360 protein-coding genes, 5 tRNA genes, 1 pseudogene and 1 riboswitch are annotated in these 367,964 nt (G+C 72.1%); of the genes and pseudogenes, 208 read left to right on the top strand and 158 right to left on the bottom strand.

All coding sequences use genetic code 11. From position 1 onward, the window contains the following. Window positions 1-741: transposase (locus tag A4R25_RS23925; RefSeq protein ID WP_082931115.1), on the top strand; the 741-nt coding region annotated here is incomplete at its 5' end. A gap of 137 nt (window positions 742-878) precedes the next feature. Here the strand turns inward: A4R25_RS23925 and A4R25_RS23920 are convergent. Next, window positions 879-968, bottom strand: a tRNA-Ser gene (locus A4R25_RS23920). 96 nt (window positions 969-1,064) lie between these two features. Here A4R25_RS23920 and A4R25_RS23915 point away from each other — a divergent pair. Together A4R25_RS23915 and A4R25_RS23910 are read left to right on the top strand one after the other, a co-directional pair. After that, complete coding sequence (locus tag A4R25_RS23915) at window positions 1,065-1,604, top strand: AAA family ATPase (protein WP_043327781.1); 540 nt, start codon at window positions 1,065-1,067, stop codon at window positions 1,602-1,604. A 9-nt stretch (window positions 1,605-1,613) separates the two neighbouring features. Next, window positions 1,614-2,588 carry an NAD(P)H-quinone oxidoreductase gene (locus tag A4R25_RS23910; RefSeq protein WP_043327780.1) on the top strand — a complete coding sequence of 325 codons (975 nt, stop codon included), beginning with the start codon at window positions 1,614-1,616 and terminating at the stop codon, window positions 2,586-2,588. A gap of 3 nt (window positions 2,589-2,591) precedes the next feature. Here the strand turns inward: A4R25_RS23910 and soxR are convergent, their stop codons facing one another. Then, window positions 2,592-3,044: a redox-sensitive transcriptional activator SoxR gene (gene soxR / locus A4R25_RS23905; protein WP_030499370.1), complete on the bottom strand. Its 453-nt coding sequence runs from the start codon at window positions 3,042-3,044 to the stop codon at window positions 2,592-2,594. Between the two features lie 46 nt (window positions 3,045-3,090). On the opposite strand from soxR, the gene A4R25_RS23900 reads away from it, so the two are divergent. Both A4R25_RS23900 and A4R25_RS23895 read left to right on the top strand, forming a co-directional pair. Then, a complete protein-coding gene (locus A4R25_RS23900) occupies window positions 3,091-3,774 on the top strand; it encodes a transketolase (protein ID WP_064448118.1) in 684 nt (227 codons plus the stop codon). Window positions 3,775-3,788: 14 nt separating this feature from the next. Continuing rightward, window positions 3,789-4,664: a transketolase family protein gene (locus A4R25_RS23895; RefSeq protein ID WP_064448141.1), complete on the top strand. Its 876-nt coding sequence runs from the start codon at window positions 3,789-3,791 to the stop codon at window positions 4,662-4,664. A 67-nt stretch (window positions 4,665-4,731) separates the two neighbouring features. On the opposite strand, the gene A4R25_RS23890 is transcribed toward A4R25_RS23895, so the two are convergent. The 6 genes from A4R25_RS23890 to A4R25_RS23865 all read right to left on the bottom strand — a co-directional run bounded on the left by A4R25_RS23890 (window position 4,732) and on the right by A4R25_RS23865 (window position 10,109). Further along, window positions 4,732-5,442 carry a glycosyltransferase family 2 protein gene (locus A4R25_RS23890; protein ID WP_043327778.1) on the bottom strand — a complete coding sequence of 237 codons (711 nt, stop codon included), beginning with the start codon at window positions 5,440-5,442 and terminating at the stop codon, window positions 4,732-4,734. 78 nt (window positions 5,443-5,520) lie between these two features. Beyond that, complete coding sequence (locus A4R25_RS23885) at window positions 5,521-6,105, bottom strand: hypothetical protein (protein WP_064448117.1); 585 nt, start codon at window positions 6,103-6,105, stop codon at window positions 5,521-5,523. Window positions 6,106-6,164: 59 nt separating this feature from the next. Next, window positions 6,165-7,571: a sensor histidine kinase KdpD gene (locus A4R25_RS23880; RefSeq protein ID WP_064448116.1), complete on the bottom strand. Its 1,407-nt coding sequence runs from the start codon at window positions 7,569-7,571 to the stop codon at window positions 6,165-6,167. Beyond that, entirely contained in the window at window positions 7,564-8,247 is a 684-nt protein-coding gene (locus A4R25_RS23875) for a response regulator transcription factor (protein ID WP_064448115.1), read from the bottom strand. Before A4R25_RS23875 ends, A4R25_RS23880 begins: the two co-directional genes overlap by 8 nt. A 68-nt stretch (window positions 8,248-8,315) precedes the next feature. Further along, window positions 8,316-8,828, bottom strand: coding sequence for a hypothetical protein (locus tag A4R25_RS23870; protein WP_064448114.1), 513 nt, complete (start codon window positions 8,826-8,828; stop codon window positions 8,316-8,318). A gap of 108 nt (window positions 8,829-8,936) precedes the next feature. Beyond that, window positions 8,937-10,109, bottom strand: coding sequence for an acetyl-CoA C-acyltransferase (locus A4R25_RS23865; RefSeq protein ID WP_043327774.1), 1,173 nt, complete (start codon window positions 10,107-10,109; stop codon window positions 8,937-8,939). 99 nt (window positions 10,110-10,208) lie between these two features. On the opposite strand from A4R25_RS23865, the gene A4R25_RS23860 reads away from it, so the two are divergent. Beyond that, window positions 10,209-10,643: a PH domain-containing protein gene (locus A4R25_RS23860; protein WP_064448113.1), complete on the top strand. Its 435-nt coding sequence runs from the start codon at window positions 10,209-10,211 to the stop codon at window positions 10,641-10,643. Window positions 10,644-10,646: 3 nt separating this feature from the next. Here A4R25_RS23860 and A4R25_RS23855 read toward each other — a convergent pair whose 3' ends face one another. Continuing rightward, entirely contained in the window at window positions 10,647-11,588 is a 942-nt protein-coding gene (locus A4R25_RS23855) for a rhomboid family intramembrane serine protease (RefSeq protein WP_064448112.1), read from the bottom strand. 25 nt (window positions 11,589-11,613) lie between these two features. After that, on the bottom strand, window positions 11,614-12,144 hold the full coding sequence (locus A4R25_RS23850; protein WP_030499381.1) for a peptidylprolyl isomerase: 531 nt from the start codon (window positions 12,142-12,144) through the stop codon (window positions 11,614-11,616). An 84-nt stretch (window positions 12,145-12,228) separates the two neighbouring features. On the opposite strand from A4R25_RS23850, the gene A4R25_RS23845 reads away from it, so the two are divergent. After that, on the top strand, window positions 12,229-13,068 hold the full coding sequence (locus tag A4R25_RS23845; protein ID WP_043327772.1) for a hypothetical protein: 840 nt from the start codon (window positions 12,229-12,231) through the stop codon (window positions 13,066-13,068). A 72-nt stretch (window positions 13,069-13,140) separates the two neighbouring features. Here A4R25_RS23845 and corA read toward each other — a convergent pair whose 3' ends face one another. Further along, a complete protein-coding gene (corA, locus tag A4R25_RS23840) occupies window positions 13,141-14,292 on the bottom strand; it encodes a magnesium/cobalt transporter CorA (RefSeq protein ID WP_043327771.1) in 1,152 nt (383 codons plus the stop codon). A gap of 322 nt (window positions 14,293-14,614) precedes the next feature. Beyond that, window positions 14,615-15,709, bottom strand: coding sequence for a PLP-dependent aminotransferase family protein (locus A4R25_RS23835; protein WP_030499384.1), 1,095 nt, complete (start codon window positions 15,707-15,709; stop codon window positions 14,615-14,617). A gap of 199 nt (window positions 15,710-15,908) precedes the next feature. On the opposite strand from A4R25_RS23835, the gene A4R25_RS23830 reads away from it, so the two are divergent. Both A4R25_RS23830 and A4R25_RS23825 read left to right on the top strand, forming a co-directional pair. Next, window positions 15,909-16,787, top strand: coding sequence for a 3'(2'),5'-bisphosphate nucleotidase CysQ (locus A4R25_RS23830; RefSeq protein WP_043327770.1), 879 nt, complete (start codon window positions 15,909-15,911; stop codon window positions 16,785-16,787). A gap of 100 nt (window positions 16,788-16,887) precedes the next feature. After that, entirely contained in the window at window positions 16,888-18,384 is a 1,497-nt protein-coding gene (locus tag A4R25_RS23825) for a hypothetical protein (protein WP_064448111.1), read from the top strand. A gap of 60 nt (window positions 18,385-18,444) precedes the next feature. Here the strand turns inward: A4R25_RS23825 and A4R25_RS23820 are convergent, their stop codons facing one another. The 4 genes from A4R25_RS23820 to A4R25_RS23805 are packed head-to-tail and all read right to left on the bottom strand — an operon-like array spanning window position 18,445 to window position 21,405. Beyond that, on the bottom strand, window positions 18,445-19,359 hold the full coding sequence (locus tag A4R25_RS23820) for a glycosyltransferase family 2 protein (RefSeq protein ID WP_013289266.1): 915 nt from the start codon (window positions 19,357-19,359) through the stop codon (window positions 18,445-18,447). Beyond that, on the bottom strand, window positions 19,356-20,354 hold the full coding sequence (locus tag A4R25_RS23815; protein ID WP_043327767.1) for a sulfotransferase: 999 nt from the start codon (window positions 20,352-20,354) through the stop codon (window positions 19,356-19,358). The genes A4R25_RS23820 and A4R25_RS23815 overlap by 4 nt, the downstream gene beginning before the upstream one ends. Then, window positions 20,351-20,929 (bottom strand): glycosyltransferase, encoded by a 579-nt coding sequence (locus A4R25_RS23810; RefSeq protein ID WP_043327766.1) that lies wholly within the window; start codon window positions 20,927-20,929, stop codon window positions 20,351-20,353. Before A4R25_RS23810 ends, A4R25_RS23815 begins: the two co-directional genes overlap by 4 nt. Beyond that, window positions 20,929-21,405 (bottom strand): polysaccharide biosynthesis protein, encoded by a 477-nt coding sequence (locus A4R25_RS23805; RefSeq protein WP_030499390.1) that lies wholly within the window; start codon window positions 21,403-21,405, stop codon window positions 20,929-20,931. Before A4R25_RS23805 ends, A4R25_RS23810 begins: the two co-directional genes overlap by 1 nt. Window positions 21,406-21,903: 498 nt before the next feature. On the opposite strand from A4R25_RS23805, the gene A4R25_RS23800 reads away from it, so the two are divergent. From A4R25_RS23800 to A4R25_RS23760, 9 genes are all read left to right on the top strand, one after another. Then, window positions 21,904-23,727, top strand: a complete 1,824-nt coding sequence (locus A4R25_RS23800; RefSeq protein WP_064448110.1) for a Wzz/FepE/Etk N-terminal domain-containing protein — start codon at window positions 21,904-21,906, stop codon at window positions 23,725-23,727. Further along, window positions 23,724-24,731, top strand: a complete 1,008-nt coding sequence (locus tag A4R25_RS23795; protein ID WP_064448109.1) for a DUF3048 domain-containing protein — start codon at window positions 23,724-23,726, stop codon at window positions 24,729-24,731. Before A4R25_RS23800 ends, A4R25_RS23795 begins: the two co-directional genes overlap by 4 nt. Continuing rightward, on the top strand, window positions 24,728-26,212 hold the full coding sequence (locus tag A4R25_RS23790) for an O-antigen ligase (RefSeq protein ID WP_064448108.1): 1,485 nt from the start codon (window positions 24,728-24,730) through the stop codon (window positions 26,210-26,212). The genes A4R25_RS23795 and A4R25_RS23790 overlap by 4 nt, the downstream gene beginning before the upstream one ends. Further along, window positions 26,212-27,417 (top strand): hypothetical protein, encoded by a 1,206-nt coding sequence (locus A4R25_RS23785; RefSeq protein WP_064448107.1) that lies wholly within the window; start codon window positions 26,212-26,214, stop codon window positions 27,415-27,417. The genes A4R25_RS23790 and A4R25_RS23785 overlap by 1 nt, the downstream gene beginning before the upstream one ends. A 17-nt stretch (window positions 27,418-27,434) precedes the next feature. Further along, window positions 27,435-28,298 carry a sulfotransferase gene (locus A4R25_RS23780; RefSeq protein ID WP_043327762.1) on the top strand — a complete coding sequence of 288 codons (864 nt, stop codon included), beginning with the start codon at window positions 27,435-27,437 and terminating at the stop codon, window positions 28,296-28,298. After that, complete coding sequence (locus A4R25_RS23775; RefSeq protein WP_064448106.1) at window positions 28,265-29,878, top strand: oligosaccharide flippase family protein; 1,614 nt, start codon at window positions 28,265-28,267, stop codon at window positions 29,876-29,878. Before A4R25_RS23780 ends, A4R25_RS23775 begins: the two co-directional genes overlap by 34 nt. Window positions 29,879-29,906: 28 nt before the next feature. Beyond that, window positions 29,907-30,839 (top strand): sulfotransferase, encoded by a 933-nt coding sequence (locus A4R25_RS23770; RefSeq protein WP_043327760.1) that lies wholly within the window; start codon window positions 29,907-29,909, stop codon window positions 30,837-30,839. Window positions 30,840-30,980: 141 nt separating this feature from the next. Further along, window positions 30,981-32,024 carry a glycoside hydrolase family 26 protein gene (locus A4R25_RS23765; RefSeq protein ID WP_064448105.1) on the top strand — a complete coding sequence of 348 codons (1,044 nt, stop codon included), beginning with the start codon at window positions 30,981-30,983 and terminating at the stop codon, window positions 32,022-32,024. Window positions 32,025-32,243: 219 nt separating this feature from the next. Then, the gene (locus A4R25_RS23760; RefSeq protein ID WP_231915616.1) at window positions 32,244-35,300 is read left to right on the top strand and encodes a malectin domain-containing carbohydrate-binding protein; all 3,057 of its coding nucleotides are present in this window, start codon (window positions 32,244-32,246) and stop codon (window positions 35,298-35,300) included. Window positions 35,301-35,396: 96 nt separating this feature from the next. On the opposite strand, the gene A4R25_RS23755 is transcribed toward A4R25_RS23760, so the two are convergent. After that, entirely contained in the window at window positions 35,397-35,789 is a 393-nt protein-coding gene (locus tag A4R25_RS23755; protein WP_030499400.1) for a cyclic nucleotide-binding/CBS domain-containing protein, read from the bottom strand. Window positions 35,790-35,901: 112 nt separating this feature from the next. Between A4R25_RS23755 and A4R25_RS23750 the strand changes: the two genes are divergently transcribed. The 4 genes from A4R25_RS23750 to A4R25_RS23735 all read left to right on the top strand — a co-directional run bounded on the left by A4R25_RS23750 (window position 35,902) and on the right by A4R25_RS23735 (window position 38,911). After that, a complete protein-coding gene (locus A4R25_RS23750) occupies window positions 35,902-36,357 on the top strand; it encodes an NUDIX domain-containing protein (protein WP_231915615.1) in 456 nt (151 codons plus the stop codon). Window positions 36,358-36,427: 70 nt separating this feature from the next. Continuing rightward, complete coding sequence (locus A4R25_RS23745) at window positions 36,428-37,159, top strand: sugar phosphate nucleotidyltransferase (protein ID WP_043327756.1); 732 nt, start codon at window positions 36,428-36,430, stop codon at window positions 37,157-37,159. Continuing rightward, the gene (locus A4R25_RS23740; protein WP_064448102.1) at window positions 37,147-38,214 is read left to right on the top strand and encodes an iron-containing alcohol dehydrogenase family protein; all 1,068 of its coding nucleotides are present in this window, start codon (window positions 37,147-37,149) and stop codon (window positions 38,212-38,214) included. The genes A4R25_RS23745 and A4R25_RS23740 overlap by 13 nt, the downstream gene beginning before the upstream one ends. Next, window positions 38,189-38,911 carry a CDP-alcohol phosphatidyltransferase family protein gene (locus A4R25_RS23735; protein ID WP_064448101.1) on the top strand — a complete coding sequence of 241 codons (723 nt, stop codon included), beginning with the start codon at window positions 38,189-38,191 and terminating at the stop codon, window positions 38,909-38,911. Before A4R25_RS23740 ends, A4R25_RS23735 begins: the two co-directional genes overlap by 26 nt. A gap of 73 nt (window positions 38,912-38,984) precedes the next feature. On the opposite strand, the gene A4R25_RS23730 is transcribed toward A4R25_RS23735, so the two are convergent. Then, window positions 38,985-40,259: a glycosyltransferase family 4 protein gene (locus A4R25_RS23730; protein WP_064448100.1), complete on the bottom strand. Its 1,275-nt coding sequence runs from the start codon at window positions 40,257-40,259 to the stop codon at window positions 38,985-38,987. Between the two features lie 24 nt (window positions 40,260-40,283). On the opposite strand from A4R25_RS23730, the gene A4R25_RS23725 reads away from it, so the two are divergent. From A4R25_RS23725 to A4R25_RS23705, 5 genes are all read left to right on the top strand, one after another. Next, the gene (locus A4R25_RS23725; RefSeq protein ID WP_030499405.1) at window positions 40,284-41,144 is read left to right on the top strand and encodes an Fpg/Nei family DNA glycosylase; all 861 of its coding nucleotides are present in this window, start codon (window positions 40,284-40,286) and stop codon (window positions 41,142-41,144) included. Window positions 41,145-41,469: 325 nt separating this feature from the next. Next, window positions 41,470-42,978, top strand: coding sequence for a sugar transferase (locus A4R25_RS23720; protein ID WP_064448099.1), 1,509 nt, complete (start codon window positions 41,470-41,472; stop codon window positions 42,976-42,978). A 33-nt stretch (window positions 42,979-43,011) separates the two neighbouring features. Then, complete coding sequence (locus A4R25_RS23715) at window positions 43,012-44,235, top strand: histidine kinase (protein ID WP_064448098.1); 1,224 nt, start codon at window positions 43,012-43,014, stop codon at window positions 44,233-44,235. Then, the gene (locus A4R25_RS23710; protein WP_043327751.1) at window positions 44,232-44,987 is read left to right on the top strand and encodes a LytTR family DNA-binding domain-containing protein; all 756 of its coding nucleotides are present in this window, start codon (window positions 44,232-44,234) and stop codon (window positions 44,985-44,987) included. The genes A4R25_RS23715 and A4R25_RS23710 overlap by 4 nt, the downstream gene beginning before the upstream one ends. Window positions 44,988-45,053: 66 nt before the next feature. After that, window positions 45,054-45,716, top strand: coding sequence for a DUF5701 family protein (locus A4R25_RS23705; RefSeq protein ID WP_231915614.1), 663 nt, complete (start codon window positions 45,054-45,056; stop codon window positions 45,714-45,716). Window positions 45,717-45,738: 22 nt separating this feature from the next. On the opposite strand, the gene A4R25_RS23700 is transcribed toward A4R25_RS23705, so the two are convergent. Continuing rightward, window positions 45,739-46,290: a Uma2 family endonuclease gene (locus tag A4R25_RS23700; RefSeq protein ID WP_197494958.1), complete on the bottom strand. Its 552-nt coding sequence runs from the start codon at window positions 46,288-46,290 to the stop codon at window positions 45,739-45,741. Between the two features lie 307 nt (window positions 46,291-46,597). Here A4R25_RS23700 and A4R25_RS23695 point away from each other — a divergent pair, with 307 nt between their 5' ends. Beyond that, window positions 46,598-46,948: a hypothetical protein gene (locus tag A4R25_RS23695; protein WP_051611565.1), complete on the top strand. Its 351-nt coding sequence runs from the start codon at window positions 46,598-46,600 to the stop codon at window positions 46,946-46,948. Then, window positions 46,948-48,588: a cation acetate symporter gene (locus A4R25_RS23690; RefSeq protein WP_064448095.1), complete on the top strand. Its 1,641-nt coding sequence runs from the start codon at window positions 46,948-46,950 to the stop codon at window positions 48,586-48,588. The genes A4R25_RS23695 and A4R25_RS23690 overlap by 1 nt, the downstream gene beginning before the upstream one ends. A gap of 46 nt (window positions 48,589-48,634) precedes the next feature. Here A4R25_RS23690 and A4R25_RS31905 read toward each other — a convergent pair whose 3' ends face one another. Then, a complete protein-coding gene (locus A4R25_RS31905) occupies window positions 48,635-49,492 on the bottom strand; it encodes a hypothetical protein (protein ID WP_064448094.1) in 858 nt (285 codons plus the stop codon). Then, the gene (locus tag A4R25_RS23680) at window positions 49,485-49,985 is read right to left on the bottom strand and encodes a SigE family RNA polymerase sigma factor (protein WP_043327745.1); all 501 of its coding nucleotides are present in this window, start codon (window positions 49,983-49,985) and stop codon (window positions 49,485-49,487) included. Before A4R25_RS23680 ends, A4R25_RS31905 begins: the two co-directional genes overlap by 8 nt. A 151-nt stretch (window positions 49,986-50,136) precedes the next feature. On the opposite strand from A4R25_RS23680, the gene A4R25_RS23675 reads away from it, so the two are divergent. The 3 genes from A4R25_RS23675 to A4R25_RS23665 are packed head-to-tail and all read left to right on the top strand — an operon-like array spanning window position 50,137 to window position 53,065. Further along, window positions 50,137-50,901, top strand: a complete 765-nt coding sequence (locus tag A4R25_RS23675) for an ABC transporter ATP-binding protein (RefSeq protein WP_043327744.1) — start codon at window positions 50,137-50,139, stop codon at window positions 50,899-50,901. Beyond that, entirely contained in the window at window positions 50,886-52,574 is a 1,689-nt protein-coding gene (locus A4R25_RS23670) for a hypothetical protein (RefSeq protein ID WP_064448093.1), read from the top strand. The genes A4R25_RS23675 and A4R25_RS23670 overlap by 16 nt, the downstream gene beginning before the upstream one ends. Further along, complete coding sequence (locus A4R25_RS23665; RefSeq protein WP_043327742.1) at window positions 52,574-53,065, top strand: SRPBCC family protein; 492 nt, start codon at window positions 52,574-52,576, stop codon at window positions 53,063-53,065. The genes A4R25_RS23670 and A4R25_RS23665 overlap by 1 nt, the downstream gene beginning before the upstream one ends. Window positions 53,066-53,071: 6 nt before the next feature. Here the strand turns inward: A4R25_RS23665 and A4R25_RS23660 are convergent, their stop codons facing one another. Further along, entirely contained in the window at window positions 53,072-53,329 is a 258-nt protein-coding gene (locus A4R25_RS23660; RefSeq protein ID WP_043327741.1) for a hypothetical protein, read from the bottom strand. On the opposite strand from A4R25_RS23660, the gene A4R25_RS23655 reads away from it, so the two are divergent. The 12 genes from A4R25_RS23655 (at window position 53,319) to A4R25_RS23600 (ending at window position 65,126) form a co-directional block, all read left to right on the top strand. Beyond that, window positions 53,319-53,915, top strand: coding sequence for a flavin reductase family protein (locus A4R25_RS23655; RefSeq protein ID WP_373888014.1), 597 nt, complete (start codon window positions 53,319-53,321; stop codon window positions 53,913-53,915). The genes A4R25_RS23660 and A4R25_RS23655 overlap by 11 nt on opposite strands. Window positions 53,916-54,089: 174 nt before the next feature. Further along, window positions 54,090-54,458, top strand: coding sequence for a DUF485 domain-containing protein (locus tag A4R25_RS23650; protein WP_030499418.1), 369 nt, complete (start codon window positions 54,090-54,092; stop codon window positions 54,456-54,458). Next, window positions 54,436-56,109 carry a cation acetate symporter gene (locus tag A4R25_RS23645; protein WP_043327738.1) on the top strand — a complete coding sequence of 558 codons (1,674 nt, stop codon included), beginning with the start codon at window positions 54,436-54,438 and terminating at the stop codon, window positions 56,107-56,109. Before A4R25_RS23650 ends, A4R25_RS23645 begins: the two co-directional genes overlap by 23 nt. 66 nt (window positions 56,110-56,175) lie before the next feature. Continuing rightward, entirely contained in the window at window positions 56,176-57,153 is a 978-nt protein-coding gene (locus A4R25_RS23640; protein WP_064448091.1) for an NAD-dependent epimerase/dehydratase family protein, read from the top strand. A gap of 73 nt (window positions 57,154-57,226) precedes the next feature. Continuing rightward, window positions 57,227-58,474, top strand: coding sequence for an LCP family protein (locus A4R25_RS23635; RefSeq protein ID WP_064448090.1), 1,248 nt, complete (start codon window positions 57,227-57,229; stop codon window positions 58,472-58,474). A 203-nt stretch (window positions 58,475-58,677) separates the two neighbouring features. Then, window positions 58,678-59,892 carry an LCP family protein gene (locus A4R25_RS23630; protein WP_064448089.1) on the top strand — a complete coding sequence of 405 codons (1,215 nt, stop codon included), beginning with the start codon at window positions 58,678-58,680 and terminating at the stop codon, window positions 59,890-59,892. Between the two features lie 197 nt (window positions 59,893-60,089). Beyond that, window positions 60,090-61,007, top strand: coding sequence for an LCP family protein (locus tag A4R25_RS23625; RefSeq protein WP_231915613.1), 918 nt, complete (start codon window positions 60,090-60,092; stop codon window positions 61,005-61,007). Window positions 61,008-61,035: 28 nt separating this feature from the next. After that, window positions 61,036-61,371 (top strand): rhodanese-like domain-containing protein, encoded by a 336-nt coding sequence (locus tag A4R25_RS23620; protein WP_030499424.1) that lies wholly within the window; start codon window positions 61,036-61,038, stop codon window positions 61,369-61,371. A gap of 7 nt (window positions 61,372-61,378) precedes the next feature. Next, window positions 61,379-62,170 (top strand): glycerophosphodiester phosphodiesterase family protein, encoded by a 792-nt coding sequence (locus tag A4R25_RS23615; RefSeq protein ID WP_043327734.1) that lies wholly within the window; start codon window positions 61,379-61,381, stop codon window positions 62,168-62,170. A gap of 76 nt (window positions 62,171-62,246) precedes the next feature. After that, window positions 62,247-63,701 (top strand): ATP-binding protein, encoded by a 1,455-nt coding sequence (locus A4R25_RS23610; protein ID WP_043327733.1) that lies wholly within the window; start codon window positions 62,247-62,249, stop codon window positions 63,699-63,701. 63 nt (window positions 63,702-63,764) lie between these two features. Continuing rightward, window positions 63,765-64,181 (top strand): ATP-binding protein, encoded by a 417-nt coding sequence (locus A4R25_RS23605; RefSeq protein WP_176722903.1) that lies wholly within the window; start codon window positions 63,765-63,767, stop codon window positions 64,179-64,181. A 60-nt stretch (window positions 64,182-64,241) separates the two neighbouring features. Further along, window positions 64,242-65,126, top strand: a complete 885-nt coding sequence (locus tag A4R25_RS23600; protein ID WP_064448086.1) for a DUF5926 family protein — start codon at window positions 64,242-64,244, stop codon at window positions 65,124-65,126. Between the two features lie 9 nt (window positions 65,127-65,135). Here A4R25_RS23600 and A4R25_RS23595 read toward each other — a convergent pair whose 3' ends face one another. Beyond that, on the bottom strand, window positions 65,136-66,350 hold the full coding sequence (locus A4R25_RS23595) for an arginine deiminase (protein WP_064448085.1): 1,215 nt from the start codon (window positions 66,348-66,350) through the stop codon (window positions 65,136-65,138). Window positions 66,351-66,512: 162 nt separating this feature from the next. Between A4R25_RS23595 and A4R25_RS23590 the strand changes: the two genes are divergently transcribed. The 4 genes from A4R25_RS23590 (at window position 66,513) to pheA (ending at window position 69,427) form a co-directional block, all read left to right on the top strand. Then, window positions 66,513-67,250 carry a hypothetical protein gene (locus tag A4R25_RS23590; protein ID WP_043330823.1) on the top strand — a complete coding sequence of 246 codons (738 nt, stop codon included), beginning with the start codon at window positions 66,513-66,515 and terminating at the stop codon, window positions 67,248-67,250. A 144-nt stretch (window positions 67,251-67,394) separates the two neighbouring features. Further along, complete coding sequence (locus tag A4R25_RS23585) at window positions 67,395-67,847, top strand: hypothetical protein (protein WP_030499431.1); 453 nt, start codon at window positions 67,395-67,397, stop codon at window positions 67,845-67,847. A gap of 73 nt (window positions 67,848-67,920) precedes the next feature. After that, window positions 67,921-68,460: a hypothetical protein gene (locus A4R25_RS23580; RefSeq protein WP_064448084.1), complete on the top strand. Its 540-nt coding sequence runs from the start codon at window positions 67,921-67,923 to the stop codon at window positions 68,458-68,460. A gap of 10 nt (window positions 68,461-68,470) precedes the next feature. Continuing rightward, complete coding sequence (gene pheA, locus A4R25_RS23575) at window positions 68,471-69,427, top strand: prephenate dehydratase (RefSeq protein WP_043327728.1); 957 nt, start codon at window positions 68,471-68,473, stop codon at window positions 69,425-69,427. Window positions 69,428-69,470: 43 nt separating this feature from the next. Here pheA and A4R25_RS23570 read toward each other — a convergent pair whose 3' ends face one another. The 3 genes from A4R25_RS23570 to A4R25_RS23560 form a co-directional block, all read right to left on the bottom strand. After that, on the bottom strand, window positions 69,471-70,190 hold the full coding sequence (locus A4R25_RS23570) for an AIM24 family protein (protein WP_064448083.1): 720 nt from the start codon (window positions 70,188-70,190) through the stop codon (window positions 69,471-69,473). A gap of 86 nt (window positions 70,191-70,276) precedes the next feature. Beyond that, window positions 70,277-70,621, bottom strand: coding sequence for a metallopeptidase family protein (locus A4R25_RS23565; protein ID WP_176722904.1), 345 nt, complete (start codon window positions 70,619-70,621; stop codon window positions 70,277-70,279). 89 nt (window positions 70,622-70,710) lie between these two features. Further along, on the bottom strand, window positions 70,711-71,139 hold the full coding sequence (locus A4R25_RS23560) for an OsmC family protein (protein ID WP_013289315.1): 429 nt from the start codon (window positions 71,137-71,139) through the stop codon (window positions 70,711-70,713). 162 nt (window positions 71,140-71,301) lie between these two features. On the opposite strand from A4R25_RS23560, the gene A4R25_RS23555 reads away from it, so the two are divergent. The 3 genes from A4R25_RS23555 to A4R25_RS23545 all read left to right on the top strand — a co-directional run bounded on the left by A4R25_RS23555 (window position 71,302) and on the right by A4R25_RS23545 (window position 73,783). Further along, window positions 71,302-71,994 (top strand): hypothetical protein, encoded by a 693-nt coding sequence (locus A4R25_RS23555; protein WP_157539154.1) that lies wholly within the window; start codon window positions 71,302-71,304, stop codon window positions 71,992-71,994. Window positions 71,995-72,149: 155 nt separating this feature from the next. Beyond that, window positions 72,150-72,971, top strand: a complete 822-nt coding sequence (locus A4R25_RS23550) for an HAD family hydrolase (RefSeq protein WP_064448081.1) — start codon at window positions 72,150-72,152, stop codon at window positions 72,969-72,971. Continuing rightward, window positions 72,971-73,783 carry an HAD family hydrolase gene (locus tag A4R25_RS23545; protein WP_043327724.1) on the top strand — a complete coding sequence of 271 codons (813 nt, stop codon included), beginning with the start codon at window positions 72,971-72,973 and terminating at the stop codon, window positions 73,781-73,783. The genes A4R25_RS23550 and A4R25_RS23545 overlap by 1 nt, the downstream gene beginning before the upstream one ends. Before the next feature lie 35 nt (window positions 73,784-73,818). Here the strand turns inward: A4R25_RS23545 and A4R25_RS23540 are convergent, their stop codons facing one another. Then, on the bottom strand, window positions 73,819-74,409 hold the full coding sequence (locus tag A4R25_RS23540; RefSeq protein WP_043327723.1) for a bacterial proteasome activator family protein: 591 nt from the start codon (window positions 74,407-74,409) through the stop codon (window positions 73,819-73,821). Window positions 74,410-74,466: 57 nt separating this feature from the next. On the opposite strand from A4R25_RS23540, the gene A4R25_RS23535 reads away from it, so the two are divergent. Next, window positions 74,467-75,294 carry a S9 family peptidase gene (locus tag A4R25_RS23535; RefSeq protein WP_043327722.1) on the top strand — a complete coding sequence of 276 codons (828 nt, stop codon included), beginning with the start codon at window positions 74,467-74,469 and terminating at the stop codon, window positions 75,292-75,294. A gap of 48 nt (window positions 75,295-75,342) precedes the next feature. After that, a complete protein-coding gene (locus tag A4R25_RS23530; RefSeq protein WP_043327721.1) occupies window positions 75,343-76,566 on the top strand; it encodes an ABC transporter substrate-binding protein in 1,224 nt (407 codons plus the stop codon). A 67-nt stretch (window positions 76,567-76,633) separates the two neighbouring features. Here A4R25_RS23530 and ddaH read toward each other — a convergent pair whose 3' ends face one another. Beyond that, window positions 76,634-77,467: a dimethylargininase gene (ddaH, locus tag A4R25_RS23525; protein WP_176722883.1), complete on the bottom strand. Its 834-nt coding sequence runs from the start codon at window positions 77,465-77,467 to the stop codon at window positions 76,634-76,636. 59 nt (window positions 77,468-77,526) lie between these two features. Between ddaH and A4R25_RS23520 the strand changes: the two genes are divergently transcribed. Next, window positions 77,527-77,985, top strand: a complete 459-nt coding sequence (locus A4R25_RS23520) for an Lrp/AsnC family transcriptional regulator (RefSeq protein WP_030499444.1) — start codon at window positions 77,527-77,529, stop codon at window positions 77,983-77,985. Window positions 77,986-78,040: 55 nt separating this feature from the next. Beyond that, window positions 78,041-78,997: a zinc-binding dehydrogenase gene (locus tag A4R25_RS23515; RefSeq protein WP_064448080.1), complete on the top strand. Its 957-nt coding sequence runs from the start codon at window positions 78,041-78,043 to the stop codon at window positions 78,995-78,997. A gap of 6 nt (window positions 78,998-79,003) precedes the next feature. Here A4R25_RS23515 and A4R25_RS23510 read toward each other — a convergent pair whose 3' ends face one another. The 3 genes from A4R25_RS23510 to A4R25_RS23500 form a co-directional block, all read right to left on the bottom strand. Next, window positions 79,004-80,158: a hypothetical protein gene (locus tag A4R25_RS23510; RefSeq protein WP_064448079.1), complete on the bottom strand. Its 1,155-nt coding sequence runs from the start codon at window positions 80,156-80,158 to the stop codon at window positions 79,004-79,006. Window positions 80,159-80,223: 65 nt separating this feature from the next. Continuing rightward, entirely contained in the window at window positions 80,224-80,481 is a 258-nt protein-coding gene (locus tag A4R25_RS23505) for a DUF6457 domain-containing protein (protein WP_043330820.1), read from the bottom strand. Further along, window positions 80,478-81,212, bottom strand: coding sequence for a molybdenum cofactor guanylyltransferase (locus tag A4R25_RS23500; protein WP_064448078.1), 735 nt, complete (start codon window positions 81,210-81,212; stop codon window positions 80,478-80,480). The genes A4R25_RS23505 and A4R25_RS23500 overlap by 4 nt, the downstream gene beginning before the upstream one ends. Before the next feature lie 246 nt (window positions 81,213-81,458). Between A4R25_RS23500 and fdhD the strand changes: the two genes are divergently transcribed. Further along, window positions 81,459-82,313: a formate dehydrogenase accessory sulfurtransferase FdhD gene (fdhD, locus tag A4R25_RS23495; protein ID WP_043327716.1), complete on the top strand. Its 855-nt coding sequence runs from the start codon at window positions 81,459-81,461 to the stop codon at window positions 82,311-82,313. 4 nt (window positions 82,314-82,317) lie between these two features. On the opposite strand, the gene A4R25_RS23490 is transcribed toward fdhD, so the two are convergent. Next, window positions 82,318-83,427 carry a DUF4192 domain-containing protein gene (locus tag A4R25_RS23490; RefSeq protein ID WP_064448077.1) on the bottom strand — a complete coding sequence of 370 codons (1,110 nt, stop codon included), beginning with the start codon at window positions 83,425-83,427 and terminating at the stop codon, window positions 82,318-82,320. A 152-nt stretch (window positions 83,428-83,579) separates the two neighbouring features. Here A4R25_RS23490 and A4R25_RS23485 point away from each other — a divergent pair, with 152 nt between their 5' ends. The 5 genes from A4R25_RS23485 (at window position 83,580) to A4R25_RS23465 (ending at window position 90,318) form a co-directional block, all read left to right on the top strand. Next, a complete protein-coding gene (locus A4R25_RS23485; protein ID WP_064448076.1) occupies window positions 83,580-84,494 on the top strand; it encodes a fructosamine kinase family protein in 915 nt (304 codons plus the stop codon). After that, window positions 84,491-85,507: a GTP 3',8-cyclase MoaA gene (moaA, locus tag A4R25_RS23480; protein WP_043327713.1), complete on the top strand. Its 1,017-nt coding sequence runs from the start codon at window positions 84,491-84,493 to the stop codon at window positions 85,505-85,507. Before A4R25_RS23485 ends, moaA begins: the two co-directional genes overlap by 4 nt. Window positions 85,508-85,509: 2 nt before the next feature. Beyond that, window positions 85,510-85,755 (top strand): MoaD/ThiS family protein, encoded by a 246-nt coding sequence (locus tag A4R25_RS23475; protein ID WP_043327712.1) that lies wholly within the window; start codon window positions 85,510-85,512, stop codon window positions 85,753-85,755. Between the two features lie 20 nt (window positions 85,756-85,775). Continuing rightward, complete coding sequence (locus A4R25_RS23470; RefSeq protein WP_205797534.1) at window positions 85,776-87,038, top strand: metallophosphoesterase; 1,263 nt, start codon at window positions 85,776-85,778, stop codon at window positions 87,036-87,038. Between the two features lie 94 nt (window positions 87,039-87,132). Continuing rightward, window positions 87,133-90,318: a UvrD-helicase domain-containing protein gene (locus tag A4R25_RS23465; protein ID WP_064448074.1), complete on the top strand. Its 3,186-nt coding sequence runs from the start codon at window positions 87,133-87,135 to the stop codon at window positions 90,316-90,318. Window positions 90,319-90,329: 11 nt separating this feature from the next. Here A4R25_RS23465 and A4R25_RS23460 read toward each other — a convergent pair whose 3' ends face one another. Beyond that, window positions 90,330-90,959: an A24 family peptidase gene (locus A4R25_RS23460; protein ID WP_043327709.1), complete on the bottom strand. Its 630-nt coding sequence runs from the start codon at window positions 90,957-90,959 to the stop codon at window positions 90,330-90,332. A gap of 10 nt (window positions 90,960-90,969) precedes the next feature. Next, complete coding sequence (locus A4R25_RS23455; protein WP_231915612.1) at window positions 90,970-91,977, bottom strand: EamA family transporter; 1,008 nt, start codon at window positions 91,975-91,977, stop codon at window positions 90,970-90,972. An 85-nt stretch (window positions 91,978-92,062) separates the two neighbouring features. On the opposite strand from A4R25_RS23455, the gene A4R25_RS23450 reads away from it, so the two are divergent. After that, complete coding sequence (locus A4R25_RS23450; RefSeq protein WP_064448140.1) at window positions 92,063-92,884, top strand: hypothetical protein; 822 nt, start codon at window positions 92,063-92,065, stop codon at window positions 92,882-92,884. A gap of 153 nt (window positions 92,885-93,037) precedes the next feature. Continuing rightward, window positions 93,038-94,273, top strand: a complete 1,236-nt coding sequence (locus A4R25_RS23445; protein ID WP_064448072.1) for an ATP-binding protein — start codon at window positions 93,038-93,040, stop codon at window positions 94,271-94,273. Between the two features lie 13 nt (window positions 94,274-94,286). On the opposite strand, the gene A4R25_RS23440 is transcribed toward A4R25_RS23445, so the two are convergent. Further along, complete coding sequence (locus tag A4R25_RS23440) at window positions 94,287-94,835, bottom strand: GNAT family N-acetyltransferase (RefSeq protein ID WP_043330817.1); 549 nt, start codon at window positions 94,833-94,835, stop codon at window positions 94,287-94,289. Between the two features lie 135 nt (window positions 94,836-94,970). On the opposite strand from A4R25_RS23440, the gene A4R25_RS23435 reads away from it, so the two are divergent. Then, window positions 94,971-95,516, top strand: coding sequence for a DoxX family protein (locus tag A4R25_RS23435; protein WP_030499461.1), 546 nt, complete (start codon window positions 94,971-94,973; stop codon window positions 95,514-95,516). 205 nt (window positions 95,517-95,721) lie between these two features. Then, window positions 95,722-97,143 carry a glycosyltransferase 87 family protein gene (locus A4R25_RS23430; RefSeq protein ID WP_043327708.1) on the top strand — a complete coding sequence of 474 codons (1,422 nt, stop codon included), beginning with the start codon at window positions 95,722-95,724 and terminating at the stop codon, window positions 97,141-97,143. A 4-nt stretch (window positions 97,144-97,147) separates the two neighbouring features. Here the strand turns inward: A4R25_RS23430 and A4R25_RS23425 are convergent, their stop codons facing one another. The 5 genes from A4R25_RS23425 to A4R25_RS23405 form a co-directional block, all read right to left on the bottom strand. Continuing rightward, window positions 97,148-97,573 carry a molybdenum cofactor biosynthesis protein MoaE gene (locus A4R25_RS23425; protein ID WP_176722863.1) on the bottom strand — a complete coding sequence of 142 codons (426 nt, stop codon included), beginning with the start codon at window positions 97,571-97,573 and terminating at the stop codon, window positions 97,148-97,150. Window positions 97,574-97,608: 35 nt separating this feature from the next. Continuing rightward, window positions 97,609-98,868 (bottom strand): molybdopterin molybdotransferase MoeA, encoded by a 1,260-nt coding sequence (locus A4R25_RS23420; protein ID WP_043327706.1) that lies wholly within the window; start codon window positions 98,866-98,868, stop codon window positions 97,609-97,611. Between the two features lie 37 nt (window positions 98,869-98,905). After that, entirely contained in the window at window positions 98,906-99,400 is a 495-nt protein-coding gene (locus A4R25_RS23415) for a molybdenum cofactor biosynthesis protein B (protein WP_187693502.1), read from the bottom strand. Further along, window positions 99,373-99,864 (bottom strand): cyclic pyranopterin monophosphate synthase MoaC, encoded by a 492-nt coding sequence (gene moaC / locus A4R25_RS23410; RefSeq protein ID WP_064448070.1) that lies wholly within the window; start codon window positions 99,862-99,864, stop codon window positions 99,373-99,375. The genes A4R25_RS23415 and moaC overlap by 28 nt, the downstream gene beginning before the upstream one ends. A gap of 236 nt (window positions 99,865-100,100) precedes the next feature. After that, window positions 100,101-103,115, bottom strand: a complete 3,015-nt coding sequence (locus A4R25_RS23405) for a tetratricopeptide repeat protein (protein WP_064448069.1) — start codon at window positions 103,113-103,115, stop codon at window positions 100,101-100,103. A gap of 640 nt (window positions 103,116-103,755) precedes the next feature. Here A4R25_RS23405 and A4R25_RS23400 point away from each other — a divergent pair. The 5 genes from A4R25_RS23400 (at window position 103,756) to A4R25_RS23380 (ending at window position 109,465) form a co-directional block, all read left to right on the top strand. Further along, window positions 103,756-106,251: a bifunctional diguanylate cyclase/phosphodiesterase gene (locus A4R25_RS23400; RefSeq protein ID WP_064448068.1), complete on the top strand. Its 2,496-nt coding sequence runs from the start codon at window positions 103,756-103,758 to the stop codon at window positions 106,249-106,251. 40 nt (window positions 106,252-106,291) lie between these two features. Continuing rightward, window positions 106,292-107,635, top strand: coding sequence for a glycosyltransferase 87 family protein (locus A4R25_RS23395; protein ID WP_064448067.1), 1,344 nt, complete (start codon window positions 106,292-106,294; stop codon window positions 107,633-107,635). Continuing rightward, window positions 107,632-108,264, top strand: coding sequence for a phosphoribosyltransferase (locus tag A4R25_RS23390; RefSeq protein ID WP_064448066.1), 633 nt, complete (start codon window positions 107,632-107,634; stop codon window positions 108,262-108,264). The genes A4R25_RS23395 and A4R25_RS23390 overlap by 4 nt, the downstream gene beginning before the upstream one ends. A gap of 23 nt (window positions 108,265-108,287) precedes the next feature. Continuing rightward, window positions 108,288-108,677 carry a zf-TFIIB domain-containing protein gene (locus A4R25_RS23385; RefSeq protein ID WP_064448065.1) on the top strand — a complete coding sequence of 130 codons (390 nt, stop codon included), beginning with the start codon at window positions 108,288-108,290 and terminating at the stop codon, window positions 108,675-108,677. Between the two features lie 107 nt (window positions 108,678-108,784). Then, the gene (locus A4R25_RS23380) at window positions 108,785-109,465 is read left to right on the top strand and encodes a maleylpyruvate isomerase N-terminal domain-containing protein (protein ID WP_043330810.1); all 681 of its coding nucleotides are present in this window, start codon (window positions 108,785-108,787) and stop codon (window positions 109,463-109,465) included. Window positions 109,466-109,471: 6 nt separating this feature from the next. Here the strand turns inward: A4R25_RS23380 and dnaB are convergent, their stop codons facing one another. Beyond that, entirely contained in the window at window positions 109,472-110,881 is a 1,410-nt protein-coding gene (gene dnaB, locus A4R25_RS23375; RefSeq protein ID WP_064448064.1) for a replicative DNA helicase, read from the bottom strand. Window positions 110,882-111,278: 397 nt separating this feature from the next. On the opposite strand from dnaB, the gene A4R25_RS23370 reads away from it, so the two are divergent. Continuing rightward, the gene (locus A4R25_RS23370; RefSeq protein ID WP_064448063.1) at window positions 111,279-113,009 is read left to right on the top strand and encodes a hypothetical protein; all 1,731 of its coding nucleotides are present in this window, start codon (window positions 111,279-111,281) and stop codon (window positions 113,007-113,009) included. Between the two features lie 92 nt (window positions 113,010-113,101). Here the strand turns inward: A4R25_RS23370 and rplI are convergent, their stop codons facing one another. The 4 genes from rplI to rpsF form a co-directional block, all read right to left on the bottom strand. Continuing rightward, window positions 113,102-113,548, bottom strand: coding sequence for a 50S ribosomal protein L9 (rplI, locus tag A4R25_RS23365; protein ID WP_013289354.1), 447 nt, complete (start codon window positions 113,546-113,548; stop codon window positions 113,102-113,104). A 14-nt stretch (window positions 113,549-113,562) separates the two neighbouring features. Further along, the gene (rpsR, locus tag A4R25_RS23360; RefSeq protein ID WP_007073789.1) at window positions 113,563-113,802 is read right to left on the bottom strand and encodes a 30S ribosomal protein S18; all 240 of its coding nucleotides are present in this window, start codon (window positions 113,800-113,802) and stop codon (window positions 113,563-113,565) included. Window positions 113,803-113,843: 41 nt separating this feature from the next. Further along, window positions 113,844-114,371, bottom strand: a complete 528-nt coding sequence (locus A4R25_RS23355) for a single-stranded DNA-binding protein (protein WP_018788497.1) — start codon at window positions 114,369-114,371, stop codon at window positions 113,844-113,846. An 80-nt stretch (window positions 114,372-114,451) separates the two neighbouring features. Then, window positions 114,452-114,742 (bottom strand): 30S ribosomal protein S6, encoded by a 291-nt coding sequence (gene rpsF / locus A4R25_RS23350; RefSeq protein WP_013289357.1) that lies wholly within the window; start codon window positions 114,740-114,742, stop codon window positions 114,452-114,454. A gap of 639 nt (window positions 114,743-115,381) precedes the next feature. Here rpsF and A4R25_RS23345 point away from each other — a divergent pair. Continuing rightward, on the top strand, window positions 115,382-116,164 hold the full coding sequence (locus tag A4R25_RS23345) for a deoxyribonuclease IV (RefSeq protein ID WP_043327701.1): 783 nt from the start codon (window positions 115,382-115,384) through the stop codon (window positions 116,162-116,164). Then, the gene (locus tag A4R25_RS23340; protein WP_064448062.1) at window positions 116,161-118,380 is read left to right on the top strand and encodes an ABC transporter permease; all 2,220 of its coding nucleotides are present in this window, start codon (window positions 116,161-116,163) and stop codon (window positions 118,378-118,380) included. The genes A4R25_RS23345 and A4R25_RS23340 overlap by 4 nt, the downstream gene beginning before the upstream one ends. A 19-nt stretch (window positions 118,381-118,399) precedes the next feature. On the opposite strand, the gene A4R25_RS23335 is transcribed toward A4R25_RS23340, so the two are convergent. The 3 genes from A4R25_RS23335 to A4R25_RS23325 form a co-directional block, all read right to left on the bottom strand. After that, the gene (locus A4R25_RS23335; RefSeq protein ID WP_064448061.1) at window positions 118,400-119,956 is read right to left on the bottom strand and encodes a glycosyltransferase family 87 protein; all 1,557 of its coding nucleotides are present in this window, start codon (window positions 119,954-119,956) and stop codon (window positions 118,400-118,402) included. A gap of 123 nt (window positions 119,957-120,079) precedes the next feature. After that, window positions 120,080-122,905 (bottom strand): transglycosylase domain-containing protein, encoded by a 2,826-nt coding sequence (locus A4R25_RS23330; protein WP_064448060.1) that lies wholly within the window; start codon window positions 122,903-122,905, stop codon window positions 120,080-120,082. 194 nt (window positions 122,906-123,099) lie between these two features. Next, a complete protein-coding gene (locus A4R25_RS23325) occupies window positions 123,100-123,546 on the bottom strand; it encodes a DUF5318 domain-containing protein (protein ID WP_030499480.1) in 447 nt (148 codons plus the stop codon). Between the two features lie 174 nt (window positions 123,547-123,720). Between A4R25_RS23325 and A4R25_RS23320 the strand changes: the two genes are divergently transcribed. Then, entirely contained in the window at window positions 123,721-124,359 is a 639-nt protein-coding gene (locus A4R25_RS23320) for a PadR family transcriptional regulator (RefSeq protein WP_030499481.1), read from the top strand. Window positions 124,360-124,382: 23 nt separating this feature from the next. Further along, window positions 124,383-125,462 (top strand): inositol-3-phosphate synthase, encoded by a 1,080-nt coding sequence (locus A4R25_RS23315; RefSeq protein ID WP_030499482.1) that lies wholly within the window; start codon window positions 124,383-124,385, stop codon window positions 125,460-125,462. 65 nt (window positions 125,463-125,527) lie between these two features. Here A4R25_RS23315 and A4R25_RS23310 read toward each other — a convergent pair whose 3' ends face one another. Continuing rightward, window positions 125,528-126,007: a methylated-DNA--[protein]-cysteine S-methyltransferase gene (locus A4R25_RS23310; RefSeq protein ID WP_043327698.1), complete on the bottom strand. Its 480-nt coding sequence runs from the start codon at window positions 126,005-126,007 to the stop codon at window positions 125,528-125,530. A gap of 68 nt (window positions 126,008-126,075) precedes the next feature. On the opposite strand from A4R25_RS23310, the gene A4R25_RS23305 reads away from it, so the two are divergent. Genes A4R25_RS23305 through A4R25_RS23290 form a run of 4 tightly spaced genes read left to right on the top strand, consistent with a single transcriptional unit; the run spans window position 126,076 to window position 129,786 of the window. Continuing rightward, a complete protein-coding gene (locus A4R25_RS23305; protein WP_369799317.1) occupies window positions 126,076-126,585 on the top strand; it encodes a SigE family RNA polymerase sigma factor in 510 nt (169 codons plus the stop codon). Next, a complete protein-coding gene (locus tag A4R25_RS23300; RefSeq protein WP_064448059.1) occupies window positions 126,582-127,682 on the top strand; it encodes a PD40 domain-containing protein in 1,101 nt (366 codons plus the stop codon). The genes A4R25_RS23305 and A4R25_RS23300 overlap by 4 nt, the downstream gene beginning before the upstream one ends. A gap of 31 nt (window positions 127,683-127,713) precedes the next feature. After that, entirely contained in the window at window positions 127,714-128,256 is a 543-nt protein-coding gene (locus A4R25_RS23295; protein WP_043327696.1) for an NfeD family protein, read from the top strand. 21 nt (window positions 128,257-128,277) lie between these two features. After that, window positions 128,278-129,786 carry a flotillin family protein gene (locus A4R25_RS23290; RefSeq protein WP_064448058.1) on the top strand — a complete coding sequence of 503 codons (1,509 nt, stop codon included), beginning with the start codon at window positions 128,278-128,280 and terminating at the stop codon, window positions 129,784-129,786. A gap of 64 nt (window positions 129,787-129,850) precedes the next feature. Here the strand turns inward: A4R25_RS23290 and A4R25_RS23285 are convergent, their stop codons facing one another. Both A4R25_RS23285 and A4R25_RS23280 read right to left on the bottom strand, forming a co-directional pair. After that, the gene (locus A4R25_RS23285; protein WP_043327694.1) at window positions 129,851-131,890 is read right to left on the bottom strand and encodes a S8 family serine peptidase; all 2,040 of its coding nucleotides are present in this window, start codon (window positions 131,888-131,890) and stop codon (window positions 129,851-129,853) included. 184 nt (window positions 131,891-132,074) lie between these two features. Further along, a complete protein-coding gene (locus A4R25_RS23280; RefSeq protein ID WP_043327693.1) occupies window positions 132,075-133,535 on the bottom strand; it encodes a CCA tRNA nucleotidyltransferase in 1,461 nt (486 codons plus the stop codon). Between the two features lie 132 nt (window positions 133,536-133,667). On the opposite strand from A4R25_RS23280, the gene murJ reads away from it, so the two are divergent. The 7 genes from murJ (at window position 133,668) to A4R25_RS23245 (ending at window position 141,949) form a co-directional block, all read left to right on the top strand. After that, window positions 133,668-135,416 (top strand): murein biosynthesis integral membrane protein MurJ, encoded by a 1,749-nt coding sequence (gene murJ, locus A4R25_RS23275; protein ID WP_064448057.1) that lies wholly within the window; start codon window positions 133,668-133,670, stop codon window positions 135,414-135,416. 409 nt (window positions 135,417-135,825) lie between these two features. Beyond that, window positions 135,826-137,439 carry a protein kinase family protein gene (locus A4R25_RS23270; RefSeq protein ID WP_064448056.1) on the top strand — a complete coding sequence of 538 codons (1,614 nt, stop codon included), beginning with the start codon at window positions 135,826-135,828 and terminating at the stop codon, window positions 137,437-137,439. Between the two features lie 43 nt (window positions 137,440-137,482). Further along, window positions 137,483-138,187, top strand: a complete 705-nt coding sequence (gene sigM, locus A4R25_RS23265; protein ID WP_064448055.1) for an RNA polymerase sigma factor SigM — start codon at window positions 137,483-137,485, stop codon at window positions 138,185-138,187. Then, window positions 138,184-139,131 (top strand): hypothetical protein, encoded by a 948-nt coding sequence (locus A4R25_RS23260; RefSeq protein WP_064448054.1) that lies wholly within the window; start codon window positions 138,184-138,186, stop codon window positions 139,129-139,131. Before sigM ends, A4R25_RS23260 begins: the two co-directional genes overlap by 4 nt. A gap of 176 nt (window positions 139,132-139,307) precedes the next feature. Next, complete coding sequence (trxB, locus tag A4R25_RS23255) at window positions 139,308-140,261, top strand: thioredoxin-disulfide reductase (protein ID WP_064448138.1); 954 nt, start codon at window positions 139,308-139,310, stop codon at window positions 140,259-140,261. A 38-nt stretch (window positions 140,262-140,299) separates the two neighbouring features. Beyond that, window positions 140,300-140,623, top strand: coding sequence for a thioredoxin (gene trxA / locus A4R25_RS23250; protein ID WP_030499495.1), 324 nt, complete (start codon window positions 140,300-140,302; stop codon window positions 140,621-140,623). A gap of 165 nt (window positions 140,624-140,788) precedes the next feature. Next, window positions 140,789-141,949 carry an N-acetylmuramoyl-L-alanine amidase gene (locus tag A4R25_RS23245; protein WP_043327688.1) on the top strand — a complete coding sequence of 387 codons (1,161 nt, stop codon included), beginning with the start codon at window positions 140,789-140,791 and terminating at the stop codon, window positions 141,947-141,949. 7 nt (window positions 141,950-141,956) lie between these two features. Here A4R25_RS23245 and A4R25_RS23240 read toward each other — a convergent pair whose 3' ends face one another. Beyond that, the gene (locus A4R25_RS23240) at window positions 141,957-142,622 is read right to left on the bottom strand and encodes a hypothetical protein (RefSeq protein ID WP_043327687.1); all 666 of its coding nucleotides are present in this window, start codon (window positions 142,620-142,622) and stop codon (window positions 141,957-141,959) included. 282 nt (window positions 142,623-142,904) lie between these two features. Between A4R25_RS23240 and A4R25_RS23235 the strand changes: the two genes are divergently transcribed. Then, on the top strand, window positions 142,905-144,218 hold the full coding sequence (locus A4R25_RS23235; protein WP_064448053.1) for a PLP-dependent aminotransferase family protein: 1,314 nt from the start codon (window positions 142,905-142,907) through the stop codon (window positions 144,216-144,218). 7 nt (window positions 144,219-144,225) lie between these two features. Further along, complete coding sequence (locus tag A4R25_RS23230; protein ID WP_043327686.1) at window positions 144,226-145,218, top strand: D-alanine--D-alanine ligase; 993 nt, start codon at window positions 144,226-144,228, stop codon at window positions 145,216-145,218. 2 nt (window positions 145,219-145,220) lie between these two features. Here the strand turns inward: A4R25_RS23230 and A4R25_RS23225 are convergent, their stop codons facing one another. The 9 genes from A4R25_RS23225 to rpmH all read right to left on the bottom strand — a co-directional run bounded on the left by A4R25_RS23225 (window position 145,221) and on the right by rpmH (window position 154,494). Then, entirely contained in the window at window positions 145,221-146,078 is an 858-nt protein-coding gene (locus A4R25_RS23225) for a hypothetical protein (RefSeq protein WP_064448137.1), read from the bottom strand. 1,986 nt (window positions 146,079-148,064) lie between these two features. Then, entirely contained in the window at window positions 148,065-149,105 is a 1,041-nt protein-coding gene (locus A4R25_RS23220; protein ID WP_064448052.1) for a ParB/RepB/Spo0J family partition protein, read from the bottom strand. Between the two features lie 27 nt (window positions 149,106-149,132). Then, window positions 149,133-150,473, bottom strand: a complete 1,341-nt coding sequence (locus tag A4R25_RS31580) for a ParA family protein (protein ID WP_082931112.1) — start codon at window positions 150,471-150,473, stop codon at window positions 149,133-149,135. Window positions 150,474-150,719: 246 nt separating this feature from the next. Next, window positions 150,720-151,586: a 16S rRNA (guanine(527)-N(7))-methyltransferase RsmG gene (gene rsmG, locus A4R25_RS23205; RefSeq protein WP_197494959.1), complete on the bottom strand. Its 867-nt coding sequence runs from the start codon at window positions 151,584-151,586 to the stop codon at window positions 150,720-150,722. Between the two features lie 236 nt (window positions 151,587-151,822). Next, entirely contained in the window at window positions 151,823-152,413 is a 591-nt protein-coding gene (locus tag A4R25_RS23200; RefSeq protein WP_030499504.1) for a R3H domain-containing nucleic acid-binding protein, read from the bottom strand. Window positions 152,414-152,625: 212 nt separating this feature from the next. Further along, entirely contained in the window at window positions 152,626-153,627 is a 1,002-nt protein-coding gene (gene yidC, locus A4R25_RS23195; protein ID WP_043327681.1) for a membrane protein insertase YidC, read from the bottom strand. After that, complete coding sequence (yidD, locus tag A4R25_RS30795) at window positions 153,628-153,867, bottom strand: membrane protein insertion efficiency factor YidD (RefSeq protein WP_091567651.1); 240 nt, start codon at window positions 153,865-153,867, stop codon at window positions 153,628-153,630. A gap of 41 nt (window positions 153,868-153,908) precedes the next feature. Further along, window positions 153,909-154,322 (bottom strand): ribonuclease P protein component, encoded by a 414-nt coding sequence (rnpA, locus tag A4R25_RS23190; protein WP_043327680.1) that lies wholly within the window; start codon window positions 154,320-154,322, stop codon window positions 153,909-153,911. A 34-nt stretch (window positions 154,323-154,356) separates the two neighbouring features. Further along, window positions 154,357-154,494: a 50S ribosomal protein L34 gene (rpmH, locus tag A4R25_RS23185; protein WP_018788530.1), complete on the bottom strand. Its 138-nt coding sequence runs from the start codon at window positions 154,492-154,494 to the stop codon at window positions 154,357-154,359. 575 nt (window positions 154,495-155,069) lie between these two features. Here rpmH and dnaA point away from each other — a divergent pair. The 5 genes from dnaA (at window position 155,070) to A4R25_RS23160 (ending at window position 161,875) form a co-directional block, all read left to right on the top strand. Beyond that, a complete protein-coding gene (dnaA, locus tag A4R25_RS23180) occupies window positions 155,070-156,899 on the top strand; it encodes a chromosomal replication initiator protein DnaA (protein ID WP_064448049.1) in 1,830 nt (609 codons plus the stop codon). 1,184 nt (window positions 156,900-158,083) lie between these two features. Then, window positions 158,084-159,217, top strand: coding sequence for a DNA polymerase III subunit beta (gene dnaN, locus A4R25_RS23175; protein WP_043327678.1), 1,134 nt, complete (start codon window positions 158,084-158,086; stop codon window positions 159,215-159,217). A gap of 40 nt (window positions 159,218-159,257) precedes the next feature. Beyond that, on the top strand, window positions 159,258-160,130 hold the full coding sequence (gene gnd / locus A4R25_RS23170) for a phosphogluconate dehydrogenase (NAD(+)-dependent, decarboxylating) (protein WP_064448048.1): 873 nt from the start codon (window positions 159,258-159,260) through the stop codon (window positions 160,128-160,130). 16 nt (window positions 160,131-160,146) lie between these two features. After that, complete coding sequence (gene recF, locus A4R25_RS23165; RefSeq protein WP_043327677.1) at window positions 160,147-161,277, top strand: DNA replication/repair protein RecF; 1,131 nt, start codon at window positions 160,147-160,149, stop codon at window positions 161,275-161,277. Beyond that, window positions 161,270-161,875 (top strand): DciA family protein, encoded by a 606-nt coding sequence (locus A4R25_RS23160; RefSeq protein ID WP_064448047.1) that lies wholly within the window; start codon window positions 161,270-161,272, stop codon window positions 161,873-161,875. Before recF ends, A4R25_RS23160 begins: the two co-directional genes overlap by 8 nt. Here A4R25_RS23160 and A4R25_RS23155 read toward each other — a convergent pair. Next, window positions 161,866-162,105 (bottom strand): hypothetical protein, encoded by a 240-nt coding sequence (locus tag A4R25_RS23155; protein ID WP_043327675.1) that lies wholly within the window; start codon window positions 162,103-162,105, stop codon window positions 161,866-161,868. The genes A4R25_RS23160 and A4R25_RS23155 overlap by 10 nt on opposite strands. 81 nt (window positions 162,106-162,186) lie before the next feature. Here A4R25_RS23155 and A4R25_RS23150 point away from each other — a divergent pair, with 81 nt between their 5' ends. Continuing rightward, complete coding sequence (locus tag A4R25_RS23150) at window positions 162,187-162,675, top strand: MarR family winged helix-turn-helix transcriptional regulator (RefSeq protein ID WP_064448046.1); 489 nt, start codon at window positions 162,187-162,189, stop codon at window positions 162,673-162,675. On the opposite strand, the gene A4R25_RS23145 is transcribed toward A4R25_RS23150, so the two are convergent. Next, window positions 162,660-163,214, bottom strand: coding sequence for a hypothetical protein (locus tag A4R25_RS23145; RefSeq protein WP_064448045.1), 555 nt, complete (start codon window positions 163,212-163,214; stop codon window positions 162,660-162,662). The genes A4R25_RS23150 and A4R25_RS23145 overlap by 16 nt on opposite strands. Window positions 163,215-163,761: 547 nt before the next feature. Here A4R25_RS23145 and gyrB point away from each other — a divergent pair. From gyrB to A4R25_RS23120, 6 genes are all read left to right on the top strand, one after another. Continuing rightward, the gene (gene gyrB / locus A4R25_RS23140; RefSeq protein WP_043327672.1) at window positions 163,762-165,708 is read left to right on the top strand and encodes a DNA topoisomerase (ATP-hydrolyzing) subunit B; all 1,947 of its coding nucleotides are present in this window, start codon (window positions 163,762-163,764) and stop codon (window positions 165,706-165,708) included. 130 nt (window positions 165,709-165,838) lie between these two features. Further along, window positions 165,839-168,358 (top strand): DNA gyrase subunit A, encoded by a 2,520-nt coding sequence (gene gyrA, locus A4R25_RS23135; protein ID WP_064448044.1) that lies wholly within the window; start codon window positions 165,839-165,841, stop codon window positions 168,356-168,358. Window positions 168,359-168,361: 3 nt separating this feature from the next. Then, on the top strand, window positions 168,362-169,294 hold the full coding sequence (locus A4R25_RS23130; protein WP_043327671.1) for a DUF3566 domain-containing protein: 933 nt from the start codon (window positions 168,362-168,364) through the stop codon (window positions 169,292-169,294). Window positions 169,295-169,439: 145 nt separating this feature from the next. Further along, window positions 169,440-169,513 (top strand) — tRNA-Ile (locus tag A4R25_RS23125). A 43-nt stretch (window positions 169,514-169,556) separates the two neighbouring features. Further along, the gene (locus A4R25_RS31900) at window positions 169,557-169,685 is read left to right on the top strand and encodes a DLW-39 family protein (RefSeq protein ID WP_013283222.1); all 129 of its coding nucleotides are present in this window, start codon (window positions 169,557-169,559) and stop codon (window positions 169,683-169,685) included. Window positions 169,686-169,695: 10 nt separating this feature from the next. Continuing rightward, window positions 169,696-169,771 (top strand) — tRNA-Ala (locus A4R25_RS23120). A gap of 55 nt (window positions 169,772-169,826) precedes the next feature. Here the strand turns inward: A4R25_RS23120 and A4R25_RS23115 are convergent. The 12 genes from A4R25_RS23115 to A4R25_RS23065 all read right to left on the bottom strand — a co-directional run bounded on the left by A4R25_RS23115 (window position 169,827) and on the right by A4R25_RS23065 (window position 177,687). Beyond that, on the bottom strand, window positions 169,827-170,939 hold the full coding sequence (locus A4R25_RS23115; RefSeq protein ID WP_231915610.1) for a tyrosine-type recombinase/integrase: 1,113 nt from the start codon (window positions 170,937-170,939) through the stop codon (window positions 169,827-169,829). A 35-nt stretch (window positions 170,940-170,974) separates the two neighbouring features. Then, window positions 170,975-171,172: a helix-turn-helix domain-containing protein gene (locus A4R25_RS23110; RefSeq protein WP_064448136.1), complete on the bottom strand. Its 198-nt coding sequence runs from the start codon at window positions 171,170-171,172 to the stop codon at window positions 170,975-170,977. Next, on the bottom strand, window positions 171,172-172,926 hold the full coding sequence (locus A4R25_RS23105) for a replication initiator (protein WP_064448042.1): 1,755 nt from the start codon (window positions 172,924-172,926) through the stop codon (window positions 171,172-171,174). Before A4R25_RS23105 ends, A4R25_RS23110 begins: the two co-directional genes overlap by 1 nt. A 217-nt stretch (window positions 172,927-173,143) precedes the next feature. Beyond that, on the bottom strand, window positions 173,144-173,587 hold the full coding sequence (locus tag A4R25_RS23100; RefSeq protein WP_064448041.1) for a hypothetical protein: 444 nt from the start codon (window positions 173,585-173,587) through the stop codon (window positions 173,144-173,146). Window positions 173,588-173,665: 78 nt separating this feature from the next. Continuing rightward, complete coding sequence (locus A4R25_RS31570; protein WP_197494957.1) at window positions 173,666-173,812, bottom strand: hypothetical protein; 147 nt, start codon at window positions 173,810-173,812, stop codon at window positions 173,666-173,668. Then, window positions 173,809-174,399 carry a hypothetical protein gene (locus tag A4R25_RS23095; protein WP_064448040.1) on the bottom strand — a complete coding sequence of 197 codons (591 nt, stop codon included), beginning with the start codon at window positions 174,397-174,399 and terminating at the stop codon, window positions 173,809-173,811. Before A4R25_RS23095 ends, A4R25_RS31570 begins: the two co-directional genes overlap by 4 nt. Further along, the gene (locus tag A4R25_RS23090; RefSeq protein ID WP_064448135.1) at window positions 174,384-174,644 is read right to left on the bottom strand and encodes a hypothetical protein; all 261 of its coding nucleotides are present in this window, start codon (window positions 174,642-174,644) and stop codon (window positions 174,384-174,386) included. The genes A4R25_RS23095 and A4R25_RS23090 overlap by 16 nt, the downstream gene beginning before the upstream one ends. Next, on the bottom strand, window positions 174,641-174,829 hold the full coding sequence (locus A4R25_RS23085; RefSeq protein WP_064448039.1) for a hypothetical protein: 189 nt from the start codon (window positions 174,827-174,829) through the stop codon (window positions 174,641-174,643). Before A4R25_RS23085 ends, A4R25_RS23090 begins: the two co-directional genes overlap by 4 nt. A gap of 27 nt (window positions 174,830-174,856) precedes the next feature. Further along, complete coding sequence (locus tag A4R25_RS23080; RefSeq protein ID WP_082931110.1) at window positions 174,857-175,177, bottom strand: spread protein; 321 nt, start codon at window positions 175,175-175,177, stop codon at window positions 174,857-174,859. Then, window positions 175,174-176,856: an FtsK/SpoIIIE domain-containing protein gene (locus tag A4R25_RS23075; protein WP_231915609.1), complete on the bottom strand. Its 1,683-nt coding sequence runs from the start codon at window positions 176,854-176,856 to the stop codon at window positions 175,174-175,176. The genes A4R25_RS23080 and A4R25_RS23075 overlap by 4 nt, the downstream gene beginning before the upstream one ends. A 223-nt stretch (window positions 176,857-177,079) precedes the next feature. After that, entirely contained in the window at window positions 177,080-177,289 is a 210-nt protein-coding gene (locus A4R25_RS23070) for a hypothetical protein (protein ID WP_064448038.1), read from the bottom strand. Further along, window positions 177,289-177,687 carry a hypothetical protein gene (locus A4R25_RS23065; RefSeq protein ID WP_013477439.1) on the bottom strand — a complete coding sequence of 133 codons (399 nt, stop codon included), beginning with the start codon at window positions 177,685-177,687 and terminating at the stop codon, window positions 177,289-177,291. The genes A4R25_RS23070 and A4R25_RS23065 overlap by 1 nt, the downstream gene beginning before the upstream one ends. A 185-nt stretch (window positions 177,688-177,872) precedes the next feature. Here A4R25_RS23065 and A4R25_RS23060 point away from each other — a divergent pair, with 185 nt between their 5' ends. The 3 genes from A4R25_RS23060 to A4R25_RS31240 all read left to right on the top strand — a co-directional run bounded on the left by A4R25_RS23060 (window position 177,873) and on the right by A4R25_RS31240 (window position 180,046). Beyond that, window positions 177,873-178,739 (top strand): GntR family transcriptional regulator, encoded by an 867-nt coding sequence (locus A4R25_RS23060; protein WP_013283236.1) that lies wholly within the window; start codon window positions 177,873-177,875, stop codon window positions 178,737-178,739. Further along, window positions 178,736-179,431, top strand: coding sequence for an HAD family hydrolase (locus A4R25_RS23055; RefSeq protein WP_064448037.1), 696 nt, complete (start codon window positions 178,736-178,738; stop codon window positions 179,429-179,431). Before A4R25_RS23060 ends, A4R25_RS23055 begins: the two co-directional genes overlap by 4 nt. A 390-nt stretch (window positions 179,432-179,821) precedes the next feature. Continuing rightward, window positions 179,822-180,046 (top strand): hypothetical protein, encoded by a 225-nt coding sequence (locus tag A4R25_RS31240; protein ID WP_143766974.1) that lies wholly within the window; start codon window positions 179,822-179,824, stop codon window positions 180,044-180,046. Window positions 180,047-180,949: 903 nt separating this feature from the next. On the opposite strand, the gene A4R25_RS31235 is transcribed toward A4R25_RS31240, so the two are convergent. From A4R25_RS31235 to A4R25_RS31225, 3 genes are all read right to left on the bottom strand, one after another. Continuing rightward, window positions 180,950-181,678 carry an SLATT domain-containing protein gene (locus A4R25_RS31235; RefSeq protein ID WP_231915608.1) on the bottom strand — a complete coding sequence of 243 codons (729 nt, stop codon included), beginning with the start codon at window positions 181,676-181,678 and terminating at the stop codon, window positions 180,950-180,952. A 430-nt stretch (window positions 181,679-182,108) separates the two neighbouring features. After that, window positions 182,109-183,548: a hypothetical protein gene (locus tag A4R25_RS31230; protein WP_157539152.1), complete on the bottom strand. Its 1,440-nt coding sequence runs from the start codon at window positions 183,546-183,548 to the stop codon at window positions 182,109-182,111. Further along, a complete protein-coding gene (locus A4R25_RS31225; protein ID WP_157539151.1) occupies window positions 183,548-184,141 on the bottom strand; it encodes a hypothetical protein in 594 nt (197 codons plus the stop codon). The genes A4R25_RS31230 and A4R25_RS31225 overlap by 1 nt, the downstream gene beginning before the upstream one ends. Window positions 184,142-184,295: 154 nt before the next feature. Between A4R25_RS31225 and A4R25_RS23040 the strand changes: the two genes are divergently transcribed. Together A4R25_RS23040 and A4R25_RS31565 are read left to right on the top strand one after the other, a co-directional pair. After that, a complete protein-coding gene (locus A4R25_RS23040; RefSeq protein WP_197494956.1) occupies window positions 184,296-185,312 on the top strand; it encodes an HNH endonuclease in 1,017 nt (338 codons plus the stop codon). A gap of 903 nt (window positions 185,313-186,215) precedes the next feature. Continuing rightward, entirely contained in the window at window positions 186,216-186,692 is a 477-nt protein-coding gene (locus A4R25_RS31565; protein ID WP_158629856.1) for an SRPBCC family protein, read from the top strand. Between the two features lie 104 nt (window positions 186,693-186,796). Here the strand turns inward: A4R25_RS31565 and A4R25_RS23025 are convergent, their stop codons facing one another. Genes A4R25_RS23025 through A4R25_RS31895 form a run of 3 tightly spaced genes read right to left on the bottom strand, consistent with a single transcriptional unit; the run spans window position 186,797 to window position 188,034 of the window. Continuing rightward, window positions 186,797-187,075 (bottom strand): hypothetical protein, encoded by a 279-nt coding sequence (locus tag A4R25_RS23025; RefSeq protein WP_064448033.1) that lies wholly within the window; start codon window positions 187,073-187,075, stop codon window positions 186,797-186,799. Between the two features lie 42 nt (window positions 187,076-187,117). Beyond that, window positions 187,118-187,471: a DUF4259 domain-containing protein gene (locus A4R25_RS31220; protein WP_231915607.1), complete on the bottom strand. Its 354-nt coding sequence runs from the start codon at window positions 187,469-187,471 to the stop codon at window positions 187,118-187,120. Further along, a complete protein-coding gene (locus A4R25_RS31895; protein ID WP_124778812.1) occupies window positions 187,420-188,034 on the bottom strand; it encodes an NADPH-dependent FMN reductase in 615 nt (204 codons plus the stop codon). The genes A4R25_RS31220 and A4R25_RS31895 overlap by 52 nt, the downstream gene beginning before the upstream one ends. Before the next feature lie 95 nt (window positions 188,035-188,129). Between A4R25_RS31895 and A4R25_RS23015 the strand changes: the two genes are divergently transcribed. Next, the gene (locus A4R25_RS23015; protein ID WP_064448031.1) at window positions 188,130-188,516 is read left to right on the top strand and encodes a MerR family transcriptional regulator; all 387 of its coding nucleotides are present in this window, start codon (window positions 188,130-188,132) and stop codon (window positions 188,514-188,516) included. 57 nt (window positions 188,517-188,573) lie between these two features. Here the strand turns inward: A4R25_RS23015 and A4R25_RS23010 are convergent, their stop codons facing one another. Both A4R25_RS23010 and A4R25_RS23005 read right to left on the bottom strand, forming a co-directional pair. Then, on the bottom strand, window positions 188,574-189,137 hold the full coding sequence (locus tag A4R25_RS23010; protein ID WP_064448030.1) for a dihydrofolate reductase family protein: 564 nt from the start codon (window positions 189,135-189,137) through the stop codon (window positions 188,574-188,576). Between the two features lie 46 nt (window positions 189,138-189,183). Then, window positions 189,184-190,068, bottom strand: a complete 885-nt coding sequence (locus A4R25_RS23005) for an aminoglycoside phosphotransferase family protein (protein WP_064448029.1) — start codon at window positions 190,066-190,068, stop codon at window positions 189,184-189,186. 147 nt (window positions 190,069-190,215) lie between these two features. On the opposite strand from A4R25_RS23005, the gene A4R25_RS23000 reads away from it, so the two are divergent. Continuing rightward, window positions 190,216-190,614 carry an ester cyclase gene (locus A4R25_RS23000; protein WP_064448028.1) on the top strand — a complete coding sequence of 133 codons (399 nt, stop codon included), beginning with the start codon at window positions 190,216-190,218 and terminating at the stop codon, window positions 190,612-190,614. Window positions 190,615-190,680: 66 nt separating this feature from the next. On the opposite strand, the gene A4R25_RS22995 is transcribed toward A4R25_RS23000, so the two are convergent. Both A4R25_RS22995 and A4R25_RS22990 read right to left on the bottom strand, forming a co-directional pair. Continuing rightward, on the bottom strand, window positions 190,681-191,415 hold the full coding sequence (locus A4R25_RS22995; protein ID WP_064448027.1) for an LPXTG cell wall anchor domain-containing protein: 735 nt from the start codon (window positions 191,413-191,415) through the stop codon (window positions 190,681-190,683). 79 nt (window positions 191,416-191,494) lie between these two features. Beyond that, window positions 191,495-192,082, bottom strand: coding sequence for an AAA family ATPase (locus A4R25_RS22990; RefSeq protein WP_231915606.1), 588 nt, complete (start codon window positions 192,080-192,082; stop codon window positions 191,495-191,497). Between the two features lie 14 nt (window positions 192,083-192,096). Here A4R25_RS22990 and A4R25_RS22985 point away from each other — a divergent pair, with 14 nt between their 5' ends. The 3 genes from A4R25_RS22985 to A4R25_RS22975 are packed head-to-tail and all read left to right on the top strand — an operon-like array spanning window position 192,097 to window position 193,519. Continuing rightward, window positions 192,097-192,402, top strand: a complete 306-nt coding sequence (locus tag A4R25_RS22985; protein WP_064448025.1) for a helix-turn-helix transcriptional regulator — start codon at window positions 192,097-192,099, stop codon at window positions 192,400-192,402. Next, window positions 192,399-192,785: a VOC family protein gene (locus A4R25_RS22980; protein ID WP_043327663.1), complete on the top strand. Its 387-nt coding sequence runs from the start codon at window positions 192,399-192,401 to the stop codon at window positions 192,783-192,785. The genes A4R25_RS22985 and A4R25_RS22980 overlap by 4 nt, the downstream gene beginning before the upstream one ends. Before the next feature lie 53 nt (window positions 192,786-192,838). Next, on the top strand, window positions 192,839-193,519 hold the full coding sequence (locus A4R25_RS22975; RefSeq protein WP_064448024.1) for a hypothetical protein: 681 nt from the start codon (window positions 192,839-192,841) through the stop codon (window positions 193,517-193,519). 3 nt (window positions 193,520-193,522) lie between these two features. Here A4R25_RS22975 and A4R25_RS22970 read toward each other — a convergent pair whose 3' ends face one another. Further along, window positions 193,523-194,113, bottom strand: coding sequence for a dienelactone hydrolase family protein (locus A4R25_RS22970; RefSeq protein ID WP_064448023.1), 591 nt, complete (start codon window positions 194,111-194,113; stop codon window positions 193,523-193,525). Window positions 194,114-194,178: 65 nt separating this feature from the next. Here A4R25_RS22970 and A4R25_RS22965 point away from each other — a divergent pair, with 65 nt between their 5' ends. Then, window positions 194,179-194,754: a helix-turn-helix domain-containing protein gene (locus tag A4R25_RS22965; protein WP_064448022.1), complete on the top strand. Its 576-nt coding sequence runs from the start codon at window positions 194,179-194,181 to the stop codon at window positions 194,752-194,754. Window positions 194,755-194,834: 80 nt separating this feature from the next. Next, window positions 194,835-195,782, top strand: a complete 948-nt coding sequence (locus A4R25_RS22960) for an L-threonylcarbamoyladenylate synthase (RefSeq protein ID WP_043330800.1) — start codon at window positions 194,835-194,837, stop codon at window positions 195,780-195,782. Here the strand turns inward: A4R25_RS22960 and A4R25_RS22955 are convergent. Next, window positions 195,779-200,215 carry an HAD-IC family P-type ATPase gene (locus A4R25_RS22955; protein ID WP_064448021.1) on the bottom strand — a complete coding sequence of 1,479 codons (4,437 nt, stop codon included), beginning with the start codon at window positions 200,213-200,215 and terminating at the stop codon, window positions 195,779-195,781. The genes A4R25_RS22960 and A4R25_RS22955 overlap by 4 nt on opposite strands. Before the next feature lie 154 nt (window positions 200,216-200,369). On the opposite strand from A4R25_RS22955, the gene A4R25_RS22950 reads away from it, so the two are divergent. The 4 genes from A4R25_RS22950 (at window position 200,370) to A4R25_RS22935 (ending at window position 203,634) form a co-directional block, all read left to right on the top strand. Then, window positions 200,370-201,746, top strand: a complete 1,377-nt coding sequence (locus A4R25_RS22950; RefSeq protein WP_064448020.1) for an MFS transporter — start codon at window positions 200,370-200,372, stop codon at window positions 201,744-201,746. Between the two features lie 266 nt (window positions 201,747-202,012). Further along, a complete protein-coding gene (locus A4R25_RS22945; protein ID WP_064448131.1) occupies window positions 202,013-202,792 on the top strand; it encodes an SDR family oxidoreductase in 780 nt (259 codons plus the stop codon). Between the two features lie 36 nt (window positions 202,793-202,828). Then, the gene (locus tag A4R25_RS22940; RefSeq protein ID WP_043327658.1) at window positions 202,829-203,026 is read left to right on the top strand and encodes a hypothetical protein; all 198 of its coding nucleotides are present in this window, start codon (window positions 202,829-202,831) and stop codon (window positions 203,024-203,026) included. Window positions 203,027-203,085: 59 nt separating this feature from the next. Continuing rightward, window positions 203,086-203,634 carry a YbaK/EbsC family protein gene (locus tag A4R25_RS22935; RefSeq protein ID WP_043330797.1) on the top strand — a complete coding sequence of 183 codons (549 nt, stop codon included), beginning with the start codon at window positions 203,086-203,088 and terminating at the stop codon, window positions 203,632-203,634. A 36-nt stretch (window positions 203,635-203,670) separates the two neighbouring features. Here A4R25_RS22935 and A4R25_RS22930 read toward each other — a convergent pair whose 3' ends face one another. From A4R25_RS22930 to A4R25_RS22915, 4 genes are all read right to left on the bottom strand, one after another. Beyond that, a complete protein-coding gene (locus tag A4R25_RS22930) occupies window positions 203,671-204,303 on the bottom strand; it encodes a DsbA family protein (RefSeq protein WP_064448019.1) in 633 nt (210 codons plus the stop codon). A gap of 20 nt (window positions 204,304-204,323) precedes the next feature. After that, window positions 204,324-204,749 (bottom strand): SufE family protein, encoded by a 426-nt coding sequence (locus tag A4R25_RS22925; RefSeq protein WP_043327656.1) that lies wholly within the window; start codon window positions 204,747-204,749, stop codon window positions 204,324-204,326. Between the two features lie 78 nt (window positions 204,750-204,827). Next, a complete protein-coding gene (locus A4R25_RS22920; protein WP_030499538.1) occupies window positions 204,828-205,247 on the bottom strand; it encodes a CBS domain-containing protein in 420 nt (139 codons plus the stop codon). Between the two features lie 54 nt (window positions 205,248-205,301). Next, window positions 205,302-207,071, bottom strand: a complete 1,770-nt coding sequence (locus tag A4R25_RS22915; protein WP_064448018.1) for a proline--tRNA ligase — start codon at window positions 207,069-207,071, stop codon at window positions 205,302-205,304. Between the two features lie 173 nt (window positions 207,072-207,244). On the opposite strand from A4R25_RS22915, the gene A4R25_RS22910 reads away from it, so the two are divergent. Beyond that, window positions 207,245-207,622 carry a VOC family protein gene (locus A4R25_RS22910; RefSeq protein WP_064448017.1) on the top strand — a complete coding sequence of 126 codons (378 nt, stop codon included), beginning with the start codon at window positions 207,245-207,247 and terminating at the stop codon, window positions 207,620-207,622. Next, the gene (locus A4R25_RS22905; RefSeq protein WP_064448016.1) at window positions 207,619-208,392 is read left to right on the top strand and encodes a class I SAM-dependent methyltransferase; all 774 of its coding nucleotides are present in this window, start codon (window positions 207,619-207,621) and stop codon (window positions 208,390-208,392) included. The genes A4R25_RS22910 and A4R25_RS22905 overlap by 4 nt, the downstream gene beginning before the upstream one ends. Here A4R25_RS22905 and A4R25_RS22900 read toward each other — a convergent pair. Both A4R25_RS22900 and A4R25_RS22895 read right to left on the bottom strand, forming a co-directional pair. Next, entirely contained in the window at window positions 208,367-208,558 is a 192-nt protein-coding gene (locus tag A4R25_RS22900; protein ID WP_064448015.1) for a DUF397 domain-containing protein, read from the bottom strand. The genes A4R25_RS22905 and A4R25_RS22900 overlap by 26 nt on opposite strands. Continuing rightward, window positions 208,549-209,352, bottom strand: a complete 804-nt coding sequence (locus A4R25_RS22895; protein ID WP_064448014.1) for a helix-turn-helix transcriptional regulator — start codon at window positions 209,350-209,352, stop codon at window positions 208,549-208,551. The genes A4R25_RS22900 and A4R25_RS22895 overlap by 10 nt, the downstream gene beginning before the upstream one ends. Window positions 209,353-209,447: 95 nt before the next feature. On the opposite strand from A4R25_RS22895, the gene A4R25_RS22890 reads away from it, so the two are divergent. The 5 genes from A4R25_RS22890 (at window position 209,448) to A4R25_RS22870 (ending at window position 212,670) form a co-directional block, all read left to right on the top strand. Beyond that, window positions 209,448-209,783, top strand: coding sequence for a hypothetical protein (locus tag A4R25_RS22890; protein WP_082931107.1), 336 nt, complete (start codon window positions 209,448-209,450; stop codon window positions 209,781-209,783). Then, entirely contained in the window at window positions 209,780-210,337 is a 558-nt protein-coding gene (locus A4R25_RS22885) for a putative immunity protein (protein WP_064448013.1), read from the top strand. The genes A4R25_RS22890 and A4R25_RS22885 overlap by 4 nt, the downstream gene beginning before the upstream one ends. Then, on the top strand, window positions 210,334-210,849 hold the full coding sequence (locus A4R25_RS22880) for a putative immunity protein (protein ID WP_043327649.1): 516 nt from the start codon (window positions 210,334-210,336) through the stop codon (window positions 210,847-210,849). Before A4R25_RS22885 ends, A4R25_RS22880 begins: the two co-directional genes overlap by 4 nt. A 115-nt stretch (window positions 210,850-210,964) precedes the next feature. Beyond that, a complete protein-coding gene (locus A4R25_RS22875) occupies window positions 210,965-211,495 on the top strand; it encodes a SigE family RNA polymerase sigma factor (RefSeq protein ID WP_043327648.1) in 531 nt (176 codons plus the stop codon). Further along, on the top strand, window positions 211,492-212,670 hold the full coding sequence (locus tag A4R25_RS22870; protein ID WP_064448012.1) for a WD40 repeat domain-containing protein: 1,179 nt from the start codon (window positions 211,492-211,494) through the stop codon (window positions 212,668-212,670). The genes A4R25_RS22875 and A4R25_RS22870 overlap by 4 nt, the downstream gene beginning before the upstream one ends. Here A4R25_RS22870 and A4R25_RS22865 read toward each other — a convergent pair. Together A4R25_RS22865 and A4R25_RS22860 are read right to left on the bottom strand one after the other, a co-directional pair. Next, complete coding sequence (locus A4R25_RS22865; RefSeq protein WP_064448011.1) at window positions 212,654-214,057, bottom strand: PQQ-binding-like beta-propeller repeat protein; 1,404 nt, start codon at window positions 214,055-214,057, stop codon at window positions 212,654-212,656. The two genes, A4R25_RS22870 and A4R25_RS22865, sit on opposite strands and share 17 nt — an antisense overlap. Window positions 214,058-214,076: 19 nt before the next feature. Continuing rightward, entirely contained in the window at window positions 214,077-215,561 is a 1,485-nt protein-coding gene (locus A4R25_RS22860) for a hypothetical protein (RefSeq protein ID WP_064448010.1), read from the bottom strand. A gap of 254 nt (window positions 215,562-215,815) precedes the next feature. Here A4R25_RS22860 and A4R25_RS22855 point away from each other — a divergent pair, with 254 nt between their 5' ends. From A4R25_RS22855 to A4R25_RS22840, 4 genes are all read left to right on the top strand, one after another. Continuing rightward, on the top strand, window positions 215,816-216,586 hold the full coding sequence (locus A4R25_RS22855) for an SGNH/GDSL hydrolase family protein (protein ID WP_043327644.1): 771 nt from the start codon (window positions 215,816-215,818) through the stop codon (window positions 216,584-216,586). A gap of 2 nt (window positions 216,587-216,588) precedes the next feature. After that, window positions 216,589-217,035: a hypothetical protein gene (locus tag A4R25_RS22850; RefSeq protein WP_043327643.1), complete on the top strand. Its 447-nt coding sequence runs from the start codon at window positions 216,589-216,591 to the stop codon at window positions 217,033-217,035. A 158-nt stretch (window positions 217,036-217,193) separates the two neighbouring features. Next, a complete protein-coding gene (locus A4R25_RS22845) occupies window positions 217,194-219,290 on the top strand; it encodes a hypothetical protein (protein ID WP_157539150.1) in 2,097 nt (698 codons plus the stop codon). A gap of 89 nt (window positions 219,291-219,379) precedes the next feature. Then, complete coding sequence (locus A4R25_RS22840; protein WP_043327642.1) at window positions 219,380-220,282, top strand: sulfurtransferase; 903 nt, start codon at window positions 219,380-219,382, stop codon at window positions 220,280-220,282. 55 nt (window positions 220,283-220,337) lie between these two features. Here the strand turns inward: A4R25_RS22840 and A4R25_RS22835 are convergent, their stop codons facing one another. Genes A4R25_RS22835 through A4R25_RS22825 form a run of 3 tightly spaced genes read right to left on the bottom strand, consistent with a single transcriptional unit; the run spans window position 220,338 to window position 222,673 of the window. Next, window positions 220,338-221,531, bottom strand: a complete 1,194-nt coding sequence (locus A4R25_RS22835; protein WP_064448008.1) for a hypothetical protein — start codon at window positions 221,529-221,531, stop codon at window positions 220,338-220,340. Then, window positions 221,528-222,058: a SigE family RNA polymerase sigma factor gene (locus tag A4R25_RS22830; protein WP_064448007.1), complete on the bottom strand. Its 531-nt coding sequence runs from the start codon at window positions 222,056-222,058 to the stop codon at window positions 221,528-221,530. The genes A4R25_RS22835 and A4R25_RS22830 overlap by 4 nt, the downstream gene beginning before the upstream one ends. A gap of 15 nt (window positions 222,059-222,073) precedes the next feature. Next, entirely contained in the window at window positions 222,074-222,673 is a 600-nt protein-coding gene (locus A4R25_RS22825; RefSeq protein WP_043327640.1) for a TetR family transcriptional regulator, read from the bottom strand. A 90-nt stretch (window positions 222,674-222,763) separates the two neighbouring features. Between A4R25_RS22825 and A4R25_RS22820 the strand changes: the two genes are divergently transcribed. The 9 genes from A4R25_RS22820 to A4R25_RS22780 all read left to right on the top strand — a co-directional run bounded on the left by A4R25_RS22820 (window position 222,764) and on the right by A4R25_RS22780 (window position 237,414). Beyond that, window positions 222,764-223,903 carry an FAD-dependent monooxygenase gene (locus A4R25_RS22820; RefSeq protein WP_064448006.1) on the top strand — a complete coding sequence of 380 codons (1,140 nt, stop codon included), beginning with the start codon at window positions 222,764-222,766 and terminating at the stop codon, window positions 223,901-223,903. A 163-nt stretch (window positions 223,904-224,066) separates the two neighbouring features. Next, window positions 224,067-225,860 (top strand): HSP90 family protein, encoded by a 1,794-nt coding sequence (locus tag A4R25_RS22815; protein ID WP_064448005.1) that lies wholly within the window; start codon window positions 224,067-224,069, stop codon window positions 225,858-225,860. Then, complete coding sequence (locus tag A4R25_RS22810; RefSeq protein WP_064448004.1) at window positions 225,853-228,699, top strand: hypothetical protein; 2,847 nt, start codon at window positions 225,853-225,855, stop codon at window positions 228,697-228,699. Before A4R25_RS22815 ends, A4R25_RS22810 begins: the two co-directional genes overlap by 8 nt. A 58-nt stretch (window positions 228,700-228,757) precedes the next feature. Continuing rightward, window positions 228,758-229,372, top strand: coding sequence for a TetR/AcrR family transcriptional regulator (locus tag A4R25_RS22805; protein WP_043327636.1), 615 nt, complete (start codon window positions 228,758-228,760; stop codon window positions 229,370-229,372). A 77-nt stretch (window positions 229,373-229,449) separates the two neighbouring features. Beyond that, the gene (locus A4R25_RS22800; RefSeq protein WP_043330792.1) at window positions 229,450-230,787 is read left to right on the top strand and encodes an acetyl/propionyl/methylcrotonyl-CoA carboxylase subunit alpha; all 1,338 of its coding nucleotides are present in this window, start codon (window positions 229,450-229,452) and stop codon (window positions 230,785-230,787) included. 26 nt (window positions 230,788-230,813) lie between these two features. Then, a complete protein-coding gene (locus A4R25_RS22795; RefSeq protein ID WP_043330791.1) occupies window positions 230,814-231,734 on the top strand; it encodes a hydroxymethylglutaryl-CoA lyase in 921 nt (306 codons plus the stop codon). 187 nt (window positions 231,735-231,921) lie between these two features. Further along, window positions 231,922-233,454 carry an acyl-CoA carboxylase subunit beta gene (locus tag A4R25_RS22790; protein ID WP_064448130.1) on the top strand — a complete coding sequence of 511 codons (1,533 nt, stop codon included), beginning with the start codon at window positions 231,922-231,924 and terminating at the stop codon, window positions 233,452-233,454. Between the two features lie 118 nt (window positions 233,455-233,572). Further along, a complete protein-coding gene (locus A4R25_RS22785; RefSeq protein ID WP_043327634.1) occupies window positions 233,573-234,721 on the top strand; it encodes an acyl-CoA dehydrogenase family protein in 1,149 nt (382 codons plus the stop codon). Between the two features lie 101 nt (window positions 234,722-234,822). Further along, window positions 234,823-237,414 (top strand): helix-turn-helix domain-containing protein, encoded by a 2,592-nt coding sequence (locus A4R25_RS22780; RefSeq protein ID WP_064448003.1) that lies wholly within the window; start codon window positions 234,823-234,825, stop codon window positions 237,412-237,414. Between the two features lie 263 nt (window positions 237,415-237,677). Here the strand turns inward: A4R25_RS22780 and A4R25_RS22775 are convergent, their stop codons facing one another. After that, on the bottom strand, window positions 237,678-238,169 hold the full coding sequence (locus A4R25_RS22775) for a MarR family winged helix-turn-helix transcriptional regulator (RefSeq protein ID WP_043327632.1): 492 nt from the start codon (window positions 238,167-238,169) through the stop codon (window positions 237,678-237,680). 101 nt (window positions 238,170-238,270) lie between these two features. Here A4R25_RS22775 and A4R25_RS22770 point away from each other — a divergent pair, with 101 nt between their 5' ends. Beyond that, entirely contained in the window at window positions 238,271-238,852 is a 582-nt protein-coding gene (locus A4R25_RS22770; protein ID WP_043327631.1) for a YceI family protein, read from the top strand. A gap of 252 nt (window positions 238,853-239,104) precedes the next feature. After that, a complete protein-coding gene (locus A4R25_RS22765) occupies window positions 239,105-240,583 on the top strand; it encodes a hypothetical protein (RefSeq protein WP_043327630.1) in 1,479 nt (492 codons plus the stop codon). Window positions 240,584-240,986: 403 nt separating this feature from the next. Here the strand turns inward: A4R25_RS22765 and A4R25_RS22760 are convergent. Next, window positions 240,987-242,204 (bottom strand): annotated as a pseudogene (locus tag A4R25_RS22760) (hypothetical protein); the annotation flags it as partial. Window positions 242,205-242,309: 105 nt separating this feature from the next. On the opposite strand from A4R25_RS22760, the gene A4R25_RS22755 reads away from it, so the two are divergent. Together A4R25_RS22755 and A4R25_RS22750 are read left to right on the top strand one after the other, a co-directional pair. Continuing rightward, the gene (locus A4R25_RS22755) at window positions 242,310-242,975 is read left to right on the top strand and encodes a PASTA domain-containing protein (RefSeq protein ID WP_064448002.1); all 666 of its coding nucleotides are present in this window, start codon (window positions 242,310-242,312) and stop codon (window positions 242,973-242,975) included. Between the two features lie 98 nt (window positions 242,976-243,073). Beyond that, the gene (locus tag A4R25_RS22750) at window positions 243,074-243,919 is read left to right on the top strand and encodes a PASTA domain-containing protein (RefSeq protein WP_082931106.1); all 846 of its coding nucleotides are present in this window, start codon (window positions 243,074-243,076) and stop codon (window positions 243,917-243,919) included. 24 nt (window positions 243,920-243,943) lie between these two features. Here the strand turns inward: A4R25_RS22750 and A4R25_RS22745 are convergent, their stop codons facing one another. Both A4R25_RS22745 and A4R25_RS22740 read right to left on the bottom strand, forming a co-directional pair. After that, entirely contained in the window at window positions 243,944-244,396 is a 453-nt protein-coding gene (locus tag A4R25_RS22745) for a hypothetical protein (RefSeq protein ID WP_157539149.1), read from the bottom strand. Window positions 244,397-244,493: 97 nt separating this feature from the next. Then, window positions 244,494-244,781 carry a hypothetical protein gene (locus A4R25_RS22740; RefSeq protein WP_030500482.1) on the bottom strand — a complete coding sequence of 96 codons (288 nt, stop codon included), beginning with the start codon at window positions 244,779-244,781 and terminating at the stop codon, window positions 244,494-244,496. Window positions 244,782-245,391: 610 nt separating this feature from the next. Between A4R25_RS22740 and A4R25_RS22735 the strand changes: the two genes are divergently transcribed. The 3 genes from A4R25_RS22735 (at window position 245,392) to A4R25_RS22725 (ending at window position 246,999) form a co-directional block, all read left to right on the top strand. Then, entirely contained in the window at window positions 245,392-246,273 is an 882-nt protein-coding gene (locus A4R25_RS22735; protein WP_043327628.1) for a helix-turn-helix transcriptional regulator, read from the top strand. Further along, window positions 246,243-246,464, top strand: coding sequence for a DUF397 domain-containing protein (locus A4R25_RS22730; RefSeq protein ID WP_043327627.1), 222 nt, complete (start codon window positions 246,243-246,245; stop codon window positions 246,462-246,464). The genes A4R25_RS22735 and A4R25_RS22730 overlap by 31 nt, the downstream gene beginning before the upstream one ends. A 136-nt stretch (window positions 246,465-246,600) precedes the next feature. Beyond that, window positions 246,601-246,999, top strand: a complete 399-nt coding sequence (locus A4R25_RS22725) for a hypothetical protein (protein WP_043327626.1) — start codon at window positions 246,601-246,603, stop codon at window positions 246,997-246,999. Here A4R25_RS22725 and A4R25_RS22720 read toward each other — a convergent pair. From A4R25_RS22720 to A4R25_RS22705, 4 genes are all read right to left on the bottom strand, one after another. Further along, on the bottom strand, window positions 246,967-247,569 hold the full coding sequence (locus A4R25_RS22720) for a hypothetical protein (protein WP_064448001.1): 603 nt from the start codon (window positions 247,567-247,569) through the stop codon (window positions 246,967-246,969). The two genes, A4R25_RS22725 and A4R25_RS22720, sit on opposite strands and share 33 nt — an antisense overlap. Before the next feature lie 93 nt (window positions 247,570-247,662). Continuing rightward, entirely contained in the window at window positions 247,663-248,469 is an 807-nt protein-coding gene (locus tag A4R25_RS22715; protein ID WP_064448000.1) for a WecB/TagA/CpsF family glycosyltransferase, read from the bottom strand. Beyond that, the gene (locus tag A4R25_RS22710; protein ID WP_064447999.1) at window positions 248,466-249,575 is read right to left on the bottom strand and encodes an NAD-dependent epimerase/dehydratase family protein; all 1,110 of its coding nucleotides are present in this window, start codon (window positions 249,573-249,575) and stop codon (window positions 248,466-248,468) included. Before A4R25_RS22710 ends, A4R25_RS22715 begins: the two co-directional genes overlap by 4 nt. A 71-nt stretch (window positions 249,576-249,646) precedes the next feature. Further along, window positions 249,647-249,732, bottom strand: a tRNA-Leu gene (locus A4R25_RS22705). Between the two features lie 209 nt (window positions 249,733-249,941). Here A4R25_RS22705 and A4R25_RS22700 point away from each other — a divergent pair. From A4R25_RS22700 to pknB, 7 genes are read left to right on the top strand one after another with little or no spacing between them, the layout of a single operon-like run. Continuing rightward, a complete protein-coding gene (locus A4R25_RS22700; RefSeq protein WP_026267912.1) occupies window positions 249,942-250,730 on the top strand; it encodes a DUF3662 and FHA domain-containing protein in 789 nt (262 codons plus the stop codon). 6 nt (window positions 250,731-250,736) lie between these two features. Beyond that, window positions 250,737-251,222, top strand: coding sequence for an FHA domain-containing protein (locus A4R25_RS22695; RefSeq protein ID WP_030500489.1), 486 nt, complete (start codon window positions 250,737-250,739; stop codon window positions 251,220-251,222). After that, entirely contained in the window at window positions 251,219-252,664 is a 1,446-nt protein-coding gene (locus A4R25_RS22690) for a PP2C family serine/threonine-protein phosphatase (protein WP_064447998.1), read from the top strand. Before A4R25_RS22695 ends, A4R25_RS22690 begins: the two co-directional genes overlap by 4 nt. Window positions 252,665-252,692: 28 nt before the next feature. Further along, window positions 252,693-254,183: an FtsW/RodA/SpoVE family cell cycle protein gene (locus A4R25_RS22685; protein ID WP_043327622.1), complete on the top strand. Its 1,491-nt coding sequence runs from the start codon at window positions 252,693-252,695 to the stop codon at window positions 254,181-254,183. Next, on the top strand, window positions 254,180-255,688 hold the full coding sequence (locus tag A4R25_RS22680; protein WP_064447997.1) for a penicillin-binding protein 2: 1,509 nt from the start codon (window positions 254,180-254,182) through the stop codon (window positions 255,686-255,688). The genes A4R25_RS22685 and A4R25_RS22680 overlap by 4 nt, the downstream gene beginning before the upstream one ends. 1 nt (window position 255,689) lies before the next feature. After that, window positions 255,690-257,087, top strand: a complete 1,398-nt coding sequence (locus tag A4R25_RS22675) for a serine/threonine-protein kinase (protein ID WP_064447996.1) — start codon at window positions 255,690-255,692, stop codon at window positions 257,085-257,087. Further along, window positions 257,084-258,919, top strand: a complete 1,836-nt coding sequence (pknB, locus tag A4R25_RS22670; RefSeq protein WP_064447995.1) for a Stk1 family PASTA domain-containing Ser/Thr kinase — start codon at window positions 257,084-257,086, stop codon at window positions 258,917-258,919. Before A4R25_RS22675 ends, pknB begins: the two co-directional genes overlap by 4 nt. 188 nt (window positions 258,920-259,107) lie before the next feature. Here pknB and A4R25_RS22665 read toward each other — a convergent pair whose 3' ends face one another. The 4 genes from A4R25_RS22665 to A4R25_RS22650 all read right to left on the bottom strand — a co-directional run bounded on the left by A4R25_RS22665 (window position 259,108) and on the right by A4R25_RS22650 (window position 262,696). Further along, window positions 259,108-259,758 carry an aminodeoxychorismate/anthranilate synthase component II gene (locus A4R25_RS22665; protein WP_064448127.1) on the bottom strand — a complete coding sequence of 217 codons (651 nt, stop codon included), beginning with the start codon at window positions 259,756-259,758 and terminating at the stop codon, window positions 259,108-259,110. A gap of 5 nt (window positions 259,759-259,763) precedes the next feature. Then, window positions 259,764-260,036, bottom strand: coding sequence for a hypothetical protein (locus A4R25_RS22660; protein WP_064447994.1), 273 nt, complete (start codon window positions 260,034-260,036; stop codon window positions 259,764-259,766). 3 nt (window positions 260,037-260,039) lie between these two features. After that, complete coding sequence (locus A4R25_RS22655) at window positions 260,040-261,173, bottom strand: class E sortase (RefSeq protein WP_231915605.1); 1,134 nt, start codon at window positions 261,171-261,173, stop codon at window positions 260,040-260,042. A gap of 716 nt (window positions 261,174-261,889) precedes the next feature. Beyond that, window positions 261,890-262,696: a DUF881 domain-containing protein gene (locus A4R25_RS22650; RefSeq protein WP_064447993.1), complete on the bottom strand. Its 807-nt coding sequence runs from the start codon at window positions 262,694-262,696 to the stop codon at window positions 261,890-261,892. Between the two features lie 230 nt (window positions 262,697-262,926). On the opposite strand from A4R25_RS22650, the gene A4R25_RS22645 reads away from it, so the two are divergent. From A4R25_RS22645 to A4R25_RS22625, 5 genes are all read left to right on the top strand, one after another. Further along, the gene (locus A4R25_RS22645; protein ID WP_043327616.1) at window positions 262,927-263,190 is read left to right on the top strand and encodes a cell division protein CrgA; all 264 of its coding nucleotides are present in this window, start codon (window positions 262,927-262,929) and stop codon (window positions 263,188-263,190) included. Between the two features lie 179 nt (window positions 263,191-263,369). Next, window positions 263,370-265,568 (top strand): (Fe-S)-binding protein, encoded by a 2,199-nt coding sequence (locus A4R25_RS22640; protein WP_043327615.1) that lies wholly within the window; start codon window positions 263,370-263,372, stop codon window positions 265,566-265,568. Window positions 265,569-265,706: 138 nt separating this feature from the next. Then, entirely contained in the window at window positions 265,707-267,014 is a 1,308-nt protein-coding gene (locus A4R25_RS22635; RefSeq protein ID WP_043327614.1) for a hemolysin family protein, read from the top strand. Beyond that, a complete protein-coding gene (locus A4R25_RS22630) occupies window positions 267,007-268,011 on the top strand; it encodes a hemolysin family protein (RefSeq protein WP_064447992.1) in 1,005 nt (334 codons plus the stop codon). Before A4R25_RS22635 ends, A4R25_RS22630 begins: the two co-directional genes overlap by 8 nt. A 170-nt stretch (window positions 268,012-268,181) precedes the next feature. Further along, window positions 268,182-269,192, top strand: a complete 1,011-nt coding sequence (locus A4R25_RS22625; protein WP_064448126.1) for a C40 family peptidase — start codon at window positions 268,182-268,184, stop codon at window positions 269,190-269,192. Window positions 269,193-269,257: 65 nt separating this feature from the next. Here A4R25_RS22625 and A4R25_RS22620 read toward each other — a convergent pair whose 3' ends face one another. Then, window positions 269,258-271,291 carry an N-acetylmuramoyl-L-alanine amidase gene (locus A4R25_RS22620; protein WP_064447991.1) on the bottom strand — a complete coding sequence of 678 codons (2,034 nt, stop codon included), beginning with the start codon at window positions 271,289-271,291 and terminating at the stop codon, window positions 269,258-269,260. A 238-nt stretch (window positions 271,292-271,529) separates the two neighbouring features. Further along, window positions 271,530-271,667, top strand: a riboswitch (cyclic di-AMP (ydaO/yuaA leader). 13 nt (window positions 271,668-271,680) lie between these two features. On the opposite strand from A4R25_RS22620, the gene A4R25_RS22615 reads away from it, so the two are divergent. Further along, window positions 271,681-272,712, top strand: coding sequence for an NlpC/P60 family protein (locus A4R25_RS22615; RefSeq protein ID WP_064447990.1), 1,032 nt, complete (start codon window positions 271,681-271,683; stop codon window positions 272,710-272,712). Window positions 272,713-272,776: 64 nt separating this feature from the next. Here A4R25_RS22615 and dcd read toward each other — a convergent pair whose 3' ends face one another. Next, window positions 272,777-273,355 (bottom strand): dCTP deaminase, encoded by a 579-nt coding sequence (gene dcd, locus A4R25_RS22610; RefSeq protein WP_043327610.1) that lies wholly within the window; start codon window positions 273,353-273,355, stop codon window positions 272,777-272,779. Between the two features lie 78 nt (window positions 273,356-273,433). Here dcd and A4R25_RS22605 point away from each other — a divergent pair, with 78 nt between their 5' ends. Continuing rightward, window positions 273,434-273,979: a pyridoxamine 5'-phosphate oxidase family protein gene (locus tag A4R25_RS22605; RefSeq protein WP_064447989.1), complete on the top strand. Its 546-nt coding sequence runs from the start codon at window positions 273,434-273,436 to the stop codon at window positions 273,977-273,979. Window positions 273,980-274,051: 72 nt separating this feature from the next. Here A4R25_RS22605 and A4R25_RS22600 read toward each other — a convergent pair whose 3' ends face one another. Beyond that, window positions 274,052-275,044, bottom strand: a complete 993-nt coding sequence (locus A4R25_RS22600) for a zinc metalloprotease (protein ID WP_043327608.1) — start codon at window positions 275,042-275,044, stop codon at window positions 274,052-274,054. 267 nt (window positions 275,045-275,311) lie between these two features. Here A4R25_RS22600 and A4R25_RS22595 point away from each other — a divergent pair. Further along, window positions 275,312-275,385, top strand: a tRNA-Gly gene (locus tag A4R25_RS22595). 89 nt (window positions 275,386-275,474) lie between these two features. Here A4R25_RS22595 and A4R25_RS22590 read toward each other — a convergent pair. The 10 genes from A4R25_RS22590 to A4R25_RS22550 form a co-directional block, all read right to left on the bottom strand. Continuing rightward, window positions 275,475-276,704 (bottom strand): tyrosine-type recombinase/integrase, encoded by a 1,230-nt coding sequence (locus A4R25_RS22590; RefSeq protein WP_082931104.1) that lies wholly within the window; start codon window positions 276,702-276,704, stop codon window positions 275,475-275,477. Further along, complete coding sequence (locus A4R25_RS22585) at window positions 276,704-276,928, bottom strand: excisionase family DNA-binding protein (RefSeq protein WP_064447988.1); 225 nt, start codon at window positions 276,926-276,928, stop codon at window positions 276,704-276,706. Before A4R25_RS22585 ends, A4R25_RS22590 begins: the two co-directional genes overlap by 1 nt. Beyond that, on the bottom strand, window positions 276,925-278,652 hold the full coding sequence (locus tag A4R25_RS22580) for a replication initiator (protein ID WP_064447987.1): 1,728 nt from the start codon (window positions 278,650-278,652) through the stop codon (window positions 276,925-276,927). Before A4R25_RS22580 ends, A4R25_RS22585 begins: the two co-directional genes overlap by 4 nt. Next, window positions 278,649-279,311 carry a hypothetical protein gene (locus A4R25_RS22575; protein ID WP_064447986.1) on the bottom strand — a complete coding sequence of 221 codons (663 nt, stop codon included), beginning with the start codon at window positions 279,309-279,311 and terminating at the stop codon, window positions 278,649-278,651. The genes A4R25_RS22580 and A4R25_RS22575 overlap by 4 nt, the downstream gene beginning before the upstream one ends. Continuing rightward, window positions 279,308-280,738: an FtsK/SpoIIIE domain-containing protein gene (locus A4R25_RS22570; RefSeq protein ID WP_064447985.1), complete on the bottom strand. Its 1,431-nt coding sequence runs from the start codon at window positions 280,736-280,738 to the stop codon at window positions 279,308-279,310. Before A4R25_RS22570 ends, A4R25_RS22575 begins: the two co-directional genes overlap by 4 nt. Before the next feature lie 3 nt (window positions 280,739-280,741). Next, the gene (locus A4R25_RS22565; protein WP_157539148.1) at window positions 280,742-281,200 is read right to left on the bottom strand and encodes a hypothetical protein; all 459 of its coding nucleotides are present in this window, start codon (window positions 281,198-281,200) and stop codon (window positions 280,742-280,744) included. Window positions 281,201-281,291: 91 nt separating this feature from the next. Then, complete coding sequence (locus A4R25_RS22560) at window positions 281,292-281,723, bottom strand: hypothetical protein (protein WP_064448125.1); 432 nt, start codon at window positions 281,721-281,723, stop codon at window positions 281,292-281,294. A 137-nt stretch (window positions 281,724-281,860) separates the two neighbouring features. Beyond that, window positions 281,861-283,075, bottom strand: coding sequence for an MFS transporter (locus A4R25_RS22555; RefSeq protein WP_082931103.1), 1,215 nt, complete (start codon window positions 283,073-283,075; stop codon window positions 281,861-281,863). A 5-nt stretch (window positions 283,076-283,080) separates the two neighbouring features. After that, the gene (locus tag A4R25_RS30785) at window positions 283,081-283,302 is read right to left on the bottom strand and encodes a DUF397 domain-containing protein (RefSeq protein WP_373888013.1); all 222 of its coding nucleotides are present in this window, start codon (window positions 283,300-283,302) and stop codon (window positions 283,081-283,083) included. After that, window positions 283,292-284,203, bottom strand: a complete 912-nt coding sequence (locus A4R25_RS22550; protein ID WP_197494955.1) for a helix-turn-helix transcriptional regulator — start codon at window positions 284,201-284,203, stop codon at window positions 283,292-283,294. The genes A4R25_RS30785 and A4R25_RS22550 overlap by 11 nt, the downstream gene beginning before the upstream one ends. A 166-nt stretch (window positions 284,204-284,369) precedes the next feature. Here A4R25_RS22550 and A4R25_RS22545 point away from each other — a divergent pair, with 166 nt between their 5' ends. Further along, the gene (locus A4R25_RS22545) at window positions 284,370-285,476 is read left to right on the top strand and encodes a three-Cys-motif partner protein TcmP (protein WP_197494954.1); all 1,107 of its coding nucleotides are present in this window, start codon (window positions 284,370-284,372) and stop codon (window positions 285,474-285,476) included. On the opposite strand, the gene A4R25_RS30780 is transcribed toward A4R25_RS22545, so the two are convergent. Beyond that, window positions 285,473-286,225, bottom strand: coding sequence for a DUF5131 family protein (locus A4R25_RS30780; RefSeq protein WP_082931101.1), 753 nt, complete (start codon window positions 286,223-286,225; stop codon window positions 285,473-285,475). The genes A4R25_RS22545 and A4R25_RS30780 overlap by 4 nt on opposite strands. 577 nt (window positions 286,226-286,802) lie before the next feature. Here A4R25_RS30780 and A4R25_RS22540 point away from each other — a divergent pair. Further along, the gene (locus A4R25_RS22540) at window positions 286,803-287,264 is read left to right on the top strand and encodes an HIT family protein (RefSeq protein WP_064447981.1); all 462 of its coding nucleotides are present in this window, start codon (window positions 286,803-286,805) and stop codon (window positions 287,262-287,264) included. 212 nt (window positions 287,265-287,476) lie between these two features. Here A4R25_RS22540 and A4R25_RS30775 read toward each other — a convergent pair whose 3' ends face one another. Together A4R25_RS30775 and A4R25_RS22530 are read right to left on the bottom strand one after the other, a co-directional pair. Next, window positions 287,477-288,040 carry a tyrosine-type recombinase/integrase gene (locus tag A4R25_RS30775; RefSeq protein WP_223201273.1) on the bottom strand — a complete coding sequence of 188 codons (564 nt, stop codon included), beginning with the start codon at window positions 288,038-288,040 and terminating at the stop codon, window positions 287,477-287,479. Between the two features lie 415 nt (window positions 288,041-288,455). Next, entirely contained in the window at window positions 288,456-289,205 is a 750-nt protein-coding gene (locus tag A4R25_RS22530; protein ID WP_064447980.1) for an NYN domain-containing protein, read from the bottom strand. 502 nt (window positions 289,206-289,707) lie between these two features. On the opposite strand from A4R25_RS22530, the gene A4R25_RS22525 reads away from it, so the two are divergent. The 5 genes from A4R25_RS22525 to A4R25_RS22505 all read left to right on the top strand — a co-directional run bounded on the left by A4R25_RS22525 (window position 289,708) and on the right by A4R25_RS22505 (window position 292,393). Beyond that, window positions 289,708-290,016, top strand: a complete 309-nt coding sequence (locus A4R25_RS22525) for a hypothetical protein (RefSeq protein ID WP_064447979.1) — start codon at window positions 289,708-289,710, stop codon at window positions 290,014-290,016. Further along, complete coding sequence (locus tag A4R25_RS22520; protein ID WP_043327605.1) at window positions 290,009-290,401, top strand: hypothetical protein; 393 nt, start codon at window positions 290,009-290,011, stop codon at window positions 290,399-290,401. The genes A4R25_RS22525 and A4R25_RS22520 overlap by 8 nt, the downstream gene beginning before the upstream one ends. 219 nt (window positions 290,402-290,620) lie before the next feature. After that, complete coding sequence (locus tag A4R25_RS22515; protein ID WP_043327604.1) at window positions 290,621-291,040, top strand: hypothetical protein; 420 nt, start codon at window positions 290,621-290,623, stop codon at window positions 291,038-291,040. Window positions 291,041-291,128: 88 nt separating this feature from the next. After that, window positions 291,129-291,599, top strand: coding sequence for a hypothetical protein (locus A4R25_RS31560; protein WP_043327603.1), 471 nt, complete (start codon window positions 291,129-291,131; stop codon window positions 291,597-291,599). Window positions 291,600-291,781: 182 nt separating this feature from the next. Continuing rightward, on the top strand, window positions 291,782-292,393 hold the full coding sequence (locus A4R25_RS22505; RefSeq protein WP_064447977.1) for a dihydrofolate reductase family protein: 612 nt from the start codon (window positions 291,782-291,784) through the stop codon (window positions 292,391-292,393). Here A4R25_RS22505 and A4R25_RS22500 read toward each other — a convergent pair. Both A4R25_RS22500 and A4R25_RS22495 read right to left on the bottom strand, forming a co-directional pair. Further along, window positions 292,372-292,878 carry a GNAT family N-acetyltransferase gene (locus tag A4R25_RS22500; RefSeq protein WP_064447976.1) on the bottom strand — a complete coding sequence of 169 codons (507 nt, stop codon included), beginning with the start codon at window positions 292,876-292,878 and terminating at the stop codon, window positions 292,372-292,374. The genes A4R25_RS22505 and A4R25_RS22500 overlap by 22 nt on opposite strands. Before the next feature lie 9 nt (window positions 292,879-292,887). Continuing rightward, window positions 292,888-293,283, bottom strand: coding sequence for a VOC family protein (locus A4R25_RS22495; RefSeq protein WP_064447975.1), 396 nt, complete (start codon window positions 293,281-293,283; stop codon window positions 292,888-292,890). 87 nt (window positions 293,284-293,370) lie between these two features. Here A4R25_RS22495 and A4R25_RS22490 point away from each other — a divergent pair, with 87 nt between their 5' ends. The 3 genes from A4R25_RS22490 (at window position 293,371) to A4R25_RS22480 (ending at window position 296,328) form a co-directional block, all read left to right on the top strand. Continuing rightward, window positions 293,371-294,267: a LysR family transcriptional regulator gene (locus tag A4R25_RS22490; RefSeq protein ID WP_064447974.1), complete on the top strand. Its 897-nt coding sequence runs from the start codon at window positions 293,371-293,373 to the stop codon at window positions 294,265-294,267. A gap of 76 nt (window positions 294,268-294,343) precedes the next feature. Further along, window positions 294,344-295,396, top strand: a complete 1,053-nt coding sequence (locus A4R25_RS22485; protein WP_064448123.1) for a MerR family transcriptional regulator — start codon at window positions 294,344-294,346, stop codon at window positions 295,394-295,396. A gap of 50 nt (window positions 295,397-295,446) precedes the next feature. Beyond that, window positions 295,447-296,328, top strand: coding sequence for an LLM class flavin-dependent oxidoreductase (locus A4R25_RS22480; RefSeq protein WP_064448122.1), 882 nt, complete (start codon window positions 295,447-295,449; stop codon window positions 296,326-296,328). Here the strand turns inward: A4R25_RS22480 and A4R25_RS22475 are convergent. Both A4R25_RS22475 and A4R25_RS22470 read right to left on the bottom strand, forming a co-directional pair. Next, window positions 296,325-296,738, bottom strand: coding sequence for an ASCH domain-containing protein (locus A4R25_RS22475; RefSeq protein ID WP_064447973.1), 414 nt, complete (start codon window positions 296,736-296,738; stop codon window positions 296,325-296,327). The two genes, A4R25_RS22480 and A4R25_RS22475, sit on opposite strands and share 4 nt — an antisense overlap. 39 nt (window positions 296,739-296,777) lie before the next feature. Then, entirely contained in the window at window positions 296,778-297,326 is a 549-nt protein-coding gene (locus A4R25_RS22470) for a phosphoribosyltransferase family protein (RefSeq protein ID WP_197494953.1), read from the bottom strand. A 160-nt stretch (window positions 297,327-297,486) separates the two neighbouring features. Between A4R25_RS22470 and A4R25_RS22465 the strand changes: the two genes are divergently transcribed. From A4R25_RS22465 to A4R25_RS22450, 4 genes are all read left to right on the top strand, one after another. Further along, window positions 297,487-298,119 carry a septal ring lytic transglycosylase RlpA family protein gene (locus tag A4R25_RS22465; RefSeq protein ID WP_064447972.1) on the top strand — a complete coding sequence of 211 codons (633 nt, stop codon included), beginning with the start codon at window positions 297,487-297,489 and terminating at the stop codon, window positions 298,117-298,119. A gap of 68 nt (window positions 298,120-298,187) precedes the next feature. Further along, window positions 298,188-299,315 carry a PP2C family protein-serine/threonine phosphatase gene (locus tag A4R25_RS22460; RefSeq protein ID WP_043327596.1) on the top strand — a complete coding sequence of 376 codons (1,128 nt, stop codon included), beginning with the start codon at window positions 298,188-298,190 and terminating at the stop codon, window positions 299,313-299,315. A 116-nt stretch (window positions 299,316-299,431) separates the two neighbouring features. Further along, window positions 299,432-301,288 carry an acyl-CoA dehydrogenase gene (locus tag A4R25_RS22455; protein ID WP_043327595.1) on the top strand — a complete coding sequence of 619 codons (1,857 nt, stop codon included), beginning with the start codon at window positions 299,432-299,434 and terminating at the stop codon, window positions 301,286-301,288. Window positions 301,289-301,473: 185 nt separating this feature from the next. Further along, complete coding sequence (locus A4R25_RS22450; RefSeq protein ID WP_013283345.1) at window positions 301,474-301,743, top strand: DUF6458 family protein; 270 nt, start codon at window positions 301,474-301,476, stop codon at window positions 301,741-301,743. 9 nt (window positions 301,744-301,752) lie between these two features. On the opposite strand, the gene A4R25_RS22445 is transcribed toward A4R25_RS22450, so the two are convergent. Then, a complete protein-coding gene (locus A4R25_RS22445; RefSeq protein WP_064447971.1) occupies window positions 301,753-302,619 on the bottom strand; it encodes an aldo/keto reductase family oxidoreductase in 867 nt (288 codons plus the stop codon). 128 nt (window positions 302,620-302,747) lie between these two features. On the opposite strand from A4R25_RS22445, the gene A4R25_RS22440 reads away from it, so the two are divergent. Then, complete coding sequence (locus A4R25_RS22440) at window positions 302,748-303,158, top strand: helix-turn-helix domain-containing protein (protein WP_043327593.1); 411 nt, start codon at window positions 302,748-302,750, stop codon at window positions 303,156-303,158. A 3-nt stretch (window positions 303,159-303,161) separates the two neighbouring features. Here the strand turns inward: A4R25_RS22440 and A4R25_RS22435 are convergent, their stop codons facing one another. Beyond that, entirely contained in the window at window positions 303,162-303,698 is a 537-nt protein-coding gene (locus A4R25_RS22435; protein WP_043327592.1) for a histidine phosphatase family protein, read from the bottom strand. Window positions 303,699-303,815: 117 nt separating this feature from the next. Between A4R25_RS22435 and A4R25_RS22430 the strand changes: the two genes are divergently transcribed. Further along, window positions 303,816-304,106, top strand: coding sequence for a DUF6458 family protein (locus tag A4R25_RS22430; protein WP_030500523.1), 291 nt, complete (start codon window positions 303,816-303,818; stop codon window positions 304,104-304,106). An 85-nt stretch (window positions 304,107-304,191) separates the two neighbouring features. On the opposite strand, the gene A4R25_RS22425 is transcribed toward A4R25_RS22430, so the two are convergent. Then, window positions 304,192-304,869, bottom strand: coding sequence for a hemolysin III family protein (locus tag A4R25_RS22425; protein WP_030500524.1), 678 nt, complete (start codon window positions 304,867-304,869; stop codon window positions 304,192-304,194). A gap of 75 nt (window positions 304,870-304,944) precedes the next feature. Between A4R25_RS22425 and A4R25_RS22420 the strand changes: the two genes are divergently transcribed. From A4R25_RS22420 to A4R25_RS22410, 3 genes are read left to right on the top strand one after another with little or no spacing between them, the layout of a single operon-like run. After that, window positions 304,945-305,559 (top strand): allophanate hydrolase subunit 1, encoded by a 615-nt coding sequence (locus tag A4R25_RS22420; RefSeq protein WP_064447970.1) that lies wholly within the window; start codon window positions 304,945-304,947, stop codon window positions 305,557-305,559. After that, the gene (locus A4R25_RS22415; protein WP_064447969.1) at window positions 305,556-306,419 is read left to right on the top strand and encodes a biotin-dependent carboxyltransferase family protein; all 864 of its coding nucleotides are present in this window, start codon (window positions 305,556-305,558) and stop codon (window positions 306,417-306,419) included. Before A4R25_RS22420 ends, A4R25_RS22415 begins: the two co-directional genes overlap by 4 nt. After that, the gene (locus tag A4R25_RS22410; protein ID WP_043327589.1) at window positions 306,403-307,152 is read left to right on the top strand and encodes a LamB/YcsF family protein; all 750 of its coding nucleotides are present in this window, start codon (window positions 306,403-306,405) and stop codon (window positions 307,150-307,152) included. Before A4R25_RS22415 ends, A4R25_RS22410 begins: the two co-directional genes overlap by 17 nt. Window positions 307,153-307,212: 60 nt before the next feature. On the opposite strand, the gene A4R25_RS22405 is transcribed toward A4R25_RS22410, so the two are convergent. The 10 genes from A4R25_RS22405 to A4R25_RS22365 form a co-directional block, all read right to left on the bottom strand. Continuing rightward, entirely contained in the window at window positions 307,213-309,045 is a 1,833-nt protein-coding gene (locus A4R25_RS22405) for an NHL domain-containing thioredoxin family protein (RefSeq protein WP_064447968.1), read from the bottom strand. 118 nt (window positions 309,046-309,163) lie between these two features. Further along, the gene (locus A4R25_RS22400; protein ID WP_064447967.1) at window positions 309,164-311,941 is read right to left on the bottom strand and encodes a hypothetical protein; all 2,778 of its coding nucleotides are present in this window, start codon (window positions 311,939-311,941) and stop codon (window positions 309,164-309,166) included. A gap of 347 nt (window positions 311,942-312,288) precedes the next feature. After that, the gene (locus A4R25_RS31555) at window positions 312,289-312,426 is read right to left on the bottom strand and encodes a hypothetical protein (protein ID WP_013283356.1); all 138 of its coding nucleotides are present in this window, start codon (window positions 312,424-312,426) and stop codon (window positions 312,289-312,291) included. 224 nt (window positions 312,427-312,650) lie between these two features. Then, the gene (locus A4R25_RS22395; RefSeq protein WP_043330772.1) at window positions 312,651-314,108 is read right to left on the bottom strand and encodes a dihydrolipoamide acetyltransferase family protein; all 1,458 of its coding nucleotides are present in this window, start codon (window positions 314,106-314,108) and stop codon (window positions 312,651-312,653) included. A 5-nt stretch (window positions 314,109-314,113) separates the two neighbouring features. Further along, the gene (locus A4R25_RS22390) at window positions 314,114-315,103 is read right to left on the bottom strand and encodes an alpha-ketoacid dehydrogenase subunit beta (protein ID WP_030269708.1); all 990 of its coding nucleotides are present in this window, start codon (window positions 315,101-315,103) and stop codon (window positions 314,114-314,116) included. Next, the gene (pdhA, locus tag A4R25_RS22385) at window positions 315,103-316,281 is read right to left on the bottom strand and encodes a pyruvate dehydrogenase (acetyl-transferring) E1 component subunit alpha (protein ID WP_030500531.1); all 1,179 of its coding nucleotides are present in this window, start codon (window positions 316,279-316,281) and stop codon (window positions 315,103-315,105) included. The genes A4R25_RS22390 and pdhA overlap by 1 nt, the downstream gene beginning before the upstream one ends. Before the next feature lie 613 nt (window positions 316,282-316,894). Further along, window positions 316,895-317,344 (bottom strand): hypothetical protein, encoded by a 450-nt coding sequence (locus A4R25_RS22380; RefSeq protein ID WP_231915604.1) that lies wholly within the window; start codon window positions 317,342-317,344, stop codon window positions 316,895-316,897. A 650-nt stretch (window positions 317,345-317,994) separates the two neighbouring features. After that, the gene (locus tag A4R25_RS22375; protein ID WP_064447966.1) at window positions 317,995-319,221 is read right to left on the bottom strand and encodes a hypothetical protein; all 1,227 of its coding nucleotides are present in this window, start codon (window positions 319,219-319,221) and stop codon (window positions 317,995-317,997) included. Window positions 319,222-319,273: 52 nt separating this feature from the next. Further along, the gene (locus A4R25_RS22370) at window positions 319,274-320,932 is read right to left on the bottom strand and encodes a GTPase (RefSeq protein ID WP_064447965.1); all 1,659 of its coding nucleotides are present in this window, start codon (window positions 320,930-320,932) and stop codon (window positions 319,274-319,276) included. Between the two features lie 17 nt (window positions 320,933-320,949). Then, complete coding sequence (locus A4R25_RS22365; protein WP_064447964.1) at window positions 320,950-322,767, bottom strand: ABC transporter; 1,818 nt, start codon at window positions 322,765-322,767, stop codon at window positions 320,950-320,952. Window positions 322,768-322,978: 211 nt separating this feature from the next. Here A4R25_RS22365 and dnaK point away from each other — a divergent pair, with 211 nt between their 5' ends. The 5 genes from dnaK to A4R25_RS22340 all read left to right on the top strand — a co-directional run bounded on the left by dnaK (window position 322,979) and on the right by A4R25_RS22340 (window position 327,752). Beyond that, complete coding sequence (gene dnaK, locus A4R25_RS22360; protein WP_043327583.1) at window positions 322,979-324,850, top strand: molecular chaperone DnaK; 1,872 nt, start codon at window positions 322,979-322,981, stop codon at window positions 324,848-324,850. Between the two features lie 48 nt (window positions 324,851-324,898). Continuing rightward, window positions 324,899-325,633: a nucleotide exchange factor GrpE gene (grpE, locus tag A4R25_RS22355; protein WP_043327582.1), complete on the top strand. Its 735-nt coding sequence runs from the start codon at window positions 324,899-324,901 to the stop codon at window positions 325,631-325,633. Window positions 325,634-325,712: 79 nt separating this feature from the next. Then, window positions 325,713-326,894, top strand: coding sequence for a molecular chaperone DnaJ (dnaJ, locus tag A4R25_RS22350; RefSeq protein ID WP_064447963.1), 1,182 nt, complete (start codon window positions 325,713-325,715; stop codon window positions 326,892-326,894). 24 nt (window positions 326,895-326,918) lie between these two features. Further along, window positions 326,919-327,359, top strand: a complete 441-nt coding sequence (locus tag A4R25_RS22345; protein WP_030500539.1) for a heat shock protein transcriptional repressor HspR — start codon at window positions 326,919-326,921, stop codon at window positions 327,357-327,359. A gap of 186 nt (window positions 327,360-327,545) precedes the next feature. Further along, entirely contained in the window at window positions 327,546-327,752 is a 207-nt protein-coding gene (locus A4R25_RS22340; protein WP_043327580.1) for a hypothetical protein, read from the top strand. Window positions 327,753-327,822: 70 nt separating this feature from the next. Here the strand turns inward: A4R25_RS22340 and A4R25_RS22335 are convergent, their stop codons facing one another. The 4 genes from A4R25_RS22335 to A4R25_RS22320 all read right to left on the bottom strand — a co-directional run bounded on the left by A4R25_RS22335 (window position 327,823) and on the right by A4R25_RS22320 (window position 330,430). Further along, the gene (locus A4R25_RS22335; protein WP_030500541.1) at window positions 327,823-328,251 is read right to left on the bottom strand and encodes a hypothetical protein; all 429 of its coding nucleotides are present in this window, start codon (window positions 328,249-328,251) and stop codon (window positions 327,823-327,825) included. A 164-nt stretch (window positions 328,252-328,415) separates the two neighbouring features. Then, window positions 328,416-329,633 carry a cation:proton antiporter gene (locus A4R25_RS22330; RefSeq protein ID WP_043327579.1) on the bottom strand — a complete coding sequence of 406 codons (1,218 nt, stop codon included), beginning with the start codon at window positions 329,631-329,633 and terminating at the stop codon, window positions 328,416-328,418. A gap of 5 nt (window positions 329,634-329,638) precedes the next feature. Next, a complete protein-coding gene (locus A4R25_RS22325) occupies window positions 329,639-330,139 on the bottom strand; it encodes a cation:proton antiporter regulatory subunit (protein ID WP_064447962.1) in 501 nt (166 codons plus the stop codon). A 72-nt stretch (window positions 330,140-330,211) separates the two neighbouring features. After that, window positions 330,212-330,430: a winged helix-turn-helix domain-containing protein gene (locus A4R25_RS22320; protein WP_030500544.1), complete on the bottom strand. Its 219-nt coding sequence runs from the start codon at window positions 330,428-330,430 to the stop codon at window positions 330,212-330,214. Between the two features lie 204 nt (window positions 330,431-330,634). Between A4R25_RS22320 and A4R25_RS22315 the strand changes: the two genes are divergently transcribed. The 16 genes from A4R25_RS22315 to A4R25_RS22240 all read left to right on the top strand — a co-directional run bounded on the left by A4R25_RS22315 (window position 330,635) and on the right by A4R25_RS22240 (window position 343,574). Beyond that, window positions 330,635-330,952 carry a DivIVA domain-containing protein gene (locus tag A4R25_RS22315; protein ID WP_082931099.1) on the top strand — a complete coding sequence of 106 codons (318 nt, stop codon included), beginning with the start codon at window positions 330,635-330,637 and terminating at the stop codon, window positions 330,950-330,952. Further along, window positions 330,949-331,203 (top strand): hypothetical protein, encoded by a 255-nt coding sequence (locus A4R25_RS22310; RefSeq protein ID WP_043327576.1) that lies wholly within the window; start codon window positions 330,949-330,951, stop codon window positions 331,201-331,203. Before A4R25_RS22315 ends, A4R25_RS22310 begins: the two co-directional genes overlap by 4 nt. 159 nt (window positions 331,204-331,362) lie before the next feature. Then, entirely contained in the window at window positions 331,363-333,954 is a 2,592-nt protein-coding gene (clpB, locus tag A4R25_RS22305) for an ATP-dependent chaperone ClpB (RefSeq protein WP_064447961.1), read from the top strand. 164 nt (window positions 333,955-334,118) lie between these two features. After that, entirely contained in the window at window positions 334,119-334,493 is a 375-nt protein-coding gene (locus A4R25_RS22300) for a hypothetical protein (protein ID WP_064447960.1), read from the top strand. Window positions 334,494-334,578: 85 nt separating this feature from the next. Further along, window positions 334,579-335,217: a DUF4178 domain-containing protein gene (locus tag A4R25_RS22295; protein ID WP_064447959.1), complete on the top strand. Its 639-nt coding sequence runs from the start codon at window positions 334,579-334,581 to the stop codon at window positions 335,215-335,217. Window position 335,218: 1 nt separating this feature from the next. After that, the gene (locus tag A4R25_RS22290) at window positions 335,219-335,713 is read left to right on the top strand and encodes a DUF2617 family protein (RefSeq protein ID WP_064447958.1); all 495 of its coding nucleotides are present in this window, start codon (window positions 335,219-335,221) and stop codon (window positions 335,711-335,713) included. Then, window positions 335,710-336,135, top strand: coding sequence for a DUF4247 domain-containing protein (locus tag A4R25_RS22285; protein ID WP_043327572.1), 426 nt, complete (start codon window positions 335,710-335,712; stop codon window positions 336,133-336,135). Before A4R25_RS22290 ends, A4R25_RS22285 begins: the two co-directional genes overlap by 4 nt. 31 nt (window positions 336,136-336,166) lie before the next feature. Further along, on the top strand, window positions 336,167-336,589 hold the full coding sequence (locus A4R25_RS22280) for a DUF350 domain-containing protein (protein ID WP_043327571.1): 423 nt from the start codon (window positions 336,167-336,169) through the stop codon (window positions 336,587-336,589). Next, complete coding sequence (locus A4R25_RS22275; RefSeq protein ID WP_064447957.1) at window positions 336,589-337,362, top strand: hypothetical protein; 774 nt, start codon at window positions 336,589-336,591, stop codon at window positions 337,360-337,362. The genes A4R25_RS22280 and A4R25_RS22275 overlap by 1 nt, the downstream gene beginning before the upstream one ends. After that, window positions 337,359-338,927 carry a polyamine aminopropyltransferase gene (locus A4R25_RS22270; protein ID WP_064447956.1) on the top strand — a complete coding sequence of 523 codons (1,569 nt, stop codon included), beginning with the start codon at window positions 337,359-337,361 and terminating at the stop codon, window positions 338,925-338,927. Before A4R25_RS22275 ends, A4R25_RS22270 begins: the two co-directional genes overlap by 4 nt. Window positions 338,928-338,991: 64 nt before the next feature. After that, on the top strand, window positions 338,992-339,990 hold the full coding sequence (locus tag A4R25_RS22265) for a hypothetical protein (RefSeq protein WP_043330768.1): 999 nt from the start codon (window positions 338,992-338,994) through the stop codon (window positions 339,988-339,990). A gap of 68 nt (window positions 339,991-340,058) precedes the next feature. Further along, window positions 340,059-340,841 (top strand): hypothetical protein, encoded by a 783-nt coding sequence (locus A4R25_RS22260; RefSeq protein WP_064447955.1) that lies wholly within the window; start codon window positions 340,059-340,061, stop codon window positions 340,839-340,841. Between the two features lie 71 nt (window positions 340,842-340,912). Next, window positions 340,913-341,650: a hypothetical protein gene (locus A4R25_RS22255; protein ID WP_064447954.1), complete on the top strand. Its 738-nt coding sequence runs from the start codon at window positions 340,913-340,915 to the stop codon at window positions 341,648-341,650. Then, a complete protein-coding gene (locus tag A4R25_RS22250) occupies window positions 341,647-342,456 on the top strand; it encodes an SDR family oxidoreductase (protein ID WP_064447953.1) in 810 nt (269 codons plus the stop codon). The genes A4R25_RS22255 and A4R25_RS22250 overlap by 4 nt, the downstream gene beginning before the upstream one ends. 143 nt (window positions 342,457-342,599) lie before the next feature. Next, complete coding sequence (gene pyrE, locus A4R25_RS22245) at window positions 342,600-343,139, top strand: orotate phosphoribosyltransferase (RefSeq protein ID WP_043327566.1); 540 nt, start codon at window positions 342,600-342,602, stop codon at window positions 343,137-343,139. A 57-nt stretch (window positions 343,140-343,196) separates the two neighbouring features. Continuing rightward, the gene (locus A4R25_RS22240; RefSeq protein ID WP_007454255.1) at window positions 343,197-343,574 is read left to right on the top strand and encodes a helix-turn-helix transcriptional regulator; all 378 of its coding nucleotides are present in this window, start codon (window positions 343,197-343,199) and stop codon (window positions 343,572-343,574) included. A gap of 173 nt (window positions 343,575-343,747) precedes the next feature. On the opposite strand, the gene A4R25_RS22235 is transcribed toward A4R25_RS22240, so the two are convergent. From A4R25_RS22235 to A4R25_RS22220, 4 genes are all read right to left on the bottom strand, one after another. After that, window positions 343,748-344,587, bottom strand: a complete 840-nt coding sequence (locus A4R25_RS22235) for a DedA family protein (RefSeq protein WP_043327565.1) — start codon at window positions 344,585-344,587, stop codon at window positions 343,748-343,750. Between the two features lie 23 nt (window positions 344,588-344,610). Continuing rightward, a complete protein-coding gene (locus A4R25_RS22230; RefSeq protein WP_064447952.1) occupies window positions 344,611-347,127 on the bottom strand; it encodes a polynucleotide kinase-phosphatase in 2,517 nt (838 codons plus the stop codon). Further along, window positions 347,124-348,590, bottom strand: coding sequence for a 3' terminal RNA ribose 2'-O-methyltransferase Hen1 (locus A4R25_RS22225; protein ID WP_064447951.1), 1,467 nt, complete (start codon window positions 348,588-348,590; stop codon window positions 347,124-347,126). The genes A4R25_RS22230 and A4R25_RS22225 overlap by 4 nt, the downstream gene beginning before the upstream one ends. Window positions 348,591-348,836: 246 nt before the next feature. Further along, window positions 348,837-350,411 carry an LPXTG cell wall anchor domain-containing protein gene (locus A4R25_RS22220; protein ID WP_064447950.1) on the bottom strand — a complete coding sequence of 525 codons (1,575 nt, stop codon included), beginning with the start codon at window positions 350,409-350,411 and terminating at the stop codon, window positions 348,837-348,839. 167 nt (window positions 350,412-350,578) lie between these two features. On the opposite strand from A4R25_RS22220, the gene A4R25_RS22215 reads away from it, so the two are divergent. Beyond that, complete coding sequence (locus tag A4R25_RS22215; RefSeq protein WP_043327561.1) at window positions 350,579-351,061, top strand: SigE family RNA polymerase sigma factor; 483 nt, start codon at window positions 350,579-350,581, stop codon at window positions 351,059-351,061. Then, complete coding sequence (locus A4R25_RS22210; protein WP_064447949.1) at window positions 351,061-352,107, top strand: LCP family protein; 1,047 nt, start codon at window positions 351,061-351,063, stop codon at window positions 352,105-352,107. The genes A4R25_RS22215 and A4R25_RS22210 overlap by 1 nt, the downstream gene beginning before the upstream one ends. Window positions 352,108-352,120: 13 nt before the next feature. Here A4R25_RS22210 and A4R25_RS22205 read toward each other — a convergent pair whose 3' ends face one another. Beyond that, window positions 352,121-352,330: a hypothetical protein gene (locus tag A4R25_RS22205; protein ID WP_030500565.1), complete on the bottom strand. Its 210-nt coding sequence runs from the start codon at window positions 352,328-352,330 to the stop codon at window positions 352,121-352,123. A 136-nt stretch (window positions 352,331-352,466) separates the two neighbouring features. Between A4R25_RS22205 and A4R25_RS22200 the strand changes: the two genes are divergently transcribed. Next, window positions 352,467-352,850: a phage holin family protein gene (locus A4R25_RS22200; RefSeq protein ID WP_064447948.1), complete on the top strand. Its 384-nt coding sequence runs from the start codon at window positions 352,467-352,469 to the stop codon at window positions 352,848-352,850. 162 nt (window positions 352,851-353,012) lie between these two features. Then, window positions 353,013-354,035, top strand: a complete 1,023-nt coding sequence (fbaA, locus tag A4R25_RS22195) for a class II fructose-bisphosphate aldolase (protein ID WP_043327558.1) — start codon at window positions 353,013-353,015, stop codon at window positions 354,033-354,035. Between the two features lie 92 nt (window positions 354,036-354,127). On the opposite strand, the gene A4R25_RS22190 is transcribed toward fbaA, so the two are convergent. After that, window positions 354,128-355,339 (bottom strand): LOG family protein, encoded by a 1,212-nt coding sequence (locus A4R25_RS22190; protein ID WP_210869622.1) that lies wholly within the window; start codon window positions 355,337-355,339, stop codon window positions 354,128-354,130. Between the two features lie 262 nt (window positions 355,340-355,601). Between A4R25_RS22190 and A4R25_RS22185 the strand changes: the two genes are divergently transcribed. Continuing rightward, window positions 355,602-356,030: a DUF3151 domain-containing protein gene (locus tag A4R25_RS22185; RefSeq protein ID WP_043327556.1), complete on the top strand. Its 429-nt coding sequence runs from the start codon at window positions 355,602-355,604 to the stop codon at window positions 356,028-356,030. 51 nt (window positions 356,031-356,081) lie between these two features. Here the strand turns inward: A4R25_RS22185 and A4R25_RS31215 are convergent, their stop codons facing one another. After that, a complete protein-coding gene (locus tag A4R25_RS31215; protein WP_064447947.1) occupies window positions 356,082-358,151 on the bottom strand; it encodes a hypothetical protein in 2,070 nt (689 codons plus the stop codon). Window positions 358,152-358,225: 74 nt separating this feature from the next. Then, complete coding sequence (locus tag A4R25_RS22175; protein WP_064447946.1) at window positions 358,226-359,224, bottom strand: diacylglycerol kinase family protein; 999 nt, start codon at window positions 359,222-359,224, stop codon at window positions 358,226-358,228. Window positions 359,225-359,346: 122 nt separating this feature from the next. Here A4R25_RS22175 and A4R25_RS22170 point away from each other — a divergent pair, with 122 nt between their 5' ends. From A4R25_RS22170 to purD, 3 genes are all read left to right on the top strand, one after another. Further along, a complete protein-coding gene (locus A4R25_RS22170) occupies window positions 359,347-360,636 on the top strand; it encodes an adenylosuccinate synthase (RefSeq protein ID WP_043327554.1) in 1,290 nt (429 codons plus the stop codon). A 180-nt stretch (window positions 360,637-360,816) separates the two neighbouring features. Further along, entirely contained in the window at window positions 360,817-361,752 is a 936-nt protein-coding gene (locus tag A4R25_RS22165) for a type IV toxin-antitoxin system AbiEi family antitoxin domain-containing protein (protein ID WP_064448119.1), read from the top strand. A gap of 85 nt (window positions 361,753-361,837) precedes the next feature. Next, complete coding sequence (gene purD / locus A4R25_RS22160; RefSeq protein WP_064447945.1) at window positions 361,838-363,085, top strand: phosphoribosylamine--glycine ligase; 1,248 nt, start codon at window positions 361,838-361,840, stop codon at window positions 363,083-363,085. Window positions 363,086-363,129: 44 nt separating this feature from the next. Here the strand turns inward: purD and A4R25_RS22155 are convergent, their stop codons facing one another. The 3 genes from A4R25_RS22155 to A4R25_RS22145 form a co-directional block, all read right to left on the bottom strand. Further along, window positions 363,130-364,695 carry an AMP-binding protein gene (locus A4R25_RS22155; protein ID WP_064447944.1) on the bottom strand — a complete coding sequence of 522 codons (1,566 nt, stop codon included), beginning with the start codon at window positions 364,693-364,695 and terminating at the stop codon, window positions 363,130-363,132. Window positions 364,696-364,862: 167 nt separating this feature from the next. After that, complete coding sequence (locus A4R25_RS22150) at window positions 364,863-366,077, bottom strand: acyl-CoA dehydrogenase family protein (protein ID WP_064447943.1); 1,215 nt, start codon at window positions 366,075-366,077, stop codon at window positions 364,863-364,865. Between the two features lies 1 nt (window position 366,078). Then, window positions 366,079-366,531: an SCP2 sterol-binding domain-containing protein gene (locus tag A4R25_RS22145; RefSeq protein WP_043327552.1), complete on the bottom strand. Its 453-nt coding sequence runs from the start codon at window positions 366,529-366,531 to the stop codon at window positions 366,079-366,081. A gap of 78 nt (window positions 366,532-366,609) precedes the next feature. Here A4R25_RS22145 and A4R25_RS22140 point away from each other — a divergent pair, with 78 nt between their 5' ends. Then, complete coding sequence (locus tag A4R25_RS22140; protein WP_030500578.1) at window positions 366,610-367,248, top strand: TetR/AcrR family transcriptional regulator; 639 nt, start codon at window positions 366,610-366,612, stop codon at window positions 367,246-367,248. 213 nt (window positions 367,249-367,461) lie between these two features. Further along, window positions 367,462-367,964 (top strand): IS5 family transposase (locus A4R25_RS31210; RefSeq protein WP_197494952.1); only part of this gene is annotated, 503 nt, incomplete at its 3' end.

Below are 367,964 nucleotides of genomic sequence, written 5' to 3'. Positions count from 1 at the left end.
GTCGATCATGACACCGGCTGGCTGGTCTGGGCCTCGCCCGGCAAGAGCGCGGCGACCCTCAACGCGTTCTTCGACCTGCTCGGCGATGAGCGGGCCGCGAAGATCACGCACGTGTCCGCCGACGGCGCGGACTGGATCACCACCGTTATCCGACGGCGCTGCCCGAACGCCGTGCGCTGCGCCGATGCATTCCACGTCGTGGCCTGGGCCACCGACGCCGTGGACAGGGTTCGCCGCCAAGCCTGGAACGAGGCCACCGGCCGTGGCGCCGGCCGTCGCGGCGTCGCCGTCGGCACGGCCCGCCAGTTGAAGAACACCCGCTGGGCGTTATGGAAGAACCCGGAGAACCTCACCGACGCCCAGCAGGCCAAACTCGCCTGGATCGCCAAGACCCACCCCCGCCTGCACCGGGCCTGGGCGTTGAAAGAAGGCCTCCGACTGGTGTTCACCCTGGCCAAGACCAGCCCGACAGCCGCAGTCGAGGCCCTCGACCGATGGATCGGGTGGGCCCGCCGCAGCCGCATCGACATCTTCATCGACCTACAACGACGCGTCACCCGTCACCGCGACCAGATCATCGCCGCCATCACCCATGGCCTGTCCAACGGCCGCATCGAGTCCGTCAACGCCAAGATCCGCCTCATCACCCGCATGGCCTTCGGCTTCCACTCATCCGAAGCCCTCATTGCCATGGCCATGCTCAGCCTCGGCGGCCACCGACCCGAACTACCCCGCCCATGAACACCCGACCCACACATCCGTCACAAGACCCATATTTATGACCGAGAGTCATAAGCCGCAGAGGCGATGGTTACTTCCGGGGCGACACGCCCATGTGTCCGCACGCGCGGCAGACCGAGGCGAGGCGGGGTGGGAGTTGGCGGAGGGTGTGGGATTCGAACCCACGAAGACATCGCTGCCTTACCGGTTTTCAAGACCAGCGCCATCGGCCACTAGGCGAACCCTCCCGGCACGCCCCCGGGGGGTGCGCGACCGGGACCCAGTCTGCCACGAACCCCGTACCGGGCAAGCCGCCGTCCCACCTCCGTTGCGAGAATGTGTGCGTGTGGGAGAGTCCGGCAGTGGTGCTGATCAGCGGAATCATGGCCGCAGGCAAGTCCACAGTGGCCGAAGGGCTGGCCCGGCGGCTGCCCCGCTCGGTGCACCTGCGCGGCGACGTGTTCCGCCGCGTGATCGTCAACGGGCGGGCCGACATGACCGCCGAGCCGAGCGACGAGGCGCTGCGGCAGCTCCGGCTGCGCTACGACCTGGCCGCCTCGACCGCCGACCGGTACGCAGCGGCGGGCTTCACCGTCGTACTCCAGGATGTGGTCCTCGGCGCGGACCTGCCGGCCATGGTCGGCCGGATCCGGCACCGGCCGCTCGCCGTGGTGGTGCTCGCGCCCCGCGCCGAGGTGGTCGCGGCCCGCGAGCGGGACCGGCCCAAGACCGGGTACGGGGACTGGCCGGTGGCGGACCTGGACGCCGGGTTCCGGGCCGACACGCCCCGGATCGGGCTCTGGCTGGACACGTCCGACCAGACGCCGGACGAGACGGTGGCCGAGATCCTCGCCCGCGCGTGGACCGACGGGCAGATCGGGTAAGACTGAGTCATGCGCGCGATCACGATCACGGAACCCGGCGGACCCGAGGCGCTCGTCTGGACCCACGTGCCGGACCCGGAGCCCGGCCCCGGCGAGGTGGTCGTGGAGGTGCGGGCCAGCGCGGTGAACCGGGCCGACCTGTTGCAGCGGCAGGGGCACTACCCGCCGCCGCCGGGCGCGTCCGCGTACCCCGGTCTGGAGTGTTCGGGGACGGTGCGGGCGCTCGGTCCCGGCGTGACCGGCTGGTCGGTGGGTCAGGAGGTCTGCGCGCTGCTCGCCGGCGGCGGCTACGCCGAGCAGGTCGCGGTGCCGGCCGGGCAGTTGCTGCCGGTGCCGGCCGGGGTGGAGCTGGTCGACGCGGCGGCGCTGCCGGAGGTGGCCTGCACGGTCTGGTCGAACGTGGTGGACCTGGCCCGGCTGGCCGAGGGTGACACGCTGCTGGTGCACGGCGGCGGCAGCGGGATCGGCACGTTCGCGATCCAGCTCGGCGTGGCGCTCGGCGCGACAGTGGTGGTGACCGCCCGCTCGGCGAAGCACGACCGGCTGCGGGAGCTGGGCGCCGCGCACACGATCGACTACCGGGAGCAGGACTTCGTGGACGAGGTACGCCGGGTGACCGACGGCCGGGGCGCGGACGTGATCCTGGACATCATGGGCGCGTCCTACCTGCCCCGGAACGTGGCGGCGCTGGCGACCGGCGGGCGGCTCGTGGTGATCGGCATGCAGGGCGGCCGCAAGGGCGAACTCGACCTGGGGATGCTGCTGGCGAAGCGGGCGGCGGTGCACGCGACAGCGCTGCGGTCCCGTCCGGACGAGCAGAAGGCGGCGATCGTCCGGGGCGTACGCGATCAGGTGTGGCCGCTGGTGGAGGCGGGCCGGGTCCGGCCGGTGGTGCACGCCCGGGTGGACATGGCCGACGCCGCCGCCGCGCACCGCCTGGTCGAGACCAACGACCACCTGGGCAAGGTGCTGCTGGTCCGGTGACGGTCAGCCCTGGCCGGGGCGCGGGAGCATGAGGCGCGGGCCGGGGCCCTCGTCGGCGAGCGAGTCGCCGGGGTTGTAGAGCGTGCAGCGCTGCAACGACAGGCAGCCGCAGCCGATGCAGCCGTCCAGGTCGTCGCGGAGCTTGCCGAGCAGCCGGATCCGCTCGTCCAGCCGGTCCCGCCAGGCGCGGGACAGCGCGGCCCAGTCGTCGGGCGTGGGGGTACGCCCCGACGGCAGCGAGTCGAGCGCCGCGCGGATCTCCTCCAGCGAGACACCTACCTGCTGGGAGATCCGGATGAACGCGACCCGGCGCAGCTCGGTGCGGGCGTAGCGGCGCTGGTTCCCGCCGGTGCGGGCGGCGTGGATCAGGCCGAGCCGCTCGTAGTAGCGCAGCGCCGAGGGGGCGACGCCACTGCGGTCGGCGAGCTGTCCGATGGTCAGTGTTGCTTCGTGCATCACACGGCCTTGAGTTGAAGTTCGCTTCAAGTCCGAGGCTATCGGTATGACGACGACCACCGCCACCGAGCTGGGCGCGCTGCTGGACCGGGTGCGCGCCGGCCGCGAGTTCGGCGCCAACGTGTACTCGACGCTGGACGTGCTCCAGGTGCTCTACGACCGGGTGCTCCGGATCACCCCGGCCACCGTGGACGACCCGGACCGGGACCGCTTCCTGCTCTCCAAGGGGCACGCGGTCGCCGGCTACTACGCGCTGCTCGCCGCCCGCGGCTTCGTACCGCCCGAGTGGCTGGACGACCAGGGCGGCCCGGCGAGCCGCCTCGGCGACCACCCGGACCGCACGCTCGTGCCGGGCGTAGAGATCGGTTCCGGTTCGCTCGGCCACGGCCTCGGGCTGGGCGTGGGCACCGCGCTCGGGCTGCGGGCCCAGGGCCGCACCGAACCCCGGGTGTACGTGCTGCTCGGCGACGCCGAACTGGACGAGGGCTCCAACCACGAGGCGATCGCGTACGCGGGCGCGACCGGGCTGGGCAACCTGACCGCGATCGTGCTGGACAACCGCTCGGCCACGTACGGCTGGCCGGGTGGTGCGGCGAGCCGGTTCGCGGTGAACGGGTGGAGCGCCGCCACCGTCGACGGGCGCGACCACGACGCCCTGCACGCCGCCCTCACCGGGCACGACGATCACCGGCCGCACGTCGTCGTCGCGGTCGTCACGGACGGAGAGTGAGCATGAGCAGCACCATGCGGGACGCGTTCGTCACCAGCACCGAGGAGGTGCTCGCCGATCCGCGTACGACAGTCGTGCTCGCCGACATCTCCGCCGCCGCGTTCGAGCCGGCCGCCGCCCGGTACCCGGACCGGGTGATCAACGTGGGCATCCGGGAGCAGTTGATGGTCGGGGTCGCCGGTGGGCTGGCGCTGACCGGGCAGCGGCCGATCGTGCACAGCTACGCCCCGTTCCTGGTCGAGCGGGCGTACGAGCAGATCAAGCTGGACCTCGACCACCAGGGCGTCGGCGCGGTGCTCGTCGGCATCGGCGGCTCGTACGACCGGGCGGAGGCGGGACGCACCCACCTCGGTCCGGCCGACGTGGCGCTGATCGACACGCTCCACGGCTGGACCGTGCACGTGCCGGGGCACCCGGACGAGGTCCGGCCGCTGCTGCGCGACGTCGTGTGCGGGCAGGACTCGGCGTACCTGCGGTTGTCGATCCGGGCCAACGCGCGGGCGTACCCGGAGGCGGGTGACCTGCGGGTGGTGCGCGACGCCGGGCCGGGCGCGGCGCTGCTGGTGGCGGTCGGGCCGGTGCTGGACGCGGCGCTGGCCGCGACCGCCGACCGGGCGGTGACCGTGGCCTACACCCACCGGCCGCGCCCGTTCGACACGGCCGGGCTGCGGGCGCTGGCCGGAACCGAGGTGATGGTGGTCGAGCCGTACCTGGCGGGCACCTCGGCGCGGGTGGTGTCGGAGGCGCTGGCCGACCGGCCGCACCGGCTGCTGTCGCTGGGGGTGGGCCGCGAGGACCTGCGCCGCTACGGCAGCGCCGAGGACCACGAACGCTGGCACGGCCTGGACGCCGCGGGGCTGCGCCGCTCGGTGGACGCGTTCCTCGGCTGAGCGCCCCGGACACGACGCAACCCCGCGGCCTCGGCTCGTGCCGGGATCGCGGGGTTGCGGCGCGGGCTCAGTGCGCGGCGGCGGGAGTGGCCGGGCGGCGGCGGGCGCGCTCGCGGGCCAGGATCCAGATCGCCTCGACGCCGTCCTTCCAGGTGATCTTCTTGCCCTCCTCGCGGCCCCGCGCGCGGTAGCTGATCGGCACCTCGTAGGGGCGAATGCGCTGGCGGAGCAGCTTGCCGGTGACCTCCGCCTCCATGCCGAAGCCCCGGGAGCGGACCTGCAGCGAGCGGTACAGCTCCAGCGGCATCAGCTTGAAGCAGGTCTCCAGGTCGCCGATGTAGGAGTTGTAGAGCACGTTCGCGGCGAGCGTGACGCCCTTGTTGCCCATCACGTACCAGAAGCTGTACGAGCTGTGGCTGCCGAAGGTCCGATTGCCGTAGACGACTGTCGCCCGACCGTCGAGCACCGGCTCCAGCAGACGCGGGATGTCCTGCGGGTCGTACTCGAGGTCGGCGTCGAGGATGACCATGTACTCGCCCTCGGCGCTGTCGACGGCGGTCTTGATGGCCGCGCCCTTGCCGGCGTTGCGCTGGTGGGTGATCACCCGGAGGCGCGCGTCGTCGACCCGGCCCAGAATCTCGCCGGTGCCGTCCCGGCTGCCGTCGTCCACGACGACAAGCTCGATCTCGCACGGGTAGTCGACCGCCAATGCCTGCTTGAGGGCATCCGCGATACGTTCTTCCTCGTTGTAGACCGGCATGAGGATCGAGAGCTTCACGGATTCTCCACGGAGGCGATGTCGGGTCGGGGCATAGCGTAGCCTGGCACATTGCTTCCGTCACGACAGCCCAGGCACCTATTCCTGGCGAATCGGAACCACCACGAGCCGGGCCACGTTCCCGCCGCCGTCCTTCGCTCCGGCCACCGCGACAGTCGTGCCGATCTTGATGTCGTTCGATCGGATCGCGGTCCGGCGCTCGACCACCCGCAGTTTGTCGCCGAACGTCCAGGTCGCTGTGAAACCGTCGGTGGATTTCACGGTCATCGACCGTTCGTCGATCGCGGTCACCTCGCCGCGCTGGACCGCCACCGTCCTGGTGCCGCCGTCCCTGGTCCGCACCACCGCCTCGCCGTGCAGCGTGTTGCGCCGCAGCAGCACCCGGGCCCGGTGGCGCTTGTTCCCCTCCGCCCGCTCGCCCTTGCCGTCCGGCCCGGCCTGCGGCGTACCGGTGGACGCCGGTGCGGCTACCGGTTCGACGTCCAGGTCACCGGCGTCGAGGCCGAGCGCGGCGAGCGCCTGGCCCTCCACGCCCATGGCGGCGCTCACCTCGACCGCCCGGTCGGGTTCCGCGCCGGGCCGGCTCGCGCCGCACCCGGCGAGTCCGAGCGCGGCGGCGGCGAGCAGCGCGGTGGCGCCGGTGGCGATTCGCTGACGTGCCATCTGTGGTCCTTTCCTCGCGGTGACGACCCCGAGCGTTCCGCACCGACACGAGGGAACGGTCAAGCCGATGTTCGAGCCCGGTAAGGATCCGGGGGCACCACGACGGTGAAGGCGGCCCCGCCCTCCGGGGCGTGCCCGGCGGTGATGTCGCCGCCGAGCCGGCGGACCAGCCCGGCGGCCAGCGCCAGGCCCAGACCGCTGCCCACCTTGCGCACCCCCCGGTACCGCTGGTGCAGCGCGCCCCGCTCGAACGCCACGTCCAGGTCGTCGTCGGTGAGGCCGGGTCCGCCGTCCCGGACCTCCAGCGTCCCACCGCCCGCCGGACCGGCGGCCCGGACCGCGAGCACCACCGGCGCCCCCGGCGGTACGACCCGCAGCGCGTTCTCCAGCAGCCCGTCCACCACCTGCCGGATCCGGCCCGGATCGGTGTACGCCGGCACCGGCGCGTCCGGCGTCTCCAGCCGGAACGGCACCCCGAGCGCCGCGCACCGGCCGGACCAGGCGCGCTCCGCGTCGGCGGCGAGCCGGGTCAGGTCGACCGGCACCGGTTCCAGCGGGAAGTCGACCGCCTCCAACCGGGCCAGCGCCAGCAGGTCGCGGACCAGCCGGTCCAGGTGTTCGGCCTCGGCGAGCACGGTCCGGCCGGTCTCCGGCACCCCGTCGGCCTCGATCACCCCGTCGGCCAGCGCCTCGGCGTAGCCACGGATCGCGGTCAGCGGGGTCCGCAACTCGTGCGAGACGGAGAGCAGGAACTCGCGCTGCCGACCCTCGCTCGTGGCCAGCGCGGCGGCGAGGCCGTTGAGCGCGTACGCCAGGTCGGCCACCTCGTCGGGCGGCTCGACCGGCACCCGGACCGTCCGGTCCCCGGCCCGGAGCCGCGCGGCGGCGGTGGCGGCGGTACGGATCGGCCGGGCCAGCCGGCGGGCGAGCAGCAGTCCGGCGGCCGCCCCGGCGGCGAGTCCGGCGAGCAGCGGCAGCCAGAGGCCGCGCAGCACCTGCCGCCAGGGCGCGGCGCTGCGGGCGCGGGTCAGCACCACCCCGTCCCCGCCGGGCAGCGCCCGCGCCTCGACCAGCCGGCGTTCCCCGTCGACGAGCCGCCGGCCGGAGACGTTGTCGCCGCCGGCCACCCGTGTCACGAGCGGTCGGGGCAGGCCCGGCCGGTCGGCCTGCCCGTCCCGGATCAGGTACACCTCGATCCGCTGCTGACCCAGTTGGCGGATGAGCCGGTCCCCGGCGCCGTCGCGCTGGCGTACCGCCCGCACCCGGAGCACGTCGGCGGCGAGCCGGGCCTGGGCGGCCAGCGCCTCCTGGTCCCGGCGCTCCGCGCCGCGTACCGCCAGGGGCACCGCCACCAGCGCGGTGACGAGCACCGACACGAGCGCCACCGCGCAGGTGGCCACTACCGCGCGGGCGGTGAGCGTCCGCCCGGGGCGGCGCGGCATCGGTCCGGGCGGCTGCTCAGGCATCGGCGGCGTACCCGACGCCCCGGTGGGTGCGGATCACGCTGTCCGGGCCGAGTTTGGCCCGGACCTGCGCCACGTGCACGTCGACGGTCCGGGTGCCGGCGTGCGCCGCGTACCCCCACACGCCGGCCAGCAGTTCCTCCCTGGTGAACACCCGGCCCGGACGGGCCATCAGGTGCGCGAGCAGGTCGAACTCGGTGGAGGTGAGCTGCACCGGCGTACCGGCGGCGGTCACCGTGCGGCGGGCCGGGTCGAGCGTGACGGCGCCGAGCGTGCGGGGCTGCTCGGCGGACACGCCGGACGTGCGGCGCAGCACCGCCCGCAGCCGGGCGAGCAGCTCGCGCGGGCTGAACGGCTTGGTGACGTAGTCGTCGGCGCCCAGTTCCAGCCCGACGACGCGGTCCACCTCGTCGTCGCGGGCGGTGAGGAAGATGACCGGCGTCCAGTCGCCGGCCGCGCGCAGCCGACGGCAGATCTCGGTGCCGGCCAGGCCGGGCAGCGCGATGTCGAGCACGCAGGCCACCGGGCGCAGCCGCCGCGCGGCGGCCAGCCCGGCCTCGCCGTCACGTTCCAGGTGTACGCCGAACCCGTCCCGGGTCAGGTAGAGCCGGACCAGGTCGGCGATGGCGGGCTCGTCCTCCACCACGAGGACGAGCCCGGGCGGGGCGGCGGTGGTCACCGGCCCATGATGACCGACGGTCGACCGCCCGGCCGGTCAGGAAATGTTCGGATCCGGTAAGGAAGGCGTCAGCGGGCCGGCGCCGGCCGGAGCACTGTGGGCCGGGCGCTCGCCGGCGGCTCGCCGATCGTGGCGACGACCCGCTCGGCCGGAGCCCGCAGCCGGGTACGGAAGGCGTGGTTGAGCAGCGTGTCGAGCTGCCACACCTGCTTCGGGTGGTGGGTACGGATGACGAAACGCTCCCGCGCCCCGTCGATGGCGGTCGCTGCCAGCTCCACACTGTGCGCACGGGGGTCGGGGCTCCACGTCACGTTGCTCAGCTCGCGCAGCTCCGTGTTGAGGTGCAGGCGCAGCCGGTGCAGCACCCGGGTCTGCCGGGTGACCACCAGGCGGCGGTGGGTGAGCAGCATCAGGTAGTCGCCGCCGACCGGGTCGTCCGGGCGGCTGCACCGGGTGACCAGGATGGTGGCGTCGCCGGAGCCGACGCACCGGCGGAACACCGGCATGTGCCGGGTGACGGTCTGGGTCGCCAGGCCGGTCTCGGCGGCGGCCGGAAGGAACGTTCGCGAGAACACGTCCATGCCCGGTCCAACGACGCGATGACCAGGGGTGATATGGGTCACGCCCGATTTCTGGAACTTCCACACGTGCAAGTCGCACCTGCGGTGCGACACCGGCGGCCGGTCGGATCAGAGCAGCTCGACGATGGTGGCGTTGGCCATCCCGCCGCCCTCGCACATGGTCTGCAGGCCGTAGCGGATGCCGTTGTCCCGCATGTGCTGGAGCATCGTGGTCATGATCCGCGCGCCGGACCCGCCGAGCGGGTGACCGAGCGCGATCGCCCCGCCCCGGGGGTTGAGCCGCTCCGGGTCCGCCTCGGTCTCGGCCAGCCAGGCCAGCGGCACCGGGGCGAACGCCTCGTTCACCTCGTACACGCCGATCTCCTCGATGCCCAGCCCCGCGCGGCGCAGCGCCTTCGCGGTGGCCGGGATGGGCGCGGTGAGCATGGTGACCGGGTCGTCGGCGGCGACCACTGCGGTGTGCACCCGGGCCAGCGGGCGCAGGCCGTGCCGGCTGGCCCACTCGGCGGTGGTGACCGCGAGCGCGGCGGCGCCGTCGGAGATCTGCGACGCGGAACCGGCGGTGACCACGCCGTCGGCGCGGAACGGGGTGGCCAGCTCGCCCAGCTTGGCCAGCGAGGTGTCGCGGCGGATGCCCTCGTCGGCGGAGAACTTGCCGCCGTCGGCGAGCGCCACCGGCGCCAGCTCGGCCTCGAACGCGCCGGCGTCCTGCGCGGCTGCCGCCTTCTCGTGGCTGGCCAGCGCGAACTCGTCCAGCTGGGTACGCGAGAAGCGCCAACGCTGGGCGATCAGCTCGGCCCCGACGCCCTGGTTGAACGGCAGCGGAGAATCCGCCGCGACGCCCTCGACACCCCGGTAGCGCTCCAGGATCGCCGCGCTGAACGGCATCCCGCCGGCGACGCTGGACCCCATCGGCACCCGGGTCATCGACTCGACGCCACCGGCCACCACCAGGTCGGCCTGGCCGGAGAGCACAGTGGCGGCGGCGAAGTGCAGCGCCTGCTGGCTCGACCCGCACTGGCGGTCGAGCGTGGTGCCCGGGACGGACTCCGGCCAGCCGGCGGCCAGCACCGCGTTGCGGGCCACGTTCCAGGACTGCTCGCCGACCTGCGACACACAGCCCCAGATCACGTCGTCGACCAGACCGGGGTCGATGCCGGTGCGCTCGGCGAGCGCACGCAGCACGTGCGCCGAGAGGTCGACCGGGTGCACTCCGGCGAGGCTGCCCTTGCGCCGCCCGACCGGGGTCCGTACCGCGCCGACGATGACCGCGTCACTCATGTCTACTCCCGGGTAACCTCGCTTGCCCCGATAGTACGTGCTGACCGGACCGGCCGTCCTCCCCCGGCGTGCGGACGGCACGGCTGGCATGCTGGTCGGATGGATCCACAGTCGCCACCGGTCCGGCAGTGGCGGGTGCCCCGGGAGGCGCCGGTGCTCAAGGCGCTCGGCGCGCTCGCGCTGCTGGCCCTGGGGCTGCTCTTCGCCGGCGGTGACCCGGTCCGCCCGGGGCTGGCCGGGCTGGCCGCGGCCGGCCTGCTCCTCTGGGCGCTGCGCGACGTGGTCGCGCCGGTCCGCCTCGCCGTCGACAGGGACGGGCTGACGGTGCTGCGGGGGTTCGCCGGGCGACGCCGGCTGCCGTGGGACTCGGTCGAGGCGATCCGCCTGGAGCGGCGCGCCCGGCGCGGAATCACCGCCGAGACGCTGGAGATCGACGCCGGGGAGTCGCTGCACCTGTTCGGCCACCGCGACCTGGACGCGCCGCTGGACGAGGTGGCGGCGGCGCTGGACGAGGCCCGCCCCGCCGCGGGCTGAGGCTCAGCCGAGCAGGGCGGCGGTACGGACCAGGGTCAGGCCGATCATCGCGACCAGCACGATCGCGCAGCCCGCCACCTGGAATGCGGTCCGGCGTGACCGGGGGGCGTACGCCAGGATCAGCGACACCACCGCGCCGGCTGCCAGACCGCCGAGGTGCCCGGCCACCGAGATGCTCGGCACGGTGAACGTGAAGATCAGGTTGATCACCAGGATCGGGACGATCGCCGAGGTGTCCCGGCCCAGCCGCCGCATGATCACGAAGATCGCGGCGAACAGGCCGAAGACGGCGGTCGAGGCACCGGCCGTGAAGCGGTTCGGCTCGGTGAAGACGTACGCCGCGACGTTGCCGCCCAGCCCGGCGAGCAGGTAGAGCGCCAGGAAGCGCAGCGGCCCGAGCACCGCCTCCAGCGTCCGGCCGAGCACCCAGAGCGCCCACATGTTCAGCAGCAGGTGCAGCACGCCGTAGTGCAGGAACATGGCGGTGACCAGCCGGTACCACTCGCCGTCGGCCACCCCGCCGATGTGCCCGTCGGGGAAGCGCGCCAGCCCGAGCACCGAACCCCATTCGGTGAGCGGTGTCCCGCTGCCCATCAGGCCGCCCAGGCCACCGCCGGCCACCGCGTTGCCGCTGCGGGCCGAGGCGATGGAGACCAGCATCATCAGCACGTTCAGCGCGATCAGCGCCTTCGTGACGTTGCCCTGGCGGCCGGCGGCACCGCCACCGAAGGCGGTACGCGCCGGCCGCACGCTGCGGCGTCCCTCGGCGACACACTCCGGGCACTGGTGGCCGACGGAGGCGTCCCGCATGCACTCGGTGCAGATCGGCCGGTCGCATCGAGAGCAGCGGATGTACGTCTCCCGGCCGGGGTGCCGGTAGCAGACCGGAGTGGTCGGCACCGGGTCCCCGGTGGTGTCGCCGGGCTGGCCGGAGCGCTCAGTCATGCGAGCAAAGGTACCCGCGTGTCGCTCAGGCCTGCTTGTGCTCGATCTCGACCCGCTCGATCACCACGTCCTGCAGCGGCCGGTCGCTCGGGCCGGTCGGGGTGTTGGCGATCGAGTCGACGACCTTGGCGGACTGCTCGTCGGCGACCTGGCCGAAGATGGTGTGCCGGTTGTTCAGGTGTGGCGTGGGCGACACCGTGATGAAGAACTGCGAGCCGTTGGTGCCCGGCCCGGCGTTCGCCATGGCCAGCAGGTACGGCCGGTCGAAGCGCAGCTCGGGGTGGAACTCGTCGCCGAACTTGTAGCCCGGGCCACCGCGTCCGGTGCCGGTCGGGTCGCCCATCTGAATCATGAAACCGCTGATCACGCGGTGCGAGACGGTGCCGTCGTAGTACGGCCCGCTGCCCGGCTGACCGGTACGCGGGTCGATGTACTCCCGGGTGCCCTCGGCCAGCTCCACGAAGTTGCGGACGGTCTTCGGCGCGTGGTTCGGGAAGAGCTCCAGCCGGATCGGGCCGGCGTTGGTGTGCAAGGTGGCGTAGACAGCCTCGGCCACGGGTACTCCTCACTCGTTGGTCAGTTCCTTGCGGATCCTCCCATGTGCCCGATCTGGCCATGCGGAGGCATCCGAAGGTGGAGGATGACGAAGGAACAACTCCCAGGAGGTGGGACCGTGTTTGGAATCGGGCGGCGAAAGACCCAGGGCCAGCTCGCCAAGGTGGAGCTGAACCAGGGCATCGGTCACCTGAGGCAAGCCGCGACGCACGCGGCGAAGGGTGCCGGCGCCACTGTCGGCCCGCGGGTCCAGGCAGCCCGGGGCGCCGTCGCGCCGACCGCGGTCATGGTCCGGGACCGGGCGTCCAGCGGGTTCGCGTCGACCGCCGCGGCGCTCGCGCCGGTGCTGCTGGCCGTGCGCAACGCCCGGGTCGAGGCCGCCGGTAAGGCGTCGGGCGGCCGCAAGGCGATGGCCGCGAAGCAGTCCGCGATGACGAAGAAGGCGAAGAGCATGAAGGCCGGAAAGAAGAAGCAGCGCAGGTCGCGGGGCATGACCGCGGGCCTGCTGGTGGCCGGCACCGTCGCCGGCCTGGCCGGGGCGATGGCCATGCGCCGCCGCCGCGAGCAGCAGGAGTGGGCCGAGTACGACCCGACCGGCACGCTCGGCACGACGGGCACGCTCGGCGCGACCGGCCGGGACAAGCTGGAGCCGATGCGGGAGGACGTGGACACGATCGTGGTGGAGACCCCGGACGCGAGCGCGAAGGTGACGCAGGCCGGCCCGACCGGCGCCGGCTCCTCGGCCGTGGCCAAGGGCAGCAGCGCGTCGACCGCCACCTCCGGCAGCCAGCCGGTGATCCACCCGAACGACCAGGTCCCCGCCGTCGCCGAGGGCGCCCGGGACGTCTCCGGCCGTCCGGCCGACGACATCACCAAGGCCGTGCAGGCCGGTAAGAACGCCGCGAAGGCCGGCGGTCGCCGCTGACCTCGTACCGTCGGATCAGCGCCGGCACGCGGGGCGACCCGCGTGGCCGGCGCTTCCGCGTGTACGGGGCGGCTACAGCCAGCCGTTACGGCGGAACAGGCGGTAGAGCGTGAAGGACGCCGCGAGCATCAGCGCCCACACGCCCGGATAGCCGTACGTCCATTTCAGCTCGGGCATGTTGTCGAAGTTCATGCCGTAGATGCCGGCGATCGCCGTCCACACCGCACCGATCGCGGCCCAGGCGGCGATCTTGCGCATGTCGTTGTTCTGGTCGACGGTGACCTGGGCCAGCCGGGCCTGGAGGATCGAGTTCAGCAGGTCGTCGTAGGAGTTCACCTGCTCGACCGTGCGGCTGAGGTGGTCCTGCACGTCCCGGAAGTAGCGCCGGACCTCCTGCGGCACCGCGCGGTTGACCTGCGAGGTGAGCGTCATCAGCGGGCGCTGCAGCGGCGCCACCGCCCGCTTGAACTCGACCAGCTCCCGCTTCATCTGGTAGATCCGCTGGATCCGGCCGCTGCTCTGCCGGTCGAAGACGTCCGCCTCCAGCACGTCGAGGTCGTCCTCCAGCCGGTCGGCGACCTCCAGGTAGAGGTCGACCACGCGGTCGGTGATCGCGTACGCGACCGCCCACGGGCCGTGCCGCAGCAGGTCCCGCTTAGCCTCCAGGTCGGCGCGGACCGGCGCCAGCCGGCAGGCGTCGCCGTGACGCACGCTGATCACGAAGTGCGGCCCGATGAAGAGCATCACCTGGCCGGTCTCCACCACCTCGGAGTTCTCGGTCAGCTCCGCGTGCTCGCAGTAGCGGGCGGTCCGCAGCACCAGGAAGACGATCTCGCCGAAGTGCTCCAGCTTCGGGCGCTGCTGGGCCTTCACCGCGTCCTCCACAGCCAGCTCGTGCAGGCCGAAGGTGGCGGCGATCTCGGTCATCTCGGTCAGGTCGGGCTCGTGCAGGCCGAGCCAGACGAAGCCGTCCCGCTCCTGCCGGGCGGCGGCCAGGGCCTCGGCGTACTGGGGGCGGCCGGGGCGGCGCTCGCCGTCGACGTACAGCCCGCAGTCGACGATGCCGCTGCGCTCCGGGCCGGCCGGCTGGGCGGCACGGGGGGAGCCGTCGGCGTTGAGGATGCGGGACATCGCGCGTACCGGGGCCGCCCAGGCGCGGGGGCGCAGTGCCCGGCTGCCGCCGTCGGCGCCGGCGGTTCGGTCGCGTGCCACCCGGTCCGTCATCTCTCGCCCCCTCTCCCTAGAGCTGCGGCTTGCAGGTTACGCCGACCGGCGGCAGGCGCAGCGCGGGAGCGGGACGGGCGGTGCGACGGGCGTCACGCCCCGGCGCCGGGCGGGCCGGGCCGCGTCAGGGGGGTGAGGGGCGACACGGCCCACCCGGCACCCCTTGGGGGCGGGAGTGATGCTGGGCGTGCCGTCGGCCCTGGCCGGAGCGGCCCGGCCACCGAAAAGGTGAACGGCACTCGCAGCATTGTGGGCTGCTGGCCGGTCCAGCGGGAGTGCCGAACCGGCCAGCGGGGCCTTTTTGTCAGAAACCCGACAGAAATCAGCCGCGTACGGCGGCCATCGCCTCCGCGAGACGCCGGACGCCCTCGTCGATCCGGTCCGCGGTCACCGCCGAGTACGCCAGCCGCAGCGCGTGCCGGCCGCCGTCGACCATGAAGTCGCTGCCCTTCACCACCGCCACGCCACGCTCGGCGGCGGCCGGCGCGAGCCGGTCGACCTCGACGTCCTCCGGCAACTCGACCCAGAGGAAGTAGCCGCCGTCCGGCTCCACGAACCGCGCCTCCGGGATGTGCCGGCGCAGCGACTCGGCCAGTACCGCCGACCGCTCGCCGAGCGCCGTACGGACCGTCCGGATCGACTCCTCGATCGCGCCGGAGACGCAGAACTGGTGCACGATCGCCTGGGCCACCATGCCCGGCGAGATGTAGAGGTTGGTGGCGCGCTTCGCGATCGTCGCGATCAGCTCGGCCGGGCCGACCAGGTAGCCGACCCGCACCCCCGGGCAGACCGTCTTGGTGAAGCTGGACGCGTGCACCACAACGCCACGGGTGTCCATCGACAGCATCGACGGCAGCGGCTCGCCCCGGAACCGGATGTCCGCGTACGGGTCGTCCTCGAAGATCGTGAACCCGTACTCGGCGGCCAGGTCGAGCAGCTCACGGCGCTTCTCCAGGGAGAGGGTCACGCCGGCCGGGTTCTGGTAGTTGGGGATCACGTGCGCCAGTCGCGGCCGTACCCCGGACTCCAGCAGCTTGCGCAGCTCGGCGGTGTCCAGGCCGTCCGGCTGGATCGTCACGCCGTGCACCTCGCCGCCCATCTGCTGGAGGTTGAGCAGCGTGCGGTCGTACGTCGGGCGCTCGACCACCACCGCGTCGCCCCGGCGGACCAGGTGGTCGAAGAGGAACGCGTCGGCCTGCAGCGAGCCGTTGGTGATCAGCACCTGATCGGCCTCGACGCCGTGCTTCTCGGCGATCCACTTCCGCAGGGGCGGGTAGCCGACGGAGGTGCCGTACGCGGTGACCCCGGCGGGGTCGGCGTCGAAGGCGCGGACAGCGGCGGCCTTGAGCCCTTCGACATCGACGATGTCCAGCGAAGGCGCGCCACGGGCGAACGAGATCAGCTGCTCGGCGGTCATGCGCAGAGCCTAGGGCCTGGCCCGGCGGGTCCGACCGCCATACACGCGAAGTTCAACATGCGGGCGGCCGGGCGGGGCACCGGGTGCGTCCGGGGGATCCGAGGGCACCTCGCGACTGTCTACGATCCGACGGACGCTGGCGCCGGTCCGACCGGACGCCGAAGGATGACGGGTCGCGGCAGACCCGGGAGAACAAGGGATGAGGCTCGTGACCGAGGACGAGGCGGGACGGCTCGACGACCAGCGGTTCGCGCAGTGGCTGGCGACCGAGGCCGGCAAGGCGCTCACCGCGCTGCGGGACCGGCAGGGCTTCGCCGACCCGAAGGCGCTCAAGGACGCCGGCGACCGCGCGTCGCACGAGCTGATGACGGCGGCCCTGGCCCGCCTGCGGCCGGCCGACGCGGTGCTCTCCGAAGAGGAGGCCGACGCCCGCCGCGCATGGGCGGACGGCGAGCGCGCGCCCCGGCACGAGGCGGACCGGGTCTGGATCATCGACCCGCTGGACGGCACCCGTGAGTTCTCCGAGGAGGGGCGGGACGACTGGGCGGTGCACGTGGCGCTCTGGCAGCGCTCCGCCGCGCCCGACGGCGCCCTGGTCGCCGGTGCCGTCGGCATGCCGGCGCGGACCACGGTGGACGGTACGCCGCTCGTGCTCGGCACCACCTGCCCGCCGCCGAAGCCGACCGACGGGCCGATCCGGATCGCGGTGAGCCGCAGCCGCCCGCCCGCGTTCGTGGGCGAGCTGGTCGAGATGCTCGGTGCGACCGCCGTACCGATGGGCTCGGCCGGTGTGAAGGTCTGCGCCGTGGTGACCGGCGAGGTCGACGCGTACGTCCACGCGGGCGGCCAGTACGAGTGGGACAGTGCCGCCCCGGTCGCGGTGGCGCTCGGCGCGGGCATGCACGCGTCCCGGATCGACGGTTCGCCGCTGCGCTACAACCGCGCCGACCCGCGCCTGCCCGACCTGCTGGTCTGCCGACCGGAGCTGGCCGACCAGTTGCTCGACGCGATCGCGCGGACCGGGGTCGAGATGCCCGCTTCGACCGTCACCGACACCCCCGGTCAGGCGTTCGGCTGAGTGTCACGGTACATACGGCCAGGTGAATGAGGGTTATCGTCGGGCAGGTATGCGTGGCGATCTGAGCCCGGACACGGGCCGCCGACAGCCAGGGAGGGTCATGCCGGCCGATCGAGAGCCGCACAACGCCTTCGGGCAGCCGACCGGCCTGTGGCCGGGTCAGGACATTCCACGCCAGGCAGGCGGCCCGTCGCTGCCCTGGCCGGAGGCCGAGGTCACCTCGTCTCCGCCGCCACCGGCCCGGACCGGCGGCGGTGACCTGCCGTGGCCGGAACGGCCGGACGCCGGCCACCGGGACGCCGCCTGGCCGCAGGACGAGCCGACGGTCCACGGTGACCCCGGCTGGGCGCCGCACGACGACGCCGGCTGGGCCGGGCCGGGTCCGGCGGGCGACGCGGTACGGGGTGCGGGCGCGGCGGCGACCGCCACCCTGACCGGGCCGCCTCCGGTGGACGCCCCGCACGATCCGGCCACCGGCGGGCCGGGCCGCCCGCCCGCTCCGCCGCTCGCACCGGGGACAACTCCGCCGCCCGGCGGCGCCCGGCGACGCTGGCGCGTGGCGGTCGCGGCGGCGCTGGCGCTGGCAGTGGCCGGCGGCGGGGTCGCGGTGGCCGCGCTGCGGCCCGACTCCGCGAACCCGCAAGCAGGCGAGGCGCCCGGATCGGTCGGCCCGGCGACCTCGATGGGCCCGGGCGCGCCGGCTACGCCGGGTGCGTCCCCGAGCGCCGACCAGGGCCTAGGTGGCAAACCCTCGGCCCGCCCGTCGGCCTCCGAGAACGCGGGCCCGGCCTTCGGCGGTACGCGGCTGACGCTGCCCGGCGCCTCGATCGGCGTGCAGAACGGGGAGACCTTCGGTCAGGCGCTGGCCCGCTCCGACCGGACGTTCGGCAAGCTGCGGATGGCCCGGATCTTCTTCCCCGGCCTGCCGCCGGCCTGGTCCGGCAGCCGGGCCGACGTGGTGGACCGGACCGTTGTGGTGTCCTTCAAGGCGGCGCCGCAGGAGATCAACACCGGCAAGTTCGACTCCCGCCTGACCTCCTGGTTCGCCTCGATCCCGCGCGAGCACAACGTCTACTGGTCGTACTTCCACGAGCCGGAGGACGACGTCGAGCGCGGCGCCTTCACCACCGAGGCGTACCGGACCGCGTGGAAGCGGGTGGCCGGGCTGGCCGCCCGGGCGAACAACCCCAAGCTGATCAACACGCTGATCCTGATGTGCTGGACGCTCGACCCGAAGTCCGGGCGCAGCTTCGACGCGTTCTACCCCGGCTCCGACGTGATCGAGACGCTCGGCTGGGACTGCTACAACTGGGGCAAGAAGTGGAAGCGGTACGCCCCGCCGCAGGAGATCTACGGCCCGATGATCAGCAAGTCGAAGGCGCTGGGCAAGCCGTGGGGCGTCGCGGAGACCGGCAGCGACCTGGTGCCGGGTGACCCGGGCACCGGCCGGGCGGCCTGGATCCGGTCGATGACGAACTTCCTCAACGGCCAGCGGCCGGAGTTCGTGGCGTACTACAACCAGACCGTCAGCCAGGGCGACTTCCGGCTGCTCGACCAGCCGAGCATCCAGGCGTGGAAGTCCTTCTGCACGGCCTGACCTGATGACCGGACGAGAACGGGCGGGCGACCGAGGTCGTCCGCCCGTTCCGCGTACGCGTCAGATGCCCCGGCCGCGCTTGTGCAGCGTGCGCAGCACCCGGTCGGCCTGCACCGCCCGGCTCGCCACCGCCAGCGCCAGGTAGGCGCGCGGCTCCTTCGGGTTGCGGGCCAGCGTGCGCCGCGCCCAGCGGACCGCGTCCCGCCGGTTACCCATGGCGGCCTGCGCGAACGCGATCTGACCGGCCACCCGAGCCTCGCCGTGCGGCACGGTGGCGAACTCCGGGTAGCGGCGCAGCAGCCACTGCAACGCGGTCGAGATGGTCTCCCAGCGCTGTGCGAAGTAGGACCGCTTGTGCCAGCGGACCAGCACGTACGGGCTCTCCACGTTCACCAGCGGCGCGTACCGGGCGGCGCGGAGCAGGAACTCGTAGTCCTCCGCGTAGCTGCCCGGGATCTGCTCGTCGACCAGGCCGATCGCGTCGAGCAGCGCGGCCCGGCGGATCAGGAACGTGGACGGGTGCAGCTCGGTGAGCCGGTCGCGCAGCAGCGCCTCCAGCGAGATCCGGGCGCGGTCCAGCGAGCGGTCCACCGTACGGTCGTCGTAGCTGACCCGGATGCCGCAGCTCACCAGCGCGCCGTCCGGGTGCGCGTCGAGCGCCCCGAACTGGGCGGCGAGCTTGCCGGGCAGCCACTCGTCGTCGTCGTCGCAGAACGCCACCCAGTCGCCGGTGGCCGCCTCGATGCCGGTGTTGCGCGCCCCGGCCAGCCCGGCGGTACGGGTGTTGGTGATCACCCGGATCCGGCGGTCACCCCGGTCGGTCTCCAGCGACCGGTCCGGCTCGGACTGGTCGTAGACCACGATCGCCTCGATCAGCCCCGGGTGCGCCTGGCTGAGGATCGCGTCGAGCGCCGCGCGCAGCAGCTCCGGACGGTCCCGCGTCGGTACGACCACCGAGATGCTCGGCCCACTCATGCTCTCTCCACGGACTCGTCGGATCCCCGCTGGCCCAGATAGCCGTAACGGACCCGCAGGGGAAGCGTGGCCAGGCTGACCACGGCACGGCTGCGTCTCGGCAGGCGGTCGCGCCATGCCTCGTCGCGGCGCACTGTCAACGGCCCGCCGCTGAACCGCAACGGGTTGCCGGCGACGCTGTGCGCACGGAACGGCGCGGCCGGCTCGCTCGCCGCGTCGGCCGCGTCCGCCGAGAGGATCCGCAGCGCGGCCGGGTCGTCCGGCAGGCCGGCGAAGTCCCGCACCCGGCTTACGGTGCCGGCCGGGTCGGCGGTGAAGTCCTCGTACCGCAGCCGCAGCACCTTGGCCCGGGAGGCGAGCAGGTGGAACGCCGCGTTCTGCGCGGTCCACAGCTTGCTCACCTCGAACGGCGAGAAGGTCGGCATGAAGTCCTCGCCGTCGACCACCTCGGGGCGGCGCACCTGCTTGCCCCACGAGTACGCCACCGCCCGGCTGTCCCGGACCAGGTGCAGGACCCGCAGGTCGAGCCCTTCGGCCCAGCGCAGCGCGAACGCGAGCGAGGCGTGCTTGCTGGAGTCCACCACGACCCGGGCGCCGGTCACCGCGAGCGCGGCCCGGTAGATCCGGGTGTACAGGTCGGCGTAGCGGCGCACGTCGGCGAGCTGCTCCGGCGGGAGCGCCTCCTTGGCGAGCCGGGGGATGTGCCGGGTCCGGTCGACCCGGTCCTTGAGCGCCAGCACGTCGTCCCGGTCGACCGCGTCCCAGCCGCCGAACGCCTGGTCGCCGACCTGCCGCCAGAACGGGCAGCCGGTGAACCGCTCGCCGCAGCCGCACCGCTCGTCGGCCCCGAGCGCCCGCTCCCACAGGTGCACGACCTCACCGACGGCGCACACGTCGGCACTCTGCGCGAGCAGCAACTCCAGCAGCGTGGAGCCGCTGCGGCCGAGGCCGCCGACGAAGAGGACCCGCGGCGCAGCCGGGTCCGGGCCGCTCATCCGCGCCGCCCGGCGGTCCGCTGGCGTACCCGGCCGGCGACCAGGCCGTCGATCACCGCGCCGACCCGGGCGACCGCCTCGGCGCGCGGGTCCGGACGGCCCGGGTCGGCGGCCAGGACGAACCGGCTCGGGTCAGCCAGGCCCTCGTCCAGCGCGGCGACCAGCTCGGCCTCGGACTCGCACAGCCGCACCATGCCGGCCGCGCCCAGGCGGCGGGAGAACAGCTGCTGGTGGTTGTCGACGTGCTCGTCGTGGGCCGGGTCGCGGGGCACCACGATCGGCAGGTGGCCGGTGCGCCGGGCCTCGGTGATGGTGGCCGGGCCGCCGTGGCTCACCACGAGCGTGGACTCCGCCATCGCCTGCTGGAGTTCCTCGTGGCCGAGGAACGGGGTGGCCTCGGGCAGGGCCGGGGTGCGGCTGTGGCCGTACTGGAGGACCAGCCGGACCTCGGGCCGGGCCGCGTGCCAGCGTTCCAGCCAGCCGACCAGCCGGTCGAAGCGGTGCACGTCGGTGCCGACCACGACCAGCACGAACGGCCTGGACCGCCGGTCCCGCTGCTGGGGAATGTGCGCCATCAGAGGAGGTTCCCCACGACGGTCGCCTCCGGGTACATCCGGCGCTGCTCCTCCCACTGCACGAGCATCGCGGAGAGGAAGGGACGGCAGAGCCGGGCGGTGAGCGTCGCGCTGTCGATCCGGTCGTACACCTCGATGTAGACCGTGGGGATCTTGCGCATGCGGGCCGCCACCACGAACGGCAGGGCGACCCCGGCGCCGGTGGTGACGACCGCGTCGACCTGGCGCCGGCGGATGACCTTCAGCGCGAGGAACGCGTTGCGTACCAGGTTCTTTACGTTGCGTGTGGTGGGGTGGTGCGCCCAGACCACGTCCTCACCGGCGAGCAGCGAGCGCGCGTCCGGGGTGTCGAAGGTTACCCATGCGCGGCGCCGATCCCGGTACCACGGTTCCAGGGCCAGGAGCTGGGCCAGGTGCCCGCCACTGGAACCCACCAGCAGGACCTGTCCCGAGTCCTCGGTTGACCCGCTCACCACAAACGTCCTCCCGTACGCGGATGACGCGTCCGGATTTTTGTGAATGCCCCTCGGACGCGTCCTGACAACCTACTGGCGGGCCCGTGGGCAACTGAAGGGGCCATTGGACGGATCCTGGCTCGCCGGTCGGCTCACCTCGCGATTCCCGTCAACGGGATGCGCGTCGACCGGCCGTCGGGCAGGTCAGCCCGGCCGCGCCCGGACCACGGGCCGGGACACCCGGACGAAGTGAGATGTGTCAGGATTCCGTCACCGCTCCGCACGAGAGCCGTCGGCGACGTCGGCTTACCGGGGGCAAGTCGGGCCCGGCACCGGGAAACCCGCCGAATGGTCAGCGCCGATCGGCCATTTCTACGCGGGCTGCCCACACCCGGGCAGGCTTACCGGAACGTGAGCAGACTTTCCCTCGTCGTTCGGATCGGGGACACTCAAGGCCACGGTCAGGTCCAGCTGTGCCGTGGACTGCCCGGCTCGGTCGAAAGGGAGCGACAGACTCTGATGCCCTCACCCCATTTGGCCGAGAGCGACGCCGACGGTCTTGCCCTGATGGCCTACCTGGGCTGGCTGCGCCGCCGTTGGTGGATCCTGCTGCTCGCCGCGGTCCTCGGCCTGGGCGGAGGGCTGGCGCTGAGCCAGGTCCAGGAGGCGCGCTACACCTCGACCACGTCGCTGCTGGTGCGCCCGCTCGGCTCGGGCGCGGAGAACAACCCCAACGCCAAGGTCAACCTCGACACCGAGGCGCAGGTGGTCCGCTCGCTCGTGGTGGCGGAGCGGGCCAAGGCGCTGATGAAGGTCGACACCGGGGCCGACCAGCTCGTCAAGTCGGTGACCGTCAAGGTCCCGCCGAACAGCCAGATCCTCCAGGTGGCGTACGAGGCGAACAGCCCCGAGGGCGCCCAGTCGGGCTCGCACGCGTTCGCCCAGGCCTACCTCGACCTGCGCAAGGCCACCGCGCAGAAGTCGCTGGAGAACGAGACGAACACGCTCAAGCAGCAGATCGCCGATCTGCAGAAGCAGTTGAGCGCGATCGCCGGGCGGATCTCGGCGGCGCCGTCCAACTCGCCCGAGCGCGAGCGGGCCGAATCCGACCGCCAGCTCGTCACCAACCAGATCAGCAACCTGTACAACCGGCTCAACCCGCTGAGCGCGGCCGGCTCCGATCCCGGCGAGATCATCTCCGACGCCCGGCTGCCGGAGCGGCCCAGCTCGCCGAACCGCACGCTCAACCTCGCCAGCGGCATGGGCGCGGGCCTGCTGCTCGGCATCGTGCTGGCGCTGGTGCTGGACCGGCTGGACACCCGGATCCGCCGCGGACGCGACATCTCCGACCGGGTCGGCCTGCCGCTGCTTGTGGAACTGCCGTCGCGCGCGCCGTCGCTCGCAGTCCTGCCGGCCACCCACCGGGCCTCCCGCGAGCTGGGCCGGCTGCGCAACGTGCTGCTCTCCGCGGTGCCCGAAGCGGCGCAGGGCGGGCGCGGGCGCCAACTGCTGCTCTGTGACGCCTCGGCCGGCGCCGCCGCCGGCTTCGTCGCCGCCAACCTCGCCGCCTCGTACGCCCGTACCGGCCAGCAGGTCGCGCTGATCACCACCAAGCCCGACTCGGCGGTGGGCGCGATCACCGGCGTCGCCGAGGGGCGGCACAGCCTCGCCTCGGTGCTGCGCCGCGACGTGCCCCCGCTCAAGGCGCTCGCGCCGGTGCCGGGGCTCGGCCAGCTCCGGGTGCTGGTGCCGGGCGACCTGGACGCCGAGGTCGAACTGCCGGTCGCCGGTCTGCTGGAGATCCTGCACGAGCTGTCCGCGCGCTTCGACCACGTGATCATCGAGACCCCGCAGCCCACGTTCGCCGTGGAGGCCCAGGCCCTGGGCCGGTACGTCGACGCGGTGATCATGGTGGCCGAGGCGGGCAAGACCCGCAGCGGTGAGATCACCGCCGCGCTCCAGCAGTTCGAGCAGGTGAACGCGCCGGTGATCGGCGCCGTGCTGGCTCCGCGCCTGCCCGAACCGCCCGCCGGCGCCACCCGCCCGGCGACGTCCGGCGGGTCGAACGCGTCGAGCGCCCCGGCTGCCCCGGCCAACCGGCCCAAGCCCCGGCCCAGCCCCGGCCCGTCCGCCGAGTCGACCATGGTGCTGCCGCGCATGCAGTCGTCCCGGCCCGCCCCGGCGAAGCCGGCCGCTCCGGCGCCGCAGATGCCCGGCAAGGCCACCCCGCCCGCCGCTGGAGGCAAGCCGGTGCCGCTCAACGGCACCGGCGGCACCTACCGCTCCCGGGGTGACGGCGACGGCCGCAGCTACGCCCTCGACTCCGGCGAGGACCTGGGGTGAACCGTCGGCAGATGCTCCGCGCCGCCATCGCCCCCGCCGTCGTCCTCGGCGTCGGGACCGGGTGCAGCGAGCCCGAGCCCAAGCCGGGCAAGGTCCAGGTGGTGGACCCGGGCGACGTCACCGCCTCGCCGTCCGCGGCCAGCGCCTCGCCGACCCTGCCCAAGGGCCCGCTGACCGGCGCTCCGGTCAGCACCCCGGCCGCGACGACCCGCCAGGCGGTCGCGGTGCCGCTGCGGGTGAGCCCCGCGACCACACCGGCCGGCCTGGACGCCGCCGACCTGGTCTACGCCGAGTTCGCCGAGTCGGACACGCTGCACCTGACCGCGGTGTTCCACTCCAAGGACGCCACCAAGATCGGCCCGGTCACCGAGATCCGGCCGGTCGACATCCGGTCGCTCACGGTGCTGCGCCCGTTCGTCGGCTACAACGGCGGCCCCACCGGCTTCCTCACCCAGTTCGAGAACTCCGACCTCAACGGCGTCACGCCCGACGACGACAGCAAGGTGTTCTCCGGCGACTACACGTCGACCGCCGCGCTGCTCAAGGCCGCCCCGAAGGGGGGCCAGCCGCCCCCTGCGCCGATCGACCACGCCACCGACGGCGAGGCGCTCGCCACCCGCGACCTCGCGCCCGCCACCGAACTCACCGTCACCGTCTCCGGCGGTCCGCCGATGGTCTGGCGGTACGACCAGGCGAAGTCCGTCTGGGCCGGCAAGATCGGCAAGGTCACCGTGACCGCCGCCTCCGTCATCGTGCTGACGATGGAGTACCGCACGCTCGACGTACGCAACCCGTCCCCACGCTCGCTGCCCTCGGCGAACGTCTTCGGTGAGGGCGCGGTGCTCGCCGTGTCCGGGCCGAACAGCGCCAAGGGCCGGTGGCGCAAGCCCGGCCTGCCCCTGCTCTGCACGCTCGCCGACACCGGCGGCGACCTGCTGCGCCCCCAGCCCGGCAACGCGTGGGTCATCTACGCGCCGACCACCGCCAAGGTCTCCGTGAAATGAGCACCGCCACCCCGCCCCGTACCGCGCGCGGGTCGGTTCCGCTCGCCGCGGTGCCGTCGCCCGGCGGGAACCGCCTCCGCACGGTGCGGGTACGGCCGGAGGGCTGGTCGTGGCGGCTGCCGACGGCATGGCCGCTGATCGCGGTCTTCCTGCTGTACCCGCTGTGGTGGGTGCTCGGCGTGTCGAGCTTCGTGTTCGTCATCTTCGCGGTGCCGATGGTGGCGCAGATGCGCAAACGCGGCCCGGTCCGGGTGCCGCCCGGCTTCGGGATCTGGATGGTCCTGCTGCTCTGGGTGTTCCTGTCCGTGCTCACCCTCGACCTCACCGCGCCGAACACGCTGCCGCCCGGCGGCAGCGGCAAGTACATCGGCTGGGGCATCCGGCTCGCCAACTACGTCGCGATGACAGTGACCATGCTCTACGTCTACAACCTGCGCGAGCGGGAGCTGTCCCAGCGCCGGATGGTGCGGCTGTTCGGGTTCATGGGCGTGGTCGTGGTGCTCGGCGGCTGGATCGGCTCGCTCTTCCCGAACCTCAGGTTCGTCGCGCCGCTGCGGTTCGTCCTGCCGCAGTCGATCGCCGGCCACCCGTACGTCACCTCGCTCATGGAGATCAAGTTCGCCCAGGTGCAGCAGGTGATCGAGGGGGAGGCCAGCTCGCCCCGCCCGTCCGCGCCGTTCACCTACACGAACTCGTGGGGCCAGAACACCGCGATCCTGCTGGTCTGGCTGATCGTCGGCTGGGTGGTGCTGGGCAAGCCGCTGCGCCGTACCGCCGGCGTGGCCATCGCGTTGGCGGCGATCTTCCCGATCGTCTACTCCCTCAACCGCGGACTCTGGATCGGCCTCGGCATCGCCGCCGCGTACGTGGCGCTGCGGCTCGCGCTGCGCGGCCGGATGGTGGTGCTCGGCGGGCTCGCCCTGGCGGTCGGACTGATCGGCGTGCTGATCGTCGCGACCCCGCTCGGCCGCACCTTCGACGAACGCCTGCAGAACGGGCACAGCGACGACATCCGCACCACCCTGTCGCAGGGCGCGGTCCGGGCGGCCAACCAGTCGCCGATCCTCGGCTACGGCGGCAACCGGGCTCTGATCGGCAGCAACCGGTCGATCGCCATCGGCAAGTCCGAGGACTGCAAGCAGTGCGGCAACCGGGAGCTGGGCAGCAACGGCCAGGTCTGGGCGCTGCTCGTCGGGCAGGGCTGGGTCGGCGCGATCTGCTACAACGCGTTCTTCATCTACTGCATCTGGCGCTACCGGCGCGACCACAGCGCCATCGGGATCGCCGGCACGCTCGTGCTCATCCTCATGCTCTTCTTCCAGTTCACCTACGGTGCGATGGAAGCAACCCTCGCCTACGCCCTGATCACTGTCGCCCTGCTGGCCCGCAACGACCGGATCCGCCGGTCGCTCGCGCCCGCGCCACCGCAGGGCACGATCGCCGGGCTACGGGCCCGGCTGGAAGCGACCGGTGACCGCTGATGGTGTTCCGCGTACCCCCGGACGGCGACGGCCGTGCCGCGTACCTCGGTGAACTGGCCGGGCTGATCTGGCCCGCGCCGGCCGAGCCCAGCCTGCGCCGCGGCGGTGCCGGCTGGGTGGTGGTGCCCTCGGCGGCCCGCCCCCGGCTGCTCGTGCCCACCGGCTCCGGCCGGGCGGCGGCGAGCGCGGTCCGGCACTCCACCGAGGCCGTCGGCCGCAAGGCCAAGCTGGTCCGGCAGGGCCTCGCCACCGCGTTCCGGCTCGGTCTCGGGCCGCTCGTCTTCCGCGACCGGCTGGTCGTCGACGGCGGCGGGCTGGACGCGCACCTGGCCGAGGTGCTGGGTGAGCCGGCGCTGGTCAGCCTGCACATCGGGCCGGCCCGCGCGAACCGCAAGCCGGTGCTGCAACTGCTCGCCCCGGACGGCCGGGCCCTCGGGTACGCGAAACTCGGCGTCGACCCGCTGACCCGCGCGCTCGTGCACGCGGAGGCGGACGCGCTGCGCCGCCTCGCCGAGGTGCCGCTCGGCCCGGTGGTCCTGGCCGGGGTACGCCACCACGGCGACTGGCACGGGCACGCGCTGCTCGTGCAGGAGGCGCTGCCGGTGCGGCTGCCCCGGGCCGCCCCGGCCGCCGCGCAGGCGGCCGAACGCGCGGCCATGGTGGCGGTCGCCGGCTGTCTCGGCGTACGCCGGGAGTCATGGGCGGCCAGCGGGCACGCGGCCCGGCTCACCGCCGCGGTGGACGCGCTCGGGCCCCGGCCGGAGGCCGGGCGGCTGCGCGCGGTGCTGAAGTCCGTCGCGGACGCCGACCCGGTGGTCGCCTTCGGCGCGTGGCACGGGGACTGGAACGGCGGCAACAGCGCGGTGCTCGCCGACGGCCGAGTGCTGGTCTGGGACTGGGAGCGGTTCGAGGCGGACGTGCCGGCCGGGTACGACGCGCTGCACCTGGCGGTGCAGGGCGCGATGAGCCACGACGGGGTGGAACCGGTCGAGGCCGCGCGTGCGCTGATCGCCGGCGCCGGGGCAACCCTGGCACCGTTCGACCAGACCGGTGGGGGCGCCGATCTGGTCGCCGTGCTCTACCTGGTGGAGCTGGCTGCGCGCTACCTGCGCGACCGGCAGGCGGAGGCGGGTGCGCGACTGGGGCACGTCGACACCTGGCTGCTGCCCGCCGTGGAGGAACACCTGGCCCGCCGGGCCCGGTGAGAGTGAGGAGTGGGGACGTGACGGTGGCCAGGGAGCAGGCGCTCCGCGCGGTGAAGTCGGTGAGCCGGACGGTCGGTCGGTTGACCGCCGGCTCACGGATGGTGCCGGGATTCCTGATCGTGGGGGCGCAGCGCTGCGGCACCACCTCGCTTTTCAAGACGCTCTCGCAGCACCCCGGCGTGCTGCCGCCCGCGTACCACAAGGGCGTGCACTACTTCGACATGGACTACCACCGGGGGATGAACTGGTACCTCGGGCACTTCCCCACCACGGCCAAGGCCGAGGCGGTCAAGGCCCAGATCGGGGTACGCGGGATCACCGGCGAGTCCAGCCCGTACTACATGTTCCACCCGCTGGCCGGGCAGCGCATCGCCAAGGACCTGCCCTCGGTGAAGCTGCTGGTGCTGCTGCGTGACCCGGTGGAGCGGGCGTACTCGGCGCACTCGCACGAGCTGGCGCGGGGCTACGAGACCGAGTCTGACTTCGAGCGGGCGCTGGCGCTGGAGGAGCAGCGGACCGCGGGCGAGCGGGAGCGGATGATCCGCTCGGCCGCGTACGCGAGCGAGCACCTGCAGCACAACGCGTACCTGGCCCGGGGCCGCTACATCGAGCAGCTGGAGCGGCTGGAGGCGCTCGTCGGGCGGGAGCGGATGCACGTCATCGACAGCGACGACTTCTTCGCCGACCCGCGCCCGTCCTTCGACGCGGTCTGCGACTTCCTCGGGCTGCCCCGCTGGGCGGACATCGCGTTCGGCAAGCACAACTCGCGGTCCCGTTCGCCCATGTCGGCGGAGCTGCGGGCCCGGCTGGAGGACCACTTCGCCCCGTACGACGAGCGGCTGGCGGCGTGGTGGGGACGCGTGCCGTCGTGGCGGCGGTGACCCGGCCGGACGCCGGCGGCACCCCGACGCTCACCGCACCGCCGCCCGGGCCGGGCGCGGGGCTCGGCGGCGCGGCCCGGCAGGGCTTCGCGAACCTGGTCGGTGTCGGCCTGGCCGCGGTGGCCGGGTTCGGGCTCAACATCGTCATCGCCCGGGGCTGGTCCGTCCGCGAGGCCGGCATGTTCTTCGCGGCCACCAGCGCGTTCATGATCGCCGCGTCGGCGGCCCGGCTCGGCACCGACGTCGGCACCGTCTACTTCGTCAGCCGCCAGCGCACGCTGGACCGCCGCGACCAGATCCGGGGCACGATCCTGGTCGGGTTGCTGCCGGTGCTCGCGGTCGGCGCGCTGCTCGGCCTCGCCGGCTGGCTGGCGGCGCCGGCGCTGGCCCGGGCCACCATGCCGGAGGCGGGCCCGGAGGCGGTGACCGCGCTGCGCATCCTGCTGGCGTTCGTGCCGCTGGCCGCGCTCAACGACTACGCGCTCGCCGCCTGCCGGGGCTTCGGCCAGATGCGCCCGCTGCTGACAGTGGAGCGACTCGGCCGCACGCTGGTGCAGTTCCTGGCCGTGGCGGTGGCCGCCTGGCTCGGGCTGTCCGCCACCGTGGCGCTGCCGTTGGCCTGGGTGGTGCCGTACCTGCTCGCCGCGGTGGTCGCGCTGTTCTGGCTGAGCCGGCTCGTCGGCCGGGCCGGGCGGCAGGTGACCCGGCCGGTGCCGGCGCGTGAGCTGGCCGGGCCGTTCTGGCGCTTCACCGGGCCACGTGCGGTCAGCAGCCTGGCCGCGATCGTGGTGCAGCGGCTGGACATCGTGCTGCTCAGCGCGCTGCGCGGGCCGGCCGAGGCGGCCATCTACACGGCGGCGACCCGGTTCCTGGCGCTGGGCCAGCTCTCCAGCGTCGCGCTGTCCAGCTCGGTGCAGCACCGGCTGGCCGCCGCGTTCGCCCGCAACGACCGGGCCGAGGCGGGCCAGCTCTACCAGGTCGCCACCGGCTGGCTGGTGATCCTCTCCTGGCCCGCGTACCTGATCTTCGCGGCCTTCGCGACGCCGATGCTGGCGCTCTTCGGCGCCGGTTACGCCGACGGCCGCCGGGTCGTGGTGCTGCTGGCGCTGACCATGCTGCTGGCCACCGGCTGCGGCATGGTCGACATGGTGCTCAACATGGCCGGGCGCACCGCGTGGACGTTCTACAACGCGATGACCGGCACCGTGCTCAACGTGGTCGGCAACCTGCTGCTCATCCCGCGGTTCGGCATCCTCGGCGCGGCCCTGGCCTGGACGATCTCGATCCTGGTCACCAACCTGGTGCCGCTGACCCAGCTCTGGTGGTCGATGCGGCTGCACCCGTTCGGCGCCAGCACCCGTACCGCGATGGCGCTCGCCGTCGTGGCGCTGGGCCTGCCGCTGGGCGCGGCGAGCCTGCTCGACGCCACGCCGCCGGTGCTCGCGCTGGTGAGCGCCGTCGGCCTGGCCGCGTACGCGGCGGGTGTCTGGCGCTGGCGGCGCACGCTGAACCTCGACGCGCTGCGGTCCCTTCGCCGCGGCCGCAACCGCGCCGGGTCGGACCCGGCCGCCCAGTCCTGACCGATCCTGCGCACCGATGGGACCTTCGATGACCAGCGACTCCCCCCTCGCCCCGCACTCCGGGCTGTCCACCGTGAAGGCCGCGAAGCTCGCCGCGGTCGGCCTGCTGGCGGACCGCAAGGAACGCCGCGAGCTGGAACGGCCGGTGGAGGCGGGCAACCGCCGCCTCACGCTGAAGGTGGAGCGCCCGATCTTCATCCTGGGGGCCCCGCGTTCCGGCACCACGTTCCTGGGCAGTTGCGTCGGCGCGCTGCCGGACGTGTCGTACCACTTCGAGCCGCGCCTGACCAAGGCGGTCGCCCGCTGTGTCTACGAGGGAAGCTGGACGCCGCAGCGGGCGGCCCGCTACTTCCGGGGCTACTACGGCGCGCTGCTCGCCGCGTCCGGGCACGGTGGACTGCGCTTCGCCGAGAAGGACCCGGAGAACTGCTTCATCGTGCCGTTCCTGACCGAGGTCTTCCCGGACGCGGTCTTCCTGCACGTCTACCGGGACGGCCGGGACGTGGCGGTGTCGCACGCCGAGCAGCCCTGGCTGAACGCCGCGTCCACCGGCACCGGTCGCAGCGGCCGGGGCGGTACGCCCTGGGGCGCCGCGCCGCGGTTCTGGGTGGAGCCGGAGCGGCGCGACGAGTTCACGCAGGTCTCCGACCTGGGCCGGTCGGCCTGGATGTGGCGGCGCTTCACCAGCAGCGCGCTCACCCAGCTCGCCGAGCTGCCCGCGGACCGGGTGCGGCACCTGCGCTACGAGGAGGTCGTCACCCGGCCGGCGGAGGCCGCCGAGGTGGTCGCCGACTTCCTGGAGGTACGCGACCCGGCCGGCCGGGCGGCGTTGCACGCCCGCTTCGCCAAGGCCCGGCCGGGCTCGGTGGGGCGCTGGCGGCAGCGACTGACCGAAAAGGATCTGGCCGATGTGCTGGCGCAGGCCGGACCGCTGCTGACCGAGCTCGGCTACCCCGCCTGAGCGCTCCTCCCCGGGTAGAGTGCCAGGGGTCGCCCGCCCGGCCCGGCGTGCCTCTCCGCTCACGCGGATCCGTCAGGGCCCCACCGTGGCCGGCGACCGTCCTGGGGAGAGGTTGCGGTGGTACGACGGTTACGACTGACGATGGCTGCCGTGCTGGGCCTGGCCTTGCTGGCACCGGCCATGACGGCCTGTGAGATCGGCTCCGAACGGTCCGACGAGGGGACCACGGCGGCGCCGCCTCCACCGACCGTGACGCCGCGGACCGCGCCGGTCCGCACCACCGGCCGCGGGCCGGAGCCGCCGGAGCAGGGCGCCTGGCTCGGCACCTGGGTCAAGCCGCAGTACCACACCGCCACCGGGCGGGCCGCCGCGTTCGACGAGTTCAACCGGGCCGCCGGCGGCACACTCGCCATCGCGCACATGTTCCACGAGTGGAACGAGCCGTTCCCGGGCGCCAGCGAGCGGGCGTTCCAGGCCCGGGGCAGGCTCCAGATGATCTCCTGGCAGGGCACCGACACCCGCTCCACTGTGAGCGGCATCTACGACACGCTGATCCGGGAACGCGCGCGCGACGTCAAGGAGTTCGGCGTTCCGGTGCTGCTGCGCTACCGGTGGGAGATGGACCGGCCGAACCTGGCCGCGAGCATGCACTCGCCGGAGGACTACGTCGCCGCGTGGAAGCACGTCCGCGGCATCTTCACGGAGATGGGCGTCACCAACGCGGCCTGGGTGTGGTGCCCGCACGCGGACGGCTTCGCCGAGCCGCAGCGCCGGGCCGCCGCCTACTACCCCGGCGACGACCAGGTCGACTGGCTCTGCGCCGACGTCTATCCCAGCCCGGAGTGGAACAGCTTCTCCAATCGCATGGACCACTTCATGGCGTTCGCCAAGAAGCACCCGCGGCCTGTCGTCATCGGCGAGTTCGGCCTGACCCAGGACGGGCGTCCGGGCCAGCGGGCCGACTGGATGCGCGAGGTCGGGCCGTACCTGAAGAAGCACCCGCAGATCAAGGCGGCGGTCTACTTCGCGGCGAAGCAGACGCAGAAGCCGATTTACGACAGCACGTTCGGCGACGACCCGGAAAGCGAGAAGGTCTTCCGGGAGATGGCGACGGATCCGTACTTCCAGCCGCCGATGCCCGACCTGAGCGTCCCCTCAGGGACACCCTCCGTGTCCGGCGAGTGATAGTCGCTCGTCTTTTCGTGCGACCCGGGCCGTTTCCTCGGCCAAAAAGGCCGATCCCGGGTGGACGCGCGACCGGCGAATGCGAGAAGGTATTGCTCTCACGTCTGCGGTCGGTCGAGTGACGCCCCGCCTCAAGTCGGCACCGGCCACGATCGCAGCGCCTCCGACGTATTCCCCCCGGAGTAGCCTGTGGCTTCCTCGATCCTGAGACACCGCTCGGTGTCCGCCTTCGGCGCTGCCGTACTCGGCATCGCCGCCCTGTTCACACCGGTGCCGGCGCTCGCCGCGCCGACCACCGCGCCCGCGCCCGACCACAGCACGATGGTCGGCGAGGTGCCCTCGGACAAGACGCCGAACATCAACGACGGCAACGTGGTGGCCATCCACGACGCCGGCAGCAAGGTGATCGTCGGCGGCTCGTTCACCAACGCGCAGAACCGGGGTTCCTCACCCACTCCGGTCGACCGGCGCGGGCTGCTCGCCTTCGACAAGGCCACCGGCAAGATCGACAATGCGTTCGCGCCGGTGCTGGACAACGACGTCACCGCCATCATCGCCGGCCCGACCCCGGGCACCGTCTACGTGGCCGGCAAGTTCAACAAGGTCGGCGACAAGAACTTCCGCAAGCTGGCGCTGCTGAACGTCGCCGACGGCACCCCCGTCGAAGGGTTCAAGGGCCCGGCGTTCAACGGCACCGTCAGCGACATCGCGCTCGTCGACGGCCACCTGCTCGTCGGCGGCATCTTCACCACCGTCACCGCGACGACCAACCGCAACGGGCTGGCCTCGCTGAACCCGACCACCGGCGCGGTGGACGACTACCTCACCGTGGCGCTGACCGAGAACCACAACTGGACCCCGACCAACAACGGGGCCTCGGCCGGTGTCGGCGTGGAGAAGTTCACCGTCTCGCCGGACGGCAAGCACCTCGTGGTCATCGGCAACTTCAAGAAGGCCGACGGCGTCGTGCACGACCAGATCGTGCGGATCAACCTCGGTGAGAACTCCGCGACCATCGCCGACTGGAACACCGACAGCTACGCCGCGGCCTGCAAGTACACCGCGTTCGACTCGTGGGTGCGCGACGTCCAGTTCTCCCCGGACAGCAAGTACTTCGTGGTGGTCACCACCGGCGCGTCCTACCCCGGCACGCTCTGTGACTCCGCGGCCCGCTGGGAGACCGACGCCACCGGCGCCGGCCAGAAGCCGACCTGGACGAACTTCAGCGGCGGCGACACCTTCCTCTCCGTCGGCATCAGCGAGAAGGCCATCTACGTCGGCGGCCACTTCCGCTGGTCGAACAACCCGCTCGCCCGGGACAAGGCCGGACCGGGCGCGGTGCCGCGTGCCAGCATCGCCGCCCTCGACCCGGTCAGCGGCCTGCCGCTGTCCTGGAACCCGGGCCGCCACCCGCGCGGCTACGGCGTCACCGAGATGCTGGTGACCCCGGAGGGGCTCTGGCTGGGCAGCGACCAGGAGTACATCGGCGACTTCGACTACCAGCGCAAGCGGCTCGCGTTCTTCCCGCTGGCCGGTGGCAACGCCCCGCACTCGACCAGCACCAAGGGCCTGCCGGGCAACGTCTACCAGGCCGGTCGCGCGGCGCAGACCGAGGTGCTCTACCGGGTCAACGCCGGCGGTCCGGCCATCCCGGCCACCGACGGCGGGCCGGACTGGGCCGCCGACAGCGAGGCCTCGCCGAGCCCGTACCACAACACCGGCAACAGCGTGACCACGTACCCGACGAACGCCACGTTCGACGCCACCGTGCCGGCGAGCACGCCGGCCACGCTGTTCAACTCGGAGCGGTGGGACGAGTCGACCGCGCCGGACATGCAGTGGGACATCCCGGTCGCGGCCGGCACCCGGATCGACGTCCGGATCTACATGGCCAACCGCTGGTCCGGCACGAGCAAGCCGGGTAACCGCAAGTTCGACGTCAGCGTCGACGGCGTGCTCAAGCTGAACGACTTCGACCCGGTCGTGGCCGCCGGTGGCACCGACCGCGGCACGATGCAGTCGATCTCCCTGGTCAGCGACGGCGTGGTCGACATCGACTTCGGCCGGGTGGTCCAGAACCCGCTGGTCCACGGCATCGAGATCGTCAAGACCGCGCCCACCCCGGACGCCTCGGACGTGCTCTACCGGGTCAACGCCGGTGGCGACCAGATGGCCGCGCCGAGCGGGCCGGCCTGGGCCGCGGACACCGCCGCCGCGCCGAGCACCTACCACAACACCGGCAGCCAGGTGACCAGCTACACCACCAACGCCGCGCTCGACGCCACCGTGCCGGCCGGCACGCCGGTGGAGCTGTTCAACTCGGAGCGGTGGGACGAGTCGACCGCGCCGGACATGCAGTGGGACTTCCCGGTTCCGGCCGGCACGCCGGTGCAGGTGCGCCTCTACCTGGCGAACCGCTACGCCGGTACCGCCACCGCCGGCAAGCGCAAGTTCAACGTCAGCATCGACGGCGTCGTCAAGCTGAGCAACTTCGACCCGATCACGGCGATCGGCGCAACCAACCGGGGCACCATGCGGGCGTTCCCGGTCACCAGTGACGGCAACATCGACATCGACTTCGGTCGCGTCCTGGAGAACCCGCTGGTGCAGGCCATCGAGATCGTCAAGCTGCCGCCGGTGCCGCCGTCCACCACGGTGGACAGCATCACCAAGCGGACGTACGACGGCGCGTCCTCGGTCGGCAACGCGATGTCGGTGCCGAACGGCGACAACACCGGCTGGTCGAACATCAAGGGCGCGTTCTGGGTCGGCGGTGACCTGTTCTACGGCGTCGGCGGCGACCTCTACAAGCGCTCGTTCGACGGCACCGAGTTCGGCACCGCGAAGAAGCTGGACCCGTACCACGACGCGAAGTGGGACCTGGTCGTCACCGGCTCCGCGCCGGAGGGCTCCACCTACGCCGGCATGACCGGCAACTTCTCCGCCGAACTGCCGAACGTGACCGCGATGTTCTACTCCAAGGGCCGGGTCTACTACTCGCTGGCCGGTCAGAGCACGCTGTTCTGGCGCGGGTTCGCGCCGGACACCGGCACCGTCGGCGCCGAGCGCAACACGGTCACCGGCACCACCGGCTTCGCCGACGCGGGCGGCCTGTTCCTGGACGGCGACACGCTCTACGTCGTCTCCCGGAGCACCGGCAACCTCGCCTCGATGGCGTGGTCGGGCGGCGTGCCGACCGGTACCGCCACGGTGCGCAGCGGTCCGAGCGTCGACGACGTGGACTGGCGCGGCACCTCGGTCTTCGTCGGCCCCTGACGGGCGGCACGACCGAAACAGAACACACACGACGATGGCCCGGCCGGTATCGGCCGGGCCATCGCCCTTCTCCGGCGCCCGTCGCGCCGGCCCGGTTCAGCTCCGGGTCGGCGCGTGCTGCCCCGCCCAGACCCGCATCAGATCCCGTACCGAGATCACTCCAGCCACCTCACGCCCGTCGAGCACGACCAGGTGCCGGAAACCGCCCCGGGCCATCGCCGCGGCGGCCTCCTCGACCGTCCAGTCCGGGCCGGCGTAGACGACGTCCCAGGTCAGGTGCGCGCCGGTGCGCTCGACATCCGGGTCGAGCCCGGCACCGATCGCCTTCAGCACGTCGCGTTCGGTCATGATCCCGACCCCTTCGGAGTCCGGGTCGATCACGACCGCCGACCCGACACCGCGGGCCGACATCATCCGGGCCGCCTGCCGGAGCGTGTGCTCCGGCCCGACCACGAGTACCTCGCTGGACATCGCTTCGCGTACCTGCATCACACATCACCCCTGTGGGACGGCGACTGAGTACGGACATGGTGGGCCCTCTATGCGTACCGGGACAAGGACGGGCATCGCCGGAGGCGGCGCGGATGGCTACTGTCGGAGGGTGCCCACCGAGCCCCTGCGCTGCGCCGGCGCGCTGATCGTCGACGACGACGGCCGCATCTTCATCCAACGCCGATCCCCCGACCGACGCCTCTTCCCGAACTGCTGGGACATCGTCGGCGGCCACCTCGAACCGGGCGAGGAGATCGACGACGCGCTGCGCCGGGAGGTCACCGAGGAGACCGGCTGGTCCGTGTCGCACGTGCTCGGCCTGGTCGGCGAATACCGTTACACCGCCGACGACGGGCTGACCCGGGTGGAGACCGACTTCCTGGTCCGGGTGGACGGCGATCTGAGCCGCCCTCGGCTGGAGGCCGGCAAGCACACCGAGTTCCGCTGGCTGGCGGAGTCGGACGTCGACCTGCTCGACGAGCACCGGGACGTCAACGACGGGCTGATCCGGCGGATCGCCGAGGACGGCTTCGCCGCGCTGCGTTCGATCGGGCTGACGGGCTGAACCACTGCCGGTCGGCGCCCGGCGATATCCTCGCCGGGTGGAATCGGGTCGAGAAGAGGAGCGTGTCGGCATGATCGGGATGGTGCTCGCCGCGGGAGCGGGGCGCCGGCTGCGGCCGTACACCGACACCCTGCCCAAGGCCCTGGTGCCGGTCGACGGGGAGACCACCATCCTCGACATCGCGCTGCGCAACCTCGCCGAGGTGGGGCTGAACGAGGTCGTGATCGTGGTCGGCTACGCGGCCGACGCGGTGCGGCAGCGGCAGGCCGCCCTGGAGGAGAAGTACGGCGTCACGCTCACCCTGGTCCACAACGACAAGGCCGAGGAGTGGAACAACGCGTACTCGCTCTGGCTGGCGCGCGAGTACTTCTCCCGGGGCGTGTTGCTCGTCAACGGCGACACCGTGCACCCGGTGAGCGTGGAGAAGACGCTGCTGGCCGAGCGCGGGCCGGGCATCCTGCTCGCCGTGGACACGCTCAAGCCGCTGGCCGAGGAGGAGATGAAGACCACCTTCGACGCCGCCGGCCAGCTCACCCGCATCACCAAGCTGATGGACCCGGGCGAGGCGTACGGCGAGTACATCGGCGCGACGCTGATCGAGCCGCAGGTGGCCGAGCCGCTCGCGGACGCGCTGGAGGCGACCTGGCGGCGCGACCCGAACCTCTACTACGAGGACGGCTACCAGGAGTTCGCCGAGCGCGGCGGCGAGGTGCGGGCGGCCCCGATCGGTGACGTCTCCTGGGTCGAGGTCGACAACCACGCCGATCTGGCCCGGGCGCGGGAGATCGCGTGCCGCTACTAGCCCGCAGCGTCCTCACCCCGCTGCACATCGACGTGCGGCGGGGCGCGGTGGCCGACCTGGCGGCGATCCTCTCCGACGGGCGGATCTCCGCCGGTGGCGACGTCGCCGTGGTGGTCGGGCCGGGGCAGGGCGAACGGATCGCCGAGCTGATCCGGCCGTCGTTGCGCTCGGCCGACGTGTTCACCGTGGCCGGGGGGACGCTGGACGCCGCCGACGACCTGGGGACGAAGCTGCGCGCCCGGTCGTACGACGCGGTGGTCGGCATCGGCGGCGGCAAGACGATCGACGTGGCCAAGTACGCGGCGACCCGGCGCGGTCTGCCGATGGTGTCGGTGGCGACGAGTCTCGCCAACGACGGCATCGCCTCCCCGGTGGCGAGCCTGATCACCGAGGGCCTGAAGGGGTCCTACGGGGTGCACATCCCGATCGCGGTGATCGTGGACCTGGACTTCGTGGAGGCCGGGCCGGAGCGGCACAACCGGGCCGGCATCGGCGACGTGGTCAGCAACATCAGCGCGCTGGCGGACTGGGAACTGGCCCGGCGGGTCCGCGGTGAGCGGGTCGACGGGCTGGCCGCCTCGCTGTCGCGCGCGGGCGCCGAGGCGGTGCTCAACCACCCGGGTGACATGAACGACGACGGCTTCGTCACGGTGCTCGCCGACGCGCTGATCTCCAGTGGCCTGGCGATGGCGATCGAGGGCACCAGCCGGCCGTGCAGCGGCGGCTGCCACGAGATCATGCACGCGATCGACGCGCTGTTCCCCGGTACCGCCTCGCACGGCGAGCTGGCCGGGCTCGGCGCGCTGTTCTGCACGTACCTGCGCGGCGACGAGCGCCGGTTCGCCGAGATGACGGCCTGCCTGGCCCGGCACGGGCTGCCCCGGCTGCCGGCCGAGGTCGAGCTGACCGACGACCAGTTCGTGGAGGCGGTGCAGTTCGCGCCGGCCACCCGGCCGGACCGTTACACCATCCTCGAACACCTCGCGATGTCCGCTACCGAGACGCGGGAGCGGCTGGCAGACTACGCCGGTGCCCTCCGCGACCACATTGGCTGAGCCCCGTCCCACAGTCGCCGACTTCCACCGGGTCAACCGGGGAGGCGGCTTGTTCAGCGAGTCGATCAGTCAGTGGATCGGGGCGGCCTTCGCGCTTGCCGCCCAGCGCCTGGGGTTGCGCCCGACCGCGCTGACGCTGGCCAACCTGGTGCTGGGGCTGGCCGCCTCGGTCACCGTGGTGGCGCTCGCCGACGACGTGGCCGCCGGCATCGTACCGGCCTGGGCGGTCGGGCTGTTCGCGCTGGTCGCGTGGCAGATCGCGTACGCGCTGGACTGCGCCGACGGGCAGCTCGCCCGGGTGACCGGGCAGGGCAGCGCGGCCGGCGCCCGGATCGACGTGCTCTGCGACGTGGCCGCCCAGATCGCGCTGGTCGCGGCCATCGGCGCGACGGCGGTGGCGCAGCGCCCGTCCACGCCGGTCTGGCTGGTGGCGGTGTTCGCGGGCACCTGGATGGTCAACCTGGTGACGTCGGTGATGCAGTCCGGGCCGAACGCGGCGAGCATGGTCACCTCGACCTCGCTCCCGGTACGCCTGGTGAAGCTGGTCCGCGACTACGGCGCGGTGATCTTCGTGGCCGGTCTGGTGCTGGCTTTCGCGCCCGCGCTGGCGTTCTGGGTGATGGTCGCGTTCACGATCGTCAACGGCGGCTTCCTGCTGGCGAGCATCGCCTTCTCCGCCCGCGCCTCCCTGCGGTAAGGAAGGGCCCCTTCTTAACGCCTCGTGCATAAAAAGGGGCCCTTCCTAACACCCGGGCTCAGCACACCTGGGCTCAGCGCGCGGGGCGGCCTCCGGGGGCGGCCAGGCCGGCGTAGATGTCGATCAGGCGCTTGGTGATCACGTCGGGGTGGAACGTGCGCTCGTACCGGCTCCGGGCCGCCGGAGCCAGCGCTGTCGCCTCGGCGGCGGCCAGCGGCAGCGCGGCGGCCAGCGCGTCCGCCTCCGGCGCCACCACCCAACCCGCCTCGCCGCGCTGCACCCCGACCGGCAACGCGACCAGCCCGTCGCCGGGCGCGGCGGTGGCCACCTCGGCCGGGCCGGTGCCGGCGGGCTCGCGCGGGCCGTCCGCGCCCACCAGGTACGGGATGCCGCCCAGCGCGGTGCCGAGCACCGGCCGCCCGGACGCCAGCGCCTCGATGATCACGGTGGGCAGCACGTCGTGCCAGGTGGAGGTGGCCAGCACCACGGAGCTGTCGGCCAGCGCCGCGCGTACCCCGGAGCGGTCGAGCTGGCCCAGGTAGAGCACGTCGGGCCGCTCCGCGGCGGCCGCCTCGGCGAGCGGGCGCAGCTCGCCGTCACCGGCGATGCGCAGCGGGCCGAGCGCACCCACCGGATGCCGCCGCCACGCGGCGAGCAGCAGGTCCAGCCCCTTCTCCGGGCTGAGCCGCCCCATGAAGAGGAAGCCGTTCCCGACCGGCGCCGGTGTGCCCGGGTCGGGTACCGCGTTCGGCTTGACCACGATCCGCTCGTCCGGGATGCCGTAGTCGCGCAGATGATCAGCCACAGCCGTGGTGAGCGCGATGTACCGGTCCACCGACTTCCAGGTCGGGCGGTGCACGGCGAGCGTGGTCGCCATCAGCGCGCTCTGCGCCCGCGAGTTGCGGTAGCAGCGGTGCACGATCGCCGGCACGCCCAGCGCCCGGCCCCGGCAGTCCTGGCAGATCACGCCGTCACGGAAGTACAGCCCGGAGGAGCAGACCTGCCGGTAGTTGTGCACCGTCTGCACCACCGGCACCCCGCGCTTGTGCGCGGTCCGCACCACCCAGGGCGAGAGCAGAGGGTACGGGTTGTGCAGGTGCAGCACGTCCGGCCGGTGCTCGGTCAGCAGGCGGTCGAGGTCGTGCTGGGCCTTCGGGGCCCAGATCGGCGAGATCGGCAGCAGCGCCTTGGCTGGCTTGGACATCGACGGGATCTCGTCGGAGCTGCGCAGGAACGGCAGCACCTCCACGCCGGCGGCGGTGAGCTGGGCGATCTCCGCGTCGACGATGGTGTTCTCGCCGGAGGGCTGGGCTTCCCGGTACCGGTTGTGCGCCACCACGATTCTCACGGGAAAGAAGGCTACCGTTGTACCGTGCCCGAACTTCCGGAGGTGGAAGCGCTCGCCGGTTACCTGCGCGAGCGCGCGGTGGGCCGCCGCGTGGAGCGGTTCGAGGTCGCCGCGATCAGCGCGCTCAAGACGTACGACCCGCCGCCGAGCACTGTCGCCGGCCGTACGGTCACCGGTGCCGGCCGGTACGGCAAGTTCCTCGATGTCCGGTTCGACGAGGGACTGCACCTGGTGGTCCACCTGGCCCGGGCAGGCTGGCTGCACTACCGGGAGGCGTTCCCGGCGGCGACCCCGCTGCGGCCCGGCAAGGGCCCGATAGCGGTGCGGGTACGCCTCGACGACGGCTCCGGCTTCGACCTGACCGAGGCGGGCACCCAGAAGAAGCTGGCCGCCTATCTGGTCACCGACCCGGCGCTGGTGCCGGGTGTGGCGAAGCTCGGGCCGGACGCGCTGGAGGCGGATCTGCCGACCTTCGCCGAGCGGCTGCGCAGTCGCCGGGGCCAGGTGAAGGGCGTGCTGACCGACCAGTCGGTGCTCGCCGGGGTGGGTAACGCGTACTCCGACGAGATCCTGCACGCGGCGCGGCTGTCGCCGTTCGCGATCACCGACCGGCTCACCGACGACCAGCTCGCCGGCCTGCACGCGGCGACGCGCACGGTCCTCGGCGACGCGGTACGCCGGTCGATGGGCCAGCGGGCGGCGGAGCTGAAGGGCGAGAAGCGCTCCGGGCTCAAGGTGCACGCCCGCAAGGGCCTGCCGTGTCCGGTCTGCGGCGACACGGTGCGTGAGGTCTCGTTCGCCGATTCGAGCCTCCAGTACTGCCCCACATGTCAGACCGGCGGGAAGCCGCTGGCTGACCGAAGGTTGTCCCGTCTCGTACGGTGAGTAACCGCACCCGGCGATTACTGAGTGGAATCGACCCGGGATCACCGAAGGTCCGGGTCCGCCCCTCTACCCGAGTGGTCATCCATCGGTATAGTGGCTCGGTCCCCGGCTTCACAACTGATTCGGAGCCGGCCAGATCTCACCGAGCACCAGCGGCACGGCTTCTTCGCGGGGGCCGGTCCGGGCCGGGCCCGCGTGGGAGACTGGGACGGTGAGCGACCCGGATCCTCACGGCGAGTGAGGGTGCGGGTCATGCGGGAGGACATGGGTTGAGGTGACGACAAGCCTCCAGCGCCCGGTAACCGACAGAGGCCGGAGCAAGAGCGTGCGGCACGTCGACAGCTTTGAGATCCAGCCGCCGACTCCGCCGTCGCACAACGGCGTACCCCGGTCGGCGTGGGCCCGCGCCCGGCGCCGGGTCTCCCGGTGGCACCGGCCCTACATCCTGTTCCTGCTGCTGCTCGACTTCGGCGCGGCGGCTCTGGCCAGCTTCCTGGCCGTGCAGATCTTCGAGCAGGCCGACTCGGGCTTCCGCAACTCCCCGCAAGCCTGGTTCTACACCGTGGCGTTCGTGCTCCTGCCGCTCGGCTGGCTGCTCTTCCTCTGGGGCAACCGGGCCTACGACCGGCGCTACCTGGGGCTCGGCCCGGACGAATTCAAGCGGGTGATCCGGGCCGGCGTGGCGGTGGCGGCGGCGGTCTCGTTCATCGCCTTCGCCACGAAGACCTACTCCCTGTCCCGGTGGACGGTCGGCTTCGCGCTGCTCGGCGCGATGTTGCTGATCGTGCTCGGCCGCATGATCGCCCGGGCCGCCCTGCACGGGCTGCGCCGCCGGTTCGGGCACGCCGGGCACCGGATGGTGCTCGTCGGCACGCTGCCCGAGTGCCTGGAGGTCTACACCACGGTCACCCGGCACCCGTCGGTCGGCCTGATCCCGGTGGCCATCCACCTCACCGACGGGTACGCCGCCGCCCGCGGCCTGGAGACCCCGGTGCCGGTGTACGCGGGCCGCGACGTGCTCGCCCTGGTACGTGAGGTCGGCGGCGACACCATCGCGGTCTGCGGCTCGGCCAGCGCCGAGCCGGGCGAGCTGCGCCGCCTGGCCTGGCAGCTGGAGGGCTCCGGCGTCGACCTGGTGGTCGCGCCCCAGCTCACCGACATCGCCGGTCCCCGGGTGCACATCCGCCCGATCGAGGGCCTGCCGCTGCTGCACGTCGAGGAGCCGACCCTGTCCGGGCCGGCGCTGCTGGTCAAGAACCTGATGGACCGGGTGGCCGCCGGCCTGGGCCTGCTGATGCTGGTCCCGCTCTTCGCCGCCATCGCCCTGGCCATCCGGATCTCGGACCCCGGGCCGGTCTTCTTCCGCCAGCCCCGCGTCGGGCACGAGGGGCGGACGTTCCGGGTCTGGAAGTTCCGGACCATGTACGTCGACGCCGAGGAGCGGCTCGCCGGTCTGGTCGACCGGAACGAGACCGACGGCATGCTGTTCAAGATGAAGCAGGACCCCCGGGTCTTCCCGGTGGGCCGCTTCCTGCGGGCCACGTCGCTGGACGAGCTGCCCCAGCTGATCAACGTGCTGTGGGGCGAGATGTCGCTCGTCGGCCCGCGCCCGCTGCCCGCCGACGACGGCGACTTCCTCGGCGACGTACGCCGCCGGCTGCTGGTCCGGCCGGGCATGACCGGGCTGTGGCAGGTGTCCGGCCGCTCCGACCTGTCCTGGGACGAGGCGGTCCGGCTCGACCTCTACTACGTCGACAACTGGTCGCTGGCGTACGACCTGAGCATCCTGTGGCGGACCGTGGGCGTGGTGCTGGCCCGCAAGGGCGCGTACTAGCGCTACCGGGCCGGCACCCGGCAGGATCGCTGCGTGGGTGGCAACCTCTCCGCCGTCTTCGCCGTCGTCTCGCTCGTGACCGCGTTGGCGGCGGCGCTCTGGGCGGTGCTGCGGCTGCGTGGCCGACGGGGCATCGCCACGGCGACGCAGCGCGCCACGTACGAGGTGCTGCACACCGCCGGGCTCGCCGCCGAGCCGCTGCGCGCCGGGCTGACCGCCGCGGACGCGGCGAAGGCCGTACGCCATCTGCGGGCCCTGGTGGGCGCGGCCGGGCTGGCGCTGACGGACCGGGACACGCTGCTCGCCGTCGACGGGCAGGGCGCGCACCACGGCGATCAACTGGTCGCGGCGGCCCGGCGCGCGGTCGGCAGCGGGCGTTCCACAGTGCTGGGCGAGTCGGAGCTGCGCTGCGACCTGGTCGACTGCCCGGTCCGCGGCGCGGTGGTGGCGCCGCTGCGCGCGGACGGCCGGGTGGTCGGCGCGCTGGTGGCGGTGGCCGGCGAGCGGCCGGCCCCGGGTCTGGTGCAGGCCACGCTGGAGACCGCGCACTGGGCGGGCGACCAGCTCGCCCTGGCCGAGCTGGAGTCGTCGCGGGAGCGGCTCGCCCGGGCCGAGGTGCGCGCGTTGCGCGCCCAGATCAGCCCGCACTTCATCTACAACGCGCTGACCGCGATCGGTTCGTTCGTGCGTACCGACCCGGAGCGGGCCCGGGAGCTGATCCTGGAGTTCGCCGAGTTCACCCGCTACTCGTTCCGGGCGCACGGCGAGTTCACCACGCTCGCCGAGGAGCTGCGCTCGATCGACCGCTACCTGACCATCGAGCGGGCACGGTTCGGCGAGCGGCTCCAGGTGCGCCTGCAGATCGCCCCCGAGGTGCTGCCGGTGACGCTGCCGTTCCTCTGCCTGCAGCCGCTCGTGGAGAACGCGGTCCGCCACGGGTTGTCCCGCAAGCCGGGCACCGGCATGGTGAGCATCGAGGCCCGGGACGCGGGCGCGGAGTGTCACATCACGGTGGAGGACGACGGGGTGGGGATGGATCCGACGACGCTGACCGCCGGGATCGCCGAGCTGTCCGGGGCGGGCAGCGACCCGGCCGACGACCCGGGGCAGCACGTCGGCCTCTCGAACGTCGACGAACGGCTCCGGTCGGTCTTCGGGGACGGGTTCGGCCTGGTCGTCGAGACCGGCCTCGGCTCGGGTACGAAGGTGAGCATGCGGGTGCCGAAGTTCCACCCCGGCGTACGGGTTTCCTCGTGACGGGGTTCCTTCGGGTGCTGGCGGTGGACGACGAGCCGCCCGCGCTGGACGAGCTGGCGTACCACCTGCGCGCCGATCCCCGGGTGGCCCGGCTGCACACGGCCGGGGACGCGACCGAGGCGCTGCGGGTGCTCCGCGACGACGACGTGGACGTGGTGTTCCTCGACATCCGGATGCCGGGGCTGGACGGCATGGAACTGGCCCGGGTGCTGCGCCGGTTCGCCCGTCCGCCGGCGATCGTGTTCGTCACCGCGTACGACGACGGCGCGGTGGACGCGTTCGACCTGGGCGCCACCGACTACGTCCGCAAGCCGGTACGCGCCGAGCGGCTGGCCGAGTCGCTGCGCCGGGTGATCGGCTCCCGGGTGGTGCCGTCGCACCCGGCCGCGCTGGCCCGGGCGGAGGAGGATCCGACCATCCCGATCGAGCTGGCGGGCACCACCCGGATGCTGCCCCGTTCGGCGGTGCGGTGGGTGGAGGCGCAGGGCGACTACGCGCGCCTGCACACGGCGGACGGGTCGCACCTGGTCCGGGTCTCGCTGGCGACGCTGGCCGAGCGCTGGGCCGATGCCGGGTTCGTCCGGATCCACCGTTCGTACCTGGTGCAGTTGCGGCTCATCGCCGAGTTGCGGCTGGTCAACTCCGGCTATGTGGTGGTGATCGACGGATCCGAGCTGCCGGTCAGCCGCCGGCACACCCGGGAGCTGAAGGACAAGCTGGTACGCGCCGCGAAGCAGGACTGGAGTCGCTGAGGGACGGGCCACCGCCGACGCTGGCGTACAATGTACGGCAGACCGTACGACAGGGTGGGGGACCGCATGTCCGACGACCGCTTCGACGCCGCCGCAGAATTCGACAGCCAGCTCGACCGCCTCGTTCAACTCGGCTATCCGGCGCTGGCCGGGCAGACCGAGGAGACGTTTCGCGCCCTGCTCAGCCCGCTGCGCGACGCGGCGGTCACCGGTTCCGCCGGGCTGCGCGGCCCCACCGAGGGGCGGGTGCCGTTCCTGCTGGTGACCACGCGGGAACTGGTGCCGGTGCCGGAGCGGATCGCGCTCACCACGCTCGCCGGCAAGCGCAAGACCGGCATCCTCGACCGGAACTTCCCCGCCGACGACCTGCCCACCTTCCACCCGATCAAGGAGCTGGAGGTGCCGGCCGGGCCCGCGTACCTGCTCTTCGACGTGGACCGGGGCGAGGAGTACCGCAACGTGGCGCCGTCGGCCGCGCTGGAGGACATGACCGCGAAGGACCGGCTCCCCATCACCATCGACGAAGGTCTGGCGTTCGTCACGCTGTACCCGGAGGCGCTGGCGAGCAACAGGTGCTTCTCGCTCGTGGGCTCGCGCTGCGGTGACCGGCGGGTGCCCGCGCTCTGGATCAGTCAGGGCGCGCCGAAGCTCGGGTGGTGCTGGTTCGGCAACCCGCACACCTGGCTGGGCTCGGCGACCGCGAACCCGGTACGGGTGGGACTCGGCTGACGCCCAGGCGGGATCAGGGCGCTCAGAAGATCTCGGCGACCGGCAGGACGAGCGGGAACGGCTGGTCGGCGCGGCACACGTCGGCGGTGGAGAGCACCGCCGACTCGCGGTAGCGGCCGTCGACGTTCTCCAGCACGGTCAGGGTCTCCTTGCGCGGCTCGACGAGCCAGTAACGCGCGATGCCGGCCACGCCGTACTCGTGGCGCTTGAGGACCAGGTCACGACCGGCGTTGCCGGGCGAGACGACCTCGACCACGAGCAGCACGTCGGCCGGGGCGAGGGCCGGGCCACCCCGTTCCAGTGCCTCCTCGCGGGCGACGAAGACCTCCGGCACGAAGTAGGAGGAGCGCTTCGCGCTGACGCCGACGTCCTGCCCGACGAGCAGACCGGCCGGAGCCTGCCGGTCAAGGAGCCGGCGGAGACGGTTGGCGATCGCGCCGTGCCGGACGTCGGCGTGTGGGGACACGAGCAGGCTCCCGTCGAAGATCTCGTAGTCCTGGCCGTCCTCGGGGAGGTCCTGGAGGTCGTCCACCGTCCAGACGTCGCCGGTGCCGGGTCGTGCCGGGCTGGTCACTGTCACACCTCCTCTCTACCGGCTCACCCTGACACCCCGCCCGGTCGTCCACAACGACTCCGCGCCGTCCACCGGGTTATCCACAGGGGTGAAGCGTTATCCACAGGTTGTGCACAGGGCGCAACGGCGCGGTCTTGACAATTCGGCTCAGCGGGCGAGACTGCCGGGGGTGACCGGAGCCGAGGAACAGCATCCACCGGGGCGGCCCGTCGAGACCGCCCCGGTGCCCGGCCCGCGCGCGTCGCCGGCGCCCGCCCCCCGGCAGCCGGAGAGCCCGCAGCCGGCCGCCACCCCGCAGCGGACCCGGATCGTGCTGGCCGAGGTCTCCCGGGCCGGCAGCCCGGCCGACCGCACCCGCTCCGAACTGGCCCAGCAGACCCCTGTGGGCGAGACGCTGGTGCAGGGACTGATGCGGGCCCAGCTCTCGCTCGCGTTGCGGCTCAGCCTGCTGGTGATGATCGGGCTCGGCGGCCTGCCGTGGCTGTTCGCCATCGCGCCCTCGGTCGGCCGGGTCACGGTGCTCGGGGTCAACCTGCCGTGGCTGCTGCTCGGCGTCGTGTCCTTCCCGTTCCTGATCGTGGTCGGCTGGGCGTACGTGCGGCTGGCCGAACGCAACGAGCAGGACTTCGTCGACCTGATCCGACGGCCGGAACGCTGATGTCCAACGGGTACGTGGTCCCGGCGATCGTCGCCGTCACGCTGGTCACCGTCGGCATCGGTTTCTACGGGCTGCGGCTGGCCCGCACCACGTCGGACTTCCTGGTCGCCTCCCGGGCGGTCAGCCCGACCTGGAACGCCGCCGCGATCGGCGGGGAGTACCTGTCGGCCGCGAGCTTCCTCGGCGTCGCCGGGCTGATCCTCAAGTACGGCGTGGACGTGCTCTGGTACCCGGTCGGCTTCGCCGCCGGATACCTCGCGCTGCTGCTGTTCGTGGCCGCGCCGCTGCGCCGCTCCGGCGCGTTCACGCTGCCCGACTTCTGCGAGGTACGGCTCGGCTCCCGGCGGCTGCGGACGCTCGCCACCGTCTTCGTGATCTTCATCGGCTGGCTCTACCTGGTGCCGCAGTTGCAGGGCGCCGGGCTGACCCTGGCCACGCTCACCGGCTCGCCGTACCCGCTCGGCGCGCTGCTGGTCGCCGTGGTGGTGACCGCGAACGTGGCGCTGGGCGGCATGCGGGCGATCACCTTCGTGCAGGCGTTCCAGTACTGGCTGAAGCTCACCGCGCTCGCCGTACCCGCGATCTTCCTGGCGTTGCAGTGGCAGGCCGACGCCCGCCCGGCGGTGACCCCGCCCGACGGGCCGACGTTCCGGACCGCGACCACCGTCGTGGTCGAGCACCGCGCGACGCTCACGCTGCCCGACGGCGACATCCGGGAGGTACGCCCCGGCGACCGCCTCGAATTCGCCGCCGGTGACCCGGTGCCGGAGGTGTCCGGCGCGGCGACCGGCCCCGCCGAGTGGCTGCTGCCGGACACGGCAGGGGAGAACGACAGAGGGCTGTTCGCCACGTACTCGCTGATCCTGGCCACGTTCCTCGGCACCATGGGCCTGCCGCACGTGCTGGTCCGCTTCTACACCAACCCCGACGGCGCCGCCGCCCGCCGCACCACGCTCGTGGTGCTGGCGCTCGTCGGCGTCTTCTACCTGCTGCCCACCGTCTACGGCGTGCTGGGCCGCATCTACACGCCACAACTACTTGTCAGCGGCCAGACCGACGCGGTGGTGGTGCTGCTGCCCGGGGCGGCGCTCGGCGACGGCACCACCGGCCGGCTGCTCGCCGCGCTGGTCGCGGCCGGCGCGTTCGCGGCGTTCCTGTCCACCTCGTCCGGCCTGCTCACCAGCGTCGCCGGGGTGATCTCCACGGATGTGCTGGGCCGCGGCTCGGTACGCGGCTTCCGGCTCGCCACGGTGATCGCCGGCGGAGTGCCGGCGTTGCTCTCGCTGAACGTCTCCGGGCTGGACGTCTCGCAGGTGGTGGGGCTGGCGTTCGCGGTGGCCGCGTCCAGCTTCTGCCCGCTGCTGGTGCTCGGCATCTGGTGGCGCGGCCTGACCGACCTGGGCGCCGCCGCCGGGGTGCTGGTCGGCGGCGGCGCGGCGGTCGGCGCGGTCCTGCTCACCGTGCTCGGCCCGCCGCTGACTGGATGGCCGGCGACGCTCACCACACAGCCGGCCGCGTGGACGGTGCCGCTGGCGTTCACGGTGATGGTGCTCGTCTCCATGGCCAGCCGACGGCGTCTCCCGCGTGACGTCGGCGCCACCATGCTCCGCCTGCACACCCCGGAGTCGCTGCGCCTGTGAGGCGGGGCCGCGCTCGCCTCGGCCCCGCCTCACCTCCGCGCACCCGTCAGCAGGTGTCCGTGCCGGCACACAGCCGGTTCGCCACCGACCGGGCGGTACGGCGGGCCTCGGTGGGCGTGGTCTGGGAGTCGAGGCGGAGCTGCGCCACCAGATCGCCCTGCCGGACGACGAGCCAGCGACCGGGCCGCCCTCCGACGTCGCTGCCCACCAGCACGCCGTCGTCACCGCCGAGCGACTCCGCCATGATCGACAGCGAGTCGCCCGGCTGCTCCATCTCGCAGCCCGTGACCAGCTTGCGGAGATTCTTCATCACCGTGGTGGCGGACGTGCCCGAGTGCCGGGTCACCCGCTGGACGATCCAGTCGGTGGGCGAGTTGAACGCCACCGACCGGGTGGCCACCTCCCCGTCGGACAGCGTCGGCGACTCGTTCACGCAGAAGGAGGACATGAACTCCAGGGACCAGTCACCGCCCACCTTTCCCGTCTGCATCGTGAAGCCCGTCGGCAGGTCGGCGAGCTGAAGCGTCGCCGCCGCCGGAATCGTCCGGCTCGGCGTACGGCTGGTCGGCCCGCCGCCGATGCTGGCGGCCGGCTCTCCCGCGGTGCGACTCGGCGTCGGCGCCCCGCTCGCCGACGGCTCGGCCGACGGCGTGGTGCTCGGCGTGGGCGCCGGCGTCGGCGTGATCGGTTCGACTGTCGCCGGGGGCACCGGTGGCGGTGCGGCGTCCGGACGGGCCAGCACCACACCGGTCGCCACGACCGCGACGGCGACCGCGGCGGCCAGGCCGGCGGCGAGCTGGGTACGCCGGGCCCGTTGCCGCCCTCGGCGGCGCACCTGCTCGGTGGGCGCCCAGATCAGGTCCTCGGTGTCCTGGTAGAGGTCGGAGAAGATCGGGTCAGGCATTGCGGACCTCCTCCGGGAAGTTCACGTCGAGCAGGGCGGCGAGAGCCTTGCGGCCCCGGGCCAGGCGGGCCTTGACGGTGCCGCTCGGCACGCCGATCTGCGCCGCGATCTCCGCGACCGACAGGTCGGCCAGGTGGTAGAGGACGATCGCCTGCCGCTGGTCCGCCGACAACTGCCGCAACGCGCTGACCAGCGCGACAGTGTTCTCGGAGGGTGGCCGGACCGGAGGTGGTGGTCCGTGCCGCCGGTAGGCGACCACGCTGTTGCGGACCTTGCGCCACCGGTTGACCAGCAGGCGGTGCCCGACGGTGCGCACCCACGCCTCCGGGTCGTCGTACGTGCCGACCTGGGACCAGCGCTGCCAGGCCCGCGCGTACGCCTCCTGGGCGGCGTCCTGCGCCTCGCTCCGGTCGCCGCCGAGCGCGTACAGCACTGTCACCACGCGTTGTCTGCTGTTCCGGTAGAACTCCTCGAACCCACTGTCCGGATCCATCTCTCTCCCCGCTGCCGTTCGTACGCCTGACACCCCCCGCCGTGGTGGGCGGTTGCACGCCGTCGGCGATCCGACTCGTACCTCTCAGGGATGAGGCGAGATCATCCTGCCGTCCGAGCAGCCGTTGGGCGGGGACCGATACGGTCGGACCATGACCGACCAGCACCCCGCGCTCTCCCTTCGTGGCCTGGCCAAGCGCTTCGACACCAAGATCGCGGTGGCGGGCGTCGACCTCGCCGTGCCGACCGGCTCGTTCTACGGCCTGCTCGGACCGAACGGGGCCGGCAAGACCACCACGCTCTCCATGGCCGTCGGCCTGCTGCGGCCCGACGCCGGTGAGGCGCGGGTGCTCGGGTACGACGTCTGGGCCGACCCGGTACGCGCCAAGAGCCTGCTCGGCGTGATGCCGGACGGCGTACGCCTCTTCGACCGGCTGAGCGGGGCGGAGCTGCTCGCGTACCACGGTCTGTTGCGCGGCATGGACCCGGCGGTGGTCGACCAGCGGGCGGCGGAGCTGCTCGACGTGCTGGCGCTCTCCGACGCCGGGCGCACGCTCGTCGTCGACTACTCGGCCGGCATGAAGAAGAAGATCGGCCTGGCCTGCGCGTTGCTGCACGGCCCGCGCCTGCTGGTGCTGGACGAGCCGTTCGAGGCGGTCGACCCGGTCTCGGCCGCGCTGATCCGGGACATCCTGCACCGGTACGTCAGCGGCGGCGGCACGGTGATCTTCTCCAGTCACGTGATGGAGGTGGTCGAGCGGCTCTGCTCGCACGTGGCGATCCTGGCCGAGGGCCGGATCAAGCGGGTCGGCACGCTCACCGAGGTGCGCGGCGACCGGTCGCTGGAGGACGTGTTCGTGGAGGTCGTGGGCGGCCGGACCGCCACCGGGGAGGAGCTGTCGTGGCTGTCCCGGTGACCGCCCCCGAGCGGCCGGCCCGGCGCGTGTCGTCCCGGCACTTCGTCCGGCTCAAGCTGCGGGTGCTCGGCAACAACTTCCGGGGCCAGAAGTGGCGGATCGCGCTGTTCGTGCTGGGCCTGCTGCTCGGGCTCTGGTTCGCCGCCGTCGGGTTCTTCCTGCTCGCCACGCCGGGCCTGGCCGACGAGCCCCGGTACGCCCTGATGGTGGCCGCCTTCGGCGGTGGTCTGCTCACGCTCGGCTGGCTGCTCCTGCCGCTCGTCTTCTTCGGCGTGGACGAGACGCTCGACCCGGCCCGGTTCGCGCTGCTGCCGTTGTCCCGCCGCACCCTGGTCACCGGCCTGCTCGCCGCCGCCCTGGTGAGCGTGCCCGCGCTGGCGACGGCGCTCACCGCGGCCGGTCTGGTGGTCACCGCCGGGCTGCTGGGCGGCTGGTCAGCCGCGGTGGTCGGCGCGCTCGGCGTGGTCGCCGGGCTGCTGGTCTGCCTGGCCGGGGCCCGCGCGCTGACCAGCGCGTTCGCCACGATGCTGCGGTCCCGCCGGGTACGCGACCTGGCGGCGGTGCTGCTCGCCGTCCTGGCCGCCCTGCTCGGGCCGTTGCAGTTGCTGGTGCTCGCCGCGGTGCAGCAGACCGACTGGGACCGGCTGGACGGGGTGGCCCGGGTGGTCGGCTGGACGCCGTTCGGCGCGCCGTGGACGGTCGGCGTCGACGTGGCCGAGGGCCGGGCCGGCGCGGCGGTCGCGAAGCTGCTGATCGCGGTCGCGACGCTCGGCGTACTCCTGTTCTGGTGGTCGCGGTCGCTGGAGTCGGCGATGGTGGGCGCGGCGAGCGCCGGCCCTTCGCGCGCGCCGCGCGGCGTGGCCGGCGGCGCGGTCACGCAGTTGTTCCCCCGCGCGGTGGGCTGGGCGCGGCGGGACCGGTTCGGGGCGCTCGTCGCCCGCGAGTGCCGCTACTGGTGGCGGGACGCGCGGCGGCGGGCCAACCTCATCACGGTCGCCGTGGTCGGTGTGTTCGTACCGGTGATGGTCAATCTCGGCGGCGTCTCGTTCTCCACCGAGGGCGGGGCGGAGTTCGGTGGCGGCGACTCCTCACCGGCGCTGGTCAGCCTTTCCATGATCTTCGTCGGGGTGCTCGCGTCGCTGACGCTGGCCAACCAGTTCGGCTTCGACGGCAGCTCGTACGCCGCGAACCTGGTCGCCGGGGTGCCCGGGCGGGTCGAGCTGCGGGCCCGGATGACCGCGTTCTCGATCTACGTGGTGCCGATGCTCGTCGTGATCGCGGTCGCGCTGGCGCTCTTCCTGGGGCGTCCCGCATGGCTCGGCGTGATGGGTGGCGCGCTGGCCGCCGCGTACGGCTGCGGGCTGGCGATCAACGGGTTCGTGTCGGTGCTCGGCGCCTACTCGCTGCCCGAGTCGAGCAACCCGTTCGCCATGAACAGCGGCGCGGGGTTCACCAAGGGCCTGCTCACGCTGGTTTCCATGGTCGCCTCCGCGGTGGTGGCGGTGCCGTTCGTGGTGGCCGCCGCGCTGCTCGGCGACGTGTGGCTGTGGCTGGCGCTGCCGATCGGACTGGCGTACGGGGTGGGCGCGGCGCTGCTCGGCGCGTACCTCGCGGGGGACACACTGGACCGTCGGCAGCCGGAGCTGCTGGCCACCGTCACGCCGAGGCGCTGATGCCGGTCGTCGAGGCGGTCACCACGGTCCCGATCCCGCCGGAGCTGGCGTTCGCGGTCTCCCAGACGGTCGCGCCGGTCCGCTACCGCTGGGATCCGTTCGTCCGTGAGCAGCACTTCGTCGACGGCGCGACGGCGCCCGGCCGGGGCGTGCGCACGTACACCCGCTCCCGGCACGGCCTGGTCATGGTCAGCGAGTACGTCTCCTGGTCACCGCCGACGAACGTCGGCATGAAGATGGTGCGCGGGCCGTGGTTCTTCGAGCGGTTCGGCGGCGGCTGGCGCTTCGCGCCCGGCCCCGAGGCCGGCACCACGATCGCGACCTGGCGGTACAACTTCCGCTGCCGCCCGGCGTTCCTGCGCCCGGTGGCCGAGCGGATCGGGGTGTGGCTGCTCGGGCGCGACATCCGCCGCCGGATCGCCGGGTACGCGGCCGGATGCGCGGACCCGGAGGTGCTGGCCGCCGCCCGCCGCCTGCTCGCCGACGGCTGATCCCGGTTACGCGGTGCGGCGCATCGCCGCGTAGACGTGGTGGCCGTCGCCGACGCTCGTCATGGTGACCAGCTCCCAGCCGTAGTTGGACAGGTGCTCGACCGCTTCCATCAGCGGCTGGAACGCCCGGCGGCCCCAGGTGTTGTTCGCCCGGACCAGCAGGTGCCGGTGTGGATAGGCACGCAGGTCGACCTGGCCGCCGAGGACGGCGTCGGCGGCGACGACCCGTTCCTGGGCGAGTTGCTGCGGGGGGATGAGACTCATGCCCGGCAGGGTATGGCGTTGCGTCGAACCCCGCCCGGCAGCGGGCGGCACAATGTTTCACGTGAATCCAGAGCCGGGCGCGCAGATCCATTCCACCGACCCGTTCGCGGCGCCGGCCGGGCAACGCTCGCCGGTACGGCGGCTGCGCGGCCGACTGGCGGCCCCGGTGACGCTCTGGACCGCGCCCGGCCCGGCCGGGCTGACCGTCTCGTCCACGCTGGTCGCCGAGGGCGAGCCGGACCGGCTACTCGGCCTGGTCGACGCGGAGTCGGACCTGTGGGCGGCCATCGAGGAGGCGGGGCGGTTCGCGGTGGCCCCGCTGGGCCCGCAGCACCGGCAGCTCGCCGACCGCTTCGCCGGCCTGTTCCCGTCGCCCGGCGGCCTGTTCGCGCTGGACGCCTGGACCGAGACGCCGTACGGGCCGGTGCCGGCGGACGCCGGCGGGTGGGCGGGGTGCCGGCTCGACACCGCCCGGGAGTACGGCTGGGGCCTGCTGGTCGAGGCCACCATCGAATCGGTGGACCTGTCCCGGGACACCCTCCCCCTGCTGCACTACCGCGGCCGCTACCGCGAGCTGACCGACTGACCCACCCGGCGGTCGGGGTGACCGGTTAGCGGAGTGACGTGGGTCACTCGGCGCAGCCGGGGCGCCGTTCGGCGCAGCCGTTCGCCGCCGGGCGGCGGAGCCTTCCCGGGCGGGGAGCGCGCTCTCTACCGTGCGCGAAACTCCCCCCACGCCTGCGAAGGTGGTGATCCACAGATGTCCACGGACACACCCGCGTCCGCGCCCGCCGAGTCGGCGGCGGAACGGTACCTCGCCGTCCAGCGGTCCGACGAGTTCGCCGGGTTGCGGCGCGCGCTGCGCGGCTTCATCTTCCCGATGACCGTCGCGTTCTTCCTGTGGTACGCGCTCTACGTCATCCTCTCCGCGTACGCGCGGGGATTCATGGGCACGAAGCTGATCGGCAACATCAACGTCGCCCTGGTCTTCGGCCTGCTCCAGTTCGTCTCCACGTTCGTCATCGCCTGGCTCTACTCCCGGTTCGCCAACCGCCGGATCGACCCGGTCGCCGACCGGATCCGCGACGAGATCGGGGAGGTGACCCATGAACACGGTCCTCGCGGCTGAGGCGGGCAGTACCACCGCCCGGAACCTCACCATCACGCTGTTCCTGGTCTTCGTGGCGATCACGCTGGCGATCACCGTATGGGCCAGCCGGCAGACCAAGACCGCCACCGACTTCTACGCCGGCGGCCGGTCGTTCTCCGGTTTCCAGAACGGCATGGCGATCGGCGGCGACTACATGTCGGCGGCGTCCTTCCTGGGCATCGCCGGCATCATCGCGCTCTACGGCTACGACGGCTTCCTCTACTCGATCGGCTTCCTGGTCGCCTGGCTGGTGGCGTTGCTGCTGGTGGCGGAACTGCTGCGCAACTCCGGCCGGTACACGATGGCGGACGTGCTGGCGTTCCGGATGCGGCAGCGGCCGGTCCGGACCGCGGCGGCGGTCTCCACCATCACCGTGTCGATCTTCTACCTGCTGGCCCAGATGGTCGGCGCCGGCGCGCTCGTCGCGCTGCTGCTCGGCATCAAGCCGGGCACCACCTTCCTCGGCATGGACGCCGACACCGCCAAGGTCGCCACGATCATCATGGTCGGCGCCCTGATGATCATCTACGTGACGGTCGGCGGCATGAAGGGCACCACGTACGTGCAGATCGTCAAGGCGTTCCTGCTCATGGGCGGCGCGCTGGTGATGACGCTGCTGGTGCTCGCCAAGTACAAGTTCAACCTGTCCTCGCTGCTCGGCGACGCGGCCAGCGCCTCGGGCAAGGGAGCGGCGTTCCTCGAACCCGGGCTGCGCTACGGCGTGGAGACACCCGGCGACGCGCTGAAGACGTTCTACAGCAAGATGGACCTGCTCTCGCTGGGCATCGCGCTGGTCCTCGGCACGGCTGGCCTGCCGCACATCCTGATCCGCTTCTACACCGTGCCGACCGCGCGGGCGGCCCGCAAGAGCGTGCTCTGGGCGATCGGCATCATCGGTGCGTTCTACCTGCTCACCCTGGCCCTCGGCTTCGGCGCGGCGGCGATCGTCGGCGGGCAGGCGATCACCGAGCAGGACAAGGCCGGCAACACGGCCGCGCCACAGCTGGCCGAGGCGCTCGGCGTGGACTTCCTCGGCGGGAACCTGGGCGGGGCGACACTGCTGGCGATCATCGCGGCGGTCGCGTTCGCCACGATCCTCGCCGTGGTCGCCGGGTTGACGTTGGCGTCGTCGTCCAGCCTGGCGCACGACTTCTACGCCAACGTGGTGAAGAAGGGTGAGGCGTCGGAGCGGCAGGAGGTGAACGTCGCCCGGATCTCCGCGCTGGTGATCGGCGCGGTCTCGATCGTCCTGTCCATCTTCGCGCAGAACCTGAACGTGGCGTTCCTGGTCGCGCTGGCGTTCGCGGTGGCCGCCTCGGGCAACCTGCCGGCGATCCTCTACAGCCTGTTCTGGAAGCGGTTCAACACCTCGGGCGCGGTCTGGGCGATCTACGGCGGCCTGCTCTCCGCCGTGCTGCTCGTCTTCTTCTCGCCGGTCGTCTCCGGCGCGCCGACGGCGATGTTCCCCGACCACGACTGGCACTGGTTCCCGCTGTCGAACCCGGGCATCATCTCGATCCCGTTCGGCTTCCTGTGCGGCTGGCTCGGCACGATCCTGTCCAAGGAGAGCGACGAGGAGAAGTACGCGGAGCTGGAGGTGCGCTCGCTCACCGGAGCCGGCGCGCACTGATCGGCACGTCGAGCGGGGCCCCTGCCGTACGCGGGGGCCCCGCCTCGCGTGTATAGGCTGACCGCCATGAAGGTCGCTCCCCGCTTCGGTAGCGGACACCGCATCCTGGTCACCGGCGGCGCCGGTTTCGTCCCGTCCCACCTGGTCGACCGGCTCGTCGAGCGCGGCTGCACGGTAGTGGTGCTGGACAACTTCGTCACCGGGTCCAAGGAGAACGTGGCCCACCTGCTGGACAAGCCGACCTTCACGCTGGTCGAGGCGGACATCTCCGACGGCCTGCCGCACCACCCGGCGATGACCGAGCGGTTCGACGCGATCCTGCACATGGCGTCCCCGGCCAGTCCCACCGACTTCGAGAAGCTGCCGGTGGAGATCCTCCGGGTGGGCTCGGTGGCCACGCTGGCGCTGCTGGAGCGGGCCACCGACGACGGCGCGCGGTTCCTGATGGCCTCCACCTCCGAGGCGTACGGCGACCCGAAGGAGCACCCGCAGCGGGAGACGTACTGGGGCAACGTCAACCCGATCGGCATCCGGAGCGTCTACGACGAGGCGAAGCGCTTCTCCGAGGCCGCCACCATGGCCTACCACCGCAGCCGGGGCACCGACACCGCGATCGTGCGGATCTTCAACACGTACGGCCCGCGGATGCGCCCGGACGACGGCCGGGCCATCCCGACGTTCATCTCCCAGGCGCTGCGCGGCGAGCCGATCACCGTGCACGGCACCGGCAACCAGACCCGCTCGATCTGCTACGTCGAGGACCTGGTGCGCGGCATCCTGCTGCTGCTCGACTCGACGCAGACCGGTCCGATCAACTGCGGCACCGAGCACGAGATGTCGATGCGGCAACTGGCCGAGACGATCGTGTCACTCACCGGAAGCACGTCCGAGGTGAGCTACATCACTCGCGCCTCCGATGACCCGGAGATGCGCCGACCGGACCTGACCCTCGCCCGCGAACTGCTCGGATATGAGCCGAGCGTCACTCCCGAAGACGGACTCCGGCGCACGATCGAGTACTTCCGCGGGCGGCTCGGGTACTGAACCGCCCGGGACGCGGCTGACATCGGCGCGCGTACGAGGGCGTCGGTGGCCCGGCCGACCTACCCTCGGTTACATGTCAGCGACCTCGTCTGCCGGCGCTCCCTTCCCGCACCCCCTGAACCGGGACGCGGGCCGCGCTTCGGTTCCCGGCTCCGGCCGGGGCGCCACCGGGCGCGCCCGCACCTCGGATGCCCGCTGGTATCCCCCGCACGACGAGGCGCCCCGCTCGGGGCGTACCGGCGGTCCGGTGGGGCCGACCGGACCCGGCGGCCCGGGCGACGGCGGTCCGGGCGGCCCGGGCCGGCGCGGCCCGCGACCGCGCTGGGGACGCATCGGCCTGGTGGCCGGCGTCGCGGTGCTGGTGCTGGCGCTGCTCGGCGGCCTCGGCGCCTGGTTCTACGCCCGCAACCTCGACGACGACCTGGCCCGCACGGACCCGTTCGCCGGGATCACCGGCGGGCGCCCGGCCAAGCAGGTCGACGGCGCGTTCAACATCCTGCTCGTGGGCAGCGACTCGCGGGATCCGGACGCTCCGGTCGACGGCTCCGGCAAGTGGCGCGCGGACACCCTGATCGTCATGCACATCCCGGCCGACCACAAGCGCGCCTACCTGGTCTCGGTGCCGCGTGACCTGTACGTGCCGATCCCGGAGAGCGCGGGCGCGTCCTGCGACTCCGGCTCCCGCAACAAGATCAACGCGGCGTTCGCGTTCGGCGGCCTGCCGCTCGCGGTGAAGACCGTGGAGTGCTTCACCGACGTACGGATCGACCACGTGATGGCCATCGACTTCGGCGGCTTCAAGGAGGTCACCGACGCCCTGGGCGGGGTCGACCTGAAGGTGGAGCGGACCATCACGTCGATCCACAAGCCGTACCGGACGTTCACCAAGGGCGTGAACCACATGAACGGCGCCGAGGCGCTGGACTGGGTCCGGCAGCGCAAGCAGTTCCCGGACGGCGACTTCGCCCGGATGCGGCACCAGCAGGAGTTCCTGAAGGCGCTGATGGACAAGGCGGCGAGCACCGGGACGCTCACGAACCCGAAGAAGCTGAACGACTTCCTCAAGGCGGTGACCGCCGCCGTCACGGTCGACCAGGGATTCTCGTTGACCGACATGGCAGTGCAGTTCCGCAGCCTGCGGGGCGAGAACCTGACGTTCGTCACCAGCCCGCACCTGGGTGGCCAGACCATCGACGGCCAGTCGGTGGTGGTCTCCGACCGGGAGAAGGCGCTGGCGATGTACAAGGCGATCGCCGCGGACCGGATGGCCGAGTGGATGCAGGCCAACCAGAAGGGTTCGGGCGACAACGCGGGCGGCTGACGCCGGCACGGCATGACCGGGAACGAGCGCTAGGGCCTCGCCACCACGGAGGCCAACCGCCGACCGGCTCCTTACCCCTGCCCGTTCGGCCACAACCCGAAGATGTGGGCCGGTATTGATGGGAATTGCCGCCCTACGAGGTCGCGAGAACGGGAACAGATACGTAAAGTGGTCCCGCCCCCGATCACCGAGCTGGAGCACGCATGTCGGTCCAGACCAGCCGTCGCCCGCAGTCACCGGCACCCGGATCATCCGGGCGGGTCCCTCCGGTCATCCCCACACAGCCCGGTTCCGGCGGTCGCGGTCCCGGCGGTGGCAAGAAGAAGCGCACCAAGCGCAAGGACCCGCTCTGGGCGAAGCTCACGCTGGTGCTCGGCGCGGTGCTGATGGTGACCAGCGGTGTCGCGATCGTCGGCAGCAAGGCGGTCATCGGTCAGGCCACCGACAACATCGCCCAGCGCAACCTGCTCGGCGGGGCGGGCAAGAGCGAGGCCGAGGGCGGCAACAGCCTCGAGGGCCCGATCGACATGCTGCTGCTCGGCGTGGATGCCCGCGAGCGCTGGGCCGCCGACGACGTCCGGTCGGACACGATCATCATCCTGCACATCCCGGCCAGCCACGACCAGGCGTACCTGATCTCGATCCCCCGGGACACCGAGGCGCGTATCCCCGCGTTCGAGAAGAGCGGCTACAAGGGCGGCACCGACAAGATCAATGCGGCCTTCTTCCACGGCGCCCAGAACGGCGGCGGCTGGGAGGGCGGCGCCCAGCTGATGGCCAAGACGATCAAGTCGATGACCGGGATCGGCTTCGACGGCGCCGCGATCATCAACTTCGGCGGCTTCAAGAGCGTGATCGACGCGCTCGGCTCGGTACGCATCTGTGTGAGCCACGAGGTCAAGTCGCACCACATGTCGTACGTCGACGGCAAGCCGATGTGGAACGCGGACGCGAAGAAGACCGGTAAGTCGTACAAGGCAGTGGTGCACAAGAAGGGCTGCCGGGAGATGCAGGGCTGGGAGGCGCTCGACTACTCCCGCCAGCGCTACGGCCTGCCGAACAGCGACTACGACCGGCAGCAGAACCAGCAGCAGCTGATCAAGGCGATGGCCAAGAAGGCCACCGAGGGCGGCATGCTGACCAACCCGATCAAGCTGAACTCGCTGATGAAGGCGGCCGGCAAGGCGTTCGTCCTGGACACCGGCGGCGTGCCGATCGCGGACTTCATCTTCACGCTCAAGAACCTCAACGGGAACGACCTGGTCACCCTGCGGACCAACGGCGGCACGTTCGCCGGCAACAGCAACGGCCGGGAGACGTTCAACGAGACGACCATGGACATGTTCCAGGCGGTCAAGAACGACAAGCTGGCCGACTTCGTGGTGAGCAACCCGGACGTCCTCTCCACCCGTAAATGACCTGCTGACCTGCGCGAAAGCGCCATCGGTCGGCCGATCCCCCCGTAGCCTGACGTGAGCGGGTCTCATGTCGCGGCTACGGGGGGATCGTCACGTCCAGGCCAGCACGGAACCGACGCGGGCGGGGCGCACCCGCCCGCTGGGCCCGGTTCCTGCTCGGCACCGGACTCGTCCTGGTCCTGCTCGCCACGCTCGGCGTGGCCGGGCTGAACTGGCTCACCCACCGCTACGACCGCACCGTCGCCAAGGAGCAACTGCTCGACCCGGCCGCCCGGAACAAGCGGACAGACCTGGACGGCGCGCTCAACTACCTCCTGATCGGCTCCGACCACCGGCCCGGCGCGAACCCCGAGGACCAGCGCTCCGACAGCATCCTGATCGTGCACGTGCCGGCCGGCATGCGGCAGGCGTACCTGATCTCCGTGCCGCGCGACCTGCTGGTGGCGCTCCCGGCGGCGCCCGGCTTCCCCGGCGGCCAGGACAAGGTCAACGCCGCGTACGAGCACGGCGGCGGGGGCGAGGGCGGCGCCCGGCTGCTCAGCACCACGCTGACCCGGCTCACCGGCATCCGCTTCGACGGCGCCGCGCTCGTCGACTTCTCCGGTTTCAAACAGGTGATCGACGAACTCGGCGGCATCCGGATGTGCGTGGACACGCCGGTGCGCTCGATCCACACGAAGCACCAGTTCGACGCCGGCTGCCAGCAGATGGACGGCGTCCGGACGCTCGACTACGTCCGCCAGCGCTACGACCTGCCCGGCGGCGACTACGACAGGCAGCGCCACCAGCAGCAGATGCTCCGGGCGGTGCTCGACCGGGCGGGCGAGACCCACCTGCGCACCGATCCGGTGAAGCTCGACCGGGTGCTGCGCGCGGCCGGCGGAGCGCTGACCGTGGACACCAACGGCGTACCCCTGGACGAGCTGCTGTTCGCGTTGCGCGGGCTACCGGCGGACGCCCTGCGCGGCGTCCAGGTGCCCTCGTACCCGCAGACCATCGACGGCGTCTCGTACGTGGTGCTGGACAACGGCGGCGGCGGTCTGTTCACCGCGCTGCGCGACACCCGGATGCCGCAGTGGGCCGGCGCGAATCCGCGCTGGGTCAACCGGCTGTGAGCGGTCCGGGCGGCTAGGCTTGGTGACCGTGTTCGGAGCCTCACTACCAAGCGTCCCCGCGTCGGCCGTGCCCGACGACGTCTACCTGCTCGACGTCCGCGAGGACGACGAGTGGGCCGCCGGCCACGCGCCGGCCGCCCGTCACCTGCCGATGACCGAGCTGCCCGCCCGGCTGGCCGAGATCCCGCAGGACCGCGACGTGGCGGTGATCTGCCGCTCCGGCGGCCGCTCCGCCCAGGTCGTCGGCTATCTGCTGCGTAACGGCTGGGACCAGGTGCGCAACGTCGAGGGCGGGATGGGCGACTGGGCCGCCGCCGGCCGACCGGTGGTCACCGACGACGGGCAGCCGGGCCGGGTCGCCTGAGGCGGTCATGACCGTCCCCCTGGTCTTCGCCCACCGCGGCGCCTCGTACGACCTGCCGGAGCACACGCTCGCGGCCTACCTCCGTGCCATCGAGGAGGGCGCGGACGGGCTGGAGTGCGACGTCCGGCTGACCCGTGACGGGCACCTGGTCTGCGTGCACGACCGCCGGCTGGACCGCACCAGCAACGGGCACGGGCTGGTCAGCGCGCGTACGCTCGCCGAACTGGACGCGCTCGACTTCGGCTCCTGGCACCGGGCCGCGACGCTCGCCGAGGACGACGAGCCGCTGGACGAGTCGCACACCCGGCTGCTCACGCTGGAGCGGCTGCTCGACGCGGTGCTCGACGCCGGGCGGCCGGTCCGGCTGCTGATCGAGACCAAGCACCCCTCGCGTTACCGGGGCGAGGTCGAGCGCCGCCTGGTCACGCTGCTGCGCCGGTACGGGCTGGACGAGCCCCGCCCGGGCCACCGGGTCCAGGTGACTGTGATGTCGTTCTCGCCGCTGGCCGTACGCCGGATGCGGGAACTCGCCCCGGCGCTGCCCACGGTGCTGCTGCTGGAGGTGCTGCCGCGGCTGCTGCCGCTGGGCCGGCTGCCGTTCGGCGCCCGGATCGCCGGTCCCGGCGTGGACCTGGTCCGGGCCCGCCCGCGCCTGGTTCCCTCGCTGCGCGCGGCCGGCCACTCGGTGTACGTGTGGACCGTCAATGAGCCGGAGGATCTGGAACTCGTGCTGGAAGCCGGCGTGGACGGGGTGATCACGGACCGGCCGGCCCGTGCGCTGGCCCGGTTGGGCCGGTGAGTCCGGTCGATCGGTATCGGCCACGGTCGACCGGCCGGGGGTGTCCGGGAGGGCTGCCGCGCGGCACACTCGGGACATGCCGGAGCGAACCGACTACCCCGCCCTCATCGCCGGCCACACGACTGTGATCAACATGATCAACGCGGGCGAGTCCGGTCCCGCAGTGCTCAACCGCCTGCTCCACGAGGTCGGACCGGCGGTGGGCGCGGCCGGTCTGGTCTTCGTGGAGTTCACCCCGGCCGGCGGACGGGTGATCGCGGCGACCGGCCGCGCCGAGTTCGTGCTCGGCCGACCGCTGCCCGCCACCGACCCGGCCACCGTCTGCCTGCTCGCCGGGCCGCCGGTGCGGGAGGTCCGGGTCGACGCGATCCCGGGCGCGCTCGCCGACGAGGTGGCCGGCCGGGGGCTCAGCCGGATGATCGTGGCGCGTGCCGAGATCGGCGGTCTCACCGTCGGCAGCCTGCACGCGCTCTACCCGCTGGGCGAGCCGCCGGATGCCGCGCAACGCGCCGTGATCGGCTACGTGGCCGCGTGCGTCGCGCACATGTACGGCGACCAGACCGGCCTGCCGGTGCACGGGGACGGCCCGGTGGTGGCGGCGCTCGCCGACGGGCTGGCCGTGGTGGACCGCGACGGGCGGATCCGGCTCTGGAACCCGGCGGCGGTCCAGGTGACCGGCCGTCCGGCGGAGGAGGCGCTGAGCCGCCCGCTGCCGTTCCCGCTGCCGCCGCCGGGCCAGGTGCTCGACCACCGGATGCCGGACGGGCGCTGGCTGCGGATCACCTCCGGCGAGCTGCCCGGCCCGAACGCGCTGCGCGTGGTCACCTTCCGCGACGTCACCGACCAGCAGCGGCGCGACCACGACCGCGATCTCTTCGTGGCGGTGACCAGCCACGAGCTGCGGACCCCGGTCACCGTGATCAAGGGGTACGCGGACACCCTCACCGACCACTGGGACTCGCTGAGCGACGACGACCGCCGGCAGGCCGCGCGGATCATCGGCCAGCGCGCGAACGAGCTGGCCCGCCTGGTCGACAGGCTGCTGACCGCCGCCACCGAGAACCGTCCCGGCGGGGAACCGGCCGCGCCGTTCGACCTGGTCGACGCGCTGCGCGCGGCGGCGACGGACCTGCCGGCCGACATCCGGCACCGGGTCGTGCTCGACCTGCCGGCCGACCTGCCCAAGGCGCTCGGCGACCGGCACAGCCTCGCCACAGTGCTCACCGAGCTGGGCACGAACGCCGGGAAGTACTCACTGCCGGACACCCCGATCGAGGTCACCGCCGAGGCGAACGAGCGGACCGTCTCGTTCCGGGTGGCCGACCGGGGCATCGGCATCCGCCCGGAACACGTGGAGCGGGCCTTCGACCGGTTCTGGCAGGGCGAGTCCGGTGACCGCCGGCGGTATCCGGGCGCGGGACTCGGTCTCTATCTCGTCCGCCAGATCGTTGAACAGCAGAATGGATGGGTATCCCTCCGGCCCAGAGCCGGTGGCGGTACGGTCGCAGAGGTGCGGCTGCCGCGGGGTTGACCCGGCGCTCGCAGACGGGGAAGGAACGACGTGTCGACTGGTCCGCCCGAACGGTCGTGGTGTGTGGTGGTGCCCCACGACCCGACCGGCGCGCGTCTGGCCCGGCACCGGCTCGCCGACGAGCTGACCGGCGTCGTACCCCCGATTCTGCTGGCCGACCTGGTCGCGGTCCTCGCCGAACTGGTCGGCAACGCGGTCCGGCACGCCGACGCGCTGCCCGGCGGCGTGGTCCGAGTGGCCTGGCGGCTGCGGGTCACCGAGGAGGGGCCGAGCATCCAGCTCCGGGTCACCGACGGTGGTTCCGGCGCCGGCCCGTGCATGCGGGCCGCCTCGCCGGACGCCGCCGACGGGCGCGGGCTGCACATCGTCGCCGGGCTCGCCAGCGGCTGGGGCGTGGAGCGCGACGGCCTGGGCCAGAGCGTCTGGGCACGGTTCGATCCGGCCCCGGCGCACCGGCCGGGCCTGGTCGCGGCCGGCTGAACGCACGGGCAGGCGGGTCCTGCCCCCACCCGCGCGGCCCGGCATCTAGGCTGTCTCGCCATGAGCAAGCGTCGGAAGAACCAGCGGGTCGGCGAGAGCACCCCCAAGCGGGAGAAGGTGCGCGACGTCTTCGTGCCCCGGCCGTTCGAGGGCCTGGTCGACGAGCCGGAGTGGATCGCCCTGCGCGAGCTGGTCCCGGCCGCGTCCGCGCCGCTGCGGCTCACCCCGGACCTGATCGAGGAGTACGGCGACCGCCCGGTCACGCTGGCCACCGTGCTGCCGATGGCCGCCCCGGCGATGACCAAGCCGGACGGGCGCGTCTTCGTCGGCCTGCAGCGGCACCAGCAGTCCGGCGACGTCTCCCGGGACCTGGCCGACGCGCTGATCTCCGCGCTGCGCACCGAGCCGGGCGGCCAGGTGAGCGTGCCGCCGCTGCCCGGGCCCGGCCCCCGCCTCCAGGACATCCTGGTGGACGGCCCGCTGGACATCACCATGCACGACGGGTTCGACTTCTGGCTCGACCCGGGCGCCGCCGACGACCCGAACGTGCAGGCGTCCCTGGAGCGGGCCAACTCGGCCATCTACCCGACCGTGAAGCTGGCCGCCGCGCGGGCCGCGTACTGGTGCCAGGTGCCGGAGAAGGCCCACGTGCGGATGGTCCTGCCGGAGGACGAGGACGCCGCGCTGGACGCGCTGTCCCGGCTCGGCGCGGCCGGCGCGCTGACGCTCGGCGACGACACGAAGTTCGCCGGCATGTTCCGGGCGCACGGGCGTCTCGCGCCGGTCTGGGACCTGCCGGAGGACACCCCGGCCGCCGAGTGGGAGGCGCCGCTGGCGGAGTTCGCCAAGCGTTACGCCGAGGCGGTCGCCGAGCAGGCGCCGCTGGACGCGGCCGGCCGCCGGTCGCGGCAGGGGCTGCTCGGCCGCCAGCTGACGCTGCGCTGACGTTCCGGGTCAGGCGGCCCCGCCCTTCTCCCGCACCAGCGGGCAGGACATGCAGCGCGGGCCGCCGCGCCCGGAGCCCAGCTCCGATCCGGCGATCGCGATCACCTCGATGCCGGCCCGTTCCAGTTGCGCGTTGGTCTCCACGTTGCGCTCGTACCCGACGCAGAGCCGGGGCGCGAGCGCGAGCGTGTTGTTGCCGTCGTCCCACTGCTCGCGTTCGGCGGTGACCGGGTCGAGGCCGGTGTCGATCACCCGGAGCTGATCGAGGTCCATCGCGTCGGCGGCGGCGCGCAGGAACGGCGCCGGGCCGTCGACCCGCAGGTCGTCGCCGTCCGCGCCGACGATCACCGTGTACGCGGACAGCTCGTTGGCGATGTTCGGGTACATCAGCACGGCGTCGGTGTCGACCATCGTGCAGACCGTGTCCAGGTGCATGGTGGCGCGCTCCTGCGCGATCGGGACCACCAGGATGGTGTGCGCCAGGCCGGCGGCGAACACCTGCCGGGCCAGCCGCTCCGCGCCGGCCGGGGTGGTGCGTTCGCCGACGCCGACGGCGAGCACCCCCGGGGCGAGCAGCAGCACGTCGCCGCCCTCCAGATGCTCCAGCCGCGGGTGGTAGACGAACTCGGTGCCGACGAACCGGGGGTGGTAGCGGTAGATCGCGTCGGTGAGCGTGGTCTCCCGCCGTCGCGCCGGCATGGCCAGGCTGGTGACACCGACCCGGTCCCCGATCCACACCGACGAGTCGCGGGTGAACAGCAGGTTGGGCAGCGGGTCGATGACGAAGTCGTGCCGGTCCATCAGGGTCCACACGAGACCGCCGGGTCGGTCGCCGCCGATTCGCAGCTCCTCGTGGGCGAGGCCGGCGATCAGCACGTCGGCCAGCCCGGCCGGGTCCAGGTACGCCAGGTGGTCGGCGACCCGGCGCCGCAGGGTGTGGCCGAGCCGGCGGGACCGCAGCACCTGCTCGGTCAACTCGGCCCGGGCGTCCGGCACGGCGAGCGTCTCGGCCAGAAGGTCGGCCAGGTAGAGCACCTCGACCCCGCGGGACCGCAGCGCCGCCGCGAACGCGTCGTGCTCCTCCTGCGCCCGTCCCACCCACGGGATGGCGTCGAACAGCAACGAGTCGTTGTTGCGTGGGGTGAGGCGGGCGAGTTCCGGTCCCGGGCGGTGCAGCAACACCGTCCCGAGCCGGGCGACTTCGCTGTCCACATAGTGGGTCACCCCCGCAGCCTAGGGCAGGCTTGCGCACCATTCGGAAAAGAAGCGTGGATGAATATGGCATTCATCCACACTCACTCCGGCGCCCCGGCTTGCCGAGCCCCCGGGGGCGCAACGTAGGGTAGTGGAGACATAACTTCGAGAGACCTTTTGCCGGAGGTCGCGATGACTGTCTTTCCCGCTCGTCGAGCCGTACCGAGCAGGGCACTGCCGCCCCGCACGGTGCCGCACACCCGGGTCGAGCCCACGTCGGTGCTCGAACCGGCCCGACCGACTCCACTGGAGTGGGCCCGGCGTCGCCGGGCGGAGCGGGGGGCCCGCCGGTTGGAAGCCGCCGGGGCCCGCGCCCTCGGCCAGCTCGACCACCTCGGGCCCGCCTGGCACGTCATCGAGTGGCCCCGGACGGACCCGGCCGACATGCTGCTCGACCGCGTCCGCGACGACCGGGCCGGGTTCCTGGCCATCGGCCCGAGCGGCCTGTTCGCGGTCACCATCGCCGACCACGGCCGCGCGCGCGTGCTCGTCGCCGGTGACGTCGTGCAGATCAACGGCAAGCGCCCGCCGTACGTGGCGGAGGCGCGCCGGGACGCCAAGCGGGCCAGCAAGGCCCTCTCCGACGCGGTCGGCCTGCCGATCCCGGTCACGCCGGTGCTGACGTTCGTCGGCTCCGGCGTGATCAGCGTCTACGGGCTGCCGAAGGACTGCCTCATGGCCACCCACCGGGAGCTGGACCGCCTGCTCGTGGCCGGCGGGAACCGGATCAGCCCGGCCACCGCCGAGAAGCTGTCCCGCGTGGCCCAGGCACCGTCGACGTGGTTCAACGGCACGTACCGTCCAACCGCCGACTACCGGTGGTACGACGAGGGCCGAACGGCCGCTGACAAGCGGGCCGCCCGCCGGTAACGTCTCCGGCGACGCCACGCGGCCCCCGGCTCCGCCCCCGACTGGTTCCGTCGGTCCGCGTCGTCGCCGGCCGCCCGGCAGCCGATGCTCCCGCCGCACCGACCGGCTAGCGTGGACAGACCGTCGGTGTACATAGGAGGCGCGGTGGCCCACGTCGAACTCTCACTCTCGGACGTGTTCGCGCCCCCGGCGGGCTCCACCGAGCAGGAGTCCGACAACTTCGGGCAGTGGTCCGGCATGGTCTCCCGAGCCGCCGAGCCGTGCCTGCTGATCGACGCCGGCACCACGGTCGTGGCGATCTCCTCGTCCGGCTGCGCGCTGCTCTGCCTGGGCGCGCCGGGGGACGTGATCGGCCTGCCGCTGCTGGAGGGCGGCCTGCGCCTGGTGGACTTCACGGCCAGCCCGAGCGAGCTGACCGAGCAGGAGACCGACAAGATCCCGCCGCTGCTCGCGCTGCACTCCGGGCGACTCGCCCGGGGTCTGCTCCGCGTGCAGGGGCCCAACTCCGACGCCGGCCGCACGGTCGACGCGATCTCCACCCCGGTGCTCACCGACGGCGTGGTGGCCGGCTCGCTCACCTTCCTCTCCGCGGTCTGACCGGCACGCTTCCACCCGGGCCCGGCCTCCTCCTACGATGGGCTCGGCCCCCGCCGTACGACGACATCCCTCGATGCCGAGGACGCCCACCGTGCTCCGCACCCCCCACCCCGGTCGCCGGCACCGCCCACTGGCGCTGCTGGCGGTGCTCGCCCTCGCCGCCTGCGGCGCGCCGCCCGAGCTGCGCACGCCGCCCGCCGTCGCCACGCCCGCGCCGGTCCCGTCGACGTCCGCCACGCCCACCCCGAGCGCCACGACGGTGGCACCTGTCACACCGTCCGCGCCCGTGCTCTCCCCGTCCACGCCGGTGACGGCGACGCCGTGCCGGGGCCGGCCGTCCGGCGACCGGATCGTCGCGCTGCTGCGCGGGTCCGCCGGAGTGCTGCCCCGCGACGTCCGGGTCACAGTGGCCACCGGTCCGCTCTGCGCCGAAGGGTGGCAGTACACCGTGCTGGCGGTCGCCGGACACGAGGAGCTGCAGGTCGTCACCCGGGGCGGCAGCGGCACGCCGACGCTGGTGACGGCCGGGACGGACGTGTGCGGCGTCGAGGTGCGGACCCTCGCGCCGCCCGGCATCCGTACCCTGGCCTGCGACGGCACGCCGGGTGCGTAGGCTGGTCGGCATGCCGGGAACACCGCCGACCCGCTTCGTCTACCTGGGCCCCGAGGGCACCTTCGCCGAACAGGCCCTGCGAACGGTGCCCGCCGCCGAACGCGGGGAGCGCACACCGGCGCGCAGCGTCGGCGAGGCGCTCGACGCGGTACGCGCCGGCGACGCGGATGCGGCCCTGGTGCCGCTGGAGAACTCCATCGGCGGCGCCGTCGGCGTGACGCTCGACGAGCTGGCCGAGGGCGACCCGTTGGTGATCACCCGCGAGGTCGTCCTGCCGGTGGAGTTCGTGCTCGCCGCCCGGCCCGGCACCACGCTCGCCGACGTGCGCGGCGTGGCCGCCCACCCGCAGGCGTCCACCCAGTGCCGGGGCTGGCTGCGCGAGCACCTGCCCGACGCCACAGTTGTCGACGTGCTCTCCAACGGCGCCGCGGCGGCCGGCGCGGCGAGCGGCGAGTACGACGCCGCCATCTGCGCCCCGATCGGCGCGACCCGGCACCGGCTGGCGGTCCTCGCCGACAAGATCGCCGACCACCCGGACGCGGTGACCCGCTTCGCGCTGGTGTCCCGCCCCGGGCCGCCTCCGCCGCCGACCGGTGACGATCTCACCTCGCTGGCCGTCTACATCGCGCACGACCGGGTGGGCGCGCTGCTGGCGGTGCTCATGGAACTGGCGGTGCGGGGCGTGAACATGACCCGCATCGAGTCCCGCCCCACCGGTGAGGCGCTCGGCCGGTACGTGTTCTTCCTGGACTGCGCCGGGCACGTCGCCGACGTACGCCTCGGCGAGGCGTTGCAGGGGCTGCGCCGGGTCTGCGCCGACGTGCGGTTCCTGGGGTCGTACCCCCGGCACCGCTGGAACGCGGCGGCGGGTGACCGGTCGGCGGCGGCGTCCACCGGGCCCTCCGACCTCGACTACGCCGACGCGGCGGCCTGGGTGGCCCGGCTGCGGTCCGGCGAGCTGAGCTGACCGGCCCGGGGCGACCACGGCGGGCGCCCCGGGCACCGGAGGGTCACTGCAGCAGGCCGCCGAGCACGCCGCCCTGCTGCTGGGAGCCGCTGCCGGCCACCGGAGGCTCCTCCGAGGGCTGGACGACGACGAAACCCTGACCGGCGAAGCTCATCGTGAACGCCTCACCGGTGCTGCGGCCGAGCAGCGTGCCGAGGCCGAGCTGCTCGGCGCGGTGGTAGCCGGTCTGGAGGTTCGCCGACCAGCAGACCGCCGCCTGCGGGTCCACGTACGTCGGCGCGTCCACGTTGAGCACCACCGGGGTGCCCTTGGTGGTGATGGCGATCCGGCCGTGCCCGGTGAACACGCAGTTGAACAGGCCGGAGGAGGACGCGAAACCGGCGCCGCCGACCATCTTGATGTCGTACTGCAGGGTCGAGTCGAAGGCCAGCACGCTGGAGCCGTTGATGGACAGCGCGTCGCCCGGCTCCAGGTCGATGACGTGCACGTCCTTGGCGAAGTCGGCGAGGAACACGTCGCCGCGCCCGGAGACCTTCATCAGCGGCACGCCCTCACCGGTGAGGCGCTGCTTGATGAACTTGCCGATGCCGCCGGAGCCCAGGGCCTGGAACTGCACCTGGCCCTGGTAGGCGACCATCGAGCCGACGCGGGCCATCGCCTCGCCGTTCAGCTCGATCTTCAGCATCTTGGAGTTCTGCAACCGCATGCCCGGCTGCTGGGACTCCTTCTCAAGGTTCTCCGCGGAGAACAGCGCGCTGCGCATGGGTTTTCCTCCTGGGTCAGAATGTGCCTGACCACGGAGGTTAGGGGACCGGCGCAACCGCCGGAATCAGCCGGGCGGGGACCCGGTCAGCCCCAGCCCAGGGCGTGCAGACGCTCGTCGTCGATGCCGAAATGGTGGGCGATCTCGTGCACCACGGTCACCGCGACCTCCTCGACGACGTCGTCGTCGGTGTCGCAGATCGCCAGGATCGGATTGCGGTAGATCAGGATGCGGTCGGGCAGCACGCCGGAGTAGTCCCAGCCGCGATCGGTGAGCGCGTGCCCCTCGTACAGGCCGAGCAGGTCCTCGCCCGGCGGCGGGTCGTCCTCGACCAGGATGACCACGTTGCTCATGAGCCCGAGCAGCTCCTCGGGCACCTCGTCGAGTGCCTCGCCGACCAGTTCCTCGAACCGGTCCCGGCTCATCTCCACGGCCACGCGGCCCGGTCACTCCCCCAGAATCGGCACGTCACACGGCGAGGGCGGCCCGCAGGACACCCCCGCCGTGCCGTACGTGATGGTCAGGCCAGGCGGGCGTTCAGCGTGATCTGCGCGCCCGGCGACAGCAGCCGGGAGATCGGGCAGTTCTCCTTGGCCGCCTCGGCCAGCTTGGTGAACTCGGCCTGGTCGATGCCCGGAACCTGACCGACGGTCTCCAGGTCGATCCGGGTGACTGTCATGCCGGCGTCGGTCTTGTCGAAGTGCACCTTGGCGGTGGTCTCCACCGCCGTTTCCTGGGCGCCGGCGTCGGCGAGCTGCTTGGACAGCGCCATCGAGAAGCAGCCGGCGTGCGCGGCGCCGATCAGCTCCTCGGGGTTGGTGCCCTCGCCCTCCTCGAAGCGCGACTTGAAGGAGTAGTTGCCGGACAGGCCGCCCTTGCCGGTGCGGACGGTGCCGGACCCCTCGGTGAGGTTGCCCTGCCAGCGAGCGGATGCGGTACGGATAGGCATGGCACGACGCTACGCGAAAGCGGGCCGCGTCGCACCGCACCTGTGGACCACGATCCGGGCCGTCGGGTGTGTGCTGTGCCATGATTCGACGCAGGCCCGCGTACGGGAAGGGTGGCCATGTCACAGGATCTCCCCGTCCCCCGCCAGGAGAAGCGAATCCCCGTGCGGGACGACGACACCACTGTCGTCGAGTGGGGTGACGCCGAGCCGGAGTCCCCCGGCCGGGCCGGACGCTCGCTCGCCGCCCTGGGCCGGGACCGCCGCCTGCCGACAGTGCTCGCCGGGCTCGCCACGGTGGCCGCTGTCGCCTCGCTGATCGGCGAGTGGCTGATCATCACGGTGCCGGCCGAGGCCCGGGACGACGACGCGCCCACCCGGCTGACCAGTGGCATCTCCGAGATCGGCGGGTTCGGGGTGGCGTACCTGGTGGGCCTGCTCGGGCTGTCCGTGGCGCTGGCTCTGGCGCTGCGCGGCGCCCCGGCGGTCCGTCGGCACGCCGCGCTCGCCGGGCTGGGCCTGTCGGCGGGCGTGCTCGGCGTGCTGGTCGCGACCGCCGCCTCCCTCGAGCAGCTGGCCCGGCGCATCCTGTTCTTCGTCGGGGACCAGCGCCTCGACGTGGAGCACGGGCGCGGCCTGGTCACCGCGTTCCTCGCCGTGGCGCTGCTGGCCGCCGCGCTGCACCTGGCCGGCCGGAGCGCCGGGGACATGCCCGCCGACGAGGAACCGGACCACGACCACCCGGACGACCGGCCCGCCTGGCGGGGACGCGCCGCCACGGACGACCTGCCGCCGGCCCCCGCGGACCTGACGGTGCAGCCCACGGTGCCGTTCGCGGACCCCGACCGGTCCCGCTGACGCCGCATACGTCGGCCACCGCGGCTTCGCCTCCGATTCGCCGGAAAGCCGTGGTTGCCGCCCGTTCCGCGAGATACGGTTGCTGCCCGCCGTCCCGTGGTCGCGGCACCGAAGACCTGGTCGGCCGGCGTGACGGCGCGGGCGAAGGAGGAACCATGACCCGCCCGGGACTGCCCAAGCTGATCGCCACCGACCTCGACGGCACGCTCGTCCGCAGCGACGAGACCGTCTCCGCGTACACCCACCGGGTGCTGGACCGGGTGCGGTCCGCCGGGATTCCGGTGGTCGGCGCGACCGGCCGCGGACCGCGCCTGACCGAGCTGACCCGTAACGACATCCGGGCCGCCGACTTCCTGGTGATGGCCGGTGGCGGCCGGGTGGTGGACCAGAGCGACCCCGACGGGCCGCTGGTGCTGCGCGACGAGCGGCTGCCCGGCGAGGTGCTGGCCCGGATCCTCACCGACCTGGAGGCGGCGGTCGGCCCGCTCACCGTGATGGTCGAGGCGTCGGACGAGCACGACGCGCCGCTGTGGGGCGACTACCACCCGAGCTGGCCCTACCCGGACCGGTTCGAGGCGCGCAGCCGGATGGAGTGCCTGTCCTGCGACGTGATCAAGGCGTTCGCGCGTACCGCCGACCACCACGTGGACGAGCTGCTGGCCGCCGGCCGGGCGATCGTGCCGCCGGAGGTGGCCACGCTCACCCAGGCCGGGCTCGGCTTCATCGAGATCTGCCCGCCCCGCACCGACAAGGCCAGCGGCCTGAGCGTGATCGCCGAGCGGCTCGGCGTCGACCCGGCCGACGTGCTGGTCTTCGGCGACCAGCCGAACGACCTGCCGATGTTCGACTGGGCCGGGTGGGCGCGGGTGGCGGTGGCGAACGCCCACCCGGAGGTACGCGCCGCGGCGGACGAGATCACCTTGCGCAACGACGACGACGGGGTGGCCGTCTACCTGGACCGACTACTGTCCCGGTGATGGAAGATCCACCTCGGCTCGTCGCCTCCGACATCGACGGCACGCTGCTGCGCGACGACCGGACGCTCAGCCCGCGTACCGCCGGCGTGCTGGCCCGCATCGCCGCCGCCGGCACGCCGGTGGTCCTGGTCACCGGCCGTCCGATCCGCTGGCTCCAAATGGTGTACGAGCAGCTCGCCGCGCCGCTGCCGGCGATCTGCGCGAACGGCGCGGTGGTGTACGACCCGGTCACCGACCAGGTGCTGCGGGCCGACCCGCTCGCCCCGGAGCTGCTGGCCGAGGTGGCCCGGCGACTACGGGCCGAGGTGCCCGGGGTCAGTCTCGCGGTGGAGATCGTGGACAGCCGGCAGATGCGGCACGAGGCGCACTACCCGCTGCGCTGGGACGCCGACCTCGACGCCATCCGGGCCGTCGAGTCGCCGGAGGAACTGCTGGCCGCACCCGCGGTGAAGCTGCTGGCGCGCGCCGGTGAGCAGGACCCGGACGTCTTCGTGCAGGTGGTGGCGGGCGCGCTGGAGGGGCTGGCCGAGGCGACCCACTCGTCGTACAGCGGGCTGATCGAGATCTCGGCCGCCGGCGTGACGAAGGCGGCCGGCCTGGCCTGGTACGCGGAACGGCTGGGCGTCGGCGAGCGGGACGTGCTGGCCTTCGGCGACATGCCCAACGACGTGCCGATGCTGGCCTGGGCCGGACGCGCGGTGGCGGTCGCCAACGCCCACCCGGCGGTACGGGAGATCGCGCACGAGGTCACCGGGCCGAACACCGAGGACGGCGTGGCGGCGTACCTGGAGAAGGTCTTCGAGCTGGACTGAGTGGCCGGGGCGCGTGACGCGCCCCGGCCGACGGGTCACAGGTACTGGCCGGGCGCGTGGCCCTCGCCGGCGCCGGGCATCCCGGGCATGCCCGGGATCACGCCGCCGGGGCCGCTGGGCAGCGCCTGACGGCCCGATCGCATCTGCTCCAGCTGGACACGGGCGGCCATCTGCTGGGCCACCAGCGCGGCCTGGATGCCGTGGAACAGGCCCTCCAGCCAGCCCACGAGCTGGGCGTGCGCGATCCGCAGCTCGCCCTCGCTCGGCGTCTGCCGCTCGGTGAACGGCAGCGAGAGCCGCTCCAGCTCCTCGCGCAGCTCGGGCGCGAGGCCCTCCTTCAGCTCGACGATCGAGCGCTCGTGGATCTCCCGCATCCGGTTCCGGCTGGCGTCGTCCAGCGGCGCCGCCTTCACCTCCTCCAGCAGCTGCTTGATCATGCTGCCGATCCGCATCACCTTGGCCGGCTGCTCGACCAGGCGGGTCGGGTCCTCGCCCTTGCCCTCCTCGTCGGTCTGCACCGTGCCGACCGGGCGGCCGTCCGGCCCGACCACCACCACGGTGCCGGGGATGCCATCGTTGCCCTGCTCGTCGTCCCGTCCGGAATGCGCTTCGGTCATGGCACCCATCTTTACCCACGCCGACCATGTGCACGCGGCCGGACCGGAGGGAGCTACCGTCGCCGCATGCTCTCCGACCCACGCGAGGTGCTGACCCGCCCGTCTCCGCCGCCGGACGCCACAGTCGCCTACGGCGACCACCCGGACCAGCTCGCCGACCTGCGCCGGCCCGCCGGCGACGGGCCGGCCCGGCCGCTCGTGGTCGTGGTGCACGGCGGTTTCTGGCGGGCCGAGTACGACAGGGCCCACACCGGCCCGATGGCGGCGGCGCTGGCCGCGCTCGGCCACCCGGTCGCGCAGATCGAGTACCGCCGGACCGGCCAGCCCGGCGGCGGCTGGCCGCACACCCTCACCGACGTCCGCACCGGGGTCGCCGCCCTGCCCGGTCTGGCCGCCGCCGCGCTACCCGGCCGGGTGGCGCCCGTACCGCCGATCCTGATCGGCCATTCCGCGGGCGGGCACCTGGCCCTGTACGTGGCCGCGCGCGCCCCGGAGACGGTCGCCGGGGTGGTCGCGCTGGCCCCGGTGGCCGACCTCGCGCAGGCGTACCGGCTGGACCTGGACGGCGGGGCGGTGGCCGCGCTGCTCGGCGGCTCCCCGGAGGACGTGCCGGACCGGTACGCGGACGCGGATCCGTCGAATTTCGTACCCATGCGAACACGGACCGTAGTCGTGCATGGCGAGCAGGATCTTCAGGTTCCCACCTCGATCAGCCGATCCTGGGTGGCCGCCGACCGGGCTGCCGGCGGCACTTCCACCTTGATTGAGCTGCCTGAATGCGAGCATTTCGGGCTGATCGACCCGGAGGCGGCCGCCTGGCCCCGGGTGACACAGGCGTTGCGGTCGCTTCACGATGATCTTCCGGGCATTGACGCAGCGTCGCCGACCAGGTAGAACGCCGAAGGGGTGTGCACCATGGCCACCCCGTCGGGAAGGAAATCGGTGGCACAGATGAACCGCAGGCGGGCTCTGCAACTGCTGGCCGCGCTGGGCACCACCGGACTGGCGGCGGGTTGCGGCTCCGGGGAGGACGACACCGGGGAGCAGGCCGGATCCGGCAGCCCGATCAAGATCGGGCTGATCGTGCCCGGCAGCGGGGCGAACAAGGCCATCGGCGACGAGATCACCAACGGCTTCCAGCTCTACCTCCGCCTGCGCGGCCAGCAGATCGCCGGCCATCCGGTCACGCTGGTGCCGGCCGAGGAGGGCTCCACCGCCGCCAGCGGCAAGGCCGCCGTGGAGCGGCTGATCAAGGAGGGCGTGCTCGCGCTCACCGGCGTGGTCAGCCCCACCGTGATGACCGGCATCAAGGACTCGGTCGAGCAGGCCCGGGTGCCGCTGATCGGCTCCAACGCCTCCCCCTCGACGCTGCAGGGCGTCGTCTACATCTGGCGCACGTCGTACGTGCTGACCGAGCCGGGCGAGGCGCTCGGGGAGTACCTGCGCCAGAAGCTCGACGCGTCGAGCCGTATCGCCATCTTCGGCACCCGCGGCCAGGGCAGCCAGGACGTCGTCGAAGGGCTGCGGCGCGCGTACGAGCGGGGTCGCCGGCTCACCGAGGACCCGATCTACACCGACGACTCCGACAACCCCTCGCGGAATCTCTACGCCGGGCCGATCCGCAAGGCGCTGGAGCGGAAGCCGGACGCGGTCTTCTGCCACTACTCGGGCGCCCAGGCCGTCCAGTTCGTCAAGCAGCTCTACGCCCTGGGCTACCGGGGGCCGATCTACGCCCCCGGGTTCCTCACCGAGGGCACCGCGCTGGACCAGCTCGACGACGGTGAGAAGGGCCGCGACCGCAAGCTGATCGAGGCGAACGGCATCGAGACCGCGCTCAACTACTCGGCCGATCTCAACAACACCGCGAACCGGATCTTCGCCTCGGCGTACCGGAAGACGTTCAACTCCGCGCCGACCACGTACGCGATGGCCTCCTACGACGCCGCGCTGGTGCTGGACAAGGCGATCCGGCTGGCCGGGGCGAACCCGTCCCCGCAGCAGGTCAACCTGGCGCTGGGCAAGGTCGGCCAGGTGGACAGCCCGCGCGGCCCCTGGCAGTTCAACCAGACCCGTACCCCGCAGCAGAAGTGGTACCTGCGCCGGGTGCAGACCGACGGCCGACTGCTGTCCAACATCGTGATCAACGAGCTGGCCACGCTCGGCTGACCGGCCCCCGTACGCGACGAAGGGCGGTCTCCCCACCGGGAGGCCGCCCTTCGCGCCGAGGCGTGGCTCAGTGCCGCAGTTCGGCGATGCAGCACTTCACGCTGCCACCGCCCTTCTTCAGCTCGGACAGCTCCACCGGGACCGGGTGGTAGCCGGCCGCCTTCAACTTGCCGGCCAGCCGCGTCGCCTCGTTGTTCAGCACCACGTTGAGCCCGTCGCTGACCAGGTTCAGGCCGAACGCCAGCGCGTCCTCGTCGTCGGCGACGATCGCGTCCGGGAACAGCTGGGCCAGCACCTTCTGGCTGGCGGCGGAGAAGGCGCCCGGGTAGTAGACGATGTTCTCGTCGTCGATCGAGGCGAGCGCCACGTCCAGGTGGTAGAAGCGCGGGTCGATCAGGCGCAGCGAGACCACCGGGCGGCCGAGCGCCTCCTGCGCCTCGGCGTGCGCGGCCGGTTCGGTCCGGAAGCCGTGCCCGGCGAGGATCAGGCCGCCGTGGGCCTCCGGCAGGTACGCGAAGTCGCCCTCGCCCTCGTTGGTCTCGTTCGGGGCGATGAACCGCCAGCCCTGCTCCTCGTAGAACGCCCGGTGCGCGGCGGCCTCGGCGGTCCGCTGCTCGTGCTTGAACCGGGCCCCGTAGACGGTGCCGTCGACCACGAACGCGCCGTTCGCCGCGTAGACCATGTCCGGCAGCCCCGCCTCGGGCGTGAGCAGGTGCACGTCGTGGCCGAGCCCGACGAGCGTCTCCCGCAGCCGGTCCCACTGCTTGACCGCCAGGTCGGCGTCGACCGCCGTGGTCACGTCCATCCACGGGTTGATCGCGTACTCGACCGTGAAGTGCTCGGGCGAGCACATGAGATATGTCCGCTTTCGCGAGACTCGCTGCTGGTTCACGGTCACCAAGAGTAGGTACGGTACAACTTTGGTAACAGCCACAAGCATTGCTTCCCGGGAGCAGAACGTTGCAGATAGACGCGGTAGACCAGCGAATCATTGCGTTGCTCGTGGCTGACGCCCGCGCCTCGTACGCGGACATCGGCACCCGGGTGTCACTCTCCGCCCCCGCCGTCAAGCGACGGGTCGACCGACTCCGGTCCGCCGGGGTGATCCGGGGATTCACCGCCGTCGTCGACCCGGCCGCTGTCGGCTGGACCACCGAGGCGTTCGTCGAGCTGTTCTGCGCCGGCCGGACCACCCCGGCACAGATCGGCGCCGCCGCCCGACGGCACCCCGAAGTGGTCGGCGCGTACACCGTCTCCGGCGAGGCCGACGCGCTCGTGCACCTGCGCGCCGCGGACATCTCGCACCTGGAGGAGGCGCTGGAGCGGCTGCGCGCCGAATCGTTCGTCACCTCGTCCCGCAGCACCATCGTGCTCTCCCGGCTGGTCGAGTCCCCCGGCGTCGGACCGTCCACGCCTTGACCTCAACCTCGCTTCATGTCGTGCACTGGTGACCGGCTCGAAGCGAGGGGGCGGTATGCGTGCGGTGTGGCTGCGGGAGTTCGGCGGACCGGAGGTGCTCGTGCCCGGGACGGCACCCGATCCGGCACCCGGACCGGGCCAGGTGCTCGTCGACGTGGCACACGCGAACATCACGTTCGTCGAGACGATGTTCCGGGCCACCGGCTTCGGGCCGTTCGACGCCGAACTGCCACTGATCCCCGGCAACGGCGTCGGCGGGACGATCACCGAACTCGGACCCGGCGTCGATCCGGCGCTCGCCGGGCGCGTCGTGGTCACCGCCACCGGCGGCACCGGCGGGTACGCCGAGCGCGTCGTGGTCGACCGGAGCGCCCCTGTCCCCGTACCCCCGGGGTTGGCCCTGGACGCGGCGGTGGCGCTGATGGCCGACGGCCGGACCGCCCTGATGCTGGCCCGGGCGGCCGGGCTGCGGCGCGGCGACCGGGTCCTGGTGGAGGCGGCGGCCGGCGGCGTCGGGTCGCTGCTCACGCAGTTGGCGGCGGCGTCCGGGGCGACAGTGGTGGCCGCCGCCGGCGGCCCGGCGAAGGTGGCCGGGCTCCGCGCGGCCGGCCTCGACCTGGCAGTCGACTACCGGCAGCCCGGCTGGACCGGCCGGGTCCGGGACGCCGTCGGCGCGGTCGACGTGGTGTTCGACGGCGTGGGCGGACCGCTCGCCCGGGAGGCGTTCGACCTGCTCGACCCGGGCGGGCGGATGCTCAGCTTCGGGCTCGCCGGCGGCGCCTGGGCGGACATCCCGGCCGAGGCGGCCACCGCACGCGGCGTCACGCTGCTGAGCCCACGGCCCGGCCCGGACGAACTGCGCGCCCTCACCGAGGCGGCGCTCGCCGAGGGCACCGCCGGCCGGCTGCGACCGCAGATCGGGCAGCGCTTCCCGCTGGACCGGGCCGCCGACGCGCACGCCGCGATCGAGGCCCGGCAGACCGTCGGCAAGACCCTGCTCGACGTGCGCTGACCCGGCTCAGAGGTACATGCCGGTGCGGTGCTCCTCGGCCCGCGCCGGCTTGTCCCCCTCGCCGAAGAAGCGCTTGCCGCCGAACTCGCCGTGCAGACGGTCGTCCAGCTCGTCCGCGAGACCGGTCATCACCTGCACCGCGAGCATCAGGTGGGTGGGCTGGAAGTTGCGGCCGAACACCGGAATCGAGGCCCACACCGTGTCGTCGGCGCAGTAGAGCCGCCCGATCGGCATCCGGTTGGTCAACTCGGACAGCTTCACGTACAGGCGCTCGGTCGGCTCGACCTCGGTCAGCACCGGCGAGAAGACGTCCACGAGCGGCGGGTTGTCGCGCACCCGGACGAACACCATCGCCGAGCCGGCCCGGATGTTGATGTCACCGTCGGAGTCGACCTGAAGCTGGTCGGACGCGGACTTCAGCATGGTCGACACGACGGTGCGGACCCGCTCCTCCAGGGCCAGCACGTCGTTCTCGCCGGACTGCGCGGCCGCCGCCGCGGCCAACGCCTCGTCCAGGTCGGCCTCGACGTCGCGGTCCGGGCCGAACTCGCTGCGGGCCGTACCGAGCGGCTCCACCGGCAACGGCTCACCCTCGGTGTCGTGCACCAGGTAGACGAGGAAGGCGGGATGCGGGGCGCCGTAGACGTCACGCAGCGTCCGGGACAGCACGGCGGCCAGCCGGGTCGCCTCGTCGGTGCCGCAGTCCAGCCCGAACTGCTCACCGGAACCCGGCACCACGCCCGGCGGCGACCAGCCGAGCGCCACCATGTCGGCCACCGCCGCCCGGTCCAACCGGTAGCCCTGGGGCAGCGTGGCGTTGCCGACCGCCCGGGCCGAGAGGCGACCCTCCTCGCCCGCGTCCACGCTCACCGAGTAGACGGCGTCCCCGGTGCCGGAGGCGGTCGGATCGAGTGTCACCTCCAGGTGACCACCGGCGGGCAGTGCGCGTAGCCGCTCGGCGAGCGCCCGCGCGAACTCACGCCAGGCCTCGGTGACCTTGGCCCGCAGATCGGCGGTGGTCGGCTCGTCGAGCAGGATCGACTCGTGATGCTCCGGCGCGCTGCCGGTGGCGTGGTGTTCCGGCGCGCTGCCGGCGGCGTGATGCTCCGGCGCGCTGCCGGCAGGCTTGTCGACCGGCGCCGAGGGGTGGTCTGCCGTCATGATCGCCTCCGTCCGTCCCCGCCACCCTACCCACGCGCGGCGGCCACCGAATCACGCGCAAGGCGCTATTCCGCGGGCGTGGACCCACCCAGATCCACCGGCCACGAGCCGGCCAGCGCGCTGAGCCGCTCGGCCGCCGCCGCCGGGTCCGCCCCGCGCCCCACCGCCACCCCCAACAGGTACGCGGTGACCGGCGCCCCCGGCCGGACCACCTGATGCGCCACGTCCCGGGCCACGTCCAGCACTGTCGGCACCGGCACCCCGGCCGGGTCCAGGTCCAGCTCGGCGCAGACCGCCGTGACCCAGTCGTCCAGCACCGTCATCTCGACCACTCCTCCGCCCGGCGTACGTCCTCGTCAGTGTCGCAGTCGAACCAGGGCGGAGGACCCGAGCCGGACCACGACACCTCGCGTACGGCGACACCGGTCAGCAGTCCGCGTACCGGCGCCCCGTCGAGGGTGCCGCCCCGCGTCGCGGCGAGCCGGTCGAGGGCGGCCCGCAGGGCCGGTAACCGCCACACCGCGCAGAGCTGCTGGCGGCGGCCGTCGCCGTCCACGTAACAGGCGAGGGCGACGGTCAGTCCGCGCGGGGGGAGCGCTGATGCCCGCTCGGTAGCGCGGTCGAGTTCCCGATCAGCGGCCGGTTCGCGTTCCCGCTCGGCGGCCCGATCGTGTTCCCGCTCGGCGGCCAGGTCGCGTTCCCGTTCGGCGGCCGGGGTGTCGAGCGCGCGCCGCAGCTCGGTCACGGCGGCGGCGGTGAGCAGCGGGAGATCGGCGGCGAGCAGGGCGACTGTTGTCGTACCCGGGTCGAGCAGCGCCAGCCCGGCCGCAATGGCGGCCACCGGCCCGCCACCGGGTGGCTCCTCACGTGTCGTCCGGACGCCGCCGGGCACCGGACCGGACGGGCCGACCACGATCCGCTGGTCCGCGTCGGCCACCGCGGCCAGTACCCGGTGCAGCATCGGCCGGCCGCCGACCGGACGGGCCGGTTTGTCGACGCCGCCCATCCGCCGGGCCGCGCCACCGGCAAGGACCACCGCCGCGTACCCCGTCACCGCCTCACCCTATCCACGGCCACGACCGTCGAATCCCGGCTCGGGCACGAGGCCCGGGCCCGTGCCCGGCTTCGCTGGCGGTTTTCCGACGTTGATCAACTCCATCTCGCCGAAGTGGCGGCATCCGGGGCCCTCCGATACCGCCACTTCGGCGATCTGGTGTCGATCATGATCGGCTGGGCCGGCGGGGCACGTGAACGAGTGGGGCGGGGTGCGGGCAGTGGAGGGGCCGGGGAGGATGGCGGGATGGGACGGGCGACAGACCGGCGGAGCGTGCTGCGGATCGACCTCGACGCGACGGGCGAGGGCCGGGGCCGGATCCGCCGCCAGGACACCCTGGCCGCGGAGGAGCCACTGGAGATCCGCGTGGGCGCGGCCGGGCCGGGTCGGCGTCGACCGCTCGCGGTGACTATGCGTACGCCCGGCGACGATCTGGACCTGGCGATCGGCTTCCTGCTCACCGAAGGACTGATCCGGTCGGCCGAGGACGTGCACACCGCACAGCTCTGCGCCGGCGCGGAGACCCCGAACACCTACAACGTGGTCGACGTGGCGCTCACCCCCGGTGTTCCGGAGCCGGTCACCGATCCGTCGCGCAACTTCTACACCACCAGTTCGTGCGGCGTGTGCGGCAAGGCCAGCATCGAGTCGGTGCGTACCCGTTCGCGGTTCGCCGTGCGGGACGACCCGCTGGTGGTCACCGCCGAACTGCTGGCCGCGCTGCCGGACCGGCTGCGGGCCGCGCAGCGCGCCTTCGACCGCACCGGCGGCCTGCACGCGGCCGGCCTCTTCACCGCCGACGGGGAGATGGTGGTGCTGCGGGAGGACGTCGGGCGGCACAACGCGGTGGACAAGGTGATCGGCTGGGCCGCCCGGGAGGGGCGGTTGCCGCTGGCCGGGCACGTGCTGCTGGTCTCCGGGCGGGCCAGTTTCGAACTCACCCAGAAGGCGTGGATGGCGGGCGTGCCGCTGCTCGCCGCGGTGTCCGCGCCCAGCACGCTCGCCGTCGAGCTGGCCGAGGAGGCCGGGATGACGCTTGTCGGCTTCCTGCGCGGGCCGACCATGAACGTCTACACCGGGGCGGCCCGGATCGGCGGCTGACGGCTCAGCGCCGTGGACGGCGACGGCGACGGCGCAGCACCGGGCCTCCGTCGGAACCGGGCCAGCCGTCCAGCTCGGACGGGGCCACCCCGCGCCGAAGCGCCTCGTCGAGCAGCAGCGCGAGCGAATAGCCGGGGTGGGCGGACAGCACCCGTTCCAGGGCGACAGCCGCCAGCGCCCCGTGTCCGGAGCGCCAGGCGGAGAACGCGAGCAGGCAGCCCGGCGCGGCGATCAGGTCCGGCTCGGCACGCCGCGTCACGTCGGTCCAGAGGCTGATGTCGGCGTCCCGGCCGTCGGTCCGGGACCAGGCGTGATCGCGTACCGGGATGTGGGTGAGCAGGACGGTCAGCCAGGCCACCTCGTCGTCGTCGAGCCGCTCGCCACGCCGCTGCCTGCGGAACGCGGCCCGCACCGCCGCCGTGCCCGCGCTCCGCACCGCGCGTGGTGAATCCTCCGGACCTCCACCGTCGGCCCGCACATCACCGTCCCCCGGCACGGAACTGCCGGCCTCCGGGCCCCGGCCGGACTGCGCGGGCGTCCCGCCGGTGAGCGCGGCCAGGCGCAGACGGGCCCGGCCGGTGGCCCGGCGCATGGCGAGGCGTACCGGCCCGTCGAGCGGGGACACCTGCGCGGCCAGCGCGGCCCGGTCGGGCAGGGCGACCTGGCCGGCGAACACGGCGGCGGCGCTGACCTGGCTGGCGGCCGGGTCGTACGGGGTGCCCTCGGGCGGGCAGCAGGACGGCTCGGCGCACAGGTACGACCACCAGCGGCCGTCGGTGACCCGCAGGGCGTCGAGCACGACCAGGCCGGCAGCGGTCAGCGCGTCGCCGATCGCGTCCACGGCACCGGTCACCCGGGCGGCCGGACCGTAGCCGACGACTGTGGCGGCGTCGGCGTCCTGCCGGGCCACCACGTGTGCCAGGTGCCGGGCCGCCGGGCCGGGGTCGGCGCCGGGCGCGGGCAGGTCACCCCGGGCGGCGAAGACGACGCGCCGGCCGCGTACCGCGACCACCACGACGCTGTCGGCCGGGTGGAAGCCGAGCAGGTAGGGCACGGCCGTGACCATGTCGGCGGGCGTGCGGACGGAGAGGCGGGGTTGCTCGGTGGAGTTCATGCCGGGAGCGTGGGCGGTGGAGTGCCACCGCGTCCGCCCCTGTGGACGACACGCGGTCCGTCCACAGATACGGAGCGTATCGGTCCAGGTCAGCGGCGATCCGTGGCGTCGCTTGCCCCACGGTTGTCCGGGGTACCCGCTACCTTGCGCTCATGGACCTGGCGTACCTGCGGGCACACCCGGAGCACCTGCCGACCTTCCTGACCCACCAGCGGATCCGGGAGACCCCGGTCTCCGGCGGCGACATCTGCGCCGCTTCCCGGCTCACGCTGGACGACGGGCACTCGGTGTTCGCCAAGACGTGGCCGGAGCGGGCGACGCGTCCACTGCCGGAGGGCTTCTTCGCCACCGAGGCGGCCGGGCTGCGCTGGCTGCGCGAGGCGGGTTCGGTGCCGGTGCCGGAGGTGATCGTGGCGTTGCCCGATCTGCTCGCGCTCGACTGGGTGGAGCCGGGCGAGCCGACGCCGGAGGCCGCGGAGGCGTTCGGGCGTGACCTGGCCGGGCTGCACCGGGCCGGCGCGCCCGCGTTCGGCGCGGACTGGGCCGGGTTCATCGGTGCGCTGCCGCAGGACAACACACCCGATCCCGGTCCCTGGCCGGACTGGTTCGCCCGGCGCCGCCTCCTGCCCTACCTACGCAGTTCGGTCGACGGCGGCGCGCTCGACGGTTCCGGGGCGGCGCTGGTCGAGCAGGTCGTCGCCCGGATCGGCGAGTTCGGCGGTGACGAGCCGCCGGCCCGGGTGCACGGCGATCTCTGGCCCGGCAACCTGCTCTGGGGCGCCGACGACCGGGTCTGGCTGGTCGACCCGGCCGCGCACGGCGGGCACCGCGAGACCGACCTGGCGCAGCTCGCCCTCTTCGGCGGCCCGCCTCACCTGGACCGCGTCCTGGCCGCCTACCGGGAGGCATGGCCGCTGGCCGACGGCTGGCGGGAACGGGTGCCGCTGCATCAGCTGCACCTGCTGCTCGTGCACACCGCGATCTTCGGCGCGGCGTACGCGGACGCGGTGGCCGCCACCGCCCGGGCCGCCCTCCGGGGCCTCGACCGCGCTACGGTCGACGGATGAGCGCCCCCCGGACGACGACCGACGGCGTCCTCGCCGACCGGTACGGCCGCGTCGCCCGGGACCTGCGGGTCTCGCTGACCGACAAGTGCAACCTGCGCTGCACCTACTGCATGCCGGCCGAGGGCCTGCCCTGGCTCTCCGGTCCGCAGCTGCTCACCGACGACGAGATCGTCCGGCTGGTGGGTGTCGCGGTGACCCGGCTCGGCATCACCGAGGTGCGCTTCACCGGCGGTGAGCCGCTCATCCGGCCCGGCCTGCCCGGCATCGTGGCGGCGGTCGCCGCGCTCACGCCCCGGCCGCGCATCTCGCTGACCACGAACGGCATCGGCCTGGCCCGCATGGCGTCGGCGCTGCGCGACGCCGGGCTGGACCGCGTCAACGTCTCGCTCGACACGCTGGACCGCGACCGGTTCACCGCGCTGACCCGCCGCGACCGGCTCGCCGACGTGCTCGCCGGGCTGGCCGGGGCCGCCGAAGCCGGGCTGACCCCGGTGAAGGTCAACTCGGTGCTCATGCGGGGCACGAACGACGACGAGGCGCCCGCGCTGCTCCGGTTCGCGCTCGCGCACGGCTACGAGCTGCGGTTCATCGAGCAGATGCCGCTCGACGCGCAGCACGGCTGGGACCGCTCGACCATGGTCACCGCCGACGAGATCCTGGCTTCCCTGAAGGCCGCGTTCGCGTTGACGCCGGACCCTTCCGAGCGGGGCGCGGCACCGGCCGAGACGTGGCTGGTGGACGGCGGGCCGGCCCGGGTCGGGGTGATCGCCAGCGTGACCCGGCCGTTCTGCGGCGACTGCGACCGCACCCGGCTCACCGCCGACGGCCAGGTGCGCAACTGCCTGTTCGCCACCGAGGAGTCGGACCTGCGCGGCGCGTTGCGCGACGGCGCGGACGACGAGGAGCTGGCCCGGCGCTGGCGCGCCGCGATGTGGGCCAAGCGGGCCGGTCACGGCATCGACGATCCGACGTTCCTCCAGCCCGCGCGTTCGATGTCCGCGATCGGAGGCTGAGGGTGGAGCTGACCGTCCGCTACTTCGCCGGCGCCCGAGCGGCGGCCGGACTCTCCGAGGAGACCGCATCCGCCGGCCGGTCCCTGGACGAACTCCTCGATGACCTGGCCGCCCGCCACGGCGAACGCCTCGCGGTGGTGCTGAAGGCGGCGAGTTTCCTGGTCGACGGCGTGGCCTGTCATGATCGACGGGCGCTGTTGCCGGCCGGGGTGACGGTGGACGTGCTGCCGCCCTTCGCGGGCGGCTGAGGGGGGCACACGTGCTGGCCATGGCGACATTCCTGGGCTTCGTCGTGCTCGTGATCGGCCTGATCCACTTCTACCTGTGGAAGCGGCTGGTCCGGGACACCACGCGCCCGGGGCGGTGGCGCCGGGTCGGCGGGGTGGCGATCGCGGCGCTGGCGGTGCTCGTACCGGTGACTCTGGCGGGCACCCGCAACGGCTGGTACTGGCTGGCCTGGCCCGGCTACCTCTGGGTCGCGCTCATGTTCTACCTGCTGGTGATCCTGCTGGTGCTCGAAGTGCCGACCGCAGTGGCCCGGCTGGTGCTGCGCCGCCGCGCCCGCTCGGTGGTCGCCACCGGCCCGGAGCCCGAGCCCGTACTCGTGGGCGCGGCGACGGCGGAGGGTGCGACGCCACCGCCGGTCGACAGCGCCGGCGCGCCGCCGGCCGGCGCCCTCGCGCCGGACCACGACCCCTCCCGGCGGCTGCTGCTCGCGCGCGGGGCGGCGATCTTCGCCGGGCTCACCGCCGCCGGCGTCACCGGGTACGGCGTCCGCACCGCCATCGGTCCGCCGCAGCTCGACAGGGTGCAGATCCCGCTGGCCAAGCTGCCCCGGAGCATGGACGGGCTGCGCATCGCCACCGTCTCCGACATCCACCTCGGGCCGCTGCGCGGCCGGGCGCACACCGAGCGGATCGTCGCGATGATCAACCGGATGGACGCCGACCTGGTCGCCGTGGTCGGTGACCTGGTCGACGGCACGGTGGCCGAGCTGGGGGAGGCCGCCGAACCGCTGCGTGACCTGCGGTCCCGGTACGGCAGCTTCTTCGTCACCGGCAACCACGAGTACTACTCCGGCGTGGAGGAGTGGGTCCGCGAAGTGGACCGGCTCGGCCTGCGCGTGCTGCAGAACGAGCGGCAGGAGATCCAGGCCCGGGGCGGCGTGCTGGACCTGGCCGGGGTGAACGACGTGAGCGCCGCCGGCACCGGCGTGGCCGCGCCCGCCGACTACGCCGCCGCGCTCGGCGACCGTGACCCGAGCCGGCCGGTCGTGCTGCTGGCGCACCAGCCGGTGGCCGCGCAGGAGGCGGCGAAGTTCGGCGTCGACCTCCAGCTCTCCGGGCACACGCACGGCGGCCAGATGGTGCCGTTCAACCTGGCGGTGAAGCTCGAACAGCCGGTGGTCTCCGGTCTCGGCGAGATCGACGGCACGAAGGTCTACGTCACGAACGGCGCCGGTTTCTGGGGTCCGCCGGTGCGGGTGGGCGCGCCTCCCCAGGTGACGCTCGTGGAGCTGCGCGCCCCATAGCGCGCACCCGCCGCCGAGTCCAGCACCGCATTGCTCAGGTCACCCGTTCGCGTGGCGGCGGGCGGGCGGGGGATCGGACGTGACAGGATGCGGCGTGCCTCCGTTCAGCGCCGCACCCTCCGGTGGCCTCCCGCCGTACGTGGCGGACCTGCACATCCACTCGAAGTACTCCCGTGCGTGCAGCCGCGACCTGACCCTGCCGAACCTGGCCTGGTGGGCCCGGCGCAAGGGCATCGGCGTGCTCGGCACCGGCGACTTCACCCATCCCGCCTGGTACGACCACCTGCGCGAGACGCTGCACCCGGCCGAGCCGGGCCTGTACCGCCTCGCGCCCGAGGCGGAGCGGGACGTCGCCCGGCGGCTGCCGCCCCGGCTCGCCAGTGAGGCGGAGGCGGACCCGGTCCGGTTCATGCTGAGCGTGGAGATCTCCACGATCTACAAGCGCGACGACCGCACCCGGAAGGTGCACCACCTGATCTACCTGCCGGACCTGGACGCGGTGGCCCGGTTCAACACCGCGCTGGGCCGGATCGGCAACCTCGGCTCGGACGGGCGGCCGATCCTCGGGCTGGACTCCCGCGACCTGCTGGAGATCACGCTGGAGGCGAGTCCGGACGGCTATCTGGTGCCGGCACACATCTGGACGCCGTGGTTCTCCGCGCTCGGCTCGAAGTCGGGCTTCGACGCGATCGCCGACTGCTACGCGGATCTGGCCGAGCACATCTTCGCGGTGGAGACCGGCCTGTCGTCCGACCCGGAGATGAACTGGCGGGTCGGCAGCCTGGACCGCTATCAGCTGGTGTCCAACTCGGACGCGCACTCACCGCCGGCTCTGGCCCGGGAGGCCACGGTCCTCACCGCCGACCGTGACTACTTCGCGATCCGCGAGGCGCTGCGCACCGGGGACGGGCTCGCCGGAACTGTCGAGTTCTTCCCGGAGGAGGGCAAGTACCACGCCGACGGGCACCGGTTGTGCGGGGTGAACTGGTCGCCGCAGCGGACCCGTGAGGCGGGCGGACGCTGCCCGGAGTGCGGCAAGCCGCTCACCGTGGGCGTACTCAGCCGGGTGGAGGAGCTGGCGGACCGGCCGGAGGGGCACCGTCCGGCGCACGCGCGCGAGGTGACCCACCTGGTGCCGCTGGCCGAGATCCTGGGCGAGCTGAACCGGGTCGGCGCGCGGTCGAAGAAGGTCGAGGGCAAGCTCAACGAGCTGGTCGCCGCGCTCGGCCCGGAGCTGGAGATCCTGACCCGTACCCCGGTGGAGGAGATCGGCCGGGTCGGCGGCGAGCTGCTCGCGGAGGGCATCGGCCGGCTGCGCCGCGGCGACGTGCGCCGGGTGCCGGGCTACGACGGGGAGTACGGCGTGATCACGCTGTTCGACCCGGCGGAACTGGGCGGTCCGGGCGCCGGGGCGGGGCAGGAGACGCTGTTCGACGTACCGGTGCCCGCGCAGCGGCGGCCCGCGGAGCCGGCGCCGAAGCCGAAGGCCAAGCGCCCGGCGGCGGTCCGGCCGGAGCCGAAGCGGACGCCGCCGCCCGCGCCTCCGATCGCGACGCCGCCGTCACCGCACGAGCCGTTCGAGCCGATGCTCGCCGGGATGGAGGAGGTCGGCACCGGCCTGCTGGACCGGCTGGACGCGATGCAGCGGGTGGCCGCGTCCGCGCCCGGTGGTCCGCTGCTGATCGTGGCCGGTCCGGGCACCGGGAAGACCCGCACGCTCACCCACCGGATCGCGTACCTGTGCGCGGAGTTGAACGTCTTCCCCGATCAGTGCCTGGCGATCACGTTCACCCGGCGGGCGGCCGAGGAGCTGCGGCACCGGCTGGACGGGCTGCTCGGCCCGGTCGCCGAGGACGTCACCGTGGGTACGTTCCACTCGCTGGGCCTGACCGTGCTGCGGGAGAACGCGGCGGCGGCGGGGCTGCCGGCGGACTTCCGGATCGCCGACGACGCGGACCGGGCGGCGGCGCGCGCGGAGGCCGGTGACGACGACGAGCGGTACGCGGCGTTGCTGCGCAAGCGGGACCTGGTCGACCTGGACGAGCTGCTGACGCTGCCGGTGTCGCTGCTCAAGGGGGACCGGAAGCTGGTCCGCGAGTACCGCGAGCGGTGGAAGTGGATCTTCGTCGACGAGTACCAGGACGTCGACGCGGTGCAGTACGACCTGCTGCGGCTGCTCAGCCCGCCGGACGGGAACCTCTGCGCGATCGGTGACCCGGACCAGGCGATCTACTCGTTCCGGGGTGCCGACGTGGGCTACTTCCTGCGCTTCTCGCAGGACTTCACCGACGCGCGGCTGGTCCGGCTGAACCGCAACTACCGCTCCTCGGCGCCGATCCTGGCCGCCGCGGTGCAGGCCATCGCGCCGTCGTCGCTGGTGCGGGGCCGTCGCCTCGACCCGGCCCGGCTCGACCCGGAGGCGCCTCTGGTCGGCCGGTACGCGGCGGCTTCGCCGTACGACGAGGCCGACTTCGTGGTCCGTACCGTGGACGAGCTGGTCGGTGGCCTGTCCCACCGCTCGCTGGACTCGGGGCGGATCGACGGGCGGACCACGTCGCTGTCCTTCTCCGACATCGCGGTGCTGTACCGCACGGACGCGCAGGCCGCGCCGGTCGTGGACGCGCTGGCCCGGGCGAACATCCCGGTGCAGAAGCGCTCGCACGACCGGCTGCGGGACCGTCCCGGCGTGCCGGCCATCGCCCGCGAGCTGCGCCACGCCGGTCTGGACGGTTCGCTCCCCGCCCGGGTACGCCAGGCCGGGCAGATCCTGGCCGAGCGCTTCGCGGTGCCGACGCTCGACGGCTCCGGCGCGGTACGCCCCGAGGACGTCCGCACGGCGGTGGACCTGCTCACCCCGCTGGCCCGGCGCTGCGACGACGACCTGGAACTGTTCCTCAACCAGCTCGCCACCGGCGCGGAGGTGGACGCGCTGGACCCGCGCGCCGAGGCGGTCACGCTGCTGACGCTGCACGCCGCGAAGGGCCTGGAGTTCCCGGTGGTGTTCCTGGTCGGGGCCGAGGACGGGCTGCTGCCGCTGCGCTGGCCCGGAAGCGAGCCGGACGACGACGCGGTGGCCGAGGAGCGGCGGCTGTTCTTCGTCGGGCTGACCCGGGCGCAGGACCGGCTCTACGTCAGCCACGCGGGCCGCCGTGCCCGGCACGGCGCGGAACGCGACACCCGCCCGTCGCCGTTCCTCGACGTGATCGACCCGGCGTTGTTCGAGCGCCTGGACGCGACCGAGCCCCGCCGCCCGAAGGACCACCAGCTCCGGCTGATCTGACCGGGCACGCCTCAGCTGAGGACGGCGGCGAGCCACGCGCCGCCGAGCAGCGCCGGGCCGAACGGCACCGGCGTGTCCCGGCGTACCCGGCCGGCGGCGAGCAGGACGAGCACCGCGACTCCGGCGAGCACGTGCGGCAGGAGCAGCCCGAGGCGCAGCGCCGGCCAGCCGAGCCAGCCCAGCGGCAACCCGAGCGCGGCGGCGAGCTTCACGTCGCCGAAGCCGAGCCGGGCGCGGGGCAGCAGCGCCAGCAGCGCGTACCCGAGGAAGGAGAGCGCGGCCCCGGCCGCCGCGACGGCCAGGCGGCGCGGTTCGCCGGTCGCCGCCGTGGCAGCGGTGAGGCCGAGCCCGCCGCCGAGCGCGACCACGCCGACGAGCGGGTCGGGCAGCCGCAGCGCTGTCACGTCGGTGACCGCGAGCGCCAGCCCGACGGCGGCGACCAGCAGCAGCGCGGGCAGCGCCGGGTCGGCGGCCCGGGTGGCGGCGAGCCCGCCGAACGCCACGGCGCCGGCCAGCGCGAACGCGCCCCGGCGCGGAGCGTCGCCGGCGGGAACTGTGACGAACGACCGACCGACCGGTACGGCCACCCACCCGGCCGACGCGCCCAGCAGCGCGGCCCCTGTCACCAGCAGCGCCGACACGGGCGGGACGCTACCGCCCGGCGGGTTCCCCGGCTGCCCCGTCGACGGCTGGTGGCGGGGACCGGCGGGGCCGCTCGGTGCTCACCACCACCGCCACGCCGACCACGATGATCGCACCGCCCAGCAGCACCTGCGAGGTGATCGGCTCGGCGACGAACAGCGCGCCGAGCGCCACCGCGACCACCGGGTTCACGTACGCGTACGTGGAGACCAGGGAGATCGGCGCGTGCGCGAGCAGCCAGACGTACGCGGTGAAGGCGACGAGCGAACCGGCCACCATCAGGTACGCCAGCGCCGCCCAGGACCGCCCGGTCACCTCGGCGAAGCTGAAGCCGCGCAGCTCGCCGCGGGCGACGCCGACGAGCGCGAGCACCGCCGCGCCGGCCAGCATCTCGTAGACGGTGGCCACGAACGGGTCGGCGGGCATCCGGATCCGCCCGGACAGGTACGAGCCGACCGACCAGCTGGTGGCGGCCGCGACCACAGTGAGCGCGCCGGCCACCGGCACGCCGTCCACGCCGTCGCGGGGCAGCACCAGCACGACGAGGCCGGCGAACCCGAGCGCCACCCCGAGGAACGTCCACGGCCGGGGCCGGTCCCCGCCCACGGTCCGCAGCACCACCACCAGCAGCGGCACGGTGGCCACCAGCAGCGCGGCCACGCCCGAGGGAACCGCGGTGCCGGCCGGACCCGACTCGGCGAGCACCACCAGTCCGTTTCCGCCGGCGAGCAGCAGCACGCCGATCAGCGCGGCGGAGCCGACGCGGCGCACGGGCACCCGCAGCGCGCCGGGCCCGCGCCGCAGGCGCAGCACCACGGCGAGCACCACGGCCGCGCCGGCGAACCGCATCGCCGCGGAGATGAGCGGCGGCAGGGACTCGACGGCGACCCGGATGCCCAGGTACGTCGAGCCCCAGAGCAGGTAGACCAGCACGAGTGCGGTCCAGATCAGGGCGGTGCGTGTCGGCGGCGTCGCGGAATCGACAGCGTTCGTCGCACTCGTGGGGCGTGAGCTCATCGAGGGTCCACGCTACGGTGACCACGGCGTCGGCGTCCCCAGTTGGTGGCCGGCCTCTCAGCACTGGCGTACGCAGGAGGCGTTCATGTCGAACTTCGGTCCACCGGGCGGCGGCTCCCCCGGCCCCTGGGGACGGCCCGACGACGGCTACGCCCCGCAGCCCGATCCCCGCTACGCCGCGCAGCCCGATCCGCGTCACGACCCGCAGTACGGCCCGCCGGGCGCGCAACCGTACGGCCCGCCGGCTGATCAGTACGGGCCGCCGGCCCAGCAGTACGGGCCCGCCGACCGGTACGGCCCGCCGGCCGATCAGTACGGCCCGCCGACGCAGCGCTACGAGCCGGCGCCGGCGTGGTCCCCCGGCCCGCCGCGGCAGGGTCACCCGGCCGACCCCTACGCCGGGCCGCAGTACGGCGGCGGGGAGCCGCAGTACGCCGAGCCGACGCCGCCGAAGCGCGGCAAGGGCCCGCTGCTGGTGGTGGTGGTCGTGCTGGCGGTGCTGCTGCTCGGCGGCGCCGGGGCGTACTGGATGCTCGGCCGGGACGAGGAGAGCCCGACCGCCGGGACGACGGCGGCCACCGCGCCGGCCGCTGATCCGACCGAGGCGGCGCCGAGCGATCCGGCGGAGGCCACGCCGACCGCGCCCGCGCCGGCCTCCTCGACCGATCCGCGTTTCGTGAAGGCGGGCCAGTGCGTCGCCAACGAGGGTGGCGGCGGTCAGCCGAAGCTGGTGATCGCCGACTGCGCCCCGAAGACGTACGAGGTGCTGCGGCGCATCGACGGCGCGACGAGCGGCAAGAAGGACGCGGAGGCGAAGTGCGGGAAGGTCGACGGGTACACCGACTGGTACTTCTTCGACAGCGAGCTGGACACGCTCGACTTCGTGCTCTGCCTGAAGCGCCGCTGACGCGCCACTGACGCCCCGGCCCGTCGGTAACCAAAACTAGGGCTGTCTAGCATTCACGCTAGACAGCCCTAGTTTTATGTCGAGACCGACACGCGGTAGCTGCATCTACGCACGTCTAGCCTGGCCGCTAGAGAAGCCGATACTGTGCGATTCGTGGATCCGGTCCGCAACCCGTACGCGCCGGGCGCCGGCCAGCGCCCGCCCGAACTCGCCGGGCGGGGGCGGGAACTGGACGTGTTCGACGTGGTGCTGGAACGCATCGCGCGTGGCCGGCCCGAACGCAGCCTGATGCTCACCGGGCTGCGCGGCGTCGGCAAGACCGTCCTGCTCAACACGCTGCGGTCCGAGGCGATCAACCACCTCTGGGGCACCGGCAAGATCGAGGCGCGGCCGGACCAGTCGCTGCGCCGCCCGATCGCCGCCGCGCTGCACATGGCGGTCCGCGAACTCGCGCCCCGGCACCGCGCCCCGGACCGGATCGACGCCTTCCTCGGCGTACTCAAGGCGTTCGCGCAACGCTCCGCCCCCACCGGGCGCGGCGGCGCGGCGCCCAAGCTGCGCGACCGCTGGCAGCCCGGCATCGACGTGCCCGCGAGCAGCGGACGCGCCGACTCCGGCGACATCGAGATCGACCTGGTCGAACTGCTCAGCGACGCGGCGACGGTCGCCACCGACGTCGGCACCGGCATCGCGATCTTCATCGACGAGATGCAGGACGTCGGCGCCGAGGACGTCTCCGCGCTCTGCGCCGCCTGCCACGAGCTGTCCCAGCTCGGCGCGCCTCTCATCGTGGTGGGCGCGGGACTGCCGCACCTGCCCGCGGTGCTCAGCGCCGCCAAGTCCTACTCCGAGCGGCTCTACCGCTACCAGCGCATCGACCGGCTCGACCGGATCGCCGCCGACCAGGCGCTCTGCGCGCCGGCCGAGCGGGAGGAGGTCGAGTACGAGCAGAAGGCCCTCGACCTGCTCTACGAGAAGTCCGGCGGCTACCCCTACTTCGTCCAGGCGTACGGCAAGGCCACCTGGGACCACGCGCCCCGCTCGCCGATCACCGCGGCGGACGTCCGGGTCGCCGCGCCCGAGGCGGAGGCGGAACTGGCGGTGGGGTTCTTCGGCTCCCGGTTCGAGCGGGCCACCCCGGCCGAACGCGAGTACATGCGCGCCATGGCGACGCTGGCGCTGGTGGACGGCGAGGAGGGCAGCCGCGACGACATGGACGCCGCGGTGCCGACCGCCGAGATCGCCCGCGCGCTCGGCCGCAAGCCGGCCAGCCTCTCCCCGGCCCGCGACGCGCTGATCAAGAAGGGGCTGATCTACTCCGGCGAGCGGGGGACCGTGGCGTTCACCGTCCCGCACTTCGGCCGCTACCTGCGCACCCAGCCCGCGTGACGGCCGCGACCGCTCAGACCCGCGACCACGGTGGTGGGAAGACCACCTCGCCGGACGGCGGTGGCGGTTCCTCGCTCGCCGACGGCGGCAGCACCAGCGCCTGCCACGGCTCGCCCAGCCCGGACCACGGGCTGGTCAGGCCCAGCCGGTCCGCCGGGCCGAACCCGAACCGCCGGTAGTACGCCGGGTCGCCCAGCACCACCACCAGCCGTTCGCCCAGCTCGGTCGCGGCGTCGAGCGCCGCCTGCACCGCCGCCGTGCCGTGACCGAGCCGCTGCCGGTGCCGTGCCACAGCCACCGGGCCCAGCGCCAGCGCCGGCCACACGCGGCCGTCGTCGGTGCGTACGCCGACGCGCGTGAGCAGCGCGTACGCCACCACCTCGCCGCCGTACTCGGCGACCATGGCCAGCTCGGGAATCCACGCCGGGCTGTGCCGCAGCTCCTCGACCAGGCCGACCTCCGGCGGGGTGGCCACGTCGGGCCGGGCGAAGGCGGCGGCCAGCACCCGGGCCACCGCCGGCTCGTCGGCGGGGCCCTCCGGGCGTAGTCGCAGCGTCGTCACCCGCGCGACCTTACCGAACGCGACCGGTCCATCCGCGACGGTCGCTGAAATCGATACCGTCCGGACGTCCACGTCGGCCGATACCTTTCGTGTGTTGCGGGGATGACGACGCCCCCGACGGGGTAAGACTGAGCCATGAAGCCCGTGCGCTCCCTCGCCCGAGTCATGTTGAGCGGCATCTTCGTGGTCAGCGGCGCCCGCAACCTGCGCAACCCGGAACGCCTGGTGCAGGCCGCGGAGCCGGTCACCGGGAAGGTCGCCCCGCTGATCCGCAACGTGCACCCGCGCATCCCCACCGACACCGTGTCGCTCATCCGGGCCAACGCCGCCACCCAGCTCGTCGGCGGTCTGATGCTGGCCACCGGCCGGTTCACCCGTCCGGCCGCGCTGGTGCTCGCCGGCTCCCTGATCCCGACCACCGCCGCCGGTCACGCCTTCTGGAACAACGACGACCCGGCGGCGCGCAACAACAACCAGGTCCACTTCCTGAAGAACCTCGGCCTGCTCGGTGGCCTCCTCCTCGCCGCCGCCGACACCGAGGGCAAGCCGGGGCTGCGCTGGCGCGCCGGCCACCGGATCGACCACTCGCGCCGGTCGGTCACGCGCGCGGTCCGCACCGCCCGCCGCGATGCGAAGATCGCCGTACGCTCCGCGGCGGCCGCCCGCCGAATCCCTGGTTGACACCCCTTTCGTACGGCCACCACCCCCCGCAAGGCCACCAATCACCTGAACCGTCCGAGACCCGTTAACGCGGTGGAAATGTCGCAAACACGTGTGGGATCGGACACGGTCGCGTAACGCGGGAGGCAGCAACGTGAGGCGCCGTTCTAGGCTCCGTTCTGGACCTGGACGGGTACGACGACCTTGGTACGGGGGTGGCCACGCCATGCCGACGTCAGTCGGTAGACGGACCAACCGCCTCGCCCCGACCTCCCGCGTCGACCGCCGGACCGTCGTGCGCCTCGGGATCGTGGCCGCCGTATCGTACGCCGCGTGGCTGGCCATCGGCGCCTTCGGACGGCCGTACAACTTCTTCGACATGAAGATCTACCACGGCGCGGTGGTGTGGTGGGCCAGCGGAAACGAGCTGTACGACTTCGTCGCGCCGTCGACGACACTGGGCTTCACCTATCCACCGTTCGCCGGTGTGGTCATGCTCCCGATGTCCTGGCTGCCCGTCGACGGCGCCGGCTTCGTCAACGCCCTGGCCAGCATCGCCGCGCTCGCGGTCGTCCTGGCGGCGCTGCTGCGCCCCATCGTGGACCGGCTCGGCTGGCCGCTCTGGTTCACCGTCGGCATCGCCACCCCGCTCGCGGTGGCCATCGAGCCGTCCCGGGAGACGCTCGGCTACGGCCAGGTCAACCTGCTGCTGTTCGCGCTCGTCATGGCCGACATGGTGGGCCTGCGCTGGCGCGCCAAGCGGGGCACCCACCACGAGACCGCCGACTCGCCGCTGGCCCGCTTCGTCTACAGCGGCGCGTGGGCGGGCGTCGGCATCGGGCTCGCCACCGCCGTCAAGCTCACCCCGGCGTTGTTCGTCGCGTACCTGATGCTGACCCGGCAGTGGCGGGCCGCGCTCACCGCCGTCGGCACCACGATCGGCGTGACCATCGCGACGTTCGGCCTGGTCGGTGAGGAGTCCCGCGCGTACTTCACGAGCGTGCTGTGGCAGACCGAGCGGGTCGGCGCGGCGGACATGACCGCCAACCAGTCGCTCGCCGGGCTGCTGGCGCGGCTCTACGACTCGATCGAGACGCCCGGCCTGCTCTGGCTCGCCTTCTCGGTGCTGCTCCTGGCGCTGGGCCTGTCCCGCGCGATCAGCGCCCGCGCCGACGGCGACGAGCTGACCGCGTTCACACTCGTCGGGCTCACCGCCAACGTGATCAGCCCGATCTCCTGGTCGCACCACCTGATCTGGGTCATCCCGGCGATCATCGTGCTGGCCGACGCCGCGGTACGCCGCCGCGACGCCAGCCGTGGCCTGCCCCTGCGCGGCAGCGGCCCCTCGGCCAACGGTGTGCCGGCGCTGCGCCCGCCGATCTGGTACCCGACGTTGACCGGGCTCCGCCACGGCGTCGGCGCGCTCGGGCTCTACCTGCTGTTCCTGATCTCACCGATCTGGCCGTACGAGCACCAACTCCCCGAGGTGTCCCACTACCAGGACGGCCTGTTCGGCGCGCTGATGGAGAACTCCCTGGCCATCGCGCTGATCGTGCTGGTGGCGGCGCTGCCGTGGCGTCCGGGAGCCGAGCCCGCGTTCTACCACGACCGGTTCAGCCGCGCGGCCGCGCTCGCCGGCCGACGCTGAGCACTCAGGGGCAGTTCACCCATTCCTCGGTGCCGTCGTCGAAGACCTGCCGCTTCCAGATCGGCAGCCGCGCCTTCACCTCGTCGACCAGCCGCGCGCACGCGGCGAACGCGGCCGCCCGGTGGGCGGTGCTGACCGCCGCCGCCAGCGCCACGTCGCCGATCTCCAGCGGGCCGATCCGGTGCGACACCGCGACCGCGTACACCGCCGGGTCGGCGGCGATCTCGGCCGCCACCTCACGCAGCACCGCCTCGGCGGTGGGGTGGCCCTCGTACTCCAGCCGGGTGACCCCCCGCCCGTGGTCGTGGTCGCGGACCACGCCCTGGAAGGAGACCACCGCGCCGGCCCGGCGGTCGGCGACCGCCGCCTCGTGCGCGGCCAGGTCGAGCGGCCGGTCGGTCACCGCGCCGAGCACCACGCCTGCCTGCACCGTCACGACGTCTCCCGTCGGCTCGTTCGTCGCGCTCACCCGGCACGCTCCCCGGGGGTCAGCGGCAGCGGCACCAGCGGCACCCGGTCGCCGGCCGCGCCGCTGGCGCCGGGCCGGATCACCGCGAAACCATCCGCGCCCGCGAGACCGCGCAGCATCGCCGACCCGACGTGCCGCACCGGGTACGCCGTGCCGGCGACCCGGTCCCAGCGGGCCAGCGCCAGATGGGTGTAGTCGCCGCGCCCCGGAATCGGCTCGGCCAGCGTCACGTGCGGCAGCACCGGCATCGGCCTGCCGGTGAGACCGGCGAGCAGCGGCGCGACGAGCGACACGAGCGCCACCACCGCGGACTGCGGGTTGCCCGGCAGGCCGGCCACGAACCGCACCCGCCCGTCGTCGCCCACCAGCCGGGCGAGCAGCATCGGGAAGCCCGGGCGCACCGCCACCGTGTTGACCACGTAGTCGGCGCCGAGCGCCTCCAGCGTCGGGTGCAGGTGGTCGACCGGCCCGTGCATGGTGCCGCCGGTGGTGCAGACCAGGTCGGCGTTGGCGAGCGCGCCACGCACCGCCGCCACGTGCGCGGGCAGCGTGTCGGCAACCGGGCCGACCACGTCGGCCGTACGCACCTGGCAGCCGTAACGGCGCAGCCAGGCGGGCACCGACGGGCCGAGCGCGTCGCGGACCCGCCCCGCGCCGGGCGGACCCGAGGTGAGCAGTTCGTCGCCGAAGACCAGCAGCGCGGCCCGGGGTGGGCGGCGGACCCGCAACGTGTCGTGCCCGCAGGAGGCGGCCAGGCCGAGCACCGCCGGATCCACCGGCGTGCCGGCGGGCAACAGCTCCTCCCCGAGGTACGCCTCCTCGCCCGGTTCCCGCCACTCCGGCGCCGGGCGGGGCGTGCCGGTCACCAGGCCGTCCGCCGTGCGGGCCGACTCCTCGATCCGCAGGATCGCCGTCGTGCCCTCGGGAACCATCGCGCCGGTGGCGATCTCGACGGTGCTGCCGTCGGTCTCCAGCGGCGCGGCGGTGTGCCCGGCGAGCACCCGGCCCACCACCCGCCACGGCCCCGGGCCCCGCACCGCCCAGCCGTCCACGCTGGAGGTGGGGAACGCCGGCAGGTCGGTACGCGTCGTCAACGGCTCGGCGAGGGTGTGCCCGTCGGCCTCGGCCAGCGGGCGGGCGACGGCGGGGAGCGCGGCGGACAGGCCCACCGCGTACACCCGGGAGCGGGCCTCCTCCCACCCGGCCGGTGGTGGCGTGCCCGCCTCGGCCGCGGCGGCTTCGGTTTCCGTGCTCATCCGGCGAGCCTAGCGCCGGGGCACGTGGCCCGCGGGTTCAGTGGTCGCCGCCGCGAAGCTGGTCGACCGCGTGCCGCAGGATCGGCCCGAGCACCGCAAGGCCGTCGCGGGCGCCGCCCCGCGAGCCGGGCAGGTTGACCACGAGCGTCCGGCCGGTCACCCCGGCCAGCCCGCGGGACAGCGCCGCGGTCGGCACGGTGTCGCGGCTGTACGCGCGGATCGCCTCGGCGATGCCGGGGATCTCGTAGTCGAGCAGCGCACGGGTCACCTCGGGCGTGCGATCGGTCGGGGTGATGCCCGTGCCGCCGCTGGTCAGCACCACGTCCACACGTTCCTCGCGGGCGGCGAGCAGCGCCTCACCGACCGGATCGCCGTCCGGCACCACCACCGGCGGGTCGACCTCGCAGCCCAGCTCCCGCAGGCCGGTCACGAGCAGCGGGCCGCTGGTGTCCTCGTACACGCCGGCCGCGGCCCGGTTGGAGGCCACGATCACCCGGGCCCGGATCACGGCCGGTCCTCCGGCCGGACCCATTCGCCGGTCTTGCCGCCCTCCTTGCGGAGCACCCGGACGGCCTCCACCGAGGCGGCCGGGTCGACCGCCTTCACCATGTCGATGAGAGCGAGGCCGGCGACCGCCACCGCGGTCAGCGCCTCCATCTCGACGCCCGTCCGGTCGGCGGTCTTCGCGGTGGCGGTGATCTCGACCGTGTCGGCGGTCAGGTCGAGGTCGACGGTGACGCCGTGCAGCGCGATCGGGTGGCAGAGCGGGATCAGGTCGGGCGTGCGCTTGGCGCCCATGATGCCGGCGAGCCGGCCGACGGCCAGCGCGTCGCCCTTGGGCAGGCCTTCGCGCCGCAGCAGCTCGACCACCTCGGCGGTGGTGCGGAGCCGGCCGGCGGCGACCGCGAGCCGGCCCGAGACCGGCTTGGCGGAGACGTCGACCATCCGGGCCGCGCCGGCCGGGTCGACGTGGGTGAGCTGCGCGGGTTCGGTCACGGCCCGACCCTATCCGCCGGGTACGACGACGCGCGTGCTCCCGGCCGTCGGCGGGGAGGAGCGCCGTGTCGGGTGCAGATCCACGACGCCCCTCCCTCACCTACCCACCGCCGATTCGCTGGGGGGAACTGGCGGTGGGGGCCTTCGCTCGGCCTGGCCCGCCCTGGCGGTGAGCCCTCCCCGTGGCCGATGGCGGGACGCTAACGAACGCTGCGATAAGAAATCGATAAGGCGGGTCAGGTCGGTGGTGACGGCATCGCGGCGAGCTGCCGCCGCAACTCGTGACGCTCCGGGGCGCCCATCCGTTCGAAGATCGCCAGGGCCCGTTGCCGGTACCGTCGCGCCTCGACCGGCTGCTCGTCCACCAGGTGCTCCGCCAAACCGCTGAGGGCGCGGGCCTGCTCGTACGGGTGGGCGATCCGGGTGGCGATGGCGAGGGCTTCCTCGAGCACGGCGGCGGCCTCCCCGCCTCGACCGACGGCTCGCAGGGTGACGGCCAGCTCGTTGCGCGCCTCGGCTTGGACCTGCTGCTCACCGGAAGCGGCGGCGGCCTCGATGGCGGCTTCATGATGCCGCAACGCCTCCTCGTAGCGGCCGAGCTGGCGGTAGGTCCCGGCGAGGTCGCTGATCGTCTCGGCGCGGGCGAAGCCGCTGCCGGTGCGGTCCCGGAGCGCCAGCGAGGCGCGTAGCAGGCGCTCGGCCTGCGCGTTCTGCCCGAGCCGGTACCTGACGCCTCCCAGGTGCCCCAGCGCGTTCGACATGTGGAACGGGTCCTGCCTGGTGCGCGCGACGAAGAGGTGGAGCCGGTGAACGGCCATCGACTCGTCGTACCGGCCGAGGCAGCGGAGCGTGAGGCCGAGGTTGGGCAGAACGGGAAGGGTGTCCAGCACGTTGCTGCGCAGAGTCAGGCGGTTGATCTCCAGCGACTGCTGAAGTCGACCGGTGAGCCAGTACACCACGCCGAGGTTGAACCGCGCCCGCTGCGCGCCCGCTGCGTCCCCGAGCCCGGTGAGGATCGAGACGACCTCGTGCAGGTGGGTGGAGGCGTCCTGGAAAGCGCCGGTACGCACACAGGCCGACGCGAGGTAGTTGTGCATGAGAGCCACGGCGTGCCGATCTCCGCACCGTCGGGCCGCTGCCAGACCCGCGGAGTGGGTGACCGAGATGTCGTCGAAGTAGCCCCGGGTGTAGAAGAAGCGCCAGCTGGCGCGCGCGAGCCGCCAGGCCATCGGTTCATGGCCCTCCTCAGCCGCCTGGCGGGCGAAGGCGATCAGATTCAGGCGCTGGTCCTCCAGCCAGTCCAGATCGCCGTGCTCGCGTCCGACGAGCAGGTCCGCGCGGCGCGGCTCCCCGAGCCGCAGGTGCAGCGCGAGTACGCCGCTGTCCTCGGTCTGCGCCGAGGCCCGCACCACCGAGTGCAGCAGGTGATCCAGCAGGTTCTGTACCGCCGCGTGGCGCGCCGGCCGCTCGTCCTCCTCCCGGGCCAACTCGGCGGCGTACCGCCTCATCAGATCGTGCAGGCGGTACCGGCCCGCCGCGGTCTCCTGCACGAGGTTGCGGTCCACCAGTTCGTCGAGGACGTCCGCCGCCTCCCGCCAGGGCAGATCGTTTAGGGCGGCGACCATGGCGGTGTCGAGGTGACCGCCGGTGACCAGCCCGAAGGATCGGAAGGTTCTCCTGCACGCCTCGTCGAGCGGCTCGTACGACTCGGCGAACGCCTCGATCACGCTCCGCGCCTCGGTCCGGAGACCGGGAAGGATCATCGATCTGTCGTTCAACCTGTCGACGAGATCGGAGATCCGCCAGTCCGGCCGGTGAGCGAGGCGGGTGCCGGCCAGCCTGACCGCGAGGGGCAGACAGCCGCAGATGCCGACCAGGCGGCGTGCGGCCTCCCGTTCGGCTGTCACCCGTCCGTCCCCGACAAGTGTCGTGAGCAGTTGCAGCGCCTCGGGCTCGGAGAGAACGGCGAGGGACACCGGCGGCCGTTCGGTGAGCGCCAGCAGGCGACGCCGGCTGGTGACGAGCACCACCGCCGCCCCGGAGGTGGGCAGCAGCGGTTCGACCTGCCGGCTGTCGGCGGCGTTGTCGAGCACCACCATCGCGGCCCTCGTGGCGAGTTCTCGCCGCCACATTTCCAATCGATCGGGCAGCTCCATCGGTATCCGGCCGGCCGGCACACCCATTTGGCGAAGAAGGATGTCAAGCGCTGCGGTAGGCGTCATCCGCGTGTCCTCGGTGTGCCCGCGCAGGTCGACGAAGAGCTGCCCGTCGGGGAAGCGTTCGGCCAACCGCGAGGCCACGTGCAGGGCGAGAGTCGTCTTGCCGCAGCCCGCCATGCCGTCGATCAGGCGGATCGTCGGGACTCCGCCGGACCGCTCGCGCACGTCGTGCAACAAGCGATCGACAATTTCCTTCCGGCCGACGAAATCCGGCACCGTGCGCGGCAGCCAGTCATGCGTACGGGATCTTTTCCGAATTGTTTCCGCCTCGGTGACGGAGTTCGGGACCCGCCGACGGGCGAGGGCGGCCGCGACCCGCAACTGCTCCATCTCCTCGCTGGGCGGCACGCCCAGTTCGCCGGTGAGGGCCTCGCGCGCGGCGCGGTAGACGGCCAGCGCGCCACCCGCGTCACCGGCCGCGGTGAGGGCACGCATCAGGAGACACTGCGCGCGCTCCCACAGAGGCTGACGCGAGACCTCCTCACGCAGCAGCGACGCCGCCGATTCCGGGCGCCCCAGGATGAGATGCGCCTCCGCCAGCGACTCCAGGGCTGCCCGGCGTTCCTGGCTCGCGGCCTCTCGCCGGGCGGTCAGCACCGGCCCCAGCGTCAGCCCGGCGAGCAGTGGGGCCGCCGCGGCGCCCACATCCTCCAGCAACGGGACCGCCTGCGCCGGCGCTCCCGCCCGCATCAGTTCCCGAGCGTGGCGCCAGCGCGCGGTCAGCCGGTACAGGTCGATGAGGCTCTCGTCGGCGAGGAGTCGGTAGCCACCGGGCTCACGGACGATCCTGAGCCTGTCATCCGCGTACGAGTCGAGGCTGCGACGCAGGTTGCCGGCGTAGGTCCGGACATTGGCGATCGCGGAGCGAGGCGGATCGTCGGGCCACAACTCGTCCACCAGGTCGTGCATGGGGACCAACTGATTGGCCCGCACGACCAGCAGCGCCAGAACCAGCTGCTGTTTGGGGGTTCCAAGCGAAAGGCCCGCGGCGCCGATCCGCACCGCCAGACCACCGACCACTTGGATTTCCATGCTGCTGTTCCGGCCCCAGTCGGCTCTTGTCCACGGGCACACGGGAGCGTAATCGATTAGTCACAAACCCGTTGCCCCGGCAGCGGTCTCGCACACCGACACCACTCTCGTCCGACCCGGCGGTGAAAGCCGCCCAAAGCACGGTTGTAATGTTCCGCCGCCACGACGACGCTACAGGCGACGTAAGGCTCCTCAGGCCATTCCCATGGCGCTGAGCGACTACGCGGGTACATGAAGGAGACGATCGGCTCCGCTCCGCATACACCCCGTGGACACAACGTCATTTACTCCGCAATAGTTACTTATATTGCGCATACCGACATTAATGCTTCCTTATCGCCCTACCTACGCTCTAACCTGCTCTTCCAAGACAGGGGGCGCCACGAAGCGCCAAGAGAGATATGCGAGGAGGGTCGTGACAATGCGCAGCACCGAATGGAACTGACGAACCTTTTGGTCATCAAGCAACCACGACCCGTTTCGATATCCGAGGAGGCGGCAAAATGCGTAGCACCGAATGGAACTGAGAGTTCTCATATTTCCGGCGAAGGGGTAGGCTGCCGCTCATCGCATTCCGACGGTGAGCGGCGGGTGATGCCGGTTGAGCCGAACAGCGGACGGCCGACAAGCCGTCGAGCCCATGCTGCGCGTGATCGTGTCCGTCTTGAGCGTGTGCGCGACGTTCGTCGCGCTCGCCGCACTGATCGCCGTCTGGACAGAGCCACCGGACTCCGTACGTGACCTCGTCACCGTCACGGCCCTGGTGGTGACGGTCGCCCTGGCCACAGTCATCAAGACGCCGGTGCGAATCCGGTCGACCACAGTGGCCTTCGCCTGGGTCGAGACTGCGATCGTCGTCGGTCTCGCCGTCGCGCCGGCCTCCTGGCTGATCCTGGCAACCGGCATCGGCGTAGCCTGCGGCTCGGTCACGCGACTCGCGCCCATCAAGACCGCATTCGGCGTCGCGAAGCACACGTTGGTTGCCGGGGGCAGCGCTCTCGTCATCCTGCTGCTCGGCAACGCGTGGCCGCCCCGCGAGCCGCTCCAGATCGTCCTGCTGCTCGGAGTCGTCTACCTCGTCGCGGCCGTGCTCGACGACCTACTCGCGATTCCGGTCATCGCGCTCGCGTCCGGCACGCCCATCGTGCGGCAGTTCCGCACCGACCTCGACCTGCGGGTGGCCGGCTTCGCGGTCCGCTTCCTGGTGGCCGCCTGCACCGTACTCATCCTGCGGGCCGATCCCCGGCTGCTGCTCGCCGTGCCGGCACTGGTGCTCAGCCTCCACCTGGCCTATTCCACGCGGATCCGCACCCGCACCGAGCAGCAGGCGTGGCAACGACTCGCCCGCGCCACCGACGCGCTCAACGTGGTCGACCTCGACCAGGTGCTGACCACCGCAGTCACCGAAGCCAGCGAACTCTTCTCCGCCGACGAGATCGAGATCGAACTGCGCGACGGCGGACGCACCGTCCGCGGCAACGCCGCAGGCATCGCGTACGACGGAACGTCGCCCCAGCCCAGCGACATCGACGGCCGGGTCATGCCGGTCGCGCTGGAAGGCCACAACCGCACCGACGACCTCGGCGTGCTGCGGCTACGGTTCGCCGGTCCGGTCGAACTCTCCGAGCGCGAGCAGTACACACTGCGTACCTTCGCCTCCGCCCTGTGCACCGCGGTCCGCAACGCCCAGGCGTACGCCGAACTCGCCCGCATCGCCGAGGACCACGCCTACGCCGCCACCCACGACGCCCTCACCGACCTGTCCAACCGGCGCCACCTGCTGGACGAGGGCCGCGCCCAGCTCACCACCCGGCACGCCGACGGCGTCACCGCGCTGGTGCTGATCGACCTCAACCACTTCAAGGAAGTGAACGACACCCTCGGCCACGGCGCCGGTGACCAGGTGCTGATCCAGGTCGCCGAGCGGCTGCGCGACGCCGCCCGCCCCGACGACCTGGTCGCCCGGCTCGGCGGGGACGAGTTCGCCGTGCTGCTGCGCGGCCTGCCCGCCCCGGCCGTCGCCTCCCACCGCGCCGAGGCCCTGCTCAACGCCCTGCACGACCCGCTAGACGTGGACGGCATGCGGATCAGCGTGGAAGCCAGCGGCGGCATCGCGGTCGCCCCCGCCACCGGCGGGATGCCCGAGCTGCTTCGCCGCGCCGACGTGGCCATGTACCAGGCCAAACGCGCCGGCCAACGACTCGCCACCTACGCCCCCGCCCGCGACACCGCAGACCTCAGCCGGCTCACCCTCGGCGGGGAACTGCCCCGCGCCGTCGCCGACCACGAGTTCACAGTCAACTTCCAGCCCATCGTCGACCTCGCCGGCGGCGAGGTGATCGGCGCGGAGGCCCTCGCCCGCTGGCACCACCCCACCCACGGGCTCATCGACCCACTGCGCTTCCTCGAAGCGGTGGAACGCTCCGGCCTGCTGCCCGCGTTCGCCGAGGCGATCCTCGACCAGGCGCTCATCGCCGCCGGCTCCTGGCGCGACGCCGGCTTCGACCTGCCCGTCTCGGTCAACGTGTCACCCCGCAGCCTGCTCGACGCCCGCTTCCCCGGCGCGGTCCTGGCCCGGCTGCGCGCCCACGACCTCCCGCCGGACCGGCTCGTGCTGGAACTCACCGAGACGCTCACGCTCAGCCAGCTCGACGTCGTCGACCGCGTCCTCAGCCGCCTGCGCGACTCCGGCGTCCGCCTGGCGCTCGACGACTTCGGCACCGGATATTCGTCGCTCTCCCTGCTCTCCCGCATCCCCGTACACGAACTGAAGATCGACCGCAGCTTCGTCACCGCCATGGAGACCGCGCCCGAGGCCGCCGCCGTCATCCGCTCCACCCTCGACCTCGGCCGCAGCCTCAACCTCACAGTCGTCGCCGAGGGCGTGGAGAGCGAACCCCAGCGCCGCGCCCTCTGGGAACTCGGCTGCGCCGCCGGCCAGGGCCACCTGTTCGCCCGGCCACTGCCCGCCGCCGCGCTGCTCGCCAGCCTCCAGCGCGGCCACGGCGGCCGCACCGGCGCGCTCGCCCCGGCACTGCACGACGCGGGCGCCGTGATCCGCCTCCCCGGACGCCGCGCCGGCGGCGCCCGCACCCGCCCCAACCCGTCCGCCGCCGGCGACTCCCGGCAACCCTGACCCCGCCGGGCCACCGCGCCGGTCTGCCAGACTGGCCCGCGTGACCGCCCACGCCGACCCCGCAACCACCGTCTCCCGCCGCTGGTCGGCACTCGACACCGCAGCCGGTGGTCTCGCCCTCGACCTGGGCCTCTACGCCGCCGCCGCCGTCTTCGCCGCGGTCACCGCCGCCACCTCCACACTGCCGCCGCACCGCGCCTGGGGCGCCGTCGCCACCATCGGGTACGCGCTCGCCACCCTCGCCGCGACCACGCAACTGCTCGCCCGCCACCGCGCCCCCGGAACACCCCTGGCCGCGCTGCCCGCACGCTGGACGGTCACCGGAATCACCTGGGCCACCACCGCGCTGCTGCCGATCGTCACGCAGAGCCTCGAACGGGCCGGCGGGCGTACCGACCGCGCCCAGGAGGAGGTGATCGTGGTCGAACACGCCGGCGCCCGCCTCGCCGAGCACGGCACCCCCTACCTCGGTCCCGACGCCATCGCCGCGCTGCCCCCCGGCGAACAACTCCTCGGCTACACCCCCTACCAGCCCGGCATGGCCCTGTTCGGGCTGCCCCGCGCCGCGGTGGACGCCTGGTGGACCGACGCCCGCGTCTGGTTCGCCGTCGTCACCGCGCTCACAGTGATCGCCCTCGTCGCCACACTGCGCGCAAGCGGCGGCCCGGCCGCGCCCCGCCGCGACGCCGCCGTACTGCGCGCCGTTCAAGCCGCCACCGTCCTGCCCGTCTGCGCGCTCACCCTCGCCACCGGCGGCGACGACCTGCCCGTACTCGCGCTCTGCCTGCTCGCCCTCGCACTCGCCGCCACCGGCCGACCCGGCCGCGCCGGTCTCGCCGTCGGCGCCGCCGGCGCGCTGAAACTCTTCGCCTGGCCGATCGCCCTCGTGCTGCTCTTCTGGGCCGCCACCCGCCGCGCCACCCTGCGCACCGCCCTCGGCGCCCTCGGCCTACCAGTCCTCGCACTGATCCCGGTGCTGCTCGTCGACCGCGAAGCCCTCGTCGAGAACGTGCTGCGCTTCCCCCTCGGCCACGGCCTGGTCACCAGCCCCGCCCAGTCACCCTTCCCCGGCCACCTGATCGCCGAGACGCTCCCGGCCGGCCGGGCGGTCGCCGCCGCGCTGCTCGTCGCCGCCGGAGGAGCCATCGCCGTCCGGCTGCTGCGCCGCCCGCCGCGCACCGCCGCCGCCACCACGATCATCTGCGGGTACGGGCTGCTCGCCGCGATCCTGCTCATGCCCTCCACCCGCTTCGGCTACCTGCTCTACCCGATCGCGCTGCTCGTGCTCGCCCCGGCGCTGACGCTCACCCGACCAGGCGACCCGACGGCATTCCCGGCAACCGCCCCGCGCGATCCGGCCGGAAGGCGTACACCTGAGGGATGACCACCTACCGCGACCGGGCCGAGGCGGGACGGCAACTCGCCGAACGTCTGACCGACCTCGCCGGCCGACCCGACGTCATAGTGCTCGGCCTGGTCCGCGGCGGAGTACCCGTCGCCCGGGTGATCGCCGACCGGCTCGGCGCCCCCCTCGACGTGCTGGTCGTCCGCAAGCTCGGCGTGCCCTGGGCGCCCGAGGTCGCGTACGGCGCGCTCGGCCCCGGCGGCGTGCAGATCCTCAACGAGATGGTCGCCGACCGGATCAGCGAGAACGACCGCGCCCAGGTCCGCCGCCGCGAACAGGCCGAACTGGAACGCCGCGAACAGCGCTACCGCGGCGGCCGCCCGCCACTGGACCTGACCGGACGCACCGCCGTCGTCGTGGACGACGGACTCGCCACCGGCGCCACCGCACGCGCCGCCGTCCAGGTCGCCCGCCACCTCGGCGCCGCCCGCGTCCTCGTCGCCGTCCCGGTCGGCTCCGAGCAGGCGTACGAGATGCTCGCGCCCGAAGCCGACACGGTCGTGAGCTGCCAACTCCCGCCCGACTTCGCCGCCGTCGGCGCGTACTACGAGGACTTCCACGAGGTCACCGACGACGAGGTCACGCAGGCGCTGACCGCCACCGCGTGAAAACACCCGGTACCGTCGTTGTCATGCAGATGACCTGTCCCAAGTGCCGCGGAGAGATGCGCCAGTACGAGCGCAGCGGAGTAGTCATCGACCAGTGCGGCGAATGCCGGGGCATCTTCCTCGACCGCGGCGAGCTGGAAAAGCTGTTCGATGCCGAGGCCAACTGGAACCAGCAGCACGGCGGCGCCCGCCAGCCCGCGCCGTCCGGCGCCGGTTACCCGCCGCCTCCGCCGCCCCCGCCCGCCGCGCCGCACCAGCCCGGCTACGGCGCGGTCCCCCCGCCCCCGCCTCCGCCGCCGCCCGGCCACGGCTACGCCCAGCCCGCGTACGGCCACGGCCAGCAGCACTACGGCTACCACGGCCACTACCGCCGGAAGAAGAAGCACGGCTTCCTCGGCGAACTGTTCGACTGACCGCCGACGTCGACCACGCCGGGCCGGTGCGCCGCATCGACCCGGCGTGCCCGTCGTCGTACTTCTTCACCGTGCCGGGCGCTGCGCGCCGTGGCAGGCTGCACGGCATGAGCCCGATCCGGCAGCACGAGGCGCTGGCCCAGGCGTACGACGGCATCACCGCCGTGGTCACCCCGCTCGACGACGCCGCCCTGCAACGCCCCACCCGGTGCCGCGGCTGGCTCGTCGCCGACCTGCTCTTCCACGTGCTCTGCGACGCCCAGCGCGCGCTCGTCGCCCTGGCCAGCCCCGCACCCGGGCCGCCCGACGTGGACGACGTCAGCTACTGGCGCGCGTTCCCTCCCGGCGACGACGACGCGAGCGCCCGGCACGCCTGGTGGGCACGCCGCTCCGCCGTCGCCTTCGACCGGCCCACCGGCGTGGTCCGGCTCTGGTCCGACACCGCGCCCGCCGCCGTCCGCGCGGCCACCGCAATAGACCCCGACGGGTACGTGACCACCCAGGGTCACGTGCTGCGCGTACCCCATCTGCTCGCCACCCTGACCACCGAGGCGGTCATCCACCACCTCGACCTCGTGGTGGACCTGCCGGACGCGCCGCTGCCGGCGGCCGACCCGACGCGGGTCGCGGTGACCACCATGGACGGGCTGCTCAGCGACGAGGCGGTACGGCCGGCCGGCTGGGACGACCACGAGTACCTGCTGAAGGCCGCCGGCCGGGTGCCGCTGACCGACCGGGACCGGCTGGAGCTGGGCGAGGCCGCCGGCTGGTTCCCGCTGCTCGGCTGACGCCGCTCAGACGATCGCCATGTCCACGAAGCGCGACAGGTGCAACTGGGCGGCAACCGTCACCGTGTCGGTCGGCCCATTCCTGTGCTTGGCGATTATGAAGTCCGCCTCGCCCGCGCGCGGCGACTCCTTGTCGTAGTAGTCGTCGCGGTGCAAAAGGATAACAACGTCCGCATCCTGCTCAATTGATCCCGATTCACGCAAGTCGGACAATTGCGGACGCTTGTCGGTACGCTGTTCCGGGCCACGGTTCAGCTGACTCACCGCGATCACCGGGCACTCGACTTCCTTGGCCAGCAGCTTCAGGCCACGGGACAGGTCCGCGACCTCCTGCTGCCGGCTCTCGGTGCGCTTCGGTGAGGTCATCAGCTGGAGATAGTCGACCACGATCAGCTTCAGGTCGTGCTTCTGCTTGAGCCGCCGCGCCTTCGCCCGGATCTCCATCAGGTTCATGCTCGGGGTGTCGTCGACGAAGAGCGGCGCCTCGCTGATCTCGCCCATGCAGCGGGCCAGCTTGGTCCAGTCGTCGTCGGAGAGCTGCCCGCTGCGCAGGACGTGTAGCGGTACGCGCGCCTCGGCCGAGAGCAGTCGCATGACGATCTCGACCTTGCTCATTTCCAGCGAGAAGATCGCCGACGCCTGGTTGGCCCGGATGGCCGCATTTCGGGCAAAGTCCATAGATGCGGTTGATTTGCCCAAACCAGGCCTGCCGGCCACGATAATAAGTTGGCCGGCGTGCAGGCCGTTGAGCAGTCGGTCCAGGTCGGTGAAGCCGGTCGGCACACCGGTCATCACGCCGCCCTGGGCGCCGACCGCCTCGATCTCGTCGAGCGTGGGCTGCAGCATGTCGGCCAGGACCGCGAAGTCCTCGCTGACGCGCTTCTCGGTGATCTCGTAGACGGCCTGCTGGGCGAGGTCGACGATGTCGTCGACGTCGCGGCTGCCGCTCGGCCCGGTGCCGTAGCCGAGCTGCACGATCCGGGTGCCGGCCTCGACGAGGCGGCGGAGCACCGCCCGTTCCCCGACGATGCGGGCGTAGTAGGCGGCGTTCGCGGCGGTGGGCACGCTGGCGATGAGCGTGTGCAGGTAGGGCGCGCCGCCGATGCGGGCGAGGTCGCCGGAGTCGGCGAGCGCGGCGGCGACGGTGATCGGGTCGGCGGGTTCGCCGCGTCCGTAGATGTCGAGGATCGCGTCGAAGATGGTGGCGTGGACGGGGCGGTAGAAGTCGTTGGTCTTCAGGATCTCCACGACGTCCGCGATGGCGTCCTTGGACAGCAGCATGCCGCCGAGTACGCACTGCTCGGCGGCCACGTCCTGCGGTGGTGTCTTCTCGAACGGCGCGTCGCGCGGCGGCGGCGGCTCGGACGACGGTTGCCCCCCGGTCCGTTCCGTACGCGCCTCGTCGGTGACCGACACGGGTGCCCCCCTTGCTGCGTCGGATCGAGTCCAGCTCTATCGCTGGGGTGTGACAACTTCCGCCGACCCCTCCGGTCGATCGGGGGTCATCGCCCGGCGGTCGGGGGGACCACGATACGGAACCCGAGGTCAGCGACTCAACAAGGCCGGTGGATGAGCCTCGGGACAACCTGTGGACGCCTGGGGACCGGCATGTGCGCAGGGTGTGCACAGGGTGTGGAAAAGTGATGGGGAATTCCGGGCGTATCGCCTCTGACCTGCGCTTTTACTGTCCCCACCCTGTGGACGGAAGATTTCCGGCTGAGCTTTGTCGTCGTTCGTCCCGTACTATCGCTGCGAACGGCGACACCTGGGACAGCGGGTTTACTTTCGGGTTGAGAGAGGTCACGCTCCGGCCGTGAGACACCGGGACTGGGGAAGCGGGGAGGACAGCCCGCGCGAGCGACGGCCGAGCGGTTCCTGGGACGAGCCCGCCGGGCCGCGCCGGGCCGACTCGTACGCGCCGGAGAGCTACCGCACGCCGAGTCGGCGGCGGGCGATCGAACGCGGCCAGGACGAGCCGGTGGACACCTACCTTCCCCGCTGGGCTCTGGAGTCCGGGGTGAGCCGCGCGGACGGTGGCGGGCGGCACGCGGCGCCCGACGACGACGAGATCGAGGTCGAGACGCCGTCGTCCGAGGGTGGCCGGCGCACGGAGGCGGGCCGCCGCCGGCGCGATCGGCCCGAGCCGCGGGCGACAGGTGCGGGTCCGTTGTCGGACCACACCGCCGAGTGGACGATGGACGCCCCCCAGGAGCGGGGGTACGTGGGGAACAGGCGTGCCGACTCGGACGACGAGCCGGTGTCGGGGGTGTCGCCGCGTAGTCGTCCCCGTCGCGCGGCGACCCGGCGTCCGCAGGTGATCTGGTCCGGGCTGCCGGATTCGGCGGGCTCGGGCGACGAGGAAGCCGCGCGGGACAGCGGGCGGCCGGGCGGGCGGCGTCGTTCGGCGTCGGGTTCTTCCTGGCCGCCGCCGGTGGCGTCGGACTCCGCCTGGTCGCGTTCGGCGGTTGCGGGCTCGGACCGGTCCCGTCCGGCCGCGTCGGATGCCGACTGGCCCGCGTCGGCGGTGCCGGAGTCGCGGCGGCCGGCGTCGGAGTCGGAGTCGGGCTGGTCGCGGTCGGCGTCGTCGGGCCGGTCGGCTTCGGAGCCGGGCTGGTCGTCCTCGGCGGCTTCGGAGACGGGCTGGTCGCGGTCGGTGGCCCCGTCGGGTTCGGAGCAGTCCCGGCCGGCGGCGGATCCCTGGCAGCGGCGTCGGGCGGCCGACCGTGAGCCGCCGGAGCCGCCGCCTGCGGTCGACCCGTGGGACGCGTCGGGCGTGCACGCCTGGGGCCGGTCGGCGCCCGGTGGCCGCTGGGAGCAGGCGGAACGCCGGTGGGACCGCACGGAGCACACGGGCGAGTGGGACCGGTTCACCGACACCGGTTATCTGGAGCCGGTGCGCGACGAGGTCGATCCGTGGGATCGCACGGCTCCGCCGGTGCGGGAGGGATGGGCGTCACCGGAGCGGGCCGAGGCGTTCTGGTCGGGTACCCGGCTGGCCGGGGACGATCCGCGGTGGATGGAGACACCGCCGTCGGCGCCGAGGTCACCGGCGGTGGCGTACTCGGCTCCGCGTCCGCGTGCCGTGCCGCGCGGTCGGCCGGTGGCGCCGGCCGGGTCGACGCTGCGCCGGCGGGTGGAGACGATCGGTGGCGGCTCGTGGGGCCGGCGGCTGGAAGACGACCTGCTGGATCCGGATCCGGGCGGTCCGCTGCGGCCTCTGGTCTACACGGTGGCCTGCTATCTGGTCCCGGCCGTGCTGCTACTCGTCGGTCTGCTGTTCCTGAGCGGTCAGCCGCCGGAGGGTTGCGTCACCGACATCACCGGTGGCGGTTGCGACTCGCCGCGTACGCATGCCCTGGATTCGCTGGTGTCGGCGGCGCCGCGGTTCGGTTTGGCGCTGGTGAGCAGCCTGGTGGTGGCGGTGCTGCTACGGCAGGTCGGGACGACCTGGCGGGCGGCGACGGTGGCGCTGGCGGCTGCCGTGGTGGGCGGTGGTCTGTCGACCGTGGTGATCAGCGCGGTGACCGGCAACCCCCTCGGCTGAGACCCGGAGGTGCGGCCGGGGCCGTGGTGACGGAGATGCGGAAGGGCCCGCACCGGTGTCCGGTGCGGGCCCTTCGCGTCGTGCTACGGGTGTCAGCCCTTGACCACGTTCAGGTCGAACTTGGCGGTCACCTCGGGGTGCAGCCGGATGCTGACCGGGTAGGAGCCGAGCGCCTTGATGTGGCCGGGCAGCTCCAGCCGGCGGCGGTCCAGGGTCGGGCCGCCGGCGGCCTTGACGGCGTCGACGATCTCGGCCGGGGTGACCGAGCCGAAGAGCCGGCCGCCGTCGCCGGCGCGGGCCTTCAGGTTGACCTTCAGACCCTCGATCTGGGTCTTGACCTCGGTGGCGTGGCCCAGGTCGCGGATCTCGCGGGCCGAGCGGGCCCGCTTGATGACCGTGACCTGCTTCTCCGCGCCCTTGGTCCAGGCGATCGCGAAGCCCTGCGGCAGCAGGTAGTTACGGCCGAAGCCGTCCTTCACCTCGACGATGTCGCCCGGAGAGCCGAGGCCGGACACCTCCTGAGTGAGGATGATCTTCATGTCCGTGCCTCCTCTCAGCGGGCCGTGGCCGTGTACGGCAGGAGCGCCATCTCGCGGGCGTTCTTGACCGCACGGGCGATCTGCCGCTGCTGCTGCGAGGTCACGCCGGTCACCCGCCGAGCGCGGATCTTGCCGCGGTCGGAGATGAACTTGCGCAGCAGCGCGGTGTCCTTGTAGTCGATGTAGGTGATCCCGTCCTTGTCGAGCGGGTTCACCTTCTTCTTCGGCTTGCGAAGTGCCGCAGCCTTAGCCATTGCTCGTGCTCCTGGTTTGCGATCGCGGGCGCTCGGCGCCATTAGAACGGAGGCTCCTCGTCGAAGTTTCCGCCCGAACCACCGCGGGAGGGGGCGGGGGCAGCAGAGGCCCAGGGGTCGTCGAAGTTGCCTCCGCCGCCACCCTGGCCGCCACCACCACCGAAGCCGCCGCCACCGCCGCCGGAGCGGGACATCTTCTGCACCTTCGCCGTGGCGTAGCGCAGCGACGGGCCGATCTCGTCGACCTCCAGCTCGATGACGGTGCGCTTCTCACCCTCACGGGTCTCGTACGACCGCTGACGCAGCCGGCCGGACACGATCACCCGAGCGCCACGCTGCAGCGACTCGGCGACGTTCTCGGCGGCCTGGCGCCAGACCGTGCACGAGAGGAACAGCGGCTCGCCGTCCTTCCACTCGCCGGAGGCCTTGTCCATGAAGCGGGGCGTCGAAGCGACCCGGAACTTGGCGACCGCCGCGCCGGAGGGGGTGAAACGCAACTCGGGGTCATCGGTCAGGTTGCCGATGACCGTGATGGTGGTGTCTCCTGCCATGACCATCTCCTCGCGCACTCATCTTTGTGCGGTACAGGCTCTCAGAGCCGTACGACAGCGTGGATGAGGCTTGATCCGGACGTGCCGGGACTAGATGCTCAGCGCATCTCCGGACGGATGACCTTGGTGCGCAGCACCGACTCGTTGAGTCGGAGCTGACGGTCCAGCTCGCCAACGGCCTCCGGCGTCGCCTGGAGGTCGATGACGGCGTAGATGCCCTCGGCCTTCTTGTTGATCTCGTACGCGAGGCGCCGGCGGCCCCACACGTCGGTCTTCTCCACCGAGCCACCCGCGGTCCGGATCACGTTCAGGTACGTGTCGAGCGACGGGGCGACGGTGCGCTCCTCGAGGCTGGGGTCGAGGATCACCATGACTTCGTAATGACGCAAGACGTGCTCACCTCCTGTGGGCTAAGCGGCCACGGTCCTTCCGTGGCAGGAGGTCGTGCGTCGTTGCCGTGACCGGTTCCGGGGGAACCCGGCTGGACACGGACAACCGGACCAGGATAGCCGGTGCGGACGATCATGGACGGACCGGTCGACCGGCACGGCCCGGACGCGGCGACAGGGGCCCACCTTCGGCCTCGAGAGCCGGCAGGTGGACCCCTGTCCACGGGGCCGCGGGGCGTCCCGTCCGCATTCCTTGGGTGGGACCTGGGGAGGAACGACCACACCGATGAGGTTGGATCGAAGACGCCCCGCGGAGCTTTATCGTGTTGTCACCTGTGCTGACCATACAATGGCTCTCGTCACCACTTGGGGTAAATTGAGGATTTAGTCCGGACTTCCATTTGGTGTGCCGGATTCCTGATGGATCCCGCCCCGTCGTGCCGGGCCGCACGCCGGGGCGTCCCGTCACCGGGCGTCGGCCCCCTCACCCGTACGTGCTGTGGACCACGTCCGGGCGGAGCGTCGACCATCGATCCCACCTCGGACAACGACCGCCGGGCCGGGTGGTGACGCCTCCGACCCGCCGGGCGCCTCCGGCGAGCGCGGCGACCGTCGCAGGCGCGACGTAGGCTGCCCTGCATGCGAATCGGAGCCCACGTCGATCCGACCGACCCGCTGGCCGAGGCGGCCGCCCGGCAGGCCGAGGCGGTGCAGTTCTTCCTGGCCGACCCGCAGGGCTGGAAGGCCCCGAAGCCGCGCGAGGACGCCGAGCGCCTGCGCGCCGCCGACGTCGACCTCTACGTGCACGCGCCGTACGTGATCAACGTGGCCACGCTCAACAACCGGATCCGCATCCCCAGCCGCAAGCTGCTGCTCGCCCACGCCACCGCCGCGGCGGCCGTCGGCGCCAAGGGCCTGATCGTGCACGGCGGCCACGTCAACGCCGGCCAGGACGTCGCCGTCGGCTTCGACAACTGGCGCAAGACCTTCGCGTACGCGGCGGAGTCCGGCGGATTCCCGCTGCCGGTGCTGATCGAGAACACCGCCGGTGGTGACAACGCCTGTGCCCGGCACCTCGACTCGCTGGCCCGGCTCTGGGACGCGCTCGGCGACCACGAGGTCGGCTTCTGCCTCGACACCTGCCACGCCCACGCGGGCGGCGAGGAGCTGCTGGGCCTGGTCGACCGGGTGAAGGCGATCACCGGCCGGATCGACCTGATCCACGCGAACAACTCGAAGGGCGCCTTCAACTCCGGTCAGGACCGGCACGACAACCTCACCGGCGGCACCATCGACCCGGAGCTGCTGGTGGCGGTGATCCGCGCGGCAGGCGCGCCGGTGATCGTGGAGACCCCCGGCGGCGTCGAGGGCCAGGCCGCCGACATCGCGTTCCTGCGCGGGCAGTTGGGTGCGGCGGAGTGACCGCCGAGAAGTCCGGCACGACCGGCCGCCGGTCCGGCGCCGAGACCCGGGCGGACGGGACCGGCGCGAAGAACCCGCCGGACGACGCGGCCGGGGCCGGGCCGGGGAGCGGCTCGCCCGACGAGCGCGCGTCCGGCGCGGACAGCTCCGGTGAGGACGACACCGCGGGCACGGTGACGAGTGCCGGCAAGGCGAAGCGGACCCGCAAGGCTCGCCGCACCGGCGCGGCGAAGGCGGCAGGCACGGCGAGCACCGCCGACAAGACGAGCACCGCCGACAAGACGAGCACCGCCGACAAGGCGGGTGCCGGCACCGACAAGGCGGAGGCCGGCACCGAAGCCGGGACCGAGGCCGAGGCCCGGGACAGAGCGGACGCCGCCAAGAAGGACGGCGACGCCGCGGAGAAGAGCGACGCCGCGAAGCAGGACGGTACGGGCGACGACGAGCCGGCCGACCCCTGGTCCGCGTTCGGTCCGGCACCCGAGCCGGTGCTCGGCCGCCCCCGCCGGGCCGTCCGCGCCGTGGGCCGGTTCCTGGTGCACGAGTGGACGCTCGCCGTCGTCGCCGCGCTGGCGCTGGCGGCGGCGATGACCTGGCCCACGCTGCGCTATCCGCGGCACACGCTGCCGCAGGACTACTGGGACCCGAGCCTGCAGGCGTGGCAGATGGCCTGGTCCGGGCACATCCTGCGGACGAACCCGGCGCAGCTGTGGCACTCGAACACGTTCTATCCGGAGAACTGGAGCTTCGCGTTCTCCGACACGCTCCTCGGGTACGCCCCGGCCGGCCTGATCGGGGTCGGCCCGGAGCACGCCGTGCTGCGCTACAACATCATGTTCGTGCTGGCGCACGCGCTCGCCGCGTTCGGCGCGTACGCGCTGGCCCGGCAGCTCGGCGCGGGCCGGATCGGCGGCGCGGTGGCCGGGGCGAGCTTCGCCTACGCGCCGTGGCTGCTGGCCCAGGCCGGCCACCTGCACATCATCTCCAACGGCGGCATCCCGTTGGCGCTGGCCATGCTGGCCCGGGGGCACGGCTGGTCACTGCGGTACGGGTACCGGCCGCGCCGCCGGCACGCGGGCTGGGCGTTCGCCGGGTGGCTGGTGGCCGCGTGGCAGCTCAGTCTCGGCTTCGGCATCGGGCTGCCGTTCGCGTACATGCTGGCCGGGGTGGTCCTGGTCTCGGTGGTGCTGTGGTTCGTGCGGCGACGCAAGGTGAAGCGCCCGTTCGGCCGGCGGCTGTTCCTGGCCGACGTGCTGGGCGGGCTCGTCTTCGCGGCGGTGGGCGCGGCGCTGGCGGTGCCCTACTTCAAGGTCGCCGAGCTGCACCCGAACGCGGAGCGCACGATCGGCGACATCGGGCTCTACTCGCCGCCGGCGAGCGGGTTCTTCACCGCGCCGGCCGAGTCCCGGGTCTGGGGTGGTCTGCACGAGGGCGCGCGGGCCGTGCTGCCCTGGCATCCGGAGATGACGTTGCTGCCGGGCTTCGTGCTCTACGCGCTCGCCGCCGGGGGCCTGTTCTTCTCGGTGTGGCGGGTCCGGCACCGGATCTTCCTGCTCGCCGGTGTGCTCGTCACGATGGCGCTGGCGATGGGCACCCGGTTCTTCGGCGGCCGGTTCACCTACGTGCCGCTCTTCGACTACCTGCCGGGCTGGAGCGGGCTGCGGACCCCGGGCCGGATGATGCTCTGGACCACGCTGCTGCTGGGCCTGCTCGCGGCGGGCGCGGTCACCGCGTTCTGCATACGGGTACGCGAGCTGGCCGCCGAGCGGGTACCGCCGTGGCCGGGTCCGTGGCTGCGGCTGGCGACGCTGCTGCCGTTGGCTCTGGTGCTGGTGGAGGGGTTGAACGCCACGCCGCAGCCGGTGGTGCCGCGGCAGCCGGCGGCGCTGCGGACCGTGGACGGGCCGATGCTCGTGCTGCCGAGCAGTCAGAACCTGGATCAGCCGGTGATGCTCTGGTCCACCGACCGGTTCCAGCCGATGGTCAACGGCGGCAGCGGCTTCACGCCCCGGTCCCAGGCCCGGATCCGCGAGGCCACTGTCAGCTTCCCGGACTACGCGAGCGTCGACTACCTGCGGCAGATCGGCGTGAAGAACGTGGTGGTGTTGCGCGACGAGCTGGAGGGCACCCCGTGGGAGGGGATGCTGGACCGGCCGGTCGACGCGCTGGGCGTGGCCCGGGAGCAGGTCGGCGAGGCGGTCGTGTTCCGGCTCTAGACCGACCTGCTCCCGTCGCTCAGACGGGCACGGGTTCGGCGGGCTGTTCGGCGGCGCGCGCCCGCCAGCGCCGGTGCCAGGGCGCGTCGGGCGCGCCGTCGAGCACCCCGCCGTCGGGGTCGTCGGCGTAGGTCTGCCGGACCGCGTCGAGTTCGGGCCGCACGATGTCCCGGATGATGAATCCGCAGAGCACCGCCACGGTGATCAGGCGCAGGCTCGACGCCAGCACGAAGACGCCCTCGGGGAAGACGGGCCGGGACATGGCCGTGCCGAGCAGTTCGCCGTAGAACGCGGCGAAGTAGCCGACCTCGGCGATCTGCCAGGCGAGGAACGCGCCCCAGCGCGGCCGGGCGAGCACCGCGAGCGGCAGCAGCCAGAGCACGAACTGCTGGGACCAGACCTTGCTGAAGATGAGGAACGCGGCGACCACCAGGAAGGCGAGCTGGGCCAGCCGGGGCCGGCGCGGCGCCAGCAGCGCCAGCCCGGCCACGCCGAGGCAGGCCAGCCCGAAGAGCAGGTACGACACCCAGTTGAGCGTGGGGATGTTGGCGTTGAGCCATTCGAACGGCCCGAGTTCGCCGGGTGCGGACGGGCTGATCCGGCCGTCCAGGTAGCGGCCGATGTACCAGAGCGTGCCCCAGTCGATGGGTCGTGTGGTGTTCAGGTCGAAGAAGCGTTCCCAGTTCTCCCGGTAGGGGATCGCCACGGGCAGGTTGACCGCCACGAGGGACACCAGTGCGGTGGCGGTGGCGACGAGCCCGGCGGCCAGTTTTCCGGCCCGTAGCGCGAGCACCAGGATCGGGCCGAGGAGGAACAGCGGCCACATCTTGGCCGCGCCGCCGAGTCCGATCAGGACGCCCGCCACCGCGGGCAGCAGCATCGCGTACCGGTCGGGGCGGGCGCGCGCCCAGGCCAGCAGGCCGAACGCGGCCAGGCCGATGGCGAGCAGGTCCCAGTTGACGGTGGCGGTGAGCACCAGGGCCGGGGAGAGCGCGAACAACGCGGCGTCCCAGGGTCGTCGGCGGCGCAGGCTGAGGATGACCGCGACGGTGGCGACGGCGAGCGCGCCGAGCACCAGCGCGTTGAGGTTGTAGAACCACTGCCCCTGGTTGATGGCGGGGTTGTCGACGCCGAGGGCGTGCACCGGCAGGCCGAGCGCGCCCATGAAGTAGCCGGTCAGCACCGGGTACTCCACCGGGTGGTCGGCGTAGGGCACCTTGCCCTCGTTGAGCCCTTCGGCGTAGTAGAGCGCCAGCACGTCGGTATAGCACATGCGGGTGTACTGGATGTTGTTCTGCCACGCGCCGTCCTGGCAGGGGGATTTCTGCACCCAGTGCAGTGCCAGCGTCAGGCAGACCAGCGCCAGCACGATCCGGCCGGCGGTCCAGAACCGGCTCTCGCGGTCGGCCGGCCGGTCCAGGGCGGCGGCGTGGTCGCCGAGCGGCCCCCCGATCAGACCGGAGGCGCCGCGGACGAACCAGTCCGAGCGGGACGGGTGGTCAATCGTCTCGGCCGATCGCGGCGCCGCCTCGGACGCGCCGGGCTCATCGATGCCTGCGGGCGACTGGGTGCTCATGGAGAGGCATCCTGCCGTACACAGGGGGTCGCCGTCCCGTCGCGCGCGGAGAAATTCCGGTACGCGAAACGCCGGCGGCGGCCGGACCGCTCGGGTCCGGCCGCCGCCGTCAGGTCGTGCGCGTCAGTTCTGGCGTGTCGGTGGCGTGCTCGGTAGCAGCCCGCCACCGCCGCCACCACCGCCGGGGCGTCCGCCGCCACCGGGTAGCCCGCCCCCGCCGGGGTTACCACCCTGGTCGCCGCCGCCGGGGTTGCCGCCGCCGGGCGTACCGCCGGGGCAGAACAGGCCCAGCGGGTCGCAGCCCGGTCCGCCCGGCTGGCCCGGCTCGTTCGCCGGCGGCGGCGGGGCCTCGCCGTTGCCGGCGTCGTCCTTGCCGACGTTCGCCGCGGGCGGGAACTCTTCCTTGTCCTTGCCCTTGAGCGCGTCGTCCATGAAGCGCTTGAAGATGTCACCCGGCATCCGGGCGCCGCTGATGTCCCGGCCGTCCTTGTACTGGATCGGCTTGCGGTCCTTGACGTTGCCGACCCATACCGCGGTGGCGAGTTGCGGCGTGTAGCCGATCATCCAGGCGTCGCCGTTGCGGGTGGTCTTGTCGCCGAGTTCCCAGGTGCCGGTCTTCTCGGCCACCTGACGGCCGTCGTCGAGCCGCTTGTTGATCTGGGCCGGGTACTGCTTGAGCACGGAGGTGACGTCGGCGACGATGTCCTTGTCGATCCGCTGCTGCCCCTTGAGCTTCTCCGCGCCGACCAGGTCCCACTTACCCGTGTCCGGGTTCTGCTTCTCCACCTTCCGGATGAAGTGCGCCTTGTGGTACATGCCCTGGTTCGCGAACGTGGCGACGCCGTTGGCGTGGTCGAGCACCGTGATCGGGTACTGGCCGTACCCGAGGACGTGGAAGAACGGCGACGGTGCCAGGTCCTTCGGGTCGGCCTTGGTCAGGTCGTGCGCCTTGGCCGGGTTGGTGTCGGTCTGCCACATCGTGGTGACGCCGGCCTGCTTGGCCATGTCGAGCACCTTGTCCGGGCCGATCTGCTCGGTGATGTAGTAGAACGGCACGTTCAGCGACTTCAGCGTCGACAGTTCGAGCGTGCAGGAGTCACCGCAGGAAACCTTGTCCGCGCCGGCGTTGCTGACCTTGAACTTGGTGCCCTTCGGCGTGAAGGCCGTGCCCTTCCACCGGGACTTGAGCGAGATGCCTTCCTTGAGCGCCGCGGCGAGCGTGTAGATCTTGAAGCTCGAACCCGGTGAGTGGCCACCGCTCACGACGCCGTTGTCGACGTTCTTTCCGGCGTAGTCGGTGCCGGTGCCGTTGTCACCGCCGTAGTAGGCGAGCACGCGGCCGGTCTTCGGGTCGATCGCCACCACGGCGGCCATCAGGTTCGACCGCTGGCCGGCGAGTTCGGAGCCCTTCCTGGCCCGCTGGGCCGCGTCGAGCGCCGCCTCCTGCATCTTCCGGTTGATCGTGGTGGTGATCCTGTAGCCGCCGCGGCTGAGCGCCTTGGCGCACAGCGGCTTCTTGTCCGTCACCTCGGCCTCGTTGTCGGTGCAGAGCTTCATCTCGCGCAGTTCCTGCGAGACGTAGTTGACGACGTTGCCGTACGGGGTGTCGATGCCGTAGCCACCAGCGCTGCTCTTCGACGGCTTCTGGATGTTCTTCGGGTACTCGGTGGGGTGCTGCGGCGTGTTCGGCGCGTCCAGCCACTTCTCCGTGATCATGCCGTTGATCACATAGTTCCACCGGTCGACGGCGGCCTGCGCGTTGATGGCCGGGTCGTAGCCCTTGTGCGTGGCGCTGGGCTCCGGCTGCTTGATCAGGGCGGCGAGCACCGCGGCCTCGGCGACGTTCAGGTCCTTGACGTTCTTGGCGAAGTACGTCTGCGCCGCCGACTGGATGCCGTAGGCGCCCCGGCCGAAGTAGATGACGTTCAGGTAGTGCTGCATGATCACGCGCTTGTCGTACTTGTCGTTCAGCTTGGAGGCGAGGATCGCCTCCTTCACCTTGCGGCCGTACGTGTCCTGGTCCAGGTGGTCGAACGCGTTGCGCGCGTACTGCTGGGTGATGGTCGAGGCGCCCTGCTTGTCGCCGCCGGTGAGGTTGTTCCACGCGGCCCGCGTGATGCCCTTGTAGTCCACACCGGAGTGCTTGTAGAAGTTCCGGTCCTCCGCCGCGGCCACCGCGTGCTGGACGTGCTCCGGAATCTGGTCGATGGTGACGAGCTGGCGGTTCTGGTCACCGATCCGCGCGAAGGCCTTGCCGCTCGAGTCCAAGATCGTGGTGGACAGCGGCGGGATCGTGTCCTCCGGGAGCACCACCTTGGTGGAGTACCAGGTGAAGCTCACCACGCCGATGCCGGCGAGCATGATGAACACGGCGAAGCCGGCGATCAGCATGTTGATCCGGCGGCGCTTCTTCGCGCGCGCCGGGTCCTCGCCGCGACCGCCCCGGCCGGGGCCGGTCGGGCCGCCGGGACCGCCGGGACCGCCACCGGCGGAGCCGGGCACCCGGGCGCGGCCGCCCACCGCCGCCGCGCCGACGCTCGCCCGGGCGCCGACGCTCGCGCGCCCGCCCACGCTCGCCGCCCCCACGCTCGCCGCGCCGACCGCGGCACGTCCGGCCGGAGCGGCCGGGGAGACCGGAACCGACGCCCGTCCGGCGCCCGCGCGCCCGGAGGCGCCGGGTGCCGGCGAGACGGGCACCGAGGCGCGGCCGCCCGCGCCGGCCCGGCCCACCGAGGCCGAGCCCGATGCCGGGCGCGGCGCCGGAGCGGCGCCACCGACCGAGGCCCGGCCGCCCGAGCCGTACGGTGCCGCGGAGGCGCGCGCCGAGGCGCCGCCGTCCGGGGAGCCGGACCAACCGTTCCCGCCCTGGTTCCACTCGGAACCGGGGTCGCCGTTCGGGCCCGGGATCTGGGCCCGCCCACGCGAAGAACTGGGATCGCCGTAGTTCATTCCTCACACCCTGCCGGTCGCGGTGGGGCGCGGGGGCGCCGCCACCGGGTTGCCGTGAGCTGGAACACGGGACGTTACCCGCCGGCCGTGCCCGCGGTTGCCCGTCAAATCCGATCTATTCGGACTAATTACGTCTAAGGGCTGTCGATTCCGCCACCCGGGGAATGGGCCGGCAGAGATCGGGACAGCCACGTTCACCGTTGCGCCTCTCGCCTTCGCCGAGGGGTGGAGCCGTTGGCCGCGACGGAATCCTCCGCGCCCTCCGCCTCGCCCACGAGACCGTCCCGGCCGAGCAGGAACTGCTCGACGAGATGGTTCCAGTCGCAGCCGGGGCAGACCTCCACCACGAACACCTGGAACTCACGCAGCGTCATGGCCAGGACGGGCAACTCGGCCCGGGTACGCGCCTGGCCGGCCGACTGCTTGAGTTCGTCACCGTAAATGTAGTGGACGTGGATCAGGTTCTCGCTGCGGCAGATCGGGCAGCGGTGATCGGTCGGCTCGCCGTGGAAGCGCGCAGCGTTCTTCAGGTACGGCGAGGCGTCGCAGACGTCGTACGTGCCGATCCGCCCGGCGAGCAGTTCACGCAGCACCGCCCGCTTCTGGAGCGAGTAGTCGACGACCTGGCGCTGCGTACGCATGCGGCAAAGGGTACGCGCTCCGACGAACCCAGGCGACCATGGTCACGATGCGTGATGATCGCGTCGCGTAAGACAGGGTTTGCCCCGTACATCGGCGTCCGCTAACGTGCGATGTATCGGTCCGATACATCGCGGTGGTTAGTGCTCCGCGCAGGGGGAAAGAAGGGATGGCCCGTGCTCGAGCTCGCCATCCTCGGCCTCCTGCAGGAGGCGCCGATGCACGGCTACGAACTGCGCAAGGAGCTGACCGCCAAGCTCGGCGCCATCCGGGCGGCGATCAGCTACGGCTCGCTCTACCCGACCCTGCGCCGGCTGCAGGCGGCGGGATGGATCACCGAAGCCGCTGAGACACCCGCGACCGCCGAGGAGGTTCCCGCGCTGACCAGCCGACGTGGTCGGGTGGTCTACACCATTACCGCGGAGGGCAAGGAACGCTTCGCCCAGCTGATAGCGCAGGCTGGACCCGAGACGTACGACGACACGGGCTTCGGGGTGCACTTCGCGTTCTTCGCCCGGACCGACCAGGCCACCCGGCTCCGGATCCTGGAAGGTCGTCGTCGCAAGATCGAGGAACGTCGCGAAGGTCTTCGTGACGTGCTCGGCCGGGCAGCCGAGCGACTCGACGCGTACACCCTGGAACTGCAACGCCACGGGCTCGACGCCTGTGAGCGCGAAGTCCGCTGGCTGGAGGAGCTCATCGCCAACGAGCGCTCCGGCCGGGCCCCGGCCGACCCGCGAACCGGGACGGCCGACGGCCGACGAGACAACGACAGCCCGCCCACGCCTGGAACGTCCAGGACAGAGCGGCCGTGATGAAGAAGAAGGAGGCAGACGCTATGGGCTCCGTCCGCGTCGCCATCGTCGGTGTGGGTAACTGCGCCTCGTCCCTGGTCCAGGGCGTGGAGTACTACCGGAACGCCGACCCGAACGACCGCGTCCCGGGTCTCATGCACGTCACCTTCGGCGACTACCACGTATCCGACGTGAAGTTCGTCGCGGCGTTCGACGTGGACGCCAAGAAGGTGGGCATGGACCTCGCGGAGGCGATCGTCGCCAGCGAGAACAACACGATCAAGCTGTGCGACGTGCCGCCGACCGGCGTCACCGTGCAGCGCGGCCCGACCTTCGACGGTCTCGGCCAGTACTACCGCGAGATCGTCGAGGAGTCGGACGCCAAGCCGGTCGACGTGGCGCAGGCGCTGCGCGACGCGCAGGTCGACGTGGTCGTCTCCTACCTCCCGGTGGGCTCCGAGGAGGCCGACAAGTTCTACGCCCAGGCCGCGATCGACGCCGGCTGCGCGTTCGTGAACGCCCTGCCGGTCTTCATCGCCTCCGACCCGGAGTGGGCGAAGAAGTTCACCGACGCCGGCCTGCCGATCGTCGGCGACGACATCAAGAGCCAGGTCGGCGCCACGATCGTCCACCGCGCCCTGGCGAAGCTCTTCGAGGACCGCGGGGTCGAGCTGCTGCGCACGTACCAGCTCAACTTCGGCGGCAACATGGACTTCATGAACATGCTGGAGCGCAACCGCCTGGTCTCGAAGAAGATCTCGAAGACCCAGTCGGTGACCTCCCAGATCCCGCACGAGATGCAGAAGAGCGACGTGCACATCGGCCCGTCCGACCACGTGCCGTGGCTGGACGACCGCAAGTGGGCGTACATCCGCCTGGAGGGCCGTTCCTTCGGCGACACCCCGCTCAACGCGGAGCTGAAGCTCGAGGTGTGGGACTCGCCGAACTCGGCCGGTGTCATCATCGACGCCGTCCGGGCCGCGAAGATCGCGCTGGACCGGAAGATCGGTGGCCCGATCCTCTCCGCCTCCTCGTACTTCATGAAGTCCCCGCCGGAGCAGTACGCCGACCACGACGCGCACGCCGCCGTCGAGGCGTTCATCGCCGGCGAGATCGAGCGCTGACGCGCTGAAACGCTGAAGAAGGAAGGCCGGGTCCGCGCGGACCCGGCCTTCCTTCTTCGGGTACGTCAGGACCAGGCGCGCCGCAGCGCCACGGCCGCCTCCAGCTCCAGCAGCGTCACCTTGCGCGGCAGCCCGCCGCCGAAGCCGACCAGCTTGCCGCCCGCGCCGACGATCCGGTGACAGGGCACGATCACCGGCACCGGATTGCGGTTGCAGGCCACCCCGACCGCCCGCGCGCCGCCCGGGTCGCCGACCGCCTTCGCCACCTCGCCGTAGGTCTTCGTCTCCCCGTACGGGATGCCTGTCATCTCCCGCCAGACCGCGCGTTCGAACTCCGAGCCGCGCGGGGCCGACACCGGCACCGTGAACTCGGTCAGCTCACCGGCGAAGTACGCCCGCAGCTCCGTCACCGCCAGCCGGGCCACCGCGTCGCCGGGCTCGTCGGCCGCCCCGTCCACCCGGCCGAAGTGCGCGCCGCGCACCGCGTCGTCGTCGGTGCCGACGGAGAACTCCCCGATCGGTGAGTCGAGCACTGTCCAGCGCATGCCACCCATTGTCGCGCGACGGGCAAAGATTTCCCCGCCCCGGGCGTCTGGAGATGCGGAGGTGGACGGTGGCAGAGGTCGACGGGGAGTTCACCGCGTTCGTCAACGAGCGGGGAGCGGCCCTGCTGCGGGTCGCCTACGCGCTGGCCGGCAGCCAGCACGCGGCGGAGGATCTGCTGCAGAACGCGCTGGCCAAGGCGTACGTCCGGTGGCCCCGGATCCACGGCGACGCGGAGCCGTACGTGAAACGGATCCTCTACCACGACCAGGTCTCCGGCTGGCGGCGGCGGGCGCGACGCGCGGAGGTGCCGGTGGCCGAACTGCCGGAGCGACCGGCCGCCGGCGACGACAGCGACCTGCGGCTGCTGGTGCGGGACGCGCTGCGGACACTGCCGCCGCGCCAGCGGGCCGTGCTCACCCTGCGCTACCTGGAGGACCTGAGCGTCGAGCAGACAGCCGCGCTGCTCGGCTGCCGCCCCGGCACCGTGGCCAGCCAGAGCACCAAGGCGCTGGCCCGTCTCCGGAAGCTGGTGCCGGGGCTGGACGGGCTGACGAACCGGACGGAGGTGACCCGATGAGCACGTCGCTGGACGAGACGCTGCGGACAGCCGTACACGATCTCGCCGACGGCGCCGCGCCCGCGCCGGACCTGGCGTGGCGCGCGCTCGGCCGGGGCCGCAGGCTGCGCCGCCGACGGCGGGTGGGCACCGCCGCTGCCGCGGTCGTCGCCGTGGTCGCGGTGGCGCTGCCGTTCGTCCTGCTCCGGCCGCGTCCCGCCCCGCCGCCGACCGCGCCGCCGGTCACCGTCGACCCGTCGCCTGTCATCAGGTCGGCGCCCGGACCGGACTGGGCGGACGGGCCGCTGGTGCTGCCCGGCGACTGGGTGGTCACCGGCACGCAGGCGAGGGCGGGCGGCGCCGGGCCGTCGTACCTGCTCGACCGGGGACGCGGCAGGTACTTCGGCAACGGCCGCTACGACGCCGTCCTGCCGGCGCCCACCGGCTCGCTGGTGGCGGTCTGGGACGACGACCGGCCCCGGCAGGTCGGCCTGGTCGACGTGGTCCGGGGCACCACCCGCTGGTACGAGCCGGGCCGCGCGCTCGCCTGGCCGAACTGGTCGCCAGACGGTCGCCGCCTGCTGTTCACCAGTCTGCGGGTCGGTCACCCCGGGTTCGTCGTGCTCGACGTGGACGGCACCGTCCGCTCCCACGCTGTCGACACCGGCCGCTATCCCTGCACCGATTCCTGCCCCTTCCTGTGGAGCCGGGACGGGCGGGAGGTGCTGCTACCGCAGACCGACCCGAGCGGTCCCCGGTCCGAGGCGGTCCGGCACCCCCGGCGGGGCGTGCAGTTCTTCGCCGCCGACAGCGGCCGGCCCACCCGGTTCGAGCCGCTGCCGGGCGACCCGGCCGGGCCCTGGGCGTGGTCACCGGACGGGCGGCTGGTGGTGGTGCAGGGGCAGAAGGAGCCGCTGCTCGTGGAGGCGGCGACCGGCCGCGTGGTGAACCCGTTGCCGGTGGCCGACGTCGTCTGGGTCGGCGACGACCGCCTGCTCTACCGGCGGCCGTACGGGTCGCGGGACTTCGTGCTCGCCGACACCACCGGCCGCGAACTCGTGCGTCAGCCGCTGCCGGAGGACCTCGCCCTCGCCGAGGTGACGATCGCGCCGCGCTGACCCGGCGCTGAACCTCTGCTGGACGTAGTGGATGTTGCACGGCGTCGATACCGTGCAGGTCATGGCCACCGGGACGCTCATCTTCCTGATCATCGGCGGGGTCGGTGTGGGCGTGCTGACGCTCGCCCTGCTCGGCTCGGGAGTGCTCCACCTCGGCCAGCCGGACGTCGACGGGCCGGTGTCGCTGGAGGCGGCCGCCGGGTTCACCGGCGCGTTCGGCTTCGGCGCCGCGATCGTCAACGAGCTGCTCGGCGGGCGTACCCCCGGGATGATCGCGGCGGCGGTGGCCGGCGGCGCGCTCGCCGCCGTGCCCACCGGCTGGCTGGCGGCCCGGCTCAGTCGCGCGGCCCGCAACATGCGCACCGACGCCACCCCCACCCGCGACCACCTGGCCGGCGCGATCGGCCTGGTGGTGACGCCGATCCCCAGCGGCGGCTACGGCGAGGTGCGGGTACGCCTCGCCGGCCAGCCGGTGAAGCTCAACGCCCGCGCCGACGGGCCGATCCCGGTCGGCACCCGGATCTTCGTGGTCGAAGCACTGAGCGAGACCAGCGTGCACGTCGAGACCTACTGACACCAACAGACGGGAATGCCCATGCCCCTGCTCGTCGCCATCGGCGGCGCGGTCCTCCTCGCCGTCGTCCTCGTACTCTTCGTGTTGTCCCGGATCAAGGTGGCCGGGCCGAACCAGGCGTTCATCGTCACCGGCCGCAAGGGCCGCACCACCCAGACCGCCGACGGAGCCCGCTCCACCGACATGTCCGGGCAGAAGGTCGTGCTCGGCGCCTCGGTGTTCGTCCTGCCGGTGGTGCAGAAGCTCCAGTCGCTCGACCTGTCCAGCCGCCGGATCGACGTCAGCATCCGCGGCGCGGTGAGCAAGCAGGGCATCCGCACCGAGCTGCACGGCGTCGCGATCGTCAAGGTCGGCGGCACCGAGGACGCGATCCGCGCCGCCGCCCAGCGCTTCCTGAACCAGCAGGAGGAGATCGACAACTTCACCCGCGAGGTGCTGGCCGGCGCGCTCCGCTCGATCGTCGGGCGGCTCACCGTCGAGGAGATCATCCGGGACCGGGCGGCGTTCGCCAGCGCGGTCGCCGAGGAGGCCGAGCACTCGATGACCAACCAGGGCCTGGTGCTGGACACGTTCCAGCTCCAGGACATCCTGGCCGAGGGCTCCTACCTGCAGGACCTGGGCCGGCCGGAGGCGGCCCGGGTGCTCAAGGACGCGGCCATCGCCGAGGCGCGGGCCCGCCAGCAGGCCGAGCAGGAGCGGCTGCTCGCCGAGGAGGCGATCGCCGAGGCGAACCGGAACCTGGCGCTCAAGCAGGCCGGCATCCAGGCCGAGATCGACGCGGCCAAGGCGAAGTCGGCGGCGGCCGGGCCGCTCGCCCAGGCCGAGCGGGACCAGGCGATCCTCTCCGAGCAGCAGAAGGTGGCCGAGCGCAACGCCGAGCTGAAGCAGCGCCAGCTCGACACCGAGGTGCGCAAGCCGGCCGACGCGGCCCGGTACAAGGTGGAGCAGGAGGCCGAGGCGAACCGCAACGCGGCGGTGCTCAACGCCGACGCGCAGCGGCAGGCGACCATCGCCGCCGCGCAGGCCGCCGCCGAGCAGGCCCGCCTCACCGGTGAGGGCGAGCGGGCCCGCCGGGCCGCGCTGGCCGAGGCGAACGCGATCGAGGGCACCAAGGAGGGCGAGGCGGAGCAGCGCCGGCGTTCCGCGATCGCCGAGGCGGTCGAGCGGGAGGGCCAGGCCGAGGCGGCGGCCATCCTCGCCAAGGGTCAGGCCGAGGCCGACGCGATGGCCCGCAAGGCCGAGGCGTTCGCCGCGTACGGCGAGGCGGCCGTCCTGGACCTGCTGGTCAAGGTGCTGCCCGAGGTGGTCGGCGCGGCCAGCGCCCCGATCGGCGCGATCGACAAGATGACGGTGATCTCCACCGACGGCGCGTCGTCGCTGACCAAGTCGGTGGCCGGGAACGTCGCCCAGGGTCTCCAGCTGGGCAGCGACCTCACCGGCATCGACCTGGCCGGGCTGCTGGCGCGGCTGGGCAGCAGCGCGCAGAACAACGGCAAGAGCACTGTGGACGGCAGCACCGTCGACGCGTGACGAACGACGGCGCCCGCCGGGTCTCCCCTCGGGGAGCCGGCGGGCGCCGTTTCGGTGTGGCGGGTCAGAGCGCGGCGAAGACGAACTTCTCGCCGGTGCTCAGGCCCAGGGTCTCGCTGTTCCAGTCGATGACGCGGCTGGCGATGAGCTGGCTGCCCCCGGTCGCGCCGGCGGTGACCGCCTTGCCGTTGGCGTTCGCCCGCAGGTAGACCGAGCCGTCGGTGTTGTAGTCGAGAAAGTCGAAGACCTCCCAGGCGTCGATCACGGTGGCCTTCGCGATCAGCGCCCGGTTGCCGCCGGCGTCCGCCGTGACGAACTGGTTGTTCGCCAGCGCGCGCAGGGCGAAGAACCCGTCGCCCACGCTGACGACCTCGTACCGCTCCCAGGCCCCGACGGTCGCGGCCCGGGCGATCAGGGGCCGGGTTCCGCCGCTCTCGGTGGTCACGTAGTTGCCGTTTGCCACCGCCTTGATGCCGACCACCGGGGGCGCCGCGTCGAAGTCGAACTTCTCCGCCGCGCCGATGGTGGTCTTGCTGGCGATCAGCGGGTTGGTGGTGTTCGAGGCGGTGACGTACTTGCCGTTTGTGACGGCCTTCAGACTGACCGAGCCGTCGGTGTTCGTGACGATCTGGAACTTCTCCCAGTCGCCGATCGCGGCGGACCGGGCGATCAGCGGACGGTTGCCGCCGCTCTCGGCGGTGACGAACAGGTTGTTCGTGACGGCACGCAGGCCGTAGTAGCCGTTGCCGGCGTCCACCACGTCGTACCGCTCCCATGCGCCGACCTCGGTGCCGCGCGCGATCAGCGGCCGGTTGCCGCCGCTCTCCGCCGTCACGTACAGGCCGTTGCCGCGGGCCTTGAGGCCGTACGACTCGCGCGCCACCACCGCGTCGCCGACGTGCAGCAGCCGGTCGGGCGAGCCCATGATGTCGTGCACCGCGCCGCTGACGCTCGTGCCCACGACCGAGTCGCGCACCTGCTGCGGGGTCCAGCCCGGGTGTGCCTCCAGCACCAGCGCCGCGGCGCCCGCCACGTGCGGGGAGGCCATCGACGTGCCGTTCATCGTCTCCGTGCCGGTGGCGGTGCCGGCCTTGGCCGAGACGATGCCGGTGCCCGGCGCGAAGGTGTCCAGGCAGGTGCCGTAGTTGGAGAACCAGGCCCGGAAGTCGATCTGGTCGGTGGCGCCGACGGTGATGGCCGCCGGCACCCGCGCCGGTGACTCGCCGCAGGCGTCCTGCATGCTGTTGCCGGCCGCGACGGCGTAGGTGATGCCGGAGGCGATGGAGCGGGCGACCGCGTCGTTCACCGCCTGGTCGATGCCCCCGAAGCCGAGGCTCATGTTGGCCACCGACGGCCCGGTGGCGTGCGAGGTGACCCAGTCGATGCCGGCGAGCACCTGTTCGCTGCTGCCGCCGCCGTCGCAGTCGAGCACACGTACGGCGACGAGCGCGACGTCCTTGGCGACCCCGTACTTCGTGCCGCCGATCGTGCCGGCCACGTGCGTGCCGTGCCCGTCGCAGTCCTGCGCCACGTCGTCGGACTCCACCGCGTCGTAGCCGTTGCGGGCCCGGCCGCCGAAGTCCTCGTGGTCGATGTCGATGCCGGTGTCGATGACGTAGGCGGTCACTCCGGCGCCGGTCGCCGGGTAGGTGTACCGGCCGTCGGTCTTCGTCCGGGACTGGTCGATCCGGTCCAGCCCCCACGGCGGGGTGGTCTGGGTGCCGGTGGCCTGGTAGCGCTGGACCTGCTGCACGTAGGCGACGGCCGGGTCCGCGGCGAGGCGCTCCGCCTGCCGGCGGTCCATGCTGGCGGAGTAGCCGGACAGCGCCTTGCCGAACACCCGACGTACGGAGCCGCCGTGCTCGCCGGCGAGGGCCGACGCGGTGGACTTCACCTTGGCGGGACCGGCCTTGCCGTCCTTGAGGACGACGATGTAGCGGCCGGGTACCGCCGCGGCGGTGTCGGCGCCCCGGACCGGGGCACGCTTCGGGCCGGCCGGGTCGGCCGAGGCGGCGCCGCCGGTGGCGGCGCAGATGATGGAGGTCGCGGAGGTGAGGGCAAGCCCCACCAGCGCGGAGCGGCGCAGCGCGCCATGACGTGACACTGAATGCTCTCCCCGTGTCCAGCGGCCGTCCCTTCGGGACGGGCGGATGTGATCAGGACAGCCGTACCCGTCGATCCGGGTGGCTGATGATGACCATCATCATGCGCGAGACATCGACCGATGCACGTCAACCTTTCGGTCGACACGCCGCCGTATCGTCGTGGAGCTTCCCCGCGCGGGGAGGTCAGCCGATGATGCCCTCGTCGCGGGCCCAGCGCAGCAGCGCCGCCTCGGCCTCGTCGCGGTCCAGCGGCCCGCGCTCCAGTCGCAGCTCCTTGAGGTGCTGCCAGGCACGGCCGACCACCGGTCCCGGCGGTACGCCGAGCAACTCCATGATCGCGTTGCCGTCCAGGTCGGGCCGCACCCGGGCCAGGTCCTCCTCGGCGGCGATCCGGGCGATCCGCTCCTCCAGCGCGTCGTAGTCGGCCGCGAGCTGCGCGGCCTTGCGCCGGTTGCGGGTGGTGCAGTCGGAACGGGTCAGCTTGTGCAGGCGGGACAGCAGGTCGCCGGCGTCGGTGACGTACCGGCGCACCGCCGAGTCGGTCCATTCGCCCCGGCCGTACCCGTAGAAGCGCAGGTGCAGGCCGACCAGCTTGACCACCTGGGAGGTGATCTCCTTGGAGTAGCGCATCGCCTTCATCCGGGCCTTGGTCAGCCGGGCCCCGACCACCTCGTGGTGGTGGAAGCTGACCCGGCCGTCCGCGCCGACCGCCTTGGTGGCCGGCTTGCCGACGTCGTGCATCAGCGCGGCCATCCGCAGCACGAAGTCGCAGCCGTCGGACTCCAGTGACATGGCGTTGCTGACCACTGTGAGCGTGTGCTCGTAGACGTCCTTGTGCTGGGCGTGCTCGTCGATGGTGAGCTTCAGGCCGGTCAGCTCGGGCAGGAAGCGCTCGGCCAGGCCGGTGTCGACGAGCAGCCGCAGCCCGGTGATCGGGTCGGCGCCGCAGAGCAGCTTGGTGAACTCGTCCCGGATCCGTTCCGCGGTGATCCGGTCCAGGTCGCCGGCCATCTCGGTCATCGCGGCGCGGACGTCCGGGTGGACGGCGAAGCGGAGCTGGGCGGCGAACCGGGCCGCGCGCAGCATCCGCAGGGGGTCGTCGCGGAACGACTCCTGCGGCGTGCCGGGGGTACGGATGATCTTGGCGGCCAGGTCGGCCAGCCCGCCGTACGGGTCGGTGAACCGGTGGTCGGGCAGGCTGACCGCCATCGCGTTGACGGTGAAGTCGCGGCGCTTCAGGTCTTCGACCAGGCTGGTGCCGTACTGCACCACCGGGTTACGGCTGACCTGGTCGTAGACCTCGGCCCGGAAGGTGGTGATCTCCAGGTTGAGGCCGTCGCGCTGGCAGGCGATGGTGCCGAACTCACGCCCGGTCTCCCAGATCGACTCCGCCCAGCCACGGATGACCTTGACCGTCTCGTCGGGGTGGGCGTCGGTGCAGAAGTCGAGGTCGTTGCCGAGCCGGCCGAGCAGCGCGTCGCGGACGGATCCGCCCACCAGGTGCAGTTCGTGACCGGCCTGGGCGAAGCGCCGGCCCAGCTCGTCGGCGACCGGTGAGACTCGGAGCAGTTCGGCGACGGCGTTGCGCTGCGCGGCGGTCAGCTCGCGGCGGTCGGCGGCGTGGGAGGCGGAGGCTTCGGACATGGGATCGCCAGCCTATCGGGCCGAGGGTGGATCGACCGCGCCGGGCGCGGGTAACGGGCGGAGGTTGACTAAGGTTCCGGTTGGGCGGGGCCGGCCGGACCCGGTTGCGACGTACCCCTTGGAGGCTGGCAGATGAGCGGCGGGCTCTACCGCAGCGCGAACGCGCACGGCGGCGGCCTGCCGCCGGACGACGGCGCCACCTTCATCTCCGCCGAGCCGCTGAACCAGCCGGGCGTCGAGGCCGTCGCGCCCCCGCAGGAGGTGGTGGCCGAGACCAGCGCCGCGGCGAACAGCGCGGTGATGGCCATCGGCAGCCTGGTCAGCCGGGGTACGGGCTTCATCCGCAACCTGATGATCGGCGCCGCGCTCGGCACCATGGTCGGTGACGCGTTCACCACCGCCCAGTTCCTGCCCAACCAGGTCTACGAGTTCCTGCTCGGCGGCGTGCTGACCAGCGTCCTGGTGCCGGTGCTGGTCCGCCGCCGCAAGATCGACGCGGACCGGGGCGAGGCGTACGCGCAGCGCCTGCTGACCCTCGCGGTGCTGGCCCTGGCCGCGACCGCGCTGATCGCCGTGGTGCTGGCCCCGGTGCTCACCGCCGTGTACGCGGCCGGCAGCGACGACCCGGCGTACACCACGCTGGTCACCCGGCTGTCGTACCTGATGCTGCCGATGCTGTTCTTCACCGGCATCAGCGCGTTGATCGCCGCGGTGCTGAACACCCGGGGGCACTTCGCCGCCCCGATGTGGGCGCCGATCCTCAACAACATCGTCTCCATCGGCACGTTCGGCCTGTACATCGTCGTCTACAGCGCGAAGGCGCTGCCGCCCGGCGAGGTGGGCTGGGACCGGATCCTGCTGGTCGGCGGCGGCACGCTGCTGGGCGTCGCGGTGCAGGCGATCGGCCTGCTGCCCGCGCTGCGCAAGGTCGGCTTCCGGTGGAAGGCACGGTTCGACTTCCGCGAGCTGGGGCTGCGCGAGCTGGCCCGGCTCGGCGCCTGGATGTTCTGCTACGTCGCGGTCAACCAGCTCGGCCTCTTCGTGGTGGTCAACCTGCTCAACCGGGCCACCGGCGGGGACGGCCAGAACGCCGGCCTGCTGATCTACAACAACGTCTTCCTGCTGCTGATGATGGCGCACGGCATCATCGCCGTCTCGATCATCACCGCGCTGATGCCGCGGATGAGCGCGGCCGCCGCCGAGAACCGGTTCCACGACGTCACCGCCGACCTGTCCCGGGGCACCCGGATGGTCACCGCGGTGCTCGCGCCCATCGCGGTCTGCTACGCGGTGCTGGCCGCCCCGATCTCGGTGGTGGTGTTCCGGTACGGCGCGTTCACCGGCGACAACGCGGTGGCCACGTCGACGGTGCTGCTGGTGGCGGCGCTCGGCCTGGTGCCGTTCGCGGTCAGCCAGCTCTTCACCTTCGCGTTCTACGCGCTGCCGGACACCCGTACCCCGGCTCTGGTCAACATTCCGGTGGTGGCGCTGCGCGTCCTGCTCCAGGTCGGTCTGTTCCTGATCTTCTCGAACACGTTCGCGGCGGCCGGGATGATGCTCGGCAACGCCGTGTCGTACCTGGCGGCGGCGATCATCTCGGCGATGCTGCTGCGGCCCCGGGTGGGCCGGATCGGGCTGGGCGGGATCATGCGCACGCTCGGCCGGGTGGTCGTGGCGGCCCTCGGCGCGGCGGTCGTCGGCCTGCTCGTGGTCGCGGTGCTGCCGGGCGACCCGGCGAGCCTGAGCTGGCTCGCCGCGGCGGTCCAGTTGGTGATCGGCGGGGCGGCGATCGGCGCCACCTACCTCGGGCTCGCCATGGTGCTGCGGATCGGCGAGATCACCGAGGTGGTCGGGATGGTCCGGCGGCGCCTCGGGCGTTGACCCCCTCGGTGACCGACGGTGAACGAGGATCACCAGGCTGGGGATACGGCTGTGGATAACTTGGAATTCCCCCGTCCACTGGGCCTCTCGGCCTGTGGACAACCAACCGTACGGACGAGGGAGCGCAGGCCGGGAAGGGGAAAACCTCCCTGTCGCCGCACCGGTACGCCCCTGTGCCACCTCGTTGCCGTCAACCTCTAGATTGGCGGTGCGTGTCCGGCTCGCCCGCCGGGTGGGCGGGCGACCCGGCCGGGAGCCCGTGGCGACTGGCCTTCCGGCCGGTCACAGCGGGAAGATGACATGTCGGAGAACCGGGCATCCCGGGTAAGGTCGCTCTCGACGGGTACGACCGGGATCGACGCGGCGTCGAGACCGCGGCCGTTCCACCGAAGGCAGAGCGGGAAGCCACATGCCCAGCAGCACGGGTCCATCGATCGACGCGATCACCGAGGGAGGACGGGTGACCCAGGTCGGCGAGGGTCAGGAAGCGGAGGAGACCTCTCCTGCGGTCGTGACCTTCGGTGCTCCCACGGTCGGTGAGCTGCTCGCCGAGCGGTACGAACTGGTCGAGCACATCAACAACGACAGCGCGGGCCGGCTGGTCTGGCGCGGTGTCGACGTGGTGCTCCGCCGTCCCGTCGCGGTGGTCCTCCGCTACCCGGGTGGCGACTCCGCCACCGAGATGCTTCAGGCCGCGGTCGCCGCGAGCCGCGTCATCCACCCCAACCTGGTCGGCGTCTACGACGCGATCGACGAGGACGACCGCGCCTACGTGGTCCGCGAGTGGGTGGACGGGCAGTCGCTGCGCGAGATGGTCGCCGCCGACGGGCCGCTCGACCCGGCTCGGGCCACGGCGATCGGCAACGCCGTCGCGAGCGCCCTCGCCGCCGTACACGCCACCGGCATGGTGCACGGCAACCTGCACCCCGGCACGGTGATGATCAGCGACGACGGCCGGGTGGTGCTCGCCGACGCGCGTACCGACGGGGCGGACAGCCAGCAGAACGACCTGCGCGCGGTCGGTGGGGTGCTCTACTTCGCCCTGACCGGGCACTGGCCGCACGGCGAGGCCCCGCTGCACGGCGCCACCGCCGGGCACGGCCGCGCCGCCCTGCCGGACGCGGTCCGCGACGCCGCCGGCGCCATCGCCGCGCCCCGGCAGGTGCGTGCCGGCGTACCGGCGTACCTCGACGACCTGACCATGGACCTGCTCGACCGGGAGATCGACCCGCCGGCGTCGGACGTGCTGGCCGCCGAGCTGAGCCGGCTCGACATCCCGGCCGACGAGCAGTTCCTGGAGCAGGCCGGGCCGCTGCGTTTCACCGCCGAGCCCGGCGAGGAGCCCTCGCCGCTGGCCGCGGCCGGCGGGCGCAAGGTCGCCATCGGCATCGCCGGCATGCTGGCTGTCGCCCTGGTCGGGCTGCTCATCGGCATCAACGCGCTCGGCGGTGGCGACGACGGCGACAAGGAGCCGGTCGCCCAGCCGTCGAACAGCGCGCCGGCCAGCGCCGGCGGTGGCGACGAGCCCGCAGCGCAGGTCCGCAAGCTCACCATCCAGGACGTACGGATCATCGACCCGGACGGCGATCGCGCGGAGGTGCGCAACGCCGAGAAGGTCATCGACGGCGACGACGACGAGGGCTGGGAGACCAACACCTACCGGACGAACGCCAAGTTCGGCGGCCTCAAGAAGGGCATGGGCGTCTGGATCGACCTGGGTGCCCCGCACTCGGTCAAGCAGCTGGAGGCGACGCTGTCGGCCACCGGCGCCACCGTCGAGCTGCGTACCGGTGCCCGCGGCGACTTCCCGTCCACCTCCGCCGGCGACAAGCAGCTGGTGAACGCCTACTCCACGGTGGTCGGGCCGGCGAACGAGAACGGCGGCACGAAGATGATCTTCGACGCCTTCCAGCCGGACCAGAAGTACCAGTACCTCCTCTTCTGGATCACCAAGCTGCCGGTGAAGGACAACGGCAGCACCTGGAAGCTCGGCGTCCAGGAGATCACGGTCCAGGGCTCGTGACCCGTCGGCCGCGCCCGCCGCGCCACCTCCGCCGGACGTGGTGATGGCGGAACGCGACGACCCGCAGCCCGGCCGCTCCGACCTGGACCTGCTCCGGGCCCACGTGGCGGGCGACCGGGACGCCTTCACCGAACTGTTCCAGCGGCACCGCGACCGGCTCTGGGCGGTCGCCCTGCGTACGATCGGCGACCGCGAGGAGGCGGCCGACGCCCTCCAGGACGCCATGCTCTCCGCCCACCGCGCCGCCGCCCGGTTCCGGGGCGACTCGGCGGTCACCACCTGGATGCACCGGATCGTGGTGAACGCCTGCCTGGACCGGATCCGGCGGCGGCAGACCCACGCCACCGTCCCGCTGCCGGACGGGACGCACACCGACGGCGAACCGGGCCGGCACACCGGCGGGCGGGAACCGGCCGCACCGGCACACGACCACGACACCGCGCTCGTGGTCCGGCAGGCTCTCGCGGCGCTACCGGCCGAACAGCGGGCCGCGCTGGTCCTGGTGGACGTGCAGGGCTATCCGGTCGCCGAGGTGGCCCTGATGCTCGGCGTCGCCGAGGGGACCGTGAAGAGCCGGTGCGCCCGGGGCCGGGCGAGGCTCGCCGTCCTGCTCGGGCACCTGCGGACCGGTTCCGACTCCCCTGCGGCCGACGTGCCGCGGGTCACCTCCGGGAACCGGCGGGGCCCCGAGGGCGTCGGATCCTCGTCGGGAGCGTCCCGTCAGGCCGTCAGCCAGGAGGAGCCGTGACTTCCCGGGAGTTCAGCGAGGTCGACCACGACCTGCTCGCCGACTACCTCGGCGGGGCGCTGGACGGCACCCCCGAGCAGGCGACAGTGGCCCGGCTGGTCGAGCAGGACCCGGCATGGCGGGTCGCGTACGAGACGCTCGCCGAGGCGGTCGACCTGGTGCACGCCGACCTGGCCGGCTGGGCGTCGGAACCCGCGCCGGAGATGCCGGTGGCGGTGACCGACCGGATCACGGCGGCGCTCGCCGGGGCCGGACCGGGCGCGCTGCGCGACGGTACGCCCGTCGTACCGGCTCAGGCCGGCGGCGCGGCCCGCCCGCCAGGCGCCGCGTCGCGTCCCGAACGGCACAGCGGCCCCGGTCGTCGTCCCCGGCGCTGGGCCCGGATCGCCGGCCCGGTGGCCCTGGCCGCGGCCTCGGTCGCGGCGGTGGGGCTCGGCGTCGGCCGGCTGGCCGACCCGGGCGACGGCGGTACGGCCGACCGGGCGGCCGGGGAGGCGGCGCCGATGGCCGCCGCGCCGTACCGGACCACCGGACCGGCGCTGCGCAGCGGCACCGACTGGACCCCGGAACGCCTCGCCGCCGCCCGCGTGCCCACCGGGGCGAAGTCGACGCCGCAGGACATGGCCGCTCCGTCCGGCGCGGCGCGGGAGAACGGCCCGGAGACGCCGCTGTACAGCGACAAGTACCGCGCCGGGGGGTTCGCCGGGCTGGACCGGCTGACCCGGCCGGACACGCTCGGCGCGTGCCTCACCGCGATCGGCGCGGAGCACGGCGCCACCCCGCTCACCATCGACATGATCGACTACGCCCGGTACCAGGGCGCTCCGGCGCTCGTGGTGACGTTCGCCGACGCGACCGGCGCCCGCTGGGGCTGGGCGAGCGGGCCGGAGTGCGGCGTACCCGGGTCCGGCGCGGACACGCGCTTCCGTACGCGGGTAGGGTGAAAACGCGGTCATCACGCGTGTCCCGCCACGTGACCTGACCCACCGGATGACCGGCTCGGGAATCCCCGCTTCGTACGATGACGTTCTGCAAGTCAGGCGCCGGCGCCGCTGAGCCGTCGGCACTCGGGATCGACATCGGTGCGGCCGGTGACGAACACACACATCGGGAGACGGCAGTGGACGAGGTCCGCAACCTGATCATCATCGGCTCCGGTCCGGCCGGCTACACGGCTGCGGTCTACGCCGCACGCGCCAACCTGAAGCCGCTGGTGATCGAGGGCGTGCAGTCGGGTGGCGCGCTGATGACCACCACCGAGGTGGAGAACTTCCCCGGTTTCGCCGACGGCATCCTCGGGCCCGAGCTGATGGACAACATGCGCAAGCAGGCCGAGCGTTTCGGCGCCGAGTTCCTCACCGACGACGTGACCCGGGTCGAGCTGAAGGACACCGGCGAGATCGGCTCCGACGCGGTCAGCACCGTGTGGGTGGGCGAGACCGCGTACCGCGCCCGCGCCGTCATCCTCTCCACCGGCTCCGCCTGGCGGCCGCTCGGTGTGCCGGGCGAGCAGGAATACCTCGGCCACGGGGTGTCGTCCTGCGCCACCTGTGACGGCTTCTTCTTCCGCAACCAGCACATCGTGGTGGTCGGCGGCGGCGACTCGGCGATGGAGGAGGCCAGCTTCCTCACCCGGTTCGCCGAGTCGGTGACGATCCTCCACCGCCGCGACTCGTTCCGCGCCAGCAAGATCATGGCGGACCGGGCGCTGAGCAACGAGAAGATCAAGGTCGAGTGGAACACCGTGGTCGAGGAGATCCTCGGCGACGACGGCAAGGTCAACGGCGTACGGGTGCGCAACGTGCACACCGGCGAGAGCAAGGTGCTCGACGTCACGGGCGTGTTCGTGGCGATCGGGCACGACCCGCGCAGTGAGCTGTTCCGCGGCCAGGTGGAGCTCGACGACGAGGGGTACGTGAAGGTCGAAGCGCCGAGCACCCGTACCAGCGTGCCGGGCGTGTTCGCGGCCGGTGACGTGGTCGACCACACCTACCGGCAGGCCATCACGGCGGCCGGCACCGGCTGTGCCGCCGCGCTGGACGCCGAGCGCTTCATCGCCACCATCCAGGGCTGAGAGTTCGACGAGCAAGGTTCGGAGGAGGAGAGTTCATAGTGGGAGCAACCAAGGCGGTCACTGACGCGAGTTTCGTCAGCGACGTGCTGCAGTCCGACAAGCCGGTCCTGGTGGACTTCTGGGCGGAGTGGTGCGGCCCGTGCCGCAAGGTCTCGCCGCTGCTGGAGGAGATCGCCGGCGAGATGAAGGACCAGGTCACCATCGTCAAGCTCAACATCGACGAGAACCCGGAGACGGCGCGCGCCTACCGGGTCATGTCGGTGCCGACGCTGACGATCTTCAAGAACGGCCAGCCCGTGCAGTCGATCGCCGGCGCCAAGCCGAAGGGCGAGTTGCTCAAGCTCATCGAGTCGGCGCTCTGAGCCGTACCGGCAGCGCCGGAACCCCCGTCACCCCGCCCGGGTGACGGGGGTTCCGGCTTTCCTGACCTGCATGAACACGAACCCGCCGGGTACCGGTCACGGTACGCTCCGTAAGCATCTCGTCGGAGTTCCGGTCCTGCCAACGTCCGTGCATAGGGGGTCGTCGTGCATCCGATCCGACCCGGTGACCAGGGACCGGCGGTGGCCGAGATCCGGACCGTCCTCGTCGGCCTGGAGCTTCTTCCCGCCGAGGGCGGAGGCGACGACTACGACGCCGAGACCGAACGCGCGGTCCGGGCGTTCCAGCAGTCCCGCGGCCTCAGCGTCGACGGGCGCGTCGGCGCCGAGACCTGGCGGGCGCTGGACGCGGCCCGCTGGCGGTTCGGCGCCCGCGCGCTCTTCCACGCCGTACCCGAGCCGATCACCGGCGAGGACGTCCGCTCGCTCCAGGAACGCCTCCTGGAGATGGGGTACGACGTGGGGCGCGCCGACGCCATCTACGGCATCCGCACCTCCCGCGCGGTGGCCCAGTTCCAGCGGGAGATGGGGCTGAAACCGGACGGGTCGTGCGGGCCGCACACCGTCAACGCGCTGCGCCGCCTCGGCCGCAAGGTGGTCGGCGGACGCCCGCAGTGGCTGCGCGAGTCCGACGCCATCCGGCAGGCCGGGCCGGAGCTGGTCGGGCGGACCGTGGTGATCGACCCGGGGCACGGAGGCACCGACCCGGGCGTGGTGGTGCCCGACGGCCCGCTGCACTGGACCGAGGCGGACCTCGTGCACGACCTCGCCAGCCGGCTGGAGGGGCGGCTCGCCGCGGCCGGCGTACGGGTGCAGCTGACCCGGGGCCCCGCGCCCGCGAGTTGCCTGCCCGACGCGGACCGGGCCCAGCTCGCCAACTCCCTCGGCGCCGACGTGTTCATCTCGCTGCACACCGACCACCACGCCAACCCGGCCGCCGAGGGGGTCGCCACCTACCACTACGGCACCGACAACGGCGTCACGTCGGCGACCGGCGAACGTCTGGCCGGGCTGGTGCAGCGGGAGATCGTGGCCCGCACCGGGCTGCGTGACTGCCGTACCCACGCCAAGGCGTGGGAGCTGCTCCGGCTCACCCGGATGCCCGCGGTACGCGTCGAGGTCGGCTACCTGACCTCGCCGGACGACCGGGCCCGGCTGGTCGACCCCCGGTTCCGGGACCGGGTGGCCGAGGCCATCGTCGCCGCGGTGCAGCGGATGTACCTGCCGATCGAACGCGACGTGCCGACCGGCTCGATCGACGTGACCGAACTGCGGGCGGCACTCGCCGCCGGCACCGTCGTCGACTGATCCCCGCTCAGCTGGTCGAGCGGGTGGCCGGCGCCGGGCGGACCGGCCGCAGCAGCGTCTCCGGGCTCATCGAGCCGAGCAGCTTCTCCAGCGCGTACTCGACGTCCGACTTCCAGCTCAGCGCCGTCCGCAACTCCAACCGCAGGCGCGGGTAGCGCGGGTGCGGCCGGACCGTCTTGAATCCCACCGAGAGGAAGAAGTCGGCGGGCGCCACGCAGGCGCGGGCCGGGTCGTCCGCGTCGTCGCCGAACTTGGCGTCCCCGAACGCCTCGATCGCCTTGATGCCGCGCTTGGTCAGGTCGCGGGCCACGCCCTGGACCAGCATCCGGCCCAGGCCGCCGTCGGCGAAGGCGGGCACCACGTGCGCCGTCATCAGCAGCGCCGCGTCCGCCGAGACCGGCGAGGTGGGAAACGCCATCGAGCGCGGGACGTACGCCGGCGGCGCGTACATGACGAAGCCGGCCGGCATCCCGTCGACGTAGACGAGCTTGCCGCAGGAACCCCACTCCAGCAGCGTCTGGGAGACCCACGCCTCCTTCTCCAGGCCCGGGTCACCTGCTGCGCAGGCCCGCTCCGCGGAGACCGGATCCAGCTCCCAGTAGACGCAGCGCCGGCACGATCGAGGCAGGTCCTCCAGCGTGTCCAGGGTCAGGCTGACCAGACGTCGCGACATGAGCGCACCCCACCAATAGGCTCGGAGCGCCGGTTCCTCCCGCGCCCTCCTGCTCCCGACGAGCGATCGTACGCCCCTGTCCGGCGGTACGGGAGGGAACGCGTGAACCCCCGCCCGGACGGCCGAGTGGCGGGTCCGGGATGTGGACGTGTCCACACGGCCGGTGCCGCTACCGTCACCGGGGACTACGATCGACCAACCGGCCCTCGCCGCCAATGGATGTCGGCATCGCGGGTACCACACCGGGCGGCAGCCCCGCCGACACCCGATCGAGGTGATGTCATGACCGGCACGACGCTCGACGACTACACCGACAGGTACGCCCGGCGCGTCCGCGGGATGACCGCCTCGGAGATCCGGGCGCTCTTCGCGGTGGCCAACCGGCCGGAGGTCGTCTCGCTCGCCGGTGGGGCACCCTACATCGCGGCGCTGCCGCTCGACGCGGTCGGCGAGATGCTCGGCCGGCTCGGCTCCGAGCACGGCGCCACCACCCTCCAGTACGGCGTCGGCCAGGGCGCCCCGGAGCTGCGCGAGCGGATCTGCGAGGTGATGTCCCTCTCCGGGATCGACGCCTCGTGCGGCGCCTCCCCGGAGGACGTGGTCGTCACCGTCGGCGGCCAGCAGGCCCTCGACCTGGTGGCCCGGCTCTTCCTGGACCCGGGTGACGTGGTGCTCGCCGAGGGGCCGACGTACGTCGGCGCGCTCGGGGTGTTCCAGGCCGCCCAGGCCCAGGTGGCCCACGTGCCGATGGACGACGAAGGGCTCATCCCGGAGGCGCTGGAGGTGGCCATCGCCGACCTGGCCCGGGCCGGCCGCCGGGTGAAGTTCCTCTACACCATCCCCACCTACCAGAACCCCGCCGGCGTGACGCTGAGCGAGGAGCGGCGCGAACGGGTGCTCGACATCTGTGAGCGCGCCGGGCTGCTCGTGGTGGAGGACGACCCGTACGGTCAGCTCGGCTTTGAGGGCGAGGCGCCCCGGCCGCTGCGGGCCCGGCGGCGCGAGGGGGTCTTCTACCTGAGCACGTTCTCCAAGACGTTCGCGCCGGGCCTGCGGGTGGGCTGGATCCTGGCCCCGCACGCGGTCCGCGACAAGCTGGTCATCGCCAGTGAGGCGCAGATCCTCTGCCCGAGCGCCTACGCCCAGTCGGCCGTCTCCACGTACCTCGGCACCATGCCCTGGCGGCAGCAGCTCAAGGTCTACCGCGAGATCTACCGCGAGCGCCGGGACGCGCTGCTCGACGCGATGGCCGACCTGATGCCGGAGGGCACCACCTGGACCAGGCCGCAGGGCGGCCTGTTCGTCTGGGCGACGCTGCCCGACGGGCTCGACTCCAAGGCGATGATGCCCCGGGCAGTGGCCGCCCGCGTCGCGTACGTGCCGGGGACCGGCTTCTACGCCGACGGCACCGGCGCCGGGAACATGCGGCTGAACTTCTCCTTCCCGACGCCGGAGCGGATCCGCGAGGGTGTCCGCCGGCTGGCCGGGGTGATGGAGCAGGAGATCGCGATGCGGAAGGTCTTCGGTGCGGTCGGCGGTGCCGGACCCCGCCGACGCCAGGGCGGCTCGGACGCGCCCGGTCCCGACTTGGCATGATGCCCGCATGTCCGACAGCCCTGCCGCACCGCCTCCCGTGACCGGATCCGCCGTCGACGAGCTGCACGTGCTCGTACTCGCCGGTGGCCTCTCCTACGAGCGGGACGTCTCGCTGCGGTCGGGCCGCCGGGTGCTCGACGCGCTGCGCGCGGTCGGCGTGCAGGCGGAACTGCGCGACGCCGACGTGGCGTTGCTGCCCGCGCTGACCGCCGACCCGCCGGACGCGGTGGTGATCGCCCTGCACGGCGCCACCGGCGAGGACGGCTCGCTGCGCGGCGTGCTCGACCTCTGGGACGTGCCCTACGTCGGCTGCGACGCCCGGTCGTCCCGGCTCGCCTGGGACAAGCCGTCGGCGAAGGCGGTGCTGCGCGAGGCGGGCATCCCGACGCCCGACTGGGTGGCGTTGCCGCACGACCGTTTCTCCGAGCTGGGCGCGGTCGCCGTCCTGGACCGGATCGTCGACCGGCTCGGGCTGCCGCTGATGGTCAAACCGGCGCAGGGCGGCTCCGGACTGGGCGCCGCCGTGGTCCGGGAGGCGGCGTCGCTGCCGGCCGCCATGGTGGGTTGTTTCGCGTACGACCAGACCGCGCTCGTGGAGCGCTACGTGCCCGGAATGGACGTGGCGGTCTCCGTGCTCGACCTCGGCAAGGGCCCGCAGGCCCTGCCCCCGGTCGAGATCGTGCCGCGCAACGGCGTCTACGACTACGCGGCCCGCTACACCGCCGGCCGTACCACCTGGCACGCGCCCGCCCGGCTCGACGCCGCGACGACAGCCCGGGTGACCGAGGTGGCGCTCGCCGCGCACACCGCGCTCGGCCTGCGCGACGTGTCCCGGGTCGACCTGATCGTCGACGCCGGCGGTGACCCGCACGTGCTGGAGGTGAACGTCTCTCCGGGCATGACCGAGACGTCGCTGCTGCCGCTGGCGATCCAGGCGGCCGGGCTGGACTTCGGCCGGGTGCTCGGCACGCTCGTGACCCGGGCCGCCGCACGCCGCTGAGGTCAGCCCTCCCGGGTACGCCCCGCCCGCGGCTGGTCGTCCTCGACCACGTCCTCGGCCTCGCCCGCAGTCGGGGCGTCCCCGGTCTCCTGCTCCTCGGCCGCCTCGGATCCGTCCTCCGGCTCCGGGTCGTCGACCGACGGGCCCGCGGAGGGGTCTGAGACGCCCCTTGCCGCCTCGGACTCCGGGATCTCGTCCGCAGCCTCGATCACTGATGCGGGCTCGTCCTCGGGCTCCTCAGCGGCGTCCGCGGCCGAGGCCGGGGCAAAGCTCGACGGGGCCTGCCACTGGATGCGCGGCGGCTCGGCGAGCGGCCGGCCACCGAACTCGGCGAGCCACGCGGCCACCAGGGCCAGATTCTCCCGCCACTTGTCCTCGGAGATGGGGGGCAGGATCGAGTCCCACAGCGACAGGAACGTGCCGCGCAGTTGCAGCCGCCCGTACGGCCGGGCCAGGAACCACAGGTGCAGGTGCGCGGAACCGTCGCCCCAACGATTCACGTGGACCCGGGCCACGCCGTCGAGCGACCGGACGGCCCGCTCCAGGCGCACGGTCATCACGCCCAGCTCGGCGGCGAGCAGATTCGGCAGGTCGCCCAGATCCAGGTGGGACCGGGACTCCAGGATCAGGACCATCGGCAGACCGGTGGGCCGGTCCATGGCACGGACCCGCCACCGCTCACCGACCCAGATGTACGCCTCGTCGGGCGCATTGCAGGCGGTGCACTCCCGGTCCGCCTCGCCACGGCGGGGAGGTTCGAACGGTACGGGCTCGTCGAGCTGCTTGACGCGGAGATCGCCCTCGAAGGGAAAGGACGGCCACTGGGTGAAGTCTGGAACTGAGGGAGGGGTGTCCGGCACGACGCTGACCCTAACCGAGTTGGCGACGCCTGTCCCTACCCGTTCCACTGGCCGCGCACAGGTTGTCCACCACGTTGTCCACAGGGTGCCGAGATCACCAGTACGGTGCGTCATCCACTGCTCAGCAAGGGTTTCGGCGCTTCGTTTCACGTGAAACGAGACGAGCCTGTGGACAACTGCTGTGGATAACTGGAGGGCGTGTGGATCCGCTCTTCCAACGATCGGGCGCGCGATCCGTACCGGGTTCGGGAAGGGCTTCTTGCGATCGGTTTCACGTGAAACGACGGCGGTCGGATCGTCCGTGGTTCCACGCCGGTCCTCGGTGCGCCGAGTGCTGGGTCCTACGTCAGCCCGGCGCGGGGGTTCGCTGGGCCGGGGTTCTCGCTGGCCGGCTGATCCACGGTGGCTCTCGACCGGTCCGCCCGCCGAGTCGACCAACCGATCTGCGACATGAAGGCACAGCCCGGCCGGACACCCCGCCGAGTGCCAAGCAGCCGGGACGGCGGCGTCCGCCAGGCCGGCACACGAAGCGGCATCCGAGCCACCTCGGCTCAGCGGCACACCGCGGCTCACCCCGAGCCACCGGGGCCAGCCGGGTCACCGGGGCTCCTGCCGTTCCCGGCCGCCCCGCCGCTTTGGCCGCCCCGGCCGGACGGCCCGCTCCGGCCCGCTCTCCGGCCGCTCGGCCGCTCGGCCGCTCGGTCGCTCGGTCGCTCGGTCGCTCGGTCGCTCGGTCGCTCGGTCGCTCGGTCGCTCGGTCGCTCCGGCGAGCATTCTCGCGCGCCCGCTTCGAACCTGCGAGAAATCAGCGGCTAGCGACAACTCATCCGGCTCCTGTGCGGGTGGTCTGGAGGCGTTGCTGACAGGGTGGTCATCGGCCGGGGCGACGGGGACATCTTGGGAAACGCGCGCCCCCAGACGGAACCACTTCGGTCCGGGCTCGCCAACGCCAGCCGCCCCGGGTGCGGTGGAACACCATGGGTGTCTCCGAGGCGTTTTGATGCCCATGGTGTTCCACTCGGTCCAGCTGCCGCTCTAGCGGGATGGCAGCGTGCGGGGCGGTGGGTGTCGGGGCGGTGAGTGCGGAGCGACGGCGGCTGCAACGACGGCCACCGGCTCGGGGCATCGGCGAGACGGCCGCATCGGCGACGCGATGTCAGCATCGACGCGATGGACGCGCGTCATCGTTTGGCCGGGTGGCCAGTAGCGGCCGGCATGGAACTGGGCCGCCCGAAGGGCGGGCCACTGTGGCCAAAGGCGACGAGCCCAGGTCTGCAACCCACGTGGTTGCCCTTTGTCCACGCCCGAGCGGAGGTTCACGTTCGGCAGCGGCCGCCGCTTCGTGGGCAGTTCGATGTACAGCTTCGACCAGTAGCGTCGCGCGCCGCATCGGCGGGGCGGCGGGAGTGCTCAGCGGCCTCACGCGGGCCTACCCGTTTCACGTGAAACGCCGCCGCCTACCGACCGGGCTGCACCCGGTCCTTGCCCTCCTTCTGAGGCGAGTAGTCCGCGAGTTCGGCACCCCAACCCGGGGCAGAAGCGAACCAGCCGCCCAGGTTCCGCCAGTCGCCTTAGCCACCCGGCCTATCCCGCCGCCGCGCGACCGCGTCGCCTCGGCACATCGCCACCGCGCTACCACCGCTACCCCCGCCACCCGCATTACGGCGCCACCGCGCCACCGCGCCACGACGCCACCGCGTCACCCGCGCCACGACGCCACCGCGTCACCCGCGCCCCCTCGCCACGCGCCACCGCGCCACCGCGCCACCGCGCCACCGCGCACCGGGCACCAGGCACCGGGCACCGGGCACCGGGCACCGGGCACCGGCATTCTCGTTTCACGTGAAACCAGCGGGAAGGACGCCGAGCCGGCCACGCCCTCGCGCGGGCAGCAGCAGACGGTTCGCAACCGAAACCGCGTCCTGGAGAAAGAGAACCGGCCGCACCCCTCGCGGGCGATGCGGCCGGCCGGACAACCTCTGACGGCTACGCCTCGGGCTGCTCCTCACCGTCCATGCCGATGATCCCGACGATCCGCTCCAGGTCGTCAACGGTGGCGAACTCGATCGTGATCTTGCCCTTGCTCCGGCCGATGTCGACCTTCACCCGGGTGTCGAACCGGTCGGAGAGCCGGTCCGCGAGATCGGTGAGCGCCGGGGCGTGCGGCTTCGGCCGGCGCTTCGCGGCGGCCGTCTTCGCCGGCTCCTCGGCGAGCGCCAGGTGCACCAGTTCCTCGGCACCGCGTACGGAGATGCCCTCGGCGACGATCCGCTTGGCGAGCTGCTCCTGCGCCTCGGCGTCGTCGAGGCTGAGCAGTGCCCGGGCGTGACCGGCGGAGAGCACTCCGGCGGCGACCCGGCGCTGCACAGCGGCCGGCAGGTTCATCAGCCGGATGGTGTTGGAGATCTGCGGGCGGCTGCGGCCGATCCGCCGGGCCAGCTCCTCGTGGGTGGCGCCGAACTCCTCCAGCAGCTGCTGGTAGGCCGCCGCCTCTTCCAGCGGGTTCAGGTTGGCGCGGTGGATGTTCTCCAGCAACGCGTCCCGGAGCATCGCGTCGTCCTTGGTGTCCCGGACGATCGCGGGGATGGTCTCCCGGCCGACCGCCTGGGCGGCGCGCCAGCGCCGCTCACCCATGACGAGTTCGTACTTCTCGGTGTCGAGCTGGCGGACCACGATCGGCTGGAGGAAGCCGACCTCCTGGATCGAGGTCTTCAGCTCCTCCAGCGCCTCCTCGTCGAAGACGTGCCGGGGCTGCTTCGGGTTCGGCACGATGGCGTCGACCGGGATCTCGGCGAAGCGTGCGCCGGGCACCGGGCTCAGGTGCGACTCGGGCTCGACGGCCGGCGACGGGGTGCTCCCGACACCGCCGGTGATGGCGGCGGTCGCGCCTGCGACCGGAGCCGAGGGCGACGCGGCAACTGCCGACGACTCCGGTTCGGTGGCCGCCGGTTCGGCGCCCGGTACCGGTCCGGTGGGGATGAGGGCGCCGAGCCCTCGGCCCAGTCCGCCGCGGGGACGGTTCTTCATGCGACGCCTCCCAGCGACATCTCCGCACTACGCATTCCGGCTCACCGGCTCCTTGACGCCTCGTTCCGCGATCTCCTGGGCGGCCTCGAAGTAACTCGTGGCTCCCCGCGAACCGGGATCGTAGGTCATCACCGACTGGCCGTAGCTCGGTGCCTCGGAGACACGCACGTTGCGCGGGATGACGGCCTGGAGCACCTTGTCGCCGAAGTGGTTCCGGACGTCCTGCTCCACCGCGTCCGCGAGCCGGGTGCGCCTGTCGTACATGGTGAGCAGGATGGTGGAGACCTCGAGCTTCGGGTTGAGGTGCTGGCGCACCAGGTTGATGTTGTTGATCAACTGGTTGAGCCCTTCCAGCGCGTAGTACTCGCACTGGATCGGGATCAGCACCTCCTGCGCGGCGACGAGCGCGTTGACGGTCAGCAGGCCGAGCGACGGCGGGCAGTCTATGAAGACGTAGTCGAAGTGCCCCGGGTACGCGGCGATCGCCCGCGCCAGGCGCGACTCCCGGGCCACCACGGAGACCAGTTCGATCTCGGCGCCCGCCAGGTCGATCGTGGCCGGTACGCACCACAGGTTGGGGATGCCCTCGACGGCCTGCGCCACCTCTTCGAGCGGCACACTGTCGATCAGGCAGTCGTAGACGTCGGGCACGCCGGTGTGGTGCGGGACGTTCAGACCGGTGGAGGCGTTGCCCTGGGGATCAAGGTCGACCACGAGCACCCGGTTGCCGTGCAGCGCGAGCGCCACGGCCAGGTTCACGGTGGTGGTCGTCTTACCCACGCCGCCCTTCTGGTTGGCGACGCACATCACCCGGGTCCGGTCCGGGCGGGGCATGGTGACCTCGCCACTGGGATTCAGGATCTGCACGGCGCGCATCGCCTCCATAGCCAACGGTGGATCATCCTCTTCGCGCGTCGGGGTTTCACGTGAAACGTACGTGCTGGCGTCTACCTCATCGCCGTACCCGCTCGCCTGTGGCGTGTCGGACGGCGTCACGGTGACCTCGGGAGCGGCCTGGTGCGGCACGGCCGAGACGGGCGGCTGGGGTTCGAAGCGAGCGGGCACCGCGACGTTCGCCCGCACCGCGGCCGGTCGCGGCGTCGGCGCGTTCGCCGGGCCGTCTGCCGGGTCGAGCGGGTCACGGGCCGGCGGGACGTTCGCCGGCGCCGACGAGACGGGCCGTACGGAACCGGCGGGCGGCGTGTCCCGCCGCTGCGGCGGCGGCTCGGCCGGCGGGTAAGAGGCGGACGGATCGCGGGGCTCGTTCACCGTCCACTCCCGGTAGTTGGTTTCACGTGAAACGGGGCCGGGGGATTTCCCTCCGGGCCCGGTCAACCGTGGATCGTCGTACCTGCCGTCGTCATGCACCTGTCATCCCTACCCGCTCCGGATGGTCGGTCCGCACCCGTCGAATCGAATACCGGGCCCTCGCCCGGCGTGGTCGGCTCGGCGGGAACCATCGGGTTCGGGTGCCGCCCGGCACCGCCGTTCCACACTATCGACGCGCGGTCAGCCTACGGCCGACGGGCGCGGTGGGTCCATGTCGGGTTGTGATCGATCGCGTCACGCCCACCCGGTCCAACGACCGGGTGGGCGTCCGGACAGCCGTTTCGGTCAGCGGTCGCCACGACGGCGGCCGCCACGCGACCGCTTCGGCTTCTTGGCCCGGCGCGGGTTCACCACGCGCTCACGGACCACCTCGATCACGGTCGCCGGGGACTCGATCACCCCGTCGCCGCACCGGTGCAGCTCCGGCGTGCCGCCGCCGAGGCGTACCACCGCTTCGGTGTGCTCGGCGATCTCCTCGGCGGCCGAGGCGCCCTTGAGCGCCACCAGGCGGCCGCCGGAGACCAGCAGCGGTAGGCACCAACCGGCGAGCCGGTCCAGCGGCGCCACCGCGCGGGCGGTCACGATGTCGGCGGAGAGCGGCTCCCGGTCCCGCGACCCGGCCGCCGCCTCCTCGGCCCGCCCGCGGAAGACGCGGACGTCGCGGGTCAGGCCGAGGCGTTGCACCGCCTCGATCAGGAAGGAGGTACGCCGCGCGAGCGGCTCCACGAGCGTCACTGTGAGATCGGGACGCGCGATCGCCAGCACCAGGCCGGGCAGTCCGGCGCCGGAGCCGACGTCGATCACGCTCGCCCCCTCCGGGATCCGCTCGGCCACCACCGCGCAGTTGAGCAGGTGCCGGTCCCAGAGCCGCGGCGTCTCGCGGGGGCCGATCAGACCGCGCACGACGCCGTCGGTGGCAAGCAGTTCCGCGTACGCGGCGGCGAGGTCGAGCCGGTCGCCGAAGAGCGCGCGGGCCGCCTCCGCCAGTTCCGGCGGCAGCGTCGCGGACGCCGGATCGGGGACGGCCGTCGACTCCGCACCGTCCACAGGGGATGGCGTGTCCTCCGCCGGCTCCGCGAACACCGGGTCGGCCGCCGCAGCCGCGGCCACCGGTGCCACGTCCGCCGCCGGCTCGCCGGAGAACGCGGGCATCACGTCCATCGCCGGGTCGGCGGGCTCGACCCCGGTCACCACCGCCGGCTCGGCCGAGAAGGCGGGCTCGCCGGGGTCGGTCGCGGCCCTTTCCGGGTACGCCGGGTCGGCCGGCCCGTCGTCGTCGGAGAAGACCGGGTCGACTGTGGGATCGGGGCGCACAGCCGACGGCCCGGGCGGCGTACCACCCGGGCCGGCCACGGCGCCTGCCGTCGTCTCGTCGGAGATCACGGACCTCAGTCCGTCACCGGACGGACGACGATGCGGCGGTTGGGCTCGACGCCCTCGGACTCGCTCTCCACGCCGCTCATCGCGTTCACCACGTCGTGCACGCACTTGCGCTCGAACGCGGACATCGGCTCCAGGCGCACCGGCTCACCGTGCTCCTTGACCTTCTCGACCGCGTTCTTCGCCACGGCGGCCAGTTCCTTGCGCCGGGCGGCCCGGTAACCGCCGACGTCCAGCAGCAGGCGGCTCGGCGTGCCGGTCTGGCGGAACACGGCCAGCCGGGCCAGTTCCTGGAGCGCCTCCAGGGTCGCGCCGCGCTGGCCGACCAGGTTCTGCAGCCGTCCGCCGACCACTTCGACTACCGGACGGCCGCCGGAGACCAGCTCGTCGATGTCGCCGTCGTAGTCGAGGATGTCCAGCAGACCCTCGACGTAGTCGGCGGCGATCTCACTCTGCCGGAACAGGTCGCTGTCGGCCGGGGCCTTCTTCTCCCGGGCCTCGCCCGAGGCGTCCTCGGTCTCGGTGGCGGCGGTAACGGGGGTCTCCTCGTCCAGGGACTGGTCGGCGCTGGGGATGCTGGTCTCGGTCACGGGTCTCATCTCCGTACTCGCTCGGCCGGACCGTTCGGGGGTCCGCTGGTCTCCCGGGGCCGGCGGGAGGTTCGCCGGTTGCCCTCGGGCACGTCTGTACGGGCCAGTTTCGCCCGCGGCCGCGCGTCGCGCGGCGATTCCGGCCCGGCGCCGACTCCTCGGATGGCAGCACGTGACCGGAACGGGCCACCGCCGGTGTCGCGGCGGTGGCCCGGTGGAACTCAGCCCTGTCGCTTGGCGGGCCGGCTGCCGCCCTTCTTCGGGTTGACCGGCTTGGCGCCCGGCTTCGGCCCGGCCACCTTCGGCGCCGCGGCCGGGGCCTTCGCCGCCGGCTGGGCCGCCTTGCGGCCGAACAGGCCACCGGTCTTGGCCGGCTGCACCGGGCCCTTGCCGCCGGTGTTCTTGGCGGCGGTGGTGCTCTTCGCGGTGGGCGGCGGCGGGAACTTCCGCAGCACCCACTGCTGCTGGCCGAGCGTGAAGAGGTTGTTGGTGACCCAGTAGATGATCACACCGATCGGGAAGATCGCGCCCGAGATCAGCAGCGACAGCGGGATGCCGTAGAGCATCAGGCGCTGCACCATGCGCTGCTGCGGGTCCTCGGCCCAGCCGGTCTTGAGAATCATCTGACGGCTGGTCAGGTAGGTGGTGGCGATCATGATGATCACCAGGATGCCGGCGACGACCTTGACGGTGCCGGTGTTCGCGCCCAGCCGGCTGAGCTCCTCCGCGGTGGAGCCGAACTTGCCGGAGATCGGCGCGGTGAAGAGCGTCGCGTTCGAGGCGCTGTTGAACTGGTCGACAGTCCAGCCGTACAGGGTCTTGCCCTGGTTGTCCGGGCTGAGGCGGCGCAGCGTGTGGAACAGGCCCAGGAAGACCGGGATCTGGAGGAACATCGGAAGGCAGCCCATGAGCGGGTTGGCCTTTTCCTTCCGGTAGAGCTCCATCATCTCTTTCTGGAGCGTCTCCCGGTCACCCTTGTGCTTCTCCTGGAGCTCCTTCACCTTCGGCTGGAGCGCCTGCATGGCACGCTGCGACTTGATCTGCTTGACGAAGACCGGGAACAGGATCACCCGGACCGTCACCACCAGGAAGATGATGGCGAGGATCCAGGCCCAGTTCGTACCGATCACGGCCCCGACCGGAACTCCGATGGCGTCCCAGGCCGAGTGCCAGGTCAGCAGGATCCACGAGATCGCGTAGTAGATCCAGTCGAGACTAAACACTCAGGCTCCAGTCACGTCGGCACGGCGGCGGTCGCCCGGCTCCGGAACCGGGTCGTGTCCACCTGGGTGGAAGGGATGGCAGCGCGACAGCCGACGGACCGTCAGCCAGGCGCCCCGCAGCGCACCGTGCCGGGACACCGCCTCCACGGCGTAGGCACTGCACGACGGGTAGAACCGGCAGCGGGCCGGCAGAGCCGGACTTATCCACCGACGGTACGCGATGATAGGCGCCAGCAGCATGCGGGCACCGCTTGTGGGCGACGGAGTCGCGGTCGGGCCGGTCACCGCGACCGCCGTCCCCGGGGGGAGCGCGCGGCGGCGAGAGCGGCGTCGAGGTCGGCCCCGAGCCGGGTGTACGTGGCGTCGGCGGCTGCCGGCAGCGCGCGTACCACGAGGGTCGTGCCGGCGGGCAGCTCGGCCAGCCGCTCGCGGACCAGGTGCCGGAGCCGGCGGCGGACCTTGTTCCGGACCACCGCGCCGCCGACGGCCTTGGACACGACGAAGCCGGCGCGGCTCGGTGCGGAGGTCTCCGCACCGCTGGTCCGCGCCGGCTCCGGCGAAGGTGTCGCGGTGGTGCCGATCGGCTCGGGGATGGTCAGGTGGACCACGACGGCGCCACGGCCGACGCGTCGGCCACCGCGAACCGCTGCGGCGAAGTCGCTACTGCGCCGCAGTCGTTGCGCGGCGGCCAGCACGACTGCCCACGTCCCCGGACCGGACCTGTCGGCCTCAGGCCGACAGGCGGGCGCGGCCCTTGGAACGACGGGTAGCGATGATGGCGCGGCCGGCACGGGTGCGCATGCGCAGCCGGAAGCCGTGGGTCTTCGCGCGCCGGCGGTTGTTCGGCTGGTAGGTGCGCTTGCTCACGTCAGGCTCTCCGTTGTCGTACGCCCCGCGCGGCGGATCGCCCGGGGTCGTGTGCTGGTCCAGGCCACCTTGTCGGTGACCTCCGATCGGCGCTGCCGTGACGCGCTCCCCGGCGATGCGAGGTGACAGCCACGGACAGCAAGCATCAATCACCCTAGCAGAGGGCGAGAGAGCAGCCGCTCCAGCCTACGCAGGGGCGCAATGACCGTCAAACGTCACACTCGGGCGTCCGACCTGCGTCGGAACGACGACCGAAGGGGCGGTTTTCACTGATGTTGCCAACGTCGTCAGGGTGTCGCCGGTTGATGGCGTGGGGTCCGCGCTGTTAGCGTGCCCGATTGCGGTCGGCGTCGGGGGTCCGGGGTTTGTCGCCGATCGGCAAGACCGGACACGCTGTTGAATCGTTCGGCACGGTGAACCCGCTTCAGCGCCTCCGTGGATCGAGGGGGGCAGGTCCGACCCGCGTCCGGTGGGCGGTCACAATCGGTCGGTACACAGGCTGTGGATAACTTGTGGATGACGACCGGTCAGCCGTCCGGGCGGGCGTGAGGAGCAGGCGAGGGGGTGGCACGACGGTGACCGGAGCGACCGACCTGGCCGCGGTGTGGACGGCGACCACCGACGAACTCGCCGACGAGATCATCTCCGCGCAGCAACGGGCGTACCTCCGGCTCACCCGGCTGCGGGCGATCGTCGAGGACACCGCGTTGCTCTCGGTGCCGGACGCCTTCACCCGCGACGTGATCGAGTCACGGCTCCGCCCGGCCATCACCGAGGCGCTGAGCCGCCGGCTCGGACGGCCGATACAGGTGGCCGTCACCGTACGGGTCACCGAGGACCCGGGCGCCCGCCCGGCCGGCACCGTCTACCGCAGCAGCCCGGAACCGCTCCCCGAGCACGACGGCGCCGCTCCGCTGCCCGGCTTCGACCAGGCCGCCCCGACCTTCCCGTCGCCCCGCCCGGAGCCCGGCTACGCCGACTCCCGCCCCGAGCCCGGTTACGCCGAGTCCCGCCCGGAACAGCAGGTGGACGAACCGGCGCCCCGGCAGCGGACCGCGGACGGCGGCCGGCCCCACCTGATCCCCGCCGGCCGGGACGCGCAGGACACGCTCTTCAGCGCCGCGTTCGCCGAGCCGCTGCGCGCCGCGCCCGAGCGCCGCGCCTTCGACGAGCGCACGCGCATCGAGCCGTCCGCTCCCGACGCCGGGGGTTACGAGCCGCGCTACCGGGAGAACCCGGCCGCCGACCCGGGGCCGATGCGCGGCCTGCCCCGCGACGGCGCCACCGACAACGGCCCCGGCCGCGGTGGCGCCGATCACCACCGTCCCGGCGGCGGCCAGGCCGACCGCAGGCTCCCCGGCGGTACGGAGAGCGGCGGCAACCGGCTCAACCCGAAGTACATGTTCGAGACGTTCGTCATCGGCTCGTCCAACCGGTTCGCGCACGCGGCGAGCGTGGCGGTGGCCGAGTCGCCGGCCAAGGCGTACAACCCGCTGTTCATCTACGGCAGCTCGGGACTGGGCAAGACCCACCTGCTGCACGCCATCGGGCACTACGCGACGACGCTCGGCAACGCCCGCTCGGTCCGGTACGTCTCGACCGAGGAGTTCACGAACGACTTCATCAACTCGCTGCGCGACGACAAGACCAGCGCGTTCCAGCGCCGCTACCGGGACGTGGACATCCTCCTGATCGACGACATCCAGTTCCTGGAGAACCGGGAACGGACGCAGGAGGAGTTCTTCCACACCTTCAACACGCTGCACAACGCCAACAAGCAGATCGTGATCACGTCCGACCGCTCGCCGAAGCAGCTCGCGACGCTGGAGGACCGGCTGCGTACGCGCTTCGAGTGGGGCCTGCTCGCCGACATCCAGCCGCCGGACCTGGAGACGCGGATCGCGATCCTGCAGAAGAAGGCCGCCCAGGAGCGGCTGTTCGCACCGCCGGACGTGCTGGAGTTCATCGCCTCCCGGGTGTCGAACTCGATCCGCGAACTGGAGGGGGCCCTGATCCGGGTCACCGCCTTCGCCAGCCTCACCCGTTCCTCGGTCGAACTGTCGCTGGCCGAGGAGGTGCTGCGGGACTTCATCCCGGACGGCGCCGGCCCGGAGATCACCGCGGACCAGATCATGGTGTCGACCGCCGACTACTTCGGGGTGAGCCTGGAGGACCTGCGCGGCCACTCCCGGTCCCGGGTGCTCGTCAACGCCCGCCAGGTGGCCATGTACCTGTGCCGCGAGCTGACCGACCTGTCGCTGCCCCGGATCGGGCAGGCGTTCGGTGGCCGGGACCACACCACAGTGATGCACGCGGACCGCAAGATCCGCCAGCAGATGGCGGAGCGGCGCTCGCTCTACAACCAGATCGCCGAGCTGACCAACCGCATCAAGCAGAACACCTGACCCTGCTCCGCGCCGCCCGCGCACTGCCCGTCCGGCGGCTCCGGCGGTGATCAAGGAGTTTGTGTCGGGAAGACACGTCATTCCTGCCCCGAACTCCTTGGTCAACAGGGCGGGGCTGCTGCGCAGGAGTCCGCCGACCCGAGCGCCTCACCCAGCGTCTGCACGGACCCCGACCGCAGATCTTGGAAGGAAACGGCCGCTACAGGGGCCCTCGCCTTCCAAGATCTCTGCGGAGCCGGGGCTTGGCCTCGCACGAGTCGCCCGGGGCCCCGAGCCCCACCGAAACTTTGCGTCGATCATGAGGTTGACGGCGACAAACCGGGCGCCAACTGCCGCCAACTTCATGGTCGACACGTGCGAGGCGGGAGCCGGAGGGCGGGCGGGGACGGGGGCGGCGCGCCGAGGAAGGCTCGTGTCGACGCCCTGTTGACGTGATGAAGGTGACCAGCGGACGCCGACAGGCGGCTGACGGCAAGCCGACAGCACGGGTTCGTTGACCCTCGACCCGGTGGAGGGCCCAGGATCGGCGCTGTGTTCGTCCACAGCTCGTGCCCCTTGTCCACAGCCCCTGTGTCACAGGCAGTGGACAACCACCGTCCGCACCCGGCCGGTTACCCACAGACTGTGGACAACTCCTGGGGACGAGGCTGTGGACGCCTGGGGATGACGATCACGTTGTCCCCAGATGACAGGTCGCCTGTGGGCGAGCTGTTGAAGGTTCTGGGGATTAAGGCGGTCGACGCTGTCGGCGCTGTCCACAGCGCTGGGGAGAAAACCGGTGGATTAGCGGTGGACAACCGGTGGACAGCCGTGGAAAACCCGGCGGCTGGCGGGGGCTGTGGACCGGGACACGAGTTTTACCCCCGGTTCTCCACAGCCAAACCACCGGTGGATAACGTGTCTGACCTGCGCAGACGTTGGTTCTCCACAGTTTGCACAGGTGCGATGAAGACGATGAGTTATCTCTTCTAAACAACAAAAACCAATCATCACCGTTGGACTTCCTGTGGATCGGGCCGGAGCGCTGCCGTCGGCAGTCACCCCGGGCACCTGGATCCACGGGGTCGGGCGCACAGCCGATGCCCGCGCGCCCTAAGGTGCGATGGGTACCCGCACGGTCGGGCGGGACGGGTGGCAGCGGTCGGCATGAGAGAGTTGTCGCTGACGTCGACGCGGAGGCATTGATGAAGTTCCGAGTGGAGCGCGACGCGCTCGCCGAGGCGGTCGCGTGGACCGCCAAGAGCCTGCCCAACCGGCCCTCCGTACCGGTGCTGGCCGGGGTGATGCTCCGCGTCACCGACGGCAACCTGCAGGTCTCCGGCTTCGACTACGAGGTCTCCAGCCAGGTGACGGTCGAGGTGCAGGGTGACGCGGACGGCGCCGCCCTGGTCTCCGGCCGCCTGCTCGCCGAGATCACCAAGGCCCTGCCGGCCAAGCCGGTGGACATCGCCGCCGTCGGCGCCCACCTGGAGCTGGTCTGCGGCAGCGCCCGCTTCACGCTGCCCACCATGCCGGTGGAGGACTACCCGACGCTGCCGGAGATGCCGGAGAGCGCGGGCACCGTCGACGCCGCGGCCTTCGCCACGGCCGTGGCCCAGGTTGCGGTGGCCGCCGGCCGCGACGAGACGCTGCCGATGATGACCGGTGTACGCCTCGAGCTGAGCGGCGGCACGATGGCCATGCTGGCGACCGACCGATACCGCCTCGCGCTGCGCGAGATGGAGTGGAACCCGGACGACCCGGAGATCAGCCTCAACGCGCTGGTGCCGGCCCGTACGCTGCACGACACCGCCAAGGCGCTCGGCCCGCTCGGCGGCCACGTCACCATGGCGCTCTCCTCCGGCGGCGCCGGCGAAGGCATGATCGGCTTCTCCGGTGGCACCCGCCGGACCACCAGCCGCCTGCTCGACGGCGCCAACTACCCGCCGGTGCGTTCGCTGTTCCCGGCCGACCACAACGCCGAGGCCCGCGTCGCCGTCGCCACACTCATCGAGGTGGTCAAGCGGGTCGCTCTCGTCGCCGAGCGCACCACCCCCGTGCTGCTCAGCTTCAGCGCCGACGGCCTCGTGGTGGAGGCGGGCGGCACCGAGGAGGCCCGGGCCAGCGAGGCGATGGAGGCCACCTTCACCGGTGAGCCGCTCACCATCGGCTTCAACCCGCAGTACCTCATCGACGGCCTGTCCAACCTCGGCGCCCAGCACGCCCTGCTCCGGTTCGTCGACGCGTTCAAGCCCGCGGTCATTTCCCCGGCCGGCGAGGATGGCGAGGTCATACCGGGGTACCGGTACCTCATCATGCCGATCCGCGTGTCCCGCTGATCGCAGGCAGCACGACCCTGACGTACGGAGGTAGGAGCAGATGCAGCTCGGCCTGGTAGGACTCGGCCGGATGGGCGGCAACATGCGGGAGCGGCTGCGCGCCGCCGGGCACGAGGTGGTCGGCTTCGACCACAACCCGGAGATCAGCGACGCCGCGAGCCTGACTGAGCTGGCCGAGAAGCTTCAGTCGCCCCGCGCGGTCTGGGTCATGGTTCCCGCCGGCGTCACCGACGCCACCATCGACGAGCTCGCCGAGGTGCTCGGCGAGGGCGACATCATCATCGACGGCGGCAACTCCCGGTTCAGCGACGACGCCCCGCGTGCCGAGCGGCTGAACGAGCAGGGCATCGGCTACATCGACGTCGGCGTCTCCGGCGGCGTCTGGGGCCGGCAGAACGGGTACGGGCTGATGGTCGGCGGCGCGCAGCAGCACGTCGAGCGCCTGATGCCGATCTTCGAGGCGCTCAAGCCGGAGGGCGAGTTCGGCTTCGTGCACGCCGGCCCGGTCGGCGCCGGCCACTACGCCAAGATGGTGCACAACGGCATCGAGTACGGCCTGATGCACGCCTACGCCGAGGGCTACGAGCTGCTGACCGCCTCCGAGCTGGTCACGAACGTTCCCGGCGTGTTCAAGTCGTGGCGCGAGGGCACCGTGGTCCGCTCCTGGCTGCTCGACCTGCTGGACCGGGCGCTGGACGAGGACCCGGAGCTGGCCGAGCTGAGCGGCTACACGGAGGACACCGGCGAGGGCCGTTGGACCGTGGACGAGGCGGTACGGCTCGCCGTGCCGCTCAACGTCATCACCGCGTCGCTGTTCGCCCGGTTCGCGTCCCGGCAGGACGACTCGCCGGCCATGAAGGCCGTCGCCGCGCTGCGCCAGCAGTTCGGCGGCCACGCCGTCCACAAGCGCTGACCGGTATTCACAGCCTGTGTACGTCCGCCGGCTCGAACTGGTTGACTTCCGCTCGTACGAGCGCGTCGGCGTGGACCTGGAGCCGGGGCCGAACGTGCTCGTCGGCGCCAACGGCGTCGGCAAGACGAACCTGGTCGAGGCGCTCGGCTACGTGGCGACCCTGGATTCGCACCGGGTCGCCACGGACGCCCCGCTGGTCCGGATGGGCGCCACCTCGGCGGTGATCCGCTGCGCGGTGGTGCACGAGGGCCGGGAACTGCTTGTCGAGCTGGAGATCGTGCCGGGCAAGGCCAACCGGGCCCGCCTCGGCCGGTCCCCGGCCCGGCGCGCCCGGGACGTGCTCGGCGCGCTGCGCCTGGTGCTGTTCGCGCCGGAGGACCTGGAACTGGTCCGCGGGGACCCCTCGGAACGGCGCCGCTACCTGGACGACCTGCTGGTCACCCGCCAGCCCCGCTTCGCCGGGGTACGCGCCGACTACGAACGCGTGGTGAAGCAACGCAACGCGCTGCTGCGTACCTCGTACCTCGCTCGCAAGACCGGTGGCACACGCGGCGGTGACCTGTCGACGCTGGCCGTGTGGGACGCGCATCTGGCCCAGCACGGCGCGGACCTGCTCGCCGGCCGCCTGGAACTGGTCGCCGCGCTCACCCCGCACGTGGCGAAGGCGTACGACGCGGTGGCGGCCGGCCGCGGCGCGGCGGGCATCGCGTACCGGCCCTCGGTCGAGCTGCCCGAACCCGGCGCGGACCGCGCGGCGCTGGCGGAGGCGCTGGCCGCCGCGCTGACCGCGAACCGCGCCGCCGAGATCGAGCGCGGCACCACGCTCGTCGGCCCGCACCGCGACGACCTGGCGCTCACCCTCGGCCCGCTGCCCGCCAAGGGGTACGCGAGCCACGGCGAGTCGTGGTCCTACGCGCTGGCGCTGCGGCTGGCCGGGTACGACCTGCTGCGCGCCGACGGGATCGAGCCGGTGCTGGTGCTCGACGACGTCTTCGCCGAGCTGGACACCGGCCGGCGGGACCGGCTGGCCGAGCTGGTGGGCGGCGCGAGCCAGCTGCTCGTCACCTGCGCTGTGGACGACGACGTGCCGGCGACCCTGCGCGGCACCCGGTACGCGGTGGGCGACGGGACGGTGCGACGTGTCTGACGACGAGGTGCGGCTACCGCCCGCGCGGCTCGGGCCGGGACGCGACGCGCGTACCCCGGGAAAGCCCGCGGACGGCGAGCCGGGCGCGAACCTGCCGGAGGGCGCGACCGGGCCGGAACTGGCGCGGGCGGTGCTCGACGCGGCGAAGGCCCGGCGGCAGGCGGCGGCTCCCCGGCGGCGCGGCGCGGTCCGCGGCGACGGCGAGAAGCGGCTGCGCGGCTACTCCGGCCCGGGGCCGGATCCGCGCGACCCGCAGCCGCTGGGTGCGGTGCTGGACAAGCTGGTCAAGGCGCGGGGCTGGCAGCAGCCGGCGGCCGAGGCGACGGTGTTCGGCGCGTGGGAGAAGGTGGTCGGCCCGGAGGTCGCCCAGCACAGCCGCCCGGTGAAGCTGGAGGACGGCGAGCTGACGGTGGAGGCGCGCTCGACGGCGTGGGCGACGCAGTTGCGTCTGCTGGCGGGCTCGCTGTTGCAGCAGATCGCCCGCGAGGTCGGCCACAACGTGGTGCGCAAGCTGCACATTCACGGCCCGGCTGCGCCGTCGTGGTCGCGCGGCCCCCGGCGGGTACGCGGGCGCGGGCCCCGCGACACCTACGGCTGACCGTCGCCGCCCGAGCGCTGGGCCTCCCGCCGGGCGCGCTTGAGTTCGCGCTGCTCGCGGCTCCACTGCTTGCGGCGTTCCAGGTCCTGCTTCCAGGCTTCGCGGGCCAGCCGGGAGCCGCCCTGCACCGCGCCCTGGACCTGGGAGGGGCCGGCGAGGTTCTGGAACACCCAGCCCAACAGGCGGCCACCCTTGCCGGAGGCGTCGCCCACCTGCTCGTCGTCGCTCATCCCGCCGCCCTCCCTGTTTTGTGTGCAAACCATTGGTACACCAATCGTTGCTAGGATCGCAACGACAACGAGGAGGACGAGGTGACCGACCCGATCGAGGAGGACCCCCTGGCGCTGGAGCAGCAGGTCTGCTTCGCGCTGTCGGTCGCCGCCCGGAGCGTCGTCGCGGTCTACCGCCCGCTGCTGGAGCCGATGGGGCTCACCCACCCGCAGTACCTGGTCATGCTGGCGCTCTGGCAGCACGCGCCGCTGTCCGGGCGGGATCTGAGCCGGCTGCTCCAGCTCGATCCGGGCACGCTGTCACCGCTGCTCAAGCGGCTGGAGGCGGCCGGCTACATCCGGCGGGAACGCGACGCCGCCGACGAGCGCAGCCTGGCCGTCTCGCTCACCGCCGAGGGGCAGGCGCTGCGGACGCAGGCCGAGCGGATCCCGCCGGCCATCGTGCAGCGCCTGGGTCTGCCGCTGGCCGACCTGCGGCACCTGCACACGGCGCTGACCGAGGTGATCGCGGCCGCCAACCGGGCCACGTCTTCTTCCGGCGCTGCGGCGCCCGGTCAGGCGTCGGCGTAGACCGCGAAGCCGCGCTCCGCGCAGCGCCGGTAGAAGGCCGCCAGCACGCTCAGCTCGGCGCAGGTGAAGTTCCACTGCGGCGGGTCGCCGCTGTCGTCGCGCAGCCGGTCCAGCCGGCTGTCCAGCCAGCGGAGCTGCTGCGCGGCGAGCCGCCCGTCACCCAGCAACGCGCGCAGCACCTCGCTCACCGACTCGAACGTGACCGCCTCGCCGTACGGCCGGTGCCGGGCGACGAACTTCTCCAGGCCCTCGGCGATCCACGAGCAGCCGTCCGGGTCGATCACCGGGTCCTCGTCCTCGGCCGAGTTCTCCGTGGCGTAGAGCACATTTTCCAGCCCGAGGATCAGGTCGACCAGTTCGGTGTACGCGGTCGCCCGTACCGTGCCGGTCTTGGCGATCAGCTCGGCGAGCGCGGCGGTCGGCGCGGAGATCCGGGGGACGTCCACGATCTCGCCGAAGTCCACGAACTCGGCCGGCGCGACCGGGTCGTAGAAGCGGCCGGTCCGCGGCCAGTGCACCGCGACGTTGTCCAGCCCCATCGGGCGTCACCTCTCACCAAGCGTTTTCGGACCATCTTCGACGATCGTCCCGGTTGCGGGTGCGAAAGATCAAGACCGCAACGGCGGCGCCGCAAAAGCTACGGCACGCCGGACCCGGCCGCGACCCCCGGTCGGGACAGCAGCCGATCACCGGTCGGATGATCGTCACGGCTCACGGTGGCCGGTGGCGCGGCGGTGCCCCGTTGGCGTGTAGGGGGAGTCGCGGGAGGCGCGGTTCGTCCGGCTACGGCATTCTCAGCCGCCTCGGAGAGGGTGCCGAGTGGCGGTTTGGTCGGCTCCGCACAGTAAGATTGGGAGCGAGACGAAAGACCCGAGACGGAGCGACGGGCAGGGGCCCTACGGGCCCTCGATCATAGTCCCGCCTCGGGTCCGAGCCGATCGCGATCCGCGGGCAACCGTGGCGCCCGGCGTACACGATCCGTGCCTGGTGATCCCAGGGGCGGTCCGTGCGCGCCGACGTCGCGTCCTGTCCGCCGAACCCGCGCCCCCGCGCCCACGCGCGGCCGGTGCGAGAAAGTGGCCGAGCGTGGCAGCGGAGGACAACAAGAAGTACGGTGCCGAGTCCATCACCGTTCTCGAAGGCCTGGAAGCGGTCCGGAAGCGCCCCGGTATGTACATCGGGTCCACCGGCGAGCGCGGTCTGCACCACCTGGTGTGGGAGGTCGTCGACAACGCGGTGGACGAGGCGCTGGCCGGGCACTGCGACACCATCGACGTGGTGCTGCTGGCCGACGGCGGCGTCCGGGTGACCGACAACGGCCGTGGCTTCCCGGTCGACCTGCACCCGAAGCTGAAGAAGCCGGGTGTCGAGGTCGCGCTGACCGTGCTGCACGCCGGCGGCAAGTTCGACGGCAAGGCGTACGCGGTCTCCGGCGGCCTGCACGGCGTGGGCGTCTCCGTGGTCAACGCGCTGTCCACCCGGATGGCGGTCGAGATCCACAAGGACGGTTTCGTCTGGCGCCAGCGCTACGACCACTCCAAGCCGACGCCGCTGGAGAAGGGCGAGGAGACCGACCGCACCGGTTCGGCCGTCTCCTTCTGGCCCGACCCCGACGTCTTCGAGACCGTCGACTTCGACTTCCACACCATCTACCGGCGCCTCCAGGAGATGGCCTTCCTCACCCGGGGCCTCACCATCCACCTGCTCGACGAGCGGGTCCCGGAGGACGAGGACGGCAAGACCCGCGAGGTCACCTTCCACTACGAGGGCGGCATCGCCGACTTCGTCCGCCACCTCAACGCCTCCAAGAGCCCGATCCACAAGACGGTGGTCGAGTTCGGCGCCGAGGAGACCGGCATGTCGGTCGAGATCGCCATGCAGTGGAACGAGTCGTACGGCGAGTCGGTCTACACGTTCGCCAACAACATCAACACCCACGAGGGCGGCACCCACGAGGAGGGCTTCCGGGCCGCGTTGACGAGCGTCGTCAACCGCTACGGCGCCGACAAGAAGCTGCTCAAGGGCGACGAGCGCCTCTCCGGTGAGGACATCCGCGAGGGCTTGGCCGCGATCATCTCGGTCAAGCTCACCGACCCGCAGTTCGAGGGCCAGACCAAGACCAAGCTGGGCAACACCCCGGTCAAGGGCTTCGTGCAGCGGGTCTGCAACGAGTCGCTCGTCGACTGGTTCGACCGCAACCCGGCCGAGGCGAAGATCATCATCCAGAAGGCCTCCCAGGCGGCCCGGGCCCGTATCGCCGCCCAGCAGGCGCGCAAGCTCGCCCGGCGCAAGTCGCTGCTGGAGTCCGGCTCGATGCCCGGCAAGCTGGCCGACTGCCAGTCCACCGACCCGCGCGAGTCCGAGGTCTTCATCGTCGAGGGCGACTCGGCCGGCGGCTCGGCCAAGCAGGGCCGCGACCCGCGTACGCAGGCGATCCTGCCGATCCGCGGCAAGATCCTCAACGTGGAGAAGGCCCGCATCGACCGGGTGCTGAAGAACAACGAGGTGCAGGCGCTGATCACCGCGCTGGGCACCGGCATCCACGACGACTTCGACATCGAGAAGCTGCGCTACCACAAGATCGTGCTGATGGCCGACGCCGACGTCGACGGCCAGCACATCCAGACGCTGCTGCTCACGCTGCTGTTCCGGTTCATGCGGCCGCTGGTGGAGCTGGGGCACGTCTACCTGGCCGCCCCGCCGCTCTACAAGATCAAGTGGAACAAGAAGGGCGACGACGCCCAGTACGCGTACTCGGACCGGGAACGCGACGGGCTGATCGCGCTGCGCCAGCAGAAGAAGCCCAACGCCCGCCCGGACGACATCCAGCGGTTCAAGGGTCTCGGTGAGATGAACTACCCCGAGCTGTGGGAGACCACGATGAACCCGGCGACGCGCACGCTGCGCCAGGTCACGCTCGACGACGCCGCAACCGCGGACGAGCTGTTCAGCGTCCTGATGGGTGAGGACGTCGAGGCACGTCGGTCGTTCATCCAGCGCAACGCCAAGGACGTGCGGTTCCTGGACATCTGACGGACGCGCCGGGCCGGCCGGTGATCCACCGGCCGACCCGGTAGTCCACAGAGTTATCCACAGTCTGAACGCTTTCCACAGCCGTTATCCACAGCGAGACCATGACTGAAGAGTCTGATAAGGGTTAACAGTGACCGATACTCCCGAGTCCACCCCGAACGAGCCGGAGACCCCGGAGACACTGGCCGCGGTCGTCCAGCACGACCGGATCGAGCCGGTCGGCCTCGAGGTCGAGATGCAGCGCTCGTACCTCGACTACGCGATGAGCGTCATCGTCGGGCGGGCCCTGCCGGACGTCCGGGACGGGCTCAAGCCGGTCCACCGCAAGATCCTCTACGCCATGTTCGACTCCGGCTACCGGCCGGACCGCGGATACGTGAAGTGCTCCCGCGTCGTCGGCGACGTGATGGGCCAGTTCCACCCGCACGGCGACTCGGCCATCTACGACGCGCTGGTCCGGATGGCGCAGCCCTGGTCGCTGCGCTACCCGCTGGTCGACGGCAACGGCAACTTCGGCTCCCCCGGAAACGACCCGGCCGCCGCCATGCGATACACCGAGTGCAAGCTCGACCCGCTGGCGATGGAGATGCTGCGGGACATCGACGAGGACACCGTCGACCTGCAGGACAACTACGACGGCCGGGCCAAGGAGCCCACGATCCTGCCGTCGCGGATCCCGAACCTGCTGATCAACGGCTCCGAGGGCATCGCGGTCGGCATGGCCACCAAGATCCCGCCGCACAACCTGCGCGAGATCGGCGCGGCGGTGCAGTGGTGCCTGGAGCACCCGGAGGCCGACGAGGCCACCACGCTGGAAGCCCTGCTGGAGATCGTCAAGGGCCCGGACTTCCCGACCCACGGCCTGATCGTCGGCCAGGCGGGCATCCAGGACGCGTACCGGACCGGGCGCGGCTCGATCCGGATGCGCGCCGTGGTCGAGGTCGAGGAGGACAAGCGTGGCCGGCCGGCGCTCGTGGTCAGCGAGCTGCCGTACCAGGTCAACCCGGACAACCTCGCCGAGCGCATCGCCGAGCTGATCAAGGAGGGCAAGCTCGCCGGCATCGCCGACATCCGCGACGAGTCCTCCGGGCGTACCGGCATGCGGATCGTGCTCGTGCTCAAGCGCGACGCGGTCGCCAAGGTGGTGCTGAACAACCTCTACAAGCACACCCAGCTCCAGGAGACGTTCGGCGCCAACATGCTGGCGCTCGTCGACGGCGTGCCACGCACGCTCAACCTGGCCCAGTTCATCCGGTACTACGTCGAGCACCAGATCGAGGTGATCCGGCGGCGGACCGCGTTCCGGCTGCGCAAGGCCGAGGAGCGGGCGCACATCCTGCGCGGTCTGTCCAAGGCGCTGGACGCGCTGGACGAGGTGATCGCCCTGATCCGGCGTTCGCCCACGGTGGAGGACGCCCGGCAGGGCCTGATCCGGCTGCTGGACATCGACGAGGTCCAGGCGACCGCGATCCTGGACATGCAGCTGCGCCGGCTGGCCGCCCTGGAGCGGCAGCGCATCCTGGACGACCTGGCGAAGCTCGAACTGGAGATCGCCGACCTCAAGGACATCCTGGCCAAGCCGGAGCGGCAGCGGCGGATCGTCTCGGAGGAACTGGGCGAGATCGTCGCGAAGTGGGGCGACGACCGGCGTACGAAGATCGTCCCGTTCGACGGCGAGGTCTCGATGGAAGACCTCATCGCCCGCGAGGACGTGGTCGTGACGATCACCCGCACCGGGTACGCGAAGCGGACGAAGGTCGACCTCTACCGGTCGCAGCGGCGTGGCGGCAAGGGCGTCAGCGGGGCGACGCTCCGCCAGGACGACATCGTCAGCCACTTCTTCGTATGCTCTACCCACGACTGGATCCTGTTCTTCACGAACAAGGGTCGGGTCTACCGGGCGAAGGCGTACGAGCTTCCCGAGGCCAGTAGGGTGGCCAAGGGCCAGCACGTGGCCAACCTGCTCGCGTTCCAGCCCGACGAGCAGATCGCGCAGATCATTGAAATCCCGAACTACCAGGTGGCGCCCTACCTGGTACTGGCCACGAAGAACGGCCTGGTGAAGAAGACGCGGCTCGAGGAGTTCGACTCCAACCGTTCCGGCGGCATCATCGCGATCAACCTGCGCGATGAGGACGAACTGGTCGGTGCGGTCCTGGCCGCTCCGGAGGACGACCTGCTGCTGGTGTCGAAGAACGCCCAGGCGATCCGCTTCAACGCCACCGACGAGGCGCTGCGTCCGATGGGCCGGGCCACGTCCGGTGTGATCGGCATGCGCTTCAGCGGCGAGGACGAGTTGCTCGCGGTCGAGGTGGTGCGAGAGGGTCTGGACGTTCTGGTCGCGACGAACGGGGGTTACGCGAAACGTACCCCGATCGAGGAATACCCGGTGCAGGGCCGGGGAGGTAAGGGCGTGCTGACCGCGAAGATCACCGAGCGACGCGGTGGCCTGGTCGGCGCGGTAGTGATCGATCCGGAGGACGAGCTGTTCGCCATCACCAGCAACGGCGGCGTCATCCGGACTCCGGTGAAGCCTGTACGCCGTACGCGTGACCGGAACACAATGGGGGTCAAGCTGATGGACCTCCCGGACGGCGTGACTATCGTGGCGATTGCTCGCAATGCCGACGAGCCTGACGAACAGGACTAGTTGATGACGGAGACACAGGCGAAGTCGGGGAACAAGGGGACCTCGGCCACCCCGGCCGAGGAGGAGGCTGCGCAGGGCGGTACACCAGCTACCGGCCGTGCGGCCGTGGGCCGGGCCACGGTTCCCGCCGACGCGCCTGCCCCGAAGTTCACCCGCGCCCCCGGCATGGCGCCGCCTCCGGACAAGCCGGGCGAGGACTCGGGTTCCCGGGACTCGTCGGCCGAGACCAAGGTCGACGCGCCGACGTCGGCCAACGGTCTGGCCGCTCCGGCGGCCAAGCCCGCGAACGCCACGAGCACACAGCCGATCAAGCCACCGGCCGCGGCCGGCCGGGCCTCCACCGGTACGACCGGCACCCAGCCGCGTATCGGCGCCGGCCTGGGCACCGCGCCGAAGACGTCGCCCGACGGCGCCCGTCCGACCACCACCGGCGCCACCGGCCAGTCCCGGCCCGCGAACGGCGGGGGCCTGCCGCCGGGCGTCAGCGGCGCGGCCGCAGTCGGCGCCGCGCGCGTGGGCGAGGCGGTACGCGCCGCGCGTACCTCGGTCAGTTCGGCCGCGTCCCGCGGGCCGCGACGGGCCCGGCTGAACCTGAAGCGGATCGACCCCTGGTCCGTGATGAAGTTCGCGTTCGCGGTGTCCGTGGTGCTCTTCATCGTGGTCGTCGTGGCGACCTCGGTGCTCTACCTCGCGCTGGACGCGATGGGCGTGTTCAAGAGCGTCAACGACAGCCTGACCGACCTGGTGAACGCCGGCGGCGGCCAGGGCGGCGGCGGCTTCCGGATCACCGCCAAGGGCGTGATCCTGACGTCGGCGCTGATCGGCCTGGTCAACGTCGTGCTGTTCACCGCGCTGGCCACGCTCAGCGCGTTCGTCTACAACGTCTGCGCCGACCTGGTCGGCGGGATCGAGCTGACGCTCGCCGAGCGGGACTGATTCGGTCGACGCCGGGGCGCCGCGCAAAGCGGTCGCCCCGGCGTCGTGCGTCCGGGTAGGTTCGGGGTGGCGCGGGTGCTTCCGCCACGGACCCCCCGATTTGGGCGCGGCGGAGGCGATGGGTTAACCTTGCTCGTCGCCACGCGGGGCTATAGCTCAGTCGGTTAGAGCGCAGAGCTGATAACTCTGAGGTCGCTGGTTCGATTCCAGCTAGCCCCACCGCACATCGTCCGACGGCAGTCGAGCACGAGGGGTCAAGCACATGTTCAAGAAGCTCCTGATCCTGGCCGGCATCGTCGGTGTGGCCGCCGTCGTGGCCAAGAAGGTCAAGGCGTCGAACGACGAGCGCGCCCTGTGGCACGAGGCGACCACCGCGCCCGACCTGCGCTGAGCGCCGACACGGGGCCCTAGCTCAACTGGCAGAGCACTGCCTTTGCAAGGCAGGGGTTAGGGGTTCGAGTCCCCTGGGCTCCACCAGCACTTTCCTCGGTTGATCTCGGGTCCGAGTACAGCCATTCGTACAGCCAAGCGGTCACGCCGTCCCCTCCTCGCCGAGGACTCGGTCGATGGCCGAGGCAGCCTGACGAGCCCGCGCCGGCAGGACGTGCCCGTAGGTGTCGGCTGTCATCCGGATCGTGGAGTGCCCGAGCAGCTCCATCACCGTGCGCAGCTCCTCGCCCTGGTCGAGCAGGAACGTGGCGAATGCGTGGCGCAGGTCGTGCAGGTGCAGCCAGTCCAACCCGGCCGCCGCGCGTAGCTGCTCGAATCGCCGATTGACGTTCCGCGGCTCCATCGGGGTGCCGATCGTGCTGGCGAAGACCAATCCGAAGTCCGACCACAGCTCCCCCGCCGCAAGCCGTTCCTTGGCTTGCCGGACCCGCTGAGCCTCCAATGCCCGGACCGCCAGCGCGGACAGTGGCAGAGGTCGGCTTGACCGGTGCGTCTTCGGCGGTACGAACTCCAAGCCGCGGTCGGTGCGCTGGACCGTCTGGCGAACGAACAGCGCCTTATTGGGCAGGTCGACATCCGACCAGCGCAGGCCCAGCAGTTCCGCCCGGCGAAGCCCGGTGGCCAGCGCCAGGACGAACAGGGATTCCAACCGGTCCCCGGTGAGCACCGACAGCAGTTGCTTGGCCTCCTGGGGAGTCAGTGCCCGTCGTTCGACCCGGCCAAGGGCGGGTGGCTTGGCCGCCTTGGCGACGTTGCGAGCGACGAGGTCCATCCGCTCGGCGTCGGCCAGGGCGACGCGCAGAACCGCGTGAACCTTGATGATGCTGGCCGGCGCGAGCTTGCCGCGAAGCCCGGTGAGGAACCTCTGTACCTCCCGAGGCGTCAGCCGGTCGAGCTTCACCCGACCCAGACCCGGCACCAGGTGCTTGGTCACGGCCAGTCGGTAGCGGGCGAGCGTCGACGGCCGAGTGCCGTCGTGAGCCTTCACGTCCCTCAGCCACTCGGTCAGCCAGGCTTCAACGGTCCGAGGCTGCGCGGTGAGGTCGACGCCGAGTTGAAGTTGGCGCCGCAGCTCGTCGCGCTTCCGGACCGCTTCCGCCTCGCTCTTGGCGTAGACGTACTTCCGCTTCCGCTTCCCGTCGATCCACCCGAGGTCGATGACCGCAGCCCACACGCCCGGCCGCTGCTCGTACACCGAGCCTTCCCCGTGAGCCCGACGGCGACGGCCCGTCATGCCGCGAACTCCTCATCAGCCGACAGGAACTCGTCAATTGCCGTCAGCGGGATCAGGCGAGCCCGGCCAGCCTTGATCGACCGCAGTCGCCCGGAGCGCATCAGGACGTAGACGGTGTCCCGGCAGACGCCCAGCAGGGCGGCAGCTTCGGCGGGGCGGACGCTTTTGGGAGCCACGGCGCGGGGCTGGATCATCACGCACGTCCTTCCGGGGAGTCGAGGTCGGATCGGGTCGGAACCGGGACGCCCTGTGTCGCCTTGTCTCTCGCCGCGAGCAGTGCCGCCTTCCACTGCGCGCGTTGCGACAGCGCCTTGAGGAGCCGGTGTTGCAGCGGCGGTAGGTCCGGGTCGTCGGGTCGGGCGAGTTCCCAGGCGTACGCGGGCGGGTCGTCCTGGCCGACGGCATTCGCGTCGGTGGCGCCGACGGTGACGCCGAGGAGGTTGCGGACCCAGGCGCGGGCGTCGGCGCGGTGGTCGGAGAGGGTTTTTCCGGACCAGTCGCGGGAGACGAGGATGCGTCGGCCGCCGATGCCGAGGGTGGCGCGCTGGTGCACCTTGCCCTTGCAGCGTCCGGGTTGCAGGCGCCCGTGGGCCTTCTTCGGCTGGATGCCGTAGAGCAGCCAGTTCGCGCACCGCTCATTGCACGGGGTCACCCGCAGTTCTTGCCAGAGCCGGTCCAGGTGGTCTCGCTGCCGGTCGCTGTCGGGCTTGTGGCAGTCGGCCGCGCTCTTGGTGATGTACTTGGTGATGTAGCCGATCGTGCGGTTGGCGTGCACGGTGCCGGGGGTGACGCCTTCGGCGTGGACCTGGGCGCCGAACCGGACGACGTGCGCCGGTTGCGCGTCGGGGTCGGAGTCGATGAGGTCCAGGGCGTCAGCCCACGAACGCAGCGGCTCGCGGGTATCGGGGTCGATCCACTCGGCGCAGTCGGCGTCCCATACCGGTGGCCGGTCGAGGGTGTAGACGGGTTCGTCAGCAGCGGGCCACCAGACTTGGTGGTAGGTCGCGGCGGCGACCTGCCGCAGCACCGCGCGTGGGATCGTGCCGCGGATGGCGAAGTGCGCGTGCGGGGCGAGCCTGCGTTGGGGCTCGACGCACCCGGCGTACTGGACGTTCCAGCCGACGCAGCGACGCAGGTTCTGCCAGAACCTGTCCAGGAGCCGGGCGAAGTGCACCGCATCCCAGGCTGCTCGCCGGTAGTCGTAGGTGTCGGGGTTGACGGGGGTGCCGTCAGGCAGGACCCGCCCGTAGGTGTCCAGGGTGAGCGAGAGCCACATGGACGGCCGGTGTTCGGTGCCGTCGGGGGCGGTGTAGACCTTCCCTACGGTGCGGGGTTCGACCTTCTTGCGGGGTAGGTCGGGGGCGTCTTGGCGGCGGCGGGTGGAGCGCTTCCGCCGGGTCGCGTTGTCGTCGTCGGAGTCGTGGGGTGGGGCGACGGCGCCGCGGAGTCCTTCGGCGGCGATGGCTTCCTCTACCTCCCCGATCGCCTCATCGATGGCGGGCACCTGGTCGAACTGTGCCGCGCGTTGGGCCTCATCGCGGGCGAACTCCAGATGCGCGCGCAGCAGGATCAACTCCCGCTGGGCGTCGGTGGCCGGATTCGGGGCGGGCGCGGGTTCGTCGGTGCGGTGCCAGCCTTCCCGGATCTGCGTCTGCCGCAGCCGTTGGGCGCGTTTCGCGCACGGCTCGCACTTGTCTTCGCGGGTGGAGCCGCAGGGCAGGTCTACGACTTCGGTGTGTCCGGTGTGCAGGTCGGTGCGGCGCAGGGTGACCGGGTGCAGGCAGACGCCGTACTCGGCGGCCATCTCCGTGAGCACCTTGCGCGACATCGGCAGCGCGAGTCGGGCTGCACGGGTGCCGGGCGCCGGACCAAGGTCGGCGGGAACGGCCACGGGGGCGGCGGGTGGGGTGGGGTCGGGGGTGAGGCCGGGCAGGGTCGGGGCGGTCAACGGGTCACCTCCGGAAGCTCGAACAGGACAGCGGGTGCAGGGCCGATGGGGGTGGTGCGGGGTGGGCCGGCGTGGCTGGCCCAGCGGCGGGCAGCGGCCTGGTGGCGGGTGCAGGCGGTTTCGGCGCGGTAGTGGCCGGTGCCGGGTTGGCCGGCTTCGATGAGGGCGGTGGCCCGGCGGCGGCAGCGAGCGCAGTAGACGGGCCGGGCAGTGGCGGTCAGTGGCGGCATCCTGAGCAGTGCAGTCCGCCGCAGGTGGCCTTGCGGCGCAGCAGCAGCACGGCCAGGACGAGCAGGACCAGGACCACGCCGACGATGGCGGGCGCGTTGCGCTGGACGGTGTGGGCGACCTGGGCGGCGAGGTAGCCGATTCCGGCCAGCGCACCGACAGCCGTGGTGGTGATGGCGGCGGCGGCGATGACCCGGCCGCGGCGCAGCCGACGCACGGGCGGTGGGGTGGTGCGGGCGGTGTTCAGGAACCGCACGGTGACCGTGACCCGGCCGTCAGCATGCTGGTGGGGGCGGTCGGCGAACATCAGCCGCCCCGACTCCCGCAGCACGGCGAGCGCGGCGGCGACCTCAGCGGGGGTGCCGACGATCCGGCGGGTCAGTGTGGTGGGACGGGTCCGGTGGGCGAGAGCGGTACGGGTGGGCGAGTGCATCGCGGGTTCTCCTGCTCTGGCTCGATGGGGTGCTGCGGCGCGGTCGAGGGTGAGTCGGCCACGCCGCAGCGGTCGGGGTTAGCGGCGGGGGCGGGCGGCGTGGGGCTTGGCGAGGTTGCGCATGTCGGTGTGCCGCCAGTAGGGGTCCTTCACGTCGACGTACTCGATCGGTCCGTTGCACACGGCGCACGTGTCCATCAGGGGCGGCTGCTTGGGCTGGGTCATCGGGTGACCTCCGAGACGATGTGGCCGTTGCGCGGGGCCTGAACGACCGACGACACGAGCGCCGACCGGACCGGAACCGGAGCCGGAGCCGGAGCCGAGGGCGGGGGCGTGAAAACGGGCGCCGGGACAGTCGGGACGTCGACGGGGTCGGCGTCGACGCGCTCCCGAGCGGGAGCCGGGGTCGGCCGGGCGGGTGCGGGGGTGCCGGTGAAGACGAGCTTTGTCAGGGCCATGAACGCCAGCGCGGGCAGCGCGGACAGCAGCCACCCCGACGGACTCGCGTCGGCGACGGCGAGTTGCGCGGCGAGGGAGAAGGACGCGAAGGCGAGCATGAGGAACACGGGGTAGCTGATGGGTTGGCGGTGGCGTCGGCGTCGGCGGATGTCGAGTAGGCAGGCGACGGGTACGAGGTCGGACAGGACGGCGTTGGCCCAGCCGAAGGCGTCGGGGGTGCCGGGTGGGACGTGGCGCATGGTCCAGTCGTGGACGTGGGAGAACGACGCCCATCCGGCGGTTGCGGCGACGATGAGGAGGATGAGGACCAGGGCGACGGCTTCCAGCCGGTCGGGGTTCAGGAAGCGGCGCATCGGGTCACCTCCTGCTCAGTCGTCGGGGTGGGGTGGAGCCAGGCGTGCAGGTTGCGCAGGTAGACCGCGCCGTAGACGAAGCAGGAGGCGAGGAAGCCCCACTGGCGGGTGGTGATGGCGTAGGCCAGCCACAGTCCTTGGGCGGCGAGGCCGACGGCCCAGCCGGTCCAGGAGCGCTTCCCGGCCAGCCACAGGCCGGTGACGCCGACGGCCATCAGGAGCCACGACCAGATCTGCGGGTTCACGCCGCCCACCCCCACGCTTCGGCGTCCTCGGCGGCGATCTCCGCGTGGCGGCGCAGCGCCGCGGCGATCACGTCGACGGCGTCGGGGTCGGGGGCGCAGTAGGGGCAGGACTGGTCGGGGTCGGTGTGGAGCAGGTCGAGGCAGGTCCGGCGGATCGGCCGGCGAGCGAGACGACGAGTAGCCATCGGGATCTCCAAGCAGGCAGGCGAGGGTTAGCGGGTGGTGGGGTTGACGTGCACGCGGATCCACTCCGGCGGCTCGCCCGTGGAGGCGACGGCTTCGGAGAGGCAGCGCCACAGCGCCCACGCCTCCGCAGGCGTCAGGTACATGCGGCGTCGGCCGGCGCCGACGGCGATGTAGAGGTCGGCGTCGGGGGTGACCCGGACCGTGACCGGCACGGACGCCTTGTCGATGTGCGGGGCGCGCAGCCGGTAGAACCGCCGCGGTTCCGGGGTCTGCTCCTGGTCGTCGGGTTCGTCGGCGTAGGGCATCCGCACCGCAGTGCCGTCGGGGATCTGCTCGTGGTGGGTCATCGGGGGTCACTCCCGTTGCTGGGGTTGAGGTCCAGGGCGTTGAGCAGCGACGGCGGCAACAGCGGCGCGCCCTGCTTCGGCGTTGGCCGGTAGGTGTGCCGCCCGTTGCCGGTGCTGGCGCGAGGTTTGGGCGCCGGCTGGACCGCGGGCTCGGGCTGCGTCTCCGGCGGGGCCGGAAACGTCGCGGCCATGTCCCGGATCACGTCATCGGCCAGGTAGGAGAACCGGACCCGAGCCGGTTCCGGCTGCCCGTCCAGCAGCACGTAGGCCACGCCCTTACCGGACAGCGGGATCTGATCGGCCAGGGCTCCCCGCTCGCGGGCGCCATCACCGAGCAGCAGATCGACGTGGCCCCGCTCGGTGAGCCCGAGAGCGATGCGGGTCGGGAACAGGTCCCGCACCGAGACGACTTCCTTGCGGGGATCCTGGGTGGCGGCGACGACCAGGACACCGAGGCCGGCACCCTGCGACAGCAGCAACCCCAGCGCCTGCGTGATCCGCTGGCGCACCTCGGAGTCGGGCAGGTAGGCCAGGAGCGCGGCGATCTCATCGATCACCACGACGATCAGCGGCTCATCGACGGTCGGGGTGTGGACGCGGGCCTTGCCGCGCAGGATCTGCTGACGGGCGCGCATCCGGGCCACGGCGTCTTCGAGCAGGTCGGCCATGCGGGACCAGTCGTCATCGACGTAGCGGGAGAACAGCGGCCGGCCGATCGCCAGTTCCATGCCGCCCTTGGGGTCGATCGCCCACACCCGCACCAGCCCCGACCGGATACCGGCGGCGAGGGAGCGGAGCAGGGACCAGATGACCGAGCCCTTGCCCATCCGCGTGGCGCCGCCGATGAGGACGTGGGTGGCGAGGAGCCGGAAGGCGTAGACGGCCAGGTCTTCGCGCAAACCGAGGGGCAGGGCGGTGAAGTCCGGACGGGCGGGCACGGGCAGCGGGGCGACGATGCGGGTGAGCGGGTCGCGGCGGATGAACACCAGCCACACGTGCCGGGGCCGGTCGCGGAACCGCACCCGATCGACCAGCCGCAGCAGCCAGGCGAGACGGCCGGTGCGGTGCGGGACCGGGTGGCGGCGGGTGGAGAACACCCGGCAGTGCCGGGTACCGAACGAGTACGCGAGATCCCGGGCGGCCTTGTGCCACACCTCCGGGTTCTGGCCCTTCGGCATCCGCAGCACCAGCTCGTCCGTGGCGTAGGAGCAGCGCACCGACAACAGCTCCGGCACGACTTCCCCGCCGTCGTACTTCTTCACCAGCCCGCACAGCGACATCACCTCGTGCCACTGCCGCCGATACACCCACAACCGCCGCCACACCGAGACGACCCGCAGCACCATCAGGCGGTGGAAGGAGTCCCGGCCCCGCCACCACCACACGCCACCAGCAGCGGCGAGGACGACGGCGGCTAGGAGGTGAGGCCACCAGCCGTGCGCCCGGTAGACGTCGACGGCGAGCAGGACCAGGGCCACGGCAGGCCAGGCCCGCCAACGGCGCACCACGAACACCGCGAGCCGGACCACGGCCACGGCGAGGCGGAACAGGAGGAACAGGGCGGTGACGGTCCAGAGCAGCGGCCACGGCGCGGTGATCTGAAACCGGCGGAAGTTGACCAGCGGCGCCCGCACCATCACGCCACCGCCTTGCGGCCAGCGTTGCGCTGCTCGGTCCACGTCTCCGCGCAGACCTTGTGCACCGGCTTGCCCGCCGGACTCCGGCAGATCGCAGGCTTACCGCAGATGACACACGGGACCGGCTCGCCGGCACCCGCACCGCGCGTCCAGTCCAGGACAACAGGCATGATGAACCTGCCCTTCCAGGTCGAGAGGGTTTGAGAGGGCAGCGGGGCGGTCGAGCTTTCCTAGGGCCAGGACCGCCCCGCGCCACCAACAGGAATCAGGCCGCCGTCACGGCCGACGGGGACTCACGCGCGTCAGCCAGCACACCGGCCAACCGGTCAATCTCGCTGCCCGGCAGGAACAAGGTCACGTCACCACCGACCCCACCGATCTGCACCGCCACCCGACCCTGCGTCGGGTACAGCGAGAACGACAGTTCCGTCTCCGGCTTCACGTGCACGTTCGCCGTCATGTGCAGGCCAGCCATCACGCGGCCTTCCCGCGCGTCTCCGCCAGGGTCTTCGGCGCCACCAGACCAGTGGCCCGGTAGGAGAACGCCAGCCGACCGTTGCTGCCCACGTACGGGGTGACCGTCAGGCCCTCGAACTCCACCGGCTGGAACGGACCCACCGGCGGCACCGGCTGGTGATCGGCCAGGATCTTGATCGCGACCTCACGCGACCGCGAGCCGAGCTCCGGGTCCATGTCCATCACCCGGCACTGCCACACCCGCTGCCCGGTCACCTTGTCCTTCGCCGGCGTCCGCTGACGAGTCGCCTCGTTGAAGTCCTGCGCCTCCGCGATCGAGTCCGGCACGAACACCGCGCCATGCGGAAAGACCGCCTCGAACGGAACCGAGAACCGAGTACCACCACGAAGAGCCACGGATTCCTCCTTCAGCGCAATGCGCTTTCTGCTCAGCCGGACCCATCCGGTAGAGCTTGTGCACCAGGCTTGACCTGCCTGGCTAGCCAAGTGGCATGCACCGAGGTTAGGCCGCCTTGGCTAGTCAGGTCAAGAGTTGGAGTCGGGGTTTCCTAGCTTGGCTAGCCAGCAGGTAGCCTTGACGGGTGACCGAAGACCTGGACTACCTGGGTGAACTCGACCCCGATGACCCGAAGCAGGCGTCACAGCAGATCGCAAACAAGCTCCGGGCCGCGATCCTTACGCGCCGACTGGCGCCGGGCGACAAGTTGCCGTCGCAACCTGAACTTGCTTCCCGCTACGGGGTGGCACGGGAGACCATCAAACGAGCGCTAGAGGTGCTCCGCTCAGAACGCCTCATCATCACCCGGCAAGGCAGCGGCGCTTTCGTTCGCGCCCAGACGCAACGGGCAGTGGAGCTACGACCCCACATCGAAGCAGCGTTCGAGCGAGCCCACGTCACCATCGACTTCGCCGGCTTTTCTGGCGAGACCCTGCGAGACGCCCTGGCCGAGGTGCTGGACAAGGTCCGCGTTGGTCGCCTCGCCCCGGAGACGATCGCAGTACGTGTGCTCGTCTCCGACATGTCAGTCCCCATGGCGCTACCCGCCAGGGCTGAGACACAGTCTGACGATCCGGCCGTCCGGGAACGAGCTGACCGCATCACCCGCAGGGCTGTCGACGGCATTGTTGATCAGGTTACGGAGCTAGGCGACCTGGGCTTGATTCGTTCGGCCACGGTCGAGGTGCGGATGCATCGAGGTTCACCGCAGTTCAAGCTCTACGTCCTCAACGGTGAAGAGGTGTTCTTCGGCTTCTACCCCGCCGTCGAACGGACCGTCACCATCAAGGGCGAGCCCACCGCCATCTACGACCTCATGGGCAAGGACGTCCCGCTCTTCCACTACGCCGTCACCGACGACGACACATCGCACGGCACTCAGTTCGTGGAAGCGTCCCGCCAGTGGTTCGACTCACTGTGGTCGACCATCGCCTATCGGCACGAAGGATGACCGCCAGCCTGGAGCAGCTGTGCCGGGATGTCCGCGCATTGCTGCTCGACTTCGACGGGCCGGTATGCAGCATCTTCGCCAACTATCCAGCACCACAGGTTGCGAGGGAGCTCCTGGACCTACTAGTGAGCCAGGGCTTGGCGCTCACGAACGAGCTAGCCGAAGAATCGGACCCGCTGGAGGTGCTGAGGCACACCGGCAGCTCGACGGATCAGGAGTTGACCCGACTCGTCGAAGACGCCTTGATCGCAGCTGAGGTGAAGGCGGCATCGACGGCGGAACCGACCGCCTACGGGCGAGAGGTCATCGTGGCCGCGCGTCAGCTGCAGCTGCCAATCGCGGTGGTCAGCAACAACTCGCCCCAGGCGGTGGACGCCTACTTGAGAGAGCACCGACTGAGCCAACATGTCGCCAAGACTGTTGGCCGGGCATACGCCGATCCCTTGCGTATGAAGCCGAACCCGACGCCCATTGTTGACGCGGCGGCATCCCTTGGAGTCGTTCCGGCGCTGTGTGTGTTGGTCGGCGACTCGCTTTCCGACATCGAGGGAGCGAAAGCCGCAGGCACTCGTGTGATTGGGTACGCGAACAAGCCCGCAAAGGTGGCGGCGTTCCAAGAGGCGGGTGCGGACGCGGTGGTTACGTCGATGCGGCAAATCGCGCAGGCCCTCATGCAGGTCGAGGATCTTTGATCTTCCCGGGTTGCTTCGTATCGTCGGCAGATGATGACCATGGGGGAGGAACCGCACGGATGGCGACCGCACCGAGTCCGGGCAGCGACAAGGCCGGCGCGGGGATGGCCCTGGGTGCTTGTGGCACTCGTGGGGCTTGCCTGCGTCGGCCTTGTTGCTGTGCCCGCGTCCTGGGCCGTGCGGAAGCAGCTAGAAGCGGAGCGCGGTGAGGCGACGCCGGAAGCGGCGGCCACGCTTTGGCTCCTGAAACTCAGTGCCGGTGACGAGCTGGGGCTGTCGCGGGTGCTAGCCGGCCCCCGTCACGACGAGCTCCGCCGGCAGTGGCGCGACTACCGCGCCGAGATAACCAGCACAGCCCGGCCGCCATCGAAGTTGGAGAGCGTGGGGCCGATGACCATCGAGCATCAGGGCAACGGCCGGGCGACGGTGGTGCAGCAGGTACGCGCGGTGTGGTGGGACGGCCCGCAGATCCTCGCTGGCGCGGAGCACCCGTGGCGGTGGAAGCTGCGCAAGGACGACGGCGGTTGGCGCGTGTGGTCGGTAGAGCTGCCTCGGTGGTGCGGGACGCATGTACGAGCTGACGTCTGCCAGCCCGTAGGCGACAGTCTGGACTGAGCAGTGCGGGGAGGGTGGAAGCCCGAGCCGATCGTTTGGATGAGAACCGGTGGTGTCGTTGCGGGAAAAGTTGGCAGGCGACCATGCACGGAACGGACGAGGCAGTCACCGTTACGCACTAGGTGAGCCACAGCGGATCCCGAGGCGACATCGGAAGACGACGGCACAGGGATAGCGTTCTGCGCGCCGGGCCAGTCGACTCGGGGGCGCAGTCCGTGATCTGTTGCCGAATTGGCCTGTACTAGATCAAGCGCGTTCCGCGCGGCGCGGACCGGGGCGCGGCAAACGGCTCCTGCGGAGCCGCCGCCCCGGCGCAAGTGCGCCGGGGCGGAAAATCAGCCGGCCCGAACCCCACGCCCCGCCCCGCGCGTCACACCTGGGGTAGTGAGGTGACCCGGTGACGAGTCCCGAAGGACGACCAGGGCCAGGCGGACACGCTTCCACCCGTTCCCGGCGATCCCGATGCAGCACGAGATTCGGCGGGCCACCGCGGCGGACGAAGTTGCCGAACGGTTCCGCACGGTCGCTCAGGCCCCAGGGTGGGGAAGGGGTGGAGGTGGTGTTGGGGTGGTGGGGTGGGGAAGGGGTGCGGGTTAGAGCTGTGCCTCCGGCGGGGGCCAGACGACTCCAGGATGGAGTTGCCGAACGGTTCCGGTAGGAGAGTGGTTGAGGTGGGATACCATCCCGTCAGCCACCGACCCAGGCAAGCCGAGCAGACCAGGGCCAGGGTGACAAGGTCGTACGTCCAGTAGGGCGCTCCACCTTGTCACCCTGGCCCTGGCCCGCTCCACGGAGTGTGGGTCGGCGGCAGACGGGATGGCATGAGGCGGACGCGCGTAGGTGCGCAGTCTTGATCTTTGTGTGGCCGGGCGCGGGCTGCATTAGCTTCGGACGCTCTACGCCTCACTGGGCGTTGGCGGCGCCATCTCGGACATGGCCCGAGGGTTGGTCAAGGCTTTGCTCGCGCTTACGCTGCTCGGACTTCAGCTTTTCGACTTCTTCCACGAGGGATGCCAGTTGCTCATCCTCGCCTAGGTTCCTATAGCGAAAGATCGAAAGCTGGGCGGCTGCCCACTCCTGCTCAATCGCGTCGGCGGTCTGCTGCAAGTAAAAGCCGCGCTCTCGGTACTTGAAGTATCCGGTGAACCCCGCAGCCAATCCGACGGAAAAGCTGGTAGCCACAACGACCCATTGCAAGGGGCTGCTATCGAGCGCTATCCCTGACGCCGTCGTCGTTGCAAGTGAGCCGACAATGATGATTGCTTGAAAGGCATTGTGAATTCGGCGGTAATATCTACTCTCTCGCCTAAGTCGCTCTAAGTCGCCCGCTATCTCCTCTTTATATGCGCTCCGGGTGTAACGAGCCTCTAAGGTCAGGTCGGCGGCCCTCAGTCGTCGGCGCTCGCGAAGCAGTGCGAGCTGAAGCTTCAGGCCGCTGGCACCGTTTCTGAAGTGCTCTAGGCGGTAGATGCTGCAGGCGAGGCCGCAGGCGGCGGCAACGATCATGAGGGGGGCAGCCGTTTTGTTTGCGCGGCCTAAATCGAAAGTCTCATACGTTGCGATCGTGGCAATAATCATCAACAGAAGCGCGGCCGGTCCTAGCAGGACACCGACTAAGACGCCGGCATTCAAGAGTCGAATCGTTCTAATATCGCTCTCAAGCTTTAGAATCTGACTTGTGAGGGATAGGAGTTGTTCAACTCGGCCATGCGCCGATTCAGGATGCCGCTCGGAGCCTGAAGGTGATGTCGTCGTCATAAGGACCCCGGTGTCTTGATCGCTACTGCCGTCACGCGGGTATACCAGCGGTGCCCAGCCACCTCGACTGGCCTGTCTGCAATCTGACACAGTCCCTTCTGATGCGCGGCGCCGTTGCTGGCTTGCGGTGAGAGTCCACGGGTATCCCAAGGCCGCCCCCGCCCGGCGGCGCCCGCGCTTGACAACCGCCATTGAGACTTGGCCGGTAGGGCGCTCCACCTTGTCACCCTGGCCCTCGCCCGCTCCGCGGTGTGTGGGTCGGCGACAGACGGGATGGCAACAACGGGGTAGGCGAAGGTGTCCTCTACAAGCCAGCCGATTTGCCAAAATCGAAGCTAAGTTGCACGTCCTCATCCAAACCTGGGATGGAATTAAGCACAGCTTGCTCGGCTGGATCGTTTCCGCGGAGAAGCATAATTGCCGCATGGAGTAGCTCGGGAATCTTGGGCTTACTCGTAGTACGGCCAGTAATCGTATTCGTGGTGAAGTCGCATGAGAGGCGGCGGCCGTTCTTCAACGTAACGCTCGCCCTCTTGATCAAAACATCACCGTGCAGTGATCTCTCAATCTCTTCGATTGCCGCGTCATCTGCAATATCCTCCTCCGACTCTGAGGAGTACTTGACGACCCTGCCTCCTGCCGAGAAGTCCAAGGCATTCAAGGCGATGCCATCGGCGCGGCGTCTGAGCTCCTCCACCAAGATGCCAGCATTATGGTCCGGCGTGACTTCGTCCAAGTGTTCAATGCTCTCGGCCAGGTATGCAGCGTAGAGCGAAGCGCGATATGCTAACAGTCCACGGTCGACTGCCCAGTGCGGAGCGCTACGTTGGCGAGTGAAAAGTGCCGTCCCGTGCCGCCTAATACGACACGCGCGAGACCAGTAGGTCTTAGCGTTTACACCCATTAGGCGGTCGAGGTTCCGTGAGCCATCCGGAATTGCTAGCCTGCAAAGTTGCCCAACTGTTACCCGCCTACCGAGCCTGCGCCAGAAGTCATCATCCGGGATCTCCTCGTAGTCGAGTAGAAACTGAAGGATATCGTCCGGAAGCTCTGCCGTCTCGTCGCGGCGTCCTGGGAAGTCTTCGAGACGCCCTCCGGATCCAATCCAGACCGCCTGCAGCAGGCGATTCAGCCGATCCGCATGGGTTGGATCAAAAAGTAACTCTACTGTGCTGGTCGCTCGTCGAGTCAGGAGCCTGTCGGTATGGCGCGCACCTTCGAACCCCTCGGCCAGGTTCTCGACAGCACTAGCAGCCATGGGAGCATCTACAAGGCCCCGGCCGCCTTGCGTCAACGTAGAGGTGGCCAGGTCCAGAAAACGGGAATTGCCGCGGTCTATGAGTGTCTCGACGCCAGCCGCGTCCGTCACCAAGGTATTACTCTGTGCGGATGTCTCGAAAAGGTCCTGGGCAGAACTCCCGTTTTGTTCGCGAGGCGTATTGCTCAAACCGAAAATGATGGGTTGGCTGTCCTTGACAAGGGTCATGTCATCAAGGAGGTAGTCAATTTCATCATTGAATTTGAGGTAAATGTATCGTTCGCCTGCCCGAGCGTTACCGGGCCAAGATGCCACTAGGTCTGGAATGAACGAGTGATTGAAGTACTCGGTTCGTCGGATGACCATTCGGGGGTCAAGTGTAGTGAGCTCACGAATGACGGCCTCTTTGACACCCTCAACGCTATCGCTGGGCTGCTCCAGAGAAAGGGCCTGCGCAATCTGACCTGCATATTCGAGCTGTCTCACTATAACCCCCTCTCGGTGTCAAACTTTCGGATTACGCCGAGGTGCTCCCGAGTAAGCTGGAGCTTCTCTTGTCGATCCGTCAAGACTATCATCCACAGCCTGTTTGCGACATCCTTACATAGATCGTCGCTCACCTGAGCTCTGGCTTCCTCTGCGTTTGCCGTGCCAAATACCTTCTGGTGATGTGTAAGCACAGCCTCGCGAACGTAGCTCGCCGTCAGCAACTCATCCCAGCGAGTAGAGCTGAAGGGCGACCAGGTGATCCAAAAAAAATTGTCGCAACGATCGGGACGTTCACTGTAAGCTCGATAGCACTGCGCCAGATACTTGACGTATAAACTTCCCTGATCTGATGGCTTTTCATATTTCTTGCATTCGGCAAGAAACTCTTGCCCATGAAGGTCTTCACCTAGAAGCACGCCGCCGAGATCAAACGAGAAAGGTGACCCGGTGTGCCACTTGAATGTAAGTTTCGGCACGGCGACGGGATGAGGGTTGACCCACTGAACGTTTACGCGCGTGGTTGACTCTAGCCAGAACTTCGCGCGTCGGGCGCCATCTGCCCCCTTGGCTTGAGTCTCTTCCCCCGACACGTTTCGTAGCGTACCGATCACGGAAGCCTCGGGCTAGTCGGGGAACCACGTGGCTTCCAAGTCTGGCCGGGCGCTTGGCGAACCTGACGGACTGGCCCAGGTGGCCCTGCGTACGCTAGCCGCAGGGGACGAAACGGACCGGCGGAAGGTCCAGGTGGAGGCCACCATCTACCATCTCGCCGTGGGTCTTCGTGACGTGACGCGATCTGATGTTCTCGCTGCCGTCGATGAGTTCGACAGGTTAGGTCGAGATGCGTTCCTGGATAGATACGGCTTCGGGACGGCCCGGACGTACTTCCTAGAGGTCAACGGCCGCACGTACGACTCGAAGCCGATCATGGGCTATGCGCACGGCGTGAGCCAAGAGATGTTCCTGCGCGCTGGTGATTTTACTGGAGGAGAGGCGAGCGTCGTCCATCACCTCCGACGGCTTGGCTTTGCCACCCGAACCCACCGCAACCCACCGTGGACGTGGGACGAGGTTGTACTGGCCTGCGCGCTTGTGCGGGACAACGGCTGGCGGTGGCTGACGCGCAACGATGCCCGGGTGAGCGAACTGTCTGAGCTACTCCAGCTCTACACAGCGCACCCGATGGAGGACCGTAGGCAGGACTTCCGCAACCCTAACGGTGTGGCCCGCAAGACTGCTGACATCGCTACCCAGCATCCGGACTACACCGGGAAGCCAACCAATGGAGGCCGGCACGACCGTGAGGTGCTCATGGCCTTCCTGGACCGACCGGATGAGATGGAGCAGCAGGCCCTTGCAATCCGGCAAGCGATCCTGAACGGGTCAGCCGAACCAGCGGACGTGGCAGACGTGGACCTAGACGGCCTCAGTGCGGACGAGGGGCGAGTGCTCCAGCGGCTGCACCTTCGGCGCGAGCGGGACCCGAAGCTTCGCCGGAAGGTCATTGAGGCATACAAGCGCCGACATGCGGCGGTCGCCTGCGAAGCCTGCGGTTTCGATTTTCAGAGGATGTACGGGGATCGCGGCGCCGACTACATCGAGTGCCATCACCGCACACCCCTGCATGCCAGCGGCCCCACTCGCACCCGGCCGGAAGACCTCATGCTGCTGTGCTCCAACTGCCACCGGATGATCCACCGATCCTCGCCCTGGCTTACTCCCGATGAGCTCATCGCGCTGATCAACCACCACCGGCCGTGAGATGGGCTTGACCATTCGCGGGTAGTCGAGGCGACTGGCACGAAAGGCTGTATAGCCATCCGACCGAAGTACAGCAACCGGGCGGCCCCCAGCATCCCGCGAGGGACTGCCATCCACCGGTCAACGGCACGAGCAGCCCGACCGGACTCCATCGCCCGGAGCTAGGGATCAGAGGGTGGCTGTACAGAGCCTCGAACAGGCCGGGCTTAGAGGGAAGGGCTGCCCTCTACCCGACTCCCGGTCACGAGAGCCGAGGCGATGTTGATGAGTAGGTTGCAGATCATCGCGTCAACTCCTCCCACAAGAGCAGAGACCGTCAGCAGCAGCACGAATGCAAGGGCGGGCAGCGCGGCCTTCATGATCTTGGCGAACTTCTCGCGACCGGTAGGCACCAGCCGCCCCAAGGGGTTCGGGAATCGAGTACAAGGCAGCCCTTCGCTCTCCATTCTACCTGCGCTGTCACACGGACCTTGTCGGCGATGATCGGCGCGGACGGCAGGACCCAGCGAACCTGGCCTCTGGGCGGGAAGAGCAGCCAGAAGGCGGCCGGCGCGTCGTCACTGGGCGCCGGCGGACCGCACGAGCAGGGGCAGCGCAGCTATGGCCAGCTGCACGAGACGGCACCGGATGACACTCGATGATCGAGACGAAGAGGTCTGGCTGTACAGCCATCAGTACAGCCAAGCCCGCCGACGAAGCCAGCCTAGGGCCGACGGCAGGCGACAAGACGAGCACGTCAGCAGTAGTCACCGACACCGACCGACAGAAGTCTTGATCTTTGCAAGGCAGGGGTTAGGGGTTCGAGTCCCCTGGGCTCCACCACATCATCTGGCCAGGTCAGGGCCCGTGACACGTCCGGCTAGACGCTCTTGCACCGTTGACGGTGGGAGTACCGTCGGAGGCGTGATCGTGCGTACGCGCTGGACGATCCCCCACCCGCCTGAGGTGCTGTGGCCGGCACTCTGCGACTCACGCCTCGAACTGCAGCCCCGGTGCCCGGTGTTCTACCTGGGTACGCCTCGACCGACGATGTGCCGGTTGCCCGAGGGCCCAGGCGAGGTAGACGCGGCCCGGCAGTGTGTCTCGGAGCAAGGGGTGGTGCGGCAGCGGATCACCGTATGGGAGCCACCAGCCCGGCTGGCGTTCCACATGGAGTCGACGGATCTCGGTTTCCACCGCTACGTTGACTATCTCGGGGATCTATTCGAGATGGCCCCTGCTGGCCGTGGCACGCACGTCACCCGGACCACGACGCTGACAGTCCGCGGGTTCGGCCGCGCCGTGCTCTATCCGGCGTTATGGGTCGGGTTGAAGTCGGTGCACCGCTTCGTGTTCCGCAACTGGCAGACGATGGTGTTATTGCCCCCCTCGGCCGGGTGATGCTCCTTCGCCTACTAAGTGACGGCCGTCTGCCGCATATGGAGTCTCCTGACCTCCCACCACATGCTTGACGAATCCGTCCCAGCACATGCTTTACGTTTGGCCTAGATTCCGTGGTCGGCCTTGCGGGCCCGCCTGTGCTTCCAGGCGTAGATGAATGCTGCCAGGCCGATTACGGCGAGTGCGCCGGCGATGGCTGCGTGGACGGCGAGTCTGTGTTCGGCTGCGGTGATGTCGGCGGCTTGCTTCTCCAGCATCTCGGGAGTGGGGTCCTGGTAGGGCATCGAGATCCCGGACAGATCCAGGAACGGCAGGCACGGCAGCAGGCACGAGGCGATGAGCAGGAGAACCCCGGCGGTCAGCGCTAGGCGGGCACGCGACATCGCGACAGGCTTTCACAGGGGTCGTCTTCTGCGTTGACCGCCTCACGCCGTGGTCACCTTGCGGGGCCGGCTGGTTGAAGAAATATGACGCAAGGTGTCAGGTTTCGGGTGAAGCATGGGTTCATTGGTAGGCGCCGGCGAGAGGCGCGGACCACGGCGCAGATAGATGCGGAAAGACAAGGACCTCTTGATCGGCGGGAACTCACTCGCTCCCGCCTCACCCCATAGGCTCCGCCACTCGGAGTCGTCGCCGAGGACCCGGTCAAGTGCTTCGATCGCCAGTTGTGGCAGGTCGTCGTCCAAGCCAAGGGCTTTGCAAGGAAGAAGTTCGGGGTTCGAGGACCTCAGGCCGGGAACGGACGGTTGACGCGTGCGTCGGTGAGGACGGCGGTCCACCAGGCCAGTTCGGCCAGCGCGCTGGCCAGCGCCTTGTTCGTGCCGTCGGCGGGTGTGAAGCGGTTGCTGTCGTCCAGGGCTTCCCACGGGGCAGCCAGTCCGAGGCAGCGTCGCGTGGTGACCATGTTCAGTTCGGACAGGACACCGCGCAGGTGTTCGATCGCCGCGTACCCGCCCTGGACTCCGTAGGCGACGACGGTGGCCGGCTTCAGCATCCAGGCGGCGTAGTGCCAGTCGATGAGCCGCTTCAGCGATGCGGGGTAGGAGTGGTTGTACTCCGGGGTGACAAACACGAACGCGTCGGCGGCTTCGATCCGGTCGGCGACCTCGGTCCTCGGGCCGCCGCCGGGAGAAAGCCGGGTGTCGTCGGGCAGGGTGATCCCGGCGAGGTCGATCAGGTCGACGTTGACGCCACTGCTCTGCTGGAGCGCGGCGACGACCCACTCGGCGATGGTCGGGCTCATCCGCCCGTTGCGAAGGCTGGAGGCGATCACCGCGACTCGCGTCGTGGTCTGCGCGGCGGTGGTGGAGTGGTGATTGGCATGTGCTGTCGGAGCGGTCATGTCCACCACGCTGCGGGTTGAACATATGTTGAAGTCAAGCCGGATCGACGCGCATCGTCGGGGGGAAGCAACCCCTCGCGGCGTACGGTGAGGGCATGACGCTCACGAACCCGGTCGTGGCATACGCGACCGTCAGCGAGGTCGCCGCCGACAGTGGAGTGGCGCCCTCGGCGGTGCGGTTCTACGAGAAGCACGGCGTGATCAACGCGGTGCGTACCGCAGGCAACCAGCGCCGGTTCGACGAGTCCGCGGCCTGCCGCATCCATGTCGCCAAGCTCGCTCAGCGGGTCGGGTTGACGGTGCGCGAGATCGCCGAGTTGTTCTCCGCGCTTCCCGCCGACCCGGGACCCGAGGATTGGGGTCGGGTCGCCGAGCACATCGTCACCGAGGCCGAGCAGCGCGTGGCCGACCTGAAGGCCCGGCTCGAACTGCTCGGTTCGGGCGCCAGGCTCTGCGATCTGGGAGCGGCACTGGACTCCTGACGCCGCCGGCTCGGCACCCGGCTGGAGGCGCTGGACCCTGACCGCAGACGGAAGGCGCTACCGCCTCGTTGCGTACCTGCTCAGGGTCACGCCGCCGGGAAACGTCCGCGTCTCCACCAGGTCGAGCTTCGACCAGCCGTCCAGCGCGCCGAAGAACGGCGTGCCGGCGCCCACGAGGACCGGGTGGGTGACGATCTCGTACTCGTCGATCAGCCCGGCCCGCATGGCCGCCCCCGCGAGGGCTGCGCCACCGACCCTCATCGGGCCGCCGTCCCCGGCCTTGAGCCGGGTTATCTCAGCGATCGCGTCCCCGGTGAACAGGCGGGCGTTCCAGTCGACCTTGTCGATGGTGGAGGAGAACACCACCTTCGGCGTGTCCCGCCAGTTCCGGGCGAACTCGATCTGCGCCGGGGTGGCGCCCGGCTGCTGGTCACCGGTCGGCCAGTAGCCGCTCATGTTCTCCCACAGGCGGCGCCCGTACAGGAACAGGCTGACCGCCCGCTCCTGATCGAGCCACCACTGGAACAGTTCGTCGCTCGATTCGCCCCACCCGATGTCGTCGCCGGGCGCGGACACGTAGCCGTCCACTGTCAGGTTCATGCCGTAGATCAATTTCCGCACAGCGCATGCCTCCGTCGGTCGGTCCCGCAACACCGGACCCCGCAGGTCAGTCGTGGCGGTGACGCAGAATGTAGTCGATGTGGCGGATGGTGTCCCGGCGGTCGTACTCGCTGATCGAGTCCCACAGGTCCGCCAGCCAGTAGAGCGATCCGGACAGCATCCAGGCCCAACCGCGTACCCAGGTCGCCTCGTCGAACCCGAGCGCCTCCCGGTAGGCGGCCCGGGCGCGGGCGTCGAACAGACTCCAGGCGGGTCGCACCTCGACGGCCGGATCGCCGCGGCCGAGACCGCCGAAGTCGATCACGCCGGTGAGCCGGCCCCGGTCGACCAGCAGGTTGCCCGCCAGCAGATCGCCGTGCAGCCACATCGGCGGTCCCGGCCACTCGTCCGCCGCCATCGCCTCGTCCCACGCCGCGGTCACCGCCCGGCCGTCGATCCGGTCGCCCAGCTCCGCGATCGACCGGCGGGTCAGTTCGTCGCGCTGCACCAGGGGTACGCCGCGCTGAATGCCTTCCTTGACCGGCCCGTCCATCGGGTCGATCGCGATCATCGCCCGTACGAAGCGGGCGAGGTCGACGGCGAGGTCGACGTGGTCCTGCCCGGATTGCGGGTTGTCCCCGTCGAGCCACGGGACGACGGTCCACGGCCACTGATAGTTCCCGCCGGGTCGGCCGACCGCGACCGGCACCGGCACGGGCACCGGGAGGTGAGGGGCGAGCCGCGGCAGCCAGGTCGCGTCGGTCGTCACCTGGTCGACCGCCCACGGCGCCCGTGGCAGCCGTGCCGTCAGGGAGTCGCCCAGCCGGAACAGCGCGTTGTCGGTGCCGTTCAGCGGCTGCGGCACGATCGGCAGGCTCGACCATTCGGGGAACTGGTCGCTGACCAGGGCGCGTACCTGTTCCACAGTGACGACGATCTCTCCCGGACGCATCGACGCGACCGTAGGACCCGCCGGGTCACACGGTCAATCGAATTCGGAGCACGGCGTGATCCTGATCATGAACCGATCGGTACAGAATCCTGCTACGGTTGGCTCCGAACCGAGCGGTACAAAATATGCGGAGGGGAACGAGCGATCATGAGCGCCACCACTGAGGAACTGCGTGACTTCTACCTGCGGTACGTCGATCTGGCGAACAAGCGGGAGTTCGACCGCATGGCCGACTTCGCCCACGAAGAGGTGATCATGAACGGCACGCCGGTCCGGATGGCGGACATGGTGGCCGAGTTCTACAAGCACGTCGAGGCGGTGCCGGATCTCCACTGGGAGATCCAGGATCTCGTCGTCGAGGGCGACCGGATCGCTGCCCGCCTCGTCGACACCGGAACGCCCGTCAAGGAGTGGAACGGCCTGGCACCTACCGGCGCCTCGGTCTCGTTCGTCGAGACCGCCTTCTACTGGCTCCAGGACGGCAAGTTCAAGCACATGTCGTACCTGATGGACACCGACTCGGTGCGGCGGCAACTCGCCGGCTGACCGGGGGAATCCGGAAACGCGGCGCGCCCAGCCCGATGCGACATCGAGCTGGGCGCGCCCAGGAAGCTATGCGACGAAGCGGGAACGACGTCGGCGTCCGATGACGTAGCTGGCGCCGCCGAGGAGCAGCAGCGCCCCGCCGATGCCGGCCACTGTCGCGGTGTCGGAGCCGGTCACCGGCAGGCCGCCACCCTCGCCACCACCGTCGCCGCCGGGTACGCCCACGCTGGCGGAGGGACTGAGGGGCGGCACGACTGTCGACGTGGCGCTGGGCGTCGCGGTCGGCGTGGTCGTGGGCTGAGACGGCGTCGGCGTCGGCTGGGATGCGCAGTCGAGCGCGCGAGCCTCGTACAGGCCGTTGTTCAGGTAGGCGAGGTAGGCCTCGACGGACGGGTTGTCGAGCACCTTCTGCGCGGCGGCCCGCACGTTGGGGCCGGCACCCGTCATGGTCTGGCCGATCGAGACGCGCAGAGCCGTCGCCCAGCGATTCTCCACGTTCTTGAGGTATGCGCGAAGGTCGTCCGAGGTGCCCTTCAGTCGCTCCTCGATCTCGCCCGGCAGAACGGGCAACGATTCGGCCTGTGCCTCGGCCAGGAGCCGGTAGGCCAGCAGCCGCAGCTCGGAAACGTTGGCCGTGTCCAGGTCGATGGTGACGAGCTCGCGGAAATCCTTGTACACCTTGCGTTCGACCGTCTGGCAGGCGTCGTTCAGCCCGGGCACTGCGGTCTGCGCCGCCGCGGGCGCGGCCGGAATCACAAAGGCCAGCGCCACCAGGGCGCCGGCCGGGATTTTCCATCGCATGTGGACTTTCCTCCCCGTGTAGATCAAAACATGGAGATGTTACCGGCGTCCCTTCGAAGCGCAAGGAGCATTGATTGCGCTAACGGCGCAGTCGATCAACCGCCTCTCTTATCGCCGCTACCCGGCTCGCCAGTGGGCCGGCCGGCACGTCGGCGAGGTCGAATCCGGCCTCGCGATAGGTCAACTCGTGGATCCGCTCGAAGACGAGTGATTCCTCGAAAGTGATCCGGCGAGCGGCGGTCGCCTCGACGAAGCCCTGATGGCGTACGAAGAAAACGGTTTGTTCGTAGTGGCGATTCGCCGTCATGCCCTCGATCTCGGCGAGCAGCGCGGGCGGTGCGGCCCGGCCCAGATAGCGGCACAACGCCAGCGTGCAGACGGGCGAACGGTCGTGGAAGACGACCTCGCCGGCGTTCGCCGCGGCTCGGCGACGGCGCTCCCGTTGGAGATCCAGCACCCGGTCGGCGAAGCCCGGCTCACGCCACGGCTCCGGTCGTCCGAGCGCCTGGTGAAGCGCGATCACGTCGGTCGCCGCCTCCTCCACGACGGGGTACCCGTCGATCTCCAGGTGCCGGAGAATCGCTGTCTTACCGGAGCCGGGAGCGCCGGTGAGGATGTATCCGGGCATGTCGTCCTCCGACTGGCAGGCAATCCGCTTGATAGGCAAGCCGTCACTTGCCTATGGTGGGTGACGTGGGCGATCTGTACCAGGCGCTGGCCGACCACACCCGCCGCCTGATCCTCGACGAGCTGACCGAGCGCGACGGTCAGACCCTGTTCGAGATCTGCGGGCGGCTGGCCACGAAGCACCAGGTCGCGTCGTCCCGGCAGGCGATCTCCCAGCACCTCGACGTCCTGGAGGCCGCCGGCCTGGTCGTCACGCGGCGGCAGGGTCGCTACAAGTTCCACCACCTCGACACCCGGCCGCTGCGGGCCGTCACCGAGCGATGGCTCAGGTCCGCCGAACCCACCCAGGAGAACCCATGAGAATCAACCTCACCAGCGTGTACGTCGACGACCAGGACAAGGCGCTGCGCTTCTACACCGACGTGCTGGGCTTCGTGCCGAAGACCGACGTGCCGACCGGGGAGTACCGCTGGCTGACTGTGGTCTCGCCGGACGCCCCGGACGGCGTGGAGCTGCTGCTGGAGCCCGATGCGCACCCGGCCGCCAAGGCGTTCAAGGAGGCGCTCGCGGCCGACGGCATCCCGCTGACGCAGTTCGCGGTGGACGACGTGGCCGCCGAGCACGAGCGGCTGCGGGGCCTCGGCGTGCTGTTCACCCAGGAGCCGGTCGACATGGGCCCGGTGACCACCGCGGTGTTCGACGACACCTGCGGCAACCTGATCCAGATCGCACAGTACCGGTAGCCGGGCGCTGACGCCGCGCTGAACCGCTGGACACGATCGGTCACCCTGGCGGCATGACGGTGTGGCGGCGCCCGTACTCGCTGGACCTGGCCACCTCCGGCTCCATGGTCGTGGCGGGGCTGGCGGTCGGCTACTTCGTGCTCATCGTGTTCGGGGTCCGTAGCGGCAGTCTCCTGGAACGGGAGGCGGTCGTCCTCGGAGTGTGGAACGCCGGCGTCCTCGCCGTCGCGGTCCGCCGCGCGATGCTCGGCGTCTGGGTGAGCCCCGTCGGCGTACGTTCCCGTTCGCTGCTCCACATGACCACCGTGCCGTGGGCGTCGGTTGTGGATATCCACAGCGGTGCGAGTTCGATAATGGGTCTGGACATGGGACGCGACGCGATCGTCATCGAGCGGACCGACGGCGCGCCGGTGCAGACGCCGATCCAGTCCGGCGCCGTCGTCCGGCCGTTCCGCCTGGAGCTGACCCGGCTGGTCACCTGGCCGGAGCACTACGACGAGATCCTCGCGAACCTGCGGGAGTGCCACCGGAACGCCCGGCCCCCGGAGCAGCGCGCGGCGGCGAGCTCGGCGCCGGGTCCGGTCCGCGTCGACCGTCCGGACCGGACCCGGCCGCCCGCGCCGAGCGCCGGGCGGCGGCGTGACATCCACGCGCTGACCCGGCAGTACGAGCGCGGGGTGCTGACCGACGCCGAGTACGCGGCCGAGTTGGCGCGGCTGCGGGGTGACGAGTAGGCGTCAGGCGAGCCGGTCGAGCAGTTCGCGGCTGCGGCTCACCACGAGCGCGGTCGCCTCGGCGTCGTACGAGGGCAGCGAGTTGTCGGTGAACAGGTGCCGGTCGCCGGGGTAGACGTACAGCTCGCCGCGTTCGGGGCCGACGATCGACACCAGCTCGCGGGCGGCGTCCACGTCGCCTTCCAGCCCGAAGAACGGGTCCTGCTCCATGCCGTGCACCTGTACCGCCACGCCGTCGGGCCAGGGGCCGATCGCCCACTCACCGGTCACCGGCAGGCAGGCTTCGTAGAGCAGGGCGGCCCGGGCGCCGGGCCGGGTCTGGGCGAGCCGCTGGGCGATGGCGGCGCCCCAGGAGACACCCGCGTGGACGAGGTCGGCGGGCAGGTCGGCGACGACCGCGTCGGCGCGCTGGTCGAGGACGTCGCCGCCGATGCTCTTGACCAGCGCGGCGCCGTCGGAGATGGTGGCCGGCCGTTCGCCGTCGAATAAGTCCGGGGTGTGCACGGTGTGTCCGCCGGCGCGCAGGGAGTCGGCGAGGGCGCGTACGCCGTCGGTGAGCCCTTGAATGTGGTGGAAGAGCACGATCTCGGCCATCACTACACTCCTGAGTTGTCAGACCAGAGTTATCGAACGAACCAGAATCTTAGAACGGTCGAGAAATGTCGGTCAATCAGCGGATCCCGGACTACGACCTCGAGGACCTGCTCGTGGTCACCGCCCCGGAGCAGTTGCGCGCGCTCGCCGACCCGCTGCGCAGCACGCTCCTGGAACTGCTCCTGGAACGCGCCGCCACGGTGAACGAGCTGGCCCGCGCGGTCGACCGGCCGAAGAGCAGCGTCGCGTACCACGTGAACCAACTGGTGGACGCCGGGCTGCTGCGCGTGGTGCGGACCCGGCGGGTACGCGCCATCGAAGAGCGGTTCTACGGGCGTGTCGCCCGCACCTTCTACGTCGGCACGCTCACCCGGACAGAGGACAAGCAGGTCGTGTCCCGGATCAACGGCCTCGCCGAGGCGGCAGCTGAAGCGGCCGCCGCGCACGCCGCCGACGAACTGCGGTGCACGCTCGTGCACGCGCGCATCCCGATCGAGGACGTCCGCGAATTCTGGGCGGAGGTGCAGGCGCTGGCCCGGCGGTTCGCGCAGATCCCCCGCGCCGGGGACCAGGTGTACGGCTTCGCCGCCGGCCTCTACCCCACGGACGCGCCCACGCTCCCCGACACGGACGCCGGGTAACGCCACCCGACGGGGTCTTGCCGGGGCGGCGAAGAGAGCAGGCTAGCGTCGGAAGCGTGAGCACCGGATCCCCGCGCGTCCTGCCGGCCGAGCGCGGCATCGACGAGGCCGCCGCCGTTCTGCGCGCCGGCGGGCTGGTCGCCTTCCCCACCGAAACCGTCTACGGCCTGGGCGCCAACGCGCTTGACGCGCGGGCGGCGGCGCGGATCTTCGAGGCCAAGGCGCGGCCCAGCTTCGACCCGCTGATCAGCCACCTGGCCGACGCCGCCGACCTGGCCGCGCTGGTGGGCGAGGTGCCGGCGGCGGTGGCCGAGCTGGCGAAGCGCTTCTGGCCCGGCCCGCTCACCCTGATCGTGGACCGACCGGAGATCATCCCGCCGATCGTCACCTCCGGCCTGGACACCATGGCGGTACGCGTACCGGACGAGCCGTCCGCGCGGGCGCTGATCGCGGCGGCCGGCGTGCCGGTGGCCGCGCCGAGCGCGAACCGGTTCGGCCAGCTCAGTCCGACACGCGCCGAGCACGTGGTGGCCGGGCTGGGCGGCGCCGTGGACGTGGTGCTCGACGGCGGGCCCACCCGGTGCGGCATCGAGTCGACGATCGTGGACGCGCGCGGCGACCGGCCGGTGGTGCTGCGGCTGGGCGCGCTGCCGGTCGAGGCGATCATCGAGGCGGTCGGCCCGGTCGAGGTGCGCCAGGGCAGCTCCGGTCAGCCCGTCGCGCCCGGGACGCTGGCCGCGCACTACGCCCCGCGTACCCCGTTGCGGTTGGGCGCGGCGGCCGAGCCCGGCGGCGGCCGGCGGGGGTTCCTGGCCTTCCGGGAGCCACCGGCGGACGGCGACTGGGCGGCGGTGGAGGTGCTGTCGCCCGACGGCGACGTGACCGCGGCGGCGGCGCGACTGTTCGACGCGCTGCACCGGCTGGACGCGGCCGGGGTGACCGAGATCGTCGCCGAGCCGGTGCCGGACACCGGAGTGGGCCGCGCGATAAACGACCGGCTGCGCCGGGCCGCCGCCACCTGGCACTAGAACTGTTCCGCGTCGGGACGCCCGTGCGAGCCGGGCTGCGGCATGCGGTCCATCAGCTTGGTGAGCGTGCCGTTGGCGAACGTCGCGCCGAGCGCCGAGCCGGTGGCGATTGCCCAGCCCACCGGGCCCATCGGGGTGCAGCCGAAGAACTGGCTGACACCAGGCGTCTGCACCACCGCGACCAGCGCGCCCACCGACGCGGCGGTGGCGGCGAGCACGCTGGGGCTGGTGCCGCCGGCCAGTACGGTCTGGCCGAGCTGAGTGCCGATCAGGGACGCCAGCGCGACGGTGCTGGCCCGCCGCTGGGTGCCGGTCCACCTGGCGATCGTCCAGCCGGCGGTCGCGCCCAGCGTGGTCGACGCCGCCCGCAGCCCGATCTCCCGGGTCATGGTCACACCGAGCGAGGAGTCCGGACCCTCGCGTAGCAGGTGGTCGGCGCGGTCGTCGGCCGGCGGCCGTACCGCGATGGCGAGCGCCGGCGCGAGATCGGTGAGCAGGTTGACCAGCAGCAGTTGCCGGCCGTTCAGGGCGGAGCGGCCGGTCGCGGCGGCGCTGAGCACGCTGAACGCGATCTCGCCGAGGTTGCCGCCGACCAGGATGCTGAGCGCGTGCCGCACCGACGACCACATGGCCCGGCCCTCGACCAGCGTGGCGATGATCGTCTCCAGCCGGTCGTCGGTGACCACCAGGTCGGCGGCGGCGCGGGCGGCTGGTGTGCCCCGTTGACCGAGCGCGATACCGACGTCGGCGAGCCGGATCGCCGGGGCGTCGTTGGCGCCGTCACCGGTCATCGCGACGGTCCGGTCCTGGCGCTGCAAAGCCTGAATGATCCGTACCTTGTGCGCCGGCGTGCAGCGCGCCACCACGTCGGTGGCCATCAGGCGCTCGGCGAGCGCGGCGTCGTCCAGCCGGTCCAGGTCGGTGGCGGTGACGACGCGCTGGCCGCCGTCCTCCGGGCTGATCGTGGCGGCGATCGCCTCGGCGGTGGCCGGGTGATCGCCGGTGATCATGACGGTGTGTACGCCGGCGGCACGGATCCGGGCCACCGCCGGCCGGGCGCTGTCCCGCACCCCGTCGGCGAGCGTCAGGAAACCCACGAAGACCAGCCCGTTCACCTGCTCGTCGCTGACCTGCTCGGTGGAGACCCGGCACTCGGCCACGGCGAGAATGCGGTGCCCGGCCCCGGCCCGCCCGGCCAGCATGGCCTGCACCTCCTCGCGCCCCGCCGCATCGAGCGGCCGGTCCCCCTCGGCGGTGCGCCGCGACGCGCAGCGCGGCAGCACCGACTCGGGGGCGCCCTTCACGCTCAGCAGCAGCCCGCCGGAGGAACGGCCGACAGCGGCGCTGTAGCCCCGGGACGGCTCGAACGGCAGCCCGGCGGTGGCGGTCCACTCCGCGGCGCCGGTCCGCTCGGTCACCCCGGCGGCGTCCGCGCCGTGGCGTACCGCCCGGTCGGTCTGCTGCGGCAACTCGTCCGGGTCGGCGGCGGACGGGGTGGCCCGCACCGCGGCGGCCAGCGTCGACCGCAGCGGCTCGTCCAGTTCGCCCAGCACGGCGTACCGGCCGTCACCGGTGCCCACCCCGGCCAGCAGCAGCTTCCCCTCGGTGAGCGTGCCGGTCTTGTCGAAGCAGAGCACGTCGACGCGGCCCAGCGCCTCGATCGTCCGGGGGTTGCGGACCAGGGCGCCGTGCTCGGCCAGCCGCCGCGCCGCCGCCAGCTGCGCGGCGCTGACCAGGAACGGCAACCCCTCCGGCACCGACGCCACGGCCAGGTTCGCGGCGGTCGCCGCCGTTTCGGCGAGGGGTACGCCCCGAAGCAGCCCCGCACCGGCCACCGAGATCGCCGAGGCGGCCGCCAGCGGTACGGCGCTGCTGGTCAGCTTGCCCAGCCGCGCCTCCACACCACTTGCGGGCGGGGCCTGCCGGGCCATCGCGAGGCTCCGCCCGGACTCGGTCTCCGCGCCGGTGGCCACCACCACAGCGGTGCCGTGCCCGGCGGCGACTGTGGTGCCCTCGAACAGCATCGAGTGCCGCTCGGCGATGGCCGCCGCGACCACCGGGTCGGGGCTCTTCGCCACCGGCAGCGACTCACCGGTCAGTGACGACTCGTCCGCCTCCAGCCCGTCACTCGTCAGCACCCGGCAGTCGGCCGGTACGGCGTCCCCGGAGCTGATCGTGATCACGTCGCCGCGTACCAGCTCCTCGGCGGGCACCACCCGTTCCGCGCCGTCGCGCAGAACCCGGGCGGTGACCGCCGAGCGGGACAGCAGCTCGGCCAGCGACCGTTCGGTGTTGCGCTGGTGCACCGCGCCGACCAGCGCCGACCCGCCCACCACGCCGCCGACCAGCGCCGCGTCGACGAGTGAGCCGAACGCGGCGGAGAGCACCGCACCGGCGGCCAGCACCGGGGTGAGCGGGTTGGACAGCTCCTCGACGAACGAGCGGAGCAGCCCGGCCGGACCGTGCTCGTCGCCGACCTCGACGCGCCGCCGCCGGGTCGCCTCGCCCTCGGTCAGCCCGGACGCGTCGGTGTCGAGCTGTTCGAGGACGGTCTCCACCGGCATGAGATGCCAGGCGCTGAGCGCGGGCACCGGTACGCCGGTGCGGTCCGGCAGCCGGTGCGCCCGGAACACGCCGTGCGCGAACGCGAGCGCCGCCGCGCCGTTCACCGCCGCGAGCGTCGGGCGGGGCAGCCGCCGACGGTCGGCGGTGAATGCTCCGAGCGCGCCGAGCCCGGCGCCGGCCATGGCGATCCGGATGTTCTGCTCGGTCATCCGGCGGGCCACCCCGGCCGCGTCGATGAGCAGTGCCGGTACCCGCAGGTCGTCGCCGACCAGCAGGTGCGCGCCCCACGGGGGCAGGTCCTCCGGGCCGTACACGCCGAGGCCGCAGTCCGAGGCGGCGAGCGCCGACCGCTCGCCGGAGACCACCATCACCACCGCGCCCTCGCGTTGCAGGTCGTGCACCGCGCCGGCGAGCCGGGCACCACCGGGTACGAGCAGGTCGGCGAAGTCGTACCGGCCGTCGTCCGCGCCGCCGACCACGAGCCGCAGGCCCGCCTGCCGGGCGGCCGACGCCAGCGCGTCCACGCCCGGTGCGGGCTCGGGCTCGACCCGCAGTACGGCGGCGAGCCGGCCGTTCTCGGCCAGCCCGAGCAGCCGTCCACCGTCGGCGCGCAGCCGCGCGCTGTCCGCGGTGTCCCCGGGATCGTCGGCGCCGAGCCGGTCCAGCGGGCCGATCCGCCAGCCGTCGGCGGCGCGTACCGCGTCCGGCTCGGCCGGGTCGAACAGCGCGAACGCCCGGGCGGCGACCTGCCCGGTGTCGGCGTCGGCCAGCGGCGCCAGGTCGGCCAGCACCCCCCGGTCCGAACCGAGCACCGCCGCGTCCAGCACCACCGTGTCGATCCGGTCCAGCTCACGCAGCACGCTGCGGTCCATCGCGATCACGCCGCGCCGGGCGAGCATCCGGCCCAGTTGGGCGCCGTAACCCTCGCGGCCGGAACCGGGCGCCTTCGGCAGCGAGGACAGTGCCAGCGCGGCGGCCCGCTTGGGTCCCAGCACCGGCAGCGCCGCCGCTCCGGCGACCGCGCCGGCCGGGAGTACCCGCTTGGCGTAGCGCTCCGGCTGCCCGTCCGGCACCGGGCACGGCCGCTCGCCGTCCGGCACCCGGGCCACAGCCCGTTCCGGGTCACCGGTCAGGTGTGGCTCGGCCCGCCGCCACGCGGCCAGTTGAGCGGCCCCCTCGCCCCACTGCACGACGCGCTGTGCGCCGTCCAGCACGATCCCGGCCCAGCCGCCGGTGAGACCCTGCACCACCGCCTCGGCCAGCGGGAACAGCACCTCGGCGCGCGGGTCGGCGCGGATGCCCAGCCCGGCCAGCGCGTGCAGCTTCGGGTGCAGGTCGACAGCGCCGAGCAGCCCGGCGACCTCGGCCGGCACGGGGGTGAGCGGCAGCACCCGGGTGGCGGCGGAGATGCCCAGTCCGAGCACGTCGGACAGCAGCGCGCCGAACGTGCGCGCGGTACGCGGGCCGTCCTCGGGCGGCTGCGGCGGCTCGATCTCCGGGTCCGGCTCGTACGGGCAGGTCTGCTCGACGCGGGCCACTGTGGCGATCAGATCGCGCAGTTTCGGCGCCGGCTCCCCGGTCGCCACCACCACCCGGCCGGACGGCGCGTTCACCCGCGCCCAGGTCACGCCCGGCATCGACTCCAGCGCCGCCTCGACCTGACGGGCGAGCCGGTCGCCGCCGTCCTGGCAGACGCCGTGCACCTCGATGTGGTGGCGGCCGTCCTGCGACCACACCCGGCGGCTGGTCAGCCCGGTGAGCCGGGCCAGCCGGGCGGCGGCCGTACCCACGCTTCCCGCGACCTCGGAGACCTTGGTGGGCACGACCGTCGGGGACAGCAGGAGGCCGGCGAAGCGTCCCAGCGCCATCTCGCCTCCCGGTCTCGTCCCGGCGGCCCGACTTCCCGGCGCGGCGTCCGTTATGCCACCCGGACGGCAGAAGTTCGGGGTCCGGTCGTTCCCGCCGGACGAGACGGGGACCACAGTTGACCTCAACCCGGGGTGAGGTCCGAGGCTGTAGCCCATGACCAGCACCGCCGCCCTCCCGGCCGATCCACCCGTCGACCTGTGGTCGCCGCGCCTTCGGGCGATGACTGTGGGCAGCGTCGCCCTGGTGTCCCTGCTCGCGTTCGAGGCGCTGGCGGTGGGCACCGCCATGCCGACGGTGGCCCGCGCGCTGGACGGGCTCGGCCTGTACGCGCTGGCGTTCGGCGGCTCGTTCGCCTCCGGCGTGGTGGCGATGGTCGCCTCCGGCATCTGGTGCGACGCGCGCGGACCACGGCCGGCGATGTGGCACGGCGTCGCCTGGTTCGTCGCCGGGCTGGTCGTGGCCGGTTCCGCGACGACCATGGAGATGCTGGTCGTCGGGCGGGTGGTGCAGGGCTTCGGTTCCGGACTCGTCTCGGTGGCGCTCTACGTGGTGGTCGGTCAGGCGTACCCGGAGCAGTTGCGGCGGCGGATCTTCGCCGCGTTCGCCGCGGCCTGGGTGGTGCCGTCGCTGGTCGGCCCGGCGCTGGCCGGCCTGATCGTGGAACATCTGGGCTGGCGATGGGTGTTCCTCGCGGTACCGGCGGTGGCGATTCCGGCGGCGCTGCTGATCCAGCCGGGTCTGAAGGCGCTGGCCGGCACCGTGCCGACCCGGCCGCCCGCGGGCGCGCTGGCCCGCGTCGGCTGGGCCTGCGGGGCGGGGGCGAGCGCCGCACTGCTGCACTACGGGGGGCAGCAGCGCGGCGTGCTCGCCGCCGCCCTGACCGCCGGGGCGCTGGCCGGGCTGTTCGTCTGCGTGCCGCACCTGTTGCCGTCCGGGTTCCTGCGCGCGGCACGCGGTCTGCCGACGGTGATCGGCCTGCGCGCGCTGGCGTCGGCGGCGTTCGTGGCCGCCGAGGTGGTGATCCCGCTGATGCTGTCGCGGGAGCGCGGCTTCTCGCCCACCGGCGCCGGCCTGGTGCTGACCGTGGGGGCGCTGTCCTGGTCGGTGGGCTCGTGGATCCAGGGTCGGATCGCTTCGCCCCGGTCGGCGGCGAGCCTGCCCCGGGCCGGGCTGGCCTGCATCACCATCGGTACGGCGGGCGTCGCGTCGGCGCTGCTGCCCGGGCTGCCGGTGCTGCCGGCGGTGTTCTCCTGGGCCGTGGCCGGGCTCGGCATGGGACTGCTCTACCCGTCGCTGTCGGTGCTCACCCTGGAGCAGTCGGCCCCGGCCGAGCAGGGCCGCAACAGCTCGGCGCTGCAACTGGGCGACTCGCTCGCCGCGGCCACCGTGCTGGCGCTGACCGGCGCGGTCCTGGCCGCCGGTGCGTCACCCGGCCCGGCCAGCTACGCGACCACGCTGGCGGTGGCAGCGGGCTGCGGCCTGCTCGGCCTGACCCTTGCCGGTCGAGTGGTGCCTCGCCCGGTGGGCTGAGGCGTCGCCGGCCCGGTCGCCGCTCACGCGCAGTAACGCTCCTGCCGGAGGCATCGCCTGACTGCGGTATGACTCCTGGTCATGATTATGACTCTCAGGTATATCGCTCAACAGTCGTAGTCGCCTGCGCCGGGCTCACACACTGTGATGGAGCAGCCCGGCAAGCGCGACGTCGGGCCGACGGCCCGGCGGGCGGTCACGATCCCGGCCGGGCTGCCGTCCTGAATGCGGACCGAGTGGGCAGGGCGTGGCTGGGAGGAGTGGCGATGCGGGTGCTGGTGACCGGGGCGACCGGACGGCTCGGGCGGGTGGTGGTGCCCCGGCTGCGGGACGAGGGCTTCACGCTCCGGGCGACCAGCCGTCGGCCCCGTACCGGAGACGGGGTGGAGTGGGTGAGCACCGACCTGGCCACCGGCGCCGGGCTGGCGGAGGCGGTCGCCGGGGTGGACGCGGTGCTGCACCTGGCCTCGTCGCCGCAACGGCGTACCCACGAGATCGACGTGCTCGGCACCCGCCGACTGACCATGGCCGCCGGCCACGCCGGGGTCCGCCACCTGGTGTACGTCTCGATCGTCGGCGTCGACCGGGTGCCGATCCCCTACTACCGGCACAAGCTCGCGGCCGAAGAGGTGGTGGCCGCCGGGTCGGTGCCGTGGAGCGTGCTGCGCGCCACCCAGTTCCCCGAGTTCCTGGCGGACCTGCTGAAAGGCGCGAGCCGCCTCGGCCCGGTGATCGGGGACCGGGCCGTACTCGCCCAGCCGGTCGACCCGGCCGACGTGGCGGACCGGCTGGCGGTGCTGCTGCTCGCCGGACCGTCGCACCGGGTCGAGGACTTCGCCGGGCCGGAGGTGCTGCGCTTCGACGAGGCGGCCCGCACCTGGCTCGCGGCCCGCCGGGTACGCCGTCCGCTGCTGCCGGTCCGGATTCCCGGCCGCCTCGGGCGGGAGTTGCGTGGGGGTGGACTCACCACGACGGCCACGCCGACCGGCACCCGGACCTGGGCCGACTACCTCGCGGACACGTACGGGGGAACCGGCGGAAGATGAGAACCGGTCGGGTCCGCACCGGCCTACCGTGACCGCATGCTGGTCTTCGTCGCCACAGTGCTCCTCTACGTCTTCGGTTTCGTCTTCCTCTACGGCGTGATCCGGGTCGGCGTCCGGCACGGCATCGAGGACGCCGAGGCGAACCGTCCCGAGGTGCTGCGCCGTCGGCAGCTCACCACCGCCGAGAACCGGGACTTCGCGCAGGAGAACGCGTTCCTCAGCAATCCCAACTGAGGGGCGGAGCCGGGGCCCGGAGGGGCGATCCGCGAAGCGGGTGCGAGGATCGCGACATGATGGGGACGCTGAAGACGGAGCCGGCCCGGGCACGGCTCGACCTGCTGGCCCCGCCGGTCGCCGCGGCGCTGCAGGAGTGGCCGGCCGAGGCCCCGGTGGACGTGGACGACGTACTCGTCGCCCCGATCGACGCCGACCTGGCCGACACCGCCGCGTTCTGCGAGGCGTACCAGGTGGGGCTGGAGGAATCGGCCAACTGCGTGGTGGTCGCCGGTAAGCGCGGCGGCGAGACCCGGTACGCGGCCTGCGTCGTGCTCGCCACCACCCGCGCCGACGTCAACGGCGTGGTCCGCAAGCTGCTCGACGTGCGCAAGGCGAGCTTCGCGCCGATGGCCGAGGCGGTCGAGTTGAGCGGAATGGAGTACGGCGGCATCACGCCCATCGGGCTGCCGGCGGACTGGCCGGTCCTCGTCGACTCCCGGGTGATCGCCACCCCGCACGTGATCATCGGATCAGGCGTACGGCACAGCAAGATCGCCCTGCCCGGGCCGGCGCTCGGCGCGCTGCCCGGGGCGAGGGTGGTGGAGGACCTGGCCAGGCCGGCCTAGGTCCTCATTCGCATCGATCTTGTTCCACGTGAAACATCAGGCCGCCGCTTCGCGCTGCGCCACCTCGCGCAACGCGGCGAGCAGCGTCTCCGTCTCCTGCGCGCCGGTGACCGCGTACTTTCCGGCCAGCACGAACGTCGGCACGCTGGAGACGCCGAGCTGGTGCGCGGCGCTCAGGTCGGCGGCGACCTCCCGGCGGCCCAGGTTCGACTCCAGGTACTCCCGCGCCTCGGTCTCGTCCAGACCGGCCTCGCCGGCCAGCGTGACCAGCGCGTCGATCGATCCGACGTCGATGCCGTCGTGGAAGTGCGCCCGGTAGAGCCGCTCGACCATCTCGGCGGAACGGTCGCGCTCGGCGGCGAAACGCACCAGCCGGTGCGCGTCGAACGTGTTCGCCGCCACCGCCCGGTCGAACCGCAGGTCCAGGCCCGCGCCCGCGGCGACGCCGGTGACGTGCGCGGCCATGCCCTCGGCCTTGTCCCGTCCGCCGAACTTGTCGCCGAGCGCCTCCAGCAGCGGCTTCGGCTCGGTGACCGGCGTCGGGTCGAGCTGGAACGGCCGGAACCGGACGTTCACCTCGCCGTCGTACGACTCCAGCGCCTGTTCCAGTCGGCGCTTGCCGATCCAGCACCAGGGGCAGACCACGTCGGCGTAGATCTCGATGTCCATGACCAGCGACAACCCGCCGGTCAGGAGATCTGTTCCCGGACCTGGCGCTTGAGCCGGGCCAGGATGGCGGTGCCGCCGCGTACGCGCAGCGGGCTGATCGCCTGCGCCAGGCCCATCCGCTGGTAGAGATCGTCCGGCACGGCCAGCACCTCCTCGGCGCTCGCCCCGGCCAACCCTTCGGCGAGGATGCCGGCGAACGCCCGGGTGGTGGGCGCCTCCGGCGGGCAGTCGAAGACGGTGCTGACCGTCTTGTTCGCGTTCACCTCGGCGCGCAGGAAGAACGCGGTCTGGCACTCGGGGACCTGCTCCAGCTCCTCCCGGTTCACACCCTCGGGCAGGGGCGGGATCACGTCGGCGAACTCCAGCAGCATCTCCAGCACGACGTCGCGCGGTGCGGCGGCGAACTCGTCCACGATCTCGGCCAGCTTCGTCGGCATCTCGGGCATGAGTCGAGGCTATCCGCCGCCGCGCGCCGTTATGCGACGGTGGTGGCGGTGCCCCGCGTCACGCGAGCGGGCCCGCTCTCACGCGTTCGGCGCGGCCTCGCTGATGTCGCTGAGCGCCGACTGGGGGTCGAGCTGCATAGCGAGGTCACCGAGGGAGACGATGCCGACGAGCTTGCGGTCGCTGTCGCAGACCAGCACGCGCCGGATGTTGCGCTCGCGCATCAGCGCCGCCGCCTCGTTCGCCGTGCAGTGCTGCTCGATCATGACCACCTCACGGGTGATGATCGAGCCGATCGTGGTGGTGCCCGGGTCGGCGCGTTCGGCCACCGCCCGCACCACGATGTCGCGGTCGGTCAGCATGCCGGCGAGCGTGGCGCCGTCGGTCACCACCACGTCGCCGATGTCCGACTCCTTCATCACCCGGGCCGCCTCGTCCAGCGGGGTCTCCGCCGGGAGGTAGATCACCTGCCTGGTCATCACGTCACTGACGCGGTACATGAGAGCCTCCGAACACCTCGGTCGATCCGTCTGCGGTACCCGGTACCGCGTTCGCTACACCCCGTCGTGGCGCGTCGCGCCCACCTCGTCGCGCAGACGCTCCACGATGTCCTCCACCGGCACCTCGGCCCGTTCACCGGTGGCCCGGTCACGTAGTTCCACGTACCCGTCGGCGAGACGGCGGCCGACCACGACGGCGCGCGGAATGCCGATCAGCTCGGCGTCGGTGAACTTCACCCCGGCGGACACGTGCGTGCGGTCGTCGACCAGCACCCGCAGGCCGGCGGCGGCGAGGCGCCCGCCGAGGTCGAGCGCCGCGTCGAGTTGCGGCCCCTTCCCGGCGGCGACCAGGTGTACGTCGCACGGCGCGACAGCCGCGGGCCAGACCAGCCCCCGGTCGTCGTGGTGCTGCTCGGCCACCGCGGCGACCGCCCGGGACACGCCGATGCCGTAGCAGCCCATCGTGGGCCGGACCGGCTTGCCCTCCGGGCCGAGCACGTCGACCGCGAACGCGTCGGTGTACCGGCGTCCGAGCTGGAAGATGTGCCCGACCTCGATGCCCCGCCGGATGGTCAGCTCACCGGCGTCGCAGGCCGGGCAGGGGTCACCGGGCCGCACCTCGGCCGCCTCGATCGTGCCGTCCGGTACGAAGTCGCGCCCGCAGACCACGTCGGTGGCGTGCCGGCCCGGCTCGTTCGCGCCGGTCAGCCAGGCGGTGCCGGGCACCACGCGGGGATCGACCAGGTAGCTGATGCCGTGCTTGGCCAGGATCTGCGGCCCGATGTAGCCGCGGACCAGCTCCGGGTGGGCGTCCCAGTCCTCGAAGACCGCCACCGCGGCGGGGGCCAGCACCGCCTCGACCCGCTTCAGGTCCACCTCACGGTCGCCGGGCAGGCCGATGACGAGCGGTTCAGCCTGCTCGGCACCGGGCCTGCGGACGGTGAGGACCACGTTCTTCAACGTGTCGGCGGCGGTCCAGCCGGTGCGCCCGCCCAGCTTGCGGGCCTCGGCCAGCTCGACCAGCGCCGCGATGGTGGGCGTCTCCGGGGTGTCGTGCGTCTCGGCGGGCGGGTGCGCGTCCGGGTCACCGGCGGCCGGGGCGCGGGTCACCACCGCCTCGGTGTTCGCCGCGTAGTCGCAGGCGGTGCAGCCGACGAACGTGTCCTCACCGACCGGCGTGGCGGCCAGGAACTCCTCCGACGCGGACCCACCCATCGCGCCGGACATCGCGTGGACAGTGGTGAAGTCCAGCCCGAGCCGGGTGAAGACGCGCTCGTAGGCGGCCCGGTGCCGGTCGTACGCGGCCTGGAGCCCCGCGTCGTCCAGGTCGAACGAGTAGGCGTCCTTCATCAGGAACTCGCGCCCGCGCAGCAGACCGGCGCGGGGACGGGCCTCGTCGCGGAACTTCGTCTGGATCTGGAACAGCGTCACCGGGAAGTCCCGGTACGAGGTGAACAGGTCCTTCACCAGCAGCGCGGCCAGCTCCTCGTGGGTCGGCGCGAGCAGATGGTCGGCGCCCTTGCGGTCGGCGAGCGTGAAGATGTCGTCCCCGTATTCGGTCCACCGCCCGCTGGTCCGGTAGGGCTCGGCCGGGAGCAGCGCCGGGAAGTGCACCTCCTGGTCGCCGATCGCGGTCATCTCGCCCCGCACGATCGCGGTGATCCGGTCCAGCACGAGCTTGCCCAGCGGCAGCCAGGTGTAGCCGCCCGGCGCGGCCCGGCGGACGTATCCGGCGCGCAGCAGCAGCCGGTGGCTCGGCACTTCCGCGTCGGCCGGGTCCTCACGCAGGGTCCGGAGCAGCAGGGTCGACATGCGCAGCAGCATTGCCGCAGCTTATGGCGCGAGCGGAGGGCCGGGCGACCCCTTTCGGCGTCCGCGCGGACCGATCGTCGCCGGCTCGGCGAGGTGGCGGTATCGACACCAGTCGGATGCCGCCACCCCGCCGAGATGGTGCGGACGGGCCGGTAAATGTCGCGGGTGCCGGGTAGGAATGCGGCATGGCTGAGCGACCGCTGATGAAGCTGACGACAACGGTGCTGGACGCGCCGTCCGCAGAGGACCTGGCCGCGTTCTACGAGCGGCTGCTCGGCTGGATCCGGCGCGAGAAGGAATCCGACTGGGTCCTCCTCGCGCCGCCGGAGGGCGGTCACTGGCTGGCGTTCCAGGACGAGCCGGCCTACGTGCGGCCGGTGTGGCCGGCCGGTCCCGGCGACCAGCAGATGTCTGTCCACCTGGACATCAAGGTCGACGACCTGGAGGCAGCCGTGGCGTACGCGGTGTCCGTGGGTGCGACGCTGCCCGACTTCCAGCCGCAGGACGACGTCCGGGTGCTCCTCGACCCGGATGGTCACCCGTTCTGCTTCTACCTCTCATGACGGGCGACGCCACCGCGTCGGCGCGGGCGACCAGCCAGTACGCGACGACGACCGGCAACCTGACCGCTCGCATCGCGCTGCACGCATACGGCACCAATCCGCAGAGCTGGTTCGCCTGGCTGGGCGAGCGGCTTCCACTGGCCCGGGACGTGCTGGAGGTCGGGGCCGGCACGGGCGAGCTGTGGCACCGGATCGGCCCTCGGCGCCGGCTCACGCTCACCGATTTCTCGCCCGCCATGTGCGCGCGGCTGCGCGAGGTGCCCGGCGCTCGGGTGCTGCGGTGCGACGCCACGTACCTGCCGTTCCGCGCCGGCACGGTCGACGCGGTGATAGCCAACAGCATGCTCTACCACCTGGACGACCCGGATGCCGCGCTGCGCGAGTTCGCCCGGGTGCTGCGCCCCGGCGGCCGGCTGGCTGTCGCCGTGAACGGCCGCGACCACATGGCCGAGCTGAACACGCTCGGCCCGGTGATCGGGTGCCCCGACCTGGCCGTCCGGTTCCACCACCGGAACGACGTCACCGCCGAGGCGACACCGGCCCGTGTCGCCGCCCACTTCACCGACGTGACAGTTGAGCGCTACCCGGACGAGCTTGTGGTGCCCGCCGCGGAGCCGATCCTGGCCTACATCGTCAGCATGATCGGGCCGCTCACCGTGGCGGAGGAGTCGGCCGCGCGCGCCGCGATCGAGGCCCGTATCGACGCCGAGGGCGCCTTCCGGGTACGCAAGCACACGGTGCTGATCAGCGCGACGCGCGGCTCCCGCTGAGCCGGACGAAGGCCCGCCAGGCGTCGGGTGTGAAGGTGAGCACCGGCCCGGCCGGGTCCTTGCTGTCCCGCACCCCGACCACAGCGGCCAGGTTGTCCGCCACCTCGACACACTCGCTCTGCCCGCTGCGGGTTGACTTGCGCCAGAGCGCGCCGATCAGCTCCATGACTCGACCACTTCCTTCATCAGCTCGATCGACTGCCGGCGGGACAGCGCCTCACTGCGGACGCTCTCCCATCTGGACAGCAGGATAGCCACGTCTTCATCTTTGTCGATCACTGTTCCGCCGAGCTGGTTCTCCAGATAGCCGATCCAACCCCCGTCACCGCCCCGGGCGAGAGTGAACGGTCCGGTCAGTCCGATGTGCAGTCCGATGTCGGCCGGAATGACGTGCACCGCGATGTGTGGGTGGCTGCTCGCCTCGATCAGGTGCGTCACCTGCTGACTCATCAGTCCGCGAAAGCTCTCGTCGGCGCGGCGCAGCACGGTCTCCTCGACCACCGCGACGAACTTGGGGGGATCGGTGCCCGCCAGCACCGTCTGCCGGTCGAGCCGGACCGCGAGTCGCCGTTCGGCTTCCTGCTCGGCGAGCATGTCGTCAGTGCGGATCATCGCCCGGGCATAGTTCTCGGTCTGCAACAGGCCAGGGATGAGGCTCGGCTGGTAACAGCGCAACTGCTGCGCTTGGCGTTCGGCTTCGAGCCAGGGGCGGAACCAGCTCGGCTGGCCGTCGCGCTCGGCGAGCTTGAGCAGCGACATCAACAGTCCGCCGGTGCCCAGCACCTCGTCGGCCCGGGCGAGGAAGAACCTGTCGAGCGGTCGGTGGCCCAGCTCGACCGCCGACACCTGGGAGCCGGAGAAGTGCACGAGCCTCCCGAACTCCTCCTGGCTCAGTTCGGCCCGCACCCGCAGCCGCCGCAGTTGCGCGCGGATCAGCTCGGCGGTCGGCTCGTTCTCCACACGCCCTCCTCAGATTGCGGCCGGTCTCCCGGCCTCTCCCCGGACCGGCAGCGAGGACTTCCGAGCGTAGTGGCGCGATCAGCAGACTGTCACGCATGAACCTTCCCGTACCGCGGCTCGGGCCGTACCCCGATCGGCCCCGCCCCTACCCGCCGGACCACCCGGCCCACCTGCCGATCCGGCCGCTCTGGCTGTGCCGCGCCTGCGGCGCGCCGTGGCCCTGTGCGCAGGCGCGCCTACTGCTCAAGGTCGAGTACGCGGACCACCCCGTCGACCTGGCCGTCTACCTGTCCGGGCTCTACCACGAGGCCACCCACGACCTGTTCCGCCTCAACCCGCAGGACGGGCCGACCCCGCGCGAGCTGTTCGAGCGGTTCGTCGGCTGGGGCCCATACCGGCGCGGCATCACCGATACGATGCCCGCGACATGACTGCGCCCGGGGACTTCGACCTGACGATGGACGAGTTGCGCGAGGTGGCGCGGTACGCGGTCCGGCACGCGGAGGACGTCCTCCCGGTCTACGAGCGGGCGGTTCCCGGCGATCCGCGTCCCCGTGCGGCTGTCGACGCGGCGTGGACGTTCGCGCGCGGTGCCGCCCGGACGAAACTCCAGCGGGTCACGTCCCTCGACGCGCACCGGGCCGCCCGGTCCGCGCCCACCGAGTCCGCGCGCCTGGCCGCCCGGGCCGCCGGTGACGCCGCCGCGGCCGCGTACCTGCACCCGATCGCGAAGGCCACCCAGGTCGGCCACATTCTGCGGGCCGCCGCCAACGCCGCGCGCGTCGCCGAACTGGAGGCCGGCGGTGACGAGACCGTCGGCGTGGCAGCGCTGGACCGGTACCGGCAGCTCGCCACCCCCGTGCTGGTCGACGTGCTCCGCCGCTATCCGCCGGTGACCGGCGGCGGCAGCCGGGTCGCCCGGCTGATGAGCGCACTCGACCACGACCTGCGCCAGGGCGCCGCCGGGCCGGAGGCCGCGTCGTGATCCTGCCGAAGGTCCGCGATCCCCGGTTCACCACGATCCGCCGGGGCGGCACGCTCACCGACGAGCACCACCATCTGCTGGCGCTCTGGGCCGCCACCTGCGCGGAGCACGTCCTCGGCCTGTTCGAGGCGGTCCGGCCGGACGACAGCCGCCCGCGCGAGGCGATCGCGTACGCCCGCGCCTGGGTGCGGGGCGAGGTCAGGATGATGGAGGCGCGCGCGGCGGGCGGGCACGCCATGGGCGCGGCCCGGGACCTGCGCGGGGCGGCACGCAACGCCGCGTACGCCGCCGGACAGGCCGCCGTCGTGGCCCACGTGGCCGCGCACGAACTCGGCGCCGCCGCGTACGCGATCAAGGCGGTACGCGCGGCGGCGCCCGCCGGTCTCGGCGAGGCGGCCGGGCGCGACGAGTGCCGGTGGCAGCGCGATCAGCTCCCGGCCGAGATCCGCGAGCTGGTCCTGGACGACCAGCGGCTGCGCAACGACATCTGCTGGTCGGTCTTCGACTGCTGACACCGGCCGGAGCCTGTCGGGAAAGTGCCACCGGAGGTGGCAACCATGGCGTGGCCGGGTGGCGTCTCGGAAGGCGTCACGCCGATGCACCACTTGACCCCAAGGACCGGCTCGTGTGGATCTTCTCCTGACTGAGTTCGACCTGTTCGTCCGAACTCGTACGCCCGCGCTGCTGCGCTCCGCCTACCTGCTGACCGGCGACCAGCACCTGGCCGAGGACCTCGTCCAGTCCGCGCTGGCCCGTACGCACCGTGCCTGGAATCGGTTGCACGAGACCGGCAACGCGGAGGCGTACACCCGGAAGGTCATGTACCACCTGCAGGTCTCCTGGTGGCGACGCCGCCGGGTGGCCGAGTCGATGCCGGGCGACGTGCCCGAGCCGCGCGGAGGCGACTCGGCCCCCGACCACGCCCAGCAGACCACGCTCCGGCTGACCCTCCGGGCCGCGCTGGCCCGGCTCTCTCCCAAACAGCGGGCCGTGCTGGTTCTGCGGTTCTTCGAGGACCGCACCGAGACCGAGGCCGCCGACCTGCTCGGTGTGACAGTCGGCACCGTCAAGAGCCAGACCTCGAAGGCGCTGGCGAAGCTGCGCAGCGTGGCACCGGAGCTCGCCGAGCTGTACGTCACGGAAGGAACCGCCCGATGAACCAGGACCGACTGCGTTTCGACCTGGCCGATCTGGCCGAGGAGGTCACCCCGGTCGACCTGCGGGACCGGGCACTGCGTACCTCGCGGCGGCTCGGCCTCCAGCGGGCGGCCGCCACTTCTGCCGCCGTGCTGGTGGTGCTGGCCGCCGCGACCGGAACGGCACTGGCGATCCGGCCGAACAGCCAGACGCCCGTGCCGGCCGGGCCGTCGGTCACAGTCACCGCCCCGCCGGTCGAGCCCACCCCGACCCCGTCCGCCGAGCCGTCGAGCACGCCGTCGACCAGTCCCAGCGAAACCACAGGCGGGGGGCCGAACGGTGACGCGACCTTCGGGCGGCTCGTCTACGGCCCGTCCGACCTGGCGAACGCCCCGTCCCCGACGAGCACCGTCCGGCTTCAGTCCTGGCGTCCGGGCGACGACCCGGTCCGCCTGCTCGGTCTCCCGTACGGGCCGGCGCAGGTAAACGTCTCGGTGTCACCCGACGGACAGAGGGTCGCCTGGGTCGAGACGACCGGTGCGGTGTGGGTGTCGGCCATCGACGGCTCGGGGCGGCGCAAGCTCCGGGACGGCGTCGACGACGTCTGCTGGTCACCCGTCTGGCTGCCGAACTCGCAACAGCTCGTCGTGCGTCTGAACGCTGGCGGCGACGACCCGGCCACCGGCGTGCTCGACGTCTCCTCCGGGAAGTTCACCAGGGTGACCGGCCTCGACGGCTGTCACGCCGTGTTCGCGGCGGACGGGACGCTGGCGTTCGCCGACGGCTCCGACGGCACGATCGTCCTCACCGACCGGAACGGCAGGGCGCGCCGGACGGTGCCGGGCCTGGGCACCAAGGGCAGCCGGTACGTCTCCTTCGACCTGTCCAGTCTCTCCCCGGACGGCCGGCGGGTCGCGCTCCTGCGGATCGACCGGAACGGCACGTACGGGGACGCGGCACGGGAGCTACTGGTCAACGCCGTGCTCGACACCCGGACCGGCGCGGAGGTGTCGCTGCCGCTGGAGGGACGTCAACTGCGGCAGGTCTTCTTCCAGCCGGACGGGTCGATGGTGGTCCGGGTGCGCAGCGGTGACCGCTACACGGTGGTCCTGGTGGATGCGAACGGCAAGAAGATCACGGAGCGGGCGGAGCCCTCGGCGCTGCGGGACATGCAGATCATCACCGCAGGACCGTGATCGCCGCGTCCGCCGTGACCTGCTTCCACGGCACCAGCACCACTGTGCCGTCGCGCTCCAGCACCTTCGCGTCGCTGCCCTCGGTGCCGGCCGACAGCGGCGCCTCGGCCACCACGCTCACCGTCCCGGTGGCGGGGTCGATCCGGACCAGCCGTGGGGCGAGATCCCGCCGGTCGCCCACCTCCCACGCCAGCAGGCCCTGCCCGTCGAGGCGGACGAGTTCCACCTCGCTGTCGGTGTGCCCGGCCGACACCCAGCGCCGCTTCCCGGTGGCCAGGTCGATCGCCACGACCTGGTTCACCTGGCGCATCTTGTCGCCCACTGGAGAGGGCTCGGTCGGCAGGTAGAGCGTGTCCGCGTCGGCCAGGTACGGGCGGACCGCCGGCCCGCTCACCGTGTTGGAACGGTTGACCGGCAGGTCGCTGAACCGCGTACCGTCGACGGGGTTGCCGAACGCGGCCCGCTCCTTGCCGGTGGCGTCGCGCGCGACGAACGTCTCGGTGTTCAGGCCGGGCCGGCTGACCAGCGGGTCGACGCTGAGAACCCCGTCGCTCTGCTGCGCGGCGGGCAGGTCCTGCTTCCAGCGCGGCTTGCCGGTGGCCGGATCCAGGCCGAGCAGCGCGCCCCGGTCGCCGTCGCAGAGCGTGGTGACCACTGCCTGGTCCCCGGCGGCCTGCGCGTCGGTCAGGCGGCAGTCGCGGCCGGGCAGCAGCCGGTCGGCGTCGGTCTGCCACAGCCGTTTGCCGTCGGCCAGCGAGTAGCCGAAGACGCTTTCGCCGCTGCGGACGACCACCTGCCCGGCGGTCACCGACAGGTCGGGGGCGACGATCTCGGACCGGCCCGTCCGGCGTTCGACGGGGAACGTCACCCGCCACGTCTGCGTGCCGGCGGCCGCGTCGAACCCGACGAGCGTGTCGCACGAGTCGGCCGGACCGAGCGCCACCACACCCCGCCCGTCGGTGAGGGTCTGCGCGGCCGCGCACAGCGAGGCGGCCTGCGGCGCGGGCACGCCCCACGCCTGGCCGCCGTCGCCGAGCCGGTAGGCGATGATCCCGTCCGGCTGCGCCCGGACCACCGCGTCGCCGACCAGCCAGGCGCCGAACATGTCCTGCCCGTCGTACGTCTTCAGGCCGTTGCGCTGCAGCTCCGGGAAGTCGAGCACCCACGCGGCACGCAGCTTCCTCCCACCGTCGTCACCGCCGCCGACCAGCCGGGACACGCCGTAGGCGGTGCCGGCCGCGACCGCGAGCACGGCCACCAGCCCACCGGCCACCAGCAACGCGACGCGCCCGCGCCGCTTCGGCGCCGCCGGCGGCGCACCGACCGGACCCGGCCGGCCCACCGGTGGGTACGCGGGCGGCGGGTACTGCTGGTGCTGATACGTCATCGGTCGTCTCCCGTTTCCGTCAGCCCGCCAGTTCGCGGACGTAGTCGGCCCAGCCGGCCTGGAACTCGTCGAGCGACACGCCGAGCACGTCCCGGGCGGCGCGGTCGGTCGGGGTGCCGGCGTAGACGGCCTCGACGAAGCGGAACAGCTTCGGCTCACCGTGCTTCTCGGCGAGGTGCGTCATCGCGGTGTGCCCGAGCCAGTAGTGGAAGGTCAGCAGGCCGCTCTTCTGCCAGTCGGCGTTGCTGGGCAGCGTGCCGTTCCAGCCGTTCCCGCCGTCGCGGACCAGTTGCAGGGCGGGCGCGGTGCGCTCGCTGGCGGCCAGCGGGCGGCCGTGGAAGGCGATGTACTCGGCGAACCCCTCGACCACCCACTCGTCGAGCTTGCTGAACTCGTCCACGGCGGCCGGGTCGGTGCGGGGCGTCATCAGCGAGTGCGCGATCTCGTGCCGCAACACCATGTGGGCGTCGTTGTCGCCGCCGGAGCGGGTGAAGTAACGATCTCCGGTGTCCACCACGATGCGGGTGCCGCCGATCGTGTTCCTGCCGTCCTTGCGCTCGGCCGCGACCATGCCCACCGAGTAGCCCGCCTCGGTGGCCTTCTCGGTGCCGATCCGGTAGAGCGAGGTCATCTCGTCCTTGCCGGCGGCGAGCGTGACGACGAACTTGTCAGACGCCGGCTCGGGCGGCGCGTTGGCCCGCCACACGGCCAGGTTGCTCGTCACCGCCTTGTCGACGGCCGGGGCGTACCGCCTCGCCACGGCAGCCCGGGCCGCATCGGTGATGATCAGGGCGTACGGGGTCCGCTCGACATGGATGTCCCGCCACTTGTCCCACGGCCCGGGGTAGTAGACGGTTTTCGAGTCGCCGTTGCCGCCGGCCGGCGCGCCGGTGACGGCGGTGACCTGGATCGGCGCGTCCTTGCCGGCGCGGACGACCGTCCAGCGGTACCACTCGGCGACCGGCGCCAGGTCGAAGCCGTCCAACTGGTGCACGAAGGAGACGTCGAGCTGGAACGTGACGCCCTGCCCGAAGGCGTCGCTGACGCGGCCCTGCTTCTCGATCGTCTCGTAGCGGGCCACCGACAGCGGCAGCTTGCCCAGGTTGCGGAACAGCTGGGTCTGCCCGGCGATCAGTTCCTTGCGGGCCGGGTCGAACGCGGCCAGGTAGCCGTCCAGGTCCTTCGCCGCCAGCGCCTTGCTGTGCCGGTCGAGCAGGGCGGTCAGCTCGGCGTCGGTGACGGTGACACCGTTCGCGCCGGCTGCCGCCTTCGGCGCGGAGCCGTCCTCGTCGTCGCCGCGCAGGCCCAGCCCGACGCCGACCGCCGTGCCGGCGCAGACCGCCAGCGCGAGCGCGCCCGCCGCGAGCCCGATCCAGAGCCCACGGCGGGACTTCGGCGCGCCCGGGGGCGCCCACTGCTGCCCGGGGGGCGGCGGTCCGCCGTACCGGGGGTCGGCGTTGCCGGGCGGTGGCCAACCTGCCGCCGGTGGGTGCCCCTGCGTCATGTGGTTCCTCGCTCGTGCCGGATGCGGGACCGGCCGGACGGTTTCGCGCGGCCGGATGACGGCAGCCATCATCCCCGGTCCGGACGACGGATTCTGCCCCGCCTGGACGGGTCGGGGCTTTTGTCCCCGGGGGTGGTTGTCGTGAACAGGACGTCGAGACATCCGCCACGTCCGGCGTCCAGGGCCAGCGGGAGCGGCCCGCGCGGTGACAGACTGTGCGACGCACTTCTGCCGGGACGTCTGAGGGAGGCGCCGTGCGCTGGCGCAGCTACGTGGCGGTGGGCGACAGCTTCACCGAAGGCATGGACGACGCGTATCCGGACGGCAGCTACCGGGGCTGGGCCGATCTGGTCGCCACCCGTCTCGCCGTCGAGGCCGGGCCCGACTTCGGCTACGCCAACCTGGCCATCCGGGGCCGGCTGTTCCCGAACGTGGTGGCCGAGCAGGTGCCGTCCGCGCTGGCCATGAAGCCCGACCTGATCAGCTTCGCGGCCGGCGGCAACGACGTGCTGCGCCGCACCTTCGACCCGGACGCGTTCGTCCCCCGCTTCGACTCGGTCGTGCAGCGGCTGCGCTCCGGCGGCAGCGACGTGGTGCTGTTCCGGTTCGCCGACGTGATGTCCCGGCTGCCCGGCCAGCGGCTGATGGCCCCGCGCGTGACGCTGCTCAACCGGGTGGTCGGCGAGGTGGCCGAGCGGCACGGCGCGATCCTGGTCGACCTGTACTCCGACGACACCTACCTCAACCCGCTGCTCTGGAGCACCGACCGGATTCACCTGTCGGCGGCGGGCCACCGCCGGGTCGCCGCCCAGGTGCTCACCGCGCTCGGCGTCGGCTGCGACGAGGAGTGGCTGCTGGTCCCGCCGCACCCGGCGCCCAGCCCGTGGCTCGCCGCGCGCGCCGCCGACCTGCGCTGGGCCGGCAAGCACCTGGCGCCGTGGATCAGGCGCCGGCTGACCGGGCGGTCCTCCGGCGACTTCGTCACCGCCAAGCGGCCGGTGCTCGGGCCGGTCGAGCGCGACTGAGTGTGCGTACCGTCCACGCCGCCGACCTGCTGCGGCTGACAGCCGACGACCCGCCCCGAGCGGGGCTGGCCGTCGTGGTCGCCGGTGACCGGGTCGAGGCGATCGTGCCGACGGACGAGCTTCCCGGCGCGTACCCCGGGATGCGGGTGCGGCGGTGGGCCGGCACGCTCGGGCCGGCGCTCGTGCACGACGGTCCGCTGCCCCCGGCGCCCACGCCGCGCGAGCGGGTGCACGCGCTGTTCCGGCTCGGCGTCGCCGCGGTGGTCGAGGAGCACGTGGCCGACCCGGCGCTGCGGGCTGCCGCGGCCCGCAACGACGTGGCGGTGCTGCCCGGCGTGCGGCCGCCCGCACTGGTGACCGGCGGGCGGGCCGACCTCGCCGTGTTCGGCCCGGACGGCGCCTGCCTGGCCACAGTGGTCGCCGGCCGCCTGGTGCACCGCCGCGCCTGACCCCGCCGCACGGCTCGACCTTCACCGCCGTTCGTCCGATGTGTCCGGTTGCCCGCTTATCGGGATCGCCCGATGTCCGCCCCACTGGATAGCATCCGCTACCCCCGTCGATCGAGTACGGGGCGAAATCGGGGAAAGGTGGATGAGGGATGACCCTCATGCCTGACAGAAATCCACGTCGAACCGCCCGGCGAGGCGTGCTCGCCGCCGCGCTGTCGATGGTGGTCGCGGCCGGAACGGTGGCCGCCACCGCGGCGCCGGCAGCCGCGTACGACATCCGCTACGAGACGAACACCTCGTGGGCCTGGACCGACTCGCACTCGCCCACCACGGTCGACATCGACCGGTCCGGGGACGTGCCGGTCGGCACGTGGAAGGACGGGAAAGGCCGCCCGCACACGTCGCGCGCCTACTTCACGTTCGACATCTCCCGCTACCGGGGAGCGGACATCCAGTCCGCAGTCCTCGACGTGAAGGAGACGGCAGGCGGCGACTGCACCAGCCGTCCCGTGGTCGAGCTGCGGCGTACCGCCGCCTACACCGCCCGGTCGAGCTGGCGGAACCCTCCGGCCGACCTGGGGCTGGTCGACAGCCGCCAGCTCACCGACCAGACCGTCTGCCCGGCGCCCCGGGTGGAGTTCGACGCGGTCGACGGGCTGCGCCAGGCGCTCGCCGAGGGCCGGTCGACGCTGACCCTCTCGCTGCGGCTGCCCGCCGACGCCGAGCGGGACCCGGCACTGGCACGGAAGTACGCCAGCAAGGTCGGCATCTCGATCGACTACAACTTCCGCCCCGGCGTGCCGACCGACCTGCGGAGCGAGACCGGCACGGCGTGCACCACCACCGAGCCGTACCAGGTGATCCGCTACCCAGTCCCCTCCGGAGTGGTGCACGACCGGGACCGTAACGACAGCGGCGGCACGGACCAGCTCACCGTCTCCTTCGCGGCCTGGCCGGTCGACCAGCCGGAGGCGCGGATCGAGCAGACCGACTACGCGCGCGACGGCGAGCGGGCCGTCGGCCGCTACGACACCATCTATCCGTCGCCGTTCGAGCACGACCGGACGTACGCCTGGCAGATGCGGGCGGCGGACAGCCGGGCCACCGGCGAGTGGAGCCCGGTCTGCTACTTCCGCCTCGACGTCCGGGGGCCGGCCACGCCGCCCGTCGTGACGTCGACCGACTTCCCCGACGACGACGGGTGGTACCCGGCTCTGCCCGGCGAGTTCACCTTCACCGCCAACGGCGCCGCCGACGTGGTGCGGTACGGCTACTCGCTGGACTCCGGCGTCGAGAAGATGATCGACGCGGACCGGACGGGCGGCACGGCCACCGTCACGCTCACCCCGGACAGCGGCCCGAACACCCTGCGGGTGTGGAGCCTCGACGCGGTCGGCAACCGCTCGGCGACCACCGAGTACACGTTCCGCGCCTCGGACGTGTCGCCGGTCGTGGAGGGACGGCTGAGTGAGATCGGGGTGCCTGCCACGTTCCAGCTGCGTCCGCAGATGGACGGCGTGGTGCGCTACCGCTACGCCCTCGACGGCGACCCCGAGCAGACGGTGGACGCGGCGGCGGACGGCTCTGCCGCGATCACCGTCACCGCGACCCGGGGCGGGTCCCGCACCCTGACCGTCACCAGCGTCACGGCCGACGGTGTGGAGGCCACCAGCAGCCGGCAGTTCAGCCTGCCGACCGCGCCGAAGGTCTCGGCCACCGTCTACCTGCCCGTCCCCAGCGGTGGGCAGGGCATTCCGGGCGTCTTCACCTTCACCCCCCGCCTGCCCGACACGGTCAGCTACCGCTACCAGTTCACCGGCGAGGACCAGCAGGTGGTGGCCGCGCAGGCCGACGGCACCGCGTCTGTCACCTGGGCGCCGACCGAGGCGGGCGTGGTCAACCTGGTCGTGCGCAGCGTGAGCGGGGACGGCACCGTATCGGAGCCGGCGACCTTCTCCTTCCGGGTGCGGGACCTGCGCCCCGCCGTCACCGCCGACCCGTACCGGACGGACGTGCCCATGGGCGGTCCGGGCCAGCCGGGCGAGTTCCGGTTCACGTCGCAACTCACCACGACGGTGGCCTTCCTCTACCGGTTCGACGACGGCGTCGAGCAGCGTGTCGAGACCGGCAGCCGGGCGACGGTGAGCTGGACGCCCACCGACGGCGGGACGCACACGCTCACTGTCGTCGGGGTCACCGCGGACGGCACCCGCTCGCCCGAGCAGGTCTGGACGTTCCTGGTGGCCGAGGGCTGAGCACCTGACCGCACCGGCCCCACCACCTTTCCGAGGCGGTGGGGCCGGTGTCACATCCGTGGCCCGCGATCCGGCGTACCTTGGGGATCATGCCTGTGCCGAGCGATCCGCATCCTGATCTCCAGTCGTACGCCGACCCGCAGCGCCTGGTCACCACCGAATGGCTGGCCGAGCACCTGGGCGACGAAGGGCTCGTGGTGGTCGAGTCCGACGAGGACGTGCTCCTCTACGACACCGGCCACATCCCCGGCGCCGTCAAGGTCGACTGGCACACCGAACTCAACGACCAGGTCACCCGCGACTACCTGGACGCCGCGAGCTTCGCCGAGCTGTGCGCGGCCAAGGGCATCGGGCGGGACGACACGGTCGTCTTCTACGGCGACAACTTCAACTGGTGGGCCGCGTACGCCCTCTGGGTCTTCACCCTCTTCGGTCACCCGGACGTACGGCTGCTCGACGGCGGCCGGCAGAAGTGGATCGCCGAGGGGCGGGAGCTGACCCGGGACAAGGTGAGCCGGCCCCGCGCCTCGTACCCGGTGCCGGAGCGCAACGACGCGCCGATCCGCGCGTACCGGGAGCAGGTCATGGCGCACGTGGCGGCCGGTCGGCCGCTGGTGGACGTGCGGTCGCCGGGCGAGTACACCGGCGAGATGCTGCACATGCCGGACTACCCGCAGGAGGGCGCGCTGCGTGGCGGGCACATCCCGGGCGCGGTGAGCAAGCCGTGGAAGTCCGCCGCGAACGACGACGGCACGTTCAAGTCCGCCGACGAACTGCGCGCCATCTACGCCGACCAGCTCGGTCTGAGCCCGTCCGACGACGTGGTGGCGTACTGCCGGATCGGCGAGCGGTCCAGCCACACCTGGTTCGTGCTGCACCACCTGCTCGGCTTCCCGCAGGTGCGCAACTACGACGGTTCGTGGACCGAGTGGGGCAACCTGGTCCGGGCTCCCGTCGTGAAGGGCGACCAGCCCGGCGGCCTGACCCGCTGAGCGTCCCGGCCGGTCCCGCCGTCACCGCGGCGGGACCGGCCGCGTTCCGGACCCGTCAGCGGGCGGCGATCGACAGGCTCCCGGGGACGTCGGCCGCCACCAGGTCGACAGCGCCGGTCTCCGGCCGCCAGCGGGCCAGCCCGGCGTCGTAGCGGAACAGCAGGCCGCCGTCGGCGGTCCAGCCGTACACCTCGCAGCACGCCTTGGCCCGGCCCTCCCGGCCCAGGTCGAGCAGGCGCGTCACCGCGCCGGTGCGGGCGTCCAGCACCGCCACGCCCTCGCCCCCGCTCATCGTGCCGGCGCCACTGGCGGTGGTGGTCCACCCGGCCTGGCCGATCCGGTCGCCGCGCTGCCAGCCCCGCCCGTACACCTCGTCCAGCCGGTAGCCGGGGGGAAGCGCGCCGGTGGTCACCGGCCGCCGGTCCGGCGCGCCGCCGGAGGCGGGGAACCGGCGTACGGCCAGGCCGCCGTCCCCGGACCAGCCGCCCACTGTGAGCAGGTCGCCGGGCCGGTCCGGCTCGGGTACGACGAGCGTCCACGGGTCGACTGTCAGCTTCGGCGCCGCTCCGGTGCGCCGGTCCAGCTCGTACGCGGTGTCGTTGTCCCCGACGATCAGCCGGTCACCGGCCCAGACCAAGTGTTCCAGGTAGCCCGCGAGCGGATAGCGACGCAACTCGGCGTCGGTCAGGTCGACCACCACCACCTCGCCGGTCTGCGCGAACGCGGCGGTCCGGCCGTCCGGCGACAGGCTGCCCGGCTTGAGTGCCGTCGCCTCGTTGCCCTCGGCGTCGCGGGTGGGCGCGAGCGTGACCACGTCGAGTTCCCGGACGATGCCGTCGTCACCCAGCACCCGGACCGTGCCCGCCTCGCCGGTGGCCGGGTCGACCGGCTGGTACAGCGCCAGCGCCCGGCTCACCGGCCGGTCGGAGAGGCGGTAGGCGACCCGGTCGCCGAGCCGGCCCAGCGGGTCGCCCGCCTCGCCGAGCCGGTCCGGGGGCCGCTGCACGACCGGCGCGCTCGGTGCCGAGGTCACCGCCGGGCGGGGTGGCGCCGCGGGGGGCGGGCCGGAGCGGTGCAGGAGCGCTGTCGTACCGCCGCCGACCAGGACCACGGCGACGGCGGCGGCCCCGGCGGCGCGGCGGGCACGACGGACCCGCCCGGCCCGTTCCCATCCGGCGGCGGCCGGCCGGGTCGGGCGGATCTCCTCGGTGGCCCGGGTCAGCAGCCGGGTCAGCTCCGTCTCGTTCACGGGTTCACCTCGCTTCCGGCGGCCAGGCCGTCGCCGGACCGGCCGGGGGCGGGCACCACGTCGCGCAGCCGGCGCAGCGCGTCGTGGCACTGGCTCTTGACGGTGCCGACCGTGACGCCGAGCGCCTCGGCGGTGGCGACCTCGGTCAGGTCCTCGAAGTAGCGCAGCACCACGACGGCCCGCTGTCGTGGCGGCAGCCGGTCCAGCGCGGCGCGCACGGTGAGCCGCAACGCGGGGTCGCCGTCCGTGTCCGGCCGCTCCGGCGGGTACGCGCTGAGCCACTCCCGCCGCCGGCGTCGCCACCAGGACACGGCGTCGCGGTAGAGGATGGCGCGCACGTACGCGGCCGGGTCGCCGTCGCGCACCGACGGCCAGCGCAGCGCCAGCTTGAGCAGCGCGTCCTGGAGCAGGTCCTCGGCCTGGTGCCGGTTGCCGCAGATCAGGTACGCGGCGCGCAGCAGCCGGTGCTGGTGCGACTCGACGAAGGCGAGGTAGTCCGCCCGCCCGTCGTCCGAGTCACGCCCCATCCGGCTCCTCCTCCGTCACCGGCCAGACGCGCGGGACGGGGGCAAAGGTTGGGTCAGGTAGCGCTGAATCGTCGGGCCGACCCAGGCGGTCAGTTCCTCCGGGTCGAGGTCCACGACGGGTGGCAGCCGGACGACGTACCGGGTGAGGGCCAGTCCGAGGATCTGGCTGGCCACCAGACCGGCCCGCCGCTCGGCGGTGGCCGGGTCGGCGCTCGACCGGGCCACCGCGGTGGCGAGCTGGCCGGCGAAGATGCCGCGCATCCGTTCGGCCGCGCCGGGGTTGGTGGCGGCGGCCCGGAGCAGGGCGACGAGTGTCCCGTCCGCCTCCCAGCGGCGTACGAAGTGCCGGGTCAGTGTCTCGCCGAGCCGGTCCGGCGGCACCTCGGCCAGGTCGGGCAGGCGCAGGTCGAACTCGGCCGCCGCGGCGAAGAGTCCCTCCTTGCTGCCGTAGTAGCGCATCACCATCGACGGGTCGATGTGGGCGTCGGCGGCGATGGCCCGGATGGTGGCCCGGTCGTAGCCGTCGGCGGCGAAGCGTTCCCGGGCGGCGCGCAGGATGGCCGCCCGGGTGGCGTCCGAGCGGCGGGTTCGGGTGGCGGGTTCGGTCACGTCCACGACTGTAGGCCAACACGTGTTGACATCGCCTCTACAGTAAAGTCAACATGTGTTGGCAAACAGTTGTTGACCGAGCCGGAGGTGAGAGCGATGCTGCCCGAACGCACCGACGTCCTCGTGGTGGGCGCCGGGCCGACCGGCCTGGCGGTGGCCGTGACGCTGGCCGGGCACGGGGTTGCCGCGACCGTCGTCGACCGGCTCGCCGAGCCGCCCGTCACGTCGCGCGCCGCCGTCGTGCACGCCGGCACCCTCGAAGTGCTGGACCGGATCGCTGTCGCCGCGCCGCTGGCCGCCCGAGGGCTGCGCTCGGCCCGGTTCAGCGTCCGCGACCGGGACCGGGTGCTGCTCACCGTCCCCTTCGACCGGTTGCCGTCGCGCTACCCGTACGCGCTGCTGATCTCGCAGGCGGAGACCGAGGCGGTGCTCACCGACCGGCTCGCCGCGCTCGGCGGGCGCGTGCTGCGGCCGTACGAGATGACCGGCCTGGACCTCGACGGCGACGGCGCTCTCGCGCGCTTCGACGACGGCCGTGCGGTCCGGGCGCGCTGGGTCGTCGGCGCGGACGGGATGCACAGCCGGGTCCGCGAACTCGCCGGCATCGGCTTCGGCGGCCCGGCCGACCCCGGGGAGTCGTTCCTGCTCGCCGACGTCCGGGTGGACAGCGCGTTGCCGCGCGACCAGGTGAGCCTCTTCCTGTCCCGGCGGGGCCCGCTGGTCTGGGCGCCGCTGCCCGACGGTACGGTGCGGCTGGTCGCCGCGGTGGCGGACGCGCCGCGCGACCCGCAGGCGCACCACTTCCAGGCGCTGCTCGACGAGCGCGGTCCGGCGCGCCGGCCGGACCGGGTCACCGGGATGGACTGGTCGTCCCGGTTCCGGATCCACCACCGGATCGCGAGCACCTACCGTGCCGGGCCGGTGCTGCTCGCCGGGGACGCGGCGCACGTGCACAGCCCGGCCGGCGGGCAGGGGATGAATCTCGGCCTGCGCGACGCGGTCGCGCTCGGCGACGCGCTCGCCGCCGGTCCGCGGGCCCTCGACGGGTACGCGGCCGACCGCCGCCCCCGCGCCGAGGAGGTGCTCGGTTTCGCCGCCACCCTGACCCGCCTAGCCGCCGCCCCACCCCCACTCCGCCCGTTGCGAAACCTCCTGCTCCAGGCGGTCTCCACCCTCCCCCCGATGCGCGCCCGAATCGCAACCCGCCTCGCCGGCTTCGAGCCCCCACCCCGCTGATCTTGCAGTTCGGGCCCTCGACGGGTCCTTTTTGTGCGCCTTCGACCGGGCGGAAAGTGCAAGATCAGCGAGGAGGTGGGCGGGCGGGGGAGGGATGAAACGGGTCGGACACTGTCGGCGCTGACCGGTACGGTGAGCGCCGAAATCCGAACCGGGAGCGCGATTGGACCGCACCTTCCAGGTGGACCTCCGTGGCGTGGTCGACCTGCTCAGTCACCACCTGTACGGCAGCCCGCGCGTCTACGTGCGCGAGCTGCTCCAGAACGCCGTCGACGCGATCACCGCGCGCCGGTCCACCGAGCCGAACGCCCCGGCCCGGGTACGCATCGAGCCGCCCGAGCTGACCGGCGACGGCACCCTGCGCGTGCACGACACCGGCATCGGTCTCACCGAGGCGCAGGTGCACGAGCTGCTCGCCACCATCGGCCGCAGCTCCAAACGCGACGAGCTGGGCTTCTCCCGGCACGAGTTCCTCGGCCAGTTCGGCATCGGGCTGCTCTCCTGCTTCCTGGTCGCCGACGAGATCCGGGTGGTCACCCGGCACGCCGACGAGCCCACGGTGCTCTGGACGGGCTGGTCCGACGGCCGGTACGCGGTGCGGCTCGCCGAGCCGGAGCAGGCCCGCGACGAGCCCGGCACCACAGTGACCCTGGTGCCCCGGCGCGACGCCGACCAGTGGCTCGGCGTACCCACCGTCACCGAGCTGGCCCGCCTCTACGGCAGCCTGCTGCCGGTCGACGTCCGGGTCGGCGACACGCCGACCACCGCCGGGCCGCCGCCATGGCCCACCACGCCCGGCGCGCCGGTCGACCGCGCCGGGCTCCAGCGGTACGCGCAGGAGCTGCTCGGGTTCGTCCCGTTCGACGTGGTGCCGCTGTCGGTGCCCGAGGCCGGCCTCACCGGAGTGGCGTTCATCCTGCCCACCGCGGTGAACCCGGCCGCCCGCGCCGGGCACCGGGTCTACCTCAAGCGGATGCTGCTCAGCGAGCACGCCGACGGGCTGCTGCCCGAGTGGGCCTTCTTCGCCCACTGCGTGGTCGACGCGAGCGAGCTGCGCCCCACCGCCAGCCGCGAGGCGCTCTACGAGGACGCGCTGCTCACCTCCGTCCGGGAGGCGCTCGGCGACCAGATCCGGGGCTGGCTGGTGCGGCTGGCCAAGCACGACCCGCGCCGGCTCGGCGAGTTCCTCCAGGTGCACCACCTCGGCGTCAAGGCGCTCGCGATGCACGACGACGAGATGCTGCGGCTGGTCGACCAGTGGTGGCCGATGGACACCAACGTCGGCACGATGACGCTCGCCGAGTTCCGGCAGCGCCACGGCGTGCTCCGGTACGCCGCCGGCCTGGACGAGTTCCGCCAGCTCGCCGCCGTGGCCGCCGCGCAGGACCTGGCGGTGGTGAACGGCGGCTACACGTACGACACCGAGCTGATCGAGCGATTGCCCACAGTGGATCGATCGGTGCTCATCGAACGGCTGGAGCCGAGTGACCTCACCACCCGGTTCGAGATCCTCGACCCGGCGACCGAGCTGGCCCTGCGGCCGTTCCTGACCGGCGCGCAGCGGGCGCTGGAACGGCTCGGCTGCGAGGTCGTCATCCGGGCGTACGACCCGGTCTCGCTGCCCGCGCTCTACCTGGTGTCCCGCTCGGCCGCGTTCCACGACCAGCTCGCCGCCAGCCGGGACAAGGCCGACGAGCTGTGGGGCGGCGTGCTCGACGCGCTTGCCGCCTCCGCCCCGCCGGACCGCCCGCAACTCGTGCTCAACCACCGCAACCCGCTGGTCCGCCGGGTGACCACGCTCGCCGACCCGGAGCTGGTCGGGCTGGCCGTCGAGGCGCTCTACGGGCAGGCCCTGCTGCTCGGGCACCACCCGATCCGGGCGGCCGACGCCGCGCTGCTGAACAGTTCCTTCCTCGGCCTGCTCGGCCGGGCCGTACCGGGAGTGACCCGTGACTGACGACGACCTCTGGCGCATGCACCACGAGATCGAGACCATGCCGTACGGCCCGGGGCAGATCGCCGCGCTGGAACAACTGCTGCGCCGCGCCGACGCGGGCGACGACCGGCACCTCGCCTTCGCCGCCCGGGTCACCGGCACCACCGCGTACGTCTACGGCGGCGAACCGGCGAAGTCGTTCGTCACGTTCTCCTGGTGCCTGTCCGAGTACGACAAGGATCCGCAGCCCTACCACCAGGGCTACACGCACCAGCTGCTCTGGGCCTTCAAGTACATGGTCAACGCCATGGTGAAGTTCCCGGAGCTGCCGCTGGACCGGACGTACGCGGTGCTCGACGACATGGAGCGGCGCTACCGCGACGCCGGGCACTCGTTGCAGGCGGTCCACAAGCACCGCTACCTGGTCGCCGCGCACGTGGGCGATGAGGACGCGGCGGAGCAGTGGTACCGCAAGTGGATGACCACGCCCCGCGACACGCTCTCCGACTGCGCCGGCTGCGACCCGACCACGCAGGTCGCGCACCTGGTCCGGCTGGGCCGGCACGAGGAGGCGGTGGCCCTCGCCGAGCCGGTGCTCGCCGGCCGGCTGACCTGCAGCGAGCAGCCGCAGGGAATCCTCACCGCGCTGCTCACGCCCTACCGCGAGACCGGCCGGGGCGACGCCGCGCGGGACGCGCACCGGGAGGCGTACCGGCGGCTGCGTGGGCACCTGGCCAACCTGTGGGACGTCGCCGAGCACATCGAGTTCTGCACCGCGACCGGCAACGATGCCCGCGCGCTGGAGCTGGTCGAGCGGCACCTGGACTGGCTGGACCGGGCACCCACCCCGGCCGCCGCGATGCACTTCGCGGCCGCCGCGTCGGCGGCGCTGCGTCAGGTGCCGGCCGAGCTGACTGTGCACCGTCGCGCCTCCGGTGACCGGCCGGCCGCCGACGTGCCGGTGGGCGCGCTCGCCGACGAGCTGGCCGGTACGGCCACCGGACTGGCCGGGCGCTTCGACGCGCGTAACGGCACCACGCACCAGTCCGCGTTGATCGCCCGGAAGCTGGTGGCCGGGCCGGAGGGCGAGCACCTGCCGCTCTCCGCCAGCGTGCGCCGCCCGGTGGTGCCCGCGCCGCGTACCGCGCCGGACGACCGGGCGACGACCGAGCCGCCGGTCAGCGTGCCCGCCGACGCCGGCGCCGACGAGCTGCTGGCGCTGGCCGAGGAGTGCTGGCGCACCAACTGCCGGGAGGGGCTGGGCACCGTGCTGCGCGCGTACGACGAGCGGTACGGCGACGCCGACCTGCCGCCGGCCACCCGGGCGTGGCGGCTGGAGCTGCGGGCGGGCGAGTTGTCCCAGGAGGACGACGACGGCGTGGCGGTGGCGACCGCTGTCAACCGGGAGGCGCTGGCCGCGTGGCGGGAGGTGCCGGACCCGCTGCGGGCGCAGGTGGTGGCCGGGCGGCTCGGTGTGCTGCTGAGCATGACCGAGGAGAGCGCGGACGAGGGGCTGACGCTGGCCCGGGAGTCGGCCGCGTACCTGGCCGCGCACGGCGAACCGCGGGATCGGGCCGCCGGTTGGGACCGGCTCGCGCTCGCCCACGTGCACCGGGAGCGGTGGGCGGAGGCGCTCGACGCGCTCGACCGCGCCGACGCGGAGGCGGACGCCGATCCGTGGCTGGCCGGGCGGGTCGCGCTGCACCGCACGCACGTGCTGGAGCAGTTGGAGCGGGCCGAGGAGTTCCGGGACGCGGCGGCACGGTCCCGCCGGCTGGCCGGCGAGCTGGGCGACGCCGAGATGCTGACCAGCGCCTGCCTGGCGTACGCCCGCTCCACCGACGATCCGGCCGACGCGGTGGCCGCCTGCGACGAGGCGCTGACTGTCGCCCCGGCCGGCGCCCACCTGCCGCTGCGGGTGACCCGGGGCCGGGCGTTGCTGGCCGCCGACCGGGCCGGCGAGGCGGTGGACGATCTGGCCGAGGCGGTCACGCTCTGCGTCGAGCAGGGGCTGGAGGGCGACGCGCTGCTGCGCTGGGAGCTGGCCGAGGCGTACCGGATGGCCGGCCGGCTGGCCGAGGCCGCCGAGGTGGCCGAGGAGGCGGTGCTCGGGCTGGACCGGGCCGGCGCGCAGGCGGAGGCGGACCGGTGCCGGCACATGCTGTCGGGGATCTACGCGGGGCTCGGTGAGACGGATCTGGCGCTCGCGGTGCTCGACACGTTGGCGGAGAACCTGGACGGGCCGGACAATCTTCCCCGCCGGGCGCAGGTGCTGGAGGAGTCCGGCGGCCTGCTCTACGACGCCGACCGGGACGCGCTGGCCGCGCAGCGGTTCGCGGCGGCGGCCAGCGCGTGGCGGCTGGCCGGATTCCAGGTGGACGAGTTGCGGGCCCGGCGGCGGGAACTCCTCGCCCTGCACTGGTCCGGTGACCTGCCGGCCGCGGTGGCCGCGATCGAGGGGGTGGACGCCGCGGCGGCCGCGGTCTCCGGTCAGCCCGACGAGCCGCCCGTGGTCACGTACGAGCGGGCGATGGCCGCCGACGCGGTCGCCCGGGTGCTGATCGGCGAGGACCGGCTCACCGCCGCGCTGGACCGGCTGGAGGGTGTGCCGGGGCGGCTCCGGTCGATCGAGGCGTTCGGCGAGGCGGCGCAGGTCGAGGTGCTGACCGGCGAGCTGCTGCTGCGCGACGGCCGGCCGGAGCAGGCCGAAGGGCTGCTGCGTCCGGTGCTGGGTGGTCTGCCCACCGGCTCCCGGCCCGCCGCGCATGCCGCCTGGCTGCTGGCCCGCGCGCTCGACGACCAGGGCCGGCCGGCCGAGGCGGCGACGGTCCGCGCCGAGCACGGCATCGAGGAGGACTGAGGCGACTGCCGGGTAACCGCGGCTGCTCTAGATCGACGCCGAGGTCTAGGCTGATCCGGTGGCGGTGGAACAGCAGGCACGGGGGACGGCGGGCACGGCCCGGCGCCGGTCCCGGCGGGACGAGATCCTGGAGATCGCGGTCGGCCTCTTCGCGGCGCGCGGCTACCACGGCGTGTCGATGGACGACATCGGCGCGGCGGCCGGTGTCACCGGGCCGGCTCTCTACCACCACTTCGCCGGCAAGGAGGCGATGCTCGTCGCCGCGCTGGTGCCGGTCAGCGAGGGGCTGCTCGCGGGCGGGCGGGAGCGGGCCGCCGGGCACCCGGACGACCCGCGTGGCGCGCTGGAGTCGCTGATCGACTTCCACGTCGAGTTCGCGCTGGCCAACCCGGCGGTGATCGCCCTGCACCTGCACGAGCTGGACCGCCTGCCGGACGAGCCGCGCCGGCGCATCCGCCGGCTTCAGCGGATGTACGTCGAGGAGTGGGTGACGGTGCTGACCGCGCTGCACCCCGGCCTGCCGGACGGCGCGGCCCGGGTGCTCGCCCACGCGGCGTTCGGCCTGATGAACTCGACGCCGTTCCTCGGTGGCGAGGTCGATCGCCGGCGCCGGGCCGAGCTGCTGCGCGGCGCGACGCTCGCGGCCCTGCTCGCGCCCACCGATCCGACCTGACACGCCGCCCGGACCTTAACGCATGTTAAGAAGAGACCCCGGCTTTGCGTCGAGAAGGGGTCACGTCCGTGCAGAAGATGATCGAATCGTTGTTGGTCGCCAACCGGGGGGAGATCGCGCGCCGGATCATCCGTACCGGCAGGCGGCTCGGGATCCGGACGATCGCTGTGCACTCGGAGGCCGACGGCGCGCTGCCGTTCGTGACCGAGGCCGATGAGGCGGTCTGCGTCGGCCCGGCGAACCCGGCGCAGAGCTACCGGAACGTCGAGGCGATCCTCGAGGCCGCCCGCAGCACCGGCGCGCAGGCGATCCACCCCGGCTACGGCTTCCTGTCCGAGAACGCGGACTTCGCCCGTACCGTCGAGGGGTCGGGCCTGATCTGGGTCGGACCCGGCGCGGACGCGATCACCGCGATGGGCGACAAGATCAACGCCCGGAACCTGATGGCGGCGGCCGGGGTGCCGGTCGCGCCCGGCACCACCGAGCCGGCGGCCGACCTGGACGCGGCGGTCGCGGCGGCCGCGGAGATCGGCTACCCGGTGATGGTCAAGGCCGCCGCCGGTGGCGGTGGCATGGGCATGGGCGTGGCCGCCGACGAGGCGGCGCTGCGCACCGAGTACGACAAGGTCCGCGCGTTCGCGGAGCGGATGTTCGGCGACGGCTCGGTGCTGATCGAGCGGTACTTCCCCCGGGTACGCCATGTCGAGGTGCAGATCCTCGGCCTGGCCGACGGCCGGGTGGTGGCGCTCGGCGAGCGGGAGTGCTCGGTGCAGCGGCGCAACCAGAAGCTGGTCGAGGAGTCGCCGTCCCCGGCGGTCTCGCCGGAGCTGCGCGAGCGCTTCCTGGCCGCCGCGGTACGGGCCGGCGAGGCGGTGAACTACCGCAACGCGGGCACCGTGGAATGTCTGCTCGATCCTTCGACGCAGGAGTTCTTCTTCCTGGAGATGAACACGCGGCTGCAGGTCGAGCACCCGGTCACCGAGTACGTCTACGGCGTCGACCTGGTCGAGGAACAGCTCCGGGTGGCGGCCGGGCTGGCGCCGACGTTCGACCCGGACGCGCTCGCCCCGCGCGGCCACGCCATCGAGCTGCGGATCAACGCCGAGGACCCGAAGCGTTTCCTGCCCGGCCCGGGCGCGATCACCACCTGGAACGAGCCGGCCGGCGCCGGCGTACGGGTGGACTCCGGCTACGTCGCCGGCAACACGGTCACGCCGTTCTACGACAGCCTGATGGCCAAGCTGATCGTCAGCGGGGACACCCGCGAGGAGGCGGTCGAGCGGGCCCGGGCGGCGGTCGCCCAGTTCGAGATCGCCGGCCCGAAGTGCAACCTGCCGTTCTTCGCCGAGCTGCTGGAGAACCCGGAGTTCCTCTCCGGCGACTACGACACCGGCATCGTCTCCCGGATGCGCTGACCTTCGACCCGAACGAGGTGAACCTGATGGCGGAACTCCCCGACTCCGTGAGCATCCGTGAGGTCGGTCCCCGGGACGGCCTCCAGAACGAGGAGCCCATCCCCACCGACGCGAAGGTGCGGCTGCTCGACGCGCTGTCCCGTACCGGGGTGCGGCGCATCGAGGCCGTCTCCTTCGTCCACCCCCGCGCGATCCCGCAGATGGCCGACGCCGACGAGGTGTGGCAGCGGGCGGAGAAGGCCGACGGGGTGCGCTACTCCGCGTTGGTGCCGAACACCCGGGGCGCGCAGCGGGCGCTGGCCGCCGGCTTCACCGAGATCGAGGTGGTGGTCTCGGCCAGCGACACGCACAACCGCCGTAACGTCAACCGCTCCACCGACGAGTCGCTGGACGACATCGCCGAGCTGATCGACCTGCTGCACGGCGCGGGCGCGACCGCCGAGGTGATCGTGGCGACCAGCTTCGGCTGCCCCTACGAGGGCGACGTGGACCCCCGCCGGGTCGCCGCGATCGTGGACCGGGTCGCCCGCGACGGCGCGGACCGCGTCGCCTTCGGCGACACCACAGGCATGGGTACGCCCCGGCGCGTCCGCGAGCTGGTCACGGCGGTGCGGGACCGCAACGCCCACCTGCCGGTGCTGCTGCACTTCCACAACACCCGGGGTACCGCGCTGGCGAACATGCTCACCGCGATGGAGCTGGGCGTCACCGAGTTCGACGCCAGCGTGGGCGGCCTCGGCGGCTGCCCGTACGCGCCGGGGGCCAGCGGCAACCTGGCCACCGAGGAGGCGGTGCACATGCTGCACGACATGGGCATCGACACCGGCATCGACCTGGACGCCCTGATCGCTGCCGCCGAGCTGGCCGAGACCCTGGTGGGCAAGAAGCTCCCGTCCGGAGTCCTCCGAGCCGGCCCCCGTACCCGCCTGACCCCCCTCCCCTCCTGACCGTTTCGCGCGTTGATCAAGGAGTTTGTGTCCTCATTCGGCCGCGCGGAGGACGCAAACTCCTTGATCACGGGAGTGGATGGGTGGGGGTGCGAGGAGCGGGTCGCCGGAGAGGGCGGCGGTGGGGTAGCCTAACGATCGTTCAGGTCGGTGGCGCCCTGCGCGGGCGGTGGCAACGGGAGTCGGCGTGACGCTCGACGGTGAGGCACTGGAGCAGCTGCGCAAGCGCGCCCGCGCCGGTGGTGCGGACAAGTACCACGCGGCGAACGCCGCGAAGGGCAAGCTGTTCGCCCGGGAGCGGGTGGCGTACCTGGTCGACGAGGGCTCCTTCGTTGAGGACGGGCTCTACGCCAACGCGATGGCCGACGGGCTGCCCGCCGACGGCGTCGTCACCGGCACCGCGACCATCGACGGCCGCCAGGTCTGCCTGATGGCGAACGACTCCACGGTCAAGGCCGGCAGCTGGGGCGCGCGTACCGTCGAGAAGATCATCCGGATCATCGAGCGGGCGTACGCGACCGGCGTGCCGATGGTCTACCTGGTCGACTCGGCCGGGGCCCGGATCACCGACCAGGTCGACCTGTTCCCCGGTCGGCGCGGCGCCGGGAAGATCTTCTGGAACCAGGTCCGCGCCTCCGGCTCGATCCCGCAGGTGTGCGCGCTGTTCGGGCCGAGCGCGGCGGGCGGGGCGTACATCCCGGCGTTCTGCGACGTGGTCGCCATGGTGGACGGCAACGCCAGCATGTACCTCGGCTCCGACCGGATGGTCGAGATGGTCACCGGCGAGAAGACCACGCTGGAGGCGATGGGCGGCGCCAAGGTGCACTGCGCCGAGTCCGGCGTCGGTCACTTCCTCTGCAAGACCGAGAACGACGCGCTCGACGTGGTACGGACCTACCTGTCGTACCTGCCGTCGAACTGGAAGCAGGACCCGCCCGCCGCCGAAGCGGTGGACGCGCCGGAGAAGGCCGACCTGGCCGCGCTGGTGCCGGCCAGCGAGCGGCAGGCGTTCGACATGCGCCGGTACGTCAAGGGTCTGCTCGACTCCGGCAGCTTCTTCGAGATCCAGGCGCTGTGGGCCAAGGAGCTGACCATCGGGTTCGGCCGGCTGAACGGCGAGGTCGTCGGCGTGGTCGGCAACAACTCGATGTTCAAGGGTGGCGTGCTCTTCGTCGACTCGGCCGACAAGGCGACCCGGTTCGTGCAGCTCTGCGACGCGTTCAACGTGCCGCTGCTGTTCCTGTCCGACGTGCCCGGCTTCATGGTCGGCAGCGCGGTGGAGAAGCAGGGGATCATCAGGCACGGTGCGAAGATGATCACGGCGATCTCCGAGGCGACCGTACCCAAGATCTGTGTGGTGGTCCGCAAGGCATACGGCGCGGGTCTCTACGCGATGGCCGGCCCCGGCTTCGAGCCGGACGCCACGATCGCGCTGCCCACCGCGAAGATCGCGGTGATGGGCGCGGAGGCCGCCGTCAACGCGGTCTACGCCAACAAGATCGCCGCCATCTCCGACGAGGCCGAGCGGGCCGCGTTCGTGGCCGCGAAGCGCGAGGAGTACGAGCGCGACATCGACGTGGTCCGCCTCGCCAGCGAGCTGGTGGTGGACGCGATCGTCGAGCCGCACGAGCTGCGCGCCGAGTTGGTCCGCCGGTTCGCCGCCGCGCGCGGCAAGGAGCGGCACTTCTCCCGGCGCCGCCACGGCGTCACCCCCGTCTGACCCGGTAAGGAAGGGCCCCCTCTTAACGCCTGGTGCATGTAAAGGGGCCCCTCCTAACGCTTCAGCCGCTCACGGCGTCACGAGCGCCCGGCGGCCCGCCCTTTCCAGGAGGATCGACATGGACTTCCGGCTCGACGAGGAGCAGCAGGCGCTGCGGGAGAGCGTCCGGGAATTCGCCCGCGAGGTGGTCGCGCCCACCATCGCCGAGCACTACGAGCAGCACACCTTCCCGTACGAGATCGTCCGTCAGATGGGCAAGATGGGCCTGTTCGGGCTGCCGTTCGCGGAGGAGCACGGCGGTATGGGCGGCGACTACTTCGCGCTCTGCCTGGCCCTGGAGGAGCTGGCCCGGGTCGACTCCAGCGTGGCGATCACGCTGGAGGCCGCGGTGTCGCTCGGCGCGATGCCGATCTACCGGTTCGGCACCGAGGAGCAGAAGGCGCAGTGGTTGCCGAAGCTGCTCAGCGGTGAGGCGCTGGCCGGGTTCGGGCTCACCGAGCCGGGCACCGGGTCGGACGCGGGCGGCACCCGGACGCGGGCGGTCCTGGACGGCGACGAGTGGGTGATCAACGGCTCGAAGGCGTTCATCACCAACTCCGGCACCGACATCACCGCGCTGGTCACCGTCACCGCAGTCACCGGTACGCGGCCGGACGGCGGCAAGGAGCTGTCCACGATCATCGTGCCGTCGGGTACGCCCGGCTTCACCGTCGCGCCCGGCTACTCGAAGGTCGGCTGGACCGCGTCGGACACGCACGAGCTGACGTTCGACGACTGCCGGGTGCCGGCGGCCAACCTGCTCGGCGAGCGCGGCCGGGGCTTCGCCCAGTTCCTGCGCATCCTGGACGAGGGCCGGATCGCCATCGCGGCGCTCGCCGTCGGCCTGGCCCAGGGCTGCGTGGACGAGTCGATCAAGTACGCCAAGGAGCGCCAGGCGTTCGGTCAGCCGATCGGCAACTACCAGGCCATCCAGTTCAAGATCGCGGACATGGAGATGAAGGCGCACACCGCCCGGCTGGCCTACTACGACGCCGCCGCGCGGATGCTCGCCGGTGAGCCGTTCAAGCGCCAGGCGGCGATCGCCAAGCTGCACGCGAGCACCGTCGCGGTGGACAACGCCCGCGAGGCGACGCAGATCCACGGCGGGTACGGCTTCATGAACGAGTACCCGGTGGCCCGCTTCTGGCGCGATTCCAAGATCCTGGAGATCGGTGAGGGCACCAGCGAGGTGCAGCGCATGATCATCGCCCGTGACCTCGGCATGTGAGAGGCGCACTCGTCCGCATCCTGTCGGATAACGGCAGGGGACGGTCGGGTGGGTGACGATGGGCTGTGGAGCGTCGGAGTCGATCCGTACTCTTCGTGCCCATGACTCCGGATCATGACGGTGCGCGGAGCCCAGGCGGTCGCACCGGTCTGTCCGATCTGTTGCGCGGGCACCGGCTCGCCGCCGGCCTGACCCAGGCCGAGCTGGCGGGCCGGGCCGGCGTGGGCGTGCGGACGGTCCGCGATCTGGAGCGAGGGCGGGCCGTCCGCCCTCAGCGCACCACAGTGGACCTGCTGGCCGACGCGCTCGGCCTGGCCGGTGACGACCGGCGGGAGTTCGTCGCCACCGCCCGGCCCACGCCGGCCCGGCCCGGACCCCGCCTCCCCGACACCGCAGCCGCCGGACCGTCGGCCGCGCCGGTCGCGTTGCCCCAGCCCGTACCCCTGGTGGGCCGCGACCGGGACGTGGCCGAGGTGTCCGGTCTGCTCGACGCCCACCCGGTGGTGAGCCTGGTCGGGCTCGCCGGGGTCGGCAAGACCGCGCTCGCCGTCACTGTCGCGCACGCGGTGGCGGCCCGGCACCCGGGCGGTGTCAGCGGGGTGCTGGTCGGGGAGGGCTCGGACGTCGCCGACGTGCTCGCCGCGTCCGCGTCGGTGTTCGGTGTGAACCGGCTGGCCGACCTCGCCTGCCGGCTCGACGGCCGGCCGGCGTTGCTGGTCGTCGACGCGGTCGACCGGGCGCCCGAGCCGGTGGCCGGGGCGCTTCGCGCCCTGACCGCCGCCGCGCCGGATCTCCGGGTGCTGGTGACCGGCCGCCGCCCGGTCGGGTTGCCCGGCGAGCTGGTCCGCCCGGTCGCGCCGCTCGACGTGCCACCGGCGGACGCCGCGCCCGCCGACCGGGCCGACCTGGATCGCTGGCCCGCTGCGGCGCTGTTCGCCGCCCGCCTCGCCCAGGCCCGCCGCGAACCACCCACGGCGGCCGAGCTGCCGGCGCTCGCCGCGCTGGTACGCCGCCTCGGCGGGCTGCCGCTGGCGATCGAGCTGATGGCGGCTCGGGGACGCATCCTCGACGTCACCGAACTGCTCGACCGCTACGGCGACCGCGTGCTGGACCTGACCGGCGCCCGTCCCGGGTGGGAGCCCGCCGCCGACCGATCGGCCGGCACGGTGACGCTGCGCGAGGCGGTGGCCAGCAGCTACCACCTGCTCGCGCCCGCCGACCGGGCCGCGTTGCGGCGGCTCTCCGCGTTCCGTAACCGCTGGTCGGTCGAGCTGGCCGAGGAGCTGCTCGCCGGGAGGCTGCTCGCCGGGGAGCTGCTCGCCGGTGGCGGCGAGCGGTGGGACGCGGCGCCGATGCTGGACCGGCTGCGCGAGCTGGGCCTGCTCAGCGTCCGGGGCACCGGCCCGTTCCGGTTCCGGTTGCTGGACGCGGTCCGTGACTTCGCGGCCGAGCAGGCCGACGTCGAGGGCGAGACCGCCGGGATCCGGCTCCGGCACGCCGCGGTGATCGCCAGGTTCGTCCACCGCACCGCGCCCGGGCTGGTGGGCGCACAGTTGTCCGGCGCGGTACGCCTGCTCGACGAGGCGACGAGCGACATCACCGCCGCCCTCGCGTACGCCGCCGAGCATGCGCCGGAGACGGCGCTGCTGCTGGCCGCGTCGCTGCCCCGGTGGTGGCGGCTGCGCGGGCGGGACGTCTCCGGCCGGCGCTGGCTGCGGCGGCTGCTGGCCGATCCGCGTACCGCCGGCACCCGGTCCACGCTGCGGGCCTGGGCGATGCTCGGCGCGGCCCGGCTGGCCGCCGAGCACGGCGCGGGCGCGGAGGAGTTGCCGGCCGCCCGGGCCGCGCTCGTCATCTTCGCCGAGGCGGGTGACGTGGTCGGGGAGCTGTCGGCCCGGTCCGTTCTCTGCGTGCTGCTGCGCGGGCTCGGTGCGCACGACGAGGCCCGTGAGCAGGCCGAGGCCGCGCTGGCGACGGCCACCCGCCACGGCCGGGTACGCGAGATGGCCGTTGCCCAGTCGCACCTCACCTGGCACGACGTACGCGCGGCGCGGCTGGCCGACGCCCGGCGGCGGCTGGCCACCGTGGACCGCCTGGCGGCGCAGTGCGGCGACCGGCGCCTGCGCCTGCTGGCGCGGGCCGATCAGGCCGAGCTGACCCGTCTGGAGGGCCGGTACGCGGAGGCGGTCGAGCAGGGCCGCCGGGTGGCGACCGCGCTCGCCGAGCTGGGCGATCCCCGCCGACAGCGACGGACGGTCGGCAAGGTCGCGCTGGCGCTCGCCGGCCAGGGCCGGGGCGACGAGGCGCTGGCCGCGGCCGCCGAGCTGTGGCCCTCGGGTGCGGTGCCGGGCCAGCGTCGGCCGCCGGTCATGGAGAGCCTGAATCCACCCGGCGCGGTGGCGGACGCACGCGCCGAGGACGCGCTGCGTGGGCTGATCGAGGGGCACGTGGCGCTGCGCCGGGGGGACCGGGAACTGGCGGTGGAGTGGTTCTCGGCGGCGGCCGACGCGGCGGCGGGCGGCGCGGGCCGGCGCGACCTGGTCGAGGCGCTCGTGGGGCTGGCGGTCAGCAGCGGGGACCCGGCCGTGCTGGACCGCCTGGACGCCGCTCGGCGGGCCACCGGCGTCAGCCTGCTGCCGCAGGAGGAGGAACTGCTCTTCTCCCTGGCGGCCCGGCGTCAGAAGGCACGCTGACCAGCGGCCGCGTGCGCCAGGAGGCGGAGGGCGCGGGGGTGGCGCGAACGAAGTAGCCCCCTGGTGCTGCCCCTCGCTCGACGCTCGCGCCAGCACCCCCCGGTGCCCCCCGCTGCGGGAAGACTACCGATGGGCTGCAAGAGATATGGGGGCATTCGCGCACTTTTGCCCGACTGTTTGAGCGGTTCTGCCGGTCATTCTGCCGGTGACCCGCCGGTATCAATCGGCGGATAGTGGAGCTGTGGACCGTCGGCAGTGGACTGTCAGGCGGCGTCCTCGTCCGGCTCGGTGCTGCCGGCCGTGGCGCCCGGGTGGACCGCGTCCCGGACCCGGCGCAGCCCGTCCAGCAGCCCGTCGAGCTGGCTCGGGTCGAGCTGGCCGGTGAACCACTGCTCGATGATCCGCAGGTGGCCGGGAAGGATGGCGTCCAGCCGGCTCAGGCCCGCTGCGGTCACCACCGCGAAGGAGCTGCGGCGGTCGGACGGGCAGGCGCGCCGGCGGATCAGCCCGTCCCGCTCCATCCGGTCCACCACGCGGGTCACGCCGCTGGTGGAGAGCGAGGTCTGCGCCGCCAGGTCGGTCATCCGCAGCTGGTTGTTGGGTGAGCGGGCGAGTCGGGTGAGCACCTCGAACTCGACCGGGGAGAGGCCGTGCTCGTCGAACTGGGCGGCGAACCGGGCGGAGAGCCCGGCGTGCGCCTCGACGAGGAGGCCGACGGCGGTGATCCGGGGATCGTCGAACACGTTCTGGTCCACGCCACCATCCTAGCAACACTTGACACAGGGAATATTGCTGTAGCTATAGTTGCTCAGTCAGTCGTTGGGATACTAAACCGTTTTCCCCGGAGGAGAGCACCATGACCAGCAGCACCGAGGCGACTACCCGCGACTGGGAGGGTCTCACCATCCCCACCCCCGGCACCTATCTTCTGGATGCCGCGCACAAGCGTGTCGGATTCGTCGCCCGGCACATGATGGTCAGCAAGGTACGCGGTGAGTTCGCCGACGCGACCGCCACCATCACCATCGCCGACGACCCGATGCAGTCCACGGTCACCGCCAGCATCCAGGCCGCCAGCATCAACACCGCACAGGCGGACCGCGACGCGCACCTGCGCAGCCCGGAGTTCCTCGACGTCGAGCAGTACCCGACGCTGGAGTTCCGCAGCACCGAGGTGAAGTCCCGCGACGGCAACGAGTTCGTGCTCGTCGGCGAGCTGACCATCAAGGGCGTGACCCGTCAGGTCGAGCTGGAGGTCGAGTTCGAGGGCGTCGGACGCAGCCCCTTCGGGCAGGACATCTTCGGCTTCTCCGCCTCCACCGAGATCGACCGCGAGGACTTCGGCCTGACCTGGAACGTGGCGCTGGAGACCGGCGGCGTCCTGGTCGGCCGCAAGGTCAAGATCGAGATCGAGGGTGAGGCCATCCGCCAGGGCTGAGCCCGGCCAGGCCCGCGGGGCCCGCACCGTCCGCCGACGGTGCGGGCCCTTCCGGTGTACGCGCAGCGGGTGCGAATCGTCACCCGATGTTCTCCGGCCGACGGCGCTGGTGGGGGTGCCGACGGGGTACAGGTGCAGATCTGCCGCCCGTACAGCGGGCTGCGGACGGGGCGCACTTACGCGCACCACGTGAATGGTTCACAATGCGTTGCGGAACGGTACGGTTCCGTCGCACCGGCGTCGGGAGGACACATGGGCAGAGACGTCGACCAGGGCGCCTTCTCCCGCGAGGATCGGGTCCGCTACCGGCAGAAGGTCCGGCGCTGCCTGGACGTCTTCGCACTGATGCTCGACGACTTCGGCTTCGACGCCGACCGGCCGATGACCGGGCTGGAGATCGAGCTGAACCTGATCGACGCCGCCGCGGAACCCGCCATGCGCAACGACCAGATCCTGGCCGACATCGCCGACCCGCTGTTCCAGACCGAGCTGGGGCAGTTCAACCTCGAACTGAACGCGTCGCCCCGGCTGATCGAGGGCAGCGGCTTCGCCGACTACGAGCAGGACCTGCGCAGCAGCCTCAGCCGCGCCGACGAGCGGGCCGCCAAGTCCGACGCGACGATCATGATGGTCGGCATCCTGCCCACGCTCACCGAACGCCACCTGGTCGCCGACAACCTCTCCACGAACGAGCGGTACCGCGTCCTCAACGACCAGATCGTGGGCGCCCGGGGCGAGGACATCGAGCTGGACATCAACGGCGTCGAGCGGCTGCGTACGCACACCGACTCGATCGCGCCGGAGGCCGCCTGCACCAGCCTCCAGTTCCACCTGCAGGTCGCGCCGGACAGCTTCGCCGACTACTGGAACGCGTCCCAGGCGATCGCCGGCGTCCAGGTCGCCGTCGGGGCCAACTCGCCGTTCCTCTACGGCCGGCAGCTCTGGGCGGAGACCCGGATCGCGCTGTTCCAGCAGGCCACCGACACCCGTCCCGACGAGCTGAAGGCCCAGGGCGTACGCCCCCGGGTGTGGTTCGGGGAGCGCTGGATCACCTCGATCTTCGACCTGTTCGAGGAGAACGTCCGCTACTTCCCGCCGCTGCTGCCGATCTGCGAGGACGAGGACCCGGTCGAGGTGCTGCACGCCGGGGGCGTGCCCCAGCTCGGTGAGCTGCGGCTGCACAACGGCACCGTCTACCGCTGGAACCGGCCGGTCTACGACATCATGAACGACCGCCCGCACCTGCGGGTCGAGAACCGGGTGCTGCCCGCCGGCCCGACAGTGGTGGACATGCTCGCCAACGCGGCCTTCTACTTCGGGCTGGCCCGCGGCCTCGCCGAGGCGGACCGTCCCATCTGGAGCCAGCTGACGTTCAGCTCGGCGGAGGAGAACTTCCACGCCGCCGCCCGGCGCGGCATCGAGGCGGTCCTGCACTGGCCGCGCCTCGGCGACGTACCGGTGACCAAGCTCGTCCTCGAGACGCTGCTCCCGGTGGCCGAGCAGGGGCTGGACCGGTTCGGCGTCGCCCCGGCCGAGCGGGACCGCCTACTGGGCGTGATCGAGGGCCGTTGCCGTACCGGCCGCAACGGCGCGGTCTGGCAGACCGAGACGGTGTGGGCGGCCGAGCGGCACCGCGGCCTGGACCGCGAGGCTGCCCTGCACCACATGGTCAAGCGCTACGCCGAACTCCAGCGCAGCAACGAGCCCGTACACACCTGGCCCGCCGACTAACCCCGCCCCCGCCCCCGCCCTCCCGCCCCCCGCCTCGCCGATCTTGGAGTTGTGGCGCCTCGGATGCCCTTGTTGGGCGGTTTGGGAGGCACCACAACTCCAAGATCGATGGGAGTGGGCGGGATTCGGGCGAGCGCTGAGGAGCCTCGGGGTACTACGAGGGCTTGTCTGAACGTGACGAGGGACCGTCCTGGCTGGTCTGCGGGTGGTCCAGGGCTTCGGGCTGGCGCTGCGGCGGGACGGCCCGACCCCGACGGCCGGTAGCCGACCGGGTGGCACGGCCCTTCTCCGTTCCGGTCCGGCCGACGGCTACGCCAGGCTCGGCTGCGGCCGTCGCCTCACGCGTGCCGGCCGAGGTGTCCGGTGCCTTGTCCGTCCCGGCCGCCCAGTCCGCCGACCGGTCCGACGCTGACCGGTCCGATGCTGGCCGGCCGACCGCTGACGGGCTCGACGGATCTGCCGCCGACGGACCCGACGTGCCGACCGCTGACGGGCTTGACGGATCTGCCGCTGACGGGCGGGCCTTCCGCGCCCCGAACAATCCGGTCGAGCGCCGGCGCGACACACCCGACGAGCGCTCACCGGAGCTGCCCGCCGACGACGTGCCGGACGGGTCCGACGCGGATCCGGCCGGCTCCGACGGCCCGTCCTTCGAGGCCGGGTCGCCGGTCGCCGGGTCGGCCTCGCCGACGACCGGGTCCGGCTCGCCGGTGCGCTGGCGCGGAACGGTGACCCGCTCGGCGGCGCGACGCTCGGCGCGCTGGGCGAGCGCGGCCGTCAGCATCGAGCCGCCGACACCGGCGATCACCGCGTACGGGGCGATCAGGTGGGCCGACAACTGCTCGGCGGCGATCCCGGCGAGCCGCGGTACGGCGAGCAGGTACGCCAGTGCCACGAGCAGCGGTCCGGCCGCTCCGGAGGCGGCCGCGCCGACCCGTACCTCGGCGGCGCGGGCCGCGCGCCGGGCCGCCAGCACGCCGATCACGAGCGCGGAGAGCACCGACAGCAGCGCGCCGGGCCAGTAGAAGTAGTCGCGGATCCAGAACGCGCCTCGGTCCGCGCTGATCTGCCAGATGCCGAGTTGGGCGGTGGTCAGGCCACGGCCGGCGATCACCCCGTCGACCACCGACACGACGGCGAGCAGCCAGAGCCAGCCCGAGGTGGCGATGAGGTTGGTGGCGGCGGCGCGGGTGTGCAGCGCCCAGGTGGCGAGCAGCATCCCGAGAAGCAGTCCGGCTCCCGCGTACGCGGCGGCGACGGTCTGCGGCTCTGATACGTCCGGCACCTGGGCCGCGCGCGCCGGCACCGCCACCAGCAGTACGGTGACGAGCGCGCCGACAGCTGCGGCGAGCACCAGCACGAACCGGGGCGGCCGGCCCTGCGACTCGTCGTCCCGGCCCCGCAGGCGCTGGGCGCAGACCGCGCCGGCGATGACCGAGGTCGCCGCGATCCAGGTCGCCCACGCGAGGCTCGCCACCCAGGCCGCCTCGATCCGTACCGCGCCGGTCGGCGCCCAGTTGATGATGCCCAACCCGTACCCGAAACCGAGCTGCGCGGCGCCCGCGCCGGCAGCGACGCCGAGCGCGGCGGCGGTCGATCCTCCCCAGCCCCGACTGACCATGCCGGGGAGCGTAACGTCCCGAGGTCGGCGCGGCGAGTCGTGGCGACACGCCGTGACCGTTTGGCAGCGGTGGATACGGTCGTCGATGAGCGGGGGCGGGGGAACATGACGGACGAGCGGCGATCGGACGGCGACGGCACCGGCCCGGGACGGGCCCGGCTGTTCCTCGGGGGTGGCCTGGCAGTGGTTCTGCTGGCGGTGATCGGGGGCAGCGCCGGCTGGATCCTGGCCGGCGACCCGGACCGTCCGGCCGCCTCCGGCGAGGCCACGCCGGTTGTCACCGCCTCGACGTCCGCGCCGGCCACCACGCCTCCCGCGACCACGGCCCCGACCGGTACGCGGACGAGCACGCCCGCCGGGCTCACCGTGCCCGAGGTGGTCGGCGTCGACTTCGAGCAGGCCCGCCGGGAGTTGCGTGACCGCCGGCTCGGCTGGCGACTGGTCTTCGGCACCGGCGCCGGACGCTCGGTGGAGCGCGCCTCCCCGGCGCCGGGTACGCCGGTGAAGCGCGGCGTCACCGTCTCCCTGTTCGTGACCGGACCGGCTCCGGCGGTCAGCGTGCCCGACGTGGGTGCGCTGTCCTGCTCCGACGCCGCGGACGATCTGGTGGACGCCGGGCTCTATCCCCGCTACGGCACTGGTCGCCAGGGCCCGGTCACGACACAGGAGCCGGTCGCGGGCAGCCCGGCGCGGTGGAACGACCAGGTGGTGCTGACCTGCGGCGACACCCGGTCCGAGTCGCCGTCCGCCACCCCGTCGCCGACTGGCTGACCGGCGCGGGCGCGCTGATCCCGGCCGACCTGGCGGTGGCCCGTTACGGTGGACGATCGAGGGCCGTGCGCCCCGTCCCGGTGGGGAAAGGACGTGCCATGAGCGACGACCGTCAGGATCCTCCCGCCGGTGACGCGGACGAGACCCGCGCCATGCCCCGGCATCCGGCCGGGGAGGACGCCGACGCCACCCGCGCGATGCCGCGCGACTCGGGCGGAGAGGACGTCGACGCGACCCGCGCCATGCCGCGCAATGCCGCCGGGAGCGACGAGACCCGGGCGATGCCGCCGGACGCGGGCGGTGACGCAACCCGTCCGCTGCCCGGCGGGCCGTCGCGGCGTCCGTTGGACGCCACCGCACCGCAGGAGCCGGTGGGCGCCTGGTCCGGCCGGGCCGGGGTGCCGCCGCCGCGACCGGCCGGCTATCCCGAGCCCGGGGGCGAGTGGTACGGCGACGAGCAGGCCGGACGCCGCTGGTGGATGCCGATCCTGCTGGGCATCCTGGCGCTGCTCCTGCTGGGCTTGATCGGGGCGGGCGTGTGGCTGGCGCTGCGTGCCGCCGACCGGGACTCGGATCCGGGCACGGTGCCGTCGGCGGTGCCGAGCACCTCGGCGCAGACCAGTGCCGCCCCGACGAGCGCCGCGCCGAGCAGTTCCCCGCCGAGCACGCCACCCACGACCGAGGCGGTCGAGGTGCCGATGCCACCGCTTGTGGGGCTGCCGGAGGCCGCCGCCCGGGCGGCGCTCGACCGGCTGGACGTGGACTACCGGGTGCAGCGGCGGGCGTCGGACCGGCCGGCCGGCACGGTGATCTCGACCGATCCGGAGGCCGGCTACCCGGTGGGCGAGGACGACCGGGTCACCATCGTGGTGGCCGTACCTGCGCCGCCGACCGCCGGCCCGAGCTCGCCGGGTTCCGCCCCGGCGACCACCACCACGCCCTGACGTCCACGACCGGCGTCGGAACGTTCACCACTGACGCCGGCGGGCGCCGACCAGCCCGAGGCCGGCGAGGGAGATGGCGAGCCCGAGCAGGCCGGAGTAGAACAGCGACCGGCTGAGGTCGTCGGTGGGGTCGGTGGGCCGCTCGGCGAGCTTCCCCTCGCCGCCTCCGGTGCCCGCGGGCGGCGCGTCGGCCTCCGGATCGTCCTCGTCCTGCGACGGGTCGGTGGGAGACCAGCCGTCGTCCTCGCCGGCCGCCGCCCGGGCGTCCTCGCCGGATGCGGCTCGGCCGTCCTCACCGGCCACGGTGATCTCCGGGGCCGGTACCGGCTCGGCGAGCTGCTGGGTGGCGGAGAAGGCGGGGTGCCGCACCACGAGCGCGAGCGCGGTGGCCACGACGAGGAAGGCGAACAGCCCGAGGGCATAGCCGACACGGGACCGGTGGTGCCGCCGCGCGGCGGGCAGATTGACCATGACCATCCCAGGTTCAGGGTCCGTGGCGCGCGGGTGGAACATGCCGGGGTGGGCGTACCGATTCTATGGCGTCGGCACGCCCTCCCGACCCGGAATCGTGAGGTCAGCCCACCCGGACCGGAGTCCGGACCACCGGGCGGCGGGCCGTCCGGACGGTGTGCTGCCGGGGAACCGGCGCAGCGTGGACCTGCTGCAACCCCTCTTCGAGTACGAAGATCGACCGCCGGTTGACCGCGTCCCCCGCCGCGTTCAACTCGTAGCCGTCGAGCCAGAGCCAACCGTCGTAGGTCGGCCAGTCGAGAATCCGGATCACCCGGAACATGATCGGTCGGAAGAACTGGACACTCGCCGCGCGCGTCACGTGCAGTACGTCACCGGAGCGGGGAAGCACATGGGCTCCTGGGGAGGGTCGGCCGGTCGTCGGGACCGGCGAGGCTGAACGAGGTCGGTGCGGTCCGGTGACGGGGGTCTGCCTCGTGGACCGGCGGTCGTTTGGCGGTGCTGGTCGGGCCGTACCCGCGGTGGCGGACCGCCACCCGACCATCACCCGGCTGCTCCCGGTTACCGCTCCCGCCGCCGCAGCCAAGCTGGCTTGCAGCGACGGGGTCTTCATTCCGGGGCAGGTCGCACGGCGCGGGACGGCTCCCCTCCGGCCGTCCCACGGACCGCGGTGTCACCACGCCCGGAGATCGTTCGAAGACGGTGAGTAACCCGTGCCATACGGACAGAGTGCTACAGCGACGTGCGACATGCAAGTTGCACGTCGTGTTTTGCGGATAGGTGAGGAGGACACGTGAACGGGAAACTTGAAGCGTCAGGTATCGGGGCGTCACACTGGACGCCGGTTTCGCCCGTCGCGGCCGGTCGACGACCGGCACCACCCCTGCCGCGAACGCTCGCCCGCCGCCCGCCGGTCGCGCCCGCGGTGGGTGCGGAATCGGGGCGCGACCGACCGGAGGTAGCCGGGTGACTGTGACGCAGTCGCGAGCCGAGGAGATGCCGTGACCGAACGGCGCAGCCCCACCATCCGGCGGCGCCGGCTGGGGGCGGAACTCCGCCGGCAGCGCGAGGCCGCGGGCATCACCATAGAAGCGGTGGCCGAGCAGTTGGAGTGCTCGGCGTCGAAGGTCTCCCGGATCGAGACCGGCCACACCACCGCCACGCCGCGCGACGTGCGCGACATGCTCCGTATCTACGGAGTCGTCGGCGCGGAGAGCGACGAGCTGGTGCAGATCGCCCGTGAGGCCCGGCAGAAGGGCTGGTGGCATCCGTACAGCACGGTGCTGGTCGGGGCGTACGTCGGCCTGGAGGCCGCGGCCAGCTCCATCCGGGCGTACGAGCAGCAGGTCGTGCCGGGGCTGCTGGAGACCGAGGAGTACGCCGGCGCGATGATCCGGGCGGCCCGGCCGGACTTCACCGCCGAACAAGTAGACCAACGGGTGCGTGTCCGATTGGGCCGTCAGTCGTTGTTGACGCAGGACGATCCGGTCGATCTGTGGGTGGTGCTCGATGAGGCGGTGCTGAGCAGGCCGGTTGGCGGCGACGCGGTGATGCGTGGTCAGCTCAAGCGGCTGGTGGAGGTGGCTGAACTGCCGAACGTGACAGTGCAGGTCCTGCCCTTCGAGGTGGGCGCGCACGCGGGCATGGACGGCACCTTCACGATCCTCAGCTTCCCCGAGCCGAGTGATCCCGATGTCGTGTACGCGGAGAACGCCACGGGTGGGCTCTTCCTGGAGAAGAGCGACGAACTGCAGAAGTACAGCTTCATCTTCGATCACATTCGAGCAGCGGCCATACGCCCGGAGGAATCCATCGCACATATCGCGAAACTGGCAGAGGAGCCACTGTGGAAATGGCGACCAAGGAGTTCCCCGTGGACCTGACGCAGGCGACGTGGTTCAAGAGCTCGAAGAGCGGGCCGAACTGCGACAACTGCGTGGAGGTCGCGTACGTGACCGGGGCGGTCGGGGTCCGGGACTCGAAGGACAAGACAGGCCCGGCCCTGATCTTCGCTCCGGACGACTGGCAGACCTTCGTCGCCCGCGCCCGGGGCGGCGCGTTCGGCCGGAGCTGACCGGCACCGCAGCGTGGTCCCGTCCGGCAGCGTTGCCGGGCGGGACCATTCGCGTCCGGACGCCGCACCCGTCGCCAGTTTCGATCCGCCTCGTTGAACCGCACGGATCGGCAACCGAACGAGGCAGGCGAGACGGATGACGACGATCGGTTCAGAGAACCTCACCAGCGGCCCGGGCAAGCCCGAGCGGTTCGGTGGCAAGTACCGCGGCGCCCGCCGGGACACCGTCCTCACCGAGGTGGTCTCCGGCGACGGCGAGGAGGCCCGCGAGGGTGGCGTGCCCGAGCAGGCCGCGACGCCGCTGTCCCTGCCGTCGCTGGACCCCAACCCGCTCACCGAGCCGTCGTTCCCGCCGAGCGGCTGGCCGATCGAGCAGCAGGAGTCCCTGGTGGACCATCCGCTGCTGCGCGGTCTGCTGATGGAACTGCCGCCGAAGGGCAGCGTCCCTCCGCCCGGCTGGCTGGACCGTTGGTTCGAGGCGACCCGCGCGATCCTGGAACTGCTATACGTGCAGGGCGCGAGCCGGTCGCGCTGACACCGGCTCGGCCGCCGGCATGGCCTGCTCGGCGAGCCGGTTGTGCCGCAGCGCGTGGCGTACCCCGATCGCGCACACACCGAGCACCGCGACGGTGATCACCGGGCCGGCCACTCCGGGCGCGGCGAGCAGGTCGACGCCGAGCGCCGGCAGCACGGCCACCAGCACCGCGAGCGCCGTCGCCTGCAACGGCAGCGCGATCAGCGGATGCGCCGCGGCCGCGCGCAGCCCGTGCGGGGCGGGCGTTCCCGGCGCCGCCGCGAACGCGCCCGCGCCGGAGCGCAGCCGCCGGACCCGCCGTACCGTGCAGACCGCCACCACGGCCGCCGGCGCCGCCGCGAGGCCGAGCGCGGCGGCGGCCCGGTCCACAGCGGTGTCGCCGGCGCTCTGCAGGCCCGCGGCGAGGACCGCCGCGGTGAGCGCGAGGCCGGTCAGCACCAGGGCGGACAACCATCCGGTACGCCGGCGCAGCGCGCGGGCGCGGTCGAGCCCGGGCAGGCCCTCCGCGACCAGTCCGGCGGCGAGCCAGACGGCGGCGACGGGAAGCAGTACGGCGAGACGGTCATCCATGCCCCTCAGCCTTGCCCGTTTCGACGTTCGCCGAATCCGGGACGGCACCCCGGTTCGTCCCGTATCCGGGCCCGTAGGGGTCGTCGGGGCGGGTCAGACGTCGAAAGTGGCCGGTCGGGTGGTGGCCGGCGCCGGCGGGGTGGCCTTCCACAGCCCGGTCTTCTGGGCGGCGAGCCGGGTCAGGTAGGCCGGGTTGAGGATGACGTACCGGCGCCACAGGCGCTTGGGCTCCAGGCCGAGGCGCCAGAACCACTCCAGCCCGGCGCGCTGCATCCACGGTGGCGGGTTGCGCAGCAGACCGGCGTGGTAGTCGAACGCCGCGCCGACAGCCATCAGCGGCATGTCCAGCAGCGGGCGCATGGCGTACGCGAAGACCTCCTGGCGCGGGCAGCCCAGCCCGACCAGGACGAGGCGGGCGCCGCTGGCCCGGATCCGGTCGGCGATCTCGGCGTCCTCGCCCGGGGTGGCGGCGCGGAACTTGGACGGCTCGACCCCGGCGATCTTCAGCGCGGGGAACTTGCGCTCCAGCGCCGGGACCAGCCGGGACAGCGTCTCCTCGGTGGAGCCGTAGAGATAGACCGGCAGCCCCTCCTCGGCGAACCGGGCGAGCACCCGCAGGGTCAGCTCCGGGCCGTAGACGCGGTCGGTGAGCCCGGCGCCGTGCAGCAGGTTGAGCGCCCAGCGCACCGGCTGACCGTCCGGGGTGACCACGTCGAACGAGTTGAGCCGGGCGTTGTGCGCCGGGTCGAGTACGCCGGTCATCACGCCGTGCACGGCGAGCGCGGTGAGCGCCAGCGGGCGGCGTTCGTGCGCGGCCGAGACCACGGCCTCGGTGGCCCGGGCGTAGTCGGTCGCGTCGACCCCGACGCCGAGGACGTTGCGCTTGGTCCCGGCGCTCATGCCTTCGGCACCCACTTGTCGACGTTGGCCTCGTAGATCTCGCGGAGGATCATCGGCACGTCGTACGTGATCTTCCAGGACGGGTAGTGCTCCTCGAAGCGGGCCATGCTGCTGACGTACCACTGGTGGTCGCCGGTGCGGGCCTGCTCGACGTAGTTGATCCGGGCCTCGCGGCCGGTGATCTCCTGGGCGATCCGGAACGCCTCGATGTGCGAGGTGTTCGAGTGCCGGCCGCCGCCGAGGTTGTAGACCTGGGCCGAGCGCGGCTCGCGGAAGAACGCCTCGAACGCGGTGAGCACGTCGTGCGAGTGGATCGCGTCCCGGACCATCTTCCCCTTGTAGCCGAAGAGGTTGTACGTCCGGCCCTCCATCACGCAGCGCATCAGGTACGCCAGGAAGCCGTGCAGCTCGGCGGCGGAGTGCGCCGGGCCGGTCAGTGTGCCGCCCCGGAAGCAGGCGGTCTTCATGTCGAAGTAACGGCCGTACTCCTGGACCATCACGTCCGAGGCGACCTTCGAGGCGCCGAAGATCGAGTGCAGCGACTCGTCGATCGACATGTCCTCGGTGATGCCGTCGTACCAGCGGTGGTCCTCGGGCAGCTCGTAGCGGGTCTCCAGCTCGATCAGCGGCAGCGAGTTGGGCCGGTCGCCGTACACCTTGTTTGTGGAGCAGTGGATGAGCGGCGCGTCGATCGCATGCCGCCGGGTGTACTCCAGCACGTTGAGCGTGCCGCCGGCGTTCACGTCGAAGTCGGTGAACGGCTCCTTGGCGGCCCAGTCGTGGCTCGGCTGGGCGGCGCTGTGGATCACCACGGCGATGTCCTTGCCGTACCGCTTGAAGACCTGCTCCAGGCCGTCCCGGTCGCGGATGTCCACGGCGTGGTGGGTGTACGCGGAGCCGAGGTCGGCGGCGAGCCGGTCCAGGCTCCAGGCGGTCGAGCCGTCCTCGCCGAAGAAGTACCGCCGCATGTCGTTGTCGATGCCGACCACGTCGAGACCCAGTCCGGCGAAGTGCCGGGCCGCCTCGGAGCCGATCAGACCGCCGGAACCGGTCACCAACGCGACAGTCACACGCCACTCCTGGTCCGTGGGAGGCAGGGAAACCATCGGAGCATAGCGTGACGTCCGAAACGCCCCGATACGAAGCAAGGGCCCCGCTGTCTGCGGAGCCCTTGTTCTGGTGGGGATGGGGGGAGTTGAACCCCCACGTCCTTTCGGACACACGGACCTGAACCGTGCGCGTCTGCCATTCCGCCACATCCCCGTGGCACGACCCGGAACACCATATCGCATCCCGCGCCCGCCATCTGCGACGGGTGCCGGGACATATTACGCTGTCCACTGGCCACGCCACGAACGATCACCGCTCGTGGCGGGCGAAACTTTAGCACGTCCGCGGGCCTGGTCACGAACGGGCCGACGGCAGCCGGCCGAGCGGCGTGTGAGCTGCGGAGGCGGTGTCCGGATACCATCATTGCCTCGGGACCCGAGGAGGAGCCGGTGAGCGTGCTGCAACGCTTCGAGAAGCGTCTGGAAGGCCTGGTCGAGGGGGCCTTCGCCAAGGTCTTCAAAGGGGTGGTCCACCCCGTGGAGATCCTCAACGCCATGCAGCGGGAGGCCGAGGCGCACAAGGCGATCCTGGCCGGTGGGCGCACCCTTGTGCCCAACCGCTACGTGATCGATCTCTCGCCCTACGACCACAGTCGGCTGGCGCCGTACGCTGCCGCGCTGGCCCAGGAGCTGGCGCAGTCGCAGGCCGAGTTCATCGGCGAGCAGGCGTGGACGGTCTACGGCGACGTGATCGTCGAGGTCGAGCGCGGTGAGGGCCTGGACACCGGCATGTTCCGGGTCACCGCCGAGGTCTACACCGGCGGGGACGTCGCCCCGGTCTCCGCGCCCGGCGGCTACGACGCCGGCCCGGCGTACCCGGCGTACGACCAGGGCGGCGGCTACGGCCCTCCGCCCGGTCACGGCGGTGGCCGCAACGTCCGCCTGGTCTCCGGCGACGGCCGCACCTACCCCCTCCAGATGGGCTCGACCGTGATCGGCCGCGGCGACCAGGCCAACCTGCGCCTGCCCGACGTCGGCATCTCGCGACGCCACGCCCGGCTGGACTTCGACGGCGGGCAGGTCGTGCTGACCGACCTGGGCTCCACGAACGGCACGATGGTCAACGGCCAGCGCGTCTCGGCGGTCGCCCTCAACCCCGGCGACATGATCCAGCTCGGCACCACGACGCTGACCTTCCGCGTGGACGGCTGATCCCCGTTGCCGGAGCTCGTCATCACCGTCGCCCGGTTCGGGTTCCTCATCCTGCTGTGGATCTTCGTGTTCACGGTCGTCGGTGTGATCCGCCGGGACCTGTTCGCGGGCGCCCGGTCGGGCCGCCTGGTGGCCGCGCCGCGGGGGATCGGCGCGTCGACCGGGCAGGCGGGGAAGCCGGCGAAGGCCAAGCGCGGCCGGGCCGCCCACCAGCTCGTGGTCACCGCCGGCCAGCTGGCCGGCACCCGGATCACGCTCGGCGAGGCCCAGATCACCATCGGCCGGGCGGAGGACTCGACGCTGGTGATCACCGACGACTACGCCTCGGCGCGACACGCCCGGCTGGTGCCCCGTGAGGGGCAGTGGTACGTCGAGGACCTCGGATCGACTAACGGCACCTATCTCGATCGCGCTAAGGTCACCGGACCAACCCCCGTCCCCCTCGGCGTGCCGATCCGGATCGGCCGCACTTCCCTCGAATTACGGCCATGACTCTGACCCTGCGCTACGCGGCCCACAGCGACCGCGGTCTGATCCGAGACGGCAATCAGGATTCCGTCTACGCCGGACCGCGGCTGCTCGCCGTGGCCGACGGCATGGGCGGCATGGCCGCCGGTGACGTCGCCAGCAACATCGTCATCGGTGCCATGGCGCCGCTCGACGAGGACGTCCCCGGTGACGCCCTGGTCGACGCGCTCCGCTCCGCCGTGGGCACCGCCAACCAGCAGCTCCGCGACACCGTGGACGCCAACCCGCAGCTGGAGGGGATGGGCACCACGCTCACCGCGACCCTCTTCTCCGGCAGCAAGCTCGGGATGGTCCACATCGGTGACTCGCGGGCCTATCTCCTGCGCAACGGTGAGTTCGCGCAGATCACCAAGGACGACACGTACGTCCAGATGCTCGTCGACGAGGGCCGGATCAGCGCGGAGGAGGCGAGCAGCCACCCCCAGCGCTCGCTGCTCACCCGGGCGCTCGACGGCCGCGACATCGACCCGGAGTACAGCGTCCGGCAGGTGCTGCCCGGCGACCGCTACCTGATCTGCTCCGACGGGCTCTCCGGCGTGGTCAGCGCGGACACCATCGCCGACACCATGCGGGAGTACCCCGACCCGCAGCGGTGCGTGGAACGCCTGGTGCAGCTCGCGCTGCGCGGCGGCGGCCCGGACAACATCACCGTGATCATCGCCGACGCCACCGACCAGGACATCGTCGAGGCGTCCCCGATCGTGGGCGGCGCCGCCGCCCGGGACCGCGGCATGGCGACCTCGGCCGACGACTCCACCCCGGCCGCCCGCGCCTCGGCGCTGTCCGCGCCCCGGCCACCCGTCCCCGAGGAGCCGGCGGACAACCGCGACGACGAGCCCGACGGCCGGCGCCGCCGACCGCTGCGCACCGTCGCGATGGTGCTGGCGCTCGCGGTCATCGTCGGCGGCGGCGTGTTCGGCGGCTGGACGTACACCCAGCGGCAGTACTACGTCGGCGCCACCGACGACGGCCAGCTCGCGGTCTTCCGCGGCGTGCCCGGCCAGGTCGCCGGGCTGGACCTGTCGAACGTGCACGAGCGCAGCGACGCCCGGCTCGACGACCTGACGCTGGCCGCCCAGGAGCGGGTGAAGCAGGGTATCCAGGCCCGCAACGAGCCGGACGCCGAGCGCCGGCTGGCGGAGCTGACCAGCGACGACCCGGGCAACCCGAACCTCAAGCCGCTCTGCCCGCCCGACCCGACGCCCGGTGTGACCAGTCCGACGCCGGTGGCCACCACCGACCCGCTGCCCCCGCCGAGCGGCAGCCCGCTCCCGTCCACGCCGCCCGTGGGCGCGTCGACGCCCACCCCCGACGCGCCGACGCCGACGTTCACCACCACGCCCGACGCCGTTCCCTCCGACACCGTTCCGCCGGCCGATCCGGCGGGTTGCCGGTCGCCGCAGTGAGTGCCGGCTCGATCCCGAGGACGTATCCGTGACCGCAGCCGCCGTACCGGCCGCCTCGCCCGCTTCGACGGGCGAGCAGTCCGGCGTACGCCTGGCCCGGTCCCGGCGTAACGCCGAGCTGTCCCTGCTCCTGCTCGCCATGGTGCTCGTGGCGGCGTACGCGGCGATGGTCGAGGCGAAGGCGCTGGACACGATCACGTCCGACTTCTGGATCCCGGCCGCCGCGCTGGGGCTGGTCTTCCTCGGCCTGCACCTGGTGATCCGCTGGCTGGCGCCGTACGCCGATCCGGCGCTGCTGCCGGCGGTGGCCCTGCTCAACGGCATCGGCGTGGGCTTCCTGCGCCGGTACGACCTGGCCAAGGCCGCGCCCGCGGAGCGGGAGGACCTGGCCATCTTCGCCGGCACCGGTGGCCGGCAGCTCGCCTGGACGCTGGCCGCCGTGGTGCTTGCCGCCGGGCTGCTGGCGATCCTGCGCGACCACCGGTCGCTGTCCCGGTACGCGTACACGCTGGGCCTGGCCGGCATCGTGCTGGTGATGATCCCGGCGGTGCTGCCCAGCCGCTTCTCCGAGATCAACGGCGCCAAGCTGTGGATCAAGTTCGGCGGGTTCTCCATCCAGCCGGGCGAGTTCGCCAAGCTGGCCCTGCTCACGTTCTTCGCCTACTACCTGGTGCGCAAGCGTGAGGTGCTCTCGCTCGCCAGCCGGCGGGTGCTCGGCATCGACTTCCCGCGCGGGCGCGACCTCGGCCCGGTGCTGGTGGTGTGGCTGGTCAGCCTCCTGGTCCTGATCTTCGAGAAGGACCTGGGCACCTCGCTGCTCTACTTCGGCATGTTCGTGGTGACGCTCTACATCGCCACCGAGCGGGTCAGCTGGCTGCTCATCGGTCTGATCCTGTTCTTCGGCGGCGCCTATCTGGCGTACGTGCTGGGCAGCACCGTGGGCGGCCCGTTCGCGAACTTCTACGACCGGGCGCAGATCTGGCTCGACCCGTTCGCCGAGCCGTACGACCGGGGTTACCAGTTGGTGCAGGGCCTGCTCACGCTCGGCACCGGCGGTCTGTTCGGGGCCGGTCCGGGTGGCGGCCAGCCGACGCTGCTGCCCGAGGTGCAGACCGACTTCATCTTCGCCGGCATCGGTGAGGAGATCGGCCTGTTCGGTCTCTCCGCGCTGCTGGTGATCTACCTGCTGATCGTGGAGCGGGGCCTGCGCGCCGCGCTGGCGGTGCGGGACTCGTTCGGCAAGCTGCTCGCCGGTGGCCTGGCGTTCACGCTGGGCCTGCAGGTCTTCGTCATCGTCGGCGGCATCAGCAAGCTCATCCCGCTGACCGGCCAGACCACCCCGTTCCTGTCCGCCGGTGGCTCCTCGCTGATGGCGAACTGGCTGCTGATCGCGGTGCTGCTGCGCGTCTCCGACGGTGCCCGCCGACCGGTGACCGGTGGTGGCGGCCCGGCGGCCCGGCCGTCCGGTGGTCCACCCGAGCAGTTGCACGGCGCCCCGACGGAGGTGATCCGACCGTGAACGCCCCCCTGCGCCGCGTCGGCGTGGTCGTGATGGTCCTGTTCGGGCTCCTCTTCGCGAACCTGAACTGGATCCAGGCCTACAAGGCCGACGAATACCGCAACAGCGACTACAACGGCCGGGTCCAGGTCGCCGAGTACGACCGCAAGCGCGGCAACATCGAGGTCGGCGGCACCGCGTACGCGCTCAGCAAGGAGACCGGCGGTGAGCTGAAGTACCAGCGCACCTACCCGGGCGGCGAGATGTACGCGCACGTGCTCGGCTGGAAGCCGGTAAACGGCAGCGCGAGCGGTATCGAGCGGGTGGAGAACGACTTCCTCGCCGGCACCAGCGACGCGCTCATCGCCAACCGGATCAAGGACATGTTCACCGGTGACGAGACCGGTGGCGGCAACGTGGTGCTGACGCTGTCGAAGCGGGCCCAGGAGACGGCGTACAAGCAGCTGAACGACAACCAGGTGGGCGCGAAGAAGGGCGCGGCGATCGCTATCGACCCGCGTACCGGCGCGGTGCAGGCGCTGGTCTCCATGCCGAGCTTCGACCCGAACCCGCTGGCCAGCCACAACAGCACCGAGGCGGACCGGGCGTACAACGCGCTGGAGAAGGACAAGGACCGGCCGCTGGCGAACCGGGCGCTGTCCGAGACGCTGCCGCCGGGCTCCACCTTCAAGATCATCATGGCGGCGGCCGCGCTGGAGAACGGCGTCGGCCAGCAGACCCGCATCCCGGCCGGCTCCAGCTACACCGCGCCCGGCGCCGGGCAGCCGATCCGCAACGCCGCGCCGTCGATCTGCCCCGAGTCGCAGGTGACGCTGCGCGAGGCGGTCACCGAGTCCTGCAACACCGGCTTCGCCCAGCTCGGCGTACGGCTCGGCGCGGACAAGGTGAAGGAGAAGGCCAAGCAGTTCGGCTTCGAGCAGGACGACCTCACCGTCGGCCAGCTCGGCGAGGGTGGCCTGCCGGTGGCGGCCAGCCGCACCGGCGACATGCAGAACCCGGACGGCAGCACCGACCCGGCGGCGCTCGCCCAGTCGTCGATCGGCCAGAACAACGTGCGGATGACGCCGCTGCAGGGCGCGCTGATCGCTGCCGCGGTGGCGAACAAGGACGGCAAGCAGATGCGTCCGTACCTGGTCAAGCAGTTGCTCGGGCCGGACCGCACCACCGTCTACGACCCCGCCCAGCCGCGCGAGCTGCGCCGCCCGATCAGCGGTCAGGTCGCGGCCGACCTGCGCGACATGATGCAGAACGTGGTGAAGGAGGGCACCGGCCGCCGGGCCGCCATCGACGGCTACCTGGTGGGCGGCAAGACCGGTACCGCGCAGTCCGGCCCGAACACCCCGGACCACGGCTGGTTCATCGGCTTCGCGCTGGACAAGGACGGCACGCCGCTGTCCGCCGTCTGCGTCGAGCTGGAGCAGGCGGGCAACGGCGGCAGCGCCGAGGCGGCCCGCATCGCCGGCCGGATCATGGCGGCGGCCATCGCGGACTCCGGGAGGCGCTGACGTGCTGAGCCCGGGGGTGAAGCTCGGCAACCGCTACCGCCTCGACGAGCGGATCGCCAGCGGTGGCATGGGCGACGTGTGGCGCGGCACCGACCAGGTGCTGGGCCGTACCGTCGCGGTCAAGAGCCTGCTCCCCGCGCTGCTGGACGAGCCGGGCTTCGCCGAGCGGTTCCGGGGCGAGGCGCGGACCATGGCGACCATCAACCACCCGGGCGTGGTCGACGTCTACGACTTCGGCAGCGACCAGCACATCGCGTTCCTGGTGATGGAGTACGTCGAGGGCGACGCGCTGTCGGCCACGCTCAGCCGGGTCGGCCGGCTGACCCCGGCGCGGACCATGGCGCTGCTGGCCCAGGCCGCCGACGCGCTGCACGCGGCGCACGAGAAGGGCATCGTGCACCGTGACGTGAAGCCCGGCAACCTGCTGGTCCGGCCGAACGGCACGCTCGTGCTCACCGACTTCGGCATCGCCCGCTCCGAGCTGGTCGGCCAGCTCACCGCCGCCGGCTCGGTGCTCGGCACCGCCTCGTACATCTCGCCGGAGCAGGCGACCGGCGCGGTGGCCACGCCCGCCTCGGACGTCTACGCGCTCGGCGTGGTCGCGTACCAGTGCCTCGCCGGCCGGCGCCCCTTCGAGGGGGACAACCCGCTCGAAATCGCCATGAAGCACGTACGGGAGACGCCCCGGGCGCTTCCGGCCGACATCCCGCCGCAGGTCCGGGCCATCGTGGAGCGGGCCATGGCGAAGGACCCTTCCGCCCGCTGGCCCAGCGCCGCCGCGCTGGCGAGCATCGCCCGGCAGGCCAAGCTCGCGCTCTCCCAGGCGGCCCGCGCCGGCCGGCCCATCTCGGCCGCGCCCGCCTCACCGGCCGCACCCGTCGCACGTGCGCAGGTGCCGACCGCACCCCGACCGCAGCCCCCGGCCGCCGCCGCGCATCCGCAGCTCCGGCCGCCGGTCTCCCCGGCCCGTCCGCCCGTCTCGCCGGCCCGCCCGCCGGTGACGCCGCGCCCGGCCGTGATCGCCCACCCGGCCCCGATGCCCCGTCCGCCGGTGGCGCCGCGTGGCGCGGCACCCGTACCGCAGCGGCCCGTGCCCCAGCACAACCCCATGCCGTACGCGCGCCCGGCCGCCCCGCCGCCGCCCCGGCGCTCCCGGTCCGGGCTCTGGACGACGGCGATCGTGGTGGCCGTACTGGTCATCCTCTGTTCGGGCGTGATTTCGTTCCTGTACCGGAAATACGGTGCTACCGCATCCGCTCCGGCGAGTGTGAGCGTGACCTCCGGCGCGGTGCGGCCGCACGGAGGCGACTATCCGGTCCGCACGTCGTACCGTCGTGAGGTACGCCTCCTGCCGGCCGACGGCGGTACGACGACGAGCGAAGGACGAGACACGCGATGACAGCGCAGGCCCGCCTGCTCGGTGGCAGGTATCAGGTCGGCGAGCTGCTGGGCTACGGCGGCATGGCCGAGGTGCACCGCGGCCGCGACCTCCGGCTCGGGCGGGATGTCGCGATCAAGATGCTCCGTGCCGACCTGGCCCGGGATGCCACCTTCCAGATGCGGTTCCGCCGCGAGGCCCAGAACGCCGCCTCGCTGAACCACCCGGCCATCGTCGCCGTCTACGACACCGGTGAGGAAACCGGCCCGACGGGCGAAACCCTGCCGTTCATCGTGATGGAGTTCGTGAACGGCAGGACGCTCAAGGAGGTCCTCGGCGTCGAGGGGCGGCTCCAGCCGCGCCGGGCGCTGGAGATCTGCGCCGACATGTGCGCGGCGCTGGAGTTCAGCCACCGGCACGGGATCATCCACCGGGACATCAAGCCCGGCAACGTGATGCTCACCCAGACCGGCCAGGTCAAGGTGATGGACTTCGGTATCGCCCGGGCGCTGGCCAGCGGCGCCACCACGATGACGCAGACCAGCGCGGTCATCGGCACCGCACAATACCTCTCTCCCGAGCAGGCGCGCGGCGAGGCGGTCGACGCCCGCTCCGACGTCTACGCGGCCGGCTGCGTGCTGTTCGAGCTGCTCTGCGGCCACCCGCCGTTCGTCGGCGACAGCCCGGTCAGCGTCGCGTACCAGCACGTGCGGGAGCAGCCGCCGACGCCGAGCACGATCAACCCGGACGTCAACCCGGCGGTCGACGCCATCGTGCTCAAGGCGCTGTCGAAGAACCCGCTCAACCGCTACCAGAGCGCCGGTGAGATGCGGGCGGACCTGCTCCGCGCCGCCGCCGGCCGGCCGGTGCTGGCCACCCCGGTGATGCCGGCCGAGGAGACCATGCCGATGGGCGCCGCCGCGGGCGGCTACCAGCAGGCGCAGCAGACCCAGATGATGGGCCCGCAGACCCGCCCGCAGCCGGTGGCGCGGGTCGGCGACCCGGGCAAGCGCAAGAGCTCGTCCTGGGTCATCGCGGCGTTCGCCGCGCTCGGCGTGCTCGCGGTGATCGCGCTGGGGACAGCGCTCTGGCTCAACCAGGCCGGCAACGAGAAGGTGTCGGTGCCCCAGCTGGTGGGCCGGTCGGCGGACGACGCGAAGGCCGCGCTCACCCAGGCCGGGCTGCGGTACGGCACCGGCGACCCGGTGCAGAACACCACCTGCGAGAAGGGCTCGGTGGTCGAGCAGAGCCCGACGTTCGGCCAGCGGGTGGACAAGGACACCGAGGTCACCGTCAAGGTCTGCACCGGCCCGGGCCAGGTGACCGTCCCCACCGGGCTGAAGGGCAGTACCTACAACGCCGCGAAGGACCGACTGACGGAACTTGAGCTGGTTCCGGTTCGCGAGGATGTCAACGACAGCGCGCCGGAGGGTCAGGTCATCTCCGTCTCGCCCACCGAGGGCAGTTCGGTCGCCGAGGGCAGCAAGGTGACGCTCAAGGTCTCCAAGGGCAACGTCGGCGAGGTGCCGACCGTCATCGGCTACACCGAGGAGCAGGCGACACAACAGCTCAAGGAGGCCGGCTACACGGTCCGGGTCCGGGAGGGCAACGAGGTCGATCCGTCCCAGGCGGGCAAGGTCAGCAAACAGTCGCCGGCCGGCAAGACGAAGCTGGCCAAGGGCGAGCGGGTGACCATCGAGGTCGACGTGCCGCGCGAGGACGAGGAGCCGACCAGCCCGACGCCGAGCGGCAGTCCCAGCACGACGCCGACCACGCCGGGCGGTGGCGGCGGCAACGGCGGCGGCAGTGGTATCCCGTTCCCGACCATCGCGCCCAGCCGTACCGAACGCTGAGCATCACCTGACCGACGACGCGGCGGTGTCCCCGATCCCGGGGCCGCCGCCGCGCCCGTCCCAGCGCCCGCCTCTTCCCCGTCGATCATGAACTTGACGGCGACAAATCGGGCGTCGAACGCCGTCAACTTCATGATCGTCGGGGCGGGCGGGCGGGCGGTCGGTCGGGGGGAGGAGCGGGCGAGCGGTCAGGCTGCGGCGAAGGCGGCCCGGCGGCGGGCGTCGACCTCGGCGGCCAGCTCCGGGGCACGCTCCAGCGCTTCCGGGAAGCCGCAGGCGGCCAGCCAGTTCGCCAGCATGAGGTGACCGCCCTCGGTCAGCACCGACTCCGGGTGGAACTGCACGCCCTCGATGGGCAGCGTCCGGTGCCGCATCGCCATCACCACGCCGGAGCCGGTCCGGCCGGTGACCTCCAGCTCGTCCGGCAGCGTCTCGGGCAGGACGGCGAGCGAGTGGTAACGGGTGGCGGTGAACGGGTCGGGAAGCCCGGCGAGCACGCCCACGCCGTCGTGGCGTACCTCGGAGGTCTTGCCGTGCAGCAGTTCCGGCGCGCGCGCCACTGTGGCGCCGAACGCCTCGCCGATCGCCTGGTGACCGAGGCAGACGCCGAAGATCGGGAGCTTGCCGGCGTACTCGCGGATGACGTCCAGGCAGATGCCGGCCCGGTCCGGGCTGCCCGGACCGGGCGACAGCAGGATGCCGCCGGCGCCGGCGCGGCCCACCTCGGCGACGTCGATCTCGTCGTTGCGCCGTACGTCGCAGTCGGCCCCGAGCTGGCCGAGGTACTGCACGAGGTTGAAGACGAACGAGTCGTAGTTGTCGATCACCAGGACACGCATCGGGGTCACCTGTTCGGGGTGGGGGGCGGGGCGTTGTTCGTCTCGGTGCTGTACGGCAGCTCCTCGTCGCCGGGCAGCCCGGTCGGCTCGGTGAGCCCGCCGTCACCCGGTACGCCGGAGTCCTGGGTGACCTGCACGTCGTCGAAGGGCAGCATGGGCTCGGCCCACGGGAACACCACGAACCAGAGCAGCGCGACGGTGGCGGTGGCCAGCAGCAGCGAGCCGATCAGCTTTCCGGGCAGCCCGAAGGGAAGTTTCCGCCAGATCCAGGAGTACACGGCTCACGTCTCCAGTTCGGCCGGGCGGCCCGCCGACTTGGCCTGGACGGTGTCCAGCCGGGCGTGGATGATCAGCCGCTGGTAGTTGTCGAACTTCGGGTTGCAGGTGGTGAGCGTGAGCAGCTTCTCGGTGGGCTTCTGGCCCGGCTTGCCCGGCACCGGCGCGACCACCTCGACCTGGGACGGCTTGACGATGCGCTGCTCGTACACGCGGTAGACGAGCCAGTCGGTGCGGGTCTCGACCACTATGGCGTCGCCGGTCTTCAGCTCGTCCAGCCGCCAGAACGTGGAGCGGATCCGGTGGCCCGCCACGGCGAAGTTGCCCACCTCGCCGGGCATGGCGCTGTCCGGGTAGCGGCCCGGGGCGTACCGGATGTCGTTGGGGGTGACCCCCTCGACCACCACCCAGTGCTTGTCGAACTTGGGGATGTAGAGGCCGGCGACCGGTTTTCCGTTGGCCGGCGGCTTCGGCTTCACGGTCGGCCCGGTGGTCGGGGCGACCGTCGGGTCCGCGCCCCACTCCTGGGCGAGCTGGCTGTTCAGGTCGCTCTGGTGGGCGTCGACGATGACCGCCTTGCCCCAGATCTCGTAGCCGGCGAAGAGGAGCACCACCAGGCCGAACGTGATGAGCAGTTCGCCGGCGCCGCGTACGACGGTGCGCAGCCGGGAGCCGGCGCTGGGGCGGGTCAGCTCGGAGTAGACGCTCCGGTAGCCCTCGCCGGTCTGCTCGGGCCGCAACTGCACCACCCGCTCGCCGCGCCGGGGGCGGGGCGGCTCGGCCGGTGGCTCGTCGCCGCTGTCCGCCGCGTCCGGCGCCGGAGGCACCGCGCCCATCAGCCCGGTGGCGTCCATCCGGGGGTCCGCGGGCGGCCGGGTGACGGCGGGCAGCACCGCCGTCGCTCCCGGGTCGGCCGGCGGGGTCCGGTCCGCGTCGGCCGGGCCGCCGAACCGGGGTACGCCGGGCGCACCGGCCGCCTGCCGTCCCTCGCCCCCCGGCGTACGTCCTCCGTTCTCCCACGGCTGCGGGCCGGTGTGCGGCGGCTGGGCCCCGCGCACACCGCGTTCCGGCGGGAGCGCGCCGCCGGCCGGGCGGGCGGGATTCTGGTGCGCCGCCGGTCCGTACGCGCCCGGCCGCATCTGCCGCTCACCCGTCCCGGGCGGGGCATCGCCGGGTCGCGTCCGGCGTTCACCCGCCGAGGGTGGGACGTCGCCCGGTCGCGTCGTGCGTTCGCCCGTCCGGGGCGGCACGTCGGCCGGCGTGGCGGGACGCATCCCGGGCCCGCGCTGGGGCGCGGCCGTGTGCTGCGGTGGACCGCCCGGCTGGCCGGTGCCGGGTCCGGCCGGCCCGGCGAAACGCGCCGGGCCGGACCCGCCCGCGCCCGGACGGCCGGGCGATCGGTGCGCCGACTCGGGGATCCCGTCACCGGAAGGCTGGAACCCGGACTCGGGAACTCTGCCACCGGAGGGCTGGAACCCGGATTCGGGAATCCCGCCGGCGGAGGGGCGGAACCGCCTGTCGGCCTCGGCGCGGTGCGGGCCGGCCGGCGGATGGGCCTGGTTGCCCGGCCAGGGCGGCGGAGCGGACCGTGGCGGGCCGGGCGGTGGCGGGGCGGTCGACGGTGGGGCGGTCGACGGCGGGGCGGTCCGTGGCGGGGCGCTCCGTGGTGGGGCGGGCGTCGGTGGGAACGGGCCCCGTCGCGCCGGAGAGGTGTGCGACGGTCCGGCGTCGGGCCAGGGCAGGTCGAGCGGGGGCGGCGACGCCGGGGCGGGGGCCGGGCGCTCGACCTTGGGGAGGAACGCGGTGGGCTCCTCCTGGCGGTCGTGGCCGCGGCGGTCCCGGGGGTCGCCGCCGCTCACCGGGGCACCGTCGCCGACTGCAACGCGGTGGAGTCCTCGAACGCCGGCACGGTGACTGTGGAGACGCGCTCGACGTAGCCGAGTTGGTAGTGCTCAGCCACTTCCTTGAACACCCGCACTCCCTCAGAGGCGGCGAGCGCCCGCTGGAGTTCCGCGGGGTCGCCGATTGCCACGATCTTGAAAGGAGGGGAGTACACCCGGCCATGCAGCAGCAGGGTGTTACCGACGCAGCGTACCGCGCTGGTGCTGAGCACGCGGACGTTCATGATTGACATGGCCTCCGCGCCGCCGGCCCAGAGCGCGTTGACCACCGCCTGGACGTCGCCCTGGTGCACGACCAGGTCGTCGTTGCTGGCGCCCTTGGGCAGGGGCTGGTCGGGCCGGCGGTCGGCGTCGTTCAGCTCGACCGTCACGCCGCTGCCGGTGAGCGCGGTGAACCCGGCAGCCTGCCGGCTCGCGGCGGCCCGGTCCCGCTCGGTCTTGATCGGCCCGTCGGCGCCGGCCAGCGCGGCGGTCTGCTCCTCCACCTCGGCGCGGAGCCGGGCGGCCTTCGCCTCGCTCGCCGCCACCTGCTCCCGGCGGTCCTCGATCAGCTGGGTGAGCTGGGGCCGGCGGTCCTCGCGCAGCGGCGTGCCGCCCGCGGTGGTGGCGGTGGTGGTGAACAGCAGCCCGGCCGCGGCGGCGATCAGGGGTACGCCGATCGACCAGCCCGGGCGGCGCTGGCGGGCGCGCCGGGGCAACAGGGCGGCTGCCGCGCGGCGGAGGACCTTCTGCCAGGAGGCGGCGCCGGACGTGTACTCCACCGGGCGTTCCCTTTCCCGTCGTCTCGTTCCGGCTCGCGCCGATGCGAACCGACCTGATCGACCCGGAAAGTCCGCTCTTTCCGGTTACTGAGTGCACCGGCCTGGCCCCATTCGTGGCCTGGACGGTCCGTCGGGACTACGCTAGCTGTCGAACATTATTGGCCATGGACCGTCGCCCTCGCGCCCGGTTGTCAGGCCGGACGAGGTCGTACCCCCCTCTGGAGAGCGTCGTGCCCAAGTCTCAGGTCCGCAAGAAGAAGGTGTACACCCCGCCCACGGACGTTCGTCCGACGGCGACGGCGTCGACGCGCAAGCCTAGCCCGGTCTGGCTGCCGGTCACGGCGGTCGCGCTGATCGTGGTCGGCATCGGCTGGCTGGTGCTCTACTACCTGTCCGAGCAGGCGTACCCGGTCGCCACCTGGGGTTACTGGAACCTCGCCGTCGGCTTCGGCGCGATGGTCTCCTCGCTGATCCTGCTCTCCCGCTGGCGCTGAGCCGGCCGCCCGTCGACCGGTCGTAGGTCACGCCACGCCGCCCCTGCCAGGCGCTTCGTCGCCGCTACACCTAAGGTGTGCGCAGGGCGGCGTGGCCTGGTGCGAGAAGACTCACGTTACTGCTGGGTAACCTTGCGCGTAGGCTGCACGGACAAGCAGCAGACCGGGAGGCCAACTCGATGGGCAGCGTCCAGATCGTCACCACGATCCTCGCGGCCGCCATCACCGCTGTCGCGGTGTGGCTTGCGGTGCGCGCGGTCATGAAGATGACCGCCGTCATCCGGCTCGGTCAGCCCGCGCCGGAGCGCTTCGGCGACAAGGGCGCGCGTACCAAGAAGATGCTGGTGGAGACCGCAGGTCACACCCGCATGCTGAAGTGGAGCGTGGTCGGCGCCGCCCACTGGTTCGTGATGGTCGGCTTCATCGTGCTGTCGCTGCTGGTGCTGGAGGCCTACTTCGAGGTGGTCTCGACCGGCGGCGGGCTGCCGATCATCGGGCACTGGACGATCTTCGGCCTGGTCACCGAGTGGATCGGCATCCTCGGCCTGGTCGGCATCCTGGTACTGATGGCGATCCGCCTGCGCAACCGGCCGGGCCGCGCGGAGAACCGCTCCCGGTTCACCGGTTCGAGCATGTGGCAGGGCTACTTCGTCGAGTGGGTCGTCCTGCTGGTCCTGATCTTCGGGTTCGTGATCCGGGGCTTCAAGGTCGCCACCGACCACTTCGAGTACCCGGTCTGGGCCGCCCCGCTCAGCCACGCGATCGGCTCGGTCCTCCCGAACTGGGAGGCCGGCGTCAGCGTCGCCGCGCTCATCAAGATCTGCATCTCGATGACCTGGCTCATCGTGATCTCGCTGAACGTCACCATGGGCGTGGCCTGGCACCGCTTCCTGGCCTTCCCGAACATCTTCTTCAAGCGCGACCCGGAGAAGCCGGCCGGCTCGGGCCTCGGCCCGCTGCGCCCGATGACCAGCGAGGGCAAGCCGCTGGACTTCGAGGAGGCCGACCCGGAGAAGGACCAGTTCGGCGTCGCCCAGGTCGAGCAGTTCAGCTGGAAGGGCCTGCTCGACTTCAGCACCTGCACCGAGTGCGGCCGCTGCCAGTCGCAGTGCCCGGCCTGGAACACCGGCAAGCCGCTGTCGCCGAAGCTGCTGGTGCTGAGCCTGCGCGACCACGCGTACGCCAAGGCGCCCTACCTCCTCGCCGGCGGCGGCAAGGACCTCACCGGCGAGGAGAAGGCGACGCAGGAGCAGCTGGCCGGCGTCGACGTGCTCGCGATGGCCGAGGCCGACCGGCCGCTGATCGGCACCGCCGAAGAGGGCGGCGTCATCGACCCGGACGTGCTCTGGTCCTGCACCACCTGTGGCGCGTGCGTCGAGCAGTGCCCGGTGGACATCGAGCACGTGGACCACATCGTCGACATGCGCCGCTACCAGGTGCTGATCGAGTCGAGCTTCCCGTCCGAGGCCGGCGTCATGCTGCGCAACCTGGAGAACAAGGGCAACCCGTGGGGCGCCCCGCAGAACACCCGCGAGGACTGGACCAAGGGCCTCGGGTTCGAGGTGCCGCGGGTCGGCGAGGTCGACGACTTCGAGTACCTGTTCTGGGTCGGCTGCGCCGGCGCGTTCGAGGACCGGGCCAAGAAGACCACCCGTGCGGTCGCCACGCTGCTCAACGAGGCGGGCGTCTCCTTCGCCATCCTCGGCGAGGGCGAGACCTGCTCCGGTGACCCGGCCCGCCGCATCGGCAACGAGTTCGTCTTCCAGATGCTCGCCCAGCAGAACGTCGAGACGCTGAACGAGGCGTTCGAGGGCCGGGAGAAGACCAAGCGCAAGATCGTCGCCACCTGCCCGCACTGCTTCAACACGCTCGGCAACGAGTACGGCCAGCTCGGCGGCGAGTTCGAGGTCGTGCACCACACCCAGTTGCTGGCCCACCTGGTCAGCGCCGGCAAGCTCACCCCGGTGCAGCCGGTGGACGGCGGCGTCACCTACCACGACCCGTGCTACCTGGGCCGCCACAACCGGATCTTCGCCGCGCCGCGTGAGGTGCTCGGCGATTCGATCCAGGGCGAGCTGACCGAGATGCCGCGTAACAGCGAGCGCTCCTTCTGCTGCGGCGCCGGCGGCGCCCGGATGTGGATGGAGGAGAAGATCGGCAAGCGGATCAACGTGGACCGGGTCGAGGAGGCCATGTCCACCGGGGCGAAGACCATCGCGGTCGGCTGCCCGTTCTGCTCGACGATGCTGAACGACGGCGTGAACGGCAAGGGCGCGGGCGAACAGGTCGAGGTGGTCGACGTGGCCAGCGTGCTGCTGCGCTCGGTCAAGCCGGAGGCCCCGGCCGGCGAGCCGGAGGTCGCGCCGAGCGCGAGCTGAGGCGTACCCCGGCGGAAGCCGGACCACGACGGCGGCGGCACCCGTGCGGTGCCGCCGCCGTCGCGCGCCACGGGGGCCCACCGTCGGCGCTCGCGTGCCACAATCACGCCCATCGACGGCCTTCTTCTTCTGACGCTGTTGCCCCTGGTCGGTTTCGTGCTGCTGACCGCCGGCAACGCCTTCTTCGTCGCGGCCGAGTTCGCCCTCGTCACCGTGGACCGGGCGGAGATCGACAGGCGGGCCGGCGAGGGCGACGGCCGGGCCGCCACGGTACGCCGCGCGCTGCGCGAACTGTCCTTCCAGCTCTCCGGCGCGCAACTCGGCATCACCCTCACCGCGCTGCTCACCGGCTACCTCGCCGAACCCGCGCTGGCCCGGATCTTCGCCCCGCTGCTGCATCCGCTCGGCGGCGCGGAACGCTTCTCCGGCCTGCTCGCGCTGGCCCTCGCCACGCTCATCTCGATGCTCTTCGGCGAGCTGGTGCCGAAGAACCTGGCGCTGGCCCGCCCGATGCCGGCGGCGCTCGCCACCGCCGCGCCGATGCGCGCGTTCTCCCGCATGTTCGGCTGGCTGATCCGGCTGCTGAACGAATCAGCCAACCGGCTGGTGCGCCGCCTCGGCGTGGAGCCGCAGGAGGAGCTGGCCAGCGCCCGCTCCCCGGAAGAGCTGGGCCTGCTCGCCGCCATCTCGGCGCGGGCCGGCGCGCTGCCGCCGGACACCGCGATGCTGCTGCGGCGCACGATCCGCTTCGGTGACAAGCGGGCCGCCGAGGCGATGACGCCCCGGGTGGACGTCACCGCGCTGCGCGCCACCGCGTCCGTCGCCGACCTGCTGGACCTCTCCCGGCAGACCGGCCGGACCCGGTTCCCGGTCTACGAGGAGACGCTCGACCTGGTCACCGGCGTCGCCGGGGTGCCCGACGCGCTGGGGGTGCCGCTGGCCCGCCGGGCCGTCACCTCGGTGGCCGCGGTGGCCCGGGAACCGGTGTACGTGCCGGAGAGCCTCAACCTGAACGGGGTGCTGGCCGCGCTGAAGGCCGCCGGGGCGGACCTGGCGATCGTGGTGGACGAGTACGGCGGCACCGACGGCGTGGTGACGGTGGAGGACCTGGTCGAGGAACTGGTCGGGGAGATCGCCGACGAGTTCGACCCGGACGCGGTCGACGACGCCGGGCCGGTGGAGCTCACCGTGCCGGGCGGCGAGCGGACCGTCCTGGCCGACGGCGTGCTGCGCGCCGACGAACTGGTCGAGCAGACCGGGTTCCGGCTGCCCGACGGGCCGTACGAGACGCTGGGCGGCTTCCTGATGGCGCGGCTGGGCCACATCCCGGTGCCGGGCGAGACGGTCGACGAGGCCGGGTACGAGTTCACGGTGGTGGAGGTCGACCGGCACCGGATCGAGCAGGTGCGGGTGGTGCGCCCCGAGGAGCCCGACGACGGTGCCTGAGCTACTCGTGGCGGTGGTGTTGCTGCTCGGCAACGCGTTCTTCGTGGGCAGCGAGTTCGCGCTGATCGCCTCCCGCCGTACCGTGATCGAACCGCTTGCGGCGACGTCGAAGCGGGCCCGGTGGGCGCTGGCCGCGATGAACCAGATCCCGCTGATGATCGCCGGAGCGCAGCTCGGCATCACCGTCTGTTCCCTCGGCCTCGGCGCGATCGCCGAGCCGGCGCTGGCCCACCTGCTGGAGGGGCCGTTCGCCGCGCTGGGGATGCCCGCCTCGGCGGTGCACCCGGTGACCTTCGTCATCGCGCTGGCGGTGGTGGTGTTCCTGCACACGGTGGTCGGCGAGATGGTGCCGAAGAACATCACGCTGGCCGGTCCGGAGCCCTCGGCGCTCTGGCTCGGCCCGGCCATGCTGGCGTTCTGCCTGGTCACCAAGCCGCTGCTGCTGGCGATGAAGTGGGCGTCCCGGCAGGTCCTGCGGTGGTGGCGGGTGGAGGCGACAGACGCGGTGAAAACCGTGTTCACCGCCGAGGAACTGGCCGGGCTGGTCTCGCAGGCGCGTACCGAGGGGTTGCTGGACGCCGAGGAGCACGCCCGGATCACCGGCGCGCTGGCCCTGCACAGCCGTACGGCGGCGGACGCGCTGCAACAGTGGTCCACTGTCACCACAGTCGCCGAGGACGTCTCACCGGCGTCGCTGGAGGTGCTGGCGACCCGCACCGGCCGGTCCCGCTTCCCGGTGGTGCAGCGGTCCACCCGCCGGGTGCTCGGTTTCGTGCACGTGAAGGACGTGCTCGGGTACGCCGGCGCGAGTCGCCGGGCCCCCGTGCCGGCCGCTGTCTACCGGCCGCTGGCGGTGGTGCCGCCGGACCGTACGCTCGCCGACCTGCTGCTCGCGATGCGCCGCGAACGCCGCCACATGGTGCTGGTCAGCGACGGACGGCGGCCGATGGGCGTGGTGACGCTCGACGACGTATTGACAGCCATCGTCGGAAGATGAAATGAATACCCTTGGTGTGCAATCGATTGCGGATACGTGATTGAACAAACGGTCGCCTTGATTCCACCGGACGCCTTCCCTAATGTGGGGCACCGACCGCTGTGGGTCGTCTGCCTCGATCTTCCCTCTCGCGAGGCGCCCGGCGGTCGGTTGCAAAGGAGTCCGTGCCGGTGGCAACCACGCCCCCTCAACGTCACGCCCCGAGCGCTCCACCCGGCCGACGTGCCGGGTTCCACCGGATGGCACGCCGTCTGGTCACCCTGGTCGCGGCCGCCGCGGTCGGCGCCGGGATGCTGACGGCTCCGGCGCACGCGGCGCCGTCGGTGGACGAGATCGACGCGCAGATCGACAAGCAGTGGGAGCAGCTCGAACCCACCATCGAGCAGTTCAACAAGGTCCGCTCGCAGCTTCGCGCCAACCAGAAGAAGTCCAAGGCGCTGAAGGACAAGATGGTGCCGCTGGAGCTGGCCTCCACGCTCGCCATGAACAAGGTCGGCGACATCGCGGCCCGCTACTACATCCAGGGCCCGTCGCAGGAGCTGGGCGCGCTGCTGGTGAGCACCAAGCCGGGCACGCTGGCCGAGCAGCTGGTCATGCTGGACCGGATCGCCGACGACCAGCGCCGTCAGATCGCCGGTGTGCTCAAGGTGCGGGACGAGTACAACAGGCAGAAGGAGAAGCTCGACGAGCTGATCGAGCTGGAGACCAAGCAGCAGAACGACCTCGCGGCGAAGAAGAAGCAGATCGACTCGGAGATCAAGCGGCTCACCGCCATGCTGCCGGTGACCTCGATCCGCCCGGCGGGCTGCCCGAAGATCGACGGCGTGGTGAGCAGCGCCGCGCGTACCGCGATCGCGACGGCGTGCGCCCAGGTCGGCGACCCGTACGTGTGGGGTGCCACCGGCCCGAACGCGTTCGACTGCTCCGGCCTCACGCAGTACGCGTACAAGGCGGCGGGCATCTCGCTCACCCACTTCACCGGCGCGCAGTGGAACGAGGGCCGCAAGGTGTCCCGTTCCGAGGCGCGCCCGGGTGACCTGGTGTTCTTCGGCTCCGATCTGCATCACGTCGGGCTCTATCTCGGCAACGGGGTGATGGTGCACGCGCCCCGGACAGGCAAGCCGGTCCAGGTGTCGAGCATCAACACCCAGCCGCTCGCCGGCTTCGTCCGGGTCACCTGACCTCGGTCACACCGAAAGGCCCCCGGTCCGCATGGACCGGGGGCCTTCGCGTTCTCGGGGAGGGGTCAGCGCGGCGCGCCGACCGGGGACGGCAGGATCAGCACGTCGTCCAGGTTCACGAACATGATCCGGTGGCCGAACTGGACCTGCACGTACTGGTTCTTCCCGCGTACCACGGTCCGGTCACCCGGCGCGGAACCGTCGAACGAGACCGCCCGGTAGTACTCGCCGGGCAGCACCCCGCCGACCGCGTACCGCTGGCCGGCGGCGAACGTGTACTGCAGCGGAGAGATGGCCTGGTACGGGATGGTGTCCGGGTAGGCGGACTGCTCCGGGTAGGCGCGGCCGTACACCGGGATGGTGGCCTTGCCGGGCCGCGGGGTCACCACGAAGCCGGTGGCCCACTTGGCGGTGGGCGCGGAGGCCGGGTTGTGGAACCACGCCTTCTGGCCGAGGTACCAGATCGCGGTCCAGTCGCCCTGCCGGCCGGCGAGCGCGTACGTCTGGCCGGCCGAGGCGCGGGCGCCGTGGTCGGAGATGTACATGGTGTCCGGCGTGCCGTCCGGGCGCAGCCCGAGGTCGTTGACGAGCGGGGCGTCCGGGCTCGGCGCGGTCCGCAGGATCACCGCGGAGGAGCCGCGCGAGGGGCACGGCTGCGCCGGCGGGGTGGGCGTCGGGACGCCCGGCGGCTGCTGGTTGCAGCCGGTGAACGCGGGCCGGTTGGTGGCGAAGTCCGGGTCGATGGTGACCAGGCCGGTCTTCGCCGTGCCGGTGCCGCGGAACGGCGCCTTCATCAGGTCGAAGTAGTGCGACCAGTCCCAGTAGGGCCCCGGGTCCCAGTGCATGCCGCCCACGTTGGCGGCGGTGATGCCGGGCACGTTGTCGTGGCCGATGATGTGCTGCCGGTCCATCGGGATGCCGAACTTCAGCGCCAGGTGGCGGACCAGCTTGGCGGAGGTGCGGTACATCGCCTCGGTGTACCAGGTGCCCTGGCCGGCGAAGCCCTCGTGCTCCAGGCCGATGGACTTGGCGTTGACGTACCAGTTGCCGGCGTGCCAGCCCACGTCCTTGGTCTTGATGTGCTGGGCGATGTAGCCGTCCACCGAGCGCAGCGTGTAGTGCCAGCCCAGGTAGTCGGCCCGCTTCACCAGGTCGACGCTCGGGCCGAAGTAGCCCTCGGTGTCGTGGATGACGATGTACTCGATCTTCTGCTGCTTCGGCCGGTCAGCCAGGTCGTGGTTGCCGTAGTCGCCCGGGTCGTCGCTGAGCTGCTCGTAGGGCGCGGGAATCCACTCGCAGGCCAGCCGGACCGGGCACTCCAGTCCGTCCGGCCGCTGCGCGGTGCGCAGGCCGAGGCGGGCCAGCCGGGAGCGGTCCGGCTTCGCGGCGGTGGCGGCGAGCGTGACCCGCTGGCCGTCGTCGGTGGTCCGGGTGGCGCCCTGGCCGAGCTGGTCGTAGACCTCGTCGGCGAAGGCCGCCGCCGCGTCGGCGGTGTCCGCGCCGGAGTAGCGGGCCACCGCGGCGTACCAGGCCGCCGGGTCGGTGCCGGCGCCGACCGGCCCGCCCAGAGCCTTCTGGTACGACGACAGCAGCGCCGCGCCGCCGCGGATGTTCGCGGCCGGGTCGGTGCGCAGCGTCCCCGCGTCCAGCCCGGTGAGCGCGGCGGCCGCGTCGAGCGTCTGGAGCGAGGCGCTCGGCAGCGGCGTCTCCCGCGTCGGCGCGGCGGCGGTGGCCGGGTCGAGCTTCAGCGGCCGGGAGTCGTCGCCGCGCGGGTCCTCGTCCTCGTCGACGTGGGCGCTGCCCGGCGTGGCGAGGATGTGCGCGGCGTCGGTCAGGTGCATCGGGCCGTAGCCGCCGCTGGTGCTGGGCTGACCCGGGTGGGTGTCCCAGCGGGACTCCAGATAGGAGACACCGAGCAGCACGTTCTGGGGCACGCCGTACTCGGCCGCGGCGGCGGCGTATTGTTGTTGCCGGTCGCTCGCGGGCGCGGACGTGTCCGGCGCGGCGGTAACCGGGCCGGTGGTCGCCAGCGCGGTGGCCGTGGCCACGGCGGCGGCGAGCAGTATCCGTCTGCCCGACGGCGGGGCGGAGAGGTGCATCGAACCTCCTGGACAGGGATGGGGGTCACTGCGTTTCCACCCTCACTCCGCACACCCGCGATGGTCAATACCTTTCCAGTAAGTAATCAGTCGTGAAAGAAAATTTCACCTCCGTGCGCGGTGTGGCGCTGGATTGCGTACGGAGTGTCACGGCGCTGGAAGTTGCGGATCGATAACGGTGGTCCCTACTCTGGTGAATCGTCGGCCGCACGTCTCATCGTCCAACCCGGTCGGTGACGGTCCGACACCGCCGAGTCGCCTCCGGGCGAGCCGGGGAACCAGGTACCTGGGGTGAATCCGCAGCACTGCTGCGGTAGGGCGGCTCCCTTCCCGCCCGAATCCGTCAGCTAACCCGGTAGGCGGTACGGAAGAAGGAGTACGGACGCCCGGTGGCACTCCATGCCCCGCGGCCGTCGTCGAACCGGTCGGTCGACCGGTCCAGCGTCGCGCCGCGTTCCCGCTGGTCCCGCTTCACCACCGCCCTCGCCGCACTGGTCGGCACCGCCGTCGTACTGACCGGCGGCGCCACTGCGGCACACGCCGAACCCTCGGTCGCCGAGATCGAGGCCCAGATCGACCGCGACTGGAACAAGCTCGAACCGGTCATCGAGCAGGTCAACGACGTACGCGAGCAGCTCGCCGCGCGGCGCAGGCAGGCCGACGCGCTCGGCCGGCAGATCGCACCCCTGCAAGCCCGGGTGGACGCCGCGCTCGGCCAGGTCGGCGGCCTCGCCGCCGACGCCTACAAGGCCGACAACCTCTCCACGGTCAACGCGCTGCTCGGCAGCCGCTCACCCGGTGACCTGGTCGACGGCCTGGAGCTGCTCGACCGCTTCGCGCACCGCCAGCACGAGCAGGTGCGCTCGGTCGCCGCGCTGCGCGACGAGCTGGCGGCGAAGAAGAAGCCGCTGGACGAGATGATCGCCGGCCTGGCGCGCACCGAGGCCCAGCTCGCGGCGAAGAAGAAGCAGATCGACGCCGAGATCGCCAAGCTGGAGAAGCTGCGGCTCAAGGTGTACGGCAAGGGCGGCGGCGGCCCGCTGCGCCCGGCGCCCTGCCCGGCCGGCTATCCCGCCGGCCCGGCCGGAGCGGCGGTGAAGTTCGCCTGCGCCCAGATCGGCAAGATCTACGTCTGGGGCGCCGCCGGCCCGGACCACTTCGACTGCTCGGGCCTCACCATGGCGGCCTGGGCCAAGGGCGGCGTCTCACTGCCGCACAGCGCACGCCAGCAGCACGGCGTGACGAAGCGCATCAGCCGGGCCGAGCTGCGCGCCGGCGACCTCGTCTTCTACTACAGCGACCTGCACCACGTGGCGATGTACGTGGGCGACGGCTGGGTGGTGCACGCCTCCCAGTCCGGCAAGCCCATCACGATGAAGCGGGTCGACGACGGCGACATCAACAGCTACGGCCGCGTGTAAGGAAGGGCCCCCTCTTAACGCCTCCGGTAGAGGAGGGGGCCCTTCTTAACAACTGCGGGCGGCGTCAGCGCGTCGGCCAGGTGCGCCAGCTCTGCCAGGACCGGCTCGGCGTCGGGCCGCGCTGCCCCTGGTAACGCGAGCCGTAGACGGCCGAGCCGTACGGGTGCTCGGCCGGCGAGGAGAGCCGGAAGATGCAGAGCTGGCCGATCTTCATGCCGGGCCAGAGCGTGATCGGCAGGTTCGCCACGTTCGACAGCTCCAGCGTGACGTGGCCGGAGAAGCCGGGGTCGATGAAGCCGGCTGTCGAGTGGGTCAGCAGCCCCAGCCGCCCCAGGCTCGACTTGCCCTCGAGCCGGCCCGCGAGCTGGTCGCCCAGCGAGATCACCTCAAGCGTGGAGGCGAGCACGAACTCGCCCGGGTGCAGCACGAACGGCTGGCCCTCGGGCACCTCCACCATCGAGGTGAGGTCGTCCTGCTGGACCGACGGGTCGATGTGTGTGTAGAGGTGGTTGTTGAAGACCCGGAAGAGCCGGTCCAGGCGTACGTCGATGCTCGACGGCTGCACCAGCGTGGGCTCGAAGGGCTCCAGCGCGAGCGTGCCGGCCTTGATCTCGGAGATCAGGTCGCGGTCGGAGAGCAGCATCGGAACACCATAGCGACCGGTATGGGTGACCTGCGTGTCGCACTACTTCTTCGTACACGTGTTCGATAGGATGTCCGCATGGCTTCCTGGTCCGAATTCGCCGCCGACGAGCCCCGCCTCGCCGGCGAGATCCGCCTCCTGATGCAGCAGTACGGGCCGGGCTTCGGCTACCTCGCCACGGTCCGCGCCGACGGCGGCCCCCGCGTCCACCCGGTCTCCCCGGTGTTCACCGACGACGGCCTATGGTGCTTCGTCATCGACTCGCCGAAGCGCCGCGACCTCGAACGCGACGGCCGCTACGCGCTGCACTCGTTCCCGCCCGAGGAGAGCGACGACGAGGCGTACGTCGCGGGGCGCGCGCGGCCGGTGACCGACCCGGCCACCGTGACGCGGCTGGCCCGGATCGCCCGCGCGTCGCCACATGGTGACTGGCGGCTGTTCGAGTTCACAGTCGAGGCGGCGATGCTGACCCGGCGCGACCCTGTCGCCCAGCCCGGCGCCGCTCCGCCGCAGGTGCGGGTGTGGCTCGACCCGCTCGGGGCCGAACCGGCCCGGCGTGAGCCGGTGGGCGCGGAGGGCCGGCGCGGCCGGCACGGCTTCGACACCCGCCGCCCGGCCGCCTGACCCCGACCCCGAAACGAGCGGTGCCGGCCCCGTCCGAGGACAGGGCCGGCACCGGTACGCGGTACGAGGCGGTCAGGCTGCGCGGTAGGCGTTCCACGCGGTGAGCATGCGGCTCGCCTGGCCGGCGGTGAACTGGTACATGCAGGAGTCGTACGTGTAGTCCATGAAGTTGGTGATCGGGTCCTTGCCGGCGGTCGAGCAGGTGTCGCGGCCGGTCGGGCACTGGTACGCCGGGGACGCCTCGGCCGGGGTGTCGGAGACGCTGTCGCCCGAGCCGGAGCAGCCGCCCTGGAAGGTGTGGTAGAGGTTCAGCCAGTGGCCGACCTCGTGGGTGCCGGTGTCACCCTGGTTGTAGTTGGTGGCGGTGCCGCCGGGCAGCGACTCGTTGAGCACGACCACGCCGTCCATCTTGTCCAGCGTCCGCTTCGGGAACGTCGCCCAGCCCAGCAGGCTGTCGCTCAGCTCGCCGAGGTAGATGTTCAGCGTGTTCTTGCCGCCCTCACGCAGCGAGGTCTTCATCGAGCGCTCGGCGGAGGAGCCCTGCACGATCGGGTACCACGACGGGTTGGTCACCCGGTTGATCTTCGTGAGCTGGAAGCCGAAGGCGGTGGCGGCGCCGCCGGTCGAGCCCGCGTACGACTGGTTCAGCACGGTGATCTGCTGGTTGATCATCGAGTCGGTGATGTTGCCGCCGGCCCGGGTGCTGTTCTCCTGGATGACGTGCACGACGACCGGGATCGTCACGGTGGCCAGCGGGGTGACCGCGCCGGTCCGGAAGTTGGCCCGCTCGCGCTGCGCGGCGGCGAGGTCGGCCTCCCGGTCCTGGACCTGCTTGGCGGTCAGGTGGTTGGGGTCGAGCTTGGCGTTGCCGCCCTTCGCGACGCGAGCGTTCGCGTGCTCGTCGGCGTGGGCGTCAGCAGGCTCGGCGCAGACGCCGGCCGGGGCGGCCGAGAAGGCCGAAGCAGCGGGAACGACGCCGACGGCGGCGGTGCTGAGCAGCAGCGCGAGGGTCGACGTCGCGACACCGGCGGTACGCCGGGTCAGCAGGTTGGGACGGAGTCCCATGGGCCCACCTCTTTCTGACGGCGTGCCAGGGGGTGTGTCACGCCGGTGCGGAAACGTGGGGCAGACGTTACATCCCATCGATGCATTTGAGAATGCCCATACGTTTCCGACGTGCAACTTCGCGCCTGCCGGCGCCGGTGAGTGCTTGATCCACTCCAGTTCGGGGAGGTGGCTGGGTCAACCGCCCGCCGATGCCGCCACCTCGCCGAGGTGGCGCGCGCACCTGAGTGCACGGGGGTGGGGGGCTTCAGGTAGAGTGGTGCCGCTGCGGGTGTAGTTCAATGGCAGAACATCAGCTTCCCAAGCTGACAGTGCGGGTTCGATTCCCGTCACCCGCTCCAACGTGAAGGCCCTGATCAGGACGACAGTCCCGGTCAGGGCCTTCGATGTTCCAAGGTCAAGAATCATGCGGCATGCCATTAGCGTGCCATTAGCCCTGGTCGCCGCTGGCGTCATCTCGGTCGGCCGACCGCTTCTTGCTTTTCTTGCCGCCGGACTTCTTGCCGCCCTTGTCCTTGCCGCCAGTCGTCCTTTTAGCCTTCTTCTGGTCCGCGCGCATTGCATCGTGCAGCGCTTGGGCGATGGCCCGGTCAGCTTCCGCCGTGGCGTGCTGGTAGATCAGCGCGGCCTGCGGCGAGTCGTGTCCCATCCGGGCCATCAGGTCCCGGGTGCTCGCGCCGGTACGGGCCGCCAGGGTGTTGCCGCTGTGCCGAAGGTCGTGGAAGTGCAGGTCCGGCTGACCGATGCGGGACACGCTGGCCTTCCAGGCGATGAGCTTGTTCAGGTTGCCGCGCCAGATCGGGCGTCCGCTCTCGGTCGTGAACACGAACGCATCCGGGTTGTCGTCAACCTCAGCGGCCAGGTGGTCGCGGACAACCTTGACGACAGCAGGCGGCAGACTCACCGTGCGGCGGCCGGCCCGGGACTTCGGCGGACCGAGCACCAAGCCGACCCCGCGCTGTTCGGTGTACGCCTGCCGTACTCGTATGGTGCCGGCTACGGTGTCGATGTCCTGTCGTTGCAGCGCGGCGACCTCACCCCAGCGCAGGCACCCGAAGGTGGTGACCAGGACCAGGGCGCGGTACCGGGGCGGCACGATCTCGGACAGCCTAAAGACCTGGGCGAGGGTAAGCACTGGCCGCTCCGCAGGCTTCTCCTGGTCGGCACCAGGGATCCGGCACGGGTTCCGGCTCAGGATCTCGTCTTCCTTGACCGCCGTCATCAGCACCGCGCGCAGCAGCCGGTACGCCTTGGCCGCCATGCTCTCCGAGACCCCATTGCCGAGCAGTTTCGCCCGCCAGTCGCGGACCATCGGCGTGTCCAACCGGCCCAGCTCGACCCCGCCCAGGTACGGCACGACGTGCTTGTCCAACAGCCAGCCGTACAGGTGGATCGTTCGGGGCCGCAGGTTTGGCCGCTGGTCGATCCAGCGCCGCGCGTAGTCGCCGAGCTGCACCTTGGCCCGTTCCGGGTCGATCCACTCCCGCCGGGCTATCTGTGCCTCGACCAGCGTGAGGTACCGGTCCGCGTCGGACTTACGGGCGAACGTCTCTGGCGCGTTCCGCATCCGGCCGTCCGGCCCCGGGTAGCGGGCCTGATACCGCCCGGATGGCAGCTTGCGGACGTTGCCGAACCGCCGATGTCCTTCCTTGTTCGCCATCAGGCCACCCGCCCCAGGTCGCGCCACACGGCGGAAACGGTCATTGGCTCCACCCGGCCGGCGTCGACATGGGCGTCCACGTCCGAAGCCTTGAGGCGCACGCTCCGGCCGACCTTGTGGAAGGCGATGCGCCGCTGCGCGACCAGCCGGCGCACGTAGCGGACGCTCATCTTCATCCGGGCTGCGGCTTCCTCCACCGTCAGGACCTCGTCCACCGCCGTCATACGTCCCCGCTTTCGGTGGTCTTGCAGTCAGTTGCCGAAACATCAGGCGGGACCGCAGCACGTCTCGCGGCGTCGAGCTGCGCCCGCCACTGGATGCGTTCGGAGATGGCCCGCAGGACGCGGTGCCCGAGGGGCGGGACGTCCGGGTCGGTGGGTCTGGCGAGTTCCCAGGCGTGCCGGACGGTGTCGGAGCCGGCCGGGGCGGTGTCGGTGTCGGTGGTGACGCCGAGCAGTGCCTTGACCCACTCGCGTCGGTCGGCCCGGTGATCGGCCAAGGTCTTGCCGGACCACTGCCGGGAGATGAGGACACGTCGGCCGCCGATGCCGAGGGTTTCCCGCTTGTGGACCTTGTTCTTGCAGTTGCCCGGCTTCAACCCGGGCCGTGCCTTCTTCGGTTGGATGGCGTAGAGCAGCCAGTTGGCGCACCGCTCGGAGCACGGCGTGTGCCGCAGCTCTTGCCAGAGCCGTTCCAGGTGCGCCCGTTGGCGGCCGGTGGTGACGTCGTGGCAGTCGGCGGCTTGTTTGGTGAGGTACTTGGTGATGTAGCCGACGCACCGGTCCGCGTCCTTGGTCCCGGCGAGCACGCCTTTGGCGTCGACCTGGGCACCGAAGCGGACGACGTGCACGGGTTGCGCGTCGGGGTCGGCGTCGAGCAGGTCCAGGGCGTCATCCCACGACGGCAGCAACCGCCCGGTGGTCGGGTCGGTGTAGCCGGCGGCGTCGGCGTCCCATCGCGGCGCCCTCCCCGGTTCGTAGACCACCTTCGTGACGGGCGGCCACCACACCTGGTGGTAGGTGGCGGCGGCGACCTGGCGGACGAGGGCGCGGGGGATGGTGCCGCGCATGGCGAAGTGCGCATGAGGGGCGAGGCGGCGTTGCGGCTCGACCGCGCCCGCGTACTGGACGTTCCAGCCGACCGCGCGGCGCAGGTTCTGCCAGAAGCGGTCCAGGAGGCGGGGGAAGTGGACTGCGTCCCAGGCGGCGCGCCGGTAGTCGTAGGCGTCCGGGTCGACGGGTGTGCCGTCGGAGTGGACGCGGCCGTAGGAGCCGAGGGTGAGGGTCAGGAACATCGAGGGCCGGAACACCTGCCCGGCGTGGCCCTCGAACGTCCGCCCGATCGTGCGGTTTTCCACCGGCAGGCGGGGCAGGTCCGGGGCGTCCTGGCGGCGTTTGGTGGAGCGGACGCGTCGCTTGCCGTCGCTCTCCTGGTCGTCGTCGGTGGTGTGGGGTGGGGCGGGTCTGCCCCGGAGTCCTTCGGTGGTGATCTCGGCTTCCAGCTCCCCGATGGCGTCGTCCAGGTCCGCGACCTGGTCCCACTGCGAGGTGCGGGCGGCTTCGTCGCGGGCGAATTCCAGGTGAGCGCGGGCGACGATGAGCGCCTGTTGTGCCTCGGTGGCCGGGCGGGGGCCGGGGTCGGGTTCGTCGTCGCGGTGCCAGCCCTCGCGGATCTGCTGCTGCCGCAGCTTCCTCGCCCGCTTCGCGCACGCCGGGCACTTGGCTTCCTGGGTGGCGCCGCAGGGCATGTCGATGACTTCGGTCTGGCCGGAGTCGAGGTCGGTGCGGCGCAGGGAGACGGGGCGGGTGCAGACGCCGTAGTCGGCGGCCAGGTCTTTGACCACGTCGACGGAGCGGGGCATGAGCATGCGGGCGGCCCGGGAGCCCGGCCTCGGAGCCTGCGCCGGGGTGGCGGGTTCGAGGCCGGGCAGCGTCGGAGACAGGGTCATCGGCTCACCTCTCCGAGCAGGGGGACGCCGTTGCGGCGGGTGAACGCGGCCGGCGGCACCGGAGCCACCGCAACCGGACGAGCAGGCGGAACAGGAGCCGGGACCGGGGCGGGTTCGGCGTGCACCGGCGCGACCGGCTCAGCCACAGCCGGGGCGACGGGGGCCGGGGTGGGCTGCGTGGCCGGGCGGGACGGAGCCGGGGCGGGAGCAGGCGGCGGCACCGGGCGGGAGGGGACAGGAGCCGGGACAGGGGCCGAGGTCGGGGCGGTGGTGAGGACGAGTTTGGACAAGCCCATGAACGCCAGCGCGGGGACGGCGGACAGCAGCCAGCCGGACAGGCCAGGTTTGGCGACGGCGAGCTGAGCGGCCAGGGACAGGAGGACGGCGGCGATGAGCAGGAACATGGGGTAGCCGACCGGTTGGTGGTTGCGCTTGCGGCGGCGGATGGTGAGCAGCGCGGCGACGGGGACGAGTTCGCTGATGACGGCGTTGGCCCAGCCGAACCACGCCCCGGTCCCGGGTGGGCTGTTGTCGAGGGTCCAGTCTTTGACGTGGGTGAACGACGCGGCCCCGGCGAAGCCTGCGACGAGTAGGAGGATGACGATGAGGAGCAGGCCCTCGATGCGGTCGGTGCGGGTGGTGGTGGGGTGAGGTTTCATGCGGCACCGTCCAGGATTTCGCCGTCGATGACCCGGAGGCGGCCGTAGGTGTGGGCCATGTCGCGGATCTCGTCATCGGTGAGGTAGGAGAACCGGACCCGCATGGGGGTGGGGTCGCCGTCGATGACCACGAACGCCACCCCCGGCAGGCTTTGTGGGATGCGGTCGCACAGCGCGCCCCGGTCCCGCATCCCCTCCCCGAGGACCAGGTCCACTTGGGCGGCTTCGGCGAGGCGCAGGCCGATGCGGGTGGGGAACAGGTCCCGGAACGGCAGCACCTCCTTACGCGGGTCCTGAATCGCGGCCAGGACGTGCACACCGACCGCCCGCCCTTGGCTGAGCAGGATGGACAGGGCGGCCTTGACGCGGTCCTTCAACTGCCGGTCGGTCAGATACGCGGTCAGGTTCGCCAGCTCGTCGATGACGACGACGATCAGCGGCTCATCCGGCGTCGGGACGTGTTGGCGGGTGCGGCCGTAGAGCTTCCCGGCACGGTCTTTGGCGACGGTGGCGGCTTCCTCGATCAGCTCCACCATGGCCGGGTAGTCCTTGCGGGCGAACCGGGCGAACATCGGCGCGCCCATCCCCAACTCCATGCCGCCCTTGGGGTCCAGGCCCCACAGCTGCACCAGGCCGGAGGTGACCCCGTTGGCGAGGGAGCGGACCAGCGACCAGATGACCGAGCCCTTCCCCGCACCCGTCGCCCCGACGACGAGAACCTGCGTGCCGAACAGCCGCAGGTCGTAACCCTCGCCGTCCTCACGCCGTCCGACCGGCAGGGCGGTGAACTCCGGCACCGCCGGCACCGGCAGCGGACGCACAAGCTTGGCCAGGGGATCACCGCGGAACAGGTGCAGCAGCACCACATCCGGCCGACCACCGGGCACCGCCTTCACCTGCCGGACACCGAACGTGTGGGCGAGGCGCTCGGCGACCTTGGCGAAGTCATCGGGGATCTGCCCGGTGACCATCCGCACCGTCACCACGTCCACGCCGCCCGCGCACTGGACCTTCCGCAGCACCGGCAACACCGTGTGGGAGTCGAACGAGACGGCCAGCTTCGCGGTGACCATCGCGGCATGCCAGTTGCGGCGGTACAGCCAGCGGCGGAAGCGGGCGAGGACCGGCCACCACCCGAACCGCAGCCACGACGACCGATGCCCGAACCCCCACCCCGCAGCGACGGCGGCGACCAGGACCACGACACCGACCGGACCCACCCAGCCGAAGCGCAGGTACAGCCAGCCGAAGAACACGGCCGGGGCGGTCACGTACCAGAAGCGGACCAGCACCACAGCCAAGCGAGCGAGGCCCTTGAGGGTCCACCAGGACAGGGCCAGCCACATCGGGATACGAACGAACGGCGTCCGCACGTTGAGCGGGGCGGCGTCGATGCGCTCACCCCGGATCACGTTGACCAACGGCATCCCTCAGCCCTCCCCACTCGCAGCGGCGAACAGGACGGCCTGACCCGGCGCACCGGCACGGCGGCGCACCACCCGGCGGCGCACCGGCATCCGGGACGGGCCGAGGGCCGCCAGGTCGACCGGGCCGGTCAACGGGGCGGGAACGTGGCGGGTCATGGTCGGCAGCCACCGGCCCCGGCCCAGGACGGCACGGAGGTCGACCCGGTCGGACACGTGCGGGGCGATCAGGTCCGGGTCCAGGCGGCGCAGCTTCACCACCGTCCGCGCCAGAGCAGCAGCAGCGGCGGAAATCTCCACCAGCGCAGCCACGCGCACGGCATCGGACGGAACGGTGGTGTAGACCTCGCGGGCCGCCCGGATACCCGGACCGGCCAGACGCATCACCGTCCGGCGGTGAGTCGTACGGCGCGGGGCGGGACGCGGGTTCCCGACAATGCGGGCAGCGTCAGCTAGCGTGGGCATCAGCCCAACTCCTTCCACGGAGACGAGGGTCAGAGCGCGGGGCGGGAGTCGACTTGGCGGAAGATGGCCCGCCCCGCGCGTCGAGTTCTGGTCAGGCAGCCTGCTTCGTCGCAGCGGCGGCGGTCGGTTCGGTCATGGCGCCCGCGCGGATCGACCACGCCTGACGCGCCCGGCACTTCCCCGAGCCCTTGCACCGCTGCGAGTCCACGTACGGCGTCAGCGTCACGTCGGAGAACGTCACCGCCGGCGGATAGCCCGGGATCTTCGACGCCGGAGGCACCGGCTGCACCGGCGCGGCGATCTTCACCTTCACTTCCTTCGTGCCGCCGAACTTCCCGGCCTCCGGGTCCAAGTCGAGGACCTTGACCACCCACAGGCGCTCGCCCGTGTCCTTGTCGCGGGCCTGGTCGTCACCCTGACCCCGCTTGTCGAAGTCCGTCACCGGCTCCACCCCCAGGCACAGCGCACCTGCCGGGAAGACGTAATCGAACGGAACCGGAACCTTGATCGAGTTGGGGACCATGCCCACTGCCTCCTCGCTCTGATGGTCGGCAACCTGCCGGCCGCACGCCTTATGCACATCTGCATAAGGCCACTGAGGACAGTATGCACGCGTGCATACCGATAGGCAAGCGTTTCCATCAATGCGCAGAGGAGGGTTCAGCGGATGCGGCGGAGCGGCACGAAGGCCAGGGAAGCTAGAGCCAGCAAACCTGCTGCGGCGGCGAAGGGCGCGCCGAGGCCACCAGCGTCGGCGACAACACCCCCGAGGACGGAGCCCAGGGCGGCCGAGCCGATACCGAAGAGGCGAGTCGAGGAGACAACGCGGCCGAGCATCTCGTCAGGCGTGTGCAACTGGCGGGTGGAACCGCCGACGACGCTGCCAGTCGTCGAAGCAATGCCAACGAACACGAGGGCGACAGCCGTGACCCAGGGCGTGGCCGTCAGAAGCACCGTCAGCCAGGCCACACCCTGGACGCCCAGCGTGCCGGCATAGGCAGAGCGAGGAGAGAGCACGGCGACGGTCCGAGGCGCAAGCCACCCACCCGCTATGCCACCTAGGGCGCCACTCGCGATAAGCAAGCCGAAGCCAATGGTGCCAAGGTGGAGAACGTCCTGGGCATAGAGGACCAGCGTCGCGAACGCGATGTTGTAGCCGAGGTTGTAGGAAGCCATCCCGAGCGTCACCGTGCGGAGTTCGGGATGGCGAACGAGGTGGGCCATGCCGACCCTGATGGCACGCAGCATCGGCGCATGCTCGACAGCAGGTTTCGCAGGCGGGGAAGGTAGCCGGCTCACAAGCGCCGCTGAGAGCAGGAAGGAACCGGCATCCAGCCCGAAGGGAAGGACGCGGGACGCTGCGAAAGCCGCCGCACCGAGAGGTGGACCAGCTAGTGAGCGGCCGAAGGTGTCGATCGCCCAGAGTCGCCCGTTAGCGCGTGACAGCCGCTCTTTGTCTCGGCCGACGATCGCCGGAATCACGGCCTGGGCCGCAGGATCGAAGAAGCACGAGCCGACGCCAACGAGGAAGACCGCCACCGCAAGGGCGGCGATGCTGGCGCTGTCGGTCACGACTAGGAGAACAAGCGCGAACAGCACCGCCGCCCGGCCGAGGTCAGACGCCACCATGACTGTCCGCCTGCTCCAGCGGTCCACCAATGCACCAGCGGGCAGACCGACGAGCAGCCAAGCCGCGTAGCCGGCCGCCGACACCGAGGCCACCGCCAACGGATCCCGGGACAGCGCCGCCGCCATCAGGGGCGCAGCGGCCAACAACATGCCGTCCCCGGTGACCGAGACGCCGGTCGAGGCCAGCAGGAGGCCAAGGCCCCGCTTTGACGACGCCTCGACTGGTCGCTCGGTCACCGCGGACATGCCAACTACCTCACTGCGGGGGAGTCGTCGGAACCGAAGTGCCCCGCAGCGGCGCTGGCCACGAACGCAGCCCAACCCGGCTTAGCGAAGGCGAGCATCGGGCCAGCACCGGCTTGCTTGGTGTCTCGGACGCCAATCACGCCGCCCGCGCACGCGACCTCGACACATCCTCCGCTGTCGCTGTGCGAACTCTTGCGCCACTTGGCTCTGCTGAAGTCAGGACTCACCACGGCCTCCGTCGATCGATCGAGGGTCTTCTAGATCCTCGATGTAGCGAGTCAGTGACGCAAGGTGCTCTATCGACTCTGCCGGCGACAGCGCGTCGGCGGCGAGTGCATCGAACAGTGTCGAGTACGCATCCACATCGGCGGGCGCAGACAGATAGAGATCAGCCGTCTGAGACTCCACGAATACAACCCGAGGGCTGGACTGAGCACGAAAGTCGTACAGCGTGAAGGGCACGACCGCTGAGGCTGTACGACCTGCACCCAGCGGGATGATCCGCAGAGTCACACTGGGCAGCTCAGCACGAGCCCGCAGGTACGCCAGCTGCGCGAGGATCACGTCTCGACTGCCAGGCCAGGCCAGGAAGGCGCGAGCATCCAGGAGCGCGGCATACGCCGGGGCATCGTCGGCACGTAACAGAGCCTGTCGGTTCATCCGGCGGGCGACGATAGCCTCCGGGTTGGGCCACCCGCCGCTCTTTGTGTAGGCCAACGCATACTCCGGCGACTGCAACTGACCAGGCACCATCAGCGGGTAGTACTGCTGAATCAACCGCACTCGCGTTTCGATTGCCGCCACCTCGCCCTGGCGACGGGTCACGCCTCCAGCGCGAACCAGCCACGCGCCACCGATGCCCTCATCGTCAGCAGTCATCGCCAGCAGCTCCGCGCGCACCTCCTCAGACACACCGTAGTAGTGGAGCAACGTGGCCAGGTCACGGGTGCTCACCGCGATGCGCGCGTTCTCGATCCGGGACACCTTCGGTTGGGACCAACCGAGCGCAGTCGCGACCTCTTCGCCCGGCAGGCCCAAGCCCTCACGGATGCGCTTCAACTCAGCAGCCACCCGCTCCCGATGGGCCGAACCAACCATGAGTACTCCCACCACGATGCAGCCATGCATACCGACAGCAGTGTATGACAGGCGCCGCATCCCATGGACTTGAAAGTCCTGTCGGCTGAAGCGCGAACAGGCGAAGCCCTAGCACAAACGGGCAATCACTAACAGCTACCACTGATGCGCTTAGCGTGAGACGATCTCGCCCAGGGCATCGATGGGGAGGACTGCCATGGTCAGCGACTCTGATACCTCAAAGTGGGACTGCCCGCCGCACACCAAGGCGAAGCACGACATGCTGGGCCGCTACCTGGACGGTTGGTTTCCCATCTTGTCGAGTTGGAACGGACGCGTGGTCTTCCTAGACGGCTTTGCCGGCAGGGGGCGCTATAACGATGGTGCCGAAGGGTCACCCCTTGTGGCCCTGCGGCATCTTCTCGATCATCGCTATTTTCCACAGATGCGGCACCGCGAGTTCGTGTTCTATTTCGTAGAAGCCAATCGCGACAACGCCGAGTCGCTCCTAAAGGAAGTGGAAGCCTTCAAGACCGAGCGAGCGCCTTGGCCTGCCAAAGTGAGAGTCCACGTAGTAAACGAAAAATTCGACGTAACCGCGAATTCGATTCTGGACACGTTGCGTGAGCAGAAGAAGAACCTTGCGCCGACGTTCGCTTTCGTTGACCCCTTTGGCTACAGTGGCCTACCAATGGACCTACTTGCCGCTCTTCTCTCATACCCGCGCAGTGAGCTATTCGTTAATTTCATGGTTGGGCACGTGCAACGCTTCATCACGAGAGACGGCCAAGAGAACGCGATGCGTTCACTCTTCGGGATGGACGTGCGGGACGTCCTAAACGGCTTCAGCGAAGAGGCGGACAGGGTAGAGCATCTCCGCGCAGTTTACGGCAGACAGCTGCAAGAGCGCGTCGGCTTCGACCACGTGCAATCGTTCGCGATGTTGAATAGTACTGGCAACATCGGCTACTACCTGTTTCATGGGACTCGGCACCGCGCAGGTGTCAAGCTCATGAAGGACGCGATGTGGAAAATCGATCCAGGCGGCGGGTTTACCTTCTCCGATCGACTTGCCGGGCAGGATGTTCTATTTACTCCAGAGCCGGATTTGCGGCCCTTACGTGCAGAGATCCTTCGGCACTTCAGCGGTCGCCAGGGTGTTCCCGTCTCCGAGATTGAATGGCACGCGATCCTCTACACGCCATACCGAGAAACCCACGTGCGCCCTGTACTCCGGCCGCTGGAGCAGGACGGCGTAATCAGTGTCAGGCGGCCAGCGGGTAAGAGGCAGTTCGCCGACGGCGTTACAATCAACTTTCCCTAGACCAATACGGGCGTCGCTTCCGGCATCTCGTCCCACGTCTGGCCGTCAAGCTCGCGACCACCAGATTTCGGCGTACGGCCTCCCCACTGCTTGAAGAAGAATGGCACCCCTGCCTCCGTGCACCGATCCCGCACGCCTATCGCCCACGTCGGCTCCATCGGTCGGGCATTCGGTCCGCTCTCGCCTCCCGCGATCACCCACCCGATACCCTCCACCGACAGGTTGTGTAGTGGACCGAGGAGAGGCTCGCAGGATAGGAATCGCACAGCAGCGGGAACCGTCCGGAGATCGTCCACCCTGTACAAAGCCTCGCCATCTTCGACAGATACGCCTACCCATACGTTGGGTGGCCATGGCAGCGATGGCGCCATCCTCCTCAGGCGACGGGATCGTTTTGTAAGAATCTGGTATGTGTGCTGAGGAGTAGCCGCCATCACATCAAATACCTGCCGGACGAAGTCGGCAGGGACTTGTGCGTGAAATAGGTCGCTCATTGAGTTGACAAATACTAGACGCGGGCGACGCCACGTGGACGGCAGTTTCAGCGCATCCGGATGGCACGTGACGCCAAAGCCTGGACCGCTTGTGCGAGGGTCGCCATCCTTCTGATAGCGGGGCTGGCCCATTGCCTTCAGCCGCTTAGCAAGAGTCATGGCATAACAGTTGTCGCACCCGGACGAGACGCGATCACAGCCCGTCGTAGGGTTCCAGGTCGCCTGCGTCCACTCGATGGAACTGCGATCCCCCATGAGTCCTCCTCCATCGCGACATGCACCGCAGACTTGAGCTTAACCCGAATCGAACGCATGTTCTATAGATTGCCGTAACGGTCTCAGTACATCATGCCGAGCCTGGGTGCGGGTCGGCAGTGGAAGCACGTCGTGTTGGGATGACCTGCTGCGCGATCGTCAAGCTCCACGCTCTCGCCGAGATCGTTGCCGAATCCGCCTCTATGAGATCAAGGCGGCCCGCAAGCGGGCCGCGCCGGCCCGGCCCCGGCCTGCTGGCGACCTCCGGTCGGCATCGGCCGGGCCGGCCGGCCACGCTTTCGGGGATCGCCAGACTTTGAAGACCTCGGGGCTCCGCCCCGAACCCCGGCCCTCCTCAGAGATGCCGGGCGGATCACCTCGCCGGGCACCACAAGGGCTACCAGCCTCCCCGGACGGGGCCAAGGTCGTTCGTCCGGTAGGGCGCTCCACCTTGTCCCCGTCCGGGGAGGCTGGACGGTCTACGACTGCCCGACGAGGAGATCCGCCAGTGCCAGCACCAGCTCCAGCTTGCCTTGCCGCAGTTGATCTATAAGGGTCAAGCAGGGAGCATGGCGCGATGACGCACTGGCGGAAAGACCGCATCGGCTCGGCCCTGCGGGGAGAGAACCCAACCGTTCTGGCTCGTCTGCCGAAGGGCTTCGCGGTCATCGGTGACGTGCAATGGCTACCCGGCTACTGCGTGCTGCTGAGCGACGATCCGAATGTGGGACGACTGACTGATCTTTCGCGGCCTGACCGGTTGGCCTACCTGGAGAGCATGGAACGGCTCGGTGAGGCAGTCGAGCGGGCTTGCGCCGAAGCCGACCCGGCCTTCCGCCGGATCAACCTGGAGATCCTCGGCAACACCGATCCCTTCCTGCACGCCCACATATGGCCTCGGTACGAGTGGGAACCGCCCCACCTCGTCGGGATGCCCGTCTGGCTCTATCCACCAGAGAAGTGGCGTGACCCTGCGAGCGCCCTTGGCCCCCAGCACGACGAGCTTCGCGCCGCCATTACACGCCACCTAAGCACGTAGAGCCGGATGCGGCGTGCCATTAGCGTGCCATTGAGTCAGGCCAGCCGGGGCACGCCGAGGCCACCAGGGACCGCCGAGACCAGGCCGCCGAGCCGCTGACTTCCCCGAGATCGACAATTCCCAAGCTGACAGTGCGGGTTCGATTCCCGTCACCCGCTCCAACGTGAGGCCCCAGCTCAGGACAGCTTTCCTGGCTGGGGCCTCGTTCGTTGCTACCGCTTCTTGCGCTGGCCGTGCCCGCTACGTGCCCGATCACGGCCCTTCTTGATCTGCTCGCTGAGCCCGCTCGCGATGTGCTCGTCGCGCTCCTTGGCGGTGTGCTGGTAGATCAATGCCGCGCGAGTCGAGGCGTGACCCATCCTGGCCATGAGGTCGGCAAGGCTCGCCCCGGTCCGGGACGCCAGGGTATTACCGGTGTGCCGCAGGTCGTGGAAGTGGAAGCCGGGCAGGCCAGCCGCAGCCACGCAGTCACGCCACTTGCAGGCGGTCTGGAAGTTGGAGCGGCGCAGGACAGCACCCTTCGCGCCGGTGAAGACGAGCGCGTCCTGGTCCTCGTCGACGAAGTCGTCCAGGTGTGGGCGGATGTCACGGCGGATCGCGTCGGGAATGGTGACGGTCCGAATGTCGGCATCGGCGACTGGGCCTGCCGGGGGAGGGGCCGTTCGTGCGTCAAGTCCGTCTTGAAGTTGGCGGGTCGGGCAGCGGCCTGCCCCCGCGAGGCCGGGTCGACGGCAGAAAGTCCGGATGGCGAGGATAAGCAGAGTGACGAATGTCACAAATTTCCCCCGGCGTGTCGCGTCTTTGAAGCACCCGGCCCCGACTAGGCTCCGGCGCTCAAAGGCTAGGATAGCTAGCCGGAGCCTAGTCGGGGCCGGGTGCGCGGGACTTGACAGCATCCACTACGCTCAGGCCGTCGCTCCGCGATGCTTGCACCCAACGGGCGGCCTGAGCGTAGTGGATGCTCCCTCTTTCGCCCTCTTGTCGCAGGCTCCTGTAGGCCGGTTTGGTGCGAAGCGAACCCCCGCCTTGCCGGCCCTGGCGGTTGCATACCCGCAGGTCAGAGCGTGGAAGCGTCGAGGGGTTGGGTGCTTCGGCCCAAAAAAAACCCGGCCCCTCTAGGGGAACCGGGTGGTATATGCGGTGAACTGTAGCGCAGCCTAGTTCGACCTGCAACCGAGACAGACTATAGAGCTACCAGCCGGCTGGGCGCGCGTAGGTGCCGGCAGGGCTCACTACAGGGTCACTGAGCTGACAGGCTTGGAGGTCTCCCGCCGTGAGCTGCTTCCACCAGTGGCTGCCGACCCCGTCCCCTCGTTGTCCCTTCAAGGCTCCTGCCAGGTAGTTCCGCGAGGGGTTAATCGTGCCGACGGGGACGAGTGTCCTCGCATATGACACCGGAAATTTAAGATCGCTGTCGTTGGAGATCACGAGGGCCGCGTCTACCTGCGACGTGAGTACGTCGACCAGGAGGTGGGAAGCCACGTTGACGTCGGAACCCTTTTCCTCTCGGTGGGCGTACGACACCATGAATGTCGCGTTTTGTACTGGATTGCCCTGCGCGTCCTGAACCATGATCGGCCACTGCGAGGTTACGAGCTGGGGGCCTGCGCTGCGGCTCTGGGCCTTTACTGCAAGCGGGGCGTACTTCACGCGAGAGACATAGCTGCCGTACTCGATGAGGTCGACGCTCGATGACGCCATCAGAGCCTTGAGGTAGATGTCTTGATCGATGAAGCCCGAGGGGTTGCTAGCCGCGTCGATTACAGCAGTGCAGTAGACGATTCGGTGCGCCTGAGCACCAGCCCAGGTCGGCACGTTGGCTAGCAGGCGCTCTGCAAGGGCCCGGATGTCGAGCCAGCGCCAGCCAGGGGTTCCCTGTCCGCATAGCCCTCGGCCACCGTAGTAGAGGTTGTACCCATCGACATACACTCCAACGCGCACCGGCGAACGCTACCAGTAACGAGCCGGAGTCTTCGACTCTCACGTGCCCGTGGCATGCCCGTTCGGGCGGCCAACAGAGGTCAAGGCGAGGTTCCAGGCAAGGGCCGCCAGTCCAATCACGGTCAAATAAAAAGTACAAAGACTGCCATCTATTCGTGATTGAGCCTGATTCCCAAGCTGACAGTGCGGGTTCGATTCTCGTCACCCGCTCCAGCGTGAAGGCCCTGATCAGGACGTCAGTCCCGGTCAGGGCCTTCGATGTTCCACGAGTGCGGGCCCGGTGGTCCGCCCGGCGGCAAGCCGCCGACAGCCGACGGGTTGCCACGCCCGCATCGGGCAGACAGTCGATCGCGGCCAGGCAATGACGATCGCCAAGGTGGCTGGCGGCCGTCGAGCTTTCGGCGATCGGCTGCCGCACCGGCTACGCCGGCTTGCCCTCGGCCCTCCGGCCTCACCCACACCGCACCGGAACTGACCGCTCAGCGCCGCCTACGCTGTCGCGATGGACGCGGGCAGGGTGTGGCGGCTGTACCGCCGGGGCGAGCTGGCCGGCGAGATCGATGAGCAGACTCACGACTTCCCGTGGACGTACGGCCGATTCCGTCCGCTGCCTGCATTCGAGCCGCTGCGTCCGCTCTTCGTCGCCCGGAACGCCGCCCTCGACGCGGCCGATGACGAGGCCATGATCCGGATCGACGACGAGATTCGGGTCGCCCTCACGATAACCCACCCGGACGGCCACCAGGTGGCCGAGTTTCTTCTCAGCATCGAGGGCGACGAAGCCGGCGCCTATGGTTCTGCACATGAGTGAGAACGCGTTCGTCTTCCCGGCCGTGTCCAGGGCGGACGTGTTGCGGCTCCTGGGTTCCCTCGGTGAGACCCAGTCTGATCAGTGGGTCGCGCCGGGCTCGGTCTTCCTCTGGCTGGTGGAGGAACACCGTGACCTGTACCTCGACTGGGAGCGCGAGATGGTGGCGGAGTTGGAGCGCGTTGTCGGCGAGCGGCCGCCGTGGGCGGTCCAGGTGAACTACCGGTTGTCGCGGCGGCAGGACGCAGTGGCAGCGATCCGGACGCTGCTCGGACGCGGTGGCGTCGCAGTGGACGACTTCGTCGGTCACGTCTGGACGGTCCAGGAAGTCGAGACCGATTCCGTCGTTCGTGGTGGCAGATTCGGCGAGCCGCCGGTTCGCACCTGACGTGCGGACGAGATAGGGCTGCTGACCCCGGCGAGCAGGGCGGTGAGCATCGGGAGAAGCGGCTTATGGTTGAGACGCAGGCCGGCGAGATCGGACGTCGCGAACCAGACCACGGCGTCGTGCTCGTCCGGCGTCCTGCGAGCCGTCGCGAGGCCGCTGCTTGTCGGCCGTCGTCGGTACGATCGCAAGATCCCCATCTGTTGATTAACGGAGAGAACCGTGCAACTGCGCCTGAAGTACGCGCCCGTCCCGGAGAACGCAGCCCGGTTCGCTGGCGACATCGTGGTGTCAGCGGCCCAGGTCAGCGGTGTGCACCTGGACTACACGCCGGACAGCCTGGCATCCGTGGACGCCATCCTCGACGGCTTTCGGGCCGAGGGCCTCATGGCTGGGCAGGTGGCGGAGACCCTCTTCGGCTTCGGTTGCTACGTCGGCGAGGTGTTGAACCGGCATGCCGGTGGACGGTGGCGCGCAACGGCGGCAGACGAACTGACCGTCGTCGGGTGGCCTATGGTGGTGGAGCTCGGCGGGCAGCGCTGGTGCAATCCGATCGCGAAGGCCTTCAAGCGATTGGAGAACGGCCCGGAGGACAGCCTCCGGTACTTCTATGCCGTGTTCGCACCGAGCGGAGCCCGCTAGGGAGGGCGCCGTAGCGCTGATCTCGCCCCCACCGTCGGCGGATCGACTGACACAATGCGGCGTGCGCTCGCGTCTGCGGTTGATCAGGGTGACGACGTCTGCGGTCCAGGTACGGGAGGCGGCCACCGTCGACCTGCCCACGAGTGCGGAGGCAGCCTTCGGCTTCATGGAGGATCCGGCGTCGTCGGTGGCGCTGCACGACTCGACGGAGCTCGGCGTGACGCTGCCCGGCCCGAAGGGAGTCGGCGAGATCCAGGCGTTCGTGGATCGGAGCCCCGGCGGTCGAACGGGCATGATGCACGAGGTGGTCGAGGTGGAACCGGGACGCCGCGCCGTCACCCGCAACCTGACGGCCGGCTGTCCCAGCGGCGGCGTGCTCACCGTTGTGCCGCTCGGGCCCGACTCGTGCCGTCTCACCCAGGAGTTCTGGGCAGAGCTTCCGGCAGGCTCACTGGTGGGCGCCGATGCGCAGGTGCGCCACGAGTACCAGATGTTGCTCGCGGACCTGATGCGGCGGCTCGCCGCCTGGGCCGCTCACGTGCCCCGGGACGCCGCCTAGGTCCAAGGCGGCGAGCACCCCGAAGACAGCGTCCAGGACGGCTTGTCGGTCCGCCGTCACAAGGACGTCGACATCGAGGTGGGAGCCGTGCTCCACGAAATCCATCACGTACACCTCGGCGATGAGTTGCGGGTCGTTGACGGGTCTGTCGGGGGACGAGCGAAAACCGGAGGAGCAGACCCATGGGTACGTTGATCGTGACCGAGTTCCTGACCCTCGACGGCGTGGCGCAGGCGCCCGGCGAGCCCGACGAGGACCGTGACGGCGGTTTCAACCACGGCGGCTGGCAGATGCCGCTGCTGGACGAGGAGTCCGGCGCGGTGATGTTCCAGCAGGCGAGCAGCATGGACGCGCTGCTGCTGGGCCGCAAGACGTACGACATCTTCGCCGGCTACTGGCCGAAGGCGCCGGAGGAGATCCCCTTCACCGGCCTGCTCAACGGCGTGCCCAAGTACGTGGCCAGCCGTACCCTCACCGAGCCGCTGGCCTGGGCGAACTCGACGCTGGTGAACGGTGACCTCGCCGAGCGCGTCACCGAGATCAAGGCCCGCCACGACGAGGTGCACGTGATCGGCAGCCTCGACCTGGCGCAGTCGCTGCTGCGCGCCGGTCTCGTGGACCGGCTCAACCTGTGGGTGTACCCGGTGCTGCTCGGCACCGGCAAGCGGCTGTTCGGCGACGGCACGGTGCCGACCGCGCTGCGGCTCACCGAGTCGGTCACCCACGCCCATGGCACGCTCCAGTTGACGTACGAGCCGGCCGGCGCGCCCGCCTACGGCGACGCGGCCGCGTAGGGCACGTCGAGGTCGAGCGTGTGCCGCAGGCCGGGCTCCCCGTCCAGTTCCACCGGACCGTCCGGTACGAAGCCGGCACGCGTGAGCACCGCCAGTGAGGCCGGGTTTGCCAGCGCCGCCGAGGCGACGAGCCGGCGCAGCCCGTACTCGCTGCGGGCCAGTTCGCAGACGCGCCGTACGCCTTCGCCTGCGAGCCCGCGCCCGGCGGCGCGCTCGGCCACGCGGTAGCCCAGCTCGGCGCTGCCGCCTGCGACGTCGACCAGGTTGAAGCGCCCGAGCACGGCGCCGTAGTCGCCGACCAGCACGTGGAAGTGGCAGGTGCCGCGGTCCTGCTCGGCCAGCAGGGCCGCGTGCCGGGCGGCGTAGCCGGTGAAGAAGTCGTCGCCCCGGTCGGGGACGTACCGGGCGAAGTAGGCCCGGTTCTCCCGCTCGAACCGCAGCACGGCGGGCGCGTGGCGGGCGGCGAGTCGTTCCAGCTCCGGCATCGGGCCAGGTTAGGCGTCGGCCGGGTAGGAACGCAGTTCGATTGTGTTGCCGTCCGGGTCGCTGACGTAGATCGAGGTGGCGGTGCCGCGCGCCCCGAAGCGCGGGACCGGGCCGGTCAGCACCGTGAACACCCCGGAGTCGACCACCCGCTGCCAGTCGACCGGCTCCACGACGAGGCAGAAGTGGTCCACGTTGGACCCGGTCGGGTCGCCCGCGATCAGGTCGATGATGGTGCCGGCGTCGATGCGTACGGACGGGAACGGCACCTCGCCGGCCCGCCACCTGTCGACCCGCACCGGGGCCAGCCCGAGCGTGCCGCAGTAGAAGTCGAGGGAACGCTCGACGTCGCTCACCGAGAGCACGAGATGGTCGAACCCGGTCACCGTCACGAGATCGTTCCGCATGCCGTCAACTCTGGCCCGGCGCGGCGGCGGGACCAACCCCCGATCGCACTACGATCGTTGACTCACGGGCAACGACGGAGGCGCCTTGTGCTGGAGCGGTACGAGATCGAGACGTTCCTGACCCTGGCCGAGGAGCTGCACTTCGGGCGGACCGCCGAGCGGCTGCGGGTGAGCACCGGCCGGGTCAGTCACGTGGTGCGCAAGCTGGAACGCCGCATCGGCGCGCCGCTGTTCGAGCGCACCAGCCGGGTCGTCCGGCTCACCCCCATCGGTGCCCGCCTGGCCGAGGAGATGCGCCCGCTGGTGGCCGGCATCGAGGCGGCGGTGCAGCGGGCCGTGGACGCCGGGCGCGGGCTCACCGGCGAGCTGCGGGTGGCGTACGTCGGCGAGTCGACAGCGCCGGTGCTGCTGCGGGCGGTCGCGCTGTTCACCGAGCGCCATCCGGACTGCGAGGTGCACGTGCACGAGGCGCCGCTGGTCAGCACCCGGTCGAGCCTGCTGGACGGCACCATCGACGTGCTGATCGCCTCGTACCCCTTCGACGGCATGGCGAACGGCCCGGTGCTGCTGCGCGAGCGCCGGGTGCTCGCGGTGGCCGCGGGCCATCCGCTCGCGGCCGAGGAGTCGGTGTCGCTGGAGGCGCTCGGCGACCATCCGGTGGTGCAGTACCCGGCGGTGACGTCGACCGCGTTCAAGCAGGACCGCACGCCGGACCGCACCCCGTCCGGCCGTCCGGTGCCGAAGGGCCCGGTGGGTGGCAGCTTCTCCGAGATGCTGGCGCTCGTCGCGCTCGGGCGCGGGGTGCTGCCGGTGGGTGAGCAGGCCCGGCAGTTCTACGCCCGCCCGGACGTGGCCTACGTGCCGATCCATGACGCGCCGCCGATCTGTCGCGGTCCGGTGTGGCCGGCCGGGAACACCACATCCCGGGTACGCGAGTTCGTCCGCGCAGCAGCCGACGCCAACCCGCTCCCTGACGCGGCTTGACCCGTCCCCTGCGGCAAGGCCCAGCGTGATCGGTGCCGGTCGCGGTGACCGGCACGAGGAGCGCGAGGGAGGCACGGTGCGACTGCTGACCATCGGGGCGTTCGCCAGCGCGACCGGCCTGAGCGCCAAGGCGCTGCGCATCTACGACGACTGCGGGCTGCTGCCCCCGGCCGCGGTGGACCCGCACTCGGGCTACCGCTACTACGCGCCGGAGCAGGCGGACCGGGCGCGGCTGATCGCCGGGCTGCGCCGGGCGGGGATGCCGCTGGCCGAGATCCGTACCGTCTGCGGCCTGCCGCCCGCGGCCGCCGCCGAAGCGCTCGACGCCTGGTGGCGGCGGGTCAGCGCGGACACCGCGGCGCGCGGCCGGGCCGTCGCGCTCCTCGTCGACACGCTCAGCGAGAGGGGCACCACCATGTCCGAGACGATCTTCCGGTACGCGACGCGCTGCGAGACCGGCACGGTCCGCGACTCCAACGAGGACACCGCGTACGCGAGCGCAGCGCTGCTCGCTGTCGCCGACGGCGTACGCGGTCCGGCCGGGTCCACCGCCAGTGCGGAGGCGGTGGACGCGCTGCGGCCGCTGGAGCAGACGGACGAGTCGCAGGCCGACCTGCTCGCCGCGCTTGCCGACGCGGTGAGCCGGGCCGACCGGGCGGTACGCGCGCACGCCACCGGCGCCGACCAGCCTGCCACCACGCTCACCGCGCTCGTGCGACGTGGCACCCGGCTGGCGCTCGTGCACGTCGGGGACAGCCGGGCGTACCTGCTGCGCGGCGGTGAGCTGTCCCGGCTCACCCAGGACCACACGTACGTGCAGACGCTCGTCGACCAGGGCCGGCTCACCCCGGCCGAGGCGGGATCGCATCCGCAGCGGGCGCTGCTGGCCCGGGCGCTCGGCGCGGGCGCGGAGGTCGAGGCGGACCTGGCGCTGCGGACCGCGCTGCCCGGCGACCGCTACCTGCTCTGCTCCGACGGCCTCTCCGCCGTGGTGGAGCCGGGCGCGCTGCACGCCGCGCTGACGGAGGCGGACGATCCGGAGAGCGCCGTCGAGCGCCTGGTCGAGCTGGCGTACGCGGCCGGCGCACCGGACAACATCGCCTGCGTGGTGGCCGATCTGGCGGCGTGATCACCGCGACCCGGGTCGGAGTGTCCGACCCGGGTCGTACCCTGGCGGGCATGCGAATCGGCATCGTGATCCTGCCTGACCAGCGCTGGTCGGAAGCACGTCGGCGGTGGGCCCAGGTGGACGAGTGGGGCTTCGACCACGCCTGGACCTACGACCACCTGGGCTGGCGTGACCTTGTCGACGGGCCGTGGTTCGACTCGTGGACGACGCTGACCGCGGCGGCCGGCGTGACGTCCCGGGTCAAGCTGGGGACGCTCGTGGCCTCGCCGAACTTCCGGCACCCGGTGGCGTTCGCCCGGCAGGTGACGGCGCTCGACGACGTGTCCGACGGCCGCGTGCTGCTCGGCCTGGGCGCGGGGGGCATCGGCTTCGACTCGGCGGTGCTCGGCGGCGAGACGCTGCCGCCCCGGCAGCGCGTGGACCGGTTCGCCGAGTTCATCGAGCTGCTCGACGCGATCCTGCGGGAGGACGGCACGACCTGGCGCGGGGACTGGTTCACCGCAGTCGACGCGCGCAACAACCCGGGGTGTGTCCAGCAGCCCCGGGTGCCGTTCGTGGTGGCCGCGAACGGTCCCCGCTCGATGCGGCTGGCCGCCCGGTTCGGGCAGGGCTGGGTGACCATCGGGCAGGGCAGCGACGATGTGGAGAGCTGGTGGCGGACGGTCACGGAGCTGTCCGAGCGGATGGACCGCACGCTGGAGCAGGCCGGCCGTGACCCGGCGACGCTGGACCGCTACCTCTCGCTCGACTCCGCTCCGATGTTCTCGCTGACCAGCGCCGACTTCTTCGCCGAGCAGGTGGCCCGGGCGGCCCGGCTGGGCTTCACCGACGTGGTGACGCACTGGCCCCGGGCCAGCAGTTGGTACGCGGGCGACGAGGCGGTGCTGGTGGAGGCGGCGGCGCTGCTGCCGGAGCTGCGCCGGGCCGGTTAGGTGCCGACGCTGCCCTCGGTGGAGACCACCCGGAACCGGAGGCAGACGATCCGGGTGTCGTCGGTGACCGGCGTGCCCTGCCGGGCCCAGTAGGCGCCGTGGCCCTCGCGCCACTCCTCAATCGACCTGTCGCCCTCGCCCTCGGCGCGGGCGAAGTCCCACGGCACGTCGGCGAAGCGCACCACCTCGACGCCTGTGACCTCCACGACGGCGACGAACCGGTCGTTGTCGTCGACCAGGACCAGTCGCTCGCCGACGTGCTCCAGTTCCTCGTTCTCGTCGTCGTACTCCTGCACGAGGCCGGCGGTGGCGGTCTTCACGCCGGAGAGCACGAGGGTGTTGAGCCGGGTGCGCAGCTCACCGGGCGTGCCGAGGGCGAGTGCGCGCAATCCACCGATGCGGGGCCACATGCCGCCGACGCTACGGCACGCTCCGCCACCGCCGGCGGCTCACGGCAGGTCGGCGCCGGTGATCAGGGCGCGCAGCCTGAGCCGCGCGGCGACCTCGGGCGGGCAGGTCGCGACGAGCGCGGCAGCGCCGACCAGGTCGGCCCCGGCGTCCCGGACGACCCGGCACAGTGCGTCGAGTTGCGCGCCGGTGTCGACCCAGTCGTCGACGAGCAGCACCCGGTCGCCGGTGCCGAGCCGCCTGCTGTCCACGCCGACCCGCAGCCGCCGCCCCCGGTAGTCGGGGGGTGTGTCGGCCCAGCGCGTCGGCCCGGCCCGGCGCCGCTCGCCGCCGTCCTTGTACGCGGGCAGGAAACCGGCTCCGGCGGCGACCGCGACGAGCGGGCCGAGCAGCAGCCCGGTCACCTCGGGCGCGATCACGACGGTCGGGCGGGCGTCCGGAAAGAGCCCGGCCAGCGCCGGGCCGACCTGGGCGAGCACCTCGGGGTCACGCCACCAGCCGGAGGTGTCGCTGACCAGGTGGGTGCTGCCGGGGCCGGGGTCGATCCACCGGAACAGCTCGACCAGGCGACGGTTCAGCACGGTTTCCATCCTCGCGGATCGGTGGGCCGTTCGGCCGATCGAGCGTGGCGTGATCGGCTACACGTACCGGGGTAAATACGGGCATAGCACCATGATCACGTTGACTTCGGAAGTGCTTCTCTCGTTACGGTCCGGGCCGGTTTGTTCAGTTGACGAAAGGACCGGGCCGGTGGCTGCTAGGCACCTTCGTACCCGCAAGTTCTCCTCGCCCGCCGCCATCGCCGCGACCGCGGCGGTCGGCATGGCGCTCGCGGTCGGCGGTACCGTCGGCGCCGTGCGGCTCACCTCCGCCGAGCCGCCCGCCGAGCCGGTCGCGGTCGCGACGCTGCCCAGCACGCCCGCCCCCACCTCGGCGGCCCCCTCGCCGAGCGCGTCGGCCTCGCCGAGCGCGAGCCTCAGCCCGTCGCCGACGGCCACCGCGAGCCCGAAGTCGAGCCGGACCCAGGCGGCCTCCCGGAGCAAGGCCCGGACCGCCTCCCCGTCGCCGACGGCGAAGAAGACCAGCAGCCCGAAGGTCGTGGACAGCGGCTCCTGCGGCGCGTCCTTCTACGCCGAGGGTCAGATGACCGCGAACGGCGAGTCGTTCAACCCGAACGCGCTGACCGCCGCGCACAAGACGCTGCCGTTCAACACGAAGGTCCGGGTCACCAACCCGGACAACGGCAAGTCGGTGGTGGTGCGGATCAACGACCGGGGCCCGTTCATCGAGGGCCGGTGCCTGGACCTGTCCCGCGCCGCGTTCGCGTCCATCGCCGCCACCGGTCTCGGGCACATCCAGGTCCGGTACGAGGTCCTCGGCTGACCGTCCACTCGGCCAGAACTTCCACGGCCGACGGGCCAGGTTCATTCTCCCGTTCACGTCCATCAGGCATGCTGTCCGATGTACGCACGCAACCCTTCCAGCCGGGCCGTCGCCCGCTGAGCCCCGGATCCCGCGCCGGCCTCGGCGCGGCCCTCGGGCTGCTCGCGATCGTCGCCGCGGCGGAACTGGCCGACGGCCGTCCGGCGCACTACCTCGCGCTGATGGTCATCGCGCCGTTCCTGGCGGCGGCGCTGGCCTCCTGGCGGGTGGTGCTCGCGATGGGCGGGCTGGCCACCGCCGTCGGTGTCGCCTTCGCCCTCGCCGAGCGGGGCACCACGCTGGTGACCGCCGTGAACGTGACAGCCATCGCGGTGGGGACTGTCGTCGCCGCGGCCACGGCGGCGGTACGCCAGCGGCAGGTGGACCGCATCGCGGAGCTGTCCCGGCTCGCCTCGGTGGCCCAGCAGGCGGTGCTGCGCCCGCTCGGACCGCAGGTCGGCACGCTCGCGGTGGCCGCCCGGTACATCTCCTCGACCGCTACCGCCGAGATCGGCGGCGACCTGTACGAGGCGATGGACACCCCGTACGGCGTCCGCATGATCATCGGTGACGTCCGGGGCAAGGGGCTGGACGCGGTCCGCCTGGCCAGCATCGTGCTCGGTTCCTACCGGCACGTCGCGTACGAGCGGGCCGACCTGCGCGCGGTGGTGACCGACCTGGACCGCGCGGTGGCCCGCAACGTCGGCGACGAGGACTTCGTCACCGCGGCGCTGGTCGAGGAGCGCGGCGGCACCCTCACGATTGTCAACTGCGGGCACCCGCCGCCGTTGCTGCTGCGCCGGGGCGCGGTGATCCCGCTGGAGCCGCCCGCGCCCGCGCCGCCGCTCGGCTTCATGCCGGTGGTCCGGCCGCGCGTGGAGCGGCTGGAGCCGGGCGACCGGCTGCTGCTGTTCACCGACGGGCTGGGCGAGGCGCGCCGGGACGGCGAGTTCTTCCCCACCGCCGACCGGGCCTGGCGGCTGCTCGGCCACGGCACCGTCGCCGACGGGCTGGCCTCGCTGGAGACCGCCCTGGTCGAGTGGGTGCACGGCCGGCTCGACGACGACATCGCGCTGGTCCTGATGGAGTACGCCGGCCCGTACAGCGCCACCGCGACGCCGGTGCCGAGCTGGGAGGTCGGCGCCGCCGACGGATGAACGGGAAGTGTGTAATCGCTGTCACTTCCGAGATCCGCTTGTCGTTGCCTACCGGTGAGTAATACAGTCTGGAGTTACTGATCGGTAACACCTGTCCGGAAGCGGGGCCAGCGAGCATGACCCACTACAAGAGCAACGTGCGGGACCTCGAGTTCAACCTGTTCGAGGTATTCGGGGCGGACCGGACGCTCGGCCAGGCCCCGTTCACGGACCTGGACGTCGACACCGCCCGCAGCTTCCTCGGCGAGGTCGACCGCCTCGCCCGCGAGGACCTGGCTGCCAGCTACACGGACAGCGACCGCAACCCGCCGGTCTTCGACCCGGCGACGTTCACCGCGCCGCTGCCGGAGTCGTTCAAGAAGTCGTACAAGGCGTTCATGGACTCCGAGTTCTGGCGCCTCGACCTGCCGGAGTCCCTGGGCGGCACCAACGCCCCGCGTGCCCTCTGGTGGTCGCTCGCCGAACTGGTGCTCGGCGCCAACGCCCCGATCTGGATGTACGCCTCCGGCCCGTCCTTCGCCCACGTGCTGCACGTCGAGGGCACCGAGGAGCAGAAGAAGTGGGCCCGGCTGTTCATCGACAAGCAGTGGGGCTCGACCATGGTCCTCACCGAGCCGGACGCCGGCTCGGACGTGGGCGCCGGCCGTACCCGCGCGATCCAGCAGCCGGACGGCTCGTGGCACATCGAGGGCGTGAAGCGCTTCATCACCTCCGGTGAGCACGACCTGAGCGACAACATCGTCCACTACGTGCTGGCCCGCCCGGTCGGCGTCGAGGGCGTCGGTGGCCCGGGCACCAAGGGCCTGTCGCTGTTCGTCGTGCCGAAGTACCACTTCGACGCCGAGACCGGCGAGCTGGGCGAGCGCAACGGCGTCTACGCCACCAACGTCGAGCACAAGATGGGCCTGAAGGTCTCGAACACCTGCGAGGTGACCTTCGGCGAGCACGGCGTACCGGCCAAGGGCTGGCTGCTGGGTGAGAAGCACGACGGCATCCGCCAGATGTTCATGATCATCGAGTACGCCCGGATGCTGGTCGGCACCAAGGCGATCGCTACGCTCTCCACCGGCTACCTGAACGCGCTGGAGTACGCCAAGAACCGGGTGCAGGGCGCCGACCTCACCCAGATGGCCGACAAGACCGCGCCGCGGGTGACCATCACCAACCACCCGGACGTGCGCCGCTCGCTGCTGCTGCAGAAGTCGTACGCCGAGGGCCTGCGCGCGCTCGTCTGCTACACCGCGACCTGGCAGGACAAGGTCACGATCGCCGAGGCGGCCGGTGACGAGAAGGCCACCAAGCTGGCCAAGCGCGTCAACGACCTGCTCCTGCCGCTGGTCAAGGGCGTCGGTTCGGAGCGGGCGTACGAGCTGCTCGGCCACGAGGCGCTGCAGACCTTCGGCGGCTCCGGCTTCCTCCAGGACTACCCGCTGGAGCAGTACGTCCGGGACGCCAAGATCGACACCCTGTACGAGGGCACCACGGCGATCCAGAGCCTGGACCTGATCTTCCGTAAGATCGTCCGGGACAACGGCAAGGCCCTGATGGCTGTCGCCGCCGAGATCCAGGAGCACATCACCTCCGAGGCCGGCAACGGCCAGCTCAAGGAGGAGCGGCAGGCGCTCGGCAAGGCGCTCGCCGAGATCCAGAACATCCTCGGCGTGATGACCGGCTGGCTGGGCGAGGCCCAGGGTGGCGACACCCGCGCCCTCTACAAGGTCGGCCTGAGCAGCCGCCGGTTCCTGCTCGCGATCGGCGACCTGGTGGTCGGCTGGCTGCTGCAGAAGCAGGCGGACGTGGCGCTGAAGGCGCTGGCCGGCGAGGTCTCCGCGGCCGACAAGTCCTTCTACACCGGCAAGGTCGCCGCCGCCCGGTTCTTCGCCCGCGAGGTGCTGCCCCGCATCGGCGCGGACCGGCGGATCATCGAGGGCACCGACCTGGAGATCATGGACCTCCCGGAGGAGGCTTTCTGAGCCCTTCCGGGGGCTTTCACCCCTGAAGCGTCACTCTCCCCCTCATGACGACGGCCGGCGGGCCCCAGCCCGCCGGCCGTCGTCATGCGTGCGCCCCGGGCGGATAGGCGGCCCGGTGGCGGGTAACCGTCGCGGACCACGACCGGAGTACGCCCAAGGCCATCGCACGGGGGAGTGCAGCGCACATGGGCATTGGTAGCGCCATCTTTCTCATCGCGCTCGGCGCGATCATGACCTTCGCCATCCGGGCCAACGTCTGGTGGATCGACCTGCGCGCGGTCGGCTGGGTCTTCATCCTGGCCGGGCTGGGCGTCCTGCTGACCACGCTGTGGTTCTGGCAGGACCGCCGCAAGCGGGCCCGCACGCTCATCGTGGAGGAGAACCGGCTCTCGCATCCGACCGCGATGATGCCGCCGCCGCCCGACCCGCCGCCGCCGACGGCGCCGCCGTCCTGACGCCGCGTCTCAGCGGCCGATCCGGTCCAGCTCGGCGAGATCCTCGCCGGAGAGGGCCAGCCCGGCGCCGGCGACGTTCTCGCGCAGGTGCGCGACGGACTTGGTGCCGGGGATCAGCAGGATGTTCGGGGAACGGCGCAGCAGCCAGGCCAGGGCGACGCCCATCGGTGTCGCCCCGAGGCGCGCGGCCACTGCCGACAGCGCCGAGGACTGCAGCGGGGTGAAGCCGCCGAGCGGGAAGTACGGCACGTAGGCGACGCCCTGCCGGGCCAGCTCGTCGATCAGGTCGTCGTCTGCGCGGTGCGCCAGGTTGTAGTGGTTCTGCACACAGACGATGGGCGTGATGGCCTGTGCCTCGGTGACCTGTTCCGGCGTCACGTTGCTCAGGCCGAGGTGGCGGATCAGGCCCTCCCGCTGGAGCGCGACGAGCGTCTCCAGCGGCTCGGCGAGTGAGCCGGGCTGCGGGCCCGTGGCGTCGCCGAGCCGCAGGTTGACCAGGTCGAGCCTCTCCAGGCCGAGCGTCTCCAGGTTCTCCCGGACCTGCCGGCGCAGGCTGCGCGGGTCGCGCGCGGTGGGCCAGCCGCCCTGCTCGTCCCGGTCCGCGCCGACCTTGGTGACGACGTGCAGCGACTCCGGGTACGGGTGCAGCGCCTCCCGGATCAGCCGGTTGGTGACGTACGGCCCGTACGCCGCGCTGGTGTCGATGTGGGTGATGCCGAGCGCGACCGCCTCGCGCAGCACCGCGAGGGCGCCGTCGTGGTCCGCCGGTGGTCCCATGACCCACTGGCCGGCGAGCTGCATCGCGCCGTAGCCGAACCGGGTCACGGTCAGGTCGCCCAGCGTCCAGGTGCCGCCGGGAAGGGTGGTGGGGGTCATGCGTGTACCTCTCGTCGTTACGCGACGCCGCCGGGTCGCGGCGGCCGTCCTCCACTATCGGGGTGTTACTTTCTCGTGGGAAGTAGGCACCTGAAAGTGCGTAGCTCACCGGGCGGCAGGAGCAGAAGATGAGCAAGGCCGAGTACGACGCGTTCCTGGCCGGGTGCCCCAGCCGGCAACTGCTCGACCGGATCACCGACAAGTGGGTCGCACTCGTGCTGGCCGCGCTGCGCAGCGACGGCTCGCACCGGTTCGGGGCGGACTGCGCGGGCGACCCACGACCGAGGCGATACTCCGAGCTGTTCCGCACGCTGCCCGGGGTCAGCCAGAAGATGCTCACCCAGACGCTGCGCGCCCTGGAGCGCGACGGTCTGATCACCCGCACCGTCGAGCCGACAGTGCCGGTGACGGTCACCTACGAGATGACCGACCTCGGGTTCTCCCTGCACGAGATGATCCGCGGCCTGAAGTCCTGGGCGGAGGCGCACATGGACGACGTGCTCGCCAACCGGGCGGCGTACGACACCCGCGTCGGCTGAGCATCAGGCGCGGGCGGTGTGGCGGCCGGTGATCGGCGCGGTTCCCGGCCCGAGGTCGGCCCAGCGGGTCGTCGGCCGGTGCACCACAAGGTCGCTGGTCCGCAGCCCGTCCGGGTCGGCCCGCTGCGGGTCGAGCAGCGCCGACAGCAGTGAGATCCCCGGATTGTGGGCGACCAGCAGCACGGTGCCGGCGGTCGGCTCGACGGTCCACAGCAGCTCCAGCAGCTGATCCGGAAGCGCGTCGTACGCGCTCGCCTCGTACCGCACCGCGGGCGCCGAGCCCGCCGGACCGCTCTCCGTCGGCGAACCGCTCATGCCCATCGCCGCGTCGTGCCAGGTCTGCCGGGTACGCCGGGCGGGCGAGCAGAGCACCACGTCGGGGAGCAGCCCGTGCCGGGCCAGCCAGGCCCCGGCGGTGGCCGCGTCGGCGTGCCCCCGCGCGGTGAGTGACCGCTCCACGTCCGGGAGGTCCCCGGACGGCTCGGCCTTGGCGTGCCGCAGCAGCACCAGCGTCCGCTGCCCGTTCCTGCCGTCCGTCATACCGCCCAGCTTGCCTGATTGACGATCAAAGCGCCTGGGTATGTCGATGTGTGCCGCTACCTCATCCATGGCCGCGGCGGGCAGGAAACGCCAGCAGGACGCCAAGGAGGCGACGTCATGGGCATCGGTGCCAGCATCTTTCTCATCGCGCTCGGCGCGATCTTCGCGTTCGCCGTCGACGCCAATCTGGGATGGCTGAACCTCAACGTGGTGGGCTGGGTGCTCATGCTCGCCGGCGTCGCCGGCCTGCTCACCACGCTGTACTTCTGGAACAGCCGCCGCCGGGTCGTGGCCGCGCCGGTGCGTGAGCGGGTCGTCGCCGAGCCGGTCGCACCGGTGCGGGAGGACCGCGTCGTACGCGAGGAGTACCGCGAGGTGCGTGGTCCGGGCTCGGGTTACCCGGCCTGATCCCGTACCCCCGAACCCGAGGGCCCCGCAACGGCGCGGGGCCCTCGCGCGTGTCCGGGGCCGGTCCGGCGCGGCGCGACTCGGCTCAGGCGAACAGGGCGAAGTAGATCGCGATGTGGTGGCAGATCGCCGCGACGAGCGTGCAGGCGTGGAAGAACTCGTGGTGTCCGAAGACCGTGGGCCACGGGTTCGGGCGGCGCAGCGCGTAGAACACCGCGCCCACGCTGTAGATCGCGCCGCCCACCGCCAGCAGGACCAGCGCGGTGACGCCGCCGGAGTGCAGGATCTGCGGCAGCATGGCCACCGCTACCCAGCCGAGCGCGAGATAGAGCGGGGCGGAGACCCAGCGCGGCGCGTGCGGCCAGATCAGCTTCACCGCCACGCCCGCGATCGCGCCGCCCCAGACCAGGCTCAGCATGATCGTGGCCTGCCGGGTGTCCAGCAGCAGCGCGCAGAACGGCGTGTAGGTGCCGGCGATGAACACGAAGATCATCGAGTGGTCCATCCGGCGCATGATCTGGTAGCCGCGTTCGGACCAGACCCGCCGGTGGTAGAGCGCGCTGGTGCCGAACAGCCCGCACACGGTGAAGCTGTAGATCAGGCAGCTCACCAGCGGCGCCCAGCCGGGACGGCCGGCGGCGATCGAACAGAGCACGATGCCGCAGACGAGAGCGGCGAAGAACGCGTATGCGTGCAGCCAGCCGCGCATGCGCGGCTTCCCGATGTCGGCCGGCCGGAGCCGGAACGGTGCGGATGTGGTCACATCAACAGGTTACGACAGCGTAGGTTACTTGCAAGTAGTGTGGACCGTCACGTCAGCCGACGGGAGGATGACCGGATGCGGATCCGGCCGGTCGGGACCCACGCCCTGCTGCTCGACTGCGACGACCCCGAGCAGGTCGAGGCATGGCGGGCCGAACTGTGGCACCGGCGCGCGAACGGCGAGCTGACCGCCACCGAGATCGTCCCGGGCGCGGTCACCGTACTGCTCGACGGCGTACCGGACCCGTCCGCCGCCGCCGACCGGATCGCCGGTTGGCGGCCCCGGACCGGCGGCCCCGGCGCGACCACCGCCGAGGTCCGGGTGCCAGTCGTGTACGACGGCGAGGACCTGCCGCGCGTCGCCGCCCACTGGGACACCGACGTGCCCGCCGTGATCGACCGGCTGCGGCGTACCGAGTTCCGGGTCGCGTTCTGCGGATTCGCGCCCGGGTTCGCGTACCTGACCGGGCTGCCGCCCGAGCTGGCAGTGCCCCGGCTCGCCACACCGCGTACCCGGGTGCCGGCCGGCTCGGTCGCGCTCGCCGGCCCGTACGCGGGCATCTACCCCGCCGCGTCACCCGGCGGCTGGCTGCTGGTCGGCCGGACCGACCTGCCGCTGTTCGACGTGCACGCCGACCCGCCGGCCCGGCTCACCCCCGGCACCCGGGTCCGGCTGGTCGACACGCCGTGATCGAGGTACTGCGGGCCGGGGCGCTCACCACCGTGCAGGACCAGGGCCGACCGGGGTGGGCGCACCTCGGCGTACCCCGCTCCGGCGCGCTCGACCCGGCCGCCCTGCGCCTGGCCAACCGCCTCGTCGGCAACCACGAGCACGCCGCCGGGCTGGAGATCACCATGACCGGCTGCGTGCTGCGCTTCACCCGGGCCGTCGCGCTCGCGCTCACCGGTGCCCCGGCCGACGTGGCCGTCGAGTGGCCGGCCGGGGACACCCGGCCGGGCGACGTGGGACTGCCGCTCGCACTACCGGCGGGCGCGGTGCTGCGCGTCGGACCGGCCCGGGCCGGCGTACGCACCTGGCTGGCGGTCAGCGGCGGAATCACCGTCGAACCGGTGCTCGGCAGCCGATCCACCGACACGCTCTCCGGGCTCGGGCCGCCGCCGCTGCGCGACGGGGACCGGCTGCCACTCGGTACCGCGGACGGTCCATCCGCTCCGGTCGACCTCGCCGTCACCCGGCCGGTCCCGGACGAACTGCGGCTGACCGTACGCCCCGGCCCCCGGCAGGACTGGTTCAACCCGCAGGCGCTGGACCTGCTGTGCGGCACCGCGTACACGGTGAGCCCGGACAGCAACCGGGTCGGCGCGCGGCTGGCCGGCGCGGCGCTGCCCCGCGCGGTCGCCGGCGAACTGCCCAGCGAGGGCCTGGTGCTCGGCGCGGTGCAGGTCCCGCCGGACGGCCAGCCGCTGGTCTTCCTGGCCGACCACCCCACCACCGGCGGCTACCCGGTCGTCGGAGTGGTGGACGACGTGACAGCGCTCGCCCAGGCCCGGCCAGGCACTACGGTGACGTTCCATGGACCTCAACGCTGACCTCGGCGAGGGATTCGGAAGCTGGCGGCTCGGCGACGACCACGCGCTGCTCGACCTGATCAGCTCCGCGAACGTCGCCTGCGGCTTCCACGCCGGCGACGCGGCCACCATGCACCAGGTCTGCGCCGCCGCCGCCGAACGCGGCGTAGCGGTCGGCGCGCAGGTCGGCTACCGGGACCTCGCCGGCTTCGGCCGGCGGCACATCGCGTACGACTTCGCCGAGCTGCGCGACGAGACGATCTACCAGCTCGGCGCGCTCGACGCCTTCTGCCGGCTGTACCGCACCCGGGTCCGCTACCTCAAACCGCACGGCGCGCTCTACCACGCGGCGGCCCGCGACGAGGCCCAGGCCGCCGCGCTGGTGGCCGCGATCAGCGGGTACGACCACGAGCTACCGGTGCTCTGCCAGCCCGGCAGCGTGCTCGCGCAGCTCGCCACCGGCGCCGGCCTGCGGGTGGTGGCCGAGGGGTTCGCCGACCGCAACTACCTCCCGAACGGCACGCTGGTGCCGCGCAGCTCCCCCGACGCGCTGGTGACCGACCCGGAGCAGGTGGCCGTCCGGGCGGTACGGATGGCTGTCGAGCAGACGCTCGTCGCCGTCGACGGGACGGTGATCGCCTGCCCGGTCGAGTCGATCTGCCTGCACGGGGACACGCCCGGCGCGGTGCGGTGCGCGGAGCTGGTCCGCGCCGCGCTCATCGACGCGGGGGTCACGCTCACTCCGTTCGCGTGAAAGGAAGGGCCCCTTCTTAACGCCTCCGGTAGAGGAAGGGCCCCTTCTTAACACGCGCTGTCAGGCGTCCATGCCACGCAGGACCAGCGGCACGCGGGTCGCGCCGCCGGTGACCACCCGGACCGGCACGCCCCAGTCCTGCCGCGTCAGGTGACAGGCCGCGTGCTCCACATCGGCGTCGCAGGTCGCCGCCTGGGCGGTCACCTGCAGCACCCCCTGCGCCACGTCGCCGCTGACCACCAGCTTGCGGGACAGGTCGGTGGTCGTGCCCGCGCCCTCGACCAGCAGCTCCGGCGGGGACGCCGAGACCACCAGCCGGGTCGACGGCCCGTACGTCTCGTCGAGCTTCTGCCCCGGCGCCGGCGTGAAGATCACGTCCAGGGTCAGCTCCCCGGCCGCCACGTCGGTCGGCTTGCGCTCCAGCCGGTGCCGGGGGCCGTCCACCGTGTTCGCCCCGGCCGACGTCAGCGCGCCCGGCGCCAGCCGGGTCAGGCGGTGCGCGGCCGACTCGACCACGAGCACGTCGCCCTCGCCGGTCAGCACCAGGTCGCTCGGCTCGGCCAGCCCGTCCGCCACGGTGCCCACCTGGCCCGTCTCCGGGTCGAAGCGGCGCACTGCCCCGTTGTACGTGTCGGCGATCAGCACCGAACCGTCGGGCAGCGCGCACACGCCCAGCGGGTGCTGGAGCAACGCCTGGTCGGCCGGGCCGTCGACGTGCCCGAAGTCGAACAGGCCCTGACCGACTGCGGTGTGCATCTCGCCGCCGGAGACCCACCGGATCGCGCTGGTCTCGCTGTCGGCCACCCAGAGCCGTGTCCCGTCGACGGAGACGGACAACCCGGACGGCTGGGCCATCCACACGTCCGGCAGCGGGCCGTCGCGCAGCGCCTCGACTGTGGTCCCGGCGTACATGCCGGCGGTCCGCTTGATCGGGTCGAACCACCAGAGCTGGTGGATGCCGGCCATGGCGACGATCACCCGATCGCCGTACCAGGCCACGTCCCACGGGGACGACAGGTCGACGGCGCGGGCGTCGTGCGCGTGGTCGTCGACGGTCGAGCGCCACTGCCGCCCGGTGCCCGCGATCGTGACCACCTCGCCGGACGACAGCCGTACGCCGCGCAGCAGGTGGTTGACGGTGTCCGCGACGACCACGTCGTAACCGGCCACCTCGGCCACGTGCGGCGGCAGCAGGCAGAGCCCCTGCGGCTCGGCGAACGTGGCGGCGGAGGCCGGGCCGTCCGTACGGCCCCGGGAACCGGCGCCGATGCGGCGCACCACCGTCTCGCCGTCGGCGGCCAGCTCGACCAGTGAGTGCCGGGCCGAGTCGCTGACCAGCAGGTTCCCGCCGTCGAGCGGCAGCGCCTTGCCGGGGAACCGCAGCACGGTGTCCGGCTCGGCCGGCGGCACGTACGGGCCCTCGCCCCGGTGCAGCGTGCCCTTCGCCTCATGGGTGGCGATCAACTCGTCGATCAGCCGCGCCAGCCCTTCGGCGTGCCCCTCGCCGGCCATGGTGGCGACCACGTACCCCTCGGGGTCGACCACGGCCAGAGTCGGCCATGCCTTGGCCGCGTACTGCTGCCACATGTCCATGTCGGCGTCGTCGAGCACCGGGTGGTGCACGCCGTACCGCTCGACGGCCGCCGCCAGCGCCGCCGGGTCCTTCTCGTGCTCGAACTTCGGCGAGTGCACCCCGATCACGACCAGGACGTCGCCGTACTTCTCTTCGAGCGGGCGCAGTTCGTCCAGCACGTGCAGGCAGTTGATGCAGCAGAAGGTCCAAAAGTCCAACAAGACGATCTTGCCGCGCAGGTCGGCCAGCGTGACGGCCTTGCCGCCGGTGTTCAGCCAGGCCCGACCCCGCAGTTCCGGTGCCCGTACGCGCGCGCTCATGCCCCCATCGTGCCGCACCGGCCGGGTGCGCTCGCGGCGAACCCGGGGTGAACAGAGGCACACCGGAACGGCGCGGAGCGCCCGCCCGGTGAGGGGTGGACGCTCCGCGTACGTGTGGTTACTGGCCGGCCGGCTTCAGGCAGAGTACCCGGGTGGTCCCGCCGTTCTCGACGGAGACGGTGGGCTGCGTCAGATCGGCGCACTTGTCCTTGTTGTCCACCTTCGACACCACGCTGAACGCGCCCTGCTCACCGCAGTCGGCGGGAACGGCGGTCTCGCCGGACTGCTTGACGCAGGAACCGACCGCCGGGTCGAAGCCCGCCGGTTTGTCGTCGCCGACCTTGCCGAGCAGCGTGAGCAGACCGAGCGGTACGGCGAGGATGAGCACCGCCGCGATCAGTACGGCGGCGAGCACCCGTCCGTTGCGTACCTTCGGCGGGGGCGCCTCGGTCTGCGGCTCGGCGGCGTCCGGCTTGAACGCGTCGAACCGGCCCTGCTCCGGCTCACCGGACGGCGCGTCCTGCGACCAGGCCGGCGGGGCCTGCTGTGCCGGGAAGGGGCTCGTCTCGCCCGGCCGGCCCTGGCCGGGCACCGCGACGGAGGCGCGCCCACCGGCCGGCGGGCCGAACTGGTCCGGCTGGCCGCCGAACGGCTCGGGCCGGCCGGCCGGGCTGCCGAACGCATCCTGGCGGCCGTCCTGGGGGCCACCGAACGGGTCCTGATGGCCGCCGGGCGGGCCGAACGGGTCCTGGCTGCCGCCCGGGGTGCCGTAGGGGCTCTGCGGGCCGTCGAACGGGTCCCGGACCGCGCCGGGCTGTTCGCCGCCGGGGTGCACCCCGTTGGCGGGGCGGGTGTTGGCGGGCGGGTCCATGAAGGACGGCACACCGGCCGGGAACGGCGGCGGCGCGGCCGGCGAGGACGGCGGTACGGCGGCGTACCCGTGCGGCCCGTCGGCGTCGTCGGTCCGGGACTGCGGGCCGGGGAAGCCGTTGTCCGGGCCGAATCCGGAGGGCCCGTCCTGCTCGGGGAAGCCGTGACCGTCCTGCTCGGGCGTGTCCTCGGGCTCCGGGCGGGCGGGCCGGCCGTACACCCGGGGCTGCGGCGCCGGGGTGCCGGTCGGCAGGGGCTGGTCGGACGGCGGGGTGACCCGGCTGGTCACCGGGACCGACGCGCTGGCCGAGACCGGGCCGCCCTCCGGAGAGGTACGCGGGCCGGGCACGGAGGCCGACTGCGACTCGCCCCACGCGCCGTCACCGCGCTCCGGCTCGTACCCCTGGGGTTCGGCCGGCGCGGGCGGCTGGTCGGCGGGCGGCGACGCGGCGAGCGCGGCTCCGGGCACGCGCTGCTGCTGCGCCGGCAGCGGCACCGCGTTGCCGGGCGAGATGCCCGGCGCGGGAGCGGGCTGGTACGCCGGGGCGGAGTCCTCGGAGCGGCCCCACGCCTCGGCGGGCGACCACGGCTCGGCGGCCGGTACGGCCGGGCGGTCGTTCTGGTTGCCGCCCCAGCCGGCGTCGGGCGCCGGTACGGAGACGCTCGCGCGGGCCGCCGGAGTATCGACCGGTGCGGCGGCACCCCAACTGGGCTGTGCCGGCTCCTCGGCCGACCGGCCGCTCTCCTGCTGCTGCGGCACGGACGCGGCGCCGCTCCAGGCGCCGGCCTGCTCCTCGGAGTCACGCTGCTGCGGTGCGGCGGGGGCGCCCCAGCCACCGGGCTGCCGGCCCTGGTCCGGCTCACCCCAGCCGCCCGGCTGTGCCGCCTCGGCGGGGCCGACGGCGCGGCCCGCGGCCCAGCCGCCGGAGCGGTCCGGGTCGTCGGGGCGGGCGGGCTCGTCCCAGCCACCCGGCCGGTTCTCGGCCTGCGGGGCGGGCCATCCGCCGTCGTGCTGTCCACCGGTCGGACGCCAGCCGCCCGAGCGGTGGGAGTCGTCCTCGGAAGCGGCGGAGCGGTTGTCCTGATCGGACTGCTCCGGAGTGGACCACGCGTTGTCCGGCCGGGTGACGCCGGGCACGGAGACCGCGGCGGCGGCACGGGCGGGCGGGTCGGCCGGCGGCCAGGTGGCGCCGGTCTGCTGACCCGGAGGTGCCCAGGCCGGCTGGCTCTCACGCGGCGTCCAGCCGCCGGAGCGGCCGGGGTCGTCGGCCGCGGCGGGCTGCTCGTCGCGCGGGTTCCAGCCGCCGGAGCGGTTCGGATCCTCCGGCGGCGCGGCGGGGGACCAGCCACCGGCGTGTCCCGGGGCGTCGTCGTGCTGCCCGCCGGTGGGCGCGAAGCCGCCGGAGCGGTGCGGGTCGTCCGGCGGGGCGGGCGTGACCCAGGTCTCGTTCGGCACGGTGGCCGGGGCGGGGACGTAACCGGTGCTGCGGGCGGCCGGGTCGCCGGACGGCGACCGGGCCGGCTGCTCACCGGAGCCCCACCCCTGGCGGTTCTGCTCGGCGGCCCAGGCCGGCGCCGTCGGCTCGACCGGGCTGCCCGGCGGCGTGGCGGCCCACGCGGGCGGCGCCGGGTCGGCGGCGCGGTCCGGGCCGGGCTGCTCCTGAGCGCCCCACACGGGACTGCCCTGGGCGGGACCGGCCCAGGCGGGGGCGCCCTGGTCGGTGCCGCCCCAGGCGGGCTGCTGCCCACGGTCGGCGGGCGGTGGGACCTGGGCGGTGGCCCGGCCGGTCACCGGCTGGCCCGCGGGCGGGGCCCAGGCGGGGGGCTGTTCGTCGTTAGCGGCCCAGGCCGGGGCCGGCTGCGCGGGCCGACCGGCCGGCGGGGGCGGCGCCCAGCCGAGGTCGGGCGCTCCGTTGTACCCGTTGTCCTGCTGCGCCGGCTGATCGCCGTACGGCACCGGTCCGCCGGTGCCCGGCGACACCTCGCCCGGCTCCTGGCCGGGGCGGTGCGGAGCCTCGGACGTCATGGGTGCGCCTCCTCCATCACAGGTCGGCCGCCGATGCCGGTCCGGGGAACCGTCGGCATGGCTGCCGGCGTCGCCGGCGGGTACCGGCCGTGCGGGCTCCCCGCACCGTATCCGGTGGTTGCCCGGAGCCGCCCGGGGGAGCATCGGCCGTCACCGAAAGTCACCGGACGACGTCGATGGGTTTCACTTGCCCGCGTCGGCCCGGAACCACCGGTTGGCGACCGTGCCAACCGTACCGGGCGGTGCGGCGAGGTGGAATCCCGGTGCCGACCGATGCCGATACGCCGAAGACCCGCCCGGTGTCGGGCGGGTCTTCGGACTGGAGGAGGTGAGAAAGGTCTGTGGCGTCAGCTCATGTGACGCTGGGCGATGGCGAGAAGCTCCTCGCGGACCGCGGGCGAGTTCGCGGAACGCAGCGCGTGCTCGATGGCGCGGGCGCGGCGGTTGGCGTCGCGGCGGGTGCGGATTCGCTCGATCATGCTCATCTTGGGTCTCTCCTCCTGGCTATTCGGTTGTCAGCCCCTTGATGTCTCTATTTAAGCGCACCAGGCCGCCCATCGCCATCGATTATTAGGTGAGCTGAACCACGTACCTAAGGATCGTAGGTCAGCCTGCCCTCAGATCCTATGATTCCGTTCCCGAAACGGTTACGGCCGGTGTGCCGGGCGTTCACCCGTGGCACACCGGCCGTGACCGGAGCGGTGGTGCGTCAGGTCCAGGCGAGCAGCGCCGCCTCCGGGTCGGCCAGGAAGTCCCCGATGTCGCGGAGGAACTTCGAGCCCAGCTCACCGTCGATGATGCGGTGGTCGAAGGAGAGGCCGAGCGTGGTCACCAGGCGCGGCTTCACCTTGCCCTTGTGCACCCACGGCTGCTCCCGTACCGCGCCGAAGGCGAGGATCGCCGACTCGCCCGGGGGCAGGATCGGCGTACCGGTGTCGACGCCGAAGACGCCGACGTTGGTGATGGTGAACGTGCCGCCGGACATGTCCGCCGGGGACGTCCTCCCCGACTTCGCGGTCTGCACCAGGTCCGTCATCGCGTCCGCCAGCTCGCGCAGCGAGAGCCGCCCGGCGTCCTTGATGTTCGGCACGATCAGGCCGCGCTCGGTGGCCGCCGCGATGCCGAGGTTGACGTACTCCTTCACCACGATCTCGTCGCCGGCCCAGGTCGAGTTGACCATCGGGTGCCGCTTGACCGCCAGCAGCACCGCCTTGGCGACCAGCAGCAGCGGCGAGACCCGCACGTCGCGCCACTCCCGCCGGTCGCGCAGCCGGTCCAGCGCCTTCATCGCCCGGGTCACGTCGACGGTCAGGAACTCCGTCACGTGCGGGGCGGTGAACGCCGAGCGGGCCATGTTCTCCGCGGTGAGCTTGCGTACCCCCTTGACCGGGATGCGCTGCTCGCGGTCCGCGCCGAAGCTCGCGGCCGACGCGGCCGGCGTCGTGACCGTCAGCGGCTCGGCCGCCGCCGGGGTCGCGGTCGCCGCCCGCTGTACGTCCTCACGGGTGATCGAGCCGAGCGGACCCGAGCCGGTCAGCGTGGCCAGGTCGATGCCGAGGTCCTTCGCCAGCTTGCGGACCGGCGGCTTGGCCAGCACCGGACCGGAGACCCGGCCGTTGCCGTTGACCGCCGGGGCGGGAGCGGGCGGGGCGGGCGCGACCGGCGCGGGCGCCACCGGGGCGGCGGCCTGAGCCGGTGCCGGCGCGTCACCCTTGCGCGGGCGGCGCTTGGCCGGGGCGTTGCGCGGGCCGTAGCCGACCAGCACGGCGGTACGCCCACCCGGGGCCACACCACCGATCAGGCCCGGCTCGACCATGCCCTCGGCGGGCGCGACCTGGACCGCGGCGAGCGACGCGGCAGACGGAGCGGGCAGGTCCGACGCGGGGGTCGCGGTCGTCGACTCCTCGATCGGCCCGGCGCCCGGGTCGGTGTCGATCGCGATGATCGGCACGCCGACCTCGACAGTGGACCCCTCCGGGTGGAAGATCGCCTGCACCCGGCCGGCCCACTTCGCCGGGATCTCGACCGCCGCCTTCGCGGTCTCCACCTCGACGATCGGCTGGTTCAGCTCGATGTCGTCGCCGACCTTGACCAGCCAGGCGAGGATCTCGCCCTCGGTCAGGCCCTCGCCCAGGTCGGGAAGGTTGAACTCCTTGATCCGGGACATGCCGCTCACCAGCCGAACGTGCGGTCGACGGCGTCGAGCACCCGGTCCAGGTCGGGCAGGTACTCCTCCTCCACCCGGGCGGCCGGGTAGGGGGTGTCGAAGCCGGTCACCCGCAGCACCGGGGACTCCAGGGAGTAGAAGCACTCCTCGGTGATCCGGGCCGCGATCTCCGACCCGAGACCCAGGTTGCCCGGGGCCTCGTGCACCACCACGCAGCGGCCGGTGCGCCGCACCGACTCGTACGCCGCGGTCAGGTCCAGCGGCGAGATCGTGCGCAGGTCGATGACCTCCAGCTCGCGGCCGTCCTCGGCGGCGGCGGTGGCCGCGTCGAGCGCGGTGCGCACCATCGGGCCGTACGCCAGGACCGTCGCGTCCGTGCCGGGCCGCGCGACCCGGGCCGAGTGCAGGGGGTACGCGTCGGCGATCGGCGCGTCCAGGTCCACCGGACCCTTCTCCCAGTAGCGCCGCTTCGGCTCCAGGAACACGATCGGGTCGTCCGACGCGATCGCCTGCTGGATCATCACGTACGCGTCCTGCGGGTTCGCGCAGCTCACCACCTTGAGACCGGCGGTGTGCGCGAAGTACGCCTCGGGCGACTCGGAGTGGTGCTCGACCGCGCCGATGCCGCCGCCGAACGGGATGCGGATGACCATCGGGATCCGCACCTTGCCCTGCGAGCGGTAGTGCATCTTCGCCACCTGCGACACGATCTGGTCGTACGCGGGGTAGACGAAGCCGTCGAACTGGATCTCGCAGACCGGACGGAAACCGCGGATGGCCAGGCCGACAGCGGTGCCGATGATGCCGGACTCGGCCAGCGGGGTGTCGATGACGCGCTGGTCGCCGAAGTCCTTCTGGAGGCCGTCGGTGATCCGGAACACGCCGCCGAGCTTGCCGACGTCCTCGCCCATGATGACGACCTTCGGGTCGTTCTCCAGGGCCCGCCGCAGGCCGGTGTTCAGTGCCTTGCCGAGGGTGAGCGTCTCCGTGGCCATCAGTGCGCGCTCCCCTCGAAGGACTCCATGTACTGCGTGAACCGGGCCCGCTGCTCGTCCAGCTCGGGAGAGCCGTTGGGGTAGACGTGGTCGAACATGCTCACCGGCTGCGGGTCGGGCATGGCGAGCACACGCTCGCGCAGGTGCACCGACTCGGTGCGGGCCTGCTCGTCGACCTCGGTGAAGAACGACTCGTCGGCGATCTTCTGCTTGGTCAGGAACGCCTTCATCCGGGCGATCGGGTCCTTCGCCTGCCACGCCTCGACCTCGCTGGCGATGCGGTAGCGGGTCGGGTCGTCGGAGGTGGTGTGCGCGCCCATCCGGTAGGTGTACGCCTCGATCAGGCTCGGGCCCTGGCCGTTGCGCGCGTTGTCCAGCGCGTGCCGGGTCACCGCGTACGACGCGAGCACGTCGTTGCCGTCCACCCGGACGCCGGGGAAGCCGAACCCGCCGGCCCGCCGGTACAGCGGCACGCGGGTCTGCCGCTCCAGCGGCTCGGAAATGGCGTACTGGTTGTTCTGGCAGAAGAACACCAGCGGGGCGTTGAAGACGCTGGCCCAGACGAACGACTCGTTGACGTCGCCCTGGCTGGTGGCGCCGTCACCGAAGTAGGCGATGACCGCCTCGCCGTCCTCGCCGCCGGTCTTGCCGTCCATGGCGACACCCATGGCGTACCCGGTCGCGTGCAGGGTCTGCGCCCCGATCACGATCGTGTACATGTTGAACTTGAACTCGTTCGGGTCCCAGCCGCCCTGGTCGACGCCGCGGAACAGGCCCAGCGGCATGATCGGGTCGATGCCGCGGCAGTAGAGCACGCCGTGCTCGCGGTAGGTCGGGAACGCCATGTCCTGCGTACGCAGCGCCCGGCCGGAGCCGACCTGCGCCGCCTCCTGGCCCAGCAGGCTGGCCCACAGTCCCAGCTCGCCCTGGCGCTGCAGCGCGGTGGCCTCGGCGTCCAGCTTGCGGACCAGCACGAGGTCGCGGTAGAGCCCGCGGTACTCCTCGTCGGTGAAGTCGACGCGGTACTCGGTCCCGTCCGGGCCGAGCGCGGTCTCGATCCGCTCACCTTCCGGCGTGAGCAGCTGTACGAGTTCCGGTTCACCGGCCGCGGCGGCGCGCCTGGTGCGGGGTGCGGCCCGCTTGCTGCGGGTGGCGGCCCCGGGGTCGCCCTTTGCCATCCGTCTCTCCCTGTCTGTCTGCGCCGGCGCCGGGGGTTACCCGAGCCGAGCACCTCGTGCGCCCGCCCGGCTGATGCCGGGTCGGTCCCTGGCGACCGCGCCTGACCCCGGTAGGGGTTGCCGCGCGGCGTGAGCCGGAGTCGGTCGGGGACAGACCCAGGCCCGGGAGCGCCGGCGCCGTTCCGCACCAGCCGCGGGGTACGCGGAGGTGGCGGCTGCGTTGCCGTCGTGTCTGAATGATTGCAGAGGAGGTGAGCGGGCCCACAGTATGGCCTCCTTGGTGGGTGAGGTTCCATCGTCTTCATGACGGATAGCCGTCTTTGTCCCCAGTGGCGGGATCGGCTGACGTACAAAATGTGTGTCGACACGCGGTTGCGACTGGTGAACTGAGCGTCACTGGGTCAAGCTTGCGGTGAGCTGTTGCGCGGCATTTGTCCGAATATCCGCGCGTGCTCTCCCGTCCCCGTTCGCGCGTGAGGAGTGTGCCGGTGTCCGAACCAGAGGGTCCCCCCGGCTCACCCTTCCTCGGCCGGCACCGCGCGCTGCCCGCCTCCCCGTACCGCCGGGTCGTCGGCGCGCACCGCGCCCCCGGCGCCGGCGCCCCCAGCCGGGGCTACCTGCTCACAGTGGCGCTGCTCGCCGGCACCGCGTCGATGCCGATCCTCGCCGCCATCAGCACCGGATCGGCGACGGTGGGCAACAGCGCGCTCCCCGACACCAGCACCCCGTTCCTGCCGACACCCTCGATCGGGCCGGTGGTGATCCCGCCGCCCCAGGCGACCCAGCCCGCAGTGCCGTCCACGCCCACCCCCGACGTCACCTCCGTACCCCCGGCGCGGCCCGTCCTCCCGGCCGCGCCGAGCCTGCCCGACGACAGCGACCTCGCCGCCCGCCACCGGTCCCGCCCGGTGGCCGCGCCGCCGCCACCGTCCACGCCGGTCCGGCCCACCCCGGTCCGCCCGCCGCACCCCTCGCCGGTGCCCTCACCGTCGCCGTCGCACCCGCCGTCCGACCCGGGTACGCCGACGCCCGAGCCGAGCCCCAGCCCCGAGCCGTCCGCCACGTCCGTCGAGCCGACGCCCTCGGCAGGTTCGTCCGACCCGTCCGGCCCATCGGGTACGTCCGGTCCCGCTGATCCGTCGGGTCCTGCCGAGCCGACCGGTTCCGCTGGGCCGTCGGGTTCCGCCGAGCCGTCCGGTCCCGCCGAGCCGTCGGGTCCTGCCGATCCGTCCGGTTCTGCTGGGCCGTCGGGTCCTGCCGGGTCGTCCGCCGCGTCCGCTCCTTCCGGCCTGGTCCGCCCATCGGTGTCCCGCGCCTCATGATCGACACCACTTCGGCGTAGTGGTGTGGTCCCGGCCGGTCTGATGCAGCCACCTCGCCGAGGTGGTGTCGATCAACGAGGTCCGGCTGGTCAGGGCATCGGCAGGCGCATGATCGACACCACTTCGCCGTGCTGGTGTCGATCAAGGAGGTTCGGGGAGGCCCCTCGCGCGGGGACCCAGGGCCGCATGATCGACACCGTTACGCCGTGCTGGTGTGGTCCCGGCCGGCTCGATGCAGCCACCTCGCCGGGGTGGTGTCGATCAACGAGGGGCGGGGCAACCGAGGGCCGGCGCCCGCATGATCGACACCACTTCGGCGTAGTGGTGTGGTTCTGGCCGGGGTGATGCCGCCACCTCGCCGAGGTGGTGTCGATCATGCGTGTGCGACTGCCTAGGCCGGGTCGTCGGTCAGGCGGTGGCGGTTCGCCTCGATCCAGGCGTTGAGCGCCTCCGGGTCGTCCGGGTCCACGCCGTCCGCCATCAGCTGGGCGACCGCCGCGGTGGCCGGGCTGCGCCGCTCACCGGTGCTGTAGAGCCGCGCGAACTCCGGGACCATCTCGGTGATCGCCTCGTCCGTCCGGGCGGCCGCCGACTGCGACAGTCCGCGCTGCCGGGCCGCGTACGCCGCCCAGGCGCGCAGCACCCGGGGCAGCATCGCCGCGTCGTCCATGTCCAGCACGGCCCGGCGGTGCACCCAGTCGAGCAGGAACAGCTCGGCGACCATCGGGCTCCACCGCATCGGGTCGGCGTCCGGGAAGCTGGCCGCGTGGTCGAGCAGCAGGCCGAGGCAGAAGTGCAGCGAGGCCAGCTCGCCGTCGGCGACCTCGGGCAGGCCGAACCGGGACGCCTCGGGCGAGTCGAGGAATGCGCGTATCAGGCGGGTGCGCTCCTCGTCGGTGGGCGGCGGCACGACCGCCGGACCGGCCGGCGGGGTCGGCCCGGGCAGCGCGGCCAGCCGTGCGCCCACGAGCGCCCGGTCGGTGGCGAGCGAGCCCTGTGCGGGCAGCTCGGCGAGGTCGTCGGTGACCGCCAGGTGGCGGCTCACCTCGGCGTGCATCCGGGCCGGGTCCTCGGTACGGAACCAGGTGAACTCGTCCTCGGTGCAGATCTCCCGGGCCTGCTCCACGATCCGGGCCGCCGGGCCGCCGACGAAGACGTCCTTGGTGATGCCGATGTTGTGGTCGACCAGCGCCACCAGCGCGTGCTCCGGCCCGCCCTGTTCCTCGTCGTCGTACGCGAACGTGGCGAGGTAGGACGTCTGGTCGCCGTACACGTCGCCGTACGCCCAGGCGCCTGTGACGTGCACCCGGCCGAGCTGGCCGGCCCACGTCGGGGCGTACGCGCCGGGCCGGACCCGGGCGGCGCCCTCGGCGTCGGGCACCAGGGCGGCGAAGACGGCGCGCAGTGTGGTCGCGGCGGCGCTGCGCCGCCGGGACGTGGCGGCGAGGAAGCCGGTGACGAACTCGCGGACGGCCTGTTCCCGGTCGTGCTCCGCGACGGCGTAGACGCTGCCCAGCAACGCGGCGCCGAGCATCTCCGCGTCCAGGGCCGAGTCGAGCCTCGTCACGTCGCGCGCGGCGTGCAGAACCGCGTCGTAGGGGGTCTGTGGCGTGGCCATGCATCGACCCTACGCCGCGCGGGCCGCCCCCACACCGGTCAGCGCGCCGGGTTCAGCGCCGCACGGCTTCGCGCAGCGCCTCCCGGGCCGTGCCGTAGCGGGTCAGCACCGCCCACACCGGGTCCAGCACGTACTTCTCGCCGACGCTGCCCACCGACGTGAGCAGGCGTCGCTCGGCCCGCGCCCGGGCCCGGCGGGCCGCCCACCCGACCACCGGCCGGGTCAGCGCCGCGATCAGCAGCCCGGCCAGCAGGCCACCGAGCAGCAGGACCGTCGGCCACGGCACCACGCCGAGCGTGGGGTGTTCCAGCGGGGGCAGGCCGAGCAGGCGCACCGCGTACCCGAGGAGCAGCCAGACCAGGCCGGCCAGCGCGGCCAGGGTGACCACCCACTGAAGCGCGCCGACCACCCGCCACCAGGCCGGCCGGCGGTCCATGCCCAGGTCGGTCGCGGCGACCGCGTGGTCGAGCGCGCCCGGCAGGTCGGCCTGCCGGGACCGGGCCGCCGCGGTCACCGCGGCCGGCCACGGCGCCGGCAGACCGGCGCCGTTCCGGTCGGCCACCGCGCGGATCGCCAGCGTCAGCGCCGAGCGCTGCGCGGCTGTCGGATCGGGTACGGAGGTGGCCGCGACCAGGCTGTCCGCCGGCGCGTCCGGGTCCCGCCCGGGCAGGTGCAGCCGGCGCAGCGGATCGGGTCGTAGCTTGCGCCAGCTCCGCAGCAGCGGCCAGCCGGTGTTGCTGACGGCCCGGTGCCGGTACGCCCTCTCGACCGCCGCCGCCACAGTCGGCACCCCGGCCGCCCCGGCCAGCGCCCGGTTCAGCTCCTGCGCCGAGGCGTCGCCGGGTTTGCTGCTCGGCGGTTCCGGCCCGACGAGCGGTTCGAGATCGGCCACCACGGCGTCCACGTCGCCGGAGAGCCGGCGCAGGGCGGCCTGCCGTTCGGCGACCGTACGCTCCAGCTCGGCCCGCAGGCCGCTCAGCCCGTTCGGGTCGACCGCTACCGTGGGCAGCAGCGGCACCCCGCCCAGCCCGTCCTCGTCGAGCAGCCGGCGCAGATCCTCGAGGACCTTGGGCAGCTCGGTCGGGTGCAGCCGGTCGGCCTGGTTGAGCACCACGACCGTGACGTCCTTGTGCCTGTGGAACTCGCGCAGATAGCTGGTGTGGATCACGCGGTCGGCGTACTTCTGCGGGTCGACCACCCAGACCACCAGGTCGACCAGGCCCAGCAGGCGGTCGACCTCCAGCCGGTGACCGTGCTGCACCGAGTCGAAGTCGGGCAGGTCGAGCAGGACGAGGCCGTGCAGCGTCGACTCGTCGTCGGCGTCAAGCGGGCTCTCCCGGACGAACCGGTGCCGGGGCAGCACGCCGATCCAGTCGAGCAGCCGGACCGCGCCGTCCAGCGGACCCCACACGCAGGCGTGCGCGACGCCGGTGGTCGGCCGGCGCACCCCGACCGGGGAGAGGTCGAGCCGGGCCAGCGAGTTGAACAGGCTCGACTTGCCGCTGCCGGTCGCGCCGGCCAGCGCGACCACCGTGTGCCGGCCGGAGAGGGCGAGCCGGTCACCGGCCCGCTCGACCACCGTGTGCGCGGCGACCAGTTGAGCGTCGGGCACATCGCCGTCCACCGCGGAAAGGAACCGCTGGATCGCCTGGAGGCGCTCGATCAGCACGTCCGGGTCGACCCGCTGCTCGCCGCGCAGCGCGTCCCGCATCCGTCCGACGACGTTACTCACTGGCGTCCGTCCTGCTCGGGGCTCGGGAACAAGCCGCTCCGGTGCCGGGCCCGCTCGACCTCCAGGGCGGCCCAGCGCAGCGCCGCGCCGGCGTTGTCGGCCGGGCGTTCGGCCTCGGTGCGGGCCAGGAAGCGCTCGGCCTCCTCGGCCAGCAGCTTGCCGGTCCGGTCGAGCAGGTCGATCCGGGCCTTGCGGGCCAGGTTCCGCACCGCCTGGTCGCCGAAGATCGCCTGGAGCACGGTCTGCCCGGCGACCGCCGTGCCGGTGCCGGCGGCGACCTCCAGCCCGGTGGGGATGAACGCGGTGGAGGCGAACACGCCGATCATGACGGCGAGGCCGGTGGCGTTCACCGCGTACGCCGCAGTGCGGGCCACGAACCGCCGGTCGCCGCCCTCGACCCGGACCAGTTCCAGCACGCCGCGCTGCCAGTCGCGGACCAACTGCTCGGCCCGCTCCGGCAGGTCGGCCGAGGCGTGGGCCAGGTCCGGCTCCAGCAGCGCCGCGCCGGCCGGGTGCGCCTTCCAACCGGTGTACGCGTTCTCCGCCGCCTCGGCGGCCACGCCGCGCAGCAGCGTGACGAGCTGCGACTCGATCGCGGTACGCAGTTCCGCGGCGGGCGCGGGCCGCCCGGTGACCGCCGCGACGACCCGGTCCCGCAGCCGGCCGATGCGTGCCTCCAGGCCCCGGAAGAACTCGCCGGTGCCGATGAACTCCTGCCAGCGGGCCAGCACCTCGCCGCGCAGCAGCCGGCCGTCCCGGAGCCCCTGGTCGACGCTCCGCTCGGCGCCCCGGTACGCGGCCCGTACCCGTTCGTCCAGCGCGTCGGCCGCGGTGCACTGCTCGTCGGCGGCCTCGGCGAGCGCCTCCACCACCGGGTGCAGCGCGGCCAGCGCGCCGTCGAGCGTCTGCCGGACCACCGCGGCGCGGGCGTCGGCGTCGGCGGCGAGCCGGGCGAACCAGTCACTGAGCGGGGCGGTGATCCGGTCCGGCAGCAGCCCCTGCCCGTCCACCCAGGTCTCCGGCAGCACGAACAGCGGCGCGGCGCCCAGCTCCTGCTCGGCCAGCATCTCGGACAGGTGGGCGGCGACCTCGTCGGCGGCCTCCGGGGGGACCCGGTCCAGCACCATCGCCACTGCGGTGCCCCGGGCGCGGGCGCTGCGCAGCAGCTCCCAGGGGACGGCGTCGGCGTACCGGGCGGCGGTGGTGACGAACAGCCAGAGGTCGGCGGCGGCGAGCAGTTGCCCGGCGAGCGCCCGGTTGGCGTCGACCACCGAGTCGATGTCGGGCGCGTCGAGGAAGGCCAGGCCGGGCGGCAGCGCCGGTGCGGTGACCAGGTGCAGGGTGCCCGGCTGCTCGCTCGGCTCGGTGGTCCGGGTCAGGCCGGGCAGCAGCTCGCCCTGCCGGAACCAGGCCGCGTCGGTCGGGCTGCACACCAGCACCGGGGAGCGGGTGGTGGGGCGGAGCACCCCGGCCGCGCTGACCCGTGCCTGGACCAGGCTGTTGACGAGCGTCGACTTGCCCGCGCCGGTGGAGCCGCCGACCACCACCAGCAGCGGGGCGTCGAGCCGGGCCAGCCGGGGAAGCAGGTAGTCGTCGAGCTGGTCGGTGAGGCTCGTGGCGGCGTGCCGGGCCGGCTCGGCCGAGGGGAGGGCGAGCGGGAAGCGGGCCGCGCCGATCGCCGACCGCAGGCCGGTGAGCGCGGCGGGCAGGCCCTCCGCGGCGTGCGCAGGCTGGTCGGCGCCGGTGGTGGCTCCGGTGCGGGCTGCGACGGCGGGCGCGCCGGCACGGGTGGCGGAATCGCCATGCGTCGTCACCGCTAAAGCGTGCCCGACCGACGCAAGGTAAGACAACCGGACAGTAGTAACGGTCGGGTTGCGCCGGGTCGGCTCAACCTCGACTTGCGGATTGGCGATGGCGTGGCACTATTGAGTCAAGTTCACTCAACTTGTGGTGCGGTCGCTTCCGGGCGGCCCTCCCGGGCAGGCCGTCTGACCTGCTCACCCGTTACGAAGCGAGGAAGCGAACATGGCACGTGCGGTCGGCATCGACCTCGGCACGACGAACTCCTGCGTCAGCGTTCTCGAGGGCGGTGAGCCCACCGTCATCGCCAACGCAGAGGGCTCGCGTACGACTCCCTCGATCGTCGCGTTCGCCCGCAACGGCGAGGTGCTCGTCGGTGAGGTCGCCAAGCGCCAGGCGGTGACCAACCCCGACCGGACCATCCGCTCGGTCAAGCGGGAGATCGGCACCAACTGGACCGTCGACATCGACGGCAAGAAGTACACCCCGCAGGAGATCTCGGCCCGCACGCTGATGAAGCTCAAGCGGGACGCCGAGGCGTACCTGGGCGAGCAGATCACCGACGCGGTGATCACCGTCCCCGCCTACTTCAACGACGGGCAGCGCCAGGCCACCAAGGAGGCCGGTGAGATCGCCGGCTTCAACGTGCTGCGGATCGTGAACGAGCCGACCGCGGCCGCCCTGGCGTACGGCCTGGACAAGGGTTCCAAGGAGCAGACCGTCCTGGTCTTCGACCTCGGTGGCGGCACCTTCGACGTGTCGCTGCTGGAGCTGGCCGAGGGCGTGGTGGAGGTCAAGTCCACCAGCGGTGACAACCAGCTCGGCGGTGACGACTGGGACCAGCGCATCATCGACCACCTGGTGAAGACGTTCCGCGGTGAGCACGGCATCGACCTCTCGCAGGACAAGATGGCCATGCAGCGGCTCAAGGAGGCGGCCGAGAAGGCCAAGATCGAGCTGTCCGCCGCCACCACCAGCAACATCAACCTGCCGTACATCACCGCCGGCTCGGCCGGCCCGCTGCACCTCGACGTGACGCTCAGCCGCGCCGAGTTCCAGCGCATGACGCAGGACCTGCTGGACCGCTGCAAGGGCCCGTTCGAGCAGGCCGTCAAGGACGCCGGCATCAAGATCTCCGACGTCGACCACGTCATCCTGGTCGGCGGCTCGACCCGGATGCCGGCCGTCACCGACCTGGTCAAGCAGCTCACCGGCCGGGACCCGAACAAGGGCGTCAACCCGGACGAGGTCGTCGCCGTCGGCGCCGCGCTCCAGGCCGGTGTGCTCAAGGGCGAGGTCAAGGACGTCCTGCTGCTCGACGTGACCCCGCTGAGCCTGGGCATCGAGACCAAGGGCGGCATCTTCACCAAGCTCATCGAGCGCAACACCACCATCCCGACCAAGCGCTCCGAGGTCTTCACCACGGCCGACGACAACCAGCCGTCGGTGCTGATCCAGGTGTTCCAGGGCGAGCGGGAGATCGCGGCCTACAACAAGAAGCTCGGCACCTTCGAGCTGACCGGCCTCCCGCCGGCCCCGCGCGGCGTGCCGCAGATCGAGGTCACGTTCGACATCGACGCCAACGGCATCGTGAACGTGCACGCCAAGGACCTGGGCACCGGCAAGGAGCAGAAGATGACGATCACCGGCGGCTCCTCGCTGCCGAAGGACGACATCGAGCGGATGCGCCGGGACGCCGAGGAGCACGCCGACGAGGACAAGCGCCGCCGCGAGGAGGCCGAGACCCGCAACGTGGCCGAGGCGCTCCAGTGGCAGACCGAGAAGTTCCTCGCCGAGAGCGGCGACAAGCTGCCCAGCGAGAACCGTGACCAGCTCAACGAGGCGCTCGGCGAGCTGCGCAGCGCGCTCGGCGGCCAGGACATCGAGAAGATCAAGTCCGCGCACGAGAAGCTGGCGCAGGTCTCCCAGCAGGCCGGCTCGCTGCTCTACGCCCAGCAGCAGGAGGGCGAGCAGGCGGCGCCGGGTGGCGCGGCCGGGCCGGGCGCCGGCGCGGGCGCGGGCGCGACCGGTGGCCCGAAGGCCGGCGGCGACGACGACGTGGTCGACGCGGAGATCGTGGACGAGGACAAGAAGTGACATCCGGTCCCGGACACGATTCGCACGGCAGAGGGATGAGGTAACCGCATGACGGACAAGCCACGCGCGGCCGACCCGGGTGCCACCGGGTCGGCGGGCGCCGGCAAGGACGCCGGCGACGAACCCCGGGTCGTCATCCGCGACAAGCGCAAGCTCGGCAAGGTGACCGAGCAGCCGGCGAACGACGCCTCGGCGGCGGACGCCGCTGCCGACGCGCCCGCCGAAGGGCTGGTCGAGGAGGCCGAGGTCGTGGTCGACGAGATCGGCGGCGAGGCCGAGGTCACCGGGCCGACAGTGGTCGACTCCCCGGCCGAGCCGAGCGGGGAGACGGAGGCGACCGCGCCGCTCGGCGCCGAGCTGGAGTCGCTCCGCACCGACCTGGAGGAGCGCACCCGCGACCTCCAGCGGGTCACGGCGGAGTACGCCAACTACCGCAAGCGGGTCGACCGGGACCGCAACCTGGTCCAGGAGCAGGCCACCGGCACTGTGCTCAGCGCGCTGCTGCCGATCCTGGACGACCTGGACCGGGCCCGTGAGCACGGCGATCTGGTGGGCCCGTTCGGCAGCGTGGCCGAGCAGCTCACCGCCGCGCTGGGCAAGTTCGGCCTGACCGCGTTCGGCGAGAAGGGCGACCCGTTCGACCCGACCCGGCACGAGGCGGTGGCGCACCAGACCTCCGCCGACGTGACCGAGTCGACCTGCGTACAGGTCATGCGCCGCGGTTACCAGCTCGGCGAGCGGCTGCTGCGGCCCGCCATGGTCGCGGTCGCGGACCCGGAGTAGTGCCGACCCGTGACGTCCCGCCCGCCCCCACCGGGCGGGCGGGACGGCCGGGCTTCGACCCGTGGAAGGGGGTGGACCGGTGAGTTCCAAGGACTGGATCGAGAAGGACTACTACGCCGCGTTGGGCGTGGAGAAGTCCGCCTCCTCGGACGAGATCAAGAAGGCGTACCGCAAGCTGGCCCGGGAGTCGCACCCGGACCACAACCCCGGCGACACCGGGGCCGAGGAGCGGTTCAAGACCGTCTCCGAGGCGTACGCGGTGCTGGGCGACGAGAAGAAGCGACGCGAGTACGACGAGATGCGCTCGCTGTTCGGCTCGGGCGCCTTCCGCCGCAGCGCCCGCGGCGCGGGCCAGCCGGGCGGCGTGCCGTTCGACGTCTCCGACCTGTTCGGCGGCGGCGCGGGCGGCGGGGACACCCGGTTCGGCGGCGGCGGTTTCACCGACCTGTTCAGCTCGATCTTCTCCGGCGGCGGGGGTGGCGCGGCGCGTCCGCGCGGTCCGGCGCGGGGCCGGGACGTCGAGACCGAGGTGGCGCTCGATTTCGAGGATGCGGTACGCGGCGTCACGCTGCCGCTGACGCTGCGCGCGCCCGGCGTCTGCGACACCTGCCACGGCAACGGCGCGAAGCCGGGTACCCAGCCGGTGGCCTGCCCGGTCTGCCACGGCGCCGGCGTGACCACCCGCAACCAGGGGTCGTTCAGCTTCTCCGAGCCGTGTCGCAACTGCCAGGGCGTCGGCACGATCGTCGAGGAGAAGTGCCCAGAGTGCCACGGCACCGGCGGTGTCACCAAGACCCGCACGCTGAACGTGCGCTTCCCGGCCGGGGTGGCCGACGGGCAGCGGATCCGCCTGGCCGGCCGGGGTGAGCCCGGTGAGCGGGGCGGCTCGGCGGGCGACCTGTTCGTGCAGGTGAAGGTCCGCCCGGACGAGCTGTTCGGGCGTACCGGGGACGATCTGACCCTGAACGTCCCGATCACGTACGCCGAGGCGGTCCTCGGCACCGACCTGCGCGTGCCGACCCTGGACGGGACGGTGACGCTGCGGGTGCCACCGGGTACGCCCAGCGGGCGGGTGCTGCGTGCCCGCGGCAAGGGCGTCGTACGCAAGGACGGCCGCGCCGGTGACCTGCTGGTCACGCTCGACGTGGTGGTCCCGGCGAAGGTCTCGGACGAGGCGCGGGCGGCGCTGGAGACCTTCGCGGAGCAGACTCCGCCCGCCGCGCGGGAACATCTCGACGCGCGGGTACGTCGATTCAGTTGACGGCGGCAGCGGAGGTGAGCGGGCATGTCGGAGGAGTACGTCGGCTCGGGTGACCCGGCCTACGAGGCCAAGGTGTTGATGATCTCGGTGGCTGCGCGGATGGCGGGGATGCACCCCCAGACGCTGCGCCAGTACGACCGGCTGGGCCTGGTGCAGGCGGGCCGGGCGTCCGGCGGTGGTCGCCGGTACAGCGTCCGGGACGTGGTGCTGCTGCGCGAGGTGCAGCGGCTCAGCCAGGACGACGGGATCAACCTGGCCGGGGTCAAGCGGATCATCGGGTTGGAGCGGCTGCTCGAAGAGGCACAGCAGCGGGTGGCCCGGCTGGAGGCGGAGCTGGACGCCGCGTACCGGCGGATCGCCGAGCTGGAGTCGCTCGGTGGCTTTGCCCGCGGCGACCTCGTGCCGACCAACCGCACGTCCACCGCGCTCGTCGTCTGGCGACCACGCCGCGCTCCCGACCGCTGACCTTTCACCGGAAGGCCGGCGCGCCCCGCTCCCCCGGGGCCGCGCCGGCCTTCGTACGTCCGGCCCTCGTGCGTCCCTGGTTCGGGGCGCTCGTCGGGGAAAGCGGGATGCGGCAGGGCGCTGTCGACTAGGCTCGCCGGTAGGGCCGAAACCCCTAAATCGGACGCCGAGTTGGCAGGGGGAGCCATGGCGGAACCGGCTAAGAAGGTGGCGGAACGCGCCGAGGAACGGCTGGAGAAGGTGGCCGAGAACGTCCGCGAGCGGTTCGACCGGGTCACCGAGGGACGCTTCAGCGACAAGGTCAAGGAAGGGCGCTTCGCCGACCAGACGGACCACGGCGTGGACCGGGCCCGGGACGACGAGAGGCGCAAGAAGCAGGGCGGGTCGACCTGACGATCCGCCGACGTGCGGGCCGGGATCCACGGGGGATCCCGGCCCGTTCGCCGTTCAACCCGGCGACGTGTCAGAGGCGGCGGTTCTCGCGGACCAGGCCGCCCTCGCACCAGTCCCGGTAGACGAACAGGTCGGGCCGGGCGAGCAGCACGCGGCTGTTGTGCGCCCAGTTGCGCATCAGGTCGTCACCGGCGCGTTCGGCCTGCTCGACAAGCTTGCGGAACCGGCGTTTGGGATGGGCGCGGAAGTTCGTCCGGATGCCGTCGGCGGCGTAGATGTAGAGGCAGTGCAGCGCGAACCGCCGGGCCGGGCAGCGCTCGTCCATCGCCAGGTCGAACAGCGTCTGCACCAGATGGTCACCGGCGACCAGCAGGTCCCAGTCGGGCGGCATCGAGGTCAGCGGCACCGAATCCGGTTGATAGGCCCACGCCCGGAGTTCGGCGGGCGAGGGATCGACCGGATTGGCGAAGCCGTGGAACGTATCTTCCTGCACGCTCACCGGCCGACCTTCCGCTTGCGCTGGCGGGGGCACCGGCCACCCGCGGACCCTGGCTGCTGGGCCGAAACGTTAACGCGGCTGAGCGGAGCAGTGGTAGACCTTCCGGGGATCAATTTGACAACGCCGGGCCGGATCTGCCTGTGGCAGGTCCGGCCCGGCGCGGGTCAGTCCCCGGTCGGCGCGGGCAACGCCGCTGCCGCACGGGCGGCGGCGGCGCGGGAGCGCAGCCACTGCTTGAACCACTGGGTGTCGGGCAGCCGGGCGAGCAGCGGCCCGGTCACCACCGTGATCAACACGTACGCGGTGGCGAGCGCCGCCAGCTTCGGGTTCACCGGGTAGGCGGCCGCGACGGCCAGTCCGGCGATGACGATGGAGAACTCGCCGCGCGGGGTCAGCGCCAGGCCGGCCCGCCAGCGACCGGGCTCGGCGATCCCCGCCCGGCGGGCGGCCAGGTAGCCGGTGGCCACCTTCGTCGCCATGGTGACCACTGCCAGCACCAGCGCCGGCAGCAGCACCGGCGGCATGTCCAGCGGGTTGGTGACCAGCCCGAAGAACACGAAGAAGACAGCGGCGAAGAGATCCCGCAGCGGGGAGAGCAGTTCGGTGGCGTGGTGCGCCACCGGCCCGGACAACGCGATGCCGACCAGGAACGCGCCGACAGCGGCGGAGACCTGGAGTTTGGCGGCGATACCGGCGACCAGCAGGGTCAGGCCGAGCACCCCGAGCAGGAGCGCCTCCGGGTCCTTGGCGGAGAGCGCGGCGGAGATCAGGTGGCCGTACCGGATCGCCACGGCCAGCACCACGACGACGGTGAACACCGCGATGGCGAGCGCGATGCCGCCCTTCATCAGGCCGACCCCGGCGAGCAGCGCGGTGACCAGCGGCAGGTAGAGGGCCATCGCCAGGTCCTCGATCACCAGGACGGAGAGGATCACCGGCGTCTCCCGGTTACCGACCCGGCCCAGGTCGCCGAGCACCTTGGCGATCACGCCCGACGACGACACCCAGGTGACGCCTCCGAGCACCACTGCGGCGACCCAGCCCCACCCGAGCAGCAGCGCGAACCCGAAGCCGGGCAGCGCGTTGAGCACCGCGTCGATCAGACCGGCCGGCGCGGCCGAGCGGAGGTTGCCCACCAGTTCGTTGGCGCTGTACTCCAGGCCGAGCATGACCAGCAGCAGGATCACGCCGATCTCGGCGCCGACGGCGAAGAACTCCTCGCTGGCGTTGAGCGGCAGCAGGCCACCGTGCCCGAACGCCAGGCCGGCGAGCAGGTAGAGCGGGATGGGCGAGACACCGACGCGACGGCTCAGCCGGCCGAGCAGGCCGAGCAGGAGCAGCAGCGCACCGACCTCGATGAGCAGGATTGTGGTTTCGTGCATACGCGTCAGACGTCCGGGTCGGTCTCGGCGAGGATCGCGGTCACGCCGTCGAGCCCCTGGCGGGTACCGACCACGACGACCACGTCGCCGGCTTCGAACCGGAAAGTGGGATCCGGCGAGACGTTCACCGTGCCCTGACGCAGCACGGCGACGATCGACGCGCTGGTCCGGGTCCGGGCCTTGGTGTCACCCAGCCGCTTGCCGACGTATTTCGAGCCGGCCGGAATGGCGATCTGCTCGGTCAGCAGCCCGGCGGCCTGCTCGCGCAGCCCGGAGAGCTGACCCAGCATCAGCGACGCGCCGAGGATGTCGGCGAGCGCCTCCGCCTCGTCGTCCGTCAGGGGGATGTCGTGCTGACAGGAGTCGGGATCTTCCGGGTCGTAGAGGACCAGGTCGCGACGGCCATTGCGGTGGGAGACCACACCGAGCCGGCGGCCGGACTCCGTCATCAGGTCATGACGTACGCCGATACCCGGCAGGGCGGTCTGTTCGACACGTACTCGCACGCGGGTGAGGCTACTCCGGGCGCGCACCTGCTGCGTCCGGGGTCGAACTACAGGCTGGTCGATGCGACTCGTCTAGGCACGTTCGGCCACGAACACGCCGACACCTTCAAGGGTCTCGGTGAGGCCGGTCGCCCGCAGGATCATCATCGCCTTGCCGACGACGGTGTCGGAGACGCCGTATTCCTTGCAGAGCTGGGCACGGCTCGGCAGCTTGGTGCCGGGTGGCCACTCTCCCGAATCGATCTTGCTCTTCAGCTCGTCTGCGAGCACCTGGTACTGCTGCTTGGGCATACACACTCCCCGGATGGCAGGCCCATTCGACCATGCACCCACCTCCAACCTCAAGCAATTGTGGGTCGATCGTTGACCTACGACTGGTACCGATTGTAGGTTGCTGACGAACGCTCCCGGATGGCACCTGGAGCTTCCAGGGTCGGGGCGGGCATCCCCCGTGGCTCGTCCCGACCCCCGTCCTCTGCGAGAAGGGACAGTGTCGTGCGCAATCTCCTGCGAATACGTCCGAAGCGGCGGAACGCGCGCCCGCCCGACTCCGCGCCGGGCGCCGCGTACCGCTCCGCGTCGTACCTTCCGCTCCGGCCCTGGCAGGTGCGGGGCCGCAGCTTCGCGACGCGCCGCCGGGGGCTGGACCCCGCCGAGGTCGCCGCGTTCCTCGACCGCGTGGCCGGGGACCTCGCCGCCGCGTACGCCGAAGTCGCCCGGAGCCGTGAGGAGACGGCGCGGATCAAGGGCGCGTTGCGCGAGTGGCAGTCCCGTCAGGCTCCCTCAATGCGCGACCTGGCCGGGCGGCCGTGACCGGGCGGTACGTGATCCATCTGCCGGTGCGCGCGGCGGATCTGACCCGGGCGAAGATGCTCGGTCGCACGGCCGGCCGGTCGTTGACGTTCCTCGCGGTGGTGGAGTTGGGCGGGATCACCGTGTCGACGGAGGACGACCAGGCCGTACGCCATTGGGTTTTCTGTGACCGCAAGCTGGACGGCGGCCGGCGTTGCGTGCTGCGCGCCGACCACGAGACCCCTTGCCTTACGCGCCTCCCGCGTCGATGAGATCTTGGTACGAAAGGGCCCCTATGAGGGCCGTTTCGTACCAAGATCTACCCGGCCTCGCCGGCGGAGGGTGACTCAGGTCACAGGAGTGGAGTTGAGCGGAATAGACTCAACTCTGGTTGTGTCATGTCCAGTGGACACGCCGATCCGGGGGAGCCCATGAACACGGAACGTCTCACCACCAAGAGCCGCGAGGCCATCACCGGTGCCGTCGCGCTGGCGAACCAGCGCGGTCACGCCACCGTGGAGCCCTGGCACCTGCTGTTGTCACTGCTGGACACCGAGGGCTCGACCGCCGCGGGCCTGCTGCGCGCCGTCGGGGCCGACCCGGCCGAGCTGCGCCGAGTCGCCCTGCGCTCGGTCGACGCGCTGCCCGCCGCGCGTGGGTCGAGCATCGCCGAGCCGACGCTGGCCCGCGAGTTCGTCAACGCCATCGGCGCCGCCGAGCAGATCGCGCGGCCGCTGGGCGACGAGTACACCTCCACCGAGCACCTGCTGGCCGGGCTGGCCCGGGTCGGCGGCGCGGTCTCGGTCGCGCTGAAGAACTCCGGCGCCACCGAGGAGAACCTGGTCGCCGCGTTCCCGACCGTCCGGGGCGGGGACCGCCGGGTCACCACCGCCGACCCGGAGCAGACCTACCAGGCCCTGGCCAAGTACGGCGTGGACCTCACCGCCAGCGCCCGCGACGGCAAGATCGACCCGGTGATCGGCCGGGACTCGGAGATCCGCCGGGTGATCCAGGTGCTGTCCCGGCGTACCAAGAACAACCCGGTGCTGATCGGCGAGCCGGGCGTCGGCAAGACCGCGATCGTGGAGGGCCTGGCCCAGCGGATCGTGGCCGGCGACGTGCCGGAGTCGCTGCGGGACAAAAAGCTCGTCTCGCTCGACCTCGGCGCGATGGTCGCCGGCGCGTCGTACCGCGGCCAGTTCGAGGAGCGGCTGAAGTCCGTGCTGGAGGAGATCAAGAACTCCGACGGCCAGGTCATCACGTTCCTCGACGAGCTGCACACCGTGGTCGGCGCCGGCAAGGGCGAGGGCTCGATGGACGCCGGCAACATGCTCAAGCCGATGCTGGCGCGCGGCGAGCTGCGGATGGTCGGCGCTACCACGCTCGACGAGTACCGCGAGCACATCGAGAAGGACCCGGCGCTGGAGCGCCGCTTCCAGCCGGTGCTGGTCGGCGAGCCGACCATCGAGGACACCATCGGCATCCTGCGCGGGCTCAAGGAGCGCTACGAGGTGCACCACGGCGTACGCATCACCGACGCCGCGCTGGTCGCCGCCGCCGCGCTCTCCGACCGCTACATCACCGACCGGTTCCTGCCGGACAAGGCGATCGACCTGGTGGACGAATCGGCGTCCCGGCTGCGCATGGAGATCGACTCGCGCCCGGTCGAGGTGGACGAGATCGAGCGGGCGGTACGCCGCCTGGAGATCGAGGAGATGGCGCTGGCAAAGGAGCCGGACGCCGCGTCCGCCGAACGCCTGGAGCGACTGCGCAAGGAACTGGCCGACAAGCGCGAGCAGCTCACCGCGCTCTCCGAGCGCTGGCAGACCGAGAAGAGCCACATCACCAAGCTCTCCACCGCCAAGGAGGAACTGGAGCGCCTCGGCGGCGAGGCCGAGCGGGCCGAGCGCGACGGCGAGCTGGAACGCGCCGCCGAGCTGCGGTACGGCCGGATCCCGGCGCTGCGGACCGAGCTGAAGCAGGCCGAGGAGGAACTGGCCCGGCTCCAGGCCGACGGCGCGATGCTCAAGGAGGAGGTCGGCGCGGACGACATCGCCGCGGTGGTCGCCTCCTGGACCGGCATCCCCGCCGGCCGGCTGCTCGAAGGCGAGACCGCCAAGCTGCTCCGGATGGAGGAGTCGCTGCGGGCCCGCGTCGTCGGCCAGGCCGAGGCGGTGGGCGCGGTCTCCGACGCGGTACGCCGCGCCCGGGCCGGCGTCGCCGACCCGGACCGCCCGACCGGCAGCTTCCTGTTCCTCGGACCGACCGGCGTCGGCAAGACCGAGCTGGCAAAGGCGCTCGCCGAGTTCCTCTTCGACGACGAGCGGGCCATGGTCCGCATCGACATGAGCGAGTACGGCGAGAAGCACTCGGTGGCCCGCCTGGTCGGTGCCCCGCCCGGATACGTCGGCTACGAGGAGGGCGGCCAGCTCACCGAGGCGGTACGCCGCCGGCCGTACTCGGTGATCCTGCTGGACGAGGTGGAGAAGGCCCACCCGGACGTCTTCGACGTACTGCTGCAGGTGCTCGACGACGGCCGGCTCACCGACGGTCAGGGCCGTACCGTGGACTTCCGCAACGCGATCCTGATCCTCACCTCGAATCTGGGCTCGTCGGTGATCAGCGACCTGACGCTCACCGAGAACGAGCGCCGGGAGGGCGTGCTCGCGGTGGTCCGGTCGCACTTCAAGCCGGAGTTCCTCAACCGGCTCGACGACATCGTGGTGTTCGCCGCGCTCCAGGGCGAGGACCTGCGTTCGATCGTGGACATTCAGCTCGACCGGATGCGCCGCCGACTGGCCGACCGTCGGCTGGGCCTGGAGATCACCGAAGCGGCCCGGACCTGGCTGGCCGAGCACGGGTACGACCCGATCTACGGTGCCCGCCCGCTGCGCCGGCTGGTGCAGTCGGCGATCGGCGACCAGCTCGCGAAGGCGCTGCTGGCCGGCGACATCCGCGACGGCGACACGGTCCGCGTAGACCTGTCCGACACCAAGGAGTCCCTGGCGGTCACCGCCGCCTGACCCGCTCCTGCGAAGGCCCGGCCGTCTTGGCCGGGCCTTCGCCGTTCCCGGCCGCGCCCTGCTCGTGGAGGTTGTTAACAAGGGGCCCTTCCTCTACCGGAGGCGTTAAAAGGGGGCCCTTCCTTGCGGTTGGAGGGGGTGGCGGGGTGGGCACATAGTGGGGCATGAGTGCGTGGGAGCGGGAACTGGACGAGGCGGCGCGGGAACTCGACGGCGCGGACACCCTCGCCTTCGGCGGGGTGGGACTGGCGGGGCAGGTGCTGCCCGCGACCGAGGCGTACCGACGGCTGGAACAGGGGTTGCGGGAGCACCCGGAGGCGGCCCGCAAGCGGGTCGACAAGCTGCTCCGCAAGGGTTCCCCGGCCGGGCGGGCGTACGCGGCGACGCTGCTGGAGGCGGCCGACCCGGCCGCCGGGCGGGACGCCTGGGCGCGGCTGCGCGACGACGACGGCGAGTTCACCACGTTCTCCGGCTGCCTGATGGGCCGCGCCACGCTGGGCGAATACGCCGCCGACCGGCTCGCCGGCGGCGAGCAGTAGCTGACCGCACACTCAGCGAACAGGACTTCAGAAGGCGTGCATGCGGTTGTTACCGTTCCCGCCTAGCAGGTTGGGGGAGGCGGTCGTGAACGGTTCGTTGGCGTACGTGGTGACCACGCTGGGGTGCCTCGTCGGGGTCGCCGGTGTGGTGATCGCCGTGATCGCGGTACGGAAGTCCCGGTCGGAGTCCGGCCCGAAGACGAAGGCGGCGCCGGGTGACCCGTTCCGGGACCGGGACGCGGACGCGCTGCGGGGCGACCCGCGCGCGCTCAAGCCCGGCGACATCGTCGAGATCCGCTCGGTGCCGTACACCGTGCGGGGCTCGGTGCACCTGGTCGAGGGTGGCTGGAGCTGGGCGGAGCACCTGCTCGACGACGCGGGCGGCGTGAAGCGCTGGCTCTCCGTCGAGTCCGACCCGGACCTGGAGCTGGTGCTCTGGACCAGCGAGCCGTCAGCCACCGTCACGCCGGGCGCCCCGACGCTGGAGATCGCCGGCCGCCGCTACAACTGGGACGAGTCGGGCCAGGCCCGGTACACCGCGACCGAGGGCACCGGCCTCGATCCGCACGGCACCATGCGCTACTACGACTACCAGGCGCCGGGCGGCGCGCGGCTGTCGTTCGAGGCGTACGGGGAGGCCGGCTGGGAGGTCAACCTCGGTGAGGAGCTGCGCCGCGCCGAGGTGATGATCTACCCGCAGGGCGGCCCGGAGACGGTGCGCTGACGTGCTCGTCTGCCTGGACGCGCCCTACGTCGACACCAGCGCCGCCGATCTGAGCCTGGCCCTGGGCGGCCCGGAGCTGCCGGCGCTCGCCGTACGCGACATCGACCTGCCCGGGCTGCCCCGGCTGCGGCTGCGCCTGCTCGGCGCCTCCCACCAGGTGGTGCTCGGCGGGCTCACGGAGACGGTCGCCTGCCTGCCCGGCCGCCCGCCGCACCTGCCGGACGCGCTGCACGACGAGACGACCGGCTACCGGTTCATGGCCACCGTGCTCCGGCCGGAGGGCGACGGCCTGCGTACCCGGGTCGCGGCGCTGCGCGCCGAGCTGGCCGAGGACCCGTACGCGCTGATCGGGGTCTTCCCCGGCGACGAGGACGCGGTTACCGCGCTCTCCGTCCGGCCCCGGCCGCCGGACGGCGTGCTCGCCTGGCGTACCTGGCACGTCTACCCCCAGACGAACGAGCTGGTCCTGACCGAGACCGTGGTGGAGGAGCTGTGACGTACCGACGGTGGTTCGTGGTGGGCGTGGCGGTCGCCGTCATCGGCGCGCTCATCGCCACCTTCACGATCTTCTACGGCAACTTCTCGCCCCGGGGCTACGTGGAGGACAACTTCTCCCGCGCCTCCGGGCGGGACATCGGCTCGAACGCGATCGCGTACACCTCCCGGAAGACGCCGAGCGAGGTGTCCAAGCAGATCACCGACGCCTGGAAGCCGGCCGACCAGTACGTCGACGGCAGCGGGGTCTACCTGCGCTACGACGACGACTCGGTGGTGATCCTCCCGCTCGCCGTCGGCTCGGTGATCCTGCTGGAGAAGATGACCACCGCCTACCCCCGCTACCACACCGTCGTCGGCAACAGCTGGGGCTGGGGCCGAGGCAGCACGGTCCGGGGCGGCGGCCCCGGTTCCGGTAAGTAGCCCCCTTCGCCCCCTCACCCTGGAGTCTTCTGTGCAGCATCTCGTCACCGATCTGCTGGTCACCCTCGCGTACGGCGTGGTCGGCGTCGTACTGATGGCCATCGGTTACGTCCTGGTCGACGTGGCCACCCCGGGCAAGCTTCACGAGCTGATCTGGGTCGAGCGCAACCGCAACGCGGCGCTGTTGCTCTCGTCGAACCTGGTCGGGGTGGGCACCATCGTGGTGGCCGCGATCGTGGCCAGCGACAACGACTTCAGGCTGGGGCTGATCGGCGCGGGCGCGTACGGCATCCTCGGCCTGGTGATCATGGCGGTGGCGTTCATGCTGCTCGACGCCGCCACTCCGGGCAAGCTCGGTGAGCTGCTGGTCGACCCGGAGCCGCATCCGGCGGTGTGGGTCTCGGCCACCGTGCACCTCGCCACCGGCGCGATCATCGCAGCCGCAATCATCTGATGAGCGGAAAGCCCGCACAGCATTCGGCGGGGAAGGACAAACGCAGCCAGACGGTGATCTGGTCCGTGGTCGTGGGGGTCGTGGTCGTCGTCTGCGCCGTCGGCGCGTTCAGCGGCGACTCGGACACCTCCGTCCCCGCGCCGGCCGCCGACGAACGCTCCGGCACCGTGCCGATCCTCCGGGCCGCCGCCGACAGCCAGGGCATCTGCTACGGCTGGGAACTGCTCGACGTGTACGACGAGGTGAGCGTCGGCTCCAACCTCGGCGACGGCACCACAGTCGTCGACGCGCCCGGCTGCGCGCGCTGGATCGCGGTCTCCGTGAACGTCAGGTACACCTCGTCCAGCAGCGAGTCGGAGGACTCCGCCACGATCCGGATCAAGGGGTCGGACGACATCGAGTTCGCCGACCTCGCCGCGATCGAGACCCGGCTGGGTCGCTTCGGGCTGGACGAGGACGCGTTCCTCGACGACCCGGGCTGGGCCGTCACCCGGGCCGCCACGATCCTGCCGCTGCTCGCCGCCGAACGCGGGCTGGCCGGACCGGCCACGCCGCCCACCGCCGCGCCGTCCACCGCTGCCGCGCCGCTGCCGGACGCCGGCAACGACTTCTGGCGGGACCGCTGGGCCTACCTCCTCAGCTCGGTCGGACTGTTCCTGCTCGCCGCGCTGTTCATCGCCGTGGGCGTGCGGCAGCGCCGCAGCCACCGGGGACGGGTGCCCGCGCAGCGCGCCGGGGCGGGAGCCGCCGGACGTACCCGGAGCAGACGGTGACCGCCGACGTGGCCGCACGGCCGCGGTGGCGCCTGGCCCGCGCGGCGGTCCTGCTCGCGGTCTTCGTCTGCGCGGCCTGCGGCCTGGTGTACGAGCTGGCGCTGGTCGCGCTCGGCAGCTACCTGATCGGCGACACGGTCGGTCAGGCGTCGATCGTGCTCGGCGTGATGGTCTTCGCGATGGGCGTCGGCGCGCTGGTGGCGAAGCCGTTGCAGTCCCGGGCGGTGGTCTCGTTCGCGGTGATCGAGCTGACGCTGGCGCTGCTCGGCGGCCTCTCCGTGCTCGGCCTCTACGCCGCGTTCGCCTGGCTCGACCTGTACGGCCCGGCGCTCGTCGGCACCGCGTTCGTGCTCGGCCTGCTGATCGGCGCGGAGATCCCGCTGCTCATGGTGATGCTGCAACGCATCCGGGAACAGTCCGCGGGCAGCGCGGTGGCCGACCTGTTCGCCGCCGACTACGTGGGCGCGCTGCTCGGCGGGCTGGCCTTCCCGTTCCTGCTGATCCCGGCCTTCGGCCAGCTCAAGGGCGCGCTCGTGGTGGGCGCGGTGAACGCGGTCGCCGGGGTGGTGCTCGTCTTCACCGTGTTCCGCGCCGACCTCAGCCGCCGGGCGCGGGCCGCGCTGGGCGCGGCCACCGCCGTGGTCGGCCTGCTCCTCGGGTACGCCTGGGTGACCGCCCACGACTTCGAGGTGACCACCCGCCAGCAGCTCTACCGCGACCCGGTGGTGCACGCCGAGCGCAGCCGCTACCAGGAGATCGTGCTGACCCGGTCGGTGTCCGAGCCCGGCCGCTCCGCCACCGACCTGCGGCTGTTCCTCAACGGCGACCTGCAGTTCAGCTCGATCGACGAGTACCGCTACCACGAGGCGCTCGTGCACCCGGCGATGCGCGGGGCGCACGGCGACGTGCTGGTGCTCGGCGCCGGGGACGGGCTGGCCGCGCGGGAGATCCTCAAGTACCCGGACGTGCGTTCGGTGACGCTCGTCGACCTCGACCCGGCAGTGGTCGAGCTGGCCCGCCGCGAGCCGCAACTGCGCGAGCTGAACGGCGGCTCGCTCACCGACCCCCGGGTACGGGTGCTCAACCTTGACGCGTTCGCGTGGCTGCGTACCGCCACGGACCGCTTCGACGTGGTGATCGCCGACCTGCCCGACCCGGACGAGACGGCCACCGCGAAGCTCTACACGATCGAGTTCTACACGCTGATCCGGCCGGTGCTGGCCCCCGGCGGGCGGCTCGTCGTGCAGTCCGGGTCGCCCTACTTCGCACCCCGGTCGTACTGGTCGATCGAGCGGTCGATCCGCGAGGCCGGCTTCGCCACCGTGCCGTACCACGTCGACGTGCCGAGCTTCGGCGACTGGGGATTCGTGCTCGCCGCGCCGGGTGACGTGGCGCCGGAACTGGCGCTGCCGGACGACAGGCCGCCGCTGCGTTTCCTCACCCCGGAGGTGGTGGCCGCAGCCGCCACGTTCCCCGCCGACCGGGCCCGGCTGGACATGCCGGCCAACACGTTGTTGCGACCGAGGGTGCTGGACTACGCCCGCGAGGAGTGGCGCGGCTACTAGGTTTCGGGGCATGCCACCCGAATCGCCGCGCTACCGGCCGGGGATCGGCTGGCTGGTCCGCCGGCTGCCGACCCGGGCGATCCAGGCTGCGTCCTACCTCCAGGCGTTCGTGCTCTCCGGCGTGGTCACCGTGCTGGCCGTACGCGCGTACCTGAAGGCCGCCGACTATCCACAGCTCGGCGGCGGCGGGCTGCACATCGCGCACGTGCTCTGGGGCGGCCTGCTGCTCGCCGTGGGTCTGGGCATCCCGCTGGTCTTCCTCGGCGGTGGCGCCCGCAGCGGCGGAGCGGTGATCGGCGGCATCGGGTTCGGGCTGTTCATCGACGAGGTGGGCAAGTTCGTCACCACCGGCACCGACTACTTCTACGCCCCCGCCGCCGCCATCATCTACGTCGCGTTCGCGCTGCTGGTCCTGCTCACCCAGGCGGTACGCGGGCGCACCGGCCGCTCCCGGCTCACCCCCGCCGAACGCACCGCCAACGCGCTGGACGTGGTGCTCAGCGGCCTGCCCGGCGGATTGACCGACAGGCGGCGGATCGCCGTGCTGCGTCTCGTGCAGGGCACCGGACCGGCCACCGAGACGGCGGTGGCGCAACTGCTGGACGCCGTACCCCGCCGGGAGCCGCCGCCGGTGCGGTTCTGGCAGCGAGCGGCGGACCGGGCCCGGCGTCTCGCCGTCTGGGCGGCCGGACGCCGCTGGCTCATCTGGCCGGTGGTGGTCTATCTGGTGGTGGAGCCGGTGCTCACCGTGCTGGCCGTGTTCCTCGACGGCGTGACCGGGCACCTGGGCGAGGAACGGGAGTGGGGTGCGATCCTCGGTGTCAGCGCCAGCGCGCTGATCACGGCCGTGCTCGGCCTGTGGGCCGCCTGGCTGCTGCGCCGCGACCGGGCCGAGGCGTTCCGGCTGTTCAAGCTGGCGCTCCTGGTCGACCTGCTGTTCGGGCAGGTCTTCAACTTCACCGTCAACCAGTTCGGCGCGGTCTCCGCGGTCGCGCTCGACCTGGCGCTGCTCGGTGTGGTCACCGCCGAGCACCGCCGGCTGCGCCGCGCCGCGGACCGGTGAGCCGTTCCGACATGCTGACCTGGTGCGAGATCGCTACGGTGGTCACCTGATCCAGGAAAGGGAGAATCATGGCCGATGCTCCGGGCACCGCGCCCCGCGCGCGTCCCAGTGTGGTGACGCTTTCCAGCTGGCTGCTCATTCTCGTCGCCGCGATCCAGGTGGTGAACCTGATCGTGGCGCTGACCGTCGCGGGCACCGTCCGCGACGTCCTCACCGACGCGTACGCGGGCTCCTCGGCCGAGGGGGCCGCCGACATCGCGTACGTGTTCAGCATCGTCACGGCGATCGTGTCGCTGCTGATCGCGGCCGGGCTCGTCGTGCTCGCGCTGCTGAACAACAGGGGCAAGAACGCCTCCCGGATCACCACCTGGGTGCTGGGCGGCATCCTGCTCTGCTGCACCGGCGGCGGGCTGCTCACCGGCCTCACCGGTGGCATGACCGGCGGCACCGCCACGGGTGACATGCCCAGCCCGGACGAGATCCAGCGCCGGCTCGACGACGCTCTGCCGTCCTGGTACACCCCGGTCAACCTGCTGCTGGGCCTGGTGGCGCTGCTCGCCCTGCTGGCCGCGCTGATCCTGCTGGCGCTGCCGAAGGCGAACGAGTTCTTCCGCAAGCCCAAGGCCGGCTGGGAGCCGCCGGTACCGGGCGGCGCGTACCCGGCGGCCCCGGGGCACGCGGGTGACCCGTCGTACCCGTCGTACCCGTCGTACCCGTCGTACCCGCCGGCTCCCGGCACCCCGCCGCCGTCCACGCCGGGCGGTCCGCCGCCGTCGGCCGGTCAGCCGCCGGCCGGGCCGGCCGGTCAGCCGGGCGAGCGCCGCGACCCGGAGCCGCCATCCGGAAGTTGACGTCCGGATTGAGGCGACGCCGACGATCCCTCCGAGTAGGTTGCATCCGACGCCTACCGGAGGGATCAGTCGTGTCGTACCCCGATCGGGCCGCCCCCCGCCGGCCGGGCGCCGTCCTCGCCGCGGTGGCGGTGCTGCTGGCGATGGCGGTCGGCGCCGTGGCGTACGCGGTGGCGAACCTCGCCGTCACCGGCGGCACGGTGGACCGGTTCCGGGCCGCCGCGGCGGACGAGACCGGCGCGAGCGGCGGCGACATCGACCAGGTGGCCGGCCTGCTGCGCGCCTCGACCTACCTCGCCGCCGTGCTCGGCGTGCTGGCCGCGCTGCTGCTGGTCGGGCTGGCGCTCGGCCTGCTCGCCGGCCGGTCCGGGGCCCGCGTGGGAACCTGGGTCGTCGCCGGCACCGGCCTGCTCTGCGGCTGTTGCGGGCTGGCGTTGCTGGTCGGCCAGCGGGCCGCCCCGTTGCAACTCGGCCCCGAGGACCGGATCACCGCCGACCTGCTCGGGCTGGTCGGGGACGCCTACCCGGGGTGGTGGATCCCGGTGAACGCGGTGGTGTCGGTGGCGCAGATCCTCGGCTATCTGGTGGTCGCCGCGCTGCTCACGTTGCCGTCGGCCGGCGCGTTCCTGCGCAGCGGCACCGGACCGGCGCGGCCGTCCGGGTACGGCGCCACCTTATCCGGCGCGCCCGTCTCCGGGCCGACGCCCTGGGGACCGCCGCCCGGCCTGCAACAGCCGTCCGCCCCGCCCGCGTCCGCCCCGCCCGCGTCGCCGTGGGCCGCCCCGCCGCCTCCCGAGGACCGCCCATGACCGGTGACACCCACCCCTCCCGGCGCCGAGCCCTGGTCACCGGCGCCAGCCTCGGCATCGGCGAGGCGTTCGCCCGGCGGCTCGCCGCCGGCGGCTGGGACCTCGTCCTGGTGGCCCGGGACGCCACCCGGCTCGACGCGCTCGCGACCGAGCTGACCGGCCGGCACGGCGGCGACGCGGAGACGATCGCGGCCGATCTGTCCACCGAGGACGGTTGTGCGGCGGTCGAGCGCCGGCTTGCCGACGGCCCACCGGTCGACCTGCTGGTGAACAACGCGGGGATCAGCTTGAACACCTCGTTCGTCCGGTCGCCGGTGGCCGGCGAGGCGCGGCTGGTACGGCTCAACGTGCTCGCGGTGCTGCGTCTGACCCACGCCGCGCTCGGCCCGATGATCGAACGAGGGCAAGGGGCAGTGATAAATGTCTCTTCCGTTGCGGGCTTCGGTGTCCCCATGCCGGGATCCACGTACTCGGCCAGCAAGGCGTGGGTGACGAATTTCAGCGAGTCGATCGGCCAGTCCGTCGCGCCGCTCGGCGTACGGGTGATGGCGCTCTGCCCCGGCTACACCCGCACCGGCATCCACGAGCGGGTCGGCATCGACATGTCGCGCCTGCCCGCCTGGGCCTGGCTGCGTGCCGACGATGTGGTCGCCGAAGGGCTCCGTGACCTGCATAAAGGCAAGTTCGTGAGTGTCCCGGACTGGAAGTACAAGGTGGCGGTCGCCGGGCTGCGGTACGCCCCGAAGCGCCTGCTGCGGGGCTTCCGCCGGGACACCCGGGGCGCGGTCGACCGGCGACGCGGCTGAGCGGCGGCGGGGCCGGTCGGCGGCCGACCTCGATGGACGGTCGCGCAGCGTAGCCGCTCATCGCCACCCATCGGTCGCCCACTGGGTTGACCAGGGCGGACCCCGAGCACGGCTCTCAGACTTGCGAAGTACTCTCTTGGGCCATGGGCGACCGCGACGACCTGCGCAAATTCATCAGTGACCTGGCTGTGGTCCACGGCCGGGTGGTGCTCTCGTCGGGCCGCGAGGCGGACTGGTACGTGGATCTGCGCCGGGTCACGCTCCATCACGAAGCGGCTCCGTTGATCGGTCGGGTCATGCTCGATCTGACCGCCGACTGGGCGTACGACGCGGTTGGTGGGCTGACCCTGGGCGCCGATCCGGTGGCCGCCGCCATGTTGCACGCCTCGGCCGGCACCGACGGCGCGGTGGACGCGTTCGTGGTCCGTAAGGAGGGCAAGGCGCACGGCCTCCAGCGCCGGATCGAAGGTCCGGACGTGGCCGGTCGCCGGGTCCTGGCGGTCGAGGACACCTCCACCACTGGCGGAAGTGTTTTGACGGCGGTCGAGGCATTACGCGAGGCGGGGGCCGAAGTGGTGGGTGTGGCGGTTATTGTTGATCGAGGCGCCGGCGACGCGGTGCGAGCCGCCGGATTGCCCTATCGGGCGGCCTATACGTTGGCTGACCTCGGCCTTGTGGCGTAAAAGTCTGCCGATTCGGATCTGCTGATATGCAGGCGGATCGATGCTGCTGGTGGAAGGATGGAATACGTGGGAACTGCGTTGGCTGAAATGACCATGCCTCAGATCTCGCCGCTTGCCGGCGAGCCGATCGAACGCGCCGACGCCGAGCGGCTTGCGGGGGTCCTCAAGGCCCTCGCGGACCCCGCACGGCTGCGGCTGCTCAGCCTGATCCAGTCGGCTCCCGAGGGGGAGGCGTGCGTGTGTGACCTCACCGCGCCGCTCGGCCTCTCGCAGCCGACGGTCAGCCACCACCTGCGAATCCTCACCGAGGCCGGCTTGCTGGAGCGGGAGAAGCGCGGGGTCTGGGCGTACTACCGGCTGGTGCCGTCCGCGATCGCCACGATCGCGGATCTGCTCACCCCGCCGCGGAAGCGGGCCACCAAGAAGGCTCGCTGAAACCTTTCGGGCCGGCCCGTAGAGGGTCGTCCCGGCCGGGTGCCCGGTGGCGTGCGAGGGGTGGCGCCATCAGCGCACGATGACGGCTGCGGCCGTTCGTGTGACCCGGTTCGATCAGTCATGCCGAAGGCCGGTCCTCGCCCGAGGGCCGGCCTTCGGTGTCTGAACCGTGCTCAGCGGCGGTGCTGCCCGCCGTCTCCGTGGCCCGGCCGGTGCTCCTCGATGCCCTCGCGAGCCGCCTCCACGGTGCCGGCCACGGTCGCCGCGGTGATCACCGCGACCGCCTCGCCGCGCTTGCGCGCACGCCGGTCTCGCAGGAACTCGAAGAAGATCGGCAGCACCGAGATCACGATGATCAGCGCGACCACCGGCAGGATGTACCTGTCGATCTTGTCGCCGATGGCGTCGTAGATCTGCCGGGCCAGCAGGTAGCCGATCAGCAGGATGCCGTCCACCCAGAGGACCGCGCCCACCACGTTCCACACGAAGAACTGGCGGGCCGACATGCCGAGCACGCCGGCCACCGGGTTGAGGAACGTCCGCACGATCGGGATGAACCGGGCCAGCACCACCGCCTTCGCCGGCCCGAACTTCTGGAAGTAGTACTCGGCCTTCTCCACGTACTCCCGCTTGAACAGGCGGGAGTTGGGCTTGTCGAACATGCGGCGGCCGTACCGGGCGCCGAGCCAGTGCCCGAGCTGCGCCCCGACGATGGCGCAGAGCGGCCCGCCGATCAGCAGCCCGGCCAGGGACAGGCGGGTGCCGTCGCCGAAGATGGCGTCGGCCACCGGGGAGGCGGCCACCCCGGCCAGGAACAACAGCGAGTCGCCCGGGAAGAAGAAGCCGACCAGCAGCCCGGTCTCGGCGAAGAGAATGACCCAGACGCCGATCATGCCGAAGGTGTGGATGAGGTCCTTCGGATCGAGCGGGTTCAGCGCCACGCTCTCGGAGAACATCCGTGTCTTCTCTGCTGTGTCCACGGCCACACAGGGTACCCCGGCCCGGTCCGGCATTTCGGCCGGACCGGGCGTCCTCGTCAGAGGCGGGGATCGACGGGCTCGGACTCGCAGGCGAGGATCGCGAACACCAGCTCGTGGCGGCGCCAGAGCGGCGCGTCCTCGGCCAGCGCGTCCAGCGCGGCCAGGCCCAGGCCGTGCTCGCGCAGCGCGAGCCCGCGCTTGCGGCCCAGCGAGCGCCGGCGCAACGCGGCGAGCTGACCCGGCTCGGTGTAGCCGGGACCGTAGATGATCCGCAGGTACTCGCGGCCCCGGCACTTGATCCCCGGCTGGAGCAGCGGGCCCTTCGGACCACGGGCGGCCAGGCCCGCGTACGGCTTGACCACCATGCCCTCGCCGCCGGCCGCGGTGAGCGCCAGCCACCACTGCGTCGCGTCCGCCACCGCCGTCTCGTCGGCCAGCTCCACCACCCGCCGCCGGGTGGGTGTGAAGAACTCCGGGTCGGCGGCGCAGAGCCGGTCGGCCAGCGCCAGGTGCCAGCCGTGGTCGCGGTCGGCGTAGCTCACCCCGGCCCCGGCCAGCACCGCGAACGGCGCCAGCGTCACCCCGCGCAACCCGTCGGTCGGCCGGACGTACGCCCGGTAGGCCGCCGAGTAGGCGGTCACCTCGGCGGCCCGCTCGGCCATCCGGTCACGCAGCCCGTCCACCGGCAGCCCCCGCGCGGCGGCCGAGTCCAGCGCGGCGAGCACCGGCGGCAGCGCCGCCCGCCCGGCCGCGCCCACCCCGGCGTACTGCTCGCGGATCAGCCCGCTCGCCTTCGCCGACCAGGGCAGCAGCTCGGCGTCGAGCAGCAGCCAGTCGGTGCCCAGCTCGGCCCAGAGACCGGCGGTGGTGACCGCGGCGCGCACCCGGGCCAGCAGCTCGCCGTCGAGCGGCGGGCCGAAGAACGGCCTACCGGTACGGGTGTGCACCACCCCACCGCCGAACCGGCCCGGCTCCCGCTCCACGAGCACCACCGCCCGCGAGCCCATGTGCTTCTCCTCGCAGACCACCCGGTCGACACCGGCCGCCCGGTAGTCGGCGAACGCCTCGGCCGGGTGCTCCAGGAACCCCTCGACAGTCGACGTGGAGCAGGGCGCCATGGTCGGCGGCAGCCACACCAGCCGGCCCGGGTCGACAGCGAAGCGGCTCATCACCTCCAGCGCGGCGGCGGCGTTCTCGGCCGGCACTGTGAGCGACCCGTACGGGTGGGTGACGTGGCGTCGCCCGGTCACGTCGGCCAGGTCCAGCACGGTGTCCGGCCGCACGGGCGCGACCGGGACCAGCGGCCGGGCCGGGGCGTACCACTCCTTCGCCGCCGGTACGGCGACCAGCTCCTTCTCCGGGTAGCGCAGCGCGGTCAGCTTTCCGCCGAACACGCAACCGGTGTCCAGGCAGATGGTGTTGTTCACCCACTCCGGCTCGGGAGTCGGCGTGTGCCCGTACACGACCATCGCCGAGCCCCGGTAGTCGCGCGCCCACGGGTAGCGCACCGGCAGGCCGTACTCGTCGGTCTCGCCGGTGGTCTCGCCGTAGAGCGCGAACGACCGCACCCGGCCGGACGCCCGCCCGTGGTACGCCTCCTTCAGCCCGGCGTGCGCCACCACCAGCCGGCCGCCGTCGAGCACGAAGTGGCTGACCAGGCCGTCGATGAACGTCTCCACCTCGGCGACGAACTCCGGCGGCTCCGCGGCGAGCTGCTCCATCGTCTCGGCCAGACCGTGGGTCAGCCGGACGTCCCGGCCGCGCAGCTTGCGCTGCAGCTTCTGCTCGTGGTTGCCCGGCACGCAGATCGCGTGGCCGGCCGCCACCATGCCCATCACCAGGCGGAGCACGCCGGGCGAGTCCGGGCCGCGGTCCACCAGGTCACCGACGAACACCGCGGTACGCCCCGACGGGTGCTCCGCGTCCACCGGGCGGCCCGCGTCGTCGCGTCGCAGCACGTAGCCGAGCCGGGACAGCAGCGCCTCCAGCTCGGTACGGCAGCCGTGCACGTCCCCGATCACGTCGAACGGGCCGGTCAGCTCGCGCCGGTCGTTGAACAGCTTCTCGTAGCGGATCTCCGCGGCGTCGATCTCCTCCACGCCGCGCAGCACGTGCACCTTGCGGAAGCCCTCGCGGGCCAGCCGCCCGTACGACTGCCGCAGGTCGCGGCGCATCCGGTTGAGCACCTGCCGGCCGTGCGTGCGGTCGGCGCGCGCCTCGGTACGCTCCCAGGCCACCGCCTCCGGCACGTCCAGCACGATCGCCACCGGCAGCACGTCGTGCTCCCGGGCGACCCGGATCAGCCCGGCGCGGGCGTGCGGCTGGAGGTTCGTCGCGTCGACCACTGTCAGCAGGCCGCGCCGCAGCCGGATGGCGGCGACGTGGTGCAGCGCGTCGAACGCGTCGGCGGACGCGGACTGGTCGTTCTCGTCGTCGGCGACCAGGCCGCGGAACGTGTCCGAGGAGAGCACCTGGCTGGGCGCGAAGTGCCGCCGGGCGAACGTGGACTTGCCGGAGCCGGAGACGCCGACGAGCGCCACCAGTGCCAGCTCGGGGATGTCCAGGACGGTCATCGGTTCGTCGCCTCCTTCCGGTCGTCGCTGGTGTTCTCGTTGCGGTCGGCGCGGGTGAGCACCGCCATCTGGGTCGGCGCGCCCACCTCCGGGTCGTCGTCGCCGACACCGCCGACGACAGCCGTGTAGCCGTGCGCCGCCGCCACCCGGTCCACCCAGGCCGCGAACTCGGCCCGGGTCCACTCGAACCGGTGGTCCGCGTGCCGGAACCGGCCCGGCCCGAGCCCCTCGTAGCGGACGTTGTACTCGACGTTCGGGGTGGTCACCACCACCGTGCCCGGCCGGGCGTGACCGAACACCGCGTCCTCCAGCGCGGGCAGGCGCGGCGGATCGAGGTGCTCCACGACCTCCATCAGCACCGCCGCGTCGTACCCCCGGAGCCGGTCGTCGCGGTAGGTCAGCGCCGACTGCCACAGCCGGATCCGGTCCCGCTGCCGCTCCGGCAGCCGGTCCAGGCGCAGCCGCCGGGCCGCCAGGCCGAGCGACCGGTCGGACACGTCGACGCCCACCACCTCGGTGAAGCGCCGGTCGGCGACGAGCGCGGTCAGCAGCGCGCCGCCACCGCAGCCCAGATCCAGCACCCGGCTCGCACCGCTGTCCCGCAGCGCGGCGAGCACCGCCTCGCGTCGCCGTACCGCCAGCGAGGCGCGGCGGACGTCCTCCACCACCGGCGCTTCTCCGGGCGCGGGGTCGATGCTGTCGTCGGCGGGCGGCTCGTCGGCCAGGCGCAGCTCGGTCAGGCGGGCCATCGCCACGCCCGCGAGCGCCCGGCGGTGCGCCAGGTAGCGCCGCGTGATCAGGGCCCGCTCCGGATGACCGGCCAGCCAGCCGGCGCCCGCGCGCAGCAGCTTGTCCACCTCGTCCGGCGCCACCCAGTAGTGCTTCGCGTCGTCGAGCACCGGCAGCAGCACGTACAGGTGGTTGAGGGCGTCCGCGAGCCGCAGCGTGCCGGTCAGCGTCAGGTCGACGTAGCGGCTGTCACCCCACTCCGGGTACGTCTCGTCGAGCGGGATCGGGGTGGCAGTCACGGTCCAGCCCAGCGGGGCGAAGATCCGTACTGCCAGCTCCGCGCCGCCCCGGCAGCGCAGCACCGGCACCCGTACGGTCAGCGGGATCGCGGTCGCGGCCAGTTCGGGACGGTCACGCGACTCGCCCCGCAGCGCGGAGCGGAACACCTTCGACAGCGCCGACGAGAGCAGGCTGGAGGCGGCGTACGGGCGGTCGTTGACGTACTGCCCGAGCGCGAAGCCCTCCGGCGCGCGGTTCTTCCGGCCCCCGCCCAGCTTGAGTGGATCGACCTCGACCAGCAGCGCCGCCGTGCAGCGCGCCTCGTCCGCCTCCGGGTAGAACACATGCGCGGCGCCGGCGGGCAGATCGAAGGTCTGCACGCGGTCCGGATGCTTCACCAGGAGGTGGCCGAGGTCGGTCGCGGGGCGGTGGGTCGTGGTGAGGGTCAGCAGCACTTGTCGATGATCTCGTTGTTTTCTGGTTTTTGTCGTGGGGGTTTCCGGGGCTCCGGGTCGTGGGGGTTTCCGGGGAGCCCGACCCGCTCCGGGCGGTCAGGCTTGATCCCTGCGCGGGCCGGGCTCCCCGGAAACCTGACGTGGTCCGGCTTCGTTGACGGGTGTACCGCTTGGGGCTTGGTGTTCGGCTTCTATGTGGTGGTGCCCCGCCGACCTGTGGTCGGCGGGGCACCTTTGTGCTTCTCGTCAGGCTACGAAGCGGGTCTTGCGGCGGCGGGTCAGCACGTAGCCGACCGCGCCGGCGGCGAGCAGCAGCGCGCCGAGGCCGGCGATCAGGCCGGTGGAGGAACCGGTGATCGGCAGCGTGCCGCCGTCACCGCCGCCCTGGCCACCGTCGCCGCCACCCGGCGCCGCGTTGACGACGACCTTGGCGGTGTCGTTGGCCGGCTTCAGGTCACGGTAGAAGCCGCCGTCGCACTCGCACGGCACGTTGATCTTCACGAGGCCGGTGTCGTTGGGGATCACCTTGTCGATCTTCAGGCCGAAGTCCAGCTTCACGGTGTCCCCGGCCTTCAGGAACGAGTCGAAGTAGCAGCGGTAGTGACGCGCGCCCGGCTTGCCCGGCTCACCCCACTCGTCGCCCTTCACCGGGAAGCAGTTCTCCGGCACGGCGGTCGTGGTGGTGCCCTTCGGCACGTCGAAGGTCAGGTACGTGACCGAGCTGCCGGAGCGGCTGTAGTCGAGCGTGGCCGGGCCGTTGTTGCGCAGCCCCACCGTCGCCTTGACGGTCGCGCCCGCCTTGCCGGTGACCGAGGCGCCGAGCGCCTCCAGGTCGGTGCTGTTGTTGCCGGTGACCTTCACCTGCAGGTACGAGGCGTTGTTCTCCGGCCGCGGGTCGGCCTGGAAACCCCGCGCGGCGGCGCGGCCGGCGGCCTCGGCCAGCGTCAGCTTGCCGTCGGTGCCCGGCTTGCCGATGGTCACGTCGTAGTTGCCGAGGTAGTTCTCGAAGTCCTCGAACTCGTCCGGCGTCATCCAGATGATCTCGCCGTACCGGTTGCCGGGCGCCATGGTGTCCGCGCCGAGCGCGTACGGCAGCGTCGCGCCGAACGTGCTGCCGCCGGGGAGCTCCTCGTCGAACCGGCAGGTGCGCAGCTCGTCACCGACGTACGTGCAGTTGCTGTAGTGCTTGGCGGCGTTCATGCCGTAGTCGTTGTAGAAGACGACGGCGGCGCCCTTGGCGGTGGTCTCGCCGACGTTCGTCACCTTCAGCGGCGCGGTGAAGCCCTTGCCCGGAGCGGCCGACACCGTGGTCTCCGGGCCGGCGGCCAGGTCGACGCCCTCACCGACGCGCACCTTGGCCTCGTGCGAGACGCTGTCGACGCCGTTCGCCGACAGCGTCACCTTGAGCGTGCCGGTGTCGCCGTCCTGGGCCTTGCCGGTGGGCTTGATCTGCACCGGGAAGACGCCGGACAGACCCCACTCGTCGAGCTCCACCTCCCAGGGCGTCGTGCACACGAGTACGTTCGCCGACGGCGAGGTGCAGTCCGTACCGGTGTTCTCCTCCTCGCCGACGGTCACCTTGCCGGCGAGGCCGGTGAGGTCGTAGCGGACGGTGAGGTCGTGCAGCACGACCGAGGTCGAACTGCGGATGATGCTGTAGTCGATCTTGCCGTCCGAGTCGGCGGCGATCGTCGTGTCGCTGAAGTAGACGCCGAGCTTGACCTTGGGGTCAGCCGCGAAGCCGGGTGTGGCGGAGGCGGCGACGAACGCGCCTGCGACGCCCAACCCGGCGAGCAGACGCCGGCTGGAGTTGCTGAGCATGTGGAGGGTCCTCCCGTGGGGGTGATCAGGTGGAGCCCACGGAGCTTAAAGATTCCTTAAGGGATCGCGTTGTCCCAGATGATGAATATTGACCGAACGGATGATCGTCGCCGCCGCAATGTTCCAGCCGCCCGGGACCGTCCTTCAAACGGACACCGGGAGGTGCAGTGACGTACGAGGAGTTCGCCGACGCGCGGTTGGGCGCCCTGCTGCGGTACGCGGTCATGCTGACCGGAGACCCGCACCAGGCCCAGGACCTGGTTCAGGACACCATGGTCCGGGTGCAGCTGCACTGGCGGCGGGTGGCTCGCAGCGACGCCCCGGAGCGATACGTGCGACGCATGCTCACCAACCAGTTCATCGACTGGCGGCGCGGCTCGTGGGCCCGGCGCGTGCTGCTGCGCGGCGACGTCGACGACTCGGTGCCCGCGTCCGCCGACCACGCCCAGTCCGCAGTCGACCGGGACCAGGTCCGCTCCTGGCTGTCCCGACTGCCCCGGCGGCAGCGCGCCGCGCTGGTGCTGCGCTACTACGAGGACCTGCCGGACGGGGAGATAGCCGAGATCCTCGGCTGCGCCGTGGGCACCGTCCGGTCCAGCATCTCGCGCGCGCTGGCCACCCTCCGAGCCGAACTCGTGGAGGTCTCCTGATGATCGAGGACGAGCTGCGGGCCGCGTTCGCCCGCCTCGAGGAGTCGACCCCGCCCGTCGGCCCGGTCCGGGCCGCAGTCGACCGGGCGGTGATCACCCGCCGTCGGCGCCGTCGGCGCGTACGCCTGGCCGGCACGGCGCTGGCGGTCGCCGCCGTCGCGTTGGTCGGCTTCACCGCCATGGCGCCCCGGCCACCGGCGCCCACGGCGGCGCCCCTGCTCGCCACGCCGGAGCCGGAGCCCGGCGGCGCGCTGAACCTGCTGCTGCTCGGCGTCGACCAGTCGGCCGGCAGTCGCCGTGCCGACTCGGTGCTGCTGGTGCACGTGCCGGCCGACCGGAGCCGGCTCTACCTGGTGTCGCTCCCGCGTGACCTGCTGGTGCCGGCGCCGGGCGGAACGGAGAAACTCAACGCGACCTTCTCCCGCGCCACCGGTTCGGGCACCGACCTGGCGGCCGGCTACCGGGCGACCCGCCAGGCGGTCGCCCGGCTGACCGGGGTACGCGTCGACGCGGGCGCGGTGCTCACGTACCCGGGGGCCCGTGACCTGACCGACGCGGTCGGCGGCGTGCCGGTCTGCCTGCCGGAGCCGGTCCGCTCGGTGCACACCGAGCGGCGCTTTCCCGCCGGATGCCAGCGGCTCGACGGCGCGGCGGCGGTCGACCTGCTGCGGCAGCGGTACGGCCTGCGCGACGGAGGACTGGACCGCGACCGCAACGCGGCCCGCTACGCCGCCGGCCTGCTCCGCCAGATGCGTGAGCGGGGAACGGCGACCGATCCGGCGCAACTCAACCGGCTGCTCATCCGGATCGGCCCGGCCGTCACTGTCGACGCCGGTGACCTGTCGTTGCCGGCGCTGGTGGGCGCGACCGCCCGGGCCGGCGCCGCCGAGCCGGTCGCGGTCGCCTTCCCGGTGCTCGCCGAGTGGAACGGTCGCGGGTACGAGGCGGACCCCGAACTCACCCCGGGGTTCCTGGACGCGCTGCGGGCCGACCGGCTGGGGGAATGGGCCGCCGCCCATCCGGCCCGGGTCACCGGCCTGCGGTGACCCGGGCGCCGGATCAGCGGTAGTCGTCCTCGTCGGCGGTGACGACGCGGGCCTGCTCCATGGCGTCCCAGTCGTCGACCTCCAGGCCGCGGTGCGGCTCGCCGTCGCTGTCGTCGGTCACCGTGGTGGCCTGCTCGACCGCGTCGGCCGGCTCGGCCTCCAGGTCCCGCTCCTCCGGGGCGAGGTGGTCACTGGGCGCGAAGTCCTCGTCGGGCTGACCCATCGTCCCTCCCTGTCTCCGTGCGGGCATCGTCCCCACCACCGTACGGGCTGGTCCGGGCCGCCGCCCGGCGGCGGGCGGAACGCGGAGTCGGCGATTGTCCCGCTCCCGGCGCGCGGCCGGTGCCAGGATGGTTGCCATGGGCTTTCTGATCCGACTGGCGATCACGGCGGTCGCGTTGTGGATCGCGACGCTGATCGTGCCCGGGGTGGAGGTGAGCGGCCGCAACACCGGCAACAACGTGCTCACCCTGATCGTGGTGGCGCTGGTCTTCGGTGTCGTGAACGCGGTGCTCAAGCCGCTCATCAAGGTGTTCGGCTGTGTGTTCTACCTGCTCACGCTCGGCCTGTTCGCGCTGGTGGTGAACGCGCTGCTGTTCCTGCTGACCGACTGGATCGCCGGTCTGCTGAAGCTCCCGTTCCACGTGGACGGGTTCTGGGCCGCCTTCTGGGGCGCCATCGTGGTGGCGGTGGTGAGCTGGCTGATCAGCGTCGTCGTGCCGGACCGGCTGGAGAATCGGTGAGCAGCGCCCGGGCCGGTTGTGCCCCGTGCGCGCTCCTACGGGATACTGCCCGCGGTGGACAGCGCGGTCCGGCGCACCCGTGGACGTGAGCGACCGGAACGGTCGCGCCCATGGAAGACAGCGGCCTGCACGGCCGAGAGCGGTAAGTAAGGAGCGTTCGACATGCCCATCGCTTCCCCTGAGGCTTACGCGGAGATGCTGGACCGGGCCAAGGCCGGCCGGTACGCGTACCCCGCGATCAACGTGACCTCCTCGCAGACGCTGAACGCGGCGCTCAAGGGCTTCGCCGACGCGGAGAGCGACGGCATCATCCAGGTCTCCACCGGCGGCGCGGAGTACCTGTCCGGCCCGTCCGTGAAGGACATGGTGACCGGCGCGGTGGCGTTCGCCGCGTACGCCCACGAGGTCGCCAAGAAGTACCCGGTGAACATCGCGCTGCACACCGACCACTGCCCGAAGGACAAGCTGGACAAGTTCGTCCGGCCGCTGATGGCCATCTCGCAGGAGCGCGTCAAGGCCGGCCAGGAGCCGCTGTTCCAGTCGCACATGTGGGACGGCTCGGCCGTGCCGGTGGCGGAGAACCTGGAGATCGCCGAGCAGCTCCTCACCGAGGCAGCCAAGGGCAAGATCGTCCTGGAGATCGAGGTCGGCGTCGTCGGCGGCGAGGAGGACGGCGTCGAGAACGCCATCAACGACAAGCTCTACACCACCGTCGAGGACGGCCTGGCCATGGTCGACGCGCTCGGCCTCGGCGAGAAGGGCCGCTACATGGCGGCGCTGACCTTCGGCAACGTGCACGGCGTCTACAAGCCGGGCAACGTCAAGCTGCGCCCCGAGGTGCTCAAGCAGATCCAGGACGCGGTCGGCGCCAAGTACGGCAAGGACAAGCCGCTCAGCCTGGTCTTCCACGGCGGCTCCGGCTCGCTGCTCTCGGAGATCCGGGAGGCGCTGGACTACGGCGTGGTGAAGATGAACATCGACACCGACACCCAGTACACCTTCACCCGCCCGGTCGCGGACCACATGTTCCGCAACTACGACGGCGTGCTGAAGGTCGACGGCGAGGTCGGCAACAAGAAGATGTACGACCCGCGCGTCTGGGGCAAGGCCGCCGAGGCCGGCATGGCCGCCCGCGTGGTCGAGGCCTGCGAGCACCTGCGCTCCACCGGCACCACCATGAAGTGACCCTCCGCTTGTAAGGAAGGGCCCCTTGTTAACGCCGTGCGTTAACAAGGGGCCCTTCCTCTACCGGAGGCGTTAAAAAGGGGCCCTTCCTTTCACTGCACCAGCAGGCGGACGGCGTCGCGTACGTCGTCGGTCAGGTGGATCGTGTGCGACAGGTCGCCGAACGGGGACGCGGCGAACAGCGGCCGCAGCAGCGACTCCACCGGCAGCTCGGTGGTCCAGTACGCGCGGTCCAGGAACACGTACGCCCCGCTCGCCCCGTCGGTGCCGTAGAACGTCTTCGTGGCCGCCTGGAACACCTCCTGCACGGTGCCGGCCTTGCCTGGTGCGAACACGATCCCGCCCCGGGCCAGCCGCAGGATCGTGTCCTCTCGGATGGCGTTGGAGAAGTACTTCGCGATCCGGCCCGCGAACAGGTTCGCCGGCTCGTGGCCGTACAGCCAGGTGGGGATGGCCAGCCCGCCGGACCGGGCCCACTCGGTGCCGGGCGCCGACGGACGGGGCGACGGCAGCGACGGGCCGTCCGCGTACCGCTTGCGCACCGCCAGCGCCGCCGCCGTGTACCGCTCGTGGTCGGTGAAGTCCGGCGCGACGGCGAGCGTGTCGATCGCGGCGGACAGCTCCTCGGCCGGCCACGCAGCGAGGAACGCGCCGAGGTTCGCCGCCTCCATCACGCCCGGACCGCCGCCGGTCACCACCAGGCGGTCGGCCCGCGCCAGCTCCCAGCCCAGCACCGCCGCCATCCGGTACGCGACGCTGCCGCGCGGCACCGCGTGCCCGCCCATCACGCCCACCACGGACTGCGGGCCGTGCGCGGCCAGCCACGACCGGGTGGCGTCGGCCAGCGCGTTGTCCACACCGTGGTCGTGCAGTCGCTGCCCGAGCGCCTCGCGTACGTCCGGCAGCGCGCCGCCGTGCGCCCGGAAGTGCGCGTACACCCGGGTGTCGTACATCCCGGCGAACCCGCTCTCGGCGAACCCGGCGGCCAGCTCGTCGGCCGTGTAGAGGTGCGACGGCTGGGTCGGGTAGGGCAGCCCGGAGAACGGCGGGACCACGTTGGCGCCCCGCCGGACCAGGTCCGCGCCCACCTCGCGGCCGGCGAACCGGCAGCCCACGAAGAGCGTGCCGGTGACGTCGACGTGGCGCAGGTCGGGGACCGGGTCGAGGTCGAGGCGCAGGCCCTGCACGGTCAGCCCGGCCAAGGTCCCCCCGGCCAGCCGCTGCTCGAACGCGGTGCGGGTCTCGATCTCGTTGACGTGGGGCGCGTGCGGCTCGATGACGTCCGCGGGTGGTGGAGTCGGCACCCCGTCATCCTGCCTCCGCACGGCAAGTGCCGAAACCGGGGGCGGGAACGACAGGAGCCCGGCGGGCACGCCGCCGGGCTCCTGCGTAACCGGGTCCTGGGGAGGCTCCGGATCTGTATTTGTAGTGCAAGAACCACGTCGGCGGCATGGGCCGCGGGTACGTGTGCTCCCGCCGCAGGCGTGACGAAACCCTCAGCCGTTCAGCCAACCGTACGGGCGAGGCCCCTCGCGTACCCGATGGCGAAGCGGGTTGAATGGGGCGATGCAGAACCTGTTGCCTGAGCCACCGGCCACCCTGCTCCCGGCCCACGAGGAGGCCGACGCCGCGCTGGCGGCGGCGGCCGAGCAGGGCACCGACGAGGCGTACGCCGAGGTCGCGGCCCGCTTCCCGACCTACAGTGCGGCCTGGGCCGCGCTGGCCGGCCGCGCGCTCGCCGCGGGCCAGGTCGTCACGGCGTACGCGTACGCCCGCACCGGCTACCACCGGGGCCTCGACCAGCTGCGCCGCAGCGGCTGGAAGGGCCACGGCCCGGTGCCCTGGTCGCACGCACCCAACCAGGGCTTCCTGCGCTGCCTCTACGTGCTGTCCCGCGCGGCGGGCGAGATCGGCGAGGCGGACGAGGCGGCCCGGTGCGCCCAGTTCCTCCGTGACTGCGACCCGGCCGCCGGAGACGCGCTCTCCGGCGACTGACCACTGCCGCGACGGCCGGTCCCCACCCGGGTACCGGCCGTCGCGCCCGTCCTACAGCCCTTCCGCCACCGACGCGGCGATCTTCAGCCAGGCGTCCCGGGTGGCGGAGGAGAGCTGGCCGTACCGCAGCGGCTCGCCGGTGTCGATGAGGCGCTCGTACGGCGCCAGCAGCACCGCCCGGGTCCGCGCCGCGAAGTGGGCCTGGATCGCGGGCAGGTCGATCTCCTTGCGCGACGGCGGCATCGACACCACTGTCACCGCCTGCCGGACCAGCCGCTGCCGGCCGCTCTGCTCCAGGTGGTCGAGCATCCGGGCGGCGGTCTCGGCCGAGTCGTTCCGGGCCGACATGGTCACCACGAGCTGGTCGGTGGCGTCCATCGCGGCCTGCCAGTTCTGCGCCCGGACGTTGTTCCCGGTGTCCACGAAGATCAGCTTGTAGAAGCGGCTGACCACCTCGCGGATCTCCGCGAACGCGGCGGCGGTGAGCATCTCGCCGCCGGTCGCCGACTCGTCCGAGGCGAGCACGTCGAACATGCCCTCGCCCTGCGAGCGGACGTACTGCGAGAGGTCACCCACCCGGCCGTGCGGCCCCTGGAACTGCGCCAGGTCGCGCAGCATGTCGCGCACCGTACGGGCGTGGAAGTCCTGCTGCGCCCGCATGCCGAGGGTGCCCTGGGTCTCGTTGTTGTCCCAGGCCAGCACGTATCCGCCGCGCTTCTGGCCGAACGTCATGGCGAGCAGCAGGATCGCCACCGTCTTGCCGGCGCCGCCCTTCGGGTTGACCACAGTCACCTGGCGCAGCCCGCCGAAGTTGCGGCGGACCATCTCGATGTCGCGCTTCACCTCCTGCTCGTGCCGCCCGGGCGCGAGCCGGACCAGCCCGATCTTGTTGACCACCGCGCGTACGCCCATGGTGGCCACCGGGTCGACCGGCCGGGCCTGGCGGCGGCGGGCGAAGTCCTCGGCGGTCGGGGGTACCGCCTGCTGCGGCGTCCAGCCCTGCTCCGGGTACGCCGGCTGCTGTGGTGGCTGGGGCGCGGCCGGACCGGACACCGGCGGGGCGGGCACGTGCGGTGGCACCGGGGCGCCGGTCTGCGCCGGCCCGGTCTGCGCTGGGCCGTTGTGCGCCGCGACTGCCTGCGTCGGACCGGCCTGCGCCGGACTGGCTTGCGCCGGACTGGCCTGCGCCGGGCCGGTCTGGGCCGGGCCGGGCTGTGGCGTCCAGCCGGGCGGCGGGTACCAGCCGGGCTGGCCGGGTTGCGGCTGGTAGCCGGCCTGGGGGTAGCCGGCCTGCGGGTAGCCGTTGCCATAGGGCGACGGCGGCGCCGGCACGCCCGGCGACGGTGGGAACGGCCCGAGACGCGGCGGCTCCGGCGCCGGCTCACCCGTGCCCGGCGACGACGCTCCGGTGACCTGCGCCCGGCCGGTCACCGGGGCGGTGTCGGGCGGCGGGAGCGCAGTGCCGGCGACCGAGGCCCGGCCGGAGACAGCGCCGTCGGCGTGGACGGCCCGCGCCGGGTCGGTGCCGGACCCCGGCGTGTCGCTGTCAGCGGGAACGAGGTCTGGTGCGGAGTCGGCGGTGGCCCGCTGCGGCGGCTGGGCCCACGGAGACACGGCCCGGCCGTTGCCGGCGCCCTCGCCGTCCGCGTCGGCCGTCGTCCGCGCGTCGGCCGAGCGCGCCGTTGTCCGCGTGTCCTCCGGGTCGGCTGCCGTCTGCGTGTCAGCCGGGTCCGGCAGTGTCCGCGTGGCGGCCGGATCGGGAGCGGGCGCGCCCTGCAACGAGGGATATGCGGCGGCCGGATCCGGGCCGGGCGCTGCCTGCGACGCGGGAGGCGTGGCGGCCGTGACCGGTGAGCCCGGCTGGGCCGGCGCCGCGCCGGCAGGCGGCTGGTCGAGCGTGAACGGCAGGTCCAGGTCGACCGCGGGCGCCGGTGGCCCCGGGACGTCCGACGTCGACGGCGTGGGGGCGTCGGCCGGCGGAAGCGGCCAGGGCACGGCCGCCCAGGGCGGGGCGGTGACCACGCCGTCGGTCTCCTCCGGCGGCCAGAGCGGCTCGACGTCCCGCTCCGGCACCTGCCCTCGACCCGGCACGTGGGCCCGGTCGTCGTTGTCGTGCACCACGGTTCCTCCCCATTCCTTCCGCCGAGGATAGGCGGTACGGCCAGCGGCGCGAGCCGGACGGGGATCGACCGAGGTCAGCCCGTCCAGACCGCCCAGGCGCCCGGCTCGGTCCACCAGGAGCGCTTGCGGCTCAGCTCGCCCTCGACGCCGTCGTCGAGGAAGGGCACCTTCTCGTCGCGGGGCACCACCGCCACCGCACGTCCCCGCGCCCGCCGTACCTCCAGGCGGACCTTCTTCCGGCCCAACGCCGACCGGGTCACCACTGGTACGGCGACGCCGACCGTCACCCGTCCGTCGGCCGGGTCCGGCCCGCCCAGCAGGTCCACCTCGCCGAGGCGCGCGTACCCGCCCGCGTTGCCGATCGCGCACGCGGTGATCGGCTCGGCGCCGTCGCTGAGCACCGTGCCGTCGACCTCGACCCGGGCCCGCCAGTGCAGCGGCCGGCCGGCGTCGTCGGCGGCGCCGAGCAGCGCGCCGTCGAGCGTCACCGAGCCGCCGTCGTTGCGCAGCAGGTCCAGCCGCCGGGCCGTGCCGTCCAGCACCGCCGCGGCCACCCCGGCCGGATCCCGGGGCAGCCCGAGCTGCGCGGCCAGGTCACGCGCCGTCCCGGACCGGGCCGGATCGAGCGGGAGTACGCCGACCGGGGGCAGGTCGGGCACCGTCCGGTTGTCGGCCAGGTCCGCGGGGCGGCGGCTCGGCGGCGGAGCGTACCGGCGCACCAGCCGGCGCAGGACGGCGCGCAACTGACCGTCACTGGCCGTGGCGACGATCAGCCGGGTCTTGCCGTCGGGGTCCGGCCAGGTGAGGCCGTCGGCGCGCGGTGGGCCGTCGAGCCGGGCCAGCACCTCGTCGATCTCGGCGTCCGACCGGGCGGTCACCGTGGTCACCCGGGCACCCCGGGCGGTCAGCTCGTCCGCGCAGGCCAGCACCGGTACGCGCGGCGTCTCGCAGCGCTCCTCGCCGCTCTCGGCGGCGGTGTCGTCCGCGCCGCCGCAGCAGGCGCCGCCGCTGCCGCAGCCACCACCGGGAGCGTCCCGCTCCGAGCCGAGGGTGAGCAGCACCACGTCGTACACGAAGGAGCCTCCTGCTTCTCGACCAACCCCTGCTGGTCCCGCCGTCACTACTTGTTAGCCTGACACCCCGGGCTCGCAGACCGGTCGCCACCTGGCACCCGAGCCTTCTGGAGGCGGAAGAGATGCCAGCGATCGTGCTGCTCGGCGCCCAGTGGGGCGACGAGGGCAAGGGCAAGGTTACCGACCTGCTGGGTGAGCGGGTCGACTACGTCGTGCGCTACTCCGGCGGCAACAACGCAGGCCACACGGTGATCACGCCGGACGGCCAGAAGTACGCGCTGCACCTGATGCCGTCCGGTGCGCTGTCACCGAGCGCGATGATCGTGATCGGCAACGGCGTGGTGGTCGACCCGAAGGTGCTGCTGCAGGAGATCGACGGGCTCGCCGAGCGCGGCGTGGACGTGTCCCGCCTGCGCATCTCCGGCGACGCGCACCTGATCATGCCGCATCACCGGGCGCTGGACCGGGTGGTCGAGCGCTACCTCGGCAGCGCCCGCATCGGCACCACCGGCCGGGGCATCGGCCCCGCGTACGGCGACAAGGTCGCACGGATGGGCATCCGCCTGCAGGACCTGCTCGACCCGGGCATCCTGCGCAAGAAGCTGGAGCTGGCGCTCCGCGAGAAGAACCAGCTGCTGTTCAAGGTCTACAACCGCAAGGCGATCGACGTCGAGGAGACGGTCGAGGAGTACCTCCAGTACGCCGAGCGGCTGCGCCCGTACATCGCCGAGACCCGGGTGATGCTCTGGGACGCGCTCGACCGCGGCGAGACCGTGCTGCTGGAGGGCGCCCAGGCCACCATGCTCGACATGGACCACGGCACCTACCCGTTCGTCACCTCGTCGAACCCGACGGCCGGCGGGGCGTGCGTGGGCGCGGGCATTCCGCCGACCGCGATCACCAAGGTCATCGCGGTGAGCAAGGCGTACACGACGCGGGTGGGCTCCGGCCCGTTCCCGACCGAGCTGTTCGACGACAACGGGCAGCACCTGCGCAAGGTCGGCCACGAGTACGGCACCACCACCGGCCGGGAGCGCCGCTGCGGCTGGTTCGACGCGGTGGTGGCCCGGTACGCGTGCCGCCTCAACGGCGTCACCGACCTCGTGGTCACGAAGCTGGACGTGCTGACCGGCCTGGCGAAGGTGCCGATCTGCGTCGGGTACGAGATCAACGGCGAGCGCTTCGACGACATGCCGATGACGCAGACCGACTTCCACCACGCCACGCCGATCTACGAAGAGCACGACGGCTGGTGGGAGGACATCACCAAGGCGCGCACCGAGGACGAGCTCCCGGAGAACGCGAGGCGCTACATCGCCCGCATCGAGGAGCTGACCGGTACCCGCGTGAGCGTGGTGGGTGTGGGCCCGGGCCGAGAGGAAAACGTCCTCCGCCACCCCCTCCTCCCCTAACCCCGCCCTTTGCACCACTCCGTTGATCATGAAGTTAGCGGCTGTTTTGTAGATCCACATCGCCGCTAACTTCATGATCAACGGGGCGAGGGTGAGGGCGAGGGGGTGGGTTATCCACAGGGTGGGGTGGGTTGTCCACAGGGGCTTCGCGTGGGTGGGGTGCGCGGGGACGCTCGGTGGGTGGAACGGGCTTGGGTGATCCGGCAGATCGCGCGTGACCAGGGCGGCGTTGTCACCCGTGTGCAGGCGCTCCGAGCCGGCTACAGCAGGCACGAGATCGACAATCTCCTGACCTCGCGCCGGTGGCGGCGGCTGGCTCGTGCGACCTACGCCGTCGAGCGCTCCGGCCCCGACTGCGTGGAACGGCGTCGGCGGATCCGGGCGGCGGTCCTGTCGCTGGGCCCGGCGGCGCACGCAGTGCTCGGCACCGCCGCCGAGCTGCACGGGATCGCGGGGCTGCCGAGAACGGGTGCGATTCACGTCGCGGTGCCGGGTCGCGCGGCCCGGCCGGCCCGCGTCAGGGATCCTGCCGTGACGTTGCACCAGTTCGAGCATCCCGAGCAGGCGCTGACGACTGTCGACGGCATTCCGGTGACAACTCCCACGCACACGCTCGCGGGACTCGTCCTCCGGGTGCGCCGCTACTACGCGGTAGCCCTGCTCGACTCGGCGCTCAACCAGGGAGTGATCGACGAGGGCGAGTTCGGCGCCATCCCCGCACTGATCGCGGGCCGGAGGGGTGTGGTGAACGCGCGGCGCCATCTGGCCGAGGCGAACGGCGGCGCCCAGTCTCCGCTGGAGACGCGTACCCGGTTGCGGTGCGTCGACGGCGGCGTCCCGCCCGACGCGCTCCAGATCGAGGTGCGCGACGCCGATGGTTACCTGCTCGGCATCGGTGACATGGGCTGGCGGGCGGCCCGGGTGATCGCCGAGGCGGACGGGAGAGATCCGCACTCCACGCCCGGTGCGCTCTTCGACGACCGGCAGCGGCAGAACCGCCTGACCAACGCCGGCTGGACCGTCCTCAGATTCACCTGGCCCGACACCCTCCGCCCCGACTACATCCCCCAGGTCGTCCGCGCGGCACTGGCCGCGAGGAGCGGGGATCGATCATGAAGTTGACGGCGATTTCGATCTCACATCCTGCCGCCAACTTCATGATCAACGGGGTGGGGTGGGGTGGTCAGTAGGATGCGGGGTCGTGCGCGTACTTCTTGTGGGTGGTGGTGGGCGGGAGCACGCTCTCGCGCTCGGACTGGCCGGTGACCCGGCTGTCGAGGCGCTCGTCGCAGCGCCGGGGAATCCGGGGATCGGCGAGGTCGCCTCGCTTCGGGAGGTGACACCCACCGACCCGGCGGCCGTGGCGGCCCTCGCCGTCGAGGTCGCGGCCGACCTGGTGGTCATCGGCCCGGAGGCGCCGCTGGTGGCGGGCGTCGCCGACGCGGTACGCGCCAAGGGCATCGCGGTGTTCGGCCCGAGCGCCGAGGCGGCCCGGCTGGAGGGCTCGAAGACGTTCGCGAAGGACGTGATGACGGCGGCCGGTGTGCCGACCGCCCGCGCGTACACCTGCGAGGACGCGGCTGCGGTGGCGCGGGCGCTGGACGAGTTCGGCGCGCCGTACGTGGTGAAGGACGACGGGCTGGCCGCCGGCAAGGGCGTCGTGGTCACCGACGACCGCGCCGCCGCCGAGCGGCACGCCGCGGAGTGCGGCCGGGTGGTGATCGAGGAGTACCTGTCCGGTCCCGAGGTCTCCCTGTTCGTGGTGACCGATGGTGAAGCGGCGGTGCCGCTGCTGCCCGCGCAGGACTTCAAGCGCGTCGGCGACGGCGACACCGGCCCGAACACGGGCGGGATGGGCGCGTACGCGCCGCTGCCGTGGGCCCCGCCGAACCTGGTGGACGACGTGATGCGCGACGTGGTGCACCCGACGCTCGCGGAGCTGCGCGACCGGGGCACCCCGTTCGCCGGCCTGCTCTACGTGGGCCTGGCGATCACCCCGTCCGGCCCGCGCGTGATCGAGTTCAACGCGCGCTTCGGCGACCCGGAGACCCAGGTGGTGCTCGCCCTGCTGGAGACGCCGCTGGGTGGGCTGCTGCACGCCGCCGCCACCGGCACGCTCGGCGCGCACCCGCCGCTGCGGTGGCGCGACGGCGCGGCGGTGACAGTCGTGGTGGCGGCCGAGGGCTACCCGGCGGGCCCGCGTACCGGTGACGTGATCACCGGCGCGGACCGCGCCGGGATCATCCACGCCGGGACCCGCCGCGACGCCGACGGCACGTTGCGCTCCGCGGGCGGCCGGGTCCTCTGCGGTACGGCGACCGGCCCCGACCTGGCCGCCGCGCGCGACGCCGCCTACGAGTTGGTACGCGAGGTCGAGCTGGCCGGCTCCCACCACCGCACCGACATCGCGGCGGGTGCGGTGGAGGGCCGGATCACGATTCCCGGCTGACGGGCGACGCCCCGCGGCGGGACCGGTTCGCGGGGCGCCGTCCGTCAGTCGAAGTAGCGGCGCAACTCCCGGCTCAGCACCTTGCCGGTGGCGTTGCGCGGCAGGTACTTGACGAACACCACGTCCCGGGGCACGGAGAAGCGGGCCAGGTAGCGCCGGACGTACTCGCGGACCGCGTCCGGGTCGAGCGTCTCGCCCGGCCGCAGCGCCAGGAACGCGGCCAGCCGCTGGCCGTAGTCGGGGTCCGGTACGCCGATCACCGCGACCTCGCGGACCTGCGGCAGCCGGGCGATCAGGTCCTCCACCTCGGACGGGAACACGTTCTCGCCGCCGGAGACGATCATGTCGTCCGCCCGGCCGTCCACGAAGAGCAGGCCGTCGGCGTCGAGCCGGCCGAGGTCGCCGGTGTCCAGCAGGCCGTCGCGGCTCTCCCGCCCGACGCCCGAGGTGTAGCCCTCGAAGAGCATCTCGTTGCCCACGAAGATCCGCCCGACCTCGCCGTCCCGGACGGGGCGGCCGTTCTCGTCCAGGATCGCCAGCCGGGTGCCGTGCGGCGGCCGGCCCGCGGTGGTGGGCGCGGCGCGCAGTTCGCGTGGGCCGGCGATGGAGGCCCAGGAGACCTCGGTCGAGCCGTAGAGGTTGTACAGCACGTCGCCGTAGCGGTCCATGAAGGCGGTGGCCAGGTTGCCGGGCAGGGCGGATCCGCTGACCGCGACCACCTTGAGCGGGGGCCGGGGCAGCGGCGGCTCGACCTCCATGAGTCGTTGCAGCATCACCGGTACGGCGAACATCGCGTCGCACCGCTGGGCGACGAGCGCGGTCAGCGTGGCGGCGGGGTCGAATCGGCGGTGCAGCACGACTGTGGCGCGCAGCGCGAACGAGACCTGGAGGGCGGCGTACCCCCAGGTGTGGAAGATCGGCGCGGCGATCATGGTGGTGTTCCGCGCGTGCAGCGGGATGCGGTCGATGATGGACACCAGCGGGCCGAAGCCGTGCGGGGTGGGGCGGCGGGCGCCCTTGGGCGCGCCGGTGGTGCCCGAGGTCAGCACTATGGTGCGGCCGTCCCGCTCGGGCGGCTGGAGTTGTTCGCCGGGGACCGCGGCGGCGATCAGCTCCTCGTGCCGCCGCTCGTCGACCCGGTGCACCTCGGCGGGGAGGGCGAGGACGCGCTCGGTGAACTCGCCGTCGTGGACCAGGACGCGCAGGCCCTGTTCCTCGGCCACGGTGCCCAGCTGAGCCGCGGACAGTCCGGTGTTTACCAGGACGGCGTCCGCGCCGAGCAGCATCGCGGCGACTATCGCCTCGATCAGGCCGTGGTGGTTGCGGCAGAGCACGCCGACCCGGTCACCGGCCTGGACGCCGAGGTGGGACCGGAGGGAGCGGGCCAGCCGTTCGGAGCGCTCCAGCAGTTCCTGGTACGTCATGGTGGCGCCGCGCTCGTCGACCACCGCGACGCGGCCGGGGTCGCGGGCGGCGGCCTGGCGCAGCTCCCCGGCGAGGCTCCAGCCCCACCGGCGCAGCGCGTTGAGCTGCGAGACGACCCGGATCGGACGGCCCGGGGTGAGTAGTCCACGGCGGGTCAGCGTGGCGGCGATGAACGGCAGGTCCAAGGCGCAACTCCTTCGCGTTCGTGGTTCGTCGACCAGGCTCCGGACGGGTCGGCCGTCCGGTTTTGCGTGATCTTGCGCCCGATCGCGGGTCGGGTCGGCCAGGCGGGGACGCCCGGCCCGCGACGGCGCTGCCTGTCGTCACGGGCCGGGCGGCGTGCCGCCGGCGGTCAGCGGATCTGCATGCCGGAGATGGCCCGGGAGATGACCAGCCGCTGGATCTCGGAGGTGCCCTCGAAGATGGTGTAGATCTTGGCGTCGCGGTACCACCGCTCGACCGGGTGGTCGCGCAGGAAACCCGCGCCGCCGAGGAGCTGGACCGCCTTGTCGGTCACCGAGACGGCCACCTCACCGGCCTTGAGCTTGGACATCGAGCCTTCGCCGGCGGCGAACGGCCGGTTGTTGCGGCCCATCCAGGAGGCGCGCCAGACCAGGAGCCGGGCGGCGTCGATCTCCATCTTCATGTCGGCGAGCGCGAACGCGACCGCCTGGTTGGTGATGATCGGCCGTCCGAACTGGACCCGTTCCTTGGCGTAGTCCAGGGCGTACTCGTAGGCGGCGCGGGCCACGCCGAGCGCCTGCGCGCCGACTGTCGGACGGGACAGCTCGAACGTCCGCATCGCCGCCTGGCCGGAGGCGCGCTGCCCGGACCGGGCGCGGGCCAGACGCTCGTCGAGCGCGTCCTTGCCGCCGAGCAGGCAGCGGCCCGGCACCCGGACGTCGTCGAGGAAGACGTCCGCGGTGTGCGAGGCGCGCAGCCCGAGCTTGCGCAGCTTGCGGGTGGCGGTCAGACCGGAGGTGCCCGGGGGTACGACGAACGCGGCCTGCCCGCGCGAGCCCAGCTCGGGGTCGATCGAGGCGGTGACCACGTGCACGCCGGCGATGCCGCCGTTCGTGGCGTACGCCTTCTGCCCGTTGAGCACCCACTCGTCGGTGGCCTCGTCGTAGACGGCGCGGGTACGCATCGATCCGACGTCGGAGCCGGCTTCCGGCTCGCTCGTGCAGAACGCGGCGACGGCCGGGGAGTCGACGTCGCCGAAGCACTGCGGCACCCATTCGACGAGCTGGTCGGGGGTGCCGGCGCCGTAGATCGCGGCGACCGCGAGCGAGGTGCCGAAGATGCTCAGGCCGATGCCGGCGTCACCCCAGAAGAGTTCCTCGCTGGCGATCGGCAGGGAGAGGCCGGTGGGGTCGGCCCAGCAGGTGGCGAGGAACTCGAAGCCGTACAGGCCGACCTTCGCCGCCTCCTGGATGATCGGCCACGGGGTCTCCTCCCGGGCGTCCCACTCGGCCGCGGCCGGGCGCACGACCTCGGCTGCGAAGCCGTGCACCCAGTCGCGTAGATCCCGCTGTTCCTCGTTCAGGTCGAGCGAGAACTCGGCCATGTCAGGCCTTGGGGATGTCGAACAGGTTGGCGATGTTGGCAGCCAGGCCCAGGTCGCCCTTGGCCTTCAGCTTGCCGGTCATGAACATCATCACCGGGTTGGCGCCACCGGAGACGATCTTCAGGAACTCGACCGGGCCCATGGTGAGGCTCAGCTTCGGGTCGCGGGTTGCGGTCTCCGAGACGGTGCAGGCGCCGTTCTCGATGACGATCTCGTACGTGTCGGTGCCACCGTCCGGGCGGCCGGTGATGTTCCAGTGGATGACCGCGTTGGTGGCACCGGCGCGGTCGGCGCGGAACAGCGTGGGCATCCGGTTGAAGACCTCGCTGAGGATCTTGCCGCGCGACTCGCCGGACATGATCTCGGCGATCTTGGCGTCCGGCGTGGACTTGACCAGCTGCGCGAACTCCTTGGGGCCGACGTTCGCGAAGTTGGCCGGGTCGAAGTCAGTCATCAGGAAATGCACCTCTCGGGCGGGGCCAGCTTGGTTACTCTGGCGTAACCCTACGCACGGGTAGGTATGCTCGCAAGAGTGTCCAGCACGCCGACCTTCAAGCGCCTCCCCCGAGCCGTACGCGAGCAGCAGATGCTCGACGCGGCGGTGAAGGTGTTCTCCCGTCGCGGCTTCCACGCCGCCAGCATGGACGAGATCGCCGACGACGCCGGCATCTCCAAACCGATGGTCTACGCCTACCTCGGCACCAAGGAAGAACTCTTCATCGCCTGCCTGCACCGCGAGAGCACCCGGATGATGGAGGCCATCGCCGGCGCCGCCGCCCCCGACCTGCCCGCCGACGAGCGGCTCTGGCGCGGGCTGCGCGCGTTCTTCGGCTTCGTCGGCGCGCACCGGGACGGCTGGGCCGTGCTCTACCGGCAGGCCCGCGGCTCGCAGCCGTTCGCCGCCGAACTCGCCGCCATGCGGGGACGGCTGGTCGAGGTGGTGGCCGGGATGCTCGACCACGCGCTGCGCGCCGCCGGACGGGAGGTCGGCGCCACCGACCTGGAGGTGGTCTCGTACGCGCTCGTCGGCGCCTCCGAGTCGCTCGCCGACTGGCTTGCCGACCACCCGGAGGCCGATGCCGGCAAGACCGCGACCCGGATGATGAACGTGGCCTGGCTCGGCGCCGACCAGCTGTTGCGCGGCGCCACCTGGCACCCCGGCGCTGTGTAAGGAAGGGCCCCCTCTTAGTGAGTGTTTGAGATTTGGGGTGCGGCGGCGTGTCGGGTTGAGGTGAGGGAAGGCCCTCGGTAGGTCCGGTGGTGTCGAGCCAACCGTTTCCATACCGAGGGCCTTCTGATGACGTTGTACCCGATCACTGTCACGCCGTCCGCGTCGCCCCGCCGTTATCCGTCGCAGCGGGTGCGGCGGGAACGGGAACGGGCGGTGCGGCGGCGGTATCCCAGTGATCTGACCGATGCGCAGTGGGCGTTGATCGCGCCGCTGGTCACGCCGGTGTCGGTCGGTCGGCGGGGGCGGCCGCCGTCGCATCCGATGCGGGCAATCGTCACGGCGATCTTGTATGTGGCCTGCACCGGTTGTCCGTGGCGGGCCCTGCCGCGGGAGTTCCCGCCCCCGGGGACGGTGTACTGGTGGTTCGCTCGATGGCGCGATGACCACACGTTGATGCGTCTGCACGACCGGTTGCGGGAGCAGTGCCGTACCGCCGCCGGACGGCACGCGCATCCCAGCGCCGGAGCGATCGATTCTCAGTCGGTGCGCGCCGCGGACACCGTGCCCCGACACAGCCGCGGTTTCGACGTCGCGAAGAAGGTCAACGGCCGTAAACGCCACATCGTCGTGGACACCATGGGCCTGCTCCTGGCCGTCATGATCACCGGCGCGCACGTCAACGACCGCACCATCGCCCGTGACCTGCTCTGGCGCAC

Source organism: Micromonospora sp. NBRC 110037, assembly GCF_001652995.1.
Lineage (GTDB): Bacteria > Actinomycetota > Actinomycetes > Mycobacteriales > Micromonosporaceae > Micromonospora > Micromonospora chalcea.
The sequence above is the reverse complement of the archived record's forward strand: the minus strand, read 5'-3'. Positions and strand labels throughout refer to the sequence as shown.

Bases quoted from the DNA above. Each gene is read 5' to 3' on its own strand.
- A4R25_RS23910 (WP_043327780.1), top strand. From the start codon at position 1,614: ATGCGCGCGATCACGATCACGGAACCCGGCGGACCCGAGGCGCTCGTC.
- soxR (WP_030499370.1), bottom strand. From the start codon at position 3,044: ATGCACGAAGCAACACTGACCATCGGACAGCTCGCCGACCGCAGTGGC.
- A4R25_RS23900 (WP_064448118.1), top strand. From the start codon at position 3,091: ATGACGACGACCACCGCCACCGAGCTGGGCGCGCTGCTGGACCGGGTG.
- A4R25_RS23895 (WP_064448141.1), top strand. From the start codon at position 3,789: ATGCGGGACGCGTTCGTCACCAGCACCGAGGAGGTGCTCGCCGATCCG.
- A4R25_RS23885 (WP_064448117.1), bottom strand. From the start codon at position 6,105: ATGGCACGTCAGCGAATCGCCACCGGCGCCACCGCGCTGCTCGCCGCC.
- A4R25_RS23880 (WP_064448116.1), bottom strand. From the start codon at position 7,571: ATGCCTGAGCAGCCGCCCGGACCGATGCCGCGCCGCCCCGGGCGGACG.
- A4R25_RS23870 (WP_064448114.1), bottom strand. From the start codon at position 8,828: ATGGACGTGTTCTCGCGAACGTTCCTTCCGGCCGCCGCCGAGACCGGC.
- A4R25_RS23865 (WP_043327774.1), bottom strand. From the start codon at position 10,109: ATGAGTGACGCGGTCATCGTCGGCGCGGTACGGACCCCGGTCGGGCGG.
- A4R25_RS23860 (WP_064448113.1), top strand. From the start codon at position 10,209: ATGGATCCACAGTCGCCACCGGTCCGGCAGTGGCGGGTGCCCCGGGAG.
- A4R25_RS23855 (WP_064448112.1), bottom strand. From the start codon at position 11,588: ATGACTGAGCGCTCCGGCCAGCCCGGCGACACCACCGGGGACCCGGTG.
- A4R25_RS23845 (WP_043327772.1), top strand. From the start codon at position 12,229: ATGACGAAGGAACAACTCCCAGGAGGTGGGACCGTGTTTGGAATCGGG.
- corA (WP_043327771.1), bottom strand. From the start codon at position 14,292: ATGACGGACCGGGTGGCACGCGACCGAACCGCCGGCGCCGACGGCGGC.
- A4R25_RS23835 (WP_030499384.1), bottom strand. From the start codon at position 15,709: ATGACCGCCGAGCAGCTGATCTCGTTCGCCCGTGGCGCGCCTTCGCTG.
- A4R25_RS23830 (WP_043327770.1), top strand. From the start codon at position 15,909: ATGAGGCTCGTGACCGAGGACGAGGCGGGACGGCTCGACGACCAGCGG.
- A4R25_RS23825 (WP_064448111.1), top strand. From the start codon at position 16,888: ATGCCGGCCGATCGAGAGCCGCACAACGCCTTCGGGCAGCCGACCGGC.
- A4R25_RS23820 (WP_013289266.1), bottom strand. From the start codon at position 19,359: ATGAGTGGGCCGAGCATCTCGGTGGTCGTACCGACGCGGGACCGTCCG.
- A4R25_RS23815 (WP_043327767.1), bottom strand. From the start codon at position 20,354: ATGAGCGGCCCGGACCCGGCTGCGCCGCGGGTCCTCTTCGTCGGCGGC.
- A4R25_RS23810 (WP_043327766.1), bottom strand. From the start codon at position 20,929: ATGGCGCACATTCCCCAGCAGCGGGACCGGCGGTCCAGGCCGTTCGTG.
- A4R25_RS23800 (WP_064448110.1), top strand. From the start codon at position 21,904: ATGCCCTCACCCCATTTGGCCGAGAGCGACGCCGACGGTCTTGCCCTG.
- A4R25_RS23790 (WP_064448108.1), top strand. From the start codon at position 24,728: ATGAGCACCGCCACCCCGCCCCGTACCGCGCGCGGGTCGGTTCCGCTC.
- A4R25_RS23785 (WP_064448107.1), top strand. From the start codon at position 26,212: ATGGTGTTCCGCGTACCCCCGGACGGCGACGGCCGTGCCGCGTACCTC.
- A4R25_RS23770 (WP_043327760.1), top strand. From the start codon at position 29,907: ATGACCAGCGACTCCCCCCTCGCCCCGCACTCCGGGCTGTCCACCGTG.
- A4R25_RS23765 (WP_064448105.1), top strand. From the start codon at position 30,981: ATGGCTGCCGTGCTGGGCCTGGCCTTGCTGGCACCGGCCATGACGGCC.
- A4R25_RS23755 (WP_030499400.1), bottom strand. From the start codon at position 35,789: ATGCAGGTACGCGAAGCGATGTCCAGCGAGGTACTCGTGGTCGGGCCG.
- A4R25_RS23745 (WP_043327756.1), top strand. From the start codon at position 36,428: ATGATCGGGATGGTGCTCGCCGCGGGAGCGGGGCGCCGGCTGCGGCCG.
- A4R25_RS23705 (WP_231915614.1), top strand. From the start codon at position 45,054: ATGTCCGACGACCGCTTCGACGCCGCCGCAGAATTCGACAGCCAGCTC.
- A4R25_RS23690 (WP_064448095.1), top strand. From the start codon at position 46,948: ATGTCCAACGGGTACGTGGTCCCGGCGATCGTCGCCGTCACGCTGGTC.
- A4R25_RS31905 (WP_064448094.1), bottom strand. From the start codon at position 49,492: ATGCCTGACCCGATCTTCTCCGACCTCTACCAGGACACCGAGGACCTG.
- A4R25_RS23680 (WP_043327745.1), bottom strand. From the start codon at position 49,985: ATGGATCCGGACAGTGGGTTCGAGGAGTTCTACCGGAACAGCAGACAA.
- A4R25_RS23675 (WP_043327744.1), top strand. From the start codon at position 50,137: ATGACCGACCAGCACCCCGCGCTCTCCCTTCGTGGCCTGGCCAAGCGC.
- A4R25_RS23665 (WP_043327742.1), top strand. From the start codon at position 52,574: ATGCCGGTCGTCGAGGCGGTCACCACGGTCCCGATCCCGCCGGAGCTG.
- A4R25_RS23655 (WP_373888014.1), top strand. From the start codon at position 53,319: ATGAGACTCATGCCCGGCAGGGTATGGCGTTGCGTCGAACCCCGCCCG.
- A4R25_RS23660 (WP_043327741.1), bottom strand. From the start codon at position 53,329: ATGAGTCTCATCCCCCCGCAGCAACTCGCCCAGGAACGGGTCGTCGCC.
- A4R25_RS23650 (WP_030499418.1), top strand. From the start codon at position 54,090: ATGTCCACGGACACACCCGCGTCCGCGCCCGCCGAGTCGGCGGCGGAA.
- A4R25_RS23645 (WP_043327738.1), top strand. From the start codon at position 54,436: ATGAACACGGTCCTCGCGGCTGAGGCGGGCAGTACCACCGCCCGGAAC.
- A4R25_RS23640 (WP_064448091.1), top strand. From the start codon at position 56,176: ATGAAGGTCGCTCCCCGCTTCGGTAGCGGACACCGCATCCTGGTCACC.
- A4R25_RS23635 (WP_064448090.1), top strand. From the start codon at position 57,227: ATGTCAGCGACCTCGTCTGCCGGCGCTCCCTTCCCGCACCCCCTGAAC.
- A4R25_RS23630 (WP_064448089.1), top strand. From the start codon at position 58,678: ATGTCGGTCCAGACCAGCCGTCGCCCGCAGTCACCGGCACCCGGATCA.
- A4R25_RS23615 (WP_043327734.1), top strand. From the start codon at position 61,379: ATGACCGTCCCCCTGGTCTTCGCCCACCGCGGCGCCTCGTACGACCTG.
- A4R25_RS23610 (WP_043327733.1), top strand. From the start codon at position 62,247: ATGCCGGAGCGAACCGACTACCCCGCCCTCATCGCCGGCCACACGACT.
- A4R25_RS23600 (WP_064448086.1), top strand. From the start codon at position 64,242: ATGAGCAAGCGTCGGAAGAACCAGCGGGTCGGCGAGAGCACCCCCAAG.
- A4R25_RS23590 (WP_043330823.1), top strand. From the start codon at position 66,513: ATGACTGTCTTTCCCGCTCGTCGAGCCGTACCGAGCAGGGCACTGCCG.
- A4R25_RS23580 (WP_064448084.1), top strand. From the start codon at position 67,921: ATGCCGAGGACGCCCACCGTGCTCCGCACCCCCCACCCCGGTCGCCGG.
- pheA (WP_043327728.1), top strand. From the start codon at position 68,471: ATGCCGGGAACACCGCCGACCCGCTTCGTCTACCTGGGCCCCGAGGGC.
- A4R25_RS23570 (WP_064448083.1), bottom strand. From the start codon at position 70,190: ATGCGCAGCGCGCTGTTCTCCGCGGAGAACCTTGAGAAGGAGTCCCAG.
- A4R25_RS23560 (WP_013289315.1), bottom strand. From the start codon at position 71,139: ATGCCTATCCGTACCGCATCCGCTCGCTGGCAGGGCAACCTCACCGAG.
- A4R25_RS23550 (WP_064448081.1), top strand. From the start codon at position 72,150: ATGACCCGCCCGGGACTGCCCAAGCTGATCGCCACCGACCTCGACGGC.
- A4R25_RS23545 (WP_043327724.1), top strand. From the start codon at position 72,971: ATGGAAGATCCACCTCGGCTCGTCGCCTCCGACATCGACGGCACGCTG.
- A4R25_RS23540 (WP_043327723.1), bottom strand. From the start codon at position 74,409: ATGGGTGCCATGACCGAAGCGCATTCCGGACGGGACGACGAGCAGGGC.
- A4R25_RS23535 (WP_043327722.1), top strand. From the start codon at position 74,467: ATGCTCTCCGACCCACGCGAGGTGCTGACCCGCCCGTCTCCGCCGCCG.
- A4R25_RS23515 (WP_064448080.1), top strand. From the start codon at position 78,041: ATGCGTGCGGTGTGGCTGCGGGAGTTCGGCGGACCGGAGGTGCTCGTG.
- A4R25_RS23510 (WP_064448079.1), bottom strand. From the start codon at position 80,158: ATGACGGCAGACCACCCCTCGGCGCCGGTCGACAAGCCTGCCGGCAGC.
- A4R25_RS23505 (WP_043330820.1), bottom strand. From the start codon at position 80,481: ATGACGGTGCTGGACGACTGGGTCACGGCGGTCTGCGCCGAGCTGGAC.
- fdhD (WP_043327716.1), top strand. From the start codon at position 81,459: ATGGGACGGGCGACAGACCGGCGGAGCGTGCTGCGGATCGACCTCGAC.
- A4R25_RS23490 (WP_064448077.1), bottom strand. From the start codon at position 83,427: ATGAACTCCACCGAGCAACCCCGCCTCTCCGTCCGCACGCCCGCCGAC.
- A4R25_RS23485 (WP_064448076.1), top strand. From the start codon at position 83,580: ATGGACCTGGCGTACCTGCGGGCACACCCGGAGCACCTGCCGACCTTC.
- moaA (WP_043327713.1), top strand. From the start codon at position 84,491: ATGAGCGCCCCCCGGACGACGACCGACGGCGTCCTCGCCGACCGGTAC.
- A4R25_RS23470 (WP_205797534.1), top strand. From the start codon at position 85,776: ATGGCGACATTCCTGGGCTTCGTCGTGCTCGTGATCGGCCTGATCCAC.
- A4R25_RS23455 (WP_231915612.1), bottom strand. From the start codon at position 91,977: ATGAGCTCACGCCCCACGAGTGCGACGAACGCTGTCGATTCCGCGACG.
- A4R25_RS23450 (WP_064448140.1), top strand. From the start codon at position 92,063: ATGTCGAACTTCGGTCCACCGGGCGGCGGCTCCCCCGGCCCCTGGGGA.
- A4R25_RS23435 (WP_030499461.1), top strand. From the start codon at position 94,971: ATGAAGCCCGTGCGCTCCCTCGCCCGAGTCATGTTGAGCGGCATCTTC.
- A4R25_RS23430 (WP_043327708.1), top strand. From the start codon at position 95,722: ATGCCGACGTCAGTCGGTAGACGGACCAACCGCCTCGCCCCGACCTCC.
- A4R25_RS23420 (WP_043327706.1), bottom strand. From the start codon at position 98,868: ATGAGCACGGAAACCGAAGCCGCCGCGGCCGAGGCGGGCACGCCACCA.
- A4R25_RS23415 (WP_187693502.1), bottom strand. From the start codon at position 99,400: ATGGGTCCGGCCGGAGGACCGGCCGTGATCCGGGCCCGGGTGATCGTG.
- A4R25_RS23405 (WP_064448069.1), bottom strand. From the start codon at position 103,115: ATGGAAATCCAAGTGGTCGGTGGTCTGGCGGTGCGGATCGGCGCCGCG.
- A4R25_RS23400 (WP_064448068.1), top strand. From the start codon at position 103,756: ATGCTGCGCGTGATCGTGTCCGTCTTGAGCGTGTGCGCGACGTTCGTC.
- A4R25_RS23390 (WP_064448066.1), top strand. From the start codon at position 107,632: ATGACCACCTACCGCGACCGGGCCGAGGCGGGACGGCAACTCGCCGAA.
- A4R25_RS23385 (WP_064448065.1), top strand. From the start codon at position 108,288: ATGCAGATGACCTGTCCCAAGTGCCGCGGAGAGATGCGCCAGTACGAG.
- A4R25_RS23380 (WP_043330810.1), top strand. From the start codon at position 108,785: ATGAGCCCGATCCGGCAGCACGAGGCGCTGGCCCAGGCGTACGACGGC.
- rplI (WP_013289354.1), bottom strand. From the start codon at position 113,548: ATGAAGATCATCCTCACTCAGGAGGTGTCCGGCCTCGGCTCTCCGGGC.
- rpsR (WP_007073789.1), bottom strand. From the start codon at position 113,802: ATGGCTAAGGCTGCGGCACTTCGCAAGCCGAAGAAGAAGGTGAACCCG.
- A4R25_RS23345 (WP_043327701.1), top strand. From the start codon at position 115,382: ATGCGAATCGGAGCCCACGTCGATCCGACCGACCCGCTGGCCGAGGCG.
- A4R25_RS23335 (WP_064448061.1), bottom strand. From the start codon at position 119,956: ATGAGCACCCAGTCGCCCGCAGGCATCGATGAGCCCGGCGCGTCCGAG.
- A4R25_RS23330 (WP_064448060.1), bottom strand. From the start codon at position 122,905: ATGAACTACGGCGATCCCAGTTCTTCGCGTGGGCGGGCCCAGATCCCG.
- A4R25_RS23325 (WP_030499480.1), bottom strand. From the start codon at position 123,546: ATGCGTACGCAGCGCCAGGTCGTCGACTACTCGCTCCAGAAGCGGGCG.
- A4R25_RS23315 (WP_030499482.1), top strand. From the start codon at position 124,383: ATGGGCTCCGTCCGCGTCGCCATCGTCGGTGTGGGTAACTGCGCCTCG.
- A4R25_RS23310 (WP_043327698.1), bottom strand. From the start codon at position 126,007: ATGCGCTGGACAGTGCTCGACTCACCGATCGGGGAGTTCTCCGTCGGC.
- A4R25_RS23300 (WP_064448059.1), top strand. From the start codon at position 126,582: ATGAGCACGTCGCTGGACGAGACGCTGCGGACAGCCGTACACGATCTC.
- A4R25_RS23295 (WP_043327696.1), top strand. From the start codon at position 127,714: ATGTTGCACGGCGTCGATACCGTGCAGGTCATGGCCACCGGGACGCTC.
- A4R25_RS23290 (WP_064448058.1), top strand. From the start codon at position 128,278: ATGCCCCTGCTCGTCGCCATCGGCGGCGCGGTCCTCCTCGCCGTCGTC.
- A4R25_RS23280 (WP_043327693.1), bottom strand. From the start codon at position 133,535: ATGTCCGAAGCCTCCGCCTCCCACGCCGCCGACCGCCGCGAGCTGACC.
- murJ (WP_064448057.1), top strand. From the start codon at position 133,668: ATGAGCGGCGGGCTCTACCGCAGCGCGAACGCGCACGGCGGCGGCCTG.
- A4R25_RS23270 (WP_064448056.1), top strand. From the start codon at position 135,826: ATGCCCAGCAGCACGGGTCCATCGATCGACGCGATCACCGAGGGAGGA.
- sigM (WP_064448055.1), top strand. From the start codon at position 137,483: ATGGCGGAACGCGACGACCCGCAGCCCGGCCGCTCCGACCTGGACCTG.
- A4R25_RS23240 (WP_043327687.1), bottom strand. From the start codon at position 142,622: ATGTCGCGACGTCTGGTCAGCCTGACCCTGGACACGCTGGAGGACCTG.
- A4R25_RS23235 (WP_064448053.1), top strand. From the start codon at position 142,905: ATGACCGGCACGACGCTCGACGACTACACCGACAGGTACGCCCGGCGC.
- A4R25_RS23230 (WP_043327686.1), top strand. From the start codon at position 144,226: ATGTCCGACAGCCCTGCCGCACCGCCTCCCGTGACCGGATCCGCCGTC.
- A4R25_RS23220 (WP_064448052.1), bottom strand. From the start codon at position 149,105: ATGAAGAACCGTCCCCGCGGCGGACTGGGCCGAGGGCTCGGCGCCCTC.
- rsmG (WP_197494959.1), bottom strand. From the start codon at position 151,586: ATGCCCGCGTTCTCCGGCGAGCCGGCGGCGGACGTGGCACCGGTGGCC.
- A4R25_RS23200 (WP_030499504.1), bottom strand. From the start codon at position 152,413: ATGAGACCCGTGACCGAGACCAGCATCCCCAGCGCCGACCAGTCCCTG.
- yidD (WP_091567651.1), bottom strand. From the start codon at position 153,867: ATGCTGCTGGCGCCTATCATCGCGTACCGTCGGTGGATAAGTCCGGCT.
- dnaN (WP_043327678.1), top strand. From the start codon at position 158,084: ATGAAGTTCCGAGTGGAGCGCGACGCGCTCGCCGAGGCGGTCGCGTGG.
- gnd (WP_064448048.1), top strand. From the start codon at position 159,258: ATGCAGCTCGGCCTGGTAGGACTCGGCCGGATGGGCGGCAACATGCGG.
- A4R25_RS23155 (WP_043327675.1), bottom strand. From the start codon at position 162,105: ATGAGCGACGACGAGCAGGTGGGCGACGCCTCCGGCAAGGGTGGCCGC.
- A4R25_RS23145 (WP_064448045.1), bottom strand. From the start codon at position 163,214: ATGGGGCTGGACAACGTCGCGGTGCACTGGCCGCGGACCGGCCGCTTC.
- A4R25_RS23130 (WP_043327671.1), top strand. From the start codon at position 168,362: ATGACGGAGACACAGGCGAAGTCGGGGAACAAGGGGACCTCGGCCACC.
- A4R25_RS31900 (WP_013283222.1), top strand. From the start codon at position 169,557: ATGTTCAAGAAGCTCCTGATCCTGGCCGGCATCGTCGGTGTGGCCGCC.
- A4R25_RS23110 (WP_064448136.1), bottom strand. From the start codon at position 171,172: ATGATCCAGCCCCGCGCCGTGGCTCCCAAAAGCGTCCGCCCCGCCGAA.
- A4R25_RS23100 (WP_064448041.1), bottom strand. From the start codon at position 173,587: ATGCACTCGCCCACCCGTACCGCTCTCGCCCACCGGACCCGTCCCACC.
- A4R25_RS31570 (WP_197494957.1), bottom strand. From the start codon at position 173,812: ATGACCCAGCCCAAGCAGCCGCCCCTGATGGACACGTGCGCCGTGTGC.
- A4R25_RS23095 (WP_064448040.1), bottom strand. From the start codon at position 174,399: ATGCGCCGCTTCCTGAACCCCGACCGGCTGGAAGCCGTCGCCCTGGTC.
- A4R25_RS23085 (WP_064448039.1), bottom strand. From the start codon at position 174,829: ATGGCTACTCGTCGTCTCGCTCGCCGGCCGATCCGCCGGACCTGCCTC.
- A4R25_RS23080 (WP_082931110.1), bottom strand. From the start codon at position 175,177: ATGACCCACCACGAGCAGATCCCCGACGGCACTGCGGTGCGGATGCCC.
- A4R25_RS23070 (WP_064448038.1), bottom strand. From the start codon at position 177,289: ATGGCTGGCCTGCACATGACGGCGAACGTGCACGTGAAGCCGGAGACG.
- A4R25_RS23055 (WP_064448037.1), top strand. From the start codon at position 178,736: ATGACCGCCAGCCTGGAGCAGCTGTGCCGGGATGTCCGCGCATTGCTG.
- A4R25_RS31240 (WP_143766974.1), top strand. From the start codon at position 179,822: ATGACCATCGAGCATCAGGGCAACGGCCGGGCGACGGTGGTGCAGCAG.
- A4R25_RS23025 (WP_064448033.1), bottom strand. From the start codon at position 187,075: ATGTCGCGTGCCCGCCTAGCGCTGACCGCCGGGGTTCTCCTGCTCATC.
- A4R25_RS31895 (WP_124778812.1), bottom strand. From the start codon at position 188,034: ATGACCGCTCCGACAGCACATGCCAATCACCACTCCACCACCGCCGCG.
- A4R25_RS23015 (WP_064448031.1), top strand. From the start codon at position 188,130: ATGACGCTCACGAACCCGGTCGTGGCATACGCGACCGTCAGCGAGGTC.
- A4R25_RS23005 (WP_064448029.1), bottom strand. From the start codon at position 190,068: ATGCGTCCGGGAGAGATCGTCGTCACTGTGGAACAGGTACGCGCCCTG.
- A4R25_RS23000 (WP_064448028.1), top strand. From the start codon at position 190,216: ATGAGCGCCACCACTGAGGAACTGCGTGACTTCTACCTGCGGTACGTC.
- A4R25_RS22995 (WP_064448027.1), bottom strand. From the start codon at position 191,415: ATGCGATGGAAAATCCCGGCCGGCGCCCTGGTGGCGCTGGCCTTTGTG.
- A4R25_RS22985 (WP_064448025.1), top strand. From the start codon at position 192,097: ATGGTGGGTGACGTGGGCGATCTGTACCAGGCGCTGGCCGACCACACC.
- A4R25_RS22980 (WP_043327663.1), top strand. From the start codon at position 192,399: ATGAGAATCAACCTCACCAGCGTGTACGTCGACGACCAGGACAAGGCG.
- A4R25_RS22975 (WP_064448024.1), top strand. From the start codon at position 192,839: ATGACGGTGTGGCGGCGCCCGTACTCGCTGGACCTGGCCACCTCCGGC.
- A4R25_RS22970 (WP_064448023.1), bottom strand. From the start codon at position 194,113: ATGGCCGAGATCGTGCTCTTCCACCACATTCAAGGGCTCACCGACGGC.
- A4R25_RS22965 (WP_064448022.1), top strand. From the start codon at position 194,179: ATGTCGGTCAATCAGCGGATCCCGGACTACGACCTCGAGGACCTGCTC.
- A4R25_RS22955 (WP_064448021.1), bottom strand. From the start codon at position 200,215: ATGGCGCTGGGACGCTTCGCCGGCCTCCTGCTGTCCCCGACGGTCGTG.
- A4R25_RS22950 (WP_064448020.1), top strand. From the start codon at position 200,370: ATGACCAGCACCGCCGCCCTCCCGGCCGATCCACCCGTCGACCTGTGG.
- A4R25_RS22945 (WP_064448131.1), top strand. From the start codon at position 202,013: ATGCGGGTGCTGGTGACCGGGGCGACCGGACGGCTCGGGCGGGTGGTG.
- A4R25_RS22940 (WP_043327658.1), top strand. From the start codon at position 202,829: ATGCTGGTCTTCGTCGCCACAGTGCTCCTCTACGTCTTCGGTTTCGTC.
- A4R25_RS22935 (WP_043330797.1), top strand. From the start codon at position 203,086: ATGGGGACGCTGAAGACGGAGCCGGCCCGGGCACGGCTCGACCTGCTG.
- A4R25_RS22930 (WP_064448019.1), bottom strand. From the start codon at position 204,303: ATGGACATCGAGATCTACGCCGACGTGGTCTGCCCCTGGTGCTGGATC.
- A4R25_RS22925 (WP_043327656.1), bottom strand. From the start codon at position 204,749: ATGCCCGAGATGCCGACGAAGCTGGCCGAGATCGTGGACGAGTTCGCC.
- A4R25_RS22920 (WP_030499538.1), bottom strand. From the start codon at position 205,247: ATGTACCGCGTCAGTGACGTGATGACCAGGCAGGTGATCTACCTCCCG.
- A4R25_RS22915 (WP_064448018.1), bottom strand. From the start codon at position 207,071: ATGCTGCTGCGCATGTCGACCCTGCTGCTCCGGACCCTGCGTGAGGAC.
- A4R25_RS22910 (WP_064448017.1), top strand. From the start codon at position 207,245: ATGGCTGAGCGACCGCTGATGAAGCTGACGACAACGGTGCTGGACGCG.
- A4R25_RS22905 (WP_064448016.1), top strand. From the start codon at position 207,619: ATGACGGGCGACGCCACCGCGTCGGCGCGGGCGACCAGCCAGTACGCG.
- A4R25_RS22900 (WP_064448015.1), bottom strand. From the start codon at position 208,558: ATGGAGCTGATCGGCGCGCTCTGGCGCAAGTCAACCCGCAGCGGGCAG.
- A4R25_RS22890 (WP_082931107.1), top strand. From the start codon at position 209,448: ATGAACCTTCCCGTACCGCGGCTCGGGCCGTACCCCGATCGGCCCCGC.
- A4R25_RS22885 (WP_064448013.1), top strand. From the start codon at position 209,780: ATGACTGCGCCCGGGGACTTCGACCTGACGATGGACGAGTTGCGCGAG.
- A4R25_RS22870 (WP_064448012.1), top strand. From the start codon at position 211,492: ATGAACCAGGACCGACTGCGTTTCGACCTGGCCGATCTGGCCGAGGAG.
- A4R25_RS22865 (WP_064448011.1), bottom strand. From the start codon at position 214,057: ATGACGTATCAGCACCAGCAGTACCCGCCGCCCGCGTACCCACCGGTG.
- A4R25_RS22860 (WP_064448010.1), bottom strand. From the start codon at position 215,561: ATGACGCAGGGGCACCCACCGGCGGCAGGTTGGCCACCGCCCGGCAAC.
- A4R25_RS22845 (WP_157539150.1), top strand. From the start codon at position 217,194: ATGCCTGACAGAAATCCACGTCGAACCGCCCGGCGAGGCGTGCTCGCC.
- A4R25_RS22840 (WP_043327642.1), top strand. From the start codon at position 219,380: ATGCCTGTGCCGAGCGATCCGCATCCTGATCTCCAGTCGTACGCCGAC.
- A4R25_RS22830 (WP_064448007.1), bottom strand. From the start codon at position 222,058: ATGGGGCGTGACTCGGACGACGGGCGGGCGGACTACCTCGCCTTCGTC.
- A4R25_RS22820 (WP_064448006.1), top strand. From the start codon at position 222,764: ATGCTGCCCGAACGCACCGACGTCCTCGTGGTGGGCGCCGGGCCGACC.
- A4R25_RS22800 (WP_043330792.1), top strand. From the start codon at position 229,450: ATGATCGAATCGTTGTTGGTCGCCAACCGGGGGGAGATCGCGCGCCGG.
- A4R25_RS22795 (WP_043330791.1), top strand. From the start codon at position 230,814: ATGGCGGAACTCCCCGACTCCGTGAGCATCCGTGAGGTCGGTCCCCGG.
- A4R25_RS22785 (WP_043327634.1), top strand. From the start codon at position 233,573: ATGGACTTCCGGCTCGACGAGGAGCAGCAGGCGCTGCGGGAGAGCGTC.
- A4R25_RS22780 (WP_064448003.1), top strand. From the start codon at position 234,823: ATGACTCCGGATCATGACGGTGCGCGGAGCCCAGGCGGTCGCACCGGT.
- A4R25_RS22770 (WP_043327631.1), top strand. From the start codon at position 238,271: ATGACCAGCAGCACCGAGGCGACTACCCGCGACTGGGAGGGTCTCACC.
- A4R25_RS22765 (WP_043327630.1), top strand. From the start codon at position 239,105: ATGGGCAGAGACGTCGACCAGGGCGCCTTCTCCCGCGAGGATCGGGTC.
- A4R25_RS22755 (WP_064448002.1), top strand. From the start codon at position 242,310: ATGACGGACGAGCGGCGATCGGACGGCGACGGCACCGGCCCGGGACGG.
- A4R25_RS22750 (WP_082931106.1), top strand. From the start codon at position 243,074: ATGAGCGACGACCGTCAGGATCCTCCCGCCGGTGACGCGGACGAGACC.
- A4R25_RS22745 (WP_157539149.1), bottom strand. From the start codon at position 244,396: ATGGTCATGGTCAATCTGCCCGCCGCGCGGCGGCACCACCGGTCCCGT.
- A4R25_RS22730 (WP_043327627.1), top strand. From the start codon at position 246,243: ATGGCGACCAAGGAGTTCCCCGTGGACCTGACGCAGGCGACGTGGTTC.
- A4R25_RS22725 (WP_043327626.1), top strand. From the start codon at position 246,601: ATGACGACGATCGGTTCAGAGAACCTCACCAGCGGCCCGGGCAAGCCC.
- A4R25_RS22720 (WP_064448001.1), bottom strand. From the start codon at position 247,569: ATGGATGACCGTCTCGCCGTACTGCTTCCCGTCGCCGCCGTCTGGCTC.
- A4R25_RS22715 (WP_064448000.1), bottom strand. From the start codon at position 248,469: ATGAGCGCCGGGACCAAGCGCAACGTCCTCGGCGTCGGGGTCGACGCG.
- A4R25_RS22710 (WP_064447999.1), bottom strand. From the start codon at position 249,575: ATGGTTTCCCTGCCTCCCACGGACCAGGAGTGGCGTGTGACTGTCGCG.
- A4R25_RS22690 (WP_064447998.1), top strand. From the start codon at position 251,219: ATGACTCTGACCCTGCGCTACGCGGCCCACAGCGACCGCGGTCTGATC.
- pknB (WP_064447995.1), top strand. From the start codon at position 257,084: ATGACAGCGCAGGCCCGCCTGCTCGGTGGCAGGTATCAGGTCGGCGAG.
- A4R25_RS22665 (WP_064448127.1), bottom strand. From the start codon at position 259,758: ATGCGTGTCCTGGTGATCGACAACTACGACTCGTTCGTCTTCAACCTC.
- A4R25_RS22655 (WP_231915605.1), bottom strand. From the start codon at position 261,173: ATGCGGCCGGGCGCGTACGGACCGGCGGCGCACCAGAATCCCGCCCGC.
- A4R25_RS22640 (WP_043327615.1), top strand. From the start codon at position 263,370: ATGGGCAGCGTCCAGATCGTCACCACGATCCTCGCGGCCGCCATCACC.
- A4R25_RS22620 (WP_064447991.1), bottom strand. From the start codon at position 271,291: ATGCACCTCTCCGCCCCGCCGTCGGGCAGACGGATACTGCTCGCCGCC.
- dcd (WP_043327610.1), bottom strand. From the start codon at position 273,355: ATGCTGCTCTCCGACCGCGACCTGATCTCCGAGATCAAGGCCGGCACG.
- A4R25_RS22605 (WP_064447989.1), top strand. From the start codon at position 273,434: ATGGCTTCCTGGTCCGAATTCGCCGCCGACGAGCCCCGCCTCGCCGGC.
- A4R25_RS22600 (WP_043327608.1), bottom strand. From the start codon at position 275,044: ATGGGACTCCGTCCCAACCTGCTGACCCGGCGTACCGCCGGTGTCGCG.
- A4R25_RS22590 (WP_082931104.1), bottom strand. From the start codon at position 276,704: ATGGCGAACAAGGAAGGACATCGGCGGTTCGGCAACGTCCGCAAGCTG.
- A4R25_RS22585 (WP_064447988.1), bottom strand. From the start codon at position 276,928: ATGACGGCGGTGGACGAGGTCCTGACGGTGGAGGAAGCCGCAGCCCGG.
- A4R25_RS22580 (WP_064447987.1), bottom strand. From the start codon at position 278,652: ATGACCCTGTCTCCGACGCTGCCCGGCCTCGAACCCGCCACCCCGGCG.
- A4R25_RS22575 (WP_064447986.1), bottom strand. From the start codon at position 279,311: ATGAAACCTCACCCCACCACCACCCGCACCGACCGCATCGAGGGCCTG.
- A4R25_RS22570 (WP_064447985.1), bottom strand. From the start codon at position 280,738: ATGCCGTTGGTCAACGTGATCCGGGGTGAGCGCATCGACGCCGCCCCG.
- A4R25_RS22565 (WP_157539148.1), bottom strand. From the start codon at position 281,200: ATGCCCACGCTAGCTGACGCTGCCCGCATTGTCGGGAACCCGCGTCCC.
- A4R25_RS22560 (WP_064448125.1), bottom strand. From the start codon at position 281,723: ATGGTCCCCAACTCGATCAAGGTTCCGGTTCCGTTCGATTACGTCTTC.
- A4R25_RS22555 (WP_082931103.1), bottom strand. From the start codon at position 283,075: ATGTCCGCGGTGACCGAGCGACCAGTCGAGGCGTCGTCAAAGCGGGGC.
- A4R25_RS22550 (WP_197494955.1), bottom strand. From the start codon at position 284,203: ATGCATGGCTGCATCGTGGTGGGAGTACTCATGGTTGGTTCGGCCCAT.
- A4R25_RS22545 (WP_197494954.1), top strand. From the start codon at position 284,370: ATGGTCAGCGACTCTGATACCTCAAAGTGGGACTGCCCGCCGCACACC.
- A4R25_RS30780 (WP_082931101.1), bottom strand. From the start codon at position 286,225: ATGGGGGATCGCAGTTCCATCGAGTGGACGCAGGCGACCTGGAACCCT.
- A4R25_RS22540 (WP_064447981.1), top strand. From the start codon at position 286,803: ATGACGCACTGGCGGAAAGACCGCATCGGCTCGGCCCTGCGGGGAGAG.
- A4R25_RS22525 (WP_064447979.1), top strand. From the start codon at position 289,708: ATGGACGCGGGCAGGGTGTGGCGGCTGTACCGCCGGGGCGAGCTGGCC.
- A4R25_RS22520 (WP_043327605.1), top strand. From the start codon at position 290,009: ATGAGTGAGAACGCGTTCGTCTTCCCGGCCGTGTCCAGGGCGGACGTG.
- A4R25_RS22505 (WP_064447977.1), top strand. From the start codon at position 291,782: ATGGGTACGTTGATCGTGACCGAGTTCCTGACCCTCGACGGCGTGGCG.
- A4R25_RS22500 (WP_064447976.1), bottom strand. From the start codon at position 292,878: ATGCCGGAGCTGGAACGACTCGCCGCCCGCCACGCGCCCGCCGTGCTG.
- A4R25_RS22495 (WP_064447975.1), bottom strand. From the start codon at position 293,283: ATGCGGAACGATCTCGTGACGGTGACCGGGTTCGACCATCTCGTGCTC.
- A4R25_RS22480 (WP_064448122.1), top strand. From the start codon at position 295,447: ATGCGAATCGGCATCGTGATCCTGCCTGACCAGCGCTGGTCGGAAGCA.
- A4R25_RS22475 (WP_064447973.1), bottom strand. From the start codon at position 296,738: ATGTGGCCCCGCATCGGTGGATTGCGCGCACTCGCCCTCGGCACGCCC.
- A4R25_RS22470 (WP_197494953.1), bottom strand. From the start codon at position 297,326: ATGGAAACCGTGCTGAACCGTCGCCTGGTCGAGCTGTTCCGGTGGATC.
- A4R25_RS22460 (WP_043327596.1), top strand. From the start codon at position 298,188: ATGCTGTCCGATGTACGCACGCAACCCTTCCAGCCGGGCCGTCGCCCG.
- A4R25_RS22455 (WP_043327595.1), top strand. From the start codon at position 299,432: ATGACCCACTACAAGAGCAACGTGCGGGACCTCGAGTTCAACCTGTTC.
- A4R25_RS22450 (WP_013283345.1), top strand. From the start codon at position 301,474: ATGGGCATTGGTAGCGCCATCTTTCTCATCGCGCTCGGCGCGATCATG.
- A4R25_RS22445 (WP_064447971.1), bottom strand. From the start codon at position 302,619: ATGACCCCCACCACCCTTCCCGGCGGCACCTGGACGCTGGGCGACCTG.
- A4R25_RS22440 (WP_043327593.1), top strand. From the start codon at position 302,748: ATGAGCAAGGCCGAGTACGACGCGTTCCTGGCCGGGTGCCCCAGCCGG.
- A4R25_RS22435 (WP_043327592.1), bottom strand. From the start codon at position 303,698: ATGACGGACGGCAGGAACGGGCAGCGGACGCTGGTGCTGCTGCGGCAC.
- A4R25_RS22430 (WP_030500523.1), top strand. From the start codon at position 303,816: ATGGGCATCGGTGCCAGCATCTTTCTCATCGCGCTCGGCGCGATCTTC.
- A4R25_RS22420 (WP_064447970.1), top strand. From the start codon at position 304,945: ATGCGGATCCGGCCGGTCGGGACCCACGCCCTGCTGCTCGACTGCGAC.
- A4R25_RS22410 (WP_043327589.1), top strand. From the start codon at position 306,403: ATGGACCTCAACGCTGACCTCGGCGAGGGATTCGGAAGCTGGCGGCTC.
- A4R25_RS22405 (WP_064447968.1), bottom strand. From the start codon at position 309,045: ATGAGCGCGCGCGTACGGGCACCGGAACTGCGGGGTCGGGCCTGGCTG.
- A4R25_RS22400 (WP_064447967.1), bottom strand. From the start codon at position 311,941: ATGACGTCCGAGGCTCCGCACCGCCCCGGCCAGGAGCCGGGCGAGGTG.
- A4R25_RS31555 (WP_013283356.1), bottom strand. From the start codon at position 312,426: ATGAGCATGATCGAGCGAATCCGCACCCGCCGCGACGCCAACCGCCGC.
- A4R25_RS22395 (WP_043330772.1), bottom strand. From the start codon at position 314,108: ATGTCCCGGATCAAGGAGTTCAACCTTCCCGACCTGGGCGAGGGCCTG.
- A4R25_RS22390 (WP_030269708.1), bottom strand. From the start codon at position 315,103: ATGGCCACGGAGACGCTCACCCTCGGCAAGGCACTGAACACCGGCCTG.
- pdhA (WP_030500531.1), bottom strand. From the start codon at position 316,281: ATGGCAAAGGGCGACCCCGGGGCCGCCACCCGCAGCAAGCGGGCCGCA.
- A4R25_RS22375 (WP_064447966.1), bottom strand. From the start codon at position 319,221: ATGGCCACGCCACAGACCCCCTACGACGCGGTTCTGCACGCCGCGCGC.
- A4R25_RS22370 (WP_064447965.1), bottom strand. From the start codon at position 320,932: ATGCGGGACGCGCTGCGCGGCGAGCAGCGGGTCGACCCGGACGTGCTG.
- dnaK (WP_043327583.1), top strand. From the start codon at position 322,979: ATGGCACGTGCGGTCGGCATCGACCTCGGCACGACGAACTCCTGCGTC.
- grpE (WP_043327582.1), top strand. From the start codon at position 324,899: ATGACGGACAAGCCACGCGCGGCCGACCCGGGTGCCACCGGGTCGGCG.
- A4R25_RS22345 (WP_030500539.1), top strand. From the start codon at position 326,919: ATGTCGGAGGAGTACGTCGGCTCGGGTGACCCGGCCTACGAGGCCAAG.
- A4R25_RS22340 (WP_043327580.1), top strand. From the start codon at position 327,546: ATGGCGGAACCGGCTAAGAAGGTGGCGGAACGCGCCGAGGAACGGCTG.
- A4R25_RS22330 (WP_043327579.1), bottom strand. From the start codon at position 329,633: ATGCACGAAACCACAATCCTGCTCATCGAGGTCGGTGCGCTGCTGCTC.
- A4R25_RS22320 (WP_030500544.1), bottom strand. From the start codon at position 330,430: ATGCCCAAGCAGCAGTACCAGGTGCTCGCAGACGAGCTGAAGAGCAAG.
- clpB (WP_064447961.1), top strand. From the start codon at position 331,363: ATGAACACGGAACGTCTCACCACCAAGAGCCGCGAGGCCATCACCGGT.
- A4R25_RS22300 (WP_064447960.1), top strand. From the start codon at position 334,119: ATGAGTGCGTGGGAGCGGGAACTGGACGAGGCGGCGCGGGAACTCGAC.
- A4R25_RS22275 (WP_064447957.1), top strand. From the start codon at position 336,589: ATGAGCGGAAAGCCCGCACAGCATTCGGCGGGGAAGGACAAACGCAGC.
- A4R25_RS22260 (WP_064447955.1), top strand. From the start codon at position 340,059: ATGGCCGATGCTCCGGGCACCGCGCCCCGCGCGCGTCCCAGTGTGGTG.
- A4R25_RS22250 (WP_064447953.1), top strand. From the start codon at position 341,647: ATGACCGGTGACACCCACCCCTCCCGGCGCCGAGCCCTGGTCACCGGC.
- pyrE (WP_043327566.1), top strand. From the start codon at position 342,600: ATGGGCGACCGCGACGACCTGCGCAAATTCATCAGTGACCTGGCTGTG.
- A4R25_RS22240 (WP_007454255.1), top strand. From the start codon at position 343,197: ATGGAATACGTGGGAACTGCGTTGGCTGAAATGACCATGCCTCAGATC.
- A4R25_RS22235 (WP_043327565.1), bottom strand. From the start codon at position 344,587: ATGCCGGACCGGGCCGGGGTACCCTGTGTGGCCGTGGACACAGCAGAG.
- A4R25_RS22230 (WP_064447952.1), bottom strand. From the start codon at position 347,127: ATGACCGTCCTGGACATCCCCGAGCTGGCACTGGTGGCGCTCGTCGGC.
- A4R25_RS22220 (WP_064447950.1), bottom strand. From the start codon at position 350,411: ATGCTCAGCAACTCCAGCCGGCGTCTGCTCGCCGGGTTGGGCGTCGCA.
- A4R25_RS22210 (WP_064447949.1), top strand. From the start codon at position 351,061: ATGATCGAGGACGAGCTGCGGGCCGCGTTCGCCCGCCTCGAGGAGTCG.
- A4R25_RS22205 (WP_030500565.1), bottom strand. From the start codon at position 352,330: ATGGGTCAGCCCGACGAGGACTTCGCGCCCAGTGACCACCTCGCCCCG.
- A4R25_RS22200 (WP_064447948.1), top strand. From the start codon at position 352,467: ATGGGCTTTCTGATCCGACTGGCGATCACGGCGGTCGCGTTGTGGATC.
- fbaA (WP_043327558.1), top strand. From the start codon at position 353,013: ATGCCCATCGCTTCCCCTGAGGCTTACGCGGAGATGCTGGACCGGGCC.
- A4R25_RS22185 (WP_043327556.1), top strand. From the start codon at position 355,602: ATGCAGAACCTGTTGCCTGAGCCACCGGCCACCCTGCTCCCGGCCCAC.
- A4R25_RS22170 (WP_043327554.1), top strand. From the start codon at position 359,347: ATGCCAGCGATCGTGCTGCTCGGCGCCCAGTGGGGCGACGAGGGCAAG.
- A4R25_RS22150 (WP_064447943.1), bottom strand. From the start codon at position 366,077: ATGGCCGAGTTCTCGCTCGACCTGAACGAGGAACAGCGGGATCTACGC.
- A4R25_RS22145 (WP_043327552.1), bottom strand. From the start codon at position 366,531: ATGACTGACTTCGACCCGGCCAACTTCGCGAACGTCGGCCCCAAGGAG.